This window comes from Streptomyces sp. 2323.1, assembly GCF_900221035.1.
Taxonomy (GTDB): Bacteria; Actinomycetota; Actinomycetes; order Streptomycetales; family Streptomycetaceae; genus Streptomyces; species Streptomyces sioyaensis.
In genome coordinates this window covers 4513726-4975098 of sequence record NZ_LT907981.1, presented here as the reverse complement: position 1 = coordinate 4975098, position 461373 = coordinate 4513726, and the positions used below count along the sequence as shown (strand labels likewise).

The 461373-nt window shown below is 71.6% G+C and carries 379 protein-coding genes, 4 tRNA genes, 3 rRNA genes, 3 pseudogenes and 1 riboswitch (2 of these 390 cut by a window edge); of the genes and pseudogenes, 176 read left to right on the top strand and 213 right to left on the bottom strand.

What is annotated here, in order from left to right; genetic code table 11:
* The 3 genes from CPH93_RS21380 to galE (CPH93_RS21370) form a co-directional block, all read left to right on the top strand.
* On the top strand, nt 1–1524 hold the end of the coding sequence (locus CPH93_RS21380) for a bifunctional glycosyltransferase/CDP-glycerol:glycerophosphate glycerophosphotransferase (protein ID WP_096213764.1). 2112 nt of this gene lie to the left of the window's left edge; only the last 1524 of its 3636 coding nucleotides appear in the window; its start codon lies off the left edge, out of view; it ends in the stop codon at nt 1522–1524.
* A gap of 271 nt (nt 1525–1795) precedes the next feature.
* Nucleotides 1796–3451, top strand: a complete 1656-nt coding sequence (locus CPH93_RS21375) for a glycosyltransferase family 2 protein (protein WP_096213763.1) — start codon at nt 1796–1798, stop codon at nt 3449–3451.
* A gap of 53 nt (nt 3452–3504) precedes the next feature.
* The gene (gene galE / locus CPH93_RS21370) at nt 3505–4482 is read left to right on the top strand and encodes a UDP-glucose 4-epimerase GalE (protein WP_096213762.1); all 978 of its coding nucleotides are present in this window, start codon (nt 3505–3507) and stop codon (nt 4480–4482) included.
* A gap of 101 nt (nt 4483–4583) precedes the next feature.
* Here galE (CPH93_RS21370) and CPH93_RS21365 read toward each other — a convergent pair whose 3' ends face one another.
* Nucleotides 4584–4856, bottom strand: a complete 273-nt coding sequence (locus tag CPH93_RS21365) for a DUF1876 domain-containing protein (protein ID WP_173909858.1) — start codon at nt 4854–4856, stop codon at nt 4584–4586.
* 418 nt (nt 4857–5274) lie between these two features.
* Here CPH93_RS21365 and CPH93_RS36445 point away from each other — a divergent pair, with 418 nt between their 5' ends.
* Nucleotides 5275–5643 (top strand): hypothetical protein, encoded by a 369-nt coding sequence (locus tag CPH93_RS36445; protein WP_096213760.1) that lies wholly within the window; start codon nt 5275–5277, stop codon nt 5641–5643.
* 108 nt (nt 5644–5751) lie between these two features.
* Nucleotides 5752–6750, top strand: coding sequence for a hypothetical protein (locus CPH93_RS21355; protein ID WP_197708709.1), 999 nt, complete (start codon nt 5752–5754; stop codon nt 6748–6750).
* Nucleotides 6751–6790: 40 nt separating this feature from the next.
* Here the strand turns inward: CPH93_RS21355 and CPH93_RS37300 are convergent, their stop codons facing one another.
* Nucleotides 6791–8749 carry a glycosyltransferase family 2 protein gene (locus CPH93_RS37300; RefSeq protein ID WP_096213759.1) on the bottom strand — a complete coding sequence of 653 codons (1959 nt, stop codon included), beginning with the start codon at nt 8747–8749 and terminating at the stop codon, nt 6791–6793.
* A gap of 117 nt (nt 8750–8866) precedes the next feature.
* On the opposite strand from CPH93_RS37300, the gene CPH93_RS21345 reads away from it, so the two are divergent.
* The 3 genes from CPH93_RS21345 to CPH93_RS21335 are packed head-to-tail and all read left to right on the top strand — an operon-like array spanning nt 8867 to nt 12974.
* Complete coding sequence (locus CPH93_RS21345) at nt 8867–11515, top strand: YfhO family protein (protein ID WP_096213758.1); 2649 nt, start codon at nt 8867–8869, stop codon at nt 11513–11515.
* A 44-nt stretch (nt 11516–11559) separates the two neighbouring features.
* On the top strand, nt 11560–12537 hold the full coding sequence (locus CPH93_RS21340; protein ID WP_096213757.1) for a glycosyltransferase family 2 protein: 978 nt from the start codon (nt 11560–11562) through the stop codon (nt 12535–12537).
* On the top strand, nt 12537–12974 hold the full coding sequence (locus tag CPH93_RS21335; protein WP_093483493.1) for a GtrA family protein: 438 nt from the start codon (nt 12537–12539) through the stop codon (nt 12972–12974). Before CPH93_RS21340 ends, CPH93_RS21335 begins: the two co-directional genes overlap by 1 nt.
* Here CPH93_RS21335 and CPH93_RS21330 read toward each other — a convergent pair.
* Nucleotides 12923–15127 carry a PIG-L family deacetylase gene (locus CPH93_RS21330; protein ID WP_096213756.1) on the bottom strand — a complete coding sequence of 735 codons (2205 nt, stop codon included), beginning with the start codon at nt 15125–15127 and terminating at the stop codon, nt 12923–12925. The two genes, CPH93_RS21335 and CPH93_RS21330, sit on opposite strands and share 52 nt — an antisense overlap.
* A 213-nt stretch (nt 15128–15340) precedes the next feature.
* Between CPH93_RS21330 and CPH93_RS21325 the strand changes: the two genes are divergently transcribed.
* Nucleotides 15341–17746: a bifunctional glycosyltransferase/CDP-glycerol:glycerophosphate glycerophosphotransferase gene (locus tag CPH93_RS21325; RefSeq protein WP_096213755.1), complete on the top strand. Its 2406-nt coding sequence runs from the start codon at nt 15341–15343 to the stop codon at nt 17744–17746.
* A gap of 75 nt (nt 17747–17821) precedes the next feature.
* On the opposite strand, the gene CPH93_RS21320 is transcribed toward CPH93_RS21325, so the two are convergent.
* Complete coding sequence (locus tag CPH93_RS21320; RefSeq protein ID WP_093483496.1) at nt 17822–18445, bottom strand: TetR/AcrR family transcriptional regulator; 624 nt, start codon at nt 18443–18445, stop codon at nt 17822–17824.
* Nucleotides 18446–18581: 136 nt separating this feature from the next.
* Here CPH93_RS21320 and CPH93_RS21315 point away from each other — a divergent pair, with 136 nt between their 5' ends.
* Together CPH93_RS21315 and CPH93_RS21310 are read left to right on the top strand one after the other, a co-directional pair.
* Nucleotides 18582–19517, top strand: coding sequence for an ABC transporter permease (locus CPH93_RS21315; RefSeq protein ID WP_096213754.1), 936 nt, complete (start codon nt 18582–18584; stop codon nt 19515–19517).
* Nucleotides 19510–20307 carry an ABC transporter ATP-binding protein gene (locus CPH93_RS21310; protein ID WP_096213753.1) on the top strand — a complete coding sequence of 266 codons (798 nt, stop codon included), beginning with the start codon at nt 19510–19512 and terminating at the stop codon, nt 20305–20307. The genes CPH93_RS21315 and CPH93_RS21310 overlap by 8 nt, the downstream gene beginning before the upstream one ends.
* A gap of 93 nt (nt 20308–20400) precedes the next feature.
* On the opposite strand, the gene CPH93_RS21305 is transcribed toward CPH93_RS21310, so the two are convergent.
* From CPH93_RS21305 to CPH93_RS21295, 3 genes are all read right to left on the bottom strand, one after another.
* Nucleotides 20401–25362: an NAD-glutamate dehydrogenase gene (locus CPH93_RS21305; RefSeq protein ID WP_096213752.1), complete on the bottom strand. Its 4962-nt coding sequence runs from the start codon at nt 25360–25362 to the stop codon at nt 20401–20403.
* Between the two features lie 482 nt (nt 25363–25844).
* On the bottom strand, nt 25845–26507 hold the full coding sequence (locus CPH93_RS21300; RefSeq protein WP_006605266.1) for an HAD family hydrolase: 663 nt from the start codon (nt 26505–26507) through the stop codon (nt 25845–25847).
* A 333-nt stretch (nt 26508–26840) separates the two neighbouring features.
* Complete coding sequence (locus CPH93_RS21295) at nt 26841–27347, bottom strand: DUF6912 family protein (protein WP_096213751.1); 507 nt, start codon at nt 27345–27347, stop codon at nt 26841–26843.
* Nucleotides 27348–27643: 296 nt separating this feature from the next.
* Between CPH93_RS21295 and CPH93_RS21290 the strand changes: the two genes are divergently transcribed.
* Nucleotides 27644–28393 (top strand): Rv3235 family protein, encoded by a 750-nt coding sequence (locus tag CPH93_RS21290; RefSeq protein WP_096213750.1) that lies wholly within the window; start codon nt 27644–27646, stop codon nt 28391–28393.
* A gap of 104 nt (nt 28394–28497) precedes the next feature.
* Here the strand turns inward: CPH93_RS21290 and secA are convergent, their stop codons facing one another.
* The gene (gene secA, locus CPH93_RS21285; RefSeq protein ID WP_096213749.1) at nt 28498–31323 is read right to left on the bottom strand and encodes a preprotein translocase subunit SecA; all 2826 of its coding nucleotides are present in this window, start codon (nt 31321–31323) and stop codon (nt 28498–28500) included.
* A gap of 251 nt (nt 31324–31574) precedes the next feature.
* Between secA and CPH93_RS21280 the strand changes: the two genes are divergently transcribed.
* Together CPH93_RS21280 and CPH93_RS21275 are read left to right on the top strand one after the other, a co-directional pair.
* Complete coding sequence (locus CPH93_RS21280) at nt 31575–32201, top strand: GNAT family N-acetyltransferase (RefSeq protein ID WP_096213748.1); 627 nt, start codon at nt 31575–31577, stop codon at nt 32199–32201.
* A gap of 189 nt (nt 32202–32390) precedes the next feature.
* Complete coding sequence (locus CPH93_RS21275; protein ID WP_173909857.1) at nt 32391–33584, top strand: winged helix-turn-helix domain-containing protein; 1194 nt, start codon at nt 32391–32393, stop codon at nt 33582–33584.
* A gap of 70 nt (nt 33585–33654) precedes the next feature.
* Here the strand turns inward: CPH93_RS21275 and CPH93_RS21270 are convergent, their stop codons facing one another.
* The 7 genes from CPH93_RS21270 to mtnA form a co-directional block, all read right to left on the bottom strand.
* On the bottom strand, nt 33655–34416 hold the full coding sequence (locus tag CPH93_RS21270) for a response regulator (RefSeq protein ID WP_006605260.1): 762 nt from the start codon (nt 34414–34416) through the stop codon (nt 33655–33657).
* Between the two features lie 232 nt (nt 34417–34648).
* A complete protein-coding gene (hpf, locus tag CPH93_RS21265; protein WP_093483505.1) occupies nt 34649–35335 on the bottom strand; it encodes a ribosome hibernation-promoting factor, HPF/YfiA family in 687 nt (228 codons plus the stop codon).
* Between the two features lie 293 nt (nt 35336–35628).
* Nucleotides 35629–36363, bottom strand: a complete 735-nt coding sequence (locus tag CPH93_RS21260) for a ComF family protein (protein WP_231976908.1) — start codon at nt 36361–36363, stop codon at nt 35629–35631.
* 216 nt (nt 36364–36579) lie between these two features.
* Nucleotides 36580–38415, bottom strand: coding sequence for an LpqB family beta-propeller domain-containing protein (locus CPH93_RS21255; protein ID WP_096213747.1), 1836 nt, complete (start codon nt 38413–38415; stop codon nt 36580–36582).
* 28 nt (nt 38416–38443) lie between these two features.
* A complete protein-coding gene (gene mtrB / locus CPH93_RS21250) occupies nt 38444–40498 on the bottom strand; it encodes an MtrAB system histidine kinase MtrB (protein WP_231976907.1) in 2055 nt (684 codons plus the stop codon).
* 64 nt (nt 40499–40562) lie between these two features.
* The gene (mtrA, locus tag CPH93_RS21245; RefSeq protein WP_006605255.1) at nt 40563–41240 is read right to left on the bottom strand and encodes a two-component system response regulator MtrA; all 678 of its coding nucleotides are present in this window, start codon (nt 41238–41240) and stop codon (nt 40563–40565) included.
* Nucleotides 41237–42406: an S-methyl-5-thioribose-1-phosphate isomerase gene (mtnA, locus tag CPH93_RS21240; protein ID WP_093483508.1), complete on the bottom strand. Its 1170-nt coding sequence runs from the start codon at nt 42404–42406 to the stop codon at nt 41237–41239. Before mtnA ends, mtrA begins: the two co-directional genes overlap by 4 nt.
* 152 nt (nt 42407–42558) lie before the next feature.
* Here mtnA and CPH93_RS21235 point away from each other — a divergent pair, with 152 nt between their 5' ends.
* From CPH93_RS21235 to CPH93_RS21215, 5 genes are read left to right on the top strand one after another with little or no spacing between them, the layout of a single operon-like run.
* Entirely contained in the window at nt 42559–44172 is a 1614-nt protein-coding gene (locus CPH93_RS21235; protein WP_096213746.1) for a DUF7544 domain-containing protein, read from the top strand.
* A gap of 22 nt (nt 44173–44194) precedes the next feature.
* The gene (locus CPH93_RS21230; protein WP_096213745.1) at nt 44195–44869 is read left to right on the top strand and encodes a DUF4129 domain-containing protein; all 675 of its coding nucleotides are present in this window, start codon (nt 44195–44197) and stop codon (nt 44867–44869) included.
* Nucleotides 44866–46095: a DUF4350 domain-containing protein gene (locus CPH93_RS21225; RefSeq protein WP_096213744.1), complete on the top strand. Its 1230-nt coding sequence runs from the start codon at nt 44866–44868 to the stop codon at nt 46093–46095. Before CPH93_RS21230 ends, CPH93_RS21225 begins: the two co-directional genes overlap by 4 nt.
* A complete protein-coding gene (locus CPH93_RS21220) occupies nt 46031–47041 on the top strand; it encodes an AAA family ATPase (protein ID WP_231976906.1) in 1011 nt (336 codons plus the stop codon). The genes CPH93_RS21225 and CPH93_RS21220 overlap by 65 nt, the downstream gene beginning before the upstream one ends.
* A gap of 9 nt (nt 47042–47050) precedes the next feature.
* Nucleotides 47051–48361 carry a DUF58 domain-containing protein gene (locus CPH93_RS21215; RefSeq protein ID WP_096213743.1) on the top strand — a complete coding sequence of 437 codons (1311 nt, stop codon included), beginning with the start codon at nt 47051–47053 and terminating at the stop codon, nt 48359–48361.
* A 391-nt stretch (nt 48362–48752) separates the two neighbouring features.
* Here the strand turns inward: CPH93_RS21215 and rrf are convergent.
* From rrf to CPH93_RS21195, 4 genes are all read right to left on the bottom strand, one after another.
* A 5S ribosomal RNA gene (rrf, locus tag CPH93_RS21210) occupies nt 48753–48869 on the bottom strand.
* A 73-nt stretch (nt 48870–48942) separates the two neighbouring features.
* Nucleotides 48943–52064: ribosomal RNA gene (locus CPH93_RS21205) — 23S ribosomal RNA — on the bottom strand.
* 299 nt (nt 52065–52363) lie between these two features.
* A 16S ribosomal RNA gene (locus tag CPH93_RS21200) occupies nt 52364–53890 on the bottom strand.
* The 16S, 23S and 5S rRNA genes sit together here, the layout of an rRNA operon.
* Before the next feature lie 741 nt (nt 53891–54631).
* A complete protein-coding gene (locus tag CPH93_RS21195) occupies nt 54632–55639 on the bottom strand; it encodes a stage II sporulation protein M (protein WP_093483513.1) in 1008 nt (335 codons plus the stop codon).
* Nucleotides 55640–55751: 112 nt separating this feature from the next.
* On the opposite strand from CPH93_RS21195, the gene CPH93_RS21190 reads away from it, so the two are divergent.
* Complete coding sequence (locus CPH93_RS21190; protein ID WP_096213742.1) at nt 55752–56843, top strand: RDD family protein; 1092 nt, start codon at nt 55752–55754, stop codon at nt 56841–56843.
* A 38-nt stretch (nt 56844–56881) separates the two neighbouring features.
* Here the strand turns inward: CPH93_RS21190 and CPH93_RS21185 are convergent, their stop codons facing one another.
* A complete protein-coding gene (locus CPH93_RS21185; protein WP_093483515.1) occupies nt 56882–57496 on the bottom strand; it encodes a hypothetical protein in 615 nt (204 codons plus the stop codon).
* Nucleotides 57497–57664: 168 nt separating this feature from the next.
* Nucleotides 57665–59122: an adenosylhomocysteinase gene (gene ahcY / locus CPH93_RS21180; RefSeq protein ID WP_093483516.1), complete on the bottom strand. Its 1458-nt coding sequence runs from the start codon at nt 59120–59122 to the stop codon at nt 57665–57667.
* Nucleotides 59123–59616: 494 nt separating this feature from the next.
* Here ahcY and CPH93_RS21175 point away from each other — a divergent pair, with 494 nt between their 5' ends.
* Entirely contained in the window at nt 59617–61812 is a 2196-nt protein-coding gene (locus CPH93_RS21175; RefSeq protein WP_173910006.1) for a fructose-specific PTS transporter subunit EIIC, read from the top strand.
* 380 nt (nt 61813–62192) lie between these two features.
* Here the strand turns inward: CPH93_RS21175 and CPH93_RS21170 are convergent, their stop codons facing one another.
* The 6 genes from CPH93_RS21170 to CPH93_RS21145 all read right to left on the bottom strand — a co-directional run bounded on the left by CPH93_RS21170 (nt 62193) and on the right by CPH93_RS21145 (nt 68073).
* Nucleotides 62193–63152, bottom strand: coding sequence for a cation diffusion facilitator family transporter (locus CPH93_RS21170; protein WP_093483517.1), 960 nt, complete (start codon nt 63150–63152; stop codon nt 62193–62195).
* Nucleotides 63153–63314: 162 nt separating this feature from the next.
* Nucleotides 63315–64520 carry a mannose-6-phosphate isomerase, class I gene (gene manA, locus CPH93_RS21165; protein WP_096213741.1) on the bottom strand — a complete coding sequence of 402 codons (1206 nt, stop codon included), beginning with the start codon at nt 64518–64520 and terminating at the stop codon, nt 63315–63317.
* 73 nt (nt 64521–64593) lie between these two features.
* Nucleotides 64594–65730 carry an SIS domain-containing protein gene (locus CPH93_RS21160; protein ID WP_093483519.1) on the bottom strand — a complete coding sequence of 379 codons (1137 nt, stop codon included), beginning with the start codon at nt 65728–65730 and terminating at the stop codon, nt 64594–64596.
* Between the two features lie 77 nt (nt 65731–65807).
* Nucleotides 65808–66005, bottom strand: a complete 198-nt coding sequence (locus tag CPH93_RS21155) for a Trm112 family protein (RefSeq protein WP_093483520.1) — start codon at nt 66003–66005, stop codon at nt 65808–65810.
* Nucleotides 66006–66183: 178 nt separating this feature from the next.
* Nucleotides 66184–67542: a phosphomannomutase/phosphoglucomutase gene (locus CPH93_RS21150; protein WP_096213740.1), complete on the bottom strand. Its 1359-nt coding sequence runs from the start codon at nt 67540–67542 to the stop codon at nt 66184–66186.
* A gap of 84 nt (nt 67543–67626) precedes the next feature.
* Complete coding sequence (locus CPH93_RS21145) at nt 67627–68073, bottom strand: DUF3499 domain-containing protein (protein ID WP_078568725.1); 447 nt, start codon at nt 68071–68073, stop codon at nt 67627–67629.
* Nucleotides 68074–68401: 328 nt separating this feature from the next.
* On the opposite strand from CPH93_RS21145, the gene CPH93_RS21140 reads away from it, so the two are divergent.
* Nucleotides 68402–68791 carry a metallopeptidase family protein gene (locus tag CPH93_RS21140; RefSeq protein ID WP_093483523.1) on the top strand — a complete coding sequence of 130 codons (390 nt, stop codon included), beginning with the start codon at nt 68402–68404 and terminating at the stop codon, nt 68789–68791.
* Between the two features lie 33 nt (nt 68792–68824).
* Here the strand turns inward: CPH93_RS21140 and CPH93_RS21135 are convergent, their stop codons facing one another.
* The 3 genes from CPH93_RS21135 to CPH93_RS21125 all read right to left on the bottom strand — a co-directional run bounded on the left by CPH93_RS21135 (nt 68825) and on the right by CPH93_RS21125 (nt 74765).
* Nucleotides 68825–70408: a DUF5719 family protein gene (locus tag CPH93_RS21135; protein WP_096213739.1), complete on the bottom strand. Its 1584-nt coding sequence runs from the start codon at nt 70406–70408 to the stop codon at nt 68825–68827.
* On the bottom strand, nt 70405–74187 hold the full coding sequence (locus CPH93_RS21130; RefSeq protein WP_096213738.1) for a glycosyltransferase family 2 protein: 3783 nt from the start codon (nt 74185–74187) through the stop codon (nt 70405–70407). The genes CPH93_RS21135 and CPH93_RS21130 overlap by 4 nt, the downstream gene beginning before the upstream one ends.
* Nucleotides 74188–74501: 314 nt before the next feature.
* Nucleotides 74502–74765, bottom strand: coding sequence for a WhiB family transcriptional regulator (locus CPH93_RS21125; RefSeq protein ID WP_003983763.1), 264 nt, complete (start codon nt 74763–74765; stop codon nt 74502–74504).
* 717 nt (nt 74766–75482) lie between these two features.
* Between CPH93_RS21125 and CPH93_RS21115 the strand changes: the two genes are divergently transcribed.
* The 3 genes from CPH93_RS21115 to CPH93_RS21105 all read left to right on the top strand — a co-directional run bounded on the left by CPH93_RS21115 (nt 75483) and on the right by CPH93_RS21105 (nt 78332).
* Nucleotides 75483–75980, top strand: coding sequence for a cysteine dioxygenase (locus CPH93_RS21115; protein WP_093483526.1), 498 nt, complete (start codon nt 75483–75485; stop codon nt 75978–75980).
* Nucleotides 75981–76050: 70 nt separating this feature from the next.
* A complete protein-coding gene (cofD, locus tag CPH93_RS21110) occupies nt 76051–77007 on the top strand; it encodes a 2-phospho-L-lactate transferase (protein WP_093483527.1) in 957 nt (318 codons plus the stop codon).
* Entirely contained in the window at nt 77004–78332 is a 1329-nt protein-coding gene (locus CPH93_RS21105) for a coenzyme F420-0:L-glutamate ligase (RefSeq protein WP_096213737.1), read from the top strand. The genes cofD and CPH93_RS21105 overlap by 4 nt, the downstream gene beginning before the upstream one ends.
* Nucleotides 78333–78348: 16 nt before the next feature.
* Here CPH93_RS21105 and CPH93_RS21100 read toward each other — a convergent pair whose 3' ends face one another.
* The 3 genes from CPH93_RS21100 to CPH93_RS21090 form a co-directional block, all read right to left on the bottom strand.
* On the bottom strand, nt 78349–79254 hold the full coding sequence (locus CPH93_RS21100) for a DNA-3-methyladenine glycosylase family protein (protein WP_096213736.1): 906 nt from the start codon (nt 79252–79254) through the stop codon (nt 78349–78351).
* Nucleotides 79255–79329: 75 nt separating this feature from the next.
* On the bottom strand, nt 79330–80412 hold the full coding sequence (locus CPH93_RS21095; protein WP_093483530.1) for a sugar phosphate nucleotidyltransferase: 1083 nt from the start codon (nt 80410–80412) through the stop codon (nt 79330–79332).
* Between the two features lie 368 nt (nt 80413–80780).
* Complete coding sequence (locus CPH93_RS21090; RefSeq protein ID WP_096213735.1) at nt 80781–82121, bottom strand: peptidoglycan recognition protein family protein; 1341 nt, start codon at nt 82119–82121, stop codon at nt 80781–80783.
* A 129-nt stretch (nt 82122–82250) separates the two neighbouring features.
* Between CPH93_RS21090 and CPH93_RS21085 the strand changes: the two genes are divergently transcribed.
* The 4 genes from CPH93_RS21085 (at nt 82251) to CPH93_RS21070 (ending at nt 88175) form a co-directional block, all read left to right on the top strand.
* The gene (locus CPH93_RS21085) at nt 82251–83012 is read left to right on the top strand and encodes a TIGR03089 family protein (RefSeq protein ID WP_096213734.1); all 762 of its coding nucleotides are present in this window, start codon (nt 82251–82253) and stop codon (nt 83010–83012) included.
* A 171-nt stretch (nt 83013–83183) separates the two neighbouring features.
* Nucleotides 83184–84422, top strand: a complete 1239-nt coding sequence (locus CPH93_RS21080) for an LCP family protein (protein WP_096215524.1) — start codon at nt 83184–83186, stop codon at nt 84420–84422.
* A 223-nt stretch (nt 84423–84645) separates the two neighbouring features.
* Nucleotides 84646–86415 carry an LCP family protein gene (locus CPH93_RS21075; protein WP_096213733.1) on the top strand — a complete coding sequence of 590 codons (1770 nt, stop codon included), beginning with the start codon at nt 84646–84648 and terminating at the stop codon, nt 86413–86415.
* Nucleotides 86416–86486: 71 nt separating this feature from the next.
* Nucleotides 86487–88175 carry an LCP family protein gene (locus CPH93_RS21070; RefSeq protein WP_096213732.1) on the top strand — a complete coding sequence of 563 codons (1689 nt, stop codon included), beginning with the start codon at nt 86487–86489 and terminating at the stop codon, nt 88173–88175.
* 120 nt (nt 88176–88295) lie between these two features.
* Here the strand turns inward: CPH93_RS21070 and CPH93_RS21065 are convergent, their stop codons facing one another.
* Nucleotides 88296–89327 carry a glycosyltransferase family 2 protein gene (locus CPH93_RS21065; protein WP_093483535.1) on the bottom strand — a complete coding sequence of 344 codons (1032 nt, stop codon included), beginning with the start codon at nt 89325–89327 and terminating at the stop codon, nt 88296–88298.
* 273 nt (nt 89328–89600) lie between these two features.
* On the opposite strand from CPH93_RS21065, the gene CPH93_RS21060 reads away from it, so the two are divergent.
* The 3 genes from CPH93_RS21060 (at nt 89601) to CPH93_RS21050 (ending at nt 92210) form a co-directional block, all read left to right on the top strand.
* Nucleotides 89601–91064: an LCP family protein gene (locus CPH93_RS21060; protein ID WP_096213731.1), complete on the top strand. Its 1464-nt coding sequence runs from the start codon at nt 89601–89603 to the stop codon at nt 91062–91064.
* Nucleotides 91065–91140: 76 nt separating this feature from the next.
* Nucleotides 91141–91596 (top strand): hypothetical protein, encoded by a 456-nt coding sequence (locus CPH93_RS21055; protein ID WP_096213730.1) that lies wholly within the window; start codon nt 91141–91143, stop codon nt 91594–91596.
* 29 nt (nt 91597–91625) lie between these two features.
* Complete coding sequence (locus tag CPH93_RS21050) at nt 91626–92210, top strand: VanZ family protein (RefSeq protein ID WP_096215523.1); 585 nt, start codon at nt 91626–91628, stop codon at nt 92208–92210.
* Here the strand turns inward: CPH93_RS21050 and CPH93_RS21045 are convergent.
* Nucleotides 92161–92715 carry an acyl-CoA thioesterase gene (locus CPH93_RS21045; protein ID WP_096213729.1) on the bottom strand — a complete coding sequence of 185 codons (555 nt, stop codon included), beginning with the start codon at nt 92713–92715 and terminating at the stop codon, nt 92161–92163. The genes CPH93_RS21050 and CPH93_RS21045 overlap by 50 nt on opposite strands.
* Nucleotides 92716–92988: 273 nt before the next feature.
* Here CPH93_RS21045 and CPH93_RS21040 point away from each other — a divergent pair, with 273 nt between their 5' ends.
* Entirely contained in the window at nt 92989–94284 is a 1296-nt protein-coding gene (locus tag CPH93_RS21040; RefSeq protein WP_093483539.1) for an LCP family protein, read from the top strand.
* A gap of 88 nt (nt 94285–94372) precedes the next feature.
* On the opposite strand, the gene CPH93_RS21035 is transcribed toward CPH93_RS21040, so the two are convergent.
* Entirely contained in the window at nt 94373–95548 is a 1176-nt protein-coding gene (locus CPH93_RS21035) for an acyl-CoA dehydrogenase family protein (protein ID WP_096213728.1), read from the bottom strand.
* Between the two features lie 259 nt (nt 95549–95807).
* Between CPH93_RS21035 and CPH93_RS21030 the strand changes: the two genes are divergently transcribed.
* Complete coding sequence (locus CPH93_RS21030; RefSeq protein WP_096213727.1) at nt 95808–97151, top strand: UDP-glucose dehydrogenase family protein; 1344 nt, start codon at nt 95808–95810, stop codon at nt 97149–97151.
* Between the two features lie 475 nt (nt 97152–97626).
* Here CPH93_RS21030 and CPH93_RS21025 read toward each other — a convergent pair whose 3' ends face one another.
* The 3 genes from CPH93_RS21025 to CPH93_RS21015 are packed head-to-tail and all read right to left on the bottom strand — an operon-like array spanning nt 97627 to nt 100495.
* A complete protein-coding gene (locus CPH93_RS21025; RefSeq protein WP_096213726.1) occupies nt 97627–98769 on the bottom strand; it encodes a dipeptidase in 1143 nt (380 codons plus the stop codon).
* A complete protein-coding gene (purE, locus tag CPH93_RS21020; protein ID WP_176969344.1) occupies nt 98766–99362 on the bottom strand; it encodes a 5-(carboxyamino)imidazole ribonucleotide mutase in 597 nt (198 codons plus the stop codon). The genes CPH93_RS21025 and purE overlap by 4 nt, the downstream gene beginning before the upstream one ends.
* Nucleotides 99359–100495, bottom strand: a complete 1137-nt coding sequence (locus CPH93_RS21015; protein ID WP_096215522.1) for a 5-(carboxyamino)imidazole ribonucleotide synthase — start codon at nt 100493–100495, stop codon at nt 99359–99361. Before CPH93_RS21015 ends, purE begins: the two co-directional genes overlap by 4 nt.
* Before the next feature lie 184 nt (nt 100496–100679).
* On the opposite strand from CPH93_RS21015, the gene CPH93_RS21010 reads away from it, so the two are divergent.
* Together CPH93_RS21010 and CPH93_RS21005 are read left to right on the top strand one after the other, a co-directional pair.
* Complete coding sequence (locus CPH93_RS21010; protein WP_231976905.1) at nt 100680–101108, top strand: protease inhibitor I42 family protein; 429 nt, start codon at nt 100680–100682, stop codon at nt 101106–101108.
* 135 nt (nt 101109–101243) lie between these two features.
* Nucleotides 101244–101753, top strand: a complete 510-nt coding sequence (locus CPH93_RS21005; protein ID WP_096213724.1) for a GtrA family protein — start codon at nt 101244–101246, stop codon at nt 101751–101753.
* A gap of 35 nt (nt 101754–101788) precedes the next feature.
* Here CPH93_RS21005 and CPH93_RS21000 read toward each other — a convergent pair whose 3' ends face one another.
* Nucleotides 101789–103036, bottom strand: a complete 1248-nt coding sequence (locus CPH93_RS21000; RefSeq protein WP_093483544.1) for an ATP-binding protein — start codon at nt 103034–103036, stop codon at nt 101789–101791.
* A gap of 6 nt (nt 103037–103042) precedes the next feature.
* Nucleotides 103043–103723: a response regulator transcription factor gene (locus CPH93_RS20995; RefSeq protein WP_033266590.1), complete on the bottom strand. Its 681-nt coding sequence runs from the start codon at nt 103721–103723 to the stop codon at nt 103043–103045.
* A 514-nt stretch (nt 103724–104237) separates the two neighbouring features.
* On the opposite strand from CPH93_RS20995, the gene CPH93_RS20990 reads away from it, so the two are divergent.
* Nucleotides 104238–105743 (top strand): peptide MFS transporter, encoded by a 1506-nt coding sequence (locus tag CPH93_RS20990; RefSeq protein WP_093483545.1) that lies wholly within the window; start codon nt 104238–104240, stop codon nt 105741–105743.
* Between the two features lie 83 nt (nt 105744–105826).
* Here CPH93_RS20990 and CPH93_RS20985 read toward each other — a convergent pair whose 3' ends face one another.
* The 6 genes from CPH93_RS20985 to CPH93_RS20960 all read right to left on the bottom strand — a co-directional run bounded on the left by CPH93_RS20985 (nt 105827) and on the right by CPH93_RS20960 (nt 111512).
* Nucleotides 105827–107257, bottom strand: coding sequence for a hypothetical protein (locus CPH93_RS20985; protein ID WP_096213723.1), 1431 nt, complete (start codon nt 107255–107257; stop codon nt 105827–105829).
* A complete protein-coding gene (locus CPH93_RS20980; RefSeq protein WP_096213722.1) occupies nt 107257–108339 on the bottom strand; it encodes a hypothetical protein in 1083 nt (360 codons plus the stop codon). Before CPH93_RS20980 ends, CPH93_RS20985 begins: the two co-directional genes overlap by 1 nt.
* 80 nt (nt 108340–108419) lie before the next feature.
* Complete coding sequence (locus CPH93_RS20975; protein WP_096213721.1) at nt 108420–109403, bottom strand: COG1470 family protein; 984 nt, start codon at nt 109401–109403, stop codon at nt 108420–108422.
* Between the two features lie 100 nt (nt 109404–109503).
* Nucleotides 109504–110220 (bottom strand): LPXTG cell wall anchor domain-containing protein, encoded by a 717-nt coding sequence (locus CPH93_RS20970; protein WP_096213720.1) that lies wholly within the window; start codon nt 110218–110220, stop codon nt 109504–109506.
* Nucleotides 110221–110472: 252 nt separating this feature from the next.
* Entirely contained in the window at nt 110473–110973 is a 501-nt protein-coding gene (locus CPH93_RS20965) for an ATP-binding protein (RefSeq protein ID WP_093483550.1), read from the bottom strand.
* A gap of 170 nt (nt 110974–111143) precedes the next feature.
* Nucleotides 111144–111512 (bottom strand): STAS domain-containing protein, encoded by a 369-nt coding sequence (locus tag CPH93_RS20960; RefSeq protein WP_096213719.1) that lies wholly within the window; start codon nt 111510–111512, stop codon nt 111144–111146.
* Between the two features lie 261 nt (nt 111513–111773).
* On the opposite strand from CPH93_RS20960, the gene CPH93_RS20955 reads away from it, so the two are divergent.
* Nucleotides 111774–112712: an RNA polymerase sigma factor SigF gene (locus tag CPH93_RS20955; protein ID WP_096213718.1), complete on the top strand. Its 939-nt coding sequence runs from the start codon at nt 111774–111776 to the stop codon at nt 112710–112712.
* A gap of 142 nt (nt 112713–112854) precedes the next feature.
* On the opposite strand, the gene hutI is transcribed toward CPH93_RS20955, so the two are convergent.
* From hutI to hutU, 4 genes are read right to left on the bottom strand one after another with little or no spacing between them, the layout of a single operon-like run.
* Complete coding sequence (gene hutI, locus CPH93_RS20950) at nt 112855–114036, bottom strand: imidazolonepropionase (protein WP_093483552.1); 1182 nt, start codon at nt 114034–114036, stop codon at nt 112855–112857.
* A gap of 17 nt (nt 114037–114053) precedes the next feature.
* Nucleotides 114054–115412, bottom strand: coding sequence for a formimidoylglutamate deiminase (locus CPH93_RS20945; RefSeq protein ID WP_096213717.1), 1359 nt, complete (start codon nt 115410–115412; stop codon nt 114054–114056).
* Nucleotides 115403–116641, bottom strand: a complete 1239-nt coding sequence (locus CPH93_RS20940) for an allantoate amidohydrolase (protein ID WP_096213716.1) — start codon at nt 116639–116641, stop codon at nt 115403–115405. Before CPH93_RS20940 ends, CPH93_RS20945 begins: the two co-directional genes overlap by 10 nt.
* Nucleotides 116638–118302, bottom strand: a complete 1665-nt coding sequence (hutU, locus tag CPH93_RS20935) for a urocanate hydratase (RefSeq protein ID WP_096213715.1) — start codon at nt 118300–118302, stop codon at nt 116638–116640. Before hutU ends, CPH93_RS20940 begins: the two co-directional genes overlap by 4 nt.
* Before the next feature lie 220 nt (nt 118303–118522).
* Between hutU and CPH93_RS20930 the strand changes: the two genes are divergently transcribed.
* The 5 genes from CPH93_RS20930 (at nt 118523) to CPH93_RS20910 (ending at nt 123132) form a co-directional block, all read left to right on the top strand.
* Complete coding sequence (locus CPH93_RS20930) at nt 118523–119026, top strand: hypothetical protein (RefSeq protein WP_093483555.1); 504 nt, start codon at nt 118523–118525, stop codon at nt 119024–119026.
* On the top strand, nt 119026–119430 hold the full coding sequence (locus CPH93_RS20925; RefSeq protein WP_093483556.1) for a transcriptional regulator: 405 nt from the start codon (nt 119026–119028) through the stop codon (nt 119428–119430). The genes CPH93_RS20930 and CPH93_RS20925 overlap by 1 nt, the downstream gene beginning before the upstream one ends.
* Nucleotides 119427–120401: an ABC transporter ATP-binding protein gene (locus CPH93_RS20920; RefSeq protein ID WP_096213714.1), complete on the top strand. Its 975-nt coding sequence runs from the start codon at nt 119427–119429 to the stop codon at nt 120399–120401. Before CPH93_RS20925 ends, CPH93_RS20920 begins: the two co-directional genes overlap by 4 nt.
* Nucleotides 120398–121402: an ABC transporter permease gene (locus CPH93_RS20915; RefSeq protein WP_231976904.1), complete on the top strand. Its 1005-nt coding sequence runs from the start codon at nt 120398–120400 to the stop codon at nt 121400–121402. The genes CPH93_RS20920 and CPH93_RS20915 overlap by 4 nt, the downstream gene beginning before the upstream one ends.
* A gap of 395 nt (nt 121403–121797) precedes the next feature.
* Nucleotides 121798–123132, top strand: a complete 1335-nt coding sequence (locus CPH93_RS20910) for a diaminopimelate decarboxylase (RefSeq protein ID WP_096213713.1) — start codon at nt 121798–121800, stop codon at nt 123130–123132.
* A gap of 114 nt (nt 123133–123246) precedes the next feature.
* On the opposite strand, the gene CPH93_RS20905 is transcribed toward CPH93_RS20910, so the two are convergent.
* The 3 genes from CPH93_RS20905 to CPH93_RS20895 form a co-directional block, all read right to left on the bottom strand.
* Nucleotides 123247–123873 (bottom strand): hypothetical protein, encoded by a 627-nt coding sequence (locus CPH93_RS20905; protein ID WP_096213712.1) that lies wholly within the window; start codon nt 123871–123873, stop codon nt 123247–123249.
* A 281-nt stretch (nt 123874–124154) separates the two neighbouring features.
* Nucleotides 124155–125177 carry a MurR/RpiR family transcriptional regulator gene (locus CPH93_RS20900; protein ID WP_173909854.1) on the bottom strand — a complete coding sequence of 341 codons (1023 nt, stop codon included), beginning with the start codon at nt 125175–125177 and terminating at the stop codon, nt 124155–124157.
* Nucleotides 125178–125401: 224 nt separating this feature from the next.
* On the bottom strand, nt 125402–126913 hold the full coding sequence (locus CPH93_RS20895; protein WP_096213711.1) for an aromatic amino acid ammonia-lyase: 1512 nt from the start codon (nt 126911–126913) through the stop codon (nt 125402–125404).
* 185 nt (nt 126914–127098) lie between these two features.
* Between CPH93_RS20895 and CPH93_RS20890 the strand changes: the two genes are divergently transcribed.
* From CPH93_RS20890 to CPH93_RS20875, 4 genes are read left to right on the top strand one after another with little or no spacing between them, the layout of a single operon-like run.
* Nucleotides 127099–128262 carry an ABC transporter ATP-binding protein gene (locus CPH93_RS20890; RefSeq protein WP_173909853.1) on the top strand — a complete coding sequence of 388 codons (1164 nt, stop codon included), beginning with the start codon at nt 127099–127101 and terminating at the stop codon, nt 128260–128262.
* The gene (locus CPH93_RS20885; protein WP_096213709.1) at nt 128259–128933 is read left to right on the top strand and encodes an ABC transporter permease; all 675 of its coding nucleotides are present in this window, start codon (nt 128259–128261) and stop codon (nt 128931–128933) included. Before CPH93_RS20890 ends, CPH93_RS20885 begins: the two co-directional genes overlap by 4 nt.
* A gap of 7 nt (nt 128934–128940) precedes the next feature.
* The gene (locus CPH93_RS20880) at nt 128941–129612 is read left to right on the top strand and encodes an ABC transporter permease (protein WP_093483563.1); all 672 of its coding nucleotides are present in this window, start codon (nt 128941–128943) and stop codon (nt 129610–129612) included.
* Nucleotides 129613–129657: 45 nt separating this feature from the next.
* Nucleotides 129658–130584 carry an ABC transporter substrate-binding protein gene (locus CPH93_RS20875; protein WP_096213708.1) on the top strand — a complete coding sequence of 309 codons (927 nt, stop codon included), beginning with the start codon at nt 129658–129660 and terminating at the stop codon, nt 130582–130584.
* Nucleotides 130585–130603: 19 nt separating this feature from the next.
* Here CPH93_RS20875 and CPH93_RS20870 read toward each other — a convergent pair whose 3' ends face one another.
* From CPH93_RS20870 to CPH93_RS20860, 4 genes are all read right to left on the bottom strand, one after another.
* Complete coding sequence (locus CPH93_RS20870; protein ID WP_231976903.1) at nt 130604–131641, bottom strand: sigma-70 family RNA polymerase sigma factor; 1038 nt, start codon at nt 131639–131641, stop codon at nt 130604–130606.
* A 175-nt stretch (nt 131642–131816) separates the two neighbouring features.
* The gene (locus CPH93_RS35850; RefSeq protein ID WP_159395034.1) at nt 131817–131978 is read right to left on the bottom strand and encodes a hypothetical protein; all 162 of its coding nucleotides are present in this window, start codon (nt 131976–131978) and stop codon (nt 131817–131819) included.
* A gap of 93 nt (nt 131979–132071) precedes the next feature.
* The gene (locus CPH93_RS20865; RefSeq protein ID WP_159395033.1) at nt 132072–132623 is read right to left on the bottom strand and encodes a hypothetical protein; all 552 of its coding nucleotides are present in this window, start codon (nt 132621–132623) and stop codon (nt 132072–132074) included.
* Nucleotides 132624–132801: 178 nt separating this feature from the next.
* Nucleotides 132802–133848 carry a LacI family DNA-binding transcriptional regulator gene (locus CPH93_RS20860; RefSeq protein ID WP_096213705.1) on the bottom strand — a complete coding sequence of 349 codons (1047 nt, stop codon included), beginning with the start codon at nt 133846–133848 and terminating at the stop codon, nt 132802–132804.
* Nucleotides 133849–134077: 229 nt separating this feature from the next.
* On the opposite strand from CPH93_RS20860, the gene CPH93_RS20855 reads away from it, so the two are divergent.
* The 4 genes from CPH93_RS20855 to CPH93_RS20840 all read left to right on the top strand — a co-directional run bounded on the left by CPH93_RS20855 (nt 134078) and on the right by CPH93_RS20840 (nt 137563).
* Nucleotides 134078–134992, top strand: a complete 915-nt coding sequence (locus CPH93_RS20855) for an amidohydrolase (RefSeq protein ID WP_096213704.1) — start codon at nt 134078–134080, stop codon at nt 134990–134992.
* On the top strand, nt 134989–135546 hold the full coding sequence (locus tag CPH93_RS20850; RefSeq protein ID WP_093483569.1) for a cysteine dioxygenase: 558 nt from the start codon (nt 134989–134991) through the stop codon (nt 135544–135546). The genes CPH93_RS20855 and CPH93_RS20850 overlap by 4 nt, the downstream gene beginning before the upstream one ends.
* Nucleotides 135547–135692: 146 nt before the next feature.
* Complete coding sequence (locus CPH93_RS20845) at nt 135693–137108, top strand: purine-cytosine permease family protein (protein WP_096213703.1); 1416 nt, start codon at nt 135693–135695, stop codon at nt 137106–137108.
* 41 nt (nt 137109–137149) lie between these two features.
* Nucleotides 137150–137563, top strand: a complete 414-nt coding sequence (locus tag CPH93_RS20840; RefSeq protein WP_096213702.1) for a hypothetical protein — start codon at nt 137150–137152, stop codon at nt 137561–137563.
* A 406-nt stretch (nt 137564–137969) separates the two neighbouring features.
* On the opposite strand, the gene CPH93_RS20835 is transcribed toward CPH93_RS20840, so the two are convergent.
* Nucleotides 137970–139358, bottom strand: a complete 1389-nt coding sequence (locus tag CPH93_RS20835; RefSeq protein WP_093488761.1) for a cystathionine beta-synthase — start codon at nt 139356–139358, stop codon at nt 137970–137972.
* A 197-nt stretch (nt 139359–139555) separates the two neighbouring features.
* Between CPH93_RS20835 and CPH93_RS20830 the strand changes: the two genes are divergently transcribed.
* The 3 genes from CPH93_RS20830 to CPH93_RS20820 all read left to right on the top strand — a co-directional run bounded on the left by CPH93_RS20830 (nt 139556) and on the right by CPH93_RS20820 (nt 143586).
* Nucleotides 139556–140569 (top strand): SGNH/GDSL hydrolase family protein, encoded by a 1014-nt coding sequence (locus CPH93_RS20830; protein WP_096213701.1) that lies wholly within the window; start codon nt 139556–139558, stop codon nt 140567–140569.
* Between the two features lie 251 nt (nt 140570–140820).
* Nucleotides 140821–142041 (top strand): acetyl-CoA C-acetyltransferase, encoded by a 1221-nt coding sequence (locus tag CPH93_RS20825; RefSeq protein WP_096213700.1) that lies wholly within the window; start codon nt 140821–140823, stop codon nt 142039–142041.
* A gap of 606 nt (nt 142042–142647) precedes the next feature.
* The gene (locus tag CPH93_RS20820; RefSeq protein WP_093483575.1) at nt 142648–143586 is read left to right on the top strand and encodes a hypothetical protein; all 939 of its coding nucleotides are present in this window, start codon (nt 142648–142650) and stop codon (nt 143584–143586) included.
* Between the two features lie 19 nt (nt 143587–143605).
* Here CPH93_RS20820 and CPH93_RS20815 read toward each other — a convergent pair whose 3' ends face one another.
* Nucleotides 143606–143965 carry a hypothetical protein gene (locus CPH93_RS20815; protein ID WP_093483576.1) on the bottom strand — a complete coding sequence of 120 codons (360 nt, stop codon included), beginning with the start codon at nt 143963–143965 and terminating at the stop codon, nt 143606–143608.
* A 98-nt stretch (nt 143966–144063) separates the two neighbouring features.
* On the opposite strand from CPH93_RS20815, the gene CPH93_RS20810 reads away from it, so the two are divergent.
* Nucleotides 144064–144291 (top strand): DUF4287 domain-containing protein, encoded by a 228-nt coding sequence (locus CPH93_RS20810; protein ID WP_006605171.1) that lies wholly within the window; start codon nt 144064–144066, stop codon nt 144289–144291.
* A gap of 117 nt (nt 144292–144408) precedes the next feature.
* Here the strand turns inward: CPH93_RS20810 and CPH93_RS20805 are convergent, their stop codons facing one another.
* Complete coding sequence (locus CPH93_RS20805; protein ID WP_093483577.1) at nt 144409–145296, bottom strand: Bax inhibitor-1/YccA family protein; 888 nt, start codon at nt 145294–145296, stop codon at nt 144409–144411.
* A 643-nt stretch (nt 145297–145939) separates the two neighbouring features.
* On the opposite strand from CPH93_RS20805, the gene CPH93_RS20800 reads away from it, so the two are divergent.
* The 3 genes from CPH93_RS20800 (at nt 145940) to CPH93_RS20790 (ending at nt 150891) form a co-directional block, all read left to right on the top strand.
* Complete coding sequence (locus CPH93_RS20800) at nt 145940–148792, top strand: bifunctional glycosyltransferase/CDP-glycerol:glycerophosphate glycerophosphotransferase (RefSeq protein ID WP_096213699.1); 2853 nt, start codon at nt 145940–145942, stop codon at nt 148790–148792.
* Nucleotides 148792–149961 carry a glycosyltransferase gene (locus CPH93_RS20795; RefSeq protein ID WP_096213698.1) on the top strand — a complete coding sequence of 390 codons (1170 nt, stop codon included), beginning with the start codon at nt 148792–148794 and terminating at the stop codon, nt 149959–149961. The genes CPH93_RS20800 and CPH93_RS20795 overlap by 1 nt, the downstream gene beginning before the upstream one ends.
* A gap of 207 nt (nt 149962–150168) precedes the next feature.
* Nucleotides 150169–150891 (top strand): class I SAM-dependent methyltransferase, encoded by a 723-nt coding sequence (locus CPH93_RS20790; protein WP_093483580.1) that lies wholly within the window; start codon nt 150169–150171, stop codon nt 150889–150891.
* An 876-nt stretch (nt 150892–151767) separates the two neighbouring features.
* Here the strand turns inward: CPH93_RS20790 and CPH93_RS20780 are convergent.
* A tRNA-Leu gene (locus CPH93_RS20780) sits at nt 151768–151852 on the bottom strand.
* A 472-nt stretch (nt 151853–152324) separates the two neighbouring features.
* Between CPH93_RS20780 and CPH93_RS20775 the strand changes: the two genes are divergently transcribed.
* Both CPH93_RS20775 and CPH93_RS20770 read left to right on the top strand, forming a co-directional pair.
* Nucleotides 152325–153107, top strand: a complete 783-nt coding sequence (locus CPH93_RS20775) for an ABC transporter ATP-binding protein (protein ID WP_096213696.1) — start codon at nt 152325–152327, stop codon at nt 153105–153107.
* A 49-nt stretch (nt 153108–153156) separates the two neighbouring features.
* Complete coding sequence (locus CPH93_RS20770; RefSeq protein ID WP_096213695.1) at nt 153157–155691, top strand: ABC transporter permease; 2535 nt, start codon at nt 153157–153159, stop codon at nt 155689–155691.
* 45 nt (nt 155692–155736) lie between these two features.
* On the opposite strand, the gene CPH93_RS20765 is transcribed toward CPH93_RS20770, so the two are convergent.
* The 10 genes from CPH93_RS20765 to CPH93_RS20720 form a co-directional block, all read right to left on the bottom strand.
* Nucleotides 155737–157053 carry an SAM-dependent methyltransferase gene (locus tag CPH93_RS20765; protein WP_093483584.1) on the bottom strand — a complete coding sequence of 439 codons (1317 nt, stop codon included), beginning with the start codon at nt 157051–157053 and terminating at the stop codon, nt 155737–155739.
* Between the two features lie 199 nt (nt 157054–157252).
* Nucleotides 157253–158641 (bottom strand): NAD(P)/FAD-dependent oxidoreductase, encoded by a 1389-nt coding sequence (locus CPH93_RS20760; protein ID WP_078568722.1) that lies wholly within the window; start codon nt 158639–158641, stop codon nt 157253–157255.
* 452 nt (nt 158642–159093) lie between these two features.
* Nucleotides 159094–160089, bottom strand: coding sequence for a Ppx/GppA phosphatase family protein (locus CPH93_RS20755; protein ID WP_096213694.1), 996 nt, complete (start codon nt 160087–160089; stop codon nt 159094–159096).
* Nucleotides 160086–160664, bottom strand: coding sequence for a DUF501 domain-containing protein (locus CPH93_RS20750; protein ID WP_093483586.1), 579 nt, complete (start codon nt 160662–160664; stop codon nt 160086–160088). The genes CPH93_RS20755 and CPH93_RS20750 overlap by 4 nt, the downstream gene beginning before the upstream one ends.
* Before the next feature lie 314 nt (nt 160665–160978).
* Entirely contained in the window at nt 160979–161431 is a 453-nt protein-coding gene (locus tag CPH93_RS20745) for an FtsB family cell division protein (RefSeq protein ID WP_096213693.1), read from the bottom strand.
* Nucleotides 161432–161589: 158 nt separating this feature from the next.
* Nucleotides 161590–162876: a phosphopyruvate hydratase gene (gene eno / locus CPH93_RS20740; RefSeq protein WP_093483588.1), complete on the bottom strand. Its 1287-nt coding sequence runs from the start codon at nt 162874–162876 to the stop codon at nt 161590–161592.
* Nucleotides 162877–163215: 339 nt separating this feature from the next.
* Complete coding sequence (locus tag CPH93_RS20735; protein ID WP_096213692.1) at nt 163216–163881, bottom strand: LysM peptidoglycan-binding domain-containing protein; 666 nt, start codon at nt 163879–163881, stop codon at nt 163216–163218.
* Between the two features lie 7 nt (nt 163882–163888).
* Nucleotides 163889–164056: riboswitch (cyclic di-AMP (ydaO/yuaA leader) on the bottom strand.
* A 251-nt stretch (nt 164057–164307) separates the two neighbouring features.
* Nucleotides 164308–165351, bottom strand: a complete 1044-nt coding sequence (locus tag CPH93_RS20730; protein WP_096213691.1) for a transglycosylase family protein — start codon at nt 165349–165351, stop codon at nt 164308–164310.
* A 238-nt stretch (nt 165352–165589) separates the two neighbouring features.
* Nucleotides 165590–166969 carry a cytochrome P450 family protein gene (locus CPH93_RS20725; RefSeq protein ID WP_096213690.1) on the bottom strand — a complete coding sequence of 460 codons (1380 nt, stop codon included), beginning with the start codon at nt 166967–166969 and terminating at the stop codon, nt 165590–165592.
* Between the two features lie 69 nt (nt 166970–167038).
* On the bottom strand, nt 167039–167914 hold the full coding sequence (locus tag CPH93_RS20720) for a LysR family transcriptional regulator (RefSeq protein ID WP_096213689.1): 876 nt from the start codon (nt 167912–167914) through the stop codon (nt 167039–167041).
* 334 nt (nt 167915–168248) lie between these two features.
* Between CPH93_RS20720 and CPH93_RS20710 the strand changes: the two genes are divergently transcribed.
* On the top strand, nt 168249–169499 hold the full coding sequence (locus CPH93_RS20710; protein WP_096213688.1) for an MFS transporter: 1251 nt from the start codon (nt 168249–168251) through the stop codon (nt 169497–169499).
* 6 nt (nt 169500–169505) lie between these two features.
* Here the strand turns inward: CPH93_RS20710 and CPH93_RS20705 are convergent, their stop codons facing one another.
* Both CPH93_RS20705 and CPH93_RS20700 read right to left on the bottom strand, forming a co-directional pair.
* Nucleotides 169506–170513, bottom strand: coding sequence for a nucleoside triphosphate pyrophosphohydrolase (locus CPH93_RS20705; RefSeq protein ID WP_096213687.1), 1008 nt, complete (start codon nt 170511–170513; stop codon nt 169506–169508).
* 93 nt (nt 170514–170606) lie between these two features.
* The gene (locus CPH93_RS20700) at nt 170607–171245 is read right to left on the bottom strand and encodes a SurA N-terminal domain-containing protein (RefSeq protein WP_093483594.1); all 639 of its coding nucleotides are present in this window, start codon (nt 171243–171245) and stop codon (nt 170607–170609) included.
* 355 nt (nt 171246–171600) lie between these two features.
* On the opposite strand from CPH93_RS20700, the gene CPH93_RS20695 reads away from it, so the two are divergent.
* Entirely contained in the window at nt 171601–173145 is a 1545-nt protein-coding gene (locus tag CPH93_RS20695; protein WP_096213686.1) for a DUF2079 domain-containing protein, read from the top strand.
* 587 nt (nt 173146–173732) lie between these two features.
* Here the strand turns inward: CPH93_RS20695 and mfd are convergent.
* A complete protein-coding gene (gene mfd, locus CPH93_RS20690; protein WP_096213685.1) occupies nt 173733–177338 on the bottom strand; it encodes a transcription-repair coupling factor in 3606 nt (1201 codons plus the stop codon).
* A 217-nt stretch (nt 177339–177555) separates the two neighbouring features.
* Here mfd and CPH93_RS20685 point away from each other — a divergent pair, with 217 nt between their 5' ends.
* Entirely contained in the window at nt 177556–179163 is a 1608-nt protein-coding gene (locus tag CPH93_RS20685; protein ID WP_096213684.1) for an MFS transporter, read from the top strand.
* Nucleotides 179164–179179: 16 nt separating this feature from the next.
* On the opposite strand, the gene CPH93_RS20680 is transcribed toward CPH93_RS20685, so the two are convergent.
* From CPH93_RS20680 to CPH93_RS20665, 4 genes are all read right to left on the bottom strand, one after another.
* Nucleotides 179180–180190, bottom strand: a complete 1011-nt coding sequence (locus tag CPH93_RS20680) for a cellulose-binding protein (protein ID WP_231976902.1) — start codon at nt 180188–180190, stop codon at nt 179180–179182.
* A gap of 99 nt (nt 180191–180289) precedes the next feature.
* Nucleotides 180290–181225 carry an LCP family protein gene (locus tag CPH93_RS20675; RefSeq protein ID WP_096215520.1) on the bottom strand — a complete coding sequence of 312 codons (936 nt, stop codon included), beginning with the start codon at nt 181223–181225 and terminating at the stop codon, nt 180290–180292.
* Between the two features lie 266 nt (nt 181226–181491).
* Entirely contained in the window at nt 181492–184362 is a 2871-nt protein-coding gene (locus tag CPH93_RS20670; RefSeq protein WP_173909852.1) for an SUKH-4 family immunity protein, read from the bottom strand.
* Nucleotides 184363–184367: 5 nt separating this feature from the next.
* The gene (locus CPH93_RS20665; RefSeq protein WP_096213681.1) at nt 184368–185375 is read right to left on the bottom strand and encodes an SMI1/KNR4 family protein; all 1008 of its coding nucleotides are present in this window, start codon (nt 185373–185375) and stop codon (nt 184368–184370) included.
* Nucleotides 185376–185694: 319 nt separating this feature from the next.
* Here CPH93_RS20665 and CPH93_RS20660 point away from each other — a divergent pair, with 319 nt between their 5' ends.
* Together CPH93_RS20660 and CPH93_RS20655 are read left to right on the top strand one after the other, a co-directional pair.
* Nucleotides 185695–186207, top strand: a complete 513-nt coding sequence (locus tag CPH93_RS20660) for a YwqJ-related putative deaminase (protein WP_006605144.1) — start codon at nt 185695–185697, stop codon at nt 186205–186207.
* Nucleotides 186208–186215: 8 nt separating this feature from the next.
* The gene (locus CPH93_RS20655) at nt 186216–186776 is read left to right on the top strand and encodes an SUKH-3 domain-containing protein (RefSeq protein WP_096213680.1); all 561 of its coding nucleotides are present in this window, start codon (nt 186216–186218) and stop codon (nt 186774–186776) included.
* Between the two features lie 16 nt (nt 186777–186792).
* On the opposite strand, the gene CPH93_RS20650 is transcribed toward CPH93_RS20655, so the two are convergent.
* A complete protein-coding gene (locus CPH93_RS20650) occupies nt 186793–188310 on the bottom strand; it encodes a sensor histidine kinase (protein ID WP_096213679.1) in 1518 nt (505 codons plus the stop codon).
* Nucleotides 188311–188645: 335 nt separating this feature from the next.
* On the opposite strand from CPH93_RS20650, the gene CPH93_RS20645 reads away from it, so the two are divergent.
* From CPH93_RS20645 to CPH93_RS20620, 6 genes are all read left to right on the top strand, one after another.
* Nucleotides 188646–188717: transfer RNA gene (locus CPH93_RS20645), tRNA-Gln, on the top strand.
* A 131-nt stretch (nt 188718–188848) separates the two neighbouring features.
* Complete coding sequence (gene glmU / locus CPH93_RS20640) at nt 188849–190306, top strand: bifunctional UDP-N-acetylglucosamine diphosphorylase/glucosamine-1-phosphate N-acetyltransferase GlmU (protein ID WP_096213678.1); 1458 nt, start codon at nt 188849–188851, stop codon at nt 190304–190306.
* Nucleotides 190307–190379: 73 nt separating this feature from the next.
* The gene (locus tag CPH93_RS20635) at nt 190380–191354 is read left to right on the top strand and encodes a ribose-phosphate diphosphokinase (RefSeq protein ID WP_093483605.1); all 975 of its coding nucleotides are present in this window, start codon (nt 190380–190382) and stop codon (nt 191352–191354) included.
* 190 nt (nt 191355–191544) lie between these two features.
* Complete coding sequence (locus CPH93_RS20630) at nt 191545–192138, top strand: 50S ribosomal protein L25/general stress protein Ctc (RefSeq protein WP_093483606.1); 594 nt, start codon at nt 191545–191547, stop codon at nt 192136–192138.
* 140 nt (nt 192139–192278) lie between these two features.
* Nucleotides 192279–192866: an aminoacyl-tRNA hydrolase gene (gene pth, locus CPH93_RS20625; RefSeq protein WP_096213677.1), complete on the top strand. Its 588-nt coding sequence runs from the start codon at nt 192279–192281 to the stop codon at nt 192864–192866.
* An 80-nt stretch (nt 192867–192946) separates the two neighbouring features.
* Complete coding sequence (locus CPH93_RS20620) at nt 192947–193471, top strand: hypothetical protein (RefSeq protein ID WP_093483608.1); 525 nt, start codon at nt 192947–192949, stop codon at nt 193469–193471.
* A gap of 76 nt (nt 193472–193547) precedes the next feature.
* Here CPH93_RS20620 and ppc read toward each other — a convergent pair whose 3' ends face one another.
* On the bottom strand, nt 193548–196313 hold the full coding sequence (gene ppc / locus CPH93_RS20615; protein ID WP_173909851.1) for a phosphoenolpyruvate carboxylase: 2766 nt from the start codon (nt 196311–196313) through the stop codon (nt 193548–193550).
* 301 nt (nt 196314–196614) lie between these two features.
* Here ppc and CPH93_RS20610 point away from each other — a divergent pair, with 301 nt between their 5' ends.
* Both CPH93_RS20610 and CPH93_RS20605 read left to right on the top strand, forming a co-directional pair.
* Nucleotides 196615–197619, top strand: coding sequence for an acyl-CoA desaturase (locus tag CPH93_RS20610; protein WP_093483610.1), 1005 nt, complete (start codon nt 196615–196617; stop codon nt 197617–197619).
* A 22-nt stretch (nt 197620–197641) separates the two neighbouring features.
* Complete coding sequence (locus CPH93_RS20605; RefSeq protein WP_093483611.1) at nt 197642–198328, top strand: TetR/AcrR family transcriptional regulator; 687 nt, start codon at nt 197642–197644, stop codon at nt 198326–198328.
* A 2-nt stretch (nt 198329–198330) separates the two neighbouring features.
* Here CPH93_RS20605 and CPH93_RS20600 read toward each other — a convergent pair whose 3' ends face one another.
* Together CPH93_RS20600 and CPH93_RS20595 are read right to left on the bottom strand one after the other, a co-directional pair.
* Nucleotides 198331–198732 carry a VOC family protein gene (locus CPH93_RS20600; protein WP_096213676.1) on the bottom strand — a complete coding sequence of 134 codons (402 nt, stop codon included), beginning with the start codon at nt 198730–198732 and terminating at the stop codon, nt 198331–198333.
* Between the two features lie 38 nt (nt 198733–198770).
* A complete protein-coding gene (locus CPH93_RS20595; RefSeq protein WP_096213675.1) occupies nt 198771–199595 on the bottom strand; it encodes a trans-aconitate 2-methyltransferase in 825 nt (274 codons plus the stop codon).
* A gap of 164 nt (nt 199596–199759) precedes the next feature.
* Between CPH93_RS20595 and CPH93_RS20590 the strand changes: the two genes are divergently transcribed.
* The 3 genes from CPH93_RS20590 to CPH93_RS20580 all read left to right on the top strand — a co-directional run bounded on the left by CPH93_RS20590 (nt 199760) and on the right by CPH93_RS20580 (nt 203420).
* Nucleotides 199760–200257, top strand: a complete 498-nt coding sequence (locus CPH93_RS20590; RefSeq protein ID WP_006605131.1) for a MarR family winged helix-turn-helix transcriptional regulator — start codon at nt 199760–199762, stop codon at nt 200255–200257.
* 325 nt (nt 200258–200582) lie between these two features.
* The gene (locus CPH93_RS20585) at nt 200583–201377 is read left to right on the top strand and encodes an SDR family NAD(P)-dependent oxidoreductase (protein WP_096213674.1); all 795 of its coding nucleotides are present in this window, start codon (nt 200583–200585) and stop codon (nt 201375–201377) included.
* 51 nt (nt 201378–201428) lie between these two features.
* Nucleotides 201429–203420, top strand: a complete 1992-nt coding sequence (locus tag CPH93_RS20580) for a beta-galactosidase (RefSeq protein WP_096213673.1) — start codon at nt 201429–201431, stop codon at nt 203418–203420.
* A gap of 157 nt (nt 203421–203577) precedes the next feature.
* Here CPH93_RS20580 and CPH93_RS20575 read toward each other — a convergent pair whose 3' ends face one another.
* From CPH93_RS20575 to galT, 4 genes are all read right to left on the bottom strand, one after another.
* Entirely contained in the window at nt 203578–204351 is a 774-nt protein-coding gene (locus tag CPH93_RS20575) for a response regulator transcription factor (protein WP_093483616.1), read from the bottom strand.
* Nucleotides 204352–204621: 270 nt separating this feature from the next.
* Nucleotides 204622–205866: a galactokinase gene (galK, locus tag CPH93_RS20570; protein ID WP_096213672.1), complete on the bottom strand. Its 1245-nt coding sequence runs from the start codon at nt 205864–205866 to the stop codon at nt 204622–204624.
* Complete coding sequence (gene galE, locus CPH93_RS20565) at nt 205866–206840, bottom strand: UDP-glucose 4-epimerase GalE (protein WP_096213671.1); 975 nt, start codon at nt 206838–206840, stop codon at nt 205866–205868. The genes galK and galE (CPH93_RS20565) overlap by 1 nt, the downstream gene beginning before the upstream one ends.
* Nucleotides 206837–207895, bottom strand: a complete 1059-nt coding sequence (galT, locus tag CPH93_RS20560) for a galactose-1-phosphate uridylyltransferase (RefSeq protein ID WP_096213670.1) — start codon at nt 207893–207895, stop codon at nt 206837–206839. Before galT ends, galE (CPH93_RS20565) begins: the two co-directional genes overlap by 4 nt.
* A gap of 245 nt (nt 207896–208140) precedes the next feature.
* On the opposite strand from galT, the gene CPH93_RS20555 reads away from it, so the two are divergent.
* Together CPH93_RS20555 and CPH93_RS20550 are read left to right on the top strand one after the other, a co-directional pair.
* Complete coding sequence (locus CPH93_RS20555) at nt 208141–209811, top strand: sodium:solute symporter family protein (RefSeq protein WP_093483620.1); 1671 nt, start codon at nt 208141–208143, stop codon at nt 209809–209811.
* Nucleotides 209812–209841: 30 nt separating this feature from the next.
* Complete coding sequence (locus CPH93_RS20550) at nt 209842–210150, top strand: hypothetical protein (RefSeq protein WP_096213669.1); 309 nt, start codon at nt 209842–209844, stop codon at nt 210148–210150.
* A gap of 12 nt (nt 210151–210162) precedes the next feature.
* On the opposite strand, the gene CPH93_RS20545 is transcribed toward CPH93_RS20550, so the two are convergent.
* On the bottom strand, nt 210163–210885 hold the full coding sequence (locus CPH93_RS20545) for a response regulator transcription factor (RefSeq protein ID WP_006605122.1): 723 nt from the start codon (nt 210883–210885) through the stop codon (nt 210163–210165).
* Nucleotides 210886–211395: 510 nt separating this feature from the next.
* Between CPH93_RS20545 and CPH93_RS20540 the strand changes: the two genes are divergently transcribed.
* The 5 genes from CPH93_RS20540 (at nt 211396) to CPH93_RS20520 (ending at nt 219028) form a co-directional block, all read left to right on the top strand.
* Entirely contained in the window at nt 211396–211827 is a 432-nt protein-coding gene (locus CPH93_RS20540) for an SseB family protein (protein ID WP_096213668.1), read from the top strand.
* Nucleotides 211824–212429 carry a hypothetical protein gene (locus CPH93_RS20535; protein ID WP_096213667.1) on the top strand — a complete coding sequence of 202 codons (606 nt, stop codon included), beginning with the start codon at nt 211824–211826 and terminating at the stop codon, nt 212427–212429. The genes CPH93_RS20540 and CPH93_RS20535 overlap by 4 nt, the downstream gene beginning before the upstream one ends.
* Before the next feature lie 65 nt (nt 212430–212494).
* Complete coding sequence (locus CPH93_RS37295; protein WP_096213666.1) at nt 212495–217315, top strand: putative T7SS-secreted protein; 4821 nt, start codon at nt 212495–212497, stop codon at nt 217313–217315.
* Between the two features lie 33 nt (nt 217316–217348).
* Nucleotides 217349–217783 (top strand): SMI1/KNR4 family protein, encoded by a 435-nt coding sequence (locus CPH93_RS20525; RefSeq protein WP_096213665.1) that lies wholly within the window; start codon nt 217349–217351, stop codon nt 217781–217783.
* Nucleotides 217784–218437: 654 nt separating this feature from the next.
* Nucleotides 218438–219028 carry a hypothetical protein gene (locus tag CPH93_RS20520; RefSeq protein WP_159395032.1) on the top strand — a complete coding sequence of 197 codons (591 nt, stop codon included), beginning with the start codon at nt 218438–218440 and terminating at the stop codon, nt 219026–219028.
* A 117-nt stretch (nt 219029–219145) separates the two neighbouring features.
* Here CPH93_RS20520 and CPH93_RS20515 read toward each other — a convergent pair whose 3' ends face one another.
* Nucleotides 219146–220945 carry an ABC-F family ATP-binding cassette domain-containing protein gene (locus tag CPH93_RS20515; protein WP_096213663.1) on the bottom strand — a complete coding sequence of 600 codons (1800 nt, stop codon included), beginning with the start codon at nt 220943–220945 and terminating at the stop codon, nt 219146–219148.
* 168 nt (nt 220946–221113) lie between these two features.
* Between CPH93_RS20515 and CPH93_RS20510 the strand changes: the two genes are divergently transcribed.
* Entirely contained in the window at nt 221114–221857 is a 744-nt protein-coding gene (locus CPH93_RS20510) for an alpha/beta hydrolase (protein ID WP_096213662.1), read from the top strand.
* Nucleotides 221858–222216: 359 nt separating this feature from the next.
* Here the strand turns inward: CPH93_RS20510 and CPH93_RS20505 are convergent, their stop codons facing one another.
* Nucleotides 222217–222432 carry a hypothetical protein gene (locus tag CPH93_RS20505; RefSeq protein WP_096213661.1) on the bottom strand — a complete coding sequence of 72 codons (216 nt, stop codon included), beginning with the start codon at nt 222430–222432 and terminating at the stop codon, nt 222217–222219.
* A gap of 187 nt (nt 222433–222619) precedes the next feature.
* On the opposite strand from CPH93_RS20505, the gene CPH93_RS20500 reads away from it, so the two are divergent.
* Complete coding sequence (locus CPH93_RS20500) at nt 222620–223477, top strand: helix-turn-helix domain-containing protein (RefSeq protein WP_093483629.1); 858 nt, start codon at nt 222620–222622, stop codon at nt 223475–223477.
* Between the two features lies 1 nt (nt 223478).
* Nucleotides 223479–223676 (top strand): DUF397 domain-containing protein, encoded by a 198-nt coding sequence (locus tag CPH93_RS20495; RefSeq protein WP_173909850.1) that lies wholly within the window; start codon nt 223479–223481, stop codon nt 223674–223676.
* A 60-nt stretch (nt 223677–223736) separates the two neighbouring features.
* Here the strand turns inward: CPH93_RS20495 and CPH93_RS20490 are convergent, their stop codons facing one another.
* The 7 genes from CPH93_RS20490 to rsmI form a co-directional block, all read right to left on the bottom strand.
* Nucleotides 223737–224102, bottom strand: a complete 366-nt coding sequence (locus CPH93_RS20490) for a hypothetical protein (RefSeq protein WP_096213660.1) — start codon at nt 224100–224102, stop codon at nt 223737–223739.
* 116 nt (nt 224103–224218) lie between these two features.
* Nucleotides 224219–225124 (bottom strand): 4-(cytidine 5'-diphospho)-2-C-methyl-D-erythritol kinase, encoded by a 906-nt coding sequence (locus CPH93_RS20485; protein WP_096213659.1) that lies wholly within the window; start codon nt 225122–225124, stop codon nt 224219–224221.
* Nucleotides 225121–226053: a 16S rRNA (adenine(1518)-N(6)/adenine(1519)-N(6))-dimethyltransferase RsmA gene (gene rsmA, locus CPH93_RS20480; RefSeq protein WP_096213658.1), complete on the bottom strand. Its 933-nt coding sequence runs from the start codon at nt 226051–226053 to the stop codon at nt 225121–225123. The genes CPH93_RS20485 and rsmA overlap by 4 nt, the downstream gene beginning before the upstream one ends.
* 22 nt (nt 226054–226075) lie before the next feature.
* On the bottom strand, nt 226076–227230 hold the full coding sequence (locus CPH93_RS20475; protein WP_093483635.1) for a resuscitation-promoting factor: 1155 nt from the start codon (nt 227228–227230) through the stop codon (nt 226076–226078).
* A 179-nt stretch (nt 227231–227409) separates the two neighbouring features.
* Nucleotides 227410–228285, bottom strand: coding sequence for a TatD family hydrolase (locus tag CPH93_RS20470; RefSeq protein WP_096213657.1), 876 nt, complete (start codon nt 228283–228285; stop codon nt 227410–227412).
* Nucleotides 228286–228318: 33 nt separating this feature from the next.
* The gene (locus CPH93_RS20465; protein WP_093483637.1) at nt 228319–228768 is read right to left on the bottom strand and encodes a hypothetical protein; all 450 of its coding nucleotides are present in this window, start codon (nt 228766–228768) and stop codon (nt 228319–228321) included.
* Nucleotides 228769–228940: 172 nt separating this feature from the next.
* On the bottom strand, nt 228941–229822 hold the full coding sequence (gene rsmI, locus CPH93_RS20460) for a 16S rRNA (cytidine(1402)-2'-O)-methyltransferase (protein WP_096213656.1): 882 nt from the start codon (nt 229820–229822) through the stop codon (nt 228941–228943).
* 88 nt (nt 229823–229910) lie between these two features.
* Between rsmI and CPH93_RS20455 the strand changes: the two genes are divergently transcribed.
* The 4 genes from CPH93_RS20455 (at nt 229911) to CPH93_RS20440 (ending at nt 234921) form a co-directional block, all read left to right on the top strand.
* A complete protein-coding gene (locus CPH93_RS20455; RefSeq protein WP_096213655.1) occupies nt 229911–231665 on the top strand; it encodes a dolichyl-phosphate-mannose--protein mannosyltransferase in 1755 nt (584 codons plus the stop codon).
* A 154-nt stretch (nt 231666–231819) separates the two neighbouring features.
* Nucleotides 231820–233472, top strand: a complete 1653-nt coding sequence (locus CPH93_RS20450; protein ID WP_093483640.1) for a penicillin-binding transpeptidase domain-containing protein — start codon at nt 231820–231822, stop codon at nt 233470–233472.
* Between the two features lie 88 nt (nt 233473–233560).
* Complete coding sequence (locus CPH93_RS20445) at nt 233561–234079, top strand: YbaK/EbsC family protein (protein ID WP_231976900.1); 519 nt, start codon at nt 233561–233563, stop codon at nt 234077–234079.
* Nucleotides 234076–234921 carry a DMT family transporter gene (locus CPH93_RS20440; protein WP_096213653.1) on the top strand — a complete coding sequence of 282 codons (846 nt, stop codon included), beginning with the start codon at nt 234076–234078 and terminating at the stop codon, nt 234919–234921. The genes CPH93_RS20445 and CPH93_RS20440 overlap by 4 nt, the downstream gene beginning before the upstream one ends.
* 637 nt (nt 234922–235558) lie before the next feature.
* Here the strand turns inward: CPH93_RS20440 and CPH93_RS20435 are convergent.
* The 4 genes from CPH93_RS20435 to CPH93_RS20420 form a co-directional block, all read right to left on the bottom strand.
* Complete coding sequence (locus CPH93_RS20435; protein WP_093483642.1) at nt 235559–236758, bottom strand: serine hydrolase domain-containing protein; 1200 nt, start codon at nt 236756–236758, stop codon at nt 235559–235561.
* A 103-nt stretch (nt 236759–236861) separates the two neighbouring features.
* Nucleotides 236862–237641: an energy-coupling factor ABC transporter ATP-binding protein gene (locus tag CPH93_RS20430; protein WP_173909848.1), complete on the bottom strand. Its 780-nt coding sequence runs from the start codon at nt 237639–237641 to the stop codon at nt 236862–236864.
* On the bottom strand, nt 237629–238390 hold the full coding sequence (gene cbiQ / locus CPH93_RS20425; RefSeq protein WP_096213652.1) for a cobalt ECF transporter T component CbiQ: 762 nt from the start codon (nt 238388–238390) through the stop codon (nt 237629–237631). The genes CPH93_RS20430 and cbiQ overlap by 13 nt, the downstream gene beginning before the upstream one ends.
* Before the next feature lies 1 nt (nt 238391).
* On the bottom strand, nt 238392–239540 hold the full coding sequence (locus CPH93_RS20420) for an energy-coupling factor ABC transporter permease (RefSeq protein WP_096213651.1): 1149 nt from the start codon (nt 239538–239540) through the stop codon (nt 238392–238394).
* Nucleotides 239541–239785: 245 nt separating this feature from the next.
* Between CPH93_RS20420 and CPH93_RS20415 the strand changes: the two genes are divergently transcribed.
* Nucleotides 239786–242539 carry a tetratricopeptide repeat protein gene (locus tag CPH93_RS20415; protein WP_096213650.1) on the top strand — a complete coding sequence of 918 codons (2754 nt, stop codon included), beginning with the start codon at nt 239786–239788 and terminating at the stop codon, nt 242537–242539.
* A gap of 236 nt (nt 242540–242775) precedes the next feature.
* On the opposite strand, the gene CPH93_RS20410 is transcribed toward CPH93_RS20415, so the two are convergent.
* Nucleotides 242776–245007, bottom strand: coding sequence for an MMPL family transporter (locus CPH93_RS20410; RefSeq protein WP_096213649.1), 2232 nt, complete (start codon nt 245005–245007; stop codon nt 242776–242778).
* A 108-nt stretch (nt 245008–245115) separates the two neighbouring features.
* Nucleotides 245116–245691, bottom strand: a complete 576-nt coding sequence (locus tag CPH93_RS20405) for a TetR/AcrR family transcriptional regulator (protein ID WP_096213648.1) — start codon at nt 245689–245691, stop codon at nt 245116–245118.
* Between the two features lie 248 nt (nt 245692–245939).
* Between CPH93_RS20405 and CPH93_RS20400 the strand changes: the two genes are divergently transcribed.
* On the top strand, nt 245940–249299 hold the full coding sequence (locus CPH93_RS20400; protein ID WP_096215518.1) for a S41 family peptidase: 3360 nt from the start codon (nt 245940–245942) through the stop codon (nt 249297–249299).
* A 136-nt stretch (nt 249300–249435) separates the two neighbouring features.
* On the opposite strand, the gene CPH93_RS20395 is transcribed toward CPH93_RS20400, so the two are convergent.
* The 4 genes from CPH93_RS20395 to CPH93_RS20380 all read right to left on the bottom strand — a co-directional run bounded on the left by CPH93_RS20395 (nt 249436) and on the right by CPH93_RS20380 (nt 253194).
* Nucleotides 249436–249678 (bottom strand): hypothetical protein, encoded by a 243-nt coding sequence (locus CPH93_RS20395; RefSeq protein ID WP_093483649.1) that lies wholly within the window; start codon nt 249676–249678, stop codon nt 249436–249438.
* Between the two features lie 137 nt (nt 249679–249815).
* Complete coding sequence (locus tag CPH93_RS20390) at nt 249816–250697, bottom strand: SDR family oxidoreductase (protein ID WP_096213647.1); 882 nt, start codon at nt 250695–250697, stop codon at nt 249816–249818.
* The gene (locus CPH93_RS20385; RefSeq protein ID WP_096213646.1) at nt 250694–251671 is read right to left on the bottom strand and encodes an alpha/beta fold hydrolase; all 978 of its coding nucleotides are present in this window, start codon (nt 251669–251671) and stop codon (nt 250694–250696) included. Before CPH93_RS20385 ends, CPH93_RS20390 begins: the two co-directional genes overlap by 4 nt.
* Nucleotides 251668–253194 carry a flavin-containing monooxygenase gene (locus CPH93_RS20380; RefSeq protein WP_096213645.1) on the bottom strand — a complete coding sequence of 509 codons (1527 nt, stop codon included), beginning with the start codon at nt 253192–253194 and terminating at the stop codon, nt 251668–251670. The genes CPH93_RS20385 and CPH93_RS20380 overlap by 4 nt, the downstream gene beginning before the upstream one ends.
* A gap of 224 nt (nt 253195–253418) precedes the next feature.
* Here CPH93_RS20380 and CPH93_RS20375 point away from each other — a divergent pair, with 224 nt between their 5' ends.
* Together CPH93_RS20375 and CPH93_RS20370 are read left to right on the top strand one after the other, a co-directional pair.
* Complete coding sequence (locus CPH93_RS20375; RefSeq protein ID WP_443031397.1) at nt 253419–254285, top strand: MerR family transcriptional regulator; 867 nt, start codon at nt 253419–253421, stop codon at nt 254283–254285.
* A gap of 377 nt (nt 254286–254662) precedes the next feature.
* The gene (locus tag CPH93_RS20370; protein ID WP_269460114.1) at nt 254663–255079 is read left to right on the top strand and encodes a stress protein; all 417 of its coding nucleotides are present in this window, start codon (nt 254663–254665) and stop codon (nt 255077–255079) included.
* A gap of 277 nt (nt 255080–255356) precedes the next feature.
* Here CPH93_RS20370 and CPH93_RS20365 read toward each other — a convergent pair whose 3' ends face one another.
* Complete coding sequence (locus CPH93_RS20365) at nt 255357–256034, bottom strand: DUF5701 family protein (RefSeq protein ID WP_096213644.1); 678 nt, start codon at nt 256032–256034, stop codon at nt 255357–255359.
* Nucleotides 256035–256225: 191 nt separating this feature from the next.
* Nucleotides 256226–256961: pseudogene (locus CPH93_RS20360) on the bottom strand (exodeoxyribonuclease III); the annotation flags it as partial.
* A 67-nt stretch (nt 256962–257028) separates the two neighbouring features.
* Here CPH93_RS20360 and CPH93_RS20355 point away from each other — a divergent pair.
* The 7 genes from CPH93_RS20355 to CPH93_RS20325 all read left to right on the top strand — a co-directional run bounded on the left by CPH93_RS20355 (nt 257029) and on the right by CPH93_RS20325 (nt 263144).
* Nucleotides 257029–257517 (top strand): GNAT family N-acetyltransferase, encoded by a 489-nt coding sequence (locus CPH93_RS20355; protein ID WP_096213643.1) that lies wholly within the window; start codon nt 257029–257031, stop codon nt 257515–257517.
* Between the two features lie 149 nt (nt 257518–257666).
* Entirely contained in the window at nt 257667–258596 is a 930-nt protein-coding gene (locus CPH93_RS20350; protein WP_096213642.1) for an ABC transporter ATP-binding protein, read from the top strand.
* Entirely contained in the window at nt 258593–259621 is a 1029-nt protein-coding gene (locus tag CPH93_RS20345; RefSeq protein WP_093483661.1) for an ABC transporter permease subunit, read from the top strand. The genes CPH93_RS20350 and CPH93_RS20345 overlap by 4 nt, the downstream gene beginning before the upstream one ends.
* A 148-nt stretch (nt 259622–259769) precedes the next feature.
* Nucleotides 259770–260165, top strand: coding sequence for a GntR family transcriptional regulator (locus CPH93_RS20340; RefSeq protein WP_093483662.1), 396 nt, complete (start codon nt 259770–259772; stop codon nt 260163–260165).
* A gap of 165 nt (nt 260166–260330) precedes the next feature.
* Nucleotides 260331–261110, top strand: coding sequence for a MerR family transcriptional regulator (locus tag CPH93_RS20335; RefSeq protein WP_096213641.1), 780 nt, complete (start codon nt 260331–260333; stop codon nt 261108–261110).
* A gap of 90 nt (nt 261111–261200) precedes the next feature.
* Entirely contained in the window at nt 261201–262460 is a 1260-nt protein-coding gene (locus CPH93_RS20330) for a glycosyltransferase (RefSeq protein WP_096213640.1), read from the top strand.
* A 132-nt stretch (nt 262461–262592) separates the two neighbouring features.
* Nucleotides 262593–263144 (top strand): M23 family metallopeptidase, encoded by a 552-nt coding sequence (locus CPH93_RS20325; RefSeq protein ID WP_093483665.1) that lies wholly within the window; start codon nt 262593–262595, stop codon nt 263142–263144.
* Between the two features lie 69 nt (nt 263145–263213).
* Here the strand turns inward: CPH93_RS20325 and CPH93_RS20320 are convergent, their stop codons facing one another.
* Entirely contained in the window at nt 263214–263498 is a 285-nt protein-coding gene (locus CPH93_RS20320) for an antibiotic biosynthesis monooxygenase (protein ID WP_096213639.1), read from the bottom strand.
* Between the two features lie 138 nt (nt 263499–263636).
* Here CPH93_RS20320 and CPH93_RS20315 point away from each other — a divergent pair, with 138 nt between their 5' ends.
* Nucleotides 263637–264206 (top strand): TetR/AcrR family transcriptional regulator, encoded by a 570-nt coding sequence (locus CPH93_RS20315; RefSeq protein ID WP_096213638.1) that lies wholly within the window; start codon nt 263637–263639, stop codon nt 264204–264206.
* A 4-nt stretch (nt 264207–264210) separates the two neighbouring features.
* On the opposite strand, the gene CPH93_RS20310 is transcribed toward CPH93_RS20315, so the two are convergent.
* A complete protein-coding gene (locus tag CPH93_RS20310) occupies nt 264211–265272 on the bottom strand; it encodes an Lrp/AsnC family transcriptional regulator (protein WP_096213637.1) in 1062 nt (353 codons plus the stop codon).
* A gap of 262 nt (nt 265273–265534) precedes the next feature.
* Between CPH93_RS20310 and CPH93_RS20305 the strand changes: the two genes are divergently transcribed.
* A complete protein-coding gene (locus CPH93_RS20305; protein WP_096213636.1) occupies nt 265535–265987 on the top strand; it encodes a DoxX family protein in 453 nt (150 codons plus the stop codon).
* Nucleotides 265988–266076: 89 nt separating this feature from the next.
* Here the strand turns inward: CPH93_RS20305 and CPH93_RS20300 are convergent.
* The 7 genes from CPH93_RS20300 to galU all read right to left on the bottom strand — a co-directional run bounded on the left by CPH93_RS20300 (nt 266077) and on the right by galU (nt 271474).
* Nucleotides 266077–266149: transfer RNA gene (locus tag CPH93_RS20300), tRNA-Ala, on the bottom strand.
* 75 nt (nt 266150–266224) lie between these two features.
* Nucleotides 266225–267268, bottom strand: coding sequence for a divisome protein SepX/GlpR (gene sepX, locus CPH93_RS20295; protein WP_093483670.1), 1044 nt, complete (start codon nt 267266–267268; stop codon nt 266225–266227).
* A gap of 151 nt (nt 267269–267419) precedes the next feature.
* Nucleotides 267420–268034 carry a GNAT family N-acetyltransferase gene (locus CPH93_RS20290; protein ID WP_093483671.1) on the bottom strand — a complete coding sequence of 205 codons (615 nt, stop codon included), beginning with the start codon at nt 268032–268034 and terminating at the stop codon, nt 267420–267422.
* A 14-nt stretch (nt 268035–268048) separates the two neighbouring features.
* Nucleotides 268049–268552, bottom strand: a complete 504-nt coding sequence (locus CPH93_RS20285; protein WP_096213635.1) for a MogA/MoaB family molybdenum cofactor biosynthesis protein — start codon at nt 268550–268552, stop codon at nt 268049–268051.
* On the bottom strand, nt 268549–269031 hold the full coding sequence (gene moaC / locus CPH93_RS20280; protein WP_093483673.1) for a cyclic pyranopterin monophosphate synthase MoaC: 483 nt from the start codon (nt 269029–269031) through the stop codon (nt 268549–268551). The genes CPH93_RS20285 and moaC overlap by 4 nt, the downstream gene beginning before the upstream one ends.
* 219 nt (nt 269032–269250) lie before the next feature.
* Nucleotides 269251–270567, bottom strand: coding sequence for a molybdotransferase-like divisome protein Glp (gene glp / locus CPH93_RS20270; protein WP_096213634.1), 1317 nt, complete (start codon nt 270565–270567; stop codon nt 269251–269253).
* 4 nt (nt 270568–270571) lie between these two features.
* Nucleotides 270572–271474 (bottom strand): UTP--glucose-1-phosphate uridylyltransferase GalU, encoded by a 903-nt coding sequence (galU, locus tag CPH93_RS20265; RefSeq protein WP_006605075.1) that lies wholly within the window; start codon nt 271472–271474, stop codon nt 270572–270574.
* 111 nt (nt 271475–271585) lie between these two features.
* On the opposite strand from galU, the gene CPH93_RS20260 reads away from it, so the two are divergent.
* Nucleotides 271586–272179, top strand: a complete 594-nt coding sequence (locus CPH93_RS20260) for a 5-formyltetrahydrofolate cyclo-ligase (RefSeq protein WP_093483675.1) — start codon at nt 271586–271588, stop codon at nt 272177–272179.
* A gap of 96 nt (nt 272180–272275) precedes the next feature.
* Here the strand turns inward: CPH93_RS20260 and CPH93_RS20255 are convergent, their stop codons facing one another.
* The gene (locus CPH93_RS20255; protein ID WP_096213633.1) at nt 272276–274999 is read right to left on the bottom strand and encodes a penicillin acylase family protein; all 2724 of its coding nucleotides are present in this window, start codon (nt 274997–274999) and stop codon (nt 272276–272278) included.
* A 161-nt stretch (nt 275000–275160) separates the two neighbouring features.
* Here CPH93_RS20255 and CPH93_RS20250 point away from each other — a divergent pair, with 161 nt between their 5' ends.
* From CPH93_RS20250 to mscL, 6 genes are all read left to right on the top strand, one after another.
* On the top strand, nt 275161–276696 hold the full coding sequence (locus CPH93_RS20250) for a potassium/proton antiporter (protein ID WP_093483677.1): 1536 nt from the start codon (nt 275161–275163) through the stop codon (nt 276694–276696).
* A 307-nt stretch (nt 276697–277003) separates the two neighbouring features.
* Nucleotides 277004–278305 (top strand): MFS transporter, encoded by a 1302-nt coding sequence (locus tag CPH93_RS20245; RefSeq protein WP_096213632.1) that lies wholly within the window; start codon nt 277004–277006, stop codon nt 278303–278305.
* A 113-nt stretch (nt 278306–278418) separates the two neighbouring features.
* On the top strand, nt 278419–278754 hold the full coding sequence (locus tag CPH93_RS20240) for an FmdB family zinc ribbon protein (protein ID WP_093483679.1): 336 nt from the start codon (nt 278419–278421) through the stop codon (nt 278752–278754).
* Between the two features lie 115 nt (nt 278755–278869).
* Nucleotides 278870–279703, top strand: coding sequence for an S-methyl-5'-thioadenosine phosphorylase (locus CPH93_RS20235; RefSeq protein WP_093483680.1), 834 nt, complete (start codon nt 278870–278872; stop codon nt 279701–279703).
* A gap of 139 nt (nt 279704–279842) precedes the next feature.
* Complete coding sequence (locus tag CPH93_RS35845; RefSeq protein ID WP_159395031.1) at nt 279843–280121, top strand: hypothetical protein; 279 nt, start codon at nt 279843–279845, stop codon at nt 280119–280121.
* 282 nt (nt 280122–280403) lie between these two features.
* Nucleotides 280404–280901 (top strand): large conductance mechanosensitive channel protein MscL, encoded by a 498-nt coding sequence (mscL, locus tag CPH93_RS20230; RefSeq protein WP_093483681.1) that lies wholly within the window; start codon nt 280404–280406, stop codon nt 280899–280901.
* Nucleotides 280902–280943: 42 nt separating this feature from the next.
* Here the strand turns inward: mscL and CPH93_RS20225 are convergent, their stop codons facing one another.
* The 4 genes from CPH93_RS20225 to CPH93_RS20210 all read right to left on the bottom strand — a co-directional run bounded on the left by CPH93_RS20225 (nt 280944) and on the right by CPH93_RS20210 (nt 284635).
* A complete protein-coding gene (locus CPH93_RS20225) occupies nt 280944–281207 on the bottom strand; it encodes a hypothetical protein (RefSeq protein ID WP_096213631.1) in 264 nt (87 codons plus the stop codon).
* 192 nt (nt 281208–281399) lie between these two features.
* Nucleotides 281400–281864 (bottom strand): MepB family protein, encoded by a 465-nt coding sequence (locus tag CPH93_RS20220; RefSeq protein ID WP_096213630.1) that lies wholly within the window; start codon nt 281862–281864, stop codon nt 281400–281402.
* 595 nt (nt 281865–282459) lie between these two features.
* A complete protein-coding gene (locus tag CPH93_RS36865) occupies nt 282460–283545 on the bottom strand; it encodes a hypothetical protein (protein WP_443031471.1) in 1086 nt (361 codons plus the stop codon).
* Between the two features lie 556 nt (nt 283546–284101).
* The gene (locus CPH93_RS20210; RefSeq protein ID WP_231976897.1) at nt 284102–284635 is read right to left on the bottom strand and encodes an AMP-binding protein; all 534 of its coding nucleotides are present in this window, start codon (nt 284633–284635) and stop codon (nt 284102–284104) included.
* Between the two features lie 337 nt (nt 284636–284972).
* Here CPH93_RS20210 and CPH93_RS20205 point away from each other — a divergent pair, with 337 nt between their 5' ends.
* A complete protein-coding gene (locus CPH93_RS20205; RefSeq protein ID WP_173909847.1) occupies nt 284973–286391 on the top strand; it encodes an MFS transporter in 1419 nt (472 codons plus the stop codon).
* A 307-nt stretch (nt 286392–286698) separates the two neighbouring features.
* Here the strand turns inward: CPH93_RS20205 and CPH93_RS37290 are convergent, their stop codons facing one another.
* A complete protein-coding gene (locus CPH93_RS37290; protein ID WP_096213629.1) occupies nt 286699–288357 on the bottom strand; it encodes an MBL fold metallo-hydrolase in 1659 nt (552 codons plus the stop codon).
* Nucleotides 288358–288566: 209 nt separating this feature from the next.
* Here CPH93_RS37290 and CPH93_RS20195 point away from each other — a divergent pair, with 209 nt between their 5' ends.
* The 3 genes from CPH93_RS20195 to CPH93_RS20185 are packed head-to-tail and all read left to right on the top strand — an operon-like array spanning nt 288567 to nt 291639.
* Nucleotides 288567–289367 (top strand): GntR family transcriptional regulator, encoded by an 801-nt coding sequence (locus tag CPH93_RS20195; RefSeq protein WP_096213628.1) that lies wholly within the window; start codon nt 288567–288569, stop codon nt 289365–289367.
* Entirely contained in the window at nt 289352–290368 is a 1017-nt protein-coding gene (locus tag CPH93_RS20190) for a sulfite exporter TauE/SafE family protein (RefSeq protein ID WP_096213627.1), read from the top strand. Before CPH93_RS20195 ends, CPH93_RS20190 begins: the two co-directional genes overlap by 16 nt.
* Before the next feature lie 56 nt (nt 290369–290424).
* Nucleotides 290425–291639, top strand: a complete 1215-nt coding sequence (locus tag CPH93_RS20185; RefSeq protein ID WP_096213626.1) for an NAD(P)/FAD-dependent oxidoreductase — start codon at nt 290425–290427, stop codon at nt 291637–291639.
* Nucleotides 291640–291835: 196 nt separating this feature from the next.
* Here the strand turns inward: CPH93_RS20185 and CPH93_RS20180 are convergent, their stop codons facing one another.
* Together CPH93_RS20180 and CPH93_RS20175 are read right to left on the bottom strand one after the other, a co-directional pair.
* The gene (locus CPH93_RS20180; protein WP_096215515.1) at nt 291836–292909 is read right to left on the bottom strand and encodes a MerR family transcriptional regulator; all 1074 of its coding nucleotides are present in this window, start codon (nt 292907–292909) and stop codon (nt 291836–291838) included.
* Nucleotides 292910–293189: 280 nt separating this feature from the next.
* Nucleotides 293190–294554, bottom strand: coding sequence for an amidohydrolase (locus CPH93_RS20175; RefSeq protein WP_096213625.1), 1365 nt, complete (start codon nt 294552–294554; stop codon nt 293190–293192).
* A gap of 234 nt (nt 294555–294788) precedes the next feature.
* Between CPH93_RS20175 and CPH93_RS20170 the strand changes: the two genes are divergently transcribed.
* The 4 genes from CPH93_RS20170 (at nt 294789) to CPH93_RS20155 (ending at nt 299483) form a co-directional block, all read left to right on the top strand.
* Entirely contained in the window at nt 294789–295823 is a 1035-nt protein-coding gene (locus CPH93_RS20170; RefSeq protein ID WP_096213624.1) for a methyltransferase, read from the top strand.
* Between the two features lie 98 nt (nt 295824–295921).
* On the top strand, nt 295922–297076 hold the full coding sequence (locus CPH93_RS20165) for a low temperature requirement protein A (protein ID WP_096213623.1): 1155 nt from the start codon (nt 295922–295924) through the stop codon (nt 297074–297076).
* A gap of 459 nt (nt 297077–297535) precedes the next feature.
* Entirely contained in the window at nt 297536–298369 is an 834-nt protein-coding gene (locus tag CPH93_RS20160; RefSeq protein ID WP_096213622.1) for a L,D-transpeptidase family protein, read from the top strand.
* Nucleotides 298362–299483 carry a P1 family peptidase gene (locus CPH93_RS20155; protein WP_173910003.1) on the top strand — a complete coding sequence of 374 codons (1122 nt, stop codon included), beginning with the start codon at nt 298362–298364 and terminating at the stop codon, nt 299481–299483. Before CPH93_RS20160 ends, CPH93_RS20155 begins: the two co-directional genes overlap by 8 nt.
* 70 nt (nt 299484–299553) lie before the next feature.
* Here the strand turns inward: CPH93_RS20155 and CPH93_RS20150 are convergent, their stop codons facing one another.
* Nucleotides 299554–300270, bottom strand: a complete 717-nt coding sequence (locus CPH93_RS20150; protein WP_096213620.1) for a VIT1/CCC1 transporter family protein — start codon at nt 300268–300270, stop codon at nt 299554–299556.
* 85 nt (nt 300271–300355) lie between these two features.
* Here CPH93_RS20150 and CPH93_RS20145 point away from each other — a divergent pair, with 85 nt between their 5' ends.
* Nucleotides 300356–300979 (top strand): YIP1 family protein, encoded by a 624-nt coding sequence (locus tag CPH93_RS20145; protein WP_231976896.1) that lies wholly within the window; start codon nt 300356–300358, stop codon nt 300977–300979.
* An 18-nt stretch (nt 300980–300997) separates the two neighbouring features.
* Here the strand turns inward: CPH93_RS20145 and CPH93_RS20140 are convergent, their stop codons facing one another.
* Complete coding sequence (locus tag CPH93_RS20140) at nt 300998–301327, bottom strand: hypothetical protein (protein WP_096213618.1); 330 nt, start codon at nt 301325–301327, stop codon at nt 300998–301000.
* 273 nt (nt 301328–301600) lie between these two features.
* Here CPH93_RS20140 and CPH93_RS20135 point away from each other — a divergent pair, with 273 nt between their 5' ends.
* Nucleotides 301601–302872: a CaiB/BaiF CoA transferase family protein gene (locus tag CPH93_RS20135; protein ID WP_096213617.1), complete on the top strand. Its 1272-nt coding sequence runs from the start codon at nt 301601–301603 to the stop codon at nt 302870–302872.
* Nucleotides 302873–302953: 81 nt separating this feature from the next.
* A complete protein-coding gene (locus CPH93_RS20130) occupies nt 302954–304297 on the top strand; it encodes a L,D-transpeptidase (RefSeq protein ID WP_096213616.1) in 1344 nt (447 codons plus the stop codon).
* Between the two features lie 129 nt (nt 304298–304426).
* On the opposite strand, the gene CPH93_RS20125 is transcribed toward CPH93_RS20130, so the two are convergent.
* The 4 genes from CPH93_RS20125 to CPH93_RS20110 form a co-directional block, all read right to left on the bottom strand.
* On the bottom strand, nt 304427–306472 hold the full coding sequence (locus CPH93_RS20125; protein WP_096213615.1) for a PTS fructose transporter subunit IIABC: 2046 nt from the start codon (nt 306470–306472) through the stop codon (nt 304427–304429).
* A 159-nt stretch (nt 306473–306631) separates the two neighbouring features.
* Nucleotides 306632–307579 carry a 1-phosphofructokinase gene (gene pfkB, locus CPH93_RS20120; protein ID WP_093483702.1) on the bottom strand — a complete coding sequence of 316 codons (948 nt, stop codon included), beginning with the start codon at nt 307577–307579 and terminating at the stop codon, nt 306632–306634.
* Entirely contained in the window at nt 307576–308358 is a 783-nt protein-coding gene (locus tag CPH93_RS20115) for a DeoR/GlpR family DNA-binding transcription regulator (RefSeq protein ID WP_096213614.1), read from the bottom strand. The genes pfkB and CPH93_RS20115 overlap by 4 nt, the downstream gene beginning before the upstream one ends.
* A 362-nt stretch (nt 308359–308720) precedes the next feature.
* Nucleotides 308721–309722 carry a sigma-70 family RNA polymerase sigma factor gene (locus CPH93_RS20110; protein ID WP_093483704.1) on the bottom strand — a complete coding sequence of 334 codons (1002 nt, stop codon included), beginning with the start codon at nt 309720–309722 and terminating at the stop codon, nt 308721–308723.
* A 188-nt stretch (nt 309723–309910) separates the two neighbouring features.
* On the opposite strand from CPH93_RS20110, the gene CPH93_RS20105 reads away from it, so the two are divergent.
* The 3 genes from CPH93_RS20105 to CPH93_RS20095 all read left to right on the top strand — a co-directional run bounded on the left by CPH93_RS20105 (nt 309911) and on the right by CPH93_RS20095 (nt 311706).
* On the top strand, nt 309911–310498 hold the full coding sequence (locus CPH93_RS20105) for a GNAT family N-acetyltransferase (RefSeq protein WP_096213613.1): 588 nt from the start codon (nt 309911–309913) through the stop codon (nt 310496–310498).
* Nucleotides 310499–310589: 91 nt separating this feature from the next.
* Entirely contained in the window at nt 310590–311135 is a 546-nt protein-coding gene (locus CPH93_RS20100; protein WP_096213612.1) for a hypothetical protein, read from the top strand.
* 55 nt (nt 311136–311190) lie between these two features.
* Nucleotides 311191–311706: a PPOX class F420-dependent oxidoreductase gene (locus CPH93_RS20095; RefSeq protein ID WP_096213611.1), complete on the top strand. Its 516-nt coding sequence runs from the start codon at nt 311191–311193 to the stop codon at nt 311704–311706.
* Between the two features lie 66 nt (nt 311707–311772).
* Here CPH93_RS20095 and CPH93_RS20090 read toward each other — a convergent pair whose 3' ends face one another.
* The gene (locus CPH93_RS20090) at nt 311773–312339 is read right to left on the bottom strand and encodes a pyridoxamine 5'-phosphate oxidase family protein (protein ID WP_096213610.1); all 567 of its coding nucleotides are present in this window, start codon (nt 312337–312339) and stop codon (nt 311773–311775) included.
* 437 nt (nt 312340–312776) lie between these two features.
* On the opposite strand from CPH93_RS20090, the gene CPH93_RS20085 reads away from it, so the two are divergent.
* Complete coding sequence (locus CPH93_RS20085) at nt 312777–313274, top strand: MarR family winged helix-turn-helix transcriptional regulator (protein WP_006605039.1); 498 nt, start codon at nt 312777–312779, stop codon at nt 313272–313274.
* A 243-nt stretch (nt 313275–313517) separates the two neighbouring features.
* Here the strand turns inward: CPH93_RS20085 and CPH93_RS20080 are convergent, their stop codons facing one another.
* Both CPH93_RS20080 and CPH93_RS20075 read right to left on the bottom strand, forming a co-directional pair.
* Complete coding sequence (locus tag CPH93_RS20080) at nt 313518–315044, bottom strand: MFS transporter (RefSeq protein WP_096213609.1); 1527 nt, start codon at nt 315042–315044, stop codon at nt 313518–313520.
* A gap of 204 nt (nt 315045–315248) precedes the next feature.
* Nucleotides 315249–315911, bottom strand: coding sequence for a TetR/AcrR family transcriptional regulator (locus CPH93_RS20075; RefSeq protein ID WP_096213608.1), 663 nt, complete (start codon nt 315909–315911; stop codon nt 315249–315251).
* 325 nt (nt 315912–316236) lie between these two features.
* Between CPH93_RS20075 and CPH93_RS20070 the strand changes: the two genes are divergently transcribed.
* Nucleotides 316237–317484, top strand: coding sequence for a M6 family metalloprotease domain-containing protein (locus CPH93_RS20070; RefSeq protein WP_093483711.1), 1248 nt, complete (start codon nt 316237–316239; stop codon nt 317482–317484).
* Nucleotides 317485–317808: 324 nt separating this feature from the next.
* On the opposite strand, the gene CPH93_RS20060 is transcribed toward CPH93_RS20070, so the two are convergent.
* Entirely contained in the window at nt 317809–318444 is a 636-nt protein-coding gene (locus CPH93_RS20060) for a TetR family transcriptional regulator (protein WP_093483712.1), read from the bottom strand.
* Nucleotides 318445–318547: 103 nt separating this feature from the next.
* Here CPH93_RS20060 and CPH93_RS36230 point away from each other — a divergent pair, with 103 nt between their 5' ends.
* On the top strand, nt 318548–318712 hold the full coding sequence (locus tag CPH93_RS36230; protein WP_173909846.1) for a hypothetical protein: 165 nt from the start codon (nt 318548–318550) through the stop codon (nt 318710–318712).
* Nucleotides 318709–319032: a hypothetical protein gene (locus CPH93_RS20055; RefSeq protein ID WP_096213607.1), complete on the top strand. Its 324-nt coding sequence runs from the start codon at nt 318709–318711 to the stop codon at nt 319030–319032. The genes CPH93_RS36230 and CPH93_RS20055 overlap by 4 nt, the downstream gene beginning before the upstream one ends.
* Nucleotides 319033–319335: 303 nt before the next feature.
* On the opposite strand, the gene CPH93_RS20050 is transcribed toward CPH93_RS20055, so the two are convergent.
* The gene (locus tag CPH93_RS20050; RefSeq protein WP_096213606.1) at nt 319336–320862 is read right to left on the bottom strand and encodes an alpha/beta hydrolase; all 1527 of its coding nucleotides are present in this window, start codon (nt 320860–320862) and stop codon (nt 319336–319338) included.
* A gap of 440 nt (nt 320863–321302) precedes the next feature.
* Here CPH93_RS20050 and CPH93_RS20045 point away from each other — a divergent pair, with 440 nt between their 5' ends.
* The 3 genes from CPH93_RS20045 to recQ all read left to right on the top strand — a co-directional run bounded on the left by CPH93_RS20045 (nt 321303) and on the right by recQ (nt 325338).
* Nucleotides 321303–322718 carry an amidase gene (locus tag CPH93_RS20045; protein WP_096215514.1) on the top strand — a complete coding sequence of 472 codons (1416 nt, stop codon included), beginning with the start codon at nt 321303–321305 and terminating at the stop codon, nt 322716–322718.
* A gap of 189 nt (nt 322719–322907) precedes the next feature.
* Nucleotides 322908–322983: transfer RNA gene (locus tag CPH93_RS20040), tRNA-Arg, on the top strand.
* Nucleotides 322984–323286: 303 nt separating this feature from the next.
* Nucleotides 323287–325338, top strand: coding sequence for a DNA helicase RecQ (gene recQ / locus CPH93_RS20035; RefSeq protein WP_173909845.1), 2052 nt, complete (start codon nt 323287–323289; stop codon nt 325336–325338).
* A 139-nt stretch (nt 325339–325477) separates the two neighbouring features.
* Here recQ and CPH93_RS20030 read toward each other — a convergent pair.
* From CPH93_RS20030 to CPH93_RS20020, 3 genes and pseudogenes are all read right to left on the bottom strand, one after another.
* A pseudogene (locus CPH93_RS20030) lies at nt 325478–326112 on the bottom strand (RNA-guided endonuclease InsQ/TnpB family protein); the annotation flags it as partial.
* 348 nt (nt 326113–326460) lie between these two features.
* Nucleotides 326461–327726: a sensor histidine kinase gene (locus CPH93_RS20025; protein WP_093483715.1), complete on the bottom strand. Its 1266-nt coding sequence runs from the start codon at nt 327724–327726 to the stop codon at nt 326461–326463.
* Nucleotides 327723–328439 carry a hypothetical protein gene (locus tag CPH93_RS20020; RefSeq protein WP_096213605.1) on the bottom strand — a complete coding sequence of 239 codons (717 nt, stop codon included), beginning with the start codon at nt 328437–328439 and terminating at the stop codon, nt 327723–327725. Before CPH93_RS20020 ends, CPH93_RS20025 begins: the two co-directional genes overlap by 4 nt.
* A 356-nt stretch (nt 328440–328795) precedes the next feature.
* On the opposite strand from CPH93_RS20020, the gene CPH93_RS20015 reads away from it, so the two are divergent.
* Nucleotides 328796–329080 (top strand): hypothetical protein, encoded by a 285-nt coding sequence (locus CPH93_RS20015; RefSeq protein ID WP_006605000.1) that lies wholly within the window; start codon nt 328796–328798, stop codon nt 329078–329080.
* Nucleotides 329081–329172: 92 nt separating this feature from the next.
* Here CPH93_RS20015 and CPH93_RS20010 read toward each other — a convergent pair whose 3' ends face one another.
* Entirely contained in the window at nt 329173–330003 is an 831-nt protein-coding gene (locus CPH93_RS20010) for an isocitrate lyase/PEP mutase family protein (protein ID WP_096213604.1), read from the bottom strand.
* A gap of 254 nt (nt 330004–330257) precedes the next feature.
* Between CPH93_RS20010 and CPH93_RS20005 the strand changes: the two genes are divergently transcribed.
* The gene (locus CPH93_RS20005) at nt 330258–330647 is read left to right on the top strand and encodes an ADP-ribosylation/crystallin J1 (protein WP_096213603.1); all 390 of its coding nucleotides are present in this window, start codon (nt 330258–330260) and stop codon (nt 330645–330647) included.
* 89 nt (nt 330648–330736) lie between these two features.
* Here CPH93_RS20005 and CPH93_RS20000 read toward each other — a convergent pair whose 3' ends face one another.
* Nucleotides 330737–332194: a glycosyltransferase family 39 protein gene (locus tag CPH93_RS20000; protein WP_231976895.1), complete on the bottom strand. Its 1458-nt coding sequence runs from the start codon at nt 332192–332194 to the stop codon at nt 330737–330739.
* 204 nt (nt 332195–332398) lie between these two features.
* The gene (locus CPH93_RS19995) at nt 332399–335344 is read right to left on the bottom strand and encodes a serine hydrolase (RefSeq protein ID WP_096213602.1); all 2946 of its coding nucleotides are present in this window, start codon (nt 335342–335344) and stop codon (nt 332399–332401) included.
* A 240-nt stretch (nt 335345–335584) separates the two neighbouring features.
* On the opposite strand from CPH93_RS19995, the gene CPH93_RS19990 reads away from it, so the two are divergent.
* From CPH93_RS19990 to CPH93_RS19980, 3 genes are all read left to right on the top strand, one after another.
* Nucleotides 335585–336346, top strand: coding sequence for a GOLPH3/VPS74 family protein (locus tag CPH93_RS19990; RefSeq protein WP_006604995.1), 762 nt, complete (start codon nt 335585–335587; stop codon nt 336344–336346).
* 316 nt (nt 336347–336662) lie between these two features.
* The gene (locus tag CPH93_RS19985) at nt 336663–337526 is read left to right on the top strand and encodes a helix-turn-helix domain-containing protein (RefSeq protein ID WP_078568710.1); all 864 of its coding nucleotides are present in this window, start codon (nt 336663–336665) and stop codon (nt 337524–337526) included.
* A gap of 168 nt (nt 337527–337694) precedes the next feature.
* Nucleotides 337695–337904, top strand: a complete 210-nt coding sequence (locus CPH93_RS19980; protein WP_006604993.1) for a DUF397 domain-containing protein — start codon at nt 337695–337697, stop codon at nt 337902–337904.
* Between the two features lie 123 nt (nt 337905–338027).
* On the opposite strand, the gene CPH93_RS19975 is transcribed toward CPH93_RS19980, so the two are convergent.
* On the bottom strand, nt 338028–338867 hold the full coding sequence (locus tag CPH93_RS19975) for a hypothetical protein (RefSeq protein ID WP_096213601.1): 840 nt from the start codon (nt 338865–338867) through the stop codon (nt 338028–338030).
* Between the two features lie 191 nt (nt 338868–339058).
* Between CPH93_RS19975 and CPH93_RS19970 the strand changes: the two genes are divergently transcribed.
* Together CPH93_RS19970 and CPH93_RS19965 are read left to right on the top strand one after the other, a co-directional pair.
* A complete protein-coding gene (locus CPH93_RS19970) occupies nt 339059–340282 on the top strand; it encodes an aminotransferase-like domain-containing protein (RefSeq protein ID WP_093488785.1) in 1224 nt (407 codons plus the stop codon).
* Between the two features lie 121 nt (nt 340283–340403).
* The gene (locus CPH93_RS19965; protein WP_093483722.1) at nt 340404–341189 is read left to right on the top strand and encodes an SDR family oxidoreductase; all 786 of its coding nucleotides are present in this window, start codon (nt 340404–340406) and stop codon (nt 341187–341189) included.
* A 16-nt stretch (nt 341190–341205) separates the two neighbouring features.
* Here the strand turns inward: CPH93_RS19965 and CPH93_RS19960 are convergent, their stop codons facing one another.
* The gene (locus CPH93_RS19960; protein WP_093483723.1) at nt 341206–342324 is read right to left on the bottom strand and encodes an ADP-ribosylglycohydrolase family protein; all 1119 of its coding nucleotides are present in this window, start codon (nt 342322–342324) and stop codon (nt 341206–341208) included.
* Between the two features lie 200 nt (nt 342325–342524).
* On the opposite strand from CPH93_RS19960, the gene CPH93_RS19955 reads away from it, so the two are divergent.
* Nucleotides 342525–343484 carry a D-2-hydroxyacid dehydrogenase family protein gene (locus CPH93_RS19955; RefSeq protein ID WP_096213600.1) on the top strand — a complete coding sequence of 320 codons (960 nt, stop codon included), beginning with the start codon at nt 342525–342527 and terminating at the stop codon, nt 343482–343484.
* Between the two features lie 168 nt (nt 343485–343652).
* On the top strand, nt 343653–343910 hold the full coding sequence (locus CPH93_RS19950; RefSeq protein ID WP_040900550.1) for a hypothetical protein: 258 nt from the start codon (nt 343653–343655) through the stop codon (nt 343908–343910).
* A 72-nt stretch (nt 343911–343982) separates the two neighbouring features.
* Here the strand turns inward: CPH93_RS19950 and CPH93_RS19945 are convergent, their stop codons facing one another.
* Nucleotides 343983–344957: an Lrp/AsnC family transcriptional regulator gene (locus tag CPH93_RS19945; RefSeq protein ID WP_096213599.1), complete on the bottom strand. Its 975-nt coding sequence runs from the start codon at nt 344955–344957 to the stop codon at nt 343983–343985.
* A gap of 140 nt (nt 344958–345097) precedes the next feature.
* On the opposite strand from CPH93_RS19945, the gene CPH93_RS19940 reads away from it, so the two are divergent.
* Nucleotides 345098–345973 (top strand): NAD(P)H-binding protein, encoded by an 876-nt coding sequence (locus tag CPH93_RS19940; RefSeq protein ID WP_096213598.1) that lies wholly within the window; start codon nt 345098–345100, stop codon nt 345971–345973.
* Nucleotides 345974–346038: 65 nt separating this feature from the next.
* On the opposite strand, the gene CPH93_RS19935 is transcribed toward CPH93_RS19940, so the two are convergent.
* The 3 genes from CPH93_RS19935 to CPH93_RS19925 all read right to left on the bottom strand — a co-directional run bounded on the left by CPH93_RS19935 (nt 346039) and on the right by CPH93_RS19925 (nt 350472).
* Entirely contained in the window at nt 346039–348687 is a 2649-nt protein-coding gene (locus CPH93_RS19935) for a bifunctional FO biosynthesis protein CofGH (RefSeq protein ID WP_096213597.1), read from the bottom strand.
* 133 nt (nt 348688–348820) lie between these two features.
* On the bottom strand, nt 348821–349222 hold the full coding sequence (locus CPH93_RS19930; RefSeq protein ID WP_093483728.1) for a VOC family protein: 402 nt from the start codon (nt 349220–349222) through the stop codon (nt 348821–348823).
* Nucleotides 349223–349647: 425 nt separating this feature from the next.
* Entirely contained in the window at nt 349648–350472 is an 825-nt protein-coding gene (locus CPH93_RS19925; protein WP_096213596.1) for a TIGR03619 family F420-dependent LLM class oxidoreductase, read from the bottom strand.
* A gap of 172 nt (nt 350473–350644) precedes the next feature.
* Here CPH93_RS19925 and CPH93_RS19920 point away from each other — a divergent pair, with 172 nt between their 5' ends.
* The gene (locus CPH93_RS19920; protein ID WP_173909844.1) at nt 350645–352165 is read left to right on the top strand and encodes a CehA/McbA family metallohydrolase; all 1521 of its coding nucleotides are present in this window, start codon (nt 350645–350647) and stop codon (nt 352163–352165) included.
* 102 nt (nt 352166–352267) lie between these two features.
* Here CPH93_RS19920 and CPH93_RS19915 read toward each other — a convergent pair whose 3' ends face one another.
* From CPH93_RS19915 to CPH93_RS19875, 8 genes are all read right to left on the bottom strand, one after another.
* Entirely contained in the window at nt 352268–353761 is a 1494-nt protein-coding gene (locus tag CPH93_RS19915; RefSeq protein ID WP_093483731.1) for an aldehyde dehydrogenase family protein, read from the bottom strand.
* Between the two features lie 146 nt (nt 353762–353907).
* Entirely contained in the window at nt 353908–355647 is a 1740-nt protein-coding gene (locus tag CPH93_RS19910; RefSeq protein WP_096213595.1) for an N-acyl-D-amino-acid deacylase family protein, read from the bottom strand.
* Nucleotides 355648–355864: 217 nt separating this feature from the next.
* Nucleotides 355865–356989, bottom strand: a complete 1125-nt coding sequence (locus tag CPH93_RS19905; RefSeq protein ID WP_096213594.1) for an LLM class flavin-dependent oxidoreductase — start codon at nt 356987–356989, stop codon at nt 355865–355867.
* Nucleotides 356990–357100: 111 nt separating this feature from the next.
* On the bottom strand, nt 357101–357886 hold the full coding sequence (locus tag CPH93_RS19900) for an SDR family NAD(P)-dependent oxidoreductase (RefSeq protein WP_096213593.1): 786 nt from the start codon (nt 357884–357886) through the stop codon (nt 357101–357103).
* A 123-nt stretch (nt 357887–358009) separates the two neighbouring features.
* The gene (locus CPH93_RS19895) at nt 358010–359008 is read right to left on the bottom strand and encodes a TIGR03619 family F420-dependent LLM class oxidoreductase (RefSeq protein WP_096213592.1); all 999 of its coding nucleotides are present in this window, start codon (nt 359006–359008) and stop codon (nt 358010–358012) included.
* A 356-nt stretch (nt 359009–359364) separates the two neighbouring features.
* Complete coding sequence (locus CPH93_RS19890) at nt 359365–359709, bottom strand: MerR family transcriptional regulator (RefSeq protein ID WP_093483735.1); 345 nt, start codon at nt 359707–359709, stop codon at nt 359365–359367.
* A 617-nt stretch (nt 359710–360326) separates the two neighbouring features.
* The gene (gene cutA / locus CPH93_RS37620; protein ID WP_443031396.1) at nt 360327–360839 is read right to left on the bottom strand and encodes a divalent-cation tolerance protein CutA; all 513 of its coding nucleotides are present in this window, start codon (nt 360837–360839) and stop codon (nt 360327–360329) included.
* 410 nt (nt 360840–361249) lie between these two features.
* Complete coding sequence (locus CPH93_RS19875; RefSeq protein ID WP_173910001.1) at nt 361250–362500, bottom strand: helix-turn-helix domain-containing protein; 1251 nt, start codon at nt 362498–362500, stop codon at nt 361250–361252.
* A gap of 93 nt (nt 362501–362593) precedes the next feature.
* Here CPH93_RS19875 and CPH93_RS19870 point away from each other — a divergent pair, with 93 nt between their 5' ends.
* On the top strand, nt 362594–363061 hold the full coding sequence (locus tag CPH93_RS19870) for an NUDIX domain-containing protein (RefSeq protein WP_096213590.1): 468 nt from the start codon (nt 362594–362596) through the stop codon (nt 363059–363061).
* Nucleotides 363062–363086: 25 nt separating this feature from the next.
* Here CPH93_RS19870 and CPH93_RS19865 read toward each other — a convergent pair whose 3' ends face one another.
* Nucleotides 363087–364313 carry an amidohydrolase family protein gene (locus tag CPH93_RS19865; protein WP_093483738.1) on the bottom strand — a complete coding sequence of 409 codons (1227 nt, stop codon included), beginning with the start codon at nt 364311–364313 and terminating at the stop codon, nt 363087–363089.
* A gap of 255 nt (nt 364314–364568) precedes the next feature.
* Here CPH93_RS19865 and CPH93_RS19860 point away from each other — a divergent pair, with 255 nt between their 5' ends.
* The 5 genes from CPH93_RS19860 (at nt 364569) to CPH93_RS19840 (ending at nt 370922) form a co-directional block, all read left to right on the top strand.
* Nucleotides 364569–367505: an AfsR/SARP family transcriptional regulator gene (locus tag CPH93_RS19860; protein ID WP_096213589.1), complete on the top strand. Its 2937-nt coding sequence runs from the start codon at nt 364569–364571 to the stop codon at nt 367503–367505.
* 213 nt (nt 367506–367718) lie between these two features.
* Nucleotides 367719–368033 carry a hypothetical protein gene (locus CPH93_RS19855; RefSeq protein WP_197708708.1) on the top strand — a complete coding sequence of 105 codons (315 nt, stop codon included), beginning with the start codon at nt 367719–367721 and terminating at the stop codon, nt 368031–368033.
* 287 nt (nt 368034–368320) lie between these two features.
* The gene (locus CPH93_RS19850; protein WP_096213588.1) at nt 368321–368569 is read left to right on the top strand and encodes a hypothetical protein; all 249 of its coding nucleotides are present in this window, start codon (nt 368321–368323) and stop codon (nt 368567–368569) included.
* A gap of 93 nt (nt 368570–368662) precedes the next feature.
* Complete coding sequence (locus CPH93_RS19845) at nt 368663–370213, top strand: class I adenylate-forming enzyme family protein (protein ID WP_096213587.1); 1551 nt, start codon at nt 368663–368665, stop codon at nt 370211–370213.
* Nucleotides 370214–370328: 115 nt separating this feature from the next.
* Entirely contained in the window at nt 370329–370922 is a 594-nt protein-coding gene (locus CPH93_RS19840) for a TIGR03086 family metal-binding protein (RefSeq protein ID WP_096213586.1), read from the top strand.
* 117 nt (nt 370923–371039) lie between these two features.
* On the opposite strand, the gene CPH93_RS19835 is transcribed toward CPH93_RS19840, so the two are convergent.
* A complete protein-coding gene (locus tag CPH93_RS19835) occupies nt 371040–372677 on the bottom strand; it encodes a FadD3 family acyl-CoA ligase (RefSeq protein ID WP_096213585.1) in 1638 nt (545 codons plus the stop codon).
* Nucleotides 372678–372785: 108 nt separating this feature from the next.
* Here CPH93_RS19835 and CPH93_RS19830 point away from each other — a divergent pair, with 108 nt between their 5' ends.
* Genes CPH93_RS19830 through CPH93_RS19820 form a run of 3 tightly spaced genes read left to right on the top strand, consistent with a single transcriptional unit; the run spans nt 372786 to nt 375268 of the window.
* Nucleotides 372786–373934, top strand: coding sequence for a lipid-transfer protein (locus CPH93_RS19830; RefSeq protein ID WP_096213584.1), 1149 nt, complete (start codon nt 372786–372788; stop codon nt 373932–373934).
* 60 nt (nt 373935–373994) lie between these two features.
* Nucleotides 373995–374477: a Zn-ribbon domain-containing OB-fold protein gene (locus CPH93_RS19825; protein ID WP_096215511.1), complete on the top strand. Its 483-nt coding sequence runs from the start codon at nt 373995–373997 to the stop codon at nt 374475–374477.
* Entirely contained in the window at nt 374474–375268 is a 795-nt protein-coding gene (locus CPH93_RS19820) for an enoyl-CoA hydratase/isomerase family protein (protein WP_096213583.1), read from the top strand. Before CPH93_RS19825 ends, CPH93_RS19820 begins: the two co-directional genes overlap by 4 nt.
* A 35-nt stretch (nt 375269–375303) precedes the next feature.
* On the opposite strand, the gene CPH93_RS19815 is transcribed toward CPH93_RS19820, so the two are convergent.
* Nucleotides 375304–375837, bottom strand: coding sequence for a hypothetical protein (locus CPH93_RS19815; protein WP_093488795.1), 534 nt, complete (start codon nt 375835–375837; stop codon nt 375304–375306).
* A gap of 215 nt (nt 375838–376052) precedes the next feature.
* On the opposite strand from CPH93_RS19815, the gene CPH93_RS37615 reads away from it, so the two are divergent.
* Nucleotides 376053–377090: a hypothetical protein gene (locus tag CPH93_RS37615; RefSeq protein ID WP_096213582.1), complete on the top strand. Its 1038-nt coding sequence runs from the start codon at nt 376053–376055 to the stop codon at nt 377088–377090.
* Between the two features lie 60 nt (nt 377091–377150).
* Here CPH93_RS37615 and CPH93_RS19805 read toward each other — a convergent pair whose 3' ends face one another.
* Nucleotides 377151–379772 carry a serine/threonine-protein kinase gene (locus CPH93_RS19805; RefSeq protein WP_096213581.1) on the bottom strand — a complete coding sequence of 874 codons (2622 nt, stop codon included), beginning with the start codon at nt 379770–379772 and terminating at the stop codon, nt 377151–377153.
* A gap of 927 nt (nt 379773–380699) precedes the next feature.
* On the opposite strand from CPH93_RS19805, the gene CPH93_RS19800 reads away from it, so the two are divergent.
* Entirely contained in the window at nt 380700–381347 is a 648-nt protein-coding gene (locus CPH93_RS19800; protein ID WP_006604963.1) for a TetR family transcriptional regulator, read from the top strand.
* A gap of 281 nt (nt 381348–381628) precedes the next feature.
* Here the strand turns inward: CPH93_RS19800 and CPH93_RS19795 are convergent, their stop codons facing one another.
* The 4 genes from CPH93_RS19795 to CPH93_RS19780 all read right to left on the bottom strand — a co-directional run bounded on the left by CPH93_RS19795 (nt 381629) and on the right by CPH93_RS19780 (nt 385929).
* The gene (locus CPH93_RS19795; RefSeq protein WP_093483748.1) at nt 381629–382099 is read right to left on the bottom strand and encodes a nitroreductase family deazaflavin-dependent oxidoreductase; all 471 of its coding nucleotides are present in this window, start codon (nt 382097–382099) and stop codon (nt 381629–381631) included.
* Nucleotides 382099–383427, bottom strand: coding sequence for an acyl-CoA dehydrogenase family protein (locus CPH93_RS19790; protein ID WP_096213580.1), 1329 nt, complete (start codon nt 383425–383427; stop codon nt 382099–382101). Before CPH93_RS19790 ends, CPH93_RS19795 begins: the two co-directional genes overlap by 1 nt.
* A 329-nt stretch (nt 383428–383756) precedes the next feature.
* Nucleotides 383757–384251 carry an allene oxide cyclase barrel-like domain-containing protein gene (locus tag CPH93_RS19785; RefSeq protein WP_096213579.1) on the bottom strand — a complete coding sequence of 165 codons (495 nt, stop codon included), beginning with the start codon at nt 384249–384251 and terminating at the stop codon, nt 383757–383759.
* 88 nt (nt 384252–384339) lie between these two features.
* Nucleotides 384340–385929 carry an IPT/TIG domain-containing protein gene (locus CPH93_RS19780; protein WP_096213578.1) on the bottom strand — a complete coding sequence of 530 codons (1590 nt, stop codon included), beginning with the start codon at nt 385927–385929 and terminating at the stop codon, nt 384340–384342.
* A 383-nt stretch (nt 385930–386312) separates the two neighbouring features.
* On the opposite strand from CPH93_RS19780, the gene CPH93_RS19775 reads away from it, so the two are divergent.
* Nucleotides 386313–387497, top strand: coding sequence for a thiolase C-terminal domain-containing protein (locus tag CPH93_RS19775; RefSeq protein ID WP_096213577.1), 1185 nt, complete (start codon nt 386313–386315; stop codon nt 387495–387497).
* 70 nt (nt 387498–387567) lie between these two features.
* On the opposite strand, the gene CPH93_RS19770 is transcribed toward CPH93_RS19775, so the two are convergent.
* Nucleotides 387568–388368 (bottom strand): VOC family protein, encoded by an 801-nt coding sequence (locus tag CPH93_RS19770; RefSeq protein ID WP_096213576.1) that lies wholly within the window; start codon nt 388366–388368, stop codon nt 387568–387570.
* A 189-nt stretch (nt 388369–388557) separates the two neighbouring features.
* On the opposite strand from CPH93_RS19770, the gene CPH93_RS19765 reads away from it, so the two are divergent.
* From CPH93_RS19765 to CPH93_RS19755, 3 genes are all read left to right on the top strand, one after another.
* A complete protein-coding gene (locus tag CPH93_RS19765; protein WP_093488797.1) occupies nt 388558–389175 on the top strand; it encodes a LysE family translocator in 618 nt (205 codons plus the stop codon).
* A 25-nt stretch (nt 389176–389200) separates the two neighbouring features.
* Nucleotides 389201–389917 (top strand): MOSC domain-containing protein, encoded by a 717-nt coding sequence (locus tag CPH93_RS19760; RefSeq protein ID WP_096213575.1) that lies wholly within the window; start codon nt 389201–389203, stop codon nt 389915–389917.
* A gap of 186 nt (nt 389918–390103) precedes the next feature.
* On the top strand, nt 390104–390841 hold the full coding sequence (locus tag CPH93_RS19755; protein ID WP_096213574.1) for a pyridoxine/pyridoxamine 5'-phosphate oxidase: 738 nt from the start codon (nt 390104–390106) through the stop codon (nt 390839–390841).
* A gap of 135 nt (nt 390842–390976) precedes the next feature.
* On the opposite strand, the gene CPH93_RS19750 is transcribed toward CPH93_RS19755, so the two are convergent.
* The 3 genes and pseudogenes from CPH93_RS19750 to CPH93_RS36840 form a co-directional block, all read right to left on the bottom strand.
* Nucleotides 390977–391465 carry a GNAT family N-acetyltransferase gene (locus CPH93_RS19750; RefSeq protein ID WP_093648914.1) on the bottom strand — a complete coding sequence of 163 codons (489 nt, stop codon included), beginning with the start codon at nt 391463–391465 and terminating at the stop codon, nt 390977–390979.
* Nucleotides 391466–391528: 63 nt separating this feature from the next.
* Nucleotides 391529–391978 (bottom strand): Zn-ribbon domain-containing OB-fold protein, encoded by a 450-nt coding sequence (locus CPH93_RS19745; RefSeq protein ID WP_093648915.1) that lies wholly within the window; start codon nt 391976–391978, stop codon nt 391529–391531.
* Between the two features lie 89 nt (nt 391979–392067).
* A pseudogene (locus tag CPH93_RS36840) lies at nt 392068–392229 on the bottom strand (DoxX family protein); the annotation flags it as partial.
* 255 nt (nt 392230–392484) lie between these two features.
* Here CPH93_RS36840 and CPH93_RS19735 point away from each other — a divergent pair.
* On the top strand, nt 392485–394740 hold the full coding sequence (locus CPH93_RS19735; protein WP_096213573.1) for an acetate--CoA ligase family protein: 2256 nt from the start codon (nt 392485–392487) through the stop codon (nt 394738–394740).
* Between the two features lie 190 nt (nt 394741–394930).
* The gene (locus CPH93_RS19730; RefSeq protein WP_096213572.1) at nt 394931–395827 is read left to right on the top strand and encodes an enoyl-CoA hydratase/isomerase family protein; all 897 of its coding nucleotides are present in this window, start codon (nt 394931–394933) and stop codon (nt 395825–395827) included.
* A gap of 139 nt (nt 395828–395966) precedes the next feature.
* Here CPH93_RS19730 and CPH93_RS19725 read toward each other — a convergent pair whose 3' ends face one another.
* Nucleotides 395967–396611 carry a hypothetical protein gene (locus CPH93_RS19725; protein WP_231976894.1) on the bottom strand — a complete coding sequence of 215 codons (645 nt, stop codon included), beginning with the start codon at nt 396609–396611 and terminating at the stop codon, nt 395967–395969.
* 8 nt (nt 396612–396619) lie between these two features.
* Nucleotides 396620–397198: an RNA polymerase sigma factor gene (locus CPH93_RS19720; RefSeq protein ID WP_093483760.1), complete on the bottom strand. Its 579-nt coding sequence runs from the start codon at nt 397196–397198 to the stop codon at nt 396620–396622.
* Between the two features lie 247 nt (nt 397199–397445).
* Here CPH93_RS19720 and CPH93_RS19715 point away from each other — a divergent pair, with 247 nt between their 5' ends.
* A complete protein-coding gene (locus CPH93_RS19715) occupies nt 397446–398060 on the top strand; it encodes a flavin reductase family protein (RefSeq protein ID WP_093648919.1) in 615 nt (204 codons plus the stop codon).
* 167 nt (nt 398061–398227) lie between these two features.
* Here the strand turns inward: CPH93_RS19715 and CPH93_RS19710 are convergent, their stop codons facing one another.
* From CPH93_RS19710 to CPH93_RS19700, 3 genes are all read right to left on the bottom strand, one after another.
* Nucleotides 398228–399298 carry a Zn-dependent alcohol dehydrogenase gene (locus CPH93_RS19710; RefSeq protein ID WP_093483762.1) on the bottom strand — a complete coding sequence of 357 codons (1071 nt, stop codon included), beginning with the start codon at nt 399296–399298 and terminating at the stop codon, nt 398228–398230.
* Nucleotides 399299–399318: 20 nt separating this feature from the next.
* On the bottom strand, nt 399319–400509 hold the full coding sequence (locus tag CPH93_RS19705; protein WP_096215510.1) for an acyl-CoA dehydrogenase family protein: 1191 nt from the start codon (nt 400507–400509) through the stop codon (nt 399319–399321).
* 102 nt (nt 400510–400611) lie between these two features.
* Nucleotides 400612–401520 (bottom strand): SDR family oxidoreductase, encoded by a 909-nt coding sequence (locus CPH93_RS19700; RefSeq protein ID WP_096213571.1) that lies wholly within the window; start codon nt 401518–401520, stop codon nt 400612–400614.
* A 107-nt stretch (nt 401521–401627) separates the two neighbouring features.
* On the opposite strand from CPH93_RS19700, the gene CPH93_RS19695 reads away from it, so the two are divergent.
* On the top strand, nt 401628–402554 hold the full coding sequence (locus CPH93_RS19695; protein WP_096213570.1) for a cyclase family protein: 927 nt from the start codon (nt 401628–401630) through the stop codon (nt 402552–402554).
* A gap of 190 nt (nt 402555–402744) precedes the next feature.
* On the opposite strand, the gene CPH93_RS19690 is transcribed toward CPH93_RS19695, so the two are convergent.
* The 4 genes from CPH93_RS19690 to CPH93_RS35840 all read right to left on the bottom strand — a co-directional run bounded on the left by CPH93_RS19690 (nt 402745) and on the right by CPH93_RS35840 (nt 406061).
* A complete protein-coding gene (locus CPH93_RS19690) occupies nt 402745–403230 on the bottom strand; it encodes an ATP-binding protein (protein WP_040899005.1) in 486 nt (161 codons plus the stop codon).
* A gap of 470 nt (nt 403231–403700) precedes the next feature.
* Entirely contained in the window at nt 403701–404687 is a 987-nt protein-coding gene (locus CPH93_RS19685) for an acyl-CoA dehydrogenase family protein (RefSeq protein ID WP_096213569.1), read from the bottom strand.
* 8 nt (nt 404688–404695) lie between these two features.
* Entirely contained in the window at nt 404696–405877 is a 1182-nt protein-coding gene (locus CPH93_RS19680; RefSeq protein WP_096213568.1) for an acyl-CoA dehydrogenase family protein, read from the bottom strand.
* 7 nt (nt 405878–405884) lie between these two features.
* Entirely contained in the window at nt 405885–406061 is a 177-nt protein-coding gene (locus CPH93_RS35840; RefSeq protein WP_159395030.1) for a hypothetical protein, read from the bottom strand.
* A 158-nt stretch (nt 406062–406219) separates the two neighbouring features.
* Here CPH93_RS35840 and CPH93_RS19675 point away from each other — a divergent pair, with 158 nt between their 5' ends.
* Nucleotides 406220–407749, top strand: a complete 1530-nt coding sequence (locus CPH93_RS19675; protein ID WP_096213567.1) for a class I adenylate-forming enzyme family protein — start codon at nt 406220–406222, stop codon at nt 407747–407749.
* A gap of 67 nt (nt 407750–407816) precedes the next feature.
* Here CPH93_RS19675 and CPH93_RS19670 read toward each other — a convergent pair whose 3' ends face one another.
* Together CPH93_RS19670 and CPH93_RS19665 are read right to left on the bottom strand one after the other, a co-directional pair.
* Nucleotides 407817–410183: a protein kinase gene (locus CPH93_RS19670; protein WP_096215509.1), complete on the bottom strand. Its 2367-nt coding sequence runs from the start codon at nt 410181–410183 to the stop codon at nt 407817–407819.
* A 206-nt stretch (nt 410184–410389) separates the two neighbouring features.
* Nucleotides 410390–412534, bottom strand: a complete 2145-nt coding sequence (locus tag CPH93_RS19665) for a serine/threonine-protein kinase (RefSeq protein ID WP_173909843.1) — start codon at nt 412532–412534, stop codon at nt 410390–410392.
* A 189-nt stretch (nt 412535–412723) separates the two neighbouring features.
* On the opposite strand from CPH93_RS19665, the gene CPH93_RS19660 reads away from it, so the two are divergent.
* Complete coding sequence (locus tag CPH93_RS19660; protein WP_096213566.1) at nt 412724–414067, top strand: serine hydrolase domain-containing protein; 1344 nt, start codon at nt 412724–412726, stop codon at nt 414065–414067.
* Nucleotides 414068–414085: 18 nt separating this feature from the next.
* On the opposite strand, the gene CPH93_RS19655 is transcribed toward CPH93_RS19660, so the two are convergent.
* Nucleotides 414086–415792 (bottom strand): glycerol-3-phosphate dehydrogenase/oxidase, encoded by a 1707-nt coding sequence (locus CPH93_RS19655; RefSeq protein ID WP_093483771.1) that lies wholly within the window; start codon nt 415790–415792, stop codon nt 414086–414088.
* 217 nt (nt 415793–416009) lie between these two features.
* On the opposite strand from CPH93_RS19655, the gene CPH93_RS19650 reads away from it, so the two are divergent.
* Nucleotides 416010–417257 carry a nucleotide sugar dehydrogenase gene (locus CPH93_RS19650; RefSeq protein ID WP_096213565.1) on the top strand — a complete coding sequence of 416 codons (1248 nt, stop codon included), beginning with the start codon at nt 416010–416012 and terminating at the stop codon, nt 417255–417257.
* Nucleotides 417258–417790: 533 nt separating this feature from the next.
* Here the strand turns inward: CPH93_RS19650 and CPH93_RS19645 are convergent.
* From CPH93_RS19645 to CPH93_RS19630, 4 genes are all read right to left on the bottom strand, one after another.
* Entirely contained in the window at nt 417791–418906 is a 1116-nt protein-coding gene (locus tag CPH93_RS19645) for a GuaB3 family IMP dehydrogenase-related protein (RefSeq protein ID WP_096213564.1), read from the bottom strand.
* 115 nt (nt 418907–419021) lie between these two features.
* Nucleotides 419022–420524, bottom strand: coding sequence for an IMP dehydrogenase (guaB, locus tag CPH93_RS19640; protein WP_093483773.1), 1503 nt, complete (start codon nt 420522–420524; stop codon nt 419022–419024).
* A 139-nt stretch (nt 420525–420663) separates the two neighbouring features.
* The gene (locus CPH93_RS19635; RefSeq protein ID WP_040899000.1) at nt 420664–421239 is read right to left on the bottom strand and encodes a sigma-70 family RNA polymerase sigma factor; all 576 of its coding nucleotides are present in this window, start codon (nt 421237–421239) and stop codon (nt 420664–420666) included.
* A 276-nt stretch (nt 421240–421515) separates the two neighbouring features.
* The gene (locus tag CPH93_RS19630) at nt 421516–422127 is read right to left on the bottom strand and encodes a response regulator transcription factor (RefSeq protein WP_003948568.1); all 612 of its coding nucleotides are present in this window, start codon (nt 422125–422127) and stop codon (nt 421516–421518) included.
* Nucleotides 422128–422507: 380 nt separating this feature from the next.
* Here CPH93_RS19630 and CPH93_RS19625 point away from each other — a divergent pair, with 380 nt between their 5' ends.
* Nucleotides 422508–422840, top strand: a complete 333-nt coding sequence (locus CPH93_RS19625) for a WhiB family transcriptional regulator (protein ID WP_006604929.1) — start codon at nt 422508–422510, stop codon at nt 422838–422840.
* Nucleotides 422841–423166: 326 nt separating this feature from the next.
* Here the strand turns inward: CPH93_RS19625 and CPH93_RS19620 are convergent, their stop codons facing one another.
* Nucleotides 423167–424078 (bottom strand): LysR family transcriptional regulator, encoded by a 912-nt coding sequence (locus tag CPH93_RS19620; protein WP_093483774.1) that lies wholly within the window; start codon nt 424076–424078, stop codon nt 423167–423169.
* A 172-nt stretch (nt 424079–424250) separates the two neighbouring features.
* Here CPH93_RS19620 and CPH93_RS19615 point away from each other — a divergent pair, with 172 nt between their 5' ends.
* Both CPH93_RS19615 and CPH93_RS19610 read left to right on the top strand, forming a co-directional pair.
* Nucleotides 424251–424919 (top strand): MOSC domain-containing protein, encoded by a 669-nt coding sequence (locus tag CPH93_RS19615; RefSeq protein WP_096213563.1) that lies wholly within the window; start codon nt 424251–424253, stop codon nt 424917–424919.
* A 235-nt stretch (nt 424920–425154) separates the two neighbouring features.
* Nucleotides 425155–425928, top strand: coding sequence for an SDR family NAD(P)-dependent oxidoreductase (locus tag CPH93_RS19610; RefSeq protein ID WP_006604926.1), 774 nt, complete (start codon nt 425155–425157; stop codon nt 425926–425928).
* Nucleotides 425929–426044: 116 nt separating this feature from the next.
* Here CPH93_RS19610 and CPH93_RS19605 read toward each other — a convergent pair whose 3' ends face one another.
* On the bottom strand, nt 426045–427964 hold the full coding sequence (locus CPH93_RS19605; RefSeq protein WP_096213562.1) for a DUF2264 domain-containing protein: 1920 nt from the start codon (nt 427962–427964) through the stop codon (nt 426045–426047).
* Nucleotides 427965–428266: 302 nt separating this feature from the next.
* Between CPH93_RS19605 and CPH93_RS19600 the strand changes: the two genes are divergently transcribed.
* Nucleotides 428267–429253, top strand: a complete 987-nt coding sequence (locus CPH93_RS19600; RefSeq protein WP_096213561.1) for a hydroxyacid dehydrogenase — start codon at nt 428267–428269, stop codon at nt 429251–429253.
* A gap of 62 nt (nt 429254–429315) precedes the next feature.
* Nucleotides 429316–430008: an ester cyclase gene (locus CPH93_RS19595; RefSeq protein ID WP_093483778.1), complete on the top strand. Its 693-nt coding sequence runs from the start codon at nt 429316–429318 to the stop codon at nt 430006–430008.
* A 155-nt stretch (nt 430009–430163) separates the two neighbouring features.
* Here CPH93_RS19595 and groL read toward each other — a convergent pair whose 3' ends face one another.
* Together groL and groES are read right to left on the bottom strand one after the other, a co-directional pair.
* The gene (gene groL, locus CPH93_RS19590; RefSeq protein ID WP_093648921.1) at nt 430164–431786 is read right to left on the bottom strand and encodes a chaperonin GroEL; all 1623 of its coding nucleotides are present in this window, start codon (nt 431784–431786) and stop codon (nt 430164–430166) included.
* A 134-nt stretch (nt 431787–431920) separates the two neighbouring features.
* Entirely contained in the window at nt 431921–432229 is a 309-nt protein-coding gene (gene groES, locus CPH93_RS19585) for a co-chaperone GroES (protein ID WP_018090856.1), read from the bottom strand.
* Nucleotides 432230–432749: 520 nt separating this feature from the next.
* Here groES and CPH93_RS19580 point away from each other — a divergent pair.
* A complete protein-coding gene (locus CPH93_RS19580) occupies nt 432750–434108 on the top strand; it encodes an FtsW/RodA/SpoVE family cell cycle protein (protein WP_006604921.1) in 1359 nt (452 codons plus the stop codon).
* Nucleotides 434109–434685: 577 nt separating this feature from the next.
* On the top strand, nt 434686–435945 hold the full coding sequence (locus tag CPH93_RS19575) for a class I SAM-dependent methyltransferase (protein WP_096213560.1): 1260 nt from the start codon (nt 434686–434688) through the stop codon (nt 435943–435945).
* On the opposite strand, the gene CPH93_RS19570 is transcribed toward CPH93_RS19575, so the two are convergent.
* From CPH93_RS19570 to tsaB, 4 genes are all read right to left on the bottom strand, one after another.
* On the bottom strand, nt 435929–436294 hold the full coding sequence (locus tag CPH93_RS19570) for a hypothetical protein (RefSeq protein ID WP_006604919.1): 366 nt from the start codon (nt 436292–436294) through the stop codon (nt 435929–435931). The genes CPH93_RS19575 and CPH93_RS19570 overlap by 17 nt on opposite strands.
* A 125-nt stretch (nt 436295–436419) precedes the next feature.
* Nucleotides 436420–437556 carry a tRNA (adenosine(37)-N6)-threonylcarbamoyltransferase complex transferase subunit TsaD gene (tsaD, locus tag CPH93_RS19565; protein ID WP_093648924.1) on the bottom strand — a complete coding sequence of 379 codons (1137 nt, stop codon included), beginning with the start codon at nt 437554–437556 and terminating at the stop codon, nt 436420–436422.
* Nucleotides 437557–437561: 5 nt separating this feature from the next.
* Entirely contained in the window at nt 437562–438119 is a 558-nt protein-coding gene (gene rimI, locus CPH93_RS19560) for a ribosomal protein S18-alanine N-acetyltransferase (RefSeq protein ID WP_093483783.1), read from the bottom strand.
* Nucleotides 438116–438811 carry a tRNA (adenosine(37)-N6)-threonylcarbamoyltransferase complex dimerization subunit type 1 TsaB gene (gene tsaB / locus CPH93_RS19555; RefSeq protein WP_096213559.1) on the bottom strand — a complete coding sequence of 232 codons (696 nt, stop codon included), beginning with the start codon at nt 438809–438811 and terminating at the stop codon, nt 438116–438118. The genes rimI and tsaB overlap by 4 nt, the downstream gene beginning before the upstream one ends.
* A gap of 136 nt (nt 438812–438947) precedes the next feature.
* On the opposite strand from tsaB, the gene CPH93_RS19550 reads away from it, so the two are divergent.
* Nucleotides 438948–439514 carry a L,D-transpeptidase gene (locus tag CPH93_RS19550; RefSeq protein ID WP_093483785.1) on the top strand — a complete coding sequence of 189 codons (567 nt, stop codon included), beginning with the start codon at nt 438948–438950 and terminating at the stop codon, nt 439512–439514.
* Between the two features lie 58 nt (nt 439515–439572).
* Here CPH93_RS19550 and CPH93_RS19545 read toward each other — a convergent pair whose 3' ends face one another.
* From CPH93_RS19545 to CPH93_RS19500, 10 genes are all read right to left on the bottom strand, one after another.
* Nucleotides 439573–439848, bottom strand: a complete 276-nt coding sequence (locus CPH93_RS19545) for a hypothetical protein (protein ID WP_096213558.1) — start codon at nt 439846–439848, stop codon at nt 439573–439575.
* A gap of 204 nt (nt 439849–440052) precedes the next feature.
* The gene (gene tsaE, locus CPH93_RS19540) at nt 440053–440598 is read right to left on the bottom strand and encodes a tRNA (adenosine(37)-N6)-threonylcarbamoyltransferase complex ATPase subunit type 1 TsaE (protein WP_093483787.1); all 546 of its coding nucleotides are present in this window, start codon (nt 440596–440598) and stop codon (nt 440053–440055) included.
* A 222-nt stretch (nt 440599–440820) separates the two neighbouring features.
* Nucleotides 440821–442158 (bottom strand): alpha/beta fold hydrolase, encoded by a 1338-nt coding sequence (locus CPH93_RS19535; protein WP_096213557.1) that lies wholly within the window; start codon nt 442156–442158, stop codon nt 440821–440823.
* On the bottom strand, nt 442155–443342 hold the full coding sequence (gene alr / locus CPH93_RS19530) for an alanine racemase (RefSeq protein WP_096213556.1): 1188 nt from the start codon (nt 443340–443342) through the stop codon (nt 442155–442157). Before alr ends, CPH93_RS19535 begins: the two co-directional genes overlap by 4 nt.
* A 59-nt stretch (nt 443343–443401) precedes the next feature.
* Nucleotides 443402–444208 carry a L,D-transpeptidase gene (locus CPH93_RS19525; protein ID WP_096213555.1) on the bottom strand — a complete coding sequence of 269 codons (807 nt, stop codon included), beginning with the start codon at nt 444206–444208 and terminating at the stop codon, nt 443402–443404.
* Nucleotides 444209–444316: 108 nt separating this feature from the next.
* A complete protein-coding gene (locus CPH93_RS19520; RefSeq protein ID WP_096215507.1) occupies nt 444317–445741 on the bottom strand; it encodes an NAD(P)H-hydrate dehydratase in 1425 nt (474 codons plus the stop codon).
* Nucleotides 445742–445857: 116 nt separating this feature from the next.
* Complete coding sequence (locus CPH93_RS19515; protein ID WP_006604908.1) at nt 445858–446226, bottom strand: holo-ACP synthase; 369 nt, start codon at nt 446224–446226, stop codon at nt 445858–445860.
* Entirely contained in the window at nt 446223–448070 is a 1848-nt protein-coding gene (gene glmS, locus CPH93_RS19510; RefSeq protein ID WP_093483791.1) for a glutamine--fructose-6-phosphate transaminase (isomerizing), read from the bottom strand. Before glmS ends, CPH93_RS19515 begins: the two co-directional genes overlap by 4 nt.
* A 54-nt stretch (nt 448071–448124) precedes the next feature.
* The gene (locus CPH93_RS19505) at nt 448125–448331 is read right to left on the bottom strand and encodes a DUF397 domain-containing protein (protein WP_093648929.1); all 207 of its coding nucleotides are present in this window, start codon (nt 448329–448331) and stop codon (nt 448125–448127) included.
* Between the two features lie 5 nt (nt 448332–448336).
* Complete coding sequence (locus CPH93_RS19500; protein WP_093648930.1) at nt 448337–449206, bottom strand: helix-turn-helix domain-containing protein; 870 nt, start codon at nt 449204–449206, stop codon at nt 448337–448339.
* Between the two features lie 209 nt (nt 449207–449415).
* On the opposite strand from CPH93_RS19500, the gene CPH93_RS19495 reads away from it, so the two are divergent.
* Nucleotides 449416–449820, top strand: a complete 405-nt coding sequence (locus CPH93_RS19495; protein ID WP_093648931.1) for an ATP-binding protein — start codon at nt 449416–449418, stop codon at nt 449818–449820.
* A gap of 125 nt (nt 449821–449945) precedes the next feature.
* On the opposite strand, the gene CPH93_RS36215 is transcribed toward CPH93_RS19495, so the two are convergent.
* Nucleotides 449946–450224, bottom strand: coding sequence for a hypothetical protein (locus CPH93_RS36215; protein ID WP_231976893.1), 279 nt, complete (start codon nt 450222–450224; stop codon nt 449946–449948).
* Between the two features lie 195 nt (nt 450225–450419).
* On the opposite strand from CPH93_RS36215, the gene coaA reads away from it, so the two are divergent.
* On the top strand, nt 450420–451403 hold the full coding sequence (coaA, locus tag CPH93_RS19485; RefSeq protein ID WP_006604903.1) for a type I pantothenate kinase: 984 nt from the start codon (nt 450420–450422) through the stop codon (nt 451401–451403).
* Between the two features lie 34 nt (nt 451404–451437).
* A complete protein-coding gene (locus CPH93_RS19480; RefSeq protein WP_096213554.1) occupies nt 451438–452373 on the top strand; it encodes a DUF389 domain-containing protein in 936 nt (311 codons plus the stop codon).
* Between the two features lie 42 nt (nt 452374–452415).
* On the opposite strand, the gene glmM is transcribed toward CPH93_RS19480, so the two are convergent.
* From glmM to CPH93_RS19460, 4 genes are all read right to left on the bottom strand, one after another.
* Nucleotides 452416–453774, bottom strand: coding sequence for a phosphoglucosamine mutase (glmM, locus tag CPH93_RS19475; RefSeq protein ID WP_096213553.1), 1359 nt, complete (start codon nt 453772–453774; stop codon nt 452416–452418).
* A gap of 139 nt (nt 453775–453913) precedes the next feature.
* A complete protein-coding gene (gene rpsI, locus CPH93_RS19470; protein ID WP_093483799.1) occupies nt 453914–454417 on the bottom strand; it encodes a 30S ribosomal protein S9 in 504 nt (167 codons plus the stop codon).
* A 44-nt stretch (nt 454418–454461) separates the two neighbouring features.
* Nucleotides 454462–454905 carry a 50S ribosomal protein L13 gene (gene rplM / locus CPH93_RS19465; RefSeq protein ID WP_006604900.1) on the bottom strand — a complete coding sequence of 148 codons (444 nt, stop codon included), beginning with the start codon at nt 454903–454905 and terminating at the stop codon, nt 454462–454464.
* Nucleotides 454906–455213: 308 nt separating this feature from the next.
* Nucleotides 455214–456848, bottom strand: a complete 1635-nt coding sequence (locus CPH93_RS19460; protein ID WP_096213552.1) for an ABC-F family ATP-binding cassette domain-containing protein — start codon at nt 456846–456848, stop codon at nt 455214–455216.
* Nucleotides 456849–456904: 56 nt separating this feature from the next.
* Between CPH93_RS19460 and CPH93_RS19455 the strand changes: the two genes are divergently transcribed.
* The gene (locus CPH93_RS19455; RefSeq protein WP_093483800.1) at nt 456905–457777 is read left to right on the top strand and encodes a hypothetical protein; all 873 of its coding nucleotides are present in this window, start codon (nt 456905–456907) and stop codon (nt 457775–457777) included.
* Between the two features lie 52 nt (nt 457778–457829).
* On the opposite strand, the gene truA is transcribed toward CPH93_RS19455, so the two are convergent.
* The 5 genes from truA to rpsK all read right to left on the bottom strand — a co-directional run.
* Nucleotides 457830–458684 (bottom strand): tRNA pseudouridine(38-40) synthase TruA, encoded by an 855-nt coding sequence (gene truA / locus CPH93_RS19450; RefSeq protein WP_096213551.1) that lies wholly within the window; start codon nt 458682–458684, stop codon nt 457830–457832.
* A 142-nt stretch (nt 458685–458826) separates the two neighbouring features.
* Entirely contained in the window at nt 458827–459300 is a 474-nt protein-coding gene (gene rplQ, locus CPH93_RS19445) for a 50S ribosomal protein L17 (RefSeq protein ID WP_093483802.1), read from the bottom strand.
* Between the two features lie 190 nt (nt 459301–459490).
* On the bottom strand, nt 459491–460513 hold the full coding sequence (locus tag CPH93_RS19440; RefSeq protein WP_003956430.1) for a DNA-directed RNA polymerase subunit alpha: 1023 nt from the start codon (nt 460511–460513) through the stop codon (nt 459491–459493).
* A 109-nt stretch (nt 460514–460622) separates the two neighbouring features.
* A complete protein-coding gene (rpsD, locus tag CPH93_RS19435; RefSeq protein WP_093483803.1) occupies nt 460623–461249 on the bottom strand; it encodes a 30S ribosomal protein S4 in 627 nt (208 codons plus the stop codon).
* A 27-nt stretch (nt 461250–461276) separates the two neighbouring features.
* Nucleotides 461277–461373, bottom strand: the end of a protein-coding gene (rpsK, locus tag CPH93_RS19430) for a 30S ribosomal protein S11 (RefSeq protein WP_004571845.1). Its footprint extends 308 nt past the window's final position; the window shows 97 of its 405 coding nt (coding positions 309–405); its start codon lies off the right edge, out of view; it ends in the stop codon at nt 461277–461279.

The following is a 461373-nucleotide window of genomic DNA, read 5'->3' as shown; positions in this document are numbered from 1 at the left end:
CCGGACGGCACCCTGCTGGTGGCGGGCCGGCTGCCGGACGCCGCGCCGCACACCACCGAACTGGTCCTCAAACACGGGGCGCACGCCGCCGAGCTGGCCTTCCCCACCACCCACGACGACGGCCGCTTCCACTGCGCGCTGCCGCTGGGCGCCCTGCCCTCGCTCGCCGGGACGGTGCCGCTGCGCGAGGGCCGCTGGACGCTGCACCTGCGCGACCAGGGCGCGCCCGGTTCCCCGCTGGACGTCCCGGTCCGCTGCGCACCGACCGTCCTGGACGGGCTGCCGGCCGCCCGTACGGTCCGCGGCAAGCCGCTCGCCCTCGACCGGCACCGGCACGACGAGGCCCTGATCACGGCGGGCCCCGCGCTGCCCGCCCCCGACCGCGGCCCCTACCGCCGCCGGATGCTGCGCGAACAGCACTATGCGCTGCACCGCTCCCGTCCGCTGCGCGACACCGTCCTCTACAGCAGCTTCGGCGGCCGCGCGTACGGGGACTCACCGCGCGCGGTACACGAGGAACTGGTCCGCCGGGACATGGACGTGGAGCATCTGTGGGCGGTGCGCGATGCGCAGACCGCGGTGCCGACGACGGCCCGGGCGGTGATCGTGGGCAGCGCCGAGTGGCACGGCGCGCTGGCGCACAGCCGCTGGGTGGTCACCAACACCCATCTGCCCCGGTGGTTCACCCGGCGCGGCGGCCAGCGCATCATCCAGACCTGGCACGGCACCCCGCTCAAGCGGATCGGCGCCGACCTGACCGGGACGCTGTGCGCGGGCCTGGCCCATCTGGCGCCGCGGCCGCGGGTGAGCCGGCAGTGGAGCGTGCTGCTGTCGCCCAACGCCCACAGCACCCCGGTGCTGCGCACCGCGCTCGGCTACTCCGGCCGGCTGCTGGAGACCGGGCTGCCGCGGACCGACGCCTTCTTCGCCGCCGACCGCGACCGGATCGCGGCCGCGGTGCGCGAGCGGCTGGGCATCGAGCCCGGCCGGAAGGTCGTGCTGTACGCGCCGACCCCGCGCGACGACCTGGCCTACGACGCGGGCCACCACCGGCTGCATCTGCCGCTCGACCTGGAGCTGGCCCGGCAGGAGCTGGCCGACGACCACGTCCTGCTGGTCCGCAGCCATCCGCTGGTCGCCGACCGGCTGCCCGCCCACCACGCGCCCTTCGCCCTCGACGTCTCCGCCCACCCCGACGCCACCGAGCTGCTGCTGGCCGCGGATGTGCTGGTCACCGACTACTCCTCGCTGGCCGCCGACTTCGCCAACACCGGCCGCCCGATGCTCTTCCTCACCCCCGATCTGCCGCACTACCGCGACACCCTGCGCGGCTTCACCCTCGACTTCGAGGCGCGGGTACCGGGTCCGCTGCTCACCTCCACCGGTGAACTGATCGACGCGCTGGGCGACTTGGAGGCGATCGCCGCGGCGGGGGCGGAGGCGTACGCGGATTTCCGGGAAACGTTCTGCCACCGGGACGACGGCGGGGCGGCGGGCCGGGTCGCGGATCTGATGGAGCGTTGACGCGGTCCGGTCCGCCGCAAGGTGGTGGCGGCTGGATCGGCATCCTGCGGCGCTCGCGTCGTTACAGCATGTGCAGGTGCTCTTACGGGCCATGCATACCCAAGCCCCGACTCCCGCCCGGGTAAGAAGTAAGAAGACGGCAAGAGGGCGGGAAAAGAGGAGCGGCGGGTGCAACCGCTCGACGGGATTCGGCCTCTGAACCATCGTAAATGGGTTCGGACCCCGCTCGCGCCAAGAGATGCTGTCGACACGAAATGTAGATTCAGTGACTGTGAAAGAAGCCCTTGAGCCACTGCCGGCAGGGCCCACCATCACGCCATCCGCGCAGGTCAGCATCGTCGTCATCGCCTTCAACGATGCCGGCCACGTCTGCGACGCGGTGCGCTCCGCACTCGCGCAGGGGAATCCTGGCGAAACGGTCACCGAAGTGATCGCGGTGAACGACGCCTCCACCGACGGCACCGGCGCCGCCCTGGACGCCCTCGCCCGTGACGAACCACGCCTCCGTGTCCTGCACCGCGAGCGGAACAGCGGCGGCTGCGGCACCCCGCGCAACGACGGGCTGCGCGCCGCCACCGGGCGCTTCGTGATGTTCCTGGACAGCGACGATGTGCTGCCCCCGGGTGCGGCCCGGGCGCTGCTGGCCGCCGCACTGGAGCACGACGCTCCGGTCGCGGCCGGCGCCTGCGTACGCCGTGAGCTGCCCGCGCACCGCGACATCCCCTGGCAGCCCGCCCTCTACCGCGAGCCGGCCGTGCACGACTCGGCCGAGACCAGCCCCCAGCTGGTCCGCGACACGCTCTGCGTCAACAAGCTCTACGCGCGGGCGTTCCTGGACGAGCACGCCATCACCTTCCCCGAGGGCCGCTTCACCTACGAGGACTTCGTCTTCACCGCGCGGGTGCTGGCCGCCGAGCCGCGGATCGTGACCATCCCGGACAGCGTCTACATCTGGCACGTGCGCCGCTCGGCCGCCAAGCAGTCGATCTCGCTGGACCGCAACGATGTCGCCAACTGGCAGGCCCGGATCGCGGCGCACCGCGCCAGCGTGCAGATCTTCAAGGACGCCGGTCTCAAGGCGCTGGCGCACGCCGCGAACACCAAGTTCCTCGACCACGATCTGCGGATGTACGTCCGCGAGCTGCACACCCGCGGCGCCGACTACCGCGCCGAGTGGTGGAGCCTGGCCCGCGACTATCTGGCCAATTTCGACGAGGCCGATCTGCGCGCGGCCCGCGCCCCGGCCCGCTGGCTGGCCCGCGTCGTGCTGGCCTCCCCCGCCCCGCGGGACCTGGACCGCCTGACCCAGCTGGCGGCCCGCCCCGGCCGGCTGCTGCCGCCGTACGCGGAGGCCGATGGCCGTCCGGTGTGGGCCCCGGACCTGCCCGACGTCGAGCTGGACGCGATCGGCACCAAGCCGACGCACCGGCTGCCGGTGACCATCGACGCCGAGCCCTCCGTCACCGGCCGCGGGGTGCTGCGGCTGCGCATACACGATCTGTACGGGCGGCTGGCCGCGTCCGAACCTCAGAGCATCGACATCGAGCTGCACCGGCGCCGCGACGAGCAGCGCGGCCCGGTCCACACCGCCTCGCTCACCCGGGCCGCCCCGACCGCCCCCGGCTCCACGGCCAGCTGGACCGCCGAGGTCGCGCTGGACCTCGCCGCGCTGGTCGAACCGGACGGGCAGGGCGGCGACCCCGAGCCCTGGGACCTGATGGCGCAGGTCAGCTGCGCGAACGGGGCCGGTTTCCGGGCCTCGCTGCGGGCCCGGGGCCCGGGGCTGCGCCGCCGGGTGCTGCCCAGCCGGCGGCATCTCGTCCTGCTGGTGCAGCCGTATGCGACGACCGGAGGGGCGCTGTCGCTCCGGGTCGCCTCGGGTGTGCGCAGCGTATGGCGGATCGCCGCCCGGCGGCTGCGCCGCTGACCGCCGCGGCCCGCTCCTCTTCCCTGTCTGACCCCGAGCCTAGGATTGACGCCATGTCTTACTTGATCACGGGTGGTGCCGGATACATCGGCTCCCATGTCGTACGGGCCCTGCGCCAGGCGGGCGAGTCGGTCGTCGTGCTCGACGACCTGACGACGGGCGTGGCCGCCCGGGTCCCGCAGGGCGTCCCGCTGGTCGTGGGCTCCACCCTCGACCGCGCGCTGCTCGACGAGACGATCGCCGGGCACGGCATCACCGATGTCGTGCATCTGGCCGCCAAGAAGCAGGTCGGCGAGTCCGTCGAGATGCCGCTGCTCTACTACCGCGAGAACGTCCACGGTCTGCAGACGCTGCTGGAGGCGATGGCCGCGGGCGGCGTCGGCCGCTTCGTCTTCTCCTCCTCGGCCGCGGTCTACGGCATGCCCGATGTCGACCTGGTCACCGAGGACACCCCCTGCCTGCCGATCAACCCGTACGGCGAGACCAAGCTCGTCGGCGAGTGGATGGCCCGCGCGGTGGGCGCCGCGCACGGCATCAGCACCGCCTGCCTGCGCTACTTCAACGTCGCCGGCGCGGCCACCCCCGAGCTGGCCGACACGGGCGTCTTCAACATCGTCCCGATGGTCTTCGAGCGGCTGACCGAGGGCACCGCGCCGCGCATCTTCGGCGATGACTACGACACCCCCGACGGCACCTGCATCCGCGACTACATCCATGTCGCCGACCTCGCCGAGGCCCATGTGGCGGCCGCCCGCAAGCTCGCCGAGCCGGGCCCGGTGCGTGATCTGACGCTCAACATCGGCCGCGGCGAGGGCGTCTCGGTGCGCGAGATGATCGACCTGATCACCGAGGTCACCGGCCACGGCGACGTCACCGCCGAGGTCACCCCCCGCCGGGCGGGCGACCCGGCCCGGGTGGTCGCGGCCGCCGACCGGATCACCGCCGAGCTGGGCTGGAAGGCCCACCACGACGTACGCGACATGATCACCTCGGCCTGGGCTGGCTGGCAGCACCACCACCCGCAGGGCTGACCGAGGCCGAGCCGCCTGCGCCCCGCCGCGCCCGTAGGGGCACGGCGGGGCGCGGCCGCGCACGCGGCCCTCAACATGCACCGCCGGTCCGGCCATCCGCCTCAATGCAGCGGGTGCGACGTCCGTCCCGACGCCTCATCGATCTCGTCGTGCGCCTTGGTCAGCAGCTTCATCGCCAGCTCGTTGAGTGCTCTGGCCCCCGCGACCTCCTCGCCGACCCTCGGCTGATTCGAATCAGCGGGGTGGCGGCTGGTATAGCCATGGGACCGCACCTCGCTCCCGTCGGGGAGCCGGACGAGGGCCGCCGCGCGGGTGCGGTGGGCGTCCTCGTCGAATTCCAGCTCGACATGCCATCCGACAGCGGTCTGCAGCATCACGATCACCTCCGGAACCGCTGTTTCCAGCGTGCGCCTGCCGCTCGGCGTGTGCACGGCGTGCCGGTGGTGGCGAGTCCGCCTCCCGCGCACCGCACGGCGGGCAGGTCATCCGAAGTCCCCGTCCGCGAGCCGCTGCGTCCTGGTGCGCGACACCGTCAGCGCCCCCGGCTGCGCCACCGGCCACTCCGGGCGCCCCGGTAGCCGCAGGAAGACGGCGCCTTTCGGGGCACCCGTCCGCCGCCGGGGACGTGTGCGGGTGAGCCCGTGCCGGCCGTCGCGAGGCAGGCCCCCGGACGGCTGGTAATCAATCAACTCCCTTACGGCACACCGGGTAAGGGAGCAGAGTGGAGAGACGGTTGAACCGGTTGAACGCTCGGGGGTACACGAGATGGCACCACGATCACGGAAGCCGAACTTGCCCCTCGCAGCCCTGATGCGGGAAGGACAGGTCGGAAACGCCCAGCTCGCGCGGACCGTGAACCGCGTCGGGGCGGAACTCGGCGTGAGCCTGCACTACGACAAGACGACCGTGTCCCACTGGCTGAAGGGGTCCCTGCCCAAGGCTGCGGCTCGCCCCGCTGTCGTCGAAGCGCTCGCACGGCTCCTCGGCCGGCCGGTCACGTCCTCGGAGGCCGGGCTGGGCGACCTCGGCGAACCGGCCCCCACTGCCGATGCCGCGTCCGGAGTGGTCGAGCTCGGAACGGCCGACCTAGGGCCTGTCGTTTGGATCAGGTCGGATCAGGGAGCGGGGTCTGGTGCGTGCAGCTGCAAGGCGGAGGATTGAGGCAACGCGGAGCGTTGCTGATTGACGACAACGCCGCAGATGCGCGTGCCAGACCCCGCGAGCCCGACCTGATCCAAACGACAGGCCCTGGCCCCGTCCCGCCGCGCGGTGCTCGGTGCCGGCCTGTACTCGGCGACGCTGGCCGTCCCCCGGTTCGAGGACGTGGCCGGCCGCACGGAAGCGGTCCCGGCCGGCCGCACCGTACGCATCGGGATGAGCGACGTGGCGACCGTCCGGACCATGACGGCGAAGATCGCCGACATCCTGGACGAGCTGGGGGGAGGGCATGCACGGCCGATGGCGGCGGCTTTCCTCGTCCATACCGTGGGTCCGTATCTGCGGGCGGACGGCAGTGAGGCCGCGAGGAAAGCCATCCGGGCCGCAGCGTCGGACCTGGTGTACCTCACGGGCTGGATGGCCATGTACGAGCGGGAACACGGGACCGGGCAGCAGTACTACCTGCGGGCCCTCACCCTCGCGGCCGACGCGGAGGACCACCTCACCTACTCCCGCACCCTGCGCGGCATGGCACTTCAGGCGTCGAACCTCGGCCACGGCAACAAGGCACTGGCACTTGCCGACAGCGCGGCCGAAGCCGCACCGGCCGCGGGCCCGCGGCTGGTTGCCTTCCTCCGCGGGCAGCAGGCGCACGGGGCGGCGATGGTGAAGGACCGCCGGCAGGCGTTCTCCCGGCTGCGGGAGACCGAAGCGGCCCTCTCGCGGGCGGAGGGCCGCAACGACACGGTCGGCGGCTACGACCGGTCGGCGTTCGAATTCCATGTCTCCCATGTGAAGTGGGAACTCGGCGACCGCGCCGGATCGGTCCAGGCCCTGCGCCGGTCCAACCGATACCGGCCCGACGGGGAACGGCAGGGCCGCGTGCACGGCACCGGGCTGCTGGCCACCCGCCTCCTGGCCATGCGGCACGTGGAGGAGTCCTGCGAGGTGTGGGACGACTTCCTGGAGGACTACGCCGGGGTTGCCAGCGCCCGCGGTGACGAGCACTTCGCCACTCTGGAGAACGGCCTGCGCCCCTACCGCCGGCTGCCCGTCGTCCGGGCACTGTCCGACCGTGCGCGGGCGGTGGGGCGCCGCAAGACGGCCTGAGCCGGGGGTCTGGCCCGCCCGGCCCCGTACGCCCCGTCATTCAGCCGCGGGACCTGCGCGTGAGCCGCGCCCGGAAGCCGGTACCGGGCACCGCGAGGGTCAGCGTTCCCGGGCCGCCGGGCAAGTCCTCGGCCGTGCGGACCGGTAGTTCGCGGACGAGCGGGCCCGCGGTCACCCGCAGGGCTATCCGCCAGGTGCCCGGCGGGCCGCTCCGGAGCAGGGAACGGACGGTGTAGTGGTCGCCGGCGTCCCTGGTGGCCGTGGTGCGCAGTGCCACCGTGCGGGTCGCGTCGCGGAGGATCAGCTGGAGCTCGGCGTCGGTGGGGCAGCCGGGCAGGGTGAGGTGTGCGGTGAGGGTGGCGCGGCCGGAGCGGGTGCAGTGCGCGGTGCCCCGCAGGTCCGCGCCGAGCGGCCGGGTCGTCCCGTCCAGGTCGAGGTGGAGATGGCCGTGCGGGGAGAGGAAGAGCGCGGCGACGGCGGGGCCGGCGGGGCCCCGGCCGACGATCCGCGGGGCGAAGTCCGGGTGAGCTACCGGGTCCTGCGCGTCCTCCGCGTGCTCGGGGACCAGCCAGGCCTCGCGGCACAGCGAGGGACCGGCGGCGCCGCCCGGGCCGTGCGCGGTGAGTGCGATCTTGAAGCCCCAGATGCCGGCGGGCAACGGGCCGCCGTCCGCGGCGGTCGCCGGGTCGACGGCGGCCCGCCAGGCGCCGTCCTCGTAGTGGGCGGGGATGCGGTGGACGGTGCCGCCGCGGCGCAGGAGGATCTCGACGGTGTCGCCGCCGAGCGGCGGGAGCTCTGCGGTGCCGCGCAGGTGCAGGACGCCGCCCACCCAGTGCTGGTGGACCAGCCGCTGGCGCAGCACCACCCGGTCGGTGAGGTCGTAGCAGGCGTCGGGGAGGGCGCGCTGCGGGTCGCGGAAGTACGGGTAGCCGGCGTAGACCCGCCCGTCGTCGTCGAGGTGCGGCGGGCCCGGCCGGGAGCCGGTGTCGGCCCGGGCGACGGCGGTCAGCTCGTCGTCGAGTCCGGCGCGCAGGCAGTGGGCGCGCAGCCGGAGGGCGGGCGGCAGGGCGGCCAGCACCCGGTCGGTGAGGTAGCGCTCGACGAGGGGGCGGGCGGCGGCGGCCATCGCGCGCCGGCCGGCCTCGTCGCGGCCGAGGTAGGGGGCCCCGAAGGGCATGAGTATCTCGCCGTGGAAGTGCCGGACCATCAGCTTGTCGCGGTTCCCGCCGGGCGGGACCTCGGCCGCGACCCGTTCGAGGACGGTGCCGATGTAGTCGAGGTACTCGCACCAGTCGATGTCCTGGCGGGTGGCGTTGCTGTTGTCGTCGCGTCCGTGCAGGTAGTAGCAGGTGCGCTCGGCGAAGACGGAGACGACCTCGGCGCGCAGCAGCGCGGTGATGCCGAAGGGGAGGTCCTCGGCCAGCAGCCGGCCCTCGACGAAGCGCAGCCGGTGCTGTTCGAGGAAGGCGCGGCGGAAGAGCTTGTAGGCGGCCAGCGACCAGTAGACCGGGGAGTCGAAGACGGAGACCGACGCGCTGGTGGTGCGCAGGTCGACGGGGGCCCCGCGGCCTTCGGCGCCGGCCATCCGGCCGTAGACGACGTCCGAGCCGTTCTTCTGGGCCGTGCGGGTGAGCCAGAACAGCGCCTCGGTGTCGAGGCGGTCGTCGGAGTCGAGGAAGAAGACGTAGTCGCCGGTGGCGTGGTCCAGTCCGGCGTTGCGCGGCCGACCGGCGCCGCCGGAGGCCTCCTGGCGCAGCACCGTCAGGTTGGGGTGGCTGCGGACCTGCTCGGTCAGCCACTCCGCGCTGCCGTCGGTGGAGCCGTCGTCGACCGCGATCACCTCTATCTGCCGCTGGTCCAGCGTCTGGGCGAAGACGGAGCCGAGGCTGCGTTCGAGGTAACGCCGGGTGTTGTGCACCGGCATGATCACAGAGACGGTCGGCGCCGCGGCGTCCGGCCCGGTGGGGACCGCGGCCGCGAGGTCGTCTGAGACGGGCACCCGTGCCCTCCGTTCATTTCCGCAATCCCCCGAAAGACCCGGCGCCGCAGCCGGGTAAAGGGGACTATTTAGACATATAACGTGGGGTGAACGTTCGCCGATCGTGGAGGAGTGCCGGTGGCTCCGACGCCCGCCACCCCACAAGAGGCGGTCCGGCCCCTGGAGGTTGCCCGTCCCCTTCCCGGGAGTGAACGCCCGGCCGCGGCGCGCGGGACCCTCGGGCGGCTGACGGCACCCGGGCTCGCGGCGGCCCTGTCCATGGGCGCGTACTGCCTCGGGCTCGCCCTTTACGGCAGCTACCCCTTCGGTCCGCACTCCCGCGCCGTCAACGACCTGGGCAATCAGTTCGTGCCGTTCCACGCCCGGCTGTGGGACCTGATACACGGCACCACCAGCGGCGATCTGTTCTTCAACTGGGGCAGCGGCTACGGCGTCCCGTTCCTCGCCGACTTCTTCACCTATCTGATGAACCCGTTCTCCTGGCTCGTCGGACTCTTCCCCCGTGCGCTGGCCGACCTCCCGGTCTTCCTGGTCACCCTGCTCAGCATCGGCCTGGGCGCCGCGCTGATGACCGTCCTCCTCGGCCGGCTGCGGCCGGGCTCCGGCACGCTGCGGGCGCTGCTGTCGGTGGGCTACGGGCTGTGCGCCTGGGTGCTGAACGACGGTTTCGCCGACCCCATGTGGATGTGGGGCCTGGTCGCGCTGCCGCTGACCGGTATCGCCGCGGACTGGTGCCTGCGCCGCACCCGCTGGGTGGCCGGCACCCTGCTGGTCGCCCTCGCCTGGGCGGGCAACTTCTACACGGCGGCGATGGCCACCCTGGCGACGGCGCTGGTCCTGGGCCTGCGGCTGCTGACTGCCACCGGGATGCCGCGCCGCGACCGCCTGCGGGCAGCGGGCCGCGCCGTCTCGATGGCACTGACCGGCATCCTGCTCACCGCACCCGTCCTGACCGTCACCTTCCGGGCCAGCCACGCCGCCCAGCCCGCCCCCGAGGTGTCCTACGCCGGCGGGCCGCCCCTGCTCCACCAGGTGTCGCAGCTGCTGCCCGGCGCCCACGACGCGACACCGGCCCCGAACCTCTTCATCGGGGTCCCCGGGCTGCTGCTGGTGGCGGCCTTCCCGTTCGTGCGCGCGGTGCCGCTACGGGTGCGCCTGGGCTGGTACGCGCTGGCGGCGGGCGTCGCCTTCTCGTTCGTCCAGGAGCCGACGATCCTGCTGTGGCACGGCTTCGCGCTGCCCAACGGCAGCCCCTACCGTGCCGCCTTCGTGCTCAGCGGGATCCTCGTGATGATCTCCTGGCTCGCACTGGCGCACCGCCCGCGGCCCGGCGAACTCGCCGCGGGCGCCGGGCTGGTCGCCGCGCTGGCCTGGCTCTGCCGGGACCAGGCCGCGGTCGGCACCGCCACCTGGATCCTGGTGGCCGGCGGCGGCGCCGTGACCCTCCTGGCGCTGACCGCGCGCAGCGCGCTGCGCGGCGGCCGCACCCGGGCCGCCGCCACCGCCGCGCTGACCGGCACCATCCTGCTCGGCTCGGCGTACACGGCGTTCTCCGTGACCGCGGCGCGGGACAGGATCGCCTGGTTCCGGCCCAAGATCACGCTGACCGGGCCGTCGCTGGCGGCCCGGGACGAACTGGCCGCCCGCACCGACTGGCCCCGCTCCCGCACCGATCCGGGCCCGCACGAATTCGCCAACAACGACCCGTTGTTGCTCGGCGGCGAGGGCGGCGCGTACTACAGCAGCTACGTCCCGGCGGCCACCGCCCGCACCCTGCAACGCCTGGGCGCCGGCTGGTACATCAGGGGCCGCCACACGCTCAGCTTCGAGGACCCGGCGGGCCAGGCGATCATGGGCGTGAGCAGCTCGCTGTCGCCGGTGTGGGAGAGCCGCAACCGCTACGTCACGCACCGCGCGCACCCGGCCCCGCTGCTGACCGTACGGAGCACGCTCCCCCGCCCGCGCGCCGGGGAGACCGTGTTCGCCCGTCAGGAGCGGGTGCTGGGCGCGGCCGTGTACGAGGTGCCGGCCCTGCGGCCCACCACGGGCGCGACCCCGGTGCCCGACCGTGGCGGCTGGCTGCTGCGCCCGGCACCGCAACCCGCCACACGGCAGCCGGCGGCGGGCCCGAACGGCGCGGGGACCACCTTCACGGCACACTGCACCCCGGGCAGCACCGCCGTGTGGTCGGCGCCGTGGTTCTCCGGGCGGGTCACCGGGCTGGGCGGGCACAGCAAGGCGATCGGCCGCGCCGATGTCACCGCCAATCCGGTGCGGGAGCTGGGCCAAGTGCCCGCGGACGGCACGGTGTCGGTGCGCTTCACCGGCCGGGGCCCGCAGCGCGTCCCCGGGCACGCCCTGGGCTGTCTGTCCCGGCGCAGGCTGACGGCGGCGGTGGACGCGCTGCGCGCCAGGGGCCCGGTGGAACTGACCGCCGGCGGCCACAGTCTGACGGCCCGGCTGCGGCCGGGCAGCAGGGGCAGCGCGGTGCTGGCGATGCCGGCGGTCACGGGATGGGGCTGTGCGGTGGACGGCGGACCCCGCCGCGCGCCGCGCTCGTTCGCCGGTCTGCTGACCGTCCCGCTGGGCTCCGGGGCCTCCCGGCTGTCGTGCTCCTACCGGCCACCGGGCCTGGGGACGGGGCTGGCGGCGAGCGCCGCGGCGGCGCTGGCGGTCGCCGCGGTGGCCGCGGCCGGAGCGGTCCGCGGCCGCCGACGCCTCGCATCAGCACGCCGTTCACCCCGTGACATTCCACCGGATCCGTAGACCCCGTCCGCGCCGCCCCCCGCCCCCGGCGAAAAGGCCTGCTCATGAAGCTCTCCATCGTCGTCCCCTGCTACAACGAAGAGGCCGTCCTGAGCCGCTTCGACGACACGATCCGCGCGGTCCTCGCCGGTCTCGCCGTCGAGTACGAACTCTGTTACGTCGACGACGGCAGCGCCGACGGCACCCTGGCCCGGCTGCGCAGCCTCGCCCAGCAGCACCGCGGCACCACCCGCTACCTCTCCTTCAGCCGTAACTTCGGCAAGGAGCCCGCCATACTGGCCGGCCTGCGGGCGGCCGACGGCGACGCGGTGATCCTCATGGACGCCGATCTCCAGCATCCGCCCGAGCTCATCGAGAAGATGCTCGACCTCTACCAGCTCGGCCACGACCAGGTCGTCGCCAAGCGCACCCGGCACGGCGACCGGCCGGTGCGGACCGCGCTGAGCAGGCTCTACTACCGCGCCGTCAACAGATGGGTCGATGTCGAACTCACCGATGGCGTGGGCGACTTCCGGCTGCTGTCCCGTACGGCCGTGGACGCGCTGCTCTCACTCCCGGAGTACAACCGCTTCTCCAAGGGCCTGTTCTCCTGGATCGGTTTCGACACCGTCACCTTCGACTACCGCAATGCCGCCCGGGAGGCGGGCGAGACCAAGTGGCACGTCGGCTCGCTGGTCAACTACGGCATCGACGGCATGCTGTCCTTCAACTCCCGCCCGCTGCGGCTGGCCATCTACGCCGGGCTCGGACTGGCCTCGCTCGCCGCCCTCTACGCCCTGTGGATCATCGGCGCGGCCCTGGTCGGCGGGGTCACCGCGCCGGGCTATGTGACGCTGGTGGCCATCATCGTCGGCCTGGGCGGGCTGCAGATGGTGATGCTCGGGCTGATCGGCGAGTACATCGGACGGATCTACTACGAGACCAAGCGGCGGCCGCACTTCCTGGTCAAGGAGAGCAACACCGCCGTCCCCGCGCCCGCGTCCGCGGATGCCGCCGCCCCGGCCGGCTCCCGGGCCGGCTGATGCGCGGTCTGCCGACGCTCGCCCCCTGGGGCCAGCTCGTGCGCTTCGCCACCGTCGGCGGGATCAACACCCTCACGTTCTACGCCTGTTACCTGCCGCTGCGGCGGGTGCTGCCGTACTTCGCGGCCTACACCGGCGCCTTCGCGCTGAGCATGGTCTGCTCATTCCTCCTGAACACCTACTTCACCTACCGCACCCGGCCGACCTGGAAGAAGTTCCTGCTCTTCCCGCTGACGCAGGTCACCAACTATGCGGCGCAGAGCGTGGGGCTGGTGCTGTTGGTGAGCGGGTGCGGGCTGAACACCGCGGTGGCGCCACTGGCGGCGGCGCTGACCGCCCTCCCGTTCACGTTTCTGGTCTCCCGGCGCATCCTGCGCCCGCCCGCTCAGAACGCTCGGACCGATCGGCCGCCGGTCCGCTCCGGCGACCCCGTCTGAGCCCGCCAGCCCCCGAACAGCGCACGCTGTCCGACCGAGGTCTGGCGGGCCGTGTACAGCCGGCCGTCGGTGCCCAGCGCGACCACCACCGCGCGCCCGGCGGCGTCCTGGGCGACCCCGGCCGCCGCCGAATGCGCCACCCTGCCCCGCTGCCAGGGCCCGGAGGCGTCCTGCGCCATCGCCATCCGCACCTCGCCGGCGTCGTCGCGGGCCGCCAGCACCATCCGGCCGGCGCCACCGACCGGCGCCGCCGCCACCCGCCCGTACCCGCCGACCGCCGCACACCGTGCCGACACCCGCCAGCCGCCGATCATCCGCGGCCGCTCGGCGATCAGCACCTGGGCGGTGGCCGACCGGCGGAAGACCGCCCGCACCACGCCGCCGGCCAGCGGGACGAGGCTGACCGGGCCGGCCGGCTGCGGGAGTCCGGTGGCCGCGGCCGGCCGCGGCAGCCCGCCGGCCTCCTTGGACACCCAGTGCGCCACGGTCCCGGCGCTCGGCGCAGCCAGATGGATCAGCCCGGCGGAGTCCACACAGGCGTCCAGCCCGTCGATGATCCGCGGGGACGCCAGCAGCGTGCTGACCGTGCCCTCCAGCCGCTGCCACGGCGAGAAGCCCCGGCCCGCCCGGCCGCTGCGGTGGGCGATGTTGCCGTCCCAGGTCCGGACGAAGACGTGCACCGTGCCGTCCGGGGTGGCCACCGCCGCCGGGAAGCCGATCTCCAGCGATCTGACCGGGTCCGCGTCCGGGGAGCCCAGCGACTCCCAGCGCGCGAAGGCGGGCACCCCGTCCGGGCCGGTGCCGGTCTGCGGTGCGGTCAGCAGCTCCCGGTGGTGGTCGGTGTGCCGGCCCGGCAACACGGTGCGGGAGGCGAACAGCTGGAGCGTGCCGTCCGGGCGGCGCACCACATGGATCTGCCCCTGCAACATCGCGCCGCCGACCGGCACCGGCGCGCCGAAGCTGCCGCTGCCCGGCCGGGTCTCGGCCCAGCAGTACGCCCGGCCGCCCAGGACCGCGAAGGCGGCGAGCCGGCCGTCCTGCGCCGGGCGGATCCAGGCGTTGGAGCCGGGCGCCCGCAGCCGGGTGCTGCGGGTCCAGTTGCGCGAGACGCCGCTGAGCGCCGCGCCGCCCACCTTGCGGTCGCCGCAGCCGGCCGGGTCGCCACAGGCTCGGTGGTCGGCCCAGCCGTAGACCGACAGCAGCGCGGCCTTGCGGCGGGCGGTGGCCAGGTCGATGTCGTGGGGCAGCACGCCGGCCTCGTAGCCGAGGTAGTGCTCCACGATCGGGGGCCGCCCGCGGTCGGCGTACGCCGCCAGCGCGGCCTGCGCGAAGTAGGCGGAAGCGGTGTGGTCCTGATGGTCGTAGTAGCGCAGCCCGGCCAGCCGGGGATCGTGGTCCCCGGTGGCCGGCGGCCGCTTCCACGAGTGCACCGCGTTCGGGTCCAGGGTCCGTACGACCGTGGGCCGGACCCGGTCGAGCACCGCCACCAGGGTCCGGACGACCTGGTCGCGGGTGTAGTGGTACTGCCGCCGCACGGGGGTGCCGTCGGGGCGCAGCGTGGGGAGGGTGGCGGCGGCCCCGAGCCACAGGCCGCGCAGGCTGACCGTGCGGGCCTGCCAGACGGCCCGGGACTCCACCAGCTCCAGGAAGATCAGCTGGTGCTGCGGGGCGTCGTGCAGGGTCTGGAGCTCCGCCTCGAAGCCGGGGAGCAGGGAGAGCGCCGCGACGTCCCAGCGGGCGGCCGGGTCGCCGGTGACCATCGCGGCGTGCGCGGCCCGCAGTCCGTTGGCCCGCGCGCGGGCGAAGGCGGCCCGGTCCACCGGAACCCGCTCGGGGTCGGGGGCGCGCAGGCTGACGTTGTGGCCGTCGGCCTCGCCGCCCGTGAGGCAGACGGTGACCGAGCGGGCCCCGCTGCGCAGGGACTGCTCCAGGTCGGGGTTCATGAAGTACAGGCCGTCGTCGGCGTGCGCGACGATGTGCAGGAAGGACTGGCCGGCCGGGTCCACCAGGGAGCGCCCGGGGCCCGCCGGTCCGGCCGTACGGGAGGCCCCGTCCGACAGCCGGGCCCAGACGGCGGCGCCCGCCGTCGCGGCGAACAGCCCGCCGCCGGCGACCTGAAGCAGCCGGCGGCGGGACAGCAGGGGCGAAGGCACGGGTGACACACCCTCAGTATTCGGTCACCGGGGAGTTCCTGCCTGCCCGACAATTCGCCACTTTCGCAGGTGCGTGACGGGGCCCACAGAACATTCAGATGACGAAGAACAACCTTTTTGGGTGAACACGAGTCGTACGGCTGACAATGCAAGAGACCCCTTTGGGGAGATTTCTGCGTTCTGTACTCAGCTCATTACGAGGAGTAGCACCGCATGTCCGAGACAGGCCTTGACGCCGTACCCCGGTTCAGCATCATCGTCCCCGTGTTCAGAGTGCAGGGCTTCCTGCGCGCCTGCATGGACTCGGTGCTGGCCCAGGAGTTCACGGACTTCGAGCTCATCGCCGTCGACGACTGCTCACCCGACCACAGCGGCGCCATCCTGGACGAGTACGCCGCCCGCGACGACCGCGTCCAGGTCCTCCACCTCCCGGAGAACGCCGGTCTGGGCCCGGCCCGCAACGCCGGCCTGGAGCAGGTCCGCGGCGACTACGTCCTCTTCCTCGACAGCGACGACACCCTCGTACCCGGCGCGCTCGGCGCCCTCGCGGACCGGCTGGCCGCCACCGGGGACCCCGAGATCCTGATCTTCGACTACGCCCGGACCTACTGGGACGGCTCCACCCGGCGCAACGCCCTCTCCGGACTGCTCGACGAGTCCGGAGCGCCCTCCTTCTCGCTGGCCGAGCGCCCCCAGCTGCTCGATCTGCTGCAGATCGTCTGGAACAAGGCCTACCGCCGCGACTTCATCGAGGAGCACGGTTTCACCTTCCCCCCGGGCTACTACGAGGACGCCCCCTGGACCTTCTGCACCCTGATCACCGCCCGCCGGATCGCGGTCCTGGACCGGGTCGCCCTGCACTACCGCCAGCGCCGCCAGGGCGGCAACATCCTGCGCACCACCAGCCGTAAGCACTTCGACGTCTTCGACCAGTACGCCCGGGTCTTCGCCTACCTGGACGCGCACCCCGAGCTGTCGCGCTGGCGCCCGCACATGTTCCGCAAGATGGTCGACCACTATCTGACCGTCCTGGACAAGCCCGGCCGGCTGCCGCGGAACGCCACCGCCGAGTTCTTCCACCGCGCCGCCCGCGACTACCGCCTGCGGATACCGGCCGGCTTCGTCCGCCCCACCGGCATGGCCGGCGGCAAGTACGCGCTGCTCGCCAAGGACGCCTATCCGGCGCTGGCCGGCCTCAAGGCCGCCGGCAAGGTGCAGCGCACGGTGCGCAAGCACGCCGGCAAGCGGGTCCGGCAGGCCAAGCGCAAGGCGATGGACCTGCGCTACCAGGCGCTGCTGCGGCAGCCGCTGGACGAGAACCTCGCCGTCTACTCCGCGTACTGGAACCGGCGGCCGGCCTGCAACCCGCTGGCGGTCTACGAGAAGGCCAAGGAGCTGGCGCCGGGGATCCACGGCGTCTGGGTCGTCAAGAAGCAGCTCGCCGAGTCCGGCGAGATCCCGGCCGGTATCGACCACGTCGTGCTGAACTCCCCGCGCTACTGGGAGGTGATGGCCCGCGCCAAGTACCTCGTCAACAACGTCAACTTCGCGGACGGCGTGGTCAAGCGCGAGGGCCAGATCCATCTGCAGACCCACCACGGCACCCCGCTGAAGTCGATGGGCACCGACCAGAAGCGCTACCCGGCCGCGGCCAAGGGCATGAGCTTCCGCAAGCTGCTGGCCCGCGCCGACCGCTGGGACTTCTCGCTCTCCGCCAACCAGCACACCACCGAGCAGTGGGAGCGGGTCTACCCCTGCGACTTCGAGTCGCTGAACGCGGGCTACCCCCGTAACGACGTCTACTACCGCGCCACCGCCCAGGACGTCCTGGACATCCGCGCCCGGCTCGGCATCGCGCCCGGCCGGACCGCGGTCCTCTACGCCCCGACCATGCGCGACTACCAGGTCGGCTATGTCCCCCGGCTCGACCTGGAGAAGCTCTCCCGCGAGCTGGGCGAGGACTTCGTCCTGCTGGTGCGCACCCACTACTTCTACGACCAGGACGCCCGCCTCCAGGCGCTCCAGGAGCGCGGCGCGCTGATCGACGTCTCCGGCCACCCGGTCGTCGAGGAGCTGTGCCTGGCCGCCGACGCCCTGGTCACCGACTATTCGTCGATCATGTTCGACTACGCCCACCTCGACCGGCCGATCGTCACCTACGCCGACGACTGGGACACCTACGTCCGCTCCCGCGGGGTCACCTTCGACCTGCTCTCGGGCCGGCCGGGCGACACCCCGGGCGCCGTCGCCACCAGCGAGGACGAGCTGATCGAGGCGTTCCGCAGCGGCCGCTGGGACGACGAGCGGGCCACCGAACTGCGCGCCGCGTTCCGTGCGCGGTTCTGCCAGTGGGACGACGGGCACGCCGCCGAGCGGGTGGTCCGCCGGGTCTTCCTGGGCCAGGAGGCGACCCCGGCCCCGCTGCCGCCGGCCGAGCGCACCGTCGCCCCGTCCCCGCGCGCCGCGGCCGCCGGATCCGGGCCGGGCCGGCTGCCGCTCCAGGGGACTCGGCTGCCCGCCCAGCGGGACAGCAGCCCGTCCGACGAGGCGACGTCCGAGGGTGCGGCGTCCGAGGAGGCGCCGTCCGCCGAGGCGACGGACATCGGGCTCGCGGGCTGAACGCACCAACTGCGGGGTGCCGAGGCGGAATCCCCGCCTCGGCACCTCTTCCGGTTCCGGAGCCGGCCGGTCGCCTCAGCGTCCGCCGAGCGCGCTGACCACGGCCGCCGTCAGCTCATCGAGATAGCCGGCCGGCACCTCGTCGCGGACCACCAGCAGCCGCCAGTACAGCGGCCCGGTCAGCAGGTCCAGGGCCAGCCGGCCGTCCGCACCGGCCGGGATCTCGCCGCGCTCGACGGCGCGCGCCACCATCGCCGTGGCCACGCCCTCCTGGCTGTCGTGCAGCGCGGCCTTCAGCGCGGCCGCCAGTTCGGGGCTGCGGGCCGCCTCCGCCAGCAGGTCCGGGATGATCTGCGAGGCCATCGGGTGCCGCAGCGCACGGGCCGCGACCTCCAGCAGCACCCGTACATCGCCGGACAGCGACCCGGTGTCCGGCGTCGGCATGCCCGCCGCGGCCACCGCGGAGACCACGTCGAGGACGAGGTGCAGCTTGGAGCGCCACCGCCGGTAGACGGCGGTCTTGCCCACGCCGGCCCGCCGCGCGATGCCCTCGATCGACATCCGGGCGAAGCCCACCGCGGCCAGCTCCTCGAAGACCGCGGCACGGATCGCCTCGGTCTTGTCCTCGCGCAGTACGGCGGCGCCTGCCGGGCTCCGGCGCGCCGCCGCGGTCTCGCTTCCGCTGCCGTCGTTTGCCATGGCTTGAGCATAACGTCACGACGCTACGGTTGCGTTTCGACGCGGGCTCCCTCTAGTCTCGACGTCGCGACGATACGGACCCGTCCCATCGTCGCCCCGTGTGCGGCCCCTGTACGCAAACGAAAGTGGCCCCTCCATGCCCCAGACCCTCGCGCCCCCGGCCCCGACGCCCACCCAGGCGCCTGCGCCCGGCACCGCCCCCGACCCCGAGCTGCGCGCGCTGGCCGAACGCCATGGCCTCACGGTGAGCGGCGCCCGCCCGTCCCTGTCGGAGTACACCCGCCAGCTGTGGCACCGGCGGCACTTCATCACCTCGTTCGCCAGCGCCAAGCTCACCGCGCAGTACACCACCGCAAAGCTCGGGCAGCTCTGGCAGGTACTGACGCCCCTGCTCAACGCGGCCGTCTACTACTTGATCTTCGGCGTGCTGATCGGCACCCGGAAGGGCGTCCCGGACTACGTCCCGTTCCTGGTGACCGGCGTCTTCGTCTTCACCTTCCTGCAGAACTCGGTGTTGACGGGCACCCGGGCGATCTCCGGCAGCCTCGGCCTGGTGCGGGCGCTGCACTTCCCGCGGGCCTCTCTGCCGATCTCGTTCTGCCTGATGCAGTTGCAGCAACTGCTGTACTCCATGGGCGTGCTCGTGGTCATCCTGCTGTGCTTCGGGCAGGTCCCGACCTGGTCGTGGCTGCTCGTCATCCCGGCGCTGACGCTGCAGTTCATCTTCAACACGGGGCTGGCGATGGCCATGGCGCGGCTGGGGTCGAAGACCCCGGACCTGGCGCAGCTGATGCCCTTCATTATGCGGACCTGGATGTACGCATCCGGCGTGATGTTCAGCATCAGCCTGATCCTCCAGGGCAAGCACCTCCCGCAGTTCGTGGTGGTGCTGCTGAACGGCAACCCCGCCGCGGTCTACATCGACCTGATGCGCTTCGCCCTCATCGACAGCTTCACGCACAAGCAACTGCCGCCGCACGTCTGGGCGTTCGCCGCCGGCTGGGCCGTGCTGGCCGGCGTCCTCGGTTTTGTGTACTTCTGGAAGGCCGAGGAGCGGTACGGACGTGGCTGAGCACAAGAACGGCATCGAGCCGACCGAGGCCGCCCAGGCCCGCATCCCGACCGTGATCGCGGACGATCTGCACATCGTCTACCGCGTCTACGGCACCGGAGCCGGCAAGGGCAGCGCCACCGCGGCCCTCAACCGCATCGTCCGCCGCAAGCCGTCCACGGGCGTGCGCGAGGTGCATGCGGTCAAGGGCGTGTCCTTCACCGCCTACCGCGGCGAATCGATCGGCCTGATCGGCTCCAACGGGTCGGGCAAGTCGACCCTGCTCAAGGCGGTCGCCGGCCTGCTGCCGGCGGAGCGCGGCAAGGTCTACACCCACGGCCAGCCCTCCCTGCTCGGCGTGAACGCCGCGCTGATGAACGACCTGACCGGCGAGAAGAACGTCGTCCTCGGCGGCCTGGCCATGGGCATGTCCCGCGAGCAGGTCCGCGAACGCTACGACGGCATCGTCGACTTCTCCGGCATCAACGAGAAGGGCGACTTCATCTCGCTGCCGATGCGCACCTATTCGTCCGGCATGGCGGCCCGGCTGCGGTTCTCCATCGCCGCGGCCAAGGACCACGACGTGCTGATGATCGACGAGGCGCTGGCCACCGGCGACCGCAGCTTCCAGAAGCGCTCCGAGGCCCGCATCCGCGAGCTGCGCAAGGAAGCCGGCACCGTCTTCCTGGTCAGCCACAACAACAAGTCCATCCGCGACACCTGCGACCGGGTCCTGTGGCTGGAACGCGGCGAGCTGCTGATGGACGGCCCCACCGACGAGGTCATCGAGGCGTACGAAGCGCACCGGTAACCCGCCTCCGCACACGCCGAAGGGGCGCACCCGCGAGGGGTGCGCCCCTTCATGCATGCCCGCGCACGGTCGGCCGCGCGGGGCGGCGACCGGTCAGCTGTGCGCGCGCAGCAGCGTACGCATCGTCCGCATGGCCACGGACAGGTTCGCCAGATCGAACCCCTCCGACCCGTGGATCTCCTCCAGCGTCGCCCGGGCGCGGCTGAGGATCGCCGCATTGGCCTGCTCCCAGGCCTTGAACCGCTGCTCCGGCGTCGAGGAGCCGTTGCCCTCCGCCAGCACGTCACCGGTCAGCGCCGCATGGGCCGCGAAGAGGTCCTCGCGGATCGAGGCGCGCGCCATCGACTGCCAGCGGTCGTTGCGCGGCAGCTCCAGGATGCGGTCGAGGAGCTGGTTGATCCGCAGCCGCTCGCCCAGGTCGTAGTAGACCTCGGCGACGTCCAGCGGCTGCTTGCCGGTGCGGTCGGCGATGGCGACGATGTCCAGCGCGGGGAAGACCGAGGAGAACCCGGACACCTGGACGGCCAGCGGCTCGGGCACGCCCGCACCGGTCAGCTCGTCCAGGATCGTCTGGTACCACTCCTGGTCGGTGCCCTGCAGCAGCTTCGGCAGCTCGCCCCAGACCTCGGCGACCCGCTCCGCGAAGAAGTCGATGGTCTGCGACAGCTCCAGCGGCTGCGGGCGGTTGTTGAGCAGCCAGCGGGTGCCGCGCTCGACCAGCCGGCGCGAGTGCAGCCGGATCCGGGTCTGGACATCGGCGGCGACGACATTGTCGAGCGCCTCGACGTCGTCCCAGACCTGGCCCAGCCGGAAGATCGCCCGGGCCGCGGTGTGCGCCCGCACGACCTCTTCGAGGGAGGCCCCGGTCTCCTCCCGCATCCGGTGCAGGAAGCTCGTCCCGCCGGTGTTGACGGTGTCGTTGACCAGCACCGTCGTGACGATCTCGCGGCGCAGGGCATGCCCGTCGACCTGCTCGGGGAACCGGTCGTGCAGCGCCGAGGGGAAGTAGGCGTGCAGCAGCCGCTGCAGATACGCGTCGTCCGGCAGCCCGGTCCGGATCAGCGCATCGGAGACCGTGATCTTGGTGTACGCCAGGAGCACCGCGGTCTCCGGCTGGGTCAGCCCGCGGCCGGAGCTCAGCCGCTCACGGATCTGCCGGTCGGTGGGCAGGAACTCCAGCGCCCGGTCGAGATCGCCGTCGCGCACCAGCCGGCGCATGAAGCGCTGCTGGGCGTTGAGCATGCTGGAGGACTGGGCGAGGGCCAGCGCCAGCGCGGTGTTCTGCGCGTAGTTGTTGCGCAGCACCAGCGCGCCGACCTCGTCGGTCATCTCGGCCAGCAGCTTGTTGCGCTGCTTGACCGTCATGTCGCCGTCCGTGACCACGGAGTTGAGCAGGATCTTGATGTTCACCTCGTGGTCGGAGGTGTCCACACCGGCGCTGTTGTCGATCGCATCGGTGTTGATCTTCCCGCCGGACGCGGCGAACTCGATCCGGCCCAGCTGGGTCAGACCCAGGTTGCCGCCCTCGCCGACGACCTTGACCCGCAGGTCCTCGCCGTTGACCCGGATGGCGTCGTTGGACTTGTCGCCCACATCGGCGTTGGACTCGGCCGAGGACTTCACATACGTGCCGATGCCGCCGTTCCACAGCAGGTCGACCGGGGCCTTGAGGATGGCCTGCATCAGATCGGCGGGCGTCATCTTCTTGATGCCGGCCTCGATGCCGAGGGCGGCCCGCACCTGCGCGTTGATCGTGATGGACTTGGCCGAGCGAGGGTGGATGCCGCCGCCCTGCGAGAGCAGCTCGGTGTTGTAGTCCGCCCAGGACGAGCGGGGCAGCTCGAAGAGCCGGCGGCGCTCGGCGTAGGAGGTCGCCGCGTCCGGGGTGGGGTCGAGGAAGATGTGCCGGTGGTCGAAGGCGGCGACCAGCCGGATGTGCTCGCTGAGCAGCATGCCGTTGCCGAAGACGTCACCGGACATGTCGCCGACGCCGACCGTGGTGAAGTCCTCGGTCTGGGTGTTGTGGCCCAGCTCGCGGAAGTGCCGCTCGACCGACTCCCAGGCGCCGCGGGCGGTGATGCCCATCTTCTTGTGGTCGTAGCCGGCGCTGCCGCCCGAGGCGAAGGCGTCCCCGAGCCAGAAGCCGTACGACTCGGCGACCTCGTTGGCGATGTCGGAGAACGTCGCGGTGCCCTTGTCGGCGGCGACGACCAGGTAGGTGTCGTCCTCGTCGTGCCGGACGACGTTCTGCGGGTGGACGACCTCGCCGCCGACGAGGTTGTCGGTGATGTCCAGCAGACCGGAGATGAAGGTCCGGTAGCTGGCGATGCCCTCGGCCAGCCAGGCGTCGCGGTCCTGCGACGGGTCCGGCAGCTGCTTGCCGACGAAGCCGCCCTTCGCGCCGACCGGCACGATGACGGTGTTCTTGACCATCTGCGCCTTGACCAGGCCGAGGATCTCCGTACGGAAGTCCTCCCGGCGGTCCGACCAGCGCAGACCGCCGCGCGCGACCTTGCCGAACCGCAGGTGGACGCCCTCGACCTTCGGGGAGTACACCCAGATCTCGTACGCCGGGCGGGGCGCCGGCAGGTCGGGGATGGCCTGCGGGTCCAGCTTCATGGACAGGTAGGCGTGCGGCCGGCCCTGGCTGTCCTTCTGGTAGTGGTTGGTGCGCAGCGTGGCCTTGATGACGGTGAGGAAGGATCGCAGGATCCGGTCCTCGTCCAGGGAGGCGACCTGGTCGAGCGCGCCGTCCAGCTCCTCCAGCAGCCCGTCCGTCAGCTCCGTGCCGGCCCGCTGCCGGTCGGGGGACATCCGCGCCTCGAAGAGGGAGACCAGCAGCCGGGTGGTGTGGACGTTGTTGGAGAGGGTGTCCTCCATGTACGTCTGGCTGAAGGTCGCACCGGCCTGCCGCAGGTACTTGGCGTAGGCCCGCAGGACCATCGCCTGGCGCCAGTTGAGACCGGCCCGCAGCACCAGCGTGTTGAAGTTGTCGCTCTCGGCCGCGCCGGTCCACACCGCCGTGAAGGCGTCCTGGAAGCGCTCGCGGGCGTCGTCGCCCTTGACGTGCTCCGGCATCCGGAGGCCGAAGTCGTAGACCCAGGCGATGGTGGAGTCGGCGCAGCGCAGCTCGTGCGGACGCTCGTCGACGACCTCGACGCCCAGGCGGTTCAGACCGGGCAGCACCCGGGAGAGCGAGACCGGCTCGCCCCGGCGGTAGATCTTGAAGCGGCGCTCACCGGGACCGGCGTCGACCGGCTCGTAGAGGCTGACCGAGAAGTCCTTGCCGGGCTCACCGGTGAGCTTCTCCAGGTGCTGGAGGTCGGCGACGGCGCTGCGCGGGCTGTTGTCGGCCTTGTAGCCCTCGGGGAAGGCGTGGCCGTAGCGGCGCAGGAGCTCGGCGGCGCGCTCCTCGCCGACCTCGGCGGTCAGCGCCTCGGCGAAGCCGTCGGCCCACGAGCGGGCGGCCTCCACCAGCCGGCTCTCCAGGCGGTCCACATCGGCGTCGGTGAGCTCGGGCAGGCTGGCGCCGGGCTCGACACGGATGACGAAGTGCAGCCGGGAGAGGATCGACTCGGTGTTCCAGGCGGTGAAGTCGACGCTGGTGCCGCCCAGCTCCTCCTTGAGGATGTCGATCAGGCGCAGCCGCACCCCGGTGGTGTACCGGTCGCGCGGGAGGTAGACCAGCGCGGAGTAGTAGCGGCCGTACTCGTCCTGGCGGAGGTAGAGCCGCAGCCGGCGGCGCTCTTGCAGGTAGAGCACGCTGGTGGCGATGGACCGCAGCTCGTCGACCGGGGTCTGGAACAGCTCGTCGCGCGGGTAGGTCTCCAGGATCTGCAGCAGGTCGCGGCCGTCGTGGCTGTCCGGGCTGAAGCCCGCGCCCTCCAGCACCTCGGCGACCTTGCGGCGGATGACCGGCACCCGGCGCACGGACTCGGTGTACGCGGCCGAGGAGAACAGGCCCAGGAAGCGCCGCTCACCGATGACATTGCCCTTGGCGTCGAACTTCTTGACGCCGACGTAGTCGAGGTAGGACGGGCGGTGGACGGTGGCGCGGCTGTTGGCCTTGGTCAGGACGAGCAGCTTGTGCTCACGGGCCTTGGCGCGGGCGTCGGCGGGCAGCCGGTTGAAGGACGGCGAGACGGGGTGGCCGTCGGCGGTCTCGCGGTGCGGCGGGTCGGCGCGCAGGATGCCCAGGCCGGTGCCGGGCACCGCGGTCAGCACGTCCTCCTCGGCGCCGCCCTCACCGGGCACGGAGGTCAGCTCGTACTCGCGGTATCCCAGGAAGGTGAAGTGGTCGGCGGACAGCCACCGCAGCAGCTCCTGGGCCTCCTCGATCTCCTGGTCGCGCAGATCGTCGGCGGTCGGCTCGGAGCCCAGCTCGTCGGCGAGCCGGCCGGCGGCGCCGCGCATCTTCTCCCAGTCCTCGACGGCCTCGCGGACGTCGGAGAGCACCCGCAGCAGATCCGCGGTGATCTGCTTGAGGTCCTCCCGGTCGGTCTCGCGGTCCATCTCGACATGGATCCAGGACTCGGTCACCGCGTCGTGCGGCAGCTCGGTGGCCTTGCCCTTGCCGGTCCGGCCGTGGGCGTCGCAGTTGGAGTCGAAGACCTCGATGAGCTTGCCGGTGACATCACGGCGGACGATCACCTGCGGGTGGATCACGACATGGATGCCGCGCCCCTGCCGGGAGAGCTCATTGGTGACCGAGTCGACCAGGAACGGCATGTCGTCGGTGACCACCTCGACGACGGAGTGGCTGCACGTCCAGCCGTTCTCCTCGACGGTCGGGGTGTGCACCCGGACGTTCGCGGTGCCCTGAGGACGCATTTCCGCGAGGCGGTAGTGCGAGAGCGCGGCGCCGAAGACGTCCACCGGATCGCGGTCGGTGAGGTCCTCGGGGGCGGTGTGCAGGTAGTAGCGCTGGAGGTATCCCGCCAGGGCGTCCGGGTCGAGACCCCGTACCGGGTGCTTGCTCCCGGCCGGGCTGCTTTCAACGACCCGGGCGGCCCTGGCGAGCAGCTCGGTTTTGGCTTCGTCCAGCTTGGTCTGCATGTCCTCTGGCTCCTGTCGCGCGCCGTTGCGTGACGTTGTGGAAGAACGTGATGGAAGCCGCACAACGCCGCCGTGACGCGAGGTGTTCTGTCGCTGTCGACGCTATGCCGCGATGAGAGAGGGCCGGGTCGCCATCGACTGTTTTTGACAAAGTCGACAGGGAAAGTTGGCCGCAACGACCAGCGATCGCCCGGTCACGGTCGTGCCCCGGGCGCACGGCAGGGGCCTCGATGCCCCCGCGGATTATCGCGCTGATCACGGTGCAAGGCTATCGCTCCCCACACGGGTGCCGTCATGGGCCTTGTAGGTACAAAACCTTGGCGTGAACTTAGACCTTCCGGACAACGCACTGCCGGGGTGGGGTGTGCGTGCCGCCCTGGCGCCCGGACTCCCGGCGGGCCCGCACAGGAGCGGCGTCTGGGCACCGCCGCCCAGGAGGCCGGGCGGGCGTACGGGCCCCGGGACAGATCCTGGGAAAGGCCCTAGAGGACGAGCGCTCCCGCCAGCTCGACCGCCTCGGCGAGCGTGTCCACCACCGGCACCCCGGCGGTCTCCAGGCTCCCGCGGCTGTGCGATCCGCCCGTGTAGAGCACCGCATGCGCACCCGCGTCCTGCGCCGCCACCGCATCGTCCACGGCGTCACCGATCACGACCGTACGCGCCGGCTCGACCTGCTCCATCGCCGCCAGATGCCGCACCATGTGGGCGCTCTTCGTGCCGCCGGACGGCCCGGTCCTGCCGTCGATCCGCACGAACCGCGACTCGATCCCGAAGTCGCGGACGATCGGTATCAGGTCGTCGTGCCCGTACATGCTCAGAATCGACTGGCTGCGCCCGGCCGTCTGCCAGCCCTCCAGCAGCAGATCCACGCCCTCGGCGAGCTCACAGCCCAGGCGGTGGGTGCTGTAGTGGCGGTGGAACGCCTCGTCCATCACCAGCCACTCCGTGTCCGTGGGCAGCCGCCCCATCAGCCGCTCGTAGAACCGCGGCACGGGCACGCAGTACAGCTCGCGGTACGTCTCCAGCGTGATCGGCTCCAGGCCGATCTCCGCGAAGGCGGAGTTCGTCGCCCCGATGACGGCGTCGATGTCATGGAACAGGGTCCCGTTCCAGTCCCAGACGATGTGTGTCGCGTGCTTCCCCATGCGTTACCCCAGGTCGTTCCCCGTGCGCTTCCCCATGAAGAAAAGGTACCCGCACCCACTGACAACGCAGCCGGACCTGCGGAGATCGAGCCACTAGGCCCTGTCGTCAAACTCCCGTCGTCTGCCCGAAGGGCAGGCCGCGCGGCGTCTGGTGCGTGCGATCGCAAGGCGGAGGGTCGTCCTCGATGGGGGCACCTCCCATGCCCTTAAGGCATGGGGGAGGGTCTACGTGGATGATCCCGACAACGGTGGGGGTCCCCCCGCGCCGTTCAGGCGTGGGGGAGAGCGTGCGTGCCAGGCGCCGCGCGGCAGGCGGGAGTTTGACGACAGGGCCTAGCCGATCAGGTGCGGGATCTCCTGCACCCCGAACCACATCAGATCGTGGTCCTCGGCACCGTCGACCGTGAACTGCGCATCGTCATCGCCCTGGTCCGCCGCGCCGAGCGCCGCCGCGGCCGCCGCGATGTCCGCCTCCGCGTCCGCGGCATCCACATGCACCGCCGCGGCCTTCGAGAGCGGCACCGGCCCGGCGACCCGCACCTCACCCAGCGACGACTGATCGAGCCCCCGGTCCGGATCCGCCACGGCCGCGCCGTCCGGCACGTCCACGGCCACCACCACACGCCGCCGGGCGATCTCCGGGTGTCCGGCGAGCATCCGCAGCGACGCCTGCGCGGCCCGGTTGAGCGCCGCGTACTCCAGCTCTTCGATGTCGTCCGAGACGTACCACTCGCGCAGCGCGGGCGTGACCGCGTACGCGCCCAGGGAGCCGGGGTCCAGCTCACCGTTCTTGTGCGCCTCTGCGAGACCGGAAAGGGTCAGGGGGACATAGACGCGCATGGCAGCCGCTTCCGCTCGATTCGCTCGACTCTCACGATTGTCCCGCCAGCATACGGGCGCGAGTCCCCCATCGTGCCGCCCCCACAGCCCTCGTGCCGCCCACCCGGAGACCGCCCACCACCCCGCTCCCGAGGCCTCACACCAAGCCCGCGCCACGGACGGGTGATCTCTGCGCGCCGCCCGCCCGGCCCCCGCCGCGCCTTGCTGCCGCCCCGGTCGCGTCGATAGAAGATCCCCACCACAAAAGCTACCGCCCGGTAATTCACGGGCCCGGCACCACGGGGGCGATCACCAGCATGACCGGCACCAACAGCACCGCGACGCACACCCCACCCGCTGCCGCCGGACGCACCGCGCCCGACGCAGGGCACACCCCACCGCCCGCACCGGCCGTTCCCCGGCCACGGCGGTCCCCCGCCGACCGCCGGCCCCTCGGCCCGGCCGGCAGCGGCCCCGGCGCCCGCGGTCGGAGCGGTCCGGGCGGCTCCAGCGGCCGCAGCTCCGGTCCGGGCGGCGGGCGCACCCCCGGCCCCGCCGGCCGCGGCCCCACCCGTACCGCGCCCCGCCCCGGCCGTCCCACCGCCCTGGCCGCCGCGGCGAGCCGCCGGGCCGCCCCCGGCGCCTCCGCCACCCCGGTCACCACGGCCGGCGTCCCTCTGCCGACGGCCGGGGCACAGCGCCGGGCACAGCAGAGCCGGCCGCATCACTGGTTCGCCCAGCAGCTGCTGCTCGCCCTCAGCGGTCAGCGCCCCGTCCACGCCCTGCTGGGGCATGCGCTGCCGGCCGCGTACGACCGGCTCGCGGAGCTCGCCCCGCAGGCACCGCTGCGGCCGGTCCCGGTTCCCGGCGTACGCGGCGACGACCCCACGGTGCGCGACTGCGGGCTGTGCCGGCCCCGCCGCGGCGTCATCGAGGCCTTCGCCCGCATCGCGGCGGGCGAACGGCTGCGGGCACTGGCCTTCCGGCTGGAGCTCGGCGCCGACGCCCGGTGGCGCTGCGCCGCCCTCGACATCGGCCCGGCCCCGGGCGTCCCGGGCGCGCTCTGATGCCCGGCCGGCACACAAAGGCGCCCCGGCCGGTCTCCGGCCGGGGCGCCCCTCTGCTACACGGCCCGGGCAGCCCGCCCCCGGGCCGCCTCACCGCTCACTGCTCACTTCTTACGGCGACGCCCTGCGCTCTTCTGGGCCTTGCGGCGCTCGGCGCGGGTCAGCCCGTCCGCCTCGGAACGGGCCGGTCCGGCCTCCTCGTCGCTGATGAAGTCGCCCTCGATGACGCTGCCGTCGCCGTCCACCTTGGGGGCGGAGAAGTGCAGCCGGTCCGGGCGCTGCGGCGCCTCCAGGCCCTTGGCGTGGATCTCCGGGCGCGCCGCGCCGGCGGGCACGGCGTCCTGCAGGTCCTTGTCCAGCGAGGTCTGCGCCTCCTCCACCGGGACCTCCTCGACGTGCTGCTCGACCTGGACCTCCAGGTTGAACAGGTAGCCGACGGACTCCTCCTTGATGCCCTCCATCATCGCGGTGAACATGTCGAAGCCCTCGCGCTGGTACTCGACCAGCGGGTCCTTCTGGGCCATCGCCCGCAGGCCGATGCCCTCCTGGAGGTAGTCCATCTCGTAGAGGTGCTCACGCCACTTGCGGTCCAGGACGGACAGCACGACCCGGCGCTCCAGCTCCCGCATGACGTCCGAGCTGAGCTGCTCCTCACGGGCGGCGTACTGCTCGTGGATGTCCTCCTTGATGGCATCGGCGATGAACTCGGCGGTGATGCCCGCGCGGTCGCCGGCCTCGTCCTCCAGCTCCTCGACGGTGACCTTGACCGGGTAGAGCTGCTTGAAGGCGCCCCACAGCCGGTCCAGATCCCACTCCTCGGCGAAGCCCTCGACCGTCTCCGCCTGGATGTAGGCGTCGATGGTGTCGTCCATGAAGTGCTTGATCTGGTCCTGCAGATCCTCGCCCTCCAGGACACGGCGGCGCTCGCCGTAGATCACCTCGCGCTGGCGGTTGAGCACCTCGTCGTACTTCAGGACGTTCTTGCGCGTCTCGAAGTTCTGCTGCTCGACCTGCGACTGCGCGGAGGCGATCGCCCGGGTCACCATCTTGTTCTCGATCGGGACGTCGTCGGGCACATTGGCCATTGCCATGACCCGCTCGACCATCTGCGCCTTGAACAGCCGCATCAGGTCATCGCCCAGGGAGAGGTAGAAGCGCGACTCGCCGGGGTCGCCCTGACGGCCGGAGCGGCCGCGCAGCTGGTTGTCGATCCGCCGCGACTCGTGCCGCTCGGTACCGAGCACATAGAGCCCGCCGAGCTCCTTGACCTCTTCGAACTCCGCCTTGACCGCGGCCTCGGCGCGCTCCAGGGCGGCGGGCAGCGCGGCCGCCCACTCCTCGACGTGCTCGACCGGGTCCAGGCCCAGCTGCCGCAGCTCCGCCTCGGCGAGGTCGTCGGGGTTGCCGCCGAGCTTGATGTCCGTACCGCGGCCGGCCATGTTCGTGGCGACCGTGACGGCACCCTTGCGGCCCGCCTGGGCGATGATCGGCGCTTCCCGGTCGTGCTGCTTGGCGTTGAGGACCTCGTGCGGCACACCGCGCTTGTTGAGCTGCTGGGAGAGGTACTCGGACTTCTCCACGGAGGTCGTGCCGACCAGGATCGGCTGGCCCTTGCTGTGCTTCTCGACGATGTCCTCGACGACCGCGTCGAACTTCGCGGGCTCGGTGCGGTAGATCAGGTCCGCCTGGTCCATACGGACCATCGGGCGGTTCGTCGGGATCGGGACGACGCCGAGCTTGTAGATCTGGTGGAACTCCGCGGCCTCGGTCATGGCCGTACCGGTCATGCCGGAGAGCTTGTCGTAGAGGCGGAAGAAGTTCTGCAGGGTGATCGTGGCGAGCGTCTGGTTCTCGTCCTTGATCTCCACCCCTTCCTTCGCCTCGATGGCCTGGTGCATGCCCTCGTTGTAGCGGCGGCCGGCGAGGATACGGCCGGTGTGCTCGTCGACGATCATGACTTCGCCGTCGATGACGACGTAGTCCTTGTCGTTCTTGAAGAGCTCCTTGGCCTTGATCGCGTTGTTGAGGTACCCGACGAGCGGGGTGTTCACCGACTCGTACAGATTGTCGATGCCCAGCCAGTCCTCGACCTTGCTGACACCGGACTCGTGGATGCCGACGGTGCGCTTCTTCTCGTCGACGTCGTAGTCGCCGGTCTCCTCGATGCCGCGCTGCGGATTGGCGGCCTCGCCCCGCTTCAGGCGCTGCACCAACTTGGCGAAGTCGCCGTACCACTTGGTGGCCGAGTCCGCGGGACCGGAGATGATCAGCGGCGTACGGGCCTCGTCGACGAGGATCGAGTCGACCTCGTCGACGACCGCGAAGTTGTGGCCGCGCTGGACGAGTTCGTCCTGCGACCAGGCCATGTTGTCACGCAGATAGTCGAAGCCGAACTCGTTGTTCGTGCCGTAGGTGATGTCGCAGTTGTACTGCTCGCGGCGCTGGGCCGGCGTCATGTCGGCGAGGATGCAACCGACGGTCAGGCCCAGGAATTTATGGACGCGGCCCATCATCTCGGAGTCGCGCTCGGCCAGGTAGTCGTTCACCGTGATCAGGTGGACGCCCTTGCCGGACAGCGCGTTGAGGTACGTCGGGAGGGTGCCGACCAGGGTCTTGCCCTCACCGGTCTTCATCTCGGCGACGTACCCCATGTGAAGGGCCGCGCCGCCCATCAGCTGGACGTCATAGGGACGCTGGCCGAGCACCCGCCTGGCAGCCTCACGGACCGTGGCGAACGCCTCGGGCAGCAGATCGTCGAGGCTCTCGCCGTCCGCGAGACGCTCCTTGTACTCATCCGTAAGGGCACGCAGCTCCGCGTCGGAGAGCGCCGCGAAGTCCTCCTCGATGGAGTTGACCTGGCCCGCGATGCGGTGCAGTTTGCGCAGGATCTTTCCTTCGCCTGCACGCATGATCTTCGTCAAGACGGACACTTGGGCTGGTCTCCTTGCCGGTCGGGCCTGCACGGTCGAGTGCGCGGGCGCGGCATTTTTCCAAGGGGGCAGGCCCCGCCGCAACGGCCATCGTAAAGGAGGACGCAGCCGGGCCGGGAGGTCCGCCGCAGCGAACCCCGCTATCCCCTCCTCCCGTGAACGCACAAGGCCGCGAGAAGGTGCCGGGCGGGTGCCGGGAATCACGCCGAAAACCCTTAGCCAGGCTTTCCGCAACCTTGCAGACTCACGCCATGAAGCCGGTCACCCTCACCACCGAGCGTCTCGTGCTGCGCCCCTTCGACGCCTCCGACGCACCCGCGGTGTACGCCGCGTGCCAGGAGCCGGACATTCCGCGCTGGACCACCGTCCCCTCCCCGTACCGCCGGGAGGACGCCGAGCAGTTCACCGGGACGGTCGTCCCCGAGGGCTGGCGCCACGACACCGCCTACCACTTCGCCGTCGTGACCCGGGCGGAGGGGGCCCTGGTCGGTGCGATGGGCCTGGTACGCCTCGACCGGCTGCGCACCCCGGAGCGGCAGGCCGAGCTGGGCTACTGGACCGCCAAGGCGCAGCGCGGCCGGGGGTACACCGTCGAGGCGGCCCGCGCGGTGCTGCGCTGGGCCTTCGACGATCTCGGGGTGGAGCGCATGGAGTGGCACGCGGAGGCCGGCAACGTAGGCTCCCGGGCGGTGGCCGCCAAGCTCGGCTTCCGGATGGAGGGCACCCTGCGCGCCAAGCTGCTGCGCGAGGGCACCCGCCGGGACCTCTGGATCGGCTCGCTGCTCCCGTCCGACCTGCCCGGAGAGCACGGACCATCCGGGGCGGCAGCCGGCATCGGCGTCCCGGACGCGACGCCGTATCTGCCCTACCCAGGCTGAGCGCCGGCCGCGCGGTCCGACAGCGGCACGGCGCAGGCCCGGGACGGCGGGGGCCGGCACGCAGCGGGCCCGGGACGCGCGGCACTCCGCACCGCGACGGCTCCACTCCGCACGGCCTCGGGTACCGCCTCACCAGCGGTTCTTCCCGCGCCGGGGCCGTTGTCAGTGCCCGCCCCTACTCTGAGCCGCATGACCGCCGAGACGCAGCCGCTGCCCCCGCCCGTGACCGCCCTGTCCCGCGACGATGCCCGCCGCCTGGCGCTGCGGGCGCAGGGCCTGCTGGGCGCCCCGGACCGCCGGGCGGGCGTGCGCGGGGTGCTGCGGCAGCTGGGCGCGGTGCAGCTGGACACGATCTCGGTGCTGGCCCGCTCCCATGAGCTGGTGCCCTACGCCCGGCTCGGCGCCGTCGGCCGCACCGCCGTCGAGGCCGCCTACTGGACCGACACCCACAGCTTCGAGTACTGGTCGCACGCCGCCTGCATCCTGCCCGTCGAGGAGTGGCCGCACTTCGCCTTCCGCCGCCGCGCCCGGCGGGCCAAGGGCCACCGCTGGCACATCATGGAGGACTCCGAGCGCTCCTGCGCCGCCGTATTGGACCGGCTGACGGCCGACGGTCCGCTGACCACCTCCGAGCTGGGCGGAGGGCGCAACGGCGGCGAGTGGTGGGACTGGTCCGAGACCAAGATCGCGGTGGAGTGGCTGCTGGACACCGGCGAGGTGGTCTGTACGGAACGCCGCGCCTGGAAGCGGGTGTACGACCTCGCCGAGCGCGCCGTCCCGGACGGTCTGCTCCATGACGATCTCGACGACGCCGAGTGCCTGCGCCGCCTGGTCGCCCAGGCCGGGGCCGCCATGGGCGTGGCCACCCGCGCCGACCTGGCGGACTACCACCGCCTCAAGGGCGAGCAGGTCGATGCCGTCGTCGCGGAGTCCGGTCTGGTCCCGGTCGAGGTCGAGGGCTGGGGAAAGCCCGCCTGGGCCGATCCCGCCGCGCTCGCCGCCCCGCCCCGCGGCCGGCACCGCACGACCCTGCTCTCGCCCTTCGACTCCCTGATCTGGGACCGCCCGCGCACCGAGCGGATCTTCGGTTTCACGCACCGCCTGGAGGCATACGTCCCCCGCCCCCGGCGGATACACGGCTATTTCGCGATGCCCCTACTGGCCGGCGGTCAGCTGGTGGGGCGGGTGGATCCGGCCCGCGAGGGCACCACCCTCGTCGCCCGCCAGGTGTCGGTGCAGAGCGCCAAGGCCGTCGCCCCCATGGCCCAGGCCCTGCGGGAGGCAGCGAGCTGGGTCGGCTGCGACGCCGTACGCGTGGACCGCTGCGACGACCCGAAGCTGGCCGCCGCGCTGCGCGCAGAACTCACTCACACGAGCGACTAGAACCGCCGGGCGGTACGTCCGGGGGCCCATCCGGCCCCCGGCCACCCGGCGCACTCACGCCCCGGCCGGCTCACCGGATCTCGAGGATCTTCTCCCGCATCGCGTACACCACGGCCTCCATCCGGGAGTGCAGTTGCAGCTTCTCCAGGATGTTGCGGACGTGGTTCTTCACCGTGTTCTCGGAGATGAAGAGTTCCTTGGCGATATCGCGGTTGTTCATGCCCGTGGCCACCAGCTTGAGGACTTCGAGCTCTCGGTCGGTGAGCCGGGGCGCGGGCACCAGCCGGCGCTCGTCCGTGCGCTGGATCATCGACTTGAACTCCGTCAGGAGCTTGGACGCCATCGACGGGCTGATCTGCGACTGGCCGTCCGCGACGGCACGGATCGCGGTCGCCACCTCATCGGTGGAGATCTCCTTGAGGAGGTAGCCGGTGGCGCCGGCCTTGATCGCGTCGTAGAGATCGGCCTCTTCGTCGCTGATCGTCAGCATGATGATCTTTGCACTGGGGGCGACCTCCTTGATGGAGGTACATGCCTCGATCCCGCCGCGCTTGGGCATCCGTACGTCCATCAGCACGATGTCGGGCAGCAGATCCGCGGCCTTGTCGACCGCCTCCGCGCCGTCCCCCGCCTCGCCGACGACCTGGATGTCCTCCTCCTGGGCCAGCACGATCTCCAGCCCACGCCGGAAGAGCGCGTGATCATCCACGACCAGGACCCGGATCGGTTCCTTGCGCGCCACGCTCACGGCCCGGTCGGCCTCGTCCTCGCTTCCGGCACCGCAGTGGTCATCATCCGCGTCGCCGCGCACGGGCCCGAAACTGTCCCCCATCGATCCTCCCCGTCAACTACTCGGCCCACAGGCCAGAGCTTGGAAATAAGGCTGGTTGACAACAGCCCCCTGCGGCCAGCCCGATCAATGCCATGCGATCGTCTCCCCGGCATGTCGCCGTGTCGTGTCCCCGTAGTCCCTGGCCGGCACAAACACTATACGGCTTCAACTCCTGCTCTCTCCGGTCACGATGGTGCCCCCGGCGTGCGCCGGGGGCACCGAGCGGTGGGGTTCAGCCGCCCAGGGCGCCGCCTGCGCCGCCGGGCTCCTCCTCCCCGAACAGATCGGGGTTCAGGTGGATGACGCCGTAGTCGTATGCGTGCCGCCGGTAGACGACACTCGGCAGCTTGGTGTCGGCGTCGACGAAGAGGTAGAAGTCGTGTCCGACCAACTCCATCTCGGCGAGCGCCTGGTCGAGCGCCATCGGTGCGGCCGAGTGGGTCTTCTCCCGGACGATCAGGGGGCCTTCACCCTGGACGTCGATCGAACCCATCCTCGTGGTCGGCACCTTCTGGTCGACCTCGGCGGCAAGTTCTCCGTTGGTGTTCAGGCTTGCGGCGTCGGGCACGCTGACAGCGACTTCACTCGCCGGAATGCGGCCGTTGCCACGACGCGAGAAGCGCTTGTCGTGCTGCTTCCGCAGACGCGCTTCGAGCTTGGCGGTTGCCAGATCCAGCGCGGCGTAGGGATCGGCTGCGGCCGCCTCGGCCCGGACCACCGGGCCACGGGAGCGGAGGGTGATCTCCACTCGGTCGGAACGGTCGGCCTGCCGCGGGTTGGGCTCCTTGGACACCTCGACGTCCAGGCTGATCACCTTGGCGTCGAGCTTCTGGACTTTGTCCAGCTTGAGCTTCTCGGCCACGTGCTTGCGGAACCGCTCGGGCACCTCGGTCTTGCGGCCCTTGACGACGATGTCCACGCAGAACTCCGTTCCCGGATCGCTCCGCTCATCCAGCGGGGCGATTCCTTCTTGCACCAGGCTCCGGTGGTTGCCGAAGCCTCGGACTTGGCGACTTTCACCTCCTCCTCCCCCGTCGACAAGCTCTCCACTCCCCTGTTTTCAGGGTCGCCGAAAATACCCCTGAACGCATTCATCGCGACATCCGAGGCAAAACGTCCGCCAAGTCCTCACAACCGAACATAGCTCTCTCGGACTGTTGTCGGCACCCCCTCGGAGCCCTCGGCTCCAATTGAGCGACTTTCCTTCCTCAACTAATTGCCCTGTGGTAACGCGCGGAGGGGCGCAGCAGCACGACCGGCCGCGAAGGCGCTCACCGGCGCCGCCACGGCCGCCGCACCGACCACCCGGCCGTCGGCCACGGCCATCGCGCGTGCCGCCTCCGCGAGCGTGGCACCCGTGGTCACCAGATCGTCCACCAGCACCGCTGGCAGGCCCGCCAGCAGCCTCCGAGCCACGCCCGGCACCTCCAGTGCACCGGCGACGTTCTCCAGCCGCTGCCGGGCGCTCAGTCCCGCCTGGTCGGCCACCGCACGCCGCTGCCGCAGCACCGCGAGCACCTGGGCCCCCGTCCCCACCCGCCGCAGCTCACCGGCCGCCGCCCGGGCGGCGCTGCGCACCGGATCATGCCCCCGGCCGGCCACCGCTCTCCGGGCCGACGGCACCGGGACCAGCAGCAGCGGCCCGCCACCGGCCCGCAGCCCCCGTACGGCCCCGGCCAGCACCGCCCCCAGCGGCCCGGCCAGCGGCAATGCGCCCCGCTCCTTGTGTGCGAGCAGCACCGCCCGCACCTCGTCGGCATACGGCGCCCCCGCCCACACCCGGGGCAGCCCGGCCGGCGCGGGCCACGGCCGAACCCGCCGCGCCCCGCGCCCGTCCCGCGCCAGCGCCCGACGGCACTGTGCGCACAGCTCCGTACGCGGGCGGCCACACCCCGCACAGTCGACCGGCAGCACCAGACCGGCCAGTTCGCGCCATACCCCTTGCATGACTCCACTGTCCCGCCGAACACCCTCGGTCACCACCCCTGTGGACAACCTCGGCAGCGGAGCAGCGGCTGAGCCGTTCGGGGGATATCGCGGCCGGCCGGACCGACGCATTCCGGCCCCGGTCCGGCTGGATCGGCAGGGTCGGGGCCGGAATGCGTCGGCGGCGAGCCGATACCCGCGTCATCCACTTCAACCGGGCAAGCCCGGCCACCCGCGTCACCCGGGATAGACCGGCGCCGTCCCGTCCTTCGCCACGGTCTTCCAGTTCGCGTCCGGAGGCAGCCGCACTATCCCCTCCGTCGCGTCCGCGATCAGCGGCCTGGTCTCGTCCTCCGAGGCCGCCACCGCCTTGACGCCGTTGACGCCGGGCAGGGTCTGCGCGTTGGACGCCGAGCCGTCGGTCTCCATGAACTGCATCTGCTGGACCCCGCCGGACTCCCGCCCGACGACCACCAGCCGGCTGCCGCCCGCCCAGGACGCGGCCACCACGTCCTCCAACTGCGGTGCGATCGGCCGCAGTTCCTGCACCGAGAGTTCCGGATGCTGGGCAGTGCCGCCGCGTTCGACCCGGCCGAGCTGGAGCGTCGTACGCCCCTTGTCCTCCACCAGGACCGCGATCCGGATCCCGTCCGCAGCCACCTTGATCGCCTTGATCCGCCGCCCGCCCAGACCGGGCACCGCGACCCTTTCGGGGTCGCTCTTGCCCTCACGTATCCGCAGCAGCCGCGAGCCGTGCGCATCGCGGTCGGCGATCCACAGATCGCCCAGCCCGTCCCAGCTCGGCGCGGTCAGCCCCGCATCGGGGTCCTTGGCCGAGCCGTTGCTGGTCAGTAGTGAACCGCCGCGGGCGATGCCGTCCTCCATGCCGGCCACGTACAGGGACCGGCCGTCACTCGACACACCGGCCGCGGTGTTCTCGGCGCGCGAGATGGCGACCGAGCGCAACGGGGTCTTGCCGGTGCCGAACGGCCCGCGGACCGGCGTCGGTTCGGTCGCGGAGTCCGACATGGCCACGACCTTGTGGTCGGCGTCGATGAAGTACTCCTTGCCGGAGTTCTGGCTGCCCGGAGAGGGGGCGAAGTCACGGTCGGCCTGCTCCTGGGTCAGCGCGCAGAGCGAATTGCCGCTGCCGTCCTGGAGCTCCACCTCACTGACCTTCGAAGCCCGCGTCATGTCCTGGACGGTGAAGAAGAGTTGCGCCGCCATCCGCTTGCACTGGGCGGAGCCGGCGCTCACCGCCTGCTTGCTGAGCCTGACATGCAGCGCGTTGGAGTCGTCCAGCGCCAGATCGCGCGCGGCGAGCCGGGTGCCGGGCGGGAACGCCGAACTCGTCACCTGGTTCAGCCAGTCGGTGGGCCCGGACAGCAGCGCCGCCACACTGGACGTGATCGGCTTTATCCGCTGTCGCAGATAGACCGGGTCCGCGACGAGCACATTGCGGCTCGCCTTCGGCTCCTGCGCCTCGGACTTGTAGGACGCGAAGTAGTACTTGTTGACGGAGCGGTAGATGCGCTGGAAGTCGGACAGGCCGAGCACCAGCCCGTTGGGCAGCCGGTCGATTCGCCACTGCCCGTTCTCCTTGACGAGGTGAATCGTGCGGCGGTACGGCTTCTCCTCCGGGGTGTAGGCGTGGTTGTCGTCCACGGCCGCCACCTGGCTGCCGGAGAGGGTGACCGTGTAGCCGTTCGCGTCCTCGCGGCTGGGCTGCGACTTCGGCTCGGGCTTCGGACGTTCCTGGAGCACATTGGTGACCTGGAACGGCCGCCACGTCCGCTTCGCCGACTTGGCCAGATACTGGGTGGCCGTACGGAAATCCGCCTCGTCGCTGGTCGTCGCGTCGAGGAAGCTGCGCACGATGTTGGTCGGCTGCGCACCGTCCTGCGGGGGTACGCCGTAGACCCGCACCTGGGAGTCGCCTTCGGAGCGCGGCGACTGGTCGACGGCCGTGACGTCCCCGCTGTCCGGCATCGACGCACATCCGGCCAGCAGCGCCGCCGCACAGCCGAGCAGCACGGCCTTCCGCGCCCGCCGGGCTCCCCGGCGGACGCGCATACGGGGCTCTCCGACGCCCTCCCCGCGCTCAGTTCCCACGCAGCCCGCCTTCCCGCTCCACGCCCCGTCCGGCGTCCTGCTCGTCCCCGCCCTCGTGGACCGGCTCATCGATGTGCGCGCCCTCGCCGCGCGCTGCTGCCTCGCTCCGCGCGCCCCCGATCTGCGGCACCACACGGGCGCCGTTGCCGGGCAGCGCCGTCGGCCCGGCCGTCGACGGCCGGGCCACCTGCGGCTCCCGGGCGGCGGAGAGCGCACCGTCCGCCTCTGTCGTACGCGGCTGTGCCGGGATCGTGGACGCCTTGCGGTCCACCCCGGCGCGCGGCCGGCCCGTCTCGTCCAGCCCGCGGTGCCGCCGTGAGTCCTCCGGCTCCAGGGGTATCGGGGACCCGCGCAGCGTCTCGCCGGCCGTCCGCGGCAGCGTCAGGCGGAACTGCGAGCCACCGCCGGGCTCACCCCAGGCCTGCAGCCAGCCGCCGTGCAGCCGGGCGTCCTCGACGGCGATGGACAGGCCGAGTCCGGTGCCTCCGGTGGTACGGGCCCGGGCCGGGTCCGCGCGCCAGAAGCGGTTGAAGACCCGGGTGGCCTCGCCGGGCTTGAGACCGACGCCGTAGTCACGCACCGCGAGGGCCACCGCACCGCCACTGCGGTCGCCCCCGGACGCCAGCCGCACCACCACATCGCGACCCTCGCCGTGCTCGACGGCGTTGACCACGAGATTGCGCAGCACCCGCTCCACCCGGCGGGGATCGGCCTCGGCGATGACGGGCTGCTCGGCGCCGCGCACCACGATGCGGGTGCCCTTGCGCTCGGCGAGCGGCTCGGCCCCCTCGATGACGCGGTGCACCACGTCGCGCAGGTCGATCGGCTCGGCCTCCAGCGCGGCCGCCCCGGCATCGAAACGGCTGATCTCCAACAGCTCCGCGAGCAGCGATTCGAAGCGGTCCAGCTGGCCGCGCAGCAGCTCGGCGGAGCGTGCGGTGGCGGGGTCGAACTCGTCGCGGGCGTCGTGGATGACATCGGCCGCCATCCGTACGGTCGTCAGCGGCGTCCGCAGCTCGTGCGAGACGTCGGAGACGAAGCGGCGCTGCATCCGGGACAGCTCCTCCAGCTGCTGGATCTTGACCTGGAGGTTCTGCGCCATCTTGTTGAAGGATTCCCCGAGACGGGCGATGTCGTCCTCACCGGTGACCTTCATCCGCTCCTGGAGGAGGCCGGCGGCCAGCCGCTCGGAGATCCCCGCGGCCATCCGTACGGGCGTGACGACCTGCCGCACCACCAGCCAGGCGATCGCACCGAGCAGGATCACGACGAACACCCCGGCCGTCGCGAGCGTGCCCGTCACGAGCTTGAGCGACTCCTCCTCCTGGCTGAACGGGAAGAGGTAGTAGAGCTGGTACTGGTTGCTGTTGACGTCGTTCAGCCGCTTGCCGATGATCAGCGCCGGCACGCCGTCGTCCGACCCGATCCGCTTGATCTGGGTGTACTGGCGGAACGTCCCGGACTTGGTGTCCAGCTTCCGCCGCAGCTCGGCGGGCACGCTCCGCTCGGGATCGACATCGCCGGAGGCGCGCGGGCCGCGGGTACCGGGGCTGGAGTCGCCGAACGGTTCGTCGGAGTCGGAGCTGAGCGCCACGACGGAGAAGACACCCTGCCCGCCGCTGGCGAGCTGTTCGACCAGGCCGGTCAGCCAGGTCGCGGAGTCCTGGGTACTGCGGTTGCCGGTGCGGGCGACGTCATCGGGCCGGGTGTCATCGGCGCCGTCGGCCATCTTCTGGGCGACGCTGAAGCCGCCGACCGCCTGACTCTGCGCGGCCTGGGCCTTGGCTGTGAGCAGGCCGTTACGGACCTGGCCCACGACCACCACACCGAGCAGCAGCACCACGGCGAGCGACATCAGGAGCGTGGTCGCCACCACGCGCAGCTGGATATTGCGCCGCCACAGCCGCAGGGCGGGGAGCAGGGGCCGCCGCACCCAGCGGCTGAAGAGCCGCAGCAGGGGGTGGACCGGCCCGCTCACCGCGCCGTCGGGCAGCAGCTGCCCGCCGCGCAGCAACCGGGCAACCAATTTACCCGAAAAGGACATATCGCCCGCCGGGCCGACGGTGCGCCCCCGCTTTCCCTCCGGGGTCGAACCGTCCCGGATCATCTCAGCTTGGCCCGGCCTTGTAGCCGACCCCGCGCACGGTCACCACGATCTCCGGCCGCTCCGGATCCCGCTCGACCTTGGAGCGCAGCCGCTGCACATGGACGTTGACCAGCCGGGTGTCGGCGGCGTGCCGGTAGCCCCAGACCTGCTCGAGCAGCACCTCACGTGTGAACACCTGCCACGGCTTGCGCGCCAGCGCGACCAGCAGATCGAACTCCAGCGGGGTCAGCGCGATCGACTGCCCGTCCCGCTTGACCGAGTGACCCGCCACGTCGATGACCAGGTCACCGATGGCCAGCTGCTCGGGCGTCGGCTCCTCCGAACGCCGCAGCCGTGCCCGGATCCGGGCCACCAGCTCCTTGGGCTTGAACGGCTTGACGATGTAGTCGTCCGCACCCGATTCGAGCCCGACGACCACATCCACTGTGTCGCTCTTGGCGGTCAGCATGACGATCGGCACGCCGGACTCGGCCCGGATCAGCCGGCACACCTCGATACCGTCCCGCCCCGGCAGCATCAGATCGAGCAGCACAAGATCGGGCTTGGTCTCGCGGAAGGCCGCCAGAGCCTTGTCGCCGTCCGACACGAACGACGGTTCAAAACCTTCGCCGCGCAGCACGATGCCGAGCATCTCTGCCAGTGCGGTGTCGTCGTCGACGACCAGGACGCGTCCCTTCATTCGGCCATCATCCCATTACCTGATCGTGACTTACTCCATCGTGACGTGGAACACACCTCTGCCAGCCTCTCCGAGGTCACCGGAGCCACCACTCCGGCCTCCGTGACGATCGCCGTCACCAGCTCCGGTGGAGTGACGTCGAAGGCCGGGTTGTAGGCCTGTGCGCCCAAAGGTGCCACCGGTATACCGGCGACCGGCCCCGCCCCGGCCCCCTGCGCAGAGGGCAACGAGAACTCCGTCACTTCCTGGGCCGGCCGCTGCTCCACCTCTATGTCCGCCCCCTCCGCGGTGTCCAGATCCACCGTGCTGGTCGGTGCCACGACCACGAACGGAACGTGGTGGTACCGCGCCAGCACCGCCAGCGGATAACTGCCGACCTTGTTGGCGACCGAGCCGTCCGCCGCGATCCGGTCCGCGCCGATCAGCACCGCGTCCACCTCGCCCCCGGCGAACAGCGAGCCCGCCGCACCGTCCGAGAGCACCGTGTACGCCATACCTGCCCGTGCCGCCTCGTAGGCGGTCAGCCGGGCCCCCTGCAACAGCGGCCGGGTCTCGTCCACCCACAGCCGGCGCAGCTCCCCGGCCCGGTGCGCCGCCAGCGCCACCGCCAGGGCGGTGCCCTCGCCCCCGGAGACCAGGGCCCCGGTGTTGCAGTGCGTGAGAATCCGGTGACCGCCACCCGGCAGCAGCTCGCCCAGCAGCGCCAGCCCGTGCTCCGCCATCCGTGTGCTGGCCTCGATGTCCTCCGCGTGCACGGCCCGCGCCTCGGCCAGCGCCGCCGCGGCCGCCTGGGCACCGGACCCGTCGGCCGCCGCGGCCCGGTACGCGGCCGCCGCCCGCCGTACGCCGTACCCCAGATTGACCGCGGTCGGCCGGGCCTGGGCCAGCGCCTCGACCGCCTCTTCCACATCGAAGCCCCGCGCCGCGGCCAGTGCCACGCCATACGCGCCCGCGATGCCCAGCAGCGGCGCCCCCCGCACGGCAAGCGTCCGTATCGCCTGCACCAGCGCCGGTACGTCCGTGCAGACCAGCTCGACCTCCTCCGCGGGCAGCCGGGTCTGATCGAGGAGGACCAATACGGGCCCCTCAGGCGGCTCCTCCCAACGCAATGACGGAATGGCGAGCGCCCCGGCGCCCTTCTCGGATACCTCGTACTGATCGCCCATTCCTTCAGTCTGCCGCCGACCGGCCCTCGAACAGAAGGTTCTCCCGCACTCCGGGCGCCGGTACACAACGCCGGTTGCCATGACACGATGACTGCCACCGCGGACCCCGGTCCCCCGCCGCCCCGGCGGACGGGCAGCAAGAAGGAGCGACGATGAACAACTCTCCGGGCTGGGCCTCGCCCGGATCCACTCCCTCCTCCGACGAGCCGGGCCGCGGCACACAGGAGCAGCCCACCCAGGACGACCGGACCGGCTCCACCGAGCAGCCGTCCCCGCCGAACTGGTCCAAGGAACAGCCGCCCGCCGGCAAGTGGTCGGCCCCCGCCGGCATCCCCGGCCAGAGCGGCCCCCGCGGCAGGAGCGGCCAGAGCGCATCCGGCGACCGCACCCGTGCGGCATCGTCCGGCACCGGCGGGCCCGGCTGGGGCGGTCCGTCGTACCCCGGCAATCAGCCTCCCTGGGGCGGCGCCTGGGCCCCCGTACCGCAGGCCGCCAAGCCCGGCGTCATTCCCCTGCGCCCGCTCGCCCTCGGCGAGATCCTCGACGGCGCGGTCGCCACCATGCGCGCCCACTGGCGCACCGTCCTCGGCATATCGCTGATCGTCGCGGTCGTCTCGCAGACCGCCATCACCGTCGTGACCGGCCTCTTCCAGAACGCCCGCCGCGTAGCCGGCCCGGCGAGCGACAGTGCCCCGCCCCTCCGCGAGAACATGCGCCAGCTCGGCAATGCGCTCGCCGGCACCGGGATCACCTCGGCGATCGGGCTGCTCGCCACGATCATCGCCACAGGCATGCTGACCATGGTCGTGAGCCGTGCCGTCCTGGGGCGTTCGGTCACCGCCGGGGAGGCCTGGCGCGATGCGCGTACCCAGCTTCCGCGCCTGCTCGGCCTGCTCGTGCTGCTCCCTCTGCTCATCACGGCCATCTTCACGGCCGGCATCGCCCCCGGACTCATCCTGGCGGCCACGGGCCCGCTGGACATCGGCCTGCTCCTCACACTGTTCGGCGGGCTGGCCACCGGCGCCGTGAGCCTCTGGCTGGGGGTCCGCTTCAGCCTCGCCGCCCCCGCACTGATGCTGGAGAAGCAGGGCGTCATCGCCGCCATGCGCCGCTCGGCGAAGCTCGTACGGGGCGCCTGGTGGCGAGTGCTGGGCGCACAGCTCCTCGCCTATGTCCTCGTCTCCGTCGTCGAGTTCATCATCCAGATCCCGGCCACGATCATCGCCTTCCTCATCGGCGGCGAGAACCTGATGGACTGGGCGAACGGCACCAGCAACACCAGCTGGTCGTTCCTGATCGTGGTGGGCATCGGCGCCGTCATCAGCTCCGCCATCACCTTCCCGGTCAGCGCCGGCGTCACCGCGCTCCTCTACATGGACCAGCGCATCCGCCGAGAGGCACTCGACCTCGAACTCGCCCGCGCCGCAGGCCTCCCCGGCTACGGCTCCTATGCCCCGGCCGCCTACCCGTCTGCACCGAATCCTGCGGCTCCCACCGCCGACAATGCGCCAGCAGACCCAGCCGCGACCACCTCTGACGCACCCGCAGCCACCGCGAAGCCTGAGACCCCCGCGACTGCTGACACCCCCGCGACGGCCAGTTCCAACGCAGACGGCTCCCGCACGGAGAGCACCGACGCGAGCGTCACCGGCGCGGACCCCGCGCCCACGGACACCACTCCCTCGGACACCACCTCCACAGACGCCACGGCCCCGCCCGCCGACGGCCCCGGGCAACGCTCCGACGACACCGCTCCGGGAAGTTGATGCGGTGACAACAGGGGGGATCATGGCTGTGCACGGACGCCTCATCGCGCGCTCCGACGACGACATACCGGTGCGGACTCCACGCGTCCCCGCCCGCGAGGCGGCGGAACGTGAACTGTCCGACCCCCGGTACCACCAGCATGACCCCAACCCGATCCAGCGCGCCCTCGATTGGCTCTGGGACCACGTCGACGCGCTCTTCCGCACGGCCGCCGGCACCACGCCGGGCGGCTGGATCGGGCTCCTCGCCATCGCCGCATGCGTCCTGCTGCTGTTCGTCGCCCTCCGGCTGCGGCTCGGGGCGGTGCGCCGCACTCCGACCACGAGCGGCGCACTCTTCGCCGACGCTCCCCGCACCGCCGCCGAACACCGGGCAGCCGCTGCCCGGCACGCCGCCGAGGGCCGCTGGAGCCAGGCGATCCAGGACCGCATGCGCGCCCTCGTCCTCGCCCTCGAAGAGCGCGCTCTGCTCACCCCCGGCCCCGGCCGCACCGCTGACGAATCCGCCACCGAAGCCGCCCGGGTTCTGCCTGGGCACGCCGACCGGCTGCGCACCGCGGCCCGCACCTTCGACGACGTCACATACGGCGGCCGCCCCGGCACGGAACGGGCGTACACCCTCCTGACCAGCCTCGACACCGACCTGCAGCAAGCCAAGCCCGACCTGGCCAACACCCCGACCGGGAGCCACGGATGACCACGGCTGCCCCGGAATTCCCCGCGCTTTCGCCCACCCGTCGTGGCCCGTGGGCCCGGTCCCGCGGACCGCTGCTCGGGCTTCTCCTCCTCGTCGTCAGCGGCGTGGTCCTCGCCGCCCTGCAGTCCGGCGAGCAGCACGGCCGGCTCGACCCCCGGTCCACGGACCGGACCGGAAGCGCGGCCCTCGCCCAACTCCTGGCCTCCCACGGCATCTCCACCCACGTGGTGACCACCTCCGAGGAGGCCGCCGCGGCGGCCGGGCCACACACCACACTGCTCGTCACCGACCCCGACATGCTGTCGCAGGCTCAGCTGACGGGTCTGCACACCGCGACCGCGCACACCGCCGGCCGCACCGTCCTGATCGGCCCCGGCCCCTCGGCTCTCCAAGCCTTCGCCCCCGGCGTGCAGAGTGAACCTTCGGTCGGCGTCTCGGTACGACGGCCTGCCTGTTCGCTGCCGGACGCCCGCCGCGCGGGCAATGCCCTCCTGGGCGGCCTCCGCTACGCAACGGCCGTCGACGGCGCAGATCGCTGCTACCCCAGCGGCGGCCGGCCGACGCTGCTCCGCCTGCCGGCCCCCCGCACCGGCCGCGACACCGTGCTCCTCGGCTCCCCCGATCTCCTCTACAACCACCGCCTCGCCGCGGACGGCAACGCCTCGCTGGCCCTTCAACTCCTCGGTACACACAAGCATCTGGTCTGGTACCTCCCCTCCCTGAGCGACCCGTCGTCCGCTCAGGACGACCAGCGCAGTTTCTTCGAGCTCATCCCTTCCGGCTGGCGCTGGGGCCTGCTCCAGCTCACCTTCGCCGCCGTGTGCGCGGCCCTGTGGCGCGCCCGCCGCCTCGGCCCCTTGGTGCCGGAGAAACTCCCCGTCACCGTCCCGGCCACCGAGACCACCGAGGGCCACGCGCGCCTCTACGAACAGGCCGGCGCCCGCGACCGGGCATCCGATGTACTGCGCTCCGCGGCCCGCACACGCATCGCCCCCCTCACCGGCGTGCCCGCCGTGCACGCCCACACCTCCGACGTACTTCTTCCCGCCGTCCGCGCCCATGTGGCCGAGTCCCCCGGCACCGGAACAGACCTCCATGACCTGCTCTTCGGCCCGGCTCCCTCAGACGACAGGGCGTTGGTGCACCTGGCCGACCAACTCGATGCACTCGAATCCTCGATCGTTTCCCAAGAGAGGCACGCCCCCCGTGAGCACCCCGACCGCTGACAGCGCCCGAGCCTCCCTCGAGGACCTGCGCACCGAGATAGCCAAGGCCGTCGTAGGCCAGGACCCCGCCGTCACCGGCCTGGTCGTCGCACTCCTCTGCCGCGGTCACGTACTCCTGGAAGGCGCCCCCGGCGTCGCCAAGACCCTGCTCGTACGCGCGCTGTCGACCGCCCTCGAACTCGACACCAAGCGCGTCCAGTTCACCCCCGACCTGATGCCGAGTGACGTCACCGGTTCATTGGTCTACGACTCCCGCAGCGCCGAGTTCTCGTTCCAGCCGGGCCCCGTCTTCACCAACCTGCTGCTGGCGGACGAGATCAACCGCACGCCTCCCAAAACCCAGGCGTCCCTGCTCGAAGCAATGGAGGAGCGTCAGGTAACCGTCGACGGCACAGCCCGTCCCCTCCCCGAGCCGTTCCTGGTGGCCGCCACCCAGAACCCCGTGGAGTACGAGGGCACGTACCCCCTCCCCGAGGCCCAACTCGACAGGTTCCTCCTGAAGTTGACGGTGCCGCTCCCCGCCCGGCATGACGAGATCGACATCCTCACCCGCCACGCGGCCGGATTCAGCCCCCGCGACCTCGGCGCCGCAGGGCTACGCCCCGTCGCCTCCACGGCCGACCTCGATGCTGCCCGGGACGCGGTCGCCAAGACCACCGTCTCCCCCGAAGTCACCGGCTATATCGTCGATATCTGCCGTGCCACCCGCGAATCCCCCTCGCTCTCCCTCGGCGTCTCCCCCCGAGGCGCCACCGCTCTGCTCTCCACGTCACGAGCCTGGGCCTGGCTCACCGGCCGCGACTATGTCACCCCCGACGACGTCAAGGCCCTTGCCCTGCCCACGCTCCGACATCGCGTTCATCTCCGCCCCGAAGCGGAGATGGAAGGAGTCACCGCTGACTCCGTGATCAACGCCGTACTCGCTCATCTCCCCGTCCCCCGCTGAGACGACACCGTGGCCCTCACCGGACGCACCGCCCTCGTCTCCGCATGCGGAGCCCTCTTCGTCGGCTTCGTGCTGCCCAGCTGGCTCGGCATCCTCACCGTCCAACTCGCCTTGCTGATAGCAATCTTGTGCGATCTCGCGCTCGCCGCGCCAGTGCGAAAGCTCCATTTCACCCGAACCGGTGACACAACCGTTCGACTCGCGGATGAGGCCCACACACACCTCACCCTCACCAACCCGAGCCGCCGCACCCTTCGCGCCCAGATCCGTGACGCCTGGCCCCCGAGCTCCTTCCGCCCCGGCTCGGACATCCCCGCGTCCCGTCACACCGTGCGCATCCCCGCCGCCGAACGCCGCCGCCTGGCCACCACGCTCCACCCCACCCGCCGCGGCGACCATCACGCCGTCCGCGTCACGGTCCGCTCCTACGGACCGCTCGGCCTGGCTGCCCGGCAAGGGAGCCACCGGGTCCCGTGGACGCTGCGTGTCCTGCCGCCCTTCACCAGCCGAAAGCACCTCCCCGCCAAGCTCGCCCGGCTCCGCGAACTCGACGGACGCACCAGCATCCTGACCCGCGGTGAGGGCACCGAGTTCGACAGTCTCCGCGACTACACCCACGGCGACGACACCCGCTCCATCGACTGGCGCGCCACCGCCCGCCGCCAGCACCTCGCGGTCCGCACCTGGCGCCCCGAACGCGACCGCCGCATCCTGCTCGTCCTGGAGACCGGCCGCACCTCGGCCGGCCGTGTCGGTGACATTCCCCGCCTCGACGCTTCCATGGATGCCGCCCTGCTGCTCGGTGCCCTGGCCGCCCGCGCCGGGGACCGCGTGGACCTCCTCGCCTACGACCGCCGCGTACGCGCCTCCGTACAAGGCCGCACAGCACGTGATCTCCTCCCAGCGTTGACCGATGCCCTGGCTCCTCTGGAACCCGAACTCGTCGAGGCCGACGCCCGCGGACTGGCCGCCACCATCCATCGCCACACCCCCCGCCGGTCCCTCATCGTGCTCTTCACCGGCCTGGACGCGGCCCCCGTGGAGGAGGCCCTCCTGCCCGTCCTCCCCGGCCTCACCCAACGCAATGAACTCATCGTCGCGGCCGTAGCAGACCCCCGCATCGAGGACATGGCCGACGGCCGTCACACCCCCCAGGCCGTCTACGCAGCAGCAGCCGCCGAACAGGCCCGCGCCGCCCGCCACCACACCGCAGACCGCCTCCGCCACCACGGCATCACCGTCATCGACTCCACCCCGTCCCACCTGGCCCCCGACCTGGCCGACGCCTACCTCACCCTGAAGTCCACCGGCCGCCTCTGAACACCCCCACGCCCCACCGCATGCCTCGGCGCCTTCACGCGGGCAAGCCCCCTACGACAGGGCGGTGCCCTGTCGTAGGGCCAGCTGAGGCAAGAGCACGGGCGCCCCACCCATCCATCCCCAGTGCGCCCTCGTCTCCAAGGCCTGACCTCTGCCGGCTACGAGCAGAAGAACGTCAGGCCCCATTCTCAGGAGCACCAGGACCGCGTCTCGCACTACAAAGGAAGCCCTTGAGCTGGCTCCTGGCCGGGACTGCCGACGCCGACAGCAGCCAAAAGGAAGCGGTCGATCCTCACCCCGTCATCCCGCTATCCGTCCCGCAACGCAAGCACCCTGAAATGCAAAAAAAGCCCCGTGGGAACCGAAGTTCCCACGGGGCTTTTCACAATTTGTTCGGCGGCGTCCTACTCTCCCACAGGGTCCCCCCTGCAGTACCATCGGCGCTGAAAGGCTTAGCTTCCGGGTTCGGAATGTAACCGGGCGTTTCCCTAACGCTATGACCACCGAAACACTATGAAGATGACAACCCGGCGCAATCACAGGTCGTTACTTCAGAACCTACACAGTGGACGCGAGCAACTGAGGACAAGCCCTCGGCCTATTAGTACCAGTCAACTCCACACCTTACGGCGCTTCCATATCTGGCCTATCAACCCAGTCGTCTACTGGGAGCCTTAACCCCTCAAGGGGGAGGGAGCCCTCATCTCGAAGCAGGCTTCCCGCTTAGATGCTTTCAGCGGTTATCCTTTCCGAACGTAGCCAACCAGCCATGCCCTTGGCAGGACAACTGGCACACCAGAGGTTCGTCCGTCCCGGTCCTCTCGTACTAGGGACAGCCCTTCTCAAGACTCCTACGCGCACAGCGGATAGGGACCGAACTGTCTCACGACGTTCTAAACCCAGCTCGCGTACCGCTTTAATGGGCGAACAGCCCAACCCTTGGGACCGACTCCAGCCCCAGGATGCGACGAGCCGACATCGAGGTGCCAAACCATCCCGTCGATATGGACTCTTGGGGAAGATCAGCCTGTTATCCCCGGGGTACCTTTTATCCGTTGAGCGACGGCGCTTCCACAAGCCACCGCCGGATCACTAGTCCCTACTTTCGTACCTGCTCGACCCGTCAGTCTCACAGTCAAGCTCCCTTGTGCACTTACACTCAACACCTGATTGCCAACCAGGCTGAGGGAACCTTTGGGCGCCTCCGTTACTCTTTAGGAGGCAACCGCCCCAGTTAAACTACCCACCAGACACTGTCCCTGATCCGGATCACGGACCCAGGTTAGACATCCAGCACGACCAGAGTGGTATTTCAACAATGACTCCACAACCACTGGCGTGGCCGCTTCAAAGTCTCCCACCTATCCTACACAAGCCGAACCGAACACCAATATCAAGCTATAGTAAAGGTCCCGGGGTCTTTCCGTCCTGCTGCGCGAAACGAGCATCTTTACTCGTAATGCAATTTCACCGGGCCTATGGTTGAGACAGTCGAGAAGTCGTTACGCCATTCGTGCAGGTCGGAACTTACCCGACAAGGAATTTCGCTACCTTAGGATGGTTATAGTTACCACCGCCGTTTACTGGCGCTTAAGTTCTCAGCTTCGCCGACCCGAAGGTCGACTAACCGGTCCCCTTAACGTTCCAGCACCGGGCAGGCGTCAGTCCGTATACATCGCCTTACGGCTTCGCACGGACCTGTGTTTTTAGTAAACAGTCGCTTCTCGCTGGTCTCTGCGGCCACCCCCAGCTCAGAGAGCAAGTCTCATCACCGGAAATGGCCCCCCTTCTCCCGAAGTTACGGGGGCATTTTGCCGAGTTCCTTAACCATAGTTCACCCGAACGCCTCGGTATTCTCTACCTGACCACCTGAGTCGGTTTAGGGTACGGGCCGCCATGAAACTCGCTAGAGGCTTTTCTCGACAGCATAGGATCATCCACTTCACCACAATCGGCTCGGCATCAGGTCTCAGGCTTCATGCTGTCCGGATTTACCTGGACAGCGCCCTACACCCTTACCCCGGGACAACCACCGCCCGGGCTGGACTACCTTCCTGCGTCACCCCATCGCTTACCTACTACCACCTTGGATCGGCGGCTCCACCACGTCCCTTTGTCCGAAGACTCCAGGCCGGCTTCACGGCCTTAGCATTAATGGATTCGATACTGGGCGTTTCAAAGCGGGTACCGGAATATCAACCGGTTGTCCATCGACTACGCCTGTCGGCCTCGCCTTAGGTCCCGACTTACCCTGGGCAGATCAGCTTGACCCAGGAACCCTTAGTCAATCGGCGCACACGTTTCCCACGTGTGTATCGCTACTCATGCCTGCATTCTCACTCGTGAACCGTCCACAACTCGTTTCCACGGCTGCTTCACCCGGCACACGACGCTCCCCTACCCATCACGATCCCCGTTGGGGGTAATATCGCAATGACACGACTTCGGCGGTGTGCTTGAGCCCCGCTACATTGTCGGCGCGGAATCACTTGACCAGTGAGCTATTACGCACTCTTTCAAGGGTGGCTGCTTCTAAGCCAACCTCCTGGTTGTCTCTGCGACTCCACATCCTTTCCCACTTAGCACACGCTTAGGGGCCTTAGTCGATGCTCTGGGCTGTTTCCCTCTCGACCATGGAGCTTATCCCCCACAGTCTCACTGCCGCGCTCTCACTTACCGGCATTCGGAGTTTGGCTAAGGTCAGTAACCCGGTAGGGCCCATCGCCTATCCAGTGCTCTACCTCCGGCAAGAAACACACGACGCTGCACCTAAATGCATTTCGGGGAGAACCAGCTATCACGGAGTTTGATTGGCCTTTCACCCCTAACCACAGGTCATCCCCCAGGTTTTCAACCCTGGTGGGTTCGGTCCTCCACGAAGTCTTACCTCCGCTTCAACCTGCCCATGGCTAGATCACTCCGCTTCGGGTCTTGGGCACGCTACTCAACGCCCTATTCGGACTCGCTTTCGCTACGGCTTCCCCACACGGGTTAACCTCGCAACATACCGCAAACTCGCAGGCTCATTCTTCAAAAGGCACGCAGTCACGACACAAGGAACAAGTTCCTTGTGCGACGCTCCCACGGCTTGTAGGCACACGGTTTCAGGTACTATTTCACTCCGCTCCCGCGGTACTTTTCACCATTCCCTCACGGTACTATCCGCTATCGGTCACCAGGGAATATTTAGGCTTAACGGGTGGTCCCGCCAGATTCACACGGGATTTCTCGGGCCCCGTGCTACTTGGGTGTCTCTCAAACGAGCCGCTAATGTTTCAGCTACGGGGGTCTTACCCTCTACGCCGGACCTTTCGCATGTCCTTCGCCTACATCAACGGTTTCTGACTCGTCCTGTTGCCGGCAGACAACAGAAGAGAGATCCCACAACCCCAACCACGCAACCCCTGCCGGGTATCACACGTGACTGGTTTGGCCTCATCCGGTTTCGCTCGCCACTACTCCCGGAATCACGGTTGTTTTCTCTTCCTGCGGGTACTGAGATGTTTCACTTCCCCGCGTTCCCTCCACACTGCCTATGTGTTCAGCAGCGGGTGACAGCCCATGACGACTGCCGGGTTTCCCCATTCGGACACCCCCGGATCAAAGCTTGGTTGACAGCTCCCCGGGGCCTATCGTGGCCTCCCACGTCCTTCATCGGTTCCTGGTGCCAAGGCATCCACCGTGCGCCCTTAAAAACTTGGCCACAGATGCTCGCGTCCACTGTGCAGTTCTCAAGCAACGACCAGCCACCCGTCACAACCCACCGAAGCGGATCTTTACCGGGGCCGGCATCGCGAAGGGCGAGCAACGCTCGCACCCTCAGATACCCAACAACGTGCCCGGCCCACCCGATCCATCACCACGTTCCACGCCGAAGCAGTACTAGTGACAACCAATCAAGTGCGCCGAATAGTCAACGTTCCACCCATGAGCAACCAGCATCAGACATTCGCTGATGTACTGGCCTCTGACCAACCGAGGTTGGTAAGAAGTGCTCCTTAGAAAGGAGGTGATCCAGCCGCACCTTCCGGTACGGCTACCTTGTTACGACTTCGTCCCAATCGCCAGTCCCACCTTCGACGATTCCCTCCCACAAGGGGTTGGGCCACCGGCTTCGGGTGTTACCGACTTTCGTGACGTGACGGGCGGTGTGTACAAGGCCCGGGAACGTATTCACCGCAGCAATGCTGATCTGCGATTACTAGCAACTCCGACTTCATGGGGTCGAGTTGCAGACCCCAATCCGAACTGAGACCGGCTTTTTGAGATTCGCTCCACCTCGCGGTATCGCAGCTCATTGTACCGGCCATTGTAGCACGTGTGCAGCCCAAGACATAAGGGGCATGATGACTTGACGTCGTCCCCACCTTCCTCCGAGTTGACCCCGGCAGTCTCCTGTGAGTCCCCATCACCCCGAAGGGCATGCTGGCAACACAGAACAAGGGTTGCGCTCGTTGCGGGACTTAACCCAACATCTCACGACACGAGCTGACGACAGCCATGCACCACCTGTACACCGACCACAAGGGGGACCCTGTCTCCAGGGTTTTCCGGTGTATGTCAAGCCTTGGTAAGGTTCTTCGCGTTGCGTCGAATTAAGCCACATGCTCCGCTGCTTGTGCGGGCCCCCGTCAATTCCTTTGAGTTTTAGCCTTGCGGCCGTACTCCCCAGGCGGGGAACTTAATGCGTTAGCTGCGGCACGGACGACGTGGAATGTCGCCCACACCTAGTTCCCAACGTTTACGGCGTGGACTACCAGGGTATCTAATCCTGTTCGCTCCCCACGCTTTCGCTCCTCAGCGTCAGTATCGGCCCAGAGATCCGCCTTCGCCACCGGTGTTCCTCCTGATATCTGCGCATTTCACCGCTACACCAGGAATTCCGATCTCCCCTACCGAACTCTAGCCTGCCCGTATCGAATGCAGACCCGGGGTTAAGCCCCGGGCTTTCACATCCGACGTGACAAGCCGCCTACGAGCTCTTTACGCCCAATAATTCCGGACAACGCTTGCGCCCTACGTATTACCGCGGCTGCTGGCACGTAGTTAGCCGGCGCTTCTTCTGCAGGTACCGTCACTTTCGCTTCTTCCCTGCTGAAAGAGGTTTACAACCCGAAGGCCGTCATCCCTCACGCGGCGTCGCTGCATCAGGCTTTCGCCCATTGTGCAATATTCCCCACTGCTGCCTCCCGTAGGAGTCTGGGCCGTGTCTCAGTCCCAGTGTGGCCGGTCGCCCTCTCAGGCCGGCTACCCGTCGTCGCCTTGGTAGGCCATCACCCCACCAACAAGCTGATAGGCCGCGGGCTCATCCTTCACCGCCGGAGCTTTCCACACACAGACCATGCGGTCGTGTGTCGTATCCGGTATTAGACCCCGTTTCCAGGGCTTGTCCCAGAGTGAAGGGCAGATTGCCCACGTGTTACTCACCCGTTCGCCACTAATCCACCCCGAAGGGCTTCATCGTTCGACTTGCATGTGTTAAGCACGCCGCCAGCGTTCGTCCTGAGCCAGGATCAAACTCTCCGTGAATGTTTACCCGTAATCGGGTGAAACACACACGAGAAGAGTGGAACGACCAGACGGAATAGGTCCGGTCGTTCACAGCGTCCTCGCTGTGTGTGCCATCCGCACCACATGGGCGGGATGGACTTTCAAAGGAACCTCGTCACCGGATGTTTCCGGTAGACGGGGTATCAACATATCTGGCGTTGACTTTTGGCACGCTGTTGAGTTCTCAAGGAACGGACGCTTCCTTTGTGCCTGTTTCACCAGGCCCTCCGGGCGCTTCCCTTCGGTCTTGCGTTTCCGACTCTATCAGATCCTTGCGGGCCCGATTTTCGCCGGTGCGTTTCTACCTTTCGGCTTCTTCGCGTTTCCAACCTTACCAGATCCGTTTCCGTGTCCGGCGCCCTGTTGGAGCGGGCTCGGCCGTTTGGCTTTCGCTTTTCGGCCTTTCCGACTCTATCAGATCCGTCTCGTGCCGTTGCCGGTCCGAATTTGTTTCCGAGTCCCCGTCGGAGGGGGCTTGCCATTTGGCTTTTCCGACTTTATCAGAAGGCATTCGGTCGAATTCATCGACCGGGGCTTCCGGTAAGTGGTCGGTTGCGCTTCGCCGAATTGAAGTTCCGGCCGAAGCGGAGAAGATGCTAACCGTCGCGGATGAACTTGTCCAGTTCGTTGCAACCGTTCGAATCTACCTCCCCCTGATGCCCGTGTCAACGGGTTCTGGGGCGAAGAGGAGATTAGCAGGTCAGCGGGGTTGGATGCACATCACGCGGCCGTCGGGAGGACGGCCTCGCGGTCGGCAAGGTCGACGTCGCCGGTGGCTCCGGCACGTACGGCGCGGCCGCCCAGTACGTAGACGTACAGGAGGAAGGCTGCCTCGGCGGTGATGCCGATGCCGATGCGGGCCCAGGTGGGCAGGCCGGAAGGGGTGACGAAGCCTTCGAGTGCGCCGGAGATGAAGAGGACCGCGGCGAGTCCGATGGCGACGCCGAGGGCGGAGCGGCCTTCCTCCGCCAGGGCCGTACGGCGGGTGCGCGGGCCTGGATCGATGAGGGTCCAGCCCAGGCGGAGGCCGATGCCGGCGGCGATGAAGACGGCGGTCAGTTCGAGGAGGCCGTGCGGGAGGATCAGGCCGAGGAAGGTGTCGAGGCGGCCCGCTGAGGACATCAGGCCGATGCCGACGCCCAGGTTGAGCATGTTCTCGAAAAGGATCCACAGGACCGGGAGGCCGAGGAAGGCGCCGAGGACGAGGCACATGGCGACGGCCTGGGCGTTGTTCGTCCATACCTGGGCGGCGAAGGATGCCGCGGGGTGGCTGGAGTAGTACGTCTCGTATTCGCCGCCGGGGCGAGTCATGCTGCGGAGGTCATCCGGGGCGCCGATCGCCGCCTGGACCTCCGGGTGGGCGGCTATCCACCAGCCCAGGAGGGCGGCGACCGCGGTGGAGAGGATCGCGGTGGGGATCCACCAGTGGCGCAGGCGGTAGACCGCTGCCGGGAACGCCGTGGTGAAGAAGCGGGCGGTGTCGCGCCAGGAGGCCTTGCGGGCGCCGGTGACCGTACTGCGGGCGCGCGCCACAAGAGAGGTGAGGCGGCTGGTCAGCGCCGGGTCGGGGGCGCTGGAAAGGAGGAGGGAGAGGTGGGTGGTCGTGCGCTGGTAGAGGGCGACGAGTTCGTCGGCCTCGGCTCCCGTGAGGCTGCGTTTGCGGTGCAGCAGTGTTTCCAGGCGGTCCCAGTCGGCGCCATGGGACGTGACGAAGACATCGAGGTCCATCTGGTGTCGCTCCTCGCAGCGCCGTGGGTAGGTGCCGGTCAGCTTGGCAGACTGGCCGTGCCCGGCGTGGGGTGGGCGGGAATTCGGGGACCGAGAAGGAGTGGGGCGCGGCGTGAGTGAGCTCGTAACGGGTGAAGCGGTGGTGCTCGGGCTGCGGCCGGCCCGGCTGCCGAGCCGGGGGCTGGCGGTGGCGGTCGATGTGGCTGTGGCGTGGGTGAGCTATATCGGCATCTCGCTGATGCTGGTGAGCGCGACGTCGTCGATGGACAGTGCGGCGGTGGCGGCGGTATCCGTGGCGTCGTTCCTGCTGGTGCAGGTCGGGATACCGATCGTCGTCGAGACGCTGAGCCAGGGCCGGTCCCTGGGGAAGGCGATCTGCGGGCTGCGGGTCGTCCGGGAGGACGGCGGGCCGATCCGGTTCCGGCATGCGCTGGTGCGCGGGGCCATGGGAGCCATCGAGATCGTGCTGACGATGGGGGTGGTGGCGGCCATCGCGTCGTTGGTGTCGGCGCGCGGGCGGCGGCTGGGGGATGTGTTCGCAGGGACGCTGGTCATACGGGAGCGGATGCCGGTGGCGCAGGCCGGTACGGCGCTGCCGCCCCCGCCTCCGTGGCTGGTGGCGGAGCTCGGTGCGCTGGATCTGTCGCGGGTGCCCGACGGGTGGTGGTTGACGGTGCGGCAGTACCTGGCGCGGATGGGGCAGCTGGATCCGCAGGCGGGCGGGGCGATGGCCGGGCGGCTGGCGGAGGATCTGCTGGGGTTCACCGGGGTGCCGGGGCCTGTGGGGGTGCATCCGGCGGCGTATTTGGCGGCGGTGGTCGGGGAGCGGCAGGCACGGGAGTCGCAGCGGGCGTTCGGGGCGTCGGGCGTGGCCGGGGTCTCCGGAGTGGCCGGGGCGGTTCGTGTGGAGCGGGGCGAGGGAGCTGTCGTGGGTCCGTGGGACAGCGTCACATCGCCGCGGGTCGGATTTGTGGGGGGCGTGGAGGCGGCGGCGTCGGTCGGTGCTTGGGCGCCGCCCGGTGGTGGGGTGGGGGCTCCTGAGGCGGGTGGTGCGTCTGCGGCTGCTGAGGGGCCGATGAGCCAGGGGCGGGGCGGCGGGCCCATGGGGGTGCCGGGGCGGGAACCTGGCGGTGGTGGCCATGACGGCAGTGCGGGCGGCGGAGGAGAGCGGGCGTCGCGTACGGGGTTTGCGCCGCCGGTGTAAGGCGGGCGCCCGGCGCCGTTTGCCGGTGCCCCGGCAGGTCAGGGAAAGGTCGACGGTGGCGACTCGAGGGATTCGAGTTCGATGCCGGGGGCGGAGAGGACCACGTCGCCGGTGATGTGGACGGTGTGCTGCTCGCCGGTTTCCAGGTCGTTGACCTGGTATTCGTCGGCGATGAGGGGGGCGTTGTCAGTGGCGTGTGGTGTGCTTCTCAGCAGGGCCCAGGACTGGTCGAGAGTGCGCGGGGCGAGGACGGGGGGTGTGAAGGCGACGAGGCGGGTGCGGACGGCGCCGGCGCCGAGGGCGGGGCGCAGCAGCCGGGCGGTGGCGATGAGGAAGGCGGGGGACGCGCCGGTGAAGGCGTGGGCGGGGACGTTGCCTTCCGTGGCGTGTTCGCCGGTCGGGTCGGTGCGTACCCAGGTGACGCCCTCCAGGGCTGCGCCGCGGACCTGCCAGGCGGAGGCGTGGAGTTCGAGACGGAGCGGGCGGCCGAGTTCGTCCAGGGTGAGGTCGACGGAGCCGGTGTGGTCGCCGGAGGGGCTGACGATCTGGGAGACGTAGCGCCAGCCGGAGGGGCCGGTGGCGCAGTGGAAGTGCTCTTCACCCAGGGGGGTGTGATCGTGCGGGTCGTGGAGAGAGTAGTGGCCGCGTGGCATGAGGGGTGCAGTCCTTCGGGCGGCGACGGGCCGGTGCGTCGGGGCGTATGTGTGGGGTCCTTACGGGCCAGGCCCCCGCCATGAGGGGCGAGGGCCTGGTGTCACCGGCTGCTGTGGGTGAGCACCAGCTGGTCGACGGCGCCGACCGGCCGGTGATCGCCGACTGGATCAGTAGCGGTAGTGGTCGGGCTTGTACGGGCCCTCGACCTGGACGCCGATGTAGGCGGCCTGCTCCGGGCGCAGCTCGGTGAGCTTGACGCCCAGCGCGTCGAGGTGGAGACGGGCGACCTTCTCGTCGAGGTGCTTGGGCAGCACGTAGACGTCGGTCGGGTACTCCTGCGGCTTGGTGAACAGCTCGATCTGGGCCAGCGTCTGGTCCGCGAAGGAGTTGGACATCACGAAGGAGGGGTGACCGGTGGCGTTGCCCAGGTTGAGCAGCCGGCCCTCGGACAGCACGATCAGCACCTTGCCGTCCGGGTGCGTCCAGGTGTGCACCTGGGGCTTGACCTCGTCCTTGACGATGCCGGGGATCTTCGCCAGGCCGGCCATGTCGATCTCGTTGTCGAAGTGGCCGATGTTGCCGACGATCGCCTGGTGCTTCATCCGCGCCATGTGCGAGGCCAGGATGATGTCCTTGTTGCCGGTCGTGGTGACGAAGATGTCGGCGGTCTCCACCACATCTTCCAGGGTGGTGACCTGGTAGCCGTCCATCGCCGCCTGCAGCGCGCAGATCGGGTCGATCTCGGTGATGATCACCCGGGCGCCCTGGCCGCGCAGGGACTCCGCGCAGCCCTTGCCGACATCGCCGTAACCGCAGACCACGGCCGTCTTGCCGCCGATCAGGACGTCGGTGGCACGGTTGATGCCGTCGATCAGGGAGTGGCGGCAGCCGTACTTGTTGTCGAACTTCGACTTCGTCACGGCGTCGTTCACGTTGATCGCCGGGAAGAGCAGGTCACCGTCGCGGTGCATCTCGTAGAGACGGTGCACGCCGGTGGTGGTCTCCTCGGTCACACCGCGGATCTCGGAGGCCAGGTTCGTCCACTTCTGCGGCGACTCGGCCAGCGTGCGGGTGAGCAGCTCCAGGATCGCGCGGTGCTCCTCGCTCTCCGCGGTCTCCACGGACGGGACCTTGCCGGCCTTCTCGTACTCGACGCCCTTGTGCACCAGCAGCGTGGCGTCGCCGCCGTCGTCGAGGATCATGTTCGGGCCGCCGGTGGGCGAGTCGGGCCAGGTCAGCGCCTGCTCCGTGCACCACCAGTACTCCTCCAGCGTCTCGCCCTTCCAGGCGAAGACCGGGATACCGGCCGGGGCGTCCGGGGTGCCGTTCGGACCGACCGCGATCGCCGCGGCCGCGTGGTCCTGGGTGGAGAAGATGTTGCAGGACGCCCAGCGGACCTCGGCGCCCAGGGCGGCCAGGGTCTCGATCAGCACAGCGGTCTGCACGGTCATGTGCAGCGAACCGGTGATCCGGGCGCCCGCCAGCGGCTGGGCGGCGGCGTATTCCTTGCGGATCGCCATCAGACCGGGCATCTCATGCTCGGCGAGGGTGATCTCCTTGCGGCCGAAAGCGGCGAGGGACAGGTCGGCGACCTTGAAGTCCTGGCCGGTGGCTGCTGTCGTCATGCGTGCTGCTCCTCGAGGGTCGAGGTGGATGGGCTGGCAGTCTGCGGCGCGGGCAGATACGAGCGTACGCGGTAGCGCACATACCTCTCCCCCTGGCCGCAGCGCAGTCCGTCGGAGGCCCTCTCTCCCTCGGCCGGTCCGGGTGCGGACCGCCCGACCGCCATCAGCAGCGACGTCTGGCACTGGTCACGAATCTACACCGATCGGCCCAGTGAACCCCAGCCCGGAGGGGTCGATTCAGTGGGATCCCGGCCATCGGGCGGCGGGAGGGCGGCGGTTGGACGCCCGGGGCCGGGATGCCGGCGGCCGGGATGCCGGCCGGTGCGGACCGCGGCCTCGGGGGTATGCGCGCGCCGGGCCGTCGTGCAGGATGCGTGCAGCGCGGGATCATGCACGACCGCGCGCACGTCCCTAAGGAGAGCTACGTGACGACGAGTCCAGCCGATCCCCCCAAGGGCGCGGGGAGGGGCGGGCACGGGCTGAAGCTGCTCGCAGTGACCGCCTGCCCGACCGGTATCGCCCACACGTACATGGCCGCGGAGAAGCTGGCCCAGGCCGCCCGCGCGCTCGGTCACGAGATGAAGGTGGAGACCCAGGGCTCCATCGGGGCTGAGAACATCCTGTCTGACAACGATGTCAGAGACGCGGATGCCGTCATCATCGCCGCGGACAAGGACGTCGACCTCAGCCGTTTCGCCGGGAAGAAGGTCCTGACAGTCGGGGTCGCGGAGGGCATCCGCCACCCCGAGCGGCTGATCGAGCGGGTGCAGAGCGCGCCGGTGTACGGGGGCGAGGAGGCCGACGGGGCCGGTACGGGTGGCGGCGCGGCTGCGGCGGCCGCGGGCGCCGGAGGTGGCAAGGAGCGCAGCGTCACGTACAAGGCACTGATGAACGGGGTCAGTTACATGATCCCGTTCGTCGTGGTCGGCGGGCTGCTGATCGCGATCTCGCTGGCGGTGGGCGGGCATCCGCAGGCCGACGGCGGTCTGGTCATTCCCGACGGGTCGTTCTGGAAGCATGTGAACGACATCGGCGTGATCGGCTTCACGCTGATGGTGCCGGTCCTGTCCGGCTATATCGCGTATGCGATCGGCGACCGGCCGGCGCTGGTGCCGGGCATGATCGGCGGCTGGATAGCCAACACCGGTGCGCTGTACGACTCCAAGGCGGGCGCGGGCTTCATCGGTGCGATCGTCACCGGGTTCCTGGCCGGCCATCTGGTGCAGTGGATCAAGAAGGTCGAGGTCCCCGCGTTCGTCCGGCCGATCATGCCGATCATCGTGATCCCGATCGTGGCGACGACGGCGCTGGGGCTCTTCTTCATCTATGTGATCGGCAGGCCCATCTCCTGGGTGTTCACCCATCTCACCGGCTGGCTCGGCGGCATGACCGGGTCCAGTGCGGTGCTGCTCGGCGCGATACTCGGCCTGATGATCGCGTTCGATATGGGCGGCCCGGTGAACAAGACCGCGTTCCTGTTCGGTGCGGGGCTGATCGCGTCCGGCAACCAGACGGTGATGGGGATGTGTGCCGCGGCGATCCCGGTGATGCCGCTCGGCCAGGGGCTGGCCACGCTGATCCGCCGCCGCCTGTACTCCGAGCAGGAGCGGGAGACCGGGATGGCAGCGCTGTTCATGGGGCTCTTCGGGATCTCCGAGGGGGCGATCCCGTTCGCCGCGGCGCGGCCCGCTCAGGTCATTCCGGCGAACATGCTCGGCGGCGCGGTGGCCGGTGCGGTCGCGGGGACGGCCGGGGTGACGGACGCGGTGCCGCACGGCGGGCCGATCGTGGCGGTGCTGGGTGCGGTCGGCGGGGTGCCGGTGTTCTTCCTGGCCGTCGCCATCGGAACGGTGGTCACCGCGCTGACCACGGTCACCCTGGTCGATGTCGCGGAGCGCAGGAAGGGCAATGCTGCGGCGGCTTCGCTGAGCCCCGTGCCCGCTCTGGCCCGAGACGGAGACGGAGTCGCGGTCGGAGCCGTAGCGGGTGGAGCGGGTGCCGTTGCGAACGCCGGCGCCGGTGCCGGAGTGGGGGCTGATGCCGGTGCAGGTGCTGCGGGCGGTACGGCGACGGCCACCTTGGCCAAGGCTTCGGCGGCGGAGGCCCGTACGGATACGGCGGAGGCCCGTACGGAGGAGAAGGCGTCCGACGGAGACGCGGATCCCACCGGAGACAGGGATCCCACCGGGGACGGGGATCCCGCCGGGGACAAGGCGCCCGCCGGGAACGGGGATCAGGTGCTGTCCGGCTACCTGACCGAGCAGACCGTCCGGACGCAGCTCGCCGCCGGCGAGAAGGAAGCGGCGATCCGTGAGATGGCCGAGCTGGCGGCCGGCACCGGCAAGGTGGCTGACGTGGCGGAACTGGTACGAGTGGCGCTGGCGCGGGAGGCGCAGGGCACCACCGGTCTCGGTGAGGAAATCGCCATCCCGCACGCCAAGACGGACGCGGTGACGGCTCCGGTCGTCGGCTTCGCGCGGTCCGCGGACGGCATCGACTGGGGTTCGCCGGACGGCACGCCCGCCAAGCTGGTGTTCCTGATCGCGGTGCCGGAGGCGGCGGCCGGGGATGAGCATCTGCGCATCCTGGCGCTGCTGTCGCGGAAGCTGATGGACACCGGCTTCCGGGCCCGGCTTCAGGGAGCGGAGGACAAGGCGGCGATTCTGCGTACCCTCGGCGAGATCCACTAGGGCAGGGGCGAACACATCCCGTAGGGGCTGCGAGCGCCCCCTCGGGGCCTCAACGCAGCAGGCCGGGGGCGGTATTCCGTATTCCCAGCCGGGGGCGGTATTCCCCGTGGCTCATCGCATGATCGACGGGTCGTAACCGACAGCCCGTGCCCACGGGCGGTGCCCTCGGGCCGCGCCCACGGGCCATTCCCCACAACCCGTGACCGACGCCACCGGCCCAAAGGGCGTGCCCAACAGGCCATGCTCAACAACCCGTGCCCGACAGCCTTGGTGCCGTACGACAGCCCCCCGCACTCGGTACGACAGCGGCCCCCGCACCCGGTACGGCAACGGCCCCCGCACTCGCCAGGAGTGCGGGGGCTGTTGCATAACGGGGCGGCTCAGTTCCCGCCCGGCGTCTTTGACGGGTCGGCGCCCGCGGCGGCCGTGGCCTCGTTGTAGATGTCCGGCTCCAGGTAGATGACCCGGGCGATCGGCACGGCCGCGCGGATGCGGGCCTCGGCGGCGTCGATGGCACGGGCGACCTGGGTGGCGGTGTCGTCGTGCCGTACCGCGATCTTGGCGGCGACCAGCAGCTCCTCGGGGCCGAGGTGGAGCGTGCGCATGTGGATGACGCCGGTGACGACGTCGCCGTCGACGACCGCCTCGCGGATCTTGGCGACCTGCTCGGGCCCGGCCGCCTCGCCCAGCAGCAGCGACTTGGTCTCGGCGGCCAGGACCAGGGCGATCAGCACCAGCAGGGCGCCGATGCACATCGTGCCGATGCCGTCCCAGATGCCGTCACCGGTGGCGATGGTCAGGCCGACGCCGCCCAGCGCGAGGACCAGACCGACCAGCGCGCCGAAGTCCTCCAGCAGGACGACCGGCAGCTCGGGGGCCTTGGCGCGGCGGACGAACTGGGTCCAGGTCTGCTTGCCGCGCAGCTCGTTGGACTCCTTGATGGCCGTACGGAAGGAGAAGCCCTCGGCGATGACGGCGAAGACCAGGACACCGATCGGCCAGTACCAGTCCTCCAGCGGGTGCGGGGCGTGGATCTTCTCGTAGCCCTCGTAGAGCGCGAAGACGCCGCCGATGGTGAACAGGACGATGGAGACCAGGAAGCCGTAGATGTAGCGCTCCCGGCCGTAGCCGAAGGGGTGCTCGGCGGTCGCCGCGCGCTGCGCCTTCTTGCCGCCGAGCAGCAGCAGGCCCTGGTTGCCGGAGTCCGCGAGGGAGTGCACGCCTTCGGCCAGCATCGAGGACGAGCCGCTGAAGGCGAAGGCCACGAACTTCGCTGCGGCGATCGCCAGGTTGGCGCCCAGCGCCGCAACGATCGCCTTTGTCCCGCCTGATGCGCTCATAGGTGCTGCATGTCCCTTCCGTCGTCCGGGTTTTACCGTCGCTTTAATGCCGTGCGGCGGTCATTGTTGCAGCCCGGCCCGGGGCGTCCGCCAGGAGGCCACCTGGCGGACGGGATCCGGCGCCCGGCGGGCGCCGCGGCCGTCCGCGCCGTGGCCGCCGGGTCAGGCGATGACCGTCGCGCGGAAGAGCGTGCCGTCCCCAGCGAGCGTGAGCGGTTCCCCGGCCGGTACGAAGACGGATTCGCCGGGGGCCAGGGCCAGCTCGGCCGCCGCGCCGTTCGCGCCGTGCCGCAGCCGGACCGTGCCCGCCGTGCACAGCAGGATCTGCGGCGTACGGGAGACGAGCGGGCGCGGTGCGGCGCCGGGGGCCAGGACGAAGCGGGAGAGGCGGAACTCGTCGACGGGAGTCTCGTAGACCTCCTCGCCGCCGACGGCCTCGGGGCGCAGCACACCCGCGTCGCCGGCCTCGAAGCGGACCACCCGCAGCAGCTCCGGTACGTCGACGTGCTTGGGGGTCAGGCCGCAGCGCAGCACATTGTCGGAGTTGGCCATCAGCTCGACGCCGAGGCCGCTCAGGTAGGCGTGCGGGATGCCGGCGCCGAGGAACAGCGCCTCGCCGGGCTGGAGGCGGACGTGGTTGAGCAGCATCGCGGCGAGGACGCCGGGGTCGCCCGGGTAGTGGTGGGCGAGGGCGGCGTAGGCGGCGTAGTCGCCGGCGTGCGGTCCGCCCCGGTCCGCCAGGCGGCCGACGGCGACGGCGGCCTGCTCGACGGTCTCGGCGATGGCGTGGTGCTCGGCGCTCAGGACGGCGGTGAGCACCTCGCGCAGGGCGTCCTCCTCGGGGCTGGCGCGCAGGATGTCGACGTACGGCTTGAGGCCGTCGACGCCCAGGCCCGCCAGGAGGTCCGCGGTCTGCGCCGGGTGCCGGAAGCCGCACAGGCCGTCGAAGGGGGTGAGCGCGACGATCAGTTCGGGCTTGTGGTTGGCGTCCTTGTAGTTGCGGTGGCCGGCGTCGATCGGGACGCCGCGCCGCTCCTCGTCGGCGAAGCCCTCGCGCGCCTGGTCCAGGTCGGGGTGGACCTGGAGGGAGAGCGGCGAGCCGGCCGCGAGCAGCTTGAGCAGGAAGGGCAGCCGGGGGCCGAAGGCGCGGACGGCGTCGGCGCCGAGTTCGGCCTCGGGGGCGGCGTCGATCACCTCGGCCAGGGAGACCGGGCCCGCGCCGCGGTCGATGCGGGAGGGGGCGCCGGGGTGGGCGCCCATCCACATCTCGGCCTGCGGTTCGCCGGTCGACGCGGTGCCGAGGAGCTCCGGGAGGGCGGTGGTGGAGCCCCAGGCATAGGGGCGCACGGTATTGGCGAGGCGGTCCATGGGTCGGTTGCTTCCTGACAGTCGTACGTGGCGGCGGGCTTCCGGGCCTGCTGGTGCGGGCCGGCCGTCCAGGTCACTCGGTGCCGGCAAGCGCCAGGTAAACGGCGGCGAAATCCACGATGGCGAGAAGTTCCGCGGCCTTCTCCAGATCGCTGCCGGTGTCCGGTTCCAGCTCGCTGACGGCGGTGTCGCGCTCCTCGGCGAGGGCCTGGGCGGCGCGGGCGGCGGACAGCGGGCCGGGCTCCTCCTCCCGCAGCAGCACGACCCTGGCGTGCATCGCGGGGGGCTGCTCGACCCGGTCGCGGAAGAAGTCGTCCGGATCGGCACCGGCGGCCAGGGCGCCGGCCAGCAGGGTGCGGTGGGTGGCGAGTGCCTCGGGCAGCTCGGCGACGAGGGCGGGGCGGCCGGCCAGCCCGGCCAGCTCGGTGGCGAAGTGCCGGCCGACGGCGCCGGCGATGGTGCCCTCGGTCCAGAGCAGCGGGAGCGCGTCGGCGAGTTCGGCGGCCAGCGTCTTGCCGGGGTTGGTGTAGGTCGGGATGGCCGGACCGCAGCGTTCGGCGATCTGGTCGAGGCGGTCGGCGAGCTTGCCCAGGGCCTCCGGCGGGGCGCTGAGCAGGCCGATCCGGTCGGCGAGCGAGAGCAGCGGGATGAGCACCGACCACAGGGTGCCGGGGGCGGCCGGCGGGGCGCCCTCGACGTCGAATTCGGCGTCGTAGGGGGTGGTCGCCAGCGGGACGGCGAGGCCGCGGGCCTGGACGACGGCCTCGGCGAGCGGGCCGCCGGCCGGGGTGACGGCGACGACGGCGCAGCCGCGGCGATAGGCCTGCTCGACCAGCTCGGCGAGGCCGGGGTCGGCGGCGTCCGGGCCGGGGAGCAACAGCAGGTCCAGGGGACCGGCCCAGCCGGGCAGCGCCCAGCGCAGCGCCCCGGGCAGCGGGGCGACGCCGGTGGGCGGGATGAGGGTGACCGGGCAGCTGCCGCCGCCGAGCGCCCTGAGCAGGTCGGCCACGCCGGCCGCGGCCGGGCCGGGCCCGGCGACGAGCACGGTGCGCGGGCGCCCGTCGGGGGTCAGCTCGTGGATGCCGGATTCGGCGGCGCTGCGGGCGGCGGTGCGGACCCGGGCGCCGGATTCGGCGACGCCGCGCAGCAGACCGAAGCGGTCGGCGCCCGCCAGTGCGTCAGGGGTGTCGAGGAGTGACTCGTCGAGCATGGTGGGCGCGGCCTCCGATCGCCGGTACGGGCGGGGAAACGGGCGGTGCCGGGGCGGCGGGCCCGGGCAGCGCTCGGTCAGGCGGGGCGGCGGGCTTCGTCGACGAGGAGCACGGGGATGCCGTCCCGGACGGGGTAGGCGAGGCCGCAGTCGCCGGAGGTGCAGAGCAGCTCGGGTTCGGAAGCGGGGCCCGAAGGGGCGTCGGTCCGGTCCTCCAGCGGGGCGTGGCACGCCGGGCAGGCGAGGATCTGGATCAAGCTGGCTTCGACCGGCATGGATGCTGCTCCTTCGGGGCGGTTGCGGCGTGGCCAGCGTACCGCCGGACGGGGGCCCAGGGCCTGCCCGGCGGAGATTCGGGGTGGTGAGCGGCGGGGCGGGCGGCAGGGATGCGGCTGCCGCCCGCCTCGCCCGGAGAGGTTTCGGGGCGGCTCCGGCCCGTACGGGCGCCGGGGCTCAGGCGCGGATGATCGCCAGTACCTCGTCGCGGACCCGGTCGACGGTGGCGGCGTCCCTGGCCTCGACGTTCAGCCGGAGCAGCGGCTCGGTGTTCGAGGCGCGCACGTTGAACCACCAGTCGTCGGCGGTGACGGTCAGCCCGTCCAGCTCGTCGAGGGTGGTGCCCGCGCGGTCCTGGTAGGCCGCCTTGAGCGCGGCGAGCCGGCCGGCCTGGTCGTCGACGGTGCTGTTGATCTCGCCGGAGGCCGCGTACCGGTCGTACTGCGCGACCAGCTCCGAGAGCGGGCCCTGCTGGCCGCCGAGGGCCGCCAGGACGTGCATCGCGGCGAGCATGCCGGTGTCGGCGTTCCAGAAGTCGCGGAAGTAGTAGTGCGCGGAGTGCTCGCCGCCGAAGATCGCGCCGGTCTTGGCCATCTCCTCCTTGATGAAGGAGTGCCCGACGCGGGTGCGGACCGGCTTGCCGCCGTTCTCCTTGACGACCTGCGGCACCGACCAGGAGGTGATCAGGTTGTGGATGACCGTGCCGCCGGGGTGCTTGGCCAGCTCGCGGGCGGCGACCAGGGCGGTGATCGCGGACGGCGAGACCGGGTCGCCGTGCTCGTCGACGACGAAGCAGCGGTCGGCGTCCCCGTCGAAGGCGAGGCCGAGGTCGGCGCCGGTCTCGCGCACCCGCGCCTGGAGGTCGACGATGTTCTTCGGATCCAGCGGGTTGGCCTCGTGGTTGGGGAACGAGCCGTCCAACTCGAAGTACAGGGCGTCCAGTTCGAGCGGCAGACCCTCGAAGACGGTCGGTACGGTGTGCCCGCCCATGCCGTTGCCCGCGTCCACCACGACCTTCAGCGGACGGATGCCGCTCAGGTCCACCAGGCCGCGCAGGTGGGCGGCGTACTCGCCCAGGACGTCGCGCCGGGTGATCGTGCCGGCGTGGGCGGCCGGCTGCGGGGCGCCCTCGTCCGACCACCGCTCCACCAGCGCGCGGATGTCGGCGAGTCCGGTGTCCTGACCGACCGGCGCCGCGCCCGCCCGGCACATCTTGATGCCGTTGTACTGGGCCGGGTTGTGCGATGCGGTGAACATGGCGCCGGGCAGGCCGAGGGCGCCGCTGGCGAAGTACAGCTCGTCGGTGGAGCAGAGGCCGATCAGGGTGACCGTGGCGCCGCGGGCCGACGCACCCCGGGCGAAGGCGCCGGACAGGCCGGGCGAGGAGGGCCGCATGTCGTGCCCGATGACGATCGCGTCCGCGCCGGTGACCTCGGTGAAGGCCGCGCCGAACAACTCCGCGAGCGATTCGTCCCACTGGGCGGGGACGACACCGCGTACGTCGTACGCCTTCACGATCTGCGACAGATCAGCCACAAGCCTGCCCTCCTGGAGTCCTTGGGACCTCCAACCTACCCGGCGGGCCGGGGCGCGGGATTCGTACCCGGCCGGTGGGCGGGCTCAGGAATCCGGGGAGCGCAGCACCCGCAGATGGCCGCGGCGGGCGACCTCCATGGGGTGGGTGTCACGGTCGCCGTGGGCGGGTGCGCCGCCGGCGCCGGCGGCGCGTTCCTGGGGGCGGGCCGCCTCGCGTACGGCGTTCGCCAGGGCTTCGAGATCGTCGCCGCTGGGGCGGGGCGGGCCGGAGTCGAGGGCGAGGCGGACGACCTCCCAGCCTCGGGGCGCGGTCAGCCGCTCGGAGTGCTCGGCGCACAGGTCGTAGCAGTGCGGTTCGGCGTAGGTGGCGAGCGGTCCGAGCACGGCGGTCGAATCCGCATAGACGTACGTCAGCGTTGCGACGGCGGGGCGGCCGCACGCAGTGCGCGAACAGCGACGTACAGGGCTCACGACGTTGGACGGTACCGCACTCTTGAGCGGGCCGCGACGACTCTCCCCAGGCTCACCCAACCGTGTCGTCCCGCTTCGTCCGATGCGTCTGACCTGCACCCGCTCGACCTGACCTGGGCCGGGCGAGCGGGGGCGGACGGCCCGCGGGGAGGAATCCCGTCACGAGTCGATGCATTTCCTGCCATTCCGATGTCGATCTGCGATCTCATACAGAGATGCAATCGAAATCGAGACGGACAGGTCCGGTCAGTCGACGACATGCCACGTCTTGTCGCGCTCCCCGGTGTCCGAGGGTCCGTGACGGCTACGCTCGATGCTGATGGACAGTCCCGTACCCCCCCGACCGGCACAGCCACGGCTCCGCCGCCGTGACCGCCACGGCCGCGGTATGCGCGGCCCGATCGCACCGCCCCAGGTGCCGCTCTCGGTGACCCGTGCCGACGCCTTCGTGGATCTTGTCTACGACTCCCGGGACCGGCTGGAGCGGCGCTGGCCGCAACTCTCCCAGGTCGACTTCCTGATCCTCGACGTGCCCGGTGCCGGCCCGGACGACGGGCCGGATGCGGCCGCCGACGCGGAGACCGTGCCGCTGGGCCGGATGCTGCCGGCCGCGGGCGGACATCGCGACCGGATCGTGATCTACCGCAGGCCGGTGGAGATCCGGACGAAGAGCCGTGACGAGCGGGCGTTCCTGGTCCATGAAGTGGTGGTCGAGCAGGTCGCCGAACTCCTGGGGCTGGCCCCGGAATCGGTGGACCCGCGCTACGGCCAGGAATGAGGCCGTCGCGCGGGTCCGGGGGCGCGTACGCGGCTACTTCGTCAGGACCGACAGATCCTGGCCCGCGGTCGGGACGAGCACCGTGCCCCGGTCGTCGGGCAGCGTCTGGACGGTGAAGGCGGGCACGCCGCCCTGGGGCCGGGCGAGCATGCGGGCCGCGTAGACGGGGCCGCTGCCGGCCGCCGGTTCCACGGTCAGTGCGTACGTCCCCTTCAGTCCCTGGGGGGTCGGCGGGGCGACATCCAGGCTGGTGCCGCCCTTGACCGTGTACGTCTTGGTGACCGGGGTGCCGCCGCCACTGCCGGCCGACGCGGTGACCTTCACCTTGGCGTCCTTGCCCTTCTCGGGCGCGACCAGCGAGAGGGTGCTGCCCTTGTCGCGGTTGTCGGCGGCGGTGGCGCGCTGCTCGACGGGCCGGGTCGCCGGGATGAAGGCCATCTCCTGCTTGGCGCCCTTGCCGCGGGTCACCCGCAGCGCGGCCGAGACCGGGGTCTTGGAGCCGCCGTCGGAGGGGGTGAGCACCAGCGAGCCGGCCTCGCCCTTGGTGACGTCCTTGAGGTCCACCGCGGTGGTCATCCCACTCTTGAGGTGCAGGCTCTCCAGACCGGCCGGAGTGATCAGCCCGGTCGGGGTGGCCAGTTGCACCTTGAGGTCGGCGTCGGACTCGCCGGGGGCGAGGGCGACCAGCCGGACGGAGGTGGCGTCCTTCGGGATGCCGGGCAGCACCACGCTCGGCGACGGGTCGGCGGCGGCCGGCAGCCAGTCGCTGCCGAGCTTGCTGTCGGTGGCCTGGACGGCCGCGCCGATCCGCCCCTCGCGGGCGACGACCTGCAAGGACGCGTTGGTGGTGGGGGCGGTGGTCAGGGTGGAGAGCAGGACGGGGACCGTGGTGTGCGGCGGGACGGTGATGTCCTCACCCGCCGAGCCCCCCAACGAGCCGTCCTTGCCCCGCAGTTGGAGGTCGACGACGGCCGGGGTCGGGTCGGGGTTGGTCAGGTGGACGTAGTCCTGGCGGTCCGTGGCGGTGCTGACGCCCGGGAACCAGAACGTGGTGTCGGGGGTGGTGCAGCTCAGCCCCAGGAGGCCGCGGCCCGCACCGGCGGCGACGGAGGTGGTCTGCTGGACGGTCCAGCCGGGGGCGAGGGTGCCGTCCGCCGCACCGACGAGGGCGGGGGCGTCCGGGCTGTCGGTGGACGTGGTGACCGGCTTGCCGGCCTCCTGGAGGGGCACGACGGGCTTGGTGTCGCGGGGAGCGACGGCCTGCCCGGCGGCGGCGTCCGCGCCCTTCTTGCCGGTGTTCTTCTTGCCCTTGCCCTTGCCGGTGTCGGTGCCGCCGCCGGCGTCCTTGACGGTCCCGGCGGGCAGCAGTTGGGCGGTGCCCTTCTTGCCGTCCGCGCCGGCCGCGGCGCCCTTGGGGGCGAAGGCGGTGTAGTCGGTCTGGCCGACCTCGGAGGAGGTCGGGGCCGGGCAGAGCAGCGCGGAGCGCTGGACGGGCAGCAGGGAGCTGCTGCGGGGCGCCTCCTGGGCGCCGCCGGCCGGAGCGGTCACGGCGGCGACGCCGGTGACGGCGCCCAGCGCGGCGGCCACGCCGATCAGGGACATCATGGTGCGCTTCACTGCTGGTCGCTCCCGTCACGGCGCTGCTCGGTGTAGGAGCCGGGGTACCCGGGATACGGGGCGCCGTCGTCGTAGGGCTGCTGGTGCTGCGGGCCGCCGTCGTACTGCTGCTGTTGTTGCTGCTGCTGCCCGTACCCGTACGGGTCGTAGACGCCCGTCTGGTAGGGGTCCGCGGCGTACGGGTCGGTGGCCTGGTAGGGATCCGCCGGCGGGTAGGGCTGCTGCCCGTACTGCCCGGCCTGGTAGGGGTCGGCGGGGGCGTAGGGCTGCTGCCCGTCGGGCGCGGCCTGCGGAGCGGCCGGCCACTGGTCGTACGACGGCTGCTGCGGCACGGCCCCGTAGGGATCGCCGGCCGCGGGGTCCGGGGCGGGTACCGCGCCGGCCGCCGGATCGGTGGCCGGGTCGAGCGGCTGCTCGCCCTCGGGTGCCGCGGGGACGCCGGTGTCCGCCGCGTCGGGGGTGCCGGCGGCCTCGGCCTGGGCCCGCAGGCGCCGGGCCCGGCGGCCGTCGCCGGAGGCCGCGGCGGCCTGGACGGCGGCCGCGTCCTCGGGCAGGTCGTCGTCGATCTCCCGGCGGCGGCCCGGCAGCGCCAGCACCACCAGGGTGACGGCGAGCAGGCCCTGCGCCCACAGCCAGAGGGTGTGGCCGAGCGGGTTCTCGTGGGTGAGGTCGAGGGTGCCGCCGCCCGCGGGGAGCGCGAAGCCCTGGGCCCAGCCGTCGACGGTCATGGGCTTGAGCGGGGTGCCGTTGAGGGTGGCCTGCCAGCCCTCGTCGGCGGCGTCGGCGAGCCGCAGCACCCGGCCGTCGGCGCCGTCCGGCACCTTGGTGTGCGCGTCGACGGGGCCGGCCGGTACGGCGATGGGGGCGACGGACTCGGCAGCGCTGGTGCCGTCCTTGGCCTCACCCGCGACGATCGAGAGCCGCGAGACCCGCCGGTCGACGCGCCACAGTGCGCTGCCGTCCTCCTGGCTGAGCCGGGTCAGGCCCGGGGTCGCGTCCAGCACCCGGCCCATTTCGCGCGGCGCCCCCTTCCGGACCAGGACGTAGCGGACCGCATAGCCGCCGAGCTGATTGGTCTGGTCGGCGCCGGAGCCGGCCACGAGGTGGGCGACGATGCCGCCCAGGCGGGTGTCCTCGCCCGCTTCGGCAGCCAGATCGGCATCCCCGAGCCGGGCACCGGAGCCGCGGACCAGCGAGTAGTCGACATGGCCCGGCGTGCCGTCGAGGACCAGGGTGCGGGCCCGGTCGGCGGTGCCGCTCTCCTCGGCGACGAACGCCGGGACCTGCTCGGGGTTGCGGCGCTCCAGCGGACCGGCCGCGCCGGTGATCATCCAGCTGACCGCGGCGTAGAGCGGGGCGAGCAGCGAGGCCAGCGCGATCAGCACGGCGACCGGCTGCTTCCAGCCGAAGCCGAGGTTGGCCATCCGGGTGCGGATGCCCTCGGCGCCGACCGCGGCGGCGCACAGCAGCGCCAGCCCGTAGACGAGCATCGCGGGCCCGGTCCAGCCGGAGCCGTTGCCCAGCGCGGCGAGCAGCAGCCCGGTCAGGGCCGCCGCCCAGGCGGTACGGATGGCGAGCTGCCGCTCGTCGCGCAGGGTCGCGGCGAGCGCGGCCAGCACGATGCCGAACAGCAGCACCCCGCCCGCGGCCTTGGGACCGCCCGGGCTGAGGCCGATGAGGTCGAGCACGGAGGCGGAGCCGGCGCCGTAGCCCAGCCCGGCCTCCTGGAAGAAGCGCCCGGGGTGGGTCAGCAGCGACAGCGGCCAGGGGGCGAGCACGACCATCGGCGCGAGGAGCACGGCCAGGAAGCGCAGCCCGTAGGCGAGGAGTTGGTCACGGCTGCCATCGAGGAAGCGCAGCACCAGCAGGCCGGCCCCGAGCAGCACCGCGATCGGCCAGACGACCGGGGTGAAGGCCGTGGTGAAGGTGATCAGCAGCGCATACGCCCAGGTCGCCCGCCAGCTGGGCCGGGTGCCGCGCGGCAGCCGCAGCCCGCTCGCGGCGACCCCGGCGCGCGCCATCAGCGGCAGCAGGATGGCGAGCACCGCCGTGCCCAGCCGGCCGCCGGCCAGCGCTCCGGCGGCCGCCGGCAGAAAGGCGTAGGCGATGCTGCCCCAGGCCCGCAGCAGCCGGGAGGCGACCAGCGGGCGGGAGGCGAAGTAGGCGGTGAGACCGGCCAGCGGGACGGAGCAGACCAGCAGCAGGGTGACGGCGAAGCCGGTGGAGCCGAAGAAGATGCTCGACACCAGGGCGACGACGCCCAGATAGGGCGGCGCGGAGGCGCTGTCGCCGACCCCGACCGTATGCCAGCTGTCGAGGTACGCCGACCACAGGTCGGACACGCTGCCGGGCGCGGGCAGCATGGCGCCGCCGGTCAGCGCGCCGGAACCGAGCAGTCCGCGGCAGGCGACCAGCGAGACCAGCAGCAGGACGAGGAAGAGCAGCGGTGCCGGTTTGCGGGCGATCCGCTTGAGCCGGGCGAACTGCTCGATCTCCAGGAAGTCGGCGTCGTCACCGCCCGGCCCGGACTCGACCGCACCGTGCCGGCCGGCCGAGGCCACGTCCGGGGCGGCCCGCCCGGCCAGATTGCCGGCGACCTGTTCGACGGTGGCGCGCACCGTCGCACCGGGTGGCGGGAACAGCGAGCGCAGTTCGCTCGCCTCGACCGCGGGCCGGCCTCTCTTCTTACGGGCGGCGAGGATCTTGCCGGGCCGCAGCAGGGTGCCGAAGAGCCCGGCGAGTTCGTCGAGCGCCTGGCCCGGGACCTTGCCGACGAGGTAGGCGATGACCCGCAGGAAGGTGCCGATCAGCAGCCGCAGCAGGACGTACGGGAGGGTCCGGCCACGGGTGTTGGTGAGCAGGGTGTAGACGGCGCCGGCCTTGTCGACGCGGTGCGGGTTGGCCACAGAGCGGCCGACGCAGTCGATGGGGCGGCGCTCACGGGCGGCGGCCTCGGCGTGCCGCAGGATCGCGTCCGGTGCGACCAGGACCTGGTGGCCGGCGGCCTGGGCGCGCCAGCACAGATCGACGTCGTCACGCATCAGCGGCAGCCGGCGGTCGAAGCCGCCCAACTCCTCGTAGACGTCGCGGCGGATGAGCATGCCCGCGGTGGAGACGGACAGCACCGGACGCACCTGGTCGTGCTGGCCCTGGTCCTGTTCGCGGCGGTCCAGGCCGGTCCAGCGGCGACCGCTGCGGGCGATGCTGACACCGGCTTCGAGCAGCTGCCGGCGGTCGTACCAGCTGCGCAGCTTGGGTCCGACGATCACGGTGGAGGGGCTGGCGTCGGCGACCCGCAGCAGTTCGGCGAGCGCATCCGGCTCGGGCGCGCAGTCGTCGTGCAGCAGCCACAGCCACTGGACCGGTTCGCCGTGCGGCAACTCCGGCATCTCGTACGCCTCGTCGTGCCAGGTGCGGCTGACCGGGTCCCAGCCGCTGGGCCGGCGCAGATACGGCAGATCGTCGGGGGTGAGGACGGGGGCCGTACGGACGGCCTCGTCGACGGCGGTGCCGAATCCGGAGCGGCGGGCGAGATGCAGCACCCGCTGGTCCCCGATGGCCTCGGCGAGCAGCTGGGCGGAGTCGTCCGCGCTGCCGGTGTCGGCGCCGATGACGTTCTGCACCGGGCGTTCCTGGCCGAGCAGGCCGGTGAGCGCATCGGGCAGCCAGCGGGCTCCGTCATGGGAGACGATCACGGCGGTGACCACGTGCCTCGGGAACTCTGGCGTGGCGGCTGCATATGAGGCGGCCTGGGCCGCCGACTGGCTGTGCACGGACATCGAGGTACGGGCCCTCCGGACCCGGGAGTTCGGGACCCGTTGCGCAGTCAGCGCTGGGCACCCGCCCCCGGAAGACACTGCGACGGACTACGAGGCGACGCGAGCGCCCGGCAGGGCGGCGGCGCATCTCGGACGGGGCCCCACACTAATGGTTCGCGCCGGTGCCCCGACCGGTCCGTACAGCAGTCCGCCCCCGGCGAGAAGGTCGCTGGAGGCGGAGTGTTCGTTATAGGGGGATATGGGGAGTTGAGGCGGTACGGCGGCGTGGTCCGTGCGGCCGCGCGCCCTTGGTACGGGTGGCTGTGCGGTCATCGTCAGACGGCGGCCTTCTTCAGCCGGCGCCGCTCGCGCTCGGACAGGCCGCCCCAAATACCGAAGCGCTCGTCGTTGGCGAGCGCGTACTCCAGGCATTCGGACCGGACTTCGCAGGCGAGACAGACCTTCTTGGCCTCGCGGGTGGAGCCACCCTTCTCCGGGAAGAAGGACTCGGGGTCGGTCTGGGCGCACAGTGCGCGCTCCTGCCAGCCGAGCTCCTCATCCGCCTCCTCGACCAGCAATTCCTGGAACAGCTCGGTCATGTGCGCCCCTCGTCTGTCTTTACGTCCCCGTGATCAAGCCGTGATCGATTTCGGCTGAACGACACGAGTGAAATTACAAGTGTGGTGATCCGGGCCAGTCAAGCCGAGATCTGCTATTGGGCCTCTTATTCACTCGGCGGAACCAAGCGTATGCGGAAAGTGTTCAAATCAGTAAAAACCAGGACACTTCCCCGGGCGTTGCCCCCCGGCGCATCCCCTTCACTTACCGAGACGCGAACAGGCGGCATTCACGTTGCACCCCCGCGCGCCGAAGCGGGGGAGATCACAGAAGGATCACGGGGCCGCAACGGCGTTTGAGGGTGCGGTTGCCGGTCGATGTCTCCGGGTCGACGACTGCACAAACCTTTCGCCAGGCGGAGTAACCGGATGAGGTGAAAGATTTGCGGCAAACCAGACGTCCAGTTGACATCGCGCCGCGAACCCGGTCTCCTTGACCGCATGCCAGTGACCCCCGCGCTCCGACTGCCCCGTTCCTACGGGTCGCTCTGTGCTGCGCAGGCTCGCTGTCGCTGTTCCAGCTGTCGAAGCCACTGAGCTCCAGCTTTTCCGCTCGCACCACCCCGCAGCGCCCCTGCTCCGCGTCATCGTGCCGCGCTCCCCACAGGGAAAGCCCGCACCGTGCCGCAGCCTCCCCAGCTCACGCTGGACGCTCTCCCGAGCGTCACCCAGCACGTCCGCCGAGGAACCCGAAACCCCATGAACAGCGACGTCCAGATCGCCGGCGATCCGCTCGCCATCCCCCACCTGCTGCCGCCCGTCCCCGCACACCCGGCCACCGTCGCCGGCTTCGTGGGACTGGCCCGCTCGATCGCCGCCGACCGCGACGCCTGGGCGCCCCTCGTCCGCTACGACACGACCAGCCGCTGGTACCACCGGCTGCGCACCGGGCCGGGCTACGAGGTGTGGCTGCTGAGCTGGGTGCCGGGCCAGGGCAGCGGCCGGCACGACCACGGGCCGTCCTCCGGTGTGCTGACCGTCCTGGAGGGCGAGTTGACCGAGCACGCCGGGACCGGGCGCCGTACGCTCACCGCCGGCGCCCAGCGGGTGTTCGCCCCCGGCTACGTTCACGAGGTCGTCAATGACGCCCTGATCCCGGCCGTCAGCCTGCACATCTACTTCCCCGGCCTGACCGAGATGCCGATGCACGGCGCGCCCCACTGCACCGCCTCGGCCCTGGAGACCGCCGCTCCCTGACGAGCCGCCCTCCCGCTCGGTCCCGGCCACCGCTCCTCATCGACCCGTCGACGACTGACACACTGGGCCCATGCGAATCGTGGTTCTGGCCGGCGGTATCGGCGGCGCCCGCTTTCTGCGGGGACTGAAGGCAGCGGCTCCGGACGCGGACATCACCGTCATCGGCAACACCGGCGACGACATCCATCTGTTCGGGCTCAAGGTGTGTCCCGACCTCGACACCGTGATGTACACGCTCGGCGGCGGCATCAACGAGGAGCAGGGCTGGGGACGTACCGACGAAACCTTCAAGGTGAAGGAGGAGTTGGCCGCCTATGGCGTCGGGCCCGAGTGGTTCGGGCTGGGCGACCGGGACTTCGCCACCCACATCGTGCGGACCCAGATGCTGAGCGCCGGCTATCCGCTCAGCGCCGTCACCGAGGCGCTGTGCGCGCGCTGGAAGCCCGGGGTGCGGCTGCTGCCGATGTCCGACGACCGGGTCGAGACCCATGTCGCCGTCGACGACGGGGGCGAGCGCAAGGCGATCCACTTCCAGGAGTACTGGGTGCGGCTGCGCGCCTCGGTGCCCGCGCATGCCGTGGTGCCGGTCGGCGCCGATCAGGCCAAGCCCGCGCCGGGCGTGCTGGACGCCATCGCCGAGGCGGACGTGGTGCTGTTCCCGCCGTCCAACCCGGTGGTCAGCATCGGCACGATCCTGGCGGTGCCGGGCATCCGGGAGGCCATCGCGGACGCCGGGGTGCCGGTGGTCGGTCTCTCGCCGATCGTCGGCGACGCCCCGGTGCGCGGGATGGCCGACAAGGTACTGGCCGCGGTGGGGGTGGAGTCGACCGCCTCGGCCGTCGCCCGCCACTACGGGTCCGGGCTGCTGGACGGCTGGCTGGTCGACTCGTCCGACGAGGGCGCGGTGGCCGAGGTCGAGGCGGCCGGGATCCGCTGCCGGGCGGTGCCGCTGATGATGACCGACACGGACGCCACGGCCGCGATGGTGCGTGAGGCGCTGGCGCTCGCCGAGGAGGTCCGGGCGTGAGCGGACCCGCCGTGCCCGGCTACCGGGTGTGGGCGCTGCCGGGGATGCCCGAGGTGCGGCCCGGCGACGATCTCGTGAAGCTGATCGCCGCGGCGGTGACCGCCGATGGCCTGCCCCAACTCGTCGACGGCGATGTGCTGTTGGTGACCTCGAAGATCGTCAGCAAGGCCGAGGGCCGGGTGGTCGAGGCCGACGACCGCGAGGCGGCGATCGACCGGGAGACGGTGCGAGTGGTGGCGCGCCGCGGCACCCTGCGGATCGTGCAGAACCGGCAGGGCCTGGTGATGGCCGCGGCCGGCGTGGACGCGTCCAACACCCCGCAGGGCACGGTGCTGTTGCTGCCCGAGGACCCGGACGCCTCGGCGCGCGCCCTGCGGGCGGGGCTGCGCACCACCCTCGGTGTCGACGTCGGGGTGGTCATCAGCGACACCTTCGGGCGGCCGTGGCGCAACGGGCTCACCGATGTCGCCATCGGTGCCGCCGGCGTGCGGGTGCTGGACGATCTGCGCGGCGGCACCGACGCCCACGGCAATCCGCTCAGCGCGACGGTGGTGGCCACCGCGGACGAACTGGCCGCCGCCGGGGACCTGGTGAAGGGCAAGGCGGCCGGGCTGCCCGTCGCGGTGGTGCGCGGGCTGGGGCACCTCGTCGGGGAGCCGGGCGACGGCCCCGGGGCGCGCGCCATGGTGCGCCCCGCCGAGGACGACATGTTCCGGCTGGGTACTTCGGAGGCCGTACGGGAAGCGGTGACGGCGCGGCGTACGGTCCGGGCCTTCACCGGCGAGCCGGTCGATCCGGGCGCGGTCCGGCGGGCGGTGGCGGCGGCGGTCACCGCCCCGGCGCCGCACCACACCACGCCGTGGCGGTTCGTCCTCCTGGAGTCGCCGGCCTCGCGCGAGCGGCTCCTGGACGCGATGCAGGACGCCTGGATCGCGGATCTGCGCGCGGACGGCAAGTCGGCGGAGGCCGTCGCCAAGCGGGTGCGGCGCGGTGATCTGCTGCGTGCCGCGCCGTATCTGGCGGTGCCGTGCCTGGTCACGGACGGCGCGCACCGCTACCCCGACGCGCGGCGGAGCACGGCCGAGCGCGAGATGTTCCTCGTGGCCCATGGCGCGGGGATCCAGAACTTCCTGGTGGCGCTGGCGGGCGAACGGCTCGGCTCGGCCTGGGTGTCGTCGACGATGTTCTGCAAGGACGTGGTCCGCGACGTGCTCGGGCTGCCTGCGGGCTGGGAGCCGATGGGGGCGGTGGCCATCGGGCATCCCGCCGAGCCGCCGCGGCCGCGGCCGCCGCGCACCGCCGACGACTTCGTCACCGTGCGCTGACCTGAGCCCGCGCGGCTCACAGCCGGGCGATGTCCCCCACGGGGAAGCGCGGGGCGCGGCGCGGCGGGACGCGGCCGGAGAGCAGGATCAGCCGGGCCGCGCGGTGCCGCTGGCCCTCGTAGGGGGCGAGGAGGTCGAGCATCTCCTCGTCGGTGGTGCCGCGGCGGCCGGTGAGGGCATAGCCGATGATCTTCGGCAGATGCAGATCGCCGACCGTGATCGCGTCCGGGGCGCCGAGGGTGCGCTGGAGCGTCTCCGCGGCGGTCCACGGGCCGATGCCCGGTATCGCCATGAGCCGGCGGGTGGCCTCGGCGAGATCCATCCGCGCGGCCTCCTCCATCCGGCGGGCGGCCCGCACCGCGCGCAGGATCGCGCCGGAGCGCTTGGCGTCGACGCCCGCGCGGTGCCACTCCCAGGAGGGGATCAGCGCCCAGCCGCGCGGCTCGGGCATCACCCGCATCCGCTCCCAGGGCCCGGGGGCCGGCTCGCCGTGCCGCTGCAGCAGGAGCCGCCAGGCGCGGTAGGCCTCGTCGCTGGTGACCTTCTGCTCCAGGACCGAGGGGATCAGCGACTCCAGGACCAGGCCGGTGCGCGCGAGCCGGACGCCGGGGTGGCGGCGCCGCGCCTCATGGACGATGCGGTGCCGGGCGGTCAGCAGCTCCGGGTCGTCGCCCTCCCCCAGCAGCTCGGGCAGCTGCTCCAGCAGCCATTCGGCGCCCGGGCCCCAGGCCTCGGCCTCGACCCGGCCGTCGGCGGGGCGGGCCGCCACGCGCAGGGTGCCGGGGCCCTGCGGCGTACGGGAGGCGCGCCACAGCTCGCCGCCGCGCACCGCGAACGCGGGGTCGCCCGGGCCCCGCTGCAGCACACCCAGCGTGCGGTGCAGGTCGAGCGGGCCGGGCGGAACCCAGGTGCGGACGGGCATGCGGCCAGATTAGGCGATGGCGCCGGGGCGGTGCCGGGGCCTGTGGACAACGCCCGCCCGGGCCCCGGCGGGCGGCTACTGGTCGGAGGAGAAGCGCACCGAGGCGGCCGGGATCTCGGCGTCGCACCAGATGCGGATGCCGCCGCGCAGTTCGTTGTCGGCGCCGACGCGCGCCCCGTCGCCGATGACCGCACCGTCGAGGACCGTACGGGCCCCGATGTGCGCGCCGGCGCCGATCAGCGAGTCACGGATCTGGGCGCCTTCCCCGATGACGGCGCCTTCGAGGACCGCGCTGCCGTCGATCCGGGCGCCGGGGCCGATGACGGTGCGCGGGCCGGCGACCGTGCCGCCGGTGAGCTTGGCGTCGCCGGCGACCTCGGCGGTCTCCAGGACCAGGCGGTCACCACGGCGGCCGGGAACCGCCGGGGACGGGGCGCGGCCGAGGACCAGGTCGGCGGAGCCGCGGACGAAGGCCTGCGGGGTGCCGAGGTCGAGCCAGTAGGTGGAGTCGACCATGCCCTGGAGGTGGGCGCCGTCGGCGAGCAGTCCGGGGAAGGTCTCGCGTTCGACGGAGACCGGGCGGCCGGCCGGGATGGTGTCGATGACCGACCGGTTGAAGACGTACGCACCGGCGTTGATCTGGTCGGTGACGATCTCCTCGGGGGTCTGCGGCTTCTCCAGGAAGGCGGTGACCCGGCCGGTGTCGTCGGTGGGCACCAGGCCGAAGGCGCGCGGGTCCTCGACCCGGGTGAGATGCAGCGAGACCTCGGCGCCGGAGGTGCGGTGGGTGTCGACGAGGGCCGCGATGTCCAGTCCGGTGAGGATGTCGCCGTTGAAGATCAGCACCGGGTCGTCGGGGCCGGAGTGCAGTCGCGAGGCGACGTTGCGGATGGCGCCGCCGGTGCCCAGCGGCTCCTGTTCGGTGACGTACTCCAGATGCAGGCCGAGCTCGGATCCGTCGCCGAAGTACGGCTCGAAGACCTCGGCGAGGTAGGAGGTGGCGAGGACGATGTGCTCGACGCCGGCGGCCCGGGCGCGGGCCAGCTGATGGGTCAGGAACGGCACACCGGCCGCCGGGACCATCGGCTTGGGCGTATGCACCGTCAGCGGGCGCAGCCGGGTGCCCTTGCCGCCGACCAGGAGGATCGCTTCAGTCAATGTGTCCTCTGTTCGTTTCTCCGCCCGCTGCGCCCCTCCTGCCCGATGGCGGGCAAGGAGGGAGTAACGGTGCGGCTCTCGTCGTCGACCACAGCCCGGCGGCTGCACGTGCGACGCTCACGGTGTCTTCTCTGCTTCCTACGCTGGTCGGCCGATCGGCCGACCAGTGTAGGCAGACGGGCGCGCAAAAAACCTCGGCGGTGGCGGTCCCCCGTCGCCGTACGCGCCATGGGGAGCGCGGGCCGGCGGCGCGAACGTCGTGATCACTAGGACGTGCCGGGCGCAGGAACGGTTGAGTGGTCCCGGCAACATGCGCCCCACCGGCCGCCGCAAAACCGCGCCGCCCCGGCCCGGCCCGGCCGCCGCGGTCAGCGGCCCTGCAGGGTGGCCGCGGCGCGGCGGGTGGCGGCGAGCTTGTCGTAGAGGTGGGTGCCGGGGCAGTCGGTGGTGAAGCCGTCCCGGTGGCCGGAGATGACGTGCAGGGAGACCTTGGTGCCCTTGGCGAAGCGGTTTCCGCCGCCGGACAGCAGTTGCGCCATGGCGCGCGGATCGACGTTGTAGAGGCCGAGCTTCCAGGCCGTCAGACGGGCGATGGCATCGATGGCGGGCTTGGCCGGTTCGGTGTCGGTGAAGGTGCCGAGGACGGCGACTCCGGTGCTGTCGGTGTTGAAGCCGAGCGTGTGGGCGCCCATGACGGGCTTGGCGATGCCGCCCGCACGGCCCTCGTAGACCGTTCCGCACTTGTCGACGAGGAAGTTGTAGCCGATGTCGCGCCAGTGGTTGCTCTTGACGTGGAAGCGGTACATGGCGCGGATCAGCGAAGGGGCCTCCTCGCAGCTGTAGTTGTTGCCCGAGCCGCTGTGGTGGACGAAGGCGGCACGCACGGTCTTGGTGTAGGTGAAGGCCTTTTCGCGCAGCTTCTCGTCGGCGCCCCAGCCGGCCCGGGTGACGATCCGGGGGCGCGGTCCGATGAAGGTCTGTTCCGGCCGCGGCCCGTCCACGGCGGCGATGTCGCCCTGGGACGCGGCCTGGTCGAGGGCGGGGATCTCAAGGGCGCCGAGCGGGGCGAACCCGGCGTTGGCGGCGGACGCCGCCGCGGCCTCCGCGGAGAGCGGGGCCGGCGGGTCGAGGCGGGCGCCGCGCAGGCCCCGCGGCGGTGCGCCGGGGTCGACGAGTTCCAGCCGCAGCCCGCCCGGGAGGACGGCCGGTGCGCGGTCGCTGTGCTCGGGGGTGATGCGCAGTTGGACGGCGTCGGAGTCACCGACCCACAGCGGCGCGGTGCTGCCCCGTACGTCGCTGCCGTGCCGCTCGGCGGAGCCGAGGTCGGGGGCGTCGTCGTTGTGGACCTGTACGTCCTGCCAGCCCGACCAGTCGCCGCTGCCGTTCGCGCGGGTGCGGACCTGGACCCGGCCGTGCAGCTCGGCCGCGGCGTCGTCCCAGACGACCCCCAGCAGGGAGAACGGCCGTACCGTGCGGGGCGGCAGGCCCAGTTCCTGGGGAGCGGGCATGGTGGTGTCCCGGTCGGGGGTGTGCGGGGCGGCGGCGCCGAGCGCGCCGACCGGCAGGGACTGGGTGCTGCCCGGCAGGTCGTCGGTGCGCGCCGGGTGCGGTGCGGCGGGGGCGGCGCCCGCACCGGCCGTCGCGGCGAGGGGCAGGGTCAGGGCCGCGGTGCACAGGGCGCCGAGACAGGTCGCAAGGAAGGGGCGCATGGACAAAATCCTGAACCCGGCCGGACCGAACGCGCCAATGCTGATCTGACGGGGCATCGGCCGATCCGGTGGCCCCGGCCTGCCGCGGCCGGCCCACCGCCGGCGGCCGCCGCGCGTACCCTGGCCGCGATGAACGCCACCGATCGCACCCCCGCCGACCTGCTGAGTTCCGCGCTCGCCGCGGACCCGGCCCGCCCGCTGGTGACCTTCTACGACGACGCCACCGGCGAACGCGTGGAACTGTCCGTCGCGACCTTCGCCAATTGGGTGGCCAAGACCGCCAACTACCTCCAGGGCGATCTGGCCGCCGAACCGGGCGACCGGCTCGCGCTGCTGCTGCCCGCCCACTGGCAGACCGCCGTCTGGCTGCTGGCCTGCTCGTCGGTGGGCGTGGTCGCGGAGGTGGACGGCGATCCGGCCGCCGCCGATCTCGTCGTCGCCGGGCCCGACCGGCTCGACGCGGCGCGCGCCTGCTCCGGGGAGCGGGTGGCGCTGGCGCTGCGGCCGCTGGGCGGCCGGTTCCCGCAGCCGCCGCAGGGCTTTGCGGACTACGCCGTCGAGGTGCCGGGCCAGGGCGACCGGTTCGCGCCGTTCGCACCGGTGGATCCGGAGGACGCGGCCCTGGTCGTCGGCGGCGAGGAGCTGACCGGCTCCGAGGTCGTGGCACGCGCGCTGGCCGACGCGGAGGCGGCCGGGATGCCCGGGGCACCCCGGGTGCTGTCGGGGCTGCCGTACGACACCTGGCAGGGCCTGTCGCACGGGCTGTACGCGCCGCTGGCGACCGGCGGCTCCGTGGTGCTGTGCCGCCACCTGGACCAGCTGGGCGCACCGGCCGCGGCCACCCGCGAGACCAGCGAGAAGATCACCTTCAGGGCGCCGCTGCCGCGCTGAGGTGCGCCCTCCCCCGTCCGGCGGACCGGAGGCGCCCGCGGCGGGCCGGTACGCCCGTTTAGGTCCAGGATCTTGAGTACGTACAACCCTGCGCGGGTTTCGTCCGTCTCCTGTTCCGTCCGGGCCCCGCGTGCGGGCGCGACGCCGACTCCGGGAGGGATGGACGCACACGTGACCGATACTCCCGAGCCCCCCAGGTTCGCCGGCTGGGACGAGCGCCCGGCCGGGGGGCCGGGGCCGGACCGGCCGGGGCCGCCGCGCATCCCGCCGTACCGCCGGCACCGGTGGCGCTGGGCGGCGTACGTGGCCGTCGGTGCCCTGCTGGCCGGGTCCGCAGCGGGCTGGGCGGTGTACACCAAGCTCAACGGCAATATCCGCACCGACAGCGCCACCGAGCGCGAACTGCGCAAGTGGGAGTCCGAGCGGCCGCCCGCGGGCCCGCCGAACGCCGAGAACGTGCTGCTGATCGGCTCGGACAGCCGTAAGGGCGGCAACCGCAGATACGGCCGCAGCGGCGGCCAGCGCTCGGACACCACGATGCTGCTGCACCTGGCAGCGGACCGGAAGAGCGCCACCGCGGTGAGCATCCCGCGCGATCTGATGGTGGAGGTGCCGCACTGCAAGCGCGCCGACGGCACCGAGACCGGGCCCCGGACGGCCCAGTTCAACTCGGCGTTCGCGCTCGGCGGGCCGGCCTGCACGATCCGTACCGTCGAGAAGCTCACCCGCATCCGCATCGCCCACTACATGATCCTCGACTTCGTCGGCTTCACGAGGATGGTGGACGCGGTGGGCGGGGTGCAGGTCTGTCTGAACCGGCCGGTCCAGGACACCGAGGCACACCTCACGCTGCCCGCGGGCCGGCAGACGCTGCACGGGGAGGCCGCCCTCGGGTACGTACGCGCACGCAAGAGCCTGGGCAACGGCAGCGACACCCAGCGCATGCAGCGACAACAGCAGTTTCTGGGGGCTCTCGTGAAGAAAGTGCAGAGTAATGGTGTCCTGCTCAATCCGACCCGGCTGTATCCGGTGCTCGATGCCGCGACGAGTTCCCTGACCACCGACGCCGCGCTGGCTTCCCTGAGGGGGCTGTACGAATTGGTGCGCAGCACCCGTAGCATTCCCACCGACCGGGTGCAGTTCCTGACCGTGCCGCGCCAGGAGTACCGCTACGACCGCAACCGCGACGAGCTGGTGCAACCGGACGCGGAGCGGCTCTTCGGGCAGCTGCGCAGGGATCTTCGAGTGACCGTGACACCCCCGCCCGACAGCGCGGAGGTGCCGGTCCGCACGGGGGACGATTCACCGGCCGGCCGGCCGGAAGGATCACCCTCGCCGGCGCCGAGTTCGGGGCCGAGTTCGGGGCCGGCCTTTCCCGGGACGACCGCGGAACACGGGAGCTGCGAATAAAGATGCCGCAAAGTACACCCGGCTACTCGAATGGATTGGGCGGATTGCCCAGTTGTAGGTAAGTGGAATTTGTCACGGGCGTCGCGGGGCGCTGAACTGGGCGGATAGTGTGAGCGATCCGGTCGGGCCACCATCCGACCGATGACCATGCAATGCACGATCGACCGACCGAGCGCCTTGAGGGGATGGCGCCGCGTGGCACCGACGGAGGACTCAAGGCACCGTGGACGCGCAAGGCCGTGGGCGGGCGGGCGACAACAACGTCGATCCCGCCGATCAGTGGGTGTTCGATCCGAACACCGGCAATTACGAGCTGCGACTTGACCATGCCGGTCAAACCCCCGCTCGGCCCTCCGACCGGAAGGCTCCCGGCACCAGACGCGCCGCGCGCACGCCGGGCAGCGAGGGCGGCGACACCGACACCCGTCCGCTGCCGACCCAGCGCGGCCGGCGGGACGAGGGCGCCGGGGTCGAGGACGGCGAGCGGCCGTCCGGCGGCCGGGCGGCGCGCCGGGCGGCCGCCAACCGGACGGCGACGGCAACGGCGTCGGGCCCGGTGGGCCGCCGTAAGCCCAAGCCGAAGGCGTCCGGGAAGAAGAAGGCGCTGTACTGGACGGCCGGTGTGGTGAGCTTCGTGCTCGTCGCCGGCTGCGGTGCCGCGTACTTCGTCTACCAGCAGCTGGACGGCAACATCTCCAAGGTCGACGTCGGCGTGGAGAACGAGGCGGTCTCCAGCGGCCCGGTCAACGTCCTCATCATCGGGACGGACGCCCGCGACGGTAAGGGCAACTCCGGCTACGGCGATGCCGGCAGCGTCGGGCACGCGGACACCACGATCCTGATGCACATCTCCAAGGACCGGACGAACGCCACCGCGCTGAGCATCCCGCGCGACATGATCACCAACATCCCGGACTGCCCGACGAAGCAGAAGGACGGCTCGAAGAAGACCATCCCGGGCGAGAACCAGGTGCGCTTCAACACCAGCCTGGGCCAGGAGGGCCGGGACCCCGGCTGCACCTGGCGCACCGTCGAGCAGATGACCGGGCTGAAGATCACCCACTTCATGATGGCCGACTTCAACGCCGTCAAGGAGCTGTCCACCGCGGTGGACGGCGTCGAGGTGTGCGCGGCCAAGGACCTCAACGACCCCAAGTCGCACCTGAAGTTGAAGGCCGGCCGGCACATCGTCAAGGGCGAGCAGGCGCTGGCGTTCGTCCGTACCCGGCACGCCATCGGATTCGGCAGCGACCTGGACCGGATCAAGATGCAGCAGCAGTTCCTCAGCTCGCTGATCCGCAAGCTGAAGTCCAGCGCGTTCAGCAGCCCGGGCAAGCTCTACGACGTCAGCCAGGCGGCGACCAAGGCGCTCACCGTCGACACCGGTATCGGCACGGCGGGGAAGCTGCTGGACTTCGGCAACGACCTCAAGAAGGTCGACATCGACAAGATCACCTTCGCCACGGTCCCGGTGCTGGACAACCCCAAGGACCCGGCCACCGTCATCCTCAACAAGACTGCGGCGGACCCGCTGTTCGCGATGGTGCGGGCGGACCACGCACTGGCCAAGGGCAAGAAGGGCAAGGGCAAGAAGTCCGCCCCGGTGAAGAAGGCCCCGCCCGAGCAGGTGCGGGTCGATGTCACCAACGGCGGCGGCCCGATCGGCTCGGCACAGGAGACCGTGGACTGGCTGCAGAACTCCAAGGCCGCCAAGCTCTCCACCAACGCCGGCAACGCCCCGGCGAAGCTGGCCGCCACCCGCCTCGAATACGCGCCCAACCAGGCCGACCAGGCCGCCACCCTGGCCGACTGGATGGGGCTGCCCAAGAGCGCACTGAAGAAGTCGGCGCAGAACGCCGGTGACCGTCAGCCGATGAAGCTCACCCTCGGGAAGGACTTCAAGGCACCGGGCTCACCGATCGAGGCGCCGACCGAAACCCCGGACGGGGTGCAGAACGTCAATGCAGATGACAAGAACGTCTGCGCAAAGTGATCTGAGCACGATCCGGCCGCCCCTCCGAGGCGCCGAGCGCACCATCGGACGGAGAGCGGGGAGAGGGCCAGATGCGGCAGAGCAGTGTGCGTGGTGACCGATCGCGCCGGCGACGCGAGCCGGACGCACAGGAGTTGGGCTGGGACGACGGTCTCTACGCGGACGGCGGGCTGCCGCCGGACGCCCCCGGCTGGACGTCCGCCGACGGCGGCGTGCCCCCCGAGGACGGGGACACGTCCGCCGACGGCGGCCACCGCAAAGGGGGGCGGCCGCGCCGGGGCAGGGGCCGCAAGGTGCTGCGCTGGACGGCCCTCTCCCTCGCCGTCCTGATAGTGGGCGGCGCGGGCGCCGGCTACTGGTACTACGAGCACCTCAATGCCAACCTCCGCAAGGCCCCGCGGTCCCTGGGCGGGGGCGGGCTCAAGAAGCCGGACCCCAACGCCTTCGGGCAGAGCCCGCTGAACATCCTGCTGCTGGGCTCCGACGGCCGTAACAGCGCGGAGAACATCAAGCTCGGCGGCGCCCGGCAGGACGCGGACCGCAAGCCGCTGGCGGATGTGCAGATGCTGCTGCACGTCTCCGCGGACCGCAGCAACATGTCGGTGATCTCCATCCCGCGGGACACCCGGGTGACCATCCCGCAGTGCACCGACCCCAAGACGCACCAGGTCTATCCGCAGACCTCCGCGGCCATCAACCAGTCGCTCCAGCACGGCGGTCCGGGGTGCACCCTCGCCACCTGGCAGGAGCTGACCGGCGTCTACATCGACCACTTCATGATGGTCGACTTCTCCGGTGTGGTCTCCATGGCGGACGCCATCGGCGGTGTCCCGGTCTGTGTCGACAACAACGTCTACTCGCACGACAGCAAGGGCCACGGCAGCGGGCTGAAGCTCACCAAGGGCACCCACTCCGTCAAGGGCGTGCAGGCCCTGCAGTGGCTGCGCACCCGTTACGGCTTCGAGGACAACACCGACATCGGCCGGGCCAAGGCCCAGCACATGTACATGAACTCGATGGTCCGCCAGCTCAAGCAGGGCACCAAGCTCACCGACCCGGGCCAGCTGCGCGATCTGGCGGAGGCCGCGACCAAGTCGCTGACCGTCGACGACGGCCTGGACACCGTCAAGAAGCTCTACGACCTGGGCGGCGACCTCAACCGGGTGCCGACCAAGCGCATCACGATGGTCACCATGCCCTGGCAGTACAGCCCCGACGAGTCGTACGTCATGCCCAAGCCCGGCGACGCGGAGGCCACCTTCGCGCTGCTGCGCAACGACACCGCGCTGGACGGCAAGGACAAGAAGAAGAAGGCGACGCCGGACCCGAAGGCGTCAACGCCCAAGGGCGAGCTGAAGGTCGTGGTGCAGAACGGCACCAACAGCACGGTGAACGGCCCGGTCTCCGGCCGCGCGGCCGTCATCCAGCAGCGGCTCGCCGGCCTCGGCTACGGCGCGGCCGGCACCGACCCGGCACTCACCACCCAGGCCGACACCACGATCACCTACCGGGACAAGGGGCTGCGGGGCGACGCCCTGGCACTGGCGAAGGCGCTCGGCCTGCCCAAGGGCGCGGTACGGGAGTCCAGTTCGGCCACCGGGATGCGGCTGGTGATCGGCAACGACTGGCGCAACGGCTCGGCGTACCCGAAGACGTCGGGCGACGACAAGAGTGCGGACAAGGCCCCGGACAGCGCGGACGCGCTCAACGGCGAGGACTCCAAGGCCTGTATGAAGGTGAATCCGCAGTACAGCTTCTGAGTCGCGGGACACCGCCGCGCTCCACCCGTGACCAAGGGCTGTTGAGCTGAGAGTTGAGTCCGGCCCTGCCCGAGCATGCAGCAGGGCCGGCTCGACGGTGACCACCGCCGGGGAATGTCCCTACTCGCCCCCGGCCGCCGGGGCCATGACCGCCGGCCGCCGGCTGGCGATGACCTTCCTGGCCAGCGAGCGGGGACTGGTCAGGAACCCCACCCCCCACGCCATGTGCATGGTGGCCAGGGCGAGGGGGATCTGGAGGCGGGCCTTCGGTGACAGGCCCTTGCCGGCGGGTACCGAGCCCGCGACGATGGCGGCGAGATAGCCGCCGGGGACGATCAGCGCCCAGGGCGTGACCGCTGCGCCGGCCACCAGGCCCGCCGCGATGGCGCACACCGCGGTCGGCGGCGCGAGGTAGCGCAGATTGATCGATCCGGCGTGGTAGCGGGCGACGACATGGCGCCACTTGCCGTAGTCCTTGTACTGCTTGGCCAGCGCCCGGACGCTCGGCCGCGGGCGGTACTGGACCTTCAGCTCGGGCGAGAACCAGATCGCGCCGCCGGCCTCCCGGATGCGGAAGTTCAGCTCCCAGTCCTGGGCGCGGATGAACTCCTCGTTGTAGCCGCCCTGCTGCTCCAGCGCCTCACGCCGGAAGACGCCGAGGTAGACGGTCTCGGCGGGGCCCGCCTGTCCACCGGTGTGGAAGGCGGCATTGCCCACGCCGATCTTGGAGGTCATCGCCGCGGCGACCGCGTCCTCCCAGGCGTTCTCCCCCTCGGCGTGCATGATGCCGCCGACGTTCGCCGCACCGGTCTCCTCCAGGAGGCGCACGGCGGTGGCGATGTAGTTCCGCGAGAGCATGCCGTGACCGTCGACCCGCACCACGATGGGATGCCGGGACGCCTTGATCGCGGCGTTCAGCGCGGCGGGCGTACGGCCGGTGGGGTTCGGCACCGTGTGCACGCGGGGGTCTTCGGCGACGAGCTCGGCGGCGATCTCGTCCGTACGGTCCGTGGACGGGCCGAGGGCGATCACCACCTCCATCTCTCCGGCGTACTCCTGCTCCAGGATGTGCCGGACCGAATTACGCAGGTGACGTTCCTCATCGAGCACCGGCATGATCACGGAGACGGCCGGGGGCTGCTGCTGCGGCATGGTTCCTCAGGGGGTACGGCCCGCGGCGGCCGCCAGCGACGGCAGCGCCCGCCGGGAGACTGCAGAATCGCGCCTCACGTTACCGCGAATGGGGGACACCCTCGGGCGCAGCCGGGTGGCCGGGCGGCGGATGCCCGGCGTGTGGCGCTTTGCAGCCGATCGTATGGGCCTACGGTGTCCTCGCCGGCTTCGTCCCCGTTCGCCTCCTTCCCGTCCTGCCCCGCTCCCCCGCCGGGCACCGCTCACGCCCGTCCAGCCGCGGAGGTGTCCCCCGTGACCGCGCCGTTCCGCTCCCCCCGTCCGGCCAGGCGCCGGGCCCCCCGGCCCGCGCCGCGCCGGCGCCCGCCGGGGAAGCGCTGGGGGCTGCGGATCGGCGCCGCCGCGTCCGTACTGGTGCTGGCCGCGAGCGGGATCGGGCACGCCATGGTCACGGGCGTGGAGAGCGGCCTCGGCCGGGTGGACGCATTCAAGGGCATGAGCAACCGCCCCGGGGGCGGCGACGGCCTGAACTTCCTGGTCGTCGGCACGGACGGCCGGGACAAACTCACCGCCGCGGAGAAGCAGCGGTACCACCTGGGCGGTGCGCCCTGTCACTGCACCGACACCCTCATGCTGGTGCATCTCTCCGCCGACCGGGACCGCGCCAGCGTGATCAGCCTCCCCCGTGACTCCTACGCCGAGGTCCCCGCCCATACGGACGCCGTCACCGGCGCACCGCGCCCGGCCCACGCCATCAAGCTGAACGCGGCCTATGCGGAGGGCGGCCCCAGCCTCACCGTGCGGACCGTCGAGCACATGACGGGGGTGCACATCGACCACTATCTGGAGGTCGATTTCACCAGCTTCATGCGCAGCGTGGACGCGGTCGGCGGGGTGGAGATCTGCACCGTACGGCCGCTGCGGGACAGCTATACGGGACTGGCCCTGCCGGTCGGCAAGTCGCAGCTCAACGGGGGGCAGGCGCTGCAGTACGTGCGCTCCCGGCACATCGACGGCTCCGCCGACCTCGGCCGGATGCAGCGCCAGCAGCGCTTCCTGGCCGCCCTCATCCACAAGATCACCTCCTCCGGAGTGCTGATGAACCCCATCCGCTTCAGGGACGTCGCCGACACGATGCTGCGGTCCGTACGGGCCGACTCGGGCTTCGGGGCGGGCGACCTGGTCGACCTCGGGCAGGCGATGCGCGGCTTCTCCCCGTCGTCCTCGGAGTTCACGTCGGTGCCGCTGGCCAGTACGGCCCAGACGGTGCCGGGCGTCGGGTCGACCGTGCGGTGGGATCCGGTACAGGCACCGAAGCTCTTCCAGGCGATCCGCGAGGACAAGCCGCTCGCGGCGCACCGGGACGGGAAAGGGCCGCGGGGCAGGGTCGTCGACGTACCGCCGGGCCAGGTCCAGGTGCAGGTCGACAACGGCAGCGGCCGGGCCGGGGCGGGCACCTCGGTGGCCGGGGAGCTGCATGCCACGGGTTTCGCCACCACCGGCGCTCCCAGTACCTCCCCGCTCGGCACGGTGCCCCGCACGGTCCTCGCCTACGACCCGCGCTGGGACCGCTCGGCCCGCTCGCTGGCCGTCGCGCTGCCCGGCGCCGAGCTGCACCCGGTGACCGGGCAGGGGCCGGTGATGCAGGTGACGGTCGGCCGGGACCACCGGACCGTGCAACGGGTGCGGGCCGAGGAGCCGTCGCAGAAGCCCGGCGGGATCGCGGCGATCACCGGCGATCAGGCGGTGTGCCCATGAGCCGGCGCGGCGAGCTCCGCAGCGCAGCGTGCGCGCCTCGCGCGGGCGAGGCCGAGGCCGAGCGAGGCGAGGCGGTATGAGCGTCCCTGCGCCCCGCCGCACCCTGCCCGGGCCGCCGGCCCACCGGCCCGCCGCACACCACCGTGCGCGCCGGGTCACGGTGGCTCTCGCGGCCCTGGGCCTGGTCGCGGCCACCGCTGCCGCCGCGCCGCCGGCGCCCGCCGCACCGACCGGCTGCGGGGACCTGGTGCGCGGCCAGCTGTGTCTGCGCGGTCCGGTGGGGGCCGACGGGACGTACACCGCGACCTACCGGCGGGACGAGCCGGCCGGGCCGGACGAGATCAGCGTGCGGCTCGGCTACCAGCGCAAGAACGACCGGATCACCGCCTTCCCCGGCTGGTTCGGCACCCGGCGGACGCAGGGCGGCGCCGTCGGGCTGAGCGGCCGGGTGGAGATGCTCCGGGACGAGTGCATCCGGGGCGTCATGGAGCGGGCGCAAACGATCTACGTCACAAAATGGAGCTGCAGTTGATGTCCTGGATGTCGTGAAAGGTGCGCATCGTGTGGCAGGTAGTGCTCGGCATCACCCCCGCCTCCGTGGCGCTCTTCCTGGCCCTGGCGCTGCTGCTGGCGCTGGCCCTGGCCCTGTGGGCGGCTCGCGCCCCGACGCGCCGCGCCCCGCGCACCACGGCCCGGATGCTGCTGGCCGGCTGGCTGCTGCTGCTCCTGGCGGCGACGCTCGCCCCCAGCCAGCCGATCGGCTCCGGGGACGCCACGGTGTGGTGGCGGCCCGGTGAGGGGCTGTTCGACCTGGGCGCCCAACTGGAGCCCGGGGAGCTGGCGATGCTGGTGCGGCGGCAGATCGCCAATGCCGCCCTGTTCGTCCCCGCACCGCTGATGCTGAGGTTCGCGGCGCCGCGCACGTCGGCCGCCGCGGCGTTCCTGCTGGGGGTGGGCCTGTGCCTGGCCATCGAGACGGCGCAGCTGCTGATGCGGGCCGGGCGGATCGCCGATGTCGACGATGTGATCTGCGCGGCGGCCGGCACCGTCATCGGCACGGGGCTGGCGCTGCTCGCCCAGCTGACGGTCGCCGCCGCTATGCGTCGTCGAGGCCTTCCGCGGCCCGCCGTTCGCGCAGCTCCTTGATGGCGCGCCGCCGGGCGAGGCGGTGCGTACGGCGGATCTGCGCCTCCTGGTAGCGGCGCTTGTCCTGCTCGGTCTCGGGGAGCACCTGCGGCACCCGGCGCGGCTTGCCCTGCTCGTCGACGGCGGCAAAGACGAGGTAGGCGGAGCCGACCTGCTGGGCCGGGCTGGACTCGTTCCAGCGCTCGGCCAGGACCCGTACGCCGACCTCCATCGAGGAGCGGCCGGTCCAGTTGACCTGGGCGCGTACATGCACGAGGTCACCGATCCGGACCGGTTCGAGGAAGACCATCTCGTCCATGGAGGCGGTCACGGCCGGCCCGCCGGAGTGCCGCCCGGCCACCGCGCCCGCCGCGTCGTCCACCAGCTTCATGATCACGCCACCGTGCACCGTGCCCAGCAGGTTGGTGTCGACCGCCGTCATGATGTGGCTGAGTGTGATGCGGGACACAGAGGTGGGCTTGCCCGCCTGCTCTTCCTCGGGGTTTTCGGTGACGAGTTCGGTCATGCAGCCAGCCTAAGTGGCCGGAAGACGGCCGGGCCGCGCACCGTCCGTGAGACAGCTCTCGCACCGAAGCGCAGGTCCGTGACATTGCTCTCGTGATCGCTGTCGGATACAAACCGGAATACGACCTTCCGTTATCCCAGGTCGGGATGGCGACGCCCGCTTCCGGAATGCGGCGGAAGGCCGCCGTGGCTTTGCATCAGCTCTGCAACAGCCCTGGCCCGATCCGGCACCCGCTCTATGGAGCACCCCGCCGCGGCGTGCACACTTCCCCGTATGAATGAGTGGCCCAATGGGTGGTCCGGCGACCAGAGCGGCAACCGGTACGGATACGGCAGCGGCAGCGCCGAGCCGGAGGGTGCGCGCGCCATGCCTCAGGTACGGCGCGACGCGGCCCCCGGCTACCAGCGGCACGAGCCGCCGCTGCCGCCGTCGATGTCCCCGCGCAGGGGCGCGACCGTGCCGCCGCAGCAGTCCCAGGGCTACGACGACGCGTACGACAGCGGCTACAACACCGGCGAGGTCTACGGCGGCGGCGGTGGCGGGGGCCGTCGCGGCGACGACTACGGCGACGGCCGTGCCGGGCGGCCGCGGCCGCGCTGGGGCCGGCGCATCAAGTGGACCGTGATCACTCTGGTCGCGGTGCTCGCGGTGGCCTCGGTCGCCACCTACTTCTGGGCCGACGGCAAGCTCCGCCGCCAGGTGGACCTGAGCAAGGTCATCGACCGGCCGGAGGCGGGCGACGGCACCAACTACCTGATCGTCGGGTCGGACAGCCGTGAGGGCATGTCCGCCGCGGAGAAGCAGAAGCTGCACACCGGCTCCGCCGAGGGCAAGCGCACCGACTCGATGATGATCCTGCACGACGGCAGCAACGGCCCGACGCTGATATCCCTGCCGCGTGACTCGGACGTCGAGATACCGTCGTTCGTCGGCTCGGACTCCGGCAAGAAGTACCCGGGCACCGGGCGGCACACCAAGCTCAACGCGGCCTACGCCGAGGACGGCCCGGAGCTGCTGGTGCGCACCGTCGAGTACAACACCAAGCTGCACATCGACCACTACGTCGAGATCGGCTTCGCCGGCTTCGCCAACATCGTGGACGCCATCGGCGGCGTCGAGATGGACATCCCCAAGGCGTTCAAGGACAAGAACTCCGGCGCCGACTTCCCGGCCGGCAAGCAGACGCTCAACGGCCAGCAGGCGCTCGCCTTCGTCCGCACCCGGCACGCGTTCGCCGGCCAGGACCTGGACCGGACGAAGAACCAGCAGAAGTTCCTGGCGACCCTGGCGAGCCAGACGGCCACCCCCGGCACCGTGCTCAACCCCTTCAAGCTCTACCCGACGATGAGTGCCGGCCTGGACACCCTCATCGTCGACAAGGACATGAACCTGTTCGACCTCGGCAGCATGTTCTTCGCGATGAAGGGCGTCACCGGTGGCGACGGCAAGTCGATGAACATGCCCATCTCCGGCTCCACCGGCGGCAACCTGGTCTGGGACAAGGCCAAGCTCCGGCAGCTGGTCCAGCAGCTGAACAACGACGAGAAGGTCACGGTCAGCGGCAACTGACCCACCGCCGCCCGACGCACGAGGGCCCGGACCGCCACCGCGGTCCGGGCCCTCGCCGTATGCCGTTCTCCTGCCTCAACTGCCTCTACTACTGCGGCAGGTTGCGCGCCATCACGATCCGCTGGACCTGGTTGGTGCCCTCGTAGATCTGAGTGATCTTGGCGTCGCGCATCATCCGCTCGCAGGGGTAGTCACGGGTGTAGCCGTAGCCGCCGAGCAGCTGGACGGCGTCCGTGGTGATCTCCATGGCGGCGTCCGAGGCGTAGCACTTGGCCGCGGCGCCGAAGAACGTCAGGTCCTCGCCCTTGCCGCCGGCGGATATCCGCTCGGAGCGGGCGGCCGCGGCATAGGTGAGCTGACGGGCCGCCTCCACCTTCATGGCCATGTCGGCGAGCATGAACTGCACGCCCTGGAAGTCGCCGATCGGCTTGCCGAACTGCTTGCGCTCCTGGACGTAGCCCTTGGCGTAGTCCAGGGCGCCCTGGGCGATGCCGAGCGCCTGGGCCGCGATGGTGATGCGGGTGTGGTCCAGGGTCTTCATGGCGGTGGCGAAGCCGGTGCCCTCGGCGCCGATGATGCGGTCGGCGGGGATCCGGACGTTGTCGAGGTAGACCTCGCGGGTCGGGGAGCCCTTGATGCCGAGCTTCTTCTCCGGGGCGCCGAAGGAGACGCCCTCGTCGCCCTTCTCGACGACGAAGGCCGAGATGCCCCTGGAGCGCTTCTCGGGGTCGGTGACGGCCATCACCGTGTAGTACTCGCTGACACCGGCGTTGGTGATCCAGCGCTTGACGCCGTTGAGGACGTAGTGGTCGCCGTCGCGGACGGCCTTGGTCTTCATCCCCGCCGCGTCGGAGCCGGCGTCCGGCTCGCTCAGGCAGTACGAGAACATCGCGTCGCCCTTGGCCAGCGGGCCCAGGTACTTCGCCTTCAGCTCCTCGGAGCCGGAGAGGATCACCGGCAGCGAGCCGAGCTTGTTGACCGCCGGGATGAGGGAGGAGGAGGCACAGACGCGGGCGACCTCCTCGATGACGATGACGGTCGCCAGCGCATCGGCGCCGGCGCCGCCGTAGGCCTCCGGGACGTGCACGGCGTGCAGGTCGTTGGCGACCAGCGCGTCGAGCGCCTCCTGCGGGAAGCGGGCCTCCTCGTCCACCGCGGCGGCGAACGGCGCGATCTTCGCCTCGGCGAGCGAGCGCACCGACTCGCGGAGCATGTCGTGCTCCTCGGATGGCCGGTACAGATCGAAATCAGCGGTTCCCGCCAAGGTTTCTCACTCCCCTGAGAGCTGACTGCAAGTGCTAATTACCGTTAAGTAACCCGTTACCTCTCCGGATTCTAGGCGTCGGATCCCGGCTGCGGATACGTGAGGTTGCCGACAGTGACGCACGGAGTGGGGGCGAGCGGCTGGAGTGGGCCGTTCCGCGCCCGACTATGCTCGGTCAGCGCCAATTCTCTGCCCGCCCGCACCCCGACCACCACCCTGAATGCCGGCGCCCGCGCCGCCCCGCTTGTTTGGAGCATCCATGGCCCTCAAGATCACAGTGATCGGCACCGGCTACCTCGGCGCCACCCACGCCGCGGCCATGGCCGAGCTGGGCTTCGAGGTGCTGGGGCTCGATGTGGTCCCCGAGAAGATCGAGATGCTGCAGCGGGGCGAGGTCCCGATGTACGAGCCCGGCCTGGAGGAGCTGCTGCGCCGCCACGTCGCCGGGATCGAGGGGTCGAGCGGACGGCTGCGCTTCACCACCTCCTACGAGGAGGCCGGTGCCTTCGGCGATGTGCACTTCATCTGCGTGAACACCCCGCAGAAGCACGGTGAGTACGCCTGTGACATGTCGTACGTCGAGAGCGCCTTCGACGCGCTGGCTCCGCATCTGACCCGGCCCGCCCTGGTGGTCGGCAAGTCGACGGTGCCGGTGGGCAGCGCCGCCCGGCTCGCCGAGCGGCTGGCCGCGGCCGCCCCGGCCGGCGTGGCGGTCGAGCTGGCCTGGAACCCGGAGTTCCTGCGCGAGGGGTTCGCCGTCCAGGACACCCTGCACCCGGACCGGATCGTGGTGGGTGTGGCCGGTGAGCGGGGCGAAGAACTGCTGCGTGAGGTGTACGCCACACCCCTCGCCGAGGGCTCCCCCTTCATCGTCATGGACTACCCGACGTCCGAGCTGGTGAAGACCTCCGCCAACTCCTTCCTGGCGACGAAGATCTCCTTCATCAATGCGATGGCGGAAGTCTGCGAGGCGGCCAACGGCGATGTGGTGAAGCTCGCCGAGGCCATCGGGCACGACGAGCGGATCGGCAAGAAGTTCCTGCGGGCCGGCATCGGCTTCGGCGGCGGCTGCCTGCCCAAGGACCTTCGCGCCTTCATGGCCCGCGCGGGCGAACTGGGCGCCGACCAGGCGCTCACCTTCCTCCGCGAGATCGACTCGATCAACATGCGGCGCCGTGGCCACATGGTCGAGCTGACCCGGGAAGCGCTCGGCGGCGGCGGCTTCCTGGGCAAGCGGGTCGCCGTACTGGGCGCGACCTTCAAGCCGGACTCGGACGACGTCCGCGACTCCCCCGCCCTCAACGTCGCCGGCCAGATCCACCTCCAGGGCGGCCAGGTGACGGTCTACGACCCGAAGGGCATGGAGAACGCGAGGCGCGTCTTCCCGACGCTGGGTTACGCGGAGACCGCCCTGGAGGCGGTGCGCGGCGCGGATGTCGTGCTCCACCTGACGGAGTGGCGCGAGTTCCGCGAACTGGACCCGGCGGTCCTGGGCGACGTTGTCGCCGAGCGTCGCATCTTGGACGGCCGCAATGCGCTTGATCCTGCGCTGTGGCGCAAGGCCGGCTGGACCTACCGGGCGCTTGGGCGGCCCTCCGCGTAGCGGATTTTGCCCCACGTTGTCGGCTGACCCGCCGTGGGGCTCGCTCGCCGTTGCGCTTTGCGGCGCCCCCGCACGTTTTCGGCTGGCCCGCCGCGTGGCGTCCCGCCGTTGCGCCTGCGGCGGGCTGGTGCCGCTGCGCTGGCTGTTCGGCTGCGGGACCGGCCCTCCGGACTTCGTCCTGCGGTCCGGCCCCTCCCGTTGGGGTGGGGAAGACCGGTGGGGGTGCACGTAAGCCCTTACGCGCGCGCAGTGGACGCATTACCTCCGCCCCCACCGGCCCTTCACCACCCACTCACGGGAGGGGCCGCGCCGCAGGACGAAGTCCGGAGGAGCGGCACCGCACCCGACCACCCACGCCCGCCGCCAGGCGCAACGGCGACAAACCACCACGGCGGGAAAGCCGACAACGTGCGGGGGCGCCGCAAAGCGCAACGGCGACAAACCACCACGGCGGGAAAGCCGAAAACGTGGGGCGTCAAATGGTTGCGCGTGCGACGTCCTCCGCGGCGCGCAGCGTCCGCACCGCGTTCTGCCAAGTGAGCTTGGCCACGTCGGACTCGGACCACTGGCGGTCCAACAGCTCGGCGATCAGGTTCGGGTAGCCGGAGACATCCGCCAGGCCGTCAGGCGTGAACGCCGTGCCGTCGAAGTCGCCGCCGATGCCCAGGTGGTCGACGCCGGCGACCTCCCGCATGTGGTCGAGGTGGTCGGCGACGGTCGCCACGGTGGCCTTCGGCCGGGGGTTGGCGGCCTCGAAGGCACGATGGACGCGCATGCCCTCCTCGGTGGTGTCGAGGTGGTGCAGCCCGTGCGCCCGCATGTTCTCGTCGGCGCGCTGGGTCCACTCGACGGCCGCGGGCAGTACGAACTTCGGCACGAAGGTGGCCATCGCGACCCCTCCGTTGGCGGGCAGCTGGGCCAGCACGTCGTCGGGGATGTTGCGCGGGTGGTCGCAGACGGCGCGGGCGGAGGAGTGCGAGAAGATCACCGGTGCGGTGCTGACCCGCAGCGCATCGCGCATGGTGTCGGCCGAGACGTGCGAGAGGTCGACCAGCATCCCGCAGCGGTTCATCTCCCGGACGACCTCCTCGCCGAAGGCCGACAGTCCGTTGTGGCGCGGCTCGTCGGTCGCGGAGTCCGCCCAGTCGATGGTGTTGTTGTGGGTGAGCGTCATATAGCGCACACCCAGGCGGTGCAGGGCGCGCAGGGTGGCCAGCGAGTTGTGGATGGAGTGGCCGCCCTCGGCGCCCATGAGGGACGCGATCCGGCCCTCGGCGCGGGCCGCCTCCATGTCGTCGGCGGTCAGCGCCAGGCGCAGCTCGCCGGGGTAGCGGGCGACCAGCTCCCGGACCACATCGATCTGTTCGAGGGTCGCGCTGACGGCCTTGTCGCCCGCGTAGTCGGCGCGGACGTACACCGACCAGAACTGTGCGCCGACGCCGCCGGCCCGCAGCCGCGGCAGATCGGTGTGCAGGTGCGCGGACTGGTCGGTGGCGATGTCGCGCCGGTCGAGGTCGTAGCGGACCTGCTCGCGCAGCGCCCAGGGCAGGTCGTTGTGGCCGTCGACGACGGGCCAGCGGGCGAGCAGATCCCGTGCGGCCTCCCGGGACGAGTTCACCGGCCGCCCCCGAAGCCGAAGCCGCCCGGGGTGGCGACCTTGTTGCGCAGCCGCTTGCCCTTCTCGGTGGCCTGGTCGTTCAGCTCCTGCTGGAACTCCCGCATCCGGCCGAGGAGTTCGGCGTCCGTAGTGGCGAGGATCCGGGCGGCGAGCAGTCCGGCGTTGCGGGCACCGCCGACCGAGACGGTGGCGACCGGGACGCCGGCCGGCATCTGCACGATGGACAGGAGGGAGTCCATGCCGTCCAGGTACTTCAGCGGTACGGGGACGCCGATGACCGGGAGCGGGGTGACCGAGGCGAGCATTCCGGGGAGGTGGGCCGCGCCGCCTGCGCCCGCGATGATCGCCTTCAGCCCGCGGCCGGCCGCCTCCTCGCCGTACGCGATCATCTCGCGCGGCATGCGGTGCGCCGAGACGACATCGACCTCGTAGGGGATCTCGAACTCGTCGAGGGCCTGGGCGGCGGCCTCCATGACGGGCCAGTCGGAGTCGGAGCCCATCACGATGCCGATGAGCGGGGCGCCGGCTGCCTCGGGCGAGGGGGTGTCGGCGGTCGGTGCGGGGCGGGTGTCGGGCGACGGGCTGGACGTCATTCGGTGATCGTTCCTCGCAGGTAGCCGGCGGCATGAGCGGCGCGCTCGCGCACGTCGGCCAGGTCGTCGCCGTAGGTGTTGACGTGTCCGACCTTACGGCCGGGCTTCACGTCCTTGCCGTACATATGGATCTTCAACTGCGGGTCCCGCGCCATGCAATGGAGGTACGCGTAGTACATGTCGGGGTAGTCGCCGCCGAGCACGTTGGCCATGACCGTCCAGCGGGCGCGCGGGCGCGGATCGCCGAGCGGGAGGTCGAGCACGGCACGGACGTGGTTGGCGAACTGCGAGGTGATCGCGCCGTCCTGGGTCCAGTGGCCGGAATTGTGCGGGCGCATGGCGAGCTCGTTGACCAGGATCCGGCCGTCGGCGGTCTCGAAGAGCTCGACGGCCAGATGGCCGACGACGCCCAGCTCCTGGGCGATCCGCAGCGCCAGCTGCTGGGCCTGGCCGGCGAGTTCCTCGTCGAGGCCGGGCGCCGGCGCGATCACGGTGTCGCAGACCCCGTCGACCTGGATGGACTCCACGACCGGGTAGGCCACGGCCTGGCCGTGCGGGGAGCGGACGATGTTGGCCGCCAGTTCGCGTGCGAAATCGACCTTTTCCTCCGCGAGGACGGGCACCCCGGCGCGGAACGGTTCGGCGGCCTCCTTGGAGGATCGCACCACCCAGACGCCCTTGCCGTCATAGCCCCCGCGGACGGTCTTGAGGACCACCGGGAAGCCGTCCGGCGCCTGCCCGCCACCGAGCTCCGCCGCGAAGCGCTCGACGTCCGCGGGGTCGGAGACGATGCGGTGGCGTGGACAGGGCACGCCGATCGCGTCCAGTTTCGCCCGCATCACCCCCTTGTCCTGGGCGTGCACCAGCGCATCGGGGCCGGGCCGGACGGGGATCCCGTCGGCCTCCAGGGCCCGCAAATGCTCGGTGGGAACGTGCTCGTGATCGAAAGTGATCACATCGCAGCCACGCGCGAAGGCACGCAGCGTGTCCAGATCGCGGTAGTCGCCGATGACGACATCACCGACCACCTGAGCCGCCGAGTCCTGCGGAGTGTCGCTGAGGAGCTTGAATCTGATGCCGAGGGGGATACCCGCCTCGTGGGTCATACGGGCGAGCTGACCGCCGCCGACCATGCCGACTACCGGGAACGTCACGCCCCCAGGGTATCCGTACGGCGCCGCGGCCCGGACCCCGGCTTGGATGATCCTCTGAGTTCGCACGTTCGAAGATCGCCGACTAAGGACCGCCGCCTGCCCCGACTCCCGGGCCGGCGGGCACGGCCGGCGCCCGTAGCGGGCCCGGCGAGGGGGAGGCCGGATGGAGAACAGCGGCATAACCAGGGGCACGAGGACGCTGGTGATCGCGGTCGCGATCACCGCACTGCTCATCGCCCTGCACTCCGTTTTCAGCCAGCTGTCCGCGCCGCGGATCTATGACGCCGACGACACCGAGATCGCGGTCTCCCCCGGTGACCGCTTCAGCGTGCAGGTCGACGACGAGGGCACCGACGGCTACCGCTGGATCATCGCCGAGCCCCGCCCCGACCCGGCCGTCCTGCGGGCCACCGGCTCCCGGGTGGTCCCCGGCGGCGCACGGGCCGGCTCGGGCCCCGTCCGCCGCCTCGGCTTCCGGGCCGTCCGCCCGGGCCGTACGGACTTACGGCTGCTGCGCTGCCGGCGCTGCGGCACCGCAGCGGCCGACGAGGCGGGCGCCCGCAGCCTCAACTTCCGGGTGACCGTGGGCTGACCCCCGCTTCTGCAGGGGCTTCCGCACGGAGTTGCCGGGCGGCAAGCACCGCCGTCGGCCGGTGGTTAGCATGAGGGAGCGGACCAGCGTTGACGGCCGCGGACACCGCCCACGACGGGGAGCTGAACGATCACCATGAGTGAACGGAGCGCACTGCGGTCAAGGCTGGAGGCGCTCACCCGGGAACTGGTGAAGTTCGGTGCGGTCGGCGGCGCGGGCGTCGTGGTCAACTTCGCGGTGTTCAACCTCGTACGGCATCTGACCGAGGTGCCCGTCGTGCGGGCCAGCATCGTGGCGACCGTCGTGGCGACCGGCACCAACTATCTCGGTTACCGCTACTTCACCTACCGCGACCGCGACAAGCAGGGCCGCACGAAGGAACTGACGCTCTTCCTGCTGTTCAGCGTCGTCGGCCTGGTCATCGAGAACGGTGTGCTCTACATCGCGACCTACGGCTTCGACTGGGACTCCCCGCTGCAGAGCAACGTCTTCAAGTTCCTCGGCATCGCCGTCGCCACGCTCTTCCGCTTCTGGTCCTACCGCACCTGGGTCTTCCGTGCGCTGCCCGCGCGCAAGGCCGTGGAGACCGCCGAGTCCTTCCTCGCCGACGACTCGCCGCGGCCGCGCAGCACCTCGCGGAGGTAGCCCGGGCCGCGGGCAGGCAGCCCGGGCCGCGGGCCCTATTCGTCGGTGGGCTCCTGCTCCCGGGCCAGGAACAGCGCGAAGACCGGCGGATGCTGCTGGAGCAGTTCCAGCCGCCCGCCGTCCGCCTCGGCCAGGTCTCGGGCGACTGCCAGCCCCAGGCCCGTGGAGTTCCGGCCGGAGACGGTCCGCTCGAAGACCCGGGAGCCCAGGTCGGGCGGGACGCCGGGACCGGCGTCGGTGACCTCGACGACCGCCTGGTTGCCGGTGACGCGGGTACGCAGCGCGACCGTTCCGTCGCCGTGCATCAGCGAGTTCTCGATGAGGGTGGCCATCACCTGGGCGACCGCACCCGGCGTGCCGACGGCCCGCAGGCCCTTCTTGCCGGAGCGCACGATGGCCCGTCCCGCGCTGCGGTAGGCCGGCCGCCACTCCTCGATCTGCTGCTTGACCACCTCGTCCAGATCGAAGGCGACCGCGGAGCCGCTGCGCGGGTCGCGGGAATTGGTCAGCAGCCGCTGGACGACGTCCGTCAGCCGCTCCACCTGCGCCAGCGCGATGGTGGCCTCTTCCTTCACGGTGTCCGGATCGTCGGTGAGGGTGATCTCCTCCAGCCGCATGGACAGCGCGGTCAGCGGGGTCCGCAGCTGGTGGGAGGCGTCCGCGGCCAGCCGCCGCTCGGCGGTCAGCATCCGCGCGATCCGCTCGGCACTGGCGTCCAGCACATCGGCGACCCGGTCCAGCTCCTGCACGCCGTAGCGGCGGTGGCGCGGGCGGGGGTCGCCGGAGCCGAGGCGTTCGGCGGTCTCCGCGAGGTCGGTCAGCGGCGCGGTCAGCCGGCGGCCCTGGCGGATGGCCAGGATGACGGCGGCGATGATCGCCAGCAGCGCCACGGCCAGAATCACGAGCAGCGTACGGCCGATCTCCGCGCTGACCGTGGAGCGGGACTCCTGGACCGTGACGGACTCCCCGCGGTCGCCACGCACCGTCGAGGCGATGACATCGCCCGAGGGGCGGTGCCCGATCTCGATCGGCGCCTTGCCGGGCACCTTGATCTCGGCGTGCCGCTTGGCGGTGATCTGCTCGGAGAGGATGCCCGGGGTGATCTTCTCGCCGCTGCCCAGCCGGCTCTCCACTATCCCGACCAGCCGCACCGCCTCCGACGCCACGCTCTCCTGCGCGCCGGACTGGATGGTGCGGGTCTCGACGATCACCAGTGAGACGCCGAAGACGGCGATCACGACGAGCACCACGGCGAGCGTGGAGTTGATCAGGCGGCGGCGCACGGGCCCCTAGCTCTTCTCGAAGCGGAAGCCGACTCCGCGGACGGTGGCGATGTAGCGGGGATTGGCGGCGTCGTCCCCGAGCTTCTTGCGCAGCCAGGAGATGTGCATGTCGAGCGTCTTGGTGGACGACCACCACGTGGTGTCCCAGACCTCGCGCATCAGCTGGTCACGGGTGACGACCCGGCCGGCGTCCCGCACCAGGACCCGCAGCAGATCGAACTCCTTCGCCGTGAGCTGGAGTTCCTCCTCGCCCATCCAGGCGCGGTGCGACTCGACGTCGATCCGTACGCCGTGGGTGGCCGGCGGCTGCTGGGGCTCGGCGGTGGAGCCGCGGCGCAGCAGGGCCCGTACGCGGGCGAGGAGTTCGGCGAGCCGGAAGGGCTTGGTGACGTAGTCGTCGGCGCCGGCGTCCAGGCCGACGACGGTGTCCACCTCATCGGCGCGGGCGGTCAGCACCAGGATGGGGAAGGAATGGCCTTCGTTGCGCAGCCGGCGGGCGACCTCCAGGCCGTCCATGCCGGGCAGCCCCAGGTCCAGGACGACGAGGTCGATATTGCCCTGGAGACCGGCGTCGAGCGCCGTCGGGCCGTCCTCGCGCACCTCGACTTCGTAACCCTCGCGGCGCAGTGCGCGGGCGAGCGGCTCCGAGATGGACGCGTCATCCTCGGCGAGCAGTACACGGGTCATGGGCCGATGGTAGTCCGATGTATCCGCAGCGAGGGGCGGACCAGCGCGGATGGCCGACGGCGGACCCGTTCCCGCGCCGTTGGCGCCCTGAGCTGCGCAAGCGCGGGCGCACGCGAGGGCGCGCGGGCGTCCCGAGAGGCGCTCATAGTTCCCGAGATGGATGTGACCGTTGTCTCACGCAGCCCAACGGACCGGTAACCAGACGTATGGTGGTTCGACGTCCATCGCACAACCTTCGGGACCTTTGACGCTCAACCGACGTCATCGGTCCCTCGTTGTGTCCCGGGCCGGGACCCCCGGCCCTGATACACAGTGATCGACCTGCCGACCGGGTCCGCCGCGCGCTTGCACTACGGGGGGCGTGGATTCCGGGGTACGACCGTCCTGCCGACTCCTTGACGGGGAGCCGAACCTCCCGGACGTGGGGGCGGACGGGGCTACGCCGGGCCGGTCATCCCCCCGACCCGGGCGCGTATCGCCTGCGAACGCGTCCCGTAGCAGCAAGGAAGCTTCTATGGCGTCCAGCCTGACGAAGGACGCGGCCCAGCAGGGGAACCCTGCGGACGGCGGCAAAACCTTCTTCGGCCACCCCCGCGGACTGGCCACTCTCTTCATGACCGAGATGTGGGAGCGCTTCAGCTTCTACGGCATGAAGGCCCTCCTCCCCCTGTACCTGATCGCGCCCGGCGGCATGCATATGCAGGCCACCACGGCCACGGCGATCTACTCGGTGTACATGGCGATGGTCTACCTGCTCGCGATGCCCGGCGGCTGGATGGCCGACCGCTTCTGGGGGCCGCGCAAGACGGTCGCGATCGGCGCCGGAGTCGTCATCGCGGGCCACATCACGCTCGCCCTGCCCACCGCGGCGACCTTCTTCGCCGGCCTCGTACTGGTCGCGCTCGGCTCCGGCCTGCTGAAGGCCAACATCTCCACGATGGTGGGCCACCTCTACAACGGCCCGGAGGACCCGCGCCGTGACGGTGGCTTCACGCTCTTCTACATCGGCATCAACCTCGGCGCCTTCCTCGCCCCGCTGTCCATCGGCACCGTCGGCGAGAACGTCAACTGGCACCTCGGCTTCACGCTTGCCGCCGTCGGCATGGCGCTCGGCCTCGCCCAGTTCATGCTCGGCACCCGCCACCTCAGCCCGGAGAGCAACATCGTCGCCCAGCCCGCGACGCCGGAGGAGAAGGCATCCGTGCTGCGCAAGGGCCTGATCTGGCTGGCCGTCGCGGCCGTGTTCTACACCCTGCTCGGCGTGAGCGGTAACTTCGCCGACTGGGCGCTGATGCCGATCACCATCGCCGGTCTGGTCATCCCGATCGCGGTCCTGATCCGCATGAAGCGCGACAAGGAGGTCACGGAACTCGAGCAGTCCAAGCTCTCGGGCTACATCTGGTTCTTCGTGGTCGCCGCCGTCTTCTGGATGATCTACGACCAGAACGGCTCGACGCTGTCGATCTTCGGCGAGAACTCCACGACGAACGACCTGCTGGGATTCCACTTCCCGACGTCCTGGTACCAGTCGCTGAACCCGGTCTTCATCATGGCGCTGGCCCCGGTGGTCGCCTCGGCGTGGCTGTGGCTGAACAAGCGCGAGAAGGAGCCCAGCACCGCGGTCAAGTTCGCGTCCAGCCTCGCGCTGATCGGCATCTCCTTCGGGGTCTTCCTCTTCCCGCTGATCGACACCGCCGCCAACGGCGGCAAGGTCAGCCCGATGTGGCTGGTGGCGATCTACTTCGTCCAGACCGTCGGTGAGCTGTGCCTCTCCCCGGTCGGCCTGTCGGTCACCACGAAGATGGCGCCCGCCAAGTACAGCTCCCAGATGATGGGTGTCTGGTTCCTCGCGGTCACCGCGGGTGACTCCGTATCGGGTCTGCTGACGTCGCCGCAGCTGAACGTCGACCTGAACAACTCGGTCTCGGTCGCCGTCGAGGCCGCCCTGGCGGTCGTCGCCGGCCTCGGCATCTGGGTGTCCCGCAAGCGGATCAAGGAGCTGATGGGCAGCGTCAACTGACGCCTGCCGGCCCCGGACAGCGGAGGGGGGCGTCGCACCGCCGGTGCGACGCCCCCCTTCGTGCGTCCCGTGGACGTGCCGCGTCAGCGGATGCGTGCCCGGCGCCGCGGCAGGAACGTGAAGACCGCCCCGCCCAGCAGGATGGCCGTCCCGGCGAGGAGGCCGAGCGCCGTCAGCCCGCCGTGATCATTCGCACCGGTCTCGGCGAGGCCGCCGCTGCTGCCGCCCGAGGCGCCGGCCGAACCCGTCGTCCCGCCTCCGGAGACCGTCGCACCGCCCGAGGCACCACCGGAGGTGCCGCCCTGCTGTGCCGAGGTGTCCAGGGTGAGCGAGGCCCCCGGGTCCTTCTCCGGGGTGCAGGTGGTGGTCGTCCCCAGGGCGTTGACGGTGAGCACCCCCGGGGTCAGCGTGGCCTTGCCGGTGGCGCCCGGCTTGTAGGTGCCCGTCAGATCGGGGATCGCGATCGGCTGGCCCGACTTGATGGGCGCGGCGTTCGCCGGCCCCGCGACCTTCACCGACCCCTTGTCCGCGCCCCCGACCTTGACGTCCATCGACGGCTTGACGGCGCCCTTGGGGATGTCCGCCGGGCTGTCCATCACGGACTTGGCGAACTTCACCGTCAGGCCGTAACTGCCGCTCTTCTTCACGGCGTTGATCTGGACCGGCGAGGTCGCCTTCTTGTCCCCGATCGGCGTCTTGCAGGCGTACGGGACCTGCACCTGCTTGCCCTTGTACGCGGTGCCGTCGGGGTCGCCGCCGGAGCCGCCGGTCGTGCTGCCGCCGACTGTGCTGCCGGAGGTCGCACCGCCGGAGGTGCCGGATGTCGTACCGGACGTGGTCCCGCCCGAGGTCCCGGCGGTGGTCCCGCCCGAGGTGCCGGCCGTGGTCCCGCCCGTCGTGCCGGTCGTGGAGCCGCCCGTCGTTCCGGACGTGGTCCCTCCGGTCGTGCCGCCGGAATCGCCGCCGCCGTCGGTCACCTTGATGGTGACCGCGGGCTTCACCGTCTCCTTGGGCGAGCACTTGGTGTCCGTCGAGATCGGCTTGTTGACGTTGATGTTGTAGAAGCCGGGCGCCAGGGTGACCTCGCCGGCCTTCGTCAGCTTCAGCTTGCCCTTCATGTCGGACAGCTTCATCGCACCGCCCTTGGGGATGGGCGGATTCTGCCGCGGCCCCTGCACCGCCAGATCGCCGGTCTGTGCCCCGGCCACCTTGATCGTGCCGGTCGGCTGGACGGTGTTCTCCCCCAGATCGAGGATGTCGGGGTTCTTGGAGGCGCCCTCGACCGTCTTCCAGACCACCTCGATCTCGTCGCCGACCTTGGCCGTCCCCGGCGCGCTGACCGCGACCTTCGTGGTGCCCTCGATCGGCGGCAGCCCCGATATCGGCGGCGGCAGACACTCCGTCTTGTACGACACCTCCGCTGCCTGGGCGGTCCCGGCCGCGGTCATGATGCCCGCCCCCGCGAGCATCAGCGCGGCCGCCGAGGCCACCGCCGCTCTCCTCCGTTGCCTCATCACGCAGAACCTTTCGACGTCGGTCGTTCGGTTGATGTGGTGGTGGACGGTGCGGTGTCCGGGGTGAACCACGGCAGCCCGCCGGAGTCGCCCGGCGTACCGGGGCCGTCCGTGGAGCCGTCGTGCGCGGTGCGGTCCTTGGTGTGGGTGCGGGTGCCGTGCAGCCGGCCGGCGGCGTGGCCGCGGCCGGCGGAGCGCCTGCGGCTTCGGTCCCTCCGGTGCGGGCGTACCCGGTCCACGAGCGCCGTCCCGATGCGGAACACCGCCGTCGGGATCACCACGCAGAGCAGCACCCAGAAGAGCGTCACGCCCCAGGGCCGGCCGACCCCCCAGGGCTGCTCGACCAGGGTCCGGCCGCCGTAGGCGAGGGAGACCAGATAGTCCCCGTGTGCGCCGGCCGGCAGCTCGACCGGCAGCCTGATCCGCGCCTTCTTTCCGGCGGGGATGGTGCCCCGCCACTGCTGCTCCTCCCATTTGGGGGCGAAGACGCCGTGCGAGGTACCGACCCGGAAGACCGGGTCCCGGGCCGGCGCCGGGCCGAGATTGCCGACGGTGACGGTCAGTTCACGCTGTGCCGGGGCGCCGAACCAGGTCAGCAGCCCGCTGCTGCCCGCCAGGCGTGGCTGGGCGAGCACCGCCAGCCGGCCGCCGGTGGCCTCCCGGGGCAGCGGCGCCACCGGGTGGCCCGCCACCGTGAAGGGGGCATCCGCCGCGGCCGCCGCACCGGTCACCGTCGCCACATGCACCACACAGGGACAGGGCTTGGGCGGCTCGGCGACCGGCAGCTTCCTGCGGAAGGCACCGTGGGCATCGGTGGTGGTGGCCCGTCCGTCGCCGTTGGCGCAGGAATTGCTGCCGCCGATCATGTTCTGTCCGCAGATCAGCAGCGTGAGCAGCGCCTTGGGGCGCCAGCCGCGGCCGGTCACGGTGAGGCTGCCGCCCTTGCCCGCCTCCTTGGCGGAGAGCTGGGCTACGGGCTTGCCGTCGGCGGCGGCATGGGGGACGGCCCGGGGGGCGGCCTGGGCCCCGGCGGCCGGCCACAGCCCCGGCGCCAGCGCGGCGCACAGGGCGAGCGCGGCCACCGCCCGCCCCCGTACGCGGCGTCGGGGCGTTGCGCGGGCCGTACTCGTGACCGCCGTCCGCCCCGCCCCCGTCCGGCCGTTCACCCGCGCGCTCCCGGCCCGGTGCCCGCCAGTTCGGCCGCCGCGTCCGCCGCGTCGTCCCCGGACGGCCGCGCCCCGCCGGCCGCACTCCGGGCGGCCTGCTCGCCCCGCGCCCTGCCCGGCCCCGCGCCGCGACGTCGCAGACGTAGGGCCGCCAGCCCGCCCGCGCCCACCGCGAGCAGCAGCGCCGGGGCGGCGAGGACGCCCCAGGGGACCGCGGTGTACGAGGCGGTGGCGGCCCCGTGAGCACCGCCCGCCGCGGTCGCCGTGAGCCGGACCTCCACCGCGTCCAGAGCGGGCGGACCGTGCCAGGTCTCCGTCAGGTCGACCGCCCGGCCGGGCGCCAGTACGGACGGCAGCGTACGGGCGGCCCGCCGCAGTACCGGGCCGAAGAGCCCGTCCGCGCGCACCGCGATCCGCGGCCTGAGCACCGTATTGCCGCGGTTGACCAGCGTGTACCGGATCACCGCCGACCCGCCCGCGCTGCGCACCGACACCTTCTCGACGGTCAGCGCGGACAACACCGGCCCCGTCACCCGCAGATGGAGCGGTACGGCCGCCCGCCCGCCCGTCCGGCCGGTGGCCAGGAGCGCGCCGGAGCGGTCGCCGGGGGCCGCATCGCGCGGGACGGTCACCGTGAACGGGACGCTCGCCCGGGTACGCGGTGGGATCCGCACCTCCTTGGAGGCGAACGTGAGCCACGCCCCGGCACCGGAGCCGCGCAGCCGTACGGCGACGGTGCGGCCGCTGGGATTGCTCAGGGACAGCCGGTCGGCCAGGACGGTCCCCGGGGCGCCCTCCAGGTAGAAGAACGGGCGGTCCTGGGCGCGCGGGGCGGCGCCGGCCCCCGGTGCGGGCGCGGCGGACCAGCCCGGTGGGGTCGGCGCGGCGGCCGGCCGGGCCGCGGCCGCGGCGGGACACAGCAGCACGGCGGCGGTGGCGAGGATCGCACCGCTGACCGCTGTGCGGGGACGGAACGGCATCGGCGGCTCCTGCGGGTGCGAGGGGGTGCCTCCGCGTGCGGCACGGAGGCGTACGGAGAACGGGGCACCGGCTGCGTGGGTCTGGCGCCCCGCGCGGCCGTCAGGCCCGCTGGTGGCGCCGGGTCAGCCAGAGCACTCCGGCCGCACCGGCCAGCAGCACCGTGCCGCCGAGGGTGCCCAGCGCCACAGCGGAGTCCGCGGGTCCGGTCTGCGGCAGCTGCGCGCCTGAGGAACCGCCGCCGGTGGCGGAACCGCCTTCCTGGCTCCCGCCGGAACCGCCGGTTCCCTTCACGTCCAGGGTCAGCGAGGGCTTGGGGTGGTTGCTCGGTGTGCAGGTGGTGGTGGTGCCCAGCGCCTTGATGGTGAGCGTGCCCGCCGTGAAGGTGACCTTGCCGCTGCCCTTGGGCGTGTAGGTCCCGCTCAAGTCACTGATCTTGATGGGGGTGTTGGCCGGAATGGCCTTGTCGTTGGGCGGCCCGGCGACCGGCACCGTACCGCTCTGTGCACCGCCGAGGCTGATCAGCGCGCTCGGCTTCATCGCTCCCTTGCCCAGCTCGACGGGGCTGGAGGAGACACCCTTCTGGAACGACATCACGAGCTTGTACCCCCCGCCGCTCGGGGTGCTCCTGATGTCGATGGGCGAGACCGCGCCCTTGTTGCCGATCGGCGTTCTGCACTGGTAGTTGACGTCGACGACCTCGGCGTGGGCGGCCGGGGCGGTGAGCATCACCGCGGTCCCCGCCGTCAGTGCCGCCGCCGCGGCGAGGCCGGCGGCCCGGCCCGGGCGCCTGCCGTGCTGTTCGTGGAAGCGGGCCACCTTGTGTTCCCCTTCTCCCGATGAGCGCACCGCCGCAATTTCTTGACGGCACATCAGAATGGGCGCTCAAGGTACGCCGGGGACCGTGCCGAGGGAAGGCACAGCACAGCCCCGATCGGCTCTGGGCCCGCGGCGACGGGGAATTCCGGCCTCCAACGGGCGGCCCGGAGGCCCTGAACGGCAGGTTCCGCACACGACGAAACGCGGGCCCGCAGGCCCGCGCTCAGTACTTCCCGGCGTCCGCCCCTCCGTCTAGGACGGCGCGGCGAGCTCCGCCCAGACGGTCTTGCCCGTCCCGTCGCTGTTGCGCACCACGCCCCAGTCCAGGCACAGGCGCTGCACGATGAACATGCCGTGACCTCCGGGGCGGCCCGGACGGTGCGGGCTGCGCGGCGCCGGCTGGCCCGTACCGAGGTCACTGACCTCGAGGTGCAGCACTTTGGCGCTGCAGCGCAGCCGTAGCTCCTCGGGCCCTTCGGCATGCAGACAGGCGTTGGTGACCAGTTCGGAGACGACGAGCAGCACATCCTCGGCCGCGGCACGCTGATCGGCGCCGACGGCCGGCAGCCAGCCCCAGTCGTGCAGGGCCTGTCGGGCGAAGTCACGGCCACGCGCCACGGCGCCTCGGGTGCCCGCCAGGCGCAGCCGGCGGACCTGGCCCGCCGGAGTGGCGGCAGCCGAGGCGGCGGAAGCGCCGGCGCTGCCCGGCTCCGGGCCGAGATCGCCCGGCGGGTACGGCCGGGTGGTGCTCATCAGCGCTTCACCTCACCGATTCGCCTGTTCACGGAAAACAGATGCTGACTGATTCAACGGATTCAGATGTCTCCTGCCCGACCGGACCGTGAGAACACCCACTTCTTGGGTACGGAAGTTGTGACACGGACTACGTGCCCGGAATGCATCGTTCCGGACACCGCGTCACGTCAGTCGGTCAGAGCCGCGTCGAGCGAGTCATGCACCGTGAAGACCGCCTCCGCGCCGGTGATCTCGAAAACCCGGGCAACCACGGGCTGCATCCCGGCCAGATGGACCGCACCCCCCTCGGCCTCCGCCTTCAGGCGCGCGCCGAGCAGCACATTGAGTCCGGTGGAATCCATGAACTCAAGGGGTGAGCAGTCCACTACGAGGCGTGCGTAACCGTCGCCCACGCAACCCTCCAGTGATTCACGCAACAGATCCGCGGTGTGGTGATCGAGCTCACCCGCGACCGTCACCACCGCGCTGGCGCCGTGATGGCGGATCTCGACATGAAGCCGGCCCCGGCTTGCACTGCCGACCGTCCCGCGGTCCATGCGTGCGCACCCCTCATTGCTGTCTAGACGACTGTTTGCTTACGACTGCGCTTGTCGAACCCTACGCCTTCCCGACGCCCGCCGGTAGCCGGAACAATCCGCATATAGCCCAATATACGGACAACGCGCACTTGCCATCTTCACGCAAAGCCAGGTAGGCGTAGAAGCACACATCCAACACGGCCGGCTTTGGAGGCGCCGCACACCGCAGCTTCGTGTAGAGGCATCGGCAGCCATATGCCGAGAACGATGGAGGAGACCATGTCACCCCGGCTCGACGAATTGCGTACCGACGACCACCGGCAGCCCGCTTCGTCGACACCCCCGTCCGACCCGACCGGGCTTATCCCTTCCCAGCTGCTCCCTGCCGAATCAGACCTGGCAGAAGAGACTGAGATCGACGGTCTGCCCGAGATCCCGCCGTTCGACGAGGTGGGTCCGGTGGACGCGAGGGCTCTGTCCAAGACCCTCTTCGAGCGGCTCGAGAACCTCGAAGAAGGCACCCACGAATTCGCGTACGTCCGTAACACGCTGGTCGAGCTCAATCTCGCCCTGGTGAAGTTCGCGGCCTCCCGGTTCCGTTCCCGCAGCGAGCCCATGGAGGACATCGTCCAGGTCGGCACGATCGGCCTGATCAAGGCGATCGATCGCTTCGAACTCAGCCGTGGCGTCGAGTTCCCGACGTTCGCGATGCCGACCATCATCGGCGAGATCAAGCGTTTCTTCCGCGACACCAGCTGGTCGGTGCGCGTACCGAGGCGGCTGCAGGAACTGCGGCTGGACCTCGCCAAGGCGGGCGACGAGCTGGCGCAGAAGCTGGACCGCGCGCCCACGGTGCACGAACTCGCCGCGCGCCTCGACATCAGCCGTGACGAGGTCGTCGAGGGCATGGCCGCGAGCAACGCGTACACCGCGAGCTCGCTGGACGCCCAGCCCGAGGAGGACGACAGCGAAGGCGCGCTGGCCGACCGCATCGGCTACGAGGACCACGGTCTCGAAGGCATCGAGTACGTGGAATCCCTCAAGCCGCTGATCGCCGAACTCCCGCCGCGCGACCGGAAGATCCTCTCGCTGCGCTTCGTCGCCAACATGACGCAGTCCGAGATCGGCGAGGAGCTGGGCATCTCCCAGATGCACGTCTCCCGTCTGCTCTCGCGCACCCTCGGACGGCTCCGTAAGGGCCTGATGATCGACGAGTGAGGGACCGCGGTCACTGCCGGTCGCCCGCGACCGGCGGCCGCCCGCGCGAAGGAGGGCCTGCCCCGGAGTTGTTCGGGACGGGCCCTCCTTCGCGTTGTCGGAGCGCACCGGAAGCCGTCGCCCGGCCGTCCGGTGCGGCCCGTCAGACGAGCACGCCCTTGTGCCACACGGCCGAGACGAGCGGGACGCCGGGCCGGTAGGCGAGGTGGACGTGCGAGGGCGCGTCCAGCAGGGCCAGGTCGGCGCGGGCGCCGGGGGCGATCCGGCCGATGTCCGTACGGCGCAGGGCACGGGCGCCGCCCGCGGTCGCCGACCAGACCGCCTCGTCGGGGGTCATCCCCATGTCACGGACTGCGAGCGCGATGCAGAACGGCATCGAACTCGTGAAGGACGAGCCGGGGTTGCAGTCGGTGGACAGTGCGACGGTGGCGCCCGCGTCGAGCAGCGGGCGGGCGTCGGGCCACTGGGCACGGGTGGAGAACTCGGCGCCGGGGAGCAGGGTGGCGACCGTGTCGGACTGGGCCAGGGCGTCGATGTCGGCGGCGCTGAGGTGGGTGCAGTGGTCGGCGGAGGCCGCGCCGAGCTCGACGGCCAGCTGGACGCCGGGGCCGTGGCCGAGCTGGTTGGCGTGCACCCGCGGCACCAGGCCCCTGGCCTTGCCGGCGGTGAGGACGGCACGGGCCTGGTCGCCGTCGAAGGCGCCCTTCTCGCAGAAGACGTCGACCCAGCGGGCGTGCGGGGCGCAGGCGTCCAGCATCGGGCCGGTGACGAGGTCGACGTAGCCGGCCGGGTCGTCGGCGTAGTCCGGCGAGACGATGTGCGCGCCGAGGAAGGTGACCTCGTCGGTGTGCGCGGCGGCGATGCGCAGCGCGCGGGCCTCGTCCTCCACGGTGAGACCGTAGCCGGACTTGGTCTCCTGGGTGGTGGTGCCCTGGCGGAGCGCCTCGGCGAGATAGCGGGCGACGTTGGCGTGCAGGGCCTCGTCGGAGGCGGCGCGGGTGGCGGCGACGGTGGTGCGGATGCCGCCGGCGGAGTAAGGGCGGCCGGACATCCGGGCGTTGAACTCCGCGGTGCGGTCGCCGGCGAAGACCAGGTGGGAGTGGGAGTCGACGAAGCCGGGGATGCCTGCCCGGCCGCCGGCGTCGACGGCGTTGTCAGTGGCGGGTGCTTTGCTGGATGCACCGACCCAGGCGATGCGGTCACCGTCGATGACGACCGCAGCGTCCTGGATCAGACCGAGGGGGCCTTCACCGAGGGAGGGGTCGTTGGTGACCAGCTGGGCGATGTGGGTGATGGCGGTGGTCGGCGCGGAGGTCGTCGTCATCGCGGGGGTGTTCTCCTTCAGCCGCGTACGGCGGCGATGGACTCTGCCAGGGCGGTGGGTACGTCGGCGAGAAGAGTGTGCACGCCGTCGCGGACGATCTGCCGCCCGCCGACGATGGTGTGTCGCACGTCCGCGGCGGAGGCGGCGAATACCGCCGTCTCGGCGCCCAGCCGGGGCAGTGGTCCGGCGGTGCGTACGGAGTCCAGTGCGATCGTGGTGAGGTCGGCGAGCGCGCCGGGTTCCAGGGTGCCGGCGTCCTCCCAGCCCAGGGCGGCATGGCCGTCGGCGCTCGCGGCGCGCAGCAGGGCGGCGGCCGTCCAGTGCCCGCGGGTGCGGGTGCGCAGCCGTTCGTCGAGCTCCATGGCGCGGGCCTCTTCGAGCAGGTCGATGACGGCGTGGCTGTCGCTGCCGAGGGACAGTGGGCTGCCGCGGCCCTGGAGGCGGGCGGCCGGGCCGATGCCGTCGGCCAGGTCGCGTTCGGTGGTCGGACACATACAGACGCCGGTGCGGGAGTCCCCCAGCAGCTCGATGTCCTCGCCGGTGAGGTGGGTGGCGTGCACGGCCGTGGTCCGCGGGCCCAGCACCCCGTGCTCGGACAGCAGTTGGGTGGGCGTCCGGCCGTGAGCGTCGCGGCAGGCGTCGTTCTCGGCGGTCTGCTCCGAGAGGTGGACGTGCAGGGGGGCCTGTCGCCCGCGGGCCCACTCGGCGACGGTGGCGAGCTGGGCGGCCGGCACGGCGCGTACGGAGTGGATGGCGGCGCCGATGCGCGCGTGCTCATGGCCCTCCTTGAGGGCGTCGGCGCGCTGGGCCCAGCTCTCGGCGGTGCCGTCGGAGAAGCGCAGCTGGTGCTGGTTGGGCGGGGCGCCGAAGCCGGCCGAGAGATAGGCGGTGTCGAGGAGGGTGATGCGGATACCGGCGTCGGCGGCGGCCGCGAGCAGCGCCTCGCCCATGGCGTTGGGGTCACGGTAGCGGGTGCCGCCGGGCGCATGGTGGAGGTAGTGGAATTCGCCGACGCAGGTGATGCCGGCCAGCGCCATCTCGGCGTAGACGGCGCGGGCGAGGGCGTAATAGGAGTCCGGGGTGAGCTTGTCGGCGACGCTGTACATGACCTCGCGCCAGGTCCAGAAGGTGCCGGTGCCGACCTGAACGGTGCCGCGCAGGGCGCGGTGGAAGGCGTGCGAGTGGGCGTTGGCGAGGCCGGGCAGGGTCAGGCCGCGCAGCGTGGTGGCGCCGGGCGGCGGGGTGTCGGCCCCCTTGCGGACGGCCGTGATCCGCCCGTCCGCGACGTCCACGGCCACGCCCGGCTCGACATGGGTGCCGAGCCAGGCGTGTTCGAGCCAGTACGTCGTCGGTGTTGCCTGCGTCGTCAGCGGCACGCGAGCCCCTCCAGTACGTCGGCGAGTGCGGTGACCCCGGCGGCGCAGTCGTCCTCCTCCGCCGCTTCGGCGGGTGAGTGCGACACCCCGGTGGGGTTGCGGACGAACAGCATGGCGGTGGGGACGGTCCCGGACAAAATACCGGCGTCGTGCCCGGCTCCGGTGCCCAGCACGGGCACGGCCGGCTCCCGCGCCTTGCCGAGGATCGCGCTCAGCTCGTCCCGCAGAGCGTGCTGGAACTCCACGACGGGCGTGAAGGATTCGCGGACGACGCTCAGGTCCACGCCGTCGCGGGCGGCGCGCTCGGCGGCGGCCTGCTCGATCCCGGTGATCACGGTGTCCAGGGTGTCCTGGTCAGGGGCCCGGGAGTCCAGCCAGCCGCGCACCAGCGAGGGGATGGCATTGACGCCGTTCGGCTCCACGCTGATCTTCCCGAAGGTGGCCAGGGCGCCGGCCAGCCGGGCCTGTTCCCGCGCGGCGAGCACGGTCGCGGCGTAGCTGAGCATCGGGTCACGGCGGTCCTCCAGGCGGGTGGTGCCGGCGTGGTTGGCCTCGCCGCGGAAGTCGAACCGCCAGCGGCCGTGCGGCCAGATGGCGGAGGCGATGCCGACCGGGTCGCCGGACAGGTCCAGGGCGCGCCCCTGCTCGACGTGGAGTTCGACGAACGCGCCGATCCGGGCGAGCCGTTCGGGATCCGGGCCGATGGCGTCGGGGTCGTGGCCCGCGCGCTCCATGGCTTGCGGGAGGGTGATGCCGTCGCCGTCGCGCAGCCGGTGCGCGGCCTCGGTGGTCAGCGCCCCGGCGGAGAGCCGGGAGCCGACGCAGGCCAGGCCGAAGCGGGCGCCCTCCTCGTCGCCGAAGTTGACGATCGCCAGCGGTCTGCCGAACTCCGCTCCCCTGCGGCGGAGTTCGTCCAGGGCGGCGAAGGAGGAGACGACGCCGAGGGGGCCGTCGAAGGCGCCGCCGTCCGGTACGGAGTCCAGGTGGGAGCCGGTGACGACGGCGTCGCCGGGGGCCACGTCCTGGGGGCCGGTGGCGCCGAGCCAGGCCCACTGGTTGCCGTTGCGGTCCAGTTCGTAAGCGAGCCCGCGGGCCTCGGCCTGGGCCCGGAACCACGCGCGGCAGTCGGCGTCGGCGCCGGTCCAGGCGTAGCGGCGGTAGCCCCCGGAGGAGGAGTCGCGGCCCAGGGGCCGCAACTCCTCCCACATCTCGTGGAACGAGGCGGTCACGCGCCCTCGCCTTCGCGCATCGGAATGCGGACACCGCGCTCGGCGGCCACCTCGTCGGCGCGCTCGTAGCCCGCGTCGACGTGCCGGATGACGCCCATGCCGGGGTCGTTGGTGAGCACCCGGCGGATCTTCTCGCCGGCCAGCGGGGTGCCGTCGGCGACGGTGACCTGGCCGGCGTGGATCGAGCGGCCCATGCCGACGCCGCCGCCGTGGTGCAGCGAGACCCAGGAGGCGCCCGAGGCGACGTTGACCATGGCGTTGAGCAGCGGCCAGTCGGCGATCGCGTCCGAGCCGTCCTTCATGGCCTCGGTCTCGCGGTAGGGCGAGGCGACGGAGCCGCAGTCGAGGTGGTCACGGCCGATGGCCAGCGGCGCCTGCAGCGTCCCGTCGGCGACCATCTCGTTGAAGCGCTCGCCGGCTTTGTCCCGCTCGCCGTAGCCGAGCCAGCAGATACGGGCGGGCAGGCCCTGGAAGTGGACCCGCTCGCCGGCCAGCTTGATCCAGCGGGCCAGCGACTCGTTCTCCGGGAAGAGGTCCAGGATCGCCTTGTCGGTGGCGGCGATGTCGCGGGCGTCGCCGGACAGCGCGGCCCAGCGGAAGGGCCCCTTGCCCTCGGCGAACAGCGGGCGGATATAGGCGGGGACGAAGCCGGGGAAGGCGAAGGCCCGCTCGTATCCGGCGAGCTGGGCCTCGCCGCGGATCGAGTTGCCGTAGTCGAAGACCTCGGCACCGGCGTCCATGAAGCCGACCATGGCCTCGACGTGCCGGGCCATCGACTCGCGCGCCCGCTGGGTGAAGTCGGCGGGCTTCTCGGCGGCGTAGGCGGCCATGTCGTCGAAGTCGATGCCGGCCGGCAGATAGGCCAGCGGGTCGTGGGCGCTGGTCTGGTCGGTGACGATGTCGATCGGCGCACCCTCGGCGAGCATCTGCGGCAGCAGCTCCGCGGCGTTGCCGAGCAGTCCGATGGACAGCGGCTTGCGCTGGTCGCGGGCCTCGACGGCGAGCTGGAGGGCGTGCTGGAGGCTGTCTGCCTTCACATCCAGGTAGCGGTGCTCGATCCGCCGCTCGATGGCGCGCGGGTCGACGTCGATACAGATCGCGACGCCGTCGTTCATCGTGACGGCGAGCGGCTGGGCGCCGCCCATGCCGCCGAGGCCGGCGGTGAGCGTGATCGTCCCGGCGAGGGTGCCGTGGAACTTCTTCGCCGCGACGGCCGCGAACGTCTCGTACGTGCCCTGCAGGATCCCCTGGGTGCCGATGTAGATCCACGAACCGGCCGTCATCTGCCCGTACATGGTCAGCCCGAGGGCCTCCAGGCGGCGGAACTCCTCCCAGTTGGCCCAGTCGCCGACAAGGTTGGAGTTGGCGATGAGCACCCGCGGCGCCCACTCGTGCGTCTGCATCACGCCGACCGGCCGGCCGGACTGGACGAGCATCGTCTCGTCCTGCTTGAGCGTGGTGAGCGTGCGCACCATCGCATCGAAGGAGCGCCAGTCACGTGCGGCCTTGCCCGTACCGCCGTAGACGACGAGCTGGTCCGGGTGTTCGGCCACCTCCGGATCGAGGTTGTTCTGCAGCATGCGCAGCGCGGCTTCCTGCTGCCATCCCCGAGCACTCAGCTCCGTACCGCGCGGTGCCCGCACGGGTCGCGGTCCCGACATGGGCCGTGCCTCCCTGACGTCGAATGGATTGAGCTATTCACATATTGATGTCGGTGAATAGCGTTAGTCAACAGGGTGCGGGCGCGGCGCCGCCGCAGGGCATGGGAACCAGCCGGACGCTGCGCACAATTTTTGACTTGCCCACCGGGAAAGTCTGCGCTAACTTTCCTAGTGGGCAAGTCAACGGGGAACGCACGAACGCCTTGGGGAGGCGAGCGCCATGAGCACACCGGTGGATGCCGAACGGGCCTGGCAGGATCTGCAGCGCATCCGGGTTCCGCAGGAGCGGGTGTACGACGAGATCGAGAGAAGCGCCCAGAGCGACCCCGGGTCGACGTACTTCACGGCCGCGGTGATGTGGGTGTTCCTCGCCGTCACAGGCACGAATCTGCCCACGTGGGCGTTCTGGCTGGTACTGACCGCCTACTGCGCCGTACTGGGCACCGTGGCGGTGATCTACAACCGCAGGAGCCGGATCCGGCTGCACCGCTCGCGCCACAGCTGGCGGTCGTTCGCCACCTTCTTCGCGGGCATGGCGGTCACCCTCGTGACCATCCTGGTGTCCGGCTTCGTGGCCAACCAGCTGGCGCTGCCGTTCGGCAGCCTGATCCAGGCCACCGCCTCCGCGGGCGCGTTCGCGCTCTTCGTCGGCCCGGCGAACCGCTGGGCGGTCAGCGCGCTCCGCGCCCGCGGTGCGAGAGCCGGCCACCAGGGGGTGGGTTGATGAGCACCCCGAGCGGCTTCGACGAACTGATCCACCCGTCCACCCGCCTGTCCGTGGTGGCACTGCTCGCCGCCACGGAATGGGCCGACTTCTCCTTCATCCGCGACAGCCTCTCGCTCAGCGACTCCGCGCTCTCCAAGCAGCTGCACACCTTGGAAGAGGCCGGGTATCTGGAGATCCACAAGGAGGGCGGCGGCCGTAAACGGCGCACCAAGGTACGGCTGACCAGCCGCGGCCGTACCGCCTTCGAGGGGCATGTGGCCGCACTCCGGGCCATCGTCGAGGGCGCGGGACCGACAGCGGGCGCCACTCCGGCGACGGGCGCCACTCCGGCGACGGAGTCCGACGCGGCGACGACATCAGGGACACAGCACCAGCAACAGCGCGCGGAGGCGGGCCGATGACCACGAACGAGCACCTACCCACGGCCAGGACCGCGCCGGAATCGGCTCCGGGCAACGCCGCAGCCCGCCAAGCCGTCGTCCACGTACGGGACTTGCGGATGTCGTACGGCGACACCACCATCCTGCACGGCATCGACCTGGACATCCACCGCGGCGAGATCTTCGCGCTGCTCGGCCCCAACGGCGCCGGGAAGACCACCACCGTCGAGATCCTGGAGGGCTTCCGTCAGTGCTCCGCCGGGGAGGTCCGCGTCCTGGGTGCGGACCCGGCGCGCGGTGACGACTCCTGGCGCGGCCGGATCGGTCTGGTGCTGCAGTACTGGCGCGACCACGGCCGCTGGCAGGTCGCCGAGTTGCTGAAGCACTTCGCCACGTACTACCCGAACCCCCGCGACCCGGCCGAGTTGCTGGCCCTGGTCGGCCTCACCGAGCAGGCCGGCCGGCAGGTCAACCATCTGTCCGGCGGCCAGCGCAGGCGTCTGGACGTGGCCCTGGCCATCGTCGGCCGCCCCGAACTCCTGTTCCTGGACGAGCCGACCACCGGCTTCGACCCCGAGGCCCGGCGCGACTTCCACGACCTGGTCGAACGGCTCGCCCGCGACGAGGGCGTGACGATCCTGCTCACCACCCACGACCTGGTGGAGGCCGAGCGATTGGCCGACCGGATAGCCATGCTGGTCAACGGCCGGATCGGGATCCACGGCACCCCGACGGAACTGTCCCGGCGGGCCGCCGCCCAGGCCGAGGTCCGCTGGACGGCGGCCGACGGCACGGCCCGCACGGAACGCACCGCGGACCCGTCCCGGCTGGTCTGGGAACTCCACCAGCACACCGGTGGACCGATCGCCGATCTGGAGGTCCGCCGCCCGACGCTGGAGGACACCTATCTGCACATGGTGCACCGGGAAGCCGGGCACCGAGCCGACGGGACCGGGGCCGGCGCCCCGGAGGGGGAGGAACGAGCCGCATGAGGGGGACCGATATGACAGCCGCGACGACGGCGACGGGCACGACCGACGGGATCGAGGCGACCGAGGCAACGGACACGGCCGGGGCGACGGGCCGGACCGGGCCGGGCCACCCGCGCGGCGCGGCCCCGGGGGAGACCGCACCGCGCTCCCGCCGCCGTCCCTGGCGCGCCGGCTTCCAGCGCGGGCGGATCGAACTGCGCCACCTCCTGCGTAACCGCAAGGAGTTCAGCGGCCATCTGATCAATATCGTCGTGGCGCTGCTGCTGGCGGACAACATCAGCGGCAAGGTGCCCGGCACCCATATCCCGATGGCCCATCTGACGCTCGCGGGCTTCTCCGCCTATCTGCTGTTCCAGATCGGGCTGGTCAATCTCCCGCAGATTCTGGTGACCGAGCGCGAGGAAGGCACCCTGCTGCGGCTGCGTGCCACCCCCGGCGGCATACCCGCCTACCTCATCGCCAAGTCGCTGCTGGTGGTCGTCATGGCCTTCGGCACCCTGCTTGTCCTGCTGGGAGCCGCCGCCGTACTGGTGGACGGGCCGCTGCCGCACGGGCCCGGCGGCTGGCTGACGCTGCTGTGGGTCAGCGCGCTCGGGCTGCTCGCCGTCGTACCGCTGGGTGCGGCCATCGGCGCCGTGCTGCCGAACCCGCGCGAGGCGCTTGCGCTGATCATGCTGCCCACGTTGGCGCTGCTGGTCACCTCGGGAGCGATGTTCCCGCTCAGCTCGCTCCCCGAGCTGGTCCAGAAGATCGCCTCGGTCTTCCCTCTCAAGTGGATGGCCCAGGGCCTGCGCTCGGCTCTCCTGCCGGACTCCGCACGTGCCGCGGAACTGGCCGGCTCCTGGGAGCTGCCGACGGTGGCCCTGATACTCAGCGCCTGGGCGGTCATCGGCTTCCTCCTCGCGGTCCCGCTTCTGCGCCGTGCCACCCGCCGCGAGTCCGGCTCCCGCCTCTCCGAAAGCCACCGCAAGGCGGAGCTCAGCGGCGGCCGGGCGGCCTGAGACTGCTGCCGTGTGGTCCTGGGTGCCGCTCGTGTCGTCCGGCCAAGCGTCGGACGGCGCGGGTGGCAGACAGGGCCACACGGCAGCACAGCCGGTGGTGGGCCGGGGCGCAGTGGACCCGTCGGCCTGTGGCGATGCGCTGGTGGGCCCGGCGGGCCTGTGGCGATGCGCTGGTGGGCCCGTGACGGGTGGACCGGCGGGGCCGGCGGGGCCGGTGAGCCGGTGAGCCAGCAGAGGCTGGTGAGCTAGCGGGCTGGTGGCTGATGGCCGCGTGGCGAGGGACCGGCGGGCCCGTGGGCAGGCGCTGGCCAGCCTCCTCCCTCCCCCCCCGGAAGGCTGCGGAGGGCGTGGGTATCAGTTGGCGTGACAGCCCCACCCAATGATGGAGTTGCCCCATGAACTTCACGGACCGAGACCGGGCCGTACGGGCCGCCGTTGCACGAGGGCTGGTGGGGCCCGCAGAGCCCGTCGTCGGGCTGCTCGATATCGCCGGGATCCGGCGGTCGGCGGCCGAGCTCAGGGCCGCCTTCGAGGAGTTCACCGCCCCCGGCACCCCGGTGCTGCACGCCTTCGCGGTGAAGGCCGCCTCGCTCGTGCCCGTCCTGCGGCTGCTCGCGCAGGAGGGTCTCGGGTGTGAGGTGGCCAGCCCGGGCGAGCTGGTGCTGGCCCGGGCCGCCGGTGTGCCGGTCGCGCGGACCGTCCTGGACTCGCCGGCCAAGACCCACGCCGAGCTGCGTGAGGCGCTGGCCCTCGGGATCGCCGTCAATGCCGACAACCCCGAGGAACTGGCCCGTATCGACTCCCTGATGGCCTCCGCGCCGAGCAGTGCCCCAGTCGGGCTGCGGGTCAACCCCCAGATCGGCGGCGGCAGCATCGGGGCGATGAGCACCGCCACCGACACCTCCAAGTTCGGTGTCGGGCTGCGGGACGAGGGCGCCCGCGACTGGGTCGTACGCTCCTTCCTCGCCCGCCCGTGGCTGACCCGGCTGCATGCCCATGTCGGTTCCCAGGGCATGCCGCTGGAGCTGATGACCGCGGGCGTCGGGGCCCTGTTCGTCCTCGCCGAGGAGATCAACGAGCGGGCCGGCCGGCGACAGATCGACACCCTCGACATCGGCGGCGGCCTACCGGTCAACTTCTCCTCGGACGCCGTCACTCCGACGTACCGCGAGTACGTCGCGCAGCTCCACGCCACCGTCCCCGGGCTGCTGTCCGGACGCTATGGGCTGGTCACCGAGTTCGGCCGTTCGCTGCTGGCCAAGCACGGCACGGTCCTGGCCCGCGTCGAGTACGCCAAGTCGGCCGGCGGCCGGCCCATCGCGGTCACCCATGCCGGTGCCCAGGTCGCTACCCGTACGGTCTTCGCCCCCGAGTCCTGGCCGATCCGGGTCGCGGCCTACGACGCCGAGGGCCGCCCCAAGACGGGCGCTCCGGTGGCACAGGACGTCGCCGGACCGTGCTGCTTCGCGGGTGATCTTGTCGCCGAGAACCGTCCGCTCCCCCTCCTGGAGTCCGGCGACCATGCCGCCCTCCTGGACACCGGCGCGTACTACTTCTCCACCCACTTCGCCTACAACTCCCTTCCCCGTCCCGGGATTTACGGCTATGCGGCGGATCCGGACGGTACGGTCGACTTCGCCACCGTCCGCACCCCGCAGACCCTGGAGGACCTCACCGCGGAGAGCGGCGGCGCCCACACGGAGTCGCTGCGCGACCTGGGAAGGCAGTAGATCGATCCTCAGGGCCTCAGGAGCCGATAGACCCCTCGGGAAGCAGGAGATCCTGGGGCGCAGTAGACCCGGGAAGGCAGGAGAACCCGGAAGGGCAGCCCCCGGGCCCAGCCCTCAGCGGCCGCTCCGCGCACTTCCGGCCCTCGCACTCCCGGCCCGCGCTCCCCCGGCCCGTACGTGCCCGGCGCGTGCCCCGCCCGGCCGGGCGTCCCCGGCGGCCGTTCCGGTCAGTACGTACGCGCCGACGTCCTTGCCCGCGGCGCCGCCCCGGTCGGCGGATTCGGTCCGGACCCACAGCAGCGCCTCGTGTTCCCGCTCCCAGCGGCCCAGCCACAGCGCCTTGCCCCACAGGCCGAGCGCGGCCCCGGCCATCAGCAGCCCGCCGGCCGCCGGCAGCACGAACGACGAGCCGACCGCCGCCAGGAAGGCGAGCAGGAGCCACCAGCGGTGCGCCCGCCGCCAGGTGCGGAGGGTGACCGAGCGGTCCTGAAGGATGACGGCCTTCCCGGCGCGCGAGGCGCCACGGGCCAGCTCCGCATAGCGCCCGCGCCGTGCCGCGAACACGACCAGCGCCGCGCCCACGGCCAGGACCGCCCCCGCCAGCAGGCCGATCGTCCGGCCGGTCAGTCCCGGCACCAGCACCCCGATCCCCGCGGCCAGCAGTCCCGGCCACCACAGCCAGCCGGCCGGTGCCCGTACCACCACTGCCACCCGGACCAGCCCATATGCCCCGCGTCCCACGACAGACCTCCTCGCCCCGAGACCGCTGCGCCCCCTCCGTCCGGGCGCAGCTGTACCGGCGGCGGATCGTAGCCAGCCGGAATGAGGATTCCCTGAGACGGCGCTCCCACGGGACTGCCAGGCCACGGCGCTCCCACGGGACTGCCAGGCCACGGCACTCCCATGGGCTGCCAGCCTCCGCGCCCCCGCGCGCACTGCCATGACTCAGCGCCCCCGGGCGGCCAAGCCTCGGCGCGGCCACGGACCCCAACGCTCCCCCGCCCCGCCCCGCGCCGCCCTGCTCACTCGACGAACAGCCCTCGTTCCGCCGCCCTCGCGTCGAATTGCTCCAGGCGGGCCTGGGCGTCCGGGAGGGCGTCGCACATCGCCTCCAGCAGGACCCGGCCCAGCAGCATGGGGGCACAGGCCGTGTCGAAGGACAGCCCGGTGCCGACGGGGGCGGGGAGGAGGAGGTCGGTGTGGTGGGCGACAGGGGCGAAGGCGCTGTCGGCGACGGTGACGACGGTCAGTCCGGCGGTGCGGGCGTACTCCAGCGCCTCGACGACCTCGCGGGGGTGGCGGGGCAGGGCGAAGCAGAGCAGCGCGCTCGCACCGGCGCGTACGGCGGCGTCGATGCGGTCGGTGAGCAGCGTGCCGCCCTCGTCCAGGAGCCGGACGTCGGGGTGGACCTTGCGGGCGAAGTAGGTGAAGCCCGCGGCCTGGGCGGTGGCGGCGCGCAGCCCGAGGACCAGCAGCGGGCGGGAGGCGGCGAAGAGGCGGCCCGCCTCGGCCACCGGCGACGGGTCGGTGAGGGCGGCGGCGAGCTGACGGAGGTTGTCGATCTCCGCCTGGACGGCCTGCTGGTACTCGTTGGCGGTACCGGCCTCGGCGGCTGCCCCGGTGGGCGCCACCTCGCGCAGATGGCGGCGCAGCGCCGGATAGCCGTCGAAGCCCAGGGCGACCGCGAAGCGGGTGACGGACGGCTGGCTGACGCCGGCGAGATCGGCCAGTTCGACACTGGAGAGGAAGGGCGCGTCGGCGGCCCGGCGCACCATGCAGTGGGCGATCCGGCGCTGGGTGGGCGTCAGCCGGTGCCCCTCGAAGAGCTTCTGCAGCCGGGCGGCGGTGCCGGTGTCCGTACCGACCGCACCACCCACGGCAGCCGCACCCCCCGCGCCGCCCGTGCCGCCCACACTCCCCACGGCAGCCGCATCCCCCGTCGCCCCCTCGGCCCCACCCATCGCCCGGTCACCGGCCACACCGCCGACGCCGTCACCGCCCGCGCCGCCGACACCACCGCCGCCGTTGTCCCCGTCCCCGCTCATCGCCTCTTCTTCCCGGCCCGGTCGGGGGCCTTGTCCTGTGTCGACCGACTGATCGGCCGACTGGTCAACCGAGTGGTCGACCGACTGTACGGAATCCCCGGCCCGCTCCGGTCCGGGACAGGCGTGAGGATCCGGCCGTACGCGATCCAGCCGTACGCGCGCACCCGGGGCCCCCGGCCCCGGTCCCGCGGCCGGAAGCACCCCGCCGCCGCCCACCACGGCACTCACCCCTCCCCCGGTTCCGCCGGCTCAGCCAGCTCCGCCAGCTCGTCCAGCAGCCCCGCCGCCACCGCCACATCATCGGTCAGCGGGCGGTCCGCCATCCGCGGGTCGAGGACGCCGGCCGCGCGGCGGAAGGCCGTGGCCAGGGGGAGGTCCGGGTCGGGTTCCAGGGAGCGCATCCGCAAGGCCCGTACGGCGGCGACGAGTTCGCAGGCGAGGATCTGGCGGTAGTAGGTGCAGGCGCGCAGGGTCTGGCGGGCGCCCAGGGAGGCGAAGCTGGCCTGTTCCTCGACGCCGCGGGAGAGGACGGCGTGGCCGAGGGAGGCCGGGTAGGAGACCTCGCGCATCTCGCCGAGCGCCGCACCGGCCGCGTATTCGAGGATCATCACGCCGGAGCTGGCCGGTGCCGCGTCCCCCAGGAACGGCCGCAGCCGGGTGAAGTCGGGCTCGGAGAGCGCGGCGAGCCGGGCGGTGGAGAGCCGGGCGGTCTGCAGCACGGCCAGCCGGAAGGTGTCCAGGGCGAGCCCGGCGTGGGCGGCGTAGAAGTTGCCGTGGTGGTAGGCGGCCTGGTCCTCGATGCTGATCAGGGGGTTTTCGGCGGCGGCGTTGACCTCGATGGTCAGTACCGCGTCGAGGGTGGCGGCGGCGTCCAGTGCGGGGCCGTGGATCTGCGGGAGGCAGCGGAAGCCGTAGGGGTCCTGGATGCGGCCGAGCGGCGGAGCGGGACGGGGCGGGACGCCGGACAGGGCGCGCAGCTGCGCGGCGGCGGCCGCGGAGCCGGGGTGCGGGCGGGCGAGCAGCACCGGCTCGGCGAAGGGTTCGTACGAGCCGCCGACCGCGAGCAGCGAGAGCGCGGCGACGGGGAGGGAGGCGGCGAGCAGCCGCCGCAGTTCGTCGAGGGCGAGCGCGGACTGGCCGAGGGTCAGGGCGTTGCTGCTGATCAGGGCGAGGGCGTCGTTGTTGTCCAGGGCGATGGGGGCGGGGGCGCGGGCGCCGGGTGCGCAGTGCCAGGGGTGTTCGCCGGCCAGCGCGAGGCCGGTCTGGGCGAGTGCGGCCAGATCGCCGGTGCCGACCGCGCCGTGCTCGTTGACGACGGGGTACGCGCCGCTGTCCAGGGCGGTGAGCAGCGCGGTGATGACGGCGGGGTGCAGGCCGGCGCCGCCCGCCAGCAGCTGGTTGGCGCGCACCGCGAGCATGGCGCGGACCTCGCGGGCGGGCAGCGGGTCGCCGATCGCGCCGGCGTGGCTGCGCAGCAGCCGCAGTCCGTGGTCGGCGTCGGCGGCCCCGACATCCTCCGTGCGGTTGGCGCCGACGCCGGTGCTGCGCCCGTAGACCCGGCCGGTGGCGGCGAGGCGGCGGGCGGTTTCCCAGGACTCCTCGGCGCGGGCGAACGCCTTGGGGTCCGGCTCCGCGGGGTGCGCGGTGCGCTCGGCGAGGGCGGCGATATCGGCGGTGTGCAGCGCGGTGCCGTCGAGCGTGATGCGCCGGCCGGCCCGTCGGCCGTTGTCCAGCATGTGGGATTCCAAGGGGCTCAACTCCCTCTTATAGCACCCTTTATTGCGGTACGTCCGACAGCTCGTTCCGTACGGTGAAGCGACGTAACAGGCGATGTAACAGGGTCTTTACGTCCGTCTATTGACTTCTATTCATGTGCCTAAGACTCTGCATGACCATATGCAGGCCGGGCAAGGGGCAGCGGATGATCAAGTTCGACGCAGTCAGCAAGCGGTACCCGAATGGCACGACCGCCGTGGACGGGCTGTCCCTGGACCTGCCCGAGGGCGGCGTCACCGTCCTCGTCGGCTCGTCGGGGTGCGGCAAGACGACCACCCTGCGGATGGTCAACCGCATGGTCGAGCCGACATCCGGCACGATCAGCGTCGGCGGCCGCGACATCCTGGAGACGGACGCCGCCGAGCTGCGCCGCGGCATCGGCTATGTCATCCAGCAGTCCGGCCTCTTCCCTCACCGTAGGATCCTGGACAACATCGCGACCGTCCCACTGCTGCTGGGCTGGGGCCGGCGCAAGGCCCGCGCCCGCGCCGCCGAGCTGCTGGAGCTGGTCGGCCTGCCCGCCGACGCCGGCAAGCGCTATCCGCACCAGCTCTCCGGCGGCCAGCAGCAGCGCGTCGGCGTGGCCCGCGCGCTCGCCGCCGACCCGCCCGTCCTGCTGATGGACGAGCCGTTCGGCGCGGTGGACCCGGTGGTGCGCACCCAGCTGCAGAACGAGCTGCTGCGGCTCCAGGAGGAGCTGCGCAAGACCGTCGTCTTCGTCACCCACGACATCGACGAGGCGGTCCGCCTGGGCGACCGGATCGCGGTCTTCCGTACCGGCGGCCGGCTCGTCCAGTGCGCCGAACCCGCCGAGCTGCTGGCCCGCCCCGCCGATGACTTCGTCGCCGGCTTCCTGGGCGCCGAGCGCGGTCTCAAGCTGCTCTCGCTCACCGACCTCGCGGACGTGCCGCACGCGCCCGGCGGGGAGATACGCACGGACGAACCGGTCGGCGACATACCCCGCGACGGGGACCGCTGGCGCCTGGTGACCTCCCCCCGCGGCGAACCGCTGGGCTGGCTGGACACCGACGCGCTGCCCGCCGGCGGCACGGCCGGCGAGGCGCCGCTGGAGCCCGTGCGGCCGCTGCGCGACTCCGACTCCCTGCTCTCGGCGCTGAACGAGGCGGTCTCCTCCCCCGCCGCCGCCGTCGCCCGGGTCACCTCCGACGGCGTGCTGACCGGCCTCACCTCCCGCGACGCCATCCACGAACGGGCCGGCCGCAGCCATGCGGAGGCCGGCCGGGCGGCCGCCGGACAGCCGGCCCCCGAGGAGGCCGCGCCCGGCACGGCCACGGAGCGCTCCGCATGACCATCGAGTGGGGCTGGTTCCCCGACCACGCCGGCGAACTGGCCCGCCTCACCGCGGACCACCTCGCCACCGCCGTCCCCGCCGTCCTGTTCGGCCTGCTGATCGCGCTGCCGCTGGCGGTCCTCGCCCACCGCGTACGGCCGCTGCGCGGCTTCGTGCTCGGCGCGTCCAACATCCTCTACACCATCCCCTCCCTGGCCTTCTTCGTCCTGCTGCTGCCGGTCACCGGGCTGACCCGGACCACCGCGATCACCGGCCTGACCGCGTACACCCTGGTCGTGCTGGTACGGAACACCGTCGAGGGGCTGGACGCGGTCCCGGCGCGGGCCCGGGAGGCCTCGACGGCGATGGGGACCGGCCCGCTGCGCACCCTGCTCACCGTCGAGCTGCCGCTCGCCCTCCCGGTGATCATGGCGGGTGTACGGGTCGCCACCGTCATGTCCATCTCCCTGGTCAGCGTGGCGAGTTACATCGGATACGGCGGCCTCGGCCAGCTCTTCACCGACGGCTTCCAGCGCAACTTCCCCACCCCGGTCATCGCCGGCGTGGCCCTGACCCTGCTGCTCGCCCTGGTCGCCGACGCGGTGCTGGTGACCGTCCAGTGGCTGTGCACCCCCTGGCTGCGCGGCACCTCCCGGCCGCAACGTCTCAAGCTACGGAAGCGAGCGTGACGCCCCGATGCTCGAACTCCTGAAGAACCTCGCCGCCTGGCTGACCAGTTCCGCCCAGTGGTCCGGCCCCGAGGGCATCGCCACCCGCGTCCTGGAGCACCTGGAGTACTCGGTGCTCGCGACCCTCGCCGCGGCCGTGATCGCGCTGCCGGTCGGGCTGCTCATCGGGCACACCGGCCGCGGCGCCTTCCTCGCCGTCAACCTCTCCTCGTTCGGCCGGGCGCTGCCCACCGTCGGCCTGGTCACCCTGGTCTTCCTGGCCGGCGGGCTGAGCGTGTGGCCGGTGTACGTGTCCCTGGTCGCGCTCGCCGTGCCGGTGATCATCACCAATACGTACGCGGGGATGGCCGCGGTCGACCCGGAGGTCAAGGACGCCGCCAAGGGCGTGGGGCTGCGCGGCCGCCAGATCCTCTGGCAGGTCGAGATCCCGCTCGCGCTGCCGCTGATCATGACCGGCGTACGGCTGGCGACCGTGCAGGTCGTCGCCACCGCCACGATCGCCGCCTACGTCAGCTTCGGCGGGCTGGGCCGCTATGTCTTCGACGGCCTCGCACAGCGCGACCTGGTGCAGGTGCTCGGCGGCGCGGTGCTGGTCGCCGTGCTCGCCGTCGTCGCCGATCTGGCCCTGGGCGGCCTGACCCGGCTGCTGTTCCGCGGCCGCCCGGCCACCGCCCGCTGAGCGGCTGCCGCCCCGCCCCCTTCGTACGCACCGAGGAGCCCGCCCATGAACCGTCGTACCGCCCTGACCACTCTCCTCGCCGGCGCCTCGGCCCCGCTGCTGGCCGCCTGCTCCTCCGGCATCACGTCCCTCAAGGGGGACGGCGCCGGCGGCGACAGCGGCAGCAGCAGCGGCGGGCTGGTCATCGGCACCGCCAACTTCACCGAGAACCAGGTCCTCGGCTACCTCTACGCGGGGGTGCTGAACGCCGCCGGGGTCAAGACCACGGTCCGCCCCAACCTCGGCTCCCGCGAGATCGTGGTCCCCGCACTGCGCTCCGGCGATATCGATCTGCTCCCCGAGTACCAGGGCAGCCTGCTGCTCTACCTCGACAAGAAGGCCACCGCGACCGAGGCGGGAGCCATGCAGAACGCGCTGGCCACGGTGCTCCCCGACAGTCTCGAAGTCCTGCCGTACGCGGCCGCCGAGGACCGCGACAGCTTCGCCGTGACCCGGCAGACCGCCGACCGCTACGGCCTGCAGTCGCTCGCCGATCTCCGTAAGGTCAACGGCAAGCTGACCTTGGGCGCGGCCGCGGAGATGAAGAAGCGGGTCGTCGGGGTCGTCGGCCTGAAGGACCGATACGGCGTGGAGTTCAAGGAGTTCAAGGCGCTGGACTCGTCCGGGCCGCTGGTCAAGGGCGCCCTGAAGAAGGGCGACATCGACATCGCCAATGTCTTCACCACCGACGTCGACACCGCGGAGAACGGCTGGGTGCTGCTGGCGGACCCCAAGCATCTGATCCCCGCCCAGCACGTCGTCCCGCTGATCGCCGCCCGCAAGGCCGACTCCAAGGTCCGCAAGGCCCTCGCCCGGCTGGGCAACGCCCTGACCACCCCCGATCTCACCGAGCTCAACCGCCTGGTCGACAAGGAGAAGCAGGACCCGGACCGGGTGGCGGCCGCCTGGCTGAAGAAGCGCAAGCTGGGCTGAGGCCCGGCGGCCGCACGCCTCACGCGGGCGGCGGGCCGCCGTACCGGAGCGGAAGCCCGAACAGCGGGAACAGCCGCTCGGTGTCCAGGAAGGAGTTCAAGGCGGTGACCCGGCCGTCCGCGAGGTCGAGGACCTGGACCGCCCAGGGCAGGCCGTCCGCGCGGTACTGCCCGAACGCCGGGCGGCCGTTCGCCACGACCGGCACCAGATGCGACCCCGCACAGCCGCAGCCCGGCCCGCGCAGCCACTTCAGGATGTCGTCGCGGCCGCGCAACCACAGTTCGTACGGCGGCATGGACAGCGTGGAGTCCTCGTGCAGCAGGGCCGTGAGGGCGTCCATGTCGAACCGCTCGAAGGCGTCGACATAGCGCCGCAGCAGCGCCTCCTGGGCGTCGTCCAGCGGCCGCGGGGGTTCCTCGGCGGCATCGGCGGACGCGGCGAGGGTGGCCCGGGCCCGCTGGAGCGCGCTGTTGACCGAGGCGACCGAGCTGCCCAGCAACTCGGCGACCTCGCTCGCCGACCAGCTCAGCACCTCCCGCAGGATCAGCACCGCCCGCTGCCGGGGCGCCAGCCGCTGGAGCGCGGAGATGAAGGCGAGCCGGATCGACTCCCGGGCGACGGCGGTCTCCGCCGGGTCCCCGGCGGACGCCAGCACCCGCTGGTCCGGGACGGGGCCGATCCAGGTCGTCTCGGGCAGCCCCGTGCCGATCGGGGTGTCCACGCTCGACGGGGAGGCGAGATCCATCGGCCGGGCCCGGCGCCGGCTGCCCTTGAGCTGGTCCAGGCAGACGTTCGTGGCGATCCGGTAGAGCCAGGACCGCAGCGAGGCGCGCCCCTCGAACCGGTCGTAGCTCCGCCAGGCCCGCACCATCGTCTCCTGGACGGCGTCCTCGGCCTCGAAGGCCGATCCCAGCATCCGGTAGCAGTAGCCGGTCAGTTCGGTACGGTGCGCCTCCAGCCGGTCCGCCGGCTCGCCCTGCGCGCCGTCCGGTGCGCCGCCGTCCACTACAGCGGCCGCGCTCTCCGCCGTGACGTCACTCGTCGCGGAACGCTTCATCGAGGACCCGCCCATCCGCCCATCGGCCGACCACCGGTACGCACGCCCCGACCGTACCGGAGCGCCCGGCTCCAGTCTGCTCCCCGGCGCAGCGCCGTGCAGCCGGAGACCGGGCGCGGGAACCGGGCACGGAACGGGCCGGGGCGCATCGCCCCGGCCCGTCCGCCGCCTCCGGTCATCTGCGCAGCTGCATGCCCCGGAGCACCCCTCCGACGACCGCACCGGCCAGGACGCTCAGCAGCAGCCGGGCGGGTTCCCCCAAACCGGAGAACACGGTGTGTGTGAGCGCGAAGACGACCACGACCGCGAGAATTCCGGCGATCAATGCCTTTTTCATTCCTTGCCCATCATCGCTTCGTTGTCATCGCTTCCTTGGCTCGCTTTCCTTGGCGTCGCTTTCCCGCACTGTGTGCCCGTTGCTCACGCACCCTCAGCAATCGGAAAGCGAGAGCACCGCACCGGAAACCAGACCTCCGAACGCCCCCGCCGTGGCGCCCGGGGCGCACCCCGTCTCGGCGCCGGCTATGCACCCGCCTATCCCGCCGGACACCACATAATCCTTGATCTTGTCGTTGGCGCACTGGGCATAGCTCTCGGCCGCCATGTCCCGCGTGGAGACACCGAGCTGCCGGAAGCTGCGGGTCGCCCGCACGGTCACCGTGGCGCCCGACGCGCGGTAGCTGACGTGCGCCGTATTGCCGTTCTTCAGCTTGATCGCATTGCCCAGCCGACCCACGGTCCGATGGTGCGGGCCGACCAGCTCCAGCTTCTTGCCGGCGACGGTGAAGTGGTAGCCCGTGGGCACGGCCAGGGTCGCCTTCAGTGTTTTGGCGTCCGGCGACTTGAGCGACTTCAGCTTGATGCCTTTCGCGGCACTCGCCGGCTGTGCGGAATGCAGCGCACTGTCCGCGGAGGCGGGGCCGGCCACCCCCGCAAAAGCCAGGGCGGTAAGCGCGGTCGCAGCGGTCTTACGGAACCTCATATTTCCCCGTTCCCCGTGTGAATCATCTTCGTGATCACTCTATGAGCGAGGTCGCAAATGCAAGATCCATGGCGGGCAATTTCCCGGTAAACGGCGCTGACCAGGGGGAAGTTGAATGGCTGACAGAACTGACTGCGCGTCAATACCGGGGCACGAGGCGTACGTCGGGCCGGTGGCGTCACCCCTGCCGGAGCTCCACCGCCGACCCCCGCTCCGAGAGGCGCGGGGCGCACAGGATGCGCTTGCGGCGGACCCGGCGGCCCTCGATCGCGGCGACCGCGAGCCGGGCGGCCTCCTTGGCGATCTCGCCCAGCCCCCAGTCGACGGTGGTCAGCGGCGGGGTGAGGACCCGGGAGACGGGGTGGTCGTCGAAGCCGACGACGGAGAGGTCCCTGCCGACGGCCAGGGAGGCCTCGGCGGCGGCCGCGTAGACGCCGTAGGCGATGGAGTCGGAGAAGCAGAACACGGCGGTGGGCGGGGCGAGACCGGGCGCGGTGGGGCGGCGGCCGTCCGGGCTGTTGGCCAGGACCCGGCGGGCCATGGCGGTCGCCTCGCCCAACTCCTGGGCGCAGGGCAGGACTTCGACCTCGATGCCGAGACGGTCGGCGGCTTCGCGCACATAGACGTCGGCCGGGCGGTCCGGGGTGGAGGGGCCGGTGGGGGTCAGCACGGTGACCCGGCGGTGGCCCAGCCCGCGGAGGTAGTCCAGGACGGCGTCGATGCCGGCGCGGTTGTCGAAGAGCACCTCGCCCGCCGTACGGGCCCGGCTCAGGGCGTCACCGATGGAAACCACCGGCACGGCGTCGGCGATCTTCGACCAGCCCTCGGCGGACGGATCGACCGGGGAGACCAGGAGGCCGTCCACCCGCTGGTCGCGCAGCTGCTTGGCGAGGGCCAGCTCGCGCTCGGGGTCACCGCCGGCGTCCAGGATCAGCGCATAGCGGTCGCCGGCCAGCAGCTCGCGCCCTATGGCCGCCATCAGCTGCTGCTGCCACAGATCCTGAAGATCGCCGGCGAGCACCCCGACCGTGCTCGTACGGCCGCTGGCCAGCGCACGGGCGATCGGATCGGCCTCGTAGCCGAGCTCCGCGGCGGCCTTGCGCACCCGCTCCTCGGTCTCTTTGGAGACGTGCTTGCCGCGCAGGGCGTAGGAGACGGCTGCGGTGGAGAGTCCGGTGGCCTCGGCCACCTCGCGGAGGGTGGTGCGCTTATTGGGCCTGGCCATGTCCGGAAGCCTACCCAAGGAGGGCGCACCACCCGCCCCGATGCGGTGTGCGCGCGGGGCTGACGGCGGCCCGGCGGACCGGCTCGCCCTTGACAGGACTTGCTGTTAACCGTTTCACTGAAACGCATCAGTTAAACGGTTAAGTACAGCGCTCGGGCTGCACGCGCCCGGGACGACGGGGCCGCGCCCCGGGTGCCGTCGCACCATCGCCCGCAGCCGAGGGAGGCCCGTGCCCACCGACGTCCACCAGCACCTCTGGCCGCCCGAGTTCCTCGCGCTGCTGCGGGCGCGCAGTGCGCCGCCGCGGCTCGACGGCTGGACGCTCCACCTCCCCGGCGAACCGCCGTACCCCGTCGACCCCGCCGACCACGACATCGCGGCCCGCGCCCGGCTCGCCCGCGCCGACGGCCTGGATCTGGCCCTGGTCTCGCTCTCCAGCCCGCTCGGCATCGAAGACCTGCCGCCCGCGGAGGCCGCACCGCTGCTCACCGCGTTCCACGACGGCGCACTGGACCTGCCGGAACCCTTCGGCGTCTGGGCCTCGGTCTGCCTCTCCGCCCCCGAACCGGACCCCGAGGCGGTGCGGCACGAGCTGGCGCGCGGCTGTGCGGGGCTGCAACTCCCGGCCACCGCCCTGCTCGACGCCGCGGGCTGGGCCCGCTGCGCGCCGCTGCTGGATGCCGTCGCCGAGCTGGACAAGCCGCTGTTCGTCCACCCCGGCGCGGCGCCGGGCACCCCGGACGCACCCGCCTGGTGGCCCGCCCTGGTCCCGTACGTCCAGCAGCTGCACGCCGCCTGGTTCGCCTTCCGCGCCTTCGGCCGGCCGCGCCACCCGGACCTGCGGGTGTGCTTCGCGGCGCTGGCCGGCCTGGCACCGCTGCACGGGGAGCGGCTGGTCGCCCGCGGCGGCGGACGGGAGCGCGGACGGGTCGACTGCAATGCCTTCTACGAGACGTCCTCGTACGGGACCCGTGCGGTGGACGCCCTCGTCCGGGCCGCCGGTATCGATGTCGTCGTCAGCGGCAGCGACCGCCCCTACGCCGCCCCCGTACTCCCCGACCTCGGTGCGCAGGCCGCGATCCACGCCCTGCGCACCGCCAACCCGGCCCGCCTTCTGGGCCCGACGAAAGGAGCCCGCCGATGACGTACCGCACCTCCCAGGCCGAAGCCGCCCGTGAGGTCCCAGACGGCGAGCAGCCGTTCACCGCACTGCCCGAGCGCAACCTCGACCGGCGCGAGCTGCGGGCCCTGGTCGAGGAGCTCGCCGCCCGCCCGGACCTGTGGCGCGAGCAGGTCGCCTTCTCCGACACCGAGCGCCACTACGCCTCCCTGCACCGCGATGAGTTCGTCGATGTCTGGCTGCTGTGCTGGACCCGGCAGAACGACACCGGCTGGCACGACCACGACCTGTCCTCGGGGGCGGTGCGCGTCGTCCAGGGCGTGCTGACCGAGTCCAATCCCCGGATCGGCGGCGAGCACTTGGCCACCACCGTCGGCGCGGGCGCCTCGTTCTGCTTCGGCCCCGACCACATCCACCGCCTCACCGGCGCGACCGACGACGCGGTGTCCGTGCACGCCTATTCGCCGCCGCTGTGGCGCCTGGGCCAGTACGACATCACCGACGACGGGCTGATGCGGCGGATCTCGGTCTCGTACGCGGACGAGCTGCGGCCGACGGACGGGGCGAGCGCGGCCTGACGGGCGACCGCGGCCTGACGGGCCGTCCGGTCCGCCGAGGGCCGGTCACCAGGCCAACGGAAAGCCTCCCGCCTATTGACCTTCCATTCACCGCCGTTGATCCTGCATGAATCCATACAGGATCAACGGCGACGTGAGGCGGATCCATGGCAGGTGTGGTCGAACAGCGCTCCATCGACGTCGTCCCGGACGACGAACGGCACGGCCGCGCGGTCAGCCAGTTCACGCTCTGGCTGGGCGCCAACCTCCAGATCACCGCCGTCGTCACCGGGGCGCTGGCCGTCGTCTTCGGCGCGAACGCCTTCTGGTCACTGATCGGGCTGCTGCTCGGCAACCTCCTGGGCGGCGCGGTGATGGCGCTGCACTCCGCCCAGGGACCGCGGCTCGGGCTGCCGCAGATGATCACCTCCCGGGCGCAGTTCGGGGTGCGCGGCGCGGTGGTCCCGCTGGCGCTGGTCATCGTGATGTACATCGGGTTCTTCGCCAGCGGCAGCGTGCTGGCCGGGCAGGCGGTCGGCGAGCTGACGCACCTCGGCGAGACGCCCGGGATCGTGCTGTTCGCCGCGGTCACCGCCGTCGCCGCGGCCGTCGGCTACCGCCTCGTCCACGCCCTCGGCAGAATCGCCGGCCTGGTCTGCGCGCTGACCTTCGTCTACCTCGGCATCCGGCTCGTACAGCGCGCCGACCTCGGTGCGCTGCTCGCCGACCACCGTTTCGGGCTGCCGCTCTTCCTGCTCGCCGTCTCGCTCTCGGCCTCCTGGCAGCTGGCGTTCGGCCCGTACGTCGCCGACTACTCGCGCTATCTGCCGCGGCACACCTCGGCGCGCGCCACCTTCTGGTGGACGCTGTCCGGCTCGGTGCTCGGCTCGCAGTGGTCGATGACTTTCGGCGCGCTGGCGGCCGCCGCGGCGCCCACCGCGTTCGTGGGGCACGAGGTCGGTTACGTCGTCGGCCTGGGCGGCGCGGGACTGGCCGCCTCGTTCCTCTACTTCGTCATCGCCCTCGGCAAGCTCACCATCAACGTCCTCAACACCTATGGCGGTTTCATGTCGCTGGTCACCGGCGTCAGCGGCTTCCGCGGACAGCACACCCTCTCCCCGCGCGGCCGCGCCGCCTACATCGCCGGGATCATGGTGGCCGGCACCGCCGTCGCCCTCCTGGGCAAGGACTCCTTCCTGACGTCCTTCAAGGACTTCCTGCTCTTCCTGCTGACCTTCTTCACGCCCTGGTCGGCGATCAACCTGGTCGACTACTACCTGATCTCCAAGGAGCGCTACGACATCCCGGCGCTCAGCGACCCCGGCGGCCGCTACGGCGCCTGGAACCTCCGTGCGCTGGCCGTCTACGCCCTCGGCGTGCTGGTCCAACTCCCGTTCCTGGCCACCCACTTCTTCACCGGCCCGCTGGTGGCGCGGCTGGGCGGCGCCGATGTCTCCTGGCTCGTCGGGCTCGCCGTGCCGGCCGCCGCCTACTGGGCGGCGGCCCGCCGCGACACCGCGCGTCTCCCGGAACCGGACGAGGCGCAGTCGGGCGTCCGCTCCCCCGCCGGAACCGGGGGATAGCCCTACCGCGCCGCCCGCCCGGCCTGCGTACGCTCGGCGCCATGGCGACACACGACCCCGATCTGCGCAGAGATCTCGACGCGACCCTCCAGACCCGCAAGGAGCTGGGACCGGAGTACGAGTCGGAGCTGCTGGAGTCCTTCCTGGAGAAGGTCGACCAGAACGTCGACCGGCGGGTGCGCCGGCACCTCGCCGAGCAGCAGGTCCAGGTCGCGCGCGGCATCCGGCCGCAGCCCCGGGACAGCGAGATCCACCCCTTCTGGCAGCGCTTCGGGGTCGCCGCGCTCTCGCTGGTGCTGGCCATCCCGCTGTCCGCGATCGCGGCGGGTACGTCCGGGCTGCCGGGCCTGCTGGTGTGCTGGGCGGGGATCGTCGGCGTCAACGCGGCGCACGGCGCGGGCCTGCGGAATGCGCTGCGCCTGCGGGCGGCGGGCCGCGACGGCGCGGCGGACTGACGCGGCGGCAGAAGCCGGGCGGAAAAGGCTGTTGCGGGGACCGCCGCACCCCGGCCTGAGCCGGGGGCGGGACGACGGCGGTCCCCGCAAGGGACGCGCACCGGGTCAGGGCCGGTCGTCGCATCCGGCGGCGAGCTGGAGGTCCGGGAGCCGCTCCGGAGGCCCGTGTCGCCGTGCACACCAATGTGCCGGACCAGTGTTAAGCGCGTGCTGCGTGCACATGACGCATACGTACACCTTGCGGTGACCGCCCGTTTCCTGACGGCAACTTGACGCCTTGACGGCTGCCGAAGCGGACTGCTTGCGGCGGCGGCCCACACCGCGAACGGCCGGGCGCCGCACGGCGAACGGCCCGGCACCCTGCAAAGAGGGGCACCGGGCCGCCGACCGCTACCGGAAGACGCTGCTACTTGCCGGCCTCGCGCGCCAGATAGGCCAGCAGGTCCTGCCGGCTCACCACGCCCTTCGGCTTGCCCTCGACGAGGACGATCGCCGCGTCCGCGTTCTCCAGCACCGCCATCAGATCGGCGACCGGCTCGCCGGAGCCGACCTGCGGCAGCGGCGGGCACATGTGCTTCTCCAGCGGGTCGGTCAGCGAGGCGCGCTGGGTGAACAGCGCATCGAGCAGCTCGCGCTCGACGACCGAGCCGATGACCTCGGCGGCCATCACATCGGGGTGCCCGGCGCCGGGCTTGACGATCGGCATCTGCGAGACGCCGTACTCGCGCAGCACCTCGATCGCCTCGCCGACGGTCTCCTCCGGGTGCATGTGCACCAGCGAGGGCAGCGCGCCCTCCTTGTGCTGGAGCACCTCGCCGACCCGCGCCGCGGGGCCGCCCTCCTCCAGGAAGCCGTAGTCGGCCATCCACTCATCGTTGAAGATCTTGGAGAGGTAGCCACGGCCGCTGTCGGGCAGCAGCACGACCACCACGTCGTCGGGGCCGAGCTTCGCGGCGACCTCCAGCGCACCCACCACGGCCATCCCGCAGGAGCCGCCGACCAGCAGGCCCTCCTCCTTGGCGAGCCGCCGGGTCATCTGGAAGGCGTCCTTGTCCGAGACCGCCACGATCTCGTCCGCGACGGTGCGGTCGTAGGCGGTCGGCCAGAAGTCCTCACCGACGCCCTCGATCAGATACGGACGCCCGGAGCCGCCGCTGTAGACCGAGCCCTCGGGGTCGGCGCCGATGACCTTGACCTTGCCGTCGCTGGCGTCCTTCAGATAGCGGCCGGTGCCGCTGATCGTGCCGCCGGTGCCGACACCCGCCACGAAGTGCGTGATCCGCCCTCCGGTCTGCGCCCACAGCTCGGGACCGGTCGTCTCGTAGTGGGAGCGCGGATTGTTCGGGTTGCTGTACTGGTCCGGCTTCCAGGCCCCGGGCGTCTCACGGACCAGGCGGTCCGAGACGTTGTAGTACGAGTCCGGGTGCTCGGGGTCCACGGCGGTCGGGCACACCACCACCTCGGCGCCGTACGCCCGCAGCACATTGATCTTGTCCGTGGACACCTTGTCCGGGCAGACGAAGATGCACTTGTAACCCTTTTGCTGGGCGACGATCGCCAGGCCCACACCGGTGTTGCCGGATGTCGGCTCGACGATGGTGCCGCCGGGCTGTAGCTCACCCGACTGCTCGGCGGCCTCGATCATCCGCACGGCGATCCGGTCCTTGACCGATCCGCCGGGGTTGAAGTACTCGACCTTCGCCAGGACGGTGGCCTGGATACCTCGAGTGACGTTGTTGAGCCGCACCAGCGGGGTGTTGCCGACTAGCTCAATCATCGAATCGTAAAACTGCACGGTGGTCTCCGCGGTCGGGGGCACGCTCTCCTGCGCCCGTGCAGCCAGCCTATTGCCCGGGTCCGTTAGAGGAAGGAAGAGTTGCGTTCCGTGCAGGAACGGGCAACACCCTGTTGTAGGAGTTCTTGCCGATTCAAGAGCGCGTCCGGCCCCCGGGGCCGTGGCGCGCCCGCACTGCGCGGGGAGGTGCCCGGCCCATGCCGATGACGATGTCCAGGGCGAGAGTGGCACGGCGGATCGCCACCGCGGCCGCGTTCGGCGGCGGCGGGGTCGGGCTGCTCGGCGTCGCCGCGGTCGGCGTGCTGCTGACCGAGGTCCGGCTGGCCCGCCGTACGGTCGGCGGCTCCAGCGACATCCCGCCGTGCGCCGACGGCCGCTACGGCGCCGCCTTCGGCCACCGCACCGACCGCCCGCCACTGCGGCTGGGCTTCCTCGGCGACTCCACCGCCGCCGGCCAGGGGGTGCACCGCCCGTCCCAGACCCCGGGCGCACTGCTCGCCTCCGGGCTGGCCGCGCTCTCCGAGCTGCCCGTGGATTTCCGCAATGTGGCGCTGCCCGGGGCGCAGTCCGACGACCTGGCGCGCCAGGTGGAGCTGATGCTGGCGGACAGCGCCACCACCCCGGACGTCTGCGTCATCATGATCGGCGCCAATGACGTCACCCACCGGATGGCGCCCGCTCAGTCCGTACGCCATCTCGCCGAGGCGGTGCGCCGGCTGCGCGCGGCAGGCTGCGAGGTGATCGTCGGCACCTGCCCGGATCTGGGCACCATCGAGCCGGTCTATCAGCCGCTGCGCTGGGTGGCCCGGCGGCTGTCGCGGCAGCTCGCCGCCGCCCAGACGATCGGCGTGATCGAGAGCGGCGGCCGGACGGTCTCGCTCGGCGATCTGCTGGGGCCGGAGTTCGAGGCGCGTCCCCGGGAGCTGTTCGGGCCGGACAACTACCACCCGTCGGCCGAGGGCTATGCCACCGCCGCGATGGCCGTGCTGCCGACGCTGTGCGCCTCACTGGGCCTGTGGCCGGAGGGGGAGCGGCCGGAGCCCGCCCGTGGCGAGGGCCTGCTGCCGGTCGAGCAGGCGGCCGCCGAGGCGGCTTCCGAGGGCGGTACGGAGGTCACCGCCTCCCGCGCACCCTGGGCGCTGCTCAAGCACCGCAGGCGCCGCCAGCTGCCGGAGCCGGAGCCGACGGATCCGTCGTCGGTCACGGGCTGACGCCGCGGCAGAGGGACGGCGCGGTGCCCGGGGCGGGCCGTACGGGAATACCCGGCGGCCCCGCCCCGTTTGCATAAGCGCTCGCTTAGAAAAGAGGCCCTCATCACAGGGCGCACCCCGTGACCTCAGCAGTACGTGCAGGTAACTTCCCACTCAGTCCTGCCCGTCCGCGTCCGACCGCCACGCCGCCCGACCACCCCACCGCAACGAGGCGCCCCGCGCCGCTCGTTCTTACGCCCTCTGGAGCCGTGATGCCCGAAGCCGTGATCGTCTCAGCCGCCCGCTCCCCGATCGGCCGCGCCTTCAAGGGCTCGCTCAAGGATGTGCGCCCGGACGATCTGACCGCGCAGATCATCGAGACCGCCCTGGCCAAGGTCCCCGAGCTGGACCCGAAGGACATCGACGACCTGATGCTCGGCTGCGGTCTGCCCGGCGGCGAGCAGGGCCACAACCTCGGCCGCATCGTGGCCGTCCAGATGGGGATGGACCACCTCCCGGGCTGCACCATCACCCGTTACTGTTCCTCCTCGCTCCAGACGACCCGCATGGCGCTGCACGCCATCAAGGCGGGCGAGGGCGACGTCTTCATCTCGGCCGGCGTCGAGACCGTCTCGCGCAGCGTCAAGGGCAGCTCCGACGGCCTGCCGGACACCCACAACCCGCTCTTCGCCGACGCCGAGGCCCGTACCGCGGCGCGCGCCGAGGAGGAGGGCGCGGGCTGGCACGACCCGCGCGAGGACGGCCTGCTCCCGGACGCGTACATCTCGATGGGCCAGACCGCGGAGAACCTCGCCCGCCTCAAGGGCATCACCCGCCAGGACATGGACGAGTTCGGCGTCCGGTCCCAGAACCTCGCCGAGAAGGCGATCAACGACGGGTTCTGGGAGCGCGAGATCACCCCGGTCACGCTGCCCGACGGCACGGTCGTCGCCAAGGACGACGGCCCGCGCGCCGGCGTCACCGTCGACGGCGTCGCCGGCCTCAAGCCGGTCTTCCGCCCCGACGGCCTGGTGACCGCCGGCAACTGCTGCCCGCTGAACGACGGCGCCGCGGCGCTGGTCATCATGTCCGACACCAAGGCGCGCGAGCTGGGCCTGACCCCGCTGGCCCGGATCGTCTCCACCGGCGTCTCCGGCCTCTCCCCCGAGATCATGGGCTACGGCCCGGTCGAGGCCAGCAAGCAGGCGCTGCGGCGGGCCGGCCTCTCGGTCTCCGACATCGACCTGGTCGAGATCAACGAGGCGTTCGCCGCCCAGGTCATCCCGTCCTACCGGGACTTGGGCATCGACCTGGACCGGCTGAACGTCAACGGCGGCGCGATCGCCGTCGGCCACCCCTTCGGCATGACCGGCGCCCGCATCACCACCACCCTGATCAACTCCCTCCAGTGGCACGACAAGCAGTTCGGCCTGGAGACGATGTGCGTGGGCGGCGGCCAGGGCATGGCGATGGTCATCGAGCGGCTGAGCTGAACTGGAGCGGAGGGTGGAGGTCGGGTGCGAGGAACGAGTGCCCGGCATCCGCCCGCAGCGGAGGCGAAGCTCAGCGCGACCACGGGCACGCGCGGCTGAGCCGAGTCGTAGCGGAGGGTGGGGGGCCGGGCGCTCGTTCCTCGCACCCGGCCCCCCACCCCGGACCACCCCCGCCCGCCGACAAAACGGACCAACTCCCGCCCGGCGCACACCCTTCGCTGTCATGCGCATACGGGCGGCGACACGGCGTGACCTGGGCCACTCGTTAACTAGATCGCGACCCAATCTCCCCCAGGATTGTGACCAACGCCCCCAGGGGGAGGCGTTCTTGCAGATCAGCATGGGTGCGCTCGAACATATACGGCCCTCACCCCACTCCATTTCGGGACAAAGTTCACCCGGAGCGGTCGCCGACCACCGGCAGCCTGATGTAGGAAGTCGGAGAACATTCTGCTAACGGGAGTACGCCGGTGAGTGAGCCGCTACCAGGAGTGACCCCGTGAGCGAGCGCATCAAGGGGGTCACCGCGGCCGACGGCCGGGGCAAGTCCATGTACCGATGCGCGGCCCGAGGGAACAGGGCCGCCGAGCGAAGTGGGGAGGACGCATGAGCGTCACCACCCTCGTCCTGCTACTGGCCGCGGCCACCGCCGTGGCGCTGGGCGCCGTCGCCCTGCGCACCGCCCGTGCCCTGCACCGTCAGATCGCCGAGCTGCACGCAGAACTCGTCGCCGCCCGTCAGGACGTCGCCGCGCGCACCGAGGTGGCCCACCCGGCCGCCGCGGCCATCCCGGCCGCCCGGGCCGTCCCGGCCGCCGAGACCCCGCTCGCGGACATACGTGCCGCCGTCGCGGATGCGCTCGCCGAGGAGCGGGAGCGCGAACTGGCCGAGGCCCGGGCGTTCTGGGCCGCGCAGGAGGCCAGGGACGCCGCCGACGCCCCCTCCCTGCTCGGCGGTCTCGCCGGTCTCGGCGACGAGAGCCCGCTGGACGCCCGCGCCGACCAGCGCGAGCTGCCCGAGCGCCCGGAGTCCGACCGGTTCGACACCCACCCCTTCCTGCCCCGCCAGGCGGACTGGGCCGGCCTGGAGCCGCTGCTGGGGCCGGACGCCCTGGAGTCCGTCGAGGCACTGGACGCGCCCGAGTGGGAACCCGTCGAGGAGACCGAGTCCGCCGAACTGGCCGCCGCGCGCCGGCGCCATCCCTCGCACCCGGACTTCTCCCCGTCCCCGGTGATCAGTGATCACGAGCGCACGGTCGCACGCCTGGAGGAGCTGGCGCAGCTGGCCACCCCGCTCGCGGATGTGCGCCCCGGCCCGCTGGGCACCCTGGACGTCTATGTCTTCACCGACGGCACCACGCTCTGCCTGACCCCCGGGCAGCGCGAGACCGCGGAGCGGGTGGCCGGCGCGCTGCAGGCGGGGCACTGCCCGGTGCTGCTGGGCGGCTCCGGCATCTCCGGTGCGTACGCGCTGACCTTCTCCTGGGGCGAGAGCCGCGAGGAGAGCGTCTACATCCTCGCCGACCGCGTCATCGCCTCGCTCTGATCCGGCGCGGCGGCTCCCGCTAGCAGCGGTCCGCCGCCGCCCGTACCCATCGCACGGCCTCCGCCAGCTCCTCGGCGGGGGCCACTTTTGCGTCAGATTCGGCCGGTTCGTCGGCCACCCGGGCCGCCGCGGCCCGCAGCGCCTCGACCAGATCGTGTCCGGCCACCGCCAGCTGGTCGCCGGCCGCGAACATCCCGGCGTCCGGCATCTCGTACGGGGGCCGTCCCGGCTGCTCGATCAGCTGTGCACGGGTCGCCAACTGCCGTGCCAGGGCGAGTCCTTCGGCCGCGGCGCCGCGGCTCAGCGCGCTCTGCGGCAGCGACCTGAGGCGGTCGGCGAGGGCATCCACGGCGGTCTGCAAGGGGGTCACGTCAAGCACGTCGTGAGCCTATGCGCCACTCCCGGGTGGTTGCCAACGCCCGAACGCTCAGGCACGGTGGGCTGAAGTACCAGCATCGACCGCGTCCGGAGGCGCCGATGTCTCAGCTCTTCTCCGAAGAGACCCACCGGAACATGCTCTCCCGTATCCCGCACTGCACAGGCCGGGAAATCTCCGACTGGCTCCGTACCGTTGACGAAGGCCCCGCTCTCTTCCGCTTCGACGAAAAGGTCAGCTGGCTCCGCGGCGAGCACAATCTCGCCTACGGACATGCCAAGGCAATCGTTCATGAACACGATCTCAGGCGTGCTGCGCGGAAGTTCTGACCGCCGATGAAGGGCTTATGGCCCCTCCGGCCCAGGACACGCGACATCCCTCATGCCAAGGGCCCGCAGGCAACAGCCTGCGGGCCCTTCGGCGTGGCGCTCCGGGCGCCGGGCGGGTCAGTCGCCCCGGAGGATGGAGATCAGCCGGAGCATCTCCATGTAGATCCACACCAGCGTCAGCGTCAGACCGAACGCCGCCAGCCAGGACTCCTCGCGCGGCGCGCCGTAGTTGACGCCGTCCTCGACCTGCTTGAAGTCCAGCGCCAGGAACAGCGCGCCGAGGACCACGCCCACGATGCCGAAGACGATGCCCAGGCCGCCGCTGCGGAAGCCGAGGCCGTCACCGCCGCCGAACACCATGAACAGCACGTTGACCAGCGACAGCAGGACGAAGCCCATCGCGGCGATCATCACGAAGCGGGTGAAGCGGGCGGTGACCCGTACGATCCGCGTCTTGTAGGCGACCAGCATGGCGACGAACACCGCCATCGTGCCCAGCACCGCCTGCATGGGGGCGCCGTTCATCTTCGGCAGGTCGTTGATGAAGCCGCTGAGCGCGCCGAGGAAGAGCCCCTCCAGCGCCGCGTACGACAGGATCAGCGCGGGCGAGGGCTTGCGCTTGAAGGACTGGACGAACGCCAGCACCATCGCGACCAGGCCGGCGCCGACCGCGAAGCCGAGGCTCCCGGTCAGGAAGAGCCAGCCGACGGTGGCGCCGGCGATGACCGTGCCGAGCGTCATGGCGGTCCGCGCGACGACGTCGTCCATCGTCATCGGGCGGGTCTGCGGCGTGTACTGCGGCGGTGCGTGGGTGACGTGCTGCTGGCCCTGGGCGTACGGGTTCGTCGCGTCCGCCGCGTAGGGGTTGCCGCCCTGTGCGTACGGGTTCGCGCCGGCGTACGGCGGTGCGGCGGGGCCCCCGGCCTGCGGCGGTGCGTTGAAGCCCGCGTAGCCGGTGTCGCGGCTGAACCCCCGTCGCGAGAAGACCGGGTTGCTGCTCCTCATCTCACTCCTCCATGGCCGCCCTGCGCGGCCTTGACGGCAAGCGTAATGGCTTGGCAAAGGCGCGTCGCTCGTTCTTGAGCAGGATCTTCCCTGATCGCGGGACGGCGCATCCACCATGAGGAGGACGTCCGGGAGGCCTCAGAGGTGCCCGCGGCAGGGTCCGGACCGCGTCGCGCCGCCGGTCCGCCGTCCTGCTGACACAGCGTCACGCCACCCTGTCCGGTATTCCCGAGTATTTCGCTCCCTTACCGCCTTCTTGCCGCGCTCTTGTCCTCGTCTGTTGTCCTCGTCCGTGGTCAACGGGTGATGCCGCCGCACTCGAACTGGGATTTTCCTTCTGCTCCGCGCGGGGCTCCTTCCCGCCGTCCGACGAACGGAATCCGATAAATGTCTGATCGCAACGGACGTCACATGACACGGCAGGCAACCGATTCGCGGGAGGGGTCGTCTTCCCTCCCGTCCGGAGCCTGCCCTGGTGGGTGGATCCGCAGGGCTGACGCATGGTCAGGATCCGCGCCCCGGAGTGCCCCTTCTCGACGCCCCCCGTGGCTCACCGTACGTAGTGCCATGGGCGCGATCGGTTGTAATCCGAGGGTACAGACAGGGCTATTCTGGCGGGAAACAGCAGCGAAAGAGGGTTGAGATGCCTGTGCCTGACGTCTCAGTAGTCGTCATCGTCTACAACGACGCCGACCGGTTGCCGACCGCGATCCAGTCCGTGCTGGATCAAACGCTCCGGGACGTCGAGGTGGTGATCGTCGACGACTGCAGCACAGACCGCTCTTTCGAAGTGGCGCAGCGGTTCGCCGCCGCGCACCCCGGGCGGGTCAGGGCCATCCAGCTGCCGGAGAACAGTGGCGCGGTGGGCGAGCCGCGGAATGTCGGCATCGAGCACGCCCAGGGCCGGTACGTCATGTTCCTGGACAGCGATGACGTCCTGGAACTCAATGCGTGCCGCAATATGCTGGAGGCCGCCGAGAAATCCGGGTCGGATATCGTTTCCGGCCTGTGCGTCCGGCTGCACAAGGACACCCGCAATCAGAAGCGCGACGAGTGGTACGCCTGGCTGTACTCCACGACCCGCACCGTGGAGTCCGTCACGGAATTGCCGGACCTCTTTGTCTGGGACACCCTGTCCACCAATAAGTGCTATCGCCGGGAATTCCTTATCGAGAACAATCTCCGCTTTCCCAAGGGGATTTTCTACGAGGACCTGATCTTTATCGCCGCTGCGTATCTCTCGGCGCGTCGCATCACCCTGATCCCCAATCAGGTCTATTTCTGGCACGTATACCAGCGGGCCGCCGTGAAGTCCGTGTCGAACCGGCGCCACGAAATGACCAACTATGCGCACCGGCTGGAGATCCACCGGCGCATCGACGCATTGCTGGCTGAGCGCGGCCTGGACGACATAAAGCTCGCCAAGGACGTGAAATTCCTCAAGCACGATCTGGTGCTGTATCTGCGGGACCTGCCCTTCCGCGACGACGCCTATCGCCGGGAGTTCGCCGAGCTCTCCCGGGAATACCTCGCGAGCATCGCCCCCGAGGCGTACGAGCACGTCCAGCCGATCCAGGCCATCTGCGCCTACCTGCTCCAGAAGGGCGACTGGGACAACCTGATCCCGGCGGTCGACACACTCATCAACCGCTCCAAGGTCTCCTCCCCGCTCACCGAGCACGACGGCCGGATCTACTGGTGCGACGGCCATTTCGATGATGCGTTCGGGCGCGCGGTGCTGGACGTGACCGACGTCGGCTACCACGAGAAGCCGGTCAACCAGCTGTTCCTGCGCAATCAGCTCACCGGTTTCCGCTCCTCCGGCCGGTCCGTCGCCCTGACCGGGCAGATCACCAACCCGCTCGGCGTCATCCCGCCGGACGCCACGCTCAAGGGCGAGCTGGAGTTCAGCGCCCGTCGGCGCAGTCTGCAGTCCTTCCACTTCCCCGTGCGGGTGCTGCGCCACGACGGCGACACCGTCCACTGGGAGGCCGCCGCGGACCTCACCGCGAAGCTGCGCCCACTGGGCATCGTCGACACCATCTGGGACGTACGGCTGCGCCTGGACGTGAACGGGGTGCGCACCACCACCCGGCTCACCGTCGCCGACACCGAGCTGTCCGGCGGGCTGCCGGTGCGGCCGCGGCTGACGCGGATGGTCGCCGATCATCTTGAGCCGCATGCCTCGGCCAAGGGGCATCTGGCGTTCCGCCTGGTCAGCGAGGGACGTAACGCCGAGCGGGTGCAGGAGCTGATCACCCGCGGGGTGCAGGGCAAGCCGGGGACGCTGGCCAAGACCGGGTACCGCAAGGCGAAGGCGCTGCGGCAGAAGGTCGTCTCCGGCGACAACAAGCTGCGCGCCTATCACGAGGTGTTCAGCCGGCTGCCGGTCAAGAAGCGCACGGTGGTCTTCGAGAGCCACCTGGGCAAGCAGTACAGCGACAGCCCGCGCGCCCTCTACGAGGAGATGCGCCGGCAGGGCCTGGACTTCGAGGCGATCTGGTCCTACGCCGGGTCCCCGGAGGGCTTCCCGAAGGACGCCACCCTGGTCAAGCGCTGGTCCCTGCCCTACCTCAAGGCGCTGGCGCAGGCCGAGTTCTGGGTCGACAACCAGAGCTACCCGCTCAAGCTCACCAAGCGCCCGGAGACCACCTACCTCCAGACCTGGCACGGCTCGGCGCTGAAGAACATGGGCTTCGACATGCCGTCGCTGAAGGCGCAGACCCGGGAGCAGCAGGCCGAGCAGCAGCGTTCGCTGGACCGCTTCGACCGCTTCCTGATCCGCTCCGAGCACGATGTGCACACCCTGGCCAAGGCCTTCCGGCTCAAGGAGAAGACGCTGCTGCGGGTGGGCTACCCGCGCAATGACGCACTGGTCCGCGCCCGGCAGCGGGAAACGGAGCTGGGGCGGCGTGAACGCGGGCCGCTGGCCGCGGAGTTGGGCATTCCCGAGGACCGCACCGTACTGCTTTACGCGCCGACGTTCCGCAAGGCGGGCGGCCGGCACGGGCGCTTCGAATTGCCCTTTGACGTCGAGCGTTTCGCCGACCAGTTCGGCGACCGCTATGTCCTCCTGGTGCGCTCGCACTACCTCAATCACGTGGTGCTGCCGCCGACCGTCGCGGGCCGGGTCATCGATGTCTCGGCGCGCCATGACGTGACGCCCCTGCTGGAGCTGGCCGACGGGCTCATCACGGACTATTCGTCGGTGATGTTCGACTACGCGCTGCTCGACCGGCCGCTGGTGTTCTTCACCTACGACTATGACGAGTACGTGCACGAGGGCCGCGGCACCTACTTCGATCTGCTGGAGCATGCGCCGGGCCCGGTGGTCCGCACCGAGGACGATTTCCACAAGGCGATCAAGTCGTTCGAGTCGCAGGCTCTGGACTATACGAAGAGCCGCCAGGAATTCATCGCCAAGTTCGGCGAATACGACCGGGGCGACGCCGCCAAGAGCATCGTCGATCAGTTCTTTGCGCAGTGGAGCCGTTGATGACCAAGTCGAACGCAGCCGAACCGCGGGACATCTTCTTCGTCTCCAACAGCGTCAATGAGATGGGCGGCGTGACCAGCTGGTCGCACCAGATGGCCCGCCTGTTCAGCGAGCGGGGCCACCGGGTGCACATCGTCGGTGTGGTGCCGCCCCCCGAGGGCCGGGTCCATGAGCTCGCCCCCGACGTGCCGTTCAAGACGACCACGCTCTACAAGGAGCACCCGCCCTCCGTCCGCCCCGTACGCGGCCTCAAGGACAAGCTCAACCTCGTCGAGCAGCGCCGCCGGGCCGCCCGCGAGGCCGGTATGCAGGAGCAGGCCGCCAAGATGAGCGCGCTGTTCCGGGCGGCGAAGCCGGGCGGGGTGGTGATCGTCACCCAGGTGTGGGCGATGGAGTGGGTCGCGCTGGCCGATACCGCCGGGCTGACGGTGATCGGAATGAGCCATGAATCCTTCGACACCTGCCGCAAGTCGTCCCGCTTCGCTCGGGTCAAGCGGTTTTACGAGGATGTCGACCGGATGCTGACGCTCACCCGCGAGGACGCCGACCGCTGGATCCGGCAGCGGATGGACAACGTCGGCTTCATGCCGAACCCGCTGCCGTTCTTCCCCGAGGTCCCCTCCGACCGCTCCCACAAGTGTGTGGTCAGCATTGGCCGGCTCCACGAGGAGAAGGGCGTGGACCTGCTGCTGGAGGCCTGGGCGAAGGTCTCGCCGCAGCACCCCGACTGGACGCTGCGGATCTACGGCTCCGGCGAAGAGGAAGAGGCCCTGCGCAAGCAGGCCGCTGAGCTGGGCATCACGGACACGGTCGACTGGATGGGCCGGACCGGCGATGTTCCCGGGGCGCTGCGGGAGAGCGCGGTGTTCGCGCTCAGCTCGCGCGGCGAGGGCTTCCCGCTGGCCCCCATGGAGGCGATGGCGACCGCCGTCCCGTGTGTGGCGTTCGATGTGGCGCCGGGTGTCCACGAGATCATTTCGGACGGTGTGGACGGACTGCTCGCGCCTCCGGGCAACATCACCGAATTCGCCCGCCACCTGGACACCCTGATGTCCGACAAGGACCTCCGGGACACGATGGGCGAGGCGGCGCGGACGAACATCCAGCGGTTCTCCACGGAGGAGATCGTTCCTCGCTGGGAGAGTCTGTTCGCGCTCATGGAGCGCTGAGCCGGGTCACTTCGGGTGTGAGAGAGGTCACTTCCGACTGCGGGTGACCTCTCTCACGCCATGGCCGCAACGGTGCTCCGGAGCCGTTGATTCCGGGCTTTCCGGGGGCCGAGCCGTGCGGGACCGCCGCGTCCGCCCCGGTCAGCGGCGCTGTCACGTCTCGGTCCAACCATTGGCCGGAATTGGTCAGACCCCTAGCGTGTGCGCATGGATCTGACGCAGACCACGCACCGGCCCAGTGCGCCCTGGCGCCCGTCCGCAGGATTGGCGTTCCTCCAGGAGGCGACCCGCACCCAACGCCTCACGGGAGCGATCGCCCCCAGCAGCCGGCGGCTGGCCACCCGGCTCGCGGTCCCCCTGCGGGAGCGGAAGCCCAGCAACCCTGCCGCGATATTGGAGGTCGGCGCCGGCACCGGCACGGTCACCCGCGCCCTGGCCCGGCTCGTCGGACCCGCGGACCAGCTGGACGTGGTCGAGGTCAACCCCAGTTTCGTCCGAATACTCACCGAATCCATGGAGACGGACCCGGATCTGTCCGGGGCCGCCCCGCAGATCCGGCTCGTGCCCGAGTCGATCACGGACATGCACCTCGCCCCGCACAGCTACGACGTGATCGTCTCCTGCCTGCCCTTCGCGAACTTCGAACCGGACGTGGTCGAGTCGATCTTCGAGCGCTACCTCTCCGCGCTCACCCCGGGCGGGCATCTGACCTACTTCCGCTACCTCGGCACCCAGGTCGCCCGCACCGTCTTCAGCCGTCGTACGGAGATCACCCGCCATCGGGCGGTCACCGCCGTCATGGAGGACTTCGAGCACCGCTACGGGGTCCACCGTTCGACGGTGTGGGGCAACCTCCCTCCCGCGCAGGTCCAGACCCTGCGCGCACCCGCCCCGCGGACGACCCCGCCCGCCCCGGTGGCCACCGCCTGACCCCACCCGCCCGGCTCTCGGCTCCCGGCTCCCGGCTCCCGGCTCCCGGCTCCCGGCTCCCGGCTCCCGGCTCCCGGCTCCCGGCTCCCGGCTCCCGGCTCAGGGTCTCCCTGAGGCGTCCTCCGGGGCGCACCCGGCATGTCCGCGCGCCCCCGCATACATTCCGTGCGCCGGGAATTCCGGAAGCGGGCCGGAATGCTTGCCGGCCGTCTCCTGAAGTGCGCGCGTCCGGAAGCCGACAAAGGCGACGGCGCACGCACCAAACACGTGCGCCCCAGAAGGCTGATCGGCATCACAGGATGGCCTCACAAGGCATTTGCCTTTGCCGTCCGCCACATGCCGCGGTCCGTACTGCCGAAAGGGCACGAAACCCGCGGCGCCCGGAAATAGCAGAAACCCGCGTGCGGGCCGCGGGGCCGGCCCGGGCCCCGCGGCCGTGCGCCGGCCATCGCGTCGGCCAGGCCCCCTCGGCACCGGCCGTCCCGCACCCGTCCGGCATCTCCTCGTACGGGCACGGGGCGGCCGGACGCGGTACGACGGCGGAGCCCCGCGCGAACTGCCCCGGCGGCCCCGACGTGCCGTCAACTCCGAGGACAGGGCGGCCGGAAGAACTTCTGACCGTCCCTCACGAGAGCGCCCTTGCCCTGCGCAGAAGGACGCTGCGGACGACGCCGGCGGCCGCGGCGCGGCAGCGAGCCGCGGAGAATCGTGGCGCCTCAGTCAACTGCCGTACGGCGCATCCGGTGTTCACGCGCCCGAAAGCGCGACCTCGCTTGCCGTTGCCCCGGATACCGGTCCGCTTCCCGTGGTCGAAGCGGGAAGACGCACAGCTAATTTGCGATTCAGTTGATGCTTCACCCAAAATCGCCTTTTGGGTGGTGCCCGGAGCCGGACTTGAACCGGCACGGCCCGTAGGCCAGCGAGGTTTAAGCTCGCCGTGTCTGCATTCCACCATCCGGGCCTGGGATCCCCCATGCCGCCTCAAAGAGGGCAGCACGAGCGTAGCCCGCAGCGCACCACACAGTTCGGCCGCTCTTCCCGAGGTTGTCTTATTTTATTGGCAACTGAGGGAGCATCAGTGCCCGGTACAGGCCTTCGGCACATGCCTGAAGCCCGCCTACGCGGGGAAGCCCCCCGACGCAATTTCATGCCTGAATTGACGGAAACTCGACGCCCCCTCGACGCCCCCTCACCGCGGCGGGCCCGCCCCTCCGGCTGCTGCGGGCGCAGCAGCCGCATCGGGGCCCCGTCTCCTCCCCAGGGATGACCGGTCGGACCGCGGCTACGCCCCAGGGGTGGTCCAGGACGGTCACAACGGTTGACGTCCCCGGGCCGATGCCTGATCCACGATGGAAATGTCCGCCTCCGCTTCGCGGCCCGCGCCCGCGCGGCCGCCCGAACCAGGCCCTTCCACCCGACAGGAGCTCGTTCCCGTGACCCCGACCCACTCCGGCGTAACCACCGCCCAGCGCGCCACCGCACTGGCTGCCCGCGCCACGGATCTCAGCAAGGTGTACGGCCAGGGCGAGACCCAGGTGGTCGCCCTGGACGCGGTCTCCGTCGACTTCCACCAGGCCCAGTTCACCGCGATCATGGGCCCCTCCGGGTCCGGCAAGTCGACGTTGATGCACTGCATGGCCGGGCTGGACGCGATATCCGGCGGCTCCGCGCGCATCGGCGACACCGAACTGACCGGGCTGAAGGACAAGAAGCTCACCCAGCTCAGGCGCGACAAGATCGGCTTCATCTTCCAGGCGTTCAATCTGCTGCCGACCCTGAACGCCCTGGAGAACATCACCCTGCCCATGGACATCGCGGGCCGTAAGCCGGACCGCGCCTGGCTGGACCGGGTCGTGGAGACCGTCGGCCTGTCCGGCCGCCTCAAGCACCGCCCCAGCCAGCTCTCCGGCGGCCAGCAACAGCGGGTCGCGGTCGCCCGGGCGCTCGCCTCCCGGCCCGAGATCATCTTCGCCGACGAGCCGACCGGAAACCTCGACTCGCGCTCCGGCGCCGAGGTCCTCGGCTTCCTGCGCAACTCGGTGCGGGAACTGGGCCAGACCGTGGTGATGGTGACCCACGACCCGGTCGCCGCCTCCTACGCGAACCGCGTCGTCTTCCTCGCCGACGGCCGGATCGTCGACGACATGCCCGATCCGACCGCCGACCTGGTGCTGGAGCGGATGAAGGGCTTCGACGCCAAGCGCCGCACGAGCTGATCAGCAGCCGTCACCTGACCTCCGGACCTCTCCTCCAGGACTGACCCCCATGTTCCGTACCGCCTTGCGCAACGTGCTTGCGCACAAGGCCCGGCTGCTGATGACCGTCCTCGCCGTAATGCTCGGCGTGGCCTTCGTCTCCGGCACCCTGGTCTTCACCTCGACCATCTCCGACGCGTACCAGGCCAGCTCGCAAAAGGGCTACGACAACGTCGACGTCGCCGTCCACCCGAAGTCCTCCGACAGCCCGCGCGGCGCCCCCGGCGCGGAGCCGAAGCTCGACCAGAAGCTGCTCGACAAGGCCGCCCACGTGCCCGGCGCCGCATCCGCCACCGGCACGGTCTCCGGCTTCACCGCCATCGCCGACAAGAAGGGCGAGCTGCTCGGCAGCGGCTTCGCGACCACGGGCGGCAACTACTTCCCCGGCAAGGACGGCAAGGACGCCCGCTACCCGATGCGCAGCGGTGCCGCCCCCAAGGGTCCGGACCAGTTCGCGCTGGACGCCCACACCGCGGACAAGGCCGGCTACAAGGTCGGCGACACCGTCCGGCTCTCCGTCGACGGGCCGGTCCGCGAGCAGAAGCTGACCGGCATCTTCACCACCGACGACGGGAGGGTCGCGGCCGGCGGCAGCCTCGCGCTGTTCGACACCCCGACCGCCCAGAAGCTCTTCGGCATGCCGGGCGGCTTCAGCGAGATCGACGTCAAGGCCGCGCCGGGCACCTCGCAGACCGCCCTGAAGTCCGCGGTCGACAAGGTCCTGCCCAAGGGCGCCGCCGAGGCCACCACCGGCAAGCAGCTCGCCGACGACCAGGCCAAGACGATCGCCAAGAGCATGGACGGCATGAAGACCGCCCTGCTCGTCTTCGCCGGCATCGCGCTCTTCGTCGGCGTGTTCATCATCGCCAACACCTTCACCATGCTGGTCGCCCAGCGCACCAAGGAGCTGGCGCTGCTGCGCGCGGTCGGCGCCAGCCGCCGCCAGGTCACCCGCTCGGTGCTGATCGAGGCGTTCGTCGTCGGCGCGATCGCCGCGGTCACCGGCCTGGCCGCCGGTATCGGGATCGGCGCCGGACTGCGGGAATTGATGAGCAGCACCGGTGCGACCGTCCCCGACGGCCCCCTGGTGATCTCGCCGTCCACCGTCCTGGCCTCGCTCCTCGTCGGCATCGTCGTCACCGTCCTGGCTGCCTGGCTGCCGGGCCGCCGCGCCGCCAGGATTCCGCCGGTCGCCGCGATGAACAGCGTGCACGCCACCGCCACCACCAAGTCGCTGGTGGTACGGAACACCATCGGTGCGCTGTTCGCGGGCGCCGGTGCCGCCGGGGTGATGGTCGCCACCGGCATGTCCGACGGCAAGACCATGATGAGCGCGGGCGCGGTCCTCCTGCTGATCGGTGTGTTCATCCTGACGCCGCTGCTGTCCCGGCCGCTGATCGCGCTGGCCGCGCCCGTCCTGCGGGCCTTCGGGATCTCCGGCGGCCTCGCCCGGCAGAACGCGGTGCGCAATCCGCGCCGTACGGCCGCCACGGCCTCCGCGCTGATGGTCGGGCTGACGCTGATCACCGGCCTGACGGTGATCGCGGGCAGCGTGCAGAAGAGCATCGACAAGATGGCCACCGACTCGCTCACGGCCGACTACGTCGTCTCCATGGCCGGCAACACCCCGCTCTCCCCGGACGTCGCGAAGAAGCTCGGCGGCCTGGACGAGGTCACCGCCGTCAGCCCGCTGCGCATGTCCCCGTCCCGGATCGACGGCACCCCCGAGTCGCTGACCGGCGTCAACGGCAAGGACTTCGGCAAGCTCACCCGGCTCGACTTCACCAAGGGCGCGCTCGGCGACCTGCACGGCGGCCGGGTGGTCGTGGACGATTCCACCGCCAAGGAGAAGGGCTGGCAGCCCGGTTCCCGCTTCCCGGTGACGTTCGAGGACGGCAAGAAGAGCACGCTGACCGTCTCGGGCGTCTACCAGGGCAACCAGATGATCAACGGCATCATCGTGGACACCGCCACCCTCGCCCCGCATCAGCAGCAGGTCACCGACCGGCAGGTGATGGTCAAGACGAAGGACGGCGCCACCGACGCCGCCAAGGAATCTCTGGTCAAGGGGCTCGGCAAGAACCCGGCGATCTCCGTCTCCGACAAGAAGGACATCTCCGAAGAGATCGCCAAGATGTTCAGCCTGATGCTGAACATGCTCTACGGGCTGCTGGCCATGGCCGTGATCGTCGCGGTGCTCGGTGTCATCAACACCCTGGCGATGTCGGTCTTCGAGCGCTCGCAGGAGATCGGCATGCTGCGCGCCATCGGCCTGGACCGCCGCGGCATCAAGCGCATGGTGCGCCTGGAGTCGCTGGTGATCTCCCTCTTCGGCGGCGTGCTCGGCATCGGCCTGGGCGTGTTCTTCGGCTGGGCGGCCGGTGAGCTGATCAGCGGCTCGCTGGCGACGTACGAACTGGTGCTGCCCTGGGGCCGGATGGGCATCTTCCTCGGGCTGGCCGCGGTCGTCGGCGTCCTCGCCGCGCTGTGGCCGGCGCGGCGGGCGGCCCGGCTCAACATGCTGGCCGCGATCAAGGCCGAGTAGCCGGTGCCGGTGTGCCGGGCCCGGCCGGGCCCGGCACACCGCGCGTCAGGCGGACCAGGTGCGCGTCCGCAGCGGCAGGCCGGAGTCGCCGCCCTCCGGCGTCTTCACCGCCAGCACCTGATTGACTCCTATGCGGTTCCGCTCGAACGACAGGGCCGAGGCCGCCATGTAGAGCCGCCAGACCCGGGCCCGCCCCGGTGACGTGAGCCGCGCCGCCTGCTCCCAGTGCTGCTCCAGGTTGACCACCCACTGCCGCAGCGTCCGCGCATAGTGCTCCCGGATCGCCTCCACGTCCCGCACCTCGAACCCGGCCTCCTCCAGCTGGCCGACGGTCCGGCCGAGCGGCGCCAGTTCGCCGTCCGGGAAGACGTAGCGGTCGATGAACTCATCGACGTGGTAGGCCTCCTCGTCCGCGACCGGCCGCCGGGCGATCTGGTGGTTGAGCAGCCGCCCGCCGGGCTTGAGCAGGGAGTACAGCGCCCCGGCGTACTCCGCGTACTGCGTCCGGCCGACGTGCTCGGCCATCCCGACCGAGGAGATCGCGTCGAACGGCTCGTCGTGGACCTCGCGGTAGTCCTGCACCCGGATCTCGATCCGGTCGGCCAGCCCGGCCTCGGCGACGCGCTTGCGGGCGAAGGTGGCCTGCTCCTCGGAGAGGGTGATGCCGACCGCCCGTACGCCGTACTCGCGGACCGCGTGCAGCACCATCGAGCCCCAGCCGCAGCCCACGTCCAGCAGCCGCATGCCCTCCTGGAGACCGAGCTTGCGGCAGATCAGGTCGAGCTTGGCGCGCTGGGCGTCCTCCAGGGTGGCGACGCCCTCGTCGGCGGTCCCCCAGTACGCGCAGGAGTAGACCATGGACGGGCCCAGCACCAGCGCGTAGAAGTCGTTGCCGACGTCGTAGTGGTGGCTGATGGCCTCCTTGTCGCGCCGCAGGGTGTGCAGCGGCCCGCGGCGCCGTCTGACCTCTTCCGCGGGCGGGGCCGGCGGAACCGGGGCGCCGGCCAGCGCCAGCGCCTGCCGGGCGGCGGCGCGGATCTCCGGGCGGGCCAGGGCGCGCAGCACGGCGGCGCGCTGCGGTCCGGGGCTGCCGGGGCGCTCCCAGATCAGTCCGGCGAGCAGATCGAGCGCGGCGTAGAGATCGCCCTCGATGTCGAGGTCGCCGGCCACCCAGGCGCGGGCCAGGCCCAGCTCGCCCGGCCGGAACAGCATCCGGCGCAGCGCGCGGCGATGGCGGATGACGAGCGTGGGTGCCCCCGGCGGGCCGGACTCGCTGCGGTCCCAGGCGCGGATGCGCACCGGCAGCGGCGCTCCCAGTACCTCCTCGGCGAGCTTGGTGAGCCGTCCAGCGGCGTCGGCCATGTCGCACACCTCCGTGTTGACGAGTCGGGCAAAAAAGTTTCACCCACCACGTAAACGCCAATGAAGCGCCCAGTTAGTCCCGTTCGCACGTAAGAGAACCGCAAACTGCCCGTCTTCCGCCAGAGCGGACACGCCAAAGGGCGCCCGCCCCACGGATGGCGGACGCCCTTCGGGCTGGTCGGAGTACCCGACCGGGGTTTCAGGAAGCCTTGGCCTTCGGCTTGTCGGCGTCGGCCGCGGCAGCCGGCGCGGGGGCCGGCTTGGCCGCCTCGTAGAACTCCTCGCGGGGGTTCTCCATGGCGCCGAGCGAGACGACCTCACGCTTGAGGAACATGGCCAGCGTCCAGTCGGCGAAGACCCGGATCTTGCGGTTGAACGTCGGCATCGCCATGCCGTGGTAAGCGCGGTGCATGTACCAGGCGAGACGGCCCTTGAGCTTGATCTTCATCTTGCCCATGACGATCATCGCGACGCCCTTGTGCAGGCCCAGACCAGCGACCGCACCCTTGTTGGCGTGGCTGTATTCCTTCTGCGGGAAGCCGCGCATCCCGGACACCACGTTGTCGCCGAGGACCTTGGACTGCCGCAGCGCGTGCTGCGCGTTCGGCGGGCACCAGGCGTTCTCGTTGCCGTTCTTGCGCCCGACCAGGTCCGGGACCTGGGCGTTGTCGCCGGCGGCCCAGATGTAGTCGGTGCCCTGCACCTGGAGGGTGGCGGCGGTGTCGACGTGGCCACGCGGGCCGAGCGGCAGACCGAAGCGGGACAGCGCCGGGTTCGGCTTGACGCCCGCGGTCCACACGATGGTGTTGGAGTCGACCTCAAGGCCGTTGTTGAGCTTCACATGGCCGTCGACGCAGGAGTCCATGCCGGTCTTGAGGTAGACCTCGACCCCGCGGCTCTCCAGGTGCTCCTTGCCGTACGCACCGAGCTTGGGACCGACCTCGGGGAGGATCTTGTCGGCGACGTCGACCAGCAGGAAGCGCATGTCCTCGCGCTTCACGTTGTTGTAGTACTTCGCGGCGTCACGGGCCATGTCCTCGACCTCGCCCACGGTCTCCGCACCCGCGAAGCCACCGCCGACGAAGACGAAGGTCAGCGCCTTGCGGCGGACCTCTTCATCGGTCGTGGAGTCGGCCTTGTCCAGCTGCTCCAGCACGTGGTTGCGCAGGCCGATGGCCTCTTCCACGCCCTTCATCCCGATGCCGTTCTCGGCCAGGCCGGGGATCGGGAAGGTACGGGAGACCGCGCCCATCGCGATGACCAGGTAGTCGAAGGGCAGCTCGTACGCCTCGCCGACGAGCGGGGCGACGGTGGCGACCTTGCGGTCCTGATCGATGGTGGTGACCCGGCCGGTGAGGACCTCCGCCTTGGGGAGCACACGTCGTAGCGGCACCACGACATGGCGGGGGGAGATGCTGCCGGCTGCAGCTTCAGGGAGGAAGGGCTGGTACGTCATGTACGAGCGCGGGTCGACGACCGTGACGGTCGCCTCGCCGTACCGCATCTTCTTGAGGATGCGACGTGCCGCGTACAGGCCTACGTACCCACCGCCTACAACGAGGATCCTGGGACGCTCCGTGGTGCTCATGCAATCGAGTATCCACCCCCACATGGGGGGTCGCTCGTGAGCCCCTTCACAAGCACCTGGGGGGCGTCTGCTACACTCCGCCGGCTTCGTGACCGACGCCATAGTCCAAGATGGAACCACCCTGTCACACGAGGCGTTGGAGACCCCTGTTGATCAGGGATTGTGGGCCGCCGGGCGACTGGACCACAGCCTCCGGGCGGACGCCGCCAACTCCCCGGGAGCCGCGCATTCTCCGGGTCGAGAGCGCCCAGGACCTTCGAATGCGGGCCGGACGATCAGATTCTTCGTCCAAGGAGCGGTTTTTTCATGTGAAGGATTTCACGAACTTTCTCCGCGGACCCCTTCTCGAAGCCTTCCGGAGGCGCCGAAAGCGCGCTCAGACGGGCATCCTGCCCGCTCAAAGGGCTCCTCGGCAGAGGCCGTTGCCCGGCCTCTGCCGCACCCCGCGCCGGCTAGCCGGCGATGCTCCAGGCGATGCCGTCCAGGATGTCGTGCTCGCTGACGACGACCTCCTCGGCGCCCATGCGCTCCATGATCGACAGCAGTACGAGAGCGCCCGCGGCGATCACATCGACCCGGCCCGGGTGCATGACCGGGATGGCCGCGCGCTCGGCATGGGTGGAGGACAGCAGCCGGCCGGTGATCTCGCGGACCTGCGCCAGGGAGAGCCGGGAGTGGTGAATGGCCTCGGAGTCGTAACTCTCCAGGCCCAGCGCGATCGCGGCGACCGTGGTCACGGAGCCGGCCAGGCCCACGAGGGTGGCGGCCTCGCGCAGCGGGACGGTCTCCTCGGCGCGGTCCAGCGCCGCGGCGACATCGGCCTTTATGGCGCTGATCTGCCCGGCGGTCGGCGGGTCGCTGATCTCGCCCTCGTGCACCAGATGCCGCTCGGTCATCCGTACGCAGCCGACGTCGACCGAGCGGGCGGCGCGGACGGAGCCGTCGCCGAGGACGAACTCGGTCGAGCCGCCGCCGATGTCGACGACGAGGAAGGGCTGGGCGAGGCCCACCCGTCGCCCGCCACCGCCCTCCCCCGGAAGGCGCTCCGCGCCTGCAGATTCGATGCCGGTCAGCTCCTTGGTGGCACCGGTGTAGGAGAACTCCGCCTCCTGGTCACCCGTGATCACCTCGGGCTCCACGCCCAGGATGTCCACGACACCGCGGACGAAGTCCTCGCGGTTCTCCGCGTCCCGGGACGCGGAGGTCGCCACGAAGCGGACCTGCTCGGCGCCCAGGCCCTTGATCACCGCGGCGTACTCCCGGCAGGCCGCGAAGGTGCGCTCCAGCGCCTCGGGCGCCAGCCGTCCGGTGCGGTCCACGCCCTGGCCCAGCCGGACGATCTGCATCCGGCGGTCGAGGTCCTTCAGCTCACCGGTCGCTGGGTCGGCGTCCGCGACCAGCAGCCGGATGGAGTTCGTACCGCAGTCGATGGCGGCGACCCGCTTCACGTGGCGTCTCCTTCGGGAGCGTCCTGGGCTTCGGGGGTGTTCCGGTCGTCGGAGGTGTCCTGGCAGGGGGTCACGCACGGCCCCTTCCGCCACCACTCCGGGAGCATCGCGAGGGCCTCGTCACCGAGCGGGTTGACGCCCGGTCCGGCGGCCAGCGAGTGGCCGACGAGGACGTGCAGGCACTTGACCCGGTCGGGCATTCCGCCGGCGCTCGGGAAGCCCTGGAGCACCTCGATCTCGTCCCGCCGCCGGATGTAGTCCTCGTGGGCCGCCCGGTAGGCGGCGGCAAGCTCCGGGTCGGTCGCCAGCCGCTCGGACATCTCCTTCATCACGCCGTTGGCCTCCAGCGTGCCGATCGCGGAGGCCGCGCGCGGGCAGGTGAGGTAGTAGAGCGTGGGGAAGGGCGTGCCGTCCTCCAGGCGCGGCGCCGTCTCGACGACATCCGGCTGGCCGCAGGGGCAGCGGTGCGCGATGGCGCGCAGCCCGCGGGGCGGGCGCCCGAGCTGCTGCTTGAAGGCGGCGATGTCCGCGGCGGTGGGCTCGGTGGGCTCGGTCTGGGGCGGGGGGGTGTCCATGTGCGCTTTCGGTGAGGTGAGTGGTGAGCAGGGGCGGGCGGGCCGTCCTGCGTCCGACAGTACGGGCCGGCGCCCGCCGGCGGTACGGGCCTAGGGGGTGTCTCTCCGATCTCCGTGGATCAGCCTGCGGCGTCTGGTGCCGTGCATCGCAAGGCGGAGCATCTCCTGCGGACTGGGTGTCCGTGGTGATGTGACAACGCAGCGTGGGGGCACCCCCAGCGTTAGCTGGGGGAGTGCGGTGCCTGGGGGCACCTCCCAGCGTTAGCTGGGGGAGCGTCGCAGGCCCACGGAGATCGGAGAGACACCCCCTAGCCCTACCGCTTGTCGGCCGAGTCGACGGCGTCCCAGAGATTGTCGTACCAGGGGGGCCGGGCGGCCTGCGGCCCCTTCGGGGCGGAGCCGGTGCCGGAGCCGTCCTGGACGAGGTATCCGGTCTCGCCCGGCATGACGTAGTGAAGGTGGCGGCGGGCCTGCTGGCGTACGAACTCCGGGTCCTGCCAGCGGGCCTTCTGCTCGCGCAGCCGCTCCAGGGCGGCGCCGGCGTCCTGGGCCTTGCGGCGCTGGTCGGCGATGTCGGAGCGCTGGGAGACGTACTGCCTTATCGGATAGGCGAGCGCGACGACCAGCGAGCACATCACCAGGGCCAGCAGGGCGGCGCGGCCGGTGAGGCGGTTGCGGCGGGGCGGGCGGGCGCGGTAGACGCGGGCGGCGGCCTGCTCGCCGAGCGCCTTGAGTCGGGTCGCGGTCGAGAACCGGTCCGCGGGCACGTCGTCTCCCCTTCACTGACGGACGCCTGACTGCTGAAGCAGACGCGTCCCCGGCAACGGTACGGGACCGTCGCCGGGGACGTACGGGGTGCTGGGCGGTTGTCTCGCCCGTTCAGCCCTTGCCGCCCCGGTGGGCCGGGGCGGCGGGCCGCCGTAGGTCAGCTGCCGTGACGGAACCGCGGGAAGGCGGAGCGGCCGGCGTAGACCGCGGCGTCGTCGAGGATCTCCTCGATGCGCAGCAGCTGGTTGTACTTGGCGACGCGCTCGGAGCGGGCCGGGGCGCCGGTCTTGATCTGGCCGCAGTTGGTGGCGACGGCGAGGTCGGCGATGGTGACGTCCTCGGTCTCACCGGAGCGGTGCGACATCATGCACTTGAAGCCGTTGCGCTGGGCCAGCTCGACGGCGTCCAGGGTCTCGGTCAGCGAGCCGATCTGGTTGACCTTCACCAGCAGCGCGTTGGCGGAGCCCTCCTCGATGCCGCGGGCGAGGCGCTCGGGGTTGGTGACGAACAGGTCGTCGCCGACCAGCTGCACCTTGGCGCCGAGCTTGTCGGTGATGACCTTCCAGCCGGCCCAGTCGTCCTCGAACAGCGGGTCCTCGATGGAGACCAGCGGGTAGGCCGCCACCAGCTCCTCGTAGTACTCGGTCATCTCGGCGGCCGAGCGGTCCTTGCCCTCGAACTGGTACTTGCCGTCCTTGTAGAACTCGGAGGCGGCGACGTCCAGCGCGAGCGCGATGTCCTGGCCGGGGGCGTAACCGGCCTGCTTGATGGCCTCCAGGATGAGGTCGAGGGCCTCGCGGTTGGAGCCCAGGTTGGGGGCGAAGCCGCCCTCGTCACCGAGGCCGGTGGACAGCCCGCGCTCCTTCAGGACCTTCTTGAGGGTGTGGTAGACCTCGGCGCCCCAGCGCAGCGCCTCGGAGAAGGACTCCGCGCCGATCGGGGCGATCATGAACTCCTGGATGTCCACGTTGGAGTCGGCGTGCGACCCGCCGTTGAGGATGTTCATCATCGGGACGGGCAGGACGTGCGCGTTCGGGCCGCCCAGGTAGCGGAACAGCGGGAGGTCGCTGGCCTCGGAGGCGGCGTGCGCGACGGCGAGGGAGACGCCCAGGATGGCGTTGGCGCCGAGCGAGCCCTTGTTGTCGGTGGCGTCCAGGTCGAACATCGCCTGGTCGATCAGCCGCTGCTCGGTCGCGTCGTAGCCGACGAGCTCCGGGCCGATCTGCTCGATGACGGCCAGGACGGCCTTCTCCACACCCTTGCCGAGGTAGCGGTTCGGGTCACCGTCACGAAGCTCGATGGCCTCGAAGGCACCGGTGGAGGCGCCGGACGGCACGGCGGCACGGCCGGTGCTGCCGTCGTCGAGGCCGACCTCGACCTCGACCGTGGGATTACCTCGCGAGTCGAGAATTTCGCGGGCTACGACGACGTCGATCGACGGCACGTTGTCTCCTTCGTGGGTGTCTGGCGTTCTGCTGCATGAGCCTAACGGCCCCGGGCGCGTCCGCCTGCCCTTGGCCCGCTCCGTGGGACGGAATTGCCGAATGAAGAGCCCAAAGGCCCTGTTCACGGGACCTTTGGGCCCTTGTTCGCCAACCGGGACAAGGAGTGGATCGCAGCCGGTCACCGGCGTGCGGCCGCAGCGGATCTCACCCGGGTGCGACCCGGGGTGTGAGAAACCCCGCCGCGGCGCGCTGGGGGGAAGGGCGCGCCGGGCGGGGCTGTCTCACCGAGGAAGCGGGCCCGCCGCTCGGGCCTGCCGGAGTCCCGGTGAGGAGGTGGCTCAGACGTTGAGCTTCTGGCCCGGGAGGATCAGGTTCGGGTTGCCGCCGATGACCGACTTGTTGGCCTCGTAGACCGACTTCCAGCTGGTGCCGTGAGCCTTGGCGATCTTGGCGAGGGTGTCGCCCGCCTTGACGGTGTAGTTGCCGTGGCCCATGGACTTGCGCTCGGTGGAGCGCGAGGCACGCTTCTCGGGCGCGACCGGGGCCTTCTTGGCCTCGGTCTTGGTGTCCTGCTGCGGGGCGGACTTGGTCTGCGCCGAGGAGCCGGAGGTGTCGACGTTCGCGGCGGGGCCGCCGGCGGTCAGGTTGCCGGCACCGGCGCAGCTCCAGGCGCCCGGGCCCTGGATGGCGAGGAGCTTCTCGGCGGCGGCGATCTGCTGGCTCTTGGAGGCCAGGTCGGCACGCGGCGCGTACTGGGTACCGCCGGCGGCGGCCCAGCTGGAGTTGGAGAACTGCAGGCCACCGTAGTAGCCGTTACCGGTGTTGATCGACCAGTTGCCGCCGGACTCGCACTGGGCGACCTTGTCCCAGGTGCTGACGGAGGCGGCGGAGGCGGAGGTGGCGCCCATCAGCGGGACGGCCACGGCAGCGCCGGCGATACCGGCGAGGGTGGCGACGCGGACGGCCTTGGAGGGACGACTGTGCTTGCCTTTGTTGATCAGCATGGTTCGTTCGTTTCCTCACCGGCGCCTACGAGGTGAGCTGTCGGGTTCGGGCTGTGAGTTGCCCGGCCGGATGCGCTGGCGCATCCGTCTTCACCCCAAGCCGGTCGCCCGCTTTCGCGGGCGGGGCCGGCACTTACCTTGGTTCCCCCGCTCCTGCCTACGGCGCTTGCGCGTCAACTGCCCCCGATCACCGGCAGGATTCGGCGTGTGACCGGAGGGCCCGCTTTGGCGAGCGGTCCTGACGTTAAGCAGCAACCCCCTTGGTGTTCAAACCCCACCATCTGAACCAAGTTGACCGATTTCGATCACGAGTGGGGCACATCTCCGCAGGTGGGACGCGGTGCGGCGGGGGCGGACGGTTCTTCGCCCCCTGAGGTCAACGAGACCCTTGTCTCACTTTCACCAAAGGGGGCGAAGGGGGGCGAACTAGCCTGCGTTCTGCCCGAGATCGAGCACCTGGCCGGGCTGGATCAGGTCCGCGTCGGAGCCGATGACGCCCTCGTTGCGGTCGTAGAGCGCGCCCCAGCCGCCGGGCAGCCGGTGGGCCGTGGCGATGGCTGACAGGCTGTCACCGGGCCGCACGGTGTAGTCGCCGTCGGCCGCCGGGCCCGTACGGTGCGCGTCGCCGCCGCGCGAGGCGTGCCGGCCGCCGGAGGCCCGGCCGCCGTCCTCGTCGCCCTGACTGTCCTGACCGCCCTGACCTGCTTCGTTGTCCGCATCGCCGCGGTGCCGGCCCGGTGCGGGCGTCTCCTGCGGCGTGCCGGAGGTGTCCGGACGGCTGCCGGCGTCGGACGGGTCGGCGGACGGCGAGGGGTCCTCCTGCCGGTCGCCGGGCGTCGCGGCGCCGGACGGGTCGGGCTTGCCGGACGGGTCGCCGCTGCGGTCGGTGTCCGGGGCGTCGGGCGACGGGGTCGGCTCGTCGGACGGCCGGCTGTCCGTGTCGTCGCCCGGCTCGTCCTGCGTGCCCGTGGAGTCCGAGCCGTCGTGCATGCCGGAGGATCCGGGCTGGTCCCAGGGGTCCGGGGAGTCCCCGCCGTCGGACGGGGCGGGCTCCGGGGTGCTGGTGCTGCCGGGGTTGACCTCCGGCGCACGGCCGTCCTGGGTCAGCCCGGCGCTCGCCGCGCAGCTGGTCCAGACGTCCGGACCGCGGTGGTCGAGGATCGACTCGGCCACCGCGATCTGCTGGGCGCGGCTGGCGAGGTCGGGGCGCGAGGCGTAGGCCGAGCCGCCGTAGTTGTCCCACATCTCCTGGGTCAGCTGGAGGCCGCCGTAGTAGCCGTTGCCCGAGGCCGCGCTCCACACCCCGCCGCTCTCGCACTGGGCGACCTTGTCCCAGGTCGTGGTGTCGGCGGCGTGGGCGCCGCTCGCGCCGAGCAGCGGCAGGGCGATGCCGGCGCCGGTCACTCCCGCGGTGACAAAGATGGCCGGTGCCTGACGGGGGCGACGGTGTCGGCCGGTCCCGGAACGCATGCGGATGCCTTTCGCGCGGTGGAGTTGTCGGACGAGTTGTCCGACGGACTTCCGGCCGGGGCGGGCAGGGCAGCACCGTTACACCGGTTCACCGCTCCCCCGCTTCGGCCGATCGAATGAAGCCCGTCGATCGTCGGTCGAAAGGTAGCCGGGGTCACGGGTAGTCACAAGTCGGTGTAGCGCAGATCACGCAATGGTCACGCGGCTGACGCGCTGTCAAATATGGCCTTGCCGCTGGTCAGCGGCGTTCGGGTGGGAACTCCACCGGCAGCGACCGCAGTCCGCGCATGATGAGCCCGCCGCGCCAGCGCAGCTCGTCCGGTTCCGCGGCCAGCCGGAGGTCCGGGAGGCGGGTCAGCAGCGTGGCGAGGGCGGTCTGTCCTTCGAGCCGGGCGAGCGGCGCGCCCAGGCAGTAGTGGATGCCGTGCCCGTATCCCAGATGCTGGTTGTCCCGCCGGGTCAGGTCGAGGACGTCCGGCTCGTCGAAGCGCGCCGGGTCGCGGTCGGCGGCGGCCAGCACCACCAGGACCGGGTCGCCCGCGGCGATCCGCTCCCCGCCCAGCGTCAGCTCCTCGGTCGCGAACCGCCAGGTCGCCAGCTCCACGGGGCCGTCGTAGCGGAGCAGTTCCTCGATGCCGGTGCCGAGCAGGTCCATGTCGCCCGCCGCGAGCGACTTCTGCAGCAGCTCGCGCTGGGCGGGGTGCCGCAGCAGCTGGTACGTGCCGTTGCCGATCAGGTTCACGGTCGTCTCAAAACCGGCGAACAGCAGGATGAAGGCCATCGCGGCGACCTCGTTCTCGGTGAGGTGCTCGCCGTGGTCGGAGGCGCGGATCAAAGCGGAGATCAGGTCCTCGTCGGGCTCGGCGGTGGCCCCGAGGGTCTCGCGCTTACGGTGGATCAGCTCGGCGAGATAGCCGCGCATCTTCTTCACGGAACGGGCGACGCCGCCGCGCGGCCCCTGGCCGTGCCGGATCATCATGCCCGCCCAGTCGCGGAAGTCGTCCTGGTCCTCGGGCGGGACGCCCAGCAGATCGCAGATCGCGTAGATGGGCAGCGGGAACGCGAACTCATGGATCAGATCGGCCTCGCCGCGCCCGGCGAAGCTGTCGATGAGCCGGTCGGTCAGCTCCTGGACCCGCGGGGCGAAGGCGGCGACCCGGCGCGGGGTGAACGCCTTGGAGACCAGCCGGCGCAGCCGGGTGTGGTCCGGGGGGTCGATGTTGAGCAGGTGCGTCATCAGGTTGGCGCTGCGCTCCCCCGGGATGCCGACCTTGCCCTTGCCGTGCGCGGACTCGCTGTGGTGGACCGGGTTCTTGGACAGCCGGCCGTCGGCGAGCGCCTGCCGCGCCTCGGTGTAGCGGGTCACCAGCCAGGCCTCGACACCGCTGGGCAGCCGGGTCCGGTGCACCGGCGCATGCTCCCGCAGCCAGGCGTACGCCGGGTACGGATCGGCGGCGAACTCCCAGGTGAACAGCTCGGGGACGGTCGCGGGGGCGGCCTCGGGGACGGCCTCGGCAGCGGACTCGGCGGCTGCTGCGGAGGGGCAGCCGGCGGGGGCGCCGGCGGCGGTGACCTGCGGCTGGCGGGACTCGTGGGACTGACGGGACTGGTGGGGCACCTTCCGACCGTAACCGGTGGGCGCAGCACGGCGCGCCCGCGCACGGACCCGGGCCCCACAGCTCGTCTGCTACGTCGGATCCACCCCCACTGCCGACAGGAACGCCAGCGCCGCCGGCGACGGCCCCCGGGCGCTCCACACCACCCGCTCGGTCCGCTCGGGCGCCGGCCGGACCCGTACGGCGTGCAGCCCGGGCAGGCCGGCGGCGATGGTCTCCGGCACCATGCCGATGCCCAGACCGGCCCGCACCAGCTTCGCCAGGAACTCGACCGTGGTCACCTCGTACGCCACCTCGGAGTCCAGCCCCGCCGCACGGAACGCGTCGTCGCGCTGCCGGCGCGCGGCCGACCCCGCCGTGAAGTCGACGAAGGTCTCCCGCGCCACCCGCGCCAGCGTGGTCCACTCCCGCCCGGCCAGCGGATGCCCCGGTGGCACCACCGCGACCAGCTCGGTCCGCATCAGCTCCTTCTCCCCTACACCGGGATTGCGCGCACTGGGCACCATCCCGATGAAGGCGACGTCCAGCGCACCGTCGCGCACCTTCTCCACCAGGGATTCGGTCATCTCCATCTGCAGACGGATCTGCACCTGGGGATAGCGGGTACGGAAGTCGCCCAGCGCCCGGGCGAGATCGACGGCCGAGACGGTCGAGATCGCCCCCACCGCCAGCCGGCCGCGCACCTCACCGATGGCCGCCGCGACCTCGGCGCGGGCCCGCTCGGCCGCCTCTAGCGCCTGCCGGGCGACCGGGAGGAAGGCCTCACCGGCCGCGGTCAGCCGGACACTGCGGCTGGTCCGCTCGAAGAGCCGGGCGCCGAGCTCCTTCTCCAGCCGGCCGATCTGATGACTGAGCGCCGACTGCACCACATGGCAGCGCCCGGCGGCGCGGGTGAACCCGCCGGTCTCGGCCACCGCCACCACGTACCGCATCTGTTGCAGCTCCACACCCACCGACCCTAGGGCCTGTCCGGTGGATCAGGGCCGGGGCCGCGACGCTCCCCCAGCTACCGCTGGGAGGTGCCCCCAGGCGCGGCACCTCGCGGCGTTGCCGAACCGTCCGCATAGCTCCGCTATGAGGACGCTCCGGCGCCTTGCGATGCACCACACCAGACGCCGCGGCCCTTCCGGCCCTGATCCACCGGACAGGCCCTAGCGACATCCATCTCTTTTCACGATGGATCCAATGCAAACAATGTGTTGGACTCATTGATTTTCGTCCCGCACGGTGGAGGGTGTCCGCCGCCGCAGTGGCGGCGGGCAGTACAGGGGAGGTCAGGTCGTGAAGACCACGCACACAAAAGAGCCGGTCGCCGGGGATACCGCGGCGACCGGACCGGGACTGGGGCGCGGCACCCTGCTGCTGATGTCGGTCGCCACCGGTCTGTCCGTCGCCGGCAACTACTTCGCCCAGCCGCTGCTGGACGTCATCGGCCGCGATCTGCAGCTGTCCGCGTCCACCGCCGCGCTGGTGGTGACCGTCGCCCAGGTCGGCTACGGGCTCGGGCTGCTGCTGCTCGTGCCGCTCGGAGATCTGCTGGAGCGGCGCCGGCTGGCCGTCGCCCTGACCGCGGCCACCGCCGTCTTCCTCACCGTCACGGCGAGCGCCCCGAACGCCGCCCTGCTGCTGACCGGTACCGCGCTGACCGGGCTGAGTTCGGTCGCTGCCCAGGTCGTGGTGCCCTACGCGGCGACCCTCGCGGCCCCCGCCGAACGCGGCCGGACCGTCGGCACCGTGATGACCGGACTGCTGCTGGGCATCCTGCTGGCCCGTACGGCCGCCGGGCTGCTGGCCGACGTGGGCGGCTGGCGCACCGTGTACTGGGTCAATGCCGCGCTGATGCTGCTGATGGCGGTGCTGCTGCGGCTCAAGCTGCCCACCCTGCGCACCCCGGCCGGGCTGCGCTACCCGGCGCTGCTCCGCTCCACGCTGGCGCTGTTCGCCCAGGAGCCGGTGCTGCGCCGGCGGGCGGCGCTCGGTGCACTGACCTTCGCCGGGTTCAGCGTGCTGTGGACGGCGCTGGCGTTCTTGATGTCCGGTCCGTCGTACGGCTGGCAGGAGTCGGCCATCGGGCTGCTGGGGCTGGTGGGTGCGGCCGGTTCGCTGTCCGCGTCGGCCGCCGGGCGGCTGGCGGACCGCGGTCTGGTGCACCACGTCAGCGGCGCCGGGGCGCTTCTGCTGCTGGGGTCCTGGGGCCTGCTGGCGGCCGGCGGAGCGGGCGGCGGCTGGTCGCTGGCGGCGCTGCTGGCCGGGGTGATCGTGCTGGACCTGGCCGCCCAGGCGGTGCACATCAGCAACCAGAACCTGGTCTACGCGGTCCGCCCCGAGGCGCGGAACCGCCTCAACTCCGCCTACATGACGAGCTACTTCGTCGGCGGCGCGGCGGGCTCGGCGCTGACCTCGGTGGTCTGGAGCAGCGGGGGCTGGGGCGGGGTGTGCGTCCTGGGGGCGGCGCTGGCGGCGGCGACCGTGCTGGTCTGGGCCGCGGACCTGCTGAGCCGGCGCCGCGCCCCTCGCCTCAGCGCCGGCTGACGGTCCTCACGCGGCGCCGCCCTCCGCGGCCAGCACCGCATCCCGGTAGGCCCGGGCGGCCGCCCGCAGTGCCGCCTCGGGGTCGACCCCGTCCGCCTCGGCCCGTATCGCCATCGCCAGCAGCTCATAGCCGATGCCCTGGACGGACGGCACTGCGACATCGAGCCCCGCCGCCCGCGCCCGCGAGGCGAGCTTCGCCGCCAGCGCGAGACCGGGCTGGGCCAGCGGAATGCCCTCGGTCACCGACTCCCGCTGCTTCTCCTCGGCCTTCTTCCGCATCCAGTGCGCCTTGACGTCCGCCGGCGTCTCCGCGTCCTCCTCCCCGAATACATGGGGATGCCGATGGATCAGCTTCTCCACAATGGTCCCCGCCACATCGTCGACGGAGAACGGCTCGTCCGGGTCGTCCTGGGCGATCCGGGCATGGAAGACGACCTGGAGGAGCACGTCCCCCAGCTCCTCGCGCAGCTCCACCCGGTCGCCCGACTCGATGGCCTCGACCATCTCGTACGCCTCCTCCAGGCCGTACTTGGCGAGGTCCTGGTGCGTACGGATGCTGCTCCACGGGCACTCGGCGCGGATCCGGTCCATGACCTGGACGAGATCGAGGAGACGGGCGCCGGGCAGGTCGTAGGAGCCGGGCAGCAGCTCCAGGTCCGGCATCGTCTCGCGGCCGGAACCGGCCAGCCGGGCCAGGCCGTCGGTCAGCGCGCTCTCGCCGTCCGCGGAGGTCAGCACGACGGCGGTGCGCGCCTCGGGGACGCAGTAATCGACCAGCTCGCGGGCGGTGAGGGAGGCGGTCTCCACCTCGATGCCGGCCTCGCGCAGATAGGGCAGCTGCGGATGGCCGGCATCGGCGCACAGCACCCGCTCGGCCGCGCGCAGAATCTGCCAAGCGGGCCAGGACAGCAGCCCGGGGGCGACCCGGTGGCTGGTGGTGAGCAGGACCAGGCGGCCGGTGCCCTCGGGGCGGGTGTCGGCGCCGGTCTCGGCGGCGGAGGCGTCAGCGTTCACGCCTCGAACGTAACGCACCCCACCGACAACGCCCGGCCCCGCCCGGCGGCAGGACCTGGCCTCCGCCGCAGGCCCCGGCCGTACACCCCCCGGTCAGACCTGTTCCTTGGCGGACGCCGGGGTGATCCACGGTTCCTTGGTCTCGCCGAGGATGACCTGCTGGTCGTCCCACTTGCCGAACCGCGGATTGACGTCGATCCCCATGGAGCGGGAGGTCTTGGCCAGCGCCCGGGCGAGCTTCTGCTGGCCCTGCGGCTTGCCGCGGTCCGCGCCGAGGTGCTGGGCGACGCCGTCGAGCAGCAGCTGGTTACGGACCATGGTGTCGATCTCGTCGGGCGCGATGCCCTGCTGGAGCCACATCGCCTGCAGCCGCTCGGCACCGCCGGCCTGCCGCTCGGCGTCGCTCCGCCACCGCTGGACGTCGGCGCGGCTGACCGTCACCCCGGCGTCCTTCGCGCTGCGTGCCAGCACCTCGTCGAAGATCATGCCGTTGAGGGTGGCCAGGCTCAGCCGGCCGGTGCTCATGACGAGCTGGCTGCCCTGCGGGGACTCGGCCTGGGCGGCGCGCACGTCCTTCACCTTCGCCTGCAACTGCGAGACGGTGATCCGCTTCCCGTCCACGATGGCCGCGGCACCCGGATGTGCAGTACCGCCACAGGCGGCGAGCAGCGGAGCCACGGCCAGCAGTGCGGCGGTGGCGGATACGGAGAGCGCTGTCCTACGGCGGAACACATGGCCTCCCGGCAGATCGTGCGACGGAGTCTCGACCTTGGTGGATCGATGCTATGGAGTCGGCGTGGCCTGGGCCACTGCTTCGGGCAACGATCTGGGACGGGGTGGGTTTCTCCGCCGAGATCCGCACCGAAACCACTGCGCCGCGGGCCGGGGAATCCGACACCGACCCGCCACCCCGCGGCCCGAGCCCACCCCGTCCGGGAACAGCCCCCTCCGGGAACGGACCCGCACCACCCCACGTCTGAATCACTGTCATCGGCCAGCGCGCGGCGCAGTGGCCGCCGGGTCGGGCCGGGCAGGGCAGGGCGTTGGTTCGAGTATCTTTTCGAGCTGGGGGAGAGTGAGGTTCCGGATGAACACGGCCGCAGCAACGGCTGGGGAGGCCCCCGGACGCGTTCCGGGAGCCGGCGCCGGTACCGGTGTCGTACCACCGCAGCGGGCGGCCGCGCCGGACGGCCCGTCGGTCGCGGGCGACGGCGCACCGGCGGCGGTACGCGACCGGCTGCGGCACACCGCCCACCGACTGCGCGAGCGGACCGCTCCCCTCCGCGTCCCACGTCTCGACCCGTACTGGACCGCCGGGTTCTTCTTCCTCGCCTATACGGTGCTGGCGTGCTGGCACTTCCGCACCCTGTCCACGTCCTCCTGGGACCTGGGCATATTCGAGCAGGCGATACGGGGCTACGCCCACTTCGGGGCCCCGATCGTGGACCTCAAGGGGCCGGGCACCAACATCCTCGGTGACCACTTCAGTCCCGTACTGATTCTGCTCGCCCCCCTCTACCGGCTGTTCCCGTCGTCGCTGACCCTGCTGATCGCGCAGGCCGCGCTGTTCGCGCTGTCGGTGCTGCCCGTCACCCGCGCCGCGGCACGCTCCCTGGGCCGCCTCACCGGCCTGGCCATCGGCATCGCGTACGGGCTGTCGTGGGGTGTGCAGAAGGCCGTCGACTTCGACTTCCACGAGATCGCCTTCGCGCTGCCGCTGATCGCCTTCGCGCTCGAAGCGGTGCTGCGCGGGCGGTGGACCGCGGTGGTGTGCTGGGCCGCGCCGCTGGTGCTGGTCAAGGAGGACCTCGGGGTGACCGCGGCCACCATCGGTGCGCTCGCCCTGATACGTACCCGCCGGGCCAGCCCGCTGGCCATCGGGCTGGTCGCCTTCGGCCTCAGTGCCACCGCCGTCACCCTCGGCGTGCTGATACCCGGCTTCAACGGCTCCGGCTCCTACGACTACTGGAGCAAGTTCGGGGCCGAGGGCGGTGGCGCCGCGATACCCCTCGTCACCGCCGTCCGCACCACCCTGTGGGTCCTGCTGCCCACCACGGGCCTGCTCGCGCTGCGCTCCCCTCTTCTGCTGGTCGCGCTGCCCACCCTGGGCTGGCGCTTCCTGTCCCACGAGCCGCACTACTGGGGCATCGACTGGCACTACAACGCCGTGCTGATGCCGGTGGTCTTCCTCGCGCTGATCGACGCGCTCCCGCGGATCCGGGTCTCCGCCCGCCCCTGGCTGCGCTCCTACGCCCACCATCTGCCGGCCGCCGTACTGGCCACGGCCCTCGCGCTGACCACCACCCTGCCGCTGAGCCGCCTCACCGAGGCGGCGACCTACCGCACCCCGCCGGCCGCCCTCGCCGCCGAGAAGCTGCTGGACCGCATACCCGACGGTGCGACCGTGGAGTCCGACATCCGGCCGCTGAGCCGCCTGACCGGGCGCACCCGGGTCTTCTGGACCGGCGATACGGGCGGGCTGTCGCCCGATTACGTCGCCGTCCAACTGCATGCTGACCGCACACCGCGGCAGATGCTGAAGGAGGCCATGGCCCGCCACCCCCGCTCCACGTATGTGCTGCTCGGCGGCACGGGGGATCTTCTCGTGTTCCACCGCACGTCTGCGCGTTGAGCGGCGCTTCCCACGTTGTCGGGTTTCCCGCCGTGTTGCTTCTGTGAGTTTTTCCCCGCCTTCGGCGGGAGCGAGGTTGGTTGTGGGGTGGGGCCCCGGCCCGTGGGTGGTGGGTGGTGGGTGGCGGGGGCAGGGGCTCCGGGGTGTGTTGTCGGACTGCTTCGCTTTACGTCCGACAACACACCCCTCCGCCCCTACCCCCTCCCGTAGTTGTGGGGCCCCACCCCGGTGGGGGTGCAGAAAAAAACGAAAAACCAGAAGCTCGGCCGCGTCGTACTCCGGCCGAGCCTCTGGTCTTTGACAGATCCCCCACCGGGCGGGGGACGCCAACGAGCAGGAGGTGGTGGGCCGGAGGGGCCTGTGTTGAGGACGTAAAGCGAAGCAGTCCACAACACAGGCCCCGGAGGCCCACCACCGCCACCCACCACACACACCCAGCGGCCCCCGCCCAAACACCCCACCCCGCCAAAGGCGAAAAGCGAAACGGCACCGCAGCCGAAAACGTACGCAGCGCCGCCAGGCACACACGCCGAAGGCGAAACAACAGACGAGGCGCGGCGCCGCAGCCGAGTACGTGGGAAGCGGGGCTAAGAGCCCAAAATGGTAGAGAGAAACTCCCCTGTCCACGCAAGCAGCTCGCGCCCCACCACCGGCTTGCCGCCGATCTTCCCCGTCGTGGGCCGCGGAACGAGGACTTGTTGCGCGGCCGGCTTGAGGACCGTCCTCGGATACAGCCGCTTGAGCCGCAGCTCCTGGGACTCACGCAACTCCACGGGACCGAAACGGACGTTGGCGCCCTGGAGCGTGATGTCGGAGACCCCGCACGCGCGGGCAAGCATCCGCAGACCGGCGACCAGCAGCAGGTTCTCGACGGGTTCGGGCAGCTTGCCGTAGCGGTCGGTCAGCTCCTCGCGGACGGCCGCGATGTCCTCCTCCGAGGTGGCCGAGGCGATGGCGCGGTAGGCCTGGAGGCGCAGCCGCTCGCCGGGCGCGTAGTCGTGCGGGACATGGGCGTCCACCGGGAGTTCGATCTTGACTTCGAGCGGGGGCTCCTCCTCCACGCCGCCTTCCAGGGAGGCGCGGTAGTCGGCGACCGCCTCGCCCACCATCCGTACGTAGAGGTCGAAGCCGACGCCGGCGATGTGGCCGGACTGCTCGCCGCCGAGGAGGTTGCCCGCGCCGCGGATCTCCAGGTCCTTCATGGCGACGTACATGCCCGCGCCCATCTCGGTGTGCTGGGCGATGGTCGCCAGCCGCTCGTGGGCGGTCTCGGTGAGCGGCTTCTCCGGCGGGTAGAGGAAGTAGGCGTAGCCGCGCTCGCGGCCGCGGCCCACCCGGCCGCGCAGCTGGTGGAGCTGGGAGAGGCCGAAGTTGTCGCCGCGCTCGACGATCAGGGTGTTGGCGTTGGAGATGTCGATGCCCGATTCGACGATCGTCGTCGAGACCAGGACGTCGAACTTCTTCTCCCAGAAGTCGACGACGACCTGTTCCAGTTGGGACTCGCCCATCTGGCCGTGGGCGGTCTGGATGCGGGCCTCGGGGACGATCTCGCGGAGGCGGGCGGCGGCGCGGTCGATGGACTCCACCCGGTTGTGGATGTAGAAGACCTGGCCCTCGCGCAGGAGTTCCCGGCGGATGGCGGCGCCGATCTGCTTCTGCTCGTAGGGGCCGACGAAGGTCAGGACCGGGTGGCGCTCCTCGGGGGGCGTGGTGATCGTGGACATCTCGCGGATGCCGGTGACCGCCATCTCCAGGGTGCGCGGGATGGGGGTGGCGGACATCGTCAGGACGTCGACGTTGGCGCGGAGCTTCTTCAGCTGCTCCTTGTGCTCGACGCCGAAGCGCTGCTCCTCGTCGACGATGACCAGGCCGAGGTCCTTGAACTTGGTCTCGGAGGAGAACAGCCGGTGGGTGCCGATGACGAGGTCGACGGAGCCCTCGCGCAGCCCGTCGAGGACGGCCTTGGCCTCGCTGTCGGTCTGGAAGCGGGACAGCGCCTTGACGTTGACCGGGAACTGGCCGTAGCGCTCGGTGAAGGTGCCGTGGTGCTGCTGGACGAGCAGCGTGGTCGGGACGAGGACGGCGACCTGCTTGCCGTCCTGGACGGCCTTGAAGGCGGCACGGACCGCGATCTCGGTCTTGCCGTAGCCGACGTCGCCGCAGATCAGGCGGTCCATCGGGACCGACTTCTCCATGTCCTCCTTGACCTCGGCAATGGTGGTGAGCTGGTCGGGCGTCTCCGCGTACGGGAAGGCGTCCTCCAGCTCACGCTGCCAGGGGGTGTCCGGGCCGAAGGTGTGGCCGGGGGCCGCCATCCGCGCCGAGTAGAGCTTGATGAGGTCGGCGGCGATCTCCTTGACGGCCTTCTTGGCGCGGGCCTTGGTCTTGGTCCAGTCGGCGCCGCCGAGGCGGTGCAGGGTGGGGGCCTCGCCGCCGACGTATTTGGTGACCTGTTCCAGCTGGTCGGTGGGGATGTAGAGGCGGTCGCCGGGCTGGCCGCGCTTGGCGGGGGCGTACTCGACGAGGAGGTATTCGCGGGTGGCGCCCTGGACCGTGCGCTGCACCATCTCGATGTAGCGGCCCACACCGTGCTGCTCGTGCACGATGAAGTCGCCGGCCTGGAGGGTCAGCGGGTCGATGGTCTTGCGGCGGCGGGCCGGCATCCGGGCCGCGTCCTTGCCGGCCGCCTTCTGGCCGGAGAGGTCGGTCTCGGTCAGGACGGCGAGCTTCAGCCCCGGGTCGATGAGGCCGTTGTCGAGGGAGCCGCAGGAGACATGGACGACGGAGGGGGAGATCCCGGGGAGGTCGGCGTCCAGGCGGGCGGCGATGCCCTCCCCGCTGAGCACCTCGACCGTACGGGCCGCGGGGCCGTGCGCCTCGGTGAGGAAGACCGTGCGCCAGCCGTCCGCGAGCCACTGCTTGGTGTCGGCGAGCGCGCGCTGGGTGTCGCCGCGGTAGGTGTCGGGGGCGTGCATGCCCAGCTTGAGGGTGTCGCCGTCCGCCGTCAGGTCCTCGTCGGCCGCGAAGGGGGAGACCGACCACCACATCATGCCCAGCTCGCGGGCCCGGTCCCGGACGTCGGCGATGCCCCACAGGGACGCCGCGCCCACATCGATCGGGGCCGCTCCCCCGCCCGCGCCCGCCCGTCGCCCACCACCACCCGTTGTGGAACGGACGTCGTCCGTGCTGGACATCGCGGCCGCCGCCCACGACGCCTGGAGGAACTCCTGGCTCGTCGCCACCAGGTCGGCGGCGCGGGTCCGCACCCGCTCCGGGTCGCACACCACCGCCATGCTCCCGGCCGGCAGCACGTCCAGCAGCAGCTCCATCTCGTCGACCAGCACCGGGGCGAGCGATTCCATGCCCTCCACCGCGATCCCCTCGGCGATCTTGCCGAGGAGTTCGCCCAGCTCGGGGTGGCGCTCGGCGAGGGCGGCGGCGCGGCTGCGGACGTCCTCGGTCAGCAGCAGCTCCCGGCACGGCGGCGCCCACAGGCCGTGCTCGGCGACCTCCAGGGACCGCTGGTCGGCGACCTTGAAGTAGCGGATCTCCTCGACGTCGTCGCCCCAGAACTCCACCCGCAGCGGGTGCTCCTCGGTCGGCGGGAAGACGTCCAGGATGCCGCCGCGGACCGCGAACTCGCCGCGCTTCTCGACCAGCTCGACGCGTGCGTACGCGGCCGCCGCCAGGCCGTCGACGATCTCTTCGAGATCGGCGCTCTGGCCGCTGCGCAGGCTGACCGGCTCCAGCTCGCCCAGGCCCTTGACCTGCGGCTGGAGCACCGAGCGGACGGGGGCGACGACGACGGAGACGGGGCCGGCGGTGGGGTCGTCCGGGCGCGGGTGGGCGAGCCGGCGCAGCACCGCGAGGCGCCGGCCGACGGTGTCCGAGCGCGGCGAGAGCCGCTCGTGCGGCAGCGTCTCCCAGGACGGGAATTCGACGACGGCGTTGTCCTCGCCGGCCGGCATCAGGCTGCGCAGGGCGGCGGCGAGGTCCTCGGCCTCCCGGCCGGTGGCGGTCACCGCGAGCACCGGGCGGCCGGCCTGCCGGGCGAGCGCGGCGACGGCGAACGCGCGGGCGGCAGGCGGCCCCACCAGATCCACGTGCGGCCGCTTTCCGTCGGCCGCGGCCTGCACCGCTTCGGCGAGCGCCGGGTCCTGTACGACGGCGTCGAGCAGACCAGTCAGGCTCATGAAAAGGTTCCGTCCCAGCGAGGCGAACAACACAGCAGCCCGACACGTCTCACGGGCCGGGGTTGCCAAGAGTACGCCCGCCCGCCGCCCGGCCGGACCGGAACCCGGGACTGCCCGGTGACCTGGCCGCGAGCGTCCCCTTGCGGGTAAACGCGGTTCCCTCCCCGGCGCCCCGCATGGAAGGGTGCACCGTACAACGACCTTCGGAGGGGGAACGGTGAGCGGAAGCACGAGGCGTACCGGCCACAGCGGACGCGATGCCCTGCACACGGCGGGCCCGGCGCCCGCGGGCCCGCCGCCCCGCCCCGTGGTCGCCGCCCTCATGCTCGGCATGGCGCTGGCCGCGCTCGACTCGACGATCATCGCCACCGCCGTCCCGCAGATCGTCGGCGACCTCGGCGGCTTCGCGGTCTTCTCCTGGCTGTTCTCCGGCTATCTGCTGGCCGTCACCGTCACCCTGCCCGTCTACGGCAAGCTCTCCGACACCTTCGGCCGCAAGCCCATCCTGATCACCGGGATCGTGCTCTTCCTCGCCGGGTCACTGGCCTGCGCGGGCGCCTGGAACATGGCGGCGCTGATCGCCTTCCGGGTGGTGCAGGGCCTGGGCGGCGGCGCCCTGCAGGGCACCGTGCAGACCATCGCCGCCGATCTCTACCCGATGCGCGACCGCCCGCGGATCCAGGCCAGGCTCTCCAGCGTCTGGGCGGCCTCGTCGGTCGCCGGGCCCGCGCTGGGCGGGCTGCTCGCCGCCGGGGCCGGCTGGCGGTGGATCTTCCTGATCAATCTGCCGGTGGGGGCGGTGGCCCTGTGGCTGATCGTGCGGCACTTCGCCGAGCCGCAGCGGAGCCCGGAGCGCGCCGCGGCCCGCCGCCCCCGGGTCGACTGGCCCGGCGCCCTGGCGATCTTCGTGACCGGCGGGCTGCTGCTGACCGCCCTGGTCCAGGGCGGGGTGGCCTGGGCCTGGCTCTCCGCGCCGTCGCTGCTGCTGTTCGCCGGCAGCGCCCTCGGTGCGGCGCTCACCGTGCTCATCGAACGGCGGGCCGTGGAACCGATCATCCCCGGCTGGGTGTGGCGCCGCCGCACCATCAGTGCCGTCAACCTCTCCCTGGGCGCCCTGGGTCTGCTGATGGTCGCCCCGACGGTGTTCCTGCCGACCTACGCGCAGGCGGTGCTGGGCCTGGGCCCGACCGCGGCCGGCTTCGTGCTCTCCGTGATGACCCTGAGCTGGCCGGTCTCGGCCGCGCTGAGCAGCCACGTCTACAACCGCCTCGGCATCCGTCGTTGCGCGGTGCTCGGCATCGCCGCGGCCGGTCTGATCCTGCTCGCCTTCCCGCTGCTGCCCTACCCCGGCGCGGCCTGGCAGCCCGCCCTGATCATGCTGGCGCTCGGCGCGGCCCTCGGCCTCTTCCAGCTCCCGCTGATCATCGGCGTCCAGTCCTCCGTCGGCTACCCGGAGCGCGGCACCGCCACCGCCTCCATACTCTTCTGCCGCCAGGTCGGGCAGTCCCTCGGCGCCGCGCTCTTCGGTGCGCTCGCCAACGCCACCCTCAACGACCGTCTCGCGCAGGCCCCTTCGGGCATCCGCCCCGGCCTGCCCGACGACCTCGACGCGGTCTCGCGGGCGCTGGAACACCCCGGCGCGCTCACCGCGCAGGCCACCGACTACCTCCGCCGTGCCGTCGATGCCACCGTCGACCACGTCTACCTCGGCGCCGCCGCGGCCGCCGCGCTCGCGCTGACCGCGCTGCTGGTGCTGGCGCCGCGGCGCTTCCCCGTGCATGCCGACGTCCGTGCGGCGGGCGAGGGCGAGCCGGGCGGGACCTGACGGGCCGACGGCGGGCTCAGGAGTCCGCGCTGCCGCGGGTGCGGGGCACCTGCGTCTCCACGGTGTCCTCGTCGTCGGAGCGCGGAGACCGGCCGGAGCGCGAGCCGCGCCCGCCGTCCTGCGCCGTGCCCGCGCCGTCCTCCTCCGGTACCGGCGTCTTCCCGGTGAGCGCCGCCAGGCTGTTGCGGACGTGGTTCATGTGGACCCGGACCTCCGCCCGCTCCGCGTCATGGGCGGCCACCACCCGCTCCGTGGCCCGCTCGATGCGTTCGACCTCGGCGCGGGCCTGGGCCAGCATGCCGGCGGCGCGACTGTCGGCGTCCTCCTGGCGGTGCCGGGCCTCCTCCTCCGCCTCCGCGTACAGCCGTTGGGCTTCGGCCCGGGAGGCCTTCCCCCGGGCGTCCAGCTCCATGAGCAGCCGGTCGGTCTCCGCCTCCTGCTCCGCCTGCTCCCGCCCGGCGGCGTCCCACTCCTCGGACTGCCGCTTCTCCTGGTCGCACAGCAACTGCGCGGTCCGCGCGCGCACCTGCGAGAGCGCCTCGGCCGCGTCGTCCCGCACCTGCGCGGCCTCCTTGGCCGCCGCGACCGCCAGCTCCGCGGCCTCGCCCCGCGCCGCCTCCTCCGTACGCCTGGCCCAGGCCTCCGCCTCGGTGCGCAGCGCGTACGCCGCCCGCTCGGCCGCGTCCTGGACCTCGTCCGCGTGGACGGCGGCCTCGTCGCCGGCCCGCCGGGCCTCCTTCTCCGCCTCGTTCCGCAGCCGTGCCGCCTCGGACTCCGCGGTCGTGAAGATCAGCCGGGCCTCGCTGCCGAGGGACTCGAAGGTCTGCGGTGGCAGGTGCGCCAGATAGTCGCGCAGCTCGGTGAGTTCGGCCTCCATCTCGTTGGAGAGAACGGTGAGCCGCGCGGCGCGCTCCCAGCAGGAGTCGCGATCGACCGAGAGTCCCTCCACCCGGCGGTCCACATCCTCGGGCCGGTAGCCGCGCCCTCGTACGGTCTCGAACCCGTGAGGCGAAACCGATGCACTCATCCTTCAAGCCCCTCTCCGCGCAATGACCCGCACTTCCCATGGGATCGGTTCGAAGCGTCACCTTCACGACACTCCACCCAACCCACCCCACAGGATGCGTTATTTATCGGCAGAAGTCGGAATCCGATCATCCTCGCGCAGCGCCTGGAACAACCGGCTCGCCCCGTTCTCCTCCCACGGCAGTACCGAGCCGACACCCCCGACCATCACCCCCGGCCGCACCACCGGAACCGTCGTCGCCGTCCCCCCGCCCCCGGCGATCTGCCGCATCGACCTGCCCATACCCAGCAACTGGGCCATATCCGCGTCCTCGTCCACGGTCAGCGCCGCCAGCGCGGCATCCAGTACCCGCTTGGACCGGGACGGGTCGAGGAGCACGTCCGAGGACGCCATCCCGTCCGCCACCGCGCCGATCAGCTGCCGCTGGCGCTTCACCCGTCCGAGGTCCCCGTCGGGGTCGGCATAGCGGGCCCGTGCGTACGCCAGCGCCTGGGGGCCGTTCATGCGCCGGCAGCCGGCCGGGAAGTCCGCCCCCGACTTCTCGTCCTTGAGCGGCTCGTCCAGACACAGCCGCACCCCGCCCAGCGCGTCCACGACCTGTACGAGGCCCAGGAAGCTCACCTCGGCATAGCGGTCGATGCGCAGGTCCGTCGCCTGCTCCACCGTTCGGGTGAGCAGCTGCGGTCCGCCGTCGGCGAAGGCCTCGTTGATCTTCCGGCTGCCGTGGCCCGGTATCGGCACATAGCTGTCCCGCGGCAGGCTGACCAGCGTGGGACCGTGATCGCCGGAGTGCAGCACCATGATCGTGTCGGTGTTCTGCACCCGGCCGTTGCCGACATGCAGGTCCCGGCGCTGCTGCGGGGTCAGCTCGCCGCGGCTGTCCGAGCCGACCAGCAGCCAGTTCGTGCCCTTGCCCGCGGCCGGCCGCCCGGCGTAATCGCCCAGCGCGGCCACGTGCCGCAGATTGCCCTCCGCCCAGATGTACAGCCAGGCCCCGCCCGCGACCACCAGGATCACCAGCACCAGCAGGGTCACCAGGGTCGGCGGGAGCCACGACCACCGGCGCCGGGGCGGACCGGGCGCACCCAGCGACCTGGCCACCCGGCGGCGGTGCCACCACCGTGCGCGCTCCGCCCGGTACGTCGTCGGCGACGACGCGGGCGGCGGGGGTATCGGACGGCCCATATACGCATGGTCGGGGCACCCGACCAGGACCGCAGGTCGAGCGCCCCGGCCAGGGGCCCGCGCCGGCGCCGGCGGTTGTCACCCCGGCGCCGGTCCGCGGCGCCCTGGGACAGGCCTTACAACAGCCCGTCCCACATCTGTTCCAGCAGCACCGACCACCAGGTCTCCGGCGAGCCCAGCGCGGGCGGGTCCAGCGCGACCAGCTGGGCCTGGAAGTCGACGGTCCAGCGGCCCGCCTGCTCCGGTGTCAGCCCGTACCGCAGCCGCCACATCCGCCCCAGCATCGCCAGGGCGCGTACGAACTCCGGCAGCCCGGAGTTGACGAACTGCGGCGTCGCCGGCGCACCGCCCGGCCCGGCCTCCATCGGCACCGCCACGATGTGTGCGGTCCCGTACTGCACACACAGCTGACGGCCGAAGTCGTTGCCCATCACCAGATAGGAACCGGCGTCCGAGGCCGGCTGCACCATGCGCTCCGCCGCCAGCTCCGCCAGCGTCGGCACCGGTCGGCCCGGCTGCGCCTGCGCCCAGAAGAACGGCCCGAAGTCGACCGGCAGTCCGGCCCACACCAGCATCTGGGCCACCACATCGGGCACGCCCTGCCGCGAGACCGCCCGCTGCTCGAAACGGAAGATCCCCTGCGGCCCGAAGGCCTGCTCCAGCTCCTGCCCGATCATCTGCGGCGGCACCGGCGGTATCGGCTGCACCTGCGCGGGGTGCGGCAACGGCACCCGTACCGGCGCCGGCCGCGCCGGACCGTCCGCGACCTGGTGCAACTCGCCCTGGTGCTCGACGAGATGCCGTACGCCCTGCTGCCGCGAGGCGTGGTCGCGGCCGTACGCGGCGGTGTGGCTGATCCGCACCTGCGGCCAGTTGTCCCGGATCATCCGGGCGCAGTAACCGCCCGGCAGATCACAGCACTCCAGCTCGGTGTGCAGCTCCAGCACCTGCTGCGGCGGCACGTTCAGTGCGCGCAGCTCGTGCAGCAGCTGCCACTCGGGATGCGGCGTACCGGGCGCCGAGCGGCGCACGATCTTCTGCTCGGAGCCGTCCGGCGCGCGATAGCTCAGGACGGCCATGTAGCCGGGGCCGACGGTCGGCTGACCGCTGGGCGCCTGCGGGTAGCCGTACGCACCGGGGCCGCCGGAACCCTGGCCACCGGGGGCCGGCGCACCAGCGCCGGGCACACCGTGCGGGGCCGGCGGCGGGCCGGGAGGTGCCGTGGGCACGCCCGGCGGGGGCACGCCCGGACCGGCCGCCGGCGGCATCCCGGGCACGCCCGGCGCACCGGGGCCGCCCGGGCCGACGGACAGCGCGGCGCCGTCGGCGAGCATCGTGGCGGCGGCATGCACTCCACCGGAGCCGGGGCCGCCCGTGGCGGGCGGGGGCGGCGGCGGGGGCGGACCACCCTGAGCGCCGGGGGCCTGGCCGCCCGCGGACGCGCCGGGCTTCCCGGACGCGCCGGGCTTCCCGGGCGGACCGGGTGGCTTGGGCGCACCCGGCACCCCCGGAGGGGGCGGCGGCACACCGGGGCCGCCGGCCGCGGCCGGGCCGCCCGCGGCGCCGAGGCCGGCCTGCAGGGACGCCCCATCGGCGAGCATCGTCGCGGCGGCATGCACCCCGCCGGAGCGGGGGCCGCCGGCGGCGGGGGCGCCCGTGTCACCGGGGGCACCGGCACCGTCGGGCTTCCCCGCCCCGTCCGGCCCGTCCACCGCGCTGAGATCCACGTCCGCCGCGTCCAGCTGCGACACCAGCTGCGTCGGGATGTAACCACCGGCCGGGGCACCGGACGCACCGGGGCCGGACGCCGCGGGTCCGCCGGGCGGGGGCCCCTCGGCCTGGGGGGCGTCGGCCTCCGCCGGTTCGCCGCCCCGGCCCGCGCCGAGGGGGCCGGGAGGCGGCGGCGGGCCCGCGGCGGCGTTACCGGGCAGCGCCGAGCCGTCGGCCAGCATCGTCGCCGCGGCGTGCACCCCGCCGCCGCCCGCGGGCGGTGCGGGCGGCGCCGGCGGTGCGGGGACGCCGGGGCCCGCCGCGGCGGCCGTACCGGCGCCCGGCGGGGGCGGCACATCGGCGGCCGGCGGACCGGACGGCGGCGGCAGCGCGGAGAGCCCCGCGGCGGCCGGCGGCGCGGTGGGCATCGGCGGCGGCAGCGCACCGCCCTCGGGCCCGCCGGCCGGGCGCGGCCGCCCCGCCGGATCGCCGTCTGGCCCGGACCCGTCCGGCAGCTCCAGCGCGGGCGCGACCTGCGTACGCGGCAACTGGCTGCCGCCCTGGAGCAGTTCGGTCTTGGCCTCCGGGCGCGCCCGCGGCACCGAGGGGGTGTCGTCCGACTCGTCGAATCCGGCCAGCGGCGGGGCGAAGACCGTCTGGGGCAGCCCCACCGAGCGGTCCTCGGCCCCCGCGCCGTGCGTCGTGTCCGTCCCGGCCCATGAGGCCGGCGCACCGGAACCGGGCGAGCCGGCACCCGTGTCCGGGCCCGCACCGGCCGGGGCGGACCCACCATCGGCGGCGTTGACGTTCACCTCGGCCCAGGCGTCCGCGGACGGCGCAGCGGGCGGCGGCGTCGGGGCCGCGCCCACGGCCCCCGTGCTTCCCGCCCCCGTCCGGTCCGCGCGCCCGCGCGCATCCGCCGCCTCCTGGAGCCATTCCGGCGGCGTCAGCAGGAACGAAGTCGCCTCCAGGTCGATCCGCTGTGGCGGCTCCGGCGCGGCGTACCCGCCGTCCGCAGGGGCGGCGTAGTGCTCCTCGTAACGCCGGATCACCTCGCCCACCGGAAGCCCCGGCCACAGCGTGGTCTCCCCGCTGTCCCGTGCGATCACCAGCCGGGCCCGGCCGCCGCCCGTCGACGGCCCGGCCTCCCGGTCCTCGGCCCAGACCACGAAGCCCAGGTCGAACTCCCGCACCTGGACCGCGCGATGGAGGTGCGGCGGCACCTCGCCGTTCACCCACTGCTCCGCGCGCTCCTGCGCCTGCGCGAACGTCACCACCGTGCTCAGCCCCCCACCGCAACCTGGTACGCGAAACCGCCGTCGACCATCAGGTTCGCCACGGTCTCCAGCTCCGGCGGATTGCCCGCCAACCGGAGCAGAAAGTCGTCGAAGTCCGCGCCGCACGGCAACAGCAGCCGCTCCACCCGCTCCTGCACCGTCCAGCCGTCCTGGTCCCGGGCATCGTCGTACGGGCAGAACCACACCGAACCGAGCGCCTCGCCGCGCACCTTCACCGCGACCACACCGCCCTGCACGAACGCCACCCCCAGATAGTCCTTGGTGAAGTGGTCCCGCAGGCACTTGTTCACATAGACCAGATCGTTGACCGCCGCGTCGTCGCGCACCGTGAAGAACGGCTGGTCGACCAGGAGCCCCAACTCCGCGTCGAGCGCAGCCCCCACCGGCGCGCACCCGCCCGCCGCCTTCAGGAACGCGCGGTACGCCTCCGGCAGCCGGTAGCCCAACGACTCCTCGGCCTGCGCCAGCTGCTCCTCACCCACCGACAGATCGCGGTGCGGCAGCCCGAAATGCGCCGGCCGGGTCTCCTGCAACGGCCGGGTGCCGCGCCGGTCGTGCGCCACCGGGGCCGTCGCCAGCCCGCCGTGATGCCGCAACAGCGCCTTCACCTCGACCGGGACCAGCTCCATCCGCCGGGTGCCGGCCACGTGGTGCCAGGTCCAGCCGTGCGGTGTCGCCACCGCCGGCACATCTATCCACAGCTCGTGCCCCTGCGCGTGCAGCGCGGCATTCGCCGAGACGTAGTCCGTCAGCCGCAGCTCGTCGACGCCGAAGCCCTCCGGCGGCTCGGCGATCTCCGCCGCGGCGCGCGCATACGGCGTGAACTCCGGGAAACCGCGCTCGTCCATCCGCACCCCGGCCGGGTACCGCGCGGCGCGGACCGGGTCCGGGAAATGCACGACCTGTCCGGCATAGGCCGCATTCGGTGGCGCGGCATGTCCCGCCGCGCGGGGGCCGGGGAGTGCCCCCAGCCCTTGCCGACCTGTCGTCATCGCGGTTGCCCCCTGGCTGAAGCTGGCTTTGCAGCACAGCCTAAGCCGTACGGCTCCGCCCTCCGCTGCCCCCGTCCCTCACCCGTCAGCCCGGCGACACACCGACGTCACCCGCCGCCCCACCACCCCCGAGCCCCCGCGCACCACCCCGCCGACCAGCCCCGTTTCCCCGCGGCCGACGCCCCGTCAGCTCCTCGTGAGATCATCGACAGGGCGCCCGACTACCACAACACCCAGCACATTTGGCAGGCTGACCCTCCCCCACCTTGGGCGGGGGGACCCCCAGCACCACGGGGATTCGGGGAGGGAAAGCACCACCATGAGCACCACTGCACGCCACCACAACTCAGCCGGCGACCCCCGCATCGGCTGGAGCGGCACCGCCGACACCCATCGCGCGCCCGCCCTCCACCACCGCCGCGACGGCATCCTCCCCACCATCGGTGCCGCCCTGTCAGTACGCGGACAAACCCTCACCTGCACCGCGAGCAAGGCGGAACAGCCGCCCACGCTCCACCCCCTGGTCCAGGATTTCCTCGACACCCTCGCCACCGCACAGCGCGAACGTTTTACCGGGCGCTGCCCCGAAGCGGTCCTGCTCTCCCGCCACCTCACCGCCGTCGAGGCCAACCGCGGCAAGCGCGCCTCCCGCAAGCCCCTGACCAACGGCGAGGCCCGCCGCTCCCTGAAACACTCCAAGATCACCGCACGCCACATCCGCGAGGACGGCGATCCCCAGCACGGCAGTTACGCCCCGCCCTGCCGCTCCTGCGACGCCCTCCTCGCCCACTTCGGCGTCATGCCCATCGGCGCGACGCCCACAGGAAGCTGACCGTCACCATGCCGACCACCCCCGGCCCGCGCACCGCCGCCCACGACCGCGGCGACTCCACCCGTTTCCCCGCCGCCGTCGACGTCGCCCTCCAGGACGCCGGCTGGCGCCCGGGCCGCTGGGACATAAAGCAGGCGGAACACTGGGCCGACACCCTGCGCGCCCACACCTCGCCCGCGGGCCACCGCCACACCGTCTTCCCCGCCGCCGTCGAGGCCTGGGCCGAATTCGGCGGTCTGCACATCTCCGGCCCCGGGCCCGGCCGCCATATCGCGCCCGCCCCGTTCGTGCTCGATCCGCTGCACGGCCTCCACCTCGCCCGCACCCTCGGCGACCTCGGCCGCGCCCTGGAGACCGATGTGGCCCCGCTCGGCCGCGAGGAGCTCACCGGACCCGACGGCACCACCTACGGCCAGGCCACCCTCGCCATCGACGCCGAGGGCCGCATCTACAGCCTCGACCACACCGGCGACTGGTACCTGGGGCCCGACCTCGACACCGCGCTGGGGATGCTGGTGCTGGGGAGCCGGCCCACGCGGCTTGCGCCGCACGCGGTCGCGGCCGAGTGAGCCGGCTGCGGCGTGATCAGGCCGCCACCCGGGACGCCGGCAGGACCGCCGACACCCGGAAGCCGCCGGTCTCGGTCGGGCCGGAGACGAACACGCCGCCCAGCGCCGTCACCCGCTCCCGCATCCCCACCAGGCCGTTGCCGCCGCTCGGCAGCCCGGCACCGGCCGCGTCGCTCTCGCCGGGACCGTTCTCCACCTGGACCGCGAGCTCGCCGTCCCGGTGCGCCAGCCGCACCCGCGCCTGCGCACCCGGCGCGTGCTTGTGCACATTGGTGAGCGCTTCCTGGACCACGCGATAGACGGTCCGCTCCACACGCGCCGCATACCGGCGCCCGGCATCGACCGCCGGCACCTCCGCATCGATCTCGGCGGCCCCGGCTTCCTGGGCTTCCTCGGCAGCCTCGGCGGCGTCGCTCACCAGCAGTTCGACGACCATCCCGGCCGCCCGGGACTGCCCCACCAGATCCGCCAGCTCCGCCAGGCAGGGCCCTTCGGCCTCCGCCTCCCCCGCCCGCTGCTCCGGGACCGGCGCGCCGCCGGCGGAAGGCCCGGCGGACGAGGACTCCGCCGCGGCCCCGACCCCGGACAGCTCCGCGGGCCGCTCCCGCTCCGTCGCCTTCGACCCGGCCCGGAATGCCACCGCCGCCAGCCGCTCGGGCGCACCCGACGCCGAAGCGCCCCGCACCGGCGTCCCCTCGGCCGTACGCAGCACCCCCAGCATCTCCCGCAGCTCGGTCAGCGCCTGGCGTCCCATGTCGCCGACCAGCCCCGCGTTCCGCGACGCCTTCTCCGGGTCCTTCAACGCCACCGCCTGCAGCGCGGCCGCATGCACCACCATCAGGCTCACCCGGTGCGCGACCACGTCGTGCATCTCGCGCGCGATGCGGGTGCGCTCCTCGTTACGGGCCCACTCGGCCCGCTCCTCGGCGCGGTCGGCCAGCAGCGACAGCTCCCGCTCCAGACCGTCGGCCCGCTCCCGCAGGCTCTCCACCAGCCGCCGCCGGGCCCCGATGTACAGGCCCCACAGCACCGGCGGCGCCGTCAGCAGCAGCCCCATCGCCACCGAGAGCGCCGGCGCGAACCACACCGGCGGATGGAAGTCCTGCTGCTCGGCCATCTCCTGCTGCACGGTGAGGTACGTCGTCACCAACGTCCCCACCACCGTCATCCCCGCCAGCAACGCGGTGATCCGGCGCGGCACATCCGACGCGGCGAGCGTGTACAGCCCCACCACGCCCAGCATTCCGCCCATCTCGGCGGGCATCACGGCGATCGAGACCAGCACCACCGCCACCGGCCACCGCCGGCGCACCAACAGCACCGAGCCCGCCAGCAGACCCAGCAGCAGCCCGAGCAGTTCGGGCAGCTGCGCCTCGTCCGCGAAGCTCGTTCCTTCGATCACACACTCCAGCGCGGATGCCGCCGCCAGAAACACATCCAGTACGGCACTCCGCCGCCGGGCCCACCACCACGGCCCGCTCGCCGGCGCACCCCGCGCGCCCACGCCTTCTTCACTTGCCCCCGTCGCGGTCATGCCGCCCAGCCTACGGGCGCCCGTACGGGATCCCCCTAGGAGTTGCGCAGCCCATTACCAGGCCTTACCCCCGAAATTCCCTCGAACTATAAAATCACGCGCATTTTCGACACCCCGGCATGTCCGCCCCGTATGCTCGCGCGCGCCACCCCGCTCCCGCACCGCCCCTCGCCTCTCCGCGCACAGCGGCAACCCGGAGGGGATCATGGCCACCCGGCGATCCGGCTGCGGCGAACTGAAGCGCTATACCGTCGCATCGGAGGCGGGCGGTACGGCATAGTGTGGGAGGCCGAGCGACCGGACCGGTGCACTGTCCGGTGTGGTTCGCCCTACCATCCCCTGTGGTGTAATTGGCAGCACTGAGGCTTTTGGTGCCTTATGTCCGGGTTCGAGTCCTGGCAGGGGAGCACATACATAACAGGCAATTTCCGGGTCCTGACCACCACGTCAGGACCCGCACGCGTTTCGGCTGCAATACGCACCGGTATCCTTCGGGTGACCACCACCCGAAGTAGCCAAGAAGCCGAAGGGCATCCCCGTGAGCGCCAACCGCCCGGCAGCCGTCGTCGTTCTCGCAGCGGGTGAGGGCACCCGCATGAAGTCGGCGACCCCCAAGGTCCTGCACGCCCTCTGCGGCCGCTCCCTCGTCGGACATGTCGTCGCCGCCTCCCGCGAGCTGGACCCCGAACACCTCGTCGTGGTCGTCGGCCACGCCCGTGAGCAGGTGCGGGCCCATCTCGCCGAGGCCGACCCCGCCGTACGCACCGCCGTGCAGCACGAGCAGAACGGCACCGGCCATGCGGTCCGTACGGCCCTGGAGGAGCTGAGCCAGAGCGGTGTCGCCCTCGACGGCACCGTGATCGTGGTCTGCGGCGACACCCCGCTGCTGACCGGCGAGACCCTCAAGCAGCTCAGCGACACCCACGCCACGGACGGCAACGCCGTGACCGTCCTCACGGCCGAGGTCCCGGACGCCACCGGCTACGGCCGCATCGTGCGCGAGGCGGGCCACGGCGCGGTGACGGCGATCGTCGAGCACAAGGACGCCACCGACAGCCAGCGGGCCATCCGGGAGATCAACTCCGGGGTGTTCGCCTTCGACGCCCGGCTGCTCGTGGACGCCCTGGGCAAGGTGCGGACGGACAACAGCCAGGGCGAGGAGTACCTCACCGATGTGCTGGGGATCGTCCGCGAGGCCGGGCACCGCGTGGGCGCCGCGGTGGCGGCCGATCACCGCGAGATCCTCGGGATCAACAACCGCGTACAGCTGGCCCAGGCGCGGGCGCTGCTGAACGAGCGGCTGCTGGAGCGGGCGATGCTGGCCGGTGTGACGGTGGTGGACCCGGCGTCGACCTGGGTGGACGTATCGGTGACGTTCGAGCCGGACGCGACGGTGCACCCGGGGACCCAGCTGCTGGGCACCACGCACCTCGCCACCGGTGCCGAGGTGGGCCCGCAGTCGCGGCTGACGGACACGTCGGTGGGCGCGGGCGCGGTGGCCTCGTTCACGGTCGCGGAGGGTGCCCGGATCGGCGAGGGCGCGAATGTCGGCCCCTATGCATATCTGCGGCCGGGGACGGATCTTGGGCCGAAGTCGAAGGCCGGCACGTACGTGGAGATGAAGAACGCCACGATCGGCGAGGGCACGAAGGTTCCGCATCTGTCCTATGTGGGAGATGCCACGATCGGCGAGTACACCAATATCGGTGCGGCGAGCGTCTTTGTGAACTACGACGGTGAAGCGAAGCACCACACCACGGTCGGATCACATTGCAAGACGGGTTCGGACAACATGTTTGTGGCTCCCGTCACGATCGGGGACGGCGCTTATACGGCAGCCGGCTCGGTCATCACCAAGGATGTGCCCCCGGGTTCGCTGGCGGTCGCGCGTGGCCAGCAGCGGAATATCGAGGGCTGGGTCGCGCGCAAGCGGCCCGGAAGCGCCGCCGCGCAGGCGGCTTCGGCCGCTCGTCAGGAATCCGAGGACGAGCGGTGATCGTGCAAGGGGTGCGCCGTGCGGGGCGTACCTTTGATGAGCGCACGCAAACTGTGATTCGAGGAGATTTGCTGTGACCGGGATCAAGACGACCGGCGAGAAGAAGCTGATGCTCTTCTCCGGCCGCGCCCACCCCGAGCTTGCCGAGGAGGTCGCGCACCAGCTGGGTGTGGGCCTGGTCCCGACGAAGGCTTTCGACTTCGCCAATGGCGAGATCTACGTCCGCTATCAGGAATCGGCGCGTGGCGCGGACTGCTTTTTGATTCAGAGCCACACCGCTCCGATCAATAAGTGGATCATGGAACAGCTGATCATGATTGATGCGCTGAAGCGGGCCTCGGCCCGCAGCATCACCGTGGTCGTGCCGTTCTACGGCTATGCGCGACAGGACAAGAAGCACCGTGGCCGGGAGCCGATTTCGGCACGGCTGATCGCGGATCTGATGAAGACCGCGGGCGCGGACCGTGTGGTGACCGTGGATCTGCACACGGACCAGATCATGGGCTTCTTCGACGGCCCGGTGGACCACCTCTTCGCACTGCCGGTCCTCGCGGACTACGTGGGCGCGAAGGTGGACCGCGACAAGCTCACGGTGGTCTCGCCGGACGCCGGCCGGGTACGGGTCGCCGACCGCTGGTGCGACCGTCTGGGCGCGCCGCTGGCGATTGTGCACAAGCGGCGCGACAAGGACGTGGCGAACCAGGTCACCGTCCACGAGGTCGTCGGCGATGTGAAGGACCGGGTGTGCGTCCTGGTCGACGACATGATCGACACCGGTGGCACGATCTGCGCCGCGGCGGACGCGCTGTTCGCGAACGGTGCCTCGGACGTCATCGTGACGGCGACGCACGGCGTGCTCTCGGGCCCGGCCGCGGACCGGCTGAAGAACTCGAAGGTCAGCGAGTTCATCTTCACCAACACCCTGCCGACGCCGTCGGAGCTGGAGCTGGACAAGATCACGGTGCTGTCGATGGCGCCGACGATCGCCCGGGCGATCCGTGAGGTGTTCGAGGACGGCTCGGTGACGAGCCTCTTCGAGGAGCAGTGAGCGGTCCGGTGCGCTAGCCGGCACTGATCGACTTTGGGGCGGCCTCCCGGCCGGGTAGACTCATCGAGTTGCTCGGCGAGGGAGGCCGCCCTTTGTGGTGGCTGTCCGTTATCGACGCGCTCTTCGTAGCAGGTCTGTCGTGGGCCGGGTGACGCCCACCAGATGTTTCTGCAATACGAGGAGTGCTGTTATGGCTGAGGTCAAGCTTGCCGCCCAGGTCCGTACCGACTTCGGTAAGGGTGCCGCCCGTCGTGCGCGCCGCGCCGACCTGGTTCCGGCCGTCGTCTACGGCCACGGCGCGGAGCCGCAGCACGTGGCGATCCACAACCACGCGCTGATGATGGCGCTGAAGACGCCGAACGCCCTGATCCGCCTGGAGTTCGACGGCAAGAGCGCGCTGGTCATCCCCAAGGCCGTGCAGCGTGAGGCGATCCGCCAGTTCCTGGTCCACGTGGACTTCCTCGCCGTGAAGAAGGGCGAGAAGGTCTCCGTCGAGATCCCGATCCACGTCGAGGGCGACCTCGCCCCGGGCCAGCTCGTGCTGGAGCACGTCCTGAACACGCTGCCGGTCGAGGCCGAGGCCACCCACATCCCGGAGTCGGTCACCGTCTCCGTCGAGGGCCTGGACGCGGGTGACTCGGTGCTGGCCAAGGACATCGTCCTGCCGTCCGGTTCCTCGCTGGCCGTCGAGGACGACGCCGTCGTGGTGCAGGTCATCGCCGCGCAGGCCGAGGCGCCGGCCGAGGAGGCCGCCGAGGGTGGCGAAGAGGCCGCCGAGGCCTGAGTCGCCTCTGCTGGGTAGATTTCTCAGCGAGTCGTCCAACCGCTGCCGCGTGCCTTTGGGTGCGGGGCGGCGGTTGGCCTGTTTCATGGGCAATTGCGGTCGGGGCCGGCGGCGGTCGGCGGGATGTGGGAGTGACGGAAATGTCGGACGCGGATCCGTGGCTGGTCGTGGGGCTGGGTAATCCGGGCCCGGAGTATGCGGGAAATCGCCACAACGTGGGGTTCATGGTGGCGGATTTGCTGGCGGAGCGGATGGGGGGCCGTTTCAAGGCGCACAAGGCGCGGGCGCAGGTGGTCGAGGGCCGCTGCGGTGCGCCGGGGCCGGGAAGCCGGCGGGTGGTGGTGGCGAAGCCGTCGTCGTACATGAATGTGTCGGGCGGACCGACCACCGCACTCCGGGATTTCTACAAGGTGCCGGTCGCCAACATCATTGCCATTCATGATGAGTTGGATATCGATTACGGTGCGCTGCGGCTGAAGCTGGGCGGCGGTGACAACGGTCACAACGGTCTGAAGTCGATCACGAAATCCCTGGGCGCGGAGTATCACCGGGTGCGGTTCGGGATCGGGCGTCCGCCGGGCCGTATGCAGGTGGCGGATTTCGTGCTGAAGGACTTTTCCTCGGCGGAGCGGCGCGAACTGGATTACTTCGTGGACCGCGCCGCGGATGCGGTGGAAACGTTGATCGTGGACGGTCTGGAACGGGCGCAGAGTACGTACAACTCCTGAATGGGACAGCGGGGGTCAGGGGCTGACGAACCGTTGTCGGAGGTTGACCGGGCGCTGGTGCATGGCCAAGGATCGCCGCCATGCCCCGAAGCAGCACGCGCACCCGTTCGGTCAGACGCAGTCGTACCCGCCGGGTCGGTGAGAGCGCCTACGGGGCGCTGCTCGTCGCCAGGATCGTCGTGATGGGTCTGCTGGCCTCGCTGCTGCTGGTGGCGGGGGTGTGGACGTCATGGCACACAGCGCAGTACGCGATGCTCGTCAAGGCGCGGGAGCGCGGAATGATGACGGTCTCGGCGTGTGCGGGTGAGCGGTGCACGGGGCCGTACCGGCCGACGGGCGGTGACGGCCAGCGGCGGGCGAAGGTGTCGATCGCGCAGGCGGCCGCGCCCGAGAAGGGCGAGCAGGTCGAGGTGACGGTCGAGCCGGGCACGACCCATGCGGTGCGGACCGGGCCGGCCGGGATTCTGCATGCGTGGGTGCCGTTCGCGGGGGCGCTGCTGCTGGCGGCGCTGGTGGTGGCCGGAGGCATGCGGCTGCGGCGTACGGCGTGGGTGATGGGGCTGCTGGGGGCGGTGTTGCTGGGCGCGGCCTTCGCGGCGATGTAGGGCACAGGGCAGATACGACGGCGGCCCGTCCTCTCCGGTGAGAGGACGGGCCGCCGTGGTGTACCGGGCCGCCGGGTCAGCCGGTGTTGCGCAGGCCGGCCGCGACACCGTTGACGGTGAGCAGCAGCGCACGGGCGAGGACCGGGTCCGGCTCCTCACCGCGCTCGGCGGCGGTCCGCTGGCGGTGCAGCAGCGACACCTGGAGGTAGGAGATCGGGTCCAGGTAGGCGTCGCGGATGTGGAAGGTCTGCTGGAGCACCTCGTTGGAGTCGAGCAGCTGCTTCTCGCCGGTGACGCGCAGGACCTCGGCGACGGTGAGCTCGTGCTCGGCCTTGATGTGGTCGAAGACGTGCTTGAGCTCGTCGGGGACGAGGGTGTCGACGTAGTGCTGGGCGATCCGCAGATCCGTCTTGGCCAGCGTCATGGCGACGTTGGACAGGAAGTTGCGGAAGAAGTGCCAGTGCTCGTGCATCTCGTCCAGGACGCTGTCGAGTCCGGCCTCGCGGGCGGCCTTGAGGCCGGTGCCGACGCCGTACCAGCCCGGCACGATCTGGCGGGACTGGGTCCAGCCGAAGACCCACGGGATGGCGCGCAGTCCGTCGAGGCCGGCGCCGGAGTCGGGGCGGCGGGACGGACGCGAGCCGAGGTGGAGCTCGGCGAGCTGGTCGACGGGGGTGGAGGCGAAGAAGTACGCGGGCAGGTCGGGGTCCTCGACCAGCCGGCGGTAGGAGCCGTGCGCGGCCTCGGAGACCGTCTCCATGGCCGCGTCCCAGCGGGCCAGCGCCTCGTCGGACTGCCGGGGGGCGGTGTGCAGCGCGGAGGCCTGGAGGGTGGCCGCGACCGTCAGCTCCAGGTTTTCCCGGGCCAGCGACGGCACCAGGTACTTGTCGGAGATGACCTCGCCCTGCTCGGTGACCTTGATCTCGCCTTCGAGGGTGCCGTAGGGCTGGGCGAGGATCGCGTCGTGGGAGGGGCCGCCGCCGCGGCCGACGGTGCCGCCGCGGCCGTGGAAGAGGCGCAGCCGGACGCCGTGCCGGTGGGCGACGTCGCGCAGCAGGCGCTGGGCGCGGTGGATCTCCCACTGGGAGGTGGTGATGCCGCCGAACTTGGAGGAGTCGGAGTAGCCGAGCATGACCTCCTGGACGTCGCCGCGCAGGGCGACCAGGCGCCGGTAGGAGGGGTCGGCGAGCATCTCGTCGAGCAGCTGGTCGGCGATCTTCAGCTCGTCGGTGGTCTCCAGCAGCGGCACGATGCCGATCTTGGCCCAGCCGGCGTGCAGGTCGATCAGACCGGCCTCACGGGCGAGGACGGTGGCGGCGAAGACGTCGTCGGAGCCCTGGCACATCGAGATGATGTAGGACTCGATGACCTCGGGTCCGAAGGTCTCCTTGGCCCGCAGGATGGTGCGGAAGACCCCGAGGGTCTTGGCGCCGGCCTCGTCGAGCGGGGCGGGAGTGGGAGCCAGCGGGCGGCGCGAGCGCAGTTCCTTGGCGAGGAGCTTGCGGCGGTAGTCGCGCGGCATGTCGACATAGCGCCAGGACTCCTCGCCGAGACGGTCGAAGAGCTGGCCGAGGGCGTGGTGGTGGGCGTCGGCGTGCTCGCGGATGTCCATGGTGGCGAGCTGTAGACCGAAGGCGGCGATGGTGCGCAGGGTGCGCTCCAGGCGGCCATCGGCGACCAGGCCGCCGCGGTGTGCGCGCAGCGAGGTCTGGATCAGCGCGAGATCGTCGAGGAGCTCCGGGGTGCCGAGGTAGTCGCGGCCGGGGACGTGGGGGGTGTCGCCGGCCAGGCGCTCGCGGGTGTTGACGAGCTTCTGCCGGATGCAGGTCGCCTTGAGGCGGTACGGCTCTTCGCTGTTCAGCCGCTTGTAACGGGGGCTGATCTCCGGCAGCAGATCGAGGTCGCGCTGGAGGGACTCCAGCAGCTCGTCGGTGGCGCCGCAGTTGCGGATGGAGTTGGACAGCGCGCCGCGCAGCTCGTCGACGTGTTCCAGCGCGTCGGTGATGCCGTGCTCGTGCTGGAGGAGCAGGACGTCCCAGGTGACCTGCGGGGTGACGTTGGGGTTGCCGTCGCGGTCGCCGCCGATCCAGGTGCCGAAGGTGAGCGGGCGGGTGCCGGCGGGCAGCTCGGTGCCGGCCCGCTCCAGCTCGGCGGCGAGGTCTTCGAGGACGTCGCCGACGGCGCCGCGGCCCAGCTCGTCGAGGTAGTAGATGGCGTTACGGGCCTCGTCGGTGGGCTCGGGCCGGGCGACGCGCAGCTCGTCGGTCTGCCAGATGAGGTCGATGTTCTCGGCCAGGCGGAGGTCGGCGCGGCGGCGCTCGCTGCCGTCGGCGATCTCCAGCAGCTCGGCGACCTTGCGGAGCTTGGTCAGGACGGAGCGGCGTGCGGCCTCGGTGGGGTGCGCCGTGAAGACGGGGCGTACGCCGAGGTTGCGGGCGGTGTCCCGCAGGTGCTCGGGATCGGCGTCCTTCAGCATGTCGGCGGTGCGGGCCAGGATGCTGCCCTCGGCGGCGCGCCGGGCGGCGAGCTCGCGGCCGCGGTGGACCTGCTCGGTGACGTTCGCGAGGTGGAAGTAGGTGGAGAAGGCGCGCACCAGCTTGGCGGCGGTGGCCAGGTCGGTGTCGCCCAGGAGCCGGGCTGCTGCTTCGCCGTCCTCGCGGGTCAGGGCGCGTACCCGCTCGACGAGGTCGAGCAGGTCCTGCCCTTCCTGGCGGACAAGGGTTTCGCCGAGGAGGTCGCCGAGACGGCGGATGTCGGCACGCAGGGCGATGTTGTCGCTCGGGCCGGCGTCCAGGCTCTCAGCGGTCGCGGTCTCGGCCGGAGTGTGGTCGGCACTGCTCACAGGTGCGGCTCCTTGCAGCGATCAGGGACGTCGCGCCGCGGCTCTGGCATGAGGGGTGGCGGGCGACGAATGGGCTGGTCTGATGCGGGCGTGTGCGGACCGCGCTGTCCGACGTCCCCAGGATAGGTCTGCCCAGCTTCCGGGAATCACACCGTCCGCTTGGTGGGCATCTGCCGCGGCACCGGCAGGTGTGGCGCCTGTCACGGCCTTGCCCGTGACGGTGTCACTGCCATACTTACGAAACCGTAGGTTACGGTCCCGTAGCCGTAGCCGTGCCCCCGAGCCCCCGACGAGGGACACCATGACCGCTGGTCCTGAAGCCGTAGAAGATCCCCCGATTCCTGCCGATTCATCCGTCGCCGGTGCCGGTGTGCCGTCCGCGACGCTGGGCGGCGAGCAGCGCAGATCGCTCGAACAGATCGCCCTGCTGCTCTTCATCACCGTCCCGTTCGTGGCGCTGCTCGCCGCGGTGCCGCTGGCCTGGGGCTGGGGGGTGAGCTGGCTGGACCTGGCGCTGATGACAGCGATGTATTACATCGGCTGCCACGGCATCACGATCGGCTACCACCGCTACTTCACCCATGGCGCGTTCAAGGCGAAGCGCCCGCTGCGGATCGTGCTCGCGATCATGGGGTCGCTGGCCGTGGAGGGGCCGCTGGTGCGCTGGGTGGCCGACCACCGCAAGCACCACAAGTTCTCCGACGCGGAGGGCGACCCGCACTCCCCGTGGCGCTTCGGCGAGACGGTGCCCGCCCTGATGAAGGGGCTGTGGTGGGCGCACATCGGTTGGATGTTCGACGAGGAGCAGACCTCGCAGCAGAAGTACGCACCGGACCTGGTCAAGGACGATTCGATCCGGATGGTCTCCCGCCAGTTCGTCCTGTGGACGGCGGTGTCGCTGCTGATCCCGCCGCTGGTGGGGGGCCTGGTCACCTGGTCCTGGCAGGGCGCGCTGACCGCGTTCTTCTGGGGTTCCCTGGTCCGGGTCGCGCTGCTGCATCACGTCACGTGGTCGATCAACTCCATCTGCCACGCGGTCGGCAAGCGCCCCTTCAAGTCCCGCGACCGCTCGGGCAACGTCTGGTGGCTGGCCGTCCTGTCCTGCGGTGAGTCCTGGCACAACCTGCACCACGCTGACCCGACCTGCGCCCGGCACGGCGTGCTGAAGGGGCAGGTGGATTCCAGCGCCCGGCTCATCCGCTGGTTCGAGAAGGCGGGCTGGGCGTACGACGTCCGCTGGCCGGACACCGCCCGGCTCGCGGCCCGGCGCGCGGCAGTGGGCACCGGGGGTACCACCCAGCGGTAGCAGAGGAAGGCATGATTGACGGGTGGCGATCGACAACAGCAGCGCGAGCAACAGCAAGGGCAAGCCGTCCCCGGCTCCGGCGGCCCGGCGGGCCCGCAGGGTCCGGATGACCGGGGCGGAGCGCCGGGAGCAGCTGCTGGACATCGGTCGCACGCTCTTCGCCGAGCGGGGCTACGAGGGCACATCGGTGGAGGAGATCGCGGCGAAGGCCGGGGTCTCCAAGCCGGTGGTCTACGAGCACTTCGGCGGCAAGGAGGGCCTGTACGCGGTGGTCGTGGACCGCGAGATGCGGCAGCTGCTGGACATGGTGACCGGCGCACTGACCGCCGGCCACCCCCGCGAACTCCTCGAACAGGCGGCCTTCGCGCTGCTCGACTACATCGAGACCTTCACCGACGGTTTCCGCATCCTGGTCCGCGATTCCCCCGTCGCCCAGTCGACGGGCACCTTCGCCTCCCTGATCAGCGATATCGCCACCCAGGTCGAGGACATCCTGGGCCTGGAATTCAAGGCCCGCGGCTTCGACCCGAAGCTGGCGCCGCTGTACGCCCAGGCCCTCGTCGGCATGGTCGCCCTGACCGGCCAGTGGTGGGTGGACACCCGCAAGCCGAAGAAGGCCGAGGTCGCGGCCCATCTGGTCAATCTGGCCTGGCACGGCCTGGGCAATCTGGAGGCCCGGCCGCGGTTGATAGGGCACCGCAAGAACTGAGGTCAGGCCTGCGGCTCCAGGAACTCCAGCCGGTTGCCGGCCGGGTCGACGGAGTAGAAGCGGCGATGGCCCGGGAGGGCGTCGTCCCAGGTGACGGCGGCCCCGGCGGCGGTCAGGCGGGCGGCGAAGGCGTCGATACCGTGGACGCGGATGCCGGGGTGGGCCTTGCGTGCGGGGCGGAAGTCCGGCTCGATGCCCAGATGCAGCCGGGCCGTACCGGCCTCGAACCATCCCCCAAGCTCTCGGCTGCGCTCGAGCAGGGGGGACCCCCACCCTCCCCGCGCCGCGAGCGCGGGCGGCTTGGGGATCTCGGTCATGCCGAGGAGGTCCGCGTAATAGGCCCGCAGGGCGTCTTCGGTGCCGGGAGGTGCGGCGAGCTGGATGTGGTCGAGGCCGGTGATCACGGGCGTCACCTCGGGGGGAGAGAAGGGGCGGGCGGGCGTCAGCCGTCAGCCGGTTTGCGGGCCACCGCGAAGATGCGGCGGAAGGGGAAGACGGTGCCGTGGGCGCCGGTGGGGTAGGCCTTGCGCAGGGCGTCGCGGTATTCGGCGAGGAAGGCCTCGCGGGTGTCCGGATCGTTCTCCAGCGCGGTCAGCACGGGGCGCAGCGCGGTGCCCTTGACCCAGTCGAGGATCGGGTCCTCGCCCTCCAGGAGCTGGACGTAGGTGGTCTCCCACACGTCGGTGGCGCAGCCGAGGTCGGCGAGGCGTTCCAGGTAGTCGGCCGGTTCGAGGATGTGCACGAAGCGACGGCCGTGGGTGGTGAGCCGCTCGCGCCACTGCGGGGAGTCGCACAGCTCGCCGAGGAGGGCATGACTGGGCGAGGTGAAATTGCCGGGGACCTGGAAGGCGAAGGTGCCGCCGGGGGTGAGCGCGTCGATCCAGCGGGCAAAGGAATCGGGGTGGTTGGGGACCCACTGCAGTGCCGCGTTGGAGACGATCAGGTCGTAGGTCTCCTCGGGCGCCCAGTCGGTGGCGTCGGCGGGGGCGAAGTCGAGGTGGCCGCCGCCCGGGGTGGGGCCGGAGTGGGCCTCGGCCTCCTTGAGCATCTCCGGGGAGTTGTCGTATCCGGTGATGTGCGCGTCCGGCCAGCGGGCGGCGAGCAGGGTGGTGACATTGCCCGGGCCGCAGCCGAGGTCGGCGATGCGGGCGGGGCGCTCGGGCCGGGGCAGGTCCGATATCCGGGCGAGGAGATCGAGGAAGGGGCGGGTCCGGTGCCCGGAGTGGCGGAGATATTGCTGTGGATCCCAGGTTGGTGCGTCGCGCATGGTTCGAAACCCCTTCGCTGGTGCAGGGCAGGCACAATCTGGCACGGTCTGGTTCGGGCCGTCTCGGCCGGAAACCGGGTCCCCGCCGACGATGCCCATAGTCCAGCGAAATATATCTCGACGTCAAGAGACTTCATGTCGACAGACCCTCTACACTGATCGTCATGGAGGACGAGGTCGACCGACTGGTCGCAGCATGGCGCCGCGAGCGCCCGGACCTCGACGTGGAGCCGCTTGAGGTCCTCAGCCGCGTCTCCAGGCTGGCCAGGCATCTCGACCGGGCCCGCCGGATCGCCTTTGCCGAGGTCGGCCTGGAGCCCTGGGAATTCGACGTACTCACCGCGCTGCGGCGCGCCGGTGCGCCCTATCAGCTCTCCCCCGGGGCACTGTTGACGCAGACCCTGGTCACCTCGGGGACGATGACCAACCGCATCGACCGGCTCGCCAAGAAGGACCTCGTCGAGCGGCTGCCCGACCCCAGCGACCGGCGCGGAGTGCTGGTCAGACTGACCGCGGCGGGCCGCGACAAGGCCGACCGCTCACTGGCCGGACTGCTGATCCAGGAGCGCGCCATCCTCGCCGAGCTCTCCCGCGAGCAGCGCGGCGAACTGGCCGGGCTGCTACGGCGGTTGACCGGTCCGTTCGACAACATTCCCGGCTAGCCGTCCGGCTCGTTCAGTCGCATTCCCCGTCGATATCCGGCGCATTCCGGGCGAGCGGCCGGCTTTTCCTCTTCCTCCGTGGCCGATTTCTTTCGTGTACGGGCGAGAGGCGGTGACTCCCGGCCAGGCGCGCGGGCGCTGTCGGCGGGGCTGCAGAGCCGACCGGCGGGCGCCCGCGGAAGCGGCTCGACACCGGCGCACGACGGGATGGCATTCATGTAACTGACGATGCGTCAGAGCCTTACGTGCGCCCCCTGGTTCTGTGCGCGCCCCCTCGCGCCGCGTCCCCTTGCCCGCCGCTCGGCCGGTGGGCTTGGATCGCGCCATGAGCCAGCAGCGCGCACCGCATTCGTCGAACGGCCCGTACGGCAGGCGGTTCGAGGGCCGTACGGTCCTGGTGACCGGCGCCGCCGCCGGGATCGGGGCGGCCACCGCCGACCGGCTGGCGGCCGAGGGCGCCGGCGTCCTGCTGCTGGACATCGACGACGCCCGCGGCGAGCACACCGCCCGCCGCATCCGGGCGGCCGGCGGCCATGCCTCGTACGAGCACTGCGATGTGGCGGTCGAGGACGACTGGCGGCGGGCCGTCGAGGCGGCCCGGCGGCGCTACGGCCCGGTGGACGGGCTGGTCAGCAACGCCTTTCTGCCGTATGTGGCGGCCGCCGGCGACACCCCGCTCCCGGAATGGGACCGGCAGCTCGCGGTCAATCTCACCGGCTCGTTCCTCGGGGTGCGCGCCGCCCTGGCGGATCTGCGGGCGCGCGGCGGCGCGGTGGTGCTGACCTCGTCCGTGCATGCGCTGGTCGGGCTGCCGGGGCGGCCCGCGTACGCCGCGGCCAAGGCCGGGCTGACCGGGCTCGGGCGGCAGCTGGCCGTCGAGTACGGGCCCGCGATGCGGGTCAACTGCGTGCTGCCCGGCCCCGTGCTGACGGCGGCCTGGGACGGCATCGGCGAGGAAGAACGGCAGGCCAGCGCCGCGCAGACGGCGGCCCGGCGGCTGGGGCGGCCGGAGGAGGTCGCCGCCGCCATCGCCTTTCTGCTCTCCCCCGAGGCATCCTTCGTCACCGGCGCGAGCCTCGTCGTCGACGGCGGCTGGAGCGTGTACAAGAACTCTTCTTGAACCGGGCGGCGGGGCCGCGCGCCCCGCCCGAGCTTCGACGCAGGAGGTCCGATGGGCATCCGATTCGGCGGCGACTACAACCCCGAGCAGTGGCCCGAGGAGGTGTGGGCCGAGGATCTGAAGCTGATGAAGGCGGCCCATGTCACCATGGTCACCGCCGGGATCTTCTCCTGGGCGAAGGTCGAACCCCGGCCCGGGGAATGGGACTTCGGCTGGTTCGACCGTGTCATGGACGGGCTGGCGGGCGCCGGGATCGCCGTCTGCCTGGCGACGATGACCGCCTCACCGCCGCCCTGGCTCTCCCGCGCGCACCCCGAGATGCTGCCGGAGGACGCCGACGGCCGGCGCCGCTGGCCCGGCGGCCGGCAGCACTACTGCCCCTCCAGCCCCGTCTACCGCGCCCACGCCGTACGCCTCGTGGAACAGCTCGCCGCCCGCTACGCCGGCCACCCGGCGCTCGCCATGTGGCACGTCGGCAACGAATACGGATGCCACACCCGCCAGTGCTACTGCGAGGTGTCGGCCGACGACTTCCGGCGCTGGCTGCGCGCCCGCTACGGCGGCATCGAGGCGCTGAACGCCGCCTGGTCGACGGCCTTCTGGTCGCAGGCGTACGGCGACTTCGAGGAGGTGCTGCCGCCCCGCACCGCCCCCACCTTCCCCAACCCCGCACAGCAGCTGGACTATCTGCGCTTCGGCGACGAGGCGCTGCGCGCCTGCTATCTGGCCGAGAAGGCCGTACTGGAGCGCATCACGCCCGGGGTGCCGGTCACCACCAACCTGATGCCGCAGCACAAGCCCGTCGACGCGTTCGCCTGGGCCCCGCACATGGACGCGATGGCGCTGGACTTCTACCAGGACCCGTATGTGCCCGACGACCACCTCCGGGCGGGCTACGTCTTCGACCTGATGCGCTCGGCCCGCGACGGGCAGCCATGGATGCTGCTGGAACAGGCGCCGGGCGCGGTCAACTGGCGCCCCTGCAACGGCCCCAAGCCGCCCGGGGCGATGCGACTGTGGAGCTGGCAGGCGGTCGCCCAGGGCGCGGACGCGGTGCTGTATTTCCAGTGGCGGCAGTCGCTGGGCGGCGCGGAGAAGTTCCACTCGGCGATGCTGCCGCACGGCGGCACCGACACCCGGATCTTCCGTGAAGTGGCGCAGCTGGGACGGGAGTTGGCGGCGCTGCCGGACATCGAGGGGACCCGGTCGCGGGCAGCGGTGGCGCTGCTGTCGGACTGGCCCAGCTGGTGGGCGCTGGAGCTGGACTCCAAGCCGTCGACCGCGCTGGACCACTCCCGGATCGCGCTGGACCACTACCGGCCGCTCTTCGAGGCGGGCGTGGCCTGCGATGTGGTGCCGCCGCAGCGCGAGCTGTCCGGCTACCGGCTGGTCGTGGCGCCCAACCTGTATCTGCTCACCGCGTCCGACGCCCGGCGGCTGGCCGCCTATGTCCACGCCGGCGGGCAGCTGCTGGTGTCCTTCTTCTCCGGGATCGTCGACGAGTACGACCGGGTGCACCCCGGGGGCTATCCGGCGCCGCTGCGGGAGCTGCTGGGGCTGCGGGTGGAGGAGTTCTGGCCGCTGGACGCGGGACGGTCGGTGGCGATCGGCGACGGAGCCTACGCGGGGCGGGCGGACCTGTGGTCGGAGGCCATCGATCTCGAAGGGGCCGAGGCGCTGGCCCGCTTCACGGACGGCGACCTCGCCGGCCGGCCCGCGGTGACCCGGCACAGCTACGGGCGGGGCACGGCCTGGTACGTCGGCACCCGGCTCGAAGCGGCCCTGATGCGGGCCCTGCTGGACGATGTACGGGAGGCGGCGGGGGTGCGGCCCGAACTGCCGGGGCTGCCGGCCGGTGTGCAGGCCACTGTGCGCGAGCGCGCCGACCGGCGCTACCTCTTCCTGCTCAACCACGGGGCGGCGGCCATCGAGGTGGCGCTGCCCGGGCCGATGCGGGACGCACTCGCGGACGGGGTGGCGGGCGGGGCCGTGAACCGGGTCGTCCTGGCGGTCCGGGGCGTGGCCGTGCTGACGGACATCTGACGGGGAACACCGCCCGGTCCCAGGAATACCGCCCGGTCCCAGGAATACCGCCCGGTCCCAGGAATACCGCCCGGCCCCAGGAATACCGCCCCCGGCCCGCCACGTTGGGCTCCGCAGGGGGCGTTCGCATCCCCTACGGGATGTGTTCGCCCACCCCCTACGGCACCGGCACCGAAGCCGCCGCCGCGGCCTCCAGCTCGACCGGGCCGACGCCGGCCCGGCGGGCCAGGGCCACCGCCGCGAGGGTGGAGTGCACCCCGAGCTTGCCGAGCACGTTCTGCATATGGGTGCGGACCGTGTGCGGGGAGAGGAACAGCCGTTCGGCGACCGCCTTGCGGCCCAGGCCCGCCACCATGCAGCGCAGCACCTCGCGCTCGCGCGGGGTCAGCGACTCCACCAGCCGCTCGCTCTCCGAGCGGTGCTTGCGCGCGGCCGTCAACTCCCGCAGCACACCGGTCAGCAGCGCGGGCGGCAGATGCGTTTCATCACGCAGCACGCCGCGGATCACGGCGAGCAGCCGGGAGAGCGAACAGTCCTTGGCGACCCAGCCGGACGCGCCGGCCTGCAGGGCGGCGGCCGCGCGGCGCGGGTCGTCGCGGTCGGCGAGGACGACGGTGCGCAGATACGGATGGCTGGTGCGCAGGCCGGATACCAGCGCGATGCCGTCCCGCGGGCAGGCGCGCGGCACGCTCTCGCGTAGCGGCGCCGGCGACTGCTGCGGCACCGCCAGCAGCGGCGCGGTGAGGTCGGCGTCGGCGAGCAGCACGTCGAAGCGGCGGCCGTCGGTGGCCGCGCGGTCCAGATTGCGCAGCGCCGCGGGAGCGCTGCCCGCGGCCGCGACGTCCACGTCCTGCTCCGCGGCGAGCGCGGCCGCCAGGGATTCGGCGAAGATGCGGTGGTCGTCGACCACCAGAACCCGGATGCGTTGCACAGAGACCCCCTGTCCCGGTGAACGGACCATAGCGGGCACGACGCCCGGATTGAAGATCGCCTCAGCCGCACGGCCGCCGCCGCGCCGGCTTCGCCACTCCACCCCGGGCGTCGTACCCGAACGGTCTCGCCCCCTGATCGACACCGGCCCCCACCGGTGCAGGATCTCAGCGTACGGACGGGGTGCGGCGAGGGAAGCTGATTGACGAAACTGCTTGCCCGGACGGGCCGTTCGGCAGCCGTCGGGCGGCCGCGCGCCGCCCGGCGCGCCCTACTCGATGCGGTGCGCCCCCGCGCCGGGGACGGCCTCGAAGATCCGCGGCCGGGCACGGCCGGCCGCCGCGAACGCCTCGGTGACGGCCTCGCCGACGGCCGTCGCGTCCGCCTCCTCGACGAGCACGATCGCCGAGCCGCCGAAGCCGCCGCCGGTCATCCGGGCCCCGAGGGCGCCCGCCGCCAGCGCGGTGTCGACGGCGAGATCGAGTTCGCGGCAGGAGATCTTGAAGTCGTCGCGGAGCGAGGCGTGACCGGCCGTCAGCAGCGGGCCGATGGCCCGGGTGCGGCCCGCGTCGAGGTGGGCGACGACCTCTTCGACGCGGTGGTTCTCGGTGACGATGTGCCGGACGAGGGCCTGGACGACGGGATCGCCGGCCAACTCGGCGAGGGCCTCGGGCAGACGCGCGTACGGCACCTCGCGCAGGGCCCGCACTCCGAGCGCCCGCGCGCCACGCTCACAGCCGGCGCGCCGTTCGGCGTATGCGCCGTCGCCCAGCTCGTGCTGCACCCGGGTGTCCACCACGAGGAGCCGCAGCCCCTCCCCCGCCAGGTCGAACGGGATCTGCCGCCGGGTGAGATCGCGGGTGTCCAGGAACAGGGCGTGGCCCGCGGTGCAGCAGGCCGCGGCGGTCTGGTCCATGATCCCGCAGGGCACCCCGACGAAGGCGTTCTCGGCCCGCTGGGCGAGCTGCGCCAGCCGCTGCGGCTGCTGGCCGAGCGCGTAAAGATCGTTGAGGGCGAGCGCGGTGGCGACCTCCAGGGCCGCGGAGGAGGAGAGTCCGGCCCCGGTGGGCACCGTGCTCTCGAAGTGCAGATCCGCACCGCCGACGGGCAGTCCCGCCTCCTGCATCGCCCAGACGACGCCGGCCGGATACGCGGCCCAGCCCCCGCTGCGCTGCGTTCCGCCCCGGCTCCGCTCCAGCGCCTCGGATGCCGGGCCCGGCGCCGGCCGCAGCTCGTCCGTGCGCAGTTCGACGATGCCGCCGCCGGCGCCGCCGGAGTGCAACCGCAGGACCCCGTCGGTGCGGGCCGAGGCGGCGGCGATCGTGGCGTGCGGGAGGGCCAGCGGCATCACGAAACCGTCGTTGTAATCGGTGTGTTCACCGATCAGGTTGACCCGGCCGGGCGCCGCCCACAGGCCCGTGGGCGCGGCGCCGTACACGGCGGCGAACCGCTCCGCCGTGTGCCGGGCGCGGTGCGCGTGCCCGGTGGCCGGGGTGACGGCTCCGTGCGCGGCCATCAGGACTCCTTCGTCCGGTCGAGGTGCTGCGCGAACTGCCAGGCGTCGGCGACGATGCCGGCGAGGTCGGCGCGGCTGGGCCGCCAGCCGAGGCGGTCGATGGCGGTCTGTGCGGAGGCGACCAGTACGGCGGGGTCGCCGGCGCGGCGCGGAGCGGCGATCTCGGGGACGGGGTGGCCGGTGACCTTGCGGACGGTCTCGATGACCTCGCGGACGGAGAAGCCGTTGCCGTTGCCGAGGTTGCAGATCAGATGCTCACCGGCGCTCGCCGCGTCGAGGGCAAGAAGGTGGGCCTCGGCGAGGTCGGCGACGTGGATGTAGTCGCGTACGCAGGTGCCGTCGGGGGTGGGGTAGTCCTCGCCGTAGACGGAGATCGCCTCGCGCTTGCCCCGGGCGACCTGGAGGACGAGCGGGATGAGGTGCGACTCGGGGTCGTGGCGCTCGCCGCAGCTGCCGTAGGCGCCGGCGACGTTGAAGTAGCGCAGCGAGACGGCGGCCAGGCCGTGCGCGGCGGCCTCGCCGCTGATCATGTGGTCGACGGCGAGCTTGCTGGCACCGTAGGGGCTGGTGGGCGCGGTCTCGGCGGACTCGGTGATCGGGGTGGACGTCGGCTCGCCGTAGGTGGCCGCGGTGGAGGAGAAGACGAGGGTGCGGACACCGGCGTCGCGCATCGCGGCGAGCAGGTCCATGGTGCCGCCGACGTTGTTGCGCCAGTACTTCTCGGGGTCGGTCACCGACTCGCCGACCTGGGAGAAGGCGGCGAAGTGCAGCACCGCGTCGTAGGACGGATCGAGCCACTGCGCCGCGTCCTGGATTCGGCCCTCGACGAAGCGGGCTCCGGCGGGGATGCCGTCGCGGTGGCCGGTGGACAGGTCGTCCAGCACGGTGACCTCGTGGCCGGCCTGGAGCAGATGCGCCGCAACCACACTGCCGACATATCCGGCACCGCCCGTGACCAGGTACTTCTTGCTCACTTGCTCGCTACCTCTCGCAGTCGCTCGGCCGCGGCCTCCGGCGGCACATCATTGATGAACACGTTCATGCCGGATTCGGAACCCGCGAGAAACTTCAGCTTGCCGGAAGTGCGGCGAATGGTGAAAAGCTCGAGGTGGAGTGCAAATTCTCCGCGGTGCTCGGCGCGCAGCGGAGCCTGGTGCCAGGCCGCGATGTACGGCGTGCGGGCGGTGCGCTCCCCGTCCCCTTCGTCGAAGATCCGGTCGAACCGCCGCAAGACTTCCAGGTAAACCTGTGGGAATTCGGTGCGCGCCGCCTCGTCGAGGGCGAGCAGGTCGGGGACCCGGCGCTTCGGGTAGAGGTGCACCTCGTACGGCCAGTGGGCGGCGTACGGGACGAAGGCCACCCAGTGCGCGCCCTCCAGGACGATGCGACGGCCGTCGGCCAGTTCCCCGTCGACCACCTCGTCGAAGAGGTTGCCCCCGCCGGTGGCCGTACGGTGCGCCGCGAGCGAGTCGAGCATGCGCGCGGTGCGCGGGGTGACGAAGGGGTAGGCGTAGATCTGGCCGTGCGGATGGCCGAGGGTGACGCCGATCTCCTCGCCGCGGTTCTCGAAGCAGAAGACCTGTTCCACGCCCGGGAGTTGGGACAGTTCGGCGGTGCGATCGGTCCAGGCGTCCAGGACCAGGCCGGCCTGCTCCTCGGTGAGGTCGGCGAAGGACGCGTCGTGGTCGGAGGTGAAGCAGACCACCTCGCAGCGGCCGCGGTCCCCGGCAAGGGAGGGGAAGCGGTTCTCGAAGACGGCGACGTCGTAGTCGGGGGCAGGGATCTCGGAGTGCCGCCCCTCGCGGGAGGGGCACAGCGGGCACTCATCGGCCGGCGGGTGGTAGGTGCGGGCCTGCCGGTGCGAGGCGATGGCGACCCGGTCGCCGAGCAGCCGGTCCGCGCGGATCTCGGCGGCGGTGGCGACGGGGTCGAGCGGGCGGGGGTCGGGCTCGTCACGTACGGCGTCGTCGCGCAGGTCGTAGTAGATGAGCTCCCGGCCGTCCGCCAGCCGGGTCGTCGTCTTCTTCACGAGAGCTCCTCACCCACTCCAAACACAAACAAACACAATGAAGCACAACTAAACAGCAGCGTCAACGTGGGGCCCATGGCCAGACATCCGGGACAAACCGTCTACCCCGGTCACGAATCAACAACTCAAACGAACAGAAGTGTTCAGTTTCTCAACGACCGAGCGTAGCTTTTTGTGCGTTCAGCTCGCGCACACCGCTCTGTCTCCTGGGGGACAACCCCCGGACCCCCGAAAAGAGTGCCCTTATGATCACGCTGGCCGAAGGGCTACGGCTCCCCACCAACGGGCTCGACTACACCATCCTGGCCATCTACTTCGCCGTCGTCCTCGGCATCGGATTCGCGGCCAGGCGCAGTGTGAAGACGAGCCTGGACTTCTTCCTCTCCGGGCGGTCACTGCCTGCCTGGGTCACCGGCCTCGCCTTCGTCGCCGCCAACCTCGGCGCCACCGAGATCCTCGGGATGGCCGCCAACGGCGCGCAGTACGGGGCCTACACCGTCCACTGGTACTGGATCGGCGCCATCCCGGCCATGGTCTTCCTCGGCCTGGTGATGATGCCCTTCTACTACGGCTCCAAGGTCCGCTCGGTGCCGGAATTTCTGCTGCACCGCTTCGGCCCGTCCTCCCACCTGCTGTCGTCGGTGATCTTCGCCGTCTCGTCGGTGCTGATCGCGGGCGTCAACCTCTACGCCATGGCGATCGTGCTGCAGGCGCTGCTCGGCTGGCCGCAGTGGGTCGCGATCGTGATCGCCGGCCTGTTCGTCCTGGTGTACATCACCATCGGCGGCCTGTCCTCGGCGATCTACAACGAGGTGCTCCAGTTCTTCGTCATCCTGGCCGCGCTGATCCCGCTGACCGTCGTCGGCCTCAAGCGCGTCGGCGGCTGGGACGGGCTGACCCACTCGCTGACCTCCTCGCACGGGGACGCCTTCCTGACCGCCTGGAAGGGCACCGGCATCGGCGAGTCCAACCCGCTCGGCGCCAACTGGCTCACCATCGTCCTCGGCCTGGGCTTCGTGATGAGCTTCGGCTACTGGACCACCAACTTCGCCGAGGTCCAGCGCGCGCTGTCCGCGAAGAACCTCTCCGCCGCCCAGCGCACCCCGCTGATCGCCGCCTTCCCCAAGATCTTCATCCCGCTGGTGGTGGTCGTCCCCGGCCTGATCGCGCTGGTCATGGAGCCGACGCTGGGCAAATCGGAAGGCGGGCTCCAGTACAACGACGCGATCCCGGTGCTGATGCGGGACCTGCTCCCCAACGGCGTCCTCGGCATCGCCGTCACCGGCCTGCTCGCCGCCTTCATGGCCGGTATGGCGGCCAACGTCTCGTCCTTCAACACGGTCTTCACCAACGACATCTGGGCCGCGTACCTCAAGAAGGGCCGCGAGGACCGCTACTACCTGGCGACCGGGCGGGTGGTCACCGCGGTCGGCGTGCTGATCGGCATGGGCACCGCCTTCATCGCCTCGTCCTTCAGCAACATCATGAACTACCTCCAGACGCTCTTCTCCTTCTTCAACGTGCCGCTGTTCGTCGTCTTCATCATCGGCATGTTCTGGAAGCGGACCAGCGCCGCGGCCGGCTTCTGGGGGCTGCTCTCCGGGACCGTGGCCGCGATGGTCAACTACTTCTGGTTCTACAAGCAGGGCATCATCTCGATCCCCTCCGACCAGGGCGCCAACTTCGTCTCCTCGATCGTCGCCTTCGTCGTCGGCGCGCTCGTCATGGTCGTGGTCACCATGGTCACCAAGCCCAAGCCCGCCGCCTCCCTCGCCGGCCTGGTCTACGGCACCCGGTCACCCGGCATGGAGGAGCTGCCGGCCGAGGGCGACGACGCCTGGTACCGCAAGCCGGCCCTGCTGGGCTGGGGCGCGCTCGTCCTCGCCGCCGTCTGCTACATCCCGTTCTCCCTCTGACCCAGCCTGAACCAGCGGAGTTGACCCACCATGAGTGACTACCAGCACGAGGTCGAGGAGCTGGAGCGCGAATCGGCGACCGCCGCGCGGCTCTTCGACGTACGGCGCATCATCGGCGGCCTGTTCGTCGTCTACGGCGTGATCGTGACCATCGCCGGCCTGACCGCCTCGGACGCGGACCTCAGGAAGGCCCAGGAGATCAACATCAACCTGTGGACCGGCGTGGGCATGCTCGCGCTCGGCCTGTTCTTCCTGGTCTGGCTGAAGCTGCGGCCGACCGTCCCGCCGACCGCCGACGAGCTGCGGGCCGCGGCCGGGGACGGCCCCGCGGAGGGCTGAGCGCGGCGCCGGCTACTGCGGCGGCGGCACCGGATCACCCGGTTCCGCCGCCGTGGCGCGTACGGCCCGGCCGCCCGCCGCCCGGTCCAGCAGCCCGGTACGCGCCGCCAATGCGGCGGCCTCCAGCCGGGAACCCACCTCCAGCTTCATCAACACCCGCTGGACGTGCGTACGCGCCGTACTCGGCGCAATATCCATCCCCGCCGCGATCAGCCGGGTGTCCTCGCCGTCCGCGACCCGCATCAGCACCTCGACCTCGCGCGGAGTGAGCAGCTCCAGCAGCCGCGCACCCTCGTCGTCCGGCTGCGCCGCGGGATGCAACAACTCCTCAAACGCCTGCTGCAACAGCTGCGGCGAGACCGCCGACTCCCCCGCCCGCGCCTTCATCATGGCGCGTTCCACGCCCTCGATCCGCTCGTCATTGCGGACGTACCCCGAAGCCCCGGCCGCAAATGCGGCGGCGATTCCGCGCGGGCTGGGGACCGGCCCCAACACCACCACCGCGACCTGCGGCCGCTCCTTCTTGATCCGTACGACCGGGTCGAAGGCGCCCGGCTGAGCGGGCGCGGCGGTCCCCAGCAGACACACCTCGGGCGCCCGGCTCACCACCAGCTCCGCGGCCCCCGCACTCGGCGCGGCCGCCGCCAGAACGCGGTGCCCGCGCAGCTTCAACGCCGAAGCGAGCGCCTCCGCGAGCAAACGATGATCGTCGACCACCATGAGCCGCACGCCCATCGAGCAACCCCCTCCCACCACCGGCGGGCCCCTACGCGGCCCCCCGGCCGGGCCGCTCGTCCCCGGGAAGCTACACGCTCGGCTGCGATACTGCGCCCCCAACCGGGGAGAAGCCCCCGGAATGCTGGAATCCCGGCCAATGTGGGCTGGTTGGCGTTGTTGCGGGGGCGGGTGGGCCCAACTGGGCTCGACCTCTGGGGGTCTTGGGCGGCACCAGCGGGAAGTTCGCGCAGCAAGCCGGCAGGAGGACGACACAGGACCGCGGGCTGCCCGAACGTGGCTTTACCCATTGGCGGCTGAAGGACAACACACACCCGGGGCGCTCCCGGTGCGAAGCACACTCGACCGCGCTCTCCCACCGGGCCGGACTTCGAACGCAACTCCCCTTGTTGAAATCAAAAGGAACCAGCGGCCGGTTTTCACGCCGAAGCGCCTTTGCCGGCTCTGTCAGTGCCGTATGCGAAAGTGGGTTCGGCAGTTCAGGAGAAAACGGGGGGAGGGCGATCCGTCATGTCATTGGCCGACGAGGTAGCAGCAGCTCACGCAGGACATCCGAATCCAGCCGCGCTGGTGGGCGAGTTGCGTCGGACATCGGTATTGGTCCCGGTTGTCAACGACTCTCTCATGTCGGCCGAGTTGACCGGTATCCGGTGGTTGTACGCCTTCTCCGACGAACAGGAACTGGCCCGCTTCGCCGTGTCCCGAGGCGCCGGCCCCGATGCCGAACTGTCCTATGTCCGCACGGCCGGTGCGCGTCTCCTCGACGTCGTCATCCCCGCCATCGAGGGCCCGGCGGGCGTGGTGCTCGATGCGGGCAGCCCGCAGGCGATGGTGTTTCCGCCGGTCAGCGGCATCGTTCCGGACTCCGTGGCGGTCGACATCGCCGAGCCGGGTGCGGCCGGAGGCCAAGCCGGTGTACCCGCGGTCGGGGGTGCGGCATGACGTCCGCCGAGGGGTACGAGCTCGATCCGGATGCCCTGAAGAAGGTCACCAAGGGCATCCACGACGCGATCGCGGAACTGAAGGAGCTGGGCTTCGATACCAGCGCCCAACTCGGCCAGGGATTCGACAAGCTTGCCCTCTCCGGCATGGAGGCCGGGCATGCCGATGTGCGTTCCGTATTCGATGCGTTCTGTGAACGCTGGGGCTGGGGCGTTCGTCTGCTCATCCATGAAGCCAACGAATTCGCGCGCCGTCTCGATTTGACGGCCGGGCTTTATCACGAGCAGGAGCAGTACGTTTCGACGACGCTGAAGGTCGGGGCGAATGCCTTGCTGATGGGCGACCCGACGATGACGGAGGAACGGCTGAAGCACCGGACGTGGAAGCAGGTCGGCGAGGACAACGCGGTCACCCAGTTCGATGACGCGGACTGGGACCCCACCTCGGCCAGATCCCTCAAGGCGTATGACGAAGTCGGGCAAGCGGCGGAGCAGACGGGCAAGGACTTCTCGACGTCCAAGTGGGCGGGCGACGCGGACCACAACTGGGCCTTGCGGCCCCTGCAAGCGCCCCATCAGGCCCAAGGGCACGACGGATCCTGAGACTTCGCCGCACCGCCACTACTGCACATCCACCGCTGCACCGCACCACTGGGGGTTGAGAACTGATGGGCCTCGGCGACTTTCTCGGGGACGTCAAGGACGGCATCAATTCCACGGCCGACAAGGTCGGGAGCGCCGTCGATGGCGTGAAGGAAGCGGCCGGCGAGGCGGTCGGCTACGCCACGGACAAGACCGCCGACGTTCTCGACTACGTCGGTGCGGACGGGGCGGCCAAGAGCGTCCGCTCGGCCGGTGAAGACGTCGCCGATGCGCTGGGAGCGCAGGTCGATGAACGGCAGCTGGGCGAGAGCGACGACCCCAAGGAGCTGATCCACGGCGACGTCGCGAAGATCAATGAATCCGCCGCGCACCTGAAGGACTTCTACGCGGCCTTCGAACGCGTCGGCCAGGGAATCCGCAAACTGGACGCGGGCTCCTGGAAGGGAAAGGCCGCCGATAGCTTCCACGAGAAGTTCGACGTGCACCCCAAACAGTGGATGCGGACCGCGGATGCCTGTGAGGCGGCGTGGAAAGCCCTCGATTCCTACGCGGAAACGGTCTCCTGGGCCCAGAAGAAGGCCCAGTCGGCCATCGACGCGTGGCAGGCGGCCGAGGGCAAGAGCAAGAAGGCCTACGAAGCCCACCGCCACAAGGTCGATGCGTACAACGCGAAGGCCGACGCCTATAACGCCGCGCGGGACCAGGGTTCCGACCCCGGGCCCAAGCCCGACAAGCCCGGCGACTTCCACGACCCCGGCGATCAGGGCCGCGAGGCGGCGCAAGACATTCTCAAGAACGCTCGGAGTCAGCGCAACGAAGCGGCCGCAAAGGCGCAGCACGCTCTCAAGGGCGCCCTGGAACACGCTCCGCAGGCACCGAAGTTCACCACGGAGGCGGGCTTCGACGTCGCTGACGGAATCGCGGCCGGCGGCATGAACCTGATGCACGTCGTCGGTGGTGTGGGCAAGGGCCTGGTCGAACAGGTCAATCTGGCCCGCACGCTGAACCCGATGGAGCCGTACAACGTCGCCCACCCCCATATGTACCTGGCCAACGTCGCCAAGACCTCACTCGGCCTCGCCGGCGCCGCCGCCCACCCCGGGCGCCTGGCCAAGGGGATGCTCGGCGAGGGCTGGGGGAGCGACCCCTGGGATACGGGTGGCGGCGCCCTCGCCAACCTCCTCGGCGGCAAGGGTGCCGGCGCCATCGGCAAGGGCCTGCTGAAGGCGGGGGCGAAGGACGCGGCCAAGGGGGCCGCACGGACAGCAGTCAAGGACGGCGGCAAGCGCACGATCATGGATCGCGCCCGTACCGCCTGGTGCAAGACCTTCGGCAGCGACCCCATCGACATGGCCACCGGCCGCATGATCCTGCCGCAGACCGACATCACCCTCCCCGGCAGCCTCCCCCTCACCTTCGCCCGCACCTTCGAGTCGTCCTACCGCACCGGCCGCTGGTTCGGCCCGACCTGGATGTCCACGGTCGATCAGCGCCTGGAGATCGACGCCGAAGGCGTCATCCTCATCGGCGAAGAGGGCAACTTCCTCCTCTACCCCCACCCCGCCGTCGGCGTCCCCACCCTCCCCCACGAAGGGGACGGCGCACCCCTCGAACTCACCCCGGACGGCGACTACCTCCTCACCGACCCCCACACCGGCACCCGCCGCTACTTCACCACCTACACCGAAAACCTCGCCGTCCTCGACGAGATATCCGACCGCCGCGGCAATCACCACACCTTCGACTACACCGAAGACGGCACCCCCACCGCCATCACCCACAGCGCCGGCTACCGCCTCCTCCTCACCACCGAGGAAGGCCGCATCACCGCCCTCCACCTGGCCGGCGCCGCTCCCGACGGCGGCGACCAACTCCTCGTCACCTACGGCTACGACGCCTTCGGCAACCTGGCCACGGTCACCAACTCCTCAGGCTTGCCGCTCCGCTTCACCTACGACGACACCGGCCGCATCACGTCCTGGACCGACACCAACAACAGCAGCTACACCTACGTCTACGACGACCAGGACCGATGCACGTCACAGGGCGGCGCCGAAGGCCACCTGCGCGCCCACTTCACCTGGGGCGACCCGGACCCGGTGACGGGCCTGCGCACCAACCTCCACCACAACTCCCTCGGCCAGGTCCTCACCTACCAGGTCAACGACCATCATCAGATCGTCGCGACCACCGACCCCACCGGCGCCACCACCCGCACCGTCCGGGACGCCAAGCACCGCGTCCTGTCCAGCACGGACCCCCTGGGCCGTACGACCCACATCGACTACGACGACGCAGGCCGCCCGGTAACCGTCACCCTCCCCGACGGCAGCGTCTCCACCACCACCTACGACGCCGACGGCCACCCGACGAGCGTCACCGGCCCCGACGGCACCACCTGGACCCACACCTACGACACCGACGGCAACCGCACCTCCACCACGGACCCCGCCGGCGCCACCACCACCTACACCCACGACGAGCGCGGCCACATCGCCGGCGTCACCGACGCCTTGGGCAACACCACCCACCTCTACTGCAACAAGGCCGGTCTGCCGATATCGGTCACCGACCCGCTGGGCGCCACCACCCACTACCGCCGCGACGCCTTCGGCCGCACCACCTCCGTCACAGACCCCCTGGGCGAGACCACCCACATGGTGTGGACGGTGGAGGGGAAGCTCGCCGCGCGCATCGATGCGTCCGGTGCCACAGAACAGTGGACGTATGACGGCGAAGGCAACCGCCTCACCCACACCGACGCCATCGGCCAGACCACCCACTACGAATACGGCCACTTCGACCTCCTGGCGGCCCGCACCGACCCCGACGGCGTCCGCCACACCTTCACCCACGACACCGAACTCCGCCTCACCCAGGTCACCAACCCCCAGGGTCTGACCTGGAACTACGCGTACGATCCGGCCGGCCGCCTGATATCCGAGACCGACTTCGACGATCGCGCTCTCGCCTACACCCACGACGGCGCCGGCCAACTGGCCACGCGTACCAACGCACTCGGTGAGATCACCACCTACAGCCGCGACGCCCTCGGCCGTATTACCGAGAAGAACGCCGCGGGCCTGGTCACCACCTACACCCACGACGCCAGCGGCAACCTCCACCAAGCGGCCAATCCAGACGCCACCGTCACCTACACCCGCGACATCCTCGGCCGCGTCACCGCCGAAACCGTCAACGGCCGCACCATGACGTTCACCTACGACGCCCTGGGTCGCCGCACCTCCCGCACCACCCCCACCGGCCACACCACCACCTACACCTACGACGCCGCCGGCAACCGCACCGCCCTCAACACGGGCGGCCACACCCTCACCTTCGACCACGACGCCGCGGGCCAAGAACTCACCCGCACCATCGGCGACCACCTAGCCCTCACCCACACCTGGGACCCCACCGGCCGCCTCACCGGCCAATCCCTCACCACCGCGGCCACGGGCACGCTCCAGTCCACCGGGCCGGAGAACCCTGCGGCCGCCGAAGCCGAACGGGTCCTCCACCGCGGCTACACCTACCGCCCCGACGGCCACCTCACCGCGATCGACGACTCCCACACCGGCCGCCGCACCTTCGACCTCGACCGCGCCGGCCGCGTCACCGCCGTCCACGCCGCCGACTGGACCGAGACCTACGCCTACGACGAAGCCGGCAACCAAACCCACGCCACCTGGCCCGACCGCCACCCCAACCCCTCAGCCCGGGGCGAGCGCACCTACACCGGCACCAACATCACCCGCGCCGGCCGCATCCGCTACGAACACGACGGCCTCGGCCGCGTAACCCTCCGCCAAAAAACCCGCCTCTCCCGCAAACCAGACACTTGGCAATACACCTGGAATGGGGAGGATCACCTCACATCAGTAGTGACCCCAGACGGAACACTCTGGCGCTACCTCTACGACCCGCTGGGCCGCCGCACAGCCAAACTACGGCTAGCCGCGGATGGTGTAACTGCGCTGGAACACACAGACTTCTCCTGGGACGGCCCGACTCTCACCGAACAAACCAGCCGTACCTCTAGCTCCCCGGAGTATCTGTCTCTTACCTGGGACCACCAGGGCCTCGTCCCTGTGACGCAATCCGAACGCAAATCCACATCTCTGGAAAATGACTCCCAACGCGCCATCGACGAGCGCTTCTTCGCCATAGTCACAGATTGCGTTGGCACTCCAACAGAACTCGTCGATACCCGGGGCACTGTAGCTTGGCGCGTTCGCGCGACACTTTGGGGTACGACCACCTGGAACGGCGACGCTACAGCTTTCACCTCTCTCCGTTTTCCCGGCCAATATTTCGATCCCGAATCTCAACTCCACTACAATTTTCACCGCTACTACGACCCGACCACAGCGCGCTACCTAAGTTTCGACCCCCTGGGCCTAGAACCATCACCTAACCCCAACATCTACGTTGCCAATCCGTTCAGCTGGACCGATCCGCTCGGTCTTTCCCCCTGCGACGACGCCAAGAAGCTTGCGGAGGGACGCAGTGAGAGTGTTCTGGGCAAGTCACTACCGACACGGGAAGAGGCATCGGTCGGTCACACTGCGAGCCACAACTACAAGAAGAACTTTTTTGAAGCGCATCCCGAACTAAAGGGACAGGTGGTGGTTCACCATGCCATCGAGCAACAAGTCCTCCGCAGATACCCAGGACTCTTCTCGCCGAATGAAATGCACTCGCTGGAGAATTTGAGAGGGATCCCGAAGGGGGACATTAATAGCCGAATACATCTTAGTGAAATCCGGATTGCCTGGAACGAATTCTACAGTTCTCACCCCAACCCGACGCGCCAGCAAGTCTTGGATCACGTAACCAAGGTCGACGACTCGCTGGGCCACTGGTTCAGCCCTAGGATCCGCTAGGATTCGATCACCACGCACACGCAAGGAGGCGCCATGTGGCGCGAAATGGTCGCCGGCTTCGGCGGACAGGTCGATTTTCATGACCCGGCGGATGGCCAAATCTTGGATCAAATTGAACAGCGCCTTGGCCAATCGCTACCTGACCCCCTGAAGCAACTCCTACTGGAGACCGATGGCCTAGATGACGAGTTCGGAACCGAAGTCGTCTGGAGTGCACAGCGAATCCTTGACGATAACGAACAGTTCCGCACCGAGTCATCCTTCAGAGATCTCTATATGCCCTTCGATGACGTGATGTTCTTTGGAGACAATGGAGGGGGCGACCAATTCGCCTTCGTGCGCAATCCGCAACGGAATGACGTATTCGTGTGGGATCACGAGACAGATGCCCGGAACTGGGTGTCGGCTTCTCTGGAAGATTATCTTCAGCGGTCCATTCAGGCCGAGGGGGAGGACTGGTATCGCTAAACGCGACTCGTTTTCAGCAGCACGACGCAGCGGCCGCAATGCGGAGAAGGCAACCCGTGGCGGGGGGGGGACCCCTGATACGTCCCCGTATCGCCCGGGCGAGCGTCTTCCGTTCCGTGCCACTCCGCCATCACCGGGAGCTGAAGCCGGGGCTGTCTGTCATTCCGGCATCGTGCGCCCCACTCCGCATAGCGCTCCAGCCGCTCATATGACATGTCCTCGTTCCGTCAGGATGACCGCCAGCGGTCGGCCGTCATCGATGTGCTGTTGGAGGAGTGGGCATCGGGGTGGAATCAGCATGTTCAAGAAGCCCGTCTCAAGTCTTCGGTCGCGCCTCGGAATAGAAAGAAGTAAATGACTACACCGCAACAGCCGCCAGGTGGTTTCGGGCAGGCGCCGGGGTACGGTGCGCCGCAAGGGATGCCGCAGCCCGGGCAGCCGGCCGGGTATCCGGTGGGTGCCGCACCCGGTGGGCCGGCGCCGTACGGACAGCAGCCGCACCCAGGCGGGCCGGTGCCCTACGGGCAGCCGGGGCCGGGGCCTTACGGGATGCCGCAGCAAGCCCCTCCCTTCGGGTACGGCGGCGGGCCCGGCATGCCGCCGCCCATACCGCCCAGGCGGAAGGCCGGAAAGGTGTGGGGCATCATCGGCGCCGTGGCAGGTGTGCTGGTGATCGGGACGCTGGCGTCGAACGCGGCGTTCAGGGGTGGGGGGAGTTCGTCGGGCGGGTCGTCCGGCGGGCCGAGGTACCGGATCGCGGTGCCGCAGACACTGGTGGGCGGGGAGTACAAGCTCGCCAAGGACATATCCCAGCAGGCCGGCCGTTCGGTGCCGAGTGAAGGGGCCAATGAGCACGACATCAAGACGGCAGGCGGCCAGTACACGAGCGGGACCAAGTCAATGGCGATGCTGGGGCTTTACGGCGTCATTGATGACCCCGAGACGGCCGTCGACCACACCATCCGAGGCATGACGCGCGACGGCAAGACGGAAGTTGCCGTGGCGGACAAGGAGTTCACGCCCAGCGGGGGCGGAGATTCGCTCACCTGCGGCGTTGATGTGCGGACGGAAATGGGGCAGAAGGTCACGCTGACGTTCTGTGTCTGGGCCGACTCCAGTACGAGCGGGAATGTCGCGGAAACCGACGCCAGGAATTTGGCGAAGGATCCGCAGTCCATCGACCTCCAGGCGTTCGCGGACAAGGCGGGAAAGATTCGCGGTGAGGTAACGAAACCGCTGGGATGAGTTTCCGCGGCCGAACGCCGGGCGTCGCTGCAACTCCGCCGCTCGCCGTGTGGCCGGAAGGACTTCCCCGCGGTGACCGGCGGCGCGCGCTCCAGGGGCCGCGCGCGCCGTCCGTCCCTACACGTCCTCCGCCAACTCCAGCCACCGCATCTCCAGCTCATCCTTCTCCGTGCTCAGTTCGCGGAGTTGGGCGTCGAGGCCGGCGACCTTTTCGAAGTCGGTGGCGTTGTCGGCGATCTGGGCGTGGAGCTTGGTCTCCTTGTCGCCGATCTTGTCCAACTGGCGCTCGATCTTCTGGAGTTCCTTCTGAGCGGCGCGGTTGACGGCGGCGGCCTTCTTGGGCGCGGCGCTCTGCTGGGCGGGAGCCGGTGTCGCGGCGTCGATGACCTGCTGGCGGCGCTCCAGATACTCGTCCAGACCGCGCGGCAGCATCCGCAGCGTGGCATCGCCCAGCAGGGCGTGCACGCGGTCGGTGGTGCGCTCGATGAAGTAGCGGTCGTGGCTGATGACGATGAGGGAGCCGGGCCAGCCGTCGAGGAGGTCCTCCAGCTGGGTCAGGGTCTCGATGTCGAGGTCGTTGGTGGGCTCGTCGAGGAAGAGGACGTTCGGCTCGTCCATGAGGAGACGCAGGATCTGCAGGCGGCGGCGCTCACCGCCGGAGAGGTCGCCGACCGGCGTCCACTGCTTCTCCTTGGTGAAGCCGAACTTCTCGCAGAGCTGGCCGGCGGTCATCTCGCGGCCCTTGCCCAGGTCGACCCGCTCGCGCACCCGCTGCACGGCCTCCAGCACCCGCAGCGCCGGGTCGAGCTCGCCGACCTCCTGGGAGAGATAGGCCAGCTTGACGGTCTTGCCCACGGTGATCCGGCCGGCCACCGGCTGCACCTCGCCCTGCGTCCGGGCCGCCTCGCCCAGCGCCCGCAGCAGTGAGGTCTTGCCGGCGCCGTTGACGCCCACCAGGCCGATCCGGTCGCCGGGCCCCAGCTGCCAGGTCAGGTGCTTGAGGAGGACCTTCGGCCCGGCCTGGACGCTGACGTCCTCCAGCTCGAAGACGGTTTTGCCGAGGCGGGAGCTGGCGAACTTCATCAGCTCGGCGCTGTCCCGCGGCGGCGGGACGTCCGCGATCAGCTCGTTGGCGGCCTCGATGCGGAACCGCGGCTTGCTCGTACGGGCCGGGGCGCCGCGCCGCAGCCAGGCCAGCTCCTTGCGCATCAGGTTCTGCCGCTTGACCTCTTCGGTGGCGGCGATCCGCTCGCGCTCGGCCCGGGCGAAGACGTAGTCGCTGTAGCCGCCCTCGTACTCGTGGACGTCGCCGCGCTGGACGTCCCACATGCGCGTGCAGACCTGGTCGAGGAACCAGCGGTCGTGGGTGACGACCACGAGGGCGGAGCGGCGGGCCCGGAGGTGGCGGGCCAGCCAGGAGATGCCCTCGACGTCGAGGTGGTTGGTGGGCTCGTCGAGGACGATCAGGTCCTGCTCGGCGATCAGCAGCTTGGCCAGCGCGATGCGGCGGCGCTCACCACCGGAGAGCGGGCCGATGACCGTGTCCAGGCCCTGGGTGAAGCCGGGCATGTGCAGATCGCCGAAGAGGCCGGTGAGCACGTCGCGGATCTTGGCGTTGCCGGCCCACTCGTGGTCGGCGAGGTCGCCGATGACCTCGTGCCGGATGGTGGCGGCCGGGTCGAGCGAATCGTGCTGGGTGAGGACGCCCAGGCGCAGGCCACCGGAGTGGGTCACCCGGCCGTCGTCCGCGTCCTCCAGCTTGGCCAGGATCCGGATCAGGGTGGTCTTGCCGTCCCCGTTGCGCCCGACGACGCCGATCCGGTCCCCCTCGTTGACGCCGAGCGAGACACCGTCCAGCAGGGCACGGGTTCCGTACACCTTGCCGACGGCTTCCAGATTGACGAGGTTGACGGCCATCTCACTCCTGCGGTTCACATCGGGCGACCTTCCCAGCGTAGTCGGCATACGGAAGCGTCCCGCCGCCGAGCCGGTGCTCCGTACCCGGGGCACCGGCGCGCGGCGGGTGGTGGCACCGGCCTCGTAGGCGCCCGGGCGCCGCTCCGGCCCGTTGGATAACGTGCCGTCATGGCACCGGACATGGGCATGGCAGTGGAGACGGTACGCGGGCTGATCTACGGCCCGAGCGGCAAGCAGCTGGACGTGTACCGGCCGGCGGGGGCCTCCTCCGGGCCGGCGCCCACCGTGCTGCTCTGGCACGGCATCGGCCCCGACGAGCGGGACGTCATGGAACCCCTGGCGCGGACGGCGGCGGAGCGCGGCCTGCTGGTCCTGGTCCCGGACTGGCGCTCGGACGCCGCGGACGGCGGCCGGGCGCACCTGCTGGAGTCGCTGGCCTTCGCCCGCAAGGAAGCGGGCGGGCTGGGCGGCGAGGGGGAGTCGTGCGTTCTGGCCGGGTGGTCGGCCGGGGCCGGGACCGCGCTGGGGGTCGCCCTGCGCCCCGAGCTCGCGGACGGATGGCGACCGCGGGCCGTGGTGGGCGTGGCCGGCCGCTACGACCTGCCGGCGCGGACCACCGGCACCGCACCACTGACCGACCTCGCCGCCGGCCGGGACCCGGGCGTCCCGGTCCACCTCGTCCACGGCAGCCGCGACACCGTCTTGGCGGCCCGGTACTCCCACGACCTCGCGGAGGCACTACGGGCCGCGGGCCGCGCGGTGACCCTCCAGGAGCCGGAGACCGACCACGCAGGCGTGATCATGGCCGAGTACGACCCGGCGGCGGACCGCTGCGTGCCGACGACGGCGGAACATGCGGTACGGGCGGGGCGGCTGGTGGCCGGGGTGCTGGCTGAGGCCGCCGCGTCCTGACCTTCGGCCCCTCGGGGTGCCTCAGCGGCGCCCGCCCCCATTGGACGACCAGGTGTTGAGCCTCCGCACGGACTCGTCCAGCTCCCGGCGGCGGGCCTCTTGATCCGTACATCGCTGCCGCGCCTCCGAGGCAGGGACGTACGGCCGGACGAGGCCGCTGTCCGCACCGCATGACGGCGGAAGAAGACCGGGCGGTACCCGGCGGACGCGTACGAGGCGACGCCGCGCCGGAGCCGCCGGGGACCAGGCCGTGGCGGTGAGCCCACCGGTACCGGTGGTGGCCCGATGGCCGCCCCGCCCCGGAAGTAACCAGCTCAGCAGCTTTCCGAGGGTGGTCCGGACGAGACCCGGCCCACCGTTCAACGGGCGGCCGCCTTGCGGAGAACCTCGGCGAGCCGACGGGCGGTGGCCGCGTTGCAGTTACCGAGGGCGACGAGCGAGACGCTGTAGACGCCCGCGAAGCCGGGCAGATCGACGCCGAGCGACGGCAGCGTGATGCCGTGGTCCTTCAGCGCGGTGCGCAGCTCTTCGGCGCTTTCGTGCACGTCGTCGGGGAGGGAGCGGTCGAGGGGCATGGACCCCGCCTTTCTTTACGCATAGCAACGAACCGCTTACAGAGTGCCGTGACGCGGCGTAGCGTGAAAGGGGGTTGGGCTCCCGGCCGTGGTCCGGGGAATGCGCGGTGTGAAGTGGTGGAGATGTGGGAACCGCCGGGGCTCGTCCGCAACGACTGGGAATCAGCTCTACGTACGGCGGTGAACCGTGGCACGACGCAAGGACATTGACGGCTCGGCGGGAGTCCCCACCTTTTACGGCGCGGAGCTGCGCTACCAGCGGGAGTTGGCCGGGCTCACGCTCCAGCAGCTGGTCGAGGGCAGCTTCTACGGCCCGAGCCACCTCAGCGAGATCGAGCGCGGCGAACGGCGGATGCCGGCGGACCTGGCCGAGCACGTGGACAAGGTGCTCAAGACAGACGGCTTCTTCCAGCGGCGTTGCGAGGACGTGCGGAAGGCGAAGCGGACTGGCCATGCCGAGTACTTCGAGCGCGCTTTGGAGGCGGAGAAGTACGCGGAGACCATCGAGGAGTGGTGTCCCACCCTCATCCCCGGGTTGTTGCAGACCGAGCCGTACACGCGGGCAGTGGTGCGGGCGACCCATCCGCTGGCGCCCGACGAGGAGGTGGAGGAGAAAGTCAGCGCCCGCATGGCGAGGGCCCACCTCTTCGAGGGAGACCGGAAGACCCCTGAGTACTGGGTGATCCTGCCCGAGTACGTGTGGCGCTGCCCGGTCATTCCTGCGGCCGAGATGGCTGATCAGCTCGACCGCATCGCGGAGCTGGCGCGGAGGCGCCGGATCGTTCCACAGGTCCTTCCGTGGAACTGCGGACCGCACCCCCTCATGGCGGTGGGCTTGTTGCAGCTCACGACCTTTCCGGATGCTCCGCCGCTGGCCTACCTGGAATCGCAGTACAGCGGCGACACGATCGACGATCCGGCCCTCGTGAAGAAATACCGCAAGGCATACGATCGGCTCAGGGCCGCCGCACTCGCTCCTGAGGCGTCCCTGACCATGATCGAGGCGGCCGCAGAGGACTACCGAAGTGACAAACAACCGGATTGACTTGAGCACCGCCGTCTGGCGCAAGAGCAGCTACACCAACGGCGACGGCGGGAACTGCGTCGAGGTGGTTGACGGCCTCGACGGCCTGGTTCCCGTCCGCGACTCCAAGGACCCCCACGGCCCGGCGATCGTCTTCCCGGCCACCACCTGGTCCAACTTCGTCACCGCCGTCAAGGACACCGACCTCCCGGGCGTCTGAGCACTCCCGGGCGCCTGAGCGCTTCCAGTCGGCTGACCACCAAGAAACCCTTCTATGTGGTCAGCTCAGCGCTTTCTCGATGGCCTCGAAAATGTCGGCGTCGGTCTCCTGCTGCCAAGCCGGGAGGTCGGGCCAGTCCGCAACGTAGCCCGGCTTCGGGTCGTCGAAGTGCTTGAACATCTGGGCCGTCCAGCAGGTCGCGACGAACCGGCCTTTCTGTTCCCGGGACAGCCTGGACGTGTGCCCGTCGCTGATCTCGATGAACTGGCGCACCTGCTCGTAGACCGACCCGGCTGCCTCGCGCTCCCGCTGCGGGGTGTCGTCCCACGGAGTGACGTAGCCGGCTTTCGGCTCCCCGGGGAAGTGGACGTGCACTCCCGCGATCCAGCTTTCCCGGAACAGTCGTGGACCCTCGGTCTGCGACATGCCATCCCCTCTCGTCACGGCGCCTGTTCGCCGAACCGGCATGGCGGGTACGGGACTTGGGCCCGCGATGACATTGCTGCCGCGACAGTTTCGAGAACTGTCCCCGCCCCGCCGCCTTAAACCACTACGGCCCCCGCCGCAGGCGAATCCGCCACCCGCACCTGACGGCACGTCCCCGACGCCAGCAACGCCTGCGCCACGCCCCCGGCCGCTTCCGCGTCCTTGACCAGGAAGGCCGTAGTCGGCCCCGAGCCGGACACCAACGCAGCCAGCGCCCCGGCCGCGGTACCGGCCGCCAACGTCGCGCTCAGCGACGGCCGCAAGGACAGCGCCGCAGGCTGCAGGTCATTCACAAGTGCAGCGGCCAGCGCAGCGGCATCGCCGGATTGCAAGGCGGCCAGCAGCTCAGGCGCCGCCTCCGGTTCCGGCACCTCCGTCCCCGCCGTCAGCCGGTCGAACTCGCCGTAGACGGCCGGGGTGGACAGGCCGCCGTCGGCCACCGCGAAGACCCAGTGGAAGGTGCCGCCGACGGGGAGGGGGGTCAGGAGTTCGCCGCGGCCGCGGCCCAGGGCTGCGCCGCCGACCAGGCTGAACGGTACGTCGCTGCCCAACTCGGCGCAGATGTCGAGGAGTTCCTCGCGCGAGGCGCCCGCCGACCAGAGGGTGTCGCAGGCCAGGAGGGCGGCGGCGGCGTCCGCGCTGCCGCCGGCCATGCCGCCCGCGACGGGGATGTCCTTGCGGATGTGGAGGTGGACGTGCGGCTCGATGCCGTGCCGGGCGGCGAGGAGTTCGGCGGCGCGGGCCGCCAGGTTGGTGCGGTCCAGGGGGATCCGGTCGACGTCGTGTCCCTCGGCGGTGATCCGGAGGGTGGCGGCGGGGGTGGCGGTGACCTCGTCGTAGAGGCCGACGGCGAGGAAGACGTTCGCCAGGTCGTGGAAGCCGTCCGGGCGGGCGGCGCCCACCGCCAGCTGGACGTTGACCTTGGCCGGGACCCGGACGGTGATCGAGGTGGTGGTCGTCATGCCTGCTCTCCCCCTGCTGCCTGCTCTCCCCGTGACTGGCGGATGCCCGGCGCGCCGCCCGGGCCCTTGTGCTCGGCGATCCGCGCGAACTCCTCGACGGTCAGTGCCTCGCCGCGGGCCTGCGGGGAGACGCCGGCGGCGACGAGGGCGGACTCCGCCGCGGCGGCCGAGCCGGCCCAGCCCGACAGCGCGGCCCGCAGCGTCTTGCGGCGCTGGGCGAAGGCCGCGTCGACGACGGCGAAGACCTCGTCGCGGCTCGCCGAGGTCTCGATCGGCTTGTCGCGGCGGACGAGGGAGACCAGGCCGGAGTCGACGTTGGGTGCGGGCCAGAAGACGTTGCGGCCGATCGCGCCGGCCCGCTTGACCTCGGCGTACCAGTTGGCCTTGACCGACGGCACGCCGTAGACCTTGTTGCCGGGGCGGGCGGCCAGCCGGTCGGCGACCTCGGACTGCACCATGACCAGGGTGCGGTCGATGGTCGGGAAGGCCGCGAGCATGTGCAGCAGTACCGGCACCGCGACGTTGTAGGGGAGGTTGGCGACCAGCGCGGTGGGCGCCGGGCCGGGCAGCTCGGTGACGTGCATGGCGTCGCTGTGCACCAGCGCGAAGCGGTCGGCGCGGTCGGGCATCCGGGCCGCGACGGTGCCGGGCAGCGCGTCCGCCAGCACCTCGTCGATCTCGACGGCGGTGACCCGGTCGGCGGCCTCCAGCAGTCCCAGCGTCAGCGAGCCGAGACCCGGGCCGATCTCGACCACGACATCGTCGGGCCGGACCTCGGCGGTCCGCACGATCCGGCGGACGGTGTTGGCGTCGATGACGAAGTTCTGGCCGCGCTGCTTGGTGGGACGGACGCCCAGCGCGGCGGCCAGCTCGCGGATGTCGGCGGCGCCCAGCAGGGGACCGGAATCGTCGGTGGTGCTCTTGCTCATGCCAAAGCCTCGGTGCGCTCGTTCACCCGTGAAGCTTACGGCCGCAGACCGGCCACGGGCTCGCCCCCCTTCTGATGTAGAGCTTCTTGGCCCGGTAGGTCTGTTCCTGGGGGGAGGCGTCCTGCGGACGTCCGCGGCCACCGAGGGCCCGCCAGGTGCCGCCGTCGAACTGGTAGAGCCCGCCGTAGGTGCCCGTCGCGTCGACGGCGTTCGGCCGCCCGCCCGTCTCGCACTGCGCCAGCGCGTGCCAGGCGAGATGGTCGGCGCCGCGGACGGAGGTGGGCAGCACCATGGTGCCGAGGTGCACGATCTGCGGGCGGGGAGCGTGCACGATCTTGCTGTGCAGCCGCTTCGGCTTCTGCCGGACGCCGTTGACGGTGCGCACCCGGTAGGTGACCCGCCGCACGCCGAACCGTCCCTGCTGGACGACCGACCGGACGCCGCGGGCCAGCCGGGGATCGGCCCGCAGGATCGTACGGAACGGGAGGCGCTCCTCGCGGACCTCCTTGGAGCCGGTGATCCGCAGTACGGAGATGGTCTGGCCCTCGCGCGGGAAGCTCTCCGGCGGCACCGAGGTGGTGTCCTGGTCGCGCAGCGCGAGGCCGGCCTCGGCCAGGGCCTCGCGAACGGTGGCGGCGTTGGTGCGGACCCGGTGTTCCCGGCCGTCGGCGACGATGACCACCGAGCGTTCGGTGCGGACCGCGAGCTCCATGCCGTGCTGCTCGATGCGCCGGGAACGGTCGGCGGACAGCACGGCGCCCTCGGCGCGCACGCCGAGCTGGTGGAGGGCGCCGGCGACGGTGTCCGCGGTGGTCCACACCGTGCGGCGCTGTCCGTCGATGGTCAGGACGACCGGGCGGCCGTGGCGGACGACGATCTCGTCGCCGCTGCCGAGTGCGGTGCCGGGGGCGGGGGCGACGATGTCGTGGGCGCCGATGGCGAGATGCTCGTCGGCCAGCAGGTCGTCGACGTCGTCGGCGAAGGTGTGCAGGGTGCGCGGGGTGCCGTCGACGGTGAGCCGGACGGCCTTGTCGTGCGCGATGAAGGCGGTGGTGCCGCCGGCGAGGAAGGCGACGACCAGCGCTCTGGGCAGCAGCCGGCGCAGCGCTTCGGGGTGTTCGGCGCGACGTCTGCGACGGCCGCGCGCGACGCGGTGGCTGCTCTGCGAATGACTCACGGCGCGCTCCACATGCCCCGGCTGCGGTTGACGGCCGGAATGTAGCGGAGTGGTCGGTCACTCTCCAAAGTCGGACCAGTACGGATAGTGGTCGTTCCGGGGGGGCTCCGATTGCCGCGAGGGGCCGGTGGTGCCGGTGGCGGGCCCGTCAGCGCCCGCCACCGCAGGCCGCCGGCCGCTCAGTAGCCGAAGGCCCGCGCCGTGTTCGCCGCGACGGCGGTGGCCAGCGCGTCTTCCGTCATCGCCTTGACCTCGGCCATCGCCCGCAGGGTGACCGGAATGAGGTACGGGGCGTTGGCCCGTCCGCGGTACGGCGCGGGGGTGAGGAAGGGGGCGTCGGTCTCGACGAGCACCAGCTCGGGCGGGGCGACGGCGAGGGCCTCCCGCAGGTGCCGGGCGTTCTTGAAGGTGACGTTGCCGGCGAAGGACATGAAGTAGCCGGCCGCTGCGCAGATCTCGGCCATCGCGGCGTCACCGGAGTAGCAGTGGAAGACGACCCGTTCGGGGGCGCCCTCCTCGCGCAGGATCCGCAGCACGTCGTCGTGGGCCTCCCGGTCGTGGATGACCAGGGCCTTGCCGTGCCGCTTGGCGATCTCGATGTGGGCGCGGAAGGAGCGCTCCTGGGCGGCCATGCCCTCGGGGCCGGTGCGGAAGTAGTCCAGGCCGGTCTCGCCGACGCCCCTGACCTGCGGCAGCGCGGCCAGCTCGTCGATCCCGGCAAGCGCGGTGTCGAGCGCGGCGTCCCCGCCGGCTTCCCTCGCACCCTGCCGCGACCAGCCGTCCGGATCACCGAGCACGATCCGGGGCGCCTCGTTGGGATGCAGCGCCACCGTGGCGTGCACGCTGTCGTACGCGGCCGCGGTCTCGGCGGCCCACCGCGAACCCGCCAGATCGCAGCCCACCTGGACGACGGTGGTCACCCCGACCGAGGCGGCCTTGGCGAGCGCCTCGTCGACGGTCGAATCCTGCATGTCCAGGTGGGTGTGCGAATCCGCCACCGCCACCCGAAGCGGTTCGGGCAGCGGCGGCGGAGTGTCTTTGTCCTGCGGTGCCATGGCCGCGATCCTACGAGGGCCGTGGCGTGGGCCTCACTTGCGGTGGTGCTGGAAGGGGTGCAGCAGGTCGGAGAGGTGCCAGTGGTGGCGGCCGGTGTCCTCGGCGGTGCTGCCGCCGCCGGTGTCCGCCCCGGGGGCCGGTTCCTTGCGCTTCTCGCTGCCGTGCTGGCGCTGGTGCATGTTCGCGATCGCGTCGGAGACCATCGAGACCTGCCCGGAACGCATGATCCGCACGATATTGCTGCTGCAGTTCAGGCAGGAGGGGTGGGTCAGCGGCGAGGGAACCCGCTCGCCGTCGGCGTAGTAGACGACGTGCTGCTCGCCCTTGCCGTCGACCTGATGGACTATTTCGTACGCCTGCTCCCAGCCGTGGCCGCACCGCATGCAGGCAAAGGAGTACGCCTCGTGGGCGGCGGCCTCGGGCCTGGAGAGGGTGCGGTCTTCGCTGGTCGTGACGCCGGTGGCCTTCGCGATCTCACTCATGTGCGCTCCTCTTGTCCGCTGGACAAGGTCTTCGGGGAACCGTTCGCCCCTCACCCAGGGAACGCCTTTTCCGGCCACAGCGCAGTAGTGCTTCTATCGTATTGGCCCAGTTTTGGCCCGCGGCAGGAAAAACACCCGATCGCGCAGCCACACCCTTTACCTTCGAGGCCAGTCATTTACCTTCTGATGAGTCGGTTTTCGCCGAGTTCTTCTGCGCGGTCTTTGCCGCGACCACCGCATCGAAGACCTCCCGCTTGGGCAGCCCCGCGTCCGCGGCGACCGCGGCGATCGCCTCCTTGCGGCGCTCCCCGGCCTCCTCGCGGACCCGCACCCGGCGGACCAGCTCCTCGGCGTCCAGCTCCTGCGGCCCGGCCTCCGGCGCCCCCTCGACGACGATCGTGATCTCGCCGCGTACGCCCTCCGCCGCCCAGGACGCGAGGTCGTCCAGGGGCCCGCGCTTGACCTCCTCGTAGGTCTTGGTCAGCTCGCGGCAGACCGCCGCGCGCCGGTCCGCGCCGAAGATCTCGGCCATCGCGGCCAGGGTGTCGTCCAGGCGGTGCGGTGCCTCGAAGTAGACGAGGGTGCGCCGCTCATCGGCAACCTCGCGCAGCCGGGTGCGCCGCTCGCCGGCCTTGCGCGGCAGGAACCCCTCGAAGCAGAAGCGGTCCACCGGCAGACCGGAGACGGCCAGGGCGGTGAGCACCGCGCTGGGACCCGGTACGGCCGTGACCTTGATGTCGTGCTCGACGGCCGCGGCGACCAGCCGGTAGCCCGGGTCGGAGACGGAGGGCATCCCCGCGTCGGTGACCAGCAGCACCCGCGCCCCGCCGGCCAGCGCCTCGGCCAGCTCGGGCGTCCGGGCCGCCTCGTTGCCCTCGAAGTACGACACGATCCGCCCGGACGGCTGGACGTCCAGCGCCTGGGTCAGCCGGCGCAGCCGCCGGGTGTCCTCCGCGGCGATCACATCCGCGGCGGCCAGCTCGGTGGCGAGCCGCGGCGGCGCGTCCGCGATCTCGCCGATGGGCGTCCCTGCAAGTACCAGCGTTCCAGTCACCCGCCCATCCTCCCAGGAGGCCGCCGCGCCCCGACCCGCCGGTTCGCACGGTGGCGCTCCCCGCAGGTGCACAGGCGGCTTCCCTACGATGGGCCGCGTGACGAGTGACACCACCGCGACCGACGCCGCCGCGCAGCACGCCCCGGAGCCGGCCGGGCGGCCGCCCGTGTGGCGGCGGCGGCTGCGCCGCTTCGGGTACCCCGCCGGCCCGCAGCCCGATGTCCGGGCGCGGCTGGTGCCCCCCTTCCCCGAGCCGAGCGGCCGCCTGTGGGCGGTGTTCGGCGCGGGCCCGGACGCGGCGGCCCGGCTGGCGCGCTGGTCGGGCTGGGCCGGTCCGCTGCTGGTGGCGGTGTTCGCCGGGGTGCTGCGGTTCTGGAACCTCGGCAGCCCGCGGAAGGTGATATTCGACGAGACGTACTACCCCAAGGACGCCTGGTCGCTGCTCCAGTACGGCTACGAGGGCACCTGGGCCAAGAACGCCAATGACGCGCTGGTCGGGCACCCGCCGCAGCTGCTGCTCTCGCCGGAGCACTCGTACGTCGTCCATCCGCCGATGGGCAAGTGGCTGATCGCGCTGGGCGAGTGGGCCTTCGGGATGAACCCCTTCGGCTGGCGGTTCATGGTGGCGCTGCTCGGCACGCTGTCGGTGCTGCTGGTCTGCCGGATCGGCCGGCGGCTGCTGCGGTCGACGGCGCTGGGCTGTCTGGCCGGGACCCTGCTGGCGGTCGACGGGCTGCACTTCGTCATGAGCCGCACCGCCCTCCTCGACCTGATCGTGATGTTCTGGGTGGTGGCCGCGTTCGGCTGTCTGCTGGTGGACCGGGACCGCACCCGGGCCCGGCTGGCGGCGGCGCTGCCGCTCGCCGAGGACACCGGGTACGGGGCGGGGGCGGCCCGCCCGGACGACGCGGTGGGTGACCGCCTGCGGCTGGGGTGGCGGCCGTGGCGGATCGCGGCGGGGCTGTGTCTGGGCCTGTCCGCCGCGACGAAGTGGAACGGTCTGTACTACCTCGCCGCGTTCGCGCTGATGTCGGTGCTGTGGGACGTCGCGGCCCGCCGTACGGCCGGTGCCCGCCGCCCCTTCCGGTCGGTCCTCCGCCGCGATGTGCTGCCCGCGTTCGGGTCCACGGTCGTCCTCGCCCTCGCCACGTATCTCGCGTCCTGGTCCGGCTGGATCGCCACCAAGGGCGGCTACTACCGCGACTGGGCGACCACCCCGGAGGGCCGTACCGGCGCCTGGACCTGGCTGCCGGACTGGCTGCGCAGCCTGTGGCACTACCAGACCGAGGTCTACGCCTTCCACACCGGACTGACCACCCCGCACGCCTATCAGTCCAACCCGTGGAGCTGGCTGGTCCTGGGCCGCCCGGTCTCGTACTTCTACGAGGACCCCAAGGCCGGCCAGGACGGCTGCACGGCGGCCGAGGGCTGCGCCCGCGAGGTGCTGGCGCTGGGCACCCCCCTGCTGTGGTGGGCGGCCTGCTTCGCGCTGCTCTACGTGCTCTACCGCTGGCTGTTCAAGCGGGACTGGCGGGCCGGGGCCATCGCCTGCGGGGTCGCGGCAGGCTATCTGCCGTGGTTCCTCTACCAGGAGCGGACCATCTTCCTCTTCTACGCGGTGGTGTTCGTCCCGTTCCTGTGTCTGGCGCTGGCGATGATGATCGGCGCGCTCATCGGGCCCCCGGGGTCGACGGAGCGGCGCCGCACGGTCGGCGCGGTGGGGGCCGGTGTCCTGGTCCTCCTCATCGTGTGGAATTTCATCTACTTCTATCCGCTCTATACGGGTATGCCGATCCCCAAGTCGGCCTGGCACCACCGGATGTGGTTCGACACCTGGGTGTGAACCGGCTTATTCGACAGTTCTGTCACAGGCTTACAACAGCGCGTCACCGGACCGTGCCCTGATCGAGACTCACGGCCTCCCCGTGTCCCTTAGAGTGCGAAGCACGTTCTTGTGTGCGTATCCAAGGACGAGACTTCAGGAGGGAATCGTTGGCATGCGCCGTGAGGTGATGTACGGGCTGATCGGCGGATCGGTGGCCCTGGTGGCGGGAGTTGTGGGCGGCCTGACGCTGTTCGGCGGCTCGGACGACTCGTCGCAGGAGGTCAGGGCGGCGGATGCCAAGTCGGGCGACAAGGGGACCAAGGTGCCGACCGGTCCGCTGTCGGCCAAGGAAGTGCAGACGGCGTCGCGGCAGTTCCTGTCCGCCTGGCAGTCCGGCGACGCCGCCAAAGCGGCCGCGCTGACGGACAACCCGGCGACCTGCAAGAGCGCGCTGGAGGCCTTCCGCAAGCAGGCGAAGTTCTCCAAGATGACGGTGACGCCCGGCACACCGGACGGCGACAAGGTGCCGTACACCGTCTCCGCGCAGATCGACTACAAGGGCACCAAGGCGCCCTACTCGTACCGCACGTCAGCGACCGTGCAGCGGGCCACGGACACCGGGAAGCCGCAGGTCGCCTGGCGGCCGACGGTGCTGCACCCGGGCCTGGCCAAGGGCGACCAGCTGCGGACCGGCGACGCCGAGGCGCCGCCGATCAAGGCCGTGGACCGCCATGGCGCCGCACTGACCCCCCAGGCGCATCCGGCGCTCGCCGGGGTGCTGGACAGCCTGCGCGACAAGTACGGCGACAAGACCGACGGCAAGCCCGGCGTGGAGCTGTTCATCCAGCGCGCCAAGAGCGCCAAGCCCGCCGACCAGCTGCCCGACAAGACGCTGAAGGTGCTCTCCAAGGGGACGCCGGGCACGCTCAAGACCACCCTGGACGCCGCGATGCAGTCGGCGGCCGAGCGGGCGGTCAAGGGCAAGAAGTCCGCCTCCGCGGCCGCGGTCAAGCCCAGCACCGGCGAGATCCTGGCGATCGCCAACTCCCCGGAAAAGGGCTTCAACCTGGCCACCCAGGGGTCGCTGGCCCCCGGCTCGACGATGAAGATCGTGACCTCGGCGCTGCTCATGGACAAGGGCCTGACCTCGCCCGGCAAGAAGAACCCGTGTCCCAAGTACGTGACCGTCGGCGGCTGGAAGTTCCAGAACCTCGACAAGTCCGAGATCAAGGACGGCACCTTCGCGCAGAGCTTCGCCGCATCCTGCAACAACGCCTTCATCTCGCACGCCAAGGACCTCTCCGACAGCGATCTGACCAACGAGGCCCGGGACGTCTTCGGCATCGGCCTGAACTGGCAGACCGGCATCCCCACCTTCGACGGTGCGGTGCCGGTGCAGCACGACGCCCAGATGGCGGCCTCGCTGATCGGTCAGGGCGGGGTGCGGATGAACCCGCTCAATGTGGCCTCGCTCGCCGCGACGGTCCGGGCCGGCTCCTTCCACCAGCCGTACATCGTCGCGCCGTCGCTGGACAACCGGACGCTCGCCAAGGCCTCCCGCACGATGAAGCCGTCCACCCTCAGCGGCCTGAAGTCGCTGATGAAGCTGACCGCGACCTCCGGTACGGCCGCCGAGGCGATGGCCGGGGTCAGCGGTGACGTCGGCGCCAAGACCGGCTCGGCCGAGGTCGACAACCAGAAGAAGCCCAACGCCTGGTTCACCGCCTACCGCGACGACCTCGCCGCGGCGGCCGTCGTCCCGGCGAGCGGTCACGGCGGCTCCAACGCGGGCCCGGTGGTCCGCGCCATCCTCACCGCCGGCTGAGGGAGCGGGGCGCACGGCCGCGTGCGCCTCGTCTCATCGGCCAAAAGAAGGTCGCATGGCCCGTACAGCTTTCGTTAGCGTGCGGGCCATGAGCGATTCCGCGTCCAGTACCCCCCTGGAGACCGCCACCACCTCACCGGCTCACCCCCGCTTCGCCGAGGCCCTCGCCGAACTCGGCCTGACCGTCGAGGTCCGCCGCTTCCCCGAGGCCACCCGCACCGCCGCCGAGGCCGCCGCGGCCGTCGGCTGCGAGCTCTCCCAGATCGTCAAGTCGCTGATCTTCACGGCGGACCAGGAGCCGGTGCTGGTTCTCGTGGACGGCTCCGCACGCGTCGACGTGGAACGCCTGCGCGCGGAACTCGGCGCCTGTACGGTCGGCCGCGCCGACGCCGAACTCGTCCGCGCCGCCACCGGCTACGCCATCGGCGGCGTACCGCCCTTCGGACACCGCACCCGCACCCGCGTACTCGCCGACCGCGGGCTGCTCGCGCACGATACGGTCTGGGCCGCCGCCGGCACCCCGCACACCGTGTTCCCGCTCGACCCCGCTGCCCTGATCGAGTACGCCCAGGGCCGTGTCGTGGACGTGCGCGAGCGCACCTCGTGACGCCGCTCGTCGTCGCGGCCGTCCTGCTGGCCGCCGTCACCCACGCCAGCTGGAACGCCCTCGCCCACGGCATCCGCGATCAGCTGCTGGCCTTCACCCTGGTCGGCGGCGGCGGTGCGCTCTGCGGCCTCGCCATGGCCGCCGTCACCCCGCTCCCCGCGGCCGGCGCCTGGCCCTACCTGCTGGCCTCCGGCGTGCTGCACATCGTCTACCAGGCGCTGCTCATGCAGTCGTTCCGCCTGGGCGACTTCGGCCAGATGTACCCCATCGCCCGGGGCACCGCCCCGCTGGTCGTCACCGTCCTGGCCGCCGTCTTCGTCCACGAGGTCCCCGGCCCCTGGGCACTGGCCGGGGTGGCGCTGGCCTCCGCGGGCCTGGTCGGCGTCGCCCTGTGGGGCATCCGCGGCTCAGGTACGCGCCCCCACTGGCCGGCCATCCTCGCCGCGCTCGCCACCGGCCTGGCCATCGCCTCGTACACCACCGTCGACGGCCTCGGCGTCCGCGCCTCCGGCAGCTCCCTCGGCTACATCGCCTGGCTGATGATCCTCGAAGGCACCGTGATCCCCGCCTACGCGCTGGCCACCCGCCGCCGCCAACTCCTCACGGAGCTGCGCCCCGTCGCCCTGCGTGGCCTGGCCGGCGGCGTGCTCTCCGTCTTCGCGTACGGCCTGGTCCTGTGGGCCCAGACGCGCGCCCCGCTCGCCCCCATCGCCGCGTTGCGGGAGTCCTCGATCATCGTCGGGGCGGCGATCGGCGCGGTCTTCTTCAAGGAGCGGTTCGGGGCGCCGCGGATCGCGGCGGCGGGGCTGATGGTTATCGGGATCGGCCTCATGTTGACGTAGGAGCCTGGCGGCCCGGCGGACGTACTCGGCTGGGGCGCCGTGCCTCGTCTGTTGTTTTCGCCTTCGGCGTGTGTGCCTGGCGGCCCGGCGGACGTACTCGGCTGCGGCGCCAGGCCTCGTCGGTTGTTTCGCCTTCGGCGGGGGGTGGCTGGCAGCCCGGCTTACGTATTCGGCTGCGGGGCAGTTTTCCGTTTCGCCTTCGGCGGGGTGGGGGGTTGGGCGGGGGCCGCTGGGTGTGTGTGGTGGGTGGCGGTGGCGGGCCTCCGGGGGTGGGTGTTCGGACTGCTTCGCTTTACGTCCGAACACCCACCCCCTCCGGCCCACCACCTCCCGTCCGGGAAGGCGACCCCCGCCCGGTGAGGGATCTGTTAAAGACCAGAAGCTCGGCCGCGTCGTACTCCGGCCGAGCTTCTGGCTTTTGTCTTTTCTTCTGCACCCCCACCGGGGTGGGGCCCCACAACGGCGGGAGGGGGTAGGGGCGGAGGGGTGGGTGTGTGGACGTAAAGCGAAGCAGTCCACACACCCACCCCGGAGCCCCTGCCCCCGCCACCCACCACACAGCAACCGGGGCCCCACCCCACAACCAACCTCGCCCCCGCCGAAGGCGGGCAACAACTCACAGAAGAAACACGGCGGGTCACCCGACAACGCGGGAAAGAGCGCGAAGCAACCCCTGGGGACGAGGATCCGCCGTCACATTCCGCTGCATCCCATTCGTGACGTAGCCGAAGGCAAGCCCCGTCTCCGGGTCGGCGCAGGCCAGGGCGCCCCCACGGCCAGGATGACCGAACGAGCCAGGTCCCAGGAGAGGCGAGGCGGAGCCATTAAGCATGAAGCCCAGGCCGAAGCGAGTGTGAACGAGCAGCGTGCGGTCGAGGCCGGCGGACTCCTCCGTGCGGGCGAGGGTGAGGGTCGCGGGGGCGAAGAGGCGGGGGTGGCCGTCGACGGGGCCGATGAGGGCGGCGTAACAGCGGGCCAGGGAACGGGCGGTGGCGATGCCCGCGGAGGCGGGCAGCTCGGCGGCCCGGTAGGCGGGGGCGTTCTCGTCGGGGGCCGGAGAGATCGCCGCGAAGGCACGGCTGGTGAGCGAGTCGGGATCGGCGTACGCCTCGGCGACGGAGGGCTTCGGGCGGACCCGGAGCCCCGTCGCGGCCGGCGGGGCCGGTGTCTCGACGGCGGCGAGGCGGCCGACGCGGGACTGGGCCGCCTCGGGGAGGCCGAGCCACAGATCGAGGCCGAGCGGGCCGGATATCTCCTCGGCGATCCAGTTGCCGATGGTACGGCCGGTGATCCGCCGCACCAGCTCGCCGAGCAGCCAGCTGTAGGTCTGGGCGTGGTAGCCGTGATCGGTGCCGGGCTCCCAGACGGGTGCCTGCGCGGCGACCGCGGCGGGGCCGCTGACCCCGTCGATGGCCTCGGCGGGGGTGAGCGGGGTGTCCAGCACCGGCAGCCCGGCACGGTGCGAGAGCAGATGGCGGACCAGGACCCGTTCCTTGCCGGCGGCCTTGAACTCGGGCCAGTACGTGCCGACCGGCGCGTCGAGGTCGAGCTGTCCGCGCTGGTGCAGGAGCAGCGGGACGACGGCGGCGATGCCCTTGGAGGCGGAGCGGATCACCTGGGCCGTACCGGCCTCCCAGGGCGCGGCCTCTCCCTGGGCATCGCCGTCCTTCGTGCCGCCCCACAGGTCGACGACCTTGCGCCCGTGCTGGTAGACGGCGACCGCCGCACCCCGCTCGCCGCGCCGTGCGAAGTTGGCCATGAAGGCGTCCCGGACCGGCTCGAAGCCGTCCTCGACCGTGCCCTGGACGTCCACCACTGATTCCTGCTTCCCACTCATCCGTCGCTTTCGTGACCCATCCATGGTGCAACGCGCGGATCAGTGCTGATGACCAGGACGGTGGCGGGTGGCGTTCGTCACACGGCCCGGGCGCCGTGGTGGGTCAAAGCGGGACGTCGACCGAGCGCGGGTCGAAGCCGAAGGGGAGCTCCAGGCGGTGGGTGCGCATCAGGTCCTCGTCGCACAGCAGTTGCTGGGTGGTGCCGTCGGCGACGAGCACGCCGCCGGAGAGCACGACGGACCGCGGGCACAGCTCCAGCGCGTACGGCAGATCGTGCGTGACCATCAGGACGGTGACGTCCAACGACCGCAGGATGTCGGCGAGTTCGCGGCGGGAGGCCGGGTCGAGGTTGGAGGACGGCTCGTCGAGGACGAGGATTTCCGGGCGCATCGCCAGGACGGTGGCGACCGCGACCCGGCGGCGTTGGCCGAAGGAGAGGTGGTGCGGGGGGCGGTCGGCGAAGTCCGCCATGCCGACCCGGGTGAGTGCCTCGGTGACGCGGGCGTCGAGTTCCGCGCCGCGCAGGCCCGCGGCGGCCGGCCCGAAGGCGACGTCCTCGCGCACGGTGGGCATGAACAGCTGGTCGTCGGGGTCCTGGAAGACGATGCCGACGCGGCGGCGGATCTCCGCGAGGTTCTCCTTGGCGACCGGGAGGCCGGCGACCGCGACGGTGCCGGCGCCCGCTTCGAGGATGCCGTTGAGGTGGAGGACGAGGGTGGTCTTGCCGGCGCCGTTGGGGCCGAGGAGGGCGACGCGTTCGCCGCGGCCGACGGTCAGGTCGACGCCGAAGAGCGCCTGGTGGCCGTCGGGGTAGGCGTAGGCGAGCCGGGAGACGGCGAGGGAGGGGGCGGGTGCGGGCGTGGTGGTGCTCAAAGGGTCCATCCCAGGAGGCAGACGGCGAGCGCGGCGAACGGGAGGGCGGCCGCGCGGGTCCATTGTGCGCGGGTGGCGGTGACCGCGCCGATGACGGGCATGGTGCCGGTGTAGCCGCGGCTGACCATGGCGAGGTGGACGCGCTCACCGCGCTCGTAGGAGCGGATGAACAGCGCGCCGGCGGACTTGGCGAGCACGCCCCAGTGGCGGAGGCCGCGCGCCTCGAAGCCGCGGGAGAGCCGGGCGATCCGCATCCGGCGCATCTCGTCGGTGATCACATCGCCGTAGCGGATCATGAAGGAGGCGATCTGGACGAGCAGCGGAGGCATCCGCAGGCGCTGGAGGCCCAGCAGGAGTTCGCGCAGTTCGGTGGTGGCGGCGAGCAGGACGGACGCGGCGACGCCCAGCGTCCCCTTGGCGAGGATGTTCCAGGCGCCCCAGAGGCCGGATGCGCTCAGGCTCAGGCCGCCGACGTCCACCTGCGGGCCCTCGGCGACGAACGGCATCAGCAGGGCGAAGGCGACGAACGGCACTTCGATGAGGAGTCGTTTGAGGAGGAATCCGGCGGGGATGCGGGCCGCTGCTGCGGCGGCGGCGATCAGCAGCGCGTAGAGCCCGAACGCCCAGAGCGCCTCGCGCGGGGTGGAGACGACGATCAGGACGAAGCAGAAGACCGCGGCGATCTTGCAGTGCGCGGGCAGCGCGTGTACCGGCGAGTGCCCGTGCCGGTAGAGCTTGTGGGCATGACCTGCGCCCATCTCAGACCTGCTCCGGCGTCGGGCGCTCGGCGGCCGGCGCTGCGGCCTCGCCCGCGCCGGCGCTCTTGCGGCGCCGCAGGACGACGAACACGCCCGTTCCCGCGGCGAGTGTCGCGCCGACGCCGATGACGCCGGCGAGGCCGCCGGCCAGCCGCGGGTCGGTGATGTCCTTGACGCTGTAGTCGGCGAGCGGGGAGTCCTTGGTGGCGTGGTCCTTGGCCTTGGCGGCGATGCCCTGGTCCTGGGCGACCTTCTCCAGGCCGTCGGGGCTGGCGGAGGCGTAGTAGCTGAGGCCGCCGGCGCACACCAAGGCAGCGGCGAGGCCAGCCAGCCAGACGCGGCGGACGGAGCGGCGGGGTGCGGCGGCGGACGCGGCGGCCGGGGCGGTGGCGGGCTCGTCGGCCGGGGCGGGCGCGGCGACCGGCTCCCCGTCCGGGGCGGCGAGCGGCGAGGTCCGCAGTTCCAGCGGGGCGGTCAGGCCGCGTGCGCCGTAGACCAGGTCGGGTCGGACGGCGATGACGGCACCGACCGTCAGCGCGGTGATCGCCGCCTCGCCGATGCCGATCAGTACGTGCACGCCCACCATGGCGGCGAAGACCTTGCCGATCGGCACGTCCGCGGTCCCGCCGAGCGCGTAGAGGGCGGTGAAGGCCATCGCGGCGGCCGGCACCGACACCAGAGCGGCGACGAACGAGGCCACGGTGATCGAGCGGCGCCGGCGCGGCAGCACCTTCACCAGTCCCCGGAACAGGGCGTAGGCGACCACGGTCGTCACGATCGCCATATCGGTGATGTTCACGCCGAGCGCGGTCAGCCCGCCGTCGGCGAACAGCACGCCCTGCATGAGCAGCACGACGGAGACGCACAGCACACCGGTGTACGGGCCGACGAGGATCGCCGCCAGCGCACCGCCCAGCAGATGCCCGCTGGTGCCCGCCGCGACCGGGAAGTTCAGCATCTGTACGGCGAAGATGAACGCCGCGACCAGTCCGGCCAGCGGCGCCGTGCGCTCGGCACCCGTGCCGCTGCCCTGCGCCGCACCCGCCAGTTCCCGCCGGGCGCCGCGCAGGCTGACCGCGACCGCGGCCGCGGCGACCGCACCGGTCGCCACCGACACCGGCGCATTGATGAATCCATCGGGTACGTGCATCTCAGGGTTCTCCGCTTCAGGCTCTGCAGCGCACCCATGGTGGCGGCTCCTGCAAATATGTTGCAAGAGCACCCATGATGCGAAACGGCCACGGCGGCTTACGCACGGGGTCCCATCTGGACGCCGTCCCCCTGTGGCACATGCGTACGAACGAGCGGAGACTGGAAGCAGAGGATCTCCTTGCGACGGCCTGCTGCCGGATGAGCGAGACGCCCTGGCCGAAGAGCAGGCCCGGAGAAGCTGTCATGGCGAAACGCCCCGGGAAGCTCTCCCGCACCCCCACCTCACCGCTTCTCGTGCCACGGGTGGCGGCCTGGCGGCGGGCCGCGGTGATGACCACGTTGTGCGTGTTGGCGGCCGCGTGGTGGGCCGGGGAAGCCACCCACACCTGGGTCGCCGGCGAAGTGGCTCCACGGATCCTGAGCGGTCTCGCCGCCTTCTTCGGCGGAAGCCACATCAGCCCCGGCATGCGACTTGGGGGCCTCCTCCTGGTGCTGCTGGCCATCTACGTGTGGTGGCGCGCCACGCGATCCGCGCTGGGATACCAGCCGGGCCCCGTGGACGTACAGCAGCTCGTCGACGCCACCTCCGACGCCACACCACCGCCGGTCGACGACCTGACCTCCCATCTGCGCATGCAGCTTTCCGAGAGCAGCCTCTACCCGCCGACAACAGTCCCCGCGGAGGCACCGCCCACCAGCTTCCTCGATCTTCTCGGCGACGTCGATCTCGAAAAGTTCGGCACCGCGATACCCCGCCTGCTCGGCAGGTTGCGTCCGAAGCTGGCCTACCGCATCAGCGGCGTGCTCCGGGCACGCGAGCACGGAACCGAGCCGTACGGCATCACCGTGACGCTCACGGCGTACGTCTTCAGCGGCGCACGGGCCACGACGGTGTGGGGGCGGGACTGGGAGCAAGCCACCTGCCGGGCCGCCTACTGGGTGGTGGCCTCGCTGCTGCCGGTGACCAGCGCCGGGAAACGGCCGCCCTGGCGGCAGTGGTGGGCCCGTGAGTTGCCACCGGAGTTGCTGCGCGCCTACCAGGAAGCGAAGTCGCTGAGCTCCCGACAACGGTACGACGAAGCCCTGCAGCGTTACGACGACGCCCTGAAGTACGACCCGCAGAACCCTTACATCCGGGCGGAGTTCGCCGGCGTGCAGGAGAAGCTGGAGCTGCCGCTCGACGCGCTGGACACCTGTCAGCGGGGCCTCACCCTCGACGGCCAGACCGCCGACCGGTACAACAACCGGCTGTGGGTCCGCTGGCGCCTGCCGCCGCGGAGGTTCCGTTACCTCTGCCACCCGCGCCGATTCCAGGACGTGCTCGGTCTGCGCTACCGGAACGCCATCATTCTGGGCACCTCGGAGCGAGTAGTGGAGGAGTGGTACGAAATCGAGGATGAGGGTCGCTCCGATGATGAGCGCCACAAGATGCGGAACGATCTGCGCCGGGTCCTGGTGGAGCGCTACTGGCCGGCGGCCGTCGACTTCGCCCTCGCTGACGAGGGACCACGTGCGGCCGCGATGTACGACACTCAGCACGAGGTCGAACGAGCCGCGAGGAAGTGGCTCGACCGGCAGTTGACCCCCACGCAGGCCGACGAGGATGCGCAGCAACAGGTTCGGGTGGTCCTCCAGAGGGCTTCCGCTCAGGAGTTGTACCGGCTCGTGCAGGACGACCTGCTTGCGCGCCTCGCGGGATGCACCTGGCTTCTTTGGCTCAGGCAACTGATCCGCTTGCTGTGGCCGCCTGCGTACGCCCAGGGCTCCGCCTGTTCCCTTCCGAGCACGCATGTCACGCTCGTGATCAACCGCGATGTATGGGCTCCTCTTCGGCTGACCTGGGCGGTGAGTGACCTGGAGAAGAAGCGGGAGATGCCGATACCGCCGCCGTACCATGCAAAGCCCCACCGCTGGTGCGGCCGGGCCTACTCCCGGCACGAGCAGGAATTCAGCTGGAGCGCCACAGCTCTTGCCTCCGAGAAAATCGAGGCCCGCATCCGCAGAGCCTTGAGACGAAGGATCTGGCGTCCTTTCTCCTGGCCCGCCCTGGAGTGGCAGGACCATTACAACGCCGCGTGCGTCTATGCCGTTGCGATGAACAGATTCCCCGCCGAGGTCGAGAGCGCCGGGGACGAGAGCTCGGCCCAGCTTCGGAACTACCGGCATCAAGCAGAATTGGCCGTCGATCAGTTGGAGAAGGCCGTGCTTCGGGCCGAAAGCGGTTTCACCATGCTGGAACGGTCATGGATGCTGTTCGAAGACCCGGACCTGAACCTGCTGCGCCGTACCCCCGTTTTCCTCAACTTCGAGCGGACGACGTACCCGCGCGCCCCGCGGGTGGACCAGGAGCGCCCGCGCTCCACCGTCCGTCACCTCAAGGACAGCTACGTCCGCCGGCTCCTCATCGACGCCGCCCACGTCATGGAGCAGACCTGGCAGCGGCGCAGCATGAACGGCCCCGTCACCATCGAGGTCCTGAGCGACTGGCTCCACACCGAGGAAAAGGCCTGGATCTACTTCCTCAAACTGGCGCACGGCCCGCACGACCGCTGGGCCGCTCGGGCCAATCTCATCCAGGCGGTCCAGCAGAGCGATCCCGTCGCTACCGCCCACGCCGAATTCCCGCCGCGTATGCTCCAGGACGTCGACGCGGAGGCCGACGACGGCAGCCTGGCCGAGCTGCTGAAATCCATGGCCGCAGCCCTGGAGGAGAACGAAAAGAACTCCACCTCCAAGCGCTGTCATGACTGGTACACGATCCTCGACGACGCCATTGCGGCCGGTGAGACACAGATGCCTACTTACAAGATTCGCACCCTGTGCACGCAATATGCCACTGCCTGGCTGAGGCTGGGTTCCCGTCTGCGGCTGGCGGAGGACAGCGAAGCCGCAGTGAAATTCCGGGAGGCGGTCCACCGAATCCCGGAGCCCGCCCCCGAGTTCGTGAAAAACCCTGAGTCCATCTCGATCAGGGTCAGCGGCACCCAGGGCGTCTAGAGCCTGCTTCGCGGGCTCGGTCAGATCCACCGGACAGGCCCCAGCGGCACACAAACGGCCCGGCAACGGCCCCCGTCCCCACGGGGAGGCCGTTGCCGGGCCCTCCTGGTGCGCCGCTCCCGTCCCCACGGGCGGGCGCCCCGCTCCGGGGTGCCGCTCCGCTCATGCAGCGGTCCCGGAGGTCTCGGTGCGACGACCGGTGGCGGGTGGCCGCCGGCCGTCGCGGCGACTGTCCGTCAGACGCGGGCCGGAGCACGCGAGGTGCTCGGGTCCGGTTCGCCGGCGGGCTGCTCGCGCAGGCCCTCGCCCTCGACGTCCACGTTGGGCAGGATCCGCTGGAGCCACCGGGGCAGCCACCAGGCCGCGCGGCCCAGCAGGGCCAGGACGGCGGGCACCAGGGCCATCCGGACGAGGAAGGCGTCGAAGAAGACGGCGACGGCGAGGCCGAAGCCGATCATCTTGATCATCGAGTCGGAGGAGCCGATGAAGCCGGCGAAGACGCTGATCATGATGACCGCGGCGGCGGTGACCACCCGGGCGCCGTGCCGGAAGCCGGTGACGACGGCCTCGCCGGGGCGTTCGCCGTGCACGAAGGCCTCCCGCATCCGGGTCACGAGGAAGACCTCGTAATCCATCGCCAGGCCGAAGACCACGCCCACCAGGAAGATCGGCATCATGCTCATGATCGGTCCGGTCTGCTCCACCCCGAACAGGTCGGCCAGCCAGCCCCATTGGAAGACCGCGACGACCGCGCCGAGCGCCGCCACCACCGACAGCAGGAAGCCGAGCGCCGCCTTGAGCGGGACCAGCACCGAGCGGAAGACGACCATCAGGAGGAGGAAGGCCAGGCCGACGACGAGCGCCAGGTAGGGCACCAGGGCGTCGTTGAGCTTCTGCGAGACATCGACGTTCATCGCGGTGGTGCCGGTGACCAGGGTCCGCGCACCGGTGTCCGTGGCGATGTGGGCCGTCGTCGACCGGATGTCATGGACCAGGTCCTCGGTCGCGGCGCTGCTGGGCTTGGACTTCGGGACGACGGTGAGCGTGGCGGTGTCGCCGGCCTTGTTGAAGGTGGGCGGGGTGAGGACGGCCACGTCGTCGAGGGCTTTCACCTTCTTGGCGACCTGCGCGGCGGCGGACTTGGCGCTCTGCCCCTGGTGCGCGTCCCGGCCGTCGACGACCAGCATCAGCGGGCCGTTGAAACCGGGGCCGAAGCCGTCCGACAGCAGGTCGTACGCCTTGCGCTGGGTGGTGTGGGTGGGCTGCGCGCCGTCGTCCGGCAGGCCGAGTTCCAGCGAGGCGGCGGGGATCGCGACGGCGCCGAGGCCGAGCACCACGCCGAGGAGGACGACGACCGGGCGGCGCAGCACGAACCGCGCCCAGCGGGTGCCCATGTTGGGCCGGCCGGCGGCGTTCGGGGTGCCCTGCTCGCCGGCTCCCTTCGCGGCCCGTGCCTTGCGGGGCAGCACTCTTCTCCCCGCGAAGCCCAGCAGCGCAGGGATGAGGGTGAGCGCGATCAGGACGGCGATGGCGACGGTGCCCGCCGCGGCCAGCCCCATCTTCGTGAGCATCGGGATGTTGACGACGGCGAGGCCGACCAGCGCGATCACCACGGTCAGTCCGGCGAAGACGACCGCGGAGCCCGCGGTGCCCACCGCGCGTCCGGCGGCCTCCTCCCGCTCCCGGCCCTCGGTGAGTTCGGCGCGGTAGCGGGAGACGATGAACAGGGCGTAATCGATGCCGACGGCGAGGCCGATCATCATCGCCAGCGTCGAGGTCGTCTTGGACAGGTCGAGTGCGCTGCTCAGCGCGGTGATGGTGGAGACGCCGATACCGACGCCGATCAGCGCGGTCAGCAGCGGCAGTCCGGCCGCGATCAGCGCGCCGAAGGTGACGACGAGGACCACGGCGGAGACCGCGATGCCGATGACCTCGGTGGCGCCCGTCTCGGGGATGGCCTGCAGCGCGTTGCCGCCGACCTCGACGGTCAGCCCGTCCTTCCGGCCGTCCTTGGCCGCGTCCTTGAGGGCGTCCTTGGAGGCGTCGGTCAGCTCGAAGCCGGTGACCTTGTAGGTGACTTGGGCGTAGGCGGTGCGAGCGTCCTTGCTGAGGGTCTTGGCGGCGTACGGATCGGCGACCCGGTCGACCTGCTCGGAGCCCGACTGCAGGACGCGCACGGTGCGTTCGACGGCCGCCTTGTTCGCCGGGTGCTTCATCGTCTCGCCCTTGGGGGCCTGGAAGACCACCCGGGCCGTGGCGCCGTCCGCATTCCCGCCGGGGAACCGCTGGTCGAGCAGGTCGAAGGCGCGCTGGGCCTCGGTGCCGGGGACCGAGAAGGAGTCGGCGGCGGGGGAGGCGGAGGTGGCGGCACCGACACCGGCGACGGCCAGCAGGGCCACCCATATGAGGGCGACGAAGCGGCGCCGCCGGAAGGCGAGGCGTCCGAGCTTGTAGAGGAAAGTGGCCACGAGACCGGGTGCTCCCGTCGTGAGAGGGGTATGAGGCGTGCGCCATCGCCCCGGCGACGAGAGCGGCGTGCCGGGTACGGAGGCTGGGGTGAAGGTCGGGCGGGTGGGTCAGACGCCGAGGGCGGGGAACACCACGGCGTCGAGATAGGCGGACAGGAACGCGCCGTCGGCGGGGCGGCCCTCCATGAGCTGACGGGCGATCAGCGCACCGACGAACATGTGCGGGGCGAATTGCAGCGCGGGGCAGTCGGCCGCGATCTCGCCCCGGTCGATGCCGCGTTGCAGCATCGCGTTCAGTCCGGTCACCTCGGGGTCGAGGAGCACGTCACGGAGGGCCTGATGGAGATCGGGGTTGCCGTGGACGGCCATCCCCAGACCGCGCATCAGCGCGGCGTCCTTCTCCACCTTTCCGTGTTCATCGGCGCGGCGCACCAGTTCGGCGAAGTCGCCGCGCAGTGTGCCGGTGTCGACATCGTGGGTGCTCACCGGTTTGCAGTGCCGCAGCGCCCTGGCCACCAGCTCCGGCTTGCCCTGCCACTGGCGGTAGAGGGTGGCCTTGCTGGAGCGGGTACGGGCGGCGACGGCGTCCATGGTCAGGGCGTCGTAGCCGACCTCGCGCAGCAGGTCGAGTACGGCGTCGTAGAGCTCGGCCTCCCGCTCGGGAGTCAGCCGGCTGCGTCCCATGGCACACACCTCCGTCCGGACCGTATCAGCGCCGCCGCCTCGCCCACGGCGAACGAAACTGTTTCGTACACTTCGACCGTAGCGACAGCTTCAGCGAAACGGAACCGTTTCGAAAGTGGTCTGCATCACCCGACCGACTTGCCGCGGCTGGCGCGTCCCGAAACGATGGGGACGTGAGCGATGCACCCGAGGCCGTCGGGCCGCGCCCGGAGCCGAACCCCGCCAAGCCTCGCGGACGGCTGCGCCGCATGCCCGCCACCCCGGGCCCGCCCGCCGGCTCGTATCTGCGCTATCCGCATCTGCACGGCGAACTGCTCTGCTTCGCCGCCGAGGACGATCTGTGGGTCGCCCCGCTCGCCCCGGAGGGCCGGGAGGCCGACCGCGCCTGGCGGCTGACCGTGGACCGCACCCGCGTCGGCCACCCCCGCTTCTCCCCCGACGGGCAGCACATCGCCTTCACGTCCTGGCGCAGCCTCGACCCGGAGGTCCACCTCGCGCCGGTCGAGGGCGGCCCGGCCCGCCGGCTGACGTACTGGGGCAGCACCGATGCCCGGGTCTGCGGCTGGACGCCGCCCGACCACGAGGGCAACGCCCATGTCCTCGCGGTCTCCTCGCACGGCCAGCCGTTCTCGTACTACTCGTGGGCCTACAGCGTGCCCACCGACGGCGGTACGGGCGGCAAGCTGCCCTGGGGGCCGGTCTCCGACATCGCGGTCACCGATGTCGACGGCGAGCGCCGCACCCTGCTGCTCACCGGCAAACCGCCGCACGAACCCGCCTCCTGGAAGCGCTACCGGGGCGGCGCGACGGGGCGGATGTGGCTGCACGGCACCCGGCTGATGCCGGATCTGCACGGGCATCTCGACTCGGTGATGTTCGTCGACGGCCGGATCGCGTTCCTCTCCGACCACGAGGGCATCGCCAACGTCTACTCCTGCCGGCCCGACAGCACCGATCTGCGCCGGCACACCGACCACGCCGACTTCTACGCCCGGCACGCCTCGACCGACGGCTCGCGCATCGTCTACCAGTGCGCCGGCGACCTCTGGCTGATCGACGATCTGAGCCCGGAGGCCGTGCCGCGCAAGCTGGCCGTGCGCCTGGGCGGTCCGCGGGCCGGCCGGCGGACGTACCAGGTCCCGGCCGCCTCGCACGTGACCTCGCTCGCGGTGGACACCACCGGGCGGGCCAGCGCGGTCGGCATCCGCGGCAGCCTGTACTGGCTCACCCACCGCGACGGCCCGGCCCGCACCATCCACGACATCCCGGGCGTACGGGTCCGGCTGCCCGCAATGCTGGGCTCCACCGGCCGGATCGCCTACCTCACCGACGCCGAGGGCGAGGACGCGATCGAGATCACCGATCTGCCGCGGGCCAGCGAACCGGGCGAGCCCCGGCGGCTGGCCGCCGGGGAGCTGGGCCGGGTCCACGAGATGACCGCCTCGCCCGACGGCGACCGCCTCGCGGTGGCCACCAACGACGGCCGGCTGCTGCTGGTGGCGGTGGCCCGCCCGGAGGAGGAGGGCGGCACCGGCGAGGAGCCGGCCGAGGGCACGGTCACCGAACTGGTCCGCTCCGCCAACGGCCCGGTCCGCGACCTGGCGTTCTCCCCCGACTCGCGCTGGCTGACCTGGTCGCACCCCGGCATCGGCCGTACGCTGCGGCAGATCCGGATGGCCCGGCTGTCCGACGGGCACATCGTGGACGTCACCAACGGCCGCTTCGAGGACGAGCAGCCGGTGTTCACCCGCGACGGCCGCTATCTGGCGTTCCTGTCCTGGCGCGGCTTCGACCCGGTCTACGACGTGCACACCGGCGATCTGTCGTTCCCGCTGGGCTGCCGCCCCTATCTCGTCCCGCTGTCCTCGGCGACCCCCTCCCCCTTCGCGCTGTCCCCGGAGGGGCGGCCCGCGGCGGGCGGTCTGGACCCGGACGAGAATCCGCCCGCGCCAGGTGAGGGGCCCGTACTGGTGGAGGTGGAGGGGCTGGAGAACCGCGTCACCCCGTTCCCGGTGGCGGCGTCCAAGTACTCGTCCCTGGAGCCGGTCAGCGGCGGCGGACTGGTCTGGCTGCGCTGGCCGATCTCCGGCGCGCTGGGCGAGACCTTCGCCAACCCCGCCGAGACCTCGGGCCGGCCCACCCTCGAACACTTCGATCTGACCAAGGCCCGGCGGACCGAACTCACCAGTTCCCTGGACGGGTTCGCGCTCAGCGGCGACGGCTCCCGGCTGGTCGTCAACGACGAGGGCGAGCTGCGCGCGGTGCCCGCGACCGAGCCGCCGGACAGCGATTCCACGGTCTTCCTGGATCTGCGGCGCATCCTGCACGACGTCGATCCGGCGGCCGAGTGGCACCAGGCCTACGAGGAGGCGGGCCGGATCGTCCGGGCGTACTTCTGGGACCCGGGAATGTGCGGCATCGACTGGGACGGGGTGCTCGCGCAGTACCGGCCGCTGCTCGAACGGGTCGCCAGCCCCGACGAGTTCGCCGATCTGCTGCGGGAGGTGCTGGGCGAGCTGGGCACCTCGCATGCGTACGTCACCGGCGCCCGGCGCAACGAGGGGCCGCCGCACTACCAGCGCGCCATGGGCCTGCTCGGCGCCAACTTCGTGTGCCGGGACGGCAGTTGGGTGGTGCAGCGGATCCTGCCCGGCGAGTCCTCGGACTCCAAGGCCCGCTCCCCGCTGGCCGGTACGGGCATCCGCGAGGGCGCGGCGCTGACCCATGTCGACGGCCGCCGGGTGGACCCGCTGGCCGGGCCGGCCCCGCTGCTGGCCGCGGCGGGCGGCACCACGGTGGAGCTCACCTTCTCCGCGCCCGAGGGCGAGGGCCCGGCCCGCCGGGTCGCGGTGGTCCCGCTGGTCGACGAACGGCCGCTGCGCTACCAGGACTGGGTGGCCAAGCGCCGGGCGGTGGTACGGGAGTTGAGCGGCGGACGGTGCGGCTATCTGCACATCCCCGACATGGGCGGCTCCGGCTGGGCGCAGTTCAACCGCGATCTGCGCAAGGAGGTCTCGCTGCCCGCGCTGATCGTGGACGTCCGGGGCAACGCGGGCGGCAACATCTCCGAGCTGGTCATCGAGAAGCTGACCCGCACCATCATGGGCTGGGACCTGACCCGCGACGCCGAGCCCGTCTCGTACACCAGCAACGCCCCGCGCGGCCCGGTCGTGGCGGTCGCCGACGAGATGACCTCGTCCGACGGCGACATGATCACCGCGGCCTTCAAGCTCCAGGGCATCGGCCCGGTGGTGGGCATGCGCACCTGGGGCGGGGTGGTCGGGATGACCGGTCGGCACCTGCTCGGTGACGGCACCACCATCACCGTCCCGATGAACGCCGCGTGGTTCCGGCTCTACGGCTGGGGCGTGGAGAACCACGGCGTCGAGGTCGACATCGAGGCACTGCGGTCACCGCTGCACTGGGCCGAGGGCCGGCATCCGACCCTGGGCGTCGCGGTGCGCACGGCACTGGAGTTGCTGGAGCGGCATCCGGCGGCGACGCCTCCGGACCTGTCGGACGTCCCGGACCTGCGGCGGCCCGCGCTGCCCCCGCGCAGCGCGGACGAGGGAGACGTGGCGGACGCGGCGGAGGCGGCCGGGGGCTGAACCGGCGCTGGGACACACCGGCTTACGGGAGGCACCGGCGAGGACCGGCACACCGGTGGGGCGCACCCGGTCGACCGGGTGCGCCCCTCACGCATGGCGCGTACGTCGCCCCGCGTGGTGTTCAGGACGTGCCGACTCAGCTCTGGTGGCGGCCCTCGGCCGCGTCCATCGCGTCCTGGGCGGACTGACGGCCCTGCTGGCCGCGCTCACGGGGCTGGCCCTGACGCTGACCGCCGCGCTCCTGGTCCTGACGCTGACCGCCGCGCTCCTGGTCCTTGCGCTGGCCGCGCTCGTGACCCTGCTCGCGGTCGCCCATGGCGTTGTGCGACTGGTCCCTGCGCTCGTTGGCCTTGTCCTGGAACTGGTCCTTGATGCCCATGCTGTTCACTCCTAGTGGGGTGTAGGGGGGGTGATAACCCCGATTCAGCGTGACACGCCCGGACATTGCTCGCATTTCGATCACGATCGAACACGCTCCGTGACGCTCGGCCGCTCACAGGCCGTGCGTACGCCCGCTCACCGGCCGGCCCGTGCCTTCTCGTCCGCCTCCCCGCCGGCGCCCACCAGCCCGACCCGCATCCCGTCCAGCCGCCCGCCGAACCGCCGCACCTCCCGGCCGCCCACCGTCCCGATGAGCGAGGGCAGATACCCGCGGACCGACTGCATCCCGCGCAGCCACCACTGCCCGTAGACATGGGCGGAACGGCGCTCGATGCCCGCGACGATCCGGTCGACGGCCGGGCCCAGCGGGTAGGTCTTGTTCGACGGCCAGGGCAGCCGGGAACGCAGCTCGCGCATCACGTCGTTCTCGTCCGCACCGCGCACCATGTCGGTGTCGGTCCAGCTCAGATAGCCGACGCCGACCCGTACGCCGCGGTGTCCGACCTCGGCGCGCAGGCTGTGCGCGAACGCCTCCACGCCCGACTTGGACGCGCAGTACGCGGTCATCATCGGCGCCGGGGTGATCGCGGCCAGCGAGGCGATCTGCAGGAAGTAGCCGCGGGACTCGGTGAGGACGGGCAGGAAGGCGCGGCCGGTGACCGCGCCGCCGATGAGGTTGACCTCGATGACCCGCTTCCAGGCGACCGGGTCGGAGTCCGCGAACGGGCCGCCGGTCGCCACTCCCGCATTGGCGACGACCACATCGACCTTCCCGAAGCGGTCCTTGACCTCGCCGGCCACCCGGTCCATCGCCTCGTGGTCGGTGACATCGGCGTGCCAGTGATGCGCCGGGCCGTGCAGGGCGGCCGCGACGCCGCGCAGCTCGTCCGGCTCCAGCCCGATCAGCGCCAGCGTCGCACCGCGCGCCGACAGCTTGCGGGCCAGCAGCGCACCGACCCCGCGTGCCGCCCCGGTGACGACGACGACCTGGCCTTCCAGGCTCCTGCGTGCGCTCATGCCGTGCTCTCCTTCGTCTGCCGCCCGCCCCCGGGCGCGGTGTCGGTGGCCTCGGTGCCGGTCGTGGGCAGCTGGTCCCGGACGAGGGCGCGCAGCCGTCCCGCGACCGCGCCCGGGTCCTCGATCGGCGTCATGTGTCCCAGCCCCGGGAGTTCGGTCAGACCGCGGAAGTCGGGGAGGACGGACGCCAGCCGGCGGGCGTGCACCGGCGGGGTGAGCCGGTCGGCACTGCCCGCGAGGACCTCGGTGGGCAGCTCCAGCCGGCCGGCGCCGCCGGTGAGTTCGAGCCCGGCCAGCACCGCGCCCCAGCGGGCCCGTACGCCGGCCGGGCAGCCGTGCACGATGCGCGCGCAGGCCGCCACCTGCTCGGCGGTGGCGCCGGGGCCCATGGTGGCGTACTTCAGGGCGCGCCGGGTGAGCGGCGTCACCGGGCCGAGCGGGGCGCGCGAGCGCAGCAGCAGACGGTGCGCACGGCGGCGCCCCTGCGGGCTGCGCAGCGCGAACACCCGTGCTTCGGCGGCGAGATCGGCGCTGCCGGTGCTGCACAGCAGCGCGGCCGCGGCCCGCTCGTGCAGCTGCGGCCGTCCGGCCGCGGCCATGATCGTCATCCCGCCCATCGAGTGGCCGCCCAGCACGGCCCGTTCGCCCGGCCGCAGGGCCGCCTCCAGGACGGCGACCAGATCGTCGGCGAGCGCGCCGGTGCTGTGGCCGGCCGGCGGGGCGGCGGGGCTGCGGCCGTGGCCGCGCTGGTCGTAGACGACGACCTTGTGGTCGGCGGCCAGCTCGCGGACGACCGGGGCCCAGAAGGCGGTCGAGCAGGTCCAGCCGTGTGCCAGGACGACGGCCGGGGCGTCCTGGGGGCCGTGGACCTCGGCGTACAGCCGGGCGCCGTCGGCCGAGGTGACGGTCAGCGTGCTGCGTGGCACCGGCGGGGCGTACGGGCCGCTGGTGAGGTGCGCGGGCCGGCGGCTCATGCGGCCACCTCCGCGGCCGTGCCGGGCGTCCGGTCCGCGGGGGTGCGGGCCGGCCGCAGCACCTCGTACTCCGCGAGGTCGACCTGCCGGGTGGCCTTCCGGAACTCCCCGGTCGTGCCCGGCCAGACGGTGGTGTTGCGGCCGTTCGCGTCCAGATACCAGCTGTCGCAGCCGCCGGTGTTCCACACCGTGCGCTCCATCCGGCGCTGGATCGTACGGTTCCACTCCTGTACGGCGGACGGTCGGGCGCTCAGCGCGATCTTCCCGCCGAGGACGTCCAGTTGGCGCAGGTAGTCGGCCAGGTAGTTCAGCTGCGCCTCGATCATCAGGATCATCGAGCTGTTCCCGAGGCCGGTGTTGGGTCCGATGATGGTGAGGAAGTTGGGGAAGCCGGCCGCGCTGGTGCCGCGCAGCGATTCCATGCCGTCCTTCCACTCCTCGGCCAGCGTCGTGCCGTGGGCGCCGGTGACGCGCTGCGCGATCGGCATGTCCGTCACATGGAACCCGGTGCCGAAGACGATCGCATCGGCCTCCGTCTCGCTCCCGTCGGCCCCCACGAGGGTGCTGCCGCGCACCTCCTTGAGCCCGGCGGCGACCAGGTCCACATTCGGCTGCGCCAGGGCCGGGTAGTACGTGTTGGAGAGCAGGATCCGCTTGCAGCCGATGCGGTAGTCGGGGGTCAGCGCCTCCCGCAGCGCCGGGTCCTTGACGGCCTTCTTCATGTGGTTCCGGGCCAGCAACTCCAGCAGGCCCAGCTCATCGGGGCGCTTGGTGAACGCGCTGACCTGCAACTCCCGGATGCTCCACAGCAGCTGGCGGCGCGCGGCCCGGGTCGCCGGGAGCTTGGCGTGCAGCCATTTCTCGGCCGCACTGATCTTGCGGTCGGCGCGCGGCAGCACCCAGGGCGGGGTGCGCTGGAAGAGCGTGAGGCGCTCCACGTCGGGCTGGACGGCCGGCACGATCTGGATGGCCGAGGCGCCGGTGCCGACCACCGCGAGCCGCTTGCCGCGCAGCGCGTAGTCGTGGTCCCAGCGCGCGGAGTGCCAGACCTGGCCGGGGAAGGTGTCCAGTCCCGGAATGCCGGGGAGCTTGGGGTCCGAGAGCGGCCCGGTCGCCGACACCACGACATCCGCGGTCAGCGGCCCGCTCGCCGTCTCGATCTCCCAGTGCAGCTCCGCGCCGTCCCACCGCAGGCTCTGCACCTCCGAGTGGAACCGGAGGTGCGGACGCAGCCCGAAGGTGTCGGTGACCCGCTCCAGGTACGCGCGGATGTGCGGCTGCCCGGAGAAGTTCCGCGGCCACTCGGGGTTCGGCGCGAAGGAGAACGAGTACAGGTGCGAGGGCACGTCGCACGCACACCCCGGATAGCTGTTGTCCCGCCAGGTACCCCCCACGGAGCCTGCCCGCTCCAGGACCACGAAGTCGGTGATGCCCTGGCGCCGCAGCCGGACGGCCGCCCCCAGACCACCGAAGCCCGATCCGATCACCGCAACCCGCACATGCCTGCGCTCGTGCTCGGCCATCCCGCCGCCTCCCGAGTCCGACGTATTTCCCTGCCATCTTCGGTGCCGTGCCATCCGGCGTCGCAGCCGGCCCCGAAAACCGTGCCAGCAATCACTGGCACAATGGGAGCGTAGGGCAGCCGCGTACCGAGCGGTAGGGGTCGGACGGCAGGAAGTTACCGCCGGTCGCACCCGCGGTCCGGGACCCCGGACCGGCGCCCTCCCCCCGGCATAGGCTGAACCCCGTGGCAGCGAACGAGCACACCCAGGACGAGCACCCCGGGCCCGCGGACCCCCCGGCGCGCGAATTCCGCATGGCCGACCTGGCCAGGGAGGCCGGCATCACGGTCCGTACGCTGCGCTTCTACCGCGAGCGCAAGCTGTTGCCGGCGCCCCGCCGCGAGGGCCGGATCGCCTGGTACAACGAGCACCATCTCGCCCGGCTGCGCACCATCGGTGCCCTCCTGGAGCGCGGCCACACCCTCGGCGGCATCGCGGAGCTCTTCTCGGCCTTCGAGGCCGGCCGCGACGTGGGCGAACTCCTCGGCCTGGAGCACCCCCTCGTCCCGCCCTGGTCCGAGGAGACGCCGGTCCGCCTGACCCCCGAGCAACTCGCCGACCACTTCAGCGAGGACATCACCGCCGAGAACCTCAGCACGTCCCTGGACATCGGCTATCTCGCCGTCGACGGCGATGAGTTCGTGCACATCAGCCGCCGGCTGCTGGACGCCTCCACCGAACTCGTCGGCCGGGGCGTCCCACTGGCCGCCGTCCTCGAAGCCGGCCGCCAGGTACGCGCACACGCCGACGCCCTCGCCGGCATCTTCACCACCCTCATCCGCACCCACCTCCTCGCCGGCCTCCTGGAGAACACCGACACCGGCGCCTGCCCCTCCCCGCAGGACGTCGACCTGCTGGCCGGGACCGTCGAGAAGCTGCGCCCGCTCGCCAAGGGGGTGGTGGAGGCCGAACTCGCCATGGCCATGGACCGCCGGGTGCGGGCGGAGGTGGCGGCCTGGCTGCGGGAGCAGCAGGCCGGGACGGCGCAGCGGGAGCAGGGCGAGCGGACGGCCGGCGAGGAGCACCCGGGACCGGACGGCCAGGAGGCCTGACCGCCGGTCCCGCGGCGCGGGCGGCCACGGCTCGGGCGGGGCACGGCCGGCGCCGGGCCCTCCCACTATGTGGACATGACCGGCGCGTCCGGGTGCCTGCCGGATACGGCCGGATGCCCTCCGATGCGGAAAACGGGCCGCATGAGCGCGATGTGAGCCGATCATGAGCGGCGCCGCCGAGCCTGGTGTCCGTACCGGAACAGCGGGTTCATCTCACTGCCCCGGCCGGCTCTCCGTGCGTACGGAGGGCCGGACACGCCCCCCACTCATCAAGGAGGAGAGCCACGTCCCGTTCGGACATCCTGAAGAAGAGCGCGGCAACTGCGGCCCTGTGCGCCGCGCTCACCACGGCCGGCGCCGTCTTCCCGTCGACCGCGATGGCCGCACCGGCCACTGCCGCCGCGGCGGCCGGCGAGTCCCCGGTCGACGTCGGCGCCAACGCCAACCTGAACTTCAACGTCGATGTGCTCGGCATCGCCAACAAGATCGAGGCGTCGATCAAGACCGCCCGGAACCGCGAGGGCTTCGTCAAGAACCTGGAGGAGTCGGCGTTCTACGCCGCCGGCGCCAAGTACAACGTCATGGTCTTCAACCTCAGCCAGGGCTACCAGGACCACCTCAACGGCGTGCAGGCCTACGGTTCCGCCACCTACGACGGCGTGGTCTACGGCATCTGGGTGTTCGAGGACGGCGAGTTCACGAACACCGGTGACGGCGGCTTCATCAACTGGGCCTTCCGCGGCACGTACGACCGCCCGGACAACGGCGGCTACGTGAAGTTCTCCCGCATCTGACCCCTCCACGGCTCAACCGGCCACTCCCCCAAGGCCGGTGGCGGCCCGCCCCCACCCCCGGCGGGCCGCCCCCCGAGCCGGGGCGCCCTCTGCCACTCCCCCGGGAGGGCGCCCCTCTCGGGGCCGGGGAATGTCTCGGACAGGCCCTAGTTGTTCTGAGTCCGAGATTCTTCGGCAGTTCTTATTGGTTTCCGCAGATGTTGCCTACAGGCAGGGCTTCAACTGCGCGGCGCGGTCATCTGGTTGCGCAGCCTGCGCCCCGCCTGATCACGGCTCCTTACAAGTCCTGGACCCGGCGGCCCATTGCGGAGGCGAAGCCCAGCCAGGTGTGACGGTTGCCCGCCCAGCACCAGCCGACCTTGGGGGCGTTGCGGCGCTCGCGGCCATCGCGCCCGGTGCCGTTGCTGATCCAGAGTGCAGGCGTGCGGGCATCCAGGGCGCCGTTGGCTTTGCGCAGCCGAGAGCCGATGGTCATGAAGCAGTGGTTGCGCTCCAGGACGGCGGGCTGCTGCATCACCCAATGGATGCCCTCGGTGAGCAGCAACGGGGTGCGGGCCTCCGCGGTGAGGGCGGGCAGCGCCTCGTTCGGGCTCCAGTTGGCCATCCGGTCGCCGCGGTTGAGGCCGGTGAGGAGGTAGAGCGGAGCGTCGGGCAGCGCGACCGTGTCGAGCGGGGCGAAGAGGTCGACATCGGGCATGTCAGTGACGACGAAGCCCGGTTTGCCGTCGCGGCGGAGCAGCGGCGCCAGGGCGGAGGCAGGGGCCTGGTCCGGGTGAACAGCGAGCAGGGCACCGTCGCCGCCCGCAGGGGCGACGGCTGCGGCGAAGGTACGAAGCTCGGCGGCAGGCAGCCCTGCTAACTCGTGCACCCCCAGCTCGATCAGTCGCTCGGCCTGCGCGCTCAGGGCCGGGAGTGCGGGCAGGACGGTGGAGGTGGCGTGCGTGGTTTCGAGCACGATGCTCCCAAGGGCAGCTACGTGGATGGGCCCAGGAGCAACGAAGCGGCCCGCCGGTTCGTTCCCGCCACTGCTGCCTTCGCCCGGCCCCGTGATCACGACTCCGTACAGGCCCCAGGGGCCTAACGCTCGTACACCACCGTCACCGGCGCATGATCGCTCCAGCGCTGGTCGTGGGCCGCCGCGCGCTCGACGTAAGCCTTCACCGCGCGCCCGGCCAGGCTCGGCGTGGCCATGTGGTAGTCGATCCGCCAGCCCGCGTCGTTGTCGAAGGCCCGGCCCCGGTAGGACCACCACGAGTAGGGGCCCGCGGTGTCCGGGTGCAGGGTGCGGACGACGTCCACATAGCCGCCGTGGTGCTCGTCGAGGACCTCGGTCAGCCAGGCGCGCTCCTCCGGGAGGAAGCCGGACTTCTTCTGGTTGGCCTTCCAGTTCTTGAGGTCGGCCTCCTGGTGGGCGATGTTCCAGTCACCGCACACCACCACCTCGCGGCCGTCCGCGGCGGCGCGTTTGCGCAGGTCGACGAGGTAGGGCAGGAACTCCGCCAGGAAGCGTTCCTTCTCGTCCTGCCGCTCGGTGCCGACCTCGCCGGAGGGCAGATAGAGGCTGGCGACCGTCACGCCGGGCAGATCCGCCTCGACGTAGCGCCCGCTGCCGTCGAACTCCGCCGACCCGAAGCCCACCTGGACCCGCTCCGGCTCGCGCCGGGTGAAGAGCGAGACACCGGCCCGGCCCTTGGCTGCCGCCGGGGCGTGCACGGTGTGCCAGCCCGCGGGCTCGCGCACCTCGTCCGGGAAGCTGGGCGGTCTCGGCCCGTACTTCCTGCAGGCACAGCACATCGGCCGCGGTCTCCGCCAGCCACGGGACGAAGCCCTTCCTGGCCGCGGCGCGCAGCCCGTTCACATTCACAGAGGTCACGGTGAGCATCCGGGCACGATACCCATCCCCGGCGCCTCATCGCGCCACGGACCCGCTCACCCGTACGATTTCTGGAATGGAGATACGCCCGTCCCGCTATGACCACCCCGACGCGGTCGCCCTCGACGCCCTGGTGCAGCAGGAGTACGCCCGGCGCTACGGCGACGACGGCGACATCACCCCGCTCGCCCCGGAGATGTTCGCCCCGCCGCACGGCGCGTACCTGATCGCGTACGACGGCACCCGCCCGCTGGCCACCGGCGGATGGCGGCTACAGGAGGACACGGCCGAGGGGTACGAGATCGGCGACGCCGAGATCAAGCGGATGTTCGTGCTCCCGGAGGCGCGCGGGCGGGGGCTGGCCCGGCGGATCCTGGCCGCCCTGGAAGCGGACGCGCGGGCCGCGGGGCGCTCCCGGATGGTGCTGGAGACCGGCACCAAGCAGCCCGAGGCGCTGGAGCTGTACGCCTCCAGCGGCTATGTGCTGGCCGAGAAGAAGTTCGGGCTGTACCGGACGTACGAGGACAGCCGGTGCATGGCGAAATCGCTGGTGGAGCGCGACTGAGAGGCAGCTGGGCGGCCGGCGCCGGTCCCGGGCTTCGAGCCCGCACCGGCGCCGTCCCGCCTTTTGTTGGACGGTATCTCTTGTTGACAGGCATCCGGGCCGCTCCCCATACTCATTCCACTAATGAACTAGCTAAAGGGGGGATCCGGGTGAGCGACCCGAGCCCGTGGGCCATCGAGGCCGAAGGACTGGGGAAGAAGTACCGCGGCGGCTGGGCCCTGCGGGACTGCTCCTTCCGGCTCCCCGCCGACCACATCTGCGCCCTCGTCGGGCCCAACGGCGCGGGCAAGAGCACCTTCCTGGGCACCGCGACCCGGCTGGTGCAGCCGACCACCGGCACCCTGAAGCTGTTCGGCGTCCCGGTCTCCGACCCGGCCGTCCTGGAACGCATCGCCTTCCTCGCCCAGGACAAGCCCCTCTACCCCCGCTTCACCGTGGCCGAGACCCTGCGGCTCGGCCGGGAGCTGAACCCGCGCTGGGACCAGGCGCTGGCCGAGCGGATCGTCCGGTCCGGGAACGTGCCGCTCACCGCCCGGATCGGCACCCTCTCGGGCGGCCAGCGCACCCGCGTGGCCTTCGCCCTCGCCTTCGGCAAGCGGCCCGAGCTGCTGCTGCTCGACGAGCCGATGTCCGACCTGGACCCGCTCGCCCGGCACGAGCTGTCGGGGCTGCTGATGGCCGAGGCCGCCGAGCACGGCACGACGGTGCTGATGTCGTCCCACATGCTCTCCGAGATGGAGGTCATGTGTGACTACCTACTCGTCCTCGCCGAGGGCCGGCTGCGGATGGCCGGCCAGACCGAGGAGCTGGTACCGGCGCATCTGCTGGTGACGGGCGTGGCCGAGGGCGACGACGGGGTGCCCGAGGAGCTGCGGCGCCGGCACACCGTGATCGAGGCCCGGATCACCGGGCGGCAGTTCAGCGCCCTGATCCGGCCCGGCGGACCGGTCTCCGACGGCTGGGAGACGCTGTCGCCGAGCATGGAGGAGGTCCTGCTCGGCTATCTGCGCTCGCCCGACGCACCCGGCCTGATCGCGGACGAGGCCCGCCTCGACGGCCCCGGGGAGGCCGCGGCATGACGCGCACGAGCACCGCCGGCGCCGGGGCGGCGGACGCGACGGACGCCGGCAGCGTCACCGCCGGCCCCGCCGCCCGCCGCACCCTGCTGCACGGTCTGCCCTGGCTGGTCTGGCGCCGGCACCGCACCGCCCTGCGCCTCCTCCTGCTGACCACCGCCGTGGGCTGCGCGGTCTTCGCCTACCAGCGCGCCGGGCTGACGGACTTTCTGCACGCCCACGGAGCCGGCCCCACCGACCCCGCCGGCCACGGGACCCTGGGCACCGACTTCGAGAACGCCTACGGCCGGCTGTTCCGCAGCGGCACCCAGCTGATGACCTTCCTGCCCGTTCTGGTCGGTGTCTTCCTCGGCGCCCCGCTGATCGCCGGGGAGCAGGAGCACGGCACCGTCAAGCTGATCAGCACCCAGTCGGTGAGCCGGGGCCGCTGGGTCGCCGCCACCCTCGGCCTGCCGCTGGCCGTCGCGGTGCTGTGCACCGCCCTGCTGTCGGCCGTCTTCACCTGGCTGTGGACACCGGCGCACCTCCTCGTCATGGACGGCGACTGGCTGACCAGCGGGATCTTCGAGAGCACCGGCCCCGTCCCGGTCGCCCGGACGCTGTTCCTGACCGTCTGCGGCATCGCCCTCGGCATGCTGGTCAAGCGGGCGGTGCCGGCCATGGCCGGCACCCTCGTCCTCGCCCTGGTCACCTCCGTGCTCTGGTCCGAGAAGCTGCGCGGCCGGCTGGGCACCCTCCGCAGCGTCAGCTACCCCTACGACGGCAACGGCCCCGATCTGCCGCCCGGCGCCGTACGGATGGACGACTGGGTGTCCACCGCGGACGGCCGGCTCTACGGCTTCGGCACCTGCACCACCGGTGACACCGGCGCCTGCCGGGCCAAGCTGGGCATCGTCAACCGCGTGACCCAGTACGTCGACTACGGGCAGATGGCCGGGATGCAGTGGCTGGGTGCGGGGATCCTGCTGGCGCTGACCGTCCTCGTGCTCGCCTTCGTGGTGTGGCGGGCGCACCGGCGGCCGCTCTGAACGGGCAGGCGCGCGGCGGCCGGAGCGGGCGGCGGCCCACCGGGGCCGCGCGCACCCGACCTGCACCGGGCGGCGCTTTGACACCCGGCACGGGCAGACCGATCATCAAGCGGTCGGGCAGCGCGGCACCCGCGGAAGAAGCAGAGAGGTGGTGAGCGTCGTCGAGTTCCGGATCGACCGCCGCAGCGGCGTCGCCACCTACCTCCAGATCGTCCAACAGGTCCAGCAGGCCCTGCGGTTGGGCATCCTGGTGGAGGGCGACCGCCTGCCGACCGCCGCCCAGGTCGCCGCGACGACCAAGGTCAACCCCAATACGACCCTGAAGGCCTACCGCGAGCTGGAGCGCGAGGGCCTGGTCGAACCGCGCCCCGGCCTCGGCACCTTCGTCAGCCGTACGCTCGCCCGCCCCACCTCCGCGGCGGACGACCGGCTGCGCGAGGAGCTGAGCGCCTGGATGGACCGGGCCCATACGGAGGGACTGGAGCGGGAGGACGTCCGGGCGCTGGTGAACTCGGTGCTCCAGGAGCGCTATCCCGACGGCTGACCGGGCGGCGTCGCCGGACCGTGAACCGGCCGGGGGTGCCCCTGCCTGCTTGACCCTCACCCGACGTCAGGCTCCACCCTGAAGGACGGCACGGCCCGGCGGCCGGCGGCACCACCGCCACACCGCCCGGGGCCGGCCGGACATGACGGGACGAAAGGCGCTGCGATGGGCTACTCGGTCGGGCAGGTCTCCGGATTCGCGGGGATCACGGTGCGGGCCCTGCACCACTACGACAAGGCCGGCCTGCTCTCCCCCAGCGACCGCAGCCCGGCCGGCTACCGCCTCTACAGCGACGCCGACCTGGCCCGGCTGCAGCAGATCCTCTTCTACCGGGAACTCGGCTTCCCCCTCGACGAGATCGCCACCATCCTCGAAGACCCCCAGGCCAACGCCCTGGACCAGCTCCGCGCCCGGCACCGCCTGCTCACCGAGCAGATCAGCACGCTCCAGCGGCTGGTCGAGGTCGCCGAGCACGCCATGGAGGTCCAGCAGACCGGGGTGGAGCTGACGCCCGAGGAGCGGTTCGAGGTCTTCGGCGAGGTGACCTTCGACCTCACCTACGCCACCGAGGCCCATCTGAAGTGGCAGCACCACGAGGGCCATCAGCGCTCGATGGCGCGGGCCGCCACGCACTCCAAGGAGGACTGGGCGACGATCATGGCCGAGGCCGCCGACTGGCGACTGCGGCTGACCGCCGCCTTCGACGCCGGGGAACCGGCGGACGGCGAACGCGCCATGGACCTCGCGGAGGAACACCGGCAGCACATCAGCCGCTGGTTCACCCCCTGCCCCACCGATATGCACGGCCGGATCGCCGACGACTTCGCCGCCGACCCCCGCGCCTTCGCCCTGGTCGTCCCGCCCACCGCCCAACGCCCCGGCCTCGCCCCGTACCTGCGCACCGCCGTACACGCCAACGCCGTACGCCGGTCGTCACCGGCCTGACTCCCAGCCCTGCGGATCCGCAGCCGGCGCCCACGGCATCCCCCAACACACCCTCTCCCCACCCCCCTTGACCCGAAGGCTGACCCACCCATGCCGAAAATCCTCCTCACGGCCGCCGGCTCGTACGGCGACGTCGCCCCGTACACCGGTGTGGGCGCCCGGCTGCGCGCAGCCGGCCACGAGGTCGCCCTCGCCACCCACGACAGCTACGCCCCCCTCGTCCGGGCCGCCGGACTGGAGTTCCGCCGGCTCCCGGCCGACCCCCGTACCCCGCGCCCCGACACCGACGGGCCGGCGCGGACCGCGGGCCCCGGCGGCACCCGCGCCCTCATGGGCAAGGCCGCGGCCTTCCTCCGGGAACTGAGCGGTGGCCTCGCGGACGCCGCCCTCCGGGGCGCCGACCTCCTCCTGCTCTCCACCACCACCGCGCCGCTCGGCCACCACCTCGCCGAGGCGATGGGCATCCCGTCCCTGGACCTGCCCCTCGTACCCGGCGCCCCCACCGGCGACTTCGCCCCGGTCGTCAGCGGCGGCCGCTCCCTGGGCCGCTGGGGCAACCGCACCGCCGGCCGGCTCTCGCTCCGCGTCCTCGACCGCCTCCACGCCGACGCGACCCGCGAGCTGCGCACCCGCCTCGGACTGCCGCCCGCCACCGCCCGTACGGTCCGCCGCCGCACCGAAGCCGCCGGCCGGCCGGTCCTGCACGGCTTCAGCGAGGTCCTGCTGCCCCGCCCGGCCGACTGGCCCACCCGCCTGGAGGTCGTCGGGAACTGGTGGCCCTGGCACGCCCCGGACACATGCCTCCCGCCCGTCGTCGAGGACTTCCTCGCCGCCGGCCCGCCCCCGGTCTTCCTCGGCTTCGGCAGCATGGCGGGCGGCGACGGCGAGCGGCTCGGCGCCCTCGTCGCGGACGCCCTGCGCCGCGCCGGGCTCCGCGGCATCCTCCAGGCCGGCTGGGCGGGCCTGACCGCGCCCGAGCACCCGGACCTCCTCACCGTCGGCGCCCTCCCGCACGCCCTGCTCTTCCCACGGATGTCCGCGGTCGTGCACCACTGCGGGGCGGGCACCGCCGCCGCGGGGGTGCGCGCGGGGGTCCCCACCGTCCCCGTCCCGGTCACCGCCGACCAGCCCTTCTGGGCCGCCCGCCTGGCGGCCCTGGGCGTCGCCACCGCCCCGATCCCCTTCCGGGACCTGTCCGCCGACCACGGCGCCGCCCGCCTGGCACACGCCCTCACCCAGGCCACCGCCGCCCCCGCCCGCCGCGATCACGCCCGCACCGCCGCCCACCGGCTCGCCGCCGAGGACGGCGCCGGCGAGGTGGCCGAGGCGGTCGGCCGACTGACGGCATGAGGCCGCGCGGCACCCGGCCTCACCCGGCCCGTGCCACAAACACCCGGCCGGCGGACCGTACGCCACCTGTTCGGCGGTCCGGTGCCCGGCCCCGGGATGCGTCCACCCGCCACAAGGCGTGGGCTCGCAAGTATGACGACGTTCCGCACCCGCACCCCGCTGCGCAGAATGCTGCTGCACGCCATAACCACGGCGGCCCTGGGTTCCGTCCTCACCCTGGCGGCGTCCCAGGCCGCCCTCGCCGCCTCCGCCGGCAAGCACTGGACGCACCCCACGACCGCCCGCTACCGCATCAGCTCGCCCTACGGCGTCCGCGGCCACTGGCGCGCCGGCCACCACACGGGCGTCGACCTCGCCGTCCGCGCCGGCACCCGGATCAGGTCCGTGGGCTCCGGCACCGTCGTCCTGGCCCGGCGCTCGGGCGACTACGGAAAGGCCGTGACGATCCGCATGAACGACGGCCGCTATGTCCTCTTCGGTCATCTCTCGCGCATCACGGTCCGCCCCGGCCAGAAGGTCCACGCCCGCACCCCCCTCGGCTACAGCGGCGCCACCGGCCGCGTCACCGGCCCGCACCTTCACTTCGAGGTCCGCACCAGCCGCCGCTACGGCTCGGACATCAACCCCCTGGCCTACCTGGCCAGACACGGCGTACGCCTCACCTCCGGCCCCTTCCGCCGGTAGCGACGACCCGCCAGGCCCAACCCCCGGCGACCTGGGCGCAGTTGGCGACGCACCTTCAGCGCCCGAGGTCTACCGGGGCCGGAGCGTGAGGACCTGACGAGGGGCCCGTTCCCGCTCGTCGTAGGCGAAGTCCACGCCGGCCTCACTGGCAGCGGCGAACGACGCCGCGAGAGCCTCATCGGACTCGAACTCGGCAGTGGACACCACGGCATCCCCCTCGGCCGTGACCCAACATCCGACGGACAGACACCCCGGCGCCGCCCGAAGGACCTCCACCGCCTGCTGCACCCGGCCGACGAAGTCCTCGAAATGCGCGGACTGCGGATAGTGGATGCCGACGAAACCGACCGTCATCCCGCCCCTCCTCTCACCGGCACGGACGTCGCCGCCCGCACCTCCCCCAGCACCGCAAATATACGGTGCCGTATATTTCGTTGCCCCAACCATAGACCGCCGACGAACGCTGTCAACACCACCCCCGATACTGAGGACATGCCCGCCGTCACACGCACACCACGCAGCAGCTGGATCGAGCAGGGCCTGCTGGCACTGGCCGCCGGAGGTCCGGACGCCGTCCGGATCGAGAGCCTCGCCCGCGCGCTCGGCGTCACCAAGGGCGGGTTCTACGGACACTTCGCCAACCGCAAGGCGCTACTGGAGGCGATGCTCGACACCTGGGAACGCGAGAGCGTCGACGAGGTACGCCACCGGGTCGAGCGCGAGGGCGGTGACGCCCGGGCGAAAATCCAGCGGGCCGGGCGGCTCACCTTCTCCAACGACCGCCTCCTGCCGATCGACCTCGCCGTCCGAGACTGGGCACGACGCGACGAGGCCGTCGCCGCACGCCTGCGCCGCGTCGACAACCGGCGCATGGACTACGCCCGGGAGCTCTTCAGTAGCTTCTGCGCGGACGCCGACGAGGTCGAGGCCCGCAGCCTGCTCGCCTTCAGCCTCGCGATCGGCAACCACTTCCTCGCCTCCGACCACGGCACCCGCCCCCGCAGCGACGTCGTCTCCCACGCCGCCGACCTCCTCCTCAACCGCCCACACCGTCCCCACTAAGAGGTCATCTCAGGTGGCCGACTCGGTGGGCTGTCGGTCGTGGTCGGAATCGTTGCGCACGTGCCGCCATCGTCGGCAGGAGGAGCGGCCCCGCCCGCTTGGTGCGGCGCTGGACGAGGGCGGTCTCCACCCGACCGATCCCCGGCAGCGCGGCCAACTCCCCGGCCAGGTAGCCGTACAGGGCGCTGGTGTCCCGGCACTGGACCATGGCGAAGACCGACGCCCGGCCTGTCGTGACGGCGGCGAAGGCGACTGCGGCGTGCCGTGACAGCGCCTCCGTCACCTCGGCCAGGGCGGCCGGCGCCACCTCCAGCCACAGCAGCGCCTCGATCGGAAAGCCGAAGTGGGACGGGCTCACGTCCACCTCGAAGTGCAGCACCCCGGCGGCCCGCAGCGCGGTGACGCGACGGCGCACGGTCGAGGCCGACCACCCGGTGACGGCGGCCAGCCGTGCCACGTCCGCCCGGCCGTCCAGGGCCAGTTCGCCCGCCAGTCGCGCCTCCGCCTCACCCCAGCCGGACGCCGCAGCAAGGACTTCCGGGCCGTCCGGTGGCTCCGGCGTGGGGCCGAGGAGGGCCGCCTGCTCGGACGCGTCCAGCGCGCTCGTCCGGCCCGCCCAGCCACCGACCCCGGCGACCGCGCGCAGCACACAGCCCGCCTCGACGTCTCGTATCCCCGGGGTCCGGAGCAGGTGGTCGAAGAGCGGTCGTCCGCCGTCCGACCCCGCGTCCGGAGTGCGGACCATGCAGGTCAGCCGCGTCCCGCCGGCGAGCGGGGCGATCCACGAGGTGTCGTCCCGCTGCGCGAGGCCGGCGGTCAGCGCGTCGGCGGCGTCCGGCGTGCAGTCGATACGGACGAACCAGTCGAGCATGCCGATCCGCCGGCTGTCGACGAGCCCGACCACCCGGACCACCAGGGCCGACCGCAGCCGGTGATAGCGGCGCGTGACGGTGCGCTCCGGGGCCCCCAGCACGGTGGCGATCCTGCTGAACGAGGCGCGCCCGTCGATCTGGAGGGCATGGATCAGACGACGGTCCAGCGCGTCGAGCGTGACCGATTGCGTCACCAGATCCCCTCCGAACGTCCGGTCACGTCCATCCCGGCGAATGTACAGCGCGCAAGGGAGCACCGGGCAGGACGCTGGCGGCGACCACCACAGAAAGGCAGACCGTGCTGACCGCCACATCGACCCGGACACCGTCCGAGGTCGGCCGCGGCCGTGGCCGCCGACTCCGCCTAACCGGCAGGCGCGGGGAAGCACCCGGCCGGCACGCCCCGCACTCCCAAGAGATCCGTCACGACATCCGTCACGGGAGGAAGGTCCCGAAATGGAACCGCTCGTCACACTCGTCGCCGTCACAGGCCTGCTGCTGCTCGCCGGGGCGCTCGGGGCCGTACGGCTCCGCCGGCCGTCCGCCGCACTGCGGGGCGGCCTGGCGGCCATGTTCACGCTCACCGCGAGCGCGCACTTCGTCGGGATGCGCGAGGAACTCGTCGCCATGGTGCCGCCGGCCCTGCCGGCCCCGGGCCTGCTCGTCACGCTGACCGGCATCGCCGAACTCGCCTGCGCGCTCGGGCTGCTGTGGTCGCGGACCGCCCGGAGCTCGGCCGCCGCGCTCAGTGCGATGCTGGTCGTGATGTTCCCCGCCAACGTGTACGCCGCCGGCGGCGACGTGCCCTGGTGGGACAGTCTCGGCCCCCGGACGGCCATGCAGGCCGTCTTCCTCGCGGCCACCGTCACCGTACTGGTCCGCCACAGCCGGGCGGCTGAAGAAACCTGACGAGGCGAAGCACACCGCGCCACACTCCACCGCCGCACCACAGGAAAAAGCCCCCACCGGACATTCCCGGTGGGGGCTTTGACGTGCTGTGGACCTGAGGGGATTCGAACCCCTGACCCCCTCGTTGCGAACGAGGTGCGCTACCAGCTGCGCCACAGGCCCTTGCGACGAGTGAAACTCTAGCATCTTGGTCGCGGTGCTCGGAAATCGCTTCCGGTGCTGGTCAGCGGAGCGCCGTCACTCGTTCGCCGCGCGCGGGCGGTCCTCGTCCTCGTACTGGTCGAAGAGCGGGGTACGGCCGCGGGTGCGGCGGCCCGGGTGGGTGGGGCGGTCCGCTTGGGGGGCGTCGGACTGGGGGTGGTCGGGGGCGGCGCTGGAGCGGGCGGAGCTCCAGGCGTCCTCGGCGTCCAGGTCGACGTGGCTGGTGGCGCGCGGGGCGACGGGGGCGGTGACGTAGGTGGGGAGGGGGACCGGGACGGGCTCCCAGCTGCCGGCCGCGGGGCGCGGGCGCTCGCGTTCGCGCTGCTGGTCGACCCACTCGGCGTGGTCGGTCTCCTCCACCAGGGCGCGGCGGCCGGCGGTGTGGACGGGGGTGGCGGGCCGGGGCGGTTCCGGGGTGGCGTCCGGGGCGTCAGTGCGGGCGTCGGCCGGGTGGTCGTCGGTGGGCGGCTGGTCGGCCGCCTGGTGAGGGCGTCGGCGGCCCTCCCGCAGCCGCTGCGCTGCCGCCTCCGCCTTGCGCTGATCCATCGTGAAGGTGAAGCGGCGGCGCTCCTGGGCGCGCAGATAGACGATGTAGGCGGTCAGGAGCAGGGCGGGGAGGGCCGGGGCCCAGAGGAAGGGCGTACCGCCGACCGCGGCGACGATGGCGCCGACGGTGAAGGCGAGAAAGAGGATGGTGGTGGTGCGCCGGCGGCGGGCAAGGACCTTGGCGCGCTTGGTCCGCTCGGCGGCGGAGGGGCGCGGCGGGGCGGCCTGCACGCGGGTGCGGGGGACCTCGGGCGCGTCCGCCGCAGCGGGGTCGCCGAAGGACCGGGCGGCGGCCTCGTCGGCCGGAGCGTCCGGGTCCACGTCGTCGCCCGCATCGTCGGCGGGGTACTCACCACGCTCTTTGTCGTAGCGGCGCTGCATGGCCGCGCGTCCGGACAGCAGCCGGATGGCGGTGCTGAAGCGCTCGGTGGGACGGGCCTCGTTGAGCTCGTCCTGCCTACGGAGCCACATCGGCACCAAATAGGCAGCCCAGGCCCCGACGATGACTGCGTAGATGAGGCCGCTGCTTCTCACGACTCACACGGTAGAGGGGTTTGCAGGGGGCCATCCGCCAATTGAGCCGGTGTGTCGCACGATCTGGCTGATATCTCGAACTTTTTTGTGATGGTAGAGATCGGCGCGGTCGCCTATCGGCTCGGTCGCGGAATTTTTTCGAACATTTATTTTATTTGTGAGGCATGCCGGGGGCACCGGGTTTCTCCCGCCGCCAGCGGTTGAGCAGGCCCTCGGGTACCTCTTCCGCGGTGAGCGCGTATACCGCGTGGTCGCGCCAGGCGCCGTCGATGTGCAGATAGCGCGGGCGGATGCCCTCTTCGCGAAATCCGAGTTTTTCGACCACCCGCCGGCTGGGGGTGTTCTCGGGCCGAATGCAGACCTCGATGCGGTGCAGTCCCACGGCGCGGAAGCAGTGGTCGACGGCGAGCGCCACGGCGGTCGGCATGACGCCGCGGCCGGCGACTCCCTTGTCGACCCAGTAGCCGATATGGCCGGAGCACATGGAGCCCCAGGTGATTCCGGCAACCGTGAGCTGTCCGGCGAGCTGTCCGCGGTACTCGACGACGAACGGCAGCATCCGGCCGGCGTGCGCCTCGGCGCGGAGATGGCGGACCATCTGGCGGTAGGTGGGGCGGTGCGGCGGGACGAGGCCGGGCGGGGGCGGCGGGATGGTCGCTTCCCAGGGGCGCAGCCAGTCGCGGTTGCGGCGGTTGACCTCGCGCCAGGCCCGTTGGTCGCGCATCTTTATCGGGCGGAGGGTGACCTCTCCGTCCGTGAGGACCACGGGCCAGGACGCGTTCAGCTCGGGCTCCCGGACGGTCTGGGGTGGTCGCCGCCGCGGATCTGGTCGACGGCGTGCGGCAGCAGGTCGGTGAGGACGGCGAGGCCGTCGCGGACGCCGCCGGACGAGCCGGGGAGGTTGACGATCAGGGTCGTACCGGCGACGCCCGCGAGCCCGCGCGAGAGTGCGGCGGTGGGGACCTTCGTCCGGCCGGCGGCGCGGATCGCCTCGGGGATGCCGGGGACCTCGTAGTCCAGGACGCGGCGGGTGGCCTCGGGGGTGCGGTCGGTGGGCGACAGGCCCGTACCGCCGGTGGTGAGGATGACGGCGTAGCGGGCCGAGGCGACGGCGGACCGCAGGGCGGCTTCCACCGGGTCGCCGTCGGGGACCACCTGCGGGCCCTCGACCTCGAAGCCCATGGCGGTCAGGCCCTCGGCGAGCAGCGGGCCGCCCTTGTCGGCGTAGACGCCGGCCGCGGCGCGGTTGGAGGCGGTGACGACCAGGGCGCGGGCCGGGGTCATGACCGGCTCCAGTCGCCGGACTTGCCGCCGGTCTTCTCCTCGACGCGGATGTCGGAGATGACGGCGGCCTTGTCGACGGCCTTGACCATGTCGACCACGGTGAGGGCGGCGACGGAGACCGCGGTCAGCGCCTCCATTTCGACGCCGGTGCGGTCGGTGGTCTTGACGGTGGCGGTGATCTCGACGGCGTCGTCGGCGACGGAGAGGTCGAGCGTGACGCCGGAGACGGCCAGCGGGTGGCAGAGCGGGATCAGGTCGGGGGTGCGCTTGGCGCCCATGATGCCGGCGATCCGGGCGGTGGCCAGGGCATCGCCCTTGGGCATGCCCTCGCCCCGCAGCAACTCGATGACCTGCGGCGATACCAGGACCCGGCCACGGGCGCGGGCGGTGCGGGCGGTGACGTCCTTGGCGGAGACGTCGACCATCCGCGCCGCGCCCGCCGCGTCGAGATGGGTGAGGTGGTGCTGGCCGCTGCTCATCGTTCTCCCGGTCAAAACTGCCGCCTGTGGGACGACACCGTACCCCCGGCGGAAGCGGGGCCTGTCCGGTGGATCAGGGCCGGGCAGGCCGCGGTGTCTGGTGCGGTGCATCGCAAGGCGCCGGAGCGTCCTCATAGCGGAGCTATGCGGGCGGTTCGGCAACGCGGCGAGGCGCCGTGCCAGGCGCCGCGGCCCCGGCCCTGATCCACCGGACAGGCCCTAGCCGAGCAGGACGACGTCCACCTCGCTGTCCGCGGTGACCTCGGTGGCCTCCTCGGGGACGACGATCAGCGCATTGGCGTGCGCCATGGCCTTGATCAGGTGGGAGCCGGCGCCGCCGACGGGGGTGACCGTGCCGGCGTCGGCGTCGTGGGAGCCGCGCAGGAACTGGCGGCGCCCCTTGGGTGAGGAGGCGATCGCGTCGGTGATCCGGGCGCGGAGGGTGGGGCGGTGGACGTCGGGCAGGCCCATGAGGGTGCGCAGGGCGGGGCGTACGAACAGCTCGAAGGAGACGTAGGAGCTGACCGGATTGCCGGGCAGGGCGAGCAGCGGGATGCGGTCGGGGCCGATGAGGCCGAAGCCCTGGGGCTTGCCGGGCTGCATCGCAAGTTTGCGGAACTCGACCGTCCCCTCCTCCGCGGACAGCGCGGTCAGCGTCTCCTTGACCACGTCGTAGGCGCCGACGCTGACGCCGCCGCTGGTGACGAGGAGGTCGGCCCGGATGAGCTGGTCCTCAAGAGTGGAGCGGAGGGTCTCGGGGTCGTCGGCGACGGCGCCGACGCGGTAGGCGAGGGCGCCGGCGGCGCGGGCCGCGGCGGTGAGCTGGAAGCTGTTGGAGTCATGGATCTGGCCGGGGCCCAACGCCTCACCGGGCTGGACGAGTTCGCTGCCGGTCGACAGCACCACGACGCGGGGGCGGGGCCGTACCCGGACCGTGCCGCGGCCGAGGGCGGCGAGCAGGCCGATCTGGGAGGGGCCGAGGACGGTGCCCGCCGCCAGGGCCGGCTCGCCTTCGGTGACATCGCTGCCGCGGGTGCGGATATGGGCGCCGGCGGCGGCCGGGCGGTGGACGCGGACCTCGCCGCCGGCGTCCTGCGGGGCGGCGCTGTGGGCGCGCATCGCGGCGGCCGGGCCCTCGCCCGCTCCGCCGTCGGTCCACTCGACGGGGACGACGGCATCGGCGCCGGGCGGCAGCGGGGCGCCGGTCATGATGCGGGCGGCCTGGCCGGGGCCGACGGACGGCAGTTCGCCGGGGCCGGCCGCGATGTCCCCGATGACGGTGAGGGGGACCGGGGCGTCCTGGGTGGCGGCCGTGGTGTCGGCGGCGCGGACGGCATAGCCGTCCATGGAGCTGTTGTCGAACGGCGGCAGGGCGACCGGGACCGTGATGTCCTCGACCAGGACGCAGCCCTGGGCGTCGAGGAGTTGCAGCTCGATCGGGTCGAGCGGGGCGATCTTCGACAGGACGTCGTCGAGATGCTCGGCCACCGACCAGACGCGGTCCTGGTGGCGGGTCTGGCCGGTGGTGCCGTTCAACGTTTTACATCTCCTCGGTCACGTAACTGCGAAGCCAGGACCGGAAGTCCGGGCCGAGGTCTTCACGTTCGCATGCGAGTCGGACAATGGCACGCAGATAGTCGCCGCGGTCACCGGTGTCATAGCGGCGGCCCTTGAAGACCACGCCGTGCACCGGACCGCCGAGGGCGGGGTCGGCGGCCAGCGCCTGGAGGGCGTCGGTGAGCTGGATCTCACCGCCGCGGCCCGGGGCGGTCTTGCGCAGCACCTCGAAGACGGCCGGGTCGAGGACGTAGCGGCCGATGATGGCGAGGTTGCTGGGGGCCTCGGCCGGATCGGGCTTCTCGACCAGGTCGGAGACGCTCACCACGTCGTCGTCGCCGGTGGGGGTGGCGGCCGCGCAGCCGTAGAGGTGGATCTGGGCCGGGTCGACCTCCATGAGGGCGATGACCGAGCCGCCGTACTGCGCCTGTATCTCGACCATGCGCGCCAGCAGCGGGTCGCGGGGGTCGATCAGGTCGTCACCGAGGAGGACGGCGAAGGGCTGGTCGCCGACGTGTGGCGCGGCGCACAGCACCGCGTGGCCCAGGCCCCTGGGGTCGCCCTGGCGTACGTAGTGCATGGTCGCCAGGTCGCTGGACTCCTGGACCTTGGCGAGGCGGGACTCGTCGCCCTTGCGGTGCAGGGCCTCTTCGAGCTCGTAGTTGCGGTCGAAGTGGTCTTCGAGGGGGCGCTTGTTGCGGCCGGTCACCATCAGGACGTCGGAGAGTCCGGCGGCGGCCGCCTCCTCCACCACGTACTGGATGGCGGGCTTGTCGACGACCGGGAGCATCTCCTTGGGTGTGGCCTTGGTGGCGGGGAGAAACCGGGTGCCGAGGCCGGCTGCGGGGATGACAGCCTTGCTGATCCGCGTGTGCGATGGGGTCATGCGCGACACCATAACCGGCCCTATCGGAATGATGATGAGGGTACGGCGAAAAGGCACAAGAGCGGGAGCAAGGGCACACAAGTGAGCGTCAATCACGGTAGAAAGCGCAGGTTGCGGCGGGACCTCCTGGAGGTGAGGAGTGCGTTGCCGCCGGATGTCCTCGCGTCGACGGGCGAGGCGCTGGCCCGGCACACGCTGGAGCTGGCCGAGTTGGCCCCCACCGGCGCCCCGCGCACCGTCGCCGCGTATGTCTCCATCGGTGGTGAGCCCTCCACCCGCGCGCTGCTGGACCGGTTGCGGGCGGCCGGGGTGCGGGTGCTGCTGCCGGTCCTGCTGGCGGACAACGATCTGGACTGGGCGGACTACGAGGGCGCCGAGCGGCTCGTCCGGGCGGGCCGCGGGCTGCTGGAGCCGGCCGGGCCGCGGCGGGGCCCCGAGGCCGTCACCGAGGCGGACGTGGTGCTGCTGCCCGGGCTCGCGGTGGACCGTACGGGGCTGCGGCTGGGGCGCGGCGGCGGCTCCTACGACCGGGTGCTGGCACGGCTGGAGCGGGCCGGTGCGCGGGCGTCGCTGGTGGTGCTGCTTTATGACGCGGAGCTGCTGGCCGAGGTGCCGGCCGAGCCGCACGACCGGCATGTCCATGCCGCGGTGACCCCGTCGGGGGTGCACCGGTTCGCGGCGCCGGGGGCCCGTACGGAGGGCTGAAGCCGGCCCCGCCACCGGGAAGCCGTAGGGGCGGACCGGAGTGTTCCGGCCCGCCCCTACGGTGCGGAGATCAGCGGCGGCGCGCGCCGCCCGCCCCTACGGCGACAGCGTCAGGGTGTCCTTGCCCGCCTTCTTGACGGCGTCCTCGCTGTACGCCCAGGGCAGCAGTTCGCCCTTGGCCCACTTGTCGGTCTGGTCGTAGTAGTGGGCGTCGTAGGCGTGCCCGGAGGCGCCGGTGAGGTTGATCCAGCGGGACTTGTCGAGGTCGGCGAGGTTGACCACCATCCGCATCGACGGGACCCAGGTGACGTTGTAGCCGCCGGCGGCGTTCCAGCCGGTGGCGTCGACCGCGGCCTCGCCGCCGCCGACGTTCCAGGGACCGCGGTTGAACAGGCCCTGCAGGGGGCCGGGGCCGTCGGTGCCCAGGGTCTGGTTCTTCAGGAACATCTGGTGGAGCCGGCCCCAGCTCCAGTTGTCGATGTTCTTGCCCAGCTTGGAGGTCAGCTCGTAGCGCGCGTCCGCCATGGCGTGCGCGAGGAGCTGGTCGCGGTTCTTGTCACCGGGGCGGCCGGGCCGGTCCTCGGTCTTCCACCAGGCGTTGTTGGGGTCGTCGAGGATGCCCCGGACGACCTCGTACCAGCGGTCGCCGCCGTCGGGCTGGGCGGTGTCGCCGACCCGCTCGCCGCATTCGCGGACGTACTTGTCGTTCTCGTCGGCGGGACCGGTCTCGTCGGCCGGGCGGACGGTCAGGCACTGCCCGTCGGGGCGCAGCTCCTTGGGCATCTTGTTGCCGAAGGCGAGCTTGAGGGTGTTGCGCCAGACGGCGTTGAAGTACGCGGCCGCGGCGGAGTCGGGCTCCTGGGTGAAGTCCCAGCCCTCCAGCAGCTGCTGGGCGTCGCGGACGTACTTGTCCTTGATGTCGATCTTCGTCAGGTAGGGCGTCAGCAGCCGGGCGATCTCGCTGCTGTTGTCCTTCTGGAAGGCCTGCATGTCGTCCGTGGAGACCTTGCCGCCGTCCTTGATCTTCGACTGGATCAGGTCGTTGATCCGCTGGCTCCGGGAGCCGTAACTCCAGTCCTTGGTGAGGAGGTAGGGGTACTTCTCGTCGGTGACGGCCTGGTTGGCGGTGACGATGTAGCCGCGCTTGGGGTTGTACTCGTACGGCAGGGACTTCTGCGGGATGTAGCCGTTCCACTGGTACTTCGGGTCCCAGCCGGGTGCCGGGTAGGTGCCGTCGAAGCCGCCGTCGCCCTTGCCGCGGACCGGGATCTGGCCCGGGGCCTGGTAGCCGATGTTGCCCTTGGTGTCGGCGTAGATCAGGTTCTGGGACGGGACCTCGAAGTGCCCGGCGGCCTTGCGGAAGTCGGTCCAGTTCTTGGCGCGGTTCATTTCGAAGACGGCGTCCATGGACTTGCCGGGGTTCAGCGCGGTCCAGCGCAGCGAGACGGCGTAGCCGTCGCCGCGGTCCGGTGCGGCGTTGCCGACCGGGGCGTCCTTGCCGACACCGGCAAGTTCGCTGTCGCGGTCGGAGACGATCGGCCCGTTGCGTGTGGAACGCACGGTGATCTCGCGGCTCTCACCGCCGGCGACCTTGATGGTCTCCTTGCGGGTCGCGAAGGGCCGCTGCCGGTTGTCGTAGAGGTAGCCGTTGGCGTCGACCTTCTCCAGGTACAGATCGGTGACGTCCGCGCCGAGGTTGGTCATGCCCCAGGAGACGTCCTGGTTGTGGCCGATGACGACGCCCGGCATACCGGAGAAGGTGAAGCCGGAGACGTCGTAGTTGCACTTGGGACTCGTGGTGCGGCAGTGCAGGCCCATCTGGTACCAGAGCGAGGGCATCTGCGGTGCCAGGTGCGGGTCGTTGGCGAGCAGCGGCTTGCCGGTGGTGGTGTGGGCGCCGGAGACGACCCAGGAGTTGGAGCCGATGCCGTTGCCGTTGGGGCCGAGCAGCGCGGGCACCTTGTCGAGCGTCTTGGACAGCGAGGACAGCTGCGACTGGTAGCCGGCCGCGGCCCCTGCGGCGCCCGCGGGAGCCGCGTTGGCCGCGGCGCCGGGCTTGAACTGCTTGGTGGCGGAGTCGACCGAACCGCCCTCGACGATCGGCTTGTTCCGCTTGTACGGGTACGCCGGGTACAGCTGGTTGATCTGCGCCGGGGTGAAGCGGCTGGTCATCAGGGACCGGTCGATCTCTTCCTGCATGTTGCCGCGCAGGTCCCAGGCCATCGCCTTGAGCCAGGCCACCGAGTCGACCGGCGTCCACTTCTCGGGCTTGTAGTCGTTCTGGAAGTCCAGCGCCGCGTACTCCAGGGACAGCGCGGAGCCCTCGTGGTCCTTGAGGTAGGCGTTGACGCCCGCGGAGTAGGACTGGAGGTACTTCTTGGTGGCGGGCGACAGCTTGGTGTCGTACTCCTTCTGCGCCACCCGGTGCCAGCCCATGGTGCGCAGGAAGGAGTCGGTCTTGACCTGACTCTTGCCGAACATCTCCGAGAGTCGGCCGGCGGTCATGTGCCGCCGGACGTCCATCTCCCAGAAGCGGTCCTGCGCCTGGACGTATCCCTGGGCGCGGAAGAGGTCTTCGTCGGTGTCCGCGTAGATCTGCGGGATCCCGTTGGCATCACGGGTGACGTCCACCGGGTTGGTCAGGCCCGGGACTTTGAGCGAGCCGGTGGTCTGCGGGAACGAGGCCCGGACGGTACTGACACCCCAGAACGCGCCGAAGCCGATGCCCGCCACGAGCAGCAGCACGACCGTGATCGCGACGAGGCGGCCGCGCCGCCCCTTCTTCTTCCTGGGGACTGGGCCGGACTTGTTGGCGGGCATCTCTGTCCTTCGAGGGGCAGGGTGGGAGTGCTGGAGCAACCATAGGCGCACGGGTTGGGCGACCCCTACGCGGAGTCACCGCCAGCACATCCAACCTTCAAGTAATGGTAAATTGTTAGTCTCAGTAACTAGATACGTTAAGGAAAAGCGCTTCGGCACCTGTGCGAAAGGATCAGCTCCTGACTGTCGACCACCTCAACGAACTCCTGCTGATCTGCTCGCTCGTACTGCTCATCGCGGTGGCCGCGGTACGGGTCTCCTCGCGCAGCGGGCTCCCCAGCCTGCTCATCTACCTGGGGATAGGCATCGCCATAGGGCAGGACGGCCCCGGCGGCGTCGTCTTCGACAACGCCGGACTGACCCAACTCCTCGGCTATGCCGCGCTGGTCGTGATCCTCGCCGAGGGCGGCCTGGGCACCAAGTGGAAAGAGATCAAACCGGCCCTGCCACGGGCGGCGGCGCTGTCGACGGTCGGCGTCGCGGTGAGCGTGGGGGTCACCGCGGCCGGCGCGCACTACCTGGCCGGACTCGACTGGCGCCAGGCGCTGCTGATCGGCGCCGTGGTCTCCTCCACCGACGCCGCGGCCGTCTTCTCCGTGCTGCGCAACGTGCCGCTGCCGGCCCGGCTGACCGGCATCCTGGAGGCCGAATCCGGCTTCAACGACGCCCCCGTCGTCATCCTCGTCGTCGCCTTCTCCGCCGTGGGAAGGGTCGGCCCCTGGTACGTCCTGCTCGGCACGATCGCCCTGGAGCTGCTGATCGGCGCCGCCATCGGACTGGCCATAGGCTGGCTCGGCGCCTACGCCATGCGGCACGTCGCGCTGCCCGCGTCCGGTCTGTACCCGATCGCCGTCATGGCCATCGCGGTCTCCGCCTACGCGGCCGGTGCGCTGGCACACGGCTCCGGTTTCCTCGCCGTCTATCTGGCCGCGGTGATCCTCGGCAACGCCAAGCTGCCGCACGCCCCGGCCACCCGCGGCTTCGCCGAAGGCCTCGGCTGGATCGGCCAGATCGGCATGTTCGTCCTGCTGGGTCTGCTGGTGACCCCGCACAACCTGCTCGACGACATCGTGCCCGCGCTGCTGATCGGCATGATCCTGACGATCGTGGCCCGGCCGCTGTCCGTATTTGTCTCGCTGCTGCCGTGGCGGATGCCGTGGCAGGAGAAGACCCTGCTGTCCTGGGCCGGGCTGCGCGGTGCGGTCCCGATTGTGCTGGCGACCATCCCGATGGTGACCCATGTGCCCGGCAGCGAGCGGGTCTTCAACATCGTCTTCGTGCTGGTCGTCATCTACACCTTCGTCCAGGGGCCGACGCTGCCCTGGCTCGCCCGGCGGCTGCGGCTGGGCGACGGCGAGGAGGCCGCCGACCTGGGCATCGAATCGGCGCCGCTGGAGCGGCTGCGCGGCCATCTGCTGTCGACCACCATCGGTCCGACGTCCCGTATGCACGGCGTCGAGGTCGGCGAGCTGCGGATGCCCGCGGGCGCCGCGGTCACCCTCGTCGTACGGGACGGCACCAGCTTCGTCCCCGCGCCCACGACGGTGCTGCGCCGCGGCGACGAGCTGCTGGTGGTCGCCACCGACCCGGTGCGCGACGCGGCCGAGCGGCGGCTGCAGGCGGTCTCCCAGGGCGGCAAGCTGGCCGGCTGGCTGGGCATCCACGGCTCCCCGGGGCGGCGGCACGGCTCACGCTGAGCGGCCACGGACCCGGAAATGTGCTGCACATCTCCACGGATCCTAAGGAAATTCCCGGGAAGCCCTGCCTGATCCCAGGGCTTCCCGCGCTGCGGCCTGTAGTATGAAGAGGCACATAGACGAACCAACTCTGCCTGACGCAGAGCTGGCGCGACCGCTCGGCGGCCGCGGTCCTCTGCCACACGCAGCCACCTCTCCGGTGCGGACCACGCGGTATCACTCGGTCCTGCGCGAGAGGACAGCTCTCGGCGCGTATCCGTGACGACCTCGCGGGTGGCGCGCTACCAGGCGGCAGAAAGGCCCGGCCGTGGCATCCGCGGTCAAGGACTCCCGTTCCGGTTACGGATCACTGCTCCGCACCCCTGGTGCATGGACATTCCTGCTGCCCGGCTTTCTGGCCCGGCAGCCCTTCGCCATGCTGACGATCGGCATCGTGCTGCTCGTCCAGTCCACCACCGGCTCGTACGGCGCCGCGGGCGCGGTCTCCGCCACCACCGGCGTCTCGATGGCGCTGTTCGCCCCGCAGAGCGGCCGGCTCGCCGACCGCTTCGGCCAGCGCGCGGTGCTGCTCCCGGGCGTACTGGCGCACGCCGCCGGCGTCGCGGCCCTGATCGCCCTCGCCCTGGCGCACGCCCCGCTGTGGGCGCTGCTCGCGGTGGCCGTCCCCACGGGCGCCTCGACGCCGCAGGTCGGCCCGATGGTGCGGGCCCGCTGGGCGGCCCGGCTCGGCGGCAGCCCGCTGATGCCGACGGCCGCCGCCTTCGAGTCGGTGACCGACGAGTTCACCTTCGTGGTCGGCCCGGTGCTGGCCACCGCGCTGTGCACCGGCATCCACCCGGCGGCCGGACTGATCGCCGAGGCCTCGCTGACGCTGGCGGGCGGGCTGCTGTTCGCCGCACAGAAGCGCAGCCAGCCGGCGGTGCACCGGGCCGGGGCCGGCGACCGGCCGCGCATCTCGGCGCTGTCGGTGCCCGGCGTACGCGTCCTGATCGTGGCGTTCCTCGGCATCGGCGCCGTCTTCGGCGGGATGCAGGTCTCGCTGACCGCGTTCACCCAGCACATCGGACAGCCCGGCATCAACGGCGTGCTCTACGGGATCTTCGCGGGCGGCAACATGCTCGCCGGCATCGCCTGCGGCGCGATCACCTGGAAGGTCGGCCCGCGGCGCCGGCTGCTGGTCGCCTACGGGCTGCTGGCGCTGGCCACCACCCCGTTGTGGGCGGTGACCGCGGTGCCGCTGCTGGGCGCCGTCGGCCTGGTCGTGGGCCTGTGCATCGCCCCGGCCTTGATCACCGGCTACACCCTCGTGGAGACGCTGGTGCCGGCCGCCGCCCGGACCGAGGCCTTCACCTGGCTGACCGGTGCGGTCGCGCTGGGCCAGGCGGCCGCGACCACCTCGGCCGGTCAGCTCGCGGACGGCTTCGGGCCGAGCAGCGGATTCCTGGTGCCGCTGGCCGGTACGGCGCTGGCCTGCACCGTGCTGCTGGCGCTCCGCGCCCACCTGCTGCCGCGCGGCTCGGCCGCGGGTGCCGACGCCGTCACTCAGCACGTCCCGGACCGGGCCGGCGCCGGTGCCGAGGACCGCGAGCGGGAGCTGGCACGCGCCTGAACGGACGTGGAGTCGGTCACCGTTGTGCCGGTCACGGTGGACTGATGGCCAGGAATACTGCAAGATGGAGCGTCGTTAGCACTCATCGAGTGAGAGTGCCAGGAGGAAGACAAGTGCCGACCTACCAGTACCAGTGCACCGAGTGCGGCGAGGGCCTCGAGGCGGTGCAGAAGTTCAGCGACGACGCGCTCACGGAGTGCCCCAGCTGCAACGGACGCCTCAAGAAGGTGTTCTCCGCGGTCGGCATCGTCTTCAAGGGCTCCGGCTTCTACCGCAACGACAGCCGCGGCTCGTCGTCCAGCAGCAGCCCCGCGAAGACCTCCGCCTCGTCCGGCACCGCGTCCTCCTCGGACTCGTCGAGCTCCTCGTCCGGCAGCTCCGAGACCAAGGCCGCAGCTCCCGCCGCCTCGTCCTCCGGCAGCAGCTCGGGCACCAGCTCCGCAGCCTGACCCACAGCGTTCCGGGCCCCGCCGTCACCGACGGCGGGGCCCGCTGTCTTACGGGTTGCTTTCGTCCGCGTCACCCTTATGCCCCACGACACCGCGCCCCGATAGTGTGACCGGCATGGCTGACGCGGAGATTGGTGTAATCGGCGGCTCGGGGTTCTACTCCTTCCTCGACGACGTGACCGAGGTCACGGTGGACACCCCTTATGGGCGCCCCAGCGACTCGCTCTTCCTCGGGAAGATCGCCGGCCGCCAGGTCGCGTTCCTGCCCCGGCACGGCCGCGGCCACCATCTCCCGCCGCACCGCATCAACTACCGCGCCAACATGTGGGCGCTGCGCTCGCTCGGCGTGCGCCAGGTCCTCGGCCCGTGCGCGGTCGGCGGCCTGCGCCCCGAGTACGGCCCCGGCACGCTGCTCGTCCCCGACCAGCTCGTGGACCGCACCAAGGCCCGGACCCAGACCTACTTCGACGGGGAGACCCTGCCCGACGGCAGTACCCCCAACGTCGTCCATCTGACCTTCGCCGACCCGTACTGCCCCACCGGGCGGGAGGCCGCCCTCTCGGCGGCCCGCGGCCGGGACTGGGAGCCGGTGGACGGCGGCACCCTCGTCGTCATCGAGGGCCCCCGCTTCTCGACCCGCGCCGAATCACTCTGGCACGCGGCGCAGGGCTGGTCGGTGGTGGGCATGACCGGGCACCCCGAGGCCGTCCTGGCCCGTGAACTGAGCCTGTGCTACACGTCGTTGACGCTGGTCACCGACCTGGACGCGGGCACCGAGACCGGCCATGGCGTCTCCCACGAAGAGGTCTTCCGGGTCTTCGCGCAGAACGTCGACCGGCTGCGCGACGTCCTCTTCGACGCGGTCGCCGCGCTCCCCGACAACGCCGCCCGCAACTGCCTGTGCACCGACGCCCACGCGGGCTGGGACCTGGGCATCGAACTGCCGTAACGCGGCGCGGCCTCACCCTTCGGGGTGGCCGAGTTGTCCACAAGGGCAGGGTCGTACACAGCCTGGAGCGGGCCGGCGCGGACTCCGGCACGGTGGTGATCGCCGGTTCTCCGAACCCCTCACCCCAGGCGGTGCCCAGATGTCGATGTCCCCTACCCCGTCCGCTCCCGCTCCTCCGACCGACTCCGACCTCCTCTCCCCTCCGCTTCCCGCTCCCCCGCCGTGTGAGGTGCCGCACTTCCCACCGGTGCGGGCCGGCGGCGGCAGACCCCGGCTGGGCCGGACCGGGCGGCGGCGCCTGCTGGCCGCCGGACTGGCGACGGCCACCGCGGTACTGGCCGGCGGCGCGTCGTACGGCGCCGTACGAGGCGCTCCCGCCGTCGACTGTCCCTCCCCGGCGGCCGTGGGCAGGCGGTGACCATGCTCCAAGATCGAGTGGCTTCGGCAGCCGCGCCACGTGACACTGCTGCGAGTGGCAGAGCGGCTGCCGTGCGCCCGTGGCGGCCCGCCCGGCGCACCGGTACCGCGCTCTCTGCCCACCCGGACCGCAGGAGCGGCCCCCTCCGCCCGGCCCACACCGACGCTGGCGCCGGTCGCCGGTCGGCGCGGCAGGACTGGACACCTCCGCCCTGCTCTGACGTAAGTTGCGGTGCTGAACGTCGGTGCACCGTGTGTAGTGAGCAAGGAATGAGGCTGTCAGGTGAGCGAGAGCAAGGGCGTCCTGCAGGGATTCAAGGAATTCCTGATGCGCGGCAACGTCATCGAACTCGCGGTGGCGGTCGTCGTCGGTGCGGCATTCACGAACATCGTCAACGCGGTGGTGAAGGGGATCATCAACCCCCTCGTGGGTGCGCTCGGCTCACAGAACCTCGATCATTACCAGTCCTGCCTGACCGCGACCTGCGCCACGGATCCCAAGACGGGCGCCTTCACCGACGGCATCTACATCCTCTGGGGCTCCGTGCTCAGCGCCGCCCTGACGTTCCTGATCACCGCCGCGGTCGTCTACTTCCTCATGATCCTTCCGATAAACAAGTGGAAGGAGCGCCAGGCGGCCAGGAAGCCTGCGGACGAGGCCCCGCTGGGCCCGACCGAGATCGAACTGCTGACGGAGATCCGCGATGCGCTGATCGCGCAGCGCAACGGCGCGATGCCCGTGCCCTCGCGCACCATCGGCATTCAGAAGACGCGCGAGTAGCAGGCGCCGCACGGCCCGGCCGAAGCCGCCTCGTCGCCTCGCTCAGAGGTGGTGGGGCGGCTTTTCGTCGAGGAAGCGGGCGAGGTCGGCGGCGCTGTCCCCGCCACTGGGGCGCTCGCCCCAGCCGCGGTCGGTGTCGTCCGAGGACTGCTGGTTCAGCGGATCGTCGAAGATCAGCCGCGCCGCGGGCTTGCGGGCCGCGGGCTTGCCGGCCGGACGTGCGGCGGCCGCGGGCTCGGCGGCCTGTTCGGCGCCGGAGGCGTCCTGGGGCTCGGCGGCCGACTCGTGTTCGGGGGTGGTGCTCACCCCTCCAGGGTACGGCCGGCCCGGAGGCGGCTACCGACCGGCGCGGGCTGCCCACGGCCCCCTTGGCGGCGGGCGACCGCGGGCGATGTCGTGCTCAGCGCACCCGATACGGGAAGGCGGGCCGGCAGAAGCCGCGATCCGGGAAGGCGGCCCGGCAGGGACCGCCTGCAGCCTCCCCGACGGGTCCGTCGCTCACGGGTGATGGAGCGCCCGTGCACGGGCCGCGTCGACGGAGCCGTCCTCGGGGATCGGCAGAAAGAACTTCACCTGCCACGCCTGCGTACTTCGGGCCTGACGGCTGGTGGTCTCCACCCATGGCGGATAGATGCGGAAGGCGCGCTTTCCGCCGACGCCGTTCCGGGAAACGATGCCCCGCTCGCAGAGCACCTCCCACGGAAAGACGAAGTGCCCGAACCGCTCGCCGTCGCGGGTGCTGATGACGAAGAGATCGACCGGGTCCGCGGAATCGAAGGGCTCAATCGGCCCGCCGGGACGCCGCTTCCACACCGTGACGAACTGACCGACCTTCGTCGGCGTGGTTTTGCCCACCCGAAACCTGACGGCGGAGCCGTCGAGCGTGAATTCATGCGCCGCATACTCGGCGCTCTCGGCTTCGGGCACCGGCCGCGAACAGACGAATCCGCACGGGTCGTACACCGATGCCTTCGCCGCAAGAAGTTCACCGTGCAGCGATTCCCCGTCCGGCCACGGTGTGGGGGGTGGGGGGCCGTGGTCCGAAGGTGCCCCGGAATATGTCGCCATTCCGGCATCCTGCCATCGCCGGTGGCCGTGCCCTTCGGCGGGATACCTGTGGCCTGGGAGGCGGGATACCTGTGGCCTGGGAGCCGGGGTACCGGTGGGCCGGAGGCGAGGTACCGCTGGCCGGGAGAAGGGAGCGGGACCCTGCCCCGGTAGCCGTCCAGGCAGTGATCTGGGCGGGCAGTGCTTCGGGCCACCGCCCGAGTAGCGCTCCGGGCGGCCGTCCGACCCGGCCGTACCCGGATTCCGCCCGGCTCAGCGGCCCTTGTCGTGCGTGGGTATGGGGTGCGGGCGATGGCCGTCGTGGGGCCGGGTCGGCGGGCTCTGCGAGGCATGGCTGCGTTTGTGGGGCCGATTCCGGTCGGAGCCGGGGAGCGAATGGCGGGAGTGTGCGTTCTCATGGCGAGCCATTGGGCAGCGGCCTTTCCGATCGGGGAATTCTCGAAGTACGGGGCGGAGCCGGGGAGTTCCCCGCGACGGCCCAAGGAAGGGGTTATTCGTCCAGCCGGGCGGTGCGGGCGAACGGCTTTCCGCCGACCGCGCCGGACCGCTGTACGGGGTGGAAGAACTTCCCGAACGGGAGGTAGACGAGGGTGAACACCACCGACGCCATGTGCAGCAGCGCCAGGAGCCGATAGCCGCCACCGTGCAGAAAGAGCGCCGAGAACGTCAGCAGAAGTCCGGTGACGGAGATGACGAGGAGGGCGAGCAGCGGGACAAGGTCATAGGCGACGCGTGCTCCGGGTGCGGCCGCACGGTCCCGTAGGCGTCGCCACAGGAAGTATCCGGCGCCCGCGATGACGAACAGGGCAGCGAGGTCGAGCCCATGGAAAACGATCCAGCCGATGACGTCGGAGGAGTCGAAGCCGATGACTCTGAAGCCCCAGATCCGCATGTCATAACCGGGTCCGGGCCCGGGCCCGGTTGCCGCGGTGAAGGTGAGCCATCCCCAGACGAGCGGGATGCTGATGAGCACAGCAAGGAGGCAACCCCAGACGAGGAGTTGGTGGGCGACCCAGCGAGCGGCGGAGTGTGCGCCGACGAATTTCCGGAAACCGAGACCGGCAGCGGTCTCGCGGGGCAGCGCGGCGGAGGCCTGGCGGAGGTCTTCTTCGGGGAGGTTGCGGAGATCCTCCTCGGAGGGTCTTTCGTCGCGGCTGCCGACGCTGGCGAGGCCTTGCCTGGGGCTGCGTTGCCTGGGGCTGCCTTCCCTGGAGACGTCCGCGCTTGGGATTTCTGACTTTGGGATCTCTGCGCTTGCCACGCCTGTGCTTTGGGCGCCTGTGCTTGGGGCGCCTGCGATTGAGACATCCGCGGGTGGGGCGTCTGCGCTGGATATTTCCGCTCTGGTGGCGTCTTCCCTGGAGCGTGTGTCCATGGAGAAGAGGGCGGGGCGGGGCGGCCAGTGGAGACGGCTGGCGGCCGGATCGCTGCATCGGACGGTGCAGCGGTAGGCGATGCCGAAGGCGAGGAAGACCGTGGCCACGGCGTAGGGGAGCAGTGCGGAGTCGAAGTCCCGCAGCATACGGCTGCCCAGGACGATGGCGGCGCTCAGCAGGAGCGCGGCGACCGAGCCCATCAACGTCGCGCGGACCGCCAGGGACCTGGGCCGGGGCGGCGCCGCTATGTCCCCCGGGTCCACTCCCGAGGCTGCTGGGGCGTCTGATGGCTGTGGCACGGAGCCCACGCTAGGTGGATATAGGGCAGTGGTCCTGTTTTGTGGCCTTAGTGGGTGAGGGCCGCTCCCCGTCCGCGGACGAGGTCCGCGCGCCTCCTCCGCAGGTGAGGGCGACGAACGAGGCCGTGCCTGCCAGGACTGCGCCGCCCGAGCCACGCGGGGCCTCTTCTGGTCTCCTGGCCGCGCCTGCCTCGGTCACGGCGGCCGGAGCTCCGGCTGGCTCGGCCGTGGTCGGCGGGCCCGCGCCGGCCGCGGCATGATCGGCGCCGGGCCCGTCCGCCAGGATTGCGGCCGCCCCCGGCCGTGGCCGCCTGGCTCGCACCTGCCTCAGCCGTGAATGCCGGGCTCGCACCCGCCTCGGCTGCGATCGCCCGGCCCGCGCCCCGCTCGGCTGCGGGCCCCAGAAACTACCCCCGGCCCCGGTTACCCGCGCCATGCCCCCTGGGGCGGCCGTTCGTCAGCAGGGAACAGTCGGCATGCCCAGGGCCTCGTGCCACCACTGATCGCGGCCCGGCTTCCAGGAGACCGGGCGCGAGCACCGGTTCACCACCAGCACCTTCCGGTCCGGTACACCGCCCGAGGCCGCACCCCGTGCCAGCGCATGGTCCAGCAGCGCCTTCACCGGACGTACCGCCCCGTCCCAGAACGCCGCATCGGCCGTGATCAGCACCCGGGCGGAGGACTCCTGGGTCCGCGCGACCAGTTCGGGCACCGTCAGCGAGACCGGCAGCGTGGTGCGTATCGCGTCTAACCGCCCGCAGGCGAGCGTGGCGATCACCGATTCGGGCACCAGCGGCAGGTGCACCGCGACCCGGTCACCGGCCCGTACCCCGAGCCGGCTGAGCGCGGCCGCGGCTCGCACGGCCTGGTCGAGGAGCATGCCGTGCGTCAGCTCCTCCTGGCGTCCGGGCTCTCCGTTCCAGGTGAGGGCGATCCGCGACGCCTGCGGCTCTTGCAGTTCTCTGGCGTCATCTGCATGCTCTGAAGTCACACGGTGCAACATGCGGACCAGCTTGGAGATCGCCGATCAACGATCGCTGAACGTCCGTTGTACGGGCCCGCGCCCGCCCTTCCCGCACCGGCGCGGCAGCGCCTCGTGCCGGACCCTCCCGGCTCCTCGCCGCGGACTTCGCCGGCACCTCGCCCCGGCCCCGGCACACCATTCCGGCCCCGGAGCACCGCCCGGGATTCCTCCGGCCGTGCGCGCTGCCCGCCCCGGCACTCATGCCCCTCTCCGGTGCACTCCATCCCCTCTCACCCCTTTTCTTTTTCCCGTTTCCCTCCCGCATGTCCTGGGAGGGCACCTGAGAGGCGGCTCGATGCCCGTCATGCCCCCATCCGCACAGCGCCCGCGCCTGGGCCCGCCGGCCCGTTGGGCACAGGCCGCCCTCGCCACCGGCGCCTGCTGCGTTCAACTGGACGCCTTCGCACTGAATCCGGCGCTCCCCGTCGTCCGCGACGAGCTGCACGGTTCCGCGGCCGCCACCCCCTGGATCGTCAGCGGCTATCTCCTCGCCGCCGGTTCCCTGATGCCGGTGGCCGGACGCCTCGGCGACCTCCACGGGCGGCGCCGGATGCTGACGCTCGGCACGGCGCTCTTCGGTGTCGCCGCCGCGCTGTGCGCGCTCGCGCCGTCGCTGCCGCTGCTGGTGGCGGCGCGGGTGCTCCAGGGTGCGGGCGGTGCACTGCTCATGCCGGCCGGGCTGGCTCTGCTGACCCATGCCTGTCCGCCGGGGCACGGGCGACGGGCGACCGGCCGGGCACTGGGGCTGGCCGGACTGGCCACCGTCTGCGGCCCGTTCCTCGGCGGGGTGCTCGCCCGGTCCGTCTCCTGGCGGGCGGTCTTCTGGCTGACCGTACCCCTCGCCCTGGCCGCCGCTCTGTGCGCCCGCCGGGCGACGGAGTCCCGTGATCCGCAGGCCCGGCGGCGCTTCGACACGGCCGGCGCGGCCGCCGCCACGGGCGCTCTCGTCTGCCTCGTCCGCTGGCTGGAGCATCCCGCGGCCTGGGGCTGGGCGATGGGTGTGGCGGCGCTCGGCACACTCTTCGTACGGGCCGAACGGCGTTCCCCCGCGCCGCTGGTGGACCTTGCGCTGTTCCGCAACCGCCCGTACGTGGCGCTGACCGCGGGCGGGGCGGTCGCCAACTCCACGACCGTGGCGCTGTTGTACGTGGTGCCGTGGGTGCTCCAGCGGGAGCAGGGGTGGTCGGTGCGGGATGCGGGGGTGGCGTTTCTTGCGCCCGCCGTCGTGCTGGCGGTCGGCGGCCCGGCGGCCGGCCGGGTGCGCCCCGCGGCCGCCGTGCCGGTGATGGCCGGCTGTCTGGCCCTCGCCGCGGCCGCGCTGGGGTGGGCCGCGTACGGTACCGGCGCCGCCGCGCTGTTGATCGCGTCGACGGGTGCCGCGGGGGCGCTGGGCGTGGCCGGCGGGCTGGCTCTCACCGGCACCCAGGCGGTCGTACGCCGCGAGCGGGCGGGCGAGGCGTCCGGGGTGACGAAGGCGGCGCTGACCGCGACGGCGGGGATCTGGCTCGCCGTCACCGGCGCCGGGGCGGGCGCCGGGGCCGGCGGAACGGGCAGCGTCACCGGGGCCGGAACGGGCAGCGGCGCCCGCCCGGCGCTGGCGCTCCCCGCCGCCGCCTGCCTGGCCGGCGCCGCGGTCCTCGTCCTCACGCTGTTGGTCCCCCGGGTGCGCAAGCGCCTACGCCGCCGGGCCGGCCGGGGCAGGGGCGGCCACCGGAGCGGCTGAGTTGGGGGCCGTACAGGGCAGGCCGGGGCGGATGGGGTCGTGGCCCCCGCGGGGCAGGCCGGGCGGCTGGGACGGGAGCGCCCACGGGGCGGGTCCGGGCGACTGGGACGGAAACGCCCACAGGCCAGGCCGCAGCGACCGGGACGGAGAGTTCGCAGGTCGGCCGAGGCGGCGGAGACAGCTGAAGGGGACGAGATAGCTGATGGGTCGGGACAGCCGAAGCGGCCGCGACAGTTGGAGGGGCCAAGACGGCGGAGGCGGCCGAGACGGCCGAGGCCGTATCGTCCGCCGGCCCCTCCGGCGCCGCTCACGCCGCGTCCGTCGCCACCGCCTCGTAGCCCCCCAACACATCGCACACGTCGCCGAACCCGTGCGCCTCCAGCAGGGCCGCCGCGATCACCGACCGGTTGCCGCTGCGGCAGTACAGGACCACCGGACGGTCCGGGTCCAGTTCGCCGATGCGGTGCCGGAGGCCGGCCAGCGGGATGTTGCGGGCTCCGGGGAGGGCCCCCGCCCCGTACTCGGCCGGATTGCGGACATCGATCAGCTGGACAGCAGTCGACCACGCGCCACCCACGCCACGGCCGGCTGCCCCACGGCCCACCGGCTCGCCACGGCCCGGCTCGCCACCACCCGGCTCGCCACCACCCGGCTCACCACCGCACGCCTCACGACCGCCCGGCTCGCGATCGACCACCTCAACGCCGCCCAACACCTCACCGGACACCTCCGAGCCGCCCGCCTCCTCGGCACCCACCTCCTCGCCAGCCGGCTTCTCCTCCACCGGCCCTCCCCCACCCGGCGCTCCGCCACCCGACCCCCCGCCGCTCACCCAGCCCTGCTCCCCCACCAGTTCCTCATAGCGGATGCGACGGCTCCGGCGGATGAGCGCAGGACAACGCTCCAGTACGGCCGCAGGGTCAGGCAGATGGCCAAGAACATGGTCGTAACCGATGCGGGCGAGGCGGAGGCGGGCCTCCTGCTCCGCGCCGGGGTCGGCGAGCAGGACGATCGGGGTGCCCGGGGCGAGCACGCTGCCGGTGTACTCCGCGAACCGCGTGTCCAGGCTCGTATGGAACGAACCGGCCAGGTGTGCGCGGGTGTAGGCGGTCAGCGGGCGGCAGTCGAGGAGGGCGGCGCCCTGCCGGTCGCGGGCCGCGAGGGCCTCGTCCAGGGTGAGGGCTGCCGGCGGGCCGGGCTCCAGGAGGGGGTGGCCGTCGCGGTTGAGGGCCGCGTCGTGGGCGAAGTAGCCGGGGGTTGCGGGCTGTCCCGCGGTGACCAGCCGCACGAAGTCGGCCTCCGGCATGGGCTGCAGGGCGTAGTTGAGACGCCGCTGGTCGCCGATGGTGGAGCTGGTCTCGGTGGAGAGACTGCGGCCGCAGGCGGATCCGGCGCCGTGTGCGGGAAAGACCCGGGTCGCGTCCGGGAGGGCCAGCAGTTTGGTGTGCAGGGAGTGGTGCAGCCGGGCGGCCATGCCCTCCGGTGAGTGCCCGGCGGCGGACAGCAGATCGGGGCGGCCGACATCGCCGACGAAGAGGGTGTCGCCGGTCAGCACACCGAACGGCACCTCGTCGTCGGGGTGTTCGCGGATGACCAGGCAGATGGATTCAAGGGTGTGGCCAGGGGTGGCGAGGACGGTGAGGGTGACCCCGTCGCCGTCGTCTCCACCGAGCAGGATGCGCTCGCCGTCCCTTAACCGCCGTATGGGGAAGCCGGTTTCGGCGGCCTCACCAAAGCAGACGGTGGCGCCGGTGGCACGGGCGAGTTCGAGGTGCCCGGAGAGGAAGTCGGCGTGAATGTGCGTCTCGACGACGAGTTCGATGCGCAGACCGGCGGCTTCCGCATCACGTACGTATTCGTCGGTATCGCGGCGCGGGTCGACGAGCACGGCCCGTCCGGTGGTCTCGTCGCCGATCAGGTACGACGCCTGGGACAGACAGTCGAGGTAGTACTGCGCGAAGTGCACGGTCGGCCTCCAGAGTGTGCGGGCCCGTCCGGCGGCCGGGCCGGGACCCGTCCGGGCAGGGTGCGTTGTGCGGATGCACGGATGTACGTACATTAGGTACGCCGAGGGCGGGCGACAAGCCGAGGCCGACTGCCCGTCAAGCGATATGACCCTGTATCAGCCGATTCGGCGTCCCCGCCCCCACCTCGTCAGTCCGCGGAGGAACCACCATGACGACCGAGCCGCCGGACGGCGCGCACGAGCCGCGCCCCCTGGACCGGGCCTCGCCGCTGCCCCTGTGGGCGCAGCTCTTCGCCGATCTGCGCCGTAGGATGGAAGCCGGCGCGTTCCACGAGGAGTTCCCGGCCGAGCACCGGCTCACCGGCGAGTACGGGGTCAGCCGGCACACCGTCCGCGAGGCGCTGCGCAAGCTGCGCGCCGACGGCCTGGTGATCGCCGAACGCGGCCGCGCCAGCCGGCTCGGCACCCGCCACATACAGCAGCCGCTGGGCTCCCTCTACAGCCTCTTCCGCGAGTTGGAGGGCCAGGGCGTGGAGCAACGCAGCGAGGTGCTGCGGCTGGAGCGGACCGAAGAGGGGACGATCGCCGGGCACCTAGGGCTGATCCCGGATGCGCCGCTGATCGTCCTGGAACGGCTGCGGCTCGCGGACGGCGAACCGCTCGCCCACGACACCGCGTATCTGCCCGCCGAGGTCGCCGAGCCGCTGCTGGACGCCGACTTCGGGCACACCTCGCTCTACGGGGAGCTGACCCGGCGCTGCGGGGTGAAGGTCACCGGCGGCAAGGAGCGGATCCATCCCTTCCTGCCGGACATACGGCAGGCGTGGCTGCTGGGACTGGCCGACCGGGAGCCCGCGTTCGCCATCGAGCGGCTGGGGCGGGCCGGGGAACGGCCGGTGGAGTGGCGCGAGACGGTGGTCCGCGGCGACCGGTTCACCTTCGTCGCGGAGTGGTCCGACACCAGCCGGGCCGTCGCCCTGGCACCGCGGGCCTCGTGTCCGTCCTCATAGCCGTCGCGGCGCTGCCGTGCGGGCTGCTGATCGGGCTGCTGCTGGGCGCGCTGGGCGGCGGCGGTTCGGTGCTGGCAGTGCCCGCGCTGGTCTATCTGCTGGGGCAGTCGCCGCACGAGGCGACCGCGGGCGCGCTGGTCGTCGTCACGGCCGGCGCGGTGACCGGGCTGGTGTGCCATGCCCGTGCCGGACGCGTCCGCTGGGCGGCCGGTACGGCCTTCGGGGCGCTGGGCACGGCCGGCAGCTACCTCGGTTCCCGGTGGAGCGCGGCCCTGGACCCCACGGTGCTGATGGCGGCATTCGCAGGCCTGATGCTCGTGGTGGCGGCGATGCTGCTGTTACGGGGGCGGGGCCCACGGCGGGCGGGGGTGGGCGCCAAGCCCTTAGGGGTACCCGAGCGGCGGGCGACGGATGATGCCGGGCCCTCGGGGGAAACCTCCTCGCGGACAGCGGACGGTGCCAAGCCCTCGGGGGAGCCCTTGCCACGGACGGCGGACGATGCCAGGCCCTCGGCGGAACCCCCGCATCTCGCCCCGGTACCGGATCCCGTACAGGCTGACCCCCTACGGGCCCCCCGGACTACGGCCGCCGCCCCCGTACACACCAGCCCCACCCACACGCGCACCCGCCCCGCCCGCGTAGCCGCGACCGCCTCCGCCGTCGGGCTGCTCACCGGGTTCTTCGGGGTCGGCGGCGGCTTCGTCGTCGTACCGGCCCTCACCCTGGTCCTGGGCCTGGAGATGCCGGTCGCCATAGGCACCTCGCTCCTCGTCATCCTCATCAACTCACTGACCGCGCTGGGCACCCGGGCCGGCACCGGCACCCTGGACTGGCCGCTGCTGGCCGGCTTCGCGGCCTGCGCTGCGGTCGGCAGCAACCTCGGCAACCGCCTCACCGCCCGCCTGCGCCCGCAGGCCCTGAACACGGCCTTCGCCGGCCTCGTCACCGTCCTCGCCGTCGCGATGGCGGCCGTCGCCCTCCCGCACCTCTGGGCGCCATGACCCCGGCCCGCCCCGTATCGACGCATCCCTTTCCACCCACCCTCCAGGAGGTACACATGGCTCCGGCATCCGCCGCCCCGTCCCACCACCAGGTCCTGATCGTCGGCGGCGGCACCGCAGGCATCACGGTCGCCGCCCGGTTACGACGTGCCGGCATCCGGCACGTCACGCTGCTGGAGCCCTCCGAAACACACTGGTACCAGCCCCTGTGGACGCTGGTCGGCGGCGGCCAGGCCCCGTTGCGCGCCTCGCTGCGCACCGAGGCGGACGTCATACCGCCAGGGGTGCGCTGGCTGCGCGAGCGCGCCACCGCCGTCGACCCCACCGCGCGGACGGTCACCACCGCCTCCGGCCGGGTCCTCTCCTACGGGCGGCTGGTCCTCGCCCCCGGCCTCCAGCTCGACTGGGACGGCGTGCCCGGTCTGTCCGCGGCGCTCGGCCACGGCGGGGTGAGCAGCAACTACCGGCCCGATCTCGCCCCGCTCACCTGGGAGTTGATCCGCCGGATGCGGAGCGGTACGGCGGTGTTCACCATGCCGTCCGGGCCGGTCAAATGCGGCGGCGCCCCGCAGAAGATCGCGTATCTGGCGGCCGACCACTGGCGCAAGCGCGGCGTACTGGACGCCATCCGCACCATCCTGGTGCTCCCGGAGCCCGCGATGTTCAAGGTGCCGGTCTTCGACCGCGCGCTGACGGAGACGGCCCGGCGGTACGGCATCGAGGTGCGGCTGAGCTCCGAGATGACCGGCCTCGACGGCGCCGCGCGCGAGGCGGAGATCACGGACCACGGCACCGGCAAGACCGAGACCGTGCACTACGACCTGCTGCACGCCGTACCGCCGCAGCGCGCCCCCGCATGGCTGGCCGACGGCCCGCTCGCCGACCCTGCCTCCCCGCACGGATACGTCAAGACCGACCGGGAAACCCTCCAACACCCGGATTTCCCGAACGTGTTCGCCCTCGGTGACGTCGCCCATCTGCCGACGTCCAAAACGGGCGCGGCGATCCGCAAGCAGGCCCCGGTCGTCGTCGCCAACCTCCTCGCCGGACTGCGCGGACGCCCCGCCACCGCCCGCTACAACGGCTACACCTCCTGCCCCCTGGTCACCGCCCGGCACAAGATGCTGCTCGCCGAGTTCGACTACGACCTGCAGCACACCCCCTCGATCCCCTTCCTCGACACCACCCGGGAACGCACCGACATGTGGTTCCTCAAGCGCTACGGCCTGCCGCAGCTCTACTTCAAGGGGATGTTGAAGGGGCTGGCTTAGGGGCCTTACGGGCCTTACGTGCCATAGGGGCCTTAGGGGCGGGGTGGTGGGCGCGGCTGCTCATCGCGGACCGGCCGCGCGGCCCGGCGCCATGGAGTGAACGGCCGACATCCCCGCCCGGACGGACGGGCCGGGAGCGCGGCGGCCGGCTGGAGAGGCCGGCCGACGCGCCCCTCGGTTGCCCTACGCCGCTGCCCTACGCCGCCGTCATCTCCGCCACCACACAGGCCACGTTGTCCGGCGCTCCCGCCTCGTGAGCCAGGCGGATCAGCTCCCGTACGGCCTGGTCGGGGGTGTCGGCCGCGGTCAGCACGTCCTGGATCGTCTCGGCCGGCAGCACTCCGGTCAGGCCGTCGGTGCACAGCAGATAGCGCTCCCCGGGCCGTGCTTCGAGCAGCTGCACATCCGGGGTGAACTCGGTGTCCGCGTCGAGCGAGCGCAGCAACAGGGCGCGCTGCGGGTGTGCGGGAGCCTCCTCGGGGGTGAGCCGGCCCTCGTCGATCAGCGACTGGACCAGGCTGTGGTCGTGGGTGATCCGGAAGAGGCCGGAGTCGCGCAGGACATAGGCGCGGGAGTCCCCGATGTGCAGCAGCGCCAGCCGGCTGCCGGAGCGCAGCAGCGCGGTGAGGGTGCTGCCGGTCGACTCGTCCGCCGAGGGGGCGGCGCGGTGGGCGCGACGGGCCGCCTCCTCCAGAGCGCCCGGGAGGTCCTCCGAGGTCGGGTCCTGGTGTTCCAGGACCTTGAGGGCATCGATCGCGGCGGTGGCGGCCGGGCCGCCGCGCGGGCCGTAGCCGTCGGCCACGGCCAGCAGCCGCGGTCCCGCGTAGGCCGCGTCCTGGTTGGCCGGGCGTACCTGTCCCCGGTCGGTCAGGGCGGCGCTGCGCATCGTCAGGGGCGTACGGGGTGCGGTCATGTCGGTGTCCTTCCACTTCAGCTGATCGACGAGGAAGGCGGCCAGATCCCGGCGGGCCGCGGTGTCGGCCTCGACCTGCGCCCAGTACGCGGCGACCGCCCCGGCCGCCGCGGCCGGGGCCAGCTCGCACACCTCACGGATGCGGGCCAGCGGCATCCCGAGCCGGCGCAGCCAGGCCACCAGCCGGGCCCGCTCCAGCTGAACCGGGGCGTAGTGGCGGTAGCCGCTGTGCGGGTCGACACGAGCCGGGGTCAGCAGGCCGAGTTCGTCGTAGAGGCGCAGCGCCTTCGGCGAGAGCCGCGAGGCCCGCGCGAACGCCCCGATGGTCAGCAACTGACCGTCCTCGTACGGCGTCATCTCCGCGCCCCCGTCCACCCGTCCGTCGCCCCGTCCATCCACCCGTCCGTCCTCCTCGTACCGGGCGCTCGCCCGGCACAGCCGATGCTGGGGCTTCCCCCAAGGACAAGGTCAAACGACCGCCGTCGAGCCGCCGGGGGCCGATAGGCCGACCTGCCTCACAGGAGCTTCCGCCGTCTTCGGCGCGGCCGCAGACTCCAGTGCGGCCGCGGACTCCAGCCCGCCCACCGTCTCCGGTACGGCCCTCGGCCCGCCCCGCCCACCGTCTCCGGTACGTCCGTCACACCCAGCCCACCCCCGTCTCCAATCCGCCCCTCAACCCACCCGATCCCCCCGCCAACGCCCCCAACTGATTGAGCGCCGCCGCCGTCAACGCCTCCACCCCCATGGTCAGCGTCGGCCGGACCACCGGTACGAAGTGCGGCGAGTGGTTCGACGGGATGTCCTGCGCCAGCCGGCCGGCGGCCAGCGCCGTATGGAACTCCTCCGGGTCCCAGCCGCCCAGCCACCAGTAGTACAGCGGTGCCCCGGCGGCGGTCGCCAGGAGTCCGGCGTCCTCGCTGCCAGTGGCGGGTTCGTACGGGAACAGCCGTTGCGCACCGAAGAGTTCGGTGAAAGCGTCGTTGACCTGCCCCAGCGTCGTGGAGTCGTTGACGGTGACGGGGAAGGTGTCCAGGGCCACGGTCTCGGGGGCGCGGTCCGCACCGGAGGCGGCGGCCTCGGCCCGGGCTATGCGGTCGACGGCGGCCAGCACGGCGCTGCGCACCGCATCGTCGAAGGTGCGGATGCTGAGCTGGACAACAGCCCGGTCGGGGATGACGTTGGCGGAGTCGCCGGCGTGGAAGGAGCCGACGGTGACCACCGCCCGGTCCTTCGGCGCGACCTCGCGGGCCACCACGGACTGCACCCGCTGGACGAAGGACGCGGCCATCAGGATCGGGTCGACGGTGGTCTCGGGCCGCGAGCCATGGCCGCCGGAGCCGTGGAAGGTGATCTCCAGAGTGTCGGCCGCCGCCATACAGGGGCCGGGGCAGTAGGCGATCAGCCCGGCGGCGAGCGGCGCGACATGCTGGGCCAGCACCACCTCGGGGGTGGGTATCAGGCCCTTGCTGTAGAGGCCGGCGTCGATCATGGCGCGGGCGCCGCCGCCGACCTCCTCGGCGGGCTGGAAGAGCGCGATCAGCGTGCCGGACCAGTGGTCGCGGCCCGCCGCGAGCAGATCGGCGGCGCCCAGCAGACACGTCACATGGACGTCGTGCCCGCAGGCGTGCATCCGGCCGGGGACCGTGGAGGCGTAGTCCAGACCGGAGTTCTCGGTGACGGGCAGCGCGTCCATGTCGGCGCGCAGCAGGACCACGGGCCCCGGTCCGTTGCGCAGCACGCCGACGACGCCGGTCCCGGCGATGCCGGTGGTGACGTCATAGCCGGATGCGGTCAGCCGGCGGGCGGCCTCGGCGGCCGTACGGGTCTCCTGGAAGCCGAGTTCGGGATGCCGGTGCAGGTCCTCGTAGAGGGCTACGAGGTCCGCGAGGCGGTCGTCGAGCGGGGCCAGGACGGCGGCCGGGGCGGCCGCCGCGGCGGAGTCGTTGCGGTGCTCGGCGTCATCGTTCGGGCTGGTCGTGCCTGTCGTGTCGCTGTCGCTCATACGCGCATTCGACCACGAACGGCCGCGCCTCATCGAGGCCGGATCCCTGGCATCCCCCGGATCCGTCCCTTAGGGCCCAGGCCGACCACCAAGGGCCCGGCACCCCATGCTCCCCTGGCCGGACTTCGCGCTTGACCCGGAGCCCGCCCGTGACACCGGAGCGCGCGGCTGCAACCGTGGATCACCCCCTGCGACCGGGACCAGCAAGCCCAAGCCGCTGACTGGAGGCTGACGTTGGCCACTTCCCCCGACCGAACGACCGGCGAGCCCCGCGACCTCACGGCTCACCTGATGGACCAGGCCATGGGCCACCTCTTCTCCGCCGCCCTGCGCACCGCGGCGCAGCACCGTATCGCCGACCACCTCGCCGAGGGCCCGCGCACCGCCGAGCAGCTGGCCGCCGCCACCGGCACCCACGCCCCGCACCTGCGCCGCGTGCTGCGCTACCTCGCCACCCGCGGCATCTTCCGGGAGGACACCGCGGGGGCCTTCCAGCTGACGCCCGCCGCCGCCTTGCTGCGTACCGGCGTCCCCGACTCGCTGCACCACGCAATCATGATGATGACCGACGACCTCTTCCGGCGGACCTCGGCCGATCTGCCCGAGGCGGTCCGGGAGGGCGGCACCTCCTTCGAGCGGCTCTACGGGGCGCCCCTCTTCACGCATCTGCAGTCGGACCCGGACGCCCGCCGGCTCTTCGACGACGGGATGTCGTCGCTGTCCGCACCGGTCGACGAGGCGGTGGCGGCGGTCTATCCGTTCCCCGCGACCGGCGCCACCGTCGTGGACGTCGGCGGCGGCCGCGGTGGACTGCTGCGCGCCGTGCTGCACCGCCATCCACAACTGACCGGCGTGCTCTTCGACCAGGCGCCGCCGCTCGCCCACCACCTCCTGGACGGCGACGAGTTGAAGGACCGCTGGCGCGTCCAGGAGGGCGACTTCTTCGCGTCCGTACCGGAGGGCGGTGACATCTACGTCCTCAAGCAGGTCCTGCACGACTGGCCGGACGAGGCCTGTCGGCGCATCCTGCGCAGCTGCCGTCAGGCGATGGCGGCCGGTAGCCGGCTGCTGGTCATCGACTCCGTACTGCCGCCGGGCAACGCGCCGCACTTCGGCAAGACCCTGGACGTGGCGATGATGGCCGTGGTCGACGGGAAGGAGCGCACCGCGGAGGAGTTCGCGACCCTGCTGTCGGCCGAAGGCTTCCGGCTGACCCGGGTGCTGCCGACCTCGGCCTTCCCCTCCATCGTGGACGCGGTCGCCGAGTAGCCGCCGCCCCCGTCCGACACACCCGCTCCCCTCATTGGCGCCGCGGGCCGCCCGCGCTGTACTGAGGGCGGCCGCTCCGGCCGACGAGAGGAGCCGAGGTGCCGGTCCCCATGCGGGCACGCCGACGCGACGAGGAGCACCGCGCCGCCACCCCGCTGGAGCTCTTCTTCGACCTGTGTTTCGTCGTGGCGATCGCCCAGGCGGGCCGCCAGCTGGCTCATGCGCTGGCCGAGGGGCATCCGGGGCACGGCCTCGCCGGTTACCTGATGCTCTTCTTCGCCATCTGGTGGGCCTGGATGAACTTCAGCTGGTTCTCCTCGGCGTACGACACCGACGACCCGCTCTACCGCGTGGTGACGCTGGTCCAGATGGCGGGGGTGCTGATCCTGGCCGCCGGCGTGCCGAGGGCCTTCGAGAGCGACTTCACCCTCGTGTGGTGCGGGTTCGTGGTGATGCGGCTGGCGATGGTCACCCAGTGGCTGCGGGCCGCGTACGGCAGCCGGGGCCCCGAGCGGCGCACCGCCCTGTACTACGCCCTGGGGGTGACGGTGTGCCAGGTCGGCTGGCTGGGGCTGCTGCTCCTGCCGAAGGGGGCCGTGCCCCTGGTGTTCGTCCTCGTCGGAGCGCTGGAACTGGCCGTCCCCGGTCTGGCCGAGCGGGGCTGGCAGACGAGCTGGCATGCCCGTCACATCGCGGAGCGCTACGGCCTGTTCACCATCATCGTGCTGGGCGAGACGATCGCGGCGGCCACGCTCGCCGTGCAGTCGGCGCTGGACGCGCACGACGCGCCGGGCCGCTTGCTGCCGATCGCGGGCGGCGGACTGCTGCTGGTCTTCGCCGCGTACTGGATCTATTTCGCGGTGCCCATCCACCGCCACCTGCGCACGAACCGTCAGGCGTTCCTGTGGGGCTACGGCCACTACCTCGTGTTCGGCTCGGCGGCCGCGATCGGCGCGGGCATCGAGGTCGCGGTGCGGGAGTCGGTCGGCAGGGCGGACCTGTCGGCGTACGGGGCGGCGGCGTGTGTGACGGTGCCGGGCGCGCTGTTCCTGTGCACGGTGTGGCTGATCCACTCCCGGCACCACAAGCGCGGCACGGCCCAGCAGCTGGTGCTGCCGGTGTCGGCGCTGCTGGTCCTGGCGTGCACCTTCGCCGGGCGCGCGGCGGTGCCGGCCGCGGGCCTGGTGGCCGCCGCGACCGTCGCGGCCGGCGTCCACCTCACGTCCCGTCAGGACACCGCACCGGCGGAGTAGTGGGGGAGCCGGTCGCCCCGCGCCGTCACCCGTCTCGGGGATCGTGCCGTCACCGATCTCCCGGAGGTGCCCCGGACGCGCCCCCGCGACGGGCTCCCGCGGCGCGCCGCGCCGCTCCGCCATAAGCGTGCCGAACGGCCGTACAGCCCCGTGCCCGCCCTGATTCTGCATCAGATCGAGCCATCTTCGTCCCCCGGCCGGGCGAGGCCCCGCCACCAGCGCGGTCCGCGCCCCGACCGCGCCCCCGGCCCGTCGACGGCTCGTCAATTACCCACCAATGGACCCCACTTCCCGCCGCTTCGCGCTCGCGTTCCCCGGGGGGCGCCTGAGCCAGCGGAGGCGCACCGATGCTGACGCGGTAGGGTGCAGATTGCCCTTTTTATGACAGGGAGTGCCCCTGTGAAGAACTACGGAAAGCCCGGGGGCAGACCGCCGTCCGTACTTGAGGAGACGCCAGCCATGGCCCGCCACGCTCAGTGCCGCGCGCGGACGAGACTGTCCCGGCGCAGCAAGGCCGTGAGCGGTCTCGCCCTCTCCACCCTGGTAGGCACCGCCCTGTGGGCGTGGCCGGCCTCGGGGGACGACCACAGTGGCGGGACCGACGCCAAGAGCACCACGTCCACGACGGCTTCCGGCCCGGACACGCCACGTACTCCCGCGGCCGCGCCGAAAACCGCCCCGAACGCCGCACCGAACGGTCCCGCCGGGCGGCAGATCCCCGGCCTCAGCGAAGCCGCCAGGAAGCGGATACCGGCCAATTCCCGACAGGTTCTGGTCGTCACGGGCAAGGGCATGGACTCCTTCGAGTCCCGTGTCGTCCTCTACACCCGCGCGGAGGGTTCGGACGACTGGACGCCGGGCCCCGTCTGGGGCGCGCACAACGCCGCGCACGGCTGGACCGACGACCACCGCTACGGCGATCTGCGCTCCCCCATCGGTGTCTTCTCGCTCACCGACGCGGGCGGGCGGCTGGCCGCCCCCGAGGGCACCCGGTTCCCCTACGACCGCAACAACAACTTCGTCGCCGACGGCACGGGGGTGGACGGCGAGCCGCTGGCCGGCGCCTTCGACTACGTCATCGCCATCAACTACAACCGGGAGCCCGGCACCTCCCCCATGGACAAGCAGCGTCCGTGGGGCGACGCCAAGGGCGGCGGGGTGTGGCTGCATGTCGACCACGACGGCCCCACCCAGGGCTGTGTGAGCCTCAAGCCCAAGGTGATGCGGGAACTGCTGCGCACCCTCGACCCCGACCTGCACCCGGTCATCGTGATGGGACCGGCCAATTACTGAGCAGCCACCGGGCGCGCCGACCCCCACGGGGCCGCAGGACGCCCTGACCGACGTCCTCGGCCTCCGGGTCGGCCATGCCGAGCGGACCGCCGACGGGTACCTGACCGGGACCACCGTCGTGCTGGCCCCCGACGGCGGCGCCGTCGCGGCCGTCGACGTACGCGGCGGCGGGCCCGGCACCCGGGAGACCGATGCGCTGGACCCGCGCAACCTCGTCCAGCGCATCGAAGCGGTCGTCCTGACCGGCGGCAGCGCCTTCGGTCTTGACGCCGCGTCGGGGGTCGTCGCCTGGCTGGAGGAACAGGGCCGCGGCTTCCGTGTCGGCCCCGACCCCGCACAGGTCGTCCCGGTCGTGCCGGCCGCGGCCCTGTTCGACCTGGGGCGCGGCGGCGACTGGCGGGCCCGCCCGGACGCCGCACTGGGCCGCGCCGCGGTCACGGCCGCGGCGGTCACCGAACCCGGCGTCCCGGTCGCCGAGGGCAACACGGGCGCCGGCACGGGCGCGGTGGTCGGCGGCCTCAAGGGCGGCATCGGCACCGCGAGCGTGGTCCTGCCGTCGGGCACCACCGTCGCCGCGCTGGCCGCCGTCAACGCCGTGGGCTCCGTCGCCGACCCGCGCACCGGCGCCCTCTACGGCCGGCTGTACGAGGGCCGTACCGACTGGCCCGACCCCGAGGTGCACGCCGCCGCCCTGCGCCGGCTGGCCGAGGCCCAGGAGATATCCGCGGCCCGCTCGGCCGCGTCCGTCCACCCGCCGCTCAACACCACCCTCGCGGTGGTCGCCACCGACGCCGCCCTCACCCGCGCCCAGGCCCACAAACTCGCCGGCACCGCACACGACGGGCTGGCCCGCGCCGTGCGCCCCGTGCATCTGCTGTCCGACGGCGACACGGTCTTCGCCCTGTCCACCGCCGCCCGTCCGCTCGCGTCCGAAGCGGCCCTCGCCGACACCGCCTTCGGCATCCATGCCGAGGCCGGTGCCCTCAACGAGATCCTGTCCGCGGGCGCGGACGTGGTCTGCCGCGCCGTGGTCCGGGGCGCCCTGGCAGCACAGACGGTGGACGGCCCCGGCGGCCTCTTCCCCGCGTACCGCGACCTCTACGGGGCGGACTGAGGCGGGATCAGCCGCTCACTCGTACCGGTGATGCGGACGGGCCCGGGGCCGCACCACCACGGCGGGCCGGTCAGACCCCCACCGCCCCCAGCACCGACCCCGCCGCATACGTCACGGCCATCGCCAGCGCCCCGCCCCCGACGTTCCGCAGCATCGCGCGCCGCACCGGTGCGGCGCCCAGCCGGGCACTGCTCCAGCCGCACAGTGCCAGCGCCGCCAGTACCGCCACCACCGTGATCCACAGCCGTTGCCCGGCCGGCGGCAGCACGATCGCCAGCAGCGGCAGCAGCGCCCCCGCCGTGAACGCGAGGAAGCTCGCGCCCGCCGCATGCCAGGGGTTGGTGAGCTGGTCGGGGTCGATGCCCAGCTCCACCTCCGCATGGGCGCGCAGCGCATCGTGTTCGGTGAGCTGCTCGGCGACCTCCCGGGCCAGCTGGCCGTCCAGCCCCTTGCCCTCCAACAGCTCCGTCAGCTCGATGAGTTCCGCCTGCGGCTCGGTCGCCAGCTCCCGCTTCTCCAGCGCCAGCGCGGCCTTCTCCGAGTCCCGCTGGGTGGAGACCGAGACGTACTCACCGGCCGCCATCGACATGGATCCGGCGAGCAGCCCCGCCAGCCCCGCCGTCAGCAGCGCGGATCGTTCGTCGGTGGCGCCGGCGACCCCGACGACCAGTCCGGCGGTGGACACGATGCCGTCGTTGGCGCCGAGGACCGCGGCCCGCAGCCAGTTGAGCCGGCTGCCGAGTCCGCCGCCGTGCGCCTCGTCGTGCTCCGGTGTCTGCACAGTCACCGGCAGAGCCTCTCATCCGTACCGGCCGTGGCCGGGCTCGACGCCCCCGCATCGCGGCGAATTGGCCGGTGGTAGAAACGGCGTTATGCCCGCACCACCCCCCTCCCCGTCTCCCCAGCACCCGCCGCCCACGCTCGTCCAGCCGGCTCCCCCGGAGCCCGCACCACGCCGCCGGCTGTGGTGGCACCGGCTGATATTGGGGCTGTGGTACCGGCCGGTGGAGGTGCTGGACGAGGCGCGGGACCGCACCGCCTGGAGCGCGGCCATACTGCTGTCGCTGATCAGCGGCGGCATCGGGGTGGTGTCGATGGACGCCTTCCACACCCAGTGGGCCGTCGACCGCACCGCGGCACTACAGCTCGTCGGGCTGGCCGAGGCGGGGGTGCTGACCGCCAGTCTCGTCCTGGGCGCGGTCGCCCACGCCATCGCCCGCACGCTCGGGGGCATAGGCCGGTTCGCGCCGACCGCGAGCCTGTTCATCGTGCTGTTCTGGGTGACGGATCTGCCGCGACTGGCGATCGCCGCCTGGCTGCCGACCGACGCCACCTTCGTACAGGCCGCGACCTGGACGACCTGGGGCTTCGGCTATCTCCTCGCGGTCCTGCTCATACGGGGCCAGCACCATCTGTCGACGTGGAAGTCGACGGCAGCCGTCTCGGTGCAGATGCTGACCGCGCTGGCGCTGCTGAGGCTGGGGCCGGGCCGCTGAGCCCGGCCGGCCGCCGGCTCAACTGGGGCTGGTCAACTGCCGTACGAGCCCCTCGAACGCGCTGCGCTCGGCATCGCTGAGCTGCACGCACTCCGACGGCGGACCGGTCGGACCGGTCTGCCGCGGCACCGAACCGAGCAGCTCCGGCCCGCCGGGCAGCGCCTCGGGGCCGGGCCGTGCGGACCGCCCGCGCGGCGCGTACCGGGCCCGCATCTCCTGCTGGTCGCGCCACAGGGCCGCCTCGTACCGGCCCCGGCGCAGCATTCTGGTCAGCCCGACGGTCCAGACGACGGCCAGCGCGAAAAGCACGCCGAGGCCGATCTGCTGCACAATCGAGACGGGGAGCATGCGGTCCTCCCGGAGGGATGCGGCGCTGGGCTCACGCCAGTAGACACCACACCTCGGGACTTCCGACAGGGGATCTTAGGACTTAAGTCCTGAAGTGACGCATCTCCTATGGCATTTCGCTACATTTCCGGCCTCGACACCTTCCGGCGGCGGCCCAAGACGCCACCCTGGCAGGAACCGCCCCGCTCCGTTGGACACGCCGGAGGCTTCCCCCGGCGCAGCGCACCCCCGGACGATGACGGCACCTCGTCCGCGACATGAGGAGAACGCACCGTGCCGCAGCCGCCCCGGCCGCCCGCCGACGCCGCCCCGCAGCCCCCTGCCGGCGGCCCGCCCGCCCGCGCCCTGGACGGCATCCTCGTCGCGGACTTCAGCCGGGTGCTGGCCGGGCCGCTGGCCGCCGCGACGCTGGCCGACCTCGGCGCCGAGGTGATCAAGGTGGAGCGGCCGGGCACCGGCGACGACACCCGCGCCTGGGGCCCGCCGTTCGTCCCCGACCCCGAGGACCTGGAGCCGGACGGAGACGGTGCGCCCCGGCGCGGCACCGCGGCGTATTTCGACGCCGCGAACCGCTCCAAGCGCGGCCTGGCCCTGGACCTCGGCGACCCGGACGATGCGGCCGCGGCCCGCGAGTTGGCCCGCCGGGCCGACGTACTGATCGAGAACTTCCGCCCCGGCTCGCTCGCCCGCTACGGCCTGGACCACACCGCCACCCGGGCCGCCAACCCCGGCCTGGTGCACTGCACCATCACCGGCTTCGGCGCCGGCCCGGGCGCCCGGCTACCGGGCTACGACTTCGTCGTCCAGGCCGTCGGCGGGCTGATGAGCATCACCGGTGAGCCCGGCGGGACGCCGCTGAAGGCGGGCGTCGCCCTGGTGGACGTGCTGACCGCGAAGGACGCCACCACCGGCATCCTCGCGGCCCTCCGGCACCGCGACCGCACCGGCGAGGGCCAGCTGGTGGAAGTGAATCTGCTCTCATCGCTGCTGGGCTCGCTGGTCAATCAGGCGTCCGGCCATCTGGCCACCGGCCGCGATCCGGAACCGATGGGCAACCGCCATCCGAGCATCGCCCCGTACGAGACACTGGCCTGCCGGGACGGGGAGCTGCTCGCGGTGGCGGCGGGGAACGACCGTCAATTCCGGGCACTGACACAGACACTGGGCGCACCGGAGCTCGCCGACGACATCCGGTTCGTCCGCAATCGGGATCGCGTACAAAACCGTACAGATCTCATCAAAGCACTCGAAGACCTCCTGTCCGCCGACACGCCGCAGGCCTGGACCGAGCGGCTGACCGCGGCGTCGGTGGCCTGCGGCCCGGTCAACACCGTCTCCGAGGCCCTGGCGTTGGCGGCGCGGCTCGGCCTCGATCCGGTGATCCCGGTCGGCGAGGGCCGGATCCCCCAAGTCGCCAGCCCGCTCCGCCTCTCGGGGACCCCGGTGACCCAACCCTCCGCTCCGCCCCGCCTGGACGAAAACGGCCCCGCGCTGCGAACCTGGCTGTCAGGGCCGGCCGACCACCCCCTACCACCGCGCGCGTGAGCTTCCTCACAAGCAGGCCGCACCCGCAACCGAATCCGCCCGCTCGTGCTGTTTATCAGCACGGAACCACAACACCCCTGTATGGAGCAGCTCGTGACATCGCCGGACAATCCCGCGCCCGCTCGGTCCCGCACCCCGCACCAGCTGCTCCTGTCAGACGAGCAGCCGGCACCCGGTGCGCCGCGCCGCCACCGGCGGATGCGCCGCACGCTTGCCGTGACGGCCCTGTTCGCAGCGGGTGCGCTGAGCTTGTCCGCCTGTGGCGGGGACGCCAAGGCCGGGGGCGACGACGGCAAGAACGGCCAGGCCGCCGCGGACGCCGCAGCCGCCAAGAACGCCTCCGACGCCAAGATCAAGGTCTCGTCGAAGGACGGCGCCACCGACGCCAGCATCAACGACACCGGCGTGAAGGTCACCAGCGGCAAGCTGACCGATGTGAAGCTCACCGCCGCCGACACCGGCAAGGACATCGCCGGCGCCATATCGCCCGACGGCACGTCCTGGAAGCCCGGCGTCCAGCTGGAGCGCGGCACCAAGTACAAGATCGTGGCGAACGCCAAGGACGCCAAGGGCCGGGCCGCCACCGAGAACGCCACCTTCACCACGGTTTCCTCGGCCGACAGCTTCATCGGCTCCTACACCCCCGACGACGGCAAGACCGTCGGCGTGGGCATGCCGGTGTCCTTCAACTTCGACAAGGCGATCACCAACAAGAAGGACGTCCAGTCCCACATCAAGGTGACCTCCAGCAGCGGCCAGCCGGTCGTCGGCCACTGGTTCAGCGCCCAGCGCCTGGACTTCCGGCCGCAGGACTACTGGAAGGCCGGCTCCAAGGTCACCATGAAGATCGACCTGGACGGGGTGAAGGGCGGCCAGGGCATCACCGGTGTCCAGTCCAAGACCGTGTCCTTCACCATCGGGCGCTCGCAGGTCTCCACGGTCGACATGAACACCCAGCAGATGACGGTCAAGCGGGACGGCAAGACGTACAAGACCATCCCGATCTCCGGCGGCAGCGCCGAGCACCCCACGTACAACGGCCAGATGGTGATCTCGGAGAAGTTCGAGAAGACCCGGATGGACGGCTCGACCGTCGGCTTCAAGAACGAGAGCGGCAAGGGCGAGTACGACATCCCTGACGTGCCGCACGCCATGCGGCTGTCGCAGTCCGGCACCTTCATCCACGGCAACTACTGGGGCTCACCGTCCGTCTTCGGCAACTCCGGCACCAGCCACGGCTGCGTCGGTCTGCGCGACCAGAAGGGCGGCGGTGGCGACACCCCCGGCAAGTGGTTCTTCAACGAGTCGCTGATCGGCGATGTCGTCATCGTGAAGAACTCGCACGACCAGACCGTCAAGCCGGACAACGGCCTCAACGGCTGGAACATGCCGTGGTCCGAGTGGCAGGCGGGCAGCGCGGGCTGACGCACGGCGCCCACGACTGAGCACAGCGGCGGTGGCCGGTCCCGTAGGGGGCCGGCCACCGCCGTTTTCCTTCCGGCACCGCCTGACCGGCCCGCCGGGTCCTCCGCGCTCCCCGTTGGCCGGCGGGGGTCAGGCCGCGACCGTCACCCCGGCCCCGTCGGGGGCGGGTGAGTCCGCCGGGCGGGTGTCCGGTCGCTTGCGCAGGCCCTTGAGGAGGATGACCAGGGCGGTGCTGACGCCCGTACCCGCGGCGATGGCGAGCAGGTAGAGGAGCGGCTGGCCGATCAGCGGGACGACGAAGATGCCGCCGTGCGGGGCGCGCAGGGTGCAGCCGAAGGCCATCGAGAGGGCGCCGGTGACCGCGCCGCCGGCCATCGCCGAGGGGATCACCCGCAGCGGGTCGGCGGCGGCGAACGGGATCGCGCCCTCGGTGATGAAGGAGGCGCCGAGCACCCAGGCCGCCTTGCCGTTCTCCCGCTCGGCCTTGGTGAAGAGCCGGCCGCGCACGGTCGTGGCCAGCGCCATCGCCAGCGACGGGACCATGCCGGCCGCCATCACCGCGGCCATGACCTTCAGGCTGCCCGCGTTGGGGTTGGCGAGGCCGCCGACCGCGAAGGCGTAGGCGACCTTGTTCAGCGGGCCGCCGAGGTCGAAGCACATCATCAGGCCGAGAAGCGCGCCCAGGATGACCGCGTTGGCGCCCGTGAGGCCGGACAGCCAGTCGGTCAGCCCCTTCTGCAGCGCGGCGATCGGCTTGCCGACCACCAGGAACATCAGAAAGCCGACGACCACCGAGGAGAGCAGCGGGATGACCACGACCGGCATGATGCCGCGCAACGGCGCCGGGATGCGGACCCGTTGGATCGCCATCACCACCGCGCCCGCCAGCAGACCGGCTATCAGCCCGCCCAGGAACCCCGCGTTGACGGTGAGCGCGATGGCCCCGCCGACGAAGCCCGGGACGAGGCCGGGGCGGTCCGCCATGCCGTAGGCGATGAAGCCGGCCAGGACGGGGACGAGGAAGCCGAAGGCGACGGTGCCGATCTGGAAGAGCAGGGCCGCCCAGCTGGTGGACTCGGTCCAGAGGAAGTGGTCGGCGACGGACGGTGCCTTGTTGATCGTGTAGCCGCCGATGGCGAAGGCGAGCGCGATGAGCAGCCCGCCCGCAGCGACGAATGGGACCATGTAACTGACGCCCGTCATCAACCATTTGCGCAGGCGGGTGGCGAAGCCGTCGCCCGGTTCGGCGTCCTTGTCCATGGGGGCGGCGGCCCGCGCCGGGGCACTCCCCTCGCCGAGGGCGGCCTTCCGGCGCACCTCGGCGATGAGGTCGGCGGCGCGGCCGATGCCCGCCTTGACCCCGACGTCGACGGTCGGCTTCCCGGCGAACCGCTCCTTGTCCCGTACCTCGACGTCATGCGCGAAGATCACGCCGTCCGCGTCCGCGACCAACTGCGGGTCGAGCCGCTGGAACCCGGCCGAGCCCTGGGTCTCGACGGCCACCTCGACGCCGGCGACCTTCCCGGCCTGCTCCAGCGACTCGGCGGCCATGTAGGTGTGCGCGATGCCGGTGGGGCAGGAGGTGACGGCGACGATGCGGAAGGGGGCGGGGGCGGGCTGGCCGGCGGGGGCGGCGCTTGTCTCCGCGGGCGGCTCCGGAGCCGCTGTCGCCATGTCCGCGGTCTCCGCCGCCGGTTCCGGTTCCGTCTGCTCCCGCGCCGGTTCCCCCGGAGCCTCGTCCCCCCGGATGAGTGCCGCCGTACGCTCCGACTCGGTGGCGGAGCGCAGCGCGCCGGTGAAGGTCTCGTCCATCAGCTGCCGGGCGAGGGTCGACAGGATCGACAGATGGTCCGCGTCGCCGCCCGCCGGGGCCGCGATCAGGAAGATCAGGTCGGCCGGGCCGTCCGGCGCGCCGAAGTCGATACCGGCGGCGCTGCGTCCGAAGGCCAGCGTCGGCTCGGTGACATGCGTGCTGCGGCAGTGCGGAATGCCGATCCCGCCGTCCAGCCCGGTCGGCATCTGGGCCTCGCGCGCGGCCACATCCGCGAGGAAGCCCGCCAGATCGGTGACCCGGCCGGCCGCGACCATCCGCTCGGCCAGGGCCCGTGCGGCGGCGTCCTTCGTTTCGGCGGACAGGTCGAGGTCGACCAGTTCCGCAGTGATCAGCTCACTCATCACGGGCTCCCTTGCGCGCGGCACCGCCGGGGGGACGGTGGGGACGGAACGGGGGGTGGCTGGAACGGGGGTGGCTGGTGGGGACACCGGCAGCACGACCGGCAGTCATGGCGCCGGCTCCCCGGTCGGCAATCACGCCTTCGGCTCCCCGGTCGGCGGTCATGGCGTCGGCTCCGTGAGCAGCCGGTCGAGGGGTACGTCGCCGGTCACCGTGACCGCCGCCGTGTCCAGATCGGCCGGCGTCGGCATCAGGCTGCCGGCCAGCTGGACGGCGGCCGCACCATGCGCCACCGCGGCGGCCAGCGCGGCCGGTCCCGTGCCGCCCGCCGTGAGAAAGCCCGCCAGCGAGGCATCGCCCGCGCCGACATTGCTGCGGACGGCCGCGACCGGGGCGCTGCCGTAGTGGACGCCGCCCTCGTCGACCAGGAGCTGGCCGTCCGCCCCGAGGGAGGCCAGGACGGCACGGGCGCCCCAGGCACGCAGCTCCTCGGCGGCCTTGACCGCGTCGCCGAGGGTCGCCAGCGGACGGCCGACGGCCTGCGCCAGCTCCTCGGCGTTGGGCTTGACGACGTCCGGGCGTTCGCGCAGCGCCGCCACCAGCGACGGGCCCGAGGTGTCCAGGGCGATCCGGGCGCCGGCGCGGTGGGTGCGGGCGACCAGTTCGGCGTACCACTCGGGCGCCAGACCGCGCGGCAGGCTGCCGCAGCAGGCGATCCAGTCCACTCCGGCCGAACGCTCGCCGACCCTCCGCAGCAGCGCCTGCGACTCCTCGGAGGTCAGCTCGGGGCCGGTCGCGTTGATCTTCGTGAGCGTGCCGTCGGGTTCGACGACCGAGATGTTGGAGCGGGTCTGTCCGGCCACCTGCACCCCGGCCACCTCGATGCCCTCGGCGCCCAGCAGCCCGGCCAGCGCCGCACCGGCGGGCCCGCCCAGCGGCAGTACGGCCAGCGTGCGGTGCCCGGCGGCGGCGACCGCCCGCGAGACGTTGACGCCCTTGCCGCCGGGGTCGATCCGGTCCCCGGTGGCCCGGAGCACGGCCCCGCGGTCCAGCGCCGGGATCTCGTACGTACGGTCCAGGCTGGGGTTGGGGGTGACGGTGAGGATCATGCGCGTACTACTTCCGTGCCCGCGCGCTCGATGGCGAGGGCGTCGTCGGGGCTCAGACCGGTGTCGGTGATCAGCAGGTCCACGTCCGACAGCTCGCCGAAGCGGGCGAAGTGCTGCTGCCCGTATTTGGCGGAGTCGGCGAGGAGGACGACACGGCGGGCGGCGGCGATCAGCGCCCGCTTGACGGCGGCCTCCGCGAGGTCGGGGGTGGTCAGACCGCCGTCGGGGGAAAAGCCGTTGGTCGCCAGGAACAGCACATCGGCGTTGATCTCGCGGTAGGCGCGCAGCGCCCAGTCGTCGACCGCGGCCCGGGTACGGTGCCGGATCCGGCCGCCCACGAGATGGAGGGTGAGGCCGGGGTGGTCGGCCAGCCGCGCGGCGACCGGCAGGCCGTGGGTGACGACGGTCAGCTCGGCCTCCAGCGGGATCTCGGCGGCGAGCCGGGCGGCGGTCGTACCGGCGTCCAGGATCACGCTCCCGGAGCCGCCGATCCCGCCCTCGCCACCGGGGAGCTCGGCGAGTGCGGCCCGGGCGATGCGCTGCTTCTCGTCGGCGGCGACGGCGTCCCGCTCGGCGAGGTCGGGCTCGAAGTCCAGGCGGCCGGCAGGAATGGCCCCGCCGTGCACCCTGCGCACCAGGCCGGCCCGGTCCAGCGCCTTCAGATCACGTCGCACGGTCTCGGCGGTGACCTGGAACTCCTCCGCGAGGGAGAGCACATCGACCCGCCCGCCTTCACGGGCGAGCCGCAGAATCTCCTGCTGGCGTTCCGGTGCATACATCTGTGTCTGTGTCCGTTCCATGCCCGAACCTGTGGTTTCAGTGCGATGCTACGCCCAGTTTTTTGGAAAGTAAACGGAAGTGGGCTTCAGGTGGACTCAAACGGACATCGCTGCGCGGCCGCCGGCTTCCGGCCCCGGGCACACAAGAGCCCCGACGCCGAAACGGCACCGGGGCTCGTCCTCCACGGGTCGCGCCTTCGACAGGGCACACACGTTGATCCGGGCACGCAGACGCGCACGGGCACACACGGGCGGGCACACACGGGCGGACACACTCGGGCAGGCACCCTTCGCGCACCCCCGCGCGGCCGCACCCTCCGCGGCCGCGCCGTCTTACCTGGCACGCCGACTCGCCCGTCGGGCTATGCCGCCGCGTCGAACCCGGTGTCGCGCGCCATCCGCTTCAGCTCCAGCAGCGCATGCTTCTCTATCTGGCGGATCCGCTCACGGGTCAGGCCGTGCTGCTTGCCGACCTCGGTCAGCGTGCGCTCGCGGCCGTCCTCGATGCCGTACCGGGCCTTGATGATCGAGGCGGTGCGGTGGTCGAGCCGGTCTATCAGGTCCTCCAGCTCCTCACTGCGCAGCAGCGTCAGGACGGACTGCTCGGGCGAGGCCGCGGAGGTGTCCTCCAGCAGATCGCCGAACTGGGTGTCGCCGTCGTCGTCCACCGACATGTTGAGGCTGACCGGGTCGCGCGCCCAGTCGAGGACGTCGGTGACACGGGCGGGCGTGGAGCCCAGCTCGCCGGCGACCTCCGCCGGCTCCGGGTCGCGGCCGTTCTCGCGGTTGAACTCGCGCTGCACCCGGCGGATCCGGCCCAGCTCCTCGACGAGGTGCACGGGCAGCCGGATCGTGCGCGACTGGTCGGCGATGGAGCGGGTGATGGCCTGGCGGATCCACCACGTCGCATACGTCGAGAACTTGAAGCCCTTGGCGTAGTCGAACTTCTCCACGGCACGCACCAGGCCGGCGTTGCCCTCCTGGATCAGGTCGAGCAGGGGAAGCCCGGCGCGCGGATAGCGGCGGGCGACCGCGACCACCAGCCGGAGGTTGGAGCGGATGAAGACGTCCTTGGCCCTGGCGCTCTCCTCGGCCAGCGCCGACAGCTCCTCGGGGCTGGCACCTGCGGCATTGCCGTCGGTGACCTCCCCGTCCAGGATCTGCTGGGCGTATACGCCCGCCTCGATGGTCTGGGACAGCTCGACCTCCTTGGCGGCGTCGAGGAGTGGCGTACGCGCGATCTCGTCGAGGTACATGCCGACCAGGTCGCGGTCGGCGATCTCCCCGCCTATTGCGCGAACACTGTTGGCCCCGTCAGAAGCGCTGGTGCTTTCCTGACGCCGGGCGACGGCACGGGTTGCCATGCGTGTGCTCCCTTTGCGATGAGTCGGTCGCGGGACGGTGGGGCGGGCCGGATCGTCCATCGGAAAGCCGATGCTTGCCGAGTGGCCCGTCCGAAGGAAACAACGGCTGGAATCCGGACAGAATTCCCACGCCGCCCCGCTATTTTTCTGATCATGCAGTACCCTGCGGCGCCACCCAGGGAGGTCACATGCTGCGGGAACATGGGGAAGTGCAGGTCAGAGCGGGCACCGAAGCGGACCTCACGGCCCTTACCGATCTTTACAATCACTACATTCGCGAGACCTGCATCACGTTCGACACCGAGCCCTTCACCCCCGAACAGCGCCGCCCGTGGTTGCTCTCCCACCCCCAAGACGGCCCGCACCGGCTTCTGGTTGCCCAGGAGGCGACAGACCGGACGAAAGACCCGCACAACGGGCCGGCGGGCACGCCGCACCCCGGCGTCGCGGGCGCGCCGCACCCCGCGCTGCTCGGCTACGCGACCAGCAGCGCGTTCCGCCCGAAGGCCGCCTACGCCCCCTCCGTCGAGGTCACCGTCTACTGCGCGCCGCAGGCCGCCGGCCGGGGCGTCGGCACACTGCTGTACCAGGGCCTGTTCGAGGCCCTGGCCGGCGAGGACGTGCATCGCGCCTACGCCGGGATCACCCAGCCGAACGAGGCCTCCGCCCGCCTCCACACCCGCTTCGGCTTCCGGCACATCGGTACGTACACGGAGGTGGGCCGCAAATTCGGCCGCTACTGGGACGTGGCCTGGTACCAGAAAGACCTGGGCTGAAGCCGATCCGGCCCGCCGCTCCGGTTGACGCCGGCGACCCCCGGGTGTCGCCTGGACAGGAAGACAGCGGGGCAACCGAGAGGAGCCCGTCATGGACGAGATCGCTCAGCGGCATGGCGCGAGGGCAGCCCGCTCGCACGGCACCGTGGAGACCGAACACGGAGCGACGGCCCACGCACCCGGCCGGGCCGGCACCCCGCAGCGCACCCAGGGCATGGCCGGGCGCATCCCGGCGAAGGTATCGCTGCCGATCATCACCGCACTCGCCTTCGGCCTCGTCACCATCTTCCGCACCCACACCGACGGCACCAAGGGCGGCCCGGCCATGCTGTACGGGCTGGCCGCGTTCGTGGTCTCCGGGGCGCTCGGGCTGGTGGTGGCCCACTTCCAGTCGTCCATGGTCACCGAGACCCGGGCGATCGCCTACGGCGTGCTCTTCGGCGGCGCGCTGGGCTGGTGCTACAGCCTCGGCGGGGAAGCCATCCTCAAGTCGTGCGCCTTCGGCTTCACCATGGGCGCCGTCATGTTCGTCGCCTCCCTCTACGTCTTCCGCACCCACCGCGTCCGCGAGCCGCACGGCGAACACCGCCCCCACAAGACCCACCGGACCGACCGCCTCCCCGTGGCCACCCACTGAGCCACCGAGGGCACCTCTTGACCTCAACCGCAATTGAGGATCTAGCGTCGCCGCCATGACACCGAAGCCGACACCGGAGCCGACGCCGACACCGGACGCCTCGCCCGCGGACGCCGCCACCACGGACCCCACCGGCGCTCCCGCGATCACCGCGCACGTCTTCACCCCCAAGGAGCGCGCGTACCTCGCCGGCCAGCCACTGGCCCGCCTGGCGACCACCGGGCCGGACGGCGGCCCGCAGGTGCGCCCGGTCGGCTTCGTCCTCAACGACGACGACACCCTCGACATCGGCGGGCCCGCGCTGCACCGCAGCCAGAAGTACCGCAACGCCCAGGCCCGCCCCGAAGTCTCCCTGCTCATCGACGACATGGCGCCGTCCGACGACCCGATCGCGCCCGGCTGGGGCCGCGGCGTGGAGATCCGCGGCCGCGCCGAACTGCTCACCCTCGACGCGCCCCCGATGGCCCCCGACTTCTTCAGCAACGACGTGATCCGCGTCCATCCACGGCGCATCATCAGCTGGCACCTCGAACCGGACGCCGACGGCACCCGGGCCCGCAACGTCGACTGAGCCGGCCCCGGGCACCCGTCCGCCGCCGCCCCACCTGCCACTGCCGGCCCACCTGCCACCCCACGGTCACTCCACCCGTAGCGCCGCGTCATCCGACATCCTCCGGACCGTGCGCAGCGGCCGGTCCGGCGCCCAACTCACCAGCACCACATACGGGTCCTCGACGTACGTCCGCACCACCTCCGTCAGCTCCGCCCGGAAGAGATGGAACGGCTCCGGCGGCTCCACCTCCGCCGCATAGCGCGCCACCACCCCGGGGTCGGTCACCTCCACGGCCCGCCCGGACACCCGTACGTCACCATCGGCAAGTCCGGCGTCCGGCCCCGGATTGGCATGCAGGGAGAACCGGGGGTCGCGCCGCAGATCGAGCGCCTTGCGCGAACCCACCATCATGCCCAGCCACAACTCCCCATGGCGGAAGTCCGCCTCCAGACCGGTGAGCCGCGGCGCTCCGTCCTTCCGGAGGGTCGCCAGGACATGGTGCCGGTACGCCCCGAACCGCTTCCGCACCCACCTGGCGAATTCCGGCTCCGCCTCCTCCACCGCCGCCCAGCCGACCGCATCACCCCGGCCGCTGCCCTCCGCTGCACTGCCCGCCACACCAGTCTCGACGCCCGCGCTCTCACTCGTCATGGCAGCAGCCTCCCCGCCATACCCGACATCTCCTGTCCGGTATGGATGCGAAACCCGCAGGCGATGCCCGGCCGCCCGGCCACCCACGACTGGCCGGCCCAATTGCCCACCACAAACGGCACGTTGAAGACAGCCAGACTGCACCAACCGCTTTACCCGCCCCCGCCACACCCCGTCGATCATGCTCCGCCCGGACGCCCAGCCGCCCGTAGGAGTCCACGGCACCCGGGATCATCTCCACGGGCGGGACATCCACCCCGCGGCCGGCATTACGCTCATCACAACTTCGCGGCGGCACACTGGGCAGTAGGCCGGTACGCGGGAACATTCAGCCATCGAGGACCGATGAATGAATCTTCAAGCGTCGCACCACGGTGTCACCAAAGCGACGTTGTTAAAGCTTAAATAACTCTCCGAGTGGTGAGAGAGTGGATGGTATGAGCAACGAAGCCGCAGCCGAGCCGCACTGGCTCAGCGACGAGGAGCAATACGCCTGGCAGTGCTACCTGCATGCCACCACGCTCCTGGAGGATCACCTCGACCGTCAGCTGCAGCGGGATGCCGGAATGCCGCATGTTTATTACGGCCTGCTCGTCCAGCTCTCCCGTGCGCCCCGGCGGCGGCTGCGGATGACCGAGCTGGCTCAGAACGCCAAGATCACCCGCTCCCGGCTCTCCCACGCGATCGCGCGCCTGGAGCGGAACGGCTGGGTGCAGCGGGAGAACTGCTCGTCCGACAAGCGGGGCCAGAACGCCCACCTCACGGACGAGGGGATGCGGGTCCTGGAGAAGGCCGCCCCGGGTCATGTCGCGGCCGTACGCGCCGCGATCTTCGACCGGCTCTCCCCGGAGCAGGTCGGTCAACTGGCCGAGATCTGCCAGGTCATGACCGAGGGGCTACAGCCGAAAGGTGCCGACCTCCCCTGGCTCCGCTGACGCATCGGCGGAGCCGGAAGAAGCCGGCAGGTAGGTGTCCGGAGGTCCCGGCGTACGTACGAGCTCAGAAGGGCCGGCGCACGTATGAGTCCTGAAGGGCCATCCCGGCGTACGTACGAGCTCAGAAGGGCCGGCGTACGTAGGAGTGAGGTAGGAATGCGGTAAGAGCGCGGCCGGGGGCGTCGGCTCGCCGAGCGCCCCGCGACCGCCCTCCTGTCTGATCAGTGCGCCATCCCTACCGGATCAGTGCGCCATCACCGGCACCGGCACCTCGTCCTCGCCCAGCGCCGCGCCCTCGCCGTCCTGCGACGAGGCCACCGGCGAACCGCCACCGGGCCGCCCGGTGTTGATGAAGGTGAAGGCGATCACGCCGGCCAAGGCCAGGATGCCGACCGCCCACCAGATGGCGGTGGTGTAGCCGTGCACCATCGACTGGAGCTTGAGCAGGTCGGCCGAGCGGGCACCGGCCGCGTGGGAGGTGGCGTACGCGGTGGTGGCGCTGGCCGCGATGGTGTTCAGCAGGGCCGTACCGATCGCGCCGCCCACCTGCTGCGAGGTGTTGACCATGGCGGAGGCGACACCTGCGTCGCGCGGCTGGACGCCGTGCGTGGCCAGCGACATGGCCGGCATGAACGCCGTACCCATGCCGAGGCCCATCAGCAGGAAGCCGGGCAGGATCAGCGCCGGGTAGGACGTGTCCAGGTCGATCTGGGTCAGCACCAGCATGCCGAGCGCGGCGACCGTGAAGCCGGGCGCCATCAGCAGCCGCGGCCGGACGCGGGTCATCAGCCGGGCACCGATCTGCGTCGAGCCGGTGATCATGCCGACGATCATGGGGAGGAAGGCCAGGCCGGTGGTCACCGGGGTGTAGCCCTTCACGATCTGCAGGTAGTAGGTCAGGAAGAGGAAGAGACCGAACATGCCGATCACGGCCAGGCCCAGCGAGGCGTAGATGCCCGCGCGGTTCCGGTCCGTGACCACCCGCAGCGGCAGCAGCGGCGCCTTCACCTTGGACTCGACCAGCACGAACGTCAGCAGCAGCACGGCGGCCGCGACGAACAGGCCGAGCGTCGGGCCGGCCAGCCAGCCGTCGGATTCGGCGCGGGTGAAGCCGTAGACCAGCGAGACCAGGCCGAGGGTGGCCAGGATGACGCCGGGGACGTCCAACCGGGAGGTGTTACGGCTCTCCGCGGGCTCACGGACGACCAGGAGGGCACCGGTCGCGGCGACCACGGCGAACGGGATGTTCACGAAGAAGGTCCAGCGCCAGTTCAGGTACTCGGTCAGCACCCCGCCCAGGATCAGACCCACGGCGCCGCCGCCACCCGCGATCGCGCCGAAGATGCCGAACGCCTTGGCGCGCTCCTTGGCCTCGGTGAAGGTCACGGCCAGCAGGGACAGCGCGGCCGGCGCCAGCAGTGCACCGAAGACGCCCTGCAGCGCCCGCGCGCCCATCAGCATGGCCTGGTCGGCGGCGGCCCCGCCGAGCCCGGAGGCAACCGCGAAGCCGATGAGTCCGGTGATGAAGGTCCGCTTGCGTCCCCACAGGTCGGCGACGCGCCCGCCGAAGAGCAGCAGTCCGCCAAAGGCCAGTGCGTAGGCGGTGATCACCCACTGCCGGTTGGCGTCGGTGATACCGAGATCCTCCTGGGCGGAGGGCAGCGCGATGTTCACGATGGTCGCGTCGAGCACGACCATCAGCTGGGCGAGAGCGATGAATATCAGCGCTTTCCAGCGCCGGGGATCGACGTATGTGGCTTTTTCAGGCATGGCGGGATCCACCTAGTGGTGCGGTGAGCGAACAGGAGCGAAGAACCGGCGCACCGGGCGGCCGACGGGATGCCGGGAACGCAGGGCGGGACGACGGGACGAGGGCGGGACGTAGGAAGGGACGGGACGGGCGGGGCGGGCGAAGCGCTTCGGCGGACGAGGTGTTACGGCAGGCGAGGTCTTACGGCATGGCGCTCGCCCGGGTCATGAGCGGCACCTCAGGTCTTCCAAGGTGGCTGCGGCACCGGGGAGTTCGGAGCGGGCGGGCGTCTGCAGACCGTCCAGGAACAGTTGCAGATGCCGGTGCACGAACCTGTCGAAGTCCATACAGCTGCTGCTCGGCAACGGCCTGGTCAGCTGGGTGATCGCAACCATCAGATCGCCGACCGCGATGTCGGTACGCAACTGGCCGCTGTCGCGTGCGGCGCCCATGACGGCCTCGACGGCCGACTCCAGACGGTCGCGCGCCGCGAGCAGCTCGGGGTGGTCGCGGTCGACGCCGTCGGAGAGCAGGGGGCACAGCGCCCCGATCCGCTCCTCCACCGCGGCGTGGACGAAGCGCCTCAGCGCTTGGAAAGCATCGGACTCCTCGGCAAGGGCGCTCTCCGCTCGGTCCGCAGTACGGGACATGACGGAGAGCGTGACGTAGTGGATCAACTCCAGACGATCCGCAAAGTGACGATAGAGCGTCGCATTGCCGACGCCCGCGCGTCGAGCGATTTCATCGAGCGGGACCTCGGCCCCGAACTCGACCATCGTCTCGCGGGCGGCCGCGATGATCCGCTCCCGGTTGCGCAGGGCATCGGCCCGCAGACGGGGCTGCTGCCCCTCCTTCCCGGACGTCGCACAAGCGGTGGTGGCGGCCACGGCGGCTGGCTCCTCTCGCCTCTCGGCTCTCTCAGCACATCTCTGAAAACTCGGTCGGACGGCCGGCGGCGGGGGCCTCTCGACCTCTCCGGCACCCCTGCGCACCGAACCGGGGAATCGCTCCCCGCTTCATCCGACGTCTGGTTAAACGGGGACCCCCTCCCCGGATATTTCACGCCCCGACGTGACCTGAACCACACCCCACCCACTCGCGCCCGGCACGCCCCCATCCCCCACCTCCGGACCGACCCATCCGGCCCCGCCATGACTCCGGTTGACGTAACCCGGCGCGCGAGCGATCACCCGTCGACACAAGGTGATCGGTATGAAGCACAAGGTATCCGCGGTTCTGGCCGCAGGAGCGGCGACCGCGGCCGCGGCGATAGCCCTGGGCTCACCGCCCAGCGCCGTGGCCATACCCACCGGGCCCGGCGCCCCGCCGAGTGGCCCGTGTGCCCTGCGCGGCATCAGCGACGACGTCGCCGAATCCGCGGACACCCCCACAGGTTTCGCCCGTTCATCCGGCCACGTACGGGCGCTCACCCTCTTCATCGACTTCCCGGACGCGCACGCCACCCTGTCCCCCCGCGCCCGCTTCGCCGAGTTCTTCCCCGCCGCGACGGAGTACTTCCGCATCAGCTCGTACGGCAGGCTGACCTACCGCCCCATACCGCTGTTCCGGTGGCTCCGTATGTCACGGCCGCTCGCGGCGTACGGCATCGGGCGGGGCGCCAGCTTCGACCCGGGCTCGGACGGCGGCTACCACGCCCTCTCCCGGGAGGTGGTCCGCGCCGTCGACCCGCTCGTCGACTTCCGCGACTACGACGTCATCAACGTCATCGCCACCCCCAACGCAGGCCCGCCCGCGACCCGTACGGTCCTGTCGGTCACCTTCAGCGGCGGCGACATGGGGCTGCGGACCGCCGACGGGGTGCCGTTCCGCAACGCGTCCTTCATCTGGAGCCGGCAAATCGGGACGAGTGCCTTCCGCGTCCTCAATCACGAGAACGCCCACAGCTTCGGCCTGCCCGACCTCTACTTCACCGACGACCGCGACTCCTCGCCCCCCGTAGGGCACTGGGACCCGATGGACGAGGACTGGGGGCCGAGCAACGACTTCGTCGGCTGGCACAAGTGGAAGCTCGGCTGGCTCTCCGCCGAGCAGGTGCACTGCGCACCACGCCACGGGACCCCCGGCGAACACACCCTCACCCCGATCTCCACCCCCGGCGGCACCAAGATCGTCGTCATTCCGACCTCGCCCCGCACCGCGCTGGTCGTCGAGGCCCGCATCCGCGGCCTGCTCGACCCGGCGGTCTGCCAACCGGGCGTCCTCATCTACCGCGTCGCCACCCGGGTCGCCTCGGGCCGCGGCCCGCTCCGCATCGTGGACGCCACCCCGCGCAGCGGCGGCTGCTACCGGGACAACAAATACGTCGACCCGGAGCTGACCGATGCCACCTTCGGCCCCGGCGAGACCTTCACGGACCGCACCAGCGGCGCGGCCGTCACGGTCCTCACGGAAAACTCTGACGGCACCTATCGCGTACGGGTGACCCCGGCACGCGACTGACGGCACCCCGAGCGCGCGGACGAGGCAGATCCGGACGTGCGGGCCAGGCGTCGCGGGCCAGACGGGACGGTGCGAACCCGGCCATGATCCACCGGACAGGCCCTAGGGTCTGTCCGGTGGATCAGGGCCGGAAGGGCCGCGGCGTCTGGTGCACTGCACTCGCTGCGCTCGCTCCGTCTCGGCTCTCGCTTTCGTCTCTTGGATGCCGAGCTGCATCGCAAGGCGCCGGAGCGTCCTCATAGCGGAGCTATGCGGATGTTTCGGCAACGCCGCGAGGTGCCGTGCCAGACGCCGCGGACCCGGCCATGATCCACCGGACAGGCCCTAGTGTTCCTCCCGCCAGTGCCGCCGGCCGATGCTGATCAGCCGCAGCTGCCGGCGCGCGACCCGGACCACCTGCTCGGCCGCACCTTCCACCCCGTCCGCCTCGGCGTCGAGCAGTGCCGCGGCCGTAGTCACCAGCCGGTCCACGTACAGCTCCGCCAGCATCCGTACATCGTCATCGCACCAGCCTTCCGACACCGGCTGGGACTTGAGCGCCGCCGCGACCTCCTCCGCGAACCGGTCCAGCTCCCCCGCGATGGCCTGCCGTACGGCCCGTACGCCACCGTGCCGCTCGCGTGCCACGAACCGGATGTGCAGCGGATACCGGCGGACGTGCTGCTCGACGACCGCGACCGTACGGTCGATCCGCTCCTCGGCCCCGTCCTGCTCGGCGAGGATCGCCCGCACCATCACATGCAGGCTCCCCAGCGCCTCCTCGACCAGCGCGACGCCCAGCTCGCCCATATCGCGGAAGTGCCGGTAGAACGCGGTCGGGGCGATCCCCACCACCCGCGTCACCTCCCGCAGCCCCAGGCTGCTCAGGCTCTGTTCCTCCAGCAGTCCGAGGGCCGCGTCGAGCAACGCCTGACGGGTCTTCTGTTTCTGGGCCTGCCGGACTCCAAGACTGTGACTCATGTCATCCAGTAAACAGCCGTTCTCCGAACTACTCCACTCGTGGGCAGTCGTAGACTGGAGGAACTGAGTGAACAACTGTCCTCTGGAATCGGAAAGGAAGATCATGCTCTTCCTCGTCGCAGCCCTTCTCCTGATGGGGATCATGCTGGGCACCGCGGCACACCTCCCCATCCCCGTCACGCTCGTCGCGGCCGCCGTCATCGCCGGCTGGCTGCTCGTCTTCTTCCTCCGCGAACGCCGCCACCAGGACGAGGTGACCTCCCGATGACCACGCTCAGCCAGACCGCGCGGACGACCACGCCCGCACCGGCCACCGCAGCCGAGACCCCGCAGCGCCCCGCCTCCCGCCTCCGCGACCACGCGGACGGCATGGCCGTGGCCTCGTTCATCCTCGGCCTGCTCGGCACCCTGGTCCTCAACCTCCTTCTCGGCCCCTGCGCCCTGATCCTCGGCGGCCTGGCCCTGGCCCGCGGCACCAACCGCCGCGGCCGCGCCCTCCTCGGCATCGCCCTCGGCGCCGTCGACCTGCTCCTCCTCGCCCTCCTCACCACAACGGACGGCACGGTCAGCTGGCACATCGGCGGCTGACACCCGCCACACGGGGGCGCGACCGCTGCGGCGACGACCGCGACGGCGCGCCCCCGCACCGCGGCATCAGGCACAACGATGGCGGTGATCGATTCCCGACCACCGCCATCGGCATACCAGGGGCGCAACCCTCCCTCGCCGAGCGGCACTTGCCCCAGCCAGGGGGGACCTGACCGCCCAACCGGATCCCCGGCTTGAGCCCGGCCACACTCCCCCGGCCGCCGCGCGGCACGCCCCCGCCCGACAGCGCGATGAGGCTCTCGCACCCTCTACGACTGAGTGGTGTCTCGGTCCGGCCGGCCCTCAGGGGCGAGGGAAGACCGTGCCGTCGGGTGGAGTCTTCAGCGTGCGGAGGTAGCTGTCGATCGCCCGTGCCGGGAGGGGCGATTGGCACTTGCGGTAGAGCCAGTGGTCGACCGCATCGAGGGTCGCGAGGCGGGCGTGCGGGAAGGCGCGTGTCATGCGCTTGGCGCCGGGCAGCGGGGTCGCGAGATCGTGCTTCGCGTTGACCACCAGTACGGGCGGGAGCTTGCCCTTGGCCTGGGCCGGCTCGGGCTCGGTCGCGGCCGGCCATCCCTGGCAGCCGAGGATCATGTCCAGGGCCTGGGAGTTGTAGCGGGAGTGGGGGTTGGCGGAGGCGGCCTGCTTGAGCAGGGCGCGGTAGTGGGCGTAGTCGGGAAGGCGGAAGTCGTAGTCCCGGCAGATCACCGTGCGCCAGGCGACGTCCGGGGTGCTGGCTATCCAATAGACCTTGCCCTTGCCGCTGTGCAGGGCGGCCAGCTGCTGGGCGGTGGTCTTCGGGTTCCACTTGCCCAGGTAGTCGCTGAGGAAGCTGGTCAGCTGGTCGGCGGTGACCTTCTTCCGGGTGGGGCCGTGCGGTCCCGGCTCGGTGAGCTTGCCCGCGTCGGCGCGGGCGAAAAGCTGGCGGACGACGGCCTTCACATCCTGGCCCTTCAGGGCGCAGGAGGCTTCCTCCTCACACCAGTTGGCCAGTTGCTGCACCGCGTCCTCAGTGGCGGCGGACCCGTCCCTGAGGAAGCGTCGCGCATCCGGCCGGGAGGGGTCCATGGCGCTGTCGAGCGCCAGGGCCCGGAGCTTGTCCGGGAAGAGGCGGGCGTAGCGCTGGCCGATCAGCGTGCCGTAGGAGTGGCCGAGGAAGCTGATCTTCTTCTCGCCGAGGGCGGTGCGGATGGCCTCCATGTCGCGGGCGACGCTCTCGCTGTCCATGTGGTCGACGATCGGTCCGCTGCGCTCGCGGCAGCTGTCGGCGAGTTGCTTGTTGAGGGTGCGCATCCGCTGGAAATCGGCGGCGTTCCGTGGGCGGGTGGGGATCTTTTCGGCGAGTGTGTCGTCGCACCGGAGCTGTCCGCTACGGCCGATGCCGCGCGGGTCGAAGCCGATGATGTCGAAGCGCGCCCGGATGCTCTTGCTGTAACCCTCGACCGGGCTGTCGGCGTAATACGCGTCGTCCAGGCCGGCGCTACCGGGGCCACCAGGGTTGGAGAACAAGACGCCCACGCGCTTTTCGGGATCGGTGGCCTTCTGGCGGGCCACTGCAATCTCCATCTTCCGCCCGTCCGGCTTGGCCCAGTCGACCGGAACCTTCACCGTCCCGCACTCGGCCCGCTCGCTCGGGTCGGGATAGGGCGGCTCGGCCTTGGGACAGGCAGACCAGCGGATCGTCTGGGACAGAGCCGCGGCGGTGGCTGCGCCCGGATTCGCCGAGGCGCTCTGCGGGGCCAGGATGCACGCGGCGAGCAGTACAACTCCCGCCGACGACGCGACGCCGACCGCGCGGAGCGCCGCCCCAGAGGCCGTCGGCCGGGTCATCGCGCCACCTCCCCCCGCACGAGGTCGGCGTACGCGACAAACGCGCCTCCACTCCCTGCATGGAGCTCTGCCGCCATCACGTCGTTCCGTCCGCTGACCGGCCCTGGCAGCGCTTGGGAAGGGCGATGGGAAGTGTGAGCCGAATAATTCATGGCGTCACCTTTACGGCCTCCCATGATGGCCCCTCGATGGTTACTTCATGGCGAGGTAACAGTCGAACGCCCGCGCCCCGGCCTTGCGTTAACGAAGCCGGCCCATGCCCTGAGCCGGTGAGGCGGCCCTCCCCGCCTGCGCCGCCCACCACCGGGAAATACCTAGACCTCGACCTCCCGGCAGCCGGCTGCCGATCGAGCCACCCGCCCCCAGGTAGCGTTATCAAACACACATTCGAACCAAAGCAAGGGAGCCCAGATGTCCATGGTTTCGCGTGGTGAATGTCGATGACGTCAACCGACATCTGCTACCTGGACGCCACCGATCTGGCCGCTCGGATCCGGACGCGGGAACTGTCCCCGCTGGAGGTCGTCCAGGCGCACCTCGACCGGATCGAGGAGACCAATCCGAAGCTCAACGCCCTCGTGACGGTGACCGCCGAACAGGCCCTGGTTGCTGCGAAGGCCGCGGCCGAGGCGGTCATCCACAACAGGCCGCTGGGACCACTGCACGGCGTCCCGTTCACCATCAAGGACTCACTCGATTCAGCCGGCGTCCGGACCATGCGTGGCTCGCACCTGTTTGCCGACCACGTGCCGGACCGGGACGCCACCTCGGTGGCTCGCTTCAAGGCGGGCGGCGCAATCCCGATCGGCAAGACCAACCTGCCGGAGTTCTCCTACTGGACGGAGAGCGACAACCTCGTCTCCGGCCGCTCCCTCAACCCCTGGGATCCGGAGCGAACCCCCGGTGGGTCGAGCGGCGGGGAGTCGGCGGCCATCGCCGCCGGGCTGTCGCCGCTCGGCCTCGGCAGCGACGTCGCGATCTCGATGCGCGGACCGGCCCACTACACCGGCATCGTCGCGCTCAAGGCAACCCACGGCCGGATCCCCTTCACCGGCCACTGGCCGGACATCCTGCGCCGCTACTGGCACGTGGGCCCGATGGCCCGCAGCGTCCGGGACATCGAGGCGGCCTATGCGGTACTCGCCGGCCCCGACGGGCTGGACGGCTACGCCGTGGACATCCCGACCGCCGCCGCTCCCACGGAGGTTTCGGCCTCGCGGGCGGGCCTGCGGATCGGATGGCTGGTGCAGCCCGGCTTCGGCCCGGTGGACCCCGCGGTGGCGGCAACCGTGACCGCCGCCGCGGAGGCACTTGAGGACGCCGGCTGCCACGTGGAGGAAGTAGGCCTGCCGGAGCTGGACGCCTGCGACAGCACACAACTGAGCGCCACCCTCTTCCTGCCGGAAATCCTTCCGTACTTCAAAGAGCACACGGCGGGCCGGGAAGACGAACTGCACGCGGTGCTCCGGCACACGCTGTCGCTGCCGGACGTCCCTCTCGACGAGTACGTGACGGCGCAACGCACCGTCGAAGACCTCAAGTCCGCGTTCTCGACGTACTTCGCACGCCACGACGCACTGCTGTGCCCCGTCGTGACCATGCCCGCCCCCCTTCACGGCCAGACCCAGTACGACATCGACGGAGTAACGGTGCCCCCCTGGAACGTCATGCGCGCCACCGTGCCGTTCAACTTGACCGGCCTGCCGGCACTCTCCGTACCCTTCGGCACAAGCCCCGAGGGACTGCCGATCGGGGTACAGCTCGTGACGAAGTGGCACAGCGAGGACACACTGCTCCACCTCGGCACCCTCCTGGAGTCCGCAAGCCCGGTCCGTGAACGACGCCCGGCGCTCTGACGACGCGGCAGCCCTCCGCCACTCTGGCAGCGCCAGGAGCCATGGATCCGAATGCGGATCAAGCACCACCCGCTACACTGACCGCGGTGGTCCGGCCTCACGACCAGGCCTCCGCTCAATGGCGGCAAGTCGCCGGGATCATCGCGTCCACCTGGACCGATTTTCCCGACACGCTTCCGGCAGATCCCCGCCTCCGTAGCTCAGGGGATAGAGCACCGCTCTCCTAAAGCGGGTGTCGCAGGTTCGAATCCTGCCGGGGGCACCATGAGCCGCGTATGCGGCGGGCACGCCGAAGGCCCAGGTAGGCCGGTGAAGAACCGGACGCCTGGGCCTCAATCGTTCTCCGGGCGGTCGCGCTCGCTGCCACCGGGGCCGATGCTGTCCTCCCGGCCGGGCGCAGGCCCGGGCCGCCTTGCGCGGTACGGCCGGGGTGGGGGGCGGCCGGGGCGAGGCGCCGCCGTGCGACCAGGGCGAGGCGGCGCGGGTCGGGTCGGGTCGGGTCGTGCCATGAGAACCGGGTTATCCACAGGGTCGGCGGCGACCCCCGCGAAGCTCGTAGGCTTTCGGAATGGCTCTGGCGGACGTGGAAGTGGTCGTGGACATGGATGTGGAAGACGCTTCGGAGGTAAGCGAGGCGGTGCAGGTGCTGCGCCGTGTGTTCGGCTATGAGGCGTTCCGCGGCAGTCAGCAGGAGATCATCGAGCACGTCATAGGGGGCGGGGACGCGGTCGTCCTGATGCCGACCGGTGGCGGCAAATCGCTGTGCTACCAGATTCCCTCGCTGGTCAGGGGCGGTGTGGGAGTGGTGATCTCACCGCTGATCGCCTTGATGCAGGACCAGGTCGACGCGCTGCGGGCGCTCGGCGTGCGGGCCGGCTTTCTCAACTCGACCCAGGATCTGGAGGAGCGTCGGCTCGTCGAGGCGGAGTTCCTGGCCGGGGAGCTGGACCTGCTGTATCTGGCGCCCGAGCGGCTGCGGGTCGAGCAGACGCTCAACCTCCTGGACCGGGGCAAGATCTCGCTCTTCGCCATCGACGAGGCACACTGCGTCGCCCAGTGGGGCCATGACTTCCGGCCGGACTACCTGGCGCTGTCGATGCTGCACGAGCGCTGGCCCGATGTGCCACGGATCGCGCTGACCGCCACCGCGACCGAGGCCACCCACACGGAGATCACCTCACGGCTCCAGATGGCGAAGGCCCGCCATTTCGTGGCGAGCTTCGACCGGCCGAACATCCAGTACCGGATCGCGGCGAAGAGCGAGCCCAAGAAGCAGCTGCTGGACCTGCTGCGGAGCGAGCATGCGGGGGACGCGGGGATCGTCTACTGCCTGTCGCGGGCCTCGGTGGAGAAGACCGCACAGTTCCTGGTGGACAACGGCATCGCCGCGGTGCCGTATCACGCGGGCCTCGATGCCCGGACCCGTGCCGCGCATCAGTCCCGCTTCCTGCGCGAGGACGGGCTGGTCGTGGTCGCCACGATCGCGTTCGGGATGGGCATCGACAAGCCGGACGTGCGGTTCGTGGCGCATCTGGACCTGCCGAAGTCCGTGGAGGGCTACTACCAGGAGACCGGGCGCGCCGGGCGGGACGGCCAGCCGTCGACGGCCTGGCTGGCGTACGGGCTGCAGGACGTGGTGCAACAGCGGAAGATGATCGACGGATCGGAGGGGGACGAGGCGCACCGGCGGCGGCTGTCGGCCCATCTCGACTCGATGCTGGCGCTGTGCGAGACGGTGGAGTGCCGACGGGTACGACTGCTGGCCTACTTCGGGCAGGAGAGCGCCGCCTGCGGCAACTGCGATACGTGCCTGGCCCCGCCGCAGACCTGGGACGGCACGGTGTCCGCGCAGAAGCTGCTGTCCACGGTCGTCCGGCTGAAGCGGGAGCGCGGGCAGAAGTTCGGCGCGGGCCAGATCATCGACATTCTGCTGGGGAAGAAGACCGCCAAGGTCATTCAGTTCGACCACGACGGGCTGAGCGTCTTCGGCGTGGGCGACGACCTCAAGGAAGCCGAATGGCGGGGCGTCGTACGGCAGTTGCTGGCCCAGGGGCTGCTCGCCGTCGAGGGTGATTACGGCACGCTGGTCCTCACGGAGACGAGCGGCGAGGTGCTGGGCGGCAAGCGCGAGGTGCTGATGCGGCGGGAGCCGGAGAAGCCGGCGCGGGCGGCGAGGGCGAAGGCGAAGGGCAAGCGCGCGGCGCCGGCCGATCTGCCGGCGGAGGCGCAGCCCGCCTTCGAGGCACTGCGCGGCTGGCGGGGCCGGACGGCCAAGGAGCAGGGCGTCCCCGCGTATGTGATCTTCCACGACGCGACACTGCGGGAGATCGCCACCCTCCGGCCCTCGACGACGACCGAGCTGGGCACGGTCAACGGAGTCGGCGAGAACAAGCTCGCGAAGTACGGCACGCAGATCCTGGAGGTGCTGGCGGGGCGGGATCCTTACGAGGGCGCCGAGGGTGCGGAGGGCGCGGAGGGTGCAGACGCGGTCCCCGCAGCGGCGCCCAGGCCCGCCAGGGCCTCCGCAACCGCCCCGGTTGCCGCGTTCGATCCCGGTCCCATGGCACCGGAACCCGAGGACGAGGCACTCCCGGAGCCGCCGGACGACATCGACTGTTGACTCCTCCCCTTCTGAAGGAGGGGGATTCCTGGCTCACATCGCCTGCGGCCCGGCGGGCGTGCAGGTCTTACACGATCAGCACCAGCCGGGTATGAGACCAGCCCGGACCTGGGGGCACCTCCCAGCGGTAGCTGGGGGACATCACGCGTGCGGAGTTCTTGTCCCTGGGAGACACGAACCCGCACGCGGTGCAGGTATACGTTCGCATCGAAAGTAGTGCGTGCTTGGTTCTCGCTCCGCACTGCGCACAGTCCCTCGTGGTGTGCGCGGGGTGGACCAGGTACACGGCACGGCCGTGCTTGCGGCCCATCTCGATCAGCGCGCGTTTCGTGGCGCTGATCGCGGCGTCGGCCGCTTTGCGGGCCATGGTCGACTTGGCGAGGAACTTCGGACGAAAGTCCTCCACCGCCACAGCATCATGGTCACGGACCCCGCACTTCGCCCACTTGCGGCCGGTGTCCTCCCGTTGCCGCGCCCGTGCTGGGTGTGGGGCAAGTCGTGGGTATCGGAGGTGGTGGTGGCCGTCTCCTTCACCCCCCAGTCGATGCCGATCACGGCGCCGGTTTCGGGAAGGTGTTCGCTCGTCGCTGCGACGACGAAGCTCGCGTACCAGTGGCCGACACAGTCCCTGTACACGCGCACGCTCGACGGCGGGGTGGGGAGATCCCGCGACCACACCACGGTCAGGGCAATCCCGCCCGCCAGGTGCAGGCGCCCGTCCTTGATCCGGAAGCCGCGCCGCGTGTAATTCAGACTCGGCTCGGCCTCGCGCTTGCACTGACAGTTGAGCACTCTCGATCATCGTGAGGTGCTCCGCCCCGCCACGGCGCGGGTGCCGGATCGCCCTGATGACGATCTGGCACCCGCGCCCTGCTCCGCAGGAGACCGATTCCTCCCCTCGTGAAGGGCGGGGCTTCCTCGGAGGTTCAGATGAAGTCACCCGCGGGGACGTTGCGTTCACCGGAGCTGCCGGGCGAACCGGCCGCCGGCGTCGACGAAGTCCGGGTCACCCGACGGCGTCGGCTACGACCAAATCATCCGGCAACGTCGACGACGACCAGGGCATCCGGCAACGACCGAGTCCCCGGCGACGGAGATGCCCAGGCCATACGGCCGACCGCCTCATCCGACAACCGCCCCCTGAGGCAGTCGCAGGAGGGTGCGGGCGCCGCCGTCGGGGGCGTTGGTGAAGCGGAGGTCGACGCCCAGGACGGCGGACTGGCCGACGGCGATGGTCAGGCCCAGCCCATGGCCCCTGCCGCGGCCCGGGGCATCGGTGCGGAAGCGCTGCGGACCGTGGTGCAGCAGGTCGGCCGGGTAGCCGGGCCCGTGATCGCGCACCACGATGGTCGGCCGGGGCTCGGACGCGGCGTCGACGGTGACGACGACCGGGGCCCGCCCGTGCCGGTGTGCATTGATGACGAGGTTGGCGAGGATGCGGTCGAGGCGGCGCCGGTCGGTCTCGACGACCGCGTCGGCGGCGATCCGCACCTCGGTGTCCAGCCCGGTGGCGGCCACGCAGCGCCGGACCAGCTCCCCGAGGTCGTACGCGGCGAGATCGGCGCGCTCGGTGCCGGAGTCGAGCCGGGAGATCTCCAGCAGATCCTCGGTGAGACGGCGCAGCGCCCGCAGCCGGTCGTTGATCATCTCCTTGGGGCGGCCCTCCGGCAGCAGCTCGGCCGAGGCGAGGATGCCGGTCAGCGGCGTCCGGAGCTCATGTGCGACATCGGCGGTGAAGCGCTGTTCGGCCTGGAGGCGGCTCTGCAGCGAGCCGGCCACCGAGTCCAGCGCCGCGGCCACCGCCGCCACTTCGTCCTGCCCCGCCGCGCCGCCACCCGGCCCCTGAACGTCGCCCACCCGGGCATCCAGATCTCCGGCGGTGATACGGCGGGCGACCGCCGCGGTGGTGCCCAGCCGGCGGCTGATGCGATGCGCCAGGAACAGTCCGGCGAGGGCGACGGTCGCGGCGGCGAGCACCGCCGAGCCGAGGATGGCGGTGTCGAGGCGGTCCAGGGAGCGGTGGACGGTGCCGTACGGCTTCCAGGCGGCCATGACCTGGCCGTCGGCCGGTGCCGCGGCCCACATGACGGAGCGGCCGTGGTAGGTCCCCACCATGGTGCCGCGCTGACCGGAGCGCGCCAACCGGCGCAGTTCCGTGGGCAGTTCAGGCGGGTCGAGGAGGGAGTTGAGGCCCTCACGGGAGGTGCCGTACTCGAACAGGTCCAAGGCGGTGTCCAGGTTCGCGCGGGCCTCCTTGCGGACCTGGCCGACGGTCTGACGGGCCACCGCATTGTGGACGAGGACGCCGAGGACCGCGGCGACCGCGCAACTCACCGCCATCACGGTCAGCGCGATCTTCCAGCGGAGGGAGACCGCCGGCGGCCTCACGGGCTGCCGCCGACGGCCTGCGGGGTCTGCGGGGTGCGGGCGTCGTCCAGGGTGAGGTTCCACAGGTCCATCGCGTGGCCGTCCCAGACGTAGTCGGTGACGCTGACGTAGCGCGGGTCCTTGGTGGGCTCGCGGAGGGCGAGATGCCCCGCCGCCAGCTCGACCCCGGCCAGCACCCCGCGTACCACGAGCACCCGGGTCACCACCATGTTCCGGACGCTGTAGACCCGCAGTTCGCTGAAGCGGGGGCCGAGGTCGACGGCCATGAGCAGATCCGGCTTCCCGTCGTCCGTGAGGTCGTGCAGCACGGGACGGCGTACGGCCCCCGGCGCGGGCGGGGTCCCGCCCTGCGCGGCGACATCCGCATCGAGGACGGCGAGCGGGTTCGCGTCAGCCATGCTGCCGCCGGGGATCCGCGGGACGCCCGGTACGGGCACCAGCACGGCCGGATTCTCGTTCCGGCTGGGCGGGGCGGGCGAAGAGCCGGGCCACAGCACCAGCGGCGCATCCACGTCCCTGGCCCGCCCCTCGTCCTGCAGGCCCTCCAGGTTCGTGCATCCGGTGAGGAGGGCGAGTGCGGCGAGGGCCAGTGCGGTGCGCGAGATCGGGGCGGCGCCGGAACGCGGGGCGGTGTCGGAACGCGGGTCGGTGCCGGAACGCGGGGCGGTGTCGGAACGCGGGGTCGCCGCCGTGCGTGGTCGCCGCCGTCCCATCTCGTCGCCACCGCCTTTGCCGTCTCGCCGCGTCGCCGCCCTGCGCCTGCCGCACAGGGCCGGTGCCCGGCCGATCGCCGCACCAGCAATTCGGCAATTCATCGGATATGCGGACGTAGCTCTACATCACGCTATCCAAGGCAGCAACGGGCGGAACCTCCAACTCGACCATTACGTGGCTCCGCAGGGCTTTTACGGCGGTCGACTGGGCCATTTGGGCGATGCCGTCACAGGACCGATCCCAGAGATCCCGGTGACTGTTACACAACGTACGGATTGCCGTTAAGGACGCTCCGTAACGTGCCTCCTGTACCTGCCCCTAGGACGGCCCGAGCCGCCCACGACGAGGAGTGCCCATGCGGGCCCAGCACCGCTCCGTGATCCGTACCGCCGCCGTCGCGACCGGCGCGCTGGCCGTCCTGCTGCTTCCCGCGGGCGCCGCATTCGCCGCCGACTCCACCGCGCCCACGGAGAGCCGGACTTCGATCATGCTGCCCGACAACGGGCTGGCCGGACTGGCCGAGAAGGCCGGCCACCTGCCCAAGGCGGGATTGGTCGCCGGTGTGGGTGCGCTGGGTGTGGCCGGTGCCGCCACCGCCGTGCACCGCCGTCGCAACGGCAGCCGCGGCCGGCAGGCCTGAGCCGGAGTCGGAGTCGGAGTCGGCAGGCTTGGCCGAGGTCGGCAAGCCTGAGCCGCCGCCGCACCGAAGCACTGCGTCCGCCCCCTACTCGCCTACTCCTCACCCGCCACCAGGCGCTGCACCTCCTCGTACGCCATCACCTCGCCGCCCGCCGCGTCCGCCGGGCGCTGGGCCGTACGGATGGTGTCCGCCGCCGCGAGGGTGGCCTGCAGGGCCGTACGGAAGAGCAGCGAGCCGGTGCTGATGCGGCGCACGCCGAGCTCCGCCAGATGGCTGACGGTGTGCCGCCCGGGTGCGAAGAGAATGTTGAGCGGGGCGGGGATCTCGGCGGCCAGGACCGACACGTCCTCGTCGGCGGTGACCCCCGGTACGAAGATGCCGTCCGCACCCGCCGCCAGGTAGGACTCGGCGCGGGAGAGCGTCACCGACAGCGGTGGCGGGGCGTCCTCCAGCCAGTGGGTGTCGACCCGGGCGTTGAGGAACAGGCTCGGCGCACGCTCCTTCACCGCGCTGATCAACTCGGCCTGACGGACCGGATCCTGCAGCCCCTGGCCGCCGGGCAGCCCGTCCTCCAGATTCAGCCCCGCGGCCCCGGCATCCGCCAACTCGCCCACCAGATCCCTGACTTGGCCGATGTCCCCGCCGAACCCCCCTTCGATGTCGACCGTGTACGGGCAGGCCAGCCGGCCCGCGAGCCGCCGCGCCAGGGCCAGCGTCGCGTCCCGGACCTCGGGGCGGCCCTGCCCGTCCGGACAGCCCTGAGCCGCGGCGATGCCCAGGCTCGTGGTGCCGATCGCCGCATACCCGGCCCCGGCGAGCGCGAGGGCCGAGGGGACATCCCAGGCGTTGGGCAGCAGCAGCGGCTGATCGGCGTGGTGCAGCGCATGGAAGTGGAAGGTGGCGTACTCCGGGGAGGTGCTCATACGGGCACCGTAGGCCGGACTCCCTCAGGTAGGCACCGAAGACTCGCGGCGGACAACGGAGTGATGACCACTCCGGCGTACAGCGCCGCCCCCGCGAGGCCGGCCGCGCCGCTCCCGGAGCGCCTCCGCGGGATGGGCGCACCGGCGCCCGGGGTCCCGATCCGCCCGGCCCGCACACCGGACGCCCGCACACCCGGACGGCGTGCCCCGAAAACCCCCGTGCCCCTCCCCTTGCGCCCCCGTACCGTACGAACATGATCGAGATGCCGCGCCAGGAGGAGACCTCCCCCGCCACCCGCACCCTCTGGCGGCCCACCGGGCCCGAGGAGCTCGCCCTGGTCGAGGCCTCCGGCTGGCGCGCATGGCCGCCGCGCCTGCCCGACCAGCCGATCTTCTATCCCGTGCTCAATGAGGACTACGCCATACGGATCGCCCGCGACTGGAACGTACCGGCCTCCGGCATCGGTCACGTCACCCGCTTCGAGATCGAGGCGGACTTCGCCGAGCGCTATCCGGTGCGGCAGGCCGGCGGCCGCACGATCCTGGAACTGTGGGTTCCGGCAGAGGAGTTGGCCGAGTTCAACGGGCACATCGTGGGCCGGATCGAGCTGGTCCACACCTTCCGCCCACCGCAGGTACCGTGACGCACCACCACCTCCTGCCCTGACGGGCCACGCCTCGGCCCAGCACACCCGCACCGCCATAGCCGGACCCCACCCCGGCAGCGCCCCCGCTACCCACCCCCACGACAAGCCCCCGGACGCCCATAGAGCGTGACCCGGGCCCCCCGCACCACCGTGCTGCGGCAGATCGTGAAGGCGTCGTGCAGCGTGGCGCGTTTGGCGATCTCCTGGTCGTTGTCGTCGGGCGGTGCGCCGTCCGGGTCGCCGGCGACGACGATCCGGCGGGCGGTCAGCATCCGCGCGCGGATGGCATCGCCCGAGAGCTCGGTGCCGTAGAGGGTGTGCGAGGCCGACGGGGTCTTCGCCAGTGCGAGGTCGTGCAGCCCGCGGAAGTCGTGCGGCAGGGTCGCGCGCCAGATCCGCCGCCGGGCGGGCATGAACAGCAGGCCGTCACCGGGCTCGGACAGCGCACGGACCGCGTCGGCGACCGCGGTGACGTCGTCGACCCGGCTGTCCGGGCTGCGCAGATGGCCGTCGACGGGCAGCAGCATCGCCAGGACCAGCACCACCGCCAGCGCCCACCGCAGGCGCCGGCCCCGGGTCTGGCCCTGCTCCCCGGCCGGCCGCAGCAGCCGCGCCAGTGCGGCGCCCGCCAGCAGCGCGAACCCGACGACGTAGTAGAGGACATAGCGGTCCACGTACGCCGGTTCGACGTGGGAGAGGAGCAGCAGCAGGAGGGTGGGCAGCAGGAGCAGGGGGAGGGCGAGTGCGCGCAGGCCGATCGGGCCGCGGGAGCGGACCCGGACGCGGGAGCAGGCGATGCCGAGGACCGCCAGGACGGCGAAGGTCAGCAGCTGGACGGGGTCCGGCCACATGAGCCAGCTGATCTGCGCCGACTGCCGGGTGCTGAAGACCGCGAGCGGGGCCAGACCGGCGAGGACGGCCGCCGCGGAGAGCAGCCAGGCGCGCAGTACGCGGCGGGGCAGGCGCGCCAGGATCACCGCCGCGCCGTGCGCGGGCAGCGCCAGCGAGGCGAACTCGTGCAGCAGACAGGCGCACAGCATCAGCGCCGTATAGCCGAGCCACAGCTTGCGGCGCGGGCGGGCGGCGGCCAGGACCAGCAGATAGCTCGCCCAGACGACCAGCGCGCAGACCGTCGCATACGAGCGTCCCTCCTGCGCGTACTGCTGCACGACGGGGATCAGCGCGAAGGTGAGGCCCGCGAGCAGCCCCGCCCGCCGCCCGACCAGGCGCTGTCCCAGCAGGGCGACCCCCGCGGCGGCGGCCGTCATCGCGGCCACGGACGGCAGCCGCAGGCCGATGACCGCGCCGAGAACGTCGTCGAGGGTGGCGTCGTAGACGAGGAACCAGCAGTGCATCAGCGCGTAGTAGAGGCCGTGTACGACATCGACGTGCTGGAGCGTGGGCCACAGGTCGGCCAGGCTGCGGTGCGCCATGTCGTAGGTGACCGCTTCGTCCCGCCAGATGGCGTCCTGCCGGCGGATCCCCCAGGCGCCCAGGAACAGGATCAGCCCGGAGGGCATCAGCACCACCGCGCCCTGTGCCACCCACGCACCACGGGCGGCTACGGCGGACGCATATGTCTTCTGTGCTTGCGCTACGTCGATGACGGACTCCGGTCACGCCTGAGGCGGAGGAACGCGCGTGGTGCCCGGGGGACTTGAGCGCGGGTGCTCGGCGGGCACAGGGAGCCGGGCACCGGACGGTGGTCCGAGGGCCCCGGGCCGACCGCCCGGAGCCCCCGGCACCGCTCACGTAATACGGACCAGCTTCGACCCGAAGGTCGGCTCGACGAGGTCCTTCTGCAGGGCGACCGGCACCTTCTGCGTGCTCTCGCCATTGCCGACCGTCAGCACACCGACCTGCGTACCGGCCTTCGCGGTGTGCGGGATGCTCTTGCCGCCGTCGCTCATGGAGAACGTCGCCTTCATCCCGGACCAGCCGATCGCCGACAGGTCCTTGGTCGCCACGACCGGCGTCTCACCACCGAGGCCGTCGTCCACATAGCCGACGACCTGCCCCTTCTTCACCACGGTGTCCGAGACCAGCGCGTCCCGGGCCGCCGTGATCACCTTCTCGGTGTTGCGCAGGACCACTCCGAGCTGGGCGTTGGGGTCCGGGCTGTTGGTGTGCTGATCCATCGTCACACCGAGCAGCAGCTGGTCCTTGCCGCCGACGGTGCGGTAGCCGGACCACATGAACGTGCCGCCGGCCGGCGTGCTCGACCCCGTCTTGATGCCGCTGACCTTGCCCGCCATCGTCGTGAGCAGGGAGTTGTTGTTGTAGATCCGCTCCGGCAGACCCGGAATCTGGGCGTTCTCGGTACGCACGACCTCACGGAACACATCGTTCTTGACGACCTGTTCGGCGAGCTTGAGCTGGTCGACGGAGGTGCTCACGGTCGTCTGGAGAAGACCGCTGGGGTCGGTGTAGTGCGTCTTCTTCATCCCCAGCTTCTTGGCCGCGTCGTTCATCTTCTTCACGAACGCCGCCTCGGACCCGGCGTCCCAACGGGCCAGCTGCCGCGCGACGTTGTTGCCCGACGGGATCATCAGCATCTGCATCATCTGGTACTGCGTGAACTTCTGATCTTTCTTGAGCGGAACGCGCGACTCGTCCCCCTTGTTCGAGTCCGCCTCACCCTGGGCGTCCACCGTGATCGTCTGGCCCTTCTGGCCCTTCTTCAGCGGGTGGTCGCGCAGCAGCACGTACGCCGTCATCACCTTGGCGACGCTCGCGGTCGGTACGGGCTTCTCCTTGCCGGACGTGCCCAGGCTGCCGACGCCGACGACCTCGGCGGCGGCCTGCCCCTGGTCGGGCCACGGCATCGCGAGCTTGCCGCCCTTGAAGGTGAACGCGGTCGACGCACCGACGGTGAGCTTGGGGGCGGGCAGCGGGCGCACCGCCTGGGCGACCACGAAGACGATCGCCAGCAGCACCGCCAGCGGGGTCCAGATCTTGAAGCGCCGGACGACCGTGCGCAGCGGGGTCTCGGGCGGCGGCGGGGTGTTGGTGAGCTGCGCCAGGAGGTCGAGCGGCGGCAGCGGTTCCTGCTTGGTCCGCTCCGACTCGGGCAGCGCGGCAGGAGCCGCGGCGCCGGTGGCCTCCGCGGCGGACGGCGTCGCACCCGTCCGGCCGGCCTGCTCGGTCGACGTGGCCGGCTTGGCGGGCTCGGCGGCGGGCAGCGCGCCGGGAGCCTTGGCCGCCGGCTTCTGCGCCGGCTTCTCGGCCACCTCGTCGGCCGTGCTGCCGGCGGCCTTACCGGCCGCCTTGTCCGAGGGCTTGTCCGCCGCCTTCTCCGCGGCCTTGTCCCAGGGCTTGTCCGCGGCCTTGTCGGGCGTACGGGCCGGCGTCCTGGGCGCCGTCTTGCCCAGCGACTTGCCCGCCGTACCGTCGTCCGCCGACTTCAGCGCCACGAACTGACTGGTCCGCTCCGAGTCCCGCTCGGGGGCACCCTTCGCCTTGCCGCCGGCGTCCTTCTTGGCTTCGCCGTCCGTCTTGGCGTCGGTCTTGCCCTCGCCGTCCTTCGTGGCGTCGGCCTTGCCGTCGCTGTCGGACGCGTCCTTGGCATCGGCCTTGGCGTCAGCCTTGGCATCGGCCTTGTCCTTGGCGTCGGCCTTGCTGCCGCTGCCGGGCTTGCCCTTGGCGTCGTCCTTGCTCTTGGCGGGCGGGTTGATCTTGAAGGCGGTGGTCGCCTGGTCGACGACCTCGGCCTCCGCCCCCTTCCCCTTCAGCTTCGCAATGGCGAACACTCGGGTCGCGTCATCGCCCGGCGCCTCGTCGGCGTCACTCTCGCCGCCACCGTCGCCGTCGTCCGCACCCTTGCCGTCGCCCTTGCCCTCGCCGGCAGCGCCTGCCGCCCCCGAGGGCTTGCCCTTCTGCGGCCCGACGCTCTTGAACACAGCCGTCGGCTGATCGACGGCCTTGGCCTGCTGGGGCAGCGAGGCGGACGCGGGCTCGGCCTCAGCCTCGTCCTCCGAGACGGCTTCGGCCTTCGCCGCACCCTTCCCGTCCGACTTGCCCTCGGTCTCCGCCTTGGCGGCAGCCTTCCCGTCCGCCTTCTCACCGGCCTTTACGTCCGGCCGATCGGCACCCTTCGCCTTCGACTTTGCTTCCGGCTTTGCGGCGGCACCCTCGGCAGCCTCATCCGCATCCGCACCGGCGGCCGCCGGGCCCGACTCCTCCGACCCGGCCGCGTCGCCGTCACTGCCGCCGTCGCCGTCCTCGGCTCCGTCACCGTCCGTCGACGCGACCCAGGCGGCCACAGCGGCACGGAGGCGGTCATCGCCGCCCTCCCCGCCCCCGTCGCCCTCAGCGGCCTCCTGAGACGCTTCAGCGCCCTCGGACGCTTCGCCCTCCTCGGACACCCCGGACGGGCCCGCAGCCTCCGCCTCGGACGGCTCCACGGCCTTCGCCCCGGCCGCAGCACCCGGCTTCGCCGCAGCCTTCGACTTCACCTCGGGCTTCGCATCCGCCTCAGGCTTCGAGTTCGACTTCGACTTCGCCGAACACTTCGTCCCGGCCGCGCTCTCCGGATCGTCCTGCGGGCGCGCGTCCTCCCCCGCCCCCGCTTCCTGCTTCTTCGCCGGCTCGTCCGGCTCTCGGCGGAAGGCGGACAGGCGCGGATCACGTTCGCTCCGCGCCGTCTCCCCCGACGACTGCTTCTTGTCCGACTTGTCGGGGGACTCGCCCGCCACCGATGTCTCCTTCATTTGTCGCACTGCCTGCCTGGCCCAGTGTTTCCAAGTGTCCTGTGTCTGTGCCGCACCGTCCCGCCGCCACGCGTATCAGGACGCGCCGCACCCCACAGAAAGATGTCGCCGACGTGCAAGACGAGAACGACATACCTACCGGTTCCCTATCGAATCCCCCATGCACTCTCGACAGATGAATGTGAGAGGGGTCACCCTGTCATTCATCCACGCGGGGAGGCATGGATGGGCAGGAGCCGCAGAACAATTCCGGAGGAGCTTCTGCTGCTCGCTTTGGACCCGACCACGGGCACCACAGCGCAGCCGCAGTCGCTCGACCTCGGCCTGGCCGGGGCACAGCTAGTAGAGCTGGCTCTGGCAGGACGGATAGCCCCAGACGGGGATCGTATCGCCGTGGTGATGGCACGGCCGACAGGAGATCCAACACTGGACTCCGCACTCGAACTGCTGCGCCGACGTGGCAGTCCGGTGCGCGCGGTCCACTGGATCGGCGGGCCCCGACTCGGGCTGCGCCAGACCTACCTCACGCATCTCGAACGGTGCGGCATGGTGCATGCCGTGGCGGGCCAGATGTGCGGGGTACTGCCGACGACGCGCTACCAAGCGACGGAGACGGCCATCAGCCGGGAAATCAGGGTCCGGCTGGACAACGCGATCCGCACCGGCGTACCCCCGGACCCGCGGACCGCGGCGCTGGCCGCGCTGGCCCATGCAGTCGGGCTCGGCAAGCATCTGTACCCCGGCAACGAGGGGCGGTCATCGCGCTCCCGTCTCCGGGATCTGATCCGCCACGACCCGATGGGCGGGCTGGTCGCACACGCCGTCATGGATGTGCAGAACGGCGTCGGGGCCCAGCCACGGCGGCCGCAGGCCACCGCCGCGGGACCCGTACGCCAACCGGCGGCCCGGGCCACCGCGGAGCCGGCCGGCGCGCCGGGCCAGTCGCGGCACGCCCACGGCAGGATGGCCCGGGTGGGCGCCCGCTGACGCCGGCGGCGGACGCCGTACGACGTCCCCCACCACCGCTACAGCACCCACATCGGTAGAGCATCGGTGGCGCACCCGCACCACCGGCCCACAGACCCGTTCGGGAGCCGCAGCACACAGCGCGGGGTGGCGGGCCGGCCGTTTTGGACGACGGCCGGCCCGCCACCCCGCGCTTTTGCTCTGCCGCGCTTTACCGGTTCCGGCCCCGAATTTCCAGCCTGAGCACCTTGTCCAGCCATTTGCCAGCGCGATGTGGACCGTTGGTGGCAGTCTGCTGAACAGAAAACAGCAGTACGGAGCCGGAGGTGCACTTAGCGTGGCGTCCAATGTCAATCCCACCGTCAGGCGACGCCGATTGGGCCAGGAGCTGCGCAGGCTTCGAGAGGCCAAAGGCATGACGGCAGAAGAGGTGGCGGACCGGTTGCTGGTCTCCCAGTCGAAGATCAGCCGCCTGGAGAACGGCCGTCGCAGCATCAGCCAGCGGGATGTGCGCGATCTCTGCGGCGTCTACGAGGTGGCCGACCAGCACATGGTCGAATCTCTGATGCAAATGGCGAAGGAGTCCCGTCAGCAGGGCTGGTGGCACGCATTCGGGAGCCTCTCCCCGAGCTACAGCGTCTACATCGGACTGGAAGCCGATGCGCTCTCCGTGCGGAATTACGAGTCGCTTCTGGTGCCCGGTCTCCTGCAGACCCCCGAGTACGCGGAGGCCGTGATCCGCGGAATGTGGCCCGAGGCCACTCCGGAGGACGTCGACAGCCGCGTCGGCGTACGACTCAAACGGCAGCAGCGGCTGCATGCCGCTGAGGGCCCGCTCCGCTTCTGGGCCGTGATCGACGAGTCGGCCACCCGCCGGGTCGTCGGGGACCGCCGGACGATGCGCGAACAGCTGGAGCGCCTCGTCGAATTGAGCCGGCTCCCCCATGTCACGCTCCAGGTGGTGCCGTACTCCGTGGGGTCCCACCCCGGAATGACCGGGACGTTCTCGATCCTGGAGTTCGACGACCCCTCGGACTCGACCACGGTCTATTTGGAAGGCGTCACCAGCGACCTCTACCTGGAGAAGCACGGGGACGTCCACAAGTACGGGATCATGTACGAGCATCTCCGGGCTCAAGCACTGAATGCGGACGAGACGCGCAAATTCATCTCAGATGTGGCCAAGGAGTACGCCGCCTGATACGGCGGGCCGGAAAGTACACCACCACCGCAACTGAAGGAAGAGTCCTCCGACATATGTCATCCGGTCGAGTGAGCGGCTCCTCCTGTTAGCGATGTTGGAGCGTAGCGTCATCAGCACCCCGAGAAGTCACCACTTCTCGCCCACCTGAACGCACGGGAGTGCAAAATGACGAGGAATCTCAACGCCGATCTGATGTGGCGGAAGTCGACATACTCGGGTAAGGACGGAAATTGCGTCGAGGTCGCCCGCGTGGACGACTCAGTTGTCGGTGTCCGCGACAGCAAGGCCCCTCGTGGACCGGTCCTCTCCTTCTCGGCGCAGGCATGGACTGCCTTGCTTTCGGATATCGACCGCGGACGCCTTGGCAGCGCCTGACACGATCGTCACCGCATCACGATACGAGCCCTCTCGACTGGTCCGCCGTCCTGGCCGAGGGGGCTCAGCCTCGCCCGCTGCCCAGCCCTCGCCCGGCTCCCCCCGGGAACGGAGCGCCCGGCGTCAGCGGAGTTCATCGACATAGCGATCGGTTCCCGGCACCGTGGGAATGAACGGCGCAACGAATTCGACGGAGCCGAGACCTTGTTCCGCGACCAGGGAATCGAGCCCCGTGAAGTGCTCGCCCCAGCACGTACGCGGATCCTGTTCCAGGAACCAGAGAAGTGTCAGCCGGGTATCCACCCCGGCCACCTGCTCGACGTATGACATTCGGTCGTCCGGCAATGGGTGGGGACGAAAGACCATCACCATGGCCGCGGGTGATCCCGACAGTCGCGTCCTGAGGTGCTGCGCACACAGCCACTCCAGAAGTTTCGCGCGCTGAACCGGGCCGGCGGCATCGATAACCTCCACGACCAAACCGTCGTAGGGGTAATTCAGGGCATGAAAGTCACGCGGGCCGTCACTCCCGTCGCGATACACCGTGGCCAGGTGCCCGTGGAACGCCGTAAAGACATGGGTCCGTTCGTGATGGACGCGGCCATCGCGATGGAGGCGCTGATTGATTCCCACGCTCCACTTCAGGTGCTCGGAATAGCGCCCCTCCGTGACCCAGTATGTGGAGATATAGCACCCCCTGGTAACCGGCCGGGCGACCGCTGACTCCGCCGGATACCGGAGGAGCTGGAGGTCACGCGTCGCCACCCATCGGCGGCCCGCGTACATCCACGGCATGGCCATGGCCCCGGCGATGAAGTGATCGTCCTCGTACCAGCGGTTGTAGGCGCGCTCCTGGCCGGCATGCGGCTCCACCATCGTGAGGAGCGCATGCCCCGGACGGACGCCGTACGGGCCCGTGCCGGCCAGCCGCGCGTAGGTCTCCAGGTCCGTGGCCTGACTCATGGCAGTCCTCCTGGGTGAAATCGCATGCAGGGGCGCTAGTTTGACGCTCCGTCAGACAGTTCGCCAGGGGCCGCGGCTACCGCGGGCGTCCGGCCTGTGGAAAACCCCGTGCGCCCCTCCCCGCCCGCCTAAGCTGCCTGTCGTCTGCGGTTCAACCAGTGCCCCGCAGGCCAGAAGCGATGGGAGTCGCCATGCCGGACGCACTACTTGGCCATGCAGGCGCCCCCGTCCCCGGGCTCGCCGCCCGTGCGGCGCGGACCGGCGGTTCGCCCGTGCGCGAGATTCTGGCGCTCACCGCGCGGCCCGAGGTCATCTCGTTCGCGGGCGGGCTGCCCGCGCCCGAGCTGTTCGATGCGGCGGGCATCGCGGCCGCCTTTGCCCAGGTGCTCGCCGAGGACCCGTCGCGCGCCCTGCAGTACTCCACGAGTGAGGGAAATCCGGAGCTGCGGGCGGCCGTCGCGGCGCGTACCACCGCGCGCGGACTGGCCACGGACGCCGACGACCTGATCGTGACCACCGGCTCCCAGCAGGGCCTGACGCTGCTGGCCACGGCCCTGCTGGAGCCGGGCGATGTGGTGCTGGTCGAGGACCCCTGCTACCTCGCCGCGCTGCAGATCTTCTCCCTCGCCGGTGCCCGGGTGGTGCCGGTGCCGACCGATGACGAGGGCCTGGACCCGGCCGCGCTGGACGAGATCACCGCGCGCGAGCGGCCCAAGCTGCTGTACGTCGTACCGACCTTCCAGAATCCGACCGGCCGCACGCTGTCCGCCGAGCGCCGGGCCGCGGTGGCCGAGGTCGCCGCCCGGCGCGGGCTGTGGATAGCCGAGGACGATCCGTACGGCGAGCTGCGGTTCGAGGGCGAGCCGGTGCCGTGGGTCGCCTCCTTCCCCGGGGCCGAGGACCGTACGGCGCTGCTCGGCTCGTTCTCCAAGGTGATGGCGCCCGGTCTGCGGCTGGGGTCGCTGCGCGCACCGGCCGCGCTGCGGCGTGCCTGCGTCATCGCCAAGCAGGCCGCCGATCTGCACACGTCCACCGTCGACCAGGCCGCCGCGGCACGGTATCTGGCGGTCGCGGATCTGGACGCGCATCTGGTGCGGGTCCGCACGGCCTACCACGAGCGGCGGGATGCGCTGGTCGACGGGCTGTCCGAGGCCCTGCCCGCGGGCTCGCGGTGGAACCGTCCGGCGGGCGGAATGTTCGTGTGGGCGACACTGCCCGAGGGGTATGACGCCACGGCGCTGCTGCCGGAGGTGGTGCGGCACGATGTCGCCTACGTCCCCGGGGCACCGTTCTTCGCCGGGACGCCGGACGCCACGGCCGCCCGGCTGTCATTCGTGACGCACGCCCCGGAGGAGATACGCGAAGGGCTCGGCCGGTTGAAGGAGGCGCTGGGGCAGGCGCACCGGGAGGGGTGAGCGGGGCGGGGGGAGGCTGCCTACGTGCCCCGGGGAGCGGACGGGCTCTGGCCTTCCCACACCCGCGCCCCTATTCTGACGCCCCATCAGATGCACGGGGCGGCCCGGCCGGGAGGCGCGCATGCTGCTGCGGAACAAGACCGTCGTCGTCTCGGGCGTAGGGGCCGGGCTCGGCCATCAGGTCGTGGCGGCCTGTCTGCGGGACGGCGCCTCGGTGGTGCTGGGCGCCCGCACGGCGGCGAACCTCGCCAAGTCGGCGGCCCAGCTGGACCCTTCGGGCGAACGGACGGCCTGGCGGGCGACCGATATCGCGGACGAGGCACAGTGCGCGGAGCTGGCCGCACTGGCCGTGGCGCGGTTCGGCGGGATCGACGCGGTGATCCATGTCGCCGCGCTGGACTCGCTCTTCGGGGGCCTGCGGGACGCCGACTTCGACTCCTGGCGCCGCGTCGTGGACGTCAATCTCTTCGGCACGCTGCGGATGACCCGCGCCTGTCTGCCGTCGCTCACGGCGCGCGGCGGCGGGTCGGTGGTGATGATCGGCACCCAGTCGTCGGTCGCCGCGCCCTCGCAGGTGCAGCAGGCGGCGTATGCGGCCTCCAAGGGCGGGCTGGTCTCGGCCATGTACTCACTGGCGCGCGAGCTGGGACCGGACCGGATCCGGGTCAACACCGTGCAGCCGGGGTGGATGTGGGGCCCGCCGGTGGAGGCGTACGTACGGCTTCAGGCGCACACCGAGGGCGTCCCGGAGTCCGAGGTGCGCGACCGGCTCACCGCGCGGATGGCGCTGCCCGACCTGGCGACGGACGCGGATGTGGCCGAGACCGCGGTCTTTCTGGCCTCCGACCGGGCGCGCGCCATCACGGGCCAGTCGCTGCTGGTCAATGCGGGCGAGCTGATGCGGTAGGCAGCCGGAGTGCGTCCTACGCCCTCGGGTACCGGGCCAGCCACCCCGGCGCCGATCCGGCCGGGCCGTGCAGCGCGGCCCCCTGCGTCATCTCCATCGAGAAGTCGTCGGCCATCTGCAGGATCGTCTCCCGGCCCTCCAGCTCGACCAGCCAGTCCGGCGGCAGCGCCGTCTCGCCGTGCAGGGTGCCCAGCAGATTGCCGCAGATGGAGCCGGTGGAGTCGCTGTCGCCGCCGTGATTGACGGCGAGCAGCAGGCCGTGCCGGAGGTCCTCGGCGACCAGTGCGCAGTACACCCCGATCGCCAGCGCCTCCTCGGCCGTCCAGCCCTCGCCCAGCGACTCCACCCGGGCGGGCGTCGGCATCCCCTGCCGTACGGCGCCGAGCGCACGCTTGAGGGCGTCGGAGGTCTCCTCGTGGCCCGGGCGGGTGGCCAGATGCGCCAACGCCTTCTGCACGGCGCCGTCGAGCACCTCGCCGCGGGCCAGCGAATGGCTGATGACCGCGAAGGCGCCGGCCGCCAGGTAGCCGGTGGGATGGCCGTGCGTCTGGGCGGCGCACTCGGCGGCGAGCTGGAAGACCAGCTGCGGCTCCCAGCCGACCAGCAGCCCGAACGGCGCGGAGCGCATCACCGCGCCGCAGCCCTTCGAGTCCGGGTTCTTGGGCGCCTCCAGCGTGCCCATCACCTCGTCGCCGAGTCCGCTCAGGCAGGCCCGGCCGGGCGCGCGGCGGGAGTAGAGCCACTCCTCGCGGGCGAGCCAGCCGTCCTCCTTCTTGCGCTCGTCCGGGCCCCAGTCGCGCTGGGTGGCGGCCCAGCGCAGATAGGCGCGGTGGACGTCGGTGGGCGGATGCCAGGCCCCGGTGTCGCGGCGGACCTGGGCCCGGATCAGTCCGTCCACGGTGAACAGGGTCATCTGGGTGTCGTCGGTGACCGCGCCGCGCCGCCCGAAGGCGGGCACGAGATCCGTGACGCCCTCCTGGCCGTGCGCCGCACGGATCGCGTCGAGCGAGTCGAATTCGATGCCGGCGCCGAGCGCGTCACCGATGGCGCCGCCGAGCAGGCAGCCGCGCACCCGGCTGCGGAAGTCCTGCTGTTCCGCGCGCCCCCAGATGGCGCCGCCTCCCGCTGCGCTCACTGCGCCTCCCGAAGCTCACTGCGTTCCGGGGCCTAGCACAGGCCCCCCGGGAGAGCACTGTAATCGTTCAGGATTGATCAATTTTTGCGCAGGAGAGTAATGCGAATAGTCACTCACAAGGAGGCTTTTGGCCGGTACGGTCCCGATGAGCACCATCCGGCCACCTTGGCCGTCCGCCCCACCCTCCCAGGAGAATCCGCATGACGTGGCGCTGCGCCGTACTCGACGACTACCAGGACATCGCCCGCTCGATGGCCGACTGGTCCGTATTGGCGAGCGACGTGGACGTCCGTACGCTGCGGCGGCCCTTCGGCTCCGAGGACGAGGTGATCGCGGCGATCGGCGACTGCGAGATCGTCGTCGCGATGCGCGAGCGCACCCCGTTCCCCGCCTCGCTCCTGGCGCGGCTGCCCCGTCTCCGGCTGCTGGTCACGTCCGGGATGCGCAATGCCGCCATCGACCTGGAAGCCGCCGCCCGGCACGGCGTCACCGTCTGCGGCACCGCCAGCAACACCGAGCCGCCCGTCGAACTGACCTGGGCGCTGATCCTGGGCCTCGCCCGCAACTTCGTCACCGAGAGCGCCGCGATGCGCGCCGACGGGCCCTGGCAGAGCACGCTCGGTGCCGATCTGCACGGCCGCACGCTCGGGCTGCTCGGACTGGGCAAGATCGGCACCAGGGTCGCCCGGATCGGCCAGGCCTTCGGCATGAATGTGACAGCTTGGAGCCGGAATCTGACCGCCGAGCGCGCGGCGGAGGCGGGCGTCCGGCTCGCCGCCACCAAGGAAGAGCTCCTGGAGACCGGCGACTTCGTCTCCGTACACCTCGTCCTCAGCGACCGTACCCGCGGCCTGGTCGGCGCGGACGAGCTCCGCCGGATGCGGCCCACGGCCCACCTCGTCAACACCTCCCGCGCCGCCATCGTCGACCAGCCCGCGCTGCTGCGGGCGCTGCGCGAGAACTGGATCGCCGGCGCCGGCCTGGACGTCTTCGACCAGGAGCCGCTGCCCGCCGGCCACCCGCTGCGCACCCTCCCGAACGTGCTCGCCCTCCCCCACCTCGGCTATGTCACCCGCCGCAACTACGAGGGCTACTTCCAGCAGGCCGTCGAGGACATCACCGCCTTCCTGGCGGGGAGTCCGATCCGCGAACTGGGCTGACGGGGGCCGGGCCGCGGCAGCCGGGATGCCATGGGCGGGTTGAGCGAGGAGGTTCAGCGGGCAGGTTCGGCGGGCGAACGCCCCATCCACCCCTCCGGCCCGTCCAGCCCCAGCAGGGGGCTCATCCGTTCGACCATGGCGGCGGTGTGCGCTGGGCATGCTGTCCCCATGTCCGAGTACGAGTGGGATCGCACCACCATGGCCGTTGTCGCCTCCGCGCTCTCCGGAGACAGCGACGGCGCGGTGGAACTGCTCCGTCCGCTCCCCCAGAGCGATGTCTGCCATATCGCCGTACGGCTTGCCGCGATGGCCGCCGACGCGCTGATCGTCGCCGCCCAGGACAGCGGAGGGGACCGCGAGGAGGCACTGTCGCAGTGGCAGCAGTGCATCCTGCAGCACGAAGCCGAGTACGAGGGCGGCGAGTAGGGGGCCCGGCCGTGGCGCCGCGTCCGTTTTTGCGGCGTCCGCGGCCGGCCTCGTGGCACGGCCCCGCCGTCGTCAGCGGCCGGCGGACAGCGGGGCACCGCTGCGTTTGAGGGTGCGGATCACCGGTGCCGACTCCAGGGACCGTACGGCGTCCAGCGCCCCCACGCGTTCGGTGAGGTAGCGGGAAAGACCGTCGGCGTCACGGCAGTTGACGGCGGCCACGAGATTGCTGGGCCCGGTGGTCATGGCGGCGAACGAGACCTCCGGGTGCTGCGCCACGGCGTCGGCGGTCCTGGCGAGCGCGGCAGGAGGGACGGACATCCACAGGCGGGCCTCGGTGGGGAAGCCCAGCGCCGCCGGTGCGATGTCGACGGCGTAGGTGAGGATCCCGGCGCGGCGCAGGGCGTCCAGACGGCGCTTGGCGGTGGAGTCCGCGACGCGGGCGACGGCGCCGAGTTCGCGGTATCCGGCCCGGCCGTCGCGGGCGAGGACGTCCAGCATCGCGCGGTCGTGTGCGTCCAGCGCCACGGGGTCGGCCGCGGGCGACGGCGCGGGCGGCCGCAGTCGCTGTGCCTGTTCCGCGGTGAGGCAGGCGGCGCCCGCCCAGGTGTACGGCAGCGCCGTCGCCCGCAACAGCAGATGCGCGGAGACCGCGGTGACCCGGCCGGTCCTCGGGAGCTTCTGCAGGAGAAGAGCGTCCCGGTCGGCTGCGGACGGCGTCTGGACATTGCAGGAAATTTCCGTGCCCCCGGACAGCAGGTACACGAACGAGATGTCGGACCGCGCGGCCAGGGCGGTGGCGAGGGACTCGGCCGCATCCGGGGGGCACTGCAGCCGCAGCGTCCAGGAGGTGTGGCCGAGCGGGACGCCGTTGACCACGCCGGCAACCCGCAGCACCCCGTGCGCGCGCAGCCGGCGGTAGCGGCGGCTCACCGTGTTCTCCGAGACGCCGAGCACCTCGCCGACGGTGCGGAACGCCGCGCGGCCGTCGATCTGCAGGGCGTGCACCAGCCCCCTGTCGACCTCGTCCAGGGTGACCCTTTTCATCGGCGCAGCATAAGAGATGACGGTTTTCTGCAATTTCCCGGTGCCGGATGGCCCATTCCGCCCTGCCCGTCGATCGTGGCAGGGCATCCCGGGCGACGGAGATACCGGCACAGGCGGGAGGCATCGGACAAGGAGCGCGAATGGCCACCCAGGGCAGGACCCTCGTCACGGGAGCGACCGGAAAGGTGGGCAGGCAGGTGGTGTCCCAACTGCTGGCCGCCGGCACGGGGGAGGTCCGCGCGCTGACCCGGACCCCGGGCACAGCGCGGCTGCCCGACGGAGTCGAGGTACGGCGGGGCGGCCTGTCCACCCCTGCGGCGCTGGAGGAGGCTCTGCGTGGGGTGTCCGCCGTGTTTCTCCTGTGGCCCTTCCACAGCGCCGGACCGGCCGCCGCCGTCGTGGAGGCGATCCGGCGGCACGCCGACCGGGTGGTGCTGCTGTCCTCCGGCGCCGTAGTGGACGGGGTCGCCGCCGAGCGGCAGCCGCATCCGGTGGGCCGGTCGCATGCGGCCGTCGAGCAGCTCATCGAGCGGTCCGGGCTCCGGTGGACGCATCTGCGGCCGGCCACCTTCGCGGCCAACACCCTGTGGTGGGCCGGTCAGCTCCGCACCGGCGATGTCGTACGGGGCGCCTACGGGGCGGTCCCGATGGCCCTGCTGCACGAGGCGGACATCGCGGCCGTGGCGGTGCGAGCCCTGGCCGAGGACGGACATGACGGCGCGGCCTACGCGCTGACCGGCCCCGATGTCCTCACCCAGGTGGAACAGGTCCGCACGATCGGCGAGGTGCTGGGCCGCCCGCTCCGCTGGGAGGAACTGTCCCGCGAGGCGGCCCGGCAGCAACTCCTGGCCGATGACGGCTTCCCCGACGCGTTCGTGGACGCACTTCTCGACGGTCACGCCGGCATGCTGGCCGCCCCCCGCCCCGTCACCACCGGCACGATCGAGGCCGTCACGGGCACACCGGCGCGCACCTTTCGCGACTGGGTCGCCGACCACATCGCCGACTTCGGCTGACGGGGCAGGCGCCGGGCGGACGAGACGAGACATGCGCCCGGGGCCGCCCCTGCCCCACTCCCCGTCTACTCCACGACCGGCAGCAGCTCCGGCAGATGGCCGTCCGACGCGAGGGCGGCGGTCCGGCGTTCCTCGGGGACCGGGCCGTACGTCGTGGTGCGCGGGCGGGCCGGGCGGCCGGCCAGGTCGGCGATGGCGATGAGGTCCTGGATGGAGCGGTAGGAGCCGTAACTCGAACCCGCCATACGGGAGATGGTCTCCTCCATCAGGGTGCCGCCCAGGTCGTTGGCGCCGGAGCGGAGCATCTCGGCGGCGCCCTCCGTGCCGAGCTTGACCCAGCTGGTCTGGATGTTGGTGATGTGCGGATGCAGCAGCACCCGGGCCATGGCCGTCACCGCGCGGTTGTCCCGTGTGGTGGGGCCGGGGCGGGCGATGCCGGCGAGATAGACGGGGGCGTTGGTGTGGATGAAGGGGAGGGTGACGAACTCCGTGAAGCCGCCGGTCTCCTGCTGGATCTGCGCCAGCAGACGCAGATGCCCCAGCCAGTGGCGCGGCTGGTCGACATGGCCGTACATCATCGTCGAGGACGAGCGGATGCCCAGCTCATGGGCGGTCTTGATGACCTCGACCCAGGTGGCGGCGGGCAGCTTGCCCTTGGTGAGGATCCAGCGGACCTCGTCGTCTAGGATCTCGGCGGCGGTGCCGGGGAGCGAGCCCAGGCCGGCGGCCCTGGCCTCGGTCAGCCAGTCGCGGATCGACAGCCCGGTACGCGTGGCGCCGTTGACGACCTCCATGGGCGAGAAGGCGTGCACATGTATCCCGGGGACGCGTTCCTTGACGGCGCGTGCGATGTCGAAGTACGCGGTGCCGGGCAGATCGGGGTGGATGCCGCCCTGCATGCACACCTCCACCGCGCCCACGTCCCAGGCCTGCTGGGCACGGTCGGCGACCTGGGAGAGGGAGAGGGTGTAGGCGTCGGCGTCGGTGCGGCGCTGGGCGAACGCGCAGAAGCGGCAGCCGGTGTAGCAGACGTTGGTGAAGTTGATGTTCCTGGTGACGATGTAGGTGACGTCGTCGCCCACCGTGGCGCGGCGCAGCTCGTCGGCGATCGTGCAGAGGGCGTCCAGCGCGGGCCCGTCGGCGTGCAGCAGCGCCAGCGCTTCGGCGTCCGTGAGCTTGATGGGGTCGTCGGCGGCCTGGGACAGCGCCTGTCGTACATCGGCGTCGAGGCGTTCCGGCACCATCCCGGGGGCGGCGGCCTCGCGCAGCGCCTCCCAGTCGCCGTAGACCTCGTCGAAGTCGTCGCGGCGGTCGGTGGTGCGGCCCTCGGTGTCGATGGTGTGGTGCAGGTCCGTACGGCCCGAGGAGCTCATCGTGAAGCCCTCATCGGGCTCCTGCCAGGGACGGCCCACTACGGGGGCGTCCTCCACGGCCAGGCCCGTCTCCGGGTCGGCGAGGGCGCGGACGTGCGGCAGCAGACGGGGGTCGAGCCAGGGTTCGCCGCGCTGGAGGAACTCCGGGTAGATGGGGAGCCGTTCGCGCAGTTCGAAGCCGGCGGCGGCGCAGCGCTCGGTCAGCTCCTCGATCTGCGGCCAGGGACGCTCGGGGTTGACATGGTCGAGGGTCAGCGGGGAGACGCCGCCCCAGTCGTCGATCCCGGCGCCGATGAGCAGCGCATACTCGCCGTCGACGAGGTTGGGCGGCGCCTGGATGCGGGTCGAGGGGCCCATGATGTGCCGGGCCACCGCGATCGTCGCGGCCAGTTCCTCCAGTTCGGCGTCCGGCATGCCGCGCATCGCCGTGTCCGGCTTGGCGCGGAAGTTCTGCATGATCAGTTCCTGGATGCCGTGGTACGCGCGCTGGATGCGGCGCAGCGCGAAGAGGGACTCGGCGCGCTCCTCGTATGTCTCGCCGATGCCGATGAGCAGCCCCGTGGTGAAGGGGACGTTGGAGCGGCCGGCGTCCTCCAGGACGCGCAGCCGGACGGCCGGTTCCTTGTCGGGTGATCCGTGGTGCGGACCGCCGGGCTCGCTCCACAGACGCTCGGCGGTCGTCTCCAGCATCATCCCCAAGGAGGGGGCCACGGGCTTGAGCCGCTGGAAGTCCGTCCAGGACAGCACACCGGGGTTGAGGTGCGGCAGCAGACCGGTCTCCTCCAGGACGCGGATGGCCATGGCGCGGACATAGGAGAGCGTGTCCTCGTAGCCGTGCGCCTCCAGCCACTCGCGGGCCTCGGGCCAGCGGTCCTCCGGCTTGTCGCCGAGCGTGAACAGGGCCTCCTTGCAGCCCATTTCGGCGCCGCGGCGGGCGATGTCCAGCACCTCGTCGGGCGACATGAACATCCCGTGGCCACCCCGTCGCAGCTTGCCGGGGACGGTGACGAACGTGCAGTAGTGGCACGTGTCCCGGCACAGTCGCGTCAGGGGGATGAAGACACCGCGCGAATAGGTGATGACTCCGGGGCGGCCCGCGGCCTCCAGGCCGGCGTCCCGCACCCGGGCCGCGGAGGCGCACAGGTCCTTCAGGTCCTCGCCGCGGGCCTGCAGCAGCACCGCGGCCTCGTCGGCGTCCAGCGCCACTCCGTCGCGGGCCCGCTTGAGCGCGCGGCGCATCGCGTTCGCCGTGGGCCGGCCCGGCTGGGCGGGTCCGGAAGTCGTCTCGCGGTCGGTCCCTCGGTCGGATGCCTGGTCAGGTCCCTGCGCGCTGGAAGTCATTCTCCGAGGATACGAGCGCCCACCGACAGCGCCGCCGCGGGAGAACGGGCGGTCCGTGTGCCGCTGATCACTACGGGCGGAGGTTCCGTCCGAGCCCCCAGGGGGCACTTCCCGGTGGCGGCTCGCCGCACGCCTACATACTGGCCAGCAGCTCGTCGGAGTACGTCCGGGTCAGGAACTCCATGTTGTGACCGTCGGGGTCGTTGAGGTAGAGACCCCGGCCGCCGTCCAGGGTGTTGATCTCCTGCGGCCTGGTGTGCAGGGGGTCGGCCCAGTAGGACAGTTCACGCTCCTGTATGCGCGCGAAGATCGCGTCGAACTCCTCCTCGGTCACCAGGAACGCATAGTGCGTGGGGACGAACTCGCGGCCGCCGGCGACGTGCTCGGCGTAATCGAGGGCCACCCCGTTGTCGAGCTTGAGCGCGGCGAAGGGGCCGTACGCCTTCGGTTCGGGCGCGCCGAGAAGATCTGCCAGGAACCTGGCGGAGGCGAACCGGTCGGTGCTGTGCACGATCGTGTGGTCGAGGCGGGGCATGGGATCTCCTTGATCTCTCTGGTCCCGCGAGCGACGAGGCCGCCCCCGATCCGCCGCCGGATCAGGCCGGGCCGTCGCTCTTCCGGGGCCGCTGACCGGTCTCCTTCGGCCCGCCGATCCGCTGCATCGCCGATCGGCGGGGTCCTCACCTTCGACGCTACGACCGGACGGGCGGACCCGGAACATCCTTCGGTATCGACCTGGGCAGGGGCCCGTACGCCGATGGTCCTAGGACGTGGCCTCGTGGTCCCCGTCGCCTGGTGGGCGCCGCTCGCGCTCCCCTTCCGTCGCCCCGGTAGGCGGCCCTCACGCTCCCGTCCCCGACGCCCGGCAGGCGACCTCACGCCGCCATCCCCGGCACCGCGACGCACCCACCGTCACCCCTCCCTTACGCCTCGCTCCCCTGCGTCACAGGTACTGCCGCGTCACAGATACTGCGCGAAATCATCGAGCGTCCGCAGTACTTCCGCCTCACCGGCCGGCGGCAGTTGCAGGACCACTTCGCCGAGGCCCAGCTCGCGGTAGTGCGCCAGCTTCCCGGGCGAGGGGCGGACCGCGTACGGCACCACCACCGGCTCACCGGTGCGCCCGGCGTCCGTCCACGCCTGCCGCAGCACCGGCACGGTCTCGGCCAGTCCCCGCCCGCCGATCGGCAGCCATCCGTCCGCGTAGTCCGCGATCTGCCCGAAGAGCTTGGGCCCGGCCCCGCCGCCGAGCAGGATGCGCGGCGCCCCGTGCACCGGCTTGGGGTGGGCGAAGGACGCCCGTACGGAGCCGAATTCTCCCTGGTACGCGGTGGGTTCCTCGGCCCACAGGGCGCGCATCAGCGCCACCCGGTCACGGGTCAGCTCGCGCCGGGTCGACCACTCCACCCCGTGGTCGGCGGCCTCCTCGACGTTCCATCCGTAGCCGATGCCGAGGGTGAAGCGGCCCCCGGAGAGGAAGTCGAGAGTGGCGATCTGCTTGGCGAGGGCGACCGGATCGTGCTGGCCGACGAGGGTGATGCCGGTGCCCAGGGCGAGCCGCTCGGTGACCGCGGCGGCCTGGGAGAGCGCGATGAACGGGTCGAGGGTGCGGCCGTATTCGCGAGGCAGGGGGTCGCCCATGGGGGCGGGAGTGTCGCGGCTGACGGGGATATGGGTGTGCTCGGGGAGATAGAGCCCGGCGAATCCGCGCTGCTCCAGCTCGCGGCCCAGCCGGTCCGGCCGGATCGTCTCGTCCGTCAGGAAGATCGTGGTCGCGATCCGCATGGTGGGGAAACCTCCGTCAGACGTGTGGGTGACCGCATGGTGCCTCACCGGCCAACGGTTATCCACAGCCCTTTCGCTCCGTGTCGCACCCGCGTACAACAGTTTTCACGCGGCGCAACGAGCCGGCCGCGCAGCGACACGGAACGGACTCCATACGACACGGGGGGCGGGGATGGAACGACGCGAGGTTCTGAGACTTTCAGCGGTTGCGGGCGCGACGGGCGCGCTTACGCTCGGACGTGTGAGCTTCGCCGACGCAGCGCCCGCGGACGGGCGGCCCGGCGGCGGGCCGGCTGAGCAGACCCGGCGGATCACCGGCCAGCTGCCCACGGGCGCACCGGACTTCGTGTATCTGCCCGTCGAAGTGCCCCATGGGGTCCGCGAGATCGCCGTCTCCTACACCTATGACAAGCCCCCCGTCCCCGAGGGCACGGCCGGCAACGCCTGCGACATCGGCATCTTCGACGAGCGGGGCACCGACCTCGGCGGCGCCGGCTTCCGCGGCTGGTCGGGCGGGGCGCGTACGGAATTCTTCCTGCGTGCCGACGAGGCCACCCCCGGCTACCTCCCGGGCCCCGTCAACGCCGGCACCTGGCACATCGCCCTCGGCCCGTACACCGTCGCGCCGCAGGGGCTGTCCTACGACGTCACGGTCACCGTCCGGTACGGCCCGCGGGGCCACACCCCGGCTCCCGGGTATCCGCCCGAGCGCGCCCGGGGCCGCGGCCGCGCCTGGTACCGCGGGGACAGCCATCTGCACTCCGTCCACTCCGACGGCAAGCGCACGCCCGCCGAGATCGCCGCGCTGGCCCGCGCCGCCGGGCTGGACTTCCTCACCACCACCGAGCACAACACCACCTCCTCCCACCGCGCCTGGGAAGGGCTGTGGGGCGACGACCTGCTGATCCTCACCGGCGAGGAAGTCACCACCCGCAACGGTCACGTGGTGGCGATGGGCACCGACCCCGGGGTCTTCATCGACTGGCGCTACCGGGCCCGCGACAACGCCTTCGGCAAGTACGCCCGCGCCGTCCGACGGGCCGGCGGTCTGGTCATCCCGGCGCATCCGCACGCCACCTGCATCGGCTGCAACTGGAAGTTCGGGCTCAACGACGCCGATGCGGTGGAGGTCTGGAACGGCCCGTACACCCCCGATGACGAGGTCACCCTCGCCGAATGGGACAACACCCTGGTCGCACACGTCCAGGGCCGCGCCGACTGGCTGCCCGCCGTCGGCCACAGCGACGCCCACCGCGATCCGGATGTCATCGGCCTGCCGCAGACCGTGGTGCTCGCCGACGACCTCTCCCGCCGCGCAGTGCAGGACGGCATCCGGGCGGGCCGCGTCTGGATCGCCGAGTCCGCAAAGATCGACCTGACCTTCTCCGTCACGGGCGAGCACGGCGAACACGCCGGAATCGCCGAGCGCCTGGAGGTCTCAGGCACCTCCAAGGTCACCGCCCACCTGAAGGTCACCGGCGCCCCGGGCTGCACGGCCTCCTTCGTCACGGACCAGGGTCGGCTGTATACGGCCCCGCTGCCCCCGTCGGGCGACGGCACCCTCACCTGGCAGACCACCCCCGACAACGCCGCCTACATACGCGCGGAGGTCCGCCATCCCTCCACCACCCCCGGCCTCCCGGGCCCGATGGCGGCGATGACCAACCCGGTCTTCGTGGGCCGCTGGGCCTGAGTCCGACCCCGGCCCGCCACCTCACCCGACCGCCCCGGCCCGCCTCACGCCCGACCGCCCCCGGCCACCCGCCTCACCCCCACACCGCCCCGGCCCGCGCTCTCACCCCGCCCAGACAATCGCCTGCAACTCGCTATACGCATGCAACGCGTACGAGCCCACGTCCCGACCCACCCCGCTCCGCTTGAAGCCGCCGAACGGTGCTTCCATGTTCCGGCCGACGGTGTTCACCCCGACCCCGCCGGCCCGCAGTTGCCGGGCCACCCGGAAAGCGCGGGCGACATCGCCGGACCACACATAGTCGATGAGCCCGTAGTCGCTGTCGTTGGCCAGCGCCACCCCCTCGTCCTCCTCGTCGAAGGGCACGACCACGACGACCGGGCCGAAGATCTCCTCCCGTACGACCCGCATCTCAGGAGTGCAGTCGGCCAGCAGCGTAGGCGCGACATAGAAACCGCGCTCCGGAGCGGAGGGCCGTTCACCGCCCGCCACGACCCGCGCGCCCTCCTTGCGGCCGAGCTCGACGTAGGACTCGACCCGCTCGCGGTGCGCGGCCGAGATCACCGGCCCGACCACCGTCCCGCGCGCCCGGGGATCGCCGACCGGCAGCCGTGCGAGGTAGCGCGCCAGCCGCTCCACCAGCGCCTCGTACACCCCTCGTTGCGCGATCACCCGGGTCGGCGCCGTACAGATCTGCCCGCTGTAGAAGGAGTACGTCGTGCCGATGCCGGCCACCGCCGCGTCCAGGTCCGCATCGTCGAAGACCACCGCGGCGCCCTTGCCCCCCAACTCCATGAGCTGGCGCTTCATCCCGCGTCCGCAGACCTCGGCGATCTGCTGGCCGACGGCCGTGGAGCCGGTGAAGCTCACCATGTCCACGTCGGGCGAGTCGACGGCCGCCGCACCGACCTCCGCCGAGGCCCCGCCGACGACGTTCACGACCCCCGGCGGCACCCCGGCCTCCGCCAGCGCCGCCGCCATCCGGTACACCGACAGCGGGTCCTGCGGAGCCGGCTTCACCACGACGGTGTTGCCCATCGCCAGGGCCGGCGCGATCTTCCCCGCGGGGTTCGCCCAGGGGTTGTTGTACGAGGTGATGCAGGTGACGACCCCGACCGGCTGCCGTACGGCCAGCGCACCCAGCACCCCCGCCTTGCCCTCCCCCATTGCCTTAAGGGCATGGGAGGTACCCCCATGCCCGGCGTCGTTGATCTGCGGCGGCAGCCCCTGCTCGACGGGCTCCAGCGCCCCCTTCGCATACCGCCGGAAGCGCGCCACCCCCACCGCGACCTGCATCCCGCGCGCGGTGGCGGTCGTCGCGCCGCTCTCGGCCTGCGCGAGCTCGGCATGCGCGGCGAAGTCCCGCTGCATCAGATCCGCGGCCCGGTCGAGGACTGCGGCGCGCTGCTGCGGCGACGTACGGGACCAGGCCCCGAAGGCCGCGCGCGCCGCGGCCGCCGCCTCGTACACCTGCGCCCGGCTCGCCTCCGGCGCGAGCCCGACGACCGCCTCCGTCGCCGGATCGATGACCTCATAATGGCCGCCGTCGGGCTCGACCCACTCGCCACCGATGAACAGCCGTTCCGCCGCGGCCACTTGTCGCTCCCGCCCTTCCGCTGTGGCCACTTGGCGCTCACGCCCCTCCTCCGCGGTCACTTGGCGCTCACGCCCCTCCACCGCGGTCACTTGACGCTCACGCCCTTCCGCCGCGGTCACCTGGCTCTCAGGCCCTTCCACGGCCGTCACTTGGTGCTCACCGTTCTCGTGTCCCGCCCCGAGCGCAGCACGGTCCCCGGTACCGCGCCGGTCACCACGTCCTCCCGGATCACCTCGACGCCGTTGACCCACACCGCGTTGATACCGATCGCCCGGGAGTCCAGGCGCGGGCTGTCGCCGGGCAGGTCGTGCACCAGCGTGGCCTTGTCCGCGTCGATCCGCTCGGGGTCGAAGAGGACCAGGTCCGCGTGCCAGCCCTCCTCGATGCGGCCCCGTTCCCGCAGGCCGAAGAGCTGCGCCGGGTCATCGGTAAGCATCTTCACGGCCTGCTCCAGCCCCATCAGCTTCCTGCCCCGCAGACAGTCGCCGAGGAAACGCGTCGTGTACGGCGCCCCGCACATCCGGTCCAGATGGGCGCCCGCGTCCGACCCGCCCAGCAGCACGTCCTCGTGCTGCCAGGTCTCGGCGCGCAGCGCCCAGGAGGCCGGGTCGTTGTCGCTGGGCATCGGCCACAGCACCGTCCGCAGCTGGTCGTTGGCGCAGATCTCGACCAGGCACGCGAACGGTTCCTGGCCGCGTTCGGCCGCGATGTCCTCGACGACGCGCCCGGTCAGGCCCTCGTTCGCCGTGGAGTAGGTGTCCCCGATGACATACCTGCCGAAGTGGGCGAGCCGGCGGAAGACCCCCGCCTCCTTGCTGTTCGCCCGCCGCAGCAGCTCGTCCCGGACTCCGGGATCGCGAAGCCGCTCGATCCGCTCGGGCACGGGCAGGCCCAGCACGTCGCCCCACCCGGGTATCAGGTTCAGGGCGCAGAAGGTGCCGAGCGACATGTTCATGGGCGTGAGGATCGGCATCGTCAGGGCCACGATCCGGCCGCCGGCCTGCCGGGCCCGCTCGCTGGCGACCAGCTGCCGCGGCACCCGCCCGGGCACGGCCGCGTCGATCGTCAGCACGTTCCAGTTCAGCGGGCGTCCGGCCGCGGCGCTCAGCTCGACGAGCAGCTCGATCTCGGCGTCGCTGAAGCGGTCGAGACAGCCGGCCACGATCGCCTCGATCTGGGTGCCCTCGTGCGCGGCGACGGCCCGCGCCAGCGCGAGCAGTTCCGCCGGCTCGGCGTACCGGGAAGCGACCGGCCGCCCGTCACCGTCGGAGTGGGTGGCGGACTGCGTGGTGGAGAAGCCCCACGCCCCGGCGTCCATCGCCTCGTGGAAGAGCGCCAGCATCTGCTCCAGCTGCGCGGGCGTGGGCTGGCCGCCGACGGCGTCCTCGCCCATGACGTAGCGGCGCAGCGCGCAATGCCCCACCATGAAGCCCGCGTTGACGGCGATCCGCCCCTCCAGGGCGTCCAGATACTCGCCGAACGAGCTCCACGACCAGGGCGCACCCTTTTCCAGCGCCACCAGGGACATGCCCTCGACCTTGGACATCATCCGGCGGGTGTAGTCGGCGTCCGCGGGCCGCCCGGGGTGGAGCGGGGCCAGGGTGAACCCGCAGTTGCCGCCCGCCACGGTCGTCACCCCGTGGTTGAGCGAGGGGGTCGCGTACGGGTCCCAGAAGAGCTGGGCGTCGTAGTGGGTGTGCGGGTCGACGAAGCCGGGGGCGAGGATCAGCCCGGTGGCGTCCTCGCTGGTCGTCGCGTTCTCCGTGACGGTGCCGGCCGGCGCGACGACGGCGATCCGGCCGGTCCGGATGCCGACGTCGGCGGCGTACGAGGGCGCGCCCGTTCCGTCCACTACGGTCGCGCCCTTGATCAGGTGGTCGAGCACGGGCGATGCCCCCTTCTCCTCGGCGGAACTCGGCCCGGCCCGGGCGGACCAGGCCGTCTCCTCGGCTTCTCCTCGGCGGAACCCGGCCAGGCCCCGGCGGACCAGGCCCTCTCCTCGGCGGAAGCGGCCAGGCCCGGGCGGGACCAGGCCCTCTCCACGGCTTCTCCTCGGCGGAACCCGGCCTCACAGCCTGCTCAGCGGCACGATCCGTCGGCCGTCAGCCGCCCGCAGCCTTCCGGAACCGGCTCGTCCGGTGCACCGGATCCGTATCGATCTCCGGGATCACATGCTCACCGATCAGCCGGATCGTGTTCATGGTGTCCTCGTACGAGATCCCGATCGGCAGACCGAAGCTCAGCTGGTCGGCGCCGGCCCGCTCCCACCGCCGGCACTGCCCGAGCACCTCGTCCGGGTCGCCGCAGATCATCAGCTCCTCGGCGATCAGCAGCTCGATCACCTCAGCGGTGTAGTCGGGCAGCAGCTCGGGCCACTCCGGGATGCCGTCGGGCCGCGGGAAGGTGTCGTGGTAGCGGAAGACCAGCGACTGGAGGTAGTTGAGCCCTCCGTTGACCGCGATCTCCACCGCCTTGTCGTGCGTCTCGGCGCAGATCGCCGTGGACGTCACCATCACGTTGTCGTTGACGAAGTCGCCGATCGGCTCGGCGTCCCGGATCGCCGTCTTGTACTGCTCCAGCACCCACTCCATGTCGGAGACCTTCTGCACGCTGAAGCCGAGGACGCCCAGGCCCTTCTTCGCCGCCATGGCGTACGAGGACGGCGAGCCGGCCGCGTACCACATCGCCGGGTGCGAGGCCCCGTACGGCTTGGGGAAGATCTTGCGCGGCGGCAGCTGCCAGTGTTTGCCTTGGAACCCGGGGTACTCCTCCTGGAGCCACATCTTCGGGAACTCGGCGATGGTCTCTTCCCAGATCTCCTTGGTGTGGTTCATATCGGTGATGCCCGGCAGGAACCCCAGGATCTCGTGGCTGCCGGCGCCCCGCCCGCTGCCGAATTCGAAGCGCCCTTCGCTGAGGTGGTCGAGCATGGCGACCTTCTCGGCGACCTTCACCGGGTGGTTGACCTGCGCGAGCGGGTTGAAGATCCCTGACCCCAGGTGGATCCGCTCGGTCGCATGGGCCAGATAGCCGAGGAAGACGTCATTGGCGGAGAGGTGCGAATACTCCTCCAGGAAGTGGTGCTCGGACGCCCAGGCGTACTTGAAGCCGGACGCGTCCGCCTGGATGACGTACTCGGTCTCCTCCATCAGCGCCTTGTGCTCCGCGAGCGGATCGGTCTCGGCCCGCTTGCCCACGTACCCCTGTACAAAGAGCCCGAATTCCACGGAGGTTCACCGTCCCTGGCTATTTCTGACGTACCGTCAGATTCAATGTGCCGACTGTTCCAGCGCGCGCATGGAGCGTCAAGGGCCACCACGAAACGACCTGACGTCACATCAGATGATGCTGACCCCCGCCAGCCAGCCCCCGTCGATGACGAACGGCTGCCCGGTGATGTACGACGAGTCCGCGCACGACAGGAAGAGCGCCAGCTTGGCGACCTCCTCCGGCTGCCCGATCCGCCCCAGCGGCACCAGCTTCTGGTAGAGCTCGTCGACGGCCCGCTTCGACTCGGCGGGGTCGACGGCCGGGTCGAGCGCGGCCGGATTGGTCATCGGGGTGTCCACCGCCCCCGGGCACACCGCATTGACCCGGATCTTCCTGGCCGCCAGCTCCATCGCGGCGACCCGGGTCAGCCCGAGGACCGCATGCTTGGTCGCGGCATACGCCCCGACGAACGCCATGCCCGTCAGCGCCGTGTACGAGGCCGTGTTGACGATCGTGCCGCCGCCCGCCGTCTCGATCTCCGGCGCGACGGTACGGATCCCCAGGAAGCACCCGACCTGGTTGACCTGCACCACCTCCTGGAACTCCACCAGGGGCGTCGACACCAGCTCGTTGAAGCGCAGGATCCCGGCGTTGTTGACCAGCCCGTCGATCTTCCCGAAGGTGTCCTTGGCAGCGACCACAGCGGCCTGCCAGTCCGCCTCCCGCGTCACATCCAGATGGACGTACCGGGCGGCATGCTCCCCCAGCTCCCCGGCGAGCGCCTCCCCCCGCTCGTCGAGCACGTCCCCCAGCAGCACCCGCGCCCCCTCCGCGACAAACAGCCGCGCCTCCTGCTCCCCCTGCCCCCGCGCCGCACCCGTAACGATGACGACCCGCCCGTCGAGCTTTCCCATGCCTGCACTCCTCTGCTGGTGAGTACGTCTGTGCGTGCTGGTGCGTACGTGCGTTTGTGCTGGTGGGTACGGGCGCCCCTCCCGGCGAGTACCTGCGCTTCCGCCTGCGAGGTACGTGCGTTCCTACCGGTGGGCGGGTCCGGGCGGGCCGTCAGCCGGGCCCAGCAACGGCGCCACATCCGCCCCGAACGCCGCCATCTGATCCGTCAGTTCGGTACGACTACGGCTACGGAACCGCACCTGGACCTGATCCACCCCCATCGCCCGGTACTCGCGTAGCGAGTCCGCGATCCGCTCCGGCGCCCCGGACAGCGTCCGCCGACCGACCGCCCACCGCGGCTCGCCCACATACAGCGGCTCGGCAAGGGCGCCGATCACGAGGGGCGCCTCGATCCCCGCCGCCTCCCTCAGCCGCCGCAGCTTCGCGATCTGCCCGGGCAGTTCGTCCCGCCGGTCGCCCTGCGGCAGCCATCCGTCGCCGCGCACCGCGGCCCGGCGTACGGCGGCGGGCGAGGAGCCGCCCACCCAGACCGGCGGCCGCGGCGTCTGCACGGGGCGCGGCGCCTGCCCCAGCCCCTCGAACGCGAACCGCTCCCCCGCGAACACGGGGAACTCCTCCGGCCCCAGCGCCACCTTCAGCGCATCGACCGTCTCGTCCAATACGGCCCCGCGCCGCGCGAAGTCCACCCCGAGCGCCTCGAATTCCTCCCTGACGTGCCCGGCCCCGACCCCGAGAATCAGCCGCCCCCCGGAGAGCCGGTCCAGCGTCGCGTACTGCTTGGCCGTGGCCAGCGGATGCTTCAGCCCGACCACCGCCACATGGCTGAGCAGCCGCACCCGCTCGGTGACGGCGGCCAGATGCGCGAGGGTGGCGACCGGGTCGTACCAGACCGTGCTCATCGCCTCGGCCAGCCGCCGGGGGATCGCGATGTGCTCACAACAGGCGAGATAGGCGAACCCGTAATGGTCGGCGGCCCGCGCGACGGCGACCAGATCCGCGGGCCCCGCTGCCGGCTCCCAGCTCTCCGCGAAGAGCGTGCTCTGCGCCTGCACCGGCAGCTGCATCCCGTACGCCAGCCGCCCCGCCCCGGGCCGCCACACCGCCTCGTCCGCGCTGTCCATACGCCCTCCCGGCCATATCTGACGGAGCGTCATGTAGCTTGCGCGGGACATCGTCGTACCTGACGAGTCATCAGGCAAGGGCCACAGGAGAGAGCGGGCCACGGAGATTCAGTCCCAAGACGGACCTGCCTCTCGGGATCCACCCGCACACACAACCGCTCAGCTTCCGCCGCCGGACGACGCGCTCCCGGAAACCTGTGAAGCTCCGACGACTACAACCAAGCCGTCGGCCGGCCCCTTCAAGGACGGACCCGCCAGCAGTGCGACCGTGCTGCTCACGGGAGGCCGTCGCCGAGATCAGCAGCTCGCTCGCTCCCGGCGATGGTCCGCGCTCAACCTCATGACGTCGCCTCTGCTCACATGGCGGCGTTCGGCTGCGAGCCGGAGCCCCGGGAGCGCAGTTCCTCGTTGATCCGTCGGGCTTCTTCGAGCTGGTCCTCGAGGATGACGATGCGGCAGGCATCCTCGATCTTGGTGCCCTGGTCGACGAGTTCACGGGCACGGGCGGCGATGCGCAGCTGGTAGCGGGAGTAACGGCGGTGGCCGCCTTCGGAGCGCAGCGGGGTGATCAGGCGGTTTTCGCCGAGGGCGCGGAGGAAGGCGGGGGTTGCGCCGATCATTTCGGCGGCCCGGCCCATGGTGTAGGCGGGGTAATCGTCGTCGTCGAGATTGTCGGTGGGGCGGGAACTGCTAGGGGGCATAGCACCTCGTCTTTCGGGGACGCATCGAGGGGCCCGGGTGCCGTACGGCACCCGGGCCCCGAGCTTTCAACACCATCTACCGGCTGACTGCGCCGGCCTTCTTGTTCCGCGTGTCCACCTGGGAGGGCGGAGGTGCGGGGATCGCGGATGCGTGACCGGGGACCACCTTCCATTCTGGGGCCTGCGGTACCCGAGCGGTGCTCTTGCTCGCCCGGGCGATCCTGATGGCGTCTGCTCCTTACCTCGTTCACTGAATCGGTCGTACTTCTGATCTTGCGGTACTGCTTGCGGCCCCTTGGGCCGCTTGGCCCGGCAGCCAGTGACGGGACCCACCATTTCCGGCCCCGCTACTCCACTGCCGTTCCACACCTGCTTTGACCTGCATGCACGGCAGTTCATGTCTGCCATGCCTTCTTCGCTATCTTGGCTACAAAAGGAACCCTAACTCCATCCAAACCACATGTCTACTCTCGCCATGACAGATTTCCTTCGGAGCGGGATGTGGTGCTTCTGCCGCGCCCACACCCCGGAAAGCTGCTCCGCCGGGAGAGTGAACGACCGGCGCCACAGGCCCGTCGGCGGCTCCCGACCCGCCAGGCACGGGTGCCGGCCCGCGCTCACTCCCGCGCCGTGGCCGTCTCGATCCAGTGCAGGTATTCCTTCGCCCCGGCAACCATCGGGACGGCCGTCACCTCCGGCTTCCGCCACGGGTGGTGCGCCAGCAGATGCGCCTCGACCTCGTCGTACCTGTCGGCACGGATCTTGAGGAGAAGCTGCCATTCCGCACCCGTGCCGCACTCGCCCTCGTGCCGGAATACGGAGGCCACCGGCCCCGCGATCTGCGCCCCGGCCGCGAGCCGCGCGGACACGAGGGACTGCGCCAGCGCCACGGCCTCCGCACGGTTCCCGGTGGCCGTGGACACCTGAAGGAATCCCGTCATGCGATGACCATCTCCCCTGCGCGGCAGTCGCGCTCCTCTGCTTTCCGCCACGCGGCGCACGTCACGCAAACTTCCGGTCAACTGGCAGGCCAGGTAATGCAGTTCCGGGAATGTGGCCTTGCGGTCGCCCAGCATGTCGGCCGCGTGGCCGAGCAGGTCTTCGGCCATATCGAGCTGGACGGCCTCCATGCCGTCCGCAATCCGTGAGACGCAGCCGTCGCCGTCCCCCACGACAATGCAGGTCTTCCCGTCCGGGGTCGTCCACGGCAGCAGCCGCGCCGTCTGCGGGTTTGTCACCGGACGGCCTCCTCGACGCCGTACGGCCAAGGGCACTGGGACGGAGAGGAGGGCAGTGCGCGCAGACGCGTTGTCGCGGCGGCGGTGTCATCGGCCTGCCGATGGCGACCCGGGGCGGGCGGTAACAGCCGCAACAGCGGCTGGAAGATGCGAGTGAGACAGTTCGCCACGTCGACCTGCTTTCTCAGATGGGTCACGCCCCGAGCCGCGCCAACCACGACCGCAGGGGCTTCGGTAGTCGTGCGATGACTGACCGTAGGGGCCCGGAGAAAGCAGCAGGGGCACACTTTGTGCCCCTTTGCTCACGCCGCCAGCGCGCCGATTCTCACCGCCAGTTCGCTCGCCCGCCGTCGCTGTGCCGGATTCTTCGAGTCCGCCTCTTCGAGGACGATGCGCCGGGCGTAGCCGTTGTAGCGCACGGTTTCCGGTGCGGCCTCGTATGCCTTGCCGAGGGCTGCGAGGGCGGCCTCCGCCTGCCCGTCGAGCTGATATCCGCGTGCTTCCTCGATGCGGTGCCGGGCACGCCTGGGGCGCGAGGGGAGGGTCGTGGTGTCCGCAGCGGCCGCCTGCCGGACGCTCTCCGGTCCTGCGTGCAGCTCGACCGCGACGGTGACCGCGTGCGCACCCATGACGGCTCGCGAGAAGGAGGTGACGGGGTGGAAGTAGTCGGCGGGCAGCCGTTCGGCCATGGCGCGCGCCACGTCCCAATAGCGCCAGGCGGTCCCGGTGTCGCCGCGGCGGGCTGCCGTGTACCCGGCCTCGAACTGCAGGGCTCCCGTAATGGCGAGCACATCGTTTCCGGCATCCGGCAGCAGCGGCTCCAGATAGCGGATGGTCTCCAGATTCACCGCGTCGGCAGCGTCGAAATGCGCGTGCCCACTGTCCCGGTGCGCCTGAGTCGCCAGCCACGCAGATACGCCGATGGCATGCGGATCCTCGGATTCCTGCGCGGCGACCATCCCTCGCTCCACCACCCGCCACAACAGCGAGGCATCCGGTTGGTAGGCGAGGAAGAACTGGCTGAGGCTGTACACCTCGGACAAAGTCCGCTGCGCCGTACGCCGCTGACTCGCCGAGTCGGCCTGCAACACCGCCAGTTGTGCTTCCCGGATCAGATCCGGCAGCAGGGCGCCGATGACGTCACGGTGGTGAGGAGCGGAATGCCGGGCGGCCCAGGCACGGACGAGGCGCTCCCGGAGGTGCTCCGGCGCCGGCGCCTCGCACCGCGTGGTCAGCGGGAATGCGTTGAGGGCCGACCGCACGTGCGGCAGCCGGGCATGCCCCGGACCGGTGAACAGGGCGATCGCCATCGACTGGTCCCCGGTCAGCTCGGACAGGTCCCGAACCCTGAGCGCCTCCGCGATCCGCAAGACCATGGGCAGCTTGGGCATCTGCAGGCGCCCGCCCTCGACCTGCTTGACCCAGCTCGGCGACTTGCCCAGCAGCCCGGCCAGGACGTGACGGCTCATCCCTCTACGGGTCCGCAGGATCTGCATTCGCTGGCCAAAGGCAACCGGTTCGACAAACGGATCCGGCGGAGCATCGGAAGACACGGACACGGCCTTGCCCCTCTCTGTACAGCTCGTCACTGTCAGAGTACGGGGCACGGCGTTACGTGTTGATCCCTTGCACGGAAGGGCAATCCCATGGCCAGGCGTGACTACGAGAACGATCCGGACGCTCCGCAGGCGAACAGTCTGGTTCCGGCCGCCTCCGCGGTCGTGGTCGACGAGTCCGGCCGCATCCTGCTGCAACGCCGGCGCGACAACGGCATGTGGGCGCTTCCCGGCGGCGCCATGCACATCGGTGAATCACTGCCGGACTGCGCCGTCCGGGAAACCCGTGAGGAGACGGGGATGGACGTCGAGGTCGTCGGCATCGTCGGCACCTATTCCGATCCGCATCATGTCTTCGCCTACGACGACGGCGAAGTACGGCAGGAACTCTCCGTCTGCTTCCTGGCGCGCCCCGTGGCCGGGCAGCTGGCGGTGTCCGAGGAATCCACGGACGTCCGCTGGTTCGGGCCCGGAGAGGTCGACGCGCTTCCGATGGTCGCCGCCATCCGGAAGCGCGTGAACGACTGGCGCGACGGCACCATGCCCGCCGCCCGGTAGATGGCCGACCGGCAGCCTTGCCGCCTCAGCCCCCCGCCCCCGCCCAAAGCCCCTCCCCCGTCAGCCCCAGCAGCTCAATCGCATTGCCGCGCACGATCCGTTCCACGACGTCCGGGGTCAGGTGGCCCATCTGGGACTCGCCGACCTCCCTCGACTTCGGCCAGGTGGAGTCCGAGTGCGGGTAGTCGGTCTCGTACAGGACATTGCCGACGCCGATCGCGTCGAGGTTCCGCAGGCCGAAGGCGTCGTCGAAGAAGCAGCCGTAGACGTGCTCGGCGAAGAGTTCGGTCGGCGGGCGGAGGACCTTGTCGGCGACGCCGCCCCAGGCGCGGTTCTCCTCCCAGACCACGTTCGCGCGCTCCAGGATGTACGGGATCCAGCCGATCTGGCCCTCGGCGTACATGATCTTCAGGTGGGGGAAGCGGTCGAACTTGCCGCTCATCAGCCAGTCGACCATCGAGAAGCAGCAGTTGGCGAAGGTGATCGTGGAGCCGACGGCGGGTGGGGCGTCCGCCGAAGTCGAGGGCATCTTGGACGAGGAGCCGATGTGCATGGCGATGACCGTGCCGGTCTCGTCGCAGGCGCGCAGGAAGGGGTCCCAGTAGTCGGTGTGGATGCTGGGCAGGCCCAGATGGGGCGGGATTTCGCTGAAGCAGACGGCGCGGACGCCGCGGGCCGCATTGCGCCGTACCTCCGCGGCGGCCAGTTCCGCGTCCCACAGGGGGACGAGGGTGAGCGGGATCAGCCGGCCCTGTGCCTGCGGGCCGCACCACTCCTCCACCATCCAGTCGTTGTAGGCCCGTACGCCGAGCAGCCCCAGCTCGCGGTCCTTGGCCTCGGTGAAGGTCTGGCCGCAGAAGCGGGGGAAGGTGGGGAAACACAGGGCGGACTGCACGTGGTTGACGTCCATGTCGGCCAGTCGCTCGGGCACGCTGAAGGAGCCGGGGCGCATCTGCTCGTAGGTGATCCCTTCGAGCCGGATGTCGTCGCGGGAGTGGCCCACGGCGGTGTCGAGGCGGGTCAGCGGGCGGTGCAGATCCTCGTAGACCCACCAGTCGGCTATCGGGCCGTCGTCACCCTCCGCACCCATCTTTGGAGCGAACTTTCCGCCGACGAAGGACATTTCCTTCACGGGCGCCCGGACGATCCGCGGGCCGGTGCCGTGGTACTTCGACGGGAGCCGGTCCAGCCAGACGTTGGGGGGCTCCACCGTGTGGTCGTCCACCGAAATGATCCTGGGGAAGGTCGCCATGCCGGATACGGTAGCGTCGATCTGACGATCCGTCAGCCACGAGCGTCGGAAGCCCCTGGAACGTGAGGGCGCACGGAGGGTTTGCCTCCGCGCTCTCTCCGTGCGCCGCCCCGCCCCGGCCCCGATCAGGCGGGAGGCTTTGTGCGCGGTCGGGACCCCTACTGACGGAAGCGGGCGCAACAAGGCAGACTGACCGTTGCGCACAGCAAGGCAGTGCGCACAGTGCGAACAAACGGCTGAGAGCAGGGGGGCACCATGGACGACGGTCCGGGGCGGGAGCGACTCCGCTTCACCGTGCTCGGTCCCGTACGGGCGTGGCGTGGCACAACGCCGCTGGCAGCGGGCTCCCCGCAGCAGCGCGCGCTGCTCGCCGCACTACTGCTGCGCGGCGGACGGACCGCCACCGCGGCCGAACTCGTCGACGCCCTGTGGGGCGACGAGCCGCCGCATGCCGCGCTCGCCGCGCTGCGTACATACGCCTCCCGGCTCCGCAAGGCGCTGGGGGCGGACGCCGACGCCCTGGTCAGCGAGTCCGGCGGCTATGCCATCCGGCCGGTGAACGGCCGTGACCTGGACCTCGACCACGACCGTGCCGAGCAGTACGCCGCCGAGGCGGAGAAGGCCAAGGCCTCCGGCGACCGCGGGCGAGCCCGTGAACTCCTGGAAAGCGCACTGGCATTGTGGGACGGCGAGCCGCTGGCCGGCCTCGCCGGTCCGTACGCCGAAACCCAGCGCACCCGCCTTGACGAGTGGCGGCTGTCCCTCACCGAGGCCCGGCTCGAACTGATACTGGAATGTGGTCGGCATGCCGACGTGGTGTCCGAGCTGACCGCGCTCACCGCCGCCCACCCACTGCGCGAGCGGCTGCGCGAACTCCTCATGCTGGCGTTGTACCGCAGCGGACGGCAGGCCGAGGCGCTCGCGGTGTACGCCGACACCCGCCGGCTGCTCGCCGATGAGCTGGGCGTCGATCCGTGCGCCTCCCTCTCCGACCTCCACCAGCGGATCCTGCGTGCGGACATCGATCTGGACGCGCCACCCGTCACCAGCGACGGCCCGGAATCCACCGACCAGGTCATCGTGCGCCCACAGCAACTACCGGCCACCGTGGCGGACTTCACCGGCCGTACGACCTTCGTCTCCGAACTCGGCGCACAACTCGCCACCGCTGAGGGCAGCGTGATGGCCGTCTCCGCGCTCACCGGTATCGGCGGAGTCGGCAAGACGACCCTCGCCGTCCATGTCGCACACGCCGCCCGCGAGCACTTCCCCGACGGGCAGCTCTACGTAGACCTGCAGGGCGCCGGACAGACCCCGTCCGAGCCCGAAGCCGTACTCGGCGCCTTCCTGCGCTCCCTGGGCACCCCGGACTCCTCCATCCCCGACGGACTGGAGGAGCGTTCCGCCCTCTACCGCTCCACCCTCGCCGGCCGACGCGTCCTGGCGCTCCTGGACAACGCCCGCGACGCCGCGCAGGTCCGGCCACTGCTCCCCGGTACGGAGGGCTGCGCCGCCCTGATCACCGGCCGCGCCCGCATGATCGATCTGGCCGGCGCCCACCTCATCGATCTCGACGTCATGAGCCCTGAAGAGGCCATGAACCTCTTCACCCGGATCGTCGGCGAGGAACGGGTCAGCTCCGAGCGGAAGGCGGTGATGGCGGTCGTCGGCGCGTGTGGCTTCCTGCCCCTGGCCATCCGCATCGCCGCCTCCCGCCTGGCCGCACGCCGGACGTGGACGGTCTCCATCCTGGCCCGCAAGCTCGCCGACGAGCGCCGCCGGCTGGATGAACTCCGCGCCGGCGACCTCGCGGTCAAGGCCACCTTCGAATTGGGTTACGGCCAACTGGAACCCCAGCAGGCCCGGGCGTTCCGGCTGCTGGGACTGGCCGAGGGGCCGGACATCTCGCTCGCGGCCGCCGCCGCGATCCTCGATCTGGACGCCGATGCGGCCGAGGAGCTGCTGGAGTCCCTCGTGGACACCTCCCTGCTGGAATCCGCGGCGCCGGGGCGCTACCGCTACCACGACCTCGTACGGCTCTACGCGCGTGACTGCGCCGAGCGCGACGAACAGCCCCCCTCCGAACGCGCCGCGGCCCTGTCACGGCTGCTGGACTTCTACTCCGCCACGGCCGCCAACATGTACGTGCTCGAACGCCCCGGCGACCGACTCGTGGACCACATGGAGGCCACCACCTACCCGGGGCTGGAGTTCACCGACCGCACCACCGCCCTGGAATGGCTGTTCAGCGAGGCCGGCTGCCTGCTGGCCTGCGCCCGCCAATGCGGCGGTCCGGCAACCTTGCGGCGCGCCGTCGACCTCATACTGCTCACCAAGGACCTGGCCGAATCCGGCGCCGACGCGCTCCAGTACGAGCAGGCCAACATCTCCTTGCTGACCGCCGCCCAGGAGGCCGGGGACCAGCATGCGCAGGCGAGGAGCCACACCGCCCTCACCTATGTCCGCACGCTCGCAGGACGGCTCGACGAAGCCGACGAGAACGCCAAGTCCGCCATGCTGCTCGGCATGGCCGCCGAAGACCCGTTCTCCTCCTCGTACGCACCCAACGACCGGGCCATCATCGCCAACTCGCAGCGTCGGCACGACGATGCGGAGGCCTACCTGCGGCAGGCCCTGACCGCGTTCCGCGCGGATCGCAACTGGCAGTCCGAGGCCAGTGCGCTGTGCAATCTCTCCCGGGTCCACCTGGACACCGGACGGGTGGACAGTGCCATCCAGCTGGCCGAGGAAGGTATCGCCATCTACCGCCGGGTAGGCGCCAAGCGCCGGCTCGCCAACGGAATGTACGCCCTCGCGCTCGCCTACACACGGGCCAACCGGCTCGTGGAGGCGGCCGAGCAACTCGGCGCCGCTCTGGCCATCTTCCAGGACAGTCGGCAGAGGTTCTGGGAAGGCATGACCAACTTCCGGCTGGCCGAGCTCGACCTCGCGGCACGCCGGCCGGCTGCCGCCGCCAACCATGCCGAGCAGGCGCTGGCCGCCCTGCGTGGCATCGGCGGCGAATCCCGGCGGGCCAGTGTCCTCACCACGCTCGGGCGGGCGCTCAACGACATCGGTCACACCGACCGGGCACGGGTGTGCTGGCAGGAGGCACTGGCCATGTTCGAGCGTGTCGGGTCACCGGAAAGCACAACGGTCGAGGCGCTTCTGGCTCCCCCGGTGGTCGCATAAGCGCAGGCCGGGGCGCTCATCGTCGACGTTTATCGATCGTTCATCGGGCAGGGCCAGTCTCTTCCTTACCGATCCGCCGCCTCGGGGGGCAAGCGGCTCGGTGACCAGGCCGCCCAGCTAGGGTGAGCGGCCGTGTCGCGCCCGTCCGGCGGTCCTCGGGGGAGTCTCCGGGCGGGCGCGGCAGAGTTAGCGCCCACACAGGAGTTGATGGCAATGAGCACCGAGAAGCAGGTACAGCATCTGAACGACCGCGACGTCGTGAAGCCGCTCGACAACCACCAGCCCATCGCCGGGGCCGGCATCGCGCCGCAGGGGGACCGCGACGTCATCAAGCCCCTTGACAACCACCAGCCGATCGCCGGGGCCGGCATCGCGCCGCAGGGGGACCGCGACGTCGTCAAGCCTCTCGACAACCACCAGCCCATCGCCGGGGCCGGTGTGCAGGCCACTACTGACGACAATCACCAGCCGGTTCCCGGTGGGCGGATCGCCGCGGACAACCACCAGCCTGTCGGCAAGCCGCAGTAGCACCAACTGAGCCCACGGGGGGATTCGGGGGAATCGGGGGAACGCAGCACCAACGGGGGATACGGGGGGATCGCTGCACCGCCTGAGCCAACGGGGGCGTTTCGGGGGACCGCAGGGGCTGGTGTCGATGGCCGGGAGGGGAAGCCACCGACACCAGTCCCTGCGGCGTTCCTGCGGTCGGTCCGACCTCCGTAGGTATCTCTCCGGCGAGAAGTCGAACATTTGCGCACTTCAACCGCTATTTTTGTGACACAGAGCAACACCCGTCTCTTTATGGAGGAGTTGGCATGATCTACCCGAAGAAAGCCCTCGCCATCGGCGCACTGGCGCTCGTCGCCTTAGGCGGTACCGCCGTACCCGTCATGGCCGACAGCCACATGCCCGCCCCGCCCACCGCTGCGGCGGCACCGAAGGGCCACACGCCCGTGGCGCCCATGGACAGCCACATGCCGGTGGCGCCCCTGGACAGGCACCGGCCGATACTGGCCGGCGAAGGTCACACGCCATTGGTGCCGCTGGACAGCCACATCCCCTAACGGGTTCCCATATCACCGCCTGACGCACGTATCTGACGATGCGTCAGCCCTTGGTGCTACAGTCACGCCACCCGCGTTCAGCGAGGAGGCGCCGTGTTCGAATCGGCTCGCGTAGACACGCTCTGGGAACTGGTCGAGTACCGCGCGCGGGCCTCGCAGGGCGCGCCGATGTTCTTCGACGCGTATGGACGGACCGCGACCTTTGACGAGGTGCGGGACCAGGCGCGCCATGTCGCCGCCGGATTCCTGGCCTTGGGGATCGGGGCAGGAACGCGGGTGGCCTGGCAGTTGCCCACCCGGATCGACACGGTGATCGCGTCGCTGGCGCTGGCCCGGCTCGGGGCCGTACAGATACCCGTCATTCCCCTTCACCGGGAACGCGAAGTGGGCTTCATCCTTGCGGAGTCGGCGGCGGAGTGGGTGCTCGTACCGGGCGTGTGGCGGGGGTTCGACCACACCGCGATGGTGCGCACGCTCGCCGGGGACGGGGTGCGGGTGCTCCCGGTGGACGAGGGGCTGCCGGTGGGGGGCCCGGCCGGGCTGCCGGAACCGGTGCCCGCCGGCGACGGGGAGACCACCTGGATCTACTACACCTCCGGCACCACCAGTGCCCCCAAGGGCGTCGAGCACACCGATGCCACCCTCATCGCCGGTGGCATCGGGCTGGCCACCGCGCTGGGGATGTCCCCGGACGACATCGGCTCGATCGCCTTCCCGTACGCGCATATCGCCGGTCCGGACTATGTCGTCGCCATGCTGGTCAGCGGGTTTCCGGCGGTCGTCCTGGACAGCTTCGAGCCGGGCCGGGCGGCCGACGTCTACCGGCGGCACGGCGTGACCATGGCCGGCGGAAGTACCGCCTTCTACCAGGCATTTCTCGATGAGTCGCGGCACTACCGGCAGCGGCTGCCGCAGGCCGGCCGGCTGATCCCGTCGCTGCGGCTGCTGTCCGGCGGCGGGGCGCCGATGCCGCCGGAGCTCTACCGGGCGGCCGGGCAGGAGCTGGCGTGCGCGGTCGTGCACGGCTACGGGATGACCGAGTGCCCGATGATCGCGATGGGCACGCCGTACGACAGCGACGAGCAGCTGGCGCGGACGGTCGGCAAGCCGGTCGTGGGCGCGCGGGTGCGGATAGCCCGGCCGGACGGGTCCGAGGCCGGGGTCGGGGAGAGCGGTGAGGTGACGCTCAAGGGCTCGATGCTGTTCCGGCGCTACACCGACCCGGCGCTGACCGCCGAGGCCTTCGACGCCGAGGGCTACTTCCACACCGGTGACCTGGGGGCCGTACGCCCCGACGGGCACCTGGTGCTCACCGGGCGGCTCAAGGACATCATCATCCGCAAGGGCGAGAACATCTCCGCGCAGGAGATCGAGGATCTGCTGCACACCCATCCGTCGGTGGCGCAGGCGGCGGTGATCGGGCTGCCGGACCGGGAGCGCGGCGAGCGGGTGTGCGCGGTGGTCACCCCCGCCGACCCGGCCGCGCCGCCGCCCACCCTGGACGGCCTGACCGCGCATCTGCGGGCGGCCGGGCTGATGGTGCAGAAGCTGCCGGAGCAGCTGGAGATCACTGCGGAGCTGCCGCGCGGCGGGCCGCTGAACAAGGTGCTGAAGGCGGCCCTGCGGGCGCGGTACACGGAGTAGTCGGACGTCTTCGGCGGTGTGGCGATGAGTTCCGGGCCCGGGCGGAGTCTTCACTGGGAGTGCGGCGGCAGCTCTGCGCCGGCACGGTCCCCTTGGAGCGGAAGGAACCCGGACGATGACCGAGATGATCGACCTCGCGGCGCAGGCCCGGCTGGTGGCACAGCTCGCGGAACACACCGACGAGGCGCGGCTGGATGCGCCCACCCCCTGCGAGACCTACGCCGTACGCCACCTCCTGGGGCATCTCGTCGGGCTGGCCGGCGCCTTCCAGGACGTGGCGCGCAAGCAGACGGGCCCGGCGACCAGCGGTCCCCCGGACGGGGCGCACCGGCCCGATGTGGAGCCCGGCTGGCGGGCCGAGCTGGCGCGCAACCTCGGCGGGATGGTCGAGGCCTGGCGCGACCCGCAGGCGTGGGAGGGGGAGACCCGGGCCGGGATCGTCCTGCCGGGCGCGGTCGCGGGCCGGGTCGCCCTCAATGAGCTGGTGCTGCACGGCTGGGACCTGGCGCGCGCCACGGGGCAGGACTACGCGCCCGGCCGGGACGACCTGGACACCTGCCATGCGCTGCTCTCCTCCTGGGCCGAGGAGGGCCGGCCGAAAGAAGGGCCCTTCGGCCCCCCGGTCCCGGTATCCGAGGACGCACCGCTGCTCGACCGGGTGGTGGCACTCAGCGGCCGGCGGCCCGACTGGGCGCCTCCGGGGGCGTAGGGCGCCGCGGTCTGCGGGGGTCGGTCCGGCGGAGCGCAGCGGCCGCCGGACCCCCTGAGCACCCCCGGGCGCACAGGCCGCCGTGGTCCGCAGGGGCCCGGTACGGCGGCCGGCGGATCACGCGGGTGCGGGCCCCGGGACGCCGTGCCGCAGCCGGGTCTTGAGTATCTTGCCGCTGGCGTTGCGCGGGAGCGCGGAGACGAAGGCGACCTCCCGCGGGACCTTGTAGTTGGCCATCTCGCGGCGGGACCAGGCGATCAGGTCGTCGGCGGTGAGCAGCGAGCCGGCCCGGCGGACCGCGTAGGCCTTGCCGACCTCGCCGAGCCGGGGGTCGGGTACGCCGACGACCGCGACCTCGGCGATGTCCGGGTGGCGGCCGAGGAGTTGCTCTATTTCGGCGGGGTAGGCGTTGAAGCCGCCGACGATGAACATGTCCTTGAGGCGGTCGGTGATCCGGAGGTTGCCCGCCGCGTCGAGGACGCCGATGTCGCCGGTGCGCAGCCAGCCGTCGTGGGTGAGCGCCCGGGCCGTGCCGGCCGGGTCCTCGAAGTAGCCCGACATCACGTGATAGCCGCGGACCAGGACCTCGCCCGCTTTGCCGGGGGCCGCCGGGCCGCCCGAGGCGTCGGCGATCCGCACCTCGGTACCGGGCAGCGCCCGGCCCGAGGTCGTGGCGATGACCTCGGGCGGATCACCGCGGCGGCACATCGTGACGATGCCCGAGCTCTCCGACAGCCCATAGGCGGTCAGGACGGTGGAGATCTTCAGCTCGCTGCGCAGCCGCTCGACCAGCTCCAGCGGGACCACGGCGGCGCCGGTGACCACCAGGCGCAGCGCGGACAGGTCGTACCGGGCGCGGGCGGGGTGGTCGAGCAGCTGTTGGTGGAGGGTGGGCGGGCCGGGAAGGACGGAGATCTGCTCGGCGGCGATATGGGCGAGCGCGGTCTCCACGCTGAAGACCGGCTGCGGGACCATCGTCGCACCGCGCAGCAGACAGGCGATGACCCCGGCCTTGTAGCCGAAGGTGTGGAAGAACGGGTTGACGATCAGATAGCGGTCGCCCTCCCTCAGGCCGGCGAGTTCGCTCCAGACGTCATAGGCACGCAGCGTCTGCCCATGCGTGATCACGGCGCCCTTGGGGTGGCCGGTGGTGCCGGAGGTGAAGATGATGTCCGAGGCGTCCTCGGGGCGCAGCGCATCGGCCCGGGCGCGGACCGTCTGCGGGGGCACGGACGCGCCGCCGGCGAGGAAGTCCTGCCAGGTGACGAAGTCCGCGGGGGCGTCGTCGGCGAGCACCACGACCTGCTCCAGCTGCGGCAGTCCGGGCAGCGGGCCGCGGCCGGTGCCTTCCCGGGCGGCGCGGCGGAGCGAGGCGGCGTAGGACGTGCCGAGGAAGGTGCCGGTGACGAAGAGGAGCCGGGCGCGGGTGCGGCGCAGGACGTAGGCGGCTTCGGTGCCCTTGAAGCGGGTGTTGACCGGGACGAGGACGGCGCCGGCGGTGACCGCCCCGAGCGCGGAGACGATCCAGTCGAGGGTGTTGGGCGCCCAGACGGCGACGCGGTCGCCGGGGGCGACGCCGGCGGCGATGCAGGCCGCCGCCGCCCGCTCCACCCGCTCCCCCAGCTCGGCGTACGACACCCGGGTGCGGCCCTCGACGACGGCCTCCCGGGGGCCGTACCGCAGGGCGGCCGCGCGCACGAGGTGCGGGATGACGCCGTACTCCAGATCGGCGCGCACATCCGGATCGTCCTGCATCGCACTGCCTCCCGCCGAAGAGCCGGCCCACACTAGCTGACTGGTCGTCAGATTAGCGGTAGCCTCCTCCGCTGTCAGCACTGACGACCGACCACGGAGGTGGCGACGGTGGCGACCCTCAAGGACGCTACGGCGATAGCCGGCATCGGGCAGACGCCGTTCGCGAAGCAACTCCCGCAATCGGAGAAGGAGTTGGCCTGCCGGGCGATCGTCGCGGCGCTGGCCGACGCCGGGATCGCCCCCTCGGAGGTGGACGCCTTCGCCTCCTACACCATGGAGGAGACCGACGAGGTCGAGATCGCCAAGGCCATCGGTGCCGGGGACGTCACCCACTTCTCCAAGGTCGGCTACGGCGGCGGCGGTTCCTGCGCGACGGTGGCCCACCTGGCCGCCGCCATCGCCACCGGCCAGGCCAGCGTCGGCGTCGCCTGGCGGTCCCGCAAACGCGGCTCGGGACCGCGGCCCTGGAAGAACACCCGGGTCCAGCTGCCCACCCCGGGGCAGTGGACGCGCCCCTTCGGGCTGCTGCGCCCTGCCGACGAGATCGGCATGCTGGCCCGCCGCTACATGCACGAATACGGCGCCACCCGCGACCACTTCTTCAACGTCGCCCTCGCCTGCCGCAACCGCGCCAACCAGAACCCGGCCGCGCTGATGTACGAACGCCCGCTGACCCGCGAGATGTACATGACCGCCCGCTGGATCAGCGAGCCGCTCTGCCTCTTCGACAACTGCCTGGAGACCGACGGCGCGCTGGCCTGTGTGGTGGTCGCGGCCGAGCGCGCCCGCGACTGCCGGCACCGCCCCGTCTACGTCCACGCCGCCGCCCAGGGCCTGCCCGCCCAGCACCACGGCATGGTCAACTACTGGAACGACGACCCGCTCACCGGCCCCGCCTGGACCGCCGCCCGGCAGTTGTGGAAGGGCGCCGACCTGGGCCCGCAGGACGTCGACGTGGCACAGATCTATGACGCCTTCACCCCCCTGATCCCCCTCTCGCTGGAGGGCTACGGCTTCTGCGGGCGCGGCGAGGGCGCGGCCTTCACCGAGGGCGGCGCCCTGGAGACCGGCGGCCGGCTGCCGCTCAACACCGGCGGCGGCGGCCTCTCGGAGGCCTACGTCCACGGCTTCAACCTCATCACCGAAGGCGTCAAGCAACTGCGCGGCACCAGCACCGCGCAGGTCCCCGGCGCCGCCACCTGTCTGGTCACCGCGGGCGAGGGCGTCCCCACCTCGGCCCTGCTGCTGAGGAGTTGAGACGCCATGACCCTTCGTGAGCCCGCCGGCGGGCCCGTGCGGGAATCCGTGCGCGATGCCATGACACCGAGAGTGCCACCCGCCACTGACAACCGGCCCGACGACGGCGCCGGCCTGCTGCTTCCCGTCCCCGACGAGGACGGCGCCCCGTTCTGGGAGTACGCCGCCAGGGGCGAGCTGCGCGTCCAGGCCTGCGACGACTGCGGCGCGCTGCGCTTCCCGCCCCGGCCCTGCTGCCCGCACTGCCAGTCCTTCGCCGCCCGCTGGCAGAAGATGAGCGGCCGCGGACGCATCTGGTCCTACGTACTGCCGCACCCCCCGCTGCTGCCCGCGTACGCCGCCCTGCCCGGCTACAACGCGATCGTCGTGGAGCTGGCGGAGGCCCCGCGCATCCGCCTCGTCGGCAACCTCGTCACCGCCGCCGACGCCCCGCTCAACTCCGTCGCCCCCGCCCGGCTGCGCATCGGCGCCCCGGTGAAGGCCGCCTTCCACACCCTCCCGGAAGGCGTGACCGTGCCCCGCTGGCTCCTGGAGCGGCCATGACCCTGCGGATCGCGGTCAAGGACGGCGTCGCCCTGGTCACCCTCGACCGGCCCGACCGGCACAACGCCCTCGACCTGGACACCGCCGCCGAACTCGCCGCCACCTGGCGGGCGTTCCGCTGCGACGACGCCGTACGGGCCGCGGTGATCACCGGCGCCGGCGGCCGGGCCTTCTGCACCGGCCTGGACCGCTCCGCACACGTGCCCCAGCCCTCCTCGCCCTTCTCCCTGGACGACCCGCTGCTCCACATCGGCCCGAAGGCCAACGACCTGTGGAAGCCGGTGATCGCCGCCGTCGACGGCATGGCCTGCGGCGGCGCCTTCTACCTCCTGGGCGAGGCCGAGTTCCTCATCGCCTCGGAGAACTCCACCTTCTTCGACCCGCACACCACCTACGGGATGGTCAGCGCGTACGAATCCATGTCCATGGCGCAGCGGATGCCCTACGGGGAGATCGCCCGGCTGGCGCTGATGGGGACGGCGGAGCGGCTGGGCGCACCCCGCGCCTACCGGATCGGCCTGGTCTCCGAGCTGACCGCGCCCGGCGCCGCCGCCGAGGTGGCGCTGCGCCGCGCGGCCGTGCTCGCCGCCCAGCCGACCGAAGCGGTCCAGGGCACCGTACGCGCCCTGTGGGCGGCCCGGGAGGCGGCCGCGGCACCGGCCCTGGCGCACGCCCCGCAGCTGATCGCGCTGGGCAACCTGCCCCCGGACCGCCAGGCGGAGCTGTTCGCCGCCCGGAAGCGGCCCGGCCACCAGGATGGCGGACCCGACGGCGGCCCTCCGGTGAGGTGACCCACCGGGACGGCGACCCACCGGGCGGCGGCCCCTTACATACGGGTCTTGTGCGCCCGGGTGATCTGGCAGGTGTACCAGAACTGCCCGATGGAGGACTGGTTGACGGTGTACTTGGCGGTGTACGTCTCGGTGTCCCCGGGGCCGACGACGATGGAGCGCTGGTGCAGCCCGTACGCCTTGCCGTCGGCCGGCTTGGCCTTCATCCAGTTGACGGCCATGTCGTAGGAGAAGGAGTCCGTCGTGGACGGATTGGTGATGGAGACCGTGTAGGTGAACTGCCGCAGCGAATTGGAGAAGTCGCAGTTGCGGCCGGTGACGTCGTCCCGGCCGTCCGGGTCGTAGGTCTCCTCGGCCGGCGACGGCGAGTAGGTGGGCTCCTCCGACGGCTCGCTCGTGTCGTACCCGTCGCTGGGCGAGGCCGTCGGGGAAGGGGGCAGCACCACCGGGTGCCGCTGGGGCAGGAGACAGCCGCTGGCCGTAGTGGCCGTGACCAGTACCAGGGCCGTGGCGGCCGCCGCTCTGCTCCCCCTGCGGGCACCCCCGCGGACGGCCGTACCCATGCGCATGCGCTGCTTCATACTCCGCTCGATCCCCCGTGAGAACGTCCGACCCCGTCGCCACACCGTGGCTTGACGCGTGCACGGCACCCTAGCAAGAGCCGGTGACACCCCCGACGGGGCACCGCCCACGCGGACGGGCGTACCTGTCTCGCGGGCGCAGACGCGCAGGCGTAGCGTCGGTCACGGAGGACGACTGGACGACCCGAAGCGAGGCGACGCCCGTGGTGCGCAACGTTCTCGGGTCGCTGATCGCCCTCGTCGGAGCGACGGCCGCCGTCTGGAGCCCCTTCCGTCCCTGGTACGACGGCCGTCACGGCAATGACGTCCGGATCGAGGACCTCTTCCACGGCATCACGGGCAACGGTGCCGCGCTCTTCGGCTCGCTCCTCCTCCCCATGGCCTTCGCCGCGCTGCTGACCCTGATCGGTGTCGCCCTGCGCTCCCGGCTGCTGGTGACCGTCGCCGGCCTGGTGGTGCTCGGCTTCACGGTCCTGTGGATGGTCCGCCAGGGCCAGGCCGCGAGCGAGCTGACGGCCGGCGCCCGCGGTCTGGGGGTGGGCGTGGCCAACGCCCTGGGCGGCGGCGCCCTGCTGCTGCTCGGCGCCCTGGTCATGCGGGGCCGCGGCCGCCGGGTCCTCGACCGCGACTACGACGACCGGGGATACGACCGCGGGTACGACGACCGGCGCTATGACGACCGCGGGTACGACGACGGGTACTACGGACGCCCGCCGCATGACGACGGCTACTACGGACGCCCGCCGTACGACGAGCGCTACGCCGCCCCTACCCGCTACGACGAGGACACGCCCTACCCCCCGGGGACGCCCGAACCCTGGGACGCGGGCCGTCCGGGGGCCGAGGAGTGGAACCCGGAGCCGTACTCGACCGGACCCACCCCCGCCGGACCACCGACGGGCCCCGCCCCCGGCGGCCATGGTGGCGGCGCCTACGGGCCGCGCGACGACACCCCCACCGCTCCCCAGCCGGTGCCCCCGCCGCCCCCGCCCACCCGGCAGCAGCCACCGCCACCCCAGCCGGTGCCCCCGCCGCCCCCGCCCACCCGGCAGCAGCCACCGCCACCCCAGCAGCCCCAGCAACAGCAACCCCCGCCGCCCCCGCCGACCATGCCGGCCCATCAGCAGCCCCCCACACCTCCCGTGGAGTGGGGCAGGGAGCAGCGGCAGCCGGCTCACCAGGAACCGGAACAGCCCCCACGGCGGCAGGAACCCGAACAGCCCCCGGAGGAGCGGCAGTAGACGTCCGGGCCCCTACGGCGGTGCCGCGCGCGACACCTCACGGCTGCCGGTCACGGCCCGTTACGACCGCCGCGCCAGCCCCGTCCCCTTGGCCGCGTCCAGCGCGTACACACAGCGGTCCTTGCTGCAGGCGTACACCACGCCGCCGACCGCCACCGGGGAGCCGGTGATCTCGCCGCCGGTCTCCAGCTTCCAGCGCAGCTGGCCGCCCATCGCATCGAGCGTGTAGAGGCAGTGGTCGGCCGAGCCGAAGTGCACCCGGCCCTCCGCGACGACCGGGGCGCCGACGACCTCGGCGCCGGCCTGGAACCGCCAGCGGGGGGTGCCGGTGACCGCGTCCAGGGTGTAGAGCGCCTTGCCGCTGCCCAGATGGACCGCACCGTGGGCGACCAGCACCGGTTCGCCGGACTGCCGCGCCTCGGTGGCGATCCGCCAGCGGTCGCGGCCGTCCGCCGCGTCCAGCGCGTAGACCGTGCCGAGGTAGTCCGCCAGATAGACCCCGCCGCCGGTGACGGCCGGGCCGGGGGCGAAGGCGGGCGGGCTCAGGAACACCGCGGGCGCCTCGAAGTGCCAGCGCACATCGCCGCGTGCGCTGTCGAGCGCCAGCACCCGGGTGCCGGCGACCACGTAGACCGCGCCGTCCGACGCCGGCAGCAGCCGCATCGGCACCCCGCCGCAGGCCGCCGCGTCGCCGATCGGATACGACCAGCGCTCGGCGCCGGTCCGCGCCTCCAGCGCCTTGAGCCGCGCATCGGCCCAGACGTAGACCGTGCCGTCGTGCACCACGGGCCCGGCCTCGGCGCTCTCGAAGTCGGTCTGGACGCCGCCGGCCTCCCACAGCAGTTCGCCGGTGCCGGCCTCCCAGGCCTGGATGCCGCCGCCGCGGGTGGTGGTGACGACCGTCCCGCGGTCGACCTCCAGGGCGTAGACCCAGCCCTCGGTGTTCAGCCGCCAGCGGTCGCTGCCGTCCTCGGCGTCCAGCGCATACAGGCTCGGGCCGTCCGACGCATGGATCCGGCCATCCGCGACCGCCATCGCCCAGGCGACGTCGCGGGTCTTGAACTTGCGGCGTCCGCTGGCCACATCGAGCGCATGCACCTCGAAGGACGTGACGTACAGCAGATCGTCGGCGACGGCCGGGGTGCCCCAGACGTCGTTCGACATCCGGAACCGCCAGGGGCGCCAGCGGCCCGGCTCGGCGGGCGGTGCCTCGGGCGGCGGCGGGGCCTCACCGCGGCCCGGCCCCTCCCCCGCCGCGGCGCCGCCGGCCTGACCCTGCGGCGGCACACCGGTCGTGGGGGCACCGGGCGGACGCACCCAGTTCGTGGCGGCACCGGCCTGCCCACGCGGCTGCGGGCCCGGGGAGTCGGCGCGCGGGCCCGGCCCTATGGGGGAGGGCGAGCCGCCGAGGCGTACGGGTCCGGCCGCGCTGTCCGCGGGGGCGGGCGGGGCGGTGGACAGGGCACCGGCGGGCGGCGCCGCGGAGACCGGCGTCACCCGGGCCGGGGCGTCCGTGCCGAGCGCCGCGGCCTGCGGCATCGGGCCGGGGTGGGCGCCGCGCGGGTCGCTGACGCGGTGCGCGCCGGGGCCCGCGCCGACCTGGCCGCCCCAGCCGGACTCCGCGCCGACGGGGGCGCTCTCGGGCCGCGGCGGCGCCGGGACGGGCTGTGCCGCGGGCATCGGGGGCGACGCGGGCGGGGCCGGCGGTGCGGCCGGTGCCTGGCGGCCCGCGGCGCGGCCGGAGCCGGCCCGCTGGCCGTTGGCGGCTACGGCGGAGCGGCCGCCGCGCCGGCCCTCGATGAGCGCCACCGCGCCGGGCGGCAGCCAGGCCGAGGCGGTGCCGCTGTCGTCGCTGCCGGAGCCGAAGAGATGCGGGGCGAGCTGGGACTGCAGATCGGCGGGGGACGGCCGCTGGCCGGCCTCCATCTGCATACAGGACTCCATGAGCGGACGCAGTTCGTCCGGCAGGCCGGCCAGGTCAGGGCCCTCCCGCAGCAGCATGAAAACGGTCTCGACCGGGTTGGCACCGTGGAACGGCGCATGCCCGGTAGCGGCGAAGACCAGCGTGGAGCCGAGGGAGAAGACATCGCTCGCGCCCGTCACGCTGCGCGAGTCACGCGCCTGCTCGGGCGACATGTAGGCGGGCGTGCCGACGGCCACGTTGGTCATCGTGAGCCGCGTGTTGGACACCCCGGAGGCGATACCGAAGTCGATCACCCGCGGGCCGTCCTCGACGACCAGGACGTTCGACGGCTTCAGGTCACGGTGCACCAGGCCCGCGCCGTGGATGGACTGCAGCGCCTCGGCGATACCGGCCGCCAGCCAGCGCACCGCCTGGGCCGGGAGCGGCCCGCACTCATTGACTATTTCCTCCAGGGAGGGCGCGGGCACATAGGCCGTCGCGAGCCACGGCACCGCGGCGCGCGGGTCGGCGTCCACCACGGCCGCGGTGTAGAAGCCGCTGACCGCGCGGGCCGCCTCGACCTCGCGTGTGAAGCGGACCCGGAACAGCTGGTCCTCGGCGAGCTCGGTCCGCACGGTCTTGATCGCCACGCGCCGGCCGGACGCCGAGCGCGCCAGATAGACCAGTCCCATGCCGCCGGCCCCGAGACGGCCGAGCACCTCGAACGGGCCGATCCGCCGGGGATCGTGCTGCGTCAGCTGCTTCAGCTGCTCCACCACTTGCCTGCCACCTCCCCGTGGGGCGAAAAAAGAGACTCTCAATAGCCACGAGCCGCCGAGAGCCACTGCCCCGTGCAGCGTCTCACCGCCTGGCCGAAACGGCCGTACGCGTGCTGATTCTTCCTGGCCGAGCCGACGGTTGCGAACCCGGGGCCTGTCCGCCGTGTCACGGCATACCCCCCGTAGCCCGCACCGGGCCCGTTACCCGATGTAACCCAACCCCGCCTGACGTGCTCCTATACGTCCGCCGACGGGTGGTTGCCCCAGGGGTTACCCATCGGTTATGGACGTTCTTCGCGTGGTGCCGCCCGGCATATGGACGTTCACCATTCCGTTTGACGGGCGTATCGGGGGAGCGGTTCACACTCTCCGGCATCCGATATCCGCGGTGGCCGAAACCATGCGGTTGCACCGACTGCGCGCACCCCTCCCCCACCGGTTATGCCCTCCCCGTCCTCACTCCCGGCCCTGCGGTCCAATTCTGCGCTTTCGAAGGTCATTTCGGCGCCACGACCCCCCGATGCGGCGCCGTGCGGTCCGTGAGACAGCGCACAGCGGCAGCCGTCTCGGCCGTATGCCCACGCTAGCCCCGGTTCACCCGGCCCGCCCGGCGAGAATTCGAATACCTGATCGATCCACAGGGGTCGTACCGGGGGCGCCGACAGCACCTGACGCACGAGGCAGAAGTTCAACTGACGGCCATCGCACTGTACTTGCGGTGCGAAGAGGGGCCACTTATCCACCAAAGTTGTCCACAGCCTGTTGATAAGACCGTTCACCGATTCGGGCCAAGCGGGGCCGTGCGGACCCCGGCTGCGGGCGGACCCGCTACCCGCACAGACGGCCGGGCCGCGCAACCCGAACTCCCCCATCCCCATTTGCAGGCAGCCAAATCGCGCTCCGATCACCCCTCGGTAAGCTGACGGCATGACAGGACAAGTGCGAACCGTCGACGGCAGAGTTGCCGGCCGCCGCGGACAGGCGACGCGGCAAAAGCTTCTCGACTGCCTCAGCGAAATGCTCAGTTCGTCCCCCTATCGGGACGTCAAGGTCATCGATGTAGCCCGAAAAGCGGGGACTTCACCCGCTACGTTCTATCAGTACTTCCCGGACGTCGAGGGCGCTGTCCTCGAAATCGCCGAGGAGATGGCCAAAGAAGGCGCCACTCTGACCGATCTTGTCGCCGAACGCTCCTGGGTGGGCAAGTCCGGCTGGCAGACCGCGGAGGAACTGGTCGAGGGCTTCCTCTCCTTCTGGCGCAGGCACGATGCGATTCTGCGCGTCGTCGACCTGGGCGCGGCCGAGGGTGACAAGCGGTTCTACAAGATCCGCATGAAGATCCTCAATGCCGTCACCAATTCTCTTACGGACTCCATCAAGGATCTCCAGAGCAAGAACAAGGTCGACAAGGACGTGAGCGCGCCCGCCATGGCCGGCTCGCTCGTCGCGATGCTGGCAGCGGTCGCCGGGCACCAGAAAGGCTTCCAGAGCTGGGGCGTCAAGCAGGCCGAGCTCAAGCCGAACCTGGCGCTGCTGGTGCACTTCGGCGTCACCGGAAAGAAGCCGACCAAATAGCGTCGCCTTTTTGAATCCGGCCGCCTGACCAAGCATCCGAGACAGCAGCCGGGGAAGCGGCCGAAGAATCCGCCGCGCCCCGAAGTCCCGGTGTTCCCGGGACGGTTCGCCGTCGGTCCTGTATTCGTCCTGCCATAGCTGTATTACACACGCAGCGGGCGCCGCGCGCCCCCTCGGGGGTCCGCCGCGGCGCCCGCTGTCGTCTGCGCGCCCGGACCGGCCGGGCGGCGGCGCCACCGCCGCGCCCACCGCCCCGCACGCCGGCGCGCGCACCGTCTCGCTCAGCGCCTCTCCAGCCGGAACAGCCGGATCTCCCGTGCCACCCGCGCCTGGTACGCGGCGTACGGCGGCCAGAACGCCAGCGCCGTCCCCCAGGCCCGCGCCCGCTCCCCACCGGTCAGCAGATGGGCCCGCACCGGAATGTCCTGACCTCGCCAACTCACTTCGGCTTCCGGGTTCTTGAGGAGGTTTCCGGTCCAGGCCGGGTGCCCCGGCCGGCCGAAATTGCTGCCGACCACTATCCAGCTGCCGTCCTTCTGCGGCAGGCACGCCAGCGGAGTACGCCGTGGCTGCCCGCTCCTGGCACCGGTCGCGGTCAGGATCACCCCGGGCAGCATCCGGGCGCTGAGCAGCACCTTTCCACGGGTCAGCCGGTGCACCGCGCGGTCCAGCCCGGGGATGACGTGCGGCGCGATCCGGGCGAACGCACGGGTCGCGGAGATCCTCTGGAGCAGCCGCTCACCCGGCGGCATCAGACATCCACCGCCTCGGGCGCGCGCACCGCCGCCGGCCCACTACGGCCCGGCCCGCCATCGGCACCCGCCCGTACTGCCCCGCCCGCGAACAGCCCCGCCTCCTCGGCGGCCCGCGCCCGCAGCCGGTGCACGGGGCCCAGCAGCAGTTCGTCGCCGGCCGCGCGCTTGAAGTACAGCTGCGCCTCGTGCTCCCAGGTGAAGCCGATCCCGCCGTGCAGCTGCACCGTCTCGGCCGCCACCGTACGCAGCGTCTCCAGCGCCTGGGCGAGCGCCAGCGCCGCCGCCCCGGGCTCGGCCGCACCATCCGCCCCCGCGGCTCCGGATCCGTTGCTGCCCGCCGACCACGCCGCGTAGTACGCCGCCGAGCGCGCCGCCTGCAGCCGCACGTACAGGTCGGCGAGCCGGTGCTGGACGGCCTGGAAGGAGCCGATCAGCCGGCCGAACTGCTCGCGCTCCTTGACGTGGCCGACGGTGCGGGTCAGCGCGGCATCGGCCGTCCCGACCGCCTCGGCGGCCAGCGCCGCGGCCGCCACCACCCCGGTCGCGGCGAGCGCCGCGGTCACCGCCGCCTCGTCTCCGTCCCCCTCCCCCAGCAACTCGGCCGGAACCTCGCGCAGTTCGAGGCGCGCCTGCGCCCGGGTCTCGTCCAGCGCGGTCTGCCGGGTACGCAGCAGACCGGGCACGCCGTCCCGCCGCCCGTCCGGCCCGTCCGCCGTTGCCGCCCGTACGAGGAAGAGCAGGGTGCGGCTGCGCGCGTACCCGCCGGTGTGGGCGGCCACCACCAGCACCTCCGCGGTGTGCCCGGCCAGCACCTGCCCGGCCTCGCCGTACAGCCGCCAGCCGTCGTCCGCCGGCCGCGCCTGGATCCCGCCGGCCCGGCCGCCGCCCGCCCAGCCGCCGTCGTTCGGCCCGGTCAGCGCAAGTGCGGTGGCCAGCTGCCCGCCCGGGACGACCAGCGTGCCGGTCAGCTCCCCGGTGGCGAGGGCCGACAGCAGTCCCTCGCGCTGCCGCGCACTGCCCAGCGCGAGGATCAGCGGGGCGGCCAGCGCGGCGGTGGCGATCAGCGGCGAGGGGAGGACGGCTCGGCCGGTTTCCTCGCAGGCCAGGGCGAGTTCGGTGGGCGAGCAGCCCACCCCTCCGTACGCGGCCGGCAGCGCCAGGCCGGGCAGCCCGAGCCGGCCGGCGAGCTCCCGCCACAGCTCCTGGTCGTACCCCGGTGGGGTGCGCACCGCCGCCTTGACCCCGTCCGGACCGCAGCGCTTGAGCAGCAGTTCGCGCAGCGTACGGCGGATTTCGTGCTGCTCCTCGGTGAACGCGGCATCCATCGGCGGGCTCCTCCCGGCCGTGCGACAACACCCGTCCGGTCCGACGGGCCGCCGGCTTCCGATCTGACGGGCCGTCATAGTAGGGACGGACGGTGCACATTCCTAGGGCGATTCCGCAATGGCCGGCCGGGCGGGCGGCAGGGGTCAGGCCACGCCGCCGGGCGCACGCTGGGGCCGGGCCATATCGCCAGGCGCACGCCGGGGTCTGGCGCACGCCGGAGCCCGGCCACGTCACCGGGCGCACGCCGGGGCCGGGCCACGTCGTCGCGGCCCGGCCCCTCGAACTCCCGTGGGCGGCGCCGGAGTCGCCTGCGGCCGCCCACGCTCGCTCAGCGGATCAGATGCACGGTGATCAGCGTTTCCGTGTCGCTGACGTTGTCGCCGTGGACGGTGCCGTGTGCGGTGCGGTAGCGCCCGGTACCTCCGGTGATCGCGAGGTCGATGTTGCCGGGGCCGGCGCCTGTGACGGTGAACCGGCCCTCGACGGTGAGCTGTCCCAGGGGAAGGGCGAGGTCGGCCGCGCACTGGAGGTCGAACTCATCGGCGGGGGCGGTGCGGGTCAGCGTGCAGATCTGGCTGTAGGTGCCGACCGGGACGCCACCGCGCAAGAGATTCCCGGTGATGACGAATTCATCCCCCTGGCTGGGCCCGGACGACCCGTCCACATCGATAAAGTTGCCCTGCGTCTGCTGCGCGGTCAACTGGAATACTTCTTCTCTCGGGTAGTGATCGGTGGCGGCCGACGCCGGTTGCGGGCAGAAAAGAAGGGCCGCAATTCCGGTGGCCGCGCTCAGCGCGATGCGCTTGGCGTTGAAGTGACGCACGACTTCTCCTGTGGGACTGGAAGGGAAATGCACTCGGCTGGATGCCTGAAGGGGCTCTCGTGCCCGGACGGCGGGGGGCGCGGCCGGGTCAGATGCCGGGCGCGGCGACGTAGGTGAACGATCCCGATGCGGTGCCGCCGGGGGTGGTGACGGTGACGTCGAAGGTGCCCTCGGTGTCGCTGGGCGGGGACACGGCGGTCACGGTGGTGTCGGAGATGACCGAGAAGGGCGCCGGAGTGCCGTGGAAGGTGACCTGTTCGGTGTAGGTCAGGCCGGTGCCGGTGATCGTCACCCCGGTACCGCCGGTGACCGGTCCCGAGCTGGGGCTGACGTCCGTGATGGTGGACTGGTCGACGTAGGTGTAGAACAGGCCGTCCGCGCTCCCGCCGCTGGTCTTCACGGTGACGGCGACGGCACCCGGGGCCGGGGCACGGGCGGCTCTGACCGTGACCTGGGTGTCGGAGAGGCTTTGGATGACGGCTCGGGTGGTGCCGAAGTACACGTCGATCGCCCCGGCGAGGTTGCGGCCGGTGATGACGATCTCCTGGTCGCTGCCCGAGACGGGGCCGGCGTCGGGGCTGATGCCGGTGAGGGCGGGCGCCGGCATGTAGTAGAAGGCCCCGAGGGTGCCGGTGCCGCCCGCGGTGGTGACCGTCACGGGGACGACACCGGCGCCGGCGGGGGAGATGACGGTCACCGATGTCGCCGTGTTGGCGGTGATGACGGCCTGCGCGGTGCCGAAGTGCACGGCGGTGGCGTTGGCCAGGTGGTGACCGGTCAGCGTCACGGTGGTTCCGCCCGCCATGGGCCCCTGGTCGGGGATCACGGTCGTCGCCATGACGTCGACGGTGCCGGCATCGACATTGCCCACGTAGGCGCGTGTGCCGGCGGGGAAGACGGCGATGCCGGTGGGACCGTCTCCCGCACCGATGTTCTCGACGACGGTGCGGGAGACGGTGTCGATCACACTCACCGTGTCCGGTCCGGAATTCGGCACGTACAGATGGGCGCCGTCGGGGCTCAGCGCCGGGAAGCGCGGCTGGGCGCTGACGCCGATGTTGTCGGTGGTGATGTTCGTGGCGGTGTCGATCACACTCACCGAGGAACTGCCGGCGTTCGTGACGTAGACGCGGGCCCCGTCGGAGCTGACCGCCAGCAGGATGGGGACGTCGCCGGCGACGATCGTGGCGATCACGGTGTTCGTGGCGGTGTCGATCGCGCTGACGGAACCCGAGAAGCTCGCCACGTAGGCGCGGGTCCCGTCCGGGGTGATGACCACGCCGGTCGGCCCGGTATCGACGGTCACGGTGTCGGTGACGGTGTTGCTGGCGGTGTCGATCACACTCACCGTGTCGGCGGTCTGCCGCGTCACATAGACACGCGTCCCGTCCGGGGTGACCGCCGCCATCGTCGCCCCGGCCCCTACGGGGATGTCCGTGACGAGGGTGTCCGAGGCGAGGTCGAACACGCTGACCAGACCGTCGTCGAAGACGGTCACATAGGCGCGGGTGCCGTCGGGACTGATCGCCACGTCGGTGGGACCGGCTCCCGTGGTGATGGTGTCGATCACGGTGTCCGTGGCGGTGTCGATCACACTCACCGTGTTCGAGCCCCGGTTGGCCACATAGGCGCGGGCCCCGTCCGGGGTGAGGGTAATTCCCTCCGGGGTGTTCCCCACGGGAATAACAGCACCCGCAACAAACGCCGCATTTAATGCGGAGTGGGGTGCCGGGGAAGGCTCCGAAGATGGTGAATCCAAGGCGAACATGACACTCCCCAAAGAAGGCGAGACGATCTTTGTCCCGCACGCGGAAATGTCTGCTCCGCCGCATGGGCAAACAGCGAGCAGTCAACCGGCAGCGAATCGCCGATGAAATACGCAGGCAAACAGAGAATACCCTCCCCGGGAAAGCATTTAAAGGTCGCACAATATCTCCGATAATCGCTTTAAGGCCCAGGGAGGGCGGGCGGACCCGGCCGCGATCCACCGGGCGGACGGGGCTGCCGGCCGGCGCCCCGCGCCCTGCCCCGCCCCACCACATCTGATGTACCGTCAGATTCATGACTTCAGGGACCCCTTACGGGAATCGCAAGGTCGCTGTCGCCGGAGTCGCCCTGTCCGACTGCGGACGCGTGGACGACGCCACCCCGTACGCCCTGCACGCCCAGGCCGCCCGCCGGGCGCTCGCCGACAGCGGCCTGGACCGCTCGGCGATCGACGGCTTCGCCTCGGCCGGGCTGGGCACCCTCGCCCCCATCGAGGTCGCCGAATATCTGGGCCTGCGCCCCACCTGGGTCGACTCGACCTCGGTCGGCGGCGCCACCTGGGAGGTGCTGGCCGCGCACGCCGCCGAGGCGATCGCCGCCGGCCATGCCGACGCGGTGCTCCTCGTCTACGGCTCGACCGCCCGCGCCGACATCAAGGCCGGGCGCCGCACCTCGAACCTCTCCTTCGGTGCCCGCGGCCCACTGCAGTTCGAGGTCCCCTACGGGCACACCCTGATCGCCAAATACGCCATGGCCGCCCGCCGCCATATGCACCAATACGGCACCACACTGGAGCAGTTGGCCCGAATAGCGGTCCAGACGCGGGCCAACGCGGCGGCCAACCCGGAGGCCATGTACCGCGACCCGATCACCGTCGACGACGTCCTCGGCGGCCCGGTGATCGCCGACCCGTTCACCACCCTGCACTGCTGTATCCGCTCCGACGGCGGCTGCGCGGTCCTGCTCGTCGCCGAGGACCGCGTCCCGGATCTCGCCAAACCCCCGGTGTGGGTGCTCGGTTCCGGTACCGCGGTCTCGCACACCACCATGTCGGAGTGGGACGACTTCACCGTCTCCCCCGCCGCGGTCTCCGGCCGGCTGGCCTTCGAACGGGCCGGGGTCCGCCCCGACGAGATCGATCTCGCCGAGCTCTACGACGCCTTCACCTATATGACCCTGGTGACCCTGGAGGACCTGGGCTTCTGCGCCAAGGGCGAGGGCGGCGCGTTCGTCGGGACGGGACGGCTGCTGCGGGACGGGGACCTGCCGGTCAACACCGACGGCGGCGGACTGTCCGCCTGCCACCCCGGTATGCGGGGCCTGTTCCTGCTGGTCGAGGCGGTACGGCAGCTGCGGGGTGAGGTCGGCCCGGACCGCCAGGTCCGCAAGGCCGACGGCGCATTGCCTCGGCTCGCGGTCGCATCGGGCACCGGCGGCTGGTTCTGTTCGTCGGGGACGGTGGTGCTGGGGCGGGAGTGAGGGTGCGGACGGGTGTGGCGGCTAGGGGGTGCGGCGACTAGGGACCCGGCCATGATCCGCCGGACAGCCCCTAGGAGGCGGACGGCTCGGAGGAAGTGGGCCGGACGGGCGGGCGGGTGATGACGCTGAAGGCCGTTCCGAAGGGGTCGGTGAGCGCGGCCATGCGCCCGTAGGGGGCGTCCTCAGGGGCGTCCGCCGTGCCGCCCGCGCCGCGGGCGAGGGTGACCAGCTCATCGGTGTCCGCCACCTCGAACACGGTCTGCCAGCGGGACGCAGTGGCCTGGGGCGTACCGAAGATGCCGCCGATCTCATGGCCGTCGGGGCGGCGCAGGAAGGTGAAGTCGAGGTCGGGGACGGCGTCGTTGCCGTCGAGCGTGAAGCCGAAGACGTCGGAGTAGAAGCGGCGGGCGGGCTCGGGGGCCGGGGTCGCCAGATCGTTGCGGACCAGCGTGCAGGGCTCGTTGACCAGCTCGCAGCCCGGCAGCGTACGCCCCTGCCAGAGGCTGAAGCGGGCCCCTACGGGGTCCGCCACCACGGCCGTACGGGCCAGGTCCGCCAGCTCCGACGGCGGTGCGAGCAGGGTCCCGCCGCTGTCGGTGATCCGCCGGGCCGCACCGTCACAGTCGTCGGTGGCGAGATACGGATGCCACCAGGACTCGCCCTCGACATCGGCGGCGGACACCGGCCGCAGCGCCGCCACCCGCCGTCCGCGCAGCAGACACAGGGCGAGGGGGCCGCTTGCGGTGGACACCTGCTCGTACTCCCAGCCGAACAACGCGCGGTAGAACGCCTTCGCACGGTCGAGGTCGGGGACCCCGAGATCGATCCAAGTCGGCGTCCCGAACGGCTGGTTGGTGCTGATCTCGCTCATCGGATCCCCTTCGCAGGTGGCGCTGCCGGGGGCCACGCTAGTGAGCATTGAGGACGGTAAGTGTCCTAGTTGGCGCATGACTTCCGTGGTGTCCGCAGTGACGACGGGGTCGCTGACCGACCGGCCGTGGCCGTTCTCACACCACGGTCACGATCGTTTCGCAGCAGACTGACTCCCATGTGGACTCCCCTGTGGACGCAGACCTTCGCGGCGGCCGGAGTGCTCGCCCTGCTGACCGTGGTGCCGGGGCCGGACATGGCCGTGGTCACCAAGCGCGCGATCACCGCCGGCCGGGCGGAGGCCCTGCGCGCCGCCGCCGGCATCACCACCGGGCTCCTGGTCTGGGGCGTGTGCACCGTGGTCGGGCTCGCTGCGGTCCTCGCAGCCTCGGCGGAGGCGTACTTCGTGGTCAAGATCCTGGGCGCCGGGTACCTGATCGTCCTCGGCCTGCAGGCGCTGTGGCAGAGCCGCCGCTCCGCGCCCCGGACCGCCGGGCCGGAGACCACGGGTTCGGGGCGCGCCTACCTCACGGGCCTGACCACCAACGTCCTCAACCCGAAGATCGCCGTCTTCTACACCGGTCTGCTGCCGACGCTGGCCCCGCACGGGCTGTCCACGACGGCCGGCATGGGGCTGCTGGTCCTGCTGCACGCGGCACTTACCCTGACCTGGCTCGGGGCCTACGCCTACCTGGTCTCCCGGGCGCGCGCGGTCTTCGAACGGCCCAGGGTCCGCCGCCTGCTGGACCGCGTGACGGGCGTGGTGCTCCTCGGCTTCGGGGCGCGCGTCGCCATGGAAGCCAACTGAGAAGCCACGCACGGGGGGAGCGGACATGGGCAGGACGCTGAGCACGATCGAACGGATCTGGCGGTACCCCATCAAATCCACCGGCGGTGAGGTGCTGGACGAGGCCGCTGTCGATGCCCGGGGACTCGTCGGCGACCGGCTCTACGCGGTGCGGGACGCCGAGGGCAAGTTCGGCTCGGGCAAGAACACCCGCCGCTTCCGGCGCATGCCGGGACTGCTGCGGCTGCGGTCCCGTTACCCCGGAGGAGCAGCCACGCAGCTGCCCGAGCTGCTGGACCCGGACGGCGAGCCGGTACCGGACCCCAGCGCCTATGTGCGGCGCTACCTGGACCGCAACGATGTCGAAGTGGCCCGTGAGGAGGCGGTCTCGCACTTCGACCAGCTCCCCGTCAGCCTTCTGACCACCGCCACCCTCGACTGGGTCCGCGCCGCCGTGCCCGGCGTACCCGTCGACGAGCGCCGGTTCCGGCCGAACCTGCTGGTGCGGACGCCGCCGGGCACGCCCGCGTTCGTGGAGGACGAGTGGTTCGGCAGCACCGTCCGTGTCGGCGACACCCTGCGCTTGCGTGTCGAGCGCTCCAGCGAGCGGTGCGCGATGACCAACGAGGCCCAGCAGGACCTGCCGCACTCCCCGCGGATCCTGCGCGCCATCGCGCAGGCACACGACATGCGGCTGGATGCACTGGCCACGGTCGCGCAACCGGGACGCGTACGGCTCGGGGACACCGTCGAACTGCTCTGAACCACGTCCGATGTCGTCAGCCTCCGCCGTCGGTCTTCGACGTCGGTCTTCGTCGTCGGTCTTCGTCGTCGGTCTTCGTCGTCGGTCTTCGTCGTCAGCCCTCTCGTCACCTCGCGATCGGCCTTCGATGCCTCGTACGCCGCCCGCTCCCCTGCGCCGTCCGCCCACCGCCGTACGCTGCCTGCCATGACCGATCACCCCGCGCACCGGGACACCCCGGACACCGCCCCCACCGACACCCCGGCGGCGCACCACTCCGACGATGCGGAGGCCCGCGCGTTCCGGGAGCTGCTGCGCGGGCTGCGGGTCTGGGACGCCGAGCTGCCGTCGTTCGATCCGGAGACGGCCCCCGCCGAGCCGCTGCCGCTGTTCCGGCAGTGGCTGCGGGAGGCCGCCGAGGCCGGTGTTCCCGAGCCGCACACCATGACGCTGGCCACCGCCGACGCGGCCGGCGACCCCAACGTCCGGACCCTGATGCTGCACGACGCCGATGAGCGCGGCTGGCACTTCGCCTCGCACCGCGGCAGCCGCAAGGGCCGCGAACTGGACGCCCGGCCGCGGGCGGCGCTCGGTTTCTACTGGGCGGCGGTCGGCCGCCAGGTGCGGGTCCGCGGACCGGTGACCGCGGCGGGCCCCGAGGAGAGCGCGGCCGATCTGCACCGCCGCTCCACGGGTGCGCTGGCCGCGGCGCTGGTCGGCCGGCAGAGCGAGGTGCTCGGCTCGGTCGGGGAGCTGGCACGTGCCTCGGACGCCGCGTGGGAGCGCGCCCGGCGCGAACCGGAGGCGCCGGTGCCTAGCTGGACGCTGTATGTGCTGGACCCCGAGGAGGTCGAGTTCTTCCAGGGGGATGCGCAACGCCGGCACGTACGGGTCAACTACCGCCGGGAGGGCGGGGGTTGGGTGCGGGAACTGTTGTGGCCGTAGGGCGGTGGGTGCTCGGGGGCTGCCGAGGACTCGGGGGTGCCGACGGTTCCGGGCCCGGTGGCTCCGAGGGCCGGTGACTCCGGGGGCCAGTGATTCGGGGCGACGGTGACGCGGGGGCGCGCGCTCGCCCCGCCCTCACAGCTGCTGGTACATGATGTGCAGCCCCACATACCCCTTGGTGGGGTGCCGGAAGCCCTCGGGCAGGGTCGTCATGATCTGGAATCCCAGGGACTTCCAGAGCGCGACGGCGCCCGTGTTGGTCTCCACGACGGCGTTGAACTGCATCGCCCGATAGCCCTCGGCGCGGGCCCGGTCCAGTACGTACTCGCCCAGGGCCCGACCGGCGCCGCGGCCCCCGTACTGCGGGTCGACCATGAAACTGGCAGTGGCGATGTGCGAGGCGCCGCCCATGTGGTTGGGGTGCATCTTGGCCGTACCGAGCACCGCCCCGGCGTCATCGACGGCGACGACCGTGTGGCCCGGCGGTGCGAGCAGCCACATCTCACGGGCCGTCGCCTCATCGAGGTCCCGCGGATAGGTGTAGGTCTCCCCGGCCGCCACGATGGCGTGGAGGAAGGGCCAGATGGCGGGCCAGTCGGCCGCGGTCGCCGTACGGATCAGCACGCCCTCAGCATGCCGCGGGCCCGGACGGCCCGCCACCGGAATTCCCCGGGGGCCGGCCGCGTATCAAGCGGGCCGGAAGACGGGGAAGGCGAACCCGCTGCCGTCCACGGCGCCCGTCGCCCCCGCGCTGCGGAAGTGCACCACCAGCGGCATCCCGATCCGCAGCTCGGACTCGGGGCAGTCGGTGATCTCGGTCATCATCCGCGGGCCTTCGGCGAGATCGACCACGGCCGCGGTGTACGGGACCCGGTCGCCGAAGGGCGGGAGATCATTGCGGTGCACGACGGACCAGGTGTAGAGGGTGGCGCGGCCGGTGGCCGTTTCCCATCCGACGTTCTCGCTCCAGCAATACGGACAGAACTCGCGCGGGTAGTGATGGGCCGCCCCACACCCCTCGGCCCGGCAGCGACGCAGCAGCAGCAGCCCTTCAGCCGCCGCGTCCCAGTACGGACGCGTGAAGGCATCACTCTCCGGCAGGTCGAAGCGCGCTGCGGCCCGCGGGGCGGCCGGCACCGGATTCCGCGTGGCGGCCCCCGCGCTCCCCGCGTTCCCGGCCCTCACTGAGACTCCCCCGTCGCAGCGTCGAGAGGCCACGCGCCCCTCCAACGGTGCCCGCCGACCACCCCCGAGGCCCGCGCGAGGCCCGCACCGCGCTCGGACCAGCCCTGCTTGCCCTTGTGCCGCCGACCCTCCGGCCGCCACAGGCCAAGGCCGATGCGAAGCACGGCCGGCCGCTCAGCCCCACCGAGCCAGATCGTCTGCATTCCGCACACCCTCCCAGCCCCCGTCGACGGATCCCTGACGGTACGTCAGTTCAGCCGAAGCGGGGCAAGTCCGCAAGGGGAGGGCGAGGCACAGCACGGCGCGCCACGAGCGGGGCGCAGCCCGCGACCGGGGAGCCCCCCACCCCGCCCCCGCCCAAGGTTTACCGTGCATCCATATTCCTGACGGAGCGTCAGTTCAGTAACCTGACTATGTGTCAGGTAATCAGAGCCGTCTCAGAGGAGCGGGCGTCTGCGATGCTTGGATCGACTCACGGCACCCTCACCACGCACTCCCGGCCGGCCCGCGTCGTGGCCTGTGGGGAGCAACGACCACACACCGTCCACGGCATCAGTGAACCGCACTCCGGCAGCGGGGGACAGGGCGCCGACGCCCTCGACCGCGATGTCAGCGGGCGTCCGCTGCAGGCTCCGGTACCCGACCTGGACCGGTTCTTCCGGCCCGAGTCCGTGGCGGTGATCGGCGCCTCGGACAGCGCGGGGCGTCCCAACACCGGCATCACGCGCCAGCTGATCGCCTGGGCGGAGCGCGTCGGAGCCCGGCTCCATCCCGTCAACCCGGGGCGCGCCGAGGTCTTCGGGCGGCCCTGTCACGCCACCGTCGCCGATCTGCCGGAAGCCGTCGATCTCGCCGTTCTGCTGGTCGGCGATCCGCTGCCGGTCATCGAGCAACTCGCCGAGGCCAAGGTGAAGTTCGCGGTGGCCTTCGCGTCCGGTTTCGCCGAGACCGGCGAGCGCGGCGCGGCCGCCCAGGCCCGGCTGGCCGAGGCCGTCGCACGCTCCGGCCTGCGGCTGCTCGGCCCGAACACCAACCTCAACGCCTTCGAGAAGTTCCGCACGGACCTCGACGGCCCCGCCATCGCCCTCATCACACAGTCAGGCCACCAGGGCCGGCCGGTCTTCAGCCTCCAGGAACTGGGCATCCGCCTCTCGCACTGGGCCCCCACCGGCAACGAGGCCGATCTGGAGACCGCCGACTTCCTCTCCTACTTCGCCACCCGCCCCGAGGTCGGCGCCATCGCCGCGTATGTGGAAGGGCTCAAGGACGGCCGCAGTTTTCTGCTCGCCGCCGACCGCGCCGCCCGCAACAAGGTCCCTGTCGTCGCCGTCAAGGTCGGCCGTACCGAGACCGGCGCCCGGACGGCCGCCTCGCACACCGGCAAGCTGACCGGCGCCGACGAGGTCGTGGACGCCGCGATGCGGCAGTTCGGGGTGATCCGGGTGGACGGGCTCGACGAGCTCCAGGACACCGCGGCGCTGCTGGCCCGCGCCAGGAAACCCATCGCCGAGGGTGTCGCCGTCTATTCGATCTCCGGCGGCACCGGCGCCCACTTCGCCGATCTGGCGACCGCGGCAGGGCTGCAGCTGCCCACCCTCGGCGACGCCAAGCAGACCGAACTGCACCAGTGGATACCGGACTACCTCAGCGTCGCCAATCCGGTCGACAACGGCGGGCACCCGGTCGGCGACTGGCGCGGACCCAAGATCATCGAGGCGATCCTGGCCGACCCGTCCATCGGCGTCCTGATCTGCCCGATCACCGGGCCCTTCCCGCCGATGAGCGACAAGCTCGCGCAGGATCTGGTGGACGCGGCGGAGCGCACGGACAAGCTGGTGTGTGTGGTGTGGGGCTCGCCGGTCGGCACCGAGGTCGCCTACCGCAGCACCCTCCTGGGCTCCTCGCGGGTGGCGACCTTCCGCACCTTCGCGAACTGCATCACCGCCGTGCGCGCCTATCTCGACCACCACCGCTTCGCGGCCGGCTACCGCTCCCCCTTCGACGACGCCCCGCGCGTCCTCTCCCCCTCCGCACGCAAGGCGCGGGCGCTGATGCGTCCGGGCGAGCAGCTGAGCGAACACGCGGCCAAGCAGCTGCTGCGCGCCTACGGCATCCGGGTCCCGCGCGAACAGCTGGTGACCAGCGCGGCGGCGGCCGTACGGGCGGCGAGCCTGGTCGGCTACCCCGTGGTGATGAAGGCCTCCGGGCCGCAGCTGGCGCACAAGACCGAACTCGGCCTGGTCAAGGTCGGTCTGACCTCGGCAAGCCAGATCCGGGACGCCTATCGCGAGCTCACCGACATCGCCCGTTACGAGGACGCCCCGCTGGACGGCGTGCTGGTCTGCCAGATGATCGAGCGGGGCGTCGAGATGGTCGTCGGCGTCACCCGGGACAGCCTCTTCGGGCCGACCGTGACCGTGGGCCTGGGCGGGGTCCTGGTGGAGGTCCTGCGGGATGTCGCGGTCGGCGTACCGCCCTTCGGCGAGGACCAGGCGCGCGCGATGCTCGGCGAACTCCGCGGCCGCGCCCTCCTGGACGGCGTGCGCGGCGCACCGCCCGCGGATGTCGATGCGCTGGTCGAGGTCGTGCTGAGGGTGCAGCGGATGGCCCTCGAACTCGACGGCGAACTGGCCGAGCTGGACATCAATCCGTTGGTGGTCCTGCCGCGCGGCCAGGGCGCCGTGGCCCTCGACGCCCTCGCCGTCTGCCGCTGACCGCATCGGCGCGCGCCCCCGCCGCCCCCAGGCCGGCAACAGCCGCCCCGCCGCCGGCCACCGCCGCCTTGCCGGACCCGACACCCGCCGCCACGCCCGCGACCACCACCACAGCCACCCAGCCGCGACCCGGCGCAGGCACCCCGGCCGTCCCCTCCGCCCCCTCCGTTCCCTTTGGAGCCGCTCCCCCATGACCCGCTCACCGTCCCCCTCTTCCGTTCCCCCCGAAGCGCCCGGCGAGCCCGCCGGGCCCGACGGCCGCACCGCCCGCGCCGGCTCTGCCGAACGCGCGGACCCCGTCGACTCCTTGATACTGCACGCCACTGACAACGGCGTCTGCTGGCTCACTCTCAACCGGCCGGAGGTGCTCAACGCCATCACCCCTGACCAGCGCGAACGCCTCATCGGCCGGCTCGCCGACGCCTCCGCCGACCCGGACGTACGGGCCGTCGTGCTCACCGCCACCGGCAAGGGCTTCTGCACCGGCGCCGATCTGCGCGGCGCACCGTCCGCCGAGGAGCGGGTCGCCGGCGATGTCGCCCGGCTGATCCGGCACGGCGCCCAGCGGCTCATCACGGCGGTGCTGGACTGCGAGAAGCCGGTGATCGCCGCCGTCAACGGCACCGCGGCCGGGCTCGGCGCCCATCTCGCGCTCGCCTGCGATCTGGTACTGGCCGCCGAGTCGGCCCGATTCATCGAGGTGTTCGTCCGCCGTGGCCTGGTCCCGGACGGCGCCGGCTCCTACCTCCTGCCGCGGCTGATCGGCCCGCAGCGCGCCAAGGAGCTGCTGTTCTTCGGGGACGCCGTACCGGCCGCGGAGGCGGAACGGCTGGGGCTGGTCAACCGGGTCGTCCCGGACGGCGAGCTGAGCACGGCGGCACGGGAGTGGGCCGAGCTGCTGGCGGCCGGCCCGACCCGGGCACTGGCGCTGACCAAACAGCTGGTCAACGCCTCGCTCGACAGCGACCGGGCCACGGCTCTCGCCGCCGAAGCCACCGCCCAGGAGATCAATATGACGACGGCGGACGCCCAGGAGGGGGTCGCCTCCTTCGTGGCGCGCCGCACCCCTGCGTACCGGGGACGCTGACCGCCCCCGGGGCCGCCACCGCCCCTACGTCGCTACGTCACTTCGGGGCGCCGCGAGAGCAGGCCACATCGGGGTGCCACGGCCCTACGCGCCACCGGGGCGCCCCGGCCTACGGCACCTCCTCCAGGCCCTCCGGGCCCTACGCCACCCCATCCGGACACTCCGGCACCTCACGGGTGTTGCGTGTCCGCACCCCCGGCAGCCATCCCCGTACCCCCTGCCCGGTGGTGACCAGATACCAGCGGGTGGAGGTGACGCCCTCCTCGTCGCGGACCATCCGGCCGTCCGTCACCACACAGCGCGCGGCCAGGTCATCGCCGTGCCAGACCCGGCCGGCGGAATTGCCGCGGGCGGCGTACGCGGTGTGCGGGTCCTTGGCCAGCCGCAGCGCGCACTCCAGGGAGCGGCCCGTGCGGCACGCCCGTTCGCTGTTGTAGACCGTGATCTTCACCGTCGGGGGCGGCCCGGCCGGCCGCACGGACACGGGCCCGGGCCGCATCAGCCACCACACCCCCAGCAGCACCGCGGCCACCGCGGCCGCCACCGTGAGCGCGACCGCATACGGCCGCCTCCGGGGCAGCGCCACTACGGCGGGCGCCGGCCCGGCGTCGGATTCCCTGATGCGGTCCCACAGTCCGGGCGGTGTCTCGATCTGTTCGTCCGCGCGCCGCAGCCGTGCGCGCAGCAGCGCCTCGGGATCGTCTCCGGCGCCGTCCCCCCGGGCGCCGCCGGCGTCCCGCCCGCCGCCGCCCGCGCCGCCGTCGTAGCGTGACCCCACGCCCACCGTGCCGCTCACCTCCCGGCCTGCCCGTGCTCCGATTCAACGAGGTAGGCGCGCAGCCTGTCCAGCGCACGGGCACGATGGCGGGCGGCGGTGCCCCGATGCACCTTCATGATCTTCGCGGCCTGGTCGATGGTGTAGCCGTCGAGGTCGACGAGGATGACGATGCCGGCCTGCCGGTGCGACAACTTCCCCAGCAGGCGCACCGCTTCGATCTCGGCCTGCCGGCGCTCCACCCCGCCGTCCCAGCCGCCGGAGCCCGGGCCCGGCGGCGCCCCGCCCGCGACGGTCTCCTCGACCTCCTCCATGCCGTCGACCAGCACCTGTCGCCGGTCCTTGCGGTAGGCGTCGCGGGCGACGTTGAGCACGGCGGTGAAGGCGTAGGCGTACGGCTCCGGATGGGCGAGGAAGCGCTGGGGGCGGCGGGCGAGTTTGAGGTACGCCTCGTGCACCACGTCCTCCGCGGACTGTCTCGATCCCGCCAGCATCACCGCCCTCCGGTAGAGGCGGGGCAGCAGCCCACAGAAGACCTCGTCGAAGGTGGGTGACGCGGCGGACGAAGCTGACGTCGGTGGTCTCGCATCGGCCATGTACCGGAACTCTCCCCCGTGTTCGGCTACGGACGCGGCCGTGCTGGACGCTACCCGTGCGGACGACACGCAATCAGGAATCCGCCGACCAATCTCGCGCGAATCCACCGAGATCGGATCCGATGTGCCGGTAAACCACACGTGCGGGTGGCCGCCACCGGGCGGCCGCGGGTGGCCGCCGCCGCCCCGCACCTTCACATCTGACGCTGCATCAGATTGAATGAAAGACATGATGGGACACGCGGGAATGGCAGCCACGGCCGTGCGGTATCTGCGCTCCGTCGGCGCGCCCACCACGGCCGCCGCACCGGCCACCTCCGCCGCCTCCGCAGTGCCGCGGCCCGCGCTGCGCGCCGTGCGCGACGATGAGCGCGCCCCGCTGGATCCGGCCGAATTCCGCGCCGTATTGGGGCACTTCGCAAGCGGCGTCACGGTCATCACGGCCCCCGGAGAGCCGGAGCCGGCCGGGTTCGCCTGCCAGTCCTTCGCGTCGCTGTCCCTCGACCCACCGCTGGTGGCGTTCATGGTGGGGCGTACGTCGACCACCTGGCCACGGATCGCGCGCGCCGGCGTGTTCTGCGTCAACGTCCTCGGGGCCGGGCAGGGCGCGCTCTGCCGCGGGTTCGCGGTCAGTGGTGGCGACAAGTTCGCCGGCGTCTCCTACGGGCCCGCGCCGGCGACCGGTGCGCCGCGGCTGGCGGATGTCCCGGCCTGGATCGACTGCACGGTCCACGCCGTGCACACCGGCGGCGACCATCTGATCGTGGTCGGCAAGGTCGAAGCCCTCGGCACGGACCCGGCCGCCGCCCGCACCGGCCCGCTCCTCTTCCACCGGGGCGCCTTCGGGCACTTCCGTCCGTGAGCGCGGGCGGCGCCGGGGCGGCGCCCCTGGCGGCGGTCGCCCCCAGCCCGCCCGGACCGTGAACGGACAGCCGGGCAGACGGACAGCCGGACCATCCGGGCAGCCGAACCAGCCAGACAGCCGGATCAGCCGCACAGCCCCCGGCCCGCGGGGCCCCTCCGCGCCCCCTACCCAAACACCAACACCCCCCGAGCCACCCGCCCCCGCTGCGCATCCTCCGCCGCCTTGGCGAAGTCCTCCACCGGATACGTCCGAGTCACCAACTCATCCAGCAGCAGCCGCCCTTCGCGGTACATCCGGGCGTACAGCGCGATGTCCCGCTGCGGCCGCGCCGACCCGTAGCGGCAGCCCAGGATCGACTTGTCCAGGTACATCGACGACACCAGGAACGACGCCTCGGCGGTGGCCGGCGGCACGCCGAGCAGCACCGCCTGGCCGTGCCGGTCCAGCAGATCGACGGCCTGCCGGATCAGCCGGGTGCTGCCCACGCACTCGAAGGCATGGTCGGTGCCGGTCGGCAGGATCGCCTTCACCGCCTTGACGCTGTCCGCCACCGCCGACGCGTCGATGAAGTGCGTCGCCCCGAACTGCCGCGCCACCGGCTCCTTGGCGGGGTTGGCGTCCACCGCCACGATCGTCGACGCCCCGGCGATCCGCGCCCCCTGGAGCACATTGAGGCCGATGCCGCCGGCCCCGATCACCACGACGGAGTCCCCGCGGTCCACCTTCGCCCGGTTGAGCACCGCCCCGACCCCGGTCAGCACCCCGCACCCGATCAGCGCGGCCGAGGTCAGCGGAATATCCTCGGCGATCTTGACGGCCTGCACCGCCTTGACGACCGTACGCTCCGCGAACGCCGAGTTCGACGCGAAGTTGAACAACTCGGTCTCCCCCCGCCGGAACGGCTTGCCGGGCATCCCGATCGCCTTGCGGCACATCGTCGGCCGTCCCCGGTCGCACTCCGCGCACGCCCCACAGTTGGCCAGCGTCGACAGCGCGACGTGGTCGCCGGGCGCCACATGGCTCACGCCCGCGCCCACGGCCTCCACCACTCCCGCCCCCTCGTGCCCCAGCACCACCGGCACCGGGAACGGAATCGTCCCGTCGATCACCGACAGATCGCTGTGGCACAGCCCCGCGGCCCGGATCCCGACCAGCACCTCGCCCGGACCCGGAGCCCGTACCTCCAGATCGTCCACGACCTGCGGCCGCTCGCCGTCGAAAATGACGCCCTTCATTCCCGCTCCACTCTGGTCATTCACCGCTCCACTCTGGGCAGGCCGAGCACGCGCTCGGCGATGATGTTGCGCTGGATCTCGTCCGAGCCGCCGTAGAGGGTGTCGGCCCGGGTGAACAGGAACAGCCGTTGGAACGCGTCCAGTTCGTACGGCGCCTGCGCGGTCCAGTCGACGGGCCCCAGCGCGGCCGCGGCGCCCCGCACCCGCATCGCCAGCTCCCCCAGCCGCTGATGCCAGCCGCCCCACAGCAGCTTGGCCACACTCGGCGCACCGGCGTCCCCGGCCGCGCCCAGGGTCCGCAGCGCATTCCACCGCATCACCCGCAACTCGGCCCACTGGGTGAGGAGTTGATCGCGCAGCACCGGATCGCGCAGCGTCCCGGCCCGGACCGCGGCGGCGATCACCTCGGACAGCTCCGCGGCGAACCCGATCTGCTGCACCAGCGTGGAGACCCCCCGCTCACACGCCAGCAGCCCCATGGCGACCCGCCAGCCGGCCCCTTCCCCGCCGACCACGTGCCCGGCCGCCGCGCCGTCGAAGAACACCTCGTTGAACTCGGCCGTCCCGGACATCTGCCGGATCGGCCGCACCTCGATCCGCCCCGGCTGGTCCATCGGCACCAGCAGGAACGAGAGCCCCCGGTGCCGCCGCTCGGCCGGATCCGTGCGCGCCAGTACGAAGCACCAGTCGGCCTCCCGGGCCAGCGAGGTCCAGATCTTCTGCCCGGTGACGCGGTACCCGGCGCCGTCGCGGACCGCCGCCGTCCGCAGCCCCGCCAGGTCCGATCCCGCGTCCGGCTCGCTGTAGCCCTGGCACCACAGCTCCTCGCCCCGGGCGATGGCCGGCAGGAACCGCCGCCGCTGCGCCTCGTCCCCGTAGGCGAGCAGGGTCGGCGCCAGCAGGTTCTCCCCGATGTGTCCCACCCGCCCCGGCGCCCTGGCCCGCGCATACTCCTCGGCCCAGACGACCTGCCGGGTCAGGCTCACCGGCCGGTTCCCGTACGCGCCCGCCGGGCAGTCCCACCCGAGCCCGATCCATCCGCCGGCCCCGAGCTCCCGCTCCCAGGCCCGGCGCACCGTGGCCCCTTCGTGCTCGCTGCCGGGGCCGCCGCGTCCCGCCCACTCGGCGTACGGCCCCACGAGATGACACCCGAGCCAGTCACGGGCCTCCGCCCGGAACCGGTCGTCCGCACGCCCGAAACCGAAGTCCACGTCGACCTCCCACACCCGCCCCCACCGACCGTCCGCACCGCCGCCTCACGGGAGGGGCGGGCCCCGCCTGCCGGTTGGGCTCCCCTGCCGATTGGGCCCCGCCTACTGCTGCGGCCGCGCCTTGGCCGCGGCCGCGGCGGCCATCTGGGACAGCTGCGCGAGCATCGGCATCGGATCCGTCCCCACCGACCCCGGCAGCGCCTCCGCCACCCGTTCCGGCGTCCACCCGCCCTCGTCGGCATATACGGAGCGGAGCTCCCTCGGCTGCGCCCATACGGCGATCTTGGGTCCGGCCACCGTGTAGACCTGCCCGGTGATCTCCCGGGCCCGCTCGCTCAGCAGGTAGACGACCAGCGCCGCCACGTCCTCCGGCTCACCGATCTCCGTCAGCTCCATCGGCACGTTCGCCGACATCCGCGTCCGCGCGACCGGCGCCACCGCATTGGCCGTCACGCCGTACTTGTGCAGCCCCAGCGCGGCGCTGCGCACCAGCGAGATGATCCCGCCCTTCGCGGCGGCGTAGTTGGCCTGGGAGACCGATCCCTGGTGGTTCCCGCTGGTGAAGCCCAGCAGGGTGCCCGACCCCTGCCTGCGCATCACCGCCGACGCCGCCCGGAAGAGCGTGAACGTCCCCTTCAGATGCGTGGCGACCACCGGGTCCCACTCCTCCTCGGACATGTTGAACAGCATCCGCTCCCGCAGGATCCCGGCCACGCACACCACACCGTCGATCGCCCCGTACTGCGCCAGCGCGGTGTCCACGATCCGCTGGCCGCCGGCCATGGTGGACACGTCGTCGGCGACCGCGGTCGCCTCGCCCCCCGCCGCCTGGATCTCCTTGACCACGGACTCGGCGACCTCGCTGCTCGGCTCGCCGCCCGTAAGGGAGACCCCGTAGTCGTTGACGACGACCCGTGCGCCCTGCGCCGCGCAGGCCAGGGCGACCGCCCGGCCGATGCCCCGGCCCGCTCCGGTGACGGCGATCACCTTGCCGGCCAAGAAGTTCCCCATGTCCAGCCCCTCCCACAGTTTCTGACGGACCGTTAGATTTTTGAGCAGACCCGGTACGAACACAAGACCCCGGGCCGAACGGACCCGGCCACCCCGAGGAGGGCCCGATGCCCCTGCCGCAGGAGTTCCACGACATCGCCGCACGCGTGAACAACTGGGGACGCTGGGGGCCGGACGACGAGATCGGCACCCTCAACCTGATCACCACCCAGGTCGTACGGGAGGCCGCCGCCTGCATCCGCAGCGGCCGCCGCATCCCGCTGGCGCTCCCGCTCCGGCAGGACGGCGTCCAGACCGGCGTGATCCCCGGCCGGGTCAACCCGCTGCACACCATGACCGCCGTCAACCACGAGATCTTCGGCCCCGGCACGGTCGCGACCTCGGACGACGCGGTCACCATGGGCCTGCAGTCCGCCACCCACTGGGACGGCCTCGCCCATGTCTCGCACTCCGGGCGGCTCTACAACAACCGCCCCGCCGACACCGTCACCGCACACCTCGGCGCCACCGCCCTCGGCATCGAGCGGGCCACCCCGATCGTCTCCCGCGGCGTCCTCCTGGACGTGGCCCGCGCCCACCGCACCGACCGGCTGCCCGCCGGCCACGCCGTCACCCCGGAAGACCTGGACGCCGCCGAGGAATTGGCCCACACCACGGTCCGGCCCGGCGACATCGTCCTCATACGGACCGGGCAGCTACAGCACTACCTGGCCGGCGACCGCCAGGCGTACGCGTTCCCCTCGCCCGGACTGTCGCTGCGCACCCCGGAGTGGTTCCGGGCGCGCGATGTCGCGGCGGTCGCCAACGACACCCTGACCTTCGAGATCTTCCCGCCGGAGATCGAGGATCTGTGGATGCCGGTGCACGCCCTCCACCTGGTCGAGATGGGCATGCTGCAGGGCCAGAACTGGAATCTGGAGGAGCTGTCCGCGGTGTGCGCGGAGGAGGGGCGCGGCGCGTTCTTCCTGTCCGCGACGGCCGAGCCGTTCGTCGGCGGGACCGGGGCACCGGTCGCGCCCGTGGCGGTGCTCTGACGTGGCCGCGCCGGGCCGCCGACAGCACCTGCCGGTGACCCGGCGGCCTCGACGCCCCCTCGCGGCGCAGCACGCCACCCCGGAGCGGCCAACCGGGCGCGCCACGTCAACACCCGGTCTGACCTCATTGCGTTATGCCTGATTCGCCACGATTGGCGAAGAATATCGACTACGTACCGACTAGCGGGAGTTACGCCTGATGTGTCACGGCACGCGGCGTCGCGCAGCGGGGCTCGAACGTCCCCAGATCGGACCCTGCCGCCATCAGCAGCGGCTGGCTGCGGTCCACCTCGCACCAGATCCGCTTGCCGGTGGCCTCCTGCTGCCATCCCCAACGGTCGGCCAGGCCGTCGACCAGCTCCAGGCCGCGGCCGTTGGTGTCGTCGCCGTCGGCGTGCCGCTGACGCGGCGGACGGGCGCTGGCGTCCGCCACTTCGACCCGGACCGTCCCCACCACGGCCCCGGACCCGGAGAAGCACATCCGCAGTACGGCGGACGTGCCGGTGTGGACCACTGCATTGGTGACGAGCTCGGAGATCAACAGGATCAACGTCTCCGCCACCGGCTCATCGACCCCTATACCCGAGCCCACGAGCCGCGACCGGGCCCATCGCCGAGCCCGCCCCACCTCCGCGGGGTCGGGTCGTACGTCCAACTGCACCTGAAGCACCTGCACCGCTCACACCATCCGAACCGGCGGAAACATCGCCTCGCGCCTCCACGGAGTCACGGTGCGTGACCCCGGTGAAGCACAGCATGGTTGACGTTCAGTCACCCCAACAAGCGCTTCGGGCATATTCCAGCGCAAGGGAGTATGCGTCCTGCATACTGTGCGACGCACTTTGCGGGGAGTCGAACAAGGGGGGCGATCGGGCCCGCCCCTTGGGCGAGCGGCGCGCAGTCCGTCACCCGGAGCCGTCGCCACGACGACACCGGGTTCGTTGCGCCACAGAACCACTCGCACCCAACGGAGGGTACCCGAGCGGAAGGCCGACTCCCCCCTGTGACGAGTCACGCCTAGGACACAACCCGATATCGACCCTCCGTGACCACTTCTGCGTAGTGAGTCCGACATTCCGCACCGTGGTTGCCAGAGTCTGACTTCTTCCCCTCCCGCCACCGCCGTCACCACCCCGGGCCGCACCGTCAGGCGATCAAGTCCGCGGCCAGGAGTTCTTCCGCCTCGCCGGCGACGCCCCAGCACTCCGCCCGCAACCAGGCCCGCTTGAGATACAGATGCACCTCGGCTTCCCAGGTGAAGCCCATCCCCCCGTGGACCTGCACACAGTCCCGTGCGTTGCGCACCGCGGCCTCGTCGGCGAGCAACTTCGCCCCCGTGACGTCGAGATCACTGTCCGTAACCGATGCCGCATATACGGCGCACCGGGCCATTTCCGCCCGTACGAGCATCTGGGCGCACAGGTGCTTGATCGCCTGGAAGGCGCCGATGGGGGCGCCGAACTGCTCGCGCCGGCGGGCGTGGGCGACCGCCAGCTCGACCGTCCGGGCCGCGCCGCCGAGCTGCTGGGCCGCGGTGAGCAAGGCGGCCTCGCGGCGCAGCCGCGGCACGTCCAGGGCGAGGGGCTCGGTGCGCGGCAGATCCGTGACGCGGGCGAGCGGGGTGAGCGGATCGACGGAGGCAAAAGGGGCGCAGGACACCTGGTCCGCTGCACTCCGGTATACGCCGCCTGTGCGCCCCTGTGCGCCCCTGCCCGCTCCGTCAGGGCGCCCCGGACCCGCCTCCACCAAGATCAACTCCTCGCAGGCGTCCGGGTGTTCCCACAGCACCGGCTCCCGCCCGCCCTCGCACAGCCCGACGATCTTCTCGCCGGACGCGACCCCGTCCACCACCCCGGCCAGCAGCTGGCACGCCACCAGCGGCCCGGGCAGCAGCGCCCGGCCGGCCTCCTCGAAGACCAGGACCGCCTCCGGCAGCCCGAGCCCCACCCCGCCGGCCTCCTCCGGCAGCCGCAGCGCGAAGAACCCGGCCGCCCCCAGCTCCCGCCACAGCGCACGGTCCGGCGCCGGGTCATCGACCGCGGCCCGCAGCCGGTCCGGGCCGAACCGTCCGGCCAGCAGCTCCCGGGTGGCCCCCTGCAACGCCCGCTGGTCCTCGGTGAGTTGGAAGTCCACCGGCCCGCTCACCGCCCCTTCGGCAGGCCGAGGATCCGCTCGGCGACGATGTTCTGCTGGATCTGCGAGGTGCCGGCCGCGATGGTGTACGAGAGGGACGACAGCCGGCCGGCCACCCACGCGTGGTCCGCGTCCAGCGCACCGGCGCCCAGCACCTCCGCGGCCGCGTCGTACAGCTCCTGGCGGGCGTGCGAATAGCGCAGCTTGAAGACCGAGCCGCCGGTGCCCGGGACGCCCCCGATACCCGGCCGGCCGCCGCGCGGACGGGCGGCGCCGGCCTCGCTCACATTCCACTGGGTCAGCCGCCACAGCGCCGCGAACTCCGCGTGCAGCCTGCCCAGTCTGCGGCGCAGCACGGCATCGTCCCAGCGGCCGTTGGCCCGGGCCGCACGGGCGAGGGCACCGAGCACCCGGCGGCAGGCCACCACCTCGCCGACGAAGGCGGTGCCGCGCTCGAAGGACAGCGTCACCATCGTCACCCGCCAGCCGTCGTTCTCCGAGCCGACGCGGTGGCCGACCGGGACCCGGACCTCGTCGAGGAACATCTCCGCGAACTCCGCCGAGCCGGCGAGGGTGCGCAGCGGCCGGACCGTCACCCCCGGGGCGTCCATCGGCATCGCCAGCCAGCTGATGCCGCGGTGCCGGGGCGCGTCCGGGTCGGTGCGGACGAGGAGTTCGCACCAGTCGGCGACCTCGGCGTGCGAGGTCCACAGCTTGGTACCGCTGACGACGTAGTGGTCGCCGTCGCGCACGGCCGTGGTGCGCAGCGCCGCGAGGTCGGAGCCGGCGTCCGGTTCGCTGAAGCCCTGGCACCAGATCTCGTCGCCGCGCAGGATCGGCGGCAGCCAGCGGGCGCGCTGCTCGGCGGCCCCTTCGGCGGCGATGGTCGGCCCGGCGTGCAGCAGGCCGACGAAGTTCGCGCCGACATAGGGGGCCCCGGCACGCTCCGTCTCCTCCAGGAAGATCAGGTGTTGGGTGGGGGTGGCGCCCTGTCCGCCGGCGTCCTCGGGCCAGTGCAGGCCCGCGTACCCCGCGTCGTACAGCCGCCGCTGCCAGGCCGCGTCGTACGCCCGCCGGCCGGGCCAGTCGTCCGCCGCGGGCTGCGGGGGGAGCGTGGGCAGCACCTCGCCGAGCCACCGGCGCAGCCGTTCCCGGAAGGCGTCCTCTTCCTCGGTGCAGGTGAGGTCCATGGGGCGGTTACCGGTCGAGATCCGGGGCGGGGATGCGGATCGCGGTGCCGCGCGGCGGCCTGCTCCCGGGGCGAGCCGGCTCGCCGATGCCGGAGGCCAGCGGCCGTGGCCCGTGCCCGGCCCCGAAGCGGTACGCGGGCTCGCCCGCACGGTCGTCGACGCTGATGCTGCGCGGTGGCTCCATGGGGTTTCCCCTCGTCGTCCCTCGCCCCGTGTCCGGCCGGAACCGAGATACCTGATGCACCGTCAGAAATAGGCTAGCCCCGGCACCTCTGGGCCGACAAGGCGCCGGCCTCTACTCTCGCTCCGAAATCTGACGAACCGTCAGCCACAGGAGGGCAGATGACCGGCACCACCCTCTGGGACCTGGTCGTGTGGCGCGCCGCCCGCACTCCGGACGCCACCGCCCTCATCCAGGGCGCCGCAGCCGCCCGGCACGAGCGGCGGATCACCTTCGGCGGGCTGCAACGGCGCGCGGAACGGGTCGCCGCCGGCCTCCACGACCGCGGCGTACGGCCCGGCAGCCGCGTCGTCTGGCAACTGCCGACCCGGATCGAGACCGTGCTGCTCAGCCTCGCGCTGGCCCGGATCGGCGCCGTCCAGAGTCCGGTCATCCCGCACTACCGCGACCATGAGACCGGCCAGGTACTGCGCCGCACCCGCGCCGACTGCTTCGTCCACCCCGGCGTCTGGCGCGGCTTCGACCACCGCGCGATGGCCGGCCGCCTGGCCGCCGGCCTGCCCCGCCCGCTCACCGTCATCGAGGCCCGCGACACCCTGCCCGACGGCGACCCGGCCGTCCTGCCCCCGCCGCCCGACAGCGCGCACCGGACGCGCTGGATCTACTGGACCTCCGGTACCACCGCGGGCCCCAGGGGCGTGCTGCACACCGACCACAGCCTGCGCACGGCCGGCCGATGGCTGGCCGGGGCGCTGCGGCTGCGGCCCTCCGACATCGGCTCGATGGCCTTTCCGTACGCCCATGTCGCGGGCGCCGACTACACCGTCATGCTGCTGTGGCACGGCATCCCGGCCGTGCTGCTGGAGCACTTCGCGCTGCCCGGCTCGCTCGCCGCCTACCGCCGCCACCGCGTCACCGTCGCCGGCGGCTCCACCGCCTTCTACGCCCTCTTCCTCGCCGCCCAGCGCGCCCTGCCGCCGGGGCAGCGGCTGCTGCCGTCGCTGCGGCTGCTGGCCGGCGGCGGCGCGCCCCTGCCGGCCGCGCTGTACCACGAGGTCACCGCCGCCCTCGGCTGCGCGCTCGCCCACGGGTACGCGCTGACCGAGGCCCCGATGGTCACCATGGGCGATCCCTGCGACAGCGCCGAGCACCTCGCGGGCACCGACGGCCGGCCACCCGCCGGGATGGAGATCCGGATCGCCCCGGACACCGGCGAGATATCCCTCCGCGGCCCGGTCGTCTGCCGCGGCTATCTCGACGAGCCCGACCCCTTCACCGCCGACGGCTTTCTGCCCACCGGCGACACCGGGCGGCTCACGCCCACCGGCCATCTCGTGGTCACCGGCCGGCTCAAGGACATCATCATCCGCAAGGGCGAGAACATCTCCGCCCAGGAGATCGAGGAGCTCCTCCACCGACATCCGGACGTGGCCGCCGCCGCGGTCATCGGACTGCCGGACGACCGGCACGACGAGTTGGTCTGCGCGGTCATCGAACAGCCCCCGGGATCAAGGGAGTTGACCCTCGACGGGATCACTGCGCACCTCACTGCCCAGGGCCTGGCCCGGCACAAGCTCCCCGAACGGCTGGAGGTGCTGGCCGCCCTGCCGCGCGGCGCGACCCTGCGCAAGGTGCTCAAGCAGGAGCTGCGGGAGCGGTTCGCCGGGGACGGGCGGGGCCGCCGCCCCTGAGCGGCGGACGCCGGTGCGCGATGGCCGCCGGCGCGCGACGGCCGCTCCTCAGCCGGGGCCGTAGCCGCTAGCCGGGCCGATAGGCGCTGGTCGCCTGCGCGTACAGCTGGTCCACCTCGCGCCGTCCGCTGTCCGGGCCGATCACCAGGACGAGGTGGTATCGCCCGTTGTGGATCATCGCGAGGTTGCGTACGTACACCTCGCGACCGCTGCCGTCGCGCCAGGAGAAGGTGCCCTCGGCCATCGCCGTCTTCCCGACGTCGATCCGCTGGAGGCCGGAGGCCGAGGCCCAGCCCGAGGAGCGGTACGGCGCCAGCTCGGCTTCCTTGTTCTGCAGATACGCCATCGGGTCCGTGCCGAAGCGCGCCGTGGTGTCCCGGCCGGGCACCACCACCAGCTCGTAGTCCCCGCCGACGTACCGCACCTGGCCCCGGTCGTTGGCCCCGCGCCGCTGCCAGCCCTTGCGGACCGCGACCTGGAAACCCTCCGGGTCGGTACGCACCTCGAAGCCCTTGGCGACCCCCGCGGGCGCGGTGGTCTGCGGCGCGCCGGTACTGCCGCCCCGGTCGCCGCCGCCGTCGCCGGACGGGCTGCCGCCGGGAGCCGCACTCGCGGTGCCCGGCCGGTGCTCGCCGCGCCCGCCGGCCTTGGAGTCCTGGCCGGAGTCCGGCAGAAACGCCAGCGCATAGACGACCGCGCCGACGAGGAGCAGCAGGACCGCGGCGAGCAGCAGCCGGCCGAGCGGGCGCGGGGCGCGGTCCGGCCGCGGCGACGACGGTGCGTCCGCCGGGCCGCTCCAGCTCTCTCGCTCCTGGTCGTACGGCTCACCCCCCGGCGTCCCGGTCCGGCCCAGCGCCCCGGACGGCTTGACGGGCCGGGCCGGCTTGGGCGCACGCAGCGGCTTGGGCTGCTTCGGGGGGCGGGGCGGACGGGGTGCCGGGGCGAGCGGGACGGACTGTTCCGGGTCCGGCGCGGCCCGGCGGGGCGCGGGCGGGGCGGACTGCTCCGGGGCCGGGGCAGCCGGGCGGGGCGCAGGCGGTGCGGACGCCGGCGGTGCGGACGCCGCCACGACGGCCGGTGCCGGCTGCGGCCGGGCCCGCCGGGACGTCCGGGTCTTCTTGTGACGCCCCTTCCGCACGAGTTCGCCGCGGCGCCGCACGATCGGCAGCCGTCGCGGATCGGCGTCCCGCTCCGGCGCCGGCAGGGTCACCAGGCGGCTCTCGGCCACCGGCTCCGGTGCCGTACGGATCAGTGACCGCAGCCAGCCGCTCAGCTCCTCGAAGTCCGGACGGTCGGCGGGATCCTGACGCAGCAGCGACTCGACGACGGGACGCAGCGCCCCGCATTCCTCGGCGACCGCGGGCGGCCGGGAGCAGACCAGCTGCGCCAGTTCGACGGCGCTGCCCTCCGGGAACGGCGGCTCCCCCTGCACACACCGGTACAGCAGCGCACCGACCGCCCACAGATCGGTGGCCGGACCGACCGGCGGCGCCAGCTGCCACTTCTCATGGACCGGTCCGGCCTGCTCCGGCGCCCAGCGCTCGGTGACCGGGCCGACCACCGTCAGCCGCGCCTGCCGCGCCCGCTCGGCGGCGAGCCCGGCGCTGGGGCGGCCGAAGGCGGTGGCGGTGCCGGTGCCGTCCGCTGCGGGCGGCTCCTCCGGGGCGTCCTTGCTCAGCGAGGTCTTGACGGCGGAACCGCCCGTGGCAGAACCCCCCGTCGCGGAACCCTCCGCCGCCGCGCCCCCCGGTACGGTGCCACACTCCCCCGCCCCGTCCGGTGCCGCCGCCGCCCGCGGGGTCCCGGCCGCGGCGGGCGCCTGGTCTCCGCACAGCGCCTCCTGGGCCGCGCCCGCCGCCAGGCCGGTCAGGATGGCCCGGCCGTCGTCGCAGACCAGGACCGTACGGGCGGTGATGTTGCGGTGCAGCCAGCCGTCCGCATGCAGCACCCGCAGCGCGGTCAGCAGATCCGCGGCGATCTCCGCGGCGCGGTGCGGGGACAGCGTCCGCTCGGCGAGCAGCGCGGACAGCGGGCGGGCGGTGAGGAGTTCCGCGACCACCCACAGGCTGCCGTCCTGCACGAAGACGTCGAAGACCTGCTCCAGCCGGGGGTGGTCGGCCAGCTGGGCCGCCGTCGTCGCGGCCTCCAGCGCGCGCCGTGTAGCCGGGTCCCGGGGACTGCGGTCGGCCGCCGACGCACCCGCCGCCCGCACACCGCCCGGCCGGCCACCGCCGTAGCCGCCCTCGGCCGGCCCGGCCGTCTCGGCCCCCACGACCTCCGCGTCGACGACCTCCGGCAGCGGCACCTGACGGAGCAGCACCTCCTGGCCGCTGAACGTGTCAAAGGCCCGGGTCTCGGCGAATTCGTCCTCGCCGAGGGGCCGCAACGGCAGGCGGTATCTCTCGGCGAGCACCCGTCCCGCGTACTCGTCCACGACGCCTCCCCGCAGCGCGCACTGTGTCTGCCGTCGCGCGCCGGAGCCGCCCATCGGCGCCGGCGCCTCCGGTCACTTCCGGTCGCATTCCCGCCGATTGCGGATGCGTACGGTCCTCGCCGTCTCACGATACGTCCCGGCGCCGGAGCGCGCGGCCCGCTCGGCCCAACGACGCGCGCCCCGTCCGTTCTTCACCTGACCGTCCCTCAGTCCTTCAGCGCGAAGGTCTTGAAGGCGGTATTGATCAGCTGCTGGCACGCCTTGTCCGACCAGGCATCCGCCTTGCAGGTGATCATGATCGCGTAGCCGTGCTGGTCGTCGGCCCGGAAACCGCGGTCGAGGACCCGGACCTTCTGCCCGCTCTGCCGGCGGGTGAACGACCAGTCGGCGACCGTCGGGTAGTCCCGCCACTTCACCGACTTGATGCCGATGAGGTGGTAGTCCTCGCTGGAGCTGCGCACGGCCGGCTCCAGGCTGCGCCAGGAGGCCGCCGCATCGGAGCCGGGCTTGGCGTTGTAGTCGATCTGGATGCGCGGGAAACCTCCCGAGGCGCTGTAGATGGCGCCGGAGCCCTCGCCCGCGGTGCCGGTCTGCTTGAAGCCCTTGGGCATCGCCATACGGAAGTGGAACGCGCCGTTGGTCTGCTCGGCGAAGCCGTCCGGCACCGCCTTGCCGCCCTTGCCGTCCTTGCCGTCCCCGGCATCCTCGGCGTCCTTGTCGCCGGCCGGGGTGACCCCCGTCGACTGCGGGGCGGGCTCCCCGGCTGATTCCTTCGTGGTGTCCCCGCCGTTCCCGGCCGACTCCGCCTTGGGCTTCGCCCGGCCCTCGGACGACGCCTTGGCCTGCTTGCCGGCCCCCTTGCCGTGCGTCTGCGCGGAGTCGCTGCCGCTGAGCGCAATGGCCAGCACCGTGCCCAGCACCGCCAGGGCGACGACCACGGCCACGATGATCAGCGTGCGGCGCGGGACGACATCGGTCACCGACGCGCGGGCGGACGGGCGGTTGCCGTCGCCGGGCCGGGCCTCCAGCCGGGCCTCCACTCGGGTCTTCGCGGCGGCGGCCGCGGAGCGCACGGCCTCCAGGGCGCCGCGCATCCGCTCCTTGGCGGCTTCGACGTCGAACCCGGGGCGGGCGCCCGCCCCGCGGTCCGCTTCGGAGACGGCCGAGGTCTTACGGTCCGCCGTCGCCGGCTCGGAGACGGCGGCTTCCGTGGCGGTCGGGGCGGCCGCCTTCTGCTCGCGCCCGGTCCGCGCCGGGGCGCTCGCCGCAGCGGCCTTGCCGGCGGCGGCCGGGCTCTTGTCCGTAGTGGAGCCGCCGGATCTGCTCTCGCTCTTGGCCGCCGGCTCCGTGACCGGCGCGGCGGCCGGCTTCGCCTTCGGCTTGCGCACCGGCCGCGCCTTCGGGGCCGGCTTCGGGGCGGCCTTGGGCTTCGCCTCCGCCCGCTCCTTGGGAACCGTCGGCAGCACCATCGCCCGGGTCTCGTCCAGCGGGGGCTCGGGCTTCTGGGCCTCGGGGGCGTGCACCACATCCAGCAGCAGCGCCCGCGCACCGGCGTCGTCCAGCCGGCCCACCGGGTCCTTCACCAGCAGCCCGTAGATGACCTCTTCCAGCATGCCGGCGCTCTTCGGCGGCTCGACCGGCTCGGTCATCACCGCCGTCAGCGTGGCGATCGCCGAGCCCTTGTCGTACGGCGGCACGCCCTCGACACAGGCGTACAGCAGCCCGCCCAGCGACCACATGTCGGCCGGCGGGCCCGGCTTCTGGCCGCGGGCGCGCTCGGGGGAGATGTAGGAGGGGGCCCCGACGAGCATGCCGGTCGAGGTCACGGAGGGGTCGCCCTCGACCTGGGCGATACCGAAGTCGGTCAGCACGACCCGGCCGTCGTCGGACATCAGGACGTTGGACGGCTTCACATCGCGGTGCAGGATGCCCTCGCTGTGCGCGGCACGCAGCACATCGAGCACGGCCAGGCCCACCTCGGCGGCGCGGCGCGGGGTGAGCGGGCCGTCGTCCCGGACGACCTCGGCCAGCGAGCGGCCCTCTACCAGCTCCATCACGATCCACGGGCGGTCGTCCTCGTCGACCACGTCGTAGACCGTCACGGCGCCGTTGTTCCGGATCCGGGCGATCGCCTTGGCCTCGCGGAGCGTACGGGTGATCAGACGACGCTTCTCGTCCTCCTCGACCCCGCCCGGGAAGCGCAGTTCCTTGACTGCGACCGTACGGCCCAGGACCTCGTCGCGTGCCCGCCATACGGTGCCCATACCGCCACGGCCGAGAACATCGGCGAGCCGGTACCGGCCGGCGAGCAGCCTGCCCTCCTTGCCGTCCATCTCGACCTCGTCACCCACTGAATCCCCTCTGCAATCCAGTCGAGTTGGCAGCTTCGACGTCCCATCGATCACCAAACTGACCCAACTCGGACAACCCACCCTGGCAGAGCCTTCATTCTCCCTCATCCGGAGCCATGCGGAAGGCCCGGGTCTGTGCCGAACAACACCTGGTGCCCGTCATGATGGCCCGGACGAACGGGAGTCCCGATGACGATGCGCCCGCCGTACCCGACCGCGGCCGGTGGCCTGCGCCCGGCACCGCGCCCGGCCGGCCGCCGCCGCGCCGCGGTCCGCACGGGCCTGCTGGCCGCGCTGGCCCTGACGGCCTGCACCGCCCGGCCCGACGCAACCCTCTCCCCACCTGCGGCGGTCGCCCACCGGCAGCCGACGGCGGGGACGACGGCGCCCGCACCGCGCCACCCCGCCGACGACGGGACGGTGTCCGCACCGCGCGACCCGGCCGACGGCGGAGCGGTGTCCGCACTCCACCGTCTGGTCGCCGACGGGGCGCCCGGCGCCGCCTCGCTCACCACCCGCGGCGGCGGCGGCTTCGCCACCCGGTTCGCCACCGCCGGGGTGGCCGATCTGCACAGCGGCCGCCGGATCGGCCCGCAGGACCACTTCCGGGCCGGCTCCATCACCAAAACCCTGGTCGCGACGGTGATCCTGCAACTCGTCGCCGAGGGCAGGCTGACCCTGCACGACAGCGCCGCGGCCCACCTCCCGCCGGGCGTACCGGCCAGGGGCAAGGACAACGGCAGCGACCTGCGACGGGTGACGATCCGCCAGCTGCTGGACCATACGAGTGGTTTGTTCAACTACACCGCGGACCCCCGGCTCTCCCGGCAGCTGAGCGGCGCGGGCTTCGGCGCCCACCGCTACGACAGCCACACCCCGGGCGAGCTGCTGCGGACCGCGCTCGACCATCCGCCGGTGGCCGCACCCGGCACCCGCTTCGCCTACTCCAACACCAATTACCTCGTCCTCGGCCTGGTCATCGAGTCGGTCACCGGGCACCCGTACGACGCGGAGATCCGCCGCCGCATCCTCGTCCCCGCCGGGCTCGGCCACACCTCCTTCCCCGGCACCGACCCCGTCCTGCCCGAGCCGCACGGCCGTGGGTACGCCCGGATCGGTCACCGCCGCGTCGACGCCACCTCCCTGGACCCCAGCCGGGCCGGGGCGGCCGGCGAGATGATCACCACCCTCGGCGACCTCAACCGCTTCTTCTCCGCGCTGCTCGGAGGCAAGTTCCTGGCGCCGCGCCAGATGGCCGAGATACGCAGCGAGAAGGGCACCGGCGGCACCTACGGCCTCGGCCTGTACTCCACCGCGCTGCCCTGCGGCATCACGGTCTGGGGTCACGACGGCGACATCAACGGCTCGTACACCCGGACCGCGGGCACCGCCGACGGCCGTCAGGTCGTCAGCTACCGCATCAACACCGCCCCCCTGCCCGACCCGGCGCACGGCACCGCCGTCCTGACGGCGGAGTTCTGCGCGCGGCGGCCCACCGGCGGCCGGCCCGCCCCCGGCCCGCCGGCCCCGTAAGGGCATCCCGCCCGCGGCCTACAGGGGCACGATGTCCGGCGCGCCCAGCCGCGCCGCATCCGCCGTCAGATCGTCCGGCTGACGCTGCGATTCACGCTCCGCCTCGACCCGCTTGTGGTAGTGCGCGATCTCCTTCTCGACCTGGTCGTCGTCCCAGCCCAGCGCCGGTGCGATCAGCTCGGCCACCTCACGGGCGCTGCGGACGCCCCGGTCGAAGGTCTCGATGGAGATCCGGGTGCGCCGGGTCAGGACGTCGTCGAGATGCCGGGCGCCCTCGTGCGTACAGGCATAAACCGCCTCGGCCCGCAGATAGTCGTCCGCGGCCGTCAGCGGTTCGCCCAGCGAAGGGTCGGCCACCACCAGCTCCAGCAGCTCCTCGGCCAGCGACCCGTAACGGTTCAACAGATGCTCGATGCGCGCCACATGCAGCCCGGTGCGCGCCGCGATCCGGGCCCGCGCGTTCCACAGCGCCCGGTACCCCTCGGCACCGACCAGCGGCACGTCCTCGGTGACACACTCCGCGACCCGCTGATCGAGCCCGTGCACGGCCTCATCGACCGCGTCTTTGGCCATCACCCGGTACGTCGTGTACTTGCCGCCGGCGACCACGACCAGCCCCGGCACCGGATGCGCAACGGTGTGCTCCCGCGACAACTTGCTGGTCGCGTCCGACTCCCCGGCCAGCAGCGGCCGCAGCCCGGCGTAGACACCCTCCACGTCATCCCTGGTCAGCGGCGTCGCCAGCACCTCATTCACATGCTCCAGCAGATAGTCGATGTCCGCGCTGGAGGCCGCCGGATGCGCCTTGTCGAGATCCCAGTCCGTGTCCGTCGTCCCGACGATCCAGTGCCGCCCCCACGGAATGACGAACAGCACGCTCTTCTCGGTCCGCAGGATCAGCCCGCTCGACGAATGGATCCGGTCCTTGGGGACGACCAGGTGAATCCCCTTCGACGCCCGGACGTGGAACTGCCCCCGCTCCCCGATCAGCGCCTGGGTGTCGTCCGTCCACACCCCGCTGGCGTTGACGATCTGCCGCGCCCGGATCTCGTACTCGCCGCCCCCTTCGACGTCCTCCACCCGCGCGCCGACCACCCGCTCGCCCTCGCGCAGAAAGCCCACCACCCGCGCCCGGTTGGCGACCGCCGCACCGTAGGACGCCGCGGTCCGCACCATCGTCGCCACATAGCGCGCGTCGTCCATCTGCGCGTCGTAGTACTGCAGCGCACCGACCAGCGCGCCCTTCTTCAGACAGGGCGCGACCCGCAGGGCCCGCTTCTGCGAGAGATGCCGGTGTACGGGCAGGCCGCGGCCGTGCCCCGACGAGACCGACATCGCGTCGTACAGCGCCACACCCGCGCCCGCGTACCAGCGCTCCCAGCCCTTGTGCTGCAACGGGTAGAGAAACGGCACCGGTTTGACCAGATGCGGCGCCAGCCGCTCCAGCAGCAGCCCCCGTTCCTTCAATGCCTCTCTGACCAGCGCGAAGTCCAGCATTTCCAGATACCGCAGACCGCCGTGGATGAGCTTGCTCGACCTGCTGGACGTGCCCGAGGCCCAGTCCCGCGCCTCGACGAGTCCGGTGGCCAGCCCGCGGGTCGCCGCGTCCAGCGCGGTCCCCGCGCCGACGACTCCCCCGCCGACCACCAGAACGTCCAGCTCCCGTTCCGCCATTCGGGCGAGCGCCTCGGCCCGCTGCGCCGGTCCCAGTATCGCTGTCTGCACCGCTGCCTCCCGCTGTGCTCGGGGCCACACCCGCCGTCCGTCGATTCTGTCCGCGCTGCGTTCCGGTATCCACCCTCCACTCATGACGGCAACACCCCGCCGCCTTGATCCACCAATCCCTATTCTGGGTCAAATATCCGCTTAGTCTACTTATGCGCCATCCGCATACGTCATGCGCACACGTCATTCGCAGTCGCTCGGGAAGGACGGCCGCAGCATGCCCGCAGATCTCGCCGTCATCGGACTCGGTCACCTCGGCCTCCCCCTCGCCCAGGCCGCCACCACCGCCGGCATCAGCACCCTCGGCTACGACCCCGACCCGCACACCGCCGCCCTCTCGGGCGCCGACGGGCCGCTGTCCGCCACCGAACTCCGCCGCCTGCTCTCGGCCGGCTTCCGCACCACCACCGACCCCACCACCCTCGGCCGGGTCCGCACCGCCGTCATCTGTGCGCCCACCCCCCTCGGCGAGGACCACACCCTGGACCTGGGCCGCATCGCCGACGCCGCCCGCACCCTGGCCGCACAGCTGCGCCCGCACACCACGGTGATCCTCGAATCCACCGCGTACCCCGGCACCACCGAAGAATTCCTGCGTCCCCTCCTGGAGGAGGGCTCCGGCCTCACCGCCGGGCGCGACTTCCACCTCGCCTGCTCCCCCGGCCGCCACGACCCCGGCAACCGCACCCACCACCACGCCAACACCCCCAAGGTCATCGGCGGCCTCACCCCCGCCTGCACGGAGGCGGCCGCCGCCTTCTACAGCCGCCTCACCGACAAGGTCGTCCGCGCCCGCGGCCCCCGCGAGGCCGAGACCGCCAAGCTGCTGGAGACCAACTATCGCCACATCAACATCGCGCTGATGAACGAGATGGCGGTCTTCTGCCATGACATCGGCGTCGACCTGTGGGACGTCATCCGCTGCGCCGAGACCAAACCGTTCGGCTTCCAGTCCTTCCGCCCCGGCCCCGGCGTCGGCGGCCACGCCGCCCCCATCGATCCCAACTACCTTGCCTACAACGGCCGTTCACCGGGCCACCCGCTCCGCATGGTGGAACTGGCCCAGGAGGTCAACGGCCGGATGCCCCGCTACGTCATCCAGCGCTGCGCCACCCTCCTCAACCACCACGGCAAATCCGCCCGCGGCGCCCGGGTCCTGCTGCTCGGCGTCACCTACAAGCCGGACATCGCCGACCAGACCGGCTCCCCGGCCCGCGAGATCGCCTCCCGCCTGCGGGAACTGGGCGCGCACCTCACGTACCACGACCCCTACGTCCCCCAGTGGAACGTCCTGGACCGCCCCGTCCCCCGCGCCGACTCCCTCTACGAAGCGGCGGCCGCCGCGGACCTGACGATTTTGCTCCAGGCGCATCGCACGTATGACCTTCAGGGGCTGTCGGTCAAGGCCCAGCTGCTGCTGGATACGAGGGGGGCCACTCCGGCGGGCGCAGCGCATCGTCTTTAGCGCATTGGCTTTAGCGCCGGGCATCGCCGTACGTTTTCGGCTGCGGCGCCGTGCCTCGTCTGTTGTTTCGCCTTCGGCGGGGTGGGGGGTTGGGCGGGGGCCGCTGGGTGTGTGTGGTGGGTGGCGGTGGTGGGCCTCCGGGGGTGGGTGTTCGGACTGCTTCGCTTTACGTCCGAACACCCACCCCCTCCGGCCCACCACCTCTCGCTCGGTTGGCGACCCCCGCCCGGTGGGGAATCTGTCAAAGACCAGAAGCCCGGCCGCGTCGTACTCCGGCCGAGCCTCTGGCTTTTGTCTTTCTTCTGCACCCCCCACCGGGGTGAGGCCCCACAACTACGGGAGGGGGCAGGGGCGGAGGGGTGTGTTGTCGGACGTAAAGCGAAGCAGTCCGACAACACACCCCGGAGCCCCTGCCCCCGCCACCCACCACACAGCAACCGGGGCCCCACCCCACAACCACCCCCGCTCCCGCCGAAGGCGGGCAACAACTCAGGGAACAAACACGGCGGGAAACCCGGCAACGTGGGAAAACCTCACCGCCGCGGCGCGACCGTGACCTCAACCCGCTGGAATTCCTTGAGCTCCGAATATCCAGTCGTCGCCATCGCCCGGCGCAACGCACCGAAGAAGTTCATCGAGCCATCGGGGACGGTAGACGGCCCCAACAGCACCTCCTCCGTCGTGCCGACCGCACCGAGGTCCATCCGCTTGCCGCGCGGCACGTCCTCGTGCACCGCTTCCATGCCCCAGTGGTGGCCGCGGCCGGGTGCGTCGGTGGCGCGGGCCAGCGGGGAGCCCATCATCACGGCGTCGGCGCCGCAGGCGATCGCCTTGGGGAGGTCGCCGGACCAGCCCACACCGCCGTCGGCGATGACGTGGACGTAGCGGCCGCCGGACTCGTCCATGTAGTCGCGGCGGGCGGCCGCGACGTCGGCGACCGCGGTCGCCATCGGGACCTGGATGCCCAGGACGTTACGGGTGGTGTGCGCGGCGCCGCCGCCGAAGCCGACCAGCACACCGGCCGCGCCGGTCCGCATCAGGTGCAGCGCCGCGGTGTACGTGGCGCAGCCGCCGACGATGACCGGGACGTCCAGCTCGTAGATGAACTGCTTGAGGTTCAGCGGCTCGGCCGCGGAGGAGACGTGCTCGGCGGAGACGGTCGTGCCGCGGATGACGAAGATGTCGACGCCGGCGTCCACGACGGCCTTGGAGAACTGCGCCGTGCGCTGCGGGGAGAGCGCGGCGGCGGTGACGACGCCCGCGTCCCGCACCTCCTTGATGCGCTGCCCGATCAGCTCTTCCTTGATCGGCGCGGCGTAGATCTCCTGGAGCCGCTTGGTGGCCGTGGCCCCGTCCAGCTCCGCGATCTCGGCGAGCAGCGGCTCCGGGTCCTCGTACCGGGTCCAGAGACCTTCGAGGTTGAGGACGCCCAGGCCGCCCAGCTCACCGATGCGGATCGCGGTCTGCGGCGAGACCACGGAGTCCATGGGAGCGGCCAGGAAAGGCAGCTCGAAGCGGTAGGCGTCGATCTGCCAGGCGATCGAGACCTCCTTCGGGTCGCGGGTGCGGCGACTCGGTACGACGGCGATGTCGTCGAATGCGTATGCCCGGCGGCCGCGCTTGCCGCGCCCGATCTCGATCTCAGTCACGTGTGTGGCCTTTCCCTCTACGTCTGCCGTACCAGTATCCCCGACACACCGAAGCCCGCGGCCGGGGAGCGGCCACGGGCTTGTGCACGCGTGCGGGCGATGCCGTACGCGCAGGTCAGCGCCGAGTGTAGTTCGGAGCCTCGGTGGTCATCTGGATGTCGTGCGGGTGGCTCTCCTTGAGCCCCGCGGAGGTGATGCGCACGAAGTGGCCCTTCTCCTTGAGCTCGGGGATGTCGGCGGAGCCGACGTAGCCCATGGAGGCCCGCAGGCCGCCGACGAGCTGGTGGGCGACCGAGGAGAGCGGACCGCGGTAGGGCACCTGGCCCTCGATGCCCTCGGGGACCAGCTTGTCCTCGGACAGCACGTTGTCCTGGAAGTAGCGGTCCTTGGAGAAGGAGCGGCCCTGGCCGCGGGACTGCATCGCGCCCAGCGAGCCCATTCCGCGGTACGACTTGAACTGCTTGCCGTTGATGAAGACCATCTCGCCCGGCGACTCCTCGCAGCCGGCCAGCAGCGAGCCCAGCATGACCGTGTCCGCACCGGCCGCGATGGCCTTGGCGATGTCGCCGGAGAACTGCAGACCGCCGTCACCGATCAGCGGCACGCCCGCGGCGTGTGCGGCCTGCGCCGCCTCGTAGATCGCGGTGACCTGCGGGACGCCGACGCCGGCGACGACCCGGGTGGTGCAGATGGAGCCGGGGCCGACACCGACCTTGATGCCGTCGGCGCCCGCGTCGATCAGCGCCTGGGCGCCGTCGCGGGTGGCGACGTTGCCGCCGACGACATCGACGTTGATGTTGGACTTGACCTTGGCGATCATGTCGAGGATGCCGCGGCTGTGGCCGTGCGCGCTGTCGATGACGAGGAAGTCGGCACCGGCCTCGACCAGCGCCTGCGCCCGCTCGTACGCCTCGCCGCCGACGCCCACCGCGGCACCGACGACCAGCCGGCCCTCGGCATCCTTGGCGGCGTTCGGGTACTTCTCGGCCTTGACGAAGTCCTTGACCGTGATCAAGCCCTTGAGCACGCCCGCGTCGTCGACCAGCGGCAGCTTCTCGATCTTGTGGCGGCGCAGCAGCTCGATGGCGTCCTCGCCGGAGATGCCGACCTTGCCGGTGACCAGCGGCATCGGTGTCATGACCTCGCGGACCTGACGGCTGCGGTCCATCTCGAAGGCCATGTCGCGGTTGGTGACGATGCCCAGCAGCTTGCCCGCGGCGTCGGTGACCGGCACCCCGCTGATCCGGAACTTGGCGCACAGCGCATCGGCCTCGGCGAGCGCGGCGTCCGGGCGGACCGTGATCGGGTCGGTGACCATGCCGGACTCGGAGCGCTTGACCAGGTCGACCTGGTTGGCCTGGTCCTCGATGGACAGATTGCGGTGCAGTACGCCCGCGCCGCCCTGCCGCGCCATGGCGATGGCCATCCGCGCCTCGGTCACCTTGTCCATCGCCGCCGACAGCAGCGGGATGTTCACCGTGACATTGCGCGAGACCCGGGACGCGGTGCTCACCGCGTTCGGCAGCACCTCCGACGCACCCGGCAGCAGCAGCACGTCGTCGTATGTCAGCCCGAGCATGGCGAATTTGGCGGGCATACCGTCGACGTTGTCACTCATGACACCTTCCCCAATGCTCTTGCCTCAGCGCGGACTCCCATGCTAACGGCCTAAGGAAGTGTCCCAATCCACGAGCGGTGAGGGCCTCGTCACTTGTGTATTTCTACGGCGGAAAGCCGCCGTGGAGGCCGGGAATCTGCTACTGCTCGGCGAGCGCCCGCAGCCTGCTCAGCGCACGGTGCTGGGCGACCCGTACGGCGCCGGGCGACATCCCCAGCATCTGGCCGGTCTCCTCGGCGGTCAGCCCGACGGCGACCCGCAGCAGGACCAGCTCGCGCTGGTTCTCCGGAAGGTTCGCCAGCAGCTTTTTGGCCCACTCCGCGTCGCTGCTCAGCAGCGCCCGCTCCTCCGGGCCGAGGGAGTCGTCCGGCTGCTCGGGCATCTCGTCGGACGGCACGGCCGTGCTGCCCGGATGCCGCATCGCCGCCCGCTGCAGATCGGCGACCTTGTGGCCGGCGATGGCGAAGACGAACGCCTCGAAGGGCTTGCCGGTGTCGCGGTAGCGCGGCAGCGCACAGAGCACCGCGACACACACTTCCTGTGCCAGATCCTCGACGAAGTGCCGGGCATCACCCGGCAGCCGCGACAGCCGGGTACGGCAGTAGCGCAGGGCGAGGGGATGCACATGGGCCAGCAGATCGTGGGTGGCCCGCTGGTCACCCTCGACTGCGCGAGCGACGAGATCGCCGATTTCCTGCTTCCCGTCCTCACGCATCGGACCATGGTGCCTTGGCGCCGCACGATCCGCGGCATCAGGTCCGTACTTGTGCGCTGAAGCGTTATGAGCGGCAGGTGCGCCGGCTGTCATGTGCGCCCTCCCCTCGTGCCCGACCGACCCGTCCCCGAGGAACTCCATACCTCAAGGATGCGGCACCGCGCGGCGAATCGGACCGCCGGCGGACGCGGCGGCGGGCGGGGCACCCTGCCACCCCGCCCGCCACAGGGCGGGCGGGGATCCTCACTCCCCCGCATCGCTGCACGTCACAATGCCTTAGCGGACCAGTCCCCAGCGGAAGCCCAGGGCCACCGCATGCGCGCGGTCCGAGGCGCCGAGTTTCTTGAAGAGGCGCCGGGCATGGGTCTTGACCGTGTCCTCGGACAGGAACAGCTCACGGCCGATCTCGGCGTTGGAGCGGCCGTGACTCATGCCCTCCAGCACCTGGATCTCCCGCGCGGTGAGCGTCGGTGCGGCACCCATCTCGGCGGACCGCAGCCGCCGTGGGGCGAGCCGCCACGTCGGGTCGGCCAGCGCCTGGGTCACCGTCGCCCGCAGTTCGGCGCGCGAGGCGTCCTTGTGCAGATAGCCGCGGGCACCGGCGGCGACCGCGAGCGCGACACCGTCCAGGTCCTCGGCCACCGTGAGCATGATGATCCGGGCGCCGGGATCGGCGGACAGCAGCCGGCGCACGGTCTCGACACCGCCGAGACCGGGCATCCGTACGTCCATCAAAATAAGATCCGAGCGATCGGCGCCCCAGCGGCGGAGGACTTCCTCGCCGTTGGCCGCGGTCGTCACACGCTCGACGCCGGGTACGGTCGCAACCGCCCGACGGAGCGCCTCTCGGGCAAGCGGGGAGTCGTCGCAGACGAGGACGGATGTCATGACCGCCCTCCGCAGCTGATGCGCGTCACCTTGAGCCTCCAGGCTGGTACGTATCGTCACCTGTTGCGATTGACGGCCTCGGACACCTGCCCTACGGCTACCTCTGCCAATCGCCTCCGCACACTCAACGACGGTCACTCGAAAGAGTTACGGCTTCGGCGACCGAGTTCAGCACGCTCCGTGAGGAGCCGGATACGCAGACGACTCAACGGGCGACCGGCATCCGCGCGTGCACCCTATGCCCTATTTGGCTCTCTTTCTTCCATTTTGATGGTGACTATGACTAGATTCGCAATGAGTCATATTTACATCTACTTCGACAGTAGATGTACCGTCGTGAGCACCGAGCCCGCATCAGCATCGCTTCGAGGGGACACGCAATGGCAGATTTCTCCCGCCTCCCGGGCCCGAACGCCGATCTGTGGGACTGGCAGCTGCTGGCCGCCTGTCGTGGCGTGGACAGCTCCCTCTTCTTCCACCCGGAGGGCGAGCGCGGAGCGGCCCGCAGCGCGCGTGAGACATCGGCGAAGGAGGTGTGTATGCGCTGCCCGGTACGGGCCGAGTGCGCGGCGCATGCACTGGCCGTCCGCGAGCCCTACGGGGTCTGGGGCGGTCTGACGGAGGACGAACGCGAGGAGCTCATGGGCCGGGCGCGCCACCGGCTGATCCCCGCGTCCTCCATGACCGGTCATGCGGGCGGCTCCGGCGCCTGACCCATGGGAGCGGATCGCTCCTGAAGAAACGTTCCTGCACGAGCCGTGCGGCCGCGGGCTCGGGTGGATGAGGGCTGCGGTGAGCGACGGGGCGGGGATAGCCGGGTGCCTTGGCGGAGCCGTGCGGGCCGGCGGGGTGAGGGTGGCCGGGTGACCTGGCGGAGCCGGGCGGGGCGGGTGGCCGAGTGACCTGGCGGAGCCGGGCGGGCCGGCGGGGCGGGCGTGGCCGGGCGCTCTGGCGGAGCCGGGTGGGCCGGCGAGCCGACGACGATTTCTCGAAGCCGCGCCGGCGGGCGGAGCCGGGCAGGCCGGGTGCTCCGGTCCCCTCAGCTCCCCGCGGCGTGCGCCAGCTGGTCGAGCGTGGCCTCGACGGCGGGGACGTGCGCCAGATCCGGCAGCGTGAGCGCGACGATCTCACGATGGACGGCGGGCTCCATCCGTACGGCCGTGGCCCCCTTGAGGCGTACCGACGTCAGCGTCAGCTCGGGCAGCGCGGCGACCCCCAGGCCGGCGCCCACCAGGCCGATCACCGCGGGATAGTCGTCCGTCGCGAAGTCGATGCGCGGGGTGAAGCCCGCGCTCTCACAGACCTCCACGAGATGCCGGCGGCAGCGGGGGCAGCCCGCGATCCAGGACTCGTCGGCCAGCTCGGAGAAGTGTGCGCTCCCCGCCCTCGCCAGCCGGTGGCCGTCCGGCACCAGGCCCACCAGCCGGTCCGCCAGGATCGGCCGGACGACCAGGTCGTCCCACTCCGCCGCGGCCGCCGGGTCCGCGCCGCGCACTTCCGGGTAGCGGAAGGCCAGGGCGATCTCGCAGTCGCCGTTGCGTAGCATCTCGATCGAGCGCGGGGGTTCGGCCTCGACCAGCGAGACCCGGGTGCCCGGGTGTGCGGCGCGCATCGTGGCCAGGGCGGTCGGCACCAGCGTCGAGTTGCCGGAGGGGAAGGACACCAGCCGCACCCGGCCGGCACGCAGGCCGGCGATGGCCGCGATCTCCTCCTCGGCGGCGGTGAGTCCGGCGATGATGCCGACGGCATGCCGGACGAGCGCCTCGCCCGCCTGGGTCAGCCGCATCTCCCGGCCCGTACGCACCAGCAACGGGGTGCCGGCGGACTGTTCCAGGGCCTTCATCTGCTGGCTGACGGCCGGCTGGGTGCAGCCCAGCTCGCGCGCGGCGGCGGAGAACGAACCGGTCCGGGCGACCGCACGCAGCACACGGAGATGACGGGCCTCGATCATGGATCAATCATAAGCGATTCTTGGGGTGGTCGGGAAAAGGTGCGTCAAAGCTTTTGGGTGGTGCCCCGCGTGGAGCACGGGCGCGGCCGGTAGTGATCCATGACGAGCCGCGAACGGGGAAGATGCGAAGGAGGCCCGCAAGGGCCGCACCGACCGAGCAACGGAGCGCCGTATGAAGCTGCTGACCGTGAATCTGGGGCAGCCCGCACCGTCCGAACACACCCAAGCGGCGAGGGGCACCACCGGTATCGACAAGCGGCCGGTGGACGGCCCGGTGGCGGTGGCCGCTCCCGGACCCAAGGGCACCGGCGGCAGCGGGCTGGCCGGCGACGCGGTGGTCAATCTGCGCCATCACGGCGGTGACGACCAGGCCGTTTACGCCTACGCCCGGGAGGATCTGGACGACTGGCAGCGGGAGCTGGGCCGCGAGCTGGCCAACGGGTCGTTCGGCGAGAACCTCACCACGTCGGGTGTGGAGGTCACCGGAGCGCTGATCGGGGAACACTGGCGGGTCGGCCCGCGGCTGCTGCTGGAGGTGAGCTGTCCGCGTATCCCCTGCCAGACGTTCCAGGGGTGGCTGGGCGAGCACGGGTGGCTGAAGCGGTTCACCCAGGCCGCGGTGCCCGGTGCGTATCTGCGGGTGATCGAGCCGGGGGAGATCCGCGCCGGGGACGCCGTCGAGCTGGTGCACCGGCCGGCTCACGAGGTGAGCATCCGGCTGATGTTCCAGGCGCTGACCACCCGTCGGGAGCTGTTGCCGCGGCTGCTGGAGGCGGGCGGGGCGCTCCCGGAGGAGGCGCGGCGGCGGGCGGAGACGTATATGGAGCGGGAGAAGGGCTGAGCCCCGGGGCCGGACGGCTCCGCGGGCGGGGCGGGCCGGACTGCCGGTGCGGAGAGCTCGGAGGGCAAGAGCCTTGCAGGCCGGGGGCGGTGGGCTCCCGGGCACGGACGGCGAGGCGGCGCGGCGGCGGCCCGTCGGCGGCCGGACGGGCGGCCGACCCGCCGCCGACGGACGGGCGGTCGCGTCGGTGGGGTTGGGGCTCGGGCCGTGTGGCCGGGGCGGATAGCGTGCCCGTATGACGACTGCACTGATCACAGGAGCCACGGCGGGCATCGGGGCGGCGTTCGCCCGGCGGCTGGCGAGCGACGGCCACAGCGTGGTGCTGGTGGCCCGCGACGAGAAGCGACTGAACGAGCAGGCCACCGAGTTGCACGACCGGCACGGCATCGAGGCGGAGGTGCTGAGCGCCGATCTGGCCACCGAGGACGGCATCGCGGCCGTCGAGGCGCGACTTTCGGACACCAAGCACCCGGTGGATCTGCTGGTGAACAACGCCGGCTTCGGCAACAAGGGCGAGTACCTCGAAGTCTCGATGGCCGACGAGCTGACGATGCTGAAGGTGCACTGCGAGGCGGTCCTGCGGCTGACCACGGCCGGGGTGCGCGGGATGCGGGACCGCCGGCGGGGCGCGGTGGTCAATGTGGCGTCGGTGGCGGCTTTCGTGCCGCGCGGCACCTATGGCGCGAGCAAGGCGTGGGTCGTGCAGTTCACCCAGGGCGCCGCGCGGGATCTGGCGGGCAGTGGGGTGCGGCTGATGGCGCTGTGCCCCGGCTTCGTACGGACCGAATTCCATCAGCGGGCCGGGATGGGGACGGAGAACATTCCCGGGTGGATGTGGCTGGACGCGGACAAGCTCGTCGATGCCGCGATGAAGGACCTGACGCGGGGGAAGTCGCTGTCGATTCCGGACCCGCGCTACAAGGCGCTGATGGGTGCGGTGAAGCTGGCGCCCCGTGGGGTGCTGGGCGGGGTCACCTCGCGTACGGGCCGGAAGTACGGGCCGCGCTGACGCCCGGTCGCTTTCCGTGCCGGCGGGTGCGGCGCCGTGGGGGTGCGCCGGTCCGCAGCGCGGGGCCGTGGGGTGCGGTGACGGGCCGGCGGGCCGGTGTCCGGGGAGGTTTCGCCTCATGTTCCGGACACCGCGCCTGACGGCCCGTCATCTTTCGTGGATGGCGGGAGCAGCGCCAGGTGGGTGCGGGTGCCGTCCTGCCAGGTGACCTCGATGCCGTGGCGGGTGAGGCGGGTGGTCGCCAGGGTGTGGACGGGGGCCGGGTCCGGGTCCGCGGTCAGCGAGGCCAGGGCCACGAAGAGGGTGCCCTGGGGGTCGGCGGTGATGGTGCCCTCCACGGCCACGGTTTCGGTATGGGGGCCGAAGAGGGTGCTTCCCGTGGGGGTGCGGCGGGGCGGGGTGTCGTAGCCGTGGACGGGGTGGAGTTGGGCGGTGGGGCCGTCGGGGGTGGTGGCCCAGCCGGTCTGGCGGACGCGGGTGCCGGGGGCGGCGCCGGTGACCCGGTGGGCGCGGAGTTCGGCGCGGCCGTGGACGAGGGTGGCGGACAGGATCCGGATGCCGGCGAGTTCGGTGCCGTCGGCATGGCGCGGCGTGTGGAAGGAGGAGGCCCGGTCGGGCCCGGCCGCATACGGGGTGGCAGGGCCGCGGGTGGTGGGGCGGCCGTCGAGGAGCAGGGCGAAGTGGTTGTCGGGGAGGGCCGGGTCCTCGGTGGCGGGGGCCGTGGGGCCGGTGCGGGTGGAGTAGGCGAAGCGGGCGTAATAGGGGTCGGGGGTGCTGCGGACGGAATTGCTGCCGTGGTTGTGGAGGCGGACCAGGCCGTCGGAGGCGGTGGAGTGGAGCAGCAGGCCCGTGGTACCGAACGGCCCGGCGGCGTCGGCGGTTTCGGCGGGGAGCGCCTCCTCGGACGCGGTCCAGGCGGGATGGGTGGCAGGGAGCAGCAGGCCGAGGAAGCCCTTGGCCCCCCAGTAGGGCGAGGCGGGACCGGAGTAGCTCTGGAGCATCGGTGCGTACGGGCCGTACCAGCCGAGCGGTAACAGGCCGTCCCGGGTGAGGGCGCCGCGGTCGAGGAAGTGCCGCAGGGTCCCGGAGGCGAGGCGGCGGGTGGCGCCGGGGGTGAGCGGGGTGTGTCCGGTGAGGGCGCCCAGCCAGGGGGCGGCCGCGGCGGCGAAGCGGTAGGTGAGCGAGCGGCCGAAGGGCAGCGGTGCACCGTTGGTGTCGAAGAGGCGGGTGCAGGCGTCCAGTTGGGCGTGCAGGCGGGGGCCGTAGGTGGCCAGGAGGGTCCGGTCGGCGCCGAGATGGGCGTGCAGGACCGGGTAGAAGTGCAGCGCCCAGCCGTTGTAGTGGTCGAAGGCGCGGTTGTCGCCGTCCGCATACCAGCCGTCGCCCCGGTACCAGTCCTCGATACGGGTCAGCGCGCGGTCGATGGCCGCCCCGGCGCGGTCGGTCTCGATGCCCGCCTCGCGCAGGAAGCCGCCGACGGTGAGGCCGAAGAGCCACCAGTTGTTGTCGACGGGGGACGGGCCCAAGGCGGGCAGCAGCCACTCGACGACGCGGGCGCGAACGCCCTCGTCGAGGGTGTCCCACAGCCGGCGCCGGGTCAGGCGCAGCCCGAGGGCGAGCGAGGCGGCCTCGACACGGGCCTGGCGGACGGCGTCGATACGGGGCCAGGAATCCGGGTCGGCCGAGGTGAGCTCACGTGCGGCGCTGGGCTTGTGGGTGCCTGCGGCGAGACCCTCGGCGTAACGGGGAAGGTAGCCGTGCGGGTCGCGGCCGTCGGCGCCGGCCACACGGAGCGCGGCGAGCAGAAACGTACGGGCGAAGCCTTCGAGGCCGTCCGAGCGGGGGCCGGAGGAGCTGGGGCGGGCTCCGGGCAGGACGATCAGACCGTGGCGCGGGGAGGCATAGCGGGCGGTGGCCCGCAGCAGACCGTCGGCCGTCGCCTCCCAATGGGCGCGGGTCCAGCCGGTGTACGGGCTACGGCGGCGGTCCTCGGGCGGACGGGGGAAGGGATGGCGTTCGGGAGCGTGCTCGGGCATGGCTTCCCTGGGGCAGAAGATGACGGCCAACCGCCGGGCATCCTTCAGGGGCGACTGACCGGACGTCAAGGCGGCACGGAGGATGATGCATGACCACACCACCCCCCACCGGCCCCCACTCCCCGCCCATGGGAGGGGACGGACCGAAGGACGAAGTCCGTAGGGCCGTCACCGCAGCCGGCACACCACACCGGCCGCAGGCGCCACGGCGAGAAACCACCACGGCGGATCAGCCGGCCGCGTGGGAAGGGCCGCCAGGCGCAGCCGAAAACGTGGGAAGACGCCCGAATCTGCTGCTCGCGATGGGCCCAGGCATCGCCGAGCGCCTGCTGGACGACCAGCGTCGCAGCCGCCTCGTGACGCTGGCCCGCACCGACCCCGGCCTCGTCGCCGACGAGTTGGCCGACCCGGCACCCGCGATCGCCGCCGCACTGGCGGAGGCGGAGGTGCTGCTGACCTGCTGGGGCGCGCCACTCCTGACCAGCCGTGTCCTCGCCGCGGCACCGCGGCTGCGCGCCGTCGTGCACGCCGCCGGTTCGGTCAAACACCACATCACCGAGGTCTGTTGGCAACGCGGTATCGCCGTCGCCTCGGTGGCTTCCGCCAACGCGCTGCCCGTCGCCGAATACACCCTCGCCGCGATCCTCTTCGCCAACAAGCGCGTACTGCACGCCGCCCACCGTTACCGCGCCCTGCGCGCCCCGCACGACTGGCATCGCGAGCTGTCCGACGCCGGCAACTACGGACGCACCGTCGGCATCATCGGCGCCTCCCGCATCGGCCGCCGTCTCATCGCACTCCTACGGCCCTTCGACCTGCACGTCCTGCTCCACGACCCGTACGTCGACGCCGCCGAGGCCGCCCGGCTGGGTGCGGCACCGGTCCCCCTCGACACCCTCTGTGCCGAGAGCGGCATCGTCAGCGTGCACGCCCCCCAGCTGCCCGCCACCCACCACATGCTCGGCGCCCGCGAACTGGCCCTGATGCCGGACGGCGCGACCCTCATCAACACCGCCCGCGGCTCCCTCATCGACGAAACGGCCCTGCTCCCCGAGCTGCTGACCGGCCGCCTCAACGCGGTCCTGGATGTCACCGACCCCGAACTCCCGCCCCCCGACTCCCCGTTGTACGACCTCCCGAACGTCCTGCTCACCCCGCACATCGCCGGTTCCCTGGGCGGCGAACTCCACCGCCTGGCCGACCGGGCGCTGGACGAGGTGGCGCGGTTCGCGTCCGGCCTGCCCTTTGCAGACCCGGTGCACCCGACGGACCAGGACCGCTCGGCCTGACCGCACCAAAAGCCCTATTTTTCACTAAAATGGAGGCGTTCCACCCAGCTCCGGGAGGCACCATGAAATTCGTACAGATAATCGATTACAAGACCGAGCGGCCCGAGGGCATGAACGAACTCATGGACAAGTGGGTCGAGCAGACCAAGGGCAAGCGGACCGCCACCCACAGCCTCGTCGGCAAGGACCGGTCCGACCCGTCCCACTACGTCGAGATCGTCGAATTCCCTTCGCACGACGAGGCGGTGAAGAACTCCCACCTCCCGGAGACCGACCGGATCTTCCAGGAGATGGTGGCGCTCTGCGACGGGATGCCGTCGTTCACCGACCTCGACGTCGTCCGGGACGAACAGTTGAACACCGCAACCGCCCGCCGTTTCTTCCACGAGATCGCCGTCGGGGGCAACCTCGGCGCCATCGACGAGGTGTTCGCGGCCGACTACCGGGACCACGACATCATCAAGGAGGAGGAGACCGTGACCGGGTCCGACGTCATGCGGAGTGACGTCGCCGGATGGCGCGCCGCCTTCGACTTCACGTTCAACCTCGAATCCCAGATCGCCCAGGGCGACGACGTCGTGACGCGGTGGACGTGGACCGGCACGCACAAAGGCGCATTCATGGGCGTCCAGCCGACCGGCAAGGTGTGCACCATGACCGGCACCACGACCTTCCGGTTCCATGACGGAAAGATCCAGGAAGGCTGGTGGCACTACGACGTCATGGGCCTGATGCGGCAACTCGGCGCGCTCTGACCAGGCCGTCGAGACCCGAGCGGGCACAGCGTCCAGACATCGCGGCATCCAGGCATCGAACGAGGAGCCCCTGTTCCCGTCGCTCACGAGCGGGAACAGGGGCTCCTCTACCGACTAGCCGGACCGACTACTGCCGGCTTTCCGTCGGCTGTGCGTCAGTGCGCGTGGCCGTGACCGTGACCGGCCTCCGGCTCGTCCTCGGCGGGCTTCTCGACGACCAGGGTCTCGGTCGTCAGCAGCAGCGAGGCGATCGACGCGGCGTTCTCCAGCGCGGAGCGGGTGACCTTGACCGGGTCGATGACGCCGGCCTTGACCAGGTCGCCGTACTCGCCGGTGGCGGCGTTGAAGCCGTTGCCCTTGTCCTGCTCGGCGACCTTCGCGGTGATGACGTAGCCCTCAAGGCCGGCGTTCTCCGCGATCCAGCGCAGCGGCTCGACGACGGCGCGGCGGACGACGGCGACACCGGTGGCCTCGTCACCCTCCTTGCCGAGGGAGCCCTCCAGCACCTTGGCGGCGTGCACCAGAGCGGAGCCACCACCGGAGACGATGCCCTCCTCGACCGCGGCGCGGGTCGCGGAGATGGCGTCCTCCAGACGGTGCTTCTTCTCCTTGAGCTCGACCTCGGTGGCCGCACCCACGCGGATGACGCAGACGCCACCGGCGAGCTTGGCGAGGCGCTCCTGGAGCTTCTCGCGGTCCCAGTCGGAGTCGGTGGTCTCGATCTCGGCCTTGATCTGGGCGACGCGTCCGGTGACGTCGTCGGCCTTGCCGCCACCGTCGACGATGGTGGTGTCGTCCTTGGTGACGGTCACCCGGCGGGCGGTGCCGAGCACGTCCAGACCGGCCTGGTCGAGCTTGAGGCCGACCTCCTCGGCGATGACGGTCGCACCGGTGAGGGTGGCGATGTCGCCGAGCATGGCCTTGCGGCGGTCACCGAAGCCGGGGGCCTTGACGGCCACGGCGTTGAAGGTGCCACGGATCTTGTTGACGACCAGGGTCGACAGGGCCTCGCCCTCGACGTCCTCGGCGATGATCAGCAGCGGCTTGGAGGCACCGGCCTGGATGACCTTCTCCAGGAGCGGCAGCAGGTCCTGGATCGAGGAGATCTTGCCCTGGTGGATCAGGATGTACGGGTCCTCGAGGACGGCCTCCATACGCTCCTGGTCGGTGACCATGTACGGCGAGAGGTAGCCCTTGTCGAAGGCCATGCCCTCGGTGAAGTCGAGCTCCAGACCGAAGGTGTTGGACTCCTCGACGGTGATGACACCGTCCTTGCCGACCTTGTCCATCGCCTCGGCGATGAGCTCGCCGACCTGCTTGTCCTGGGCGGACAGGCCGGCCACGGCGGCGATGTCGGACTTGTCGTCGATCGGGCGGGCGGTCGCGAGGAGCTCGTCGGACACGGCCTTGACGGCGGCGTCGATGCCCTTCTTGAGCGCGGCCGGGGAGGCGCCCGCCGCGACGTTGCGCAGGCCCTCGCGGACCAGCGCCTGGGCCAGCACGGTGGCGGTGGTGGTGCCGTCACCCGCGATGTCGTTGGTCTTGGTCGCCACCTCCTTGACGAGCTGGGCGCCAAGGTTCTCGTACGGGTCGTCGACCTCGACCTCACGGGCGATGGTGACGCCGTCGTTGGTGATGGTCGGGGCGCCGAACTTCTTGTCGATGACGACGTTGCGGCCCTTGGGGCCGATCGTCACCTTGACGGTGTCGGCAAGCTTGTTGACGCCGCGCTCAAGGGCGCGACGGGCGTCCTCGTCGAACTTCAGGATCTTCGCCATGGGTTGCTTCAAGTCCTCTCATTGCGATCCTCGGCCACGCAGTGGGGACCGCTGTCGCTCAAACGAACTGCGCCCCTGCCCCGGGTTGTTTAGACGCGGGAACCAGGGGCGCAGATCACGGCAAAACCGGTGACTTACTTCTCGACGATCGCGAGAACGTCGCGAGCCGAGAGAACGAGGTAGTCCTCGTTGTTGTACTTCACCTCGGTGCCGCCGTACTTGCTGTAGAGAACGACGTCGCCGACCTTGACGTCGAGCTCGACGCGCTTGCCGTCTTCGACACGGCCCGGGCCCACGGCCAGGACGACGCCCTCCTGGGGCTTCTCCTTGGCGGTGTCCGGAATGACCAGGCCCGAGGCCGTGGTCTGCTCGGCGTCGAGCGGCTGGACCACAATGCGGTCCTCAAGCGGCTTGATGGCAACCTTGGAGCTGGTGGTCGTCACGATCCGACCTCCCCCTTCGGAGATCTCACGGGGTTAACTGTCTGAGGTGGCGACCAGGTGGATCCGTCGTCGCGGGTGCCGGACCTGCCCGTCGCTGTGTTGGCACTCCCCACTGGAGAGTGCCAACGCCGAGACTATGACGCGGTTAGCACTCGGTCAAGCGGAGTGCCAGCGCGGCGAGGGGGAGGGTTCCGCCGACCCCGTTGACCCGCCGTACGGCGCCGCGCCCCCCGGCCGCCCCCGGCCCCCACTTACGGCCCTCCGGGGCCGGATCCGGGCAGTTTTGGGGGGCGACCTCTGGGCGACTCCCGCGAAATCAGCCATAAATCGGACACACCTTCTCTTCCCTCGCAACCACGCCACGGGCTGCCTCGTCTACCTCCTTGCCGCCGAACCGACGAACCGGGCGCACTCCCGGACGGCCGGCGGCGTCGACGACCGATGGCGGAGGACTCCCGTGCGTGGACCGACCAGCGCTCCCCGGGCTGCCAGGGAGCGGGAGAGCGATGCCGAACGCACCATGACGTTCGCCGCGCTGGCCCAGGCACCGGACCGCCGGCGGACCGAGGCGTGGCTGCTCGTCCTCGTCGTCCTGATCGCGGACTTCGGCTACGCCTACACCGGTCTGTCGATGACCGGCCGGCTGCCGGGCGGGCTGACCGGCTTCGCCGTCAGCATGCTGTTCGTGGCGCTGGTCCCGCATCTGGTGCTGCGCCGCTTCGCGCCCCGCGCCGATCCGCTGATCCTGCCGCTTGCGACGCTGTTGACCGGGATAGGCCTGGTGCTGCTGCACCGCCTGGACGTCACCTACGCACAAAAGCCCCGGCTGAAGATCGCCGAGGCGGCGAGCGGCCAGCTGGTGTGGACGGTGATCGGGGTCGCCGTGTGCATCGTCATCCTGATGGTGCTGCGCGACCACCGCATTCTGCAGCGCTACATCTATCTGACGATGGTGGTCGCGCTGGTGCTGCTGATGGCGCCGGCCTTCTTCGGCGCCGACATGTACGGCGCCAAGCGCTGGATCCTGCTCGGGCCGCTGTCGCTGCAGCCCGGCGAGTTCGTGAAGATCATGATCTCGGTGTTCTTCGCGGGCTACCTCACCGTCAACCGCGATGCGCTGGCGCTGGCCGGGCGACGGGTGCTGGGCGTCCAGCTGCCCCCGGGGCGGCAGCTCGCACCGATCTTCACGATCTGGGTGATCAGCCTGCTGGTGCTGGTCTTCGAACGGGACCTGGGCACCTCGCTGATCTTCTTCGGGGTCTTCGTGATCATGCTCTACATGGCCACCGAGCGCACCAGTTGGGTGCTCTGCGGGCTGGCCATGGCCGTGGTCGGTGCCACCGTGGTCGGCTCGACGGAACCGCACGTCAAGGGCCGGATCATGGCCTGGCTGCACCCGATGGACATCTTCCTGCCGCAGGCCCAGCGGCCGCCGGGCCTGATCTCCGACCAGGCCGCGCAGGCGCTGTTCAGCTTCGGCAGCGGCGGGATCGCGGGCAGCGGCCTGGGCCAGGGCCACCCCGAACTGATCGGCTTCGCCGGCAACAGCGACTTCATCCTCACCACCGTGGGCGAGGAACTGGGCCTGGCCGGGGTGATGGCCGTGCTCATGCTGTACGTGCTGCTCGCCCAGCGCGGCTTGCGGGTGGGCCTGACGGCCCGCGACCCGTTCGGCAAGCTGCTGGCGGTCGGGCTTTCCGGGGCCCTGCTGCTCCAGGTCTTCGTCGTCGCCGGCGGCGTCACCGGCCTGATCCCCCTGACCGGCAAGGCCCTCCCCTTCCTGGCCAAGGGCGGCTCCTCCCTCGTCGCAAACTGGGTGATGGTGGCGCTACTGCTACGCATCAGCGACCATGCGCAGCGCCGGCGGGAGCCGGCCTAGCCGGCGTGAGCCGGCGTAGTTTTCCCACGTTGTCGGCTTTCCCGCCGTTGCGCTTTGCGGCGCGGCCCACGTTGTCGGCTGACCCGCCGTAGTGGTTGTTCGCCGTTGCGCTTTGCGGCGCGCCCCACGGTGTCGGCTGACCCGCCGTAGTGGTTGTTCGGCGTTGCGCCTGCGGCGGGCGTGGGTTGTCGGGTGCGGTGCCGCTCCTCCGGACTTCGTCCTGCGGCTCGGCCCCTCCCGTGGTGGGGAGGAAACAGGCCGGTGGGGGTGCTTGTAGGTGGTCCGGTGCGCCTAGTCGGTCGCAGTAGCTGGCTACCGTGGCGCGCCCCCACTCACCTTCTCTTTTCCCACAACGGGAGGGGACGGGCCGGAGGGGCCGGTGTGTGGGACGTAAAGCGAAGCAGTCCCACACACCGGCCCCGGAGGTCCGTCACCGCACCCGACACCCACCCAGCCCGCCGCAGGCGCAACGGCGAGAAGCAACCACGGCGGGAAAGACAAAAACGTGCGCCGCGCCGCAAAGCGCAGCAACCCCCACGGCGGGAAAGACAAAAACGTGGGAAGAGACAATGACCCCATGAACGACCTCGACACTTTCGTCGGCCTGCTTGCCCCGGAGGGGCAGGCCCTGCTTGCCGAGTTGCGGGACCACGACCCCGCCAACGAGTTGGCGGCAGCCACCCGGCTGCGCCGGGACCACCCCGCGCCGCTGGTCTCCGCCGCTCTCGGCCAGGCCCGGCTGCGCCAGCGCGCGGCGGCGAAGTTCGGGGCGGACGCGCAGCTGATGTACTTCACGCCGAACGGCGTCGAGCAGTCCACCCGCACCACCGTCGCCGCCCACCGCGCGGCCCGGTTCGCCGCGCTCGGCGTCCGTACGCTGGCCGATCTGTGCTGCGGCATCGGCGGTGACGCGCTGGCGCTGGCGCGGGCCGGGATCCGGGTGCTGGCCGTCGACCGCGACCCGCTGGCCTGTGCGGCGGCCCGGGCCAATGCCGAGGTGCTGGGGCTCGCGGAGCTGATCGAGGTGCGCTGCGCGGACGTGACGGAGGTGGACACCGCCGGATATGACGCGGTGTTCGTCGATCCGGCGCGGCGCAGCAAGGCCCGCGGCGGCCGCATCTTCGACCCGGAGGCGTACTCACCGCCGCTGTCGTGGGCCGTCGAGACGGCCCGTACGGCGCCCTGCGCGGCGCTGAAGATCGCGCCCGGGGTGCCGCACGACGCCCTGCCCGAGGACGCCGAGACGGAGTGGATCTCGGACGGCGGCGACGTCAAGGAGGCCGTGGTGTGGTTCGGGTCGGCAGAGGAGGGCGCGGCCCGCCCGGCCCCGGGCGGGCGCCGCGCCACCCTGCTGCCGGCCGGCGAGACCCTGCTCGGAGCGGGGCTGCCGGCTCCGGCCGCCGACCCGGCCGCAGACGAGGCGGACCGTCCCCCGGTGGGCCCGGTCGGAGACTGGCTGTACGAACCGGACGGCGCCGTGATCCGGGCCCACCTCGTGGCGGACGTCGCCCGGCAGATCGGCGGGCGGCTGATCGATCCGACCATCGCGTACATCACCGCGGACCGGCTGACGGCGACGCCGTACGCGACCGGCTACGCGCTCACCGACGTGCTGCCGTTCAACGTCAAGAAGCTCAAGGCGCTGCTGCGGGAGCGCGAGGTCGGGGTCGCGGTGATCAAGAAGCGGGGGTCCGCGGTGGAGCCCGAGGAGCTGCGAAAGAAGCTGAAGCTCGGCGGTGGGCGCAACTCCTGCACGATCTTCCTCACCCGGGTCGCCGGCGCCCCCGCCATGCTGCTGGGGCACCCGGCCACGGACCCGGTCACGCCAGGTCGGTGAGGTCCTCGGCGTAGATCTGGGAGAGCGGCTGCGGGCCGATGTACTGCTGGCAGGTGCACTGCCCGGCCTCGTACTGGACCGGGCGGTGGTCCTCGTCCCAGACCACCGCCACCTCGACCCGCTCATGGCACTTGCCCCGCTTGTCGTGCTTGGCGAGGTGGTGGGTGCAGCCGCACACCGGCTCCGGCGGTTTGTGGGCGGCGGCCAGCTCCTGCCGCTCCTGGCGCGCGGTCTCCAGCCGCTCCATCTTGCGTTCATGGCGGGTGCGCAGCGCCGTACGGGCGGCGTCCACGACCTTCGCGAATCCGCCCGCCATGAAGAAGATGAAGACCCACCAGAACCAGTCCACGGCCTGCCGCCTCCCCGCGTGCGCGCCCAGTGCTGGTTGCCAGGGTAAGACCTGGGGCCACGCACCGGGCGGGGGGAGTCGACAGCGCGCGAAGAACGACAAACGCGCCCCGCCCACGGCCGTCTTCAGGAGTAGAGGTTGTGCTTGCTCATCTCGTGCACGTGGTCGTGGTCGTGGCCGTGGTGGTGCGCGGCCGGGGCGGCGGGCGCCTCGCCGGGCACGTGCGGCTCGGTGACCGGCAGCGACGAGTCCGCGGACAGGTCCCAGTCGGAGGCCGCGCGGCCGCGGGTCACCATCTCCGCGCCCAGGGCGGCGACCATCGCACCGTTGTCGGTGCACAGCTTGGGCCGCGGCACCCGCAGCGTGATGCCTGCGTCCTCGCAGCGGCGCTCGGCCATCGCCCGCAGCCGGGAGTTGGCCGCCACCCCGCCGCCGATCATCAGATGCTCCACGCCGTTGTCCTTGCAGGCCCGGACGGCCTTACGGGTCAGCACATCCACCACGGCCTCCTGGAAGGACGCCGAGACGTCCGCCACCGGCACCTCCTCGCCGGCCGCCCGCTTGGCCTCGATCCAGCGCGCGACGGCCGTCTTCAGGCCGGAGAAGGAGAAGTCGTAGACCGGGTCGCGGGGACCGGTCAGCCCGCGCGGGAAGCGGATCGCGTCGGGGTTGCCCTCGCGTGCGTAGCGGTCGATGACCGGGCCTCCCGGGAAGCCGAGGTGGAGCACCCGGGCGATCTTGTCGAAGGCCTCGCCGGCCGCGTCGTCGATGGTCGAGCCGAGCGGGCGTACGTCGGAGGTGATGTCGGGGGCGAGGAGGAGCGAGGAGTGGCCGCCGGAGACCAGCAGGGCCATCGTCGGCTCGGGCAGCGGGCCGTGCTCCAGCTGGTCGACACAGATGTGCGAGGCGAGGTGGTTGACGCCGTAGAGCGGCTTGCCGAGGGCGTAGGCGTACGCCTTGGCGGCCGAGACGCCGACCAGCAGCGCACCGGCCAGGCCCGGTCCCGCGGTGACCGCGATCCCGTCCAGGTCGGAGGCGGCGACCCCGGCGTCCTTCAGGGCCCGCTGGATGGTGGGGACCATCGCCTCCAGGTGGGCGCGCGAGGCCACCTCCGGCACCACCCCTCCGAAGCGGGCGTGCTCGTCGACGCTGGAGGCGACCGCGTCCGCGAGGAGGGTGTGGCCGCGGACGATGCCGACACCGGTCTCGTCGCAGGAGGTCTCGATGCCGAGGACGAGCGGTCCGCCGCGTGAGTCAGCCATGAGTGTCAAGTTCCTTGTACGGGGGGTGCTTCGGAGGAGGTCTGGGTGGTGCGGCGCATCACCAGGGCGTCGTGGTTGCCGGGCTGGTAGTAGCCGCGGCGGAAGCCGATCGGCTCGAAGCCGAACCGCTCGTAGAGGCGCTGGGCGCGGAGGTTGTCGACCCGTACCTCCAGCAGCACCTCATGGCACTCGAAGTCCGTGGCGGCCCCGAGGAGTTCGGTCAGCAGCCGGGAGCCGAGGCCGGAGCCCCACTGGTCGCGGGCGGTGGCAATGGTCTGGATGTCGCCGGTGCCGTCGATGGCGGCGAGTCCGCCGTAGCCGACCAGCCGCCCTGACCGCTCGGCGACGAGATAGCGGCGGGTGGCCTGCGGCCCGCGGGCATGGGCCAGCTCGGACCAGAACATGCCGGGCGACCAGGCGTCCTCGGGGAACAGCTCCCGTTCCAGCTCCAGCACCGGCGCAAGATCCCACCAGCGCATCTCGCGCAGCACCAGGCCGCGGTCGACGGGGCTGCCCGGCGGCGGCGCCGGGGGGCGGGGGTCGGGCGACGGGCGGACGCTCACCGGGGAGTGACCACCTTGTAGTTGGCCGGGACCTGGGCGTCCGGGCGGCGCAGATACAGCGGCTGCGGGGGCAGCATCTCCTCGCCGGCCGCCAGCTTCGCTGCGGCCAGCGCGGCCAGCGCGGCGGCGGACTGGTGCTCGGGCCCGTCGCGCCGGACGCCGGTGAAGACCGTGTCGTAGAGCAGCGCGCCCGCGCCCACGGCGGGGACCCCGGCCACCTCGTCGGCGATGTCCGCGGGGCGGTCGACGGCGGGCTCGGTCAGCCGGGTCGCCGGGCAGGGCGGCGTGCCGGGCTCGCCGGGCGTCGTGCCGGGCTCGTAGCGCGCCCAGTAGACCTCCTTGCGGCGGGCGTCGGTGGCCACGATGAAGGGCTCGGTCAGCCCGGCGGCGTGGGCGAGGCCGTCGAGCGTGCACAGGCCGTGGACGGGGACGCCGAGCACCGCCCCGAAGGTGGCGGCGGTCACCAGGCCGACCCGCAGGCCGGTGTACGGCCCGGGGCCCACGCCGACCACGATGTCGCTGACCGCGTCAAGCTTCCGGCCGGCCTCGGCCAGTACCCGGTCGACGGCGGGCAGCAGCAGTTCGCCGTGCCGGCGGGCGTCCACCTGACGGGACTCGGCGAGGACGCCGGATCCGTCGTGGAGCGCGACGGTGACGGCGGGGGTGGCGGTGTCAAGAGCTAGCAGCAGCACGCCTCAAGACTACGGCTCGGCGGGCGGTCCCCGTTCCGGTGCTACCGTCGCCCCCGTAGTCAGCAGCAAGCAGCCCGGCGTCCAGGCCCGGGGCTCCCCGCCGGCGGCGGGGAGCGGGAGGAAAGGTGGCACAGCGGTGCCCGCTAAGAGCAGCACGATCGTCACCGCGCTGACGGCGGCGGCCCTGGTCGCGGTCGGGGTGCTCGGGTACCAGGCCTCGGCGTCCGCCCCGGACACTCTCAACGAGGCCCGCAAGGACAGCCACCACGCCCCCAAGAACCACCAGGACCGGCACGACAAGAAGGACAAGGCGCCCGCTCCGGCCCCGGTCCCCGCGGCCTCCGGCACGGGCCAGCGGATCGTCTACTCGCTCGGCGCCAAGCGGGTCTGGCTGGTCGACGCGAAGGGCACGGCACGGCGTACGTTCCCGGTCACGCCCAGTACGGTCAGCCCCCCGCCGGGCAGCTACGCGGTCGGCTCGCGGTCGGTGAGCGTGACGGGCTCGGACGGCATCGCGATCGAGCACGTCGTGCGGTTCGCCGCCGTCAACGGCGTCACGGTCGGCTTCAGCGCCGCCGTGAACGGTTCGCGGCCCGCACCGGGCCCGGCGAAGAAGACCGGCGGCATCCGTGAGTCGCGCGAGGACGGCAAGGCGATGTGGGACTTCGCACTGCACGGCACCAAGGTCGTCGTGGTCTCCTGACCCGCGCACGGACCCGAACCGGGCAGCCCCGGGACCGCCGCGCTGTCGCCCCTACGGGCTACGCCGCGTCCCGGCCGCCGGTGGACGCCGGCCTCGTCCCGGCCCCGGCTCCCTCTTCCCGGTCCTTCTCCTGCTTTTCCTTCACGTCCTGCTCGTCCGGAGCGCCCGGCCCCGCGGTCCGGCGGTCCTCTTCGGCGGCGTCAGGGGGCGTGGAGACGGCGCTGGCCGCGGCGCACGCCGCCAGCAGCTCATTCATGGTCGGCGTCTCGCGCGCCTCGCGCCCGGCCGCCTCGACGGGCCCTTCAGGCGTAGGGAAGGGCTGGTGGGCCGACATGGACGCCTCCCGGGGCTCCTGGGGCAAAGCGACAGAAGCTAGGCTGGCTACTTAGGCTGACCTAACTAGGGGTCTCTTCCCATGTCACCACGCCCGGCACCAGGTACGCAACATCTTACCGACGGCTTGTCGGAAACTACGGGCGTGCGGCCCGTCCCACTGCCGCTCCACAGCGGCGCGGCGGCCGAGGGTTTCGCCCCGCGGTCAGCAGGTCTCCAGGGCGGGCAGCCCGGCGTCCGCCCAGCGCGCGCCGAAGCCGGTCACCGTCACCTCGCGGACGTCGTCCACCTCGGCCACCTCGTCCACATCGGTCTCCGGCGCCCCGGCCGGGCCGTCGCTCCCCACGGCCCGCCCGATGACCACATGCAGCCGGTCCTCGGACAGCTCCTCGACCTTGCCCTCGCCCCACTCCACGACCACCACCGACTCCGGCAGCGAGACATCGAGGTCGAGGTCCTCCATCTCGTCCAGGCCGCCGCCGAGCCGGTAGGCGTCGACATGCACCAGCGGGGGGCCGCCGGCCAGCGAGGGGTGGACCCGGGCGATGACGAAGGTGGGGGAGGTGACCGCGCCGCGCACGCCCAGGCCCTCGCCCAGGCCGCGGGTCAGCGTGGTCTTTCCGGCGCCCAGCTCACCGGTGAGCAGCACCAGGTCGCCGGGGCGCAGCAGCGGGGCCAGCCGACGGCCCAACTCCTGCATCTGGTCAGGGGACTTGACGGTGAGGTGCGCGATCGCGCCGGTGGTGCTCATGCCGCAAATGGTACGGCCCGGACGCGGTGGCGGTCCCGGACCGGGTGACCGGCCGGGCCGCCGGGCGAGTGGATCATGCCTGGTCGGGGGCCCGGTGGCCGTGCGAGGGCACGCCTCCGGGCCAGGTCAAGCAGCCCACCGGGCCACATCGAGCAGGCCGCCCAGCCACGTCAGACCGGGCCCGGCCGAGCCACATCGGACCGGACCCGGCCGGGCCCCAGCTCAGGCGCGCGCGTGCCGGGAGCTGCGGGCCGCCGCGCTCGCCCGCTCCACCAGCGACACCAGATGGTCATTGACCAGCTCGGGCCGCTCCAGCATCACCAGATGTCCGGCGCCCGGGACACACACCAGCTCCGCATCGGGCAGCACCTCGGCGATCGTCCGGCTGTGATCGGCGGGGGTGATCAGATCGCTCTCCCCGGCGAGCACCAGCGCGGGCACCGCGTCGTACGCCACCAGCGCCTCGGTCTTGTCGTGCACCGCGAACGCCGGGAAGAACTCGGCGACCACATCGATCGGGGTCGCCTCGATCAGCCGCTCGCCGAACCGCGCGATGCCCGGGTCCACCTTCTCCGGCGTCCCGAACGAGTACCGCTTGATCAGCCCCGCGAAGAGATCGGCGGTGGCCCGCCGCCCGCGCTCGACGATCTCGTGCTGCCAGCCCAGCGCCTTGATCACGCCCGGCGCGAGCCAGTGGAAGGCCTTCATGCCCATCGACGGCAGCCCATAGGTGACCTCGCTGAGCCGGCCCGCGGACGTGCCGATCAGGGCCACCCCGACCACCCGCTCCGCGACGAACTCCGGGAACTGGTCGGCCAGCGCCATCACCGTCATCCCGCCCATGGAGTGCCCGACCAGCACGATCGGCCCCTCGGGGACCGCGGCGTCCAGCACCGCCTTCAGGTCCCGGCCCAGCAGATCGATGGTGACCTCTTCGGTCCCGTCGATCTGGCCGTGGCCGCGCGAGGAGCGGCCGTGGCTGCGCTGGTCCCAGTGGACGGTGCGCACCGTGCCACGCAGGGCGGAGCGCTGGAAGTGCCAGGAGTCCTGGCTGAGGCAGTAGCCGTGGCTGAAAACGACCGTCGGGGCCGCCGAGCGCCGGCCCAGCGCCGCCGTCAGCCGCTTGCGCAGGGCGCCCTGGGCCTCCTGCGCGGCCCGGGCCTCCTTGCCGCGGACGGGCTTGGCCGAGCGGTCGCCCTTGCCGTGCCGGCCGTTCTTGGCCGCCCGGGCCGGCCGGTCGTCCTTCTCCGGCTGGCCCGGCTCCGGGCCCACCTCGTCGACCTCGTAGTACAGCTCGGTGCCGTCCTCGGCGATCGCCGCGCCCGGTGTGCCGCGCAGCGTGCCGTACGGACCGGCGGCGTCCAGCGCGAGCCGGGCCCGGCGGCGCATCCCGCGGCCGACCGTCATCCGCTCTATCGCCACCCCGGCCGCGGCACCCGCCGCGACCACGCCGATCGCGGCGCCGGCGATACCGGCGTGCCGGCCCGCCCGCGCCCAGTTGCCGGCGGCCTCGGCCGCCGCCTCCACCGCCTGCGCGGCGGCCTCCTGCCCCTCGGTCATGCCGTACCCCCCGTGAGCGTGCGGTCTCCTTCGGTTGTGCTGCGTGTGTCGCTGTCCACATAGACGCGCGGCACCCGCGTTCCGATCCGGGTGACGATCTCATAGCCGATGGTTCCGGCCACCCGGGCCCAGTCCTCGGCGGTCGGCTCCCCGCGGTCGCCGGGGCCGAACAGCACCGCCGGATCGCCCGGCTCGGCGCTGTCGCCTCCCAGGTCGACCACGAACTGGTCCATCGCGATCCGCCCGGCGACCGTCCGCCACTTGCCGGCGACCAGCACCGGGCCGCCGTTGGAGGCGTGCCGCGGGATGCCGTCGGCATAGCCGAGCGGGACCAGCGCCAGGGTCGTCTCGCCGGGTGTCGTGTACTGATGCCCGTACGACACGCCGTGGCCGCCCGGGACGCGCTTGACCGACGCCAGCGCGGCCTCCAGCGTCATCGCCGGCCGCAGCCCCAGCTCCTGCGAGGTGCCGACCTCGGGGCTGGGCGAGATGCCGTAGATGCCGATGCCGGTACGGACCAGGTCGAAGTGCGCCTCGGGGAGGGTCAGCAGCGCCGGGGTGTTGGCGATGTGCCGCACCTCGGGGCGCAGCCCGGCCGCCTCGGCAGTCGCCAACCCCTCGTGGAAGGCGGTCAGCTGGGCCGCGATCGAGGGGTGACCCGGCTCGTCGGCGCAGGCGAAGTGCGACCAGACGCCGGTGATCCGCAGCGCGCCGTCGGCCTCGGCGGCGCGGGCCGCGGCGGTCAGTTCGGGCCAGTCGGCGGGCGCACAGCCGTTGCGGCCGAGACCGGTGTCGATCTTGAGCTGGACGCGGGCGGTCCGGCCGCACTCCCGCGCCGCCGCGGTCACCTCGCGCAACGCCCACAGCCCGCTCACCGAGACGTCGATGTCCTGCTCGACGGCCCTGCGCCAGGGGCCGCCCGGCGTCCACAGCCAGCACATCAGCCGCCCGGTGTCACCGGCCGCCCGCAGCGCGAAGGCCTCCTCGGGCAGCGCCGTGCCCAGCCAGTCCGCACCGGCCTCACGGGCGGCGCGCGCACAGCGCACCGCCCCGTGTCCATAGCCGTCGGACTTGACCACGGCCATCAGCTCTGCCCGGGGTGCACGGTCCCGCAGGGCACGCACATTCGACCGCACGGCGGCGAGGTCGATGGCGGCGCGGGCGCGCTTTGCTGTCTCGTTCATCCCCCTCAGTGTCGCAGGCGCTGCCGTGGCGCCCCGGGGGACGGGCGGGGAAACCGTTCTCACACCCCGGGTTTCCGCCCCCAGACGTACACGATGTCGCCCTTCTTCAGTACGTCCCAGACCCTGCGCGCGTCCGTCATGGTGAGGTTGACGCAGCCGTGCGAGCCGGGCCCGGAGAAGATGTCCTCGTAGACGCCGTGCAGCGCCTCCCCGCGGTCGAAGAACTGCGCGTAGGGCATCGCCGTGTGGTACAGGTTCGAGATGTGGCGCCGGTGGCGCAGATAGATCCGGTACATCCCGGTTCGGGTCTCCATCGTCGGCGCACCGGAGCGGATGGTGACCGGGTCGAAGATCACCCGCCCGTTCTGCTGCACCCACATCAGCTGCCGGTTCAGGTCGACGCAGGCCGTGCGCTCGGCCCGGTCGGGGCAGTGCCCGGCCCGGTTGGGGTCCTTCTTGGCCCGCATCAGCCGCACCATGGCCCCGGTGACCGGCCCGGCGAAGCCGGTCGCCGGCGCAATGCGGTGCATCTGCTGGAAGCGCCGGATCGCCCGGCAGTCCCCCTGGCTCTGCCGCCCGTCCACGTCCCGCCGCAGATAGCGCTCGGTCTGCCGCTGGTAGGGCCCGGTGGACCGGCTGCACGCCGCCGCCCGGAGGCCGTGGGGCACCACCTCGGACCGCGGTACGTACTCGATGTGCGGCCGCGGCGCCCCGTCCGGGGAGGCCGCGGGCCGGGCCGCCTGCGGGAGACCGGGTACCAGGTCGGACGCCTCCGACGGCACGCGCGACGGGGCGACGGCCACCGCGGGCGGCCCGACAACGAGCAGCGAGGCGCAGACCAGCAGCGCCGAAAAGGTGCGTTTCATGCCCTCACGTATGCCATGATCGGACGGTCATACCGCCTGCCGCGCACCAGGTTCGCCCTGGTGCCCGCCGCTTTCCCCCGCGGGGCGTAACGCCGTCGGCGGCAGCTGTCAGTCCGTCACATCCCGCCAGGCCGCGTCCAGATGGGCGGCCACCTCGGAGGCCAGGATCGGGGCGCCCGCCGGCCCGGCAGCCCGGCGCGCGGCCAGCCCGTGCAGATACGCACCGACGGATCCCGCGTCCCGGGCCGGCAGCCCCGCGGCGAGCAGGGAGCCCGTCACCCCGGACAGCACGTCCCCGCTCCCGGCCGTCGCCAGCCAGCTGGTCCCGGTGGGGTTGACCCGCACCGGCCCGTCGGCCGCCGCGACCAGCGTCGTCGAGCCCTTGAGCAGCACCGTGGCACCGAAACTCCGCGCCAACTCCCGTACGGACGCCAGCCGCGCCGCCTCGACCTCCGCACGCCCGCTCCCGAGCAGCGCCGCGGCCTCCCCCGCATGCGGCGTGAGCAGCGTCTCCGCGCGGCGCTCCCGCACCCGCTGCGGCGTCAGGAACCGCAGCCCGTCCGCGTCCACCAGCACCGGCACATCCGACGCCAGCACGTCGTCCAGCGCCTCCGACTCGTCCCCGATGCCGGGCCCGATCACCCACGACTGAACCCGCCCCGCCTTGTCCGGCGGCCCGGCGTGCACCAGCGTCTCCGGGAAGCGGGCCAGTACGGCGTCCGCGGCCGGCCCGACGTAGCGCACCGCCCCCGCGCCGCCCCGCAGCGCCCCGGCCACCGCGAGCACCGCCGCCCCCGGATACCGCGCGGACCCGGCGACCACCCCCACCACGCCCCGCCGGTACTTGTCGCTCTCGGCCGCCGGGCGCGGCAGCAGCTCCGCCACGTCCGCGTGCTGCAACGCCTCCATCGCACCGTCCGCCGGCAGCGTGAGCCCGATGTCCACCAGCCGCAGCGCCCCCGCCCGCTCCCGCGCCGGGTCGGTCAGCAGCCCCGGCTTGTACGCGCCGAAGGTCACCGTCGCATCGGCCCGTACCGCCTCCCCGCGCACCTCGCCGGTGTCCGCATTCACCCCGCTCGGCAGATCGACGGCCACGACGGGCGCCGACTCCCATGCCGCCCGCGCCAGTTGCGCCGCCTCGGGCCGCAGCCCGCCGCGCCCCCCGATCCCGACGATCCCGTCCACCACCAGATCGGCCCGGGCGAGGTCCCGCAGCGCCTCGTCCGACACCCGGCCCCCGGCCGACCGCAGCGCGGCGAGCCCGCCCCGGTGTGCCCGTTCGGGCGACAGCAGCACCGCCACCACCCCGGCCCCCCGCCGCGCCAGCCGGGCACCGGCGTACAGCGCGTCCCCGCCGTTGTCGCCGCTGCCCACCAGCAGCACCACCCGGGCGCCGTACACCCGCCCCAGCAACTCCGCGCAGGCCACGGCCAGTCCGGCCGCGGCCCGCTGCATCAGGGCCCCTTCGGGCAACCGGGCCATGAGCTCTTGCTCGGCGGCCCGCACGGTCTCCACGCTGTAGGCAGTCCTCATACCCACAAGTCTCGCCCCTGGCAGACGGGGTACGGCGGATTTCCTCTCTGCACGAGAGCGGCGCCCGCCTCCGACGAACGGGGGACGGGCGCCACAGCAGGCTCCAGGAGGACGCCCTACGCCTCGGCGACCACCACGGCGGAGGCGACCCCCGCGTCATGGCTCAGCGACACATGCCAGGACCGGACGCCGAGTTCCGCGGCGCGCGCCTCGACCGTGCCGCACACCCGCAGCCGCGGCTGCCCGCTGTCCTCGACACACACCTCGACGTCGGTCCAGTGCAGCCCGCCCGGTGCCCCGAGCGCCTTGGCGACCGCCTCCTTGGCGGCGAACCGGGCCGCCAGCGAGGCGGTACCGCGGCGTTCCCCGCTCGGCAGCGTCAGTTCCGCGGGCAGGAACAACCGCCGCGCCAGCTCCGGCGTACGGTCCAGCGCCGCCCCGAAGCGGTCGATCTCGGCGACGTCGATCCCGACCCCGACGATCATTCGACGGTCACCGACTTGGCGAGGTTGCGCGGCTGGTCGACCTCGTTGCCGCGGGCGGTGGCCAGCTCACAGGCGAAGACCTGCAACGGCACCGTCGACACCAGCGGCTGCAGCAGCACCGGCGTCCGCGGAATCCGCACGAGGTGATCGGCGTACGGCACGACCGTCTCGTCGCCCTCCTCCGCGATCACGATGGTCCGCGCCCCCCGGGCCCGGATCTCCTGAATGTTCGACACGATCTTGTCGTGCAGCACGGACCGCCCACGCGGCGACGGCACGACCACCACCACCGGCAGATCCTCCTCGATCAGCGCGATCGGCCCGTGCTTGAGCTCACCGGCCGCAAAGCCCTCCGCGTGCATGTACGCGAGTTCCTTGAGCTTCAGCGCGCCCTCCAGCGCCACCGGATAGCCCACGTGCCGGCCGAGGAAGAGCACCGTGTTCTTGCCGGCAAGGCTGCGCGCCAGCTCCCGTACCGGCTCCATCGTGCCGAGCACCTGCTCGACCTGGGTGCCGATGGCCGCGAGTTCGCGCACCACGGCCCGGATCTCGTCGCCCCACTTCGTGCCCCGCACCTGCGCCAGGTACAGCGCCACCAGATAGCAGGCCACCAGCTGCGTCAGAAACGCCTTCGTCGACGCCACCGCCACCTCCGGCCCGGCATGCGTGTACAGCACCGCATCCGACTCCCGCGGGATGGTCGACCCGTTCGTGTTGCAGATGGCCAGCACCTTCGCACCCTGCTCACGCGCATGCCGCAGCGCCATCAGGGTGTCCATCGTCTCGCCGGACTGGCTGATCGCGATCACCAGCGTGTGCCGGTCCAGAATCGGGTCCCGGTACCGGAATTCACTCGCCAGCTCCGTCTCACACGGAATCCTGGTCCAGTGCTCGATCGCGTACTTGGCGATCATCCCCGCGTGGTACGCCGTCCCGCACGCCACGATGACGACCTTGTCTACCTCGCGCAGCACCTCCGCCGGGATCCGCACCTCGTCCAGCGACAGCACGCCCGACGCGTCGATCCGCCCCAACAGCGTGTCCGCGACGGCCTTCGGCTGCTCCGCGATCTCCTTCAGCATGAAGTAGTCGTAGCCGCCCTTCTCGGCGGCCGAGGCGTCCCAGTCCACGTGGTACTCGCGGACCTCCGCGGGCGCCCCGTCGAAGTCGGTAACCGTCACCGCCTCCCGGCGCAGCTCCACGACCTGGTCCTGCCCCAGCTCGACGGCCTCCCTCGTATGCGCGATGAACGCCGCCACATCCGAGGCGAGAAACGCCTCGCCGTCCCCGACCCCCACCACCAGCGGCGAGTTCCGGCGCGCCCCGACCACCACATCCGGCTCATCGGCATGCACCGCGACCAGGGTGAAGGCCCCCTCCAGCCGCCGGCACACCTGCCGCATCGCCTCGGCCAGCTCCCCGCAGGACGAATACGCCTCGGCGAGCAGATGCGCCACGACCTCGGTGTCCGTCTCGGACGCCAACTCATGCCCGCGGTCGGTGAGTTCGGCCCGCAGCCCGGCGAAGTTCTCGATGATCCCGTTGTGCACGACGGAGACCCGCCCGGCGTTGTCCAGATGCGGGTGCGCGTTCTCATCGGTGGGCCCGCCGTGGGTCGCCCACCGGGTGTGCCCGATGCCCGTCGACCCCGTCGGCAGCGGACGGTCGGCCAGCTCCTTCTCCAGATTGGCGAGTTTGCCGGCCTTCTTGGCCGCCGCCAGCCCGCCGTCGGCCAGCACGGCGACCCCCGCCGAGTCATACCCGCGGTACTCCAGCCGCTTCAGCCCGGCCAGGACGACGTCAAGGGCGCTCTGCCCGCCCACATATCCCACGATTCCGCACATGAAGGCAGCGTACGCTGCGGGCCCGCACGGCCCGCAGCGGCACGTTGCGGCGGGTCACGGTCCGAAGAAACCGGCCTTCACGGCGCAGACGAACGCGGCCCAGGCCCCGGGCCCGTAGAACTGCGTCCCGCCATCCCGGTCCTTGCTGTCCTGGACGGCCCGGCCACCGTCGGCCGTCCAGGCGACCTCGACGCACTCCTGGTTGATCCCCTGCGAGGCCCGGGCCTTCACGAACTCGGTGACTATCGCACGGTTCTCCATAGAGTTCACCGCTCACCCTCCGGCATGTTTTCTATCGCTTTATCGAGGAACGTCAGGCTCTGCTTGCGGCTCAGCGCGGCGGATCGAAGCGCTTCAAAAATGCGCGCATGCTTGGCGACATCTTCCAAGTCCTCGATGATGACAGTGCTCGTCGTGCTGTCGAACGCAACTGCTTCCGGAGCGGGCTCCGGCCCGAACGCGAAGATGGAAAAGTGCGACGCCATATGAGCGGCGCCCCATTCCGAGTACGGGAGAACCTGCAACGTGACGTTCTGCTGCTGGGCCAGCTCACGGATGTGCGTCAGCTGATCACGGTGCACTCCCTGTGAGGGCATCGGAGCAGTGAGCGCCGGCTCCCACACGACCGCGGCGAAATCCACCCCGCCCTCCTCGACGACCCGCTTCCGCTCCCGCCGAACGGCCATGGCCTTCTCAACGGTTTCCGCGGAATGCTTTGTATGGCTTCCGTCAACAAGAGTCCTGAGATAGCCGGGCGTCTGAAGCAGCCCAGGAATGAACAGCGGTTGCCATGTCCGGATGTAGGACGCGTCGGTTTCCAACGCGATGAGATCGGCATGTTCATCGCTCACCATGCCCGCGTAGTCAAGCCACCAACCGCGCTTGCCGCTCACCCGCGCAAGGTGCTCCAGCTGCACTCTTACGTTCGCATCCGACACCTCATAGAGGTCCAGCAGGACGCGCACATCCCCGACGCGCGACGCGCTGATACCCGCTTCGACCCGGCTGATCTTGGCTACCGAGCAGCCCAACACCTCGGCCGCATGCTCCTGGTCGAGCCGAGCAGCGAGCCGGTACCGCTTGAGGGCCGCACCGAGCCTTCGACTACGCACCGTGGGCTTCCCACCTGCGGGCATGCCACCTCCCCTGCCATACACGTCAAGCATGCACAGTAACGCCCCGTGCACACCAGGCAATTGAGTCGCCACGTAGCTCGTAAATTTACATCTACCCATGACTTGCAACTTGCCGCAGTGTGGCCCTAGCTTCGATTGCCTCACTCCGTGCTGCCACTCCAGGACGGTGAGTGATCACGATCCCGCCTGCCCACACCCTTGGGGGACCCATGTCCGGGCGCACATGCATCAAGAGGTTCCGGGTCCGCGCACGTTCCATCTCCGCCGTACGACACCACGCCGCAGCGACCCTGACCGACTGGAAACTCGGCCACCTCACCGCAGACGCCGTCCTCATCGCCAGCGAACTGACCACCAACGTCGTCAACCACGCCAAGGGGACGGGCGACTACTTCGAACTGGGCTTACGCCGCCGCCACGGCGTCCTGGTCCTGGAGGTCGCCGACTCCTACCAGTGGCAGATGCCCGAACTTCACAAGCCGGCCCTGGACGACCTCTCCGGCCGCGGCCTGTTCCTCGTCGACGCGCTGTCCGAGAACTGGGGCGTACGGCCACGCCACCCCGGCAAGACGGTGTGGGCCCACCTCGCGATCCACCGCACCGGGCAGCCATGAGCCACACATGCACTCGGTGACCACCGACAGGCGGTCACCGAGATCTCCTCAAAGAGGTCACGCACATGGCGCCCCGCCCCGCGGAACGCTCCGCCCTGTCCGCCGCCGGCGGACAGGGGCTGCCCTCAATACCCCAGCGCTATCCGATCATGCGCCTCACGCACCGTCTCCAGGAACTCCTCGTCCGCCTCCGCGTCCACGCCGTGCCCGGTGACCGGCTCATAGCGCTCCAGGAAATCGGCGAGGTCCTCGCCCAGATCCTCGTCCGGGAGATCCTCCGCCAGCTCGGCGTACACCCGCGCGGCGAAGCAGTCCGACGCGGCCTTCGTTCCCCGGATACGGACCGCCCCCGCGGCCCTCCCCCACGGTCGCTGTCCCAGCAGACCGGCCTTACGCGCTCCCACACGTACCCCCTTGCATCGTCCACGGCCCTGGGCGGGCGTGTCCCCGCCACCGACCGTACCGGGCAATATCCGTGCGGGTACAGACACCAAGGTGGAGAAGCGCCCAAGCCCGTACCGACGGTCACAAGCCCACCCGCAAACGCCAGCGTGGCACCCGGAGGTGAACGGCACATGACGGCTGCGCACAATGGGCGCGTGCCCTCGACGACCGATCCGCAGCAACGACGCCGCGCCGAAAGCTCCCCGTACGTCGATCTGACGCGCGCGCAGTGGAGCGCCCTGCGGGAGAAGACCCCGCTGCCCCTGACGGCCGACGAGGTCGAACGGCTGCGGGGCCTCGGCGATGTCATCGACCTCGACGAGGTCCGCGATGTCTATCTCCCGCTGTCCCGGCTCCTCAACCTCTACGTCGGCGCCACCAGCAATCTGCGCGGCGCGCTGAACACCTTCCTCGGCGACGCGGGCGGCGGCCCCCAGACCGGCACCCCCTTCGTCATCGGGGTCGCGGGCAGCGTGGCGGTCGGGAAGTCCACCACCGCCCGCCTGCTCCAGGCGCTGCTGGCCCGCTGGCCCGAGCATCCGCGGGTGGAGCTGGTCACCACCGACGGCTTCCTCTTCCCCAACGCCGAGCTGCACCGCCGCGGTCTGATGTCCCGCAAGGGCTTCCCGGAGTCCTACGACCGGCGGGCGCTGACCCGCTTCGTGGCGGATGTGAAGTCCGGCCGGGCCGAGGTCTCCGCGCCGGTCTACTCCCACCTGATCTACGACATCGTGCCCGGCGAGCGGCTGACCGTCCGCCGCCCGGACATCCTCATCGTCGAGGGGCTGAACGTCCTCCAGCCGGCGCTGCCCGGCAAGGACGGCCGCACCCGCCTCGGCCTCGCCGACTTCTTCGACTTCTCCGTCTACGTCGATGCCCGCACCGAGGACATCGAGAAGTGGTACCTCGGCCGCTTCCGCAAGCTGCGCGAGACCGCCTTCCAGAACCCGTTCTCGTACTTCCGCAAGTACACCCAGGTCTCCGAGGACGAGGCCCTCGACTACGCCCGGAAGATGTGGCGGACCATCAACAAGCCCAATCTGCAACAGAATGTGGCCCCGACCCGCGGCCGCGCGAACCTGGTGCTCCGCAAGGGCCCGGACCACAAGGTGCAGCGGCTGTCGTTGCGCAAGCTCTGACCGACCACCGAAGCCCCGAGGGAGCCCGTCACCCGTGCTGCATCTGCGTCTGATCGTGCCCGCCGACCGTACGGACACCGTCGTCCAGCTGCTGGAGGACACCGTCGGCACCGCCCACCTGGTCCAGCTCACCGGCGCCGCCCGCAACCCGCCGGGCGATGTCGTGCTGTGCGACGTGGCGCGCGAGGCGGGCGACGGCCTGCTGGCCGACCTTCGGGCCCTGGGCATCGACGAGTCCGGCTCGATCGCCGTGGAGGACGTCCACCTGTCGCTGTCGCGGCACGCGGACCAGGCGGAGAAGGACGCGCCGGGCGAGGGCGCGGACGCGGTGTTGTGGGAGTCCCTCACCGACGCCACCCACGAGGAGTCGACCCTCTCGGTCACCTATCTCGCGTTCCTGACCCTGGCGACGATGATCGCGGCCTGTGGTGTGGTGCTCGACAACGCCATCCTGATCGTCGGCGCGATGGCGGTCGGACCGGAGTTCGGTCCGGTGGCCGGCGTCTGCACCGCCGTGGTGCGCCGCGCTCCGCGGCTGGCCTGGCGCTCCGTGCTGGCCCTGGTCGTCGGGTTCGCGGTGGCCATGGCGGTGACGGTGGGCTTCACCCACTTCATGGACGCGGTCGGGCTGTTCCACGCCACCGACCTGGACGCGGCGCGGCCGAACACCAACTTCATCTACCGGCCCGACTGGTTCTCCTTCGTCGTCGCCGTGCTCGCCGGCTGCGCGGGAGTGCTCTCCCTGACGTCGGCCAAGTCGGGCGCCCTGGTCGGGGTGGCCATCTCCGTCACCACGGTCCCGGCGGCCGCCAACGCCGCCGTGGCCTTCAGCTACGGCGAGTACGGGCAGGCCTGGAGCTCCATGGAACAGCTCCTGCTGAACCTCGTCGGCATCGTCCTGGCCGGCGTGCTCACGCTCTCGGTCCAGAAGCTCCTGTGGGCCCGCCACCGCGAACGGGCGGGCTCCTGACCGCCGTCAGGAACCCGCCCGCCGAAGCATTCCGCCCCGCGCTCAGCCCAGTGCGGACTTGACCGCGTCGGCCAGCCGTCCGGCCACCGCCCGGGCCTGCTCGATGTCGGCCGCCTCCACCATGACGCGGACCAGCGGCTCCGTGCCGGACGGCCGCAGCAGCACCCGCCCGGTCGCGCCCAGTTCCCGCTCCGCCTCGGTGACGGCCGCGGTCAGCTCGGGAGAGGTGGCCACCCGCGCCCGGTCGACGTCGGGGACGTTGATGAGGATCTGCGGCAGCCGCTCCATGACGCCCGCCAGCTCGGCCAGCGGCCGGCCGGTCGCGGCGACCCGGGCGGCCAGCATCAGACCGGTCAGCGTGCCGTCGCCGGTGGTGGCGTGGTCCAGCACGATGACGTGCCCGGACTGCTCGCCGCCCAGCGCGAAGCCGTGCGCCTTCATCTCCTCCAGGACGTACCGGTCGCCGACCGCGGTCTGTACGAGCTCGATGCCCGCGCGCTCCATGGCCAGCTTGAAGCCCAGGTTGGACATGACGGTGGCGACCACGGTGTTCTTGCGCAGCGTCCCGGCCTCGCGCATCCCGAGCGCCAGCACCGCCAGGATCTGGTCCCCGTCGACCTCGTGGCCCTCGCGGTCCACCGCCAGGCAGCGGTCCGCGTCGCCGTCGTGGGCGACACCCAGGTCGGCGCCGTGCTCGACGACGGCCGCGCGCAGCAGCGCGAGGTGGGTGGAGCCACAGCCGTCGTTGATGTTCAGACCGTCGGGCTCGGTGCCGAGCGTGATGACCTCGGCGCCGGCCCGGGCGAACGCCTCGGGCGAGACCCGCGCCGCCGCGCCGTGCGCACCGTCGATGACGATCTTCAGCCCGTCCAGGCGGTTGGGCAGGACACCGACGAGGTGCGCGACGTAGTTGTCGAAGCCCTCGTCGTAGACGGTGACCCGGCCCACGCCGGCACCGGTCGGCCGCTCCCAGGGCTGACCGGAGCTGTGCGCACGGTAGGTCTGCTCGATGCGGTCCTCCAGCTCGTCGGCGAGCTTGTGGCCGCCGCGGGCGAAGAACTTGATGCCGTTGTCGGGCATCGGGTTGTGGCTGGCGGAGAGCATCACGCCGAGGTCCGCACCGAGCGAACCGGTCAGATACGCGACCGCCGGGGTCGGCAGCACACCCACCCGCAGCACGTCCACGCCGGCGCTGGCCAGGCCCGCGACGACCGCGGCCTCCAGGAACTCCCCGGACGCGCGTGGATCGCGTCCGACCACCGCCACCGGCCGGTGACCTTCGAAGGTGCCCGCTTCGGCGAGCACATGCGCCGCAGCGACCGACAGACCGAGCGCCAGCTCCGCCGTCAGATCCGCATTGGCGACACCGCGCACACCGTCCGTGCCGAAGAGTCGTCCCACTGGTGTCCTCCGAGTAGATGAGCTTGGACCAGAGTTTTACGTCCAGGTATACGCGTCCGGTCCCGGATAGCCGAACGCCCCGGCAGCACGGAGGTGCCACCGGGGCGTACGCCAAGGGCTGCCTGGAGCAGCCGCGCGGTTAGCGCTTGCTGTACTGCGGCGCCTTGCGGGCCTTCTTCAGACCGGCCTTCTTGCGCTCGACCGCACGGTCGTCACGCTTGAGGAACCCGGCCTTCTTCAGCGCGGCGCGGTTGTTGTCCACGTCCGCCTCGTTCAGCGCACGGGCCACGCCCAGGCGCAGCGCACCGGCCTGGCCGGAGATGCCGCCGCCGGCGATGCGGGCGATGACGTCGTAGCGGTTGTCGAGCTCGAGCACCTTGAAGGGCTCGTTGACTTCCTGCTGGTGCACCTTGTTGGGGAAGTAGCCCTCAAGGGTGCGGCCGTTGATCTTCCACTGGCCGGTGCCCGGAACGATCCGGACGCGGGCGATGGCGTTCTTGCGACGGCCCAGGCCGGCCGCCGGCTGCGGGTCGCCGAAGCGGGACGCGAGGGACTCGGAGGTGTACTCCGACTCCACGACCTCGGTCTCGGTGGTGTACTCCTCGACCTCGTCCAGCGGGGTCTCGGGGGTGGTCTCAGCCACGATGCTCCTCAGATTCTCTCTGTCGTCTTAGGGGGTGGCCGGACTTACTGCGCGACCTGGGTGATCTCGAACGGGACCGGCTGCTGCGCAGCGTGCGGGTGCTCGGCGCCCGCGTAGACCTTCAGCTTCGAGAGCATCTGACGGCCGAGGGTGTTCTTGGGGAGCATGCCCTTGATGGCCTTCTCGACGGCCTTCTCAGGGTTCTTGTCGAGCAGCTCGTCGTAGCGGACGGAGCGCAGACCACCCGGGAAGCCGGAGTGCCGGTAGGCCATCTTCTGGGTCCGCTTGTTGCCGGACAGGTGCACCTTGTCGGCGTTGACGATGATGACGAAGTCACCCATGTCAACGTGCGGCGCGTAGACCGGCTTGTGCTTACCCCGCAGGAGGGACGCGGCCTGGGTGGCCAGGCGGCCCAGGACAACGTCCTGCGCGTCAATGATGTGCCACTGGCGCTGGACATCGCCGGGCTTGGGGCTGAACGTACGCACGTCTTAGCCTTCGCTTCTGAGTGAATGGGTCCTGTACTGGTCGCCGTGGCTGACACACAGCAGGGCGGCACTACGGGTGACGCAACCCGATCGTCCGCCGCTGGTTATCGGCCCAGGGACCGGCGTAAGGGCCCCTCACGTGAGATAGAGCAAGCCAATACGCATAACGAACTGGCAGAATACCGGGCCGTCCCCAGTGGGGTCAAAACACGCCCCGAACCGGCGTACGGTTCCTGACCGCGCACGGGGCACGGTCACCGTCGGTATCGCCCGCCCTACGGCGGGCACCCGCCCGCCGTCCGCCCCCGCTACCTCTTCCGCTGCACCCGGCGCTCGTCCCACACCGGCTCGGCGGTCTCCCGCACCAGCCCGTCCGACCCGAACACCAGGAACCGGTCGAAGGCCTTCGCGAACCACCGGTCGTGGGTCACCGCCACCACCGTGCCCTCGTACGCCTCCAGCCCCTCCTGCAGCGCCTCCGCCGACTCCAGGTCCAGGTTGTCCGTCGGCTCGTCGAGCAGGAGGGCGGTGGTGCCGGCCAGCTCCAGCAGCAGGATCTGGAAGCGGGCCTGCTGGCCGCCGGAGAGCCGCTCGAAGCGCTGCTCGGCCTGCTTCTCCAGCTCGTAGCGGCGCAGCGCGGACATCGCCTGGCCCTTGTCCCGGGCGTGCTCGGTCCACAGGATGTCGAGCAGCGTGCGGCCCATCAGCTCGGGGTGGGCGTGGGTCTGCGCGAAGTGGCCGGGGACCACGCGGGCGCCCAGCTTCCAGCTGCCCGTGTGGGCCACCGGATTCTCCGCGTCCCCGGCCAGCAGCCGCAGGAAGTGCGATTTTCCGGAGCCGTTGGAGCCGAGGACCGCGACCCGCTCTCCGTAGAAGATCTCCAGGGAGAACGGCTTCATCAGGCCGGTCAGCTCCAGGTCCTCGCAGGTCACCGCCCGTACCCCGGTCCGCCCGCCACGCAGCCGCATCGTGATGTCCTGCTCCCGCGGCGGCTCCGGCGGCGGGCCGGCCTCCTCGAACTTCCGCAACCGGGTCTGTGCCGCCGCATAGCGCGAGGCCAGCTCATGGCTGACCGAGGCCGCCTGCCGCAGCGAGATCACCAGCTTCTTCAGCTGTGCATGCTTCTCGTCCCAGCGCCGCCGCAGCTCCTCGAAGCGGGCGAAGCGCTCCTTGCGCGCCTCGTGGTACGTGGCGAAGCCGCCGCCGTGCACCCAGACGTCGGAGCCCGCCGGCCCCGGCTCGACGCTGACGATCTTCTCCGCGGCGCGGGCCAGCAGCTCCCGGTCGTGGGAGACGAACAGCACCGTCTTCCGGGTCGCCCGCAGCTGCTCCTCCAGCCAGCGCTTGCCCGGGACGTCCAGATAGTTGTCCGGCTCGTCCAGCAGCAGCACCTCGTCGGTGCCGCGCAGCAGCGACTCCAGCACCAGCCGCTTCTGCTCGCCCCCGGACAGCGTGCGCACGTGCCGCCACTGCGCCTTCTCGTACGGCATCCCCAGGGCCGCCATGGTGCAGATGTCCCAGACCGTCTCGGCCTCGTAGCCGCGCGCCTCGGCCCAGTCGCTCAGCGCCTGGGCATAGGCCATCTGCGCGGCCTCGTCGTCGCCCTCGGCGCTCATCATCGCCAGCTCGGCGGCGTCCACCGCCGCTGCCGCCTGCCTGATCCGCGGCTGCGCCACCGAAACCAGCAGGTCACGCACCGTACGGTCATCGCGTACGGACCCCACGAACTGCGGCATCACGCCCAGTCCGCCGCTGACCGTGACCGCCCCGCCGTGCGGCTGCAGCTCCCCCGCGATCAGCCGCAGCAGCGTCGTCTTTCCCGCGCCGTTGGCTCCCACCAGTGCGACCGACGCGCCCTCCCCCACCCGGAAGGACACATCTCCCAGCAGGACCCTCCCGTCCGGCAGGTAGTACTCCAGATGCCCGGCCTCAAGATGTCCCATGAGCGGGATTGTCACCGGTCGTTCGGCATTCCACCAACCCCATTAGGATGCGCGGCATGAGCTTTGGGCAAGGGGGGCCGTTCGACGGCCCCGGGGGTTCTTCGTCGTCCACTCCGGACTGGGGTGCACTCGCCGAGGAGAGCGAGGCACAGGCCCGCCGCAAACGCTGGATGTGGATCGGCGGCGGCGCGCTGGCGACCCTCGCGGTGGCCGGCATCGTCACCGCGGCCGTCATGGCCGGCGGCGGCGGCTCCGGAGGCGGCGGCGCGACAGCGGCGCCCACCGCGTCCGGCCAGGCCGCGGCGCCGGACGACAAGCCGTCCTTCCCCGACGTGTCTGTGCCGCCCCCGCCGAACCCGCAGGACTACATCTCCGACCCCAAGAAGGACACCGCGCCGCTCACCCCGGCCACCCTCTTCCCGCAGAAGAGCATGGTCGTCGGCGAGCACACCTACCCGCGCACCAGCACCGCCACCACCAAGGACTGCACCGCCGCCGCCCAGGGCGCGCTGGTCTCCTCGCTGTCCCACAACGGCTGCAAGCAGCTGCTGCGTGCCACGTACTCCAAGGGCGGCGTCGCGGTCACCATCGGCGTCGCGGTCTTCGACTCGCCCGCCAGGGCCGCCAAGGTCATGAACGAGGGCAAGCCCAACCTGATGCCGCTGCCCGGCGGCGGCGTCCCCTCGGACTTCTGCCAGGGCACCAAGTGCCGGATGGCGACCAATGCCACCGGCCGCTACGCCTACTTCACCATCGCCGGCTACCTCAACGGCAAGGACGTCACCGGCAGCGAGACCAAGGCCCAGCAGATCGCCCGGGACGGCGGGTCCTATGCGTTCGCGCAGATCACCCAGCGCGGCAAGGACCAGGCCGCGAAGGCCGCCGAGCGGCAGCTGAAGGAAGCCCAGCGGAAGGCCGGCCGGTCCTGACCCCGGCCGCGGGGCCCGGCGGCGCCACCGCCGGGCCCGGCCGCCCACCGCCTCAGCAGCAGCCGGCCCCCGGCAGCGTCCGCTTGTTCCGCGCCTCCTGGTTGCGCGCCATCAGCAGCGCGTCGGCCGGATAGCCGACCTCCTCCAGCGTCAGCCCGTGCGGCCGTACGACATGCACCGCGGAGTCCCGCACGCCCGCGGCCAGCACCTTCCCCGGCCAGTCCGGCGGCCGGTGCCCGTCCCCGACGAACAGCATCGCCCCCACCAGCGACCGCACCATGTTGTGGCAGAAGGCATCCGCCCGCACGGTCGCCGTGATGATCCCGTCCGCGCCCCGCTCCCAGCTGAGCTCCTGGAGGGTGCGGATGGTCGTCGCGCCCTCCCGCCGCTTGCAGTACGCCGCGAAGTCGTGCTCCCCCAGCAGCGGCCGCGACGCCTCGTTCATGGCGTCGACGTCCAGCTCCCAGTCGTGCCACAGCACGTGGCTGCGCAGCAGCGGGTCCACTCCCCCGTGGTGGTCGGTCACCCGGTAGGCATAGCGCCGCCAGATCGCCGAGAACCGCGCATTGAAGCCGTACGGCGCCTCGCCGACCCGCCACACCCGCACGTCCTTCGGCAGCCGCCCGGCCAGCCGCCGCAGCAGCTTGTCCGCATGCTCGGCCCACACCTCCGCCGGCAGGTCCACATGCGCCACCTGGCCCCGTGCATGCACCCCCGCATCGGTCCGCCCGGCGACGGTGAGCTCATAGGTCTCCTTGGACCGCGTCACCGTCCGCAGCGCGTCCTCGATCTCCCCCTGCACCGTCCGCCGGCCGCCGGCCTGCTTGGCCCACCCGGAAAACTCCGCTCCGTCGTACGACAGATCCAGCCGCACCCGTACGAACCCGGGCTCCACTTCGTCACTCACGACAGCAATCCTCCCTCACACCACGCGCGGGCCGTTCCGCACGGGCAAACCGGCCGGGCACCCGCACCACCGGCAGCACGCCCCGGGCAGACGAAAGCGGGCCCGCCCCGAAGGGCGGACCCGCTCACCGCGAGACGGTGCCTCAGGCGTCCTTGGACTCCTCGGCCGGAGCCTCGGTGGCCGCAGCGGCAGCCTCGGCGTCCTTGGCCGCGCGCTTGGTCGCGGCCTCGGCCTCACCGGTGGCCTGCTGGGCCACGGTCAGCGCCTCCACCAGCTCGATGACGGCCATGGGAGCGTTGTCGCCACGGCGGTTACCGATCTTGGTGATACGGGTGTAGCCACCCGGGCGGTTCTCGAACCGCGGGGCGATCTCGGTGAACAGCGTGTGGACGACGCTCTTGTCCGAGATCAGCTGCATGACCTGGCGGCGGTTGTGCAGGTCCGCCTTCTTCGCCTTGGTCACCAGGCGCTCCGCGTACGGACGCAGACGACGGGCCTTGGCCTCGGTCGTCGTGATGCGGCCGTGCTCGAAGAGAGCGGTGGCCAGGTTGCGCAGCATCAGACGCTCGTGCGCGGCGCTGCCGCCCAGACGGGCACCCTTGGCGGGCTTCGGCATTTCTTTCTCCTTGGTATCTGCCCCGGCCGTATCAGGTACCGAGGTCAGGACCCGGCGAGCGGTTGCTCACCGGCAACAACCAGCGCCCCGTAAGGGGCGCGGGGCTGCGAAGACCTTGCTGCTCCGCAGCGTGAGCGCGACCAGCCACAGCTGGCCGCGCAGTCACAATCCGGCCGTCTCGACCGAGCTCTCAGTACTGCTCGGTCTCGACGAAACCGGCGTCGGCGTCGTCATCGGCACCGAAGGCGTCAGCCGCAGCCGTCGGGTCGAATCCGGGCGGGCTGTCCTTGAGCGCCAGGCCCATGCCGGCCAGCTTCGCCTTGACCTCGTCGATCGACTTCGCACCGAAGTTGCGGATGTCGAGCAGGTCGGCCTCGGAGCGCGCCACGAGCTCACCCACGGAGTGGATGCCCTCACGCTTGAGGCAGTTGTACGAGCGGACCGTGAGCTCCAGCTCCTCGATCGGCAGCGCCAGGTCGGCAGCGAGGGCGGCGTCCGTGGGGGACGGGCCCATGTCGATGCCCTCGGCGTCGATGTTGAGCTCGCGCGCCAGACCGAACAGCTCGACCAGGGTCTTACCGGCGGACGCCATGGCGTCACGCGGGCGCATGGCCTGCTTGGTCTCGACGTCGACAATCAGCTTGTCGAAGTCGGTGCGCTGCTCGACACGGGTCGCCTCGACCTTGTAGGTGACCTTGAGCACCGGCGAGTAGATGGAGTCGACCGGGATACGGCCGATCTCCTGGCCCACCTGCTTGTTCTGGACGGCGGAGACGTAGCCGCGACCGCGCTCGACGGTCAGCTCCATCTCCAGCTTGCCCTTGCCGTTGAGGGTGGCGAGGACCAGGTCGGGGTTGTGCACCTCGACACCGGCCGGCGGCGCGATGTCCGCGGCCGTGACCAGACCCGGGCCCTGCTTGCGCAGGTACATCACGACGGGCTCGTCGTGCTCCGAGGAGACGACCAGCTGCTTGATGTTCAGGATCAGGTCGGTGACGTCCTCCTTGACGCCCGGCACGGTGGTGAACTCGTGCAGGACACCGTCGATCCGGATGCTGGTCACGGCAGCACCGGGGATCGAGGAGAGGAGGGTACGACGCAGGGAGTTACCGAGGGTGTAGCCGAAGCCCGGCTCCAGCGGCTCGATCACGAACCGGGAGCGGTATTCGTCGACGACCTCTTCGGTCAACGAGGGACGCTGAGCAATCAGCATGGTGTTCGATCCTTCAGTCGTGGACGCCCGCTATTTGACGTCCGCTGTACTGACAAGGGTACGGGCGGCACGGCGCAAAACGCTCCGTACCGCCCCCACCGGTCAGCTCTTACTTGGAGTAGAGCTCAACGATCAGCTGCTCCTGCACCTGGGTGTCGATCACCTGGCGCTCGGGCATGCTGTGCACGAGGATCCGCAGGTTCGACGGAATCGCTTCCAGCCAGGCCGGAACCGTCTTCTCGCCGGCCTCGGCCTTGGCCACCTCGAAGGGGGTCAGGTTCCGAGAGCCCTCGCGGACCTCGACGATGTCGTTCACAGCCACACGGGCCGACGGGATGTCGGTCTTGCGGCCGTTCACGTTGATGTGTCCGTGACGGACCAGCTGACGGGCGTGGTCGCGGGACTTGGCAAAGCCGGCCCGGTAGACCACGTTGTCGAGGCGGGTCTCAAGGATGCGCAGAAGGTTCTCACCGGTCTTGCCGGTCTTCTGGTTCGCTTCCTTGTAGTAGTTCACGAACTGCTTCTCAAGGACACCGTAGATACGGCTGCACTTCTGCTTCTCACGAAGCTGGAGCAGGTACTCGCTGTCCTTGGTGCGCCCGCGACCGTGCTCACCCGGGGGGTAAGGACGGATCTCGATCGGGCACTTTGCGCTCTCGCACTTGCTCCCCTTGAGGAAGAGCTTCTGCTTCTCCCGACGGCAACGCTTGCAGTCGGCCCCGGTGTAACGCGCCATTGTCTAGTTGTCTCCTACTTCAGGTGGTCAGACGCGGCGACGCTTGGGCGGGCGGCATCCGTTGTGCGGGGTGGGGGTGACGTCCTGGATCGAACCCACCTCGAGGCCGGTGGCCTGGAGGGAG

Bases quoted from the DNA above. Each gene is read 5' to 3' on its own strand.
- CPH93_RS21280 (WP_096213748.1), top strand. From the start codon at position 31,575: ATGAAGCCGGTCACCCTCACCACCGAGCGTCTCGTGCTGCGCCCCTTC.
- CPH93_RS20090 (WP_096213610.1), bottom strand. From the start codon at position 312,339: ATGACGAGTGAGAGCGCGGGCGTCGAGACTGGTGTGGCGGGCAGTGCA.
- CPH93_RS19620 (WP_093483774.1), bottom strand. From the start codon at position 424,078: ATGATCGAGGCCCGTCATCTCCGTGTGCTGCGTGCGGTCGCCCGGACC.
- CPH93_RS19720 (WP_093483760.1), bottom strand. From the start codon at position 397,198: ATGGCCGATGCGAGACCACCGACGTCAGCTTCGTCCGCCGCGTCACCC.
- CPH93_RS20900 (WP_173909854.1), bottom strand. From the start codon at position 125,177: ATGAGCGGGGACGGGGACAACGGCGGCGGTGGTGTCGGCGGCGCGGGC.
- CPH93_RS21130 (WP_096213738.1), bottom strand. From the start codon at position 74,187: ATGTCCGTGCACAGCCAGTCGGCGGCCCAGGCCGCCTCATATGCAGCC.
- CPH93_RS20055 (WP_096213607.1), top strand. From the start codon at position 318,709: ATGACCACGCTCAGCCAGACCGCGCGGACGACCACGCCCGCACCGGCC.
- CPH93_RS21230 (WP_096213745.1), top strand. From the start codon at position 44,195: ATGGCTGTGCACGGACGCCTCATCGCGCGCTCCGACGACGACATACCG.
- CPH93_RS20550 (WP_096213669.1), top strand. From the start codon at position 209,842: ATGAGTGACTACCAGCACGAGGTCGAGGAGCTGGAGCGCGAATCGGCG.
- CPH93_RS21090 (WP_096213735.1), bottom strand. From the start codon at position 82,121: ATGCGCCCCTTCCTTGCGACCTGTCTCGGCGCCCTGTGCACCGCGGCC.
- CPH93_RS20510 (WP_096213662.1), top strand. From the start codon at position 221,114: ATGGCACCGGACATGGGCATGGCAGTGGAGACGGTACGCGGGCTGATC.
- CPH93_RS19865 (WP_093483738.1), bottom strand. From the start codon at position 364,313: ATGGCGACCTTCCCCAGGATCATTTCGGTGGACGACCACACGGTGGAG.
- CPH93_RS21320 (WP_093483496.1), bottom strand. From the start codon at position 18,445: ATGGCAAACGACGGCAGCGGAAGCGAGACCGCGGCGGCGCGCCGGAGC.
- CPH93_RS20380 (WP_096213645.1), bottom strand. From the start codon at position 253,194: ATGGCCGAGCACGAGCGCAGGCATGTGCGGGTTGCGGTGATCGGATCG.
- CPH93_RS19495 (WP_093648931.1), top strand. From the start codon at position 449,416: ATGTCCGGGCGCACATGCATCAAGAGGTTCCGGGTCCGCGCACGTTCC.
- CPH93_RS20995 (WP_033266590.1), bottom strand. From the start codon at position 103,723: ATGACCCGTGTACTGCTCGCCGAGGATGACGCGTCCATCTCGGAGCCG.
- CPH93_RS19500 (WP_093648930.1), bottom strand. From the start codon at position 449,206: ATGCCCGCAGGTGGGAAGCCCACGGTGCGTAGTCGAAGGCTCGGTGCG.
- CPH93_RS19825 (WP_096215511.1), top strand. From the start codon at position 373,995: ATGACACCGAGAGTGCCACCCGCCACTGACAACCGGCCCGACGACGGC.
- CPH93_RS35850 (WP_159395034.1), bottom strand. From the start codon at position 131,978: ATGAAAAAGGCATTGATCGCCGGAATTCTCGCGGTCGTGGTCGTCTTC.
- alr (WP_096213556.1), bottom strand. From the start codon at position 443,342: ATGAACGAGACAGCAAAGCGCGCCCGCGCCGCCATCGACCTCGCCGCC.
- CPH93_RS19625 (WP_006604929.1), top strand. From the start codon at position 422,508: ATGGCAGATTTCTCCCGCCTCCCGGGCCCGAACGCCGATCTGTGGGAC.
- CPH93_RS19660 (WP_096213566.1), top strand. From the start codon at position 412,724: ATGACGATGCGCCCGCCGTACCCGACCGCGGCCGGTGGCCTGCGCCCG.
- CPH93_RS20415 (WP_096213650.1), top strand. From the start codon at position 239,786: ATGGCGAAACGCCCCGGGAAGCTCTCCCGCACCCCCACCTCACCGCTT.
- CPH93_RS19600 (WP_096213561.1), top strand. From the start codon at position 428,267: ATGGGCCCAGGCATCGCCGAGCGCCTGCTGGACGACCAGCGTCGCAGC.
- CPH93_RS20555 (WP_093483620.1), top strand. From the start codon at position 208,141: ATGATCACGCTGGCCGAAGGGCTACGGCTCCCCACCAACGGGCTCGAC.
- CPH93_RS20990 (WP_093483545.1), top strand. From the start codon at position 104,238: ATGGCGTCCAGCCTGACGAAGGACGCGGCCCAGCAGGGGAACCCTGCG.
- cutA (WP_443031396.1), bottom strand. From the start codon at position 360,839: ATGGAGGCCGTCCAGCTCGATATGGCCGAAGACCTGCTCGGCCACGCG.
- CPH93_RS19940 (WP_096213598.1), top strand. From the start codon at position 345,098: ATGGCCACCCAGGGCAGGACCCTCGTCACGGGAGCGACCGGAAAGGTG.
- CPH93_RS19820 (WP_096213583.1), top strand. From the start codon at position 374,474: ATGACCCTGCGGATCGCGGTCAAGGACGGCGTCGCCCTGGTCACCCTC.
- CPH93_RS19605 (WP_096213562.1), bottom strand. From the start codon at position 427,964: ATGCCCGAGCACGCTCCCGAACGCCATCCCTTCCCCCGTCCGCCCGAG.
- CPH93_RS19965 (WP_093483722.1), top strand. From the start codon at position 340,404: ATGCTGCTGCGGAACAAGACCGTCGTCGTCTCGGGCGTAGGGGCCGGG.
- CPH93_RS19630 (WP_003948568.1), bottom strand. From the start codon at position 422,127: ATGACATCCGTCCTCGTCTGCGACGACTCCCCGCTTGCCCGAGAGGCG.
- CPH93_RS19695 (WP_096213570.1), top strand. From the start codon at position 401,628: ATGCCCCTGCCGCAGGAGTTCCACGACATCGCCGCACGCGTGAACAAC.
- CPH93_RS21295 (WP_096213751.1), bottom strand. From the start codon at position 27,347: ATGCGCGTCTATGTCCCCCTGACCCTTTCCGGTCTCGCAGAGGCGCAC.
- CPH93_RS19855 (WP_197708708.1), top strand. From the start codon at position 367,719: ATGAGCACCGAGAAGCAGGTACAGCATCTGAACGACCGCGACGTCGTG.
- CPH93_RS19900 (WP_096213593.1), bottom strand. From the start codon at position 357,886: ATGGGAAAGCTCGACGGGCGGGTCGTCATCGTTACGGGTGCGGCGCGG.
- CPH93_RS19950 (WP_040900550.1), top strand. From the start codon at position 343,653: ATGTCCGAGTACGAGTGGGATCGCACCACCATGGCCGTTGTCGCCTCC.
- CPH93_RS20960 (WP_096213719.1), bottom strand. From the start codon at position 111,512: ATGGACCGCGGGACGGTCGGCAGTGCAAGCCGGGGCCGGCTTCATGTC.
- CPH93_RS20115 (WP_096213614.1), bottom strand. From the start codon at position 308,358: ATGTATGCACCGGAACGCCAGCAGGAGATTCTGCGGCTCGCCCGTGAA.
- CPH93_RS20385 (WP_096213646.1), bottom strand. From the start codon at position 251,671: ATGAGCCGCCGGCCCGCGCACCTCACCAGCGGCCCGTACGCCCCGCCG.
- CPH93_RS20895 (WP_096213711.1), bottom strand. From the start codon at position 126,913: ATGCTGGACAACGGCCGACGGGCCGGCCGGCGCATCACGCTCGACGGC.
- CPH93_RS21005 (WP_096213724.1), top strand. From the start codon at position 101,244: ATGAGTGAACGGAGCGCACTGCGGTCAAGGCTGGAGGCGCTCACCCGG.
- CPH93_RS19455 (WP_093483800.1), top strand. From the start codon at position 456,905: ATGAGCTTTGGGCAAGGGGGGCCGTTCGACGGCCCCGGGGGTTCTTCG.
- CPH93_RS20660 (WP_006605144.1), top strand. From the start codon at position 185,695: ATGAGCACCACTGCACGCCACCACAACTCAGCCGGCGACCCCCGCATC.
- CPH93_RS20830 (WP_096213701.1), top strand. From the start codon at position 139,556: ATGCCGATGACGATGTCCAGGGCGAGAGTGGCACGGCGGATCGCCACC.
- CPH93_RS20760 (WP_078568722.1), bottom strand. From the start codon at position 158,641: ATGAGCACCACGGAGCGTCCCAGGATCCTCGTTGTAGGCGGTGGGTAC.
- CPH93_RS20285 (WP_096213635.1), bottom strand. From the start codon at position 268,552: ATGACCCCGGCCCGCGCCCTGGTCGTCACCGCCTCCAACCGCGCCGCG.
- CPH93_RS20580 (WP_096213673.1), top strand. From the start codon at position 201,429: ATGGGCATCCGATTCGGCGGCGACTACAACCCCGAGCAGTGGCCCGAG.
- CPH93_RS21335 (WP_093483493.1), top strand. From the start codon at position 12,537: ATGCGCGGTCTGCCGACGCTCGCCCCCTGGGGCCAGCTCGTGCGCTTC.
- CPH93_RS19890 (WP_093483735.1), bottom strand. From the start codon at position 359,709: ATGCCCCCTAGCAGTTCCCGCCCCACCGACAATCTCGACGACGACGAT.
- CPH93_RS21325 (WP_096213755.1), top strand. From the start codon at position 15,341: ATGTCCGAGACAGGCCTTGACGCCGTACCCCGGTTCAGCATCATCGTC.
- CPH93_RS21270 (WP_006605260.1), bottom strand. From the start codon at position 34,416: ATGGGGGACAGTTTCGGGCCCGTGCGCGGCGACGCGGATGATGACCAC.
- CPH93_RS21340 (WP_096213757.1), top strand. From the start codon at position 11,560: ATGAAGCTCTCCATCGTCGTCCCCTGCTACAACGAAGAGGCCGTCCTG.
- CPH93_RS20005 (WP_096213603.1), top strand. From the start codon at position 330,258: ATGATCGAGATGCCGCGCCAGGAGGAGACCTCCCCCGCCACCCGCACC.
- CPH93_RS20590 (WP_006605131.1), top strand. From the start codon at position 199,760: ATGGAGGACGAGGTCGACCGACTGGTCGCAGCATGGCGCCGCGAGCGC.
- CPH93_RS19775 (WP_096213577.1), top strand. From the start codon at position 386,313: ATGACTTCAGGGACCCCTTACGGGAATCGCAAGGTCGCTGTCGCCGGA.
- CPH93_RS21055 (WP_096213730.1), top strand. From the start codon at position 91,141: ATGAGCGTCCCTGCGCCCCGCCGCACCCTGCCCGGGCCGCCGGCCCAC.
- CPH93_RS21015 (WP_096215522.1), bottom strand. From the start codon at position 100,495: ATGGTCGGCGGCGGTCAGCTCGCCCGTATGACCCACGAGGCGGGTATC.
- CPH93_RS20885 (WP_096213709.1), top strand. From the start codon at position 128,259: ATGACCATCGAGTGGGGCTGGTTCCCCGACCACGCCGGCGAACTGGCC.
- CPH93_RS19710 (WP_093483762.1), bottom strand. From the start codon at position 399,298: ATGAAGGGCGTCATTTTCGACGGCGAGCGGCCGCAGGTCGTGGACGAT.
- CPH93_RS21070 (WP_096213732.1), top strand. From the start codon at position 86,487: ATGCGGCAGAGCAGTGTGCGTGGTGACCGATCGCGCCGGCGACGCGAG.
- CPH93_RS19730 (WP_096213572.1), top strand. From the start codon at position 394,931: ATGACCCGCTCACCGTCCCCCTCTTCCGTTCCCCCCGAAGCGCCCGGC.
- CPH93_RS21195 (WP_093483513.1), bottom strand. From the start codon at position 55,639: ATGGACCTCGATGTCTTCGTCACGTCCCATGGCGCCGACTGGGACCGC.
- CPH93_RS20695 (WP_096213686.1), top strand. From the start codon at position 171,601: ATGAACACGGCCGCAGCAACGGCTGGGGAGGCCCCCGGACGCGTTCCG.
- CPH93_RS20050 (WP_096213606.1), bottom strand. From the start codon at position 320,862: ATGACCCGGCCGACGGCCTCTGGGGCGGCGCTCCGCGCGGTCGGCGTC.
- hutI (WP_093483552.1), bottom strand. From the start codon at position 114,036: ATGACGACGACCTCCGCGCCGACCACCGCCATCACCCACATCGCCCAG.
- CPH93_RS36865 (WP_443031471.1), bottom strand. From the start codon at position 283,545: ATGGGCTCGGTCGCCGCGCTCCTGCTGAGCGCCGCCATCGTCCTGGGC.
- CPH93_RS19700 (WP_096213571.1), bottom strand. From the start codon at position 401,520: ATGGGGAACTTCTTGGCCGGCAAGGTGATCGCCGTCACCGGAGCGGGC.
- CPH93_RS20490 (WP_096213660.1), bottom strand. From the start codon at position 224,102: ATGTCGCAGACCGAGGGTCCACGACTGTTCCGGGAAAGCTGGATCGCG.
- CPH93_RS19945 (WP_096213599.1), bottom strand. From the start codon at position 344,957: ATGAAAAGGGTCACCCTGGACGAGGTCGACAGGGGGCTGGTGCACGCC.
- CPH93_RS19955 (WP_096213600.1), top strand. From the start codon at position 342,525: ATGACGTGGCGCTGCGCCGTACTCGACGACTACCAGGACATCGCCCGC.
- CPH93_RS20420 (WP_096213651.1), bottom strand. From the start codon at position 239,540: ATGCACGTACCCGATGGATTCATCAATGCGCCGGTGTCGGTGGCGACC.
- CPH93_RS21235 (WP_096213746.1), top strand. From the start codon at position 42,559: ATGAACAACTCTCCGGGCTGGGCCTCGCCCGGATCCACTCCCTCCTCC.
- mtrB (WP_231976907.1), bottom strand. From the start codon at position 40,498: ATGTCCTTTTCGGGTAAATTGGTTGCCCGGTTGCTGCGCGGCGGGCAG.
- CPH93_RS21305 (WP_096213752.1), bottom strand. From the start codon at position 25,362: ATGCAGACCAAGCTGGACGAAGCCAAAACCGAGCTGCTCGCCAGGGCC.
- CPH93_RS20185 (WP_096213626.1), top strand. From the start codon at position 290,425: ATGGCTCCGGCATCCGCCGCCCCGTCCCACCACCAGGTCCTGATCGTC.
- CPH93_RS20010 (WP_096213604.1), bottom strand. From the start codon at position 330,003: ATGAGCACCTCCCCGGAGTACGCCACCTTCCACTTCCATGCGCTGCAC.
- CPH93_RS19440 (WP_003956430.1), bottom strand. From the start codon at position 460,513: ATGCTGATTGCTCAGCGTCCCTCGTTGACCGAAGAGGTCGTCGACGAA.
- CPH93_RS20595 (WP_096213675.1), bottom strand. From the start codon at position 199,595: ATGCGCGACGCACCAACCTGGGATCCACAGCAATATCTCCGCCACTCC.
- CPH93_RS35840 (WP_159395030.1), bottom strand. From the start codon at position 406,061: ATGGAGCCACCGCGCAGCATCAGCGTCGACGACCGTGCGGGCGAGCCC.
- CPH93_RS20765 (WP_093483584.1), bottom strand. From the start codon at position 157,053: ATGGCCGACGCCGCTGGACGGCTCACCAAGCTCGCCGAGGAGGTACTG.
- CPH93_RS20235 (WP_093483680.1), top strand. From the start codon at position 278,870: ATGGCTGACGCGGAGATTGGTGTAATCGGCGGCTCGGGGTTCTACTCC.
- CPH93_RS19595 (WP_093483778.1), top strand. From the start codon at position 429,316: ATGAAATTCGTACAGATAATCGATTACAAGACCGAGCGGCCCGAGGGC.
- CPH93_RS20130 (WP_096213616.1), top strand. From the start codon at position 302,954: ATGGAGCAGCTCGTGACATCGCCGGACAATCCCGCGCCCGCTCGGTCC.
- CPH93_RS20195 (WP_096213628.1), top strand. From the start codon at position 288,567: ATGACGACCGAGCCGCCGGACGGCGCGCACGAGCCGCGCCCCCTGGAC.
- CPH93_RS20525 (WP_096213665.1), top strand. From the start codon at position 217,349: ATGTGGCGCGAAATGGTCGCCGGCTTCGGCGGACAGGTCGATTTTCAT.
- CPH93_RS19650 (WP_096213565.1), top strand. From the start codon at position 416,010: ATGCCCGCAGATCTCGCCGTCATCGGACTCGGTCACCTCGGCCTCCCC.
- CPH93_RS20535 (WP_096213667.1), top strand. From the start codon at position 211,824: ATGACGTCCGCCGAGGGGTACGAGCTCGATCCGGATGCCCTGAAGAAG.
- cofD (WP_093483527.1), top strand. From the start codon at position 76,051: ATGCGAATCGTGGTTCTGGCCGGCGGTATCGGCGGCGCCCGCTTTCTG.
- CPH93_RS19755 (WP_096213574.1), top strand. From the start codon at position 390,104: ATGACCGATCACCCCGCGCACCGGGACACCCCGGACACCGCCCCCACC.
- glmS (WP_093483791.1), bottom strand. From the start codon at position 448,070: ATGTGCGGAATCGTGGGATATGTGGGCGGGCAGAGCGCCCTTGACGTC.
- CPH93_RS19925 (WP_096213596.1), bottom strand. From the start codon at position 350,472: ATGCGGATCGCGACCACGATCTTCCTGACGGACGAGACGATCCGGCCG.
- CPH93_RS21255 (WP_096213747.1), bottom strand. From the start codon at position 38,415: ATGCGCGTCCGCCGGGGAGCCCGGCGGGCGCGGAAGGCCGTGCTGCTC.
- CPH93_RS19835 (WP_096213585.1), bottom strand. From the start codon at position 372,677: ATGCAGGACGATCCGGATGTGCGCGCCGATCTGGAGTACGGCGTCATC.
- CPH93_RS21010 (WP_231976905.1), top strand. From the start codon at position 100,680: ATGGAGAACAGCGGCATAACCAGGGGCACGAGGACGCTGGTGATCGCG.
- CPH93_RS37295 (WP_096213666.1), top strand. From the start codon at position 212,495: ATGGGCCTCGGCGACTTTCTCGGGGACGTCAAGGACGGCATCAATTCC.
- CPH93_RS20800 (WP_096213699.1), top strand. From the start codon at position 145,940: ATGCCTGTGCCTGACGTCTCAGTAGTCGTCATCGTCTACAACGACGCC.
- CPH93_RS20445 (WP_231976900.1), top strand. From the start codon at position 233,561: ATGAGCGATTCCGCGTCCAGTACCCCCCTGGAGACCGCCACCACCTCA.
- CPH93_RS19610 (WP_006604926.1), top strand. From the start codon at position 425,155: ATGACGACTGCACTGATCACAGGAGCCACGGCGGGCATCGGGGCGGCG.
- CPH93_RS20470 (WP_096213657.1), bottom strand. From the start codon at position 228,285: ATGGCACCGCAGGACAAAGACACTCCGCCGCCGCTGCCCGAACCGCTT.
- CPH93_RS20505 (WP_096213661.1), bottom strand. From the start codon at position 222,432: ATGCCCCTCGACCGCTCCCTCCCCGACGACGTGCACGAAAGCGCCGAA.
- CPH93_RS20915 (WP_231976904.1), top strand. From the start codon at position 120,398: ATGAGGGGGACCGATATGACAGCCGCGACGACGGCGACGGGCACGACC.
- CPH93_RS20825 (WP_096213700.1), top strand. From the start codon at position 140,821: ATGCCCGAAGCCGTGATCGTCTCAGCCGCCCGCTCCCCGATCGGCCGC.
- CPH93_RS20450 (WP_093483640.1), top strand. From the start codon at position 231,820: ATGCGCCGTGAGGTGATGTACGGGCTGATCGGCGGATCGGTGGCCCTG.
- CPH93_RS21260 (WP_231976908.1), bottom strand. From the start codon at position 36,363: ATGCAAGGGGTATGGCGCGAACTGGCCGGTCTGGTGCTGCCGGTCGAC.
- CPH93_RS20015 (WP_006605000.1), top strand. From the start codon at position 328,796: ATGCGGGCCCAGCACCGCTCCGTGATCCGTACCGCCGCCGTCGCGACC.
- recQ (WP_173909845.1), top strand. From the start codon at position 323,287: ATGGCTCTGGCGGACGTGGAAGTGGTCGTGGACATGGATGTGGAAGAC.
- CPH93_RS20770 (WP_096213695.1), top strand. From the start codon at position 153,157: ATGTTCCGTACCGCCTTGCGCAACGTGCTTGCGCACAAGGCCCGGCTG.
- CPH93_RS19870 (WP_096213590.1), top strand. From the start codon at position 362,594: ATGGCCAGGCGTGACTACGAGAACGATCCGGACGCTCCGCAGGCGAAC.
- CPH93_RS20540 (WP_096213668.1), top strand. From the start codon at position 211,396: ATGTCATTGGCCGACGAGGTAGCAGCAGCTCACGCAGGACATCCGAAT.
- CPH93_RS20370 (WP_269460114.1), top strand. From the start codon at position 254,663: ATGGCCGCACCGGCCACTGCCGCCGCGGCGGCCGGCGAGTCCCCGGTC.
- CPH93_RS20145 (WP_231976896.1), top strand. From the start codon at position 300,356: ATGCCCGCACCACCCCCCTCCCCGTCTCCCCAGCACCCGCCGCCCACG.
- CPH93_RS19975 (WP_096213601.1), bottom strand. From the start codon at position 338,867: ATGAGTCAGGCCACGGACCTGGAGACCTACGCGCGGCTGGCCGGCACG.
- CPH93_RS20485 (WP_096213659.1), bottom strand. From the start codon at position 225,124: ATGACGACCACCACCTCGATCACCGTCCGGGTCCCGGCCAAGGTCAAC.
- CPH93_RS20920 (WP_096213714.1), top strand. From the start codon at position 119,427: ATGACCACGAACGAGCACCTACCCACGGCCAGGACCGCGCCGGAATCG.
- CPH93_RS19715 (WP_093648919.1), top strand. From the start codon at position 397,446: ATGGCAGCCACGGCCGTGCGGTATCTGCGCTCCGTCGGCGCGCCCACC.
- CPH93_RS20870 (WP_231976903.1), bottom strand. From the start codon at position 131,641: ATGAAGCGTTCCGCGACGAGTGACGTCACGGCGGAGAGCGCGGCCGCT.
- mtrA (WP_006605255.1), bottom strand. From the start codon at position 41,240: ATGAAGGGACGCGTCCTGGTCGTCGACGACGACACCGCACTGGCAGAG.
- CPH93_RS20180 (WP_096215515.1), bottom strand. From the start codon at position 292,909: ATGACGCCGTACGAGGACGGTCAGTTGCTGACCATCGGGGCGTTCGCG.
- CPH93_RS20085 (WP_006605039.1), top strand. From the start codon at position 312,777: ATGAGCAACGAAGCCGCAGCCGAGCCGCACTGGCTCAGCGACGAGGAG.
- galK (WP_096213672.1), bottom strand. From the start codon at position 205,866: ATGGCCGCGCACGGAGCCGTCACCCCGGCCACCGGGCACGCGCACCGC.
- CPH93_RS20465 (WP_093483637.1), bottom strand. From the start codon at position 228,768: ATGAGTGAGATCGCGAAGGCCACCGGCGTCACGACCAGCGAAGACCGC.
- CPH93_RS21045 (WP_096213729.1), bottom strand. From the start codon at position 92,715: ATGACCGAACTCGTCACCGAAAACCCCGAGGAAGAGCAGGCGGGCAAG.
- moaC (WP_093483673.1), bottom strand. From the start codon at position 269,031: ATGAGCAGCGGCCAGCACCACCTCACCCATCTCGACGCGGCGGGCGCG.
- CPH93_RS19735 (WP_096213573.1), top strand. From the start codon at position 392,485: ATGCTTGGATCGACTCACGGCACCCTCACCACGCACTCCCGGCCGGCC.
- CPH93_RS20750 (WP_093483586.1), bottom strand. From the start codon at position 160,664: ATGGACACCCCCCCGCCCCAGACCGAGCCCACCGAGCCCACCGCCGCG.
- CPH93_RS19525 (WP_096213555.1), bottom strand. From the start codon at position 444,208: ATGAAACGCACCTTTTCGGCGCTGCTGGTCTGCGCCTCGCTGCTCGTT.
- CPH93_RS19615 (WP_096213563.1), top strand. From the start codon at position 424,251: ATGAAGCTGCTGACCGTGAATCTGGGGCAGCCCGCACCGTCCGAACAC.
- CPH93_RS19970 (WP_093488785.1), top strand. From the start codon at position 339,059: ATGCCGGACGCACTACTTGGCCATGCAGGCGCCCCCGTCCCCGGGCTC.
- CPH93_RS36230 (WP_173909846.1), top strand. From the start codon at position 318,548: ATGCTCTTCCTCGTCGCAGCCCTTCTCCTGATGGGGATCATGCTGGGC.
- CPH93_RS19675 (WP_096213567.1), top strand. From the start codon at position 406,220: ATGACCGGCACCACCCTCTGGGACCTGGTCGTGTGGCGCGCCGCCCGC.
- CPH93_RS20345 (WP_093483661.1), top strand. From the start codon at position 258,593: ATGACGCGCACGAGCACCGCCGGCGCCGGGGCGGCGGACGCGACGGAC.
- CPH93_RS20860 (WP_096213705.1), bottom strand. From the start codon at position 133,848: ATGGCCAGGCCCAATAAGCGCACCACCCTCCGCGAGGTGGCCGAGGCC.
- CPH93_RS21140 (WP_093483523.1), top strand. From the start codon at position 68,402: ATGCGCGGCCCGATCGCACCGCCCCAGGTGCCGCTCTCGGTGACCCGT.
- CPH93_RS20955 (WP_096213718.1), top strand. From the start codon at position 111,774: ATGTCACCCCGGCTCGACGAATTGCGTACCGACGACCACCGGCAGCCC.
- groL (WP_093648921.1), bottom strand. From the start codon at position 431,786: ATGGCGAAGATCCTGAAGTTCGACGAGGACGCCCGTCGCGCCCTTGAG.
- CPH93_RS21220 (WP_231976906.1), top strand. From the start codon at position 46,031: ATGCACTCGAATCCTCGATCGTTTCCCAAGAGAGGCACGCCCCCCGTG.
- CPH93_RS19515 (WP_006604908.1), bottom strand. From the start codon at position 446,226: ATGATCGTCGGGGTCGGGATCGACGTCGCCGAGATCGACCGCTTCGGG.
- CPH93_RS19760 (WP_096213575.1), top strand. From the start codon at position 389,201: ATGGGCAGGACGCTGAGCACGATCGAACGGATCTGGCGGTACCCCATC.
- CPH93_RS20330 (WP_096213640.1), top strand. From the start codon at position 261,201: ATGCCGAAAATCCTCCTCACGGCCGCCGGCTCGTACGGCGACGTCGCC.
- CPH93_RS20840 (WP_096213702.1), top strand. From the start codon at position 137,150: ATGGCGACACACGACCCCGATCTGCGCAGAGATCTCGACGCGACCCTC.
- CPH93_RS21100 (WP_096213736.1), bottom strand. From the start codon at position 79,254: ATGCCCGTCCGCACCTGGGTTCCGCCCGGCCCGCTCGACCTGCACCGC.
- CPH93_RS20095 (WP_096213611.1), top strand. From the start codon at position 311,191: ATGACACCGAAGCCGACACCGGAGCCGACGCCGACACCGGACGCCTCG.
- CPH93_RS20395 (WP_093483649.1), bottom strand. From the start codon at position 249,678: ATGGGCATCAAGGACCAGTTCCAGGACAAGGCCAACGAGCGCAGGGAC.
- CPH93_RS19920 (WP_173909844.1), top strand. From the start codon at position 350,645: ATGGAACGACGCGAGGTTCTGAGACTTTCAGCGGTTGCGGGCGCGACG.
- CPH93_RS20730 (WP_096213691.1), bottom strand. From the start codon at position 165,351: ATGCGTTCCGGGACCGGCCGACACCGTCGCCCCCGTCAGGCACCGGCC.
- CPH93_RS20070 (WP_093483711.1), top strand. From the start codon at position 316,237: ATGAAGCACAAGGTATCCGCGGTTCTGGCCGCAGGAGCGGCGACCGCG.
- CPH93_RS19575 (WP_096213560.1), top strand. From the start codon at position 434,686: ATGAACGACCTCGACACTTTCGTCGGCCTGCTTGCCCCGGAGGGGCAG.
- CPH93_RS20060 (WP_093483712.1), bottom strand. From the start codon at position 318,444: ATGAGTCACAGTCTTGGAGTCCGGCAGGCCCAGAAACAGAAGACCCGT.
- CPH93_RS20810 (WP_006605171.1), top strand. From the start codon at position 144,064: ATGTCTCAGCTCTTCTCCGAAGAGACCCACCGGAACATGCTCTCCCGT.
- CPH93_RS19580 (WP_006604921.1), top strand. From the start codon at position 432,750: ATGACGTTCGCCGCGCTGGCCCAGGCACCGGACCGCCGGCGGACCGAG.
- tsaE (WP_093483787.1), bottom strand. From the start codon at position 440,598: ATGAGCACCACCGGCGCGATCGCGCACCTCACCGTCAAGTCCCCTGAC.
- mfd (WP_096213685.1), bottom strand. From the start codon at position 177,338: ATGAGCCTGACTGGTCTGCTCGACGCCGTCGTACAGGACCCGGCGCTC.
- CPH93_RS19680 (WP_096213568.1), bottom strand. From the start codon at position 405,877: ATGGACCTCACCTGCACCGAGGAAGAGGACGCCTTCCGGGAACGGCTG.
- CPH93_RS20790 (WP_093483580.1), top strand. From the start codon at position 150,169: ATGGATCTGACGCAGACCACGCACCGGCCCAGTGCGCCCTGGCGCCCG.
- CPH93_RS20255 (WP_096213633.1), bottom strand. From the start codon at position 274,999: ATGCCCGCCAACAAGTCCGGCCCAGTCCCCAGGAAGAAGAAGGGGCGG.
- CPH93_RS20455 (WP_096213655.1), top strand. From the start codon at position 229,911: ATGGGCCGCGTGACGAGTGACACCACCGCGACCGACGCCGCCGCGCAG.
- CPH93_RS21185 (WP_093483515.1), bottom strand. From the start codon at position 57,496: ATGCCACGCGGCCACTACTCTCTCCACGACCCGCACGATCACACCCCC.
- CPH93_RS19505 (WP_093648929.1), bottom strand. From the start codon at position 448,331: ATGGAGAACCGTGCGATAGTCACCGAGTTCGTGAAGGCCCGGGCCTCG.
- CPH93_RS20845 (WP_096213703.1), top strand. From the start codon at position 135,693: ATGGCAGGTGTGGTCGAACAGCGCTCCATCGACGTCGTCCCGGACGAC.
- CPH93_RS21170 (WP_093483517.1), bottom strand. From the start codon at position 63,152: ATGAGCGCATCAGGCGGGACAAAGGCGATCGTTGCGGCGCTGGGCGCC.
- CPH93_RS20985 (WP_096213723.1), bottom strand. From the start codon at position 107,257: ATGAGGCAACGGAGGAGAGCGGCGGTGGCCTCGGCGGCCGCGCTGATG.
- CPH93_RS20045 (WP_096215514.1), top strand. From the start codon at position 321,303: ATGACGTCAACCGACATCTGCTACCTGGACGCCACCGATCTGGCCGCT.
- CPH93_RS21275 (WP_173909857.1), top strand. From the start codon at position 32,391: ATGACCGCCGAGACGCAGCCGCTGCCCCCGCCCGTGACCGCCCTGTCC.
- CPH93_RS20400 (WP_096215518.1), top strand. From the start codon at position 245,940: ATGCCCGCCACCCCGGGCCCGCCCGCCGGCTCGTATCTGCGCTATCCG.
- pth (WP_096213677.1), top strand. From the start codon at position 192,279: ATGTCGGACGCGGATCCGTGGCTGGTCGTGGGGCTGGGTAATCCGGGC.
- CPH93_RS19800 (WP_006604963.1), top strand. From the start codon at position 380,700: ATGACAGGACAAGTGCGAACCGTCGACGGCAGAGTTGCCGGCCGCCGC.
- CPH93_RS19895 (WP_096213592.1), bottom strand. From the start codon at position 359,008: ATGGACAGCGCGGACGAGGCGGTGTGGCGGCCCGGGGCGGGGCGGCTG.
- CPH93_RS21155 (WP_093483520.1), bottom strand. From the start codon at position 66,005: ATGCCGGTCGAAGCCAGCTTGATCCAGATCCTCGCCTGCCCGGCGTGC.
- ahcY (WP_093483516.1), bottom strand. From the start codon at position 59,122: ATGACGACAGCAGCCACCGGCCAGGACTTCAAGGTCGCCGACCTGTCC.
- CPH93_RS19815 (WP_093488795.1), bottom strand. From the start codon at position 375,837: ATGCGCATGGGTACGGCCGTCCGCGGGGGTGCCCGCAGGGGGAGCAGA.
- hutU (WP_096213715.1), bottom strand. From the start codon at position 118,302: ATGTCGGGACCGCGACCCGTGCGGGCACCGCGCGGTACGGAGCTGAGT.
- galU (WP_006605075.1), bottom strand. From the start codon at position 271,474: ATGACCCCATCGCACACGCGGATCAGCAAGGCTGTCATCCCCGCAGCC.
- CPH93_RS20110 (WP_093483704.1), bottom strand. From the start codon at position 309,722: ATGGCAACCCGTGCCGTCGCCCGGCGTCAGGAAAGCACCAGCGCTTCT.
- CPH93_RS20435 (WP_093483642.1), bottom strand. From the start codon at position 236,758: ATGAGTGGGAAGCAGGAATCAGTGGTGGACGTCCAGGGCACGGTCGAG.
- CPH93_RS20880 (WP_093483563.1), top strand. From the start codon at position 128,941: ATGCTCGAACTCCTGAAGAACCTCGCCGCCTGGCTGACCAGTTCCGCC.
- CPH93_RS20665 (WP_096213681.1), bottom strand. From the start codon at position 185,375: ATGACGACAGGTCGGCAAGGGCTGGGGGCACTCCCCGGCCCCCGCGCG.
- CPH93_RS20610 (WP_093483610.1), top strand. From the start codon at position 196,615: ATGACCGCTGGTCCTGAAGCCGTAGAAGATCCCCCGATTCCTGCCGAT.
- CPH93_RS20650 (WP_096213679.1), bottom strand. From the start codon at position 188,310: ATGACCGCGACGGGGGCAAGTGAAGAAGGCGTGGGCGCGCGGGGTGCG.
- CPH93_RS20125 (WP_096213615.1), bottom strand. From the start codon at position 306,472: ATGAGTGAGCTGATCACTGCGGAACTGGTCGACCTCGACCTGTCCGCC.
- CPH93_RS21290 (WP_096213750.1), top strand. From the start codon at position 27,644: ATGACCGGCACCAACAGCACCGCGACGCACACCCCACCCGCTGCCGCC.
- CPH93_RS20355 (WP_096213643.1), top strand. From the start codon at position 257,029: ATGGAGATACGCCCGTCCCGCTATGACCACCCCGACGCGGTCGCCCTC.
- CPH93_RS20305 (WP_096213636.1), top strand. From the start codon at position 265,535: ATGGAACCGCTCGTCACACTCGTCGCCGTCACAGGCCTGCTGCTGCTC.
- CPH93_RS20100 (WP_096213612.1), top strand. From the start codon at position 310,590: ATGGACGAGATCGCTCAGCGGCATGGCGCGAGGGCAGCCCGCTCGCAC.
- CPH93_RS19770 (WP_096213576.1), bottom strand. From the start codon at position 388,368: ATGAGCGAGATCAGCACCAACCAGCCGTTCGGGACGCCGACTTGGATC.
- CPH93_RS20630 (WP_093483606.1), top strand. From the start codon at position 191,545: ATGGCTGAGGTCAAGCTTGCCGCCCAGGTCCGTACCGACTTCGGTAAG.
- CPH93_RS20680 (WP_231976902.1), bottom strand. From the start codon at position 180,190: ATGAGTGCATCGGTTTCGCCTCACGGGTTCGAGACCGTACGAGGGCGC.
- CPH93_RS21065 (WP_093483535.1), bottom strand. From the start codon at position 89,327: ATGCCGCAGCAGCAGCCCCCGGCCGTCTCCGTGATCATGCCGGTGCTC.
- rplQ (WP_093483802.1), bottom strand. From the start codon at position 459,300: ATGCCGAAGCCCGCCAAGGGTGCCCGTCTGGGCGGCAGCGCCGCGCAC.
- CPH93_RS20140 (WP_096213618.1), bottom strand. From the start codon at position 301,327: ATGCTCCCCGTCTCGATTGTGCAGCAGATCGGCCTCGGCGTGCTTTTC.
- CPH93_RS19990 (WP_006604995.1), top strand. From the start codon at position 335,585: ATGGGCAGGAGCCGCAGAACAATTCCGGAGGAGCTTCTGCTGCTCGCT.
- CPH93_RS21115 (WP_093483526.1), top strand. From the start codon at position 75,483: ATGAACAGCGACGTCCAGATCGCCGGCGATCCGCTCGCCATCCCCCAC.
- CPH93_RS21125 (WP_003983763.1), bottom strand. From the start codon at position 74,765: ATGACCGAGCTGTTCCAGGAATTGCTGGTCGAGGAGGCGGATGAGGAG.
- CPH93_RS20805 (WP_093483577.1), bottom strand. From the start codon at position 145,296: ATGAGGAGCAGCAACCCGGTCTTCTCGCGACGGGGGTTCAGCCGCGAC.
- CPH93_RS19980 (WP_006604993.1), top strand. From the start codon at position 337,695: ATGACGAGGAATCTCAACGCCGATCTGATGTGGCGGAAGTCGACATAC.
- CPH93_RS19930 (WP_093483728.1), bottom strand. From the start codon at position 349,222: ATGCCCCGCCTCGACCACACGATCGTGCACAGCACCGACCGGTTCGCC.
- CPH93_RS19535 (WP_096213557.1), bottom strand. From the start codon at position 442,158: ATGACCGAGGGGCAGGAGGCCGCCGCGCAGGCGGTGGAGGCGGCGGCC.
- purE (WP_176969344.1), bottom strand. From the start codon at position 99,362: ATGACGTCCAGCCCGTCGCCCGACACCCGCCCCGCACCGACCGCCGAC.
- CPH93_RS20620 (WP_093483608.1), top strand. From the start codon at position 192,947: ATGCCCCGAAGCAGCACGCGCACCCGTTCGGTCAGACGCAGTCGTACC.
- CPH93_RS20890 (WP_173909853.1), top strand. From the start codon at position 127,099: ATGATCAAGTTCGACGCAGTCAGCAAGCGGTACCCGAATGGCACGACC.
- CPH93_RS20080 (WP_096213609.1), bottom strand. From the start codon at position 315,044: ATGCCTGAAAAAGCCACATACGTCGATCCCCGGCGCTGGAAAGCGCTG.
- CPH93_RS20325 (WP_093483665.1), top strand. From the start codon at position 262,593: ATGACGACGTTCCGCACCCGCACCCCGCTGCGCAGAATGCTGCTGCAC.
- CPH93_RS21315 (WP_096213754.1), top strand. From the start codon at position 18,582: ATGCCCCAGACCCTCGCGCCCCCGGCCCCGACGCCCACCCAGGCGCCT.
- CPH93_RS20515 (WP_096213663.1), bottom strand. From the start codon at position 220,945: ATGGCCGTCAACCTCGTCAATCTGGAAGCCGTCGGCAAGGTGTACGGA.
- mtnA (WP_093483508.1), bottom strand. From the start codon at position 42,406: ATGGGCGATCAGTACGAGGTATCCGAGAAGGGCGCCGGGGCGCTCGCC.
- CPH93_RS21225 (WP_096213744.1), top strand. From the start codon at position 44,866: ATGACCACGGCTGCCCCGGAATTCCCCGCGCTTTCGCCCACCCGTCGT.
- CPH93_RS20335 (WP_096213641.1), top strand. From the start codon at position 260,331: ATGGGCTACTCGGTCGGGCAGGTCTCCGGATTCGCGGGGATCACGGTG.
- CPH93_RS20320 (WP_096213639.1), bottom strand. From the start codon at position 263,498: ATGACGGTCGGTTTCGTCGGCATCCACTATCCGCAGTCCGCGCATTTC.
- CPH93_RS20585 (WP_096213674.1), top strand. From the start codon at position 200,583: ATGAGCCAGCAGCGCGCACCGCATTCGTCGAACGGCCCGTACGGCAGG.
- CPH93_RS21085 (WP_096213734.1), top strand. From the start codon at position 82,251: ATGAACGCCACCGATCGCACCCCCGCCGACCTGCTGAGTTCCGCGCTC.
- CPH93_RS19790 (WP_096213580.1), bottom strand. From the start codon at position 383,427: ATGGATGCCGCGTTCACCGAGGAGCAGCACGAAATCCGCCGTACGCTG.
- cbiQ (WP_096213652.1), bottom strand. From the start codon at position 238,390: ATGGGCGCAGGTCATGCCCACAAGCTCTACCGGCACGGGCACTCGCCG.
- CPH93_RS19635 (WP_040899000.1), bottom strand. From the start codon at position 421,239: ATGCGTGAGGACGGGAAGCAGGAAATCGGCGATCTCGTCGCTCGCGCA.
- CPH93_RS20405 (WP_096213648.1), bottom strand. From the start codon at position 245,691: ATGGGACGCAGCCGGCTGACTCCCGAGCGGGAGGCCGAGCTCTACGAC.
- CPH93_RS20315 (WP_096213638.1), top strand. From the start codon at position 263,637: ATGCCCGCCGTCACACGCACACCACGCAGCAGCTGGATCGAGCAGGGC.
- CPH93_RS20875 (WP_096213708.1), top strand. From the start codon at position 129,658: ATGAACCGTCGTACCGCCCTGACCACTCTCCTCGCCGGCGCCTCGGCC.
- CPH93_RS19795 (WP_093483748.1), bottom strand. From the start codon at position 382,099: ATGCCGCCGGGTGAGCGGCTGCTCCAGAGGATCTCCGCGACCCGTGCG.
- CPH93_RS20910 (WP_096213713.1), top strand. From the start codon at position 121,798: ATGAACTTCACGGACCGAGACCGGGCCGTACGGGCCGCCGTTGCACGA.
- CPH93_RS20105 (WP_096213613.1), top strand. From the start codon at position 309,911: ATGCTGCGGGAACATGGGGAAGTGCAGGTCAGAGCGGGCACCGAAGCG.
- CPH93_RS20975 (WP_096213721.1), bottom strand. From the start codon at position 109,403: ATGCCGTTCCGTCCCCGCACAGCGGTCAGCGGTGCGATCCTCGCCACC.
- pfkB (WP_093483702.1), bottom strand. From the start codon at position 307,579: ATGATCCTCACCGTCACCCCCAACCCCAGCCTGGACCGTACGTACGAG.
- guaB (WP_093483773.1), bottom strand. From the start codon at position 420,524: ATGAGTGACAACGTCGACGGTATGCCCGCCAAATTCGCCATGCTCGGG.
- CPH93_RS19520 (WP_096215507.1), bottom strand. From the start codon at position 445,741: ATGAGGACTGCCTACAGCGTGGAGACCGTGCGGGCCGCCGAGCAAGAG.
- CPH93_RS20965 (WP_093483550.1), bottom strand. From the start codon at position 110,973: ATGAGCACCACCCGGCCGTACCCGCCGGGCGATCTCGGCCCGGAGCCG.
- CPH93_RS19460 (WP_096213552.1), bottom strand. From the start codon at position 456,848: ATGGGACATCTTGAGGCCGGGCATCTGGAGTACTACCTGCCGGACGGG.
- CPH93_RS19935 (WP_096213597.1), bottom strand. From the start codon at position 348,687: ATGACTTCCAGCGCGCAGGGACCTGACCAGGCATCCGACCGAGGGACC.
- CPH93_RS20205 (WP_173909847.1), top strand. From the start codon at position 284,973: ATGCCCCCATCCGCACAGCGCCCGCGCCTGGGCCCGCCGGCCCGTTGG.
- CPH93_RS19840 (WP_096213586.1), top strand. From the start codon at position 370,329: ATGACCGAGATGATCGACCTCGCGGCGCAGGCCCGGCTGGTGGCACAG.
- CPH93_RS20850 (WP_093483569.1), top strand. From the start codon at position 134,989: ATGACGTACCGCACCTCCCAGGCCGAAGCCGCCCGTGAGGTCCCAGAC.
- CPH93_RS20160 (WP_096213622.1), top strand. From the start codon at position 297,536: ATGGCCCGCCACGCTCAGTGCCGCGCGCGGACGAGACTGTCCCGGCGC.
- CPH93_RS20020 (WP_096213605.1), bottom strand. From the start codon at position 328,439: ATGGGACGGCGGCGACCACGCACGGCGGCGACCCCGCGTTCCGACACC.
- CPH93_RS20545 (WP_006605122.1), bottom strand. From the start codon at position 210,885: ATGGGCGTGCGGCTCATGGTGGTCGACGATCATCGTTTGCTCGCGGAG.
- CPH93_RS20795 (WP_096213698.1), top strand. From the start codon at position 148,792: ATGACCAAGTCGAACGCAGCCGAACCGCGGGACATCTTCTTCGTCTCC.
- CPH93_RS20655 (WP_096213680.1), top strand. From the start codon at position 186,216: ATGCCGACCACCCCCGGCCCGCGCACCGCCGCCCACGACCGCGGCGAC.
- CPH93_RS20390 (WP_096213647.1), bottom strand. From the start codon at position 250,697: ATGAGCGCACGCAGGAGCCTGGAAGGCCAGGTCGTCGTCGTCACCGGG.
- rsmA (WP_096213658.1), bottom strand. From the start codon at position 226,053: ATGAGCAAGAGCACCACCGACGATTCCGGTCCCCTGCTGGGCGCCGCC.
- manA (WP_096213741.1), bottom strand. From the start codon at position 64,520: ATGGACCGCCTCGCCAATACCGTGCGCCCCTATGCCTGGGGCTCCACC.
- tsaD (WP_093648924.1), bottom strand. From the start codon at position 437,556: ATGGCTGACTCACGCGGCGGACCGCTCGTCCTCGGCATCGAGACCTCC.
- CPH93_RS19860 (WP_096213589.1), top strand. From the start codon at position 364,569: ATGGACGACGGTCCGGGGCGGGAGCGACTCCGCTTCACCGTGCTCGGT.
- CPH93_RS21040 (WP_093483539.1), top strand. From the start codon at position 92,989: ATGAATGAGTGGCCCAATGGGTGGTCCGGCGACCAGAGCGGCAACCGG.
- galE (WP_096213762.1), top strand. From the start codon at position 3,505: ATGTCTTACTTGATCACGGGTGGTGCCGGATACATCGGCTCCCATGTC.
- CPH93_RS20735 (WP_096213692.1), bottom strand. From the start codon at position 163,881: ATGCTGATCAACAAAGGCAAGCACAGTCGTCCCTCCAAGGCCGTCCGC.
- CPH93_RS21030 (WP_096213727.1), top strand. From the start codon at position 95,808: ATGGCCCTCAAGATCACAGTGATCGGCACCGGCTACCTCGGCGCCACC.
- CPH93_RS21300 (WP_006605266.1), bottom strand. From the start codon at position 26,507: ATGGGGAAGCACGCGACACACATCGTCTGGGACTGGAACGGGACCCTG.
- CPH93_RS20930 (WP_093483555.1), top strand. From the start codon at position 118,523: ATGAGCACACCGGTGGATGCCGAACGGGCCTGGCAGGATCTGCAGCGC.
- CPH93_RS19850 (WP_096213588.1), top strand. From the start codon at position 368,321: ATGATCTACCCGAAGAAAGCCCTCGCCATCGGCGCACTGGCGCTCGTC.
- CPH93_RS35845 (WP_159395031.1), top strand. From the start codon at position 279,843: ATGTCGATGTCCCCTACCCCGTCCGCTCCCGCTCCTCCGACCGACTCC.
- CPH93_RS20175 (WP_096213625.1), bottom strand. From the start codon at position 294,554: ATGAGCGACAGCGACACGACAGGCACGACCAGCCCGAACGATGACGCC.
- CPH93_RS20820 (WP_093483575.1), top strand. From the start codon at position 142,648: ATGAGCGTCACCACCCTCGTCCTGCTACTGGCCGCGGCCACCGCCGTG.
- CPH93_RS21160 (WP_093483519.1), bottom strand. From the start codon at position 65,730: ATGCTCGACGAGTCACTCCTCGACACCCCTGACGCACTGGCGGGCGCC.
- CPH93_RS19545 (WP_096213558.1), bottom strand. From the start codon at position 439,848: ATGTCGGCCCACCAGCCCTTCCCTACGCCTGAAGGGCCCGTCGAGGCG.
- CPH93_RS20925 (WP_093483556.1), top strand. From the start codon at position 119,026: ATGAGCACCCCGAGCGGCTTCGACGAACTGATCCACCCGTCCACCCGC.
- CPH93_RS20865 (WP_159395033.1), bottom strand. From the start codon at position 132,623: ATGAGGTTCCGTAAGACCGCTGCGACCGCGCTTACCGCCCTGGCTTTT.
- CPH93_RS21365 (WP_173909858.1), bottom strand. From the start codon at position 4,856: ATGCTGCAGACCGCTGTCGGATGGCATGTCGAGCTGGAATTCGACGAG.
- rpsD (WP_093483803.1), bottom strand. From the start codon at position 461,249: ATGGCGCGTTACACCGGGGCCGACTGCAAGCGTTGCCGTCGGGAGAAG.
- CPH93_RS20430 (WP_173909848.1), bottom strand. From the start codon at position 237,641: ATGGACCCTTTGAGCACCACCACGCCCGCACCCGCCCCCTCCCTCGCC.